This window comes from Acidovorax sp. GBBC 1281, from assembly GCF_028473645.1.
In the GTDB taxonomy this organism is placed as follows: Bacteria; Pseudomonadota; Gammaproteobacteria; order Burkholderiales; family Burkholderiaceae_C; genus Paracidovorax.
This window is the reverse complement of sequence record NZ_CP097269.1, coordinates 3,148,145-3,598,319: the sequence shown is the minus strand read 5'-3', so window position 1 is coordinate 3,598,319 and position 450,175 is coordinate 3,148,145. Positions and strand designations below refer to the sequence as shown.

Genomic DNA, 450,175 nt, shown 5'->3' with positions numbered 1-450,175 from the left:
CGAAGTAGTGCTGGGCATACTCGATGAACAGCGCATCGATGTTCACGACATGCCGCTGGATCAGCAGGTAGTCGGGGCGCTGGCCCAACTCCACCAGCGCACGCGCGATGATGTTGACGAACCGCCAGGCGAATTCGCGGAAGGCAGCGCTGTTGCCCTCGCCGGACAACTGCCCGGCGATGCGGGTCGCCACCTCCGAGATCCGCCCGAAGCGGCCCACGGCGTTATAGCGCGCGCTGATGTCGGGCCAGCCGAGATGGAACACATAGAACTCGGCCTCGCGGCCTGCGCGTTGGGCCTCGACATACATGCGCTTGAGCAGATCGGCATCGCCCTTGGGATCGAAGACGATGACGACCTCGAAATCTCCGTGGGCATTGCGCCGGCGAATGTCCTGCGTGATGAACAGTTCGGCCAGGCGCGTCTTGCCGACCCGCGTGGTGCCCAGCACCAGCGAATGGCCGACCCGTTCACCCAGGGGCAGGGTCACGTCGGTTTCCTGCGGCTCGATCCCGTGCAAGCGCGGCATGCCGCCCACGGGCGGCAACGGGCGCGCGGGATTGAGCGGGTGATCCCATGCGGTCAGGCGTCCGATGGCCGACAGCGGAAACGGCGCGAATTCCAGGCGCGCCTCCACACGCCGGCCCAGGCGGTACAGGGCCGTGGGCTCGACGTAGCGGCGAAACTCCGGCCTATAGGTCTGCATCAGGCGGTGGGTGTGCCGCTGGTCCCAGCGAAACCCCCGGCCGATGAAGAGCCGCTGCGAACTCACCGGAACCGCACGGCTGGTCATGACGTAGCGGGGAAGGCGGCGGATGTTGCGGCGGTAGCGCAGGATCGCCAGGGCGTCGCGCAGGCGGATCGCCCCGAAGGCGAGAAAGGCCATCGCGGAACCAGCGCCCAGCCGCGGGCTCAGGGCCATTGCCCAGGGGGCCATCGCGCACAGCAGCGCGGTTCCCGCGCAGACCGCGACGGTGTAGAGCTCCACGGCGGGCCGGAGCAGGACTTCCACCGCATGGGGCTGGGCCATGGCGACGGCCTCACTGCTCGATGCCGGTCGGGGTGATCAGCACGGGATAGTGGCGCAGGCCGAGACGCCCGGCAAGATCGTCCCCGGATGCGGGGGAAAGCGTCAGACCGTGGGCCTCCCGACGCAAAGCGGCCAGGGCCCACGCCGATTCGACGTTGACCACCAGACCCGTCGCATTCATCTCGCGCAGGGTTGCGCCGCGTTCGGCCAGCCAGGCCCGCGAGCGGTCGTCGTCGCCGATCACGAACATCGGCATGAGCCCCGGCGCCTGGATCACACGGCGTGGCTCGGTGCCCGGCGACAGGCGCTGCGAACGCACCGGCAGCATGTCGGCTTCGGAAAACAGCCGGGCCGGTGCGGCGGGCACGGCCGCGCTGGATGGTGAAGGCGAAGCCTGCTGCTTGGGCGGCGGGCTCAATGCTTCGTAGTAGGGCAGGGCCGAAGCGCCGCCCCGGTCCTCCACCACGGTCAAAGGGGACTGGGCCAGGACGGTCCACGGACTGCAGCACAACAGACAGGCCAGTCCCGACCGGGCGGTGTATGAGTGTTTCATCGGAGGCTCCTAGTCGCGTTCATGGGTCGCTGCGCTCGCAAAGCGCCAGATCGGATTGGCAGCCGCCCCCGCCCTGGTCATCGAAGAACATGTCGTACTGCCGACCGCCACGGCTGGTGCGGCTCCACTCCACCACGGTGCGGATGCCGGCGTAGGTGCCGGGCCGCTCCACGTCCATGGGGTCTTTCACGGCGGGGAAAAACGTCGCGGCCCGGCGCTTGTTCGCTGCGGCCACGATGGCCTCCCATCGCTCGATGCGGTCGATTTGTGCTGGAAACCGCTCGGCAATGGATCGAAGCTCGCCCTTGCGGCAGTTGACGCAGGGCATGCAGCCCACACGACCCATGCCGTGGGCGTAGAGCGGGTTGGGCTCCAGCCCGTGGCGGCGGTGCAGCGCCCACACGTCATCGACCGACCAACGGAAAATCGGGCGCCACACCATGCATCCGGTCTCATGGCGGTTCCAGCGCGGTTGCTGGGCCCGGTGGGCGCTCTCCTGTGCGCGGATGCCCAGCCACTGCAGGACCGGGCCGTTGCGCAGCATGGGAAACACCACCTGCACAGTGATGGGCTGCGCTTTCAGCTCGAAGGTGCAGAACTGCGCCATCCGGCTCGGAAACCGTCCTTTGGAGATGCAAAGGTCGAGAAACGGGATGCCGGTGGGCTCATGCAATGCCGCGGCTTCCCGGACGATGTGATCGGCCACGCCCATGCGGGGCCATTCCCGCAGCACGAACGCGCGGTGCCGTGCCAGTTGCGCCGTGAAGTCGGCGCGCACGATCTCGATTTCCGGGCCACCCGTGCGCGCAGCGAGTTGCTGGATGAATGCGTAGGTCCACTCATGCTCGTTGCCCGTGTCGGCGAACACGGCGCGAAACGCGCGGCCCGATTCGAGCGCCAGCAGGTAGGTGGCAGTGCTGTCCTTGCCACCCGACACGTTGACCAGATGCTGGATGCGGGAGCCGTGGCGGCGGATCATCGGGGCGTCCTTTCCTGCCATCGCGCGCCGTGGTGCCAGCCCGCCAGGGCCGCCTGGGCTTGGGAGGGACCCAGGACGCGCGCCAGGTGCTGGCCGACGCTTCGGCGGTAGCGGGCGGCAGGCGCACCACCGGCCGGGCGGTGATAGCGGCCCATCGCCATCAGCCAGTCCTCGCCGGGGTCGTATTGCTCGCGCAGGATCTCGGCGGCGATCGCCAGATTGCGGTAGGGGTCGAGCAGATCGCAGGGCCGGTCGTAGCGGTGCTTCTGGTAGCCGAGGTTGATCTGCCCCAGGCCCGCGTCCACGCGCGTGGACGGCACCTCCCGCAGCGCCCTTTGAAGACCGGCGCAGGCGTCGCCGCGATTGTGGAACCGCCGGGCGTCGCCCGCCACGTTCAGGGTCCAGGGCCAGGGCACCACCCGTCCGCCGCGTTGCCACCCGCTTTCCTGCAACGCGACCGCGTACAGGACCGCGGAGGGAATGTCGGCGCGCCGGGCGGCGATCTGGTAGGCGGGAGGCGGCATCTCCTGCGCCTGCGCCGCAGCACTGGCAGCCCCCCAACTGGCGAGCAGGATCACCATGGTAGCGAGCCGGTTCATTGGCGCTGCCATTGGCCGTCCACCTGTCGCACGACGGCGGGCAGATCGCCCGGCAGTCCCAGCGACAGCCAGCGGCCCGTATCGTGATTGAGGGTGATCGTGCCGGAGCGGACCTTGCCCGGATCGATGCGGGCCTGGCGGGCCCATTCGCGGATGCGGCCGTCCTCGGCCCGGCTTCCCACCATGTAGAGGTCGAAGGGCGTCCCGGCCGATTGCAGTTGCTGCACCAGAGGCAAGCAGGGCGCGCAATCGCCCTTGACGAAAACCGCCAGGCGGGCCGCAGCGCCTGATGTGCCGGGATGGGTGTTGGCACCGGGCAGGCTGACCCGCTGCGCCCCGGGATGCCGGCGCTGCCAGGCGGCATCGTAGGCGCGCTGATAGACCAGCATCTTCTCCACGCGGCGCGCTTCCGCCTCGACCTGCAACTCGGCATAGCGGCGGCGCTCTTCTTCCGAGCGGGCCTCGATGCCGAGCGCCGACAGGGGGTCCAGGTGCGGAGAGTAGGTGCCCAGCGGGCCTTGCATCACCTCCCGAAAACGCGCCCAGTCCTCCACGCCAAGACCCCAGGTGCGGGCCTGCTGCTCCTCGCTGAGCGCGGTGGCGGCAGATTGCTCCCGGTTGGGCACCACGGGAGAGGACCGCAGGCGGGCATCCTGCGAAAACACCGGCAGCACGCTGCCTGCCGACAGCCCGAGGGCCAACGCGATGCGGGTGGTCCAGTGTTTCATTGCATCCTCCTATGGCACGGCCAGGCGACGGACTTCGCCCTGGTGTTCCCACACCGCCGTGCGGTTTTCGATGGTCTCCAGCCGCCAGCCGGACTCGACGTCACCAGGCCGCAGCACACGGGCCTGCGACGGCGCGGAGGCGTTCTGCGGCAGGATGGTCAGGAAGCGTTCGCCGCCACGCACCTCGCTGCCGATGACCTGGAAAGGTGGCGCGGATGCCTTGGGCCGTGGAGGCGGTGCGCCAGGCGACGGGGGTGGCTGCATCGCCGCACGCGCGCTGGTGTTCAGGCGCTCTTCCAATTGTTCGATGCGGCTTTGCAGCGGTGACAGGTCGGGTGCCGGCGGGCGCTCTGCGATGGCCTGATCGACGTCTGCCAGCCGCTGTGCGATGGCGCTGCGCGCCTCCTCGAAATCGGCCTGCGTCATTGCGGGTGGCTGCTGTTGGACGCTCTCGATCTGCTGCGCCAGTTCCGCTAGGCGGTTTTCCAGGGAGGCGATCTGAGAGGCCCGTGGGCCTGCGCTGGTCCGCTCGGAAAGACGGGACAAGGCAACGTGATCGATCACGGCGATCACGCTGGTGAGGACGAGCGCGGTGATGGCGGCGGCGCGCAGGAGCATCGAGCGGCTGGGCGGGCGCAGTGTGGGGAGTTTCATGACCGAGCCCCCTGCCGGGCCGTGGGGACCTTGGCCGACGTGCCGGTGCGGTCGGGTGTTTTCGATGTCTTTTCGCCAGCAGGCGCGGGCGGGGACCCGGCGCGGGAAAAGCACACGCTGCGGGCAGCGTCGTCCACCCGAAGTTCCCAGGTGGGACCCGCGAGTGTCAGCAGGGCGTCGCGCAGCAGCACAGGTCCCAGCCGGAAGTGCGCGGCCGGCAACGGCAGCGAGTCGAAAGCCGTGACCTCTCCCGCCTGGCACAGTCGGTAGCCCGAGTGCATCAGCACATGGCGCAGGCCATCACCGACCGTGGCCCGGCGCGCATCGGGCACCGACACCTCGATCACCTGTTGCAGCAAGTCCTTCTGCGCGGATTCCGGGGCAAGCTCGACCAGCGTATAGCGTCCCTGGCGCACCACAGGCACGAAGCCGGGCGGTGGCTTGGGCACCGGGGTTGCAGCGTGCGATGGGGACCGCGTGTTCAGCGGCGTGGCCGATGTGGCGGATGCAGCGGACGTGGTGGGTGGCGGTGCCTTGGCACAGCCGCCGATCAGGGCCGCGGCGAGCCACAGGCCGCAGCCTGCGAAGAAACGTGGGGAGGGATGAATGGATCGCATGGGGCGGTTCTCTGGAACATCGAACCCGCACGATTGCCCAACAGGCCGGGTGGATCAGCAAACAAAAGGCACCGGCCAGCACCCGGTTTGGCAGGGCGAGGGCGCGGTGCCCATAAAAAAAGCCGGCAGCCCCCGGAAGGGCTGCCGGCTTAGGAGCGGATCAAGCGGCAACGAGTTGCCTTGCCAGCGCGACCTCGATCGAGTCGCCGTCCTGGTTCAGCGCATCCAACCCGGATTCCGGCACATCGCCTGACGTGCTTTGCGAAACCAGGATCTTCCTCGCCATCAATGCCAGGCAAGTCATCTGCGACGTGGCCGCATAGCCCAGGTAGATCACTTTCACCGGCAGGTCCTGGCCGATGCGCCAGGAGCGCCGCGCAGCCTGCTGCAGGGTGTACACGTTCCACCCCGACTGCATGAACACGATCGTGGGGAACTCCAGCAGATCAAGGCCCGTCTTGACCAGTTCGGCGTTGGTGAGAAGCACGTCGATGCCCCGGTCCAACTGCTCGGCGATCCAGTCCTCGCGCCGGGAGGTGTCCACGCTCGCGCGCAGCACCGCGACTTTCAGACCTTCCTGCTCCAGCAGCGACTTGAGCCGGGACGTGGTATCCCGCGTGCCGGTATAGACGGTATAGGCCAGCACCTTGCGATGGGCGGCTTTCTCTGCCTTGCAGATGTCGATCAGTTCGCGCTCTTTCGGCATGACCTGTCGGTCGCTGAACTGCGATGGCGTGCACGCGAGGGTTTCCCGCGTGCGTGGGTGCGTCACGACCTCGGAACGAAAGCATGTGTCCGGCCAGGCCAGCAGCACGTTGAGGACCACCCCCAGCAGCGTCGTGTCGCGTTTTCTCAGCGCCGCCTTCAGTTCGGCCGTCAAACGCCCCGCGAGTTCGCGGTAAGCGCTTGCCTGGTCGGTCTGCATGGCGACCTCGCGGAACTCCTCGTCGTAGGGCGGCAGGACGTTGCCGCCGATGTCGCGCAACTTGAGGAACACCGTGAACGGCAGGACGCATCGCAGGATGCCCTTGGGTCCGAACCCCGGGGCCTTGACCGTGCGCACCGACACCTTGCTGCCGCGCGCCGTCTTGTGGGACGTGCCCGTGCTCTCGGAATAGATGTCCTTGAGCACGCCATGGTCCCGCATGAAGGCGAGGGCCGCCGACGCCATGCTGCCGGTCTTGGAGGGGCGGTAGCCGTCTTCGATCATGCGTGCGGGCAACGTCCGGAACAGCAGCGCGAACAGGTCGTCCGCGTAGCCGCCCATCAGCGTCCCGGTGAGAAGCAGGGCCTTGCGCGCCTTGGAGGCGAGCACGCCCATGGCCTGACCCTGGGCAGACCCGGGCGACTTGTACTCATGGCCTTCGTCCACCACCAGAAGGTCGAAGAACCCTTGGGGAAGATAGCGCTTGATGAATTCCGAAGGCTGGTATCCGCCTTCGCCGAAACCGAACTCCATCGAGGCCATCGCGCGTTCCATGCGATGGGCCTGCCGGTCGGAAAACACCAACTGGCCTTTCTCGTCCATCAGGTTGATGAACTCGAACAGGTTGTCGCCCAGGAGAGAGACCAGGAACGCCTCGCCGAACGTCTTCATCAGACGCTGGGCCGTGGCTTGCCCGATGGTCGGTATCCGCTTGAGGGCCTTGATGACGGCCGACGACTGGTCGGTGGCGGACAGCGATCGCGGCCGCATCAGCGTCCACAGCGCGGATGCGCAATGGCCGCACTTGCGGCGCGATTCTTCGGCCTGCAGTTCGGCCGTTGGGATGGGTTCGCCATCGAGGTCGGTGATGGCTGTCCCGCAATGGGGGCAGGCCCCCACCGGCCCATTGAGCGTGCGGCGTTGGACGAAGGAGGGCCTCCAGTGAAAGCCCATCCGCATCCTCACCCGCCCCAGGACGAAGAACTCCTGAGCCTGCGCCGGCACGCCGAGCTGCTCGCGCAATTTGAGCAGCTTGACCAGGGTATCGGGCCCGTTGAGCACCCACACCCTGGCACCGGGAACGGTTTCGAGGATTTCGCGGCGCCACTTATAGACCAGGTGGGGCGGCGACAGGACCAGGGTGCGGCGGTAGCCTTCGGCGTTTGTGACCGCCGCGGTGGCGATGGCCATGAGCGTCTTGCCGGTGCCCATCTCCGCATTGATGATCGCGGCACGCTCGCCACGGTCCAGCAGCAGCTCGGTCACCGCGTGGATGACCTCGGCCTGTGCGGGAAACGGAGCGCGTTTGAGGCGCGACAGCGCCATCTGCCGGGCGGGACGCGGTTGCCCCGCATAGACCGGCGGATTCGCGCGATTGAGGGAGTCCAGCAGCTCGTCGCCGAATTCGCCAACGAAGTCGGTGAGGCTGATGGTCAGAGGAATCGATGGCGTTGCGAACAGGTCGTCCTGCGCGGTGCCATCGGTGAGGGTATCGGTGTCGAGATCGAGGGACATGGTGATGCTCCAAAAGAAAAAGGGCATGCACCGGCCCGCAGGGCGATGGACATGCCCGTTGGGGTGAGAAGGAAATCCGGCGGCTGGTCAGCCGCCGAACCGATCAGTATTCGCTGGGCAGCAGCAGCGTGGTGACGCTGCGATCCCATTCGGTGATGATCCAGAGCGTCAGGATCGGTGACAGCTCATAGGATGAAAACAGGCGGTCCTGGCCCGTGCGCAGCGCGGTATCGTTGGATTGCCAGTCGCTGTCGCTGAGATCGCCCCAGTCGGCATTGAGATGCCGGCGAAGGCAAACCAGGGGATCGATCCGGCCCTGCTGGAGCAGATCGTTCACGCCTTGGGTCATGACCAGTTGCCCGGCCTGAAACTGCGTTGAAGACAAGAGTGCGAGTGCCATGGTGGCTCCTTTCGAGAGGGCGGGGCCACGGCATCCCCGAAGGGGTGCGTGACCCCTTTGGGTGGTCGGGAAAGATGGAAAGACCGTCAGAGAAGCGGGTTCTCTTCGGGCAGCTGTATGACGGTGAGGCTGCGATCGCCGTTGGTGACCACCACCAACGACAGTCGGCGTGTCACCGCATAGCGCGAAGTCAGAAGGCCGCCGGACTGGAATGCGGCGTCGTTGGCACGGCGCCCTTCATCGTCCATTTCGCCCCAGTCGCCGCGCAGATGGCGGTGCAGGTAGCGATGCGGATCGACAAGTCCCTTGCTGTCGAGCCACTGCACCTTGTCGCTGAGCTTCAGGGTGCCGGTGGAAAACAGAGGGTGGGAAGGCTGCGCTGCGCGCATGCCGGTGAAAAGCCGCAGTGGCATGGTGAACTCCTTTCGGTGGGCAGGGATGAAGGCCGGACGAACGCCCTTTAGCGGGCGGATCGTTCCGGTGAACGAAGGCGGCGATGAGCCGCTTTGGGGAGCAGGGAAGAACGTCAGCAGATGGTGAGCACCTCGCCCCTTGTCGGGGAGCCAGGTGTCATGTCCCATGCGCGGATGACGGGGACGAACTTGTCGGTGAGGATGCGTGTCTCGGCGATGGAGCCGTCGTCACGTTCGGTGTATTCCACGGCGGAGGTTTTCTCCTTGTGGGTATCGCCCTTGACCACCATGACCTTGCCGCTGGGTGAGCGCACGACGCCGGAGATGGCGCCTGCGGCCAGGGCCAGTGCCAGATGCCATTGGGACAAGGCGCGTGCCGGTGGCCGCAGCGATTGCTGCGATGCGCCCAGGTGCGTATCGAGAGACGGCCACAGCCCTTGCAGCCGATGGACCTCCCGCGCGAATTGCTCGGGCTCCATGGACACCCTGCAGAAATGTTCCGGCTCGGCTGTCGCCGATGGAACGGTGTATGGCAGGAACGGCCATTCGAGGGGCAGTTCCTCCGCTGAGACATCGCCCGCGCCGATCTGCAGAAGCCGTTGGCGTGCGGGCCGGGCCGCATCGGCCAACAGATCGCGTTGGCGCACGCGGGTGCCGAAGATCACCACTTGCTTGTACTGCGTCTCCACCGCACGGTAGATGCGCAGCCCGGTGAAATGGCGTGTGAGCCAGCCCACCAGTTCGGCATCGAGTACATGGCTCGGAATGATGAACACCAGCACGCCGCCGTATTGGAGCAGCGGCAGGGACCGTTGATAGAACAGCTTTTCCAGCCGGGCGCGGCCCTGTCCCTGATAGCCGATGTCGCCATCGGCGCTCCTGGACAGATCCCCGTAGGGCGGATTGAGCCACAACAGCCCGAAGCTCTGCCGGCTCACCAGCGTATCCATGAGATCGCTGTGCAGGCAGTGATCGACGAGACCCCTGGCATGGCTGGCGCGCTCGCCATCGAACTCGACGGCATAGGCGGACACCTGGCTCCGGCCCAGGGCATGTGCGGCTTCGGCGATGGCGACGCCTTCGCCCGCACAGGGATCGATGATGCTCATTCGAGCGGGTGCCGGTGCCAGCGCCTTCAGCGCTCGCTCCAGCGTGGGTTCATCCGTCGGGAAATACCCGTTCTTGGCAAAATTCCGGGCGAGCCGGGGGAACATGAGCGCCATGGAAACCTCCTTTGGCAGATGGGGGACAGGCAGAGGGCGGGCGCGGTGCGCGGGCCGGGGAGGATGGGAGATTCAGGCGACACGCCGAAGCGCTTCGCCGCTGGCCAGTTCGTGGCGGGTGGCACCGAGGGTGCCGTTGCGGATCAGATCGCCCAGTCCCTTGGTGAGCGCCGGAACATCGATCGAGAGCCGGTAGCCCTCCAGCGGTCCGAGGGCCATGGGAAGGCGTGAGAGCATGGATTGCGCGAGCAGCATGTCCAGCACGGTGTCACGCCAGTGGTCGAGCAGCGGCAAGGGGCAGGTGTCCTGCACCAGTGTCCACAGCCGTTGGAATGGCTGATCCGCATCCCGGCGCAGGAGCGCCAGGGCACTGGCGTTGGCCTTGTCGGGCTTCACGCAGCGCTGATCGAACAGCCACAGATTGACCATCGAGCCGAACAGCGTCCGCCGGAACACGCGCGTGGAGCGCTTGTCCAGGCGATCGACGTTGCCGACGAACACGGGAACGGACCCGTTTTGATCGGTCAGGATGTGGAATTGATCCAATCCGTCTTCATCGCGTCCCAGCGTGAGCCGGGCGATGAACTGCTGGATCGCGGTATCGCGTGCCCACACGGACAGGAAGACGAGGTGGCCGCTTTCGTCGCCGACATAGCCATCGACCATGAGGTCGGGGCATTCGTCGATGCGCAGAAGCGATGAGGAAGAGGGGTGCTGGGGCATGGGTGGTGTCCTTTGGGAAAAGCGGGACAGCCACCGAACCCGTGGGGCAGGTGCTGTCCCGGGGGGTGGATGAATGCGGCAATCCGAAGCGGATGGCCGGGTGTGCGATCAGGTCTTGAGATGCCAGTCCTGCGACATCGGCTGGAACTGGTAGCCCAGGGCATCGAGGCGGTCGCGTTGCTGCCGCATGACACGGCGATCGACGGTCGCATCGAGCTTTACGATCGGGCCCAGAGGCCAGAGCGTTCCGAACAGTGCCGCATCGTCTTCCTCGGCGTTTTCGCCCGAGGACGGTGCATCCGCCGGCTCGCTGCCGAACGGCGTGGTGTCGATCAGCGGGTCCGGACGCTTGCGCGCCTTCGGCGTGGCTGTCGCCTTCGGATCGGACTTCGGGGCCTGCGGCTCCTCGTCGATGGGATCGACCTCCTGGGGACCCAGTTGCTGGGCTTCGTCCCGGCTCAGCCGATCAATGTTGGAGACGGTCATCCCGCCCAGATAGGCGCGGATCTCGACGACCAGGCGACCGTTGGCGTAGTACGTGGCGGGGCGGATTTCCACGAGCGTGAATTCGCCCTCGTACTTGCCTTCGTCGTATTGATCGAGTTCGGCGTTCTTCACGACGAACTCCCCGATGGAAGTGGTAAGGCGCCCGACGTTGAAATCGCCGTTGCGCCCATGGATGGTCTTGATGGCCAGCTGACCGGCAAGAATGATCATGGAAGGCTCCTGATGAATGGGTCACCCGGCACCACGGCCCCGCAGGGGGACTGCGGTGCCAGAGGGGCGGATGGAATCCAGGCAAGGCCCCGGTGCGAGGGGTCTGGCCGTTCAGAAGGGGCGGTCCTCCTCCGTTGCGGGGGCCTGAGTTCCTGCGGCCTGATCCAGCGAAGGGGAGGTTGTCGCAGGCGTTTCGGCCGCCGTCGTTTGAGGGGGCGCTACTTCCCGAGCCGGCTCCGAAGGCGGCTCCGCAGTGCCCCGTCTGGAATCTTCAGTCTCGGCCTTGTACTTGAGGACACCGTCGATCTTGATCCAGCTGATGAACAGCAGACGGCCCCTGAGGCTGACGCAGGGCTTTCCTGCGTTCTCGCCACTCTTGATGTGGAAGATGTCGCTCCACAGGTCGCCCAGGCGGAATCCGACGAGCACTTTGCGTTTCGCCTTGACAGCGTCATCACAACGGCGAACCAGATGCTGGGCGTCTGCTCCGACCACCTTGGTGTCGAAACGCACGTAGGAAATGTCATCGCCGGGGCCGCTGAGCGCCGCGATGTCGCAGGCGAGGAACGCCTCGGCATGCTTGGGTTTGACGTCGCGGATGCGATTGAGGTAGCCCAGGCCCGTGATGTGCAGGTCGAAATACGACTTCGGATGGGAATCGGTCATGGTGAATCTCCAGACTTGAGGACAGGATGGCAGAGACACGCCTGCCCCAAGGGGAGGTGTGGTCCCCGTGTGGGTGGTGGGTGGCATCACCGCCGAAACCTTCGGCGGACGTTCGCGCTGGGATGCCGGTGCGAACTGGTGCGATCACACGGCCGAAGCCGTGTCGTAGCCTCAAAGACCATGGCTACCTGGGCATGTCGCTGACCGGGGTCAGCGGGACATGGGGCGATCGTGGCGCTGGCCGGTGCGCTCTGCCACTGGAAAGCGGCACTGGCACGGCTCCCGTTTCTTGGGCGCGTTTTTGCGGCGATGGGGTGGGGCAGGTGGGGCAACTCGAAGCGATGCGCGGGCAACGCTGCATCGGGTTCGCAGCGCAAGAAAAAGCCCTCGGATGAGGGCTTGGGGATCATGGGGTGGAGGGGCGCTCGTCGGCGTCGGCCGGGATGGGCTGCAGCGTGATGTGCGTCGCTGTGGCCGACACGGCCAGGTCGTCCTGGCTGTTGGCGATGCGCGCGAACACCGTGCTGTCCCTGTCGAAATATTCGGCGAAGTCGTCGCCGCCGAGTTCGGTGCGGGCCCGCTCCCACCATGCATCGAACGGGTCGAGGTCGGGGTTGCAGCCGACCGCGAAAGCCAGCAGCGTTCGGTGGCCCTGCGGCGTTTGCTCGCCGTTCTCCGCCAGGAAGTACACACCGTGGTCCTTGACAAGGACGATACGGCATCGATGGGTTGCGGCCTCGGCCAGGATGGGGCGCAGGTCTTCACCTTTGAATCGCAGCATGGGGGTTGTCTCCAGGGGTTGAAAAGAAACCTCCCGCCGCGAGGGCGGGAAGTCGTTTTGGAGGCGGGAATACCGTCCGGTGGATCAGTGCCGGGCCCGCTTGCGCGCACCGGGCAGGATGTCCACCTGGATGCGGCGCCAGGCACCGTCGTCGATCAGTCGCTCCAGCGTTTCTCCGAGCGTGTCGAAGAACACCGAGTCCACCCGCTGAACGATTTCTTCATCGCGGTGCAGCTCCACGGCATAGAGGTCATCGGCCCGCTCATAGAGCACCGTGACCCGGCCTTGGAACTTGGCGTTGTCCACGCTGAAACTGATCGCAGGCGGGGTTCGGATGATGTCGGCGTCCAGCGGATCGACCCAGCGGAAATCCCGGGCTCCGGCGTCCACCAGCAAATGCGTGATGCGCCGAAAGCCATCGGGCGCGGGCAGCGCTTCCATTTGATGCACCAGTTCCTGCAGTTGGGGGCAACGGGGTTGCGGGATCGGCAACTTGGCGGGTGCCGATCCGAGGACGTGGGTTTGCACGGTGTAGGGCATGCCGTCGGACGTGAACTCGGTTCGCTCCTCGGGGGTGTCCGCGCGCAGGCCGTCGAACCGATGGCGTGCATAGGGCCGCACATGCACCTTGATGCCTTCATCCGGCACCTGTGTCACAAGGTGGCGATCCAGTACCGCGAACTCCGCTCGTCCTGTCTTGACGACGATGGCCTCGGCGGTCGTGGCGATCACCGTGCCTTCGAAGGGCTTGGGATCGATGGAAAAGCCCAGTCCGGACGTCTGTGGCTGGTCGTCATGGATGCGGAATTTGAAAGACCGGATGTTGCGCGGAACATGGCCTGCGACCAGGGAGGGCAGTTGCGCACGGATGGCTTGATGATCCATTGGGGAACTCCTTGAGGAAAACCAAGGGTCGCCCTCCCGCAAGGGAGGTGATCCCTTGTGGGTTGAGTGACATGGCGCGGAGCGCCTGGGGACGGTGACAACCTGTGCGGAAACCGCACCGCAGCCTTCAGGGTCTTGGCTGCCTGGGATGCTTGCCGGCAACGCCAGCGAACACGGTGGCAGCTTGGCCGAGGCCACGCGCTTTGGCCCGCCTCAATGCGATCGGAGTTCTGTCCCCAAACACCACGCTTGGCACACCAGCGCGGTGGTCCCGGTCACATCATTGGCGGTCCAGATGCCGGCGTCGCGTTCGCACCCATGGAAGGGCCAGCGTCGCCCAGGCCCCGTACAGCGTTGCGGTGGCCCCGATGTACAGCCATTGGTCCCATGGCGAGGGCACCGCCAGGCTCAGCAGGTAAGCGGCCAGCAGCAGGGCGCCTGCGGCCCCGATCCAACGCCAGCGGGGCCGGATCATGCCGGCGATCGCGAGTTCGCCGAGGCTGGCGTTCGTGAAGTCTTCCCGCGTGGCCTGCGCATGGAGCCGCTGGCGCAGCAGGTCCAGGTCGATCGGTTGATGGTCGTCATCAGGTGGAAGCCGAAGCATCGCCCGTGCGGCGGCGTCCGGTGCGGGCAGATCGGCAGGCCATGCCGCTGGGTGCGCGACCCCGTAGGCGACCAGCAGGCGCTCGGTGAGGTGGGCCAGCGGCAGGGCCTGTGCCCACCGCCGGTCCAGTACGCACCAATGTTCGATCCGATCAACGACCCGCAAGCGGTAGAGCGCCAGCCTGTGGGCATCGGGGTAGTCCAGCGGGGTGATTCTGGCGGGCATGTCGGTGGCACCGCGCGAGCGCAGGAATTGGACCCGGTTCTTGCCTTCATGGGCAAAGAACAATCCCAGCGGCACCACCGCGAAGACGATGGCGAGGTCGGGGTCGCCATCGTGGGAGCGTGCATCGTCCAGCAGATGGCGTGTCAGCTCTTCAGCCGATGGATTGGCTTTATAGGGTTCGCGCCAGCGCCAGGATTCCCCCAGCAGCCGGTCGATCAGAACCCGTGCGCGTTCGCGGTCCTCAGCTTTTGTGTGGTCCAGGAACGGCACGACCGCGTGGACGAACCCCGATACGCTGATGGCCGACGCCGCCGCGTTGGCCAGTTGCGCGGGAAGCAAGGGTGACAGGACCGGCGAGCGGAGGGCGGCATCCAGATCGTCCTTGGCCGAGACCAGCGAGCGAACCGCCTGGTGCAGTGGGGTGTCGTCACGCTGCAAGCGTTGTGCCGGCGGGTAGGGCTGGGACATGGGGCGGGATCGGGCTGGTTTCTTGGAGGGACGGGATGCATCAAGGTGGAGAGCCGGCAGTATGGCGATCCCGATGGCAATCGCAACGCTCCGCCAAAAAAAAGAGCCCCGTGAGGGGCTTGGGAAGGTGTCAGGTGTCGTGGACGGCGAGGCCATCGAGGCGGCGCGCATCGGCGTCGAAGACCAGCATGCGCACATCGGCCTGACCGGCAAGGTGGAGTACGTCCGCCAGCGAGGGGGGCATGCCTTGTGCGATGTGTTCCTGCCGCAGTTGGTGCGCGCTCAGGCCGAAAATGGAATGCAGGTTGGCATCGGTCCATGGGGTGGCGATCAGTTTGATCCCGATCGCCGGGCTGCCGGGGATGCGAAATGCTGCGATGATCGAATCACGGGACTCGCGGGAGTCCGCGAGCGCTTCGAGATGCCGGTAGGCCGCCTCGCTGAGGTGCGCGCAGCTGATTTCCCAGCACCGGCTGTACAAGCCGGTCTCGAACGTCAGGCGCCGCATCACCTCGCGCGCCGCTTCCAAAGAGTAGGCATCGCCCACGTGAACCGGTTGGCCGAAGTCGTCGCCGACGACCGAATAGGACACGAAGCGCACGATGCCTTCCAGTGCGGGCCATGCCCGCTCCACGTCGGTCGTGTTGCCTTGCAAGACGATGGCGAAATCGCGGCCCACACGACAGTGGGATTGAATGACCTGCTCATCGGTCAGATGCACCTGGCTGGGATGAAGGGGCCTCCAGAGGGGAGGATGGTCATCGCTGCAGGTGATGCACAGGATGCGGCTGACGCGCAGGTTCTGGTAACCGCGCAGGAAGGGATTGTCCTGGGGGGCCATGGTTGCTCCTTGTGAAGAAAAATGACGAGGACACGGCCCCATCCGGGACGCGTGTCCCGAAGGGATGAAGATGAAATGAAGGATGGCGGCGCGGTGGCTCACCAGCCGGAGTAGTTCAGCGCCAGGTCGGTGATGACCTTGCGGCGTTCCAGATCGAGGCCGCCCAGGTCGGCAAAGCCCAGAAAGCCGGAGCGCTTGAGCATCGCACCGCCCTCACGGGCGTTGTAGAAGCTCACCATCGCCGAGAGGAAAATCTTCTCGCCGCCGCTGAGGACGCCAAGGGCGTCGTTGACCACCAACAACCGGGGCTTCAAGTCCCATTTGCTGTGGGCGCGCAACCACCCTTCATGGGTGCCATCGCCGAACCATTCGGCACCAGCGATCTGTGCGCCACGCTTCCAGGCCCGAAAGAATGCCTCGGGAGCCTGGATGAAGTGGGCATCCTCCAGTGAGATGTAATCGGTGGCATCGGGGGCCAGTGGCAAGGACATGGAAATTCTCCTGGGGTCGGGGAAGGTTCATGGATGGGTGCGCTGTTGCCAGCGGCCCGTCTTGAGGGCGGCCTGCGCCGCGTCATAGGACCGGAAATACGCGCAGGACTCTCTGGACACATTGCCGTCCGCGTCGCCCGTGCCGATGTAGTGGCCGGCGGCGCTGTGGCGCACCTCCAGTGGGAGGCGCTTGTTCACATAGGTCAAAGCCAGATACCCGATGGACTGGGCCTTGGCCTGGGCGATGCTCAAGGTCTGGTCGAGCAATGCTTGGGACATGGGTTTCTCCTTGAAAGAGCGGAAAGCGCCACGTCCCTGCGGGCGTGAAACTTCCGCGGGGGGTGGAACAAAGCATCTGCGCCGGGACGGCGCTCGTCCGCAGGACGATGCGGGGCGGACTGGAGGGTCTGGGTGGCAGAGCCACCGAGCAGCCTTGAAGACCCGAACTGCCTGGGCATGGCACCGACGACGGTCGGCAACGCATGCGGCAATGTGCGGCGGGGCGCATCGAATCGCGACGGGCAATGGGAAACGGCGGCACACCGTTTTCTGGCGTGGTGCCGGGGTGCATCACGCGAGCCCTTCAGTGCCCCGATTCATGGGCCGATTTCCCGGTTCGCCAAAAACCAGGTCGAAAAAAAGCCCCGCGATGGCGGGGCTAAGGGGGGAGGGGTATTGGGTGTGTCGAGGGCTTAGGCGAACCGCAGGCGCAGGATGGGAGGGTGCTCCCGGTGTTCCGCTTGCCAAAGATCGTAGGCCGCCTGTTCGGCCAGATACTGGCGTGCGCTGCCGAGGCCGGCGAGTTCGAGGCGGTGGGCCAGGTCGGCGGAAATCGCCGCGTGCCCGTTCAGGACCGTGGACAGTTGGCCGCGCGAGTAGCCGATGTGCCGGGCCAGCGCCGAAACGCTCATTTTGATGGCCGGCATCACGTCTTCGCGCAGGGCTTCTCCCGGATGGGGAGGGTTGTGCATGGGCATCAGGGCCTCCTAGTGATAATCAAGATAATCGACGAGCTCCACATCGGAGTCGATGAAACGGAAAACGACGCGCCAGTTGCCCGACACGTTGACCGCCCAGAAGCCGTTGAGCCTCCCTTTCAAGGGATGCAGCCGGTTGCCGGGGCGATCCATGTCGTTGGGAGCGCGAGCGACTTCCAGGGAGGCGAGCAGGCGTTGCAGACGTTGGACGTGATCGGCGCGAACACCGGACGCATCACCACGCTGGTACAAGACCCGCAGTCCCTTGTGCTGAAAACTCCGGATCATGATGCACGGAGTGTAAGGCTTTGCCTTACGGTTTTCAAGTGCGAAAAGATCGAACGCATGGAAATCTCCTGTTCATGAAAACGGGCCCGCAAGGAGCCTGGCAGATGAAAAGCATCGACACCTGAGAGGTGTTCGTCCGCGGAGGCGATGCGAGAGCGGACAGGTTCGGTCGGCGCGTGGAAACCGCGGCGCAGTCTGGGAGACCGGAACTGCTGGCATGTGCTGAAAGCATCAGCGACACATGGGTGCAGCATGGGCGTGCGGCGCGGCTCCGTCCCACTGGAATGCGAACAGGGTCCGTACCCGTTTCAGGCAAGAAGAACGCCCCCGAAGGGGCGTTGTGAAAAGGCTGATCAGGCGTCGATCGCCTGCAGCCGTCCATCCGGGCCGAATCGCAGATGCACCGTTGCTCCGGCCAAGCCAGGATTGGGTTGGTATCGCAGCGATGGCGGTAGTACGGCGTTGACGATCCGGGCGGGGCCTTGTGCGCTGCCTGCCGCGATGAACGCGAGAATGGTCTGCGCGTCGGTTGCTTCGGCCGCTTCGTCGTGGCGCCCATCGAAAACATAGTCGGACACCAGTCGGGTGACCGGGCCGGCCTGTTCCGTCAGGACCAGCTTGCCGTCCTTGCGCACGGCGTTCACCGCATACGCATCGGGATCGCCGTTGAGGCGGACATTCAGCGCACGGACCAGCACCAGCTCGATCTCGTCCTCGTAGAGCGTGGCCTGGATGTCTTCGTGCAGGACCGCGTCCTGATAGACCCGAACCTGCTCTGAGGAGATGGACCTGATCCGCTGGAACAACCAGTGCCCCGGATCGAGGCGGCGTTCTTCCAGCAAAAGACCTCCACGGGCGCAGACATAGACTTCTGCGGCGTGGTCCTCATCGCCATCGCGATGGATGCGCCAGACGCCTTCCGTGTCCAGACTGTCCCGGTGTGCGACACCGCTGCGGCGCTCGCTCTGCCTGAAGCGTTGGTAGCCCGGCGGATGGGCGTCCCAGTCACGAAACCATGCCCGAGGGGCAAAGGGAACGTCATTGAGAAGATCGGCATGGGACGAGGCCAGGCACGCCTCCCAATACAAGACGACGAACTCGCTGGCGGAAAGCCGTGCCTTGGCTTCGATCAGCGCCGCCCGATAGGCCGGGTCGATCGTTGCCTGGATGCACCCATGGTCGTTTCCTTCACCGCAAGGGTGCCACGGATCGGGAGGACGGGTGGTCGAGCCATCGTGCAAAAGCACGGCCTGGTAGCGGGGGGTGGACGGCGCAGGGCCGATGGGCAAGCCGTTGCGAAAGCACTGCCACTCATGCGGCGGGGCGTCCAGGTCGAGGAGCACACGGCCGATCGGCGTTTCACGCCAGGCCAGCGATGGATGGGCCAGAGGCCGTGGTACCTCCACGCCGTTGAAGATCACGCGAACCGGAAACGCCTGGCACAAATGCCTCAGATGAGACCGCACCCATTGCGGCAGATCCATATCCGGGCGGGGAGACTCCACCCCATCGAGGCGGAACTCGTTGCCGATCCGGGGAGCGGCGGCATGAACGGCAATCGGTTCGCCCCGGATGATGGCGTCCGTCGGCGTGCTGAACCCTTGCTGGCCGCAATGGACCGACAAATGCGTGGCGAAATACAGCGCAGACAACACGCCCGTGAGGGGAGCATTGCCGCGTTCCCGCACTTCGTGTTCGCCGATGGGATCGGGCAGATCGAGCAGCGCCTGCATGTCTTCGATGCTTTTACCGTCGTCGCAGAGGGTGATCGAAGCGTTGTCGGCCACGATGCGGATGAGGGTGGCACCCGCGCCCCGCGCGGTCTGGAGCAAAGCGCCGAGGTCCGATGCCTGATGGAGTTGCTGGCGCAGGGCCGCGATGAGGAAATCCTGATGGTTGTGAAGACGAATGGTGCCCATGGGGCCTCCTGATGGTGGGTGCGCAGCGACGGCGCAGGGATGGGTGGGGTTGCGCAGCGCGCGGGGCGGTGACCGAACAGGTCGCGCGCCCGGCATGGCTTTGGGACGCAGGCGTTGCGCGAGGACGAAATGCATCGACGCCGAAAGGGCGTGCGTCCGCGGTCGTGATGCGGTGCGGACTGGATGGGTCCCGTGGAAAATCCACGTCGCAGCCTTGAGAACCCGGGCTGCTGGCATGTCGCTGAGGTCATCAGCCGACGCGCGCCGGCACCTTGGCCATCGCCGCCCCTGCCGTCATTCGACAAACGGTGCCAGTGGGCAGCCCTTTAGATAGGCAAGGCTTCGTGGAGTCGCTGGCCCAGCCACGCCATGCAGGGAACGGCCATGGAGTTCCCGATGGCCTTGTAGCGCGGTGCATCCGCAGCCGGTTTGCCCCGATACGGCACCAGCGTGTAGTCGTCGGGCAGCCCCTGCAGCCGCTCGCACTCGATCGGCATGAGGCGGCGCACGCGCCATGACGACCAGTCCAGCCAGCCACCTTCGGGCGGCTCCAGCGTGCACTGGAAATACGCCTCGATGTTCGGCATCACGACGTGGCCGAGGTCGCCTCCACCGCGGCTGGAGCGCAAGGTCGGAAACAGGTCACTTCCCAAGTCGGCGATGGCACCCGCCGTGTGTCCGGCTGGAATCGTGATGCTGGCGATCACGGGCCGGCCCTGGCCCGGAGCGCCGCCGCCGGTCGAGAGCGTGCCCGCGATCTGGCCATGTCCCGATTCCAGCCGCACCTCGCTGCGGCTGTTTTGCGCAAACGCCAGGGCTTGCGGCGCACAGGCGACCACGATGGGAACGCCTTTGCCCGTTCCGTCTTCGCCACAGCCCTTGCCCCGGTTGGCCGTATCGAGCGTGTGGCTGATGCTGCCGGCCACGGATTGCGCCGCGAAGGTTTCCACCTCGAAATCGCATTTGTGGCCGCGGGCGGTCAGGCATGCCGCCTTGTCGATCGGGCCCCGCAAATGTCCGCCACCGAAGCAGACGGTCACCGATACCTTGCCATAGGCGCTGTTCAGTTCGTGGTCGAATCGGCCTGCGCCTTCAGCACCCATTTCAGCAGCGGTGGCAGATTCTTGCCGCGCCGGTCTGCCCGGCGAAGGATGCCCAGGCAGGCCACCGGACTCAAAAAGTACCGCGGCGGGATCGAACCCGGTACGACCACTTGCGACAAGAAACACGCGCTTGCGGCGTTGGGCCACGCCGAAATATTGTGCGTCGAGCACCCGCCACGCGATGCGGCGGCGGGGTCCAGACACACAACCTGCGTGCGTCCATCGGCCCCCTGCCGGCTGCAGCGGGCGGCTCTCGCCGGCCAAGGCGCCCAGAAGGCATCCGAAGGCATTGGAACGGTCGGACAGGACGCCCGGGACGTTTTCCCAGACGATGACCGCGGGTTGCCGGCGTTGCGCCTGGCGGGCTTGGTCGATGGCATTGGCGAGCTCCGTGTATTTGAGGGTGAGGGCGCCGCGCGGGTCCGCGAGACCTTGGCGTGATCCGGCGGTGCTGAATGCCTGGCATGGCGTGCCGCCGACGAGGATGTCGGGGGCCGCAACGGTGCCCTCCAGCACCCCGGCGGCGATCTGCGCCATGTCCCCGAGGTTGGGAACGCCAGGGTGCCGGTGCGCCAGAACGGCCATCGGGAACGGATCGATCTCCGAGAACCAGGCGGGGTGCCAGCCGAGCGGTTGCCATGCGAGGCTTGCCGCCTCGATGCCGCTGCACACGCTGCCGTATTCGATGGGGGGATGTGTCATGGGGTGGTCTCCTTGAGTGGGCACAGCGATTGCGCCGCTGGTACGGCGGTCCGGTGCACTGCTTGCGGTCGGGATCGAGGCGACAGAGGTGCCGCGGGCGTGGTGCCGCGGCGAGGGAAGAGGAAACCACCCGTGGGCTGCTGCAGGGCGTGGCCATCGGGAGAGCCTGCCGTTGCGTCAGCGATCGCACCCGACCCGTTTCGTGGCTGGGGTCGGAACCGTTCGGCGCACATCCGCGCACAAAGGGAGCCCGGTTTTTTCGCCGGCGGGCACCGGCATCGAACACCGTCGATCCCGAAGGGTCTCCGGGCACCTCATGCGCGAGGTGCCAGGAGACCCTTCGGGTGCAACGTGGAGAAAGCGGAACAGAGGTCCGCGGGGAGCGGGGTCGATAAAGACGCCTTCCTCTCACCCGGCCACACGAACGGCCGGGGAGGCACATGCCATTGCAGAAGGCGAGGGCATGTTTGGTGTGCCCCGCCAGTGATGCGGGGCCACGCCCAACGGCCGCAGGGAACGCGGGCCGGGGCACGACGTGACGGGTTCAGGACGCTTTGGAACGGGGGCCGCGCTGGCGCGGGGCAGAAGGCTTGCCGCCGGGCGAAACCAGCGCTGCCGTGCCTTTGCATTCGGGATACCGGCTGCAGGACCAGAATGCACCGGACTTGCCGTTGCGTTGCCGCGTGGGACTGCCGCAGAGAGGACAGGCGGGACCTTGGGGTACGGGGAGGGACAGGCTCGCGCTGCGGTACTGCTCCACCAGTTGCGCCACCCACGCCGATTGCCGGTCGATGAAGGCGTCCAGGGTCAGCTGCCCCGTCTCGATCATGTCCAGCGCCTGCTCCCAGACCGCGGTGGTGCCGGGATCGGCGATGGCCGGGGGCACGGCATCGATCAGTGTGAAAGCAGCATCGGATGCGCGGATGGAACGGCCCTTCTTGAGGAGATAGTTTCGGCCGAGCAGGCCGTTGATGATGCTGGAACGGGTTGCTTCGGTGCCGATTCCCGTGGTCTCTTTCAGCTTCTGCTTGAGGCGCGGATCGGTCACCAGCTTGGCAACCCCTTTCATCGCCTTGACCAGTTCGCCCTGCGTGTAGGGCTTGGGAGGCAGCGTCTTGAGCGCCTTCACATCGACCTGTTCGATGCTGCAACGGCTTGCCTGCGCGAGCGGTGGCAAGACCTGGCTGCGCCGTCCCTGTGCATCGTCCGCGTCGTCGGCCCCGTTCGCCGGAAGGCCGGGCAGCGCGATCCGCCAGCCGGGAACGACGATCTGTTTGCCGGTCGCCTGCAAGGATTGGCTGCCTGCGGACAACCGGGCGGTCGTCCTGTCGAATTCGTGGTGGGGCAGGAACTGCGCCAGGAAATGGGAGCGGATCAGGCCATAGACCGCGCGTTCCTTTTCCGACATGGCGGCAAGTTTCGCTGGCTCCAACGTGGGAATGATGCCGTGGTGGGCCGTGACCTTGCTGTCGTTCCATGCGCGTGAGCGCTGGGTGCGGTCGAGGCGTTCGATCAATGGCCGCAGGCCGGGATCGGTCGCCAGCACCGCGTCGAGTACCGCCGGAACTTCCGGGAGCATGCTCTCCGGAAGGTAGCCGGAATCGGAGCGGGGATAGGTGGTGGCCTTGTGCGTTTCGTACAGAGCCTGTGCGATGTCCAGCGTGTCCTGCACGTCCAGGCCCAACTGGCGCGAGCAGACCTCCTGAAGTGTTCCCAGGTCGAACGGCAGCGGTGGCGCTTCGCTCACTCGCTCGGTCTCCAGCGAGACCACCAGCGCCCCACGGTCCTGCCGGATGCGGTCGGCGGCTTCTCTGGCCAAGGATGGCCGCAGGCACCGTCCCGCAGCATCGGTACTGCCATCGGGCGGCACCCAGTGCGCGGCGAACGACTGGCCGGCATGCGACAGTTGGACTTCGACGGCCCAGTAGGGCACGGAAACGAAACCCGCGATCTCGCGATCCCGGTCCACCACCAGACGCAACGTCGGCGTTTGAACGCGGCCGACCGACAGCACGCCCTGGTAGCCGGCCTGTTGGCCGAGCAGGGTGAACAGGCGGCTCAAATTCATTCCGATCAGCCAGTCCGCACGCGATCGCGCCAGGGCCGCGTGATACAGCGGCAGCGTTTCGCCAGAGGGCTTGAGCGCGCCCAGTGCCTTGCGGATGGATGCGTCATTCAGGGCCGACAGCCACAGCCTCTGGATGGGACCCCGGTAGCCGCACCGATCGATGATTTCGCGGGCGATCATCTCGCCCTCCCGGTCGGCGTCCGTGGCAATGACCAGATCGGTGGCCCGAGCGATCAATTGCTGGACCGCCTTGTATTGCTTGGCCGTGGATGCCTTGACCTCGCTGCGCCAGCGCGTTGGAACAATCGGAAGCTGCTCGATGGACCAGCGTTTGTACTGATCGCCGTAGGCTTCGGGCGGCGCTGCCTCCAGCAGATGGCCGATGCACCAGGTGACGGTGTCGCGGGGACCGATGTAGCAGCCGTCGCCGCGCCGGGTGGCACCCAGTACCCGGGCGATGTCCTTGGCCTGCGAGTGCTTTTCGCAAAGATACAAAGCCATGGAGCCTCCCCGGAAATGGCGTGGCGTTCGTTGAATAGGACACCAGCATGTCCACACTGGCTGTCGCTGGCAGCAAAGAAGCGGAAGCCGACCGCGCCCCGCTTGTTGGGCGGCTGCGGCAAGGGGAGCGGGTTGGGTTCGCCGATGGTCGGATAGACAAGCTGGCGCATCTGTCCGGACGACCGCCGCTGGCGCAGGCCGCAATCGTTGAGGCATCGCCGACGTCTGGCGCATGGAGGGCGGATAACGGTTGCGGCAGCCGCCCTCGCAGACCCCGTTCAATCGGCCTGCGGTTCCGTCTCGTGTCCCGATGGCCGGGCGCTGAGGGTCACCGACTCGATGCGGTAGGGCAGGATGCCTACCGTTCGGGCGTTGATGCGATAGGTCGTGCGCGGGTTGTTGTCCTCATCGGTCCAGTCGTTGCGTTCCTCACGCCCGTTGACGGCGATGCGCATGCCTTTCTGGAACAGGTGAACCCAGTGTTCGGCATCGCGGTGCCACCATTCGACCGGCCTCCAGAAACCGCCACGGTCCTCGTAGCCGTCCTTGCCCGGAATCGGGTTGTCGAAATACACGTTCAGGCGCAGGACCCGGCGCGGCTCCTCGTTGCCGTTGGGGTACTCGTCGTACTCGGGCGCAGAGCCGATATTGCCCTCGCCATGGAAATGCGTGCTCATGGGTGTGACTCCTCGGGGTGGGCGATGGCGCGGATGCGCCACTGGTAGATCGTGTCGGCGTGGGCCACCTTGCGAGCGCAGTCGGTGGCCTGCCGCGCGATGCTGTGGGTGAGGCTGACCTGCATGTTCAGCACGATGCGCTGAACCTCGATGGCGTACAGGTCATCGATCAGCGCGGCAGGCATCGCGGGATCGGCAAGCAGTCCCTCCCACAATGCAACCCCCATCCGGGAGCGGTCGGCGTTGCGCCAGCGCAGGAACGTCGTGCCGGCCCCGGTGTTCTGCGGGGCCAGATGGGCGGCCAGCCGATCGAACGGAAAGCCTTGCACCTGTGGCAGCAAACGGCGCTCGGCCAGCGCAACGAGGCTGTCGCGCAGACCACCGCAATGGCTGGCCCAGTCCTCCAGCGCCCCCTTACCTTTAAAGGGTCTTAAAAGGCCTTTTAGGTAGGCCGCATGTTCCAGCGACTGGAAGGCGGGCTGTTCCAGTGGCACAAAGCGATGCAGCGCGCTCATGCCGGCTCCTCTCCGTCGCTGTCGGAGGGGGCGTCCTCGTCCTGAGAAGTCGCGTCGGTGTCGGCGGGCGCTGCATTGGCATCCATGATCGGTGCCTCTTGCGGTTCACGGGAGCGCGTGGTGGCAGACGCTGGTGCGGACCGTCGCACGGGGGGTGGGGCGAAGCGCGAACGGCGCGAGCCGTCCAGAATGTCCTGCGGCAGATCGCCGAATTTTTCCCGCGCCACGCGCGCGGCGGCGTTGCCGGTGGAGAAGTCGTTGCGGGTCGTCCCGGAGTATCGGTATTGCTGTGCCAGCGAAAACAGGCTGCGCAAGGCGTGGGCGCCTTCGTTGAGCCAGCGTTCCAATGTCCCGCGATCGATCAGCGCGGTGTGGTGGGCCAGGATCAGGCGGCGTGCCAGATCGTCGTAGTCCGCCAACAAATAGACCGCCATGAAGCCCAACTGCGAGGCGACGAACAGCGGCAGCTTGACGGGCTGGACGTTGAGGTTCTCACCCAGGCTCAGGGCGGGTGGAACGTCGGCCAAGGCACGGTCCACCTGTTCGCGCAGGGTCTGCAACTGTTCCTTGGTGGCGTTGAGCTTGTCCTCGATCCGAAGCATCCACCAGTCGGAATAAGGATCGTCCTGTTCCGATCCACGCTTCAACTTGTTCATGATGCCGACGAAGCCGTTGAGGCCGATGATGCCGGGCTTGCCTTCCGCGGCGGCCCGGCCATGCCAGATGCGCGAGGCGTGGTGGGTGTGCAGCGTCAGCGACATCGCACTGCGCAGCGACCCCAGGTTCAACTGCAATGGTTCCGTTTCGTTGGACATGGTGGCAACCCTCGTTGGTGGAGACGAGGTTTCAGCATCTGCGAGCGCGGGAAGGCCGTCAGTGATCAAACCGCATCCCTCGAACGCCTGTTTGTGCCCGCATGCACAGGGGCGACGGCCTCCCGAGCGTCATTGATCCTCCAGCCAGGAAGGCTGCATGTCGCGCTATACCCAGGGTATAGGCGAGCCTGGCCTTCGGTGGACGCCGGCACAGGCGCGTGGAGCGCTAAAGGTCTCGCGACAGGGTGCGCGCCGCAAAGCGCGCGCCGCTCGATCAGTCCGCCGATGTGGGCGCATGCCCCGCCGTCGATGGAGGGTGGCGCGCCGGGTTATACCCGGGGTATAGCCCAGCATGGAACCCAGTGGACGATCCAGCGTGCGATTGCGAACCTCAAGACTGCACCGCGTCACGGCATCCGCAGCAGGGCCCGGATCTTGGCGATGTGCGCCCGTGCCACCTCCGGGTCTGCCGGGCGGGACGGGGCCGGCTCGGCCGCGGTGGGAGCGGTGGCGGCGGGAGGTGCCTTCGATGCGGCCCAGGCTTTGAAATCCCCGCGCAACGCGCGCTGGATGAGGGCAAAGAGATAGCCTGCGGGATTGCGCACCGTGCTTTCGCGGCAGCGTGCATCCCACTCATCCAGCACGGCCTGGTGCAACGCGGGATCGACCGACTGCAGGGCGGCGAGCGCCCCGTTCTGCTGTTCCGACTTCAGGGCCTTGAAGCGCTCGGGCAGGAGCAGGGCGCCTCGCGTGCGGGGTACTGTACGTATTTCTTTTTCTATCTCTTCTTTACGTACAGTACGGTCCTCGTTCGGATTCCGAAGCGTGCCGGTTTGGCGGGCTTTTTGACCCACTTCGGAATCCGAACCCGGTGGTTTCCGATTCCGAAGAAGGCCGCTCGACCCGTCTTCGGAATCGTGACTGTCCCCAGCCTGTGGATAACCGATCGTCTCCCCCCACCCCTGGGCGGCGAGGCGTTGGGTCAGCACCTGCAGACGGCTCGGCAGTATCCGCCCGTTGAGCATCGGGTCCTCGGCCATCTCCTTGAGCGTGTGCTCGCCGACCCGCTGGATGGACTTGCTGGCGTGATCGAGCGCATGGCTGACCAGCCCCAGGTAGTCGGGGTCGAGCTGGATGCCTTCATAGGGCGTGAGCGGTTCGTCGTGAAGGACGTAGAGATTGCCCAGCATTCGCCCGGTCCTGGCATCGCGCCGCCGCCGGACCAGGCTGACCCAGCGGGTCAGGCGCAAGAGGGTCAGCGCGCGTGCAACGGTCTCATGCGATGCCTTGGCAGCGCAGGGCATGGAGGCCAGATAAGGGCACAGTTGGTCATAGGTCGGAAAGGCCGTGATGCCATCGTCGTTGAGCAGCAGGCGAAACACCTGCCAGGCATTGCGCTCCAGGGGCGTGAGACGCCGGTCCAGCAGCAGCGCCCTCGGCACGCTGTCATGGCGATTGCCGCTGAAAATGAAGCCATCGGATGGGGGCAGGGCTGGCGCGGCTTTTTCCGGCGGGGTTGCGGGTTCGACTTGCATCCGCTGCAGCGCCTGGTCGAGCAGTTCTCCCAGCAGGACCGGCCCGCCTGGTCTGCGCGGTGCTGTCATGTTCAAACCAGCCCTTCATCGATCCATCCGCGAATGGCGCTCCAGATCACCGAGACCGGCACCCCCGTGGATTCCGAAAAATCCGCCGCGATGGCGAGCATGGCCGTGTCGTTGTTCAGCGCGATGCCCCGCTCCTTGATGAGGTCCGACCAGGATTCCCACAGCTGTGCGTCCTGCTGTTCCGTCAGAACCGGATACCGACCCTTGCGCTTGGGCAAGCCGATCACCGATCTGCGCAGCGCGACCTCCTGATGCGTCAATCCGTAGAACTTGCTGATCATCTCGGTACTGGCACCCAGGCGTAGCATCCGGTCCACCGCCTCGATCTCCTTGGCCACGTCGTTCACCTGATGCAGCAGGCGGCGCAGCACATCGCGGTTGACCTCGACCGAACACCAAGACACCGTTGCATTCGCCAGCACGCTCGCCATGGCCGGGTGTTTCAGGGCATCAAGGTCCTGGTCATCGAAGCCCATGGATTTGGCTCTGCGCAGCTGGCCGTTGCGAAGGTCGTGCAGGGCCTGTGCAATCACGGCCTGGTTCAGCGGATGCGGACCGGACATCGCGGGCCGTCCTACGGGGACGGCATGGCGCTGTCGCCATGCAGGGAGGCTTCGATGTCCAGCAGCCGCCGCGCCAGGCGCACCAGCCGAAACAGTTTCACCAGGCCGTTGTCGCTCAATCGCGGAAACTGTACCTTGAGGCCCGGCCCCTGCAGCAGGGGGCCGAGATGGTTTGCCAGATGCACCGTGTCGATGTGCGGGGCAACAAACCGTGCGTGCTCAAACGGTGCGCTCAGGGCATGCAGGAGCGAGAGGATCGTGCGCGGGAAGGGCGCACTGGCGCGCGCGCCGATCGATTCGCTGTCCTGGGCGCAATGGAAGCCGATACCGTCTTCGCTGGGAAGGATTTCAGCGGACAGTTCCGCCTCGTCGGCGATTTCCAGCGCCAGTTGCGCGATGAGGGTTCTCAGCCGTTCCGGCGTGTCCAGGCCCGGATCGATGTACCAGATGTCGCTCACCGGATAGAGGCCACCCGCCTGCACCGGAATGGCTTGGAGCACATTGCTCTCGAAGTCCGGCGGTGCCTCGCCAAGGTGGTCGGCCACCAGGCGCTGGATGGACTGCAATCGATCGGACGTCGGTGCCGGGGAAACCACATGCCCACGCACCCGCGCTGCATGATCGTCCACCTCGTCGAAAGCGCCGTTGCGCGCTTGAACTGTGAGCGGTTCCGGTGGCGATACCGCCTCGGAAGGGTCGGTCGATGGTTCCGTGCGGGGCGCAGGCAGCGCTGCGATGGGAGATGTCGCAGGCGATGGGCGTGGGGGAGGGGGCAGCTCGGGCGGGGCCGGCATCGCGGGGATGGCCGGCACGCTGCCCGGTTCACTGCTGAGCAACTGCCAGCGCTTGTCCGAGGCCGTGATATCGAAGGCGAGCGTATCGTACTTCTCGCCCAGCAGATCGGCCATCTGTCCCACCAGTTCGTCCTGCACGCGCTGCACGTTGAATTGGCCTGGGCTCGCGTCGAAGACCGACAGCACATCCTGGAACAGCGTCGGAAAATCCAGGTCGAGCCGCCTCGATGCCGCACGCACTTCCCAAATCTTCGTTCCCGTCCTGCGCAGCGCCGTGAGTTGTTCGACCTGGTGCCGACCCAGACCGCCGTAGAGGACATTCGGAATGGCAGGCAGCAGATACTGGATCGCCTCCTGCATGCGGCTGATGTGGGGTTGGGGAACCGGATAGCCATCTGATTTCAGCCGCCGCGCCAGTTCCGATTGCGACAGCGGCTTGCCATCCTCTTCTTCATAGAGCTCCCGAACCTTCTCGATGCCGAGTGCCCGCTCGATGAAAGACAGGCCGCCATGGAGTTCGTTTTCCGCGAGGTGGCCGGTCAGCGCGACGATCTCGCCGCGCTGGGGCCAGGGGCGAAAGAGGCAACCGATGCGAAAGAACCGCTCGTCCTTGGTCTGTGCCCACAACTCCCGCAGGACCGCCAAGCGGGTATTGCCGCCGTTGCGGATGATGTAGTGGGTCGCGCCGGGTCGGCGGGTGATCGGCGGCGGTGTGTCCAGACCACGCTCGCGGATCGATGACAGGATGTCGTCGTACAGCGGATTGCGCGTGATCCGGGGATCGAGCTCGTAGGGGCGCAGCTCGTCCAGTGTCACGATCATCGGCGTATCGGCGATCGGGTCCGTCAATGCGTCTGCCACAGGCCCGGTGCGGGTGAACCGGTCCTGCAGCAGCCGCGACGCCATGTCCTGCGGGGAAATCTCAGCCATGGGGCGCCTCGTGTCTGCCGATATCGCGCGATGTGTCTGCCTGGCGCTGCGCGCGGCGCAGCCGTGCGTGTGCATTGCTTGCGGAGCGGTGATCGCTGGGGGTCGAGCTGGTGAAGATGGGGGCCAGCCCCGCTTTGAAAAACCGGAGATGCCCCCCGGCCGTGCGTGTGACTTCCCACCCCTCCTTCAGCGCAAACTCGATGAGAGGCAGCAATCGTTTGTGGCCGCGGGCAAGCTCATGGGCGTTTGGCATGGGCAAATCTCCCGCCGGGCTTGCCGTTCACCGCGGCAAAACGTTCGGGAACCTCTCAAAACCCATCCGGTCCCTTGTTGATCGAGAATGCGTGCTCCATCCTTTGCCATGATCACTCCCCGTAGCGCCCTGAAGTTCGACCTGTTCGCTGAGGCCTCGCGCCAACACAAGAGAGATGAGGTGGGCGATCCGCTGCAGGTGATCGCGCGGCACATCGACTTCGCAGAACTGGCCCGGCTGGTGGATGCCTTGATCGAACGCGGGGGTGGCCGCCGGGGCGGTCGGCCCGCCTACCCCACCGAGGTGATGGTGCGCATCCTGGTGTTGAAGCGGCTGTACAACCTGTCCGATGAGCAGATGGAGTATCAGTTGCTGGACCGGGGGAGCTACCAGCGGTTTTGCCTGTTGCAGGATGCGATGAACGTGCCGGACCGCAACACGATCTGGCGCTTTGGCGAGCGCCTTGGCGTGGGCGGGGCAACGGCCTTGTTCCAGGGGGTGGATGCCCAACTGCAGCGCCACGGCTACATCGCCCGGGGCGGGCAAGCCATTGATGCCACGCTGGTGCCCGCGCCCCGACAGCACATCGGCCAGCAGGAGCGGCGAACGCTGGCACAAGGCGGGCAGCCGGACTGGAGCCAAGCGCGACGCAGGCAAAAGGATGTGGAGGCCACGCACACGAAGAAGCACGGCAAAAGCCACTTCGGCTACAAGCTCAGCGTGAGCGTGGACCTCAAGCACGGCTTCATCCGCCGCCTCGCCACGGGCACGGCCAGCGAGCACGACGGGCACCACTTCGATGAGGTGCTGGACATGCACAACACCGGGCGGGCAGTGCATGCGGACAAAGCCTACCCGAGCCGCCAAAGGTGCCAGATGCTGAAAGTGCTGGGATTCGTGGATGCGATGCAGCGCCGTGCGCAGGCGGGCCGACCACAGAGCGAATGCCAGAAGGGGCGCAACCAGCGCATCGCAAAGAAACGAGCCAAGGTGGAGCACGTGTTCGCCGGTATCCGCCACCTGGGGGGCAAGTTCGTGCGCACCATCGGACAGGCGCGCGCCACGGTGGGGATGACGATGATGGCCGCCTGCTACAACATGAAGCGACTGGCCTGGTTCCTGCATCGGGGCGTGGATGCTTTCTTCAAGCCCGCCACTGGCAAGGCACAAGTGCGCCTGCAAACGGTGAAAGCCTGAGCCACCGGGCCTGCAAGGCCCCTCATGCACCCAGGCGCAGACCGTTGCTGGGCCTCATCACGCTCAAACGGCTACTGGCGCCCACTCCTCCCTATTCGGATTCGTCAAACATGGGGTTGTGAGAGGCTCCCGTTCGTTCCACTGGGGGCACAACTCCGAAGCCAGGGCGCGGACGATCTCGAATGCCGCTGGGGTGAGGCGTCCCTGGGGGCGGCGATATTCCACCCGATGGGCGGGCAATCCGCGTGTGGCGGCGCGCGGAAACGCCTCGATGGCCGGCACCTCTGTTTCGAGGACATGGACGCCGGGATGTTCACCGAACACCAGATGCAGCGTCTGCTGGATCAGCCGGGCATTGGCCGAGACCGCAGGCACCCGGTTGATCAGCAGGTGCAGCGGTGGCACGGGGATGCCAAGATGCCGGTATGGGGCGATATCTTCGATGAGCTGCAGCGTCCCGCGCCGCAACTCTCGGGCTGCGAGCACTTCCGGCGTCACGGGTGAGACCACGCATTCCGACGCGAGCACCGCCATCTCCAGGAGGACGCTTCGGGCCCCCTGGGTGTCTATCAGCACCACGTCGTAGTGGGGTCGAAATACCGGGAGCAGATGGCGCAACCGCAGCCGTCCATCCGGAGCATTCAAAAGCAGCGTATTCAGTTGCCGATGCTCGTCGTTGGACAAAACCACATGCAGGCGTTCGATCGCGGTGTGCGATACCAGCCGCGTGAGGTCGCGCTCGTTGAAAGCCAGTAACTCGTAAATGCCAGACGGGGCACGGCTGGTGAGCTCGTAGTACGACGAGAGGGTGGGTTGCATGTCCAGGTCCAGCAACAGCACGCGCAAACCCGCGTCCGCGATGAACCCGCCGAGATTGGCCGCGACGGTGGTTTTCCCGACGCCGCCCTTGGTCGAAATCACCGAAATCACCTGCATGGCGGTTCGCTCCGCTTCAAAACGAATGGGAGCCGGGTCATGCGCGGTCATTGAGACGGTCGATGATCCACTGGTCGATCTCCGTGGAATCCCAGCCCACGGCACGCACCCCTAGCCGGACGGCTTTCGGAAACTTGCCATCCTTCATCAGGTTGTACAGGTGCGCGCGTTTGAAACCCGTCTTGGCTTCCACCTCCGCACGGCGAAGGATTTTGCGCCCGGTATCTGGCGGGCTGCTCTGTTCGGACATTGCGATCACTCCTTGATGCTCAGTGGCACTTCTTGGGCGTGATCGGCATTAAATGGATGCCATTGCCGAAAATCAGTAAACAATGCGGTTGCAATGGATACCGCATTCATTCCGTCGCGATCAGAAACGTGATTACCAGCCAGTTCGCTCGTCATTCAACTCTCACGGTTTGGGTCAGGGCGCTACATATTAAGTAGCGATCGCGCGCGAATGAAGAGCTTGGTATTGCCTGTCAGGATGCCAGGCGCTTGAGCACCATGTTCTGCCGCAAAACGTCGCCCGAGCGACTTAAAATGTCTGCGCTTTACACAAAAAGTTGTTCTCAAGGCGGCTTGCCGCTGCTGGCAGAAAAACAGCGCAATCCTTTAATCGTTTTGAAATCAACGGAATATGGCACCTGCCATGCAAGCAGGTGACTTTTTTTGTCGTCAGGCCGATGGAAAATGCAGGGGATATGTCATGAAAATTTCATGTTGACCATTAATCGCTCGGCGTGGCCATTCCGATTTCTCTTGCGCGCTGGATAAATCGAGTCGTTTCCGGTGAGGTGTTTTCATCGGAGATAACGATGAAGGTGGGGACATCCGGGATTTCGTCCACCATGGGCCGGACAATGACGTTCGGATGGTCATACAGGGCGGCTTGGGACTGCATGCCGATGCCCACCCCGTATCCTGCCGCGACGAGCATCATCATGGCCTCATGGCACGCGGCATGTTCTGCGACGGTCGGTGATGCGAGATCGTGATCGGTGATCCAGCGCTGTATGACTTTGTAGCCACCCGCCCATCGTTCCGGGTGGCACATGATCAGTGGGTAACGGACCACTTCCCGCATGGAAACTTTGTCCTGTGACAGGATCGGGTGATGTTTGGGGATCGCTATTGCTGGGCGCTCCTTCCACACCATGTGTTTAAGGTAGCCATCAACTGGTTCCTCATCCATGGTGAAGCCCATGTCGATCTGGTCATATCGAAGCGCAATCTGCATTTCGTTGACGGTCATTTCGGTAATGCGAATTTCCGTACTGGGTTCTTCTTCCCGGCTTTGTGAAAGAAGTCGTGTCAGACGCGGCTGGGCGAGACTGTCGGTAATGCCTACCCGCAAACGACCCTTGAATCCGAGGGATGCCGCTGCAACGCGGGTTTTAGCGCTTTCTATGTATTCGATTATACGGCGGGCCTCATCCCGAAATACCTCTCCGCACCAGGTGAGGGTGATCCGGCCCTTTGTTCTGTTCAGCAACTGCACGCCCAATTGCTCTTCCAGATCCTTGATTGCCCGCGATAACGGTGATGGCTCGATATTCGCTCTGGCAGCGGCGCGAACGAAACTCTGTTCCTGGGCAACGATCAGGAAATATTGCAAGTGACGTATTCTCATGATGAAACCTCCTTTGGCTGTTCGAGTAGTGCCCCTTTTGGGGGGGCGCGAAATTATTCGCGTTCGAATCAGCCTTGTGGATGCTGCATCTGAAATGGGCGATAGAAGGACAACTTCTCCCGTGAATTCTCTTGAGCTTAGCTGTAACAGATGACCGTCCCACCGAAGCCATCAAGGAAAAAAGACGGCCCGCGTATATTAAATGCTGTCCGATCGATGGATTGTCGAGGTTTTGTGCAACAAAGCCGTTTTGAAGCAAATCCTTAGCGGTTCCCGCTCGGTTCGCGCAAATGAAAACTGCTTCGCATTGTGATTTCTTTTTCCTGGGAATGGAGTTAAGCTGTAGTTTGCTCCATCTGATAATCCAACAGGCGGCGAAAATACTGGTTGAGAGGGGCTGCAGAGGATCGTTTAAGAAGTGCTTCACTCCTGCCGAATTTCAAAAAATCGCTTGTAATCGGTTCTATGCGGCCTGACTTTTCGCCAAACATTTTCGAAACAGTATTTCAGCAGCCGGCTAAGTGATGCATAGCAGGATGTGTGGTTCAATGAACTTTTAATTCTAAGTATTTCTCATGAATATCAATCCCTCCCATCGATCGACCTCTGCCGGCGCCCATGTTGAAATCGAACCTTCCGCTTCGCCAGAGTCGCCGAGCGCCGAAAGGCCATTTGCAAAGATTGATCGATTGCGCATAGGCCCTCAGAATTTGTCGGGACTGGAAGGTTTGCGGCATCGCCACTGTAGCTTCGTTGGGATACAGCCGGCTTTCTTGGCAAGCGAAGTGCAGGTCGAACGCATTGCGCGTCGGACTATCCTACCGCCACAGCCCAAGCCTTATCAAGGATTCAACCGGGTTTGCCGTTCACTGAGGCACATCGCAACGGCAATTCAATATGGTATGCTCGATCACATAGGCCTTGATCCAATTGAGGTTCAAGCCTCAGTGATCGCTGGGCGTCTCTACGTTTCGTCAAATTTCCATTCTCACAGTATCCAGGTTGCCCTCCGTCATGCGTTGACTGCACCGTTGCCCAATCAGGCTGCGTGGCCCGAAAACAGAAACAACAAGCAGCAAGTCGGCGCTGCGCGGTTTGAACGTCATCTAAAACTGCTGAGACGCGATTTCCTTGATGGTGATGTTATGTTCTTTGCCTTGCTACGAAAAGTTGAGATTGAAATTTCTAAAGGCATCGGGTTACCATCCGGATCAAATCTCGCACGAGACGAAGTGCTTTCGCAGGCACACGCCGCGCTGCGCACGCTGCGCGACGTGATCGAGAAAGCGGTTTGCAATACGTTGACATCCGACGAACTTGTCGTATGTCATCCGAGGCAAGACAAGCTGTTGTTGCAAGCACTTCCGCCGCAGGTCACTCAAACAATGCACGCCGAACAAAGTATCGCAAATGCTCTGGCGATCACTCAGGAGGAGGTGTATCGGACCGCAATCTCTCATTTGGACCTCGCGCCAGGTAATCATGTTGTTGTGCCCATGGCGGGGAAATTCATTCCCTGCGCAACTTGCCACGAAGTTGAAAGCCAGGCTCGACGCGATAAAGGTTTGTTCGATCCGACCAAAGGCCGGTTTCTACTCCATCGTGCAAGTCTGCGCGTCGGCATGACGTTCTGGAATGAAGTACAACACATAGCAGCAGATGTTTTGGATGAACAAAAATCCGTTGCCACCGCAAAGGCAATCGAGATTCGGGATCGCTTCATTGACGCCCCCGAGCGTTTGCAGTGTCATGACCGTGAGATGGTCATAGCCTATTCGTTCGACACCGACAGCGAAGCTTCTTCATGCGAAAAGTAGCGGACTACCGAAACTTGTAGCTCGATTCATCCTTTACACGAATTAATTTTCTTTTATCACTCAACTAATGGGATCAACATGGGCTGCATATCCAGTACCAACCGGAGTTCCGGTTATCAATCCACTCGCACTGAGGACGACAATAGCATAAGCGACCGTGGAAACCAAGCCAGTTCAAGTCAAGGCCAAACCTCAAACTTGCGTGATGCTGCAGCTAGCGTTTATCACGATAGCCGGCTTTGGCACGGCACTTCCGGGGGTTACTTGGACGAACTCAGAAATCTCGGATTTCAGCGGAGGCGTTCAGGCGCTGTAGAGGGCACTCTCCGCGCCGGCTATGAGCTGAATGAAAATGTGATAGAAAGCGCAAGTCAGCACAATTATTTTACTGGCAGTCGGGAAAGTGCCAAATGCTATGCTCGCCGGTCAGATCCGCAGAATCCCACTCTCGTTCGGACTATCGGGTTGCCAAATAACTTTAATCTGGAATTGGATCCTGACAGTCGGGACGAGAACGGAGAGATATTCAAATACAATGTCCGAACAAAATCATCCATTCCATCTAAATTTGTAGTTGGGTCCAAACATAGCGCACCAAAGAACGATGCCCAGGTTTTTAAAGCGGAAATGCGTGAGGCCGGTCACAAGGTCTCTCTTGAACAGGCGGGGCAACTGTTGCGGGAAGTGCAGACGGACTCCGACGAAGACTTTTAGAGTGGCCAACACGACCGCTCGACGAAGCGAGAGCAGATGATTGCGGCGGCGAGCATGAGCAGCACCTTGTGAATGTCCAACCTTCGCTCAAAGCGAATGCGCAGCTTGCCGAAACCAGCAAACCAAGCGTGGGTTCTCTCCACGACCCAGCGATGTTTGCTCAGGCGTGTGCTGCTTTCGATGCTCGCCTGGCAATCCTGCTGGTGATGCCACGGCTGCGCAGATGCGCTCGGCATCTTGCGTAGTCATAGCCTTTGTCGGCATGCAGCTTCGATGGCCAGCGGCGAGGCCTGCCGCGCAGCCCTCTGACGGCCGGCAGTGCATCGATGCACTTGTCGAACATCATGGAGTCGTGCCGGTTTGCACCACTGACCAGTACCACCAGTGGGGATGCCACGCGCGTCTACGACGATGTGCCTTTTGGTTCCGAGCTCGGCCGCGATCCGTAGGGTTGGGCCCTGTTTCCTGGCCCCCCGGGGGGCTTGGCACCGATGATCCATCAATGCTGGCTCGGTTCCAATCAATCTGGTCGTGCTCACGCAGGCGCATCAACATGGCCTGGTGCAGCTTGTCCCACACGCCTGCAGCATTGCAGTCCCTCAGCCGTCGCCAGCAGGTCATGCCGTTTCCCCAGCCCAGCGACTGGGGGGAGGTCTTCCCACAGGATGCCTGTGTGCAGCACGAACAGGATGCCGTTGAGGGCGGCTTCGTCGCTGACTTTACGGCTGCGGGGGCCGCCTTTGGCGGAGGGGGAAAAGACCGGGATCAGGGGCTGGGGCTGTTTCCACAGATCCTTACTAAGTGACATGAACAGTGCGGGCACCCCGGATGATGGAAAACACTGAGGGTGTGCGGAGCCGCGCGGTTAGAGGTCGATCAATTTATTGATGGCCTTGGACCGCGATCTCTAAGTTGACCCGCCACCGACCACTCGTACCCAGGATTGCCTGCGAGCGTTGCGCAGTCCCATGGGGGGGCTGGGCGCGCCTGACAGCCCACATTAAACAGAGCCACCGGGCTTGCCCGGCAGGCCGTTGGTCGGCGGCACCTGCGCAACTCCGCACGCTTGTGATTGTGATTCAAGCTGCAGGAGAGCCGCAATGGATTTGACCCCGATGCACAAGCGCGTCATTGCGCTGGACGTTCACTAGGCCAAGATCACGGCCTGCGCCGTTGTCGAACATGACGACGGCCGGATGGATGTGATCAAACGCGACTTCGGCGCCTTCAAGTGCGACCGCCGCGCCCTGGCGCAGTGGGCGCTGGAGATCGGGCCCGAGGTGGTGGTCATCGAGAGCACAGGCGTGTACTGGAAGAGCCCGTTCGCGGCGCTGGAGGCGGTGGGCATCATCGCGTGGGTGGTCAATGCCCGGCACGTCAAGGCCGTGCCCGGTCGCAAGACCGATATGGCTGATGCGCAGTGGCTGGCCACGCTGGCGCGAGCCGGGCTGCTGCGTGCGTCGTTCATCCCGCCGGTGGATTTCCGTCAGCTTCGCCTGGTGGCGCGCCAGCGGCAAAAGCTGGTGGGCATGTGTAGTGCCGAGAAGAACCGGCTGCACAAGGTGCTGGTGGATTGTGGTATCCGCATCAACGTGGTGGTCAGCGACATCCACGGCGCCAGTGCGCGGGCCATGGTCAAAGCGCTCATTGCGTGCCAAGCCATGCACGAGGTGCTGGATCACAAGGGGCGCCTGCGGGCCAGCCGAGACGACTTGTTCGAGGCCCTGACCACCGAGCAGTTCAGCGCGGTGCACCGTTTCGTGGCCGAGGAGATCATGCAGCACATCGAGCAGATCGAGCAGCGCATCGCCCGCATGGACCAGTATCTGCTGGACGGTTTGAGGGCATGGCAGCCGCAGTTGAATCTGCTGCAGACCATTTCCGGCATCGACATCCAAGGCGCTGCGATGCTCCTGATGGAGATCGGCTCCGACATGGCGGTGTTCGGTAGCGCCGAGCGGCTGGCTTCGTGGGTATCTTTCCGGGCAACAACGAGAGCGCGGGCAAGCGCAAAAGCGGGCGGATCCGCCGAGGCAACGCCTGGGTACGCCGGCTGTTGTGCGAGTTCGCGCAAGCTGCGGCCCGAACGCGTTGCGCCTTGAGGGCCAAGTTCGAGTCGCTGGCCATCCGCAAGGGATACAAGAAGTCTGTCGTCGCCCTGGCGCACAAGATGCTGCGCACCATCTACGCCATGCTGGCCAGTGGCAGCCACTACGAGGACAAGACGGTCGACTATGAGGCGTTGAGTGTGGCCCGCAACGCCCCACGTTGGATCAAGATGCTGCGCAAGCACAGCTTCATGGCCGACTCCGCTGCCGCCTGATCGTCCAACGATCCGCTGCGTCCCACGCACCGGCCGGTGTCAGGCCAGGCCTTTGTGCACCCGGCTGGCTGTGTCTTCCACATTAACAGGGCGTCGGGACATGAGCCGTCCAGCTCACCTGATCTCCGTCACGCTTTCGGCAAGTCGTGTGAGCCGGTCTTAAGATGTCGCGCTCCTCGGTCACCCGCTTGAGTTCTTCGGGGTATGGCTGCTTGGTCGTCATGGCACCTCCTATTGGGCCTCAGGTTTGAGGCTCGATGGTGTCTAGTGCAGCCGGGGCGATTCCGTGGCCTCATGATCGGTCCACCATCCTGAAGGCTTCGACCTTTTCGCTCTTTCGAGCAATGCGTTTGCCTATGGGTAAAAACAAGTCTATAATAGTGTCCATCCCAAAGCCCGGGATATAAGAAAGTTGTTAGAAATCAAGCGGTTAGAGGCTAAGTTCTAGTCCCTTTTCCCGCTCCAGTTTCTCTTCTATGGACATCTACCAAGGTCCGTAGGCCATTGATTCCACAGGGGTAACGCCCTGTGGGTCGTCCAGCGAGTTCCGCTGAATTCCACTGCCAACCGGCCCGAAGTAGTACATAAACTAGTACACGGAATACGGTCACGCGGTGGAGCGGATTGTTTGCTGCCAAGCCCCCACACGGTCGGTACACCTCTCTTCAAATCTGAGGAGAGTGCCCCATGGCATTGACAGATGCAGTCGTTCGACAGGCCCGGACCACCGGTCGAAACTACACGCTCAACGACACCGATGGTCTGGTGCTGTTCGTCAGCGGCAAGGGTGCCAAGAAATGGCACTTCCGTTTTTCCTGGGCATCGAAGCAGCAGCGCGTGGCGCTCGGTCCCTATCCCGAACTGTCCCTCAAGCAGGCCCGTGAACAGCGCGACGAGCTGCGCAGCCAACTGGTCAAAGGCATCGACCCGCGCACCTACCGGACGCAATGCAAAGCCGAAACCCTCGCCGCTCCCCTCAACACGTTCAAGGCAGTCTTTCAGACCTGGCGCGACTTCAAGGCATTGAGCCTCAAGACGGGCCGGCAAAGCACCCTGTCGCAGATCGACCGCATCTTCGCCAGGGACGTACTGCCCACACTCGGCAAGCACTCCATCTTTGAGGTCGAACAGCCCCATCTGCTGGAGGTGCTGCGCCGCATCGAGCGCCGCAAAGCCTTCACCACCGCAGAGAAAGTCCGCACCTGGTTCAACCAGATGTTCCGCTATGCCATGGTCGAGAAAGGATTGCGCTACAACCCCGCCAGCGACCTCGATATCGTCGCCCTGCCCAAGCCGCCCGTCTCGCACAACCCCTTCCTGCGCATGGAGGAAATCCCGGCGTTCCTGCGGGCGCTTCGCAGCTACGGCGGACTGGACACCACGCGGCAGGGCTTGATGCTCTTGCTGCTGACCGGCGTTCGCACCGGAGAACTGCGTTCGGCCACGCCCGACCAGTTCGACCTGGAGCGGGGCCTGTGGATCATCCCGCCCGTCCTCGTCAAGCAACTGCAGATGAAACTGCGCCGTCTGGGCAAGACCATCCCGCCCTACATCGTGCCGCTGCCCCGGCAGGCCATCACCATCGTGCGGCAACTGCTGCAGGCCCAGTCCCATCGCCCCGCCCAGCGCTACCTGCTGCCCCACCGCAGCAGCCTCAAGATGCGCATCAGCGAAAACACCCTCAACGGCGCGCTGCACCGCATGGGCTACCGGGACCAATTGACCGGGCACGGCATCCGCGCCACCATTTCCACCGCGCTCAACGAACTGGGCTACCACAAGGAATGGATCGAGGTCCAACTGTCCCATGCCGACCCCGACCAGATCCGCGCCGCCTACAACCATGCGGACTATGTGGAGCAGCGGCGGATGATGATGCAGGACTGGGCCGACCGCCTGGACCGCTGGGAATCCGGCGAGCCGGTGGAGAAGGTCACCGCCGCGCCGCAGGCCCCCGACAGCCTGGAAGTCATCGAAGCCTACCTCAAAGCCCTGGCGAAGCGGGAATTCGGCATCACGGGCGACGTGCCGCGCGCGCCGAGGTATCACACGGGGCCGGGGCCGCGATGACCGGGTGAGCGAATGGCGCATGGGCGGCGGTCGCATGCGGGCCTTTCCCCCTTTTCCTTTTGTCCTGCACCATTTCCGTGTAGGCCCGTTCACCCTTATGGCCCCTTGCCCTTGGGGCCGTGGGCTTTTTGGACCGCTGGTCTCGGATCGCTTTGATTTTTGTTGCCAGGCGTGCAGGTCCGAAGAAGCAGGACAGTGGCGTGATGGCGTCGAGGGTTCGGGTACTACGAGAACCATGTTTGGGTGATGGATCGCGGAAACCTGTGTGGCCGCGAACCCTAGCCTGGGCCGAAGGAGGCTGCCTGCCTCCAGCGCTTACATGTTTTGCGGATAAGTCACGCAACCCTGCCGCAATGTCCCATCGGCGGCTGGGGTAAAAATTTCCGGACTTTCCGCACAGCGATATATGATCGCGGCCATTTCAATGTAACGGTCCGATACACGGGCCTGCCAAACATGACCCGCAGAGTCACGATCCAAACGCCCCTGGGAGAGCAACTGCAGTTCCGGCAGTTGCAGGGCAAGGAAGCTATCAGCCAACTGTTCTGTTTCGACCTTGATTTGTTGAGCGACAGCAAAAACATCGACCCGAAGGCCTTGCTGGGCAAGAACGCCACGGTCGTGGTGGAAACGCAGGGCGGCGGCCGGCGCTACCTGGACGGCATCGTCACCCGCTTCGGCATGCAGGGCGAGGACCACCGGTATTACTCTTACCGCCTGCGCCTGCAGCCCTGGCTGTGGCTCGCCACCCGCAAGACCGATTTCAAAATATTCCAGAACAAGACCGCGCCGGAGATCGTCGAAGAGGTCTTGGGCAAATACGGCTACCCCCTGCAAAAGAAGCTCACCCGCAGCTACCGCAGCTGGGACTATTGCGTGCAATACGGCGAGAGCGATTGCGACTTCGTGTCCCGGCTGCTGGAGCACGAAGGGGCGTACTACTACTTCGAGCATGCCGCGGGCCAGCACACCCTGATCCTCGCCGACGACATCGTCGCCTCACACAGCCCGCTACCGGGGGCGGCGGTCATCCCGTTTTATCCCCCTGAGAAGGCTGTGGTCGCCGACAAGGAAAACATCCACGCCTGGGAACTGCACCAGGCGATCCATTCGGGCCGGCACTACAACGACGACTACGACTTCCAAAAACCCCGTGCCGACCTGTCCAACATGCGCCAGACCCCGCCGGGGCACGCGCACGACGCCCACGAAGTCTACGAATGGCCGGGCGGCTACACCCAGTTCGGCGATGGCGAAGCCTATGCCCGAGTACGCCTGCAATCGAGCCTCACCGGCCAAAGCACCGTCCGGGGCCAGTCGCGCCACCGGGCGCTCGCCCCCGGCTACACGTTCACGCTGGAGAACTATCCGCGGGACGACCAGAACCAGCAGTACCTGTTGACCGGCATCGAATACCACTTCAAGGAAAACCCCCGGGTCAGCGCCGCCGCGCCCGGCCCCAAGGGCACGCCGCAGGAAGAAGGGTCCTTCCAGAAGTTCACCCTGCAAGCCCAGCCCACCAGCTTGCCCTACACGCCTGAGCGCACCACGCGCAAGCCGCGCACCACCGGCCCGCAGACCGCCGTGGTGGTGGGCCCGCCCGGCGAGGAGATCTGGCCCGACCAGTACGGACGCGTCAAGGTGCAGTTCCACTGGGACCGCATCGGGGCGATGAACGAGAACTCCAGTTGCTGGGTGCGGGTATCGAGCAGCTGGGCAGGCTCGGGCTTCGGGGCCGTCTTCATTCCGCGGATCAACCAAGAAGTCGTCGTAGATTTTTTGAATGGTGATCCGGACTATCCCATCATCACCGGCTGCGTCTATAACGCCGACAACATGCCGCCGTGGGCGCTGCCGGGCAACGCCACGCAATCGGGCATCAAGACCAAATCCAGCAAGGGCGGAGCCTTCGGGGCGGGCATGAAAGATGGGGCGGGCGATGCCAACGCCATCCGCTTCGAGGACAAGGCCGGGGCCGAGCAGCTGTGGCTGCATGCGCAGAAGGACCAGTTGGTGGAGGTCGAGAACGATGAGACCCATTGGGTGGGTCGGGATCGGCAAAAAACCATCGACCGGGACGAGACCAACGTCATCCACCGCGACCGGACGGAAACGGTGGACCGGAATGAGGACATCACGGTCCACAACAACCGAACCGAGCGGGTGGACCATGACGAGAAGATCAGCATCGGGGACAACCGCCGCGAGGACGTCGGTATCGACGAGACGGTGAGCATCGGCAAGAACCGGACAAAAACCATCGGTCGCAATGAGAAGGACAAGATCGGCAACAACTGGTCGATCAAGGTCGGCAAGTTCAAGACCGAAACCATCGGCATCGCCTCCATGCAAAACGTGGGCATCGGCCGCATGGAAAACGTGGGCGTGGTCTATAACCTCAACGTCGGCGCGATCATGGCCACCATCGTGGGCAAGACCCAGACAGCCAAGATCGGAGCCGACAAGAGCACCACGGTGGGTAAGAAATACGAGCTGACCGTAGGCGGCGGTTTTGGCGGCGTACCCGGAGGTGATGGAAATGCCAAGCACATCCAGGCTCCCAGCGATGAGGGAAGCGGGAGCGGCGGTAGCACGTCCAGCATCACCATGGAACCCGACAGCATTACCTTCAAGGTAGGGCAAAGCATGATGGTGATGAAAGCTGACGGCACCATCACCATCAACGGACAAGACATCGATGTCGTCGGCTCCAAGCACATCGGCGTGGAATCCAAACGCATTGATCTGAACTGAGCGGCGCCATGAACGGTCCCGACTTGCTGATGCCTGCGCCAGTGCAGGCGGCTCCTCTGGCGGAGGTGCGCAACCACACTGCCTTTGAGAGCCAGTATTTCCAGATGCTGGACACCAGCGATGAAGTGTTCCATGTGCTGGTGAGCCGCATCACCTATGACCTCACGCGATTGGCCGACGACCGCTCCCCGCAACTGGCGCTGGCTCAAGCCCCCTTGATCGACGCGGACCGGTTCTACGGGTTGCCCAATACCAGCAGCTGCATCCAGGAGAGCGATTACGCGCCCTACAAGCCGCAATGCGACATCCTTTTGGCCAACGCAACAGCCTATGCACCTGACGGCCAACCTCACCAACGATGGCCGGTGGGCGTGCGCATAGGGGATTGGCAAAAGGTGCTCGCGGTCACCGGGCCGCGCCAGATGAAGCGCGGTTTGCTGGGTTGGAAGGTCACCGAGCCGGAAAAAGTCAACCAGGTGCCTTTGCGCTGGAAACTGGCCTACGGTGGTACCTGCCAATGGCCCCAGCAACTGGCGGAAGGTCACAACCCGGAAATTTGGGCACCCTACGACCCCAATCCCATCGGCTGCGGCTGGGTGGATAAGGCCTGGCTGAAGAAGAGCCATGTCAGCGAAGTCCCGGCACCTCAGATCGAAGTTTTCGATCTGCATTTTGATGCCAATGCAGCCAATGCCATGCGTTACGCCCCAGTCGGTGTGGGACCAGTGGGAAAATGGTGGAGCCCCCGAAGGCAGAAGGCCGGCACCTATGATGCAACGTGGAAAGAAAGCCGGTGGCCCCGTCAGCCTCTGGATTTTGACTTCAGCTACTGGAATTGTGCCCCGCAGGACCAGCAGATTCCTTACCCTCGAGGCGGAGAAGAGATCGTCTTGGCGGGCCTCACGCCGGAACAACGCCTTTTCCAGTGTCTGCTGCCCAAGCCTGCGCTGCATGCGGTGGTTCGCCTGCAACTAGGGCCTGTCCTGCCGCTTCCCATGCGGCTGGATACTTTGGTTTTCGACCTTGAGGCAATGACGCTGAGTTGCATCTGGCGTATCCACGTGGCGGCTCAGTTTGGCGTGCGTGTGCTTGAACTCAGAAATGGGACGGCACCCATATGAGTCCACCGCTTCCATTCTGGTCCGAGGACACGCCCGCGACGAAAACGGCGCGGGTGAAACCCAACGATTTTGCGCGTCCGGGTCCCATCGGCAATTGCGTCGGATGCATTCTGCCCAAGACCAGCCCCTCTCTCAGTGAGCCCAACGACCAGCCGGAGACAAAGGAAGAGAGTTGGTGGGAGTGGTTCAAGCAAGGCGTCAAGGACGCCGCGCAATACTACAAAGACAACCTGTCGGAACCACTGCACGAATTCGGTGCGAATGCCATGGACACGGGCGGCAAGGTGGCGATGGCGGGAGGGGTCACAGCAGCAGCCGGTGGCGCAGTGGCCGCCACGGGGATTGGAGCGCCAGTCGGCGCGGGCATGGCGACCGTAGGCGGTGCTACCGCCACGGCGGGCGGTGTCGTCGCTGGTGTGGGTGCCGGTACAGACTCGGCCGCCACCGCATTGGACAGCGCTGCGGACTGGGTGATCACGGGCGAGACGCCGGACATGGTGCAGCCTGCCCTGGAGTTGGGCGAGCGATTGCTGACCGGCATGGTGCTCAAGAAAGTGCCGGGCGCAGGGACTGGCGCAAGAAGCCAGAAAAGCAATCGGACCGGCGGGGCATCACCTCCCCCTGGAGGATACATACCGGGCACGGGTGGCCCCTGCATTGTTGGCACCTACGATGACATCCGCAATAAATGTGGTCCGACCCAGCAAGCCCACCACATCATCCCCGACACCTTGGCCAGAACCAGCAACCGGGCTCAAGGCAGCAAGGGCATCGGACGCATCCCGGGCATGGCGACCTTCGGCGGCGGGCCGTCGATCTGCCTGCAAGGTAATGCTCGCACGGAGGGCTCGGAGCACAATACAGCGCACCAGTGCGACGACGAGTTATGCCAGGCGGCGAAGCGAACGGATAACGGCCCCGTCGGCACCCTGCCGGTCAGCGAGGCGGTGCCGGTGGCAATGAAAGCTGCTATTGCGGCGAGGCCCGATTGCAAAGCACAGATTGAAGCCGAGGTCCGGAAAGCGTATCCCAATTTCGAAAATGATAATCGCTCCATGAATGGAGCGGGTAAGCCACCCGAAGGTGATGCAAAGGCGCATCTGGAGAATGGCGGGACCACAAACGACAATAACCGTAGACCTCCCGCAGGAGGAAGAAGGAAGCGATGAGCGCGGAACTTACTTTAACAACAGCCATGGTTTTAACTGGTGACAGCGTATATATTGCTGGCGCAGGCGATGCATTGGAAAACTTTGCGCAATTTACCCGGATAGTTCGTTATGACAGCAACTGTGAACCTCGGTGGGGAAGAAATGATCAGGACTGGCGTGCGGTTTCCCTAACGTATTTTGGCCCTCAAGACGAAGTTTTCGATGACGTTCTAGTTCTTTCTGAGGAAGGGGATGTTCGTTACATTGGTGATCACGACCCACTATTAGAGAAAATCCCCGGCGCTGGCGTTTTCAGCGCTGATGCCGAAGGCTGGGGATATCTGGCCGATATTCAGCAGATAGGGGACTGTCTCTATGCCTGCGGGTACAAAGGGCAGGTTTACAAGCGGCATGGGCCGAACAACTGGCAGCACATGGATGCGGGCTTGTTGCAGGACACCAGAACAACCAGAGAGCAATGCATCGCCCTGTCGGTCATCAATGGCCCGCATGAAAGCGCGATCTATGCCGCAGGCTATCAGCACGCAGAATGGTTACCGCCCAAAGCCTTCTTCTTCGATGGTGCCCAATGGCGCGAGATCGAGTTGCCCCCGGTGGCAGACCGCATCGTCAATATGTACGTGGAGTCGGAGGCACGCATCTGGATGTGCGGGTCCAATGGAACCTTGCTCCTGGGCAATGCCGAGGACGGGTTCAAGAGCCTGTCGTCGGTCGATGACAACCAGCTCTTCACATCGGTGTGCAAGTTTCAGGACAAGATATATCTGGCTTCCAATATGGGCCTGTTTGTCTATGATCCGGCTGATCACGGCGCAGGTATTCAGAAGGTAGTGACCGATTTGCAGCCGGATTTGCAGGATGCCAACATCGTGGACAGCTACGACAAAGTCCTCTGGTCCATCGGACCCAAGGACATAGCCCGTTTCGACGGCAAGCGGTGGGAGCGGATCGACCATCCGGACAATCTACCCATTCGGTAATCGAACAATTCTCAATACCATGGCCAATGAAACCGCGACCGCCAAAGACGCACGGTTCGTGCTGGTGAACTTGGTGCCGGACGTGTGTCTGACGCCCAGCAAGAAGGGCTATCCCGTTCCCTATGTGATTACCCACCAGATGGACCAGAGCGAGCAGTGTTCGCCCAATGTCTTTTTTCGTGGCAAGCCCGCTTATCTACATAATGAGAGTTATGTGGACAATGTGCGTGGAGATGAGCCAGGTGGAGGTAAAGGTGTCGTCAGTGATACCCACGTGCAAATCAGCCACAACATCGACAAGAGCGCCAGCGTCTATGTGAATGGTCGCCCGATCGTTCGAACAGGCGATCGCGTTTGGATGAATTGGCGAAAGCCGTAATTGACGACGACACTGGACAATATGCGACATGCCTGTGCCGGATTGGCGCGATTAACAGGCTGGACCCGGATCATGAACATGAAACCTTTTGCGCCAGATGGAGAAAATCCTCTCTTGCAAGGTATGTACGGCATTTGCCGCAGTTACATCAAGAAACTGGGCCTGCCGGTGTGGATCGTGCGTTTTCGACGCGATAACCGCAATGTCGGCTTACGGTATTTCTACGATCACCGTTACCCCAGCTCCGAAGCCGCGTTGGAAGCCGCCAAGCTCTACCGTAACGAGCTTTTGTTGACCTACCCGCCGGTGCCCAGCCGGTTGGTTCGTCAGCGCCTCATGAAGAACAACACCAGCGGTGTTGCTGGCGTCACTCTCGTTCGCACCACGACGGGCGATTACTGGACGGCAGCCACTCGGTTGCTTAGCGGCAAAACATTGACCAGCCGGTTCGCCGTCAAAATCCATGGTGAAGACGTGGCCAAGCGGCTCGCTATAGCAGAGCGCTATCGGCAGTTGCAGCAGGTGGACTACCCCCGACTTTGCGATCCGCAGGCCATGCGGTTCTTCATCGATGCCGGGCCGGTGCCAGCCGTTCGGTTCATCGAAACAGGCGGCGACGCCGTACCCGGAAGCCCAACTGAGATATTGGGGCAGCCAACCGATAGAGCCTAGTGTCCTGTCCCGTTAATTCGCCCGCATAGTCTGGCGAGTTTTTCGAGGATGGAGTCTGCTGTAGCTGTCCAAGTAAACGGCTGGCAGGACTGGTTGTAATTCGCGATGAATGTGTCGATCTTGTTGATCAGATCCTTCACGCTGGTGAACGAGCCACGGCGGATTGCCCGCGTGGTGATGATCGAGAAGAAGCGCTCGACCTGATTGAGCCAGCTTGAATAGGTCGGAACGAAGTGCATGTGCCAGCGAGGCCGCTCGGCCAACCAAGCGCGCACCTTTGGATGCTTGTGGCTGGCGTAGTTATCAGCTATGCAGTGCACATCCAGTTCGTCGGGCACTGCCTTGTCGATGGCGCGCAGGAAGGCAAGGAACTCTTGATGACGATGCCGGGGCCGGCACTGCGCGATCACTTGGCCATTCATCACGTTCAGGGCCGCGAACAAGGTGGTGGTGCCGTGGCGCACGTAGTCGTGCGTGACACCTTCGACATAGCCAAACCCCATTGGCAGCATCGGCTGCGTACGCTCCAAAGCTTGGCATTGGCTCTTCTCGTCCACGCACAGCACCAGCGCGTTGTCAGGTGGGTTCAGGTACAGCCCCACAACGTCGCGCAGCTTCTCGATGAACAGCGGATCGGTCGACAGCTTGAAGCTGTCGGCCCGGTGCGGCTTGAGGTTGAAGGTCTGCAGATAGCGCGCCACCGTGCTCTTGCTGATGCCCGTATCGGCGGCCAGCGTGCGGGTGCTCCAGTGGGTACCCCCATCAGCAGGCTTGGTGTGCAACGTCTTGGTAATCAACTCAGCAACACGCTCGTCATCTACCGTGCGGGGGCGACCCGGGCGCAACTCGTCGTAAAGCCCTGCAATGCGATGGCGCGCATAGCGCCCGCGCCACTTGGTGACAGTGCTACGACTGATCCCCAGAGCCTGCGCAACCGCGGTGCTGGCTTTATCTGTGCCTTCGCAAGTCAGCACGATGCGCGCCCTGAGCGACAACGCCGCTGGCAGCGAACGTGATCGCGCCATGGACGTCAGTTCCGCGCGCTCCACTTCACTAAGCGCAATTTCTGTTCGGGTCGTTGCATTGGGCATGGCGGCACCTCAAGGATGGCCCGAAACCATGCAGCTATCGTGCCTGCGAATTAACGGGACAGGACACTAGCAACCCATCGACCCAATCACCACCATGCCCATGCACAACCCGCCCCATCCCGGAGCCGCACTGCGCGAAGACGTGCTGCCCGCCCTCGACCTGAGCGCGGCGGCACTCGCCCAGCACATCGGCTACTCGCCCCTCCTGCTGTCCTCGATCCTGAACGGCCACGCGCCGATCACCGCCGATCTGGCACACCGGCTGGAACTGTCCGGCCTGGGGGCTGCACGCCAGTATCTGGCCGAGCAGATCGCCCATGACCTGTGGCACGCCCAGCAGCAGGCGCACCCCGCCATCACGCCGCTTGCCATCAAACCTTAGCCGCTACCGCCCCAGATACACCGCCGTGATCTGCACCCGCTCATGGCCCAGTTCCCGGCTGATCGTCTGCCGGGCCTCGGCATCCTGAACACGCTGCGCCGGGGTCAATAGGCGGGACGTGGGCCCGCCGTCTGCGGGCGCGGCCCAGCCCGTCAGCGCCGCATACCGCACCTGCGCGAACCGATGCCGCAGCCCATGCATGTGACTGAGCCCTGCCGCCTTGCACTGCCCGTCATAGACATGGCGCTGCTGGATATAGGTCTTGTGCGCCGGGATCAGCGAACCTGCCCCGGCCAGGGCATGTGCCGCATCGAGCACCGCACGCTGCTGCGGCGTCGTGATCGGGATGCAGCGCTCGCGCCCGCCCTTCGTCCATGACCCCTTGAGCGCCACGTGATCGCCCCGGTCCGCATAGCCCGGCTGGAACTTGATCGCTTCCTCGCGGCGCAGCCCGAACGCCTCCTGCAGGCGCAGGCTCATGCGAACATGGGCATCGCCCACCCGGTCCAGCCCATCGCCCAACGCGCGCGCCTTGCTCTCCTGGCGCACATGACGGCGCTCCGCGATCCCCAGCTGCGCATTGTCCGCAGCGATGAGGCCCGCCTTGCCCACCTTCTCCGCCCACCAGCGCAGATGAGCCAGGCGGTTCTTCAAAGTGCCCGCCGACAGCCCCTCGGCCTGCCAGCGTTCGAGCAACGCGTCCACATGCCGGCCCTTCAGCGAAGACGCCCGCATCTGCCGAAACCCCGCCTCGCGCAAATGCCGGGCGGCCAGCGACAGCGAACGCTGCCGGTCCGCCTGCGTCGCATGGCTGCCGTCGCGGTTGCGCTGGCACAGTTGCCGCAGCGTATAGGTCAGATCGTCCATCGAAATCCTTTCGCTTTGCGTGCCAGCGAGGGCGGGTTGGGGGCAGGGTCAATGGGTCGTCGCGTCTGAGGGCAAATCCGGTCAGTGTTGATGCCAATCCGCCGATGGCGGAATCCCCGAAGGGCCAGGGCCAGGTGCTCAGAACACCTCTTGCCTCCGATGAGGCACCCGCCTCGCTTCCTGTGGGAAGCCGGAGCGGGGGAAACCGGCACAAGGCCGGGATGACGCATGCGAAAACGCCGGGATGAATACCTCCTGTGAAACTGAAGAACGGGGGGATGAAAAAAACCGATGGGCAGGCTGCGCCAGACCGAGGACAAAGGCATGACCGCGCGGCGTGCGCCGGGGCCGGTGAAGCGGACAACGCACACGCGGTGCGGGTTGGAGGGAGGAAGGCAGAGAGCCGGATGGACACCCTGCCACGGTAAAAAACAGGCTCTCCCCATGGGCCGGGGCGGCGCGCGCGACGAGCCGGTGCGTGCCAGGACGGTTCCACCCCCGATGGGGGCGCAGCGCGTGCGGGAACCTGCGCTGCTTGCGGGCCGCCGAATGGGTACGGCGGGGCAGTTGCAACGTGAGCGGTGCATGGGAAATTGCACCCGTTGCTCCGGTGTTGGAAACCCGCCGGAAGGTCACCGCTGCGCCAGTATGCCGGGCCATCGTCATGCAGGCCGCAGGCAATGCGATGCTGCGCCAGACCGTATTGTTGCGGCAGGGGGCCGGGTCGTCACTGCGGTGGGCAGTGACGACCCGGCTGCGGCAGCGCTCGATCATCGGGGGGGGGGGCACGCCGGGCGCGCCAGTCCGGCTGACCCCGGCGTGTCGGTACGGCAGCGCGAGCCTGGAGCGCTATGCACCGGACCATCCCATGGCCGGAATCGGTGCGCATGCGAGCTGCTGCGGCAGGCCCGTGTCGGGCAGCCCGAGATTGGCGCGAATCTTCGCGCGCCATGCCCGCGCCGCCTCGCGCACGGCCGGCGTGACCTGGGGGGCTTGCCTGCGGTTTGCAACCGGGGAAGAGGCAGGGACGACAGGCATGGGGCGAGGCGGGGCCGCATCGGGACGTGCCGCCGTTCCGATTGGCGCAGCAGATGCGCAGGCCGGCTTGTCCGCGCATGCAGCACTGGCCCGCGGCTTTGCCGCAAAGAGACGGAATTCACCCTTGATCGCCCTGCCGATCAGCGCAAACAGGTAGCCCACCGGCCGCAGCACCTTGCCGAGCAGGCAGCGTGCGGACCATTCGTCCAACACCTCCTGTTGCCGGTCGGGGGCCACCCGCCGCAACTGGCGCAGTACATCGCGCTGCTGGTCTGCGGCGAGCGCGCCGAAGGAAGCCGGCAGATCGAGACCGCCTCCATCGGCCCGGTTCGGGACGCCGTTCGGGCACGGTACGTAAGTATTATTTTTATTTATATTTTTACGTACCGTACGCGCGAGCGTGTGCGCGAGCCGCCCGTGCGACCGGCTTTGCGGGTTGTCGCGGGGGGGCTCCTGTCCGGGTGGCCGGTCCAAGACGGCAAGTTCGCTGTCATCGCCGCCGCAATCACCGCAACCGCCTTGCGGATCTTCATCATCATCATCGCCGCCATTCTCGCGCCCATCGTCCTGCTGCCGCAGTGCCCCGGCATGGGCGATCAGGTGCTGCGGGAGCCGTGCGAGGTCTTCGGGGTGTCCCGCCAGATCGCGCAACGCCTGCTCGGCAATCTGGCGCACCGTGGTCGTCGGATGGTCCAGCGCGTGGTCCAAAAGGCCGATCCACGTCAGGTCACGCCCGAGCACTTCCGCGAACGACAGTGGCCGGGTATGGACGACATAGTGGTTCACCCGGACCCTCCCGGTCAACGGATTGCGGATGTGTGCATCGATGTGAATCCAGCGTGTCAGCCGCAGGATGGTGAGGCAGCGCGAGACGGTCTCACGCGAGGCCAGTTCGCGGTCGGGGACGCAGGACAGGAACTGTTGCAGTTCGGCATAGGTAACGCCGCTGACGCAGCCGTTCGGATCGGCACCAGCGTGCAGGATCATCCAGGCATTGCGCTCCAGCGGCATCACGCGACGGTCGCGCAGCAGGGCGAGCGGCACCGGGAGCAATGGCAGCTGGGTGGATACGTCGCCGCTGGCGATGGTGACGGCCTTGGAAGGCTCTTGGTTCGTCATGTCGGTTCTCCTGATGGCATCGGCGATTCGCCGGACGCCGCCATGAAGGACGACAAGAAGCGCCGGGGCAGCGAACAATGCGGACTGCGACAAACCCGGTTTGTCGCAATCGGGGCTGTGGTCGGCATCCGCAGATGCAGCGCGCGAGGCGCGACCGAGACCCACAGTCGCCCAAGGCCACCAAACCAATCGATGGTGCAGCCCTCGGTAGCGTGCCATGGAAGAACTGGCGCAGTGTCCGCGCAGCGCAAACTCGGAGGTGGCGGTGGGTTAGGCCAGCCGTCCTCGCGCGAGGCCATCGGAAAACCGGACCGCAGAAGACCGGCGTGGCGGTCGATGGAATCCCATGGGACGAAAAGCCTTGCCAACATCCGGCAGGTAGTACACAATGCAGTCCGTTCAACAGCGAGGTGTTCCCAGAACCCATGTTGAATCAACGGCTTAGGAAAAAAGCGGGTAGCTTGTTACCCGCTCCAATTTCCAAAAAAGGGGAAGCACAGCTTCCCCTTTTTGCCAAGGGAAGCAGGTTTGGCGCGGTAGCAAAGCGGTTATGCACCGGATTGCAAATCCGTGTAGGTCGGTTCGACTCCGGCCCGCGCCTCCAGCACTGATCGCGAAAGCGGTTTTGATGCACTGAACAAGAAAATTCGGGTGTTCTGGTTGAGTGGTTAAAAGTGGTGCTATAATTTGAGTCTTGCTAGGTTGGTGCAAATCAATCCGGCGACATGCGGGAATAGCTCAGTTGGTAGAGCGCAACCTTGCCAAGGTTGAGGTCGAGAGTTCGAGACTCTTTTCCCGCTCCAATTTATGATCTACAGACTTCCACTGACGTCTGTAAGTCGTTGAAAACAGGGGCTTTTGCCCCTTTTTTCATTCCAGTGACGTCTATTGAAATCCGCCTGCATCCAGGACTTTTAAGTCCATTCTTAAGTCCATCAATACGGACGCGGCGCAGACCGGATTGTTGCTGGAGGAGCGAGGCCAAAGAGACAAGCATGTAGCCCTGACGCGAAGCTCAGGAGATAGCATGGCACTCTCGGATATGGCCGTCCGCAACGCAAAGCCGAACGGCAAACCCTACACACTCAGCGATATCGACGGGCTTTGCCTCGCAGTCTCTCCGACCGGGGGCAAGGCATGGCACTACCGTTACTACTGGGTCGGCAAGCAAAAACGCATGTCGCTCGGAACCTACCCGGAAGTGGGGCTGCGAGAAGCCCGTGCATTGCGCGACGGAGCCCGTGCTCTGCTGGCCAAGGGGATCAATCCCCGCTCGGATCGAAAGCAAAAGCGGCAGGCCGTGCGCCTGGCGGACGAGAACACCTTCAAGGCTGTCTTTGACAAGTGGGTCATCCACCGTTCTCTGAGCCTCAAGGAAGGCCGTCAAACGACGCTCTCGCAGATCAAACGGGTTTTCGACAACGATGTTCTGCCCACCCTCGGAAAAACGCCCATCTACGAAATCCAGCGGCCTGACCTGTTGGAGGTCGTTGCCAGGATCGAGCGGCGCAAGGCCCTGAGCGTTGCCGAGAAAGTGCGCACATGGCTGCGCCAGTTGTTTCGTTACGCCCTGATCGTCGTCCCCGGGCTGCAACAGAACCCGGCGTTCGATCTGGATGTCGTGGCCATGCCTCAGCCTCCGGTTCGCCATAACCCGTTCCTGCGCATGGCCGAGTTGCCCGCGATGCTGCAGCGTTTGCGCAGATACCACGGCAAACTGCAAACCCAGCTCGGACTGCGATTGCTGATGCTGACCGGGGTGCGGACGGGGGAATTGCGCTTGGCGACCCCGGACCAGTTCCACCTCGATCAGGGGCTGTGGATCATCCCGCCCGAGGTCGTGAAGCAATTGCAGTTGGAGATGCGCAAGGAGGGCAAGCGTCCCGCCGACATTCCCCCTTACATCGTGCCGTTATCCGTGCAGGCCATGGAGATCGTCCGACACATGCTGGCGAAATTCAAGCCCGCGCAAAAGTACCTGTTCTGCCACTACAGCGACCTGAAAAAACGCATCAGCGAAAACACGCTGAATGCCGCACTCAAGCGCATGGGCTACACCGATCAACTGACCGGCCACGGTATCCGGGGAACCATGTCCACCGCACTGCATGAAATCGGGTACCCGAAGGTCTGGATCGATGCCCAGCTTTCCCACACCGACCCGGATCAGGTGAGCGCCGCCTACAACCATGCGGAATATGGGAGCAACGCCGGCACATGATGCAGGACTGGGCGGACCGGCTCGATCTGTTCGAGCAGCATCAGGTCGAAGCGGGCAGCATGCGCCTGACCCTGCATCTGGAGGGCGTCCCGGAAGTTGTGCATGAACGCTCGCACCACGATGCGCGCGGGGCGATCGCACCAACGCCGGTACGGCTGGTGAGCAGCACACCTCAGACTGCGCCAACCGTGCCGGACACGGCGCGCCGCTTGTCGGCCATCGCGGGCCCGAGGGAGCAGTCCGTGTTGTCCGACGCCCAGCGCCAGCGCAACGAGATGGTGGACATCTTCAATGCGCCGCATGTTCTGTCCGCTGCGGAGTTCGCCAAAATGGCGGGCAAGTCCCGCCGCTGGATCAGCTACGAAATCAGCAACAAGAAGATCCTCGCGTTGAGCATGGGCAACCTGGGCCAGCGGGTTCCCGACTGGCATTTCGACCCGCTCAAACACAGGCTCATCCAGGCGGTTCTCAAGCATGCCGGTGATGCCGACCCCTGGGAGATTTACCGGGTGCTTTCACAGCCGCACGACCTGTTGGATGGGCTGGCCCCCGTTCAGGCCGTGACACCGCAAAACTTCCATGAAGCAGTCATGGCCGTGTGCTTCACTTTGAAGGAGAAAGCGCCCAACGCGCAATGGTCGGCTTAGGTGACGGACTTTCCCGCCAATTCCTTCCGGGCGCTGCCATCCGGTGGCGCTTCGCTCACGGGATTGGACAGATAGGGGTTGTCGGGCGGCACATCCTCGAACAACCGCTTCGGGTCCGTCAGCAGGTAGCCATGCAAGCGCCGGGACTTGCGTGGCCCCGTGACCTCGCAAGTCCAGATGTTCAGGCCGCTGTCCTGCTTGCGATGGAGCTGCAGTTTCTCGAAGCGTTTTTGCACCCACAGCCAATCGGCCACCTGGTCCTGCTTGGCCAGGACTGCGACGTGCGGGTGCTCCTGCGCATAGCGCTGGAAAACGCCCGGGCTGACCAGGTATGCGGTCCCAGCGACCGTGTGCACCAGGGCCTTGGCATCATTGATGATGAGCGTGCGTCGCTCGATGTGCCGACGAAGCCAGCCCATGAAGTCCTCGCCCGATGGTGCCTGTACGGCTGTTCCTATGCTGCGTGACGGCTCGGGGCTGCTGTCCGTGGGCGGGTTCCTTGGGATCGGTTGCGACAGTGCTTTCGCCGCCTCGGTTGCAACGGGTTCGACTGCCGGGGTTTCCATCAAGGCCAGGAGCGCATCCACGCCGTCGCCTGGGGTTGGCAGCACAGGCGAGTTTTTCGTCAGGGATGACTCTGCAGCAATTGATGGCGATGGACCGGAGACGGGAACGGCGTGCGAGTTTTCCGGTTCTGCGGTTGGCGTTTCCTGGCACGATGCCGGTTCGTCCAGCACCACCTCTACCGAACCCGCGAACGGCTCGGGTCGTTCGTGACCCTCCCAGATCAGCGCCGGCGCAAGCCGCAGGAGCGTGAAGGCATGAGACCACCCCGCGTCGCTGGTCACCGTCGCTTTCCAGATGGCTTTGCCATCCGCGGTGGGCTGCAGCATGCCGTGGTCCTGGAGGACGTTGAAGACGGCGGTGTTGTTGGCCGGAATGCCATCGATGCCCTGAGACAGCAAATGCGCGCGCAGCTTGTCCGACACGGTTTTGCTGACGAGCCATAACGCCTCCTGCGTCAGCCACCCGTCCGAAGCCTGGGGCTGGTTCAGCCGGAGTTCCTCCTTGAGCAGGTAACGCAGGCCATCCAGGAGCTTGCGCTGCAGGGCGTGTTTGGGTGCGGCCATCGCCTTGCCGGGATCACCGCCAAGCTCTTGGGCGACCGAAGCGCGATCGGCCTGCGTCACGATTTCCCCCAGCACGCCGGCATGCTCGTACTGGCCTGCCAGCACATACAGCAGCGCGGCCCAGAGGGTCGGATATCCGCTGAGCCAGTCAAGGATTTCGAGATCCAGCAGCTGGCGATAGAGCAGGCCCGCCGCGGCGGTGTGCAGTCGGTATTCCCGGTCCTTGCGATACCGGAAGCGGTAGGGTTTGCGCAACGGACCATGCCAGGGATGCCAGGCGCTGCCGTCCGCATGCTCGACGTCCAGATCGACGGCGATCTTGCCGATGTCATGCAGCAGGGCCGCGTAGGCGGTGGCGGCCGTCCAGGCTTCGGCTTGTGCTGCCTGGTCCTCGGGTGTCGCACCCGCTGGCATCAGGTGCGATTGCCGTAGCTTAAGGGCGTAGGCGACGATCTCCAGGCCATGATCGAGCATGCCGCCGGGGTAAGCGTGGTGATGGCTTTCCGACGCGGGAAACTGCTGGACCAGCTCGGCATAGCGCTCCAGGGGCCCCTGGTACAGCGTGGTGAACTGCTTGCGTGAGAGCGAAGTGCGCTGCCAGATGTGTTCCAGCAGCTTTTGCCGGCGCGGGGTGGCGAGCAGCGACGCGGGGGGCTCGGGGCGGGTCAGCCCTTTTCCTTTTGGCGCAGCGTCTTGGTGCGGGGCCTGCGCGGGTGAAGGAGGGCGTTTTCGTTGGAACAGCGCGAACATGCGATCCCTGGAGTTGGTGGCGGATGGGCCTTTTTCCTTTTGCAGGTAGGGCCATTCCCCTTCGGCCCCATTCCCTTGCCTTTTGCCTTCATCCTTTTGGTATATCGCGTCGTCCCGTGCAAATCTTTGAAGAAAGCGGCGTGCAGTCAACCCACGAATTGGTCTCGAACACGTCAGCCGGTTGCGTTCATTTCAATCAACGACTAAATTGCAGTCATTGACTAACGAGGTGATGCAATGATGACAACGATGACCATTCGGAACATTGATGAGCAGCTCAAAGGACGGCTCCGTATCCAGGCTGCCATCCATGGCCGCTCCATGGAGGAAGAAGCCCGGGACATCCTGCGTGCCGCTCTGTCCAAGGAGCCGGAACGCGCGCCCTCGCTGGTGCAGGCCATCAGGGCACGTGTGGAGGGTCTCGGAGGTGTGGAAATAGAATTGCCAGCACGTGAAGCCATCCGCGTGCCGCCAGAGTTCGGCGCATGATCGTTCTCGATACCAACGTCCTGTCGGAGACTCTGCGGGCTGCTCCGGAAGATGTGCCTATGGCCTGGCTCGACCGGCAGCGCCGCTCTGCACTGTTCACGACCACCATATCGCGCGCAGAACTACTCTATGGTGTGCATGTATTACCGGATGGGCAACGAAAGACGGCATTGATGGAGGCCGTCAAAGGAATTTTCGTCACGGACATGGCTGGGCAGATCCTCGGCTTCGACGACGATGCCGCTGATGCCTATGCGGAAATCTCCGCATCACGCAAGGCGGCAGGAAAGCCTATCAGCCAGTTTGACGCCATGATCGCGGCAATCACAAAATCGCGGGGAGCCAGTTTGGCGACACGCAACGTCAAGGACTTCCTGGACTGTGGCATCCAGGTGATCAATCCGTGGGGAAGCTGACGGCTCGGACGGCGAAGGAGGATGACCATGACCACGCAGTCACACACTTTTGGATGGACCTACCGGCTGGGCAGAGGTGCGTCTCATGCTTGGCGCAGCTATGTCCGAAAAGAGCATGGGGCAGCAATATGGTTGGTTGAACATGGCATTCCAGCTGGTGGCACCAGGGCGGTGGTTTGGATGCTGAGGTTACTGACGGTTGGCGGCATCGCCTGCCTATCCTTCTGGCTCGCCTTGCTGCTTGGATGTCTCGTTGCGTTCGCTTGGACCGCAAGTGTTGGTGGTTTCGCTAGTGATGGGCTTTGTTGCACAAATCGCGATGCTGATGCCCGTAGACTGACTGCGTGACAGAGACGAAGAACAGGCAGCGGAGCAAGTACCGCACGACGAACTGGAAGGCGTACAACGCGGCGCTGAAAGCGCGAGGCTCGTTGACGATGTGGCTAGATGAGGGCATGCAGTGGTTTGGCACGCCGACCGGCAGGCGTGGACGCAGCCGAACCTTCTCGGACGCAGCAATCCAGTTCTGCCTGAGCATCAAGTGCCTGTTCGGCCAGCCCTTGCGACAGGCGCTGGGCATGGTGCAGAGCCTGCTGCGGCTGGCAAAGCTGGACTGGCCGGTACCTGACTTCAGCACTGTTTGCCGGCGCCAAAAGACCTTGCAGGTCGAACTGAGCTACCAGCGAACCAACTCGCCGCTGCAGTTGCTGGTGGACAGCACCGGCATCAAGTTCCTGGGCGAAGGAGAGTGGAAACGCAAGAAGCATGGTGCTGAATACCGGCGCGAATGGCGCAAGGTCCATCTGAGCATCGACGCGCAGACGCTGGAAATACGCGCCATCGAGGTGACCAGCAACGCCATTGGGGATGCGCCGATGTTGCCCGGGTTGCTGGCTCAGATTCCCACTGACGAATCCATCGAAAGCGTCAGTGCCGATGGCGCCTACGACACGCGCGCCTGCCTGGACGCCATTGCCGAGCGGCACGCGATGGCGGTGATCCCGCCCCGCAAGAACGCCAGCCATTGGAAGAAGTCGAGTCCGGGCTCGGCGCATCGTAATGAGGCCATTCGGGCGTGCCAGCGCCTGGGTCGCGGCATTTGGAAGAAGTGGAGCGGCTACCACCGGCGCAGCCTTGTGGAGACGAAGATGCACTGCTTCAAGCGACTGGGCGAACGGGTGATCGCGCGCACGTTCGACCGCCAGGTTGTGGAGCTGCATGTCCGCGTGGCCTTGCTCAATCGGTTCAGTCAGATCGGCCGTCCTCACACCGTGTCGGTGACTGCTGTGGCATAGGTCCGTCTGGGGTTGGGGTCATGCCGTCTGCAATTCGATTTGTGCAACAGCGCCGCGCGGATGTAGGCCAGCAGTTCCGGGAAGGTGCGCACCGGCATGCTGGCCGAGACGGCCACCGCATTGATCGCATAGGCCAACAAGGCCACCGTGTCGAAATCGTTCATGGGATCGAACGACAGGTTCTTGTAGATGCTGCCGTTCATCGCATGCGTGGACATGGCACCGATTTCGAGGGTGTAGCCATCGGCGGGTGAGCGGGCGACCAGGGCCGCTCCCACATTACCGCCAGCGCCGGGCACATTCTCGACGACCAAGGCCTGCCCGCTGGCGGGAAACATGTGTTTGGAAAGCAGGCGCGCCAGAATATCGGTGGAGCCACCGGCCGGAAACGGGGAAATCAAACGAACCGGCTTGTTTGGAAAATCTTCCTTCGCGGCGGCTGCGAAGGGTAATCCGGTATTTGCAAGACAGAACGCCAGCGCAACGCGGCGCGAAATGGCATGGGGCCTCGGAAAATTTCTCTTCATATCACCTCCCTAATTTTATTGAGAAAATCCCAATGAAATTTTAAGGGAGTGAGTTTTTGAAGGGTGTCAAAGATTCCGAAAAATTGTTGCAACTTGTTGTTTTGTGCGTGACTTCTCCCTCACTGCCTAGTTCTTGGTTGCAAGCGTCCCTAGTAGAGCGCGCCTTGTTATCTAACGTCTCGTTAGCGAAATCAACTTGCTCGGGACGGTTCGTAAACGAATCGGTCAATACTGGGAGCCTCTCACAACCCCATGTTTGACGAATCCGAATAGGGAGGAGTGGGCGCCAGTAGCCGTTTGAGCGTGATGAGGCCCAGCAACGGTCTGCGCCTGGGTGCATGAGGGGCCTTGCAGGCCCGGTGGCTCAGGCTTTCACCGTTTGCAGGCGCACTTGTGCCTTGCCAGTGGCGGGCTTGAAGAAAGCATCCACGCCCCGATGCAGGAACCAGGCCAGTCGCTTCATGTTGTAGCAGGCGGCCATCATCGTCATCCCCACCGTGGCGCGCGCCTGTCCGATGGTGCGCACGAACTTGCCCCCCAGGTGGCGGATACCGGCGAACACGTGCTCCACCTTGGCTCGTTTCTTTGCGATGCGCTGGTTGCGCCCCTTCTGGCATTCGCTCTGTGGTCGGCCCGCCTGCGCACGGCGCTGCATCGCATCCACGAATCCCAGCACTTTCAGCATCTGGCACCTTTGGCGGCTCGGGTAGGCTTTGTCCGCATGCACTGCCCGCCCGGTGTTGTGCATGTCCAGCACCTCATCGAAGTGGTGCCCGTCGTGCTCGCTGGCCGTGCCCGTGGCGAGGCGGCGGATGAAGCCGTGCTTGAGGTCCACGCTCACGCTGAGCTTGTAGCCGAAGTGGCTTTTGCCGTGCTTCTTCGTGTGCGTGGCCTCCACATCCTTTTGCCTGCGTCGCGCTTGGCTCCAGTCCGGCTGCCCGCCTTGTGCCAGCGTTCGCCGCTCCTGCTGGCCGATGTGCTGTCGGGGCGCGGGCACCAGCGTGGCATCAATGGCCTGCCCGCCCCGGGCGATGTAGCCGTGGCGCTGCAGTTGGGCATCCACCCCCTGGAACAAGGCCGTTGCCCCGCCCACGCCAAGGCGCTCGCCAAAGCGCCAGATCGTTTTGCGGTCCGGCACGTTCATCGCATCCTGCAACAGGCAAAACCGCTGGTAGCTCCCCCGGTCCAGCAACTGATACTCCATCTGCTCATCGGACAGGTTGTACAGCCGCTTCAACACCAGGATGCGCACCATCACCTCGGTGGGGTAGGCGGGCCGACCGCCCCGGCGGCCACCCCCGCGTTCGATCAAGGCATCCACCAGCCGGGCCAGTTCTGCGAAGTCGATGTGCCGCGCGATCACCTGCAGCGGATCGCCCACCTCATCTCTCTTGTGTTGGCGCGAGGCCTCAGCGAACAGGTCGAACTTCAGGGCGCTACGGGGAGTGATCATGGCAAAGGATGGAGCACGCATTCTCGATCAACAAGGGACCGGATGGGTTTTGAGAGGTTCCCCAATGGCGTTGCTGGTCACCTCGATGGCGCGTATTTCCAGCGTCTGCGCGTCGATGCCCAGATGGACCTTGCGCCATTCGCGCCGGTATTCAGCACCATGCTTCTTGCGTTTTCACTCTCCTTCGCCCAGGAACTTGATGCCGGTGCTGTCCACCAGCAACTGCAGCGGCGAGTTGGTTCGCTGGTAGCTCAGTTCGACCTGCAAGGTCTTTTGGCGCCGGCAAACAGTGCTGAAGTCAGGTACCGGCCAGTCCAGCTTTGCCAGCCGCAGCAGGCTCTGCACCATGCCCAGCGCCTGTCGCAAGGGCTGGCCGAACAGGCACTTGATGCTCAGGCAGAACTGGATTGCTGCGTCCGAGAAGGTTCGGCTGCGTCCACGCCTGCCGGTCGGCGTGCCAAACCACTGCATGCCCTCATCTAGCCACATCGTCAACGAGCCTCGCGCTTTCAGCGCCGCGTTGTACGCCTTCCAGTTCGTCGTGCGGTACTTGCTCCGCTGCCTGTTCTTCGTCTCTGTCACGCAGTCAGTCTACGGGCATCAGCATCGCGATTTGTGCAACAAAGCCCTACGGGAACCTCTCAAAACCCATCCGGTCCCTTGTTGATCGAGAATGGGAGCCTCTCACAACCCCATGTTTGACGAATCCGAATAGGGAGGAGTGGGCGCCAGTAGCCGTTTGAGCGTGATGAGGCCCAGCAACGGTCTGCGCCTGGGTGCATGAGGGGCCTTGCAGGCCCGGTGGCTCAGGCTTTCACCGTTTGCAGGCGCACTTGTGCCTTGCCAGTGGCGGGCTTGAAGAAAGCATCCACGCCCCGATGCAGGAACCAGGCCAGTCGCTTCATGTTGTAGCAGGCGGCCATCATCGTCATCCCCACCGTGGCGCGCGCCTGTCCGATGGTGCGCACGAACTTGCCCCCCAGGTGGCGGATACCGGCGAACACGTGCTCCACCTTGGCTCGTTTCTTTGCGATGCGCTGGTTGCGCCCCTTCTGGCATTCGCTCTGTGGTCGGCCCGCCTGCGCACGGCGCTGCATCGCATCCACGAATCCCAGCACTTTCAGCATCTGGCACCTTTGGCGGCTCGGGTAGGCTTTGTCCGCATGCACTGCCCGCCCGGTGTTGTGCATGTCCAGCACCTCATCGAAGTGGTGCCCGTCGTGCTCGCTGGCCGTGCCCGTGGCGAGGCGGCGGATGAAGCCGTGCTTGAGGTCCACGCTCACGCTGAGCTTGTAGCCGAAGTGGCTTTTGCCGTGCTTCTTCGTGTGCGTGGCCTCCACATCCTTTTGCCTGCGTCGCGCTTGGCTCCAGTCCGGCTGCCCGCCTTGTGCCAGCGTTCGCCGCTCCTGCTGGCCGATGTGCTGTCGGGGCGCGGGCACCAGCGTGGCATCAATGGCCTGCCCGCCCCGGGCGATGTAGCCGTGGCGCTGCAGTTGGGCATCCACCCCCTGGAACAAGGCCGTTGCCCCGCCCACGCCAAGGCGCTCGCCAAAGCGCCAGATCGTGTTGCGGTCCGGCACGTTCATCGCATCCTGCAACAGGCAAAACCGCTGGTAGCTCCCCCGGTCCAGCAACTGATACTCCATCTGCTCATCGGACAGGTTGTACAGCCGCTTCAACACCAGGATGCGCACCATCACCTCGGTGGGGTAGGCGGGCCGACCGCCCCGGCGGCCACCCCCGCGTTCGATCAAGGCATCCACCAGCCGGGCCAGTTCTGCGAAGTCGATGTGCCGCGCGATCACCTGCAGCGGATCGCCCACCTCATCTCTCTTGTGTTGGCGCGAGGCCTCAGCGAACAGGTCGAACTTCAGGGCGCTACGGGGAGTGATCATGGCAAAGGATGGAGCACGCATTCTCGATCAACAAGGGACCGGATGGGTTTTGAGAGGTTCCCCTACGGCTTCGTATTCCGCTCTGTTATGGGTGCTGCAAGCACCCATCCTCAATATCGAGAATTTCTTGCTTATTCAGCAATTCCAGATAACTTTTAACTTTATTTATAGACACCTCAGGAGGAACATCGATAGAGATCAACTTTTTAATATTGGAAGCCTCTGTTGAGCAGCCCATTTTTAATAACTGATCCCGAACTTCTTTAACAGAACTCTCTTCGTTAAAAAAGATTCTCAACGTACTATGCCCGCACTTTTCCACGACCTCCAAAAAATGATTCTCCCCAGATTTTCTTCTTTTTATTCTAACTATGTCTCCGCTACTGACATCAGTGACAAAGAATGGAATATTATCTATTTTCCACAAGTTCTCATTCAATTTTTTAGCCCACACACTTTCGTAATCGAATGGTGGATACCCATCTTCATCAGGCACAAGCGAAAATATAATTTTGACCCGATCATTCACCGCAATTTCCTTTTCCATTTTTCTTTGGCTTCTTATTCATTTTTCTATTTTTCCTCTTATAGTTTGGCTTTTTCTTATGCCAATCGTCACGATTGCACTTTCTGCACAGCACCTGACCATTCACTTCAGTAGCTGGACCACCAGAAGACTCTGCTTCAATATGATCAATTTGCCATTCATCAGAAGGAGGAGTAACCCCTTTCATACTTTTGGCGGGCTTTTGAACTTGGCATTTACACTTTTCGCATTTTTTAACACCAAAGAATTCCTCATTTTCTTGAAGAATAGCTTTTTTTGTCTTCGGGGTAAATTTGACCAGTCCGAATGGCTTTGTTGCACAAAGCGATGCAGCTCGCTGGTAGTCTGACCAGATGAGTGAAGGCAAGAAGATGCGGACCCGCTACCGCACGACAAACTGGGCACAGTACAACGCGGCATTGAAGGCCCGTGGATCGCTGACGATGTGGCTGGATAGGGGGATGCAGTGGCTGGCTGAGCCCAAAGGCAAACGCGGTCGCAACCAAACGTTCTCGGATGCCGCGATCCAGTTCTGTCTGAGCATCAAGTGCCTGTTTGGTCAGCCCCTTCGCCAAGCGCTTGGCATGGTCCAAAGCCTGCTCAAGCTGGCTGGGGTGAACTGGCCGGTCCCTGACTTCAGCACGGTCTGTCGGCGCCAAAAGGATCTGCAAGTCCAACTGAACTACCAGCCGAGGAGCTCACCGCTGCACCTGCTGGTGGACAGCACAGGCATTAAGTTCCTGGGAGAAGGTGAATGCAAGCGCAAAAGGCACGGGGCCGAATACCGGCGCGAATGGCGTAAGGTTCATTTGGGCATCGATGCTCAGACACTGGAGATCCGGGCCATCGAGGTCACCAGCAACGCCATTGGAGATGCGCCCATGCTGCCGCAGTTGCTGGCGCAAATTGAGGTCGATGAGCCCATCGCCAGTGTCAGTGTCAGTGCTGACGGAGCTTATGACACGCGGGCCTGTCTGGACACCATTGCCAGACGAGGTGCACAGGCCGTGATCCCGCCACGCAAGAACGCCAGTTTCTGGAAACGGGCCAGTCCCGGGTCAGCCAGCCGTAACGAAGCCGTACGGGCCTGCAGGCGCCTGGGCTGGCGTATCTGGAAGAGCTGGAGCGGCTACCACCGGCGCAGCCTGGTGGAGACCAAGATGCACTGCTTCAAGCGCTTGGGCGAGCGGGTCATGGCACGAACGTTTGAGCGTCAGGTGGTTGAGCTGCATGTCCGAGTTGCGCTGCTGAACCGGTTCAGCCAGCTTGGACGGCCTGAAACCGTCGCGGTGGCGGCTGTGGCATGAGTGCGCCTGGGGCTGGGGTCATAACGCGCTCGATTCGGTTTGTGCAACAAAGCCTGCGTGAGGCACAGCTTACGGGGCAGTTTGCGTTTGTAGAAGTCAATGCCGCAGGCAATGCATCCACGTTGAATCCCGACAACCCGCTCGATTATTTGAACGGATACGTTGTCTGGCCTCAGATGGGCTTTGATGGTCCGATACCGGCCAATCGAAAGGCTGATCTCCACCCATGCGAAATGGTCTCGGACGTATTGAAATCTGTCGACGGCAAATCTAAGTGGGCGACGTATGGAGACTATTGGGAACCTCTCAAAACCCATCCGGTCCCTTGTTGATCGAGAATGCGTGCTCCATCCTTTGCCATGATCACTCCCCGTAGCGCCCTGAAGTTCGACCTGTTCGCTGAGGCCTCGCGCCAACACAAGAGAGATGAGGTGGGCGATCCGCTGCAGGTGATCGCGCGGCACATCGACTTCGCAGAACTGGCCCGGCTGGTGGATGCCTTGATCGAACGCGGGGGTGGCCGCCGGGGCGGTCGGCCCGCCTACCCCACCGAGGTGATGGTGCGCATCCTGGTGTTGAAGCGGCTGTACAACCTGTCCGATGAGCAGATGGAGTATCAGTTGCTGGACCGGGGGAGCTACCAGCGGTTTTGCCTGTTGCAGGATGCGATGAACGTGCCGGACCGCAACACGATCTGGCGCTTTGGCGAGCGCCTTGGCGTGGGCGGGGCAACGGCCTTGTTCCAGGGGGTGGATGCCCAACTGCAGCGCCACGGCTACATCGCCCGGGGCGGGCAAGCCATTGATGCCACGCTGGTGCCCGCGCCCCGACAGCACATCGGCCAGCAGGAGCGGCGAACGCTGGCACAAGGCGGGCAGCCGGACTGGAGCCAAGCGCGACGCAGGCAAAAGGATGTGGAGGCCACGCACACGAAGAAGCACGGCAAAAGCCACTTCGGCTACAAGCTCAGCGTGAGCGTGGACCTCAAGCACGGCTTCATCCGCCGCCTCGCCACGGGCACGGCCAGCGAGCACGACGGGCACCACTTCGATGAGGTGCTGGACATGCACAACACCGGGCGGGCAGTGCATGCGGACAAAGCCTACCCGAGCCGCCAAAGGTGCCAGATGCTGAAAGTGCTGGGATTCGTGGATGCGATGCAGCGCCGTGCGCAGGCGGGCCGACCACAGAGCGAATGCCAGAAGGGGCGCAACCAGCGCATCGCAAAGAAACGAGCCAAGGTGGAGCACGTGTTCGCCGGTATCCGCCACCTGGGGGGCAAGTTCGTGCGCACCATCGGACAGGCGCGCGCCACGGTGGGGATGACGATGATGGCCGCCTGCTACAACATGAAGCGACTGGCCTGGTTCCTGCATCGGGGCGTGGATGCTTTCTTCAAGCCCGCCACTGGCAAGGCACAAGTGCGCCTGCAAACGGTGAAAGCCTGAGCCACCGGGCCTGCAAGGCCCCTCATGCACCCAGGCGCAGACCGTTGCTGGGCCTCATCACGCTCAAACGGCTACTGGCGCCCACTCCTCCCTATTCGGATTCGTCAAACATGGGGTTGTGAGAGGCTCCCAGATGTGTGCGGGGAAGTTTGCTGCAACGGTCCTGATCGTTGAGTGTTACCAATTCCTTTGATAGCTTTGCTCGTATGCGCCTGTGTGTCCTGCCATTCGTTGCGTTCTCAGCGCGTCCTCTTCGGTCTCGAACATCCGCCGAACCTCACCACTAGGGTCTATTTTGCTAAACCAGTTGCGAGCTTGTCCGAGACCGCGCGCCTGTAAAGAGTGCTGTGCCTCCCGATAGTAACGGTGAACGCTTTCAGTCGTTTGATACTCTACCCTTTCGATCGCTTCCCCATATTCGGCAGCGCTCATCCCTGTGTCCTGCGCTCGTCGCTCCACCTCTGCGAAGGCCGGTGCGAGGGCCGCGTTCGTCAATTCGAATGCCAGAGTCGCCATGGCAATGTCTGGATCACGCGCCCTCATTTCATCCAAGACAACGGTGCGGGTTCCAGGCGCGAAATACGACCGGCCGGCCTCGGCATCCACCTGGATGTGCACTGGACCACCAGCCTCCAGACTCCTCATCGTAGAACGAAACTCGCTCGAATCGGCAAACACGAAAAACAGGTTTTTCAATGCCTGGGAGAGGCGGGGGTCAACGTCGTCATGCTGGAGAATGGTGTTGTTGAGATCCACCCAGGCGGCGGCTTTTCGCTGGATCGATTCCCCATTTGTCGTCTCTGCGGCAAATGCCCATGGCGCTCCTACCGAAGGCGCCCACGACGTGCCTTCATATCCGTTGCCGCTGGCGCTCGCGCGTGGAGAGGAAATTTCCAGCTCATTCCGATCAGGGGACGAACTCCCAGAGTGGCTCTCCGATCGCGGCGGACTCGGCATGCGCTCCATACGGGGCTTCCAGACAGACGCGCTAGTGTTGGATGGGTGCGAACTGGAGTGCGATCGCCCTCCGAAAAATTTCTTGAGTTTTCCCAGGCCGAATCCCCGCCTTTTTTGACTGGGTGGAGCGGTGGGTTCGTCATGAGCGATTGGTGAGCGCTCAGGGCTACTGTCTACCCGCGAAGATGATGAATGCGGTGTCGGTGGTGAGGACAGGGCTTCCCGCAACGGGGTCATCGCGAAGCTGGATGATCGATTTGGCGATGCCTTGGGCGAGGGTGAAGTGGGTGAATCAGGCTCGTCGTCTCGCAAACCCATCAATCGCCTTTGCTCAGCGTACGCGGCGGGAGAGTTTAAGAACCCAGCGGTGTTGAATAAGTCCATGTCAGGAAAATTAAGGTTGAGTAACGGAATATTGCGATGCCGGCAGGTCGGTTTTCTCAGTAGCGTCAGCACCGGATGGCTTTATTCCAGAGCCAAGCCCTTCGATGACGTTATGACCACATGCCATTGGATGTTTGCTCAGCTGAATCGCGGGGCCGCGCGTACCATCCTTGTCGGCTTTGTTGCACAAATCGCGATGCTGATGCCCGTAGACTGACTGCGTGACAGAGACGAAGAACAGGCAGCGGAGCAAGTACCGCACGACGAACTGGAAGGCGTACAACGCGGCGCTGAAAGCGCGAGGCTCGTTGACGATGTGGCTAGATGAGGGCATGCAGTGGTTTGGCACGCCGACCGGCAGGCGTGGACGCAGCCGAACCTTCTCGGACGCAGCAATCCAGTTCTGCCTGAGCATCAAGTGCCTGTTCGGCCAGCCCTTGCGACAGGCGCTGGGCATGGTGCAGAGCCTGCTGCGGCTGGCAAAGCTGGACTGGCCGGTACCTGACTTCAGCACTGTTTGCCGGCGCCAAAAGACCTTGCAGGTCGAACTGAGCTACCAGCGAACCAACTCGCCGCTGCAGTTGCTGGTGGACAGCACCGGCATCAAGTTCCTGGGCGAAGGAGAGTGGAAACGCAAGAAGCATGGTGCTGAATACCGGCGCGAATGGCGCAAGGTCCATCTGGGCATCGACGCGCAGACGCTGGAAATACGCGCCATCGAGGTGACCAGCAACGCCATTGGGGATGCGCCGATGTTGCCCGGGTTGCTGGCTCAGATTCCCACTGACGAATCCATCGAAAGCGTCAGTGCCGATGGCGCCTACGACACGCGCGCCTGCCTGGACGCCATTGCCGAGCGGCACGCGATGGCGGTGATCCCGCCCCGCAAGAACGCCAGCCATTGGAAGAAGTCGAGTCCGGGCTCGGCGCATCGTAATGAGGCCATTCGGGCGTGCCAGCGCCTGGGTCGCGGCATTTGGAAGAAGTGGAGCGGCTACCACCGGCGCAGCCTTGTGGAGACGAAGATGCACTGCTTCAAGCGACTGGGCGAACGGGTGATCGCGCGCACGTTCGACCGCCAGGTTGTGGAGCTGCATGTCCGCGTGGCCTTGCTCAATCGGTTCAGTCAGATCGGCCGTCCTCACACCGTGTCGGTGACTGCTGTGGCATAGGTCCGTCTGGGGTTGGGGTCATGCCGTCTGCAATTCGATTTGTGCAACAGCGCCTTCCTTGTCCTTCGTTGAACTCGGTGCGGCAATTAGCGTGGGCCACCACAGTGCAAGTCCTTAGTTGTAGCGCTTTAACAGTGAGCAGATCGTTGACCACGCCAAGATATGATTTGCGAGTTTGTACTCTTTGCAGCAAGCGCCATGCTCTGACCGAACAAGGTCGCCCGCGAAAAAATTTCCAAGAATGCGATGTACAAAAGCATCAAAATGGTCGAGGGGGACCAGCGCGTATGCTTGACTTGGCTGCACTGAAGCGCCCCCCCTTTATTATCTCGCTATTAGGATTCTTTCAGCATTGTTTTGTAGGTGTTGTAAACCTTCTTGCCCTCGCTGGAGTTGATGCCAAATTCACTGCCTGATTTGACCGATTTTTTTTTATCCTCCGGAAGTCCATCCGGGTAATCTTTTTGTAACCGCGCCGCCATCGCGTTACGCTCTATCTGCGCGTTCATTTTCCGATCACCACCGCCTCCGGCGACGCTGTTACTGTCGAGTACAGTATGTCCACGATCAGGCTTGGAACTCGGGGAAAAGAATGCACCCCTGGGAGCCATGCTGGAAGATTCCGATGAACTTGGGCGCGGGCGATTTGATGCTCGTGGGGGGCTGAAGGACATATCCCAGTCCTGCACCTTTTTCTTCGATTCCTCAATCCGCTCAGGAGAGCTTCCAGGTGAATGGTCCGCTGGTGTACGGTATGTAGAACTATTGCCGGTAATTCTGTTGAACAACTTAAATCCCTTTCTTTGGCAGTTATTGATTGAGGAGCTATTCTTTCTCGTCCAGCGACCAATGTCGGGATAAAAGCGAACTCCTTCGCCATGAAACGAACCTCCGCGATTCGAATGCAACGAAAGCGTGATTGTCGCGCTGTATGGCGCTGTTGCACAAATCGAATTGCAGACGGCATGACCCCAACCCCAGACGGACCTATGCCACAGCAGTCACCGACACGGTGTGAGGACGGCCGATCTGACTGAACCGATTGAGCAAGGCCACGCGGACATGCAGCTCCACAACCTGGCGGTCGAACGTGCGCGCGATCACCCGTTCGCCCAGTCGCTTGAAGCAGTGCATCTTCGTCTCCACAAGGCTGCGCCGGTGGTAGCCGCTCCACTTCTTCCAAATGCCGCGACCCAGGCGCTGGCACGCCCGAATGGCCTCATTACGATGCGCCGAGCCCGGACTCGACTTCTTCCAATGGCTGGCGTTCTTGCGGGGCGGGATCACCGCCATCGCGTGCCGCTCGGCAATGGCGTCCAGGCAGGCGCGCGTGTCGTAGGCGCCATCGGCACTGACGCTTTCGATGGATTCGTCAGTGGGAATCTGAGCCAGCAACCCGGGCAACATCGGCGCATCCCCAATGGCGTTGCTGGTCACCTCGATGGCGCGTATTTCCAGCGTCTGCGCGTCGATGCCCAGATGGACCTTGCGCCATTCGCGCCGGTATTCAGCACCATGCTTCTTGCGTTTTCACTCTCCTTCGCCCAGGAACTTGATGCCGGTGCTGTCCACCAGCAACTGCAGCGGCGAGTTGGTTCGCTGGTAGCTCAGTTCGACCTGCAAGGTCTTTTGGCGCCGGCAAACAGTGCTGAAGTCAGGTACCGGCCAGTCCAGCTTTGCCAGCCGCAGCAGGCTCTGCACCATGCCCAGCGCCTGTCGCAAGGGCTGGCCGAACAGGCACTTGATGCTCAGGCAGAACTGGATTGCTGCGTCCGAGAAGGTTCGGCTGCGTCCACGCCTGCCGGTCGGCGTGCCAAACCACTGCATGCCCTCATCTAGCCACATCGTCAACGAGCCTCGCGCTTTCAGCGCCGCGTTGTACGCCTTCCAGTTCGTCGTGCGGTACTTGCTCCGCTGCCTGTTCTTCGTCTCTGTCACGCAGTCAGTCTACGGGCATCAGCATCGCGATTTGTGCAACAAAGCCGGTGTGCACCAGAGATTCGCATGAACTTCTATGATGTGTTTCTGGCGGCTGTTTTTTGCAGCCCGGGAGCACATCATGGCCCGACCGCATGCCGTTGCTATCGAGTTGAGCGAAGCCGACCGAGCTGTGTTGCTCGGTTGGTCACGCCGTCGCAAGACCGCCCAGGCCTTGGCGCTGCGAGCACGCATCGTGCTGGCCTGTGCCGATTCAGCAGCGACCAACACGGCGATTGCCGAAGCCATGGGTTTGAGCCTGATGACGGTGTCGAAGTGGCGTCGGCGCTTTGCCCAGCATGGCATTGCCGGCCTCGACGATGCACCCCGCTCAGGCGCTCCGCGCACGATCCTGGACGAGCAGGTCGAGGCCGTGATCACCACGACGCTGGAGACCGTGCCAGAGAATGCCACCCATTGGTCCACCCGTACGCTCGCCGCTCATCTGGGACTGAGCCAGACCACCATCTCGCGCATCTGGCGTGCCTTTGCATTGGCGCCGCATCGCACCGAAGGCTTCAAGCTCTCCACCGACCCGTACTTCGTCGACAAGGTGCGTGACATCGTGGGGTTGTACTTGCATCCACCCGAGCGCGCTCTGGTGCTGTGCGTGGACGAGAAGCCCTCCATCCAGGCCCACAGTGATACCGCTCCGGCCATACCCATGCAACCGGGCCAGCCGGAGCGCCACACGCATGACTACCTGAGACACGGCACGACAGACCTCTTTGCCGCCCTCGATGTCAAGGCCGGCACGGTCATCGCCGAGGTCCACCGACGTCATCGCAGCGTGGAGTTCCGTCACTTCCTGCAGACCGTCGAACGTGCCACGCCCGCGGAGTTCGAACTGCATCTCGTGCTCGACAATGCCAGCACCCACAAGAGCCCGATCATCCAGCGCTGGCTGCTCAGGCATACGCGTGTGCACCTGCACTTTACGCCCACCTCGGCCTCTTGGATCAACCTGGTGGAATGCTGGTTCTCGATCCTCACGGCGCGTCGGCTCAAGCGCGGGAGATTCCCCTCGACCCGCGCCCTGGAGAACGCCATCCGCGCCTACGTGGCTACCAACAACGTCAATCCCAAGCCCTTCGTCTGGACCAAGACGGCCGATCAAATCCTTCAGTCCGTTGCAGAGTTCTGCATACGAACTTCCGGTTCACACCACTAGGCCGTATGTTCATCTTTGTCGTCAGCGACATTTCCGAAGTTATAAAAATTGCGCTCGGGAAACTTGGCCTGCGTGAACTCCGGCACCAGAACCAGGATGCCAGCATCCTCGGCGGGTTCCAGCCATTCGCGGAGATAGCGGTCTGCGTCGCGGCGGACGCCATGCATGACGATGGCGACAGGGTCGTTCGGCTGCCAGCGCGCGGGGCGGTGGGCATGCAGGCGAATGTCGTCGGAGGTCGCGCCAAGGCCAGGTGCGGGAAAGTGCAGGACGTGCGATCCGGCAAGCAGCGTCCCGCCGGCAGACGGCGAGGAAACGCAGCCTATCAGCGGGAGGCTGGCGGCCAGAGCCAGCAGATGACGGCGTTGGGTCAGGTCAGTGATGGAAGCTTTCATTGCATACCTCGGGTTTTGCCACGGGTTTTGGGCGCGGGTGTTTTGCTGTGGGACGTCTGTTGACTTGGCTCAGCCGCAGCCGCCAAGGACGGCAGCGCCTCGAATAGATGCACGGCGCGGCGATGATTCAGGTCGAACCGGCGCCAGGCACACACTTCGACTGGCACATGAAAGCACTCCGCTCCGACGATGCGCAGAACACCGGTCACCAACTCATCGGCCACGCTGCTGCGCGGCAGCCAGGCCACGCCCAATCCTTGCAGGCAAAGCGCTTTGAGCGTCTCCGCCAAAGGCGATTCAGCGCGCGGCAGTAAGCGCGTGCCGATCTGCGTGAACACACGGTCAAGCAGTGCCGCCGAAAAAGTGAAAGGCGAATACCGGAGCAGGGGCACCTCGCGTGAGCGCTGCAGATCGCAGCGACCGTCTTCATCGACGAAAGCGCACGATGCGACTGGAACCAATGCATCGTGAGCAACGATACGGCGTTCGTAATCCTTGGTGCGCGTTTCGGGCCTGAGCTGCGAATAGCCCACCAGCAACTGTGCGCCGCCCCCGTCGAGCTCGTCAAAGTGTGACTCAACACCTTGAACACTGGGCACGATCTCGACCGCCAGCGAGGGCTCATTGCGCATCAACGGTGCGATCAGCTCCGGCACGGTTCGCGATGCCAGCGTGTGCAGGGCCAGCACTCGCACACGCTGCCCGTTCTCGCCCGATGCTTGGCGAAGGTCGGCGCGCATCGCTTGCATCGATGCCACTGTCTGGCGCGCCAAACCCATGAACTCCTGCCCGTATGGCGTGAGCTGCACTGGGTAGACGGCTCTGTTGACAAGTGGAACTCCCACCCATTGTTCGAGTGCGCGAATGCGGCGGCTGAGCGCAGGCTGTGTGACGTGCCGATCCGCGGCCGCCGCCGAAAAGCTGCCGTTGTACACCAACGCAAGAAGATCCTCCAGCCACTTCATTTCCATCTTGTTGTCTCCTGGTGCGATGGGCCTTGGGGTCGATGGCGTGTTGCAATGAATCGGCTGCGTCCGCAGTGTTCAACTTGCCCCCGTCATGGCAGCTCACGCCTGGGCGCCACGTGATGATCGCGCGCGGATGCCCGTCCCATGGCATTTCCACCAGGCCAGCGGCTGAACGATGCCACGGTCCAGCGCAGCGGGCAGAGTTTGCAAAAGGCAGCATCGGGCAGTCGTCCCAATTTTTATCAAGTGTCAGACACTGTAGAGAGCGGTGGCACACAGCCTATGCCGATTTGGTATATATCTGACTAAACGTAACCTGTGGTGCCTGGATGTTGGCGCGAATCATCGGTATCGGTATATGCGGCGGGTGAGCCACCAACTTCAGGCCAGCGCATTGAAGGGGCCTCGTAACGTTTGAATGTGACGTCAGCGCTCAGAGGTATTTCTTGAAGCTGCCAACTGCGATATCCATCGCCCCCACTGACGGGTGAACCGTGCTGCAGGGCATCAAACGGAGGCCGTGAACCAGCGGGCCAGGACCGCATGCAACTGCGCGGGTGAGAGGGGCTTGCGGAAAACGAGGTAGCCTTCTTCCTCTGCCTGTGCCAGCGCGGCCGATTGGTGCTCGCCGCTCACGAGCGCGCCACGCGCTGCAGGGCACCGCCGCAGCAACTCCTGCAGCAGCTCGAAGCCACTCTGGCCAGCGGCAAGGCGCTGATCACACAGAACGGCCCCTGGCGCCAAGGGGCCCGCGTCCACGATCTGCAGTGCTTGCTGTGCCGTGGCTGCCAGGTCGACCTCCAGCCCCCAGGAGCGCAAAAGCGCGGCCACCGCCGTCGCCACCTGCGGATCGTCTTCGACCAGCAGGCAGCGTCCCGACAAGGAACCCATCCGCTCCTGCCATGACACGTCGCCCGGCGACTTGCCATCCTGCGGCAGGCCATCCGGCGCAGCGTCGAGTGAGAGCCAGAAGCACGACCCCCGGCCCGGTGTCGACTGAAAGCCATAGGTGGCACCGATCAGTCGGGCCGAGCGCGCCACCACCGAGAGGCCCAGGCCATGGCCGGCCACCTCCTGCGTCCAGCGGGCGCCGCCGCGATAGAACGGGGCATAGAGGCGATGCTGGTCCTCCAGCGGCACGCCAGGGCCTGTGTCGCGAACTTCGATCCGCCATTGCGTGCCGCGCGCGCGAATCCCGACCAGCATGCCGCCGCTCGAGGTGTAGCGCAGCGCGTTCTGAACGAGGTTGAAGATCATCTGCCGCAGTAGCGTGCCGTCGGTGTGCACGGTGGGCAGTCGGCGGCGTGGCAGGCCGAACCGCAGTCGCAGCCCCCGCCGCTGCGCATCCGGACCGAACACCGTCGCCACATCGCCGAATACGGTGGTCAGCGCCACGGGCTCGCGCCGAACTTCGTAGGTACTCGATTCCAGGCGCGACAGGTCGAGCAACGCATCGAACATGAAGGAGAGGGACCGGGCGCAATCTTGGATGCCGTCGAGCACCGGCACGAGCTGCGCATCGGTATTGCGCTGAATCGCCGTCTCCATCAGCAGGCCCAATGCGTGCAGTGGCTGGCGCAGGTCATGGCTGGCCGTGGCATAGAACCGGTTCTTTTCCTCCAGCGCGCGCTCTGCTTCCTCCTTGGCCGCTCGGTAACGTTCTGCGAGCTGCAACCGCTGGCGCTCCATTTCCACCTGCTGCACGACGAATCGGCGTGACCCCCAGGCATGTCGCAAGATCACGCCGCCAAAGAGAGCCACCAGCGCGAGCATGGCCTGCCAGCGCTCGGGGAAATACCATGTCACGGCGGCCAGGATCGGACCGTACGTGGCCACGAAAAACGGAAAGAAAACGCGGGGCTGGGGCGCGAGGAAAGTCGTGCCGGAGGCGATCACCGCACACATGACGAGGTACACCAGGAGCCGGAAATCTTGGGGTGCCCCCTGTGTGAGTGCGATGGGCACGACCCAGAGCAAACCGTCCACCACTGCCAGCACCTGGAAGATCCGTTCCCAGCGAGGCACCACCTCGGCATCGGGTCGCGTGGTGTCTCGGCGAAAGCGCCATTGCATGGCCCACAGCAGGCCCGCAAAGGCGAGGAGCGCACCCCACCACCAGAGCATGGGGCTGGATGGCGCTCCGGTGCGCGCGTGAAGCCACGTCAATACGCCAGGGATGACGAGGGCAGGAATCTCCGAAGCGCCGCCACGCGATGCGAAAGATTGGAGCAGTCGTCGCCGTACCGCCAGATCGAGTACGGCGCTGGAGGTTTGGGCATCGGCGGCGGGCTCGGCATGCCATGCATCGGGATAGCGGCTGTCGGGTGCGATCGGCATTTGTGCGAGGAGCGTGCGGAATAGGGTGGAACGGCTGGTGGAGGAGTCGAAGGCTGCGGTTGCGGGCCTCGTCAGCCACTCGGGAAGTCGACGTCTACCTCACCTCTGAATCCCCTCATTAGAAGCGACTGCTCTTGCGCAGCCGCTTTGTGTGGACACCACTATTTACTCGCTGGCTGCGAACTGCAATCACCCCATGGTGTCTGTTGGGATGCATGGCACGTTTCGCGCACGGCTTGCAGTTGCCCTGACGTGATTAGGAGCCTTCACAGTGCCAATGTGTTCAGTTCTGCGCTGGTGCATGGATGTTGCAAACCGGGCGCCGTGATGTCGGGGCGAACACAGATGCCGATCACTGGGGCGACCGGGATTCATGTTTCCGACCAGATGCCTCTTTTCCGTCAACCCTCGAAGCGGAGGTAGTCGTAGGTGACGGGCTGGGTGCTGTTGCAGGAATAGGTTCCCGAGGTTTCGATGCCTCGGCCCGCGAACCGGTAGGGGCCTGTGTAAATGCACGTTTGGGACTCGCCATACCCGTAAACGAACCGGAACTGGCCGTCGCGCGCGGAAAACGACGGCGCGGTGGGATACCCCGTCACGCTGGTGCTGCCAATGTTCCGGCTCCGACAGTTCTGATTGAAACGTGCCCTGTGCTGGAACCTCGCGATGCGGCGGGGCGTGTCGCCCGGCAGGGTCACCGTTCCCGTCGTCGCGGAGTCGAAAGCGATGCGCATCTGCCCGAGGTCGGCCGCTTCCTCGCCGTGACCTTGGGCGCCACCGGGTACGGGGCCTTTGCGAAACTCGCGCAGGTCGCCAGAGAAAGCCGTCTGTCCCTCAGCGCGCACGCGGCCGGTTTGCAGAAAGAGCGAGGAACCATCCGGCCGGTGGCTGACATAGGTCACGACCATGTCTTGCGTTGCCTTGCTGCGCAACGATGTGCAGGCTGCGGCCTGACCCACCCTTCAATTCTCCGTCGTAACTCCCCATGCCCAGTTCGGGCTCGGCCGTCTGCGCCCAGGCCAGTGAGGCACAGGCAGCCGTTAAACCCCCAGGATGAAAGCCGAGGTGGCTGGGCGGTTCGATGGTGCGTAGTGCATGGGTGACCCTCTGAAAGATCGAAGATTTTGAGGAAGCAGGACTGGAACGCGTCGACTCCGTATGGCCTATCCCTCCATGGTGGGGTGATTGCACTGGAGGTTACAGGTTGCGCGTGGGCCTGGAACTTGGCCACGCCCGAAAAAGTAGGACATAATCTGGGTTTTCTGCCCGAGGGGTGTCCGAAAAACCTCTTGTGTATCAAGACGTTGAGTTGGAAGCGAGCATCTCGTTTCCCGCTCCGATTTGCAAGGGAGGCTTAGGCTTCCCTTTTTTATTGTGCGAATCGGTTGTTCTTTGGATTGGCCGATCCGCATTGGCAGCGTTGCGCACCTGCGTGGCCCGGGTTACGCTTGAATGCAAGGTGCGCGCCGCGCAGCCGGCGCCCCGATGGTGAAATTGGTAGACACTGCGGACTTAAAATCCGCCGCTTCCTGAAAAGGGGCGTGCCGGTTCGACCCCGGCTCGGGGCACCACTACGATTCGATCATGTCAAGTTACAACGCTCCCTTTGAAATCCATGTCCACGGCCAGGTGCAGTTGCGGGCCGATACGGGGTTCGACCAGTTGCAAGAGGCTTTGAAGCCGCTCTGGAAGTACGCCGGGGCCCGTTCCTTGGCCGACGGTGCGGCGAGCGCCTATGAGGAAGAGCCCGGCATCCAGTTCGACGCCAAGGAGCACACCCTGCAAATCTGCTGGACGGTGCGTGGCGACGAAGACTTTCGCCAGTCGCTCGACGAGATGTGCATGAGCCTCAACGAGTTGTCGGAGCAGGGCGCGGCCATCGAGGTCACGTTCTACGACACCGACTTCGATGAAGACGAAGAGGATGACGGCACCGAAGCGCGTGACGACTTCCTCATGCTGTTCGTGGGCCCGACCCCCGCGGCCATCATGCAGGTGCAGCGCGATCTGCTCGTGCAGGATGTCGTGAACATGATGGAACGCCACTTCGACGGCGCTGAACTGGGCGGCGTGGTGGCCGAGATCGACAAGCTGTTCTCGCAGCGTTTCGATGCCCTGGTGAACTCGCTGGAGATTGGCAAGCCGCCACGCGGCAGCGGCGGTTCCGGTGGTGGCCATGGTGGCAGCGGCGGGCGCCGCCCCCGCCATCTGCACTGAGAGCGCACGCCTTTTCGTGAAAGACCCGGTGGCCTCTTGTCCAGAGGTGGCCAGCGGATTGCGACCGATGGCGATCGAACTGCCTTACCTTCGTGCGTACCCGGATGCCTTGCAGGATCAGGTGCGCACGCTCATCGCCGAAGGGGGCCTGGCGGCCCTGCTGCAGCGGCGCTATCCCCAGGCGCATGCCGTGCGCACCGACAAGGCGCTGTACCAATACGCCGCCGACCTGAAGGCGCAGCATCTGCGCAAGGCCGATACGGTGCAGAAAGTGGTGTTCGACAGCAAGATCCATGTGGTGCGGCACGCGTTGGGGCTGCACACGTCGTCGGCGCGCGTGCAGGGCGGGCGCCTGACGGCGCGGCACGAGATCCGCATCGCCTCCATGTTCAAGCAGGCACCGGAAGAGTTTCTGCGCATGATCGTCGTGCACGAATTGGCCCACTTGCGCGAGAAGGACCACGACAAGGCCTTCTACCAGTTGTGCGAGCACATGGAGCCCCACTACCACCAGTATGAGTTCGATACGCGGTTGTATCTGACCCACATCGAGCATGCGGGTGAGCGCCTCTGGGGCGTCTGATGGCCGTTGCGTCTGCTATTGTTTTTGTAGCTAGACGCCGGGAACTTTATTGCGCCAGAGCCCGATTGGCTTCATGAGCCATTGCACCTGCACCGTCCGCCGGCACGGTGGCCGTGCTGCAGCACCGGGCCGGTAGCTGCAGCCAGCGCTGGGCTGCGGCCTGCAGGGGCAGCAGCGAGCCCGTGGTGATCAGTTGCATGCGGTCGCATGCGGCGGGGATCTCGTCGCCGGGATCCGCCAGGAGGCCGGTCGCCTGCAGCAGGCGGCGGGTTTGCCTGGCAACCGGCTCGCCGGTGTCCACCAGGCGCACTGCCGGGCCGATGAGGGCGCGCAACTCCTCTTCGGCGAACACATAGTGGGTGCAGCCCAGCACCAGGGTGTCGATGTGGCCTGCCGCGGTGCCGAACGTGCCCATGGCGGCGATGTAGCGAGTGCACAGTTCGCGCACCTCGGAGGATTCGGCGGCATCAGGCACCGCATGTTCAGTGCTGCGTTCGATGGCGTAGGCCAGCCCATCGCAGGGCTGCACCACGAATTCGGCCTGCGACTGCAGCGACCCCAGCAGCAACGCGAACTTGCCGCTGGTGAGCGTGCCCCGCGTGCCGATGACGCCGATGCGCCCGGTCTGGCTGAGCGCCACCGCGGGCTTGATGGCCGGCTCCAGGCCGACGAGGGGCAGGTCCGGGCATTGGGTCCGGACCTCGTGGATGGCGGCGGCGGTGGCCGTGTTGCAGGCGACGACCAGGGCCTTGATGCCGTGCACCACCTGCAGGTAGCGGGTGATGGCGTGGGTGCGCGCAGCGACATAGGCGTCGCCCCGCTCGCCGTAGGGCGCGTGGCCACTGTCCGCCAGGTAGACGAAGCGCTCGTGCGGCAGTTCGGCCTGCAGCGCGCGCAGCACGCTCAGGCCGCCGATGCCGCTGTCGAACACACCGATGGGGCGTTGCTGCGAGGTGGGCGTCATGCGTGCCTTGGTGCCATGTGAACGGAAAAATCAGAAAACTCCGGCGGCCCCAGCGGCTGCTGGGCCGATCCGCGGCCCGGGGCCGCCACCAGGCCACGCCTGGAGCCGCCGCCAAGGCCGGAGATGGAGTTCAAGCGGCGACGAGGTCGATGGACTTGAACTCGCCCGTGGCGATGCGCTTTTGCCACTCCGCCGGGCCCGTGATGTGGGCGCTGGTGCCGCCCGCGTCCACGGCCACGGTCACGGGCATGTCCACCACGGTGAACTCGTAGATGGCTTCCATGCCCAGATCGGCAAAGCCGACGACCTTGGCTTCCTTGATGGCCTTGCTGACCAGGTAGGCGGCGCCGCCCACGGCCATCAGGTAGGCGCTCTGGTGCTTCTTGATGGCTTCGATGGCGACCGGGCCGCGCTCGGACTTGCCGATCATCGAGATCAGGCCCGTTTCGGCCAGCATCATCTCGGTGAACTTGTCCATGCGCGTGGCGGTCGTCGGGCCGGCGGGGCCCACGGCCTCGTCCTTGACCGGGTCCACGGGGCCCACGTAGTAGATGACGCGGTTGGTGAAGTCCACGGGCAGCTTCTCGCCCTTGGCCAGCATGTCCTGGATGCGCTTGTGCGCGGCATCGCGGCCGGTGAGCATCTTGCCGTTGAGCAGCAGCGTGTCGCCCGGCTTCCAGCTCGCCACTTCTTCCTTGGTGAGGGTGTCCAGGTTGACGCGGCGGCTCTTGTTGTAGTCGGGCGCCCAGTCGATCTTGGGCCACAGGTCGAGCGAAGGCGCCTCGAGATAGGCAGGGCCGGAGCCGTCCAGCACGAAGTGCGCGTGGCGCGTGGCGGCGCAGTTGGGGATCATCGCCACGGGCTTGGAGGCCGCGTGCGTGGGGTACATCTTGACCTTGATGTCCAGCACGGTGCTCAGGCCGCCCAGGCCCTGCGCGCCGATGCCCAGGGCGTTGACCTTCTCGTACAGCTCCAGGCGCAGTTCCTCGACCTGATCGAGCTTTTCGCCGCGCGCGGCCTTGGCCTGCAGCTCGTACATGTTCAGGTCGTCCATCAGGCTTTCCTTGGCCAGCAGCACGGCTTTTTCCGCCGTGCCGCCGATGCCGATGCCCAGCATGCCGGGCGGGCACCAGCCGGCGCCCATCGTGGGCACGGTCTTGAGCACCCAGTCCACCAGGTTGTCGCTGGGGTTCATCATGACCATCTTGGACTTGTTCTCGCTGCCGCCGCCCTTGGCCGCGACGGTGATGTCCACGGTGTCGCCCGGAACGATCTGCGTGAAGATCACCGCGGGCGTGTTGTCCTTGGTGTTCTTGCGGGCGAACTGCGGGTCGGCCACGACGCTGGCGCGCAGCGTGTTGTCGGGGTGGTTGTAGCCGCGGCGCACGCCTTCGTTGATGGCGTCTTCCAGGCCGCCGGGAAAGCCTTCCCAGCGCACGTCCATGCCGATCTTCAGGAACACGTTGACGATGCCGGTGTCCTGGCAGATGGGGCGCTGGCCGGTCGCGCTCATCTTGCTGTTGGTGAGGATCTGCGCCATCGCGTCCTTGGCCGCCGGGCTTTGCTCGCGCTCGTAGGCGCGCGCCAGGTGGGCGATGAAGTCGGCGGGGTGGTAGTAGCTGATGTACTGCAGGGACGCAGCAACGGACTCCACGAGGTCGTGGTACCGGATGGTCGTGGTCATGGTGGGGTGTGTTTTTGGGGAAAGAACGAACCGCGCAATTATCGCCGCCCGCTCCGGACGGCGCTGGCGGCGGTCAGCCGCGGGGGGCGGCGTCGAACGGCAGGCTTTCGAGCGCCTCGAGCCCGCCGATTACGGAAGGCGCGAAATCCGCCGAGCCTTCCGGCTTGTCGCCCTGGGCCCAGGCCAGCAGCACGTCCGCCGGCATGGGGCGGGCGTAGAAAAAGCCCTGCAGTTCGTCGCAGCGCATGGCCAGCAGGATGTCGCGCTGGCCGCTGGTTTCCACGCCCTCGGCCACCACGCGCAGGCCCAGGGCGTGGGCCAGCCGCACCACGGCATCGACCACGGCGCGGGCGTCTTCTTCGTGTTCGAGGTCGTTCACGAAGCTGCGGTCGATCTTGAGCTGCTGGGCCGGCAACTGGCGCAGGTAGTTCAGGCTCGAATAGCCAGTGCCGAAGTCGTCGATGGACAGGAACACGCCGATGCGCGCCAGGCCTTCGAAGGTGCGCTGCGTGGCCTTGGTGTCTTCCATGGCTACCGATTCGGTGATCTCGCACAGCAGTTGCGAGGAATCCAGGCCATGGAACTGCAGGGCGTGCTCGATGCGCTCGGCCAGGCCGCTTTCGCGCAGCTGGTGCACCGACAGGTTGATCGCCACGCGCATGCGCAGGCCGCTGCGCGCCCAGTCGGCCATCTGCCGGCAAGCCTCTTCGATGACCCAGGCGCCCAGCTGGCCGATCAGCCCGAAGCGCTCGGCCAGGCCGATGAATACCAGCGGGCTCACCATGCCGCGTTTCGGGTGGTGCCAGCGCAGCAGCGCCTCCACGCCGTTGATGCGGCCGCGCTTGCCGTCGATCTTGGGCTGGTAGTGCAGGGCGAGTTCGCCGCGCGCCAGGGCGTGGCGCAGGTCGTTCTGCAGTTCGAGCTGGTCGGACGCATCCGAGCCCATGTGGGGCTCGAACATGGCGTAGCCGTTGCCGCCCGCGCGCTTGGCGGCATACATGGCGGCATCGGCATTGGCGACCAGCTTGTCGCGGTCGCCGTGGTCGGGGTGCAGCACCACGCCGATGGAGCAGCCGATCTGCACCTGCCGGCCCGCCACCTGGAAGGGCAGGGCGAGCGCTGCCAGGATGCGGTTGGCCACCACGATGCAGTCGGCCGTGTTGCCCACGTCTTCCAGCAGCAGCAGGAACTCGTCGCCCCCCACGCGGGCCACCGTGTCGCTTTCGCGCGCTTCGGCGCGCAGGCGCTGGGCGGCTTCCGACAGGATGGCGTCGCCCGCGGCATGGCCGAAGGAGTCGTTGATGGGCTTGAAGCCATCCAGGTCCACGAACAGCACGGCCAGGCGGTCCAGCACGCGGTGGTGGTTGGTGCGCTCCAGGCGCAGCAGCGCGTGGGCAAGGCGGTCTTCGAACAGCAGGCGGTTGGGCAGGCCGGTGAGCGCATCGGCGAACGCGCGCTTTTGCAGCTCGGCATTGGCCTGCTGCAGCTTGGCGTTGCTGTCCTGCAACGAGCGGGTGAGCCGGCGCGCGACGTTCTGCAGCCGCGCATCGAGGATGGAGATGAACAGCGTGCTGAGCATCAGCAGCAGTGTGAAGATCGCCACCATGGCGGCCAGCCCCGAGCCGCCCAGCGAATTGGCGCTCAGGCACACGGTGCCCTGCGGGAACTGGGCGGCGGCCATGCCGAGGTAGTGCATGCCGCAGATGGCCAGCGCCATCACCAGCGAAGCCGCGGCCTGGAACATCCTGCGGCGGTTGCCGTGCATGCCCCGCAGTGCCTGGAACAGGTAAAGCGCCGTGGCCGAGGCCAGCACCGCGACTGCCACCGACAGGGCGACGTAGAAGCCGTTCCACACGATGCCGATGGACAGGTGCATGGTGCGCATGCCGATGTAGTGCATCGCGCTGATGCCCGCGCCCATGGCGAGCGCCCCGATGGCCAGGTGCCGGCGCCGCACGCGATCCATGCTGGCCAGGCCCAGCGCGACGGCCGATGCCGCCACGGCGGCCAGCCAGGACAGGGCGGTGAACGCGGGGGTGAAGCCCAGGGCGATGGGCAGCTCGAACGCCAGCATGCCCAGGAAATGCATGGACCAGATGCCTGTGCCCATCACCAGCGAACCTGCGGCCCACCAGGCCAGTCCGATGCGGCTTTGGGAGGTGCGCACGCGGCGGGCCAGATTCAGCGTGACGTACGAGGCCAGCAACGCCACGGCGAACGACGCCGCCACCACCAGCGGATCGTGGTGCGACGGCAGGAAGCCGGTCAACGGTGGGGTGAGCGGGGAGGGCATGGAAGGTGCGGCGGCAGCGGGGCGCCAAAGGTGTCCAAGTGTATCCACCGCAGGCTCTCCCGGGGGGCGGGAGGGTCTCTGCGTTACGCGGTCCCCACCGATGAGAATGGTTTTGTTTCGCGTTATGCTTTTGGACGATGCGCACCCTTGTGCGCCCTTCGTTTCTTCACCACCGGACCCGCCAGACATGACTTCCCGCATCGAACGCGACACCTTCGGCCCCATCGAGGTGCCGGCCCATCAGCTCTGGGGCGCGCAGACGCAGCGATCACTGCAGAACTTCGACATCTCCGGCGAGCAGCAGCCGCGCGAGATCATCCGGGCCCTGGCGCAGGTCAAGCGCGCCTCGGCCGTGGTGAACCAGGCGCTGGGCCTGCAGGACGCGAAGAAGACCGACGCCATCGTGGCCGCGGCCGACGAGGTGATCGCCGGCCGGCACCCCGGCGAGTTCCCGCTCGTGGTCTGGCAGACGGGTTCGGGCACGCAGACCAACATGAACGTCAACGAGGTGCTGGCCAACCGCGCCAGCGAGATCCTGGGCGGCGAGCGCGGCGAGGCGCGCCTGGTGCACCCCAACGACGACGTGAACCGCAGCCAGTCGAGCAACGACGTGTTCCCCACCGCCATGCACGTGGCGGCGGTGGAGGCGCTCACGCACCGGCTGCTGCCCGCCCTGGCCAAGCTGCGCGCCACGCTGGCGCAAAAGGCCGAGGACTTCGACGGCATCGTGAAGATCGGCCGCACCCACCTGCAGGACGCTACCCCACTCACGCTGGGCCAGGAGTTCTCGGGCTACGTGGCGCAGCTCGATCACGGCGAGCGCCACGTGCGCGCCGCGCTGCCGCACCTGTGCGAGCTGGCCCTGGGCGGCACCGCCGTGGGCACCGGCCTGAACGCCCCCAAGGGCTACGCCGAGCAGGCCGCCGCCGAGTTGGCGCGCCTGACCGGGCTGCCGTTCGTCACGGCGCCCAACAAGTTCGAGGCCCTCGCCTCGGTCGACGCCCTGGTGCATGCGCACGGCGCGCTCAAGACCCTGGCCGCCAGCCTGATGAAGATCGCCAACGACGTGCGCTGGCTGGCCAGCGGCCCGCGCAGCGGCATCGGCGAACTGAGCATTCCCGAGAACGAGCCCGGCTCGTCCATCATGCCGGGCAAGGTCAACCCCACGCAGAGCGAGGCGGTGACCATGCTGGCCGCCCAGGTGTTCGGCAACGACGTGGCCATCAACTTCGGCGGTGCCTCGGGCAATTTCGAGCTGAACGTGTTCCGCCCCATGGTGGCTCACAACTTCCTGCAGAGCGTGCGCCTGCTGGCCGACGGCATGGTCAGCTTCAACGACCACTGCGCCGTGGGCATCGAGCCCAACCGCGACCGCATCACCGAGCTGGTGGACCGCTCGCTGATGCTGGTGACCGCGCTCAACACGCACATCGGCTACGACAAGGCCGCCTTCATCGCCAAGAAGGCGCACAAGGAAGGCACCAGTCTGCGCGAGGCGGCCGTGGCGTCGGGCCACGTCACCGGCGAGCAGTTCGACCAATGGGTCGTTCCTGGGAACATGGTCGGCCGCTGAAGGCCGGCCGCTGAGCGGGCACTGAAAGGCGCCAGCGCCTCGTTGCCCGCCGGCTCAGTGCGTGGTCTTGCGCGCGCGCGGAGCGCGCACCGGGCGGTCCTGGTGCCGCAGGAACGCCAGCAGCCGCCGCTCGGCGGCCTGCAGCGCGCGCGGCGTGTTCGTGCCGCCGATGCGCTCCCACAGCACCTGCATGTCCGGCCCGGCGTCGGACGTGAGCCGCGACCCCAGCGCCAGCACCGAGGGGTGCACGTACGACTTCTTGCACACGGCCGGCGTGTTGCCCAACTGCCGTGCCACCTCGATCAGGATGTGCTTGGCCGTCACCGCGGGCGCGCCGGGCTGGGGCGAGCAGGCCAGCCGCGTCAGCTCCAGCGCCTGCACGGTGCCGTGCCAGGTGCGGAAGTCCTTGGCGGTGAAATGCTCGCCCTCCTGCGTGCCGGTGATCTCGCGCAGGTAGTCGTTCACGTCGCCCGAATCGACGGCATGCAGCGCGCCGTCTTCTCCCTCGTACTGGAACAGTTCCTGGCCCGGCAGCTGCTGGCAGCGGCGCACCACGCGGGCCACGCGCGGGTCGTCGAGCGTGGCCTCCTGCTGCACGCCGCTCTTGCCGCGAAACCGCAGCTGCAGCTGGCTGCCGCGCAGCGCCGCATGGCGGGTGCGCAAGGTGGTCAGGCCATAGGAGCGGTTGGTGCTGGCGTATTCCTCGTTGCCCACGCGCAGGTAGGTGGTGTCCAGCAGGCGCACCAGCGTGGCGAGCACCCGCTCTCGGGACAGGGCCGGGCCCGACTTGGCCCGCAGGTCGCGCGCCACCCGCGCGCGGATGCGGGGCAGGGCGCGGCCGAAGGCCTGCATGCGTTCGAACTTGGCCTCGTCGCGCTGCAGCCGCCAGTCGGCGTGGTAGCGGTACTGCCGCCGGCCACGCGCATCCAGCCCCGTGGCCTGCAGATGGCCGTTGGGCAGCGGGCAGATCCACACCTCGGTGTAGGCGGGCGGGATGGCCAGGCGCTGGATGCGGGTGATCTCGTCCGGGTCGGTCAGCCACCGGCCGTCGGGTTGGCGGTAGCGAAAGCCCTCGCCCTTGCGCTCGCGGCTCAGGCCCGGCATCTCGGGGTTGACGTAGCGCAGTCCACGGGCCAGGCGGGTGGCGGGCGGGCGGGCCGGTGAAGCGGCGGCAGGGGCGGCAGGGGCGGTTGCGGTGCGTGGCATATGGGAAGGCAGGCGGTGCGGCAAAAAGGGGGCGCGAAGCGCGCCCCCCGATCTCAGCCCAGCCGGCGCGGGTCGGCTGTAGGAGGCAGCCCGCTGCGCCGGTGGGATTGAATCCGCGCCGTGCATGCTCGGTAGGCGGGGCCTGAAGGCCACGGGTCGAAATGGCCTCCGCCGCAATAAAATCTATGGCGTATTGCTATGAAAAATATAGCAATGTGCTTGCCTTCTGCTCAGAACCTCGCTTCAGCGCGCGCCGGCAACGCTTCGGCCCCGTGGTGATGGCTTCGGTGCGGCGCGCGGGGCGAGCCAGCCAGGGCGATAAAGTCTGGCCGGCATGCCATTGGCTCCCCTCGCTCCATTTTTTGTGCACAGGCCAGAGCGGCAATACGGACTCCCCATGACCTTGCCTCGCCTTCGCTCGCTGTTCACCGGAAAACCCACTCCGCCAACCCGGCCTGCGGATGCAGCGCAATCCCATAAGCCTGCGGCGACGGCTTCCCGATCCAGGCCCGCCAATGCGACACTCCCCGCGCTGTCTGCTCGCCCTGCCGAGACCCTTGCCCGGCCTGTGGACCGTCCCTCCCCGCAGCCATCGTTGCGGCGCCAGAATGCCGTGCTGCCGGAGCGCGGTTCGGCCGCCATGCGGTCTGCCTGGCTCAGCTTGCCGACCGGCGCGAAGGGCCCACTTGCGCAATTGATGTCACCGCCCGTGGAGCAGGCGCTTCCCGAGGGCAGCCGTGGCCCATTGGCGGCACTGATGCACCACGATGCGAGGAGTGAGTCGATCCAGGCGGCGCAGCGACTTTCGCCGCGCGATACCGATGACCAAGCCTTGGCCATCGCCGAGGCACCTCTGGGACCTGGCGCGAACAGCGATGGATGGGACACCGTACAGGCCGATAGCACGAGCGAGATCGTTCCTGCAGAGGACGGACCGCCCCCCACGACTGGCCCTGCTGTGTCGGTGCAAACCGCGCAAGGCGTGGTGCCGGCAGCCCACCCCGAGCGCGGAGCCACCGATGGCCTGCCATCGCTTGACGCATTGGCGCAAGCGCCCGAACCTTCGCGCCGAAGCAAAAACAGGATCGAAAAGAAAATCGATCTGGTTCGGCAACCGGATGCCCATGTGTCCGGCCTGCCTGCGGCACAAATCTCTGCGCTGGCCCAGGCATTGGGCTTGCGCACAGCGCCTGCCGATGCTCTGTCCGATGCGCAAGCCACCGCATCCGCTGCCCAGGCGGTGGCCCATCGGCTGCAACGGCTGAGGCTGGGCGAGGTCTTCACGCAGTACGACGGCGCTCAGGAGGCGCGACGCATCAAGGACTCCGCGCTGGTGAAGGGGGCCTCCAGTGAAAAACGCCAACTGCTGCAGCAACTGGCGATGAAAACGCATCTGTGGCTGCGCGAGCGGGAAACCGTCGATCCCGTCACTCAGCGACAGAAAGTCGAGGTGGGCATCTATTTCGATGGCATTCCCGACCGGGCCGGCAACCAGGTCAAGCGGGTCATTCAGGGCGGGATCGGCGATGTCTATCGGAAAGCCTGCGAGGCGGGGCAGCTCGTGGCGAACATCCTGCAGGAAAGGGCCGAATCCGCCTCCGCGCCGGATGTGGAAATCGTCCAGGTTTGCGGCCTGTCCATCGGGGGCGGTTCCGCCCAGATGTTCACCAAGGCCTTGCAGGGGCACATCGCATTGGATGCGCCTCCCTCGCTCATTCTTCTGGATCCCGCTTTGCTCAGCCAGGCGCAGGTCCGGCATGCGGCCAAAGGGACCGTGCTGCCCCCGCAGAAGCGGCCGGTCGAGGGACTGATCATCACCTTGGACTACGAAAAAAAGCCACGCAAGAACCTGGTGGATAACCTGCGCTATCTGGGCTACCAGCCCAAGGGGCTGGTTCGTCTCGCGCTGGGGCTCAAGAACGACGACGGGGTCGATTCCCAGCCGCCGAAGCCTTCGGAGGCCAAGGTATTCGGAAAATTCCTGGGTTACCACTCCAATCGCCACCACTACGAAAAAGCACTGCTTCGCTTCGCTGGCGCCGCGCCGCCGCCCGAGGGCGCAACTGCGTCTTCATCGCGACCCGCTTAGTACGCGGCGCTGGAGGGGGCGGCTGCGCTCGTGTCGCCCGCGTCCTCGTCGAACGCGAAGCCCACCCCGTACACCGACCGGATCCACTCCACGCCGTCGCCGCTGGCGGCCTTGAGCTTCTTGCGCAGGTTCTTGATGTGGCTGTCGATGGCCCGTTCGTTCACGTCCAGCGTGTCGCCGTAGGCCAGGTCGAGCAATTGCGCGCGCGAGAAGATGCGCCCGCTTTGCCGCGCCAGCGCCTGCAGCAGGCGGAACTCGCGCGGCGTGAGCGCCACGTGGGCGCCGCGCAGCGTGACCTGCCAGTGCGCCTCGTCCAGCGCCAGCACCGGCGGGCCGGCCGTGGCCGGCGGCTGCGCCATGCCGCGCCGCAGCACGGTCTTGACCCGCGCCACCACCTCGCGCGGGGAGAACGGCTTGCAGATGTAGTCGTCCGCGCCCAGCTCCAGGCCGATCAGGCGGTCCACCTCTTCGACGCGGGCGGTGAGCATGATGATGGGCTTGTCCGTGTGGCGGCGCGCCTGGCGCAGCACCGACAGGCCGTCGAGCCCCGGCAGCATCACGTCCAGCAGGGTGAGGTCGGGCGGCGTGGGGCTGGTCAGCCGGGCCAGGGCGCCGGGGCCGTCGGCCACGTGCTCGGCCTCGTAGCCGGCGTGGCGCAGGTAGTCGAGCACGATGTGGGCGATGTCGGTCTCGTCCTCGACCACGAGGATGCGCGCTGTCATGAAGGGTTCTCCAGCAAGGGCAGGGTGAGGGTGGTGCGCAGCCCGCCGAGCGGCGAGGGCTGCGCGGTGATGCGGCCGCCGTGCGATTGCACGATGGCGCGGCAGATCGCCAGGCCCAGGCCCGATCCGCCCAGGTCGCCGGTGGCGCGCGCGCGCGACGCTTCGGCGCGGTACAGGCGGTCGAACAGGCGCGGCAGGTCGTGCTCGGCCACGCCGGGCGCGGTGTCGTCGAACTGCAGCACGAGCGAGGGCGCGGGCCCGCTGCGCTCGGTCTGCGCCTGGATTTCCAGCCGGCCGCCGGGATCGGTGTAGCGCACGGTGTTTTCCAGCAGGTTCAGGAACACGCGGTGAAGCTGCTGCGCGTCGCCGCGCACCAGCGGCGGGGGCGGCAGGCGGGCGAGCGCGGCCAGCCCGTGCGTGTCCAACGCGAGGTCGGCCTGGTCGAAGCGCGGCTGCATGGAGGCCACGGCCTCGGCCAGCAGCGACAGCGGGTGCACGGGCACCAGCGCGGAGGGCGCGCTGCCCGCGGCGGCATCCAGGCTGGCGCGCAGGTCGCCCACCAGCTGGATGAGCCGCATCACCTGCCGGTGCAGGCGCAGCGCGGTCTTGTCGTCGAACGGGCGCACGCCGTCCTGCACGGCCTCGATCTCGGCGCGCATCGCCGCCAGCGGGGTGCGCAGCTCGTGCGCCACGTCGCCGATCCACTGTCGGCGCGAGGCTTCCATGCCGCCCAGCTGCTCGGCCATGTCGTTGAAGGTGAGCGCCAGCCTGGCCAGCTCGTCGTCGCCGTGCACGGCCACGCGGGTGTCCAGCCGGCCCGCCGCCACGCCGCGCGCGCCGTCCACCAGCGCGCCGATGGGGGCGAGCCAGCGGCGGGCCAGCGCCCAGGACAGCAGCAGCGCGAGCGCCAGGCCGGCAATGCCGGTCCACACCACGAAGCCCAGTTGCCGGGCGATGAAGGCGCGGTCGGCCTCGGTCTCCATGTGCGAGGGCGGGCTCAGCACCAGCTCGCCGATGGGGGTGCCGTCGCTGCCGCGCAGCGGCAGGCGGGCGGCATCGGGCGTGGGGCGCACGCCGGCCACCAGGCGGCCCTGGGCATCGAGCACGCCGAGCCGCTGCGACAGCATGGAGCCGGGCGGCGGTGGCGGACGGTCGCGGCCATCGGAGGCGGTGCGATCGGGCGAATAGCCGTCGGGCGGCGGGCCTTCGCCGGGTTCGCCGAAGTCGGGCGGCGGCGGTGGGCGCTCGCGAAAGCCGCCGCTGCGGCCCTCGTTGCCGGCGGTGGTGTTGTCGCCGCTGCGGCCGTTCGGGCTGGCCGCGCCCTGGGCGCTGCTGCGCAGCGCGGGACTGTCGCCGGGGCGGCGCATCTCGCGCCACAACTCGGGCTGGGTGCGCAGCGTCTGCCAGCCGCCATGCAGCAGGTGCATGCGCTGCAGCCTTGCGGCCAGCCAGTCCATGCGGGCCAGCTCGATCTCGGCCACGTACGGGCCCAGCCCGCGCTGCAGCCCCAGGCGCGAGAACCCCACGAAAAGCAGCAGCAGCACGGCCAGCAACAGGGTGAGTGCGAGGAAGGCTTTGCTTTGCAGCGTGAGGCGGGGCATGGGCGGCTGGTCGGGGGTCAGCGGGAGGGGGGCGGGCCGCCGGCGCCTGGAGGGGGGCCGCCGGCGGGCATGGCCACGAGGGTGCCGTTCATTGTGCGGCATGTGCCGGGCAGGGTCTTGCCGTCCGGCATGGTCAGCGTGACCGAGGCGCCTTCGGTCTGGCCCTTGCAGGCGGTGTAGGCCTCTGGCGGCGGGCCGGGGGGCTGCCCGCCCGGCGCGCCCTGGGCCAGGGCGCCGCAGGTGAAGGCGGCGAGGGACAGGCCCAGGCAGAGGCCGGCGAAGGTGATGGTCGTGTGGCGGGGAGGGTGCATGGTGGCGCGTGCCTTTGTTGCGGAGGGAAGAAGGCCCGGGGCGAGCCTCGGGACGGCGGGAGGCACCGGGGCAGCCGCCCCGGTGGCGCTCAGGCGGCGATCGAGATCGTGATGGCGGCGGTGTAGCCGCCGCTGCCGTTGCTTTGCATGGTCACCATCTCGAGGTCGGTGCCGTCGCTGAACACGTTGTCGGTGGCGAAGGTGATCGCCGCCAGGTTGGACACGCTGGCGCTGTAGCCCGAATTGGCCGTGTAGATGGAGCGCAGGGTGTCCGTGGGGAACGCGAGCTGGGTGGTCTTGACCTTGTTGCTGGCCGTGGTGGCCACCGACAGGCTGGGATACACCTCCAGGTGCATGTGGGGCATGCGCCCGGCGTAGCAGCCCGGCACGATGGTGGTGAAGGTCACGGTGCCGCTCGCATCGGTGGCCTGCACGCCGCGCAGGTAGTTGGCGGCGATGCTGCGCTCGGTGTAGACCGAGTAGTCGCCGCCCTGCGAGCAATGCCACAGGTAGATGGCATAGCCCTGCAGCGCCGCGCAGCTGGCACGCGTGTTGGTGAGCGTGATGGTGATGGTGAGCGGCACGCCGCCCACGGTGGTGGACGCGCCGATGTTGCTGCGGATGTCCTTGCGCACGATGCCGCTGAGCGCGAGCACGTTGTAGTTGGAGTTGCTGGCGTTGGAGCCGTCGGCGGGGTAGGGACCGGCGGTTTCCTCGGGGACGACGGAGCAGGTGGTGTCCGTGCCGGTTCCCGTTCCGGTGCCAGTTCCCGTACCTGTGCCGGTGCCTGTACCCGTGCCCGTTCCGGTTCCGGTGCCCGTACCGGTGCCTGTCCCGGTGCCCGAACTGTCGGCCACGGCGTCGGAGCCGCCTCCGCCGCAGCCCAGCAGGGTGGCGATGCCCAGGGAGCCGATGGTGCCGAGTGCCAGCCGCCGCCGTTTGTCCGCGGTGGACGCTGCGATGTCAGCGGCCGCGGTGGCCAATGGGGTGGATGTGTTCATGGTTCCTCTCCTTTTCCTTCGTTGGGGATGGAGGAACTTTGCAATCCAATTGAGGAGAAATTGAGGCGGTGCGCGCCTTTCTCCCCGTCAGGCGGGTCGGTGCATGGTGCTACTTTTTTAATAGCAACATGCCCTAGTGATCCATGCGCTGGAGGCCTTTTTCGCCTCCAGTGTGGCCGACCCGCCCCGGCCGGCCCGTCGCTCACGCCGAGGCGAACGCCTGGGCGATATCCTGCGTCACCGCGAGGAACCGGTCCACATCGGCCGTCGAATGGCAGTGCAGCGGGGAGACGCGCACCGCGCCCGCGAGCCCGAACGACTCCAGCATGCGGCGCGAATACAGGCTGGTGGCCGAGCGCTCGTACACCGTCACGCCGCGTGCGCCGTACTCGCGCACGGCACGGGTGCAGTCCAGGTGCGGAAAGCCGATGCCGACGATCAGGTCGCGCCGGGTGAGGTCGGGGTGGTCCAGGAACACCTCCACGCCCGGCATGGCGCGCAGCCCGGGCACCGCGTTGTCGCTGTCGCCGCCGTTCAGTAGGCGCGACAGCAGCGCGCGTTCGTGCAGTTCGATGGCCGCGATGCCGGCTTCGAAGCGCGCCCGCCGGTCGCCAGGGGCCGCATCGCCGGCGGGCCCGCCCTCGGGCGCCTGCGCGCCGAGCCAGCACACGTAGTCCACGATCTCCGTCACCACGGCGAACTGCCACGGCGCGGTACTGCCCAGGTCCCAGAAGTCGGCGGGCTTGGCCGACAGCTTGTGGTGCGGAAGGGCGGCCGCGCGGTCGGACAGCCAGCCGAAGCCCGAGCCCCGGCAGCCGAAGAACTTGTAGGGCGCGATGTTGATGCCGTCCACCGGCGTCTTCTGCAGGTCGATGAGGCCGTGCGGCGCGTGCTGCACCGCGTCCACCAGGATGTACAGGTCGGGCCGGATGGCGCGCGCCCGGCGCACGATGGCCTCCAGGTCCAGCTTGGCGCCGGAGATGTTGGAGGCGTGGATCACGTTGAGCACGCTGGTGCCCTGGTCCACCAGGCCCACGATGGCGTCCACGTCCACGCCGCCGGTGGCGCGGTTGCTGGGCGCCACGCGCAGCTCGCGGCCCATTTCGCGGGCGTAGCGCTCCATGGCGTCGTACGACGAGGGGTGCTCCAGCACGGTGGTGACCATGTTGGTGCCCGGCACGTTCTGCGCCACGGCCCGCACCATCTCGAACATGACGCCCGAGGCGGTGAGCGCGGCGTACACGCTGCCGCCCTTGGCGTTGAGCAGCAGCCGCACGTCGGCCACGCCGGCGGCCTGGATATCCTGCAGTTCGCGCGCCGTGGCGTGGATGCGCTCGGTGTTGTCCGGCACGGCATCGATCTGCGCGAAGCGCTCCACCGCCGCCTTCAGCCGGAACGAGCCGCCCGCGTTGTCGAAATACAGCCGCTCGTGGCCGTGGTGGTCGCGCTCCACCTGCAGGAAGCGCTCTCGCACCTCGCGCATCAGGGCGTCGGGGAAGAGGCGACCCTGCGGGTAGTGCGTGGTGTTGCTGTGGCCTGCCATCACACGCCCTTGCTGCTGGGGTTGCGGAAGGCCTCGCGCACGGCGTCGGACATGGGGAAGTTCAGGTTCACGTTGCTCGGCGGGATGGGCTGGGTGAACCAGCGCGCGTACAGGCGCTCCATTTCGCCGGAGCGCATCAGGCCGGTCACCGTCTGGTCCACCAGGGCCTGGAACTGCGGGTCGTTCTTGCGCAGCATGATCCCGTAGGGCTCCTGGCGCAGCACCACGTCCTTGAGGATGCGGAAGTCGCCCGGGTTGGGCGCGGTGGCGATCAGGCCGGCCAGCTGCACGTCGTCCAGCACGTAGGCGGCGGCGCGGTCGCTGGCCAGCAGCAGGAAGGCATCGGCCGTGTCCTTGCCCGAGATTTCCTGCACCTCCAGGTTCTCGGCGCGCTTGTAGGTGCGCAGCAGCTGGATCGACGTGCTGCCCGCCACGGTGGCCACCGTCTTGCCGGCCAGGTCGGCCAGCGACTGGATGCCGGAGTTCTTCTTCACCGCCACGGTGATGTTGGTCACGAAATGGCTGGGCGCGAAATTCACGTGCTGCTGGCGCACGACCGAATTGGTGGTGGTGGCGCAGTCCAGGTCCACGGTGCCGTTCTGCAGCAGTGGAATGCGGTTGAGCGAGTTGAGCAGGGTGTACTGCACGCGCAGCGTGGGCAGGCCGAGCTTGGCCTTCACGGCCTCGGCGATCTTCAGGCAGATGTCGTTGGAAAAGCCGATGGGGTCGCCGCTGCCCGTGGGCTTGTACGAAAACGGAATGGAGCTGTCGCGGCTGCCGATGATGAGCGTGCCGCTCTCCTTGATCTTGCGCAGGGTGTCGATCTCCTGGGCGCTGGCCACGTTGGACAGCAGGGCGGCGCAGACCGCCAGGGGCAGGGTGCGGCGCAGGGCGAAGGCAAGGGGGCGGGGCAGGCGGTGCATGGCGGGCTTTCGGAAGAGGGCGCTGGGGACCTCGCGTTGGCGAGGGGCTGAAAGGCATTCTCAAAGCGCCGACGCTTTTGAAAAAGCGATTTTTTGTGCTCGAATCGGATGAATAAAAGTGTTCTGAAATCCCCGCCATGATGACCTTCAAGCAACTCGAAGCGCTGTACTGGATCGGCCAGCTCGGCGGCTTCGCGCAGGCGGCCCAGAAGCTGCACACCTCGCAGTCGGCCGTGTCCAAACGGGTGCACGAGCTGGAACTGCTCTTCGACACGCCGCTGTTCGACCGCAGCCAGCGCACGGCGCGGCTGACCGAAAAAGGCGAGGAGATGTTCGTGCTCGCCCGCAAGCTGCTGCGCCAGCGCGACGCGGCGGTGGAGCAGTTCGGCAAGCCCGGCGTGATCGAGCGGCGCCTGCGCATCGGCGTGACCGAACTCACCGCGATGACCTGGCTGCCCCGGCTGGTTGCCCTGGTGCAGCAGCACTACCCCAAGGTGACGCTGGAGCCCGATGTGGACGGCAGCCTGCCCCTGCGCGACAAGCTGCTGGCCGACGAGCTGGACCTCATCATCGTGCCCGATGCCTTCGCCGATGCGCGCCTGCCGGCCAAGGCCATCGGCCAGGTGGAAAGCGCGTGGATGTGCAAGCCCGGGCTGGTGCCGGCCGGCACGGTGCGGCTGCACGAACTGGCGCGCCACCGCCTGCTGGTGCAGGGCAATGCCTCGGGCACCGGGCGGCTCTACGACGCGTGGATGAAGGAGCGCGGGGTGGAGCTGGCCGACGCCATCGTGGTGAGCAACCTCGTCGCGCTCACGGGCCTCACCGTGTCGGGCCTGGGCGTGGCCTACCTGCCCCGGCACTGCCTGGCGCCGCTGATCGCGGCGGGCATGCTGGCCGTGATCGACGTGGTGCCTGCGCTGCCCAGCGTGCCCTACGTGGCCATGCACAAGGGCGAGCACCGCAGCGCGCTGGCCGCCTCGATCATCATGTTGGCGCAGTCGTGCTGCGACTTCACGCGGGCCTTCCAGGCGCGGGCCGATGGCGCGGCGTGATGCCCTCGGGCAGCGCATGCCCGGGGCCTGCGTGCCGCCTCAGGGCCTGGCCGCGGCGAGTGCCTGCTGAATCCAGCCGTCGAAGGTCTTCTGGTGGGCCTTGATCCAGCCGTCGGTGTGGCGCGCCACGTCGGCCGGCTGGTTCTGGCCGTTCTTCATCGCCAGGTTCTGGGCGTTGATGTCGCCCACGGGCAGCTGCATCACCTCGAACAGGCGCGCGGCGGCGGGGTTCTTCTCGGCGAAGGCCTTGTTGGCCACGATGCGCTGGGTGTTCAGCACGAAGCCGTAGTTCTTGCCGTCGGGCAGGGCGGTGTCCTGCCCGGCCTGCGCGCCCGGCAACGAAGACCGCGGCACCTGCAGCCACACCACGTCCTGGCCCGGGCGCAGCACGCCGCTCACCCAGTAGGGCGTCCAGGTGTAGTAGAGGATGGGCTGGCCCTGCTTGAAGCGCGCGATGGTGTCGGCGATCAGCGCGGAGTAGCTGCCCTGCACGTGCGTGACGGTGGCGCCCAGGCCGAAGGCCTTCAGCTGGTGCTCGATCACGCCCTCGCAGCCCCAGCCGGGATTGCAGCCCGTGAGGTCGGCCTTGCCGTCGCCGTTGGTGTCGAAGAGCTTGGCGAGCTTCGGGTCCTTGAGCTGGTCGATGTGGGTGATGCGGTACTTCTCGGCCGTCTTGCGGTCGATCAGGTAGCCCTGCGCGGCGTTCTGCGAATAGGTGCCTTGGCGCCACAACTTGGCATCGCCGCCGGCGTTCTTGTAGAAGTCCGCGTGCAGCGGGTCCCAGTGGTCCGCCATGAAGGTGGCGTCGCCGTTGGCGATCGCCACGTGGGCGGTGGCGTACTCGATCTCCTTGATGGGCTGCACGTCGTAGCCCAGCTTTTGCAGCGCGCGGCCGACCAGCAGGGTCTGGAAGGTCTCTTCCGCGATGGAGCTTTGCAACGGCTGCACGCGCACGCCCTGGCCCGGCAGGGGCTGCGCAGCGGCGGTGCCGGCCAGGCCGACGGCCAGGGCGCTGGCGGCCAGCCAGGTACGGGCGAGGGAGCGCGAGGGGCGGAGGGAAGGGGTGATGCAGGTCATGTCGTCGTCCTTGTTTCTGAAAGGGGATGGGCGGGGGCTCAGCGGCCGGCGGTGGCCCATTGCGGGGCGGCGCCGGAGGCGCCTTGCGTGGCAGGCTGGGGCGTTGCCGCATCGGCTGCGGGGGCCGCCGGGGCGGCGTTATCGCGCCGCGCGGCGAGGCGCCACACCAGGCCGGCCGGGCCGGTCTGCCACCAGTGGCGCACGCCGCGGCGCGGCTGGCCCATGGACTGGGTGATGCGGTCCAGCGTGATGGCCAGCAGCACGATGCCCAGGCCGCCCACGGTGGCCAGGCCCATGTCCAGCCGGCCGATGCCGCGCAGCACCATCTGGCCCAGGCCGCCCACGGCGATCATCGAGGCGATCACCACCATCGACAGCGACAGCATCAGCGACTGGTTGATGCCCGCCATGATGGACGGCATGGCCAGCGGCAGCTGCACCTTGGCCAGCAGCTGCAGGGGCGAGGCCCCGTATGCCCGCGCGGCCTCGATCAGGTCGGGCCGCACCTGGCGGATTCCCAGGTTGGTCAGGCGCACCAGCGGGGGCAGCGCGAACACGATGGTCACCACCACGCCCGGCACGTTGCCGATGCCGAACAGCATCACCACCGGCACCAGGTACACGAAGGCCGGCGTGGTCTGCATGGCATCGAGCACCGGCCGCATCACGCGCTGGGCCCGGTCGCTGCTGGCCAGCAGGATGCCCAGGGGCAGCCCGATCACCAGGCAGAAGGCCAGCGAGGTCAGCACCAGCGACAGCGTCACCATGGCCTCGGGCCAGATGCCCAGCATGGCCACGAGCAGCAGCGAGACCACCGTGCCCACGGCCAGCGCGCGCCCGGCGAACTGCCAGGCGAGCACGCCGATCAGCGCGATCATGGCCAGCGTGGGCACGCTGGTGAGCAGGCCCTCCACCCAGGCCAGCGTGCCGTCGATGGGCGCGCGAACGGTCTGGAAGAACGGCCGGAAATGCGTCACCACCCACGACAGGCCGTGGTTGATCCACGACTCCACGGGCAGGCTGCCGTCCCACAGTTGGTGCAGCTGAAAGCCACCGGCCGTGGGGTCGAAGCCCGCGGCGGCGTCGCCGGGCGTGGCGCTGGCGGGGGCGTTCAGCCAGTCGGTGTTGCCAGCGTCGCTGGGTGCGGTGGACGCGGCCCAGGGATCGGCCGCCGCCTCGGGGGCGGGGGCCTGCTGCGCCGCGGCGGCCGGGCTATCCCAGGGCGAGGCCGAGGCCGCGGGCGGTGCCTCCGCGGCCGGCGTCCAGGGGGTGGACTCGCCGGCCGTGGGGTTGGTGGTGGAATCGAGCGCTGGGGCGGTGGACTGGGTCATGCCGGGCTCCTTTCGGATGGTTCATTGGCGGGCGGGTTGGCGATGGCGGGCGCGGGTGGCAAAGGGTCCGGCGGCACGGGCGGCGTGTCGCGGTCGAGAAAGCGCAGCAGCGTGGTCTTGCTGATCGCGCCGCGAAAGCGGCCGCCGTCCTCCACCACCGGCAGCGGGCAGGGCGCCTGCGCCACCTGGCCGAACAGGTCGGCCACCGGCGCGTCCACGGGAATGGGCACCACGCCGTCCAGATAGGCGTGCTGCAGGCCCAGCGGGCCCACGTGGCCCTGGAGCGCTGCGCGCAGCGAGTCGGCCGAGACCGTGCCCAGGTACATCCGCGCCGGGCTCACCACGTAGGCGAAGTCGCGGTCCTGCTCCTCCAGTTGCTGCAGCGCGGCGCGCGAGCCCCGGTCGCGCTGCTCCGACACCACGGTGAGCGGGCGCCGGGCGATGTCGCCGGCTTTGAAGACGGCCGCCGCGTCCACGCCGCGCACGAAGCTGCGCACGTAGTCGTTGGCCGGGTTGCGCAGGATCTCGTCGGGCGTGCCCACCTGCACCACGTAGCCGTCCTTCATGATGGCGATGCGGTCACCGATGCGCATGGCCTCGTCCAGGTCGTGCGAGATGAAGACGATGGTGCGGCGCTGGATCTGCTGCAGGCGCAGCAGCTCGCTCTGCATCTCGGTGCGGATGATCGGGTCCAGCGCGGAGAACGCCTCGTCCATCAGCAGGATGGACGGGTCCGATGCCAGCGCCCGGGCCAGGCCCACGCGCTGCTGCATGCCGCCCGACAGTTCGTCGGGGTAGCTGTCGGCCCAGCATCCCAGGCCCACCTGCTCCAGCGCCAGTGCGGCCTGGCGCTGGCGCTCGGGCCGGGCCACGCCCGCCAGTTCGAGGCCGAACGCGGTGTTGTCCAGCACCGTGAGATGGGGCATGAGCGCGAACGACTGGAACACCATGCTGATGTCCTTGCGGCGCAGCGCGCGCAGTTGCCGGTCGGACAGCGCGTTGATGTCCTGGCCGTCCACCAGGATGCGGCCCGCCGTGGGCTCGATCAGCCGGTTGAGCATGCGCACGAGGGTCGACTTGCCCGAGCCCGACAGTCCCATCACGACGAAGATCTCGCCCGCCTCGATGGTGAAGCTGGCGTCGAACACGCCGATGGAATGTCCGGTGCGCGCCAGGATGTCCTGCTTGCTCAGGCCCTGGCTGGCGAGTTCGAGCGCGGCTTGCGGCGCATCGCCGAAAACCTTGAACACATGTTCGATGGTGATTTGTTTGGCCACGGTGGGGGTCCTCCCTCGGTTGGAACGGGTTGAACACGCCCCGGCCGCCCGAAGGCGGGCGGGGCTGCGAAGGCCTGGGCATTCGAGACCCTGATGCGGCAGCCGGACCCGGACGCCCAGGGCGCGCGGGAACAGCAGCGAAAGGGTGGGCACCGAGGTGACCGGGATCGGCCCGAATGGCACGCGAGGCGGTGCGCAAGGGCCTGGGGCGTGCCGGGAGAGGTCGGTCGGAGGACTCCCGGGATCACGCGGCGCCGAGCCCGATGAACGGGCGGGCGCCTTGGGGCATCAGGGCCGAATGGGTCGGCCATGGGCCAGGGGGGAAGCGACCGGGCCTGGGGCCGGGCCGCCGTCTTCCTGGCGGGATCCGCTCCGGTGAAAACGCCGCGTTGCGGGCCGGAAAGAGCGGATTACCTGCATTGCAGGTTGTAAAACACTCCAAAAGTATAGTTATTGGGTGTTTTTGTGTCAAAAGACCCGGGTTTGCCCGATGTGTTAATCGCGTGCGCAGCAGCGGAGCTAGGTGGATACTGGATTGCTATATTTTTAATAGCAATCAGACCAATGAGTACTAAGGCAAGAGCCCCGAAAGACCCCTGTTTCGGGGCCTTGCCGGGGCTCGGTGGGAGAGGGTGTGGGCGCTCAGTGCTTTTCGTGCGAAACGTTCAGCAATTTGTCAGTGTAGGCAATGGCGATGGCGCTCAGCAGGAACACCACGTGGATGATCGTCTGCCACATCAGCACCTTCTCGTCGTAGTTGGCGGCGTTGATGAAGGTCTTGAGCAGGTGGATGGAACTGATCCCGATGATCGACAGGCCCAGCTTGACCTTGAGCACCGAGGCGTTCACGTGGCCCAGCCATTCCGGCTGGTCGGGGTGGCTTTGCAGGTTGAGCCGGCTCACGAAGGTCTCGTAGCCGCCCACGATCACCATGATGAGCAGGTTGGAGATCATCACCACGTCGATGAGCGCCAGCACGACCAGCATGATTACCGTCTCGTTGAGCGCCGTGACCTCCACGCCCGGCTTGTAGCCGATGCTGGTGACCAGCGACTGCAGCGCGCCCTGGTGGCCGAACGCGGCCTCGATCAGGTGCCACAGCTCCACGAGGAAGTGCCACACGTACACGCCCTGGGCGGCGATCAGCCCCAGGTAGAGCGGCAGTTGCAGCCAGCGGCTGGCGAAGATCAGCGAAGCCAGCGGGGTGAGGGACTTGCTGCCGTTGCGGGAAGCGGGGGGGTGCGGGAAGGCCATGGGAGGGTTTTCTTGAAAATCGCTAGAAATGAAACTCGCGCGATTCTAGAAGCACCGGCCGCTTGCGCTGTGACAGAAACCCGCCGCTGCACAGGCGTAGCATCGGAGCCTTTGGCGGCCGCCGGCATCCGTCAGTGGCATGTAAGTGCGGCCCCCGAAAGTACCGCCAAATTATGTTGACTCCAGGAGACAAAACCCATGAGTGCGTCCTCGTCCACGATTGAATCCGTGCTGGTGGAAAACCGCGTTTTCCCGCCCTCCGACGCCCTGCAGAAGGCCGCGCGCATTTCCGGCATGGCCGGCTACGACGCGCTGTGCACCGAGGCCGAGCAGGATTTCGAAGGCTTCTGGGCCCGCCTGGCGCGCGAGAACCTGCAGTGGGACAAGCCTTTCACCCGCACGCTCGATGCCTCCAAGGCGCCGTTCTACGAATGGTTCGCCGACGGCCAGCTGAACGCCAGCGCCAACTGCCTGGACCGGCACATCGGCACCCCGGTCGAAAACAAGACCGCCATCATTTTCGAGGCCGACGACGGCACCGTCACCCGGGTCACCTACAAGGAACTGCTGGCCCGCGTGGGGCAGTTCGCCAACGCGCTCAAGGCCAACGGCGTGCAGCAGGGCGACCGCGTGCTCATCTACATGCCCATGACGGTCGAGGGCGTGATCGCCATGCAGGCGTGCGCGCGCATCGGCGCCACGCACAGCGTGGTGTTCGGGGGCTTTTCTGCCAAGGCGCTGCAGGAGCGGATCATCGACGCGGGCGCGGTGGCCGTCATCACCGCCAACTACCAGATGCGCGGCGGCAAGGAGCTGCCGCTCAAGGCCATCGTGGACGAGGCCCTGGCCATGGGCGGCTGCGACACCATCCGCAGCATCCTCGTGTACCAGCGCACGGCCACCGCCTGCGCCATGGTGGCGGGCCGCGACAAGACCTTCGCCGAGGCGCTGCAGGGCCAGAGCAGCGACTGCCCGCCGGTGCCCGTGGGCGCCGAGCACCCGCTGTTCATCCTGTACACCAGCGGCTCCACCGGCAAGCCCAAGGGCGTGCAGCACGCCACCGGCGGCTACCTGCTGTGGGCCAAGCTCACCATGGACTGGACGTTCGACCTGCGCCCGGACGACGTGTTCTGGTGCACGGCCGACATCGGCTGGATCACCGGCCACACCTACGTGGCCTATGGGCCGCTGGCCGCGGGCGCCACGCAGATCATCTTCGAGGGCATTCCCACCTTCCCGAATGCCGGCCGCTTCTGGCAGATGATCGAGCGCCACCGCTGCACGATCTTCTACACCGCGCCCACGGCGATCCGCTCGCTCATCAAGGCGGCCGAAGGCGATGCCGCCGTGCACCCCGCACGCTCCGACCTGTCGAGCCTGCGCATCCTGGGCAGCGTGGGCGAGCCCATCAACCCCGAGGCCTGGATGTGGTACCACAAGAACGTGGGCGGCGAGCGCTGCCCCATCGTGGACACCTTCTGGCAGACCGAGACCGGCGGCCACGTCATCACCCCGCTGCCAGGCGCGACGCCGCTGGTGCCGGGCAGCTGCACCTTGCCGCTGCCGGGCATCGCGGCCGCCATCGTGGACGAGGTGGGCAACGACATCGCCAACGGCACGGGCGGCATCCTGGTCATCAAGAAGCCGTGGCCCAGCATGATCCGCACCATCTGGAACGACCCCGAGCGCTTCAAGAAAAGCTATTTCCCCGAAGAGCTCAAGGGCTACTACCTGGCGGGCGACGGCGCGGTGCGCAGTGCCGACCGCGGCTACTTCCGCATCACGGGCCGCATCGACGACGTGCTGAACGTCTCGGGCCACCGCATGGGCACGATGGAGATCGAATCGGCCCTGGTGTCCAAGACCGACTTGGTCGCCGAAGCCGCCGTGGTGGGCCGGCCCGACGACGTGACGGGCGAGGCGATCTGCGCCTTCGTCGTGCTCAAGCGCTCGCGCCCCACCGGCGACGAGGCCAAGGCCATCGCCAAGGAACTGCGCGACTGGGTGGCCAAGGAGATCGGCCCCATCGCCAAGCCCAAGGACATCCGCTTCGGCGACAACCTGCCCAAGACCCGCAGCGGCAAGATCATGCGCCGCCTGCTGCGTTCCATCGCCAAGGGCGAGCAGATCACGCAGGACACGAGCACCTTGGAGAATCCGGCCATTCTGGATCAGTTGTCGCAGACCAACTGATCAGAAAGCGCCATCGGCGCGCAGCGAAGCTGCTGCAGGATTGGGGAGTACTCATGCCGCGCGGCGGCGTGATGTGCTCACCAAAACCCTGCGATCCTGGATCAATTGGCTGAAACCAATTGATCCAGGGGGCCGCCGCAAGGGGGTGGCCCGGCGCGAAGCGCTTCGCAGGGTTTGCCGGCACTCATATCGCCGCAGGCGATGTGAGTGCCGGCAAAATCCCTCATCTCGGTGACTAGCGCCAATCGACAGGCCTAAAAGCGCCGATGGCACGCAGACATTCTTTCAGACGTGGGTTTCTGTCCCCATCAACACCACCGCACTTTCCCGTCCGGTGGTTTTTTCACGCCCGCCCTGCACTGTAGGACAGTGCCGGTTTCAATTTCCAGCCAGCGATAACCGCCCCCGCACAGGTTAAAAACGTCCCCCAACCGCGCCTGCCAGGCTGCGGATTTCGACACCTTCCGGGAGATTGACATGAATTTCAGAACCATCGCGCTGCTGCTCATCGTGGCCGCCATGGCCGTGCTGGCCGCGCTCAACTGGACCACGCTGGCCACCCCATCCGTCATCTCGCTGGGGCTGACCTCCTTCGAGGCCCCGCTGGGCCTGCTCATGCTGGGGCTGACCGTGCTGCTGGGCATTTTCTTCATCGCCTACGTGCTGTCGCTGCAAGGCTCGGTGCTGTTGGAGACGCGCCGCCACGCCAAGGAAATGACGGCCCAACGCGACCTGGCCGACAAGGCCGAAGCCTCCCGCTTCACCGAACTGCGCGCGTTTCTCGAAAACCAGAACCTGCAGTCCCATTCCGCCCTGATCGCGCGCATCGATGCGCTGGAACTGCACCTGGCCCAGCGCGCCCAGGAATCGGACAACACCACTGCGGCCTACGTGGGCCAGCTCGAACACCAACTGCGCGGCACCCCGCGCGTCGATTCCCGCATCGACCCGATCTGATGTGGTGATGCGTCGGCGGCACAGCCCGCCCGCCGACCCCTCCAAAACGAACGCCGCGCTGCACGGGTTCCCGTGCAGCGCGGCGTTTTCGTTGGCGTTGATCGGCAGCGCGATGGATGGATTTACTTCAGCGACAGCACCCAGGCGGCCAGCTTCTTGGCGTCGGCATCGTTCACCTGGGCATTCGCCGGCATGGGCACCGGGCCCCACACGCCCGATCCGCCCTTCATGATCTTGGCGGCCAGCTTGTCCACCGCATCCTTTTGGCCGGCGTATTTGGCGGCCACATCCTTGTACGACGGGCCCACCAGCTTCTTGTCCACCGCATGGCAGGCCATGCAGTTTTTCGAGGTGGCGAGGGCCTGGTCGGCCAGGGCCGGCACGGCCACCGACAGGGCCATCGCGAGGGTGATCAGGGTGCGCTTCATCGGGGGTTTCCTGTGGGTTGTGGGTTAGTATCCGGCTCAATGAAATTGTAGTGGCGGGGGTTGACCCCCGGCACGTAAAGTCCGTACCGCACAGGAGATCACCATGTACGCGCTGGGTCTGGGAGTGTTTCTTGTGCTGCTCAAATACCTCGAGATCGGGCCCGTGGCCCTGTGGTCGTGGTGGTGGGTTCTGTCCCCCTTCGCCGTGGCCTTCGTCTGGTGGGCCTGGGCCGACGCCACCGGCTACACCAAGCGCCGCGCGATGGAACGGATGGACCAGCGCAAGCAGGACCGCATCAACAAGAACAAGGAAGCCCTGGGCATCCAGCCGCGCAACCGCCGCTGAACGCACCGCCCCGATCGGCACCGACCCATCCAACCAAAAGCCCGCGCGCCTGACCGGCCGCGGGCTTTGTCTTTTGCAATGGCCGGCGCGCGCGGTCGGCCTGGATCAGTAGGCGTCCAGCACCGCGCCCTTGCTGGCGCTGGCAGCATTGAAGGCGAACTTGGCCTGCACGCCGCGCGTGTAGCGCGGAGCGGGGGGCGTCCAGCCTTCGCGGCGGCGGGCCAGTTCGGCCTCGGGCACGTTCAGTTCGAGCCGCAGCGTGTGCGCGTCGATGGTGATGGAATCGCCTTCGTTCACGAACGCGATGGTGCCGCCCGCCGCCGCTTCCGGAGCCACGTGGCCCACGACCATGCCCCAGGTGCCGCCGGAGAAACGCCCGTCGGTGATGAGGCCCACGCTTTCGCCCAGGCCCGCGCCGATCAGCGCGCCCGTGGGTGCCAGCATCTCGGGCATGCCGGGGCCGCCCTTGGGGCCCAGGTAGCGCAGCACCATCACGTCGCCCGCCACGATCTTGCCGTCCAGGATGGCCTTCAGGGCCGACTGCTCGTCGTCGAACACGCGCGCCGGGCCGGTGATGACGGGGTTCTTCAGGCCCGTGATTTTGGCGACCGCGCCTTCGGGGCTCAGGTTGCCCTTGAGGATGGCCAGGTGGCCCTGCTCGTACATGGGCCGGTCGATGGGGCGGATCACGTCCTGGTCGGCGCGGGGCGCGTCCGGCACGTCCTTCAGCACCTCGGCGATGGTCTTGCCTTCGATGGTGAGGCAGTCGCCGTGCAGCAGGCCGGCGTTCAGCAGCACCTTCATGACCTGCGGAATGCCGCCGGCCTGGTGCAGGTCCACGGCCAGGTACTTGCCGCTGGGCTTGAGGTCGCACAGCACGGGCGTCTTCTGGCGCACGCGCTCGAAATCGTCGATGGACCATTCCACGCCGGCCGCGTGCGCGATGGCCAGGAAGTGCAGCACCGCATTGGTCGAGCCGCCGGTGGCCATGATCACGGCCACGGCGTTCTCGATGGACTTCTTGGTCACGATGTCGCTCGGGCGGATGTCCTTCTTGATCGCCTCGATCAACACCTTGGCCGATTCCTTGGCCGAGTTCTGCTTCTCGTCGTGCGGGTTGGCCATGGTGCTGGAGTAGGGCAGGCTGATGCCCAGCGCCTCGAACGCGCTGGACATGGTGTTGGCCGTGTACATGCCGCCGCACGAACCGGTGCCGGGAATGGCGCGCTTTTCGATCTCCTTGAGGTCGAAGTCGCTCAGGTTGCCGGCGGCGTTCTGGCCCACGGCCTCGAACACGCTCACGATGTTCAGGTCCTGGCCCTTGTACTTGCCCGGCAGGATGGTGCCGCCGTACACATAGATGGCCGGCACGTTGGCGCGCAGCATGCCCATCAGGCCGCCGGGCATGTTCTTGTCGCAGCCGCCCACGACGACCACGCCGTCCATCCACTGGCCCTGCACGCAGGTCTCGATGCAGTCGCTGATGACCTCGCGACTCACCAGGCTGTACTTCATGCCTTCGGTGCCCATGGCCATGCCGTCGCTGATGGTCGGGGTGCCGAACACCTGGGCATTGCCGCCGGCTTCCTCGATGCCCTGGATGGCCGCATCGGCCAGCTTCTGCAGGCCCGAGTTGCACGGCGTGATCGTGCTGTGCCCGTTGGCCACGCCCACCATGGGCTTCTTGAAGTCACCTTCTTCGTAGCCCATCGCGTAGTACATCGAGCGGTTGGGCGCGCGCGATTTGCCTTCGGTGATGTTGGCGCTGCGGCGGTTGATCTGCAGGGGTTTGTTTTCCATGGGGCGTCCTTCGTGGGAGGAAATTTCGTGTCGCCGGGCCGGCCTCGGGTGGGCGGGCGGCTTTTTGGGGCAGCGCGGAGTATGCGCTGTTTGATTGATTGGTTCCAATCCGTTTTCAAGGGGTCATTGATATGCTTGGCATATGAATGACGCATCGATCGAGCTGCGCGTGTGGCGCCAGTTCCTGGCCGTGGCGGAAGAGCTGCACTTCGGCCGCGCCGCGCAGCGCCTGCACATGACCCAGCCCCCGCTCACCCAGGCGATCGCCCAGCTGGAGCGCGCGCTGGGCCTGCTGCTGTTCGACCGCACGCGCCGCCGCGTCGCGCTCACGCCGGCCGGCGAGGCGCTGCTGCCCGACGTGCGCGAGGTGCTGGCACGTGCCCAGGCCCTGCCGGCGCGCGTCCGGGCCGCGGCGCAGGGCGAGGTCGGGCGCATCCGGCTGGCCTTCGTGTCCACCGTGGGCTTCGAGCAGTTGCCCGCCTGGGTGCGCGCCTTTCGCAGCGCCTGCCCGCAGGTGTCGCTGGAACTGGTCGAGGCCACGGGCGACGTGCAGCTGCAGTTGCTGGAGCGCGGAGAGATCGATGCAGGCCTGCTGCTGCATTCGCCGCAGTTCGCCCCGCCGGGCCTGGCTGGCCTGCGCGTGGCGCGCGAGCCGCTGGTGCTGGCGCTGCCGGCGGCGCACCCGTTGGCGGTGCAGGCGAAAGCCCCGCCGCTGGCCGCCGTGCTGGCCGAGCCGCTGGTGATCTTTCCACGCCGCATCCTGCCTTCGGTTTACGACGCGATCTTCGCGCTCTACCACGCGGCCGGGCATTCACCGCAGGTGGCGCAGGAAGCCATCCAGATGCAGACCATCGTCAACCTGGTGGCGGCCGGCCTGGGGCTGGCCTTCGTGCCGCAGAGCGTGATGCAGTTCCAGCGCACCGGCGTGGTCTACCGCCGCGTGGCCACGCCGCTTCGCCGGCCGGGGCCGGCGCTGCCCGAGTGCGAAACCCGGCTGGTGTGGAACGCCCCCGCGGCCGGGCCGGCGCTGCTGCGCTTCGTGGCCTTCGTGCAGGCGCTCCAGGGCACGGCGCCGGGTGAGGGTGCGGATCGGTCGATCGGGGATGGTTTGCTATCAAATAGATAGCTGCCGGGGCAATGAAAACCACGGCATGGGGCATGAACGGCTTGAAAAAAGAAAAGCGCGCACGCCGCCCTGGCGTGCGCGCCTTGGCCGGGCGCAGGATCAGTCCGCGGAGGCCGATTGCGTCTGCAGGTAGTTCTGCAGGCCGACCTTGTCGATCAGGCCGATCTGCTTTTCCAGCCAGTAGGCGTGGTCTTCCTCGGTGTCGCGCAACTGGGCGAGCAGCAGGTCGCGGCTCACGTAGTCCCGCACGCTCTCGCACAGGGCCATGCCTTGCTGCAGCGCGGCGCGCACTTCGTATTCGGTGGCCAGGTCCTTGCGCAGCATCTCGGGCACGGTGGTGCCGGGGGTGAATTCCTTCGGACGCATGTCGGGCATGCCGCCCAGGAAGAGAATGCGCCGCAGCAGCGCGTCGGCGTGCTGGGTCTCTTCCTGCATCTCATGGTCGATCCGCGTGTAGAGCTTCACGAAGCCCTGGTCTTCGTAGAGGCGCGAATGGATGAAGTATTGATCGCGCGCGGCCAGTTCGCCGCGCAGCAGGTCCTTGAAATAATCGATGACCTGTGGGTTTCCCTGCATGTGTTTTCCTTGGAATCAGGGCAGGAGTATCGCGCGGCCGCCCGGCCCGCGGGTGAAAGCCCCCGGGCCGGCGCTCTGCATGCGTACCGGGATCAGAAGCGTTCGCGTTGGGGGTGCTTTGATGACGATAGCGCTCGGCGTTGTTGGAGCCGATCGGTATTTCGTGCATTGATGGTCAATTGCAGGAAAAGATGCTCGACTTTCAACAAGGAGATGTGCTGCCAATTGGCGCTGTTGCACAAATCGAATTGCAGACGGCATGACCCCAACCCCAGACGGACCTATGCCACAGCAGTCACCGACACGGTGTGAGGACGGCCGATCTGACTGAACCGATTGAGCAAGGCCACGCGGACATGCAGCTCCACAACCTGGCGGTCGAACGTGCGCGCGATCACCCGTTCGCCCAGTCGCTTGAAGCAGTGCATCTTCGTCTCCACAAGGCTGCGCCGGTGGTAGCCGCTCCACTTCTTCCAAATGCCGCGACCCAGGCGCTGGCACGCCCGAATGGCCTCATTACGATGCGCCGAGCCCGGACTCGACTTCTTCCAATGGCTGGCGTTCTTGCGGGGCGGGATCACCGCCATCGCGTGCCGCTCGGCAATGGCGTCCAGGCAGGCGCGCGTGTCGTAGGCGCCATCGGCACTGACGCTTTCGATGGATTCGTCAGTGGGAATCTGAGCCAGCAACCCGGGCAACATCGGCGCATCCCCAATGGCGTTGCTGGTCACCTCGATGGCGCGTATTTCCAGCGTCTGCGCGTCGATGCCCAGATGGACCTTGCGCCATTCGCGCCGGTATTCAGCACCATGCTTCTTGCGTTTTCACTCTCCTTCGCCCAGGAACTTGATGCCGGTGCTGTCCACCAGCAACTGCAGCGGCGAGTTGGTTCGCTGGTAGCTCAGTTCGACCTGCAAGGTCTTTTGGCGCCGGCAAACAGTGCTGAAGTCAGGTACCGGCCAGTCCAGCTTTGCCAGCCGCAGCAGGCTCTGCACCATGCCCAGCGCCTGTCGCAAGGGCTGGCCGAACAGGCACTTGATGCTCAGGCAGAACTGGATTGCTGCGTCCGAGAAGGTTCGGCTGCGTCCACGCCTGCCGGTCGGCGTGCCAAACCACTGCATGCCCTCATCTAGCCACATCGTCAACGAGCCTCGCGCTTTCAGCGCCGCGTTGTACGCCTTCCAGTTCGTCGTGCGGTACTTGCTCCGCTGCCTGTTCTTCGTCTCTGTCACGCAGTCAGTCTACGGGCATCAGCATCGCGATTTGTGCAACAAAGCCCTGCCAATTCGTCAAGCGAGAGGAATTCGTTATTTTTGCCATTGCTTCGCGCTCGATCATTGCGTTTCCTTTGCATTTTTTAAGATGATTTTACGAATTGCTATGGAATCCCCTAATGAAGTCATCGCCCATTGATTCATCATCACGTCGTGGTAACCCGACTGCATCAGGGGAAGGGCCGAGTACCCAACGCCCGCCTCTCAGGCATCGGGCTGCGCTCCATCGCCCATCTGATTTGCCTCCACGCGTCGAGGGCAACTCATCGAGTTCCAGTTCGTCTGCTCCAAGAAAGGCATTTGCGTTTCAGCCCCGTGGACCTTCGCTGGATCGGCGAAGGATGACGGAAATTGCCGAGCGGGTCGCATCCGAGCCGGGGTCTGCCCTGATGATGTCTCCCTCGATAAGGGGGCGATCGGGCAGGGTGGAAATCAGGCCAGTATTGCCGCAGAGCAAGAGCGAGCAAAGGGAAATGCTCCAAGATTTTTTGACGAATTGGTCAGGTCCCCAGTCGGTAAAAACCAAAATTCTCAAAGCCCACGAGCAGGAGTCCTTCGTTCTAGACTTGGCAGGGAAACATCTGAGCAGTCTTCCGGATGGGCTTTTCTTGCTGCCACATTTGGGAAACCTCGTTGTGAATGGCAACCCTTCACTCAAAAATTTGCCGCCCGATCTGGCTTACGCCCCCGCATTGGCCCGCATCCAGGCAAACGATTGTGACCTGCATGAGTTGCCGGAAAATATCGGTCAGGCGGGGGAGTTGGTCACGCTGGAGATTAAAAATAACGCCCAATTGACCGAACTCCCTGCATCGATGGCGGATTTGAAAAAATTCGAGGTGATCGACGCAACCCGTTGTAATTTGGTGGTCTTGCCGGAAGGCGGGATGGGCCCAAAAATCCGGCAAATCGATCTCTCTAATAATCCGAGGCTCAGCCATTTGCCGGAGAAATTAGGCGAGAGCCCCGATATTGAACATCTGGAATTGAAAGGTTGCTCGTTCTCGATCATTCCTTCTGGTATTGGGGCCCTCCCAAAGCTGAAGTCGCTGAACTTAGCGGACAACGCGGCCATGCAGCAGCTTCCACCAGGCCTGAACTTCAAAAAGGTGTATGTCGGCACGCGAAGCACGCAGATCCGCCTGATGGACTTGGTTTTAAACCAACCCATCAGTCCGCCTGTGCGCAAAGAGCAAGACGCCAAACTCAAGCACGTGCAAAAGCACTGGGTAGCGATCCAGAAGCTGATAGAAACCGGCGGCGCTAGAGTGGCACAGAAGGCAGAGGCCGCCCGCTTGGAAGTGGACCAGGGCAGGGCCGGTCTCTCCAATACCGCGCAATCAACACCACTGGCAGGGCGCAATTGGAAGGTCGCCAATCATCAAATTAAAGAATGGATCGGCCAGCACCAGCCGTTGGATACCGATCATCTGAAGCGCCTGAATGCGATGCTGGGCCAAGGCACCATGCCTTTCAACGACCCTGATGCATTTGAAAAATTTGGCGCGCGATTTGGGGAGTTTCGCCGGCAACCGACCGGATTTCCCCAGGGAAGCGCTGCTGCTGCGGTGGTAGACGAGCGAGAGGTGGGCGCTGAAATGGCTCAGTTCGATGAATGGTTTGAACAGTCATCCGCTCAGGTGTCGCAAGGCCAAATGAGTCCTGCCGAACTGTCAGCGGCAACGGTCCAGCGCTTGATGAGCATTCACCCGTTCCCCGATGCCAACGGCCGCACGGCCCGGCTTGCGGGTGACTGGGTTTTGATGAGCTATGGTCTGCCGCCCGCCAACAGTCCAAAACATCCAATCATCGTGTTCTCCAGCGGACGCAACCCAGACGGTCCTGACGATGCCTTTGCCTTAACGGTCGAGGGCATGACAAAGACCGTCGAGATTTACGAAAAACATTTGGGATTGAAAACCTCAAGGCGTTAAAACTCACTATGTCCAAAGATGCCTTTTGACAAACCCGTCTCCGCACGGCGTGTCCTGCACAGCACTTTGGTGCTTTGTTTTGTCTCCACCGCTGCGATGGCGCACGCTGGAGGAGCAGGTATCTACCGCTTGGACTGGCCCTACCGCGGCGAAGTGCTCAACTACCGCTCCTGCGGCTGCGCCGACGCATGCTGGGTGGCCGAAGTTCGGATTCAGCGGACAAAGGCCTTGAAAGCCCGGTTGCGGTGCGACTGCGAGTCCCTGCGCTACGCCCGGTCCCCGAGTCTGTCCAAAGAAACGGCGCTGGGGAATTGCGAAACCATCAACCGCAGTGGAAGCAAACCGGAAGCGATCCGCGAAAAGCTGGAGCAGATTCTGCACCCCACCGGCGCGCATCGAGGTTCAGCGTCGTCCTCTGCACCATGAGGCTGACACGGCAACGCCGGCGGCGTTGTTCGGGCCTCTAATTTCCTGCCAGGCAACCTAGCGTCAGAAATCCACAGCCGCCGACAGCATCAGCGTGCGTGGCGCGCCCACGGTCACGTAGTTGCTGACCACCCAGTAGTTCTTGTCGAACGCGTTTTCCAGGCTGGCGCGCAGCACCACGGGCTTGCCGGAGACCTTGGTGGCGTAGCGGGCGCCGATGTCCAGGCGCGTCCAGTTGCCCACGCGCAGGCGGTTGGCGGCGTCGGCATAGACCGGCGAGGTGTGGATGACGCGGCCGTTCAGGCTCAGGCCCTGCACCCAGGGGGTGTCCCAGTCCAGGCCCAGGTTGAAGGTGCGGTCCGGCACGCCGGCGGCGTTGTTGCCCTGGTTCAGGCCGCCTGCGGTGCGCGTGAGCTTGGCGTCGTTGAAGGCGGCGCTGGCCATCAGGCGCAGGCCGCGCTGGACTTCGCCGTAGGCCGTCAGCTCCAGGCCGCGGTTGCGCTGCTCGCCGCCGAAGCTGTACACGTTGGTGACCGGGTCGGTGACCGCGCCGGGCTTCTTGATCTGGTAGATGGCGGCCTGCGTGGTGAGCTGGCCCCAGTCCACCTTCACGCCCACTTCGTGCTGCTTGGATTTTTGCGGGGCGAAGGTCTCGCCGGCGTTGGCGGTGGTGACCCCGGCGGTGGCACCGCGGGTGAGGCCTGCGGTGTAGTTGGCATAGACCGAGATGTTCTTCGCGGGCTTGAACACCACGCCCGCCAGCGGCGTCACGGCGCTCTTGTCGTAGCGGCTGGTGGAGACGCCGGTGGTGGGCGTGAAGTTTTCCTGCTCCATGGTCTGGTGGCGCAGGCCCAGGGTCACCAGCAGGCGGTCGTCGAGGAAGGCCATGGTGTCGGCCAGCGCCAGGCTCGACTGGTCGGTGACCGAGCTCTTGCCGGGTGCGCCGCGCGCCACGGTCATGGCGGGCAGGGGCGAGGGGTTGTACAGGTTGGAGGCGTTGGTCGTGGCCGAGGTGGCGTAGAAGTAGTCCGTTTCCTGGTTCAGGTAGTTCGCGCCCAGGGCCAGCGTGTGGCCGACGCTGCCGGTCTTGAAGCGCGTACGCAGGCCGACGTCGGCGGCCTTGGACTTCGTGTACTGGTCGTAATAGGCGTTCGACACGCGGAAGTTGCCCAGCGCGTCGGGCCGGCCGCTGGGGAAGGTCTGCTCGTAGTCCATGTCCATGTAGCCCAGGCTGCCGTAGACGGTGGTGCGGTCGTTCAGGTCGTGTTCCAGGCGCGACATGACCGTCTTCACGTTGTCCTGCAGCTTCGTGCCGGGGTAGAAGTTGAGCCGCGCGTCGGGCACGGCCGGCACCGAGGTGGCCGTGCCGGCGAAGTTGATCTGGGGCCGGAACTCTTTGGTTTCGCCGCGCGTGGCGAAGGCGTCCAGCGACCAGCGCGTGCGGGCGCCGGCGTAGTCCAGGCCGACCGAGCCCAGGCCCAGGTTCTGCTTGCCGCCGTCGATGTTGCCCTCGCCGCCGCGCACCAGGCCGTTCACGCGCACGCCCCACTGGTTGTCTTCGCCGAAACGGCGGCCCACGTCCAGGTGGGTGCCGAACTGCGCCTTGCCCATGTAGGTGGTGGTCAGCCGCGTGAGCGGCACGTCCGCCGCGCGCTTGGTCACCACGTTGATGCTGCCGCCGACGCTGCCGCTCGGGCCCACGCCATTGGTCAGCGCGCCGGGGCCCTTGAGCACTTCGACGCGCTCGATGGTCTCCAGCGGGATGCTGGTGGACGGCGCCAGGCCGAACAGCCCGTTCATGCTGATGTCGCTGTTGGACAGGGTGAAGCCCCGCACCTGGAAGTCGTCGCCGAAGCCGCCGCGCGAGGTGAGCGTGCGCACCGAGGCGTCGTTCATCACCACGTCCGCCACGGTCCGTGCCTGCTGGTTGTCGATCAGCTCCGAGGTGTAGTTGGTGGTGCTGAACGGCACGTTCATCAGATCGGTGTTGCCCAGGATGCCCAGGTTGCCGCCGCGCGCGAACTGCCCGCCCGAATAGGTCTTTTGCAGGCCGCCGATGGCCTCGGCCTGGTCGGACACGACCACTTCGTCGAGCGCCGTCCGGGCGGCGGTCTGCGCACCGGCGCCGGCGGCGGCGATGAGAAGTCCTGCGCCGACGCAATGGCGGACGAGGCGGGCGAGCGGGGTGGGGGCGAAGCGGGGTTCTGCGCGGCTGGCGTGTCGGTGCATGGTGTTCAGGAGGGGCTTTGCGGCCGGCGGGCCGGGGTCCGTGGCCAGGCCGTGAAGGGCCGGGAGAGGACCGCCGGGCGGCGGAAAGCGGTTAGAAGAATGAGAAGCGTTATCAATTATGAAGTCGCCACCACGGGTCGATCGGGGTCGATGGCCGGGTGTGCGGGACTGATGCTATTAATTGAATAGCATCGAAGGCAATCGAAACGCCGGCATGGGCCCGATTCGGCCCATATCCCGCCCGGCGGAATGCGATGACGAAGTCCTCCGGGCGGACCGCGGCGGCGCCTGGCCGGCCGGCGCGCCGCGCCGCCGCCGCAGCGGCCGCCGCTCCGGGGCGCCGGCCGGAACCGTCATGCCGGGCGGGCACAATACCGCCCACCATGCTGATGTACCCCCAAATCGACCCCATCGCCCTGCAAGTGGGCCCGCTGGCCATCCACTGGTACGGCCTGACCTATCTGGCGGCCTTCGCGCTGTTCATGTTCCTCGGGGTGCGGCGCCTGCGCCACGAGCCCTTTGCCTCCATCACCGGGCCGGGCGCCTGGACGCGGCGCGACGTGGAGGACATCCTCTTTCTCGGCGTGGTGGGCGTGGTGGCGGGGGGGCGCCTGGGCTACTGCCTGTTCTACAAGCCGGGCTACTACCTGTCGAACCCGCTGGAGATCTTCTACATCTGGCAGGGCGGCATGAGCTTTCATGGCGGGCTGCTGGGCGTGATCGCCTCCATGGTGTGGTTTGCGCATTCGCGCAAGCGGCCCTGGCTGCAGGTGGCCGACTTCGTGGCGCCGTGCGTGCCGACGGGGCTGGCGGCCGGGCGGGTGGGCAACTTCATCAACGGCGAGCTGTGGGGGCGCTTCAGCAGCCCGGACCTGCCCTGGGGCATGGTGTTCCCGCAAAGCGGCTCGCTGCTGCCGCGCCACCCGTCGCAGGTGTACCAGTTCCTGCTGGAGGGCGTGCTGCTGTTCGTGCTGCTGTGGCTCTATGCCCGCCGCGAGCGCCGCCAGGGCGAGGTGGCCGCAGCGTTCCTGGTGGGCTACGGCAGCTTCCGCTTCATTGCCGAATACTTCCGCGAGCCGGATGCGTTCCTGGGCATCCTCTCGCTGGGCATGAGCATGGGCCAATGGCTGTGCGTGCCGATGATCGTCGCCGGCATCGCCATGTGGGTGTGGGCGCGGCGCCAGCCGGTGCTGCAAAGGGCTTGAGGCCCCAGCGGCCTCCAGCGCAATAAGGACTAGGGCATGTTGCTATTAAAAATATAGCAACCGCCCTGGGGGCGAATCGGCACCCGGGGTGCCTTAGACCGCTGCGCGCCGCGGCGCCATCGACCACAGCAGGCCCAGCGCCACGGCCAGCAGGACCAGCATGGCCGCGTTGATGGCGGTCCACCCGATGCCCGACAGCAGCGCGCCCGAGCCGAACGACATGGCCACGGCCATGCCGCCGTTGCACAGCTCCATCAGCGCCTGGGCCGGGCCGCGTTCGTGCTCCGCATGGTTTTCGGACAGCAGCGTGGTGCCGGCGATCAGCATCAGGTTCCAGCCCACGCCCAGCAGCAGCGAGCTGGCCAGGAACTGCGCGAATCCCAGGCCCGACAGCGCCACCGTCGCGCTGCCCACCAGCGCCAGGGCGCCCGCGCCGGCCACGCGCCGGCGGCCCCAGCGGTCCACCAGCGGGCCGGCGAAGAACGCCGGCAGGAACATGCCCACCACGTGCCATTGAAACGCTCTGTTGCATCCGTGGCCTCGCGTCTTTTCTGACAGCAGTTAGCATCCGCCCCCAACAAAACTAAATCCTGAGGGAGGATTGCATGAGCGCAGAATTGGCAGCCACGTTCTTCAACGTCGGCTACGGACAGACCTTGGCCCAGTCCATGGACAAGAACCAGGTGGACGTCCTGGTGCTGACACAGGGCCAGTACATGAGCATCCTGCAGGACAAGGCCAAGAACAATGCGGCGCTGGAATTCAGCCTGCGCAAGATGCTGTCCCAATCCACCTTCGGTCAGTACTGGCAAAAGGAGTTCAGTCCCAATGCCGGCGAACCGTGGGTCGGGCCGGTGGCCCAGGGCGCCAACGATGCCCTGGCTATCGCCAAGACGCTGAACGCCATCGGCATGGCCGGGATCGGCACCTACATCAAGACCACGGCGACGGGCACGTACATCATCATCAAGGGCTATTCAGCCAGACGCAGCAGTGCGCTGCAAGGCACGCGGTACCTAGCGACCAATCCGAAGATGCTGCAGCTTGGGCTGGGCATCAAGAGTCTGCAGGGCATTGCCAAGGGTGGTTTCATGCTGGGTGTGGTGGTATCCACGGGCATCGAGTTGATGGACTTCATGTTCAATGACGAAAAGACGATGTACGACTTGGTGGGGGGGATTGGGGTGGAGGCGGTCAAAGGCGGGCTTGGCGGCCTGATTGCCTATTCAATGGCTGCGGGGGTTGCGGGTTCCGCTACGACGGTTGCGGTGCTTCCACTGATTGTCATGGCTGTGTTTGCTGTAGGCGTAGGCATCGGCTTGAACGCGATTGATCGGCACTACGGCGTCAAAGACAAAGTGATTGCCGCCCTCAAAATGCTTCCAGAAAAAACCACTCAGGGCATCTATTACATCGATACCAAGTCCCAGTCATGGCAAAGCGATATCAGCGATGCGATCAATCAGAAAAAGACGCAGATGGGCCGTGCTATCGACCAAGGCATGAGGGACTGGCTATGTCGAATTTCATGCGTTCGATATTGAGCAATGCCCAGTCCACCGATGTTCGACGTTAAAAAAGTGCGCGCCACCTTGCTGTGGGCAATTCCTCTGTACCTTGGATTGGTGGCAGGCGCATGCCTGTTGATCCGCTACGAAATCATCCCGACCATTGTCGGTGTCGCGGCCCTGGCACCAGGGGTGCGGATCGCTCCGGCCGCCCTGTTGGCACCGTTCATGGGGCTCATCTGCGCTGTGGCAACCATCCTGGGTGTTATGCGCGCAGTTCCATGCAGCGACAAGTCCATCCAGCCGATCGAGCGATTTTTCACGGTGGTCGTGCTGTCGAGCGGAGTTGCCTTATTGCTTATCCCAGTGACTTCCGTAGCACTGCGCTTTTACATGCCCAGCCAGGGCTACTCGATTTGCTCGGACTTGAAGGACAACCCCACCATGTGGTTTACAGACTGGGTACGCGATCCAGCCTGGTGTGTCAAAGGTAAGAGCCTGGAGTGGGTGAACGAGCAGGCTGGATCGACCACCCGGAGTGGTACGCCGTAGCCTTTCCCTTCGACTCAAATATCCAGCGCGGTGCAGTCCCCCACTCGCCGAAGGCGCAGGCCGTCCACGCTGTCCCAGTGGGTGGTGGCGGGCTGCCCGTCCAGCAGGCCGGCGCGGGCCAGCAAGACCGATCCCACGCGCCGTGCGGCGCGCTCGGCCTGCCGCAGCCAGTCTTGCAGAGCGGGGTCGTCCAGTTGCGCCTCCACGCCCATGCCGCCGGGCACGAGCAGGGTGTCCAGTCCGGGGAGCGCCACATCGCACCGCGCCGCATCGGCCACCACGGCGAAGCCGGCGGAGCACGCCACCGGGCCGGCGGCCTCGGCCACCAGCTGCAGGGCGTAGGCCGGCGCGCGGCCCTGGCGCTCCATCTCGACATTGGCGGAGGCGAAGACCTGCAGCGGGCCGACCACGTCCAGGCTCATGAAGCCGGGGTACAGCAGGTAGGCGATGCGGCGGGGGCGGGGTGGGGTCATGCGCCGCAGTGTCGCGCGGCGCGGCGGTGGCTGCAATGACAACCATCGCACAGATCCGGCCACTGTCTGCGGAGCAGGTCGGCCGCGCAGGCGCCACCACATGGGGTTTTCGCGGCCCAGGGAATCCCTGATGGGAAAGTGGCGGCTCAATCGCCATAATTATGTGAAATTACGCACATTGCCGCGCGATGCCGGCAGGTTGCGTTTCGTTGCCACCGCTTGCGAGGTCGATCGAGCCACTGACCGCTGCCCTGCGCCGCTTTCCATGTCCTCCCTTCCCGCCACCGCGCGCGCGCTCCCCCTGTCCTTGCATTCCGAGGCGGCCGAGCGCATCCGCGAGCTGATCTTTGCCGGGCAACTGCCCCCGGGTGGGTTCGTGGACGAGATCGCGCTGTGCGACCGGCTGGCCATCTCGCGCACCCCGCTGCGTGAGGCGCTCAAGGTGCTGGTGGCCGAGGGCTTGCTGCGCCACGAGCCGCGCCGGGGCTGCTTCGTGGCCGAGGTGACCGAGCGCGACCTGGACGAGATCTTCCCCGTGATCGCCCTGCTGGAGGGCCGCGCCGCGCACGAGGCCACCCTGCGCGCCAGCGAGGCCGACCTCGCCGCGCTGGAGGTGCTGCACGAGCGCCTGCGCGAGCACGCCGCGGCCGGCCGCATCGGCGAGTACTACGCGGCCAACCACGCCATCCACGAGGCCCTCATCACGCTGGCCGACAACCGCTGGCTGGCCCAGTTGATCGGCGACCTGCGCAAGATCCTGCGGCTGGCCCGCCTGCAGCAATTGCGCGCCCCGGGGCGGCTGCAGCAGAGCCTGGCCGAGCACCTGGAGCTGTTCGATGCCATCAAGCTGCGCGCCCCCGAGGTGGCCGAGGAGGCCATGCGCACCCACCTCGTGCGCCAGCGCGCCGCGCTGCGCGACATCGCCCGGAACCCCCCTTCGAGGATCACGCCATGAATGCCACTGCGGAATGGATCACGCGCAGCGTCTCCCGCCTGCGCCCCGCTGACAAGACCACCGGATCGGCCGACGGCGCGGGCAGCGGCCCGGCCAAGGCGCCGGTGCCGCGCTCCACGCACGAACGCCTGCAGGCCACGCTGCGCCGCGGCCAGGAGGCGCTGTCGCCGCGCGCGCTGCGGCGCCTGCTGGCCGACCTGCAGGAGGTGGGCGCGCCGCAGGTGAGCGAGGTCGAGGGCGGGCGCCGCGCCGAGGCCGTCGCCGCCTGGTACCACGCGGCCGAGCCCGAGGAGCGCCGCGACATGTGGCTGCTGCTGTGCGAGCAGTTCGCGCCCGACGCCACGCGCTTCAAGTCGGCGCGCCAGCGCTACGAGGCGGCGGCCGGCACGGCCGAGGAGGCCCATGCCGAGATCCACCTGCGCCGCGCGCTGGTGTCGCCGCGCACGCGGCTGCTGCAGCGCTTTGCGGTGTTTCCGAACGGCATGCGCTTTCTGCTGGACCTGCGGGCCGAGCTGCTGCCGCAGCTCAAGGGCGACAAGCGGCTGCTCGCGCTCGATGCCGAGCTGGAACAGCTGTTTTCCACCTGGTTCGACGTGGCGTTCCTGGAACTCAAGCGCCTGTCGTGGGATTCGCCCGCCTCGCTGATCGAAAAGCTCATCAAGTACGAGGCGGTGCACGACATCCGCAGCTGGGCGGACCTGAAGAACCGGCTGGACAGCGACCGGCGCTGCTACGGCTTCTTCCACCCCCGCCTGCCCAACGAGCCGCTGATCTTCGTGGAGGTGGCGCTGGTGGCCGACCTGTCCAGCAGCATCACGCCGCTGCTGGACGAGGGCGCGGCGCCGTCCGACCTGTCGAAGGCGACCACGGCGATCTTCTATTCGATCAGCAACACGCAGACGGGGCTGCGCGGGGTGAGCTTCGGCGATTCGCTCATCAAGCACGTGGTGGAGACGCTGAACGCGGAGTTTCCGCGCCTGCGTACCTTCGCCACGCTGTCGCCGATCCCGGGGTTCCGTTCGTGGCTGTCCAAGCACTGCGCCGCCACGCTCGATGCGCTCGATGACAAGCGCCGTGCCGAGCTGGGCAAGGCCGTGGGGTTCAAGCCGCCCCAGGCCGCCCACGTGCTGGCCGCGGCCGACAAGGCGCTGGAGCTGCCCCCGAAGTCGCCCGTGCGCCAGCTGCTGCTGCAGTGCGCCGCGCGCTACCTGGGGCGCGAGCTGCACGAGGGCAAGCCGGTGGACCCGGTGGCGCGCTTTCACCTGGGCAACGGCGCGCGCGTGGAGCGCCTGAACTGGGCGGGCGACCCGTCGTCCAAGGGCCTCAAGCAATCGTTCGGCCTGATGGTCAACTATCTCTACGATCTCAAGCGGATCGACAAACACCGCGGCCTGCTGGCGCAGGGCCGCGTGCCGATGTCGGGAGACATCGAGAGCCTGTGCCGGGACTGAGGCGGTGTGAGCGGGGCGGAAAGAAAAAAGGCCGGTGCGCGCCATGAAAGCGCCCGAGCCTTTCGCCCCGCGGGTCAGATGGCACCGGCGCCATAAGCGCGCCTTCCTTGCATGCATGACAAAGACCCACAACGACAGGAGACAGACACCATGAACCATTCCCCTTTGCAGCGCCGCGGCGTGCTGCGTGGCGCGGCCGCGGCCGGCCTGGCGCTGGCCACCGGCCGGGTGTTGGCGGCCGACCCCTGGCCGGCCAAGCCGGTCAACCTCGTCGTGCCTTTTCCGGCCGGCGGCGGCACGGACGCCTTCGCGCGGCCGTTCGCGGCGCAGTTCGCCAAGTCCACCGGCAAGATGCTGATCATCGACAACCGTGGCGGCGCGGGCGGCACCGTCGGGGCCAGCTTCGCGGCCAAGGCGCAGCCCGACGGCTACACGCTGTTCATGGGCGGCACGCACCACGTGATCGCGCCCTCGATGTACCCCAAGCTCGACTACGACATCGAGAAGGACTTCATCCCGCTGGCGCTGCTGGCCAACGTGCCGCAGGTGCTGGTGGTCAACCCGCGCACGGTGCAGGCCACCACCATGCCGCAGTTCCTGGACTTTCTGCGGCGCAACCCGGCCAAGCTCAACTACGCCTCGGCCGGCGCGGGCACCTCGCACCACCTGGCGGGCGAGCTGTTCAAGCTGCAGACCAACACCTTCATCACGCACATTCCCTACCGCGGCGCGGGCCCGGCGCTGCAGGACCTGATCGGCGGCAACGTGGACATGATGTTCGACGGGCTGGGCTCGTCCGCCGCGCACATCAAGGGCGGGCGGATCAAGGCGCTGATGGTGGCCGGCGCCCGGCGCAACCCGGCCTTCCCCGACGTTCCCTGCGCGGCCGAGGTGGGCCTGCCCGACTACACCGTGACCACCTGGTACGGCCTGTGGGCGCCCAAGGGCACGCCGGCCGACCTGCAGGCGCGCATCGTCGAGGAGACGCAGCGCCTGGGCACGGCCGAGGACCTGAAGGCCGTGTGGGCCAAGAACGGCGCCGACTACGGCGGCCTGTCGCAGACGCAGTTCGCCGCCATGGTCCACTCGGAGGTTCGCCGCTGGGCGAAGGTGGTCAAGGATTCGGGCGCCAAGCTCGATTGACCGGGGGCCCCGGGCGGGGCGGCAAGGCGGCCGATGCGGCCAGTGCAAACGGCGGACATGGCGGACATGGTGGAGAGGGCGGACATGGCGGGTGACATCGGGGTGGAGCGGGTCGACGGGGCGGATGGCGCTCCCGGGGTGGTGCGCGTGGTGCTGCGCCACCCGGGGCGGCTCAACGCCATGTCCCGCGCCATGTGGCGGCAGCTGCGCGCCGTGTTCGAGCAGCTGCAGGCCGATGACGGCGCGCGCTGCGTGCTCATCGAAGGCGAGGGCGATGCCTTCTGCGCAGGCGGCGACATCTCCGAGTACCCGGCGTTCCGCTTCGACCGCGAGGCGCTGCGCGACTTCCACGAAACCGACGTGTGGGGCGGCCTGGCGGCCATGCTGGCGTGCGACGTGCCCATCGTGGCCGGCATCCGCGGCGCCTGCATGGGCGCGGGCGTGGAGATCGCCAGCTGCTGCGACGTGCGCATCGCCGGCGCAGGGGCCCGCTTCGGCGCGCCGATCGCGCGGCTGGGCTTTCCGATGGCCCCGCGCGAGGCGCAATTGGTGGCCGGCGCGGTGGGCGACCTGATCGCCCGGCAGATGCTGCTGGAGGCCGCCACCTTCGGCGCCGAGGCCATGGCGGCGCGGGGCTTCCTGAACCGCGTGGTGGCCGACGAGGCACTGGCCGCCGAAGCCCTGGCCAGCGCCCGGCGCATCGCCGCGCTCGCCCCCGCCGCGGCGCGCATGAACAAGCAGACGCTTCGTGCCTTGAAAGGGCCTGCGGCGCATATTCCACTAGGGCGTGGTGCTATTGATAATGTAGCAATCGGCCCGGCGGCCACCGCACCGGGGCAGGGGCCGGGCCCCTTCGCCGACCCCGATCCCTATGCCTACGCGGACAGCCCCGAGCACCGCGAAGGCATCATGGCGTTCCTGGCCAAACGTCCTCCCGTCTTCTGACACCCGACCGTTTTCCTCTTTTTTTGTATGAGCCAACACAACCTGTACACCGCCCTGCGCGCGGCCTTTCCGGACGACCTGGATACCGTCGCCGTCGAAACCACGGCGGCCGACGGCACGCCCCTGCACTACACCTGGAGCGACCTGGACCGCGCCAGCGCGCGCATCGCCAACCTGCTGGCGTCGCTGGACCTGCCGGACGGCAGCCGCATCGCGGTGCAGGTCGAGAAGTCGGTCGAGGCCCTGCTGCTGTACCTGGCCACGCTGCGCGCCGGGCATGCCTTCCTTCCGCTGAACACGGCCTACCAGAGCGGCGAGATCGAGTACTTTGTCGGCAATGCGGAGCCCGCGGTGGTGGTGTGCTCGCCCGCCAACTTCGGCTGGGTGTCCAAGATCGCCTTCACGGCCGGCACGCAGCACGTGTTCACGCTGGGCGACGACCGCACCGGCACCCTGCTGGAGCGTGCCGCGCACCACGGCGACACGCACCTGCCCGTGCCGCGGGCGGCCGACGACCTGGCCGCCATCCTGTACACCAGCGGCACCACCGGCCGCAGCAAAGGGGCGATGCTCACGCACGGCAACCTGCTGTCCAACGCGCAGGTGCTCAAGGAATACTGGGGTTTCCGGCCGGACGACGTGCTCATCCATGCGCTGCCCATCTTCCATGTGCACGGCCTGTTCGTGGCGATCCACGCGGCGCTGCTCAACGGCAGCAAGATGATCTGGCTGGCGCGGTTCGACCCGCGCGCGGTGGTCGCCGCCATGCCGCGCGCCACCGTCTTCATGGGCGTGCCCACGCTGTACGTGCGCCTGCTGGCCGAGCCGGGCCTCACCCGCGAGGCGGTGCGGAACATGCGCCTGTTCATCGCGGGCTCGGCGCCGCTGCTGATCGAGACTTTCCGCGAGTGGCAGGAGCGCACCGGCCACACCATCCTGGAGCGCTACGGCATGAGCGAGACCATCATGCTCACCTCCAACCCCTACATGGCCGACCCGCGCCACGGCGGCCAGGACGAGCGCCGCGGCGGCACCGTGGGCTTTGCGCTGCCGGGCGTGGGCCTGCGCGTGGTGGACGATGCGGGCGCGCCGCTGCCCGTGGGCGAGATCGGCAATATCCAGGTGCGCGGGCCCAACGTGTTCAAGGGCTACTGGCGCATGCCCGAGAAGACGCAGGAAGAGTTCAGCACCGATGCCGACGGGCACCGCTGGTTCAAGACCGGCGACGTGGGCCGCGTGGACGAGCGCGGCTACGTGAGCATCGTGGGCCGCAGCAAGGACCTCATCATCAGCGGGGGCTACAACGTCTATCCGGCCGAGATCGAGGGCTATATCAACGAGATGCCCGGCGTGGCCGAGAGCGCGCTCATCGGCGTGCCGCACCCGGACTTCGGCGAGGTCGGCGTGGCCGTCATCACGCCCAAGCCCGGCGCGCAGCTCGACGGCGACGCCATCGTGGGGCGGCTCAAATCGCAGCTGGCCAACTTCAAGATCCCCAAGCGCTGCTTCATCGCCCCCGAACTGCCCCGCAACGCCATGGGCAAGGTGCAAAAGAACCTGCTGCGCGAGCAGCACAAGGGGCTGTTCGCCTGACCCGGTGGCCGGCGACGGCAGGCCCGGGCAGGCGCGGGCCGTGGAACGCGGGGGAAAAGCCGCTTCACCGATGGGGTGGCAGGTGCTAACCTGACCCTTGCCCTTGCCCTCTGGAGTCCTGCTGCATGCCTGCCGCCTTGCCCCGGTCCCCGGCGACCCCGGCCCCCCCGAACCTGCCGGACAAGGACCGGTCGGTCGCGTCGGCGGTCCTGTTCGTCGTGCTGGTCGCGCTGCTGCTGGTGGCCTCCAACGTGTGGCTGGCCTGGCGGGCGCGCGATGCCGAGTGGCAGCAGGCGGCCGATGCGGCGCGCAACCTGACGCATGCCGTCGCCCAGCAGACCGATGCCATGTTCGCCGAGGTCGGCCGCGTGGTCGGCAGCGTGGTGTACGAACTGGAGCGCTCGGAGATGGCCCCCGACGCCCTGGAGCGCCTGCAGCCCCTGCTGGTCACCCACGTGGCGCAGTCGGAGCACCTGCACGGCATGTTCGTCTTTGGGCCGGATGGCCGCTGGCTCGTCAATTCGCAGCCGGTGCAGAACCCCCAGGCCAACAATGCGGACCGCGCCTATTTCATCCACCACCGCGACAGCCCGAGTACGCGCGTCGCCATCGGCAAGCCCATCGTCAGCCGGTCTTCGGGCGTGTGGATCATTCCGGTGTCGCGGCGCATCGACGACGCCGAAGGGCAGTTCGCAGGGGTGGCGCTCGCCACCATCCGCGTGGACTATGTGCTCGGCCTGCTCAACGGCCTGCAGATCGGGGACAAGGGCGCCATCGCGCTCCTGCTGGGCGACGGCACCGTCCTGGCCCGGCGGCCCTTCTTCGCCGAGGATCTGGGCCGCCGCCTGAGCGGCACGCCGCTGTTCCAGATGCTGACGCAAAGCCGCGCCGGCGTCGCCACCGCGCCATCGCCCATCGACGGGGTGCGCCGGCTGGTGGGCTTCGAGCACACCCGCAACAATGGCCTGCTGGTCACCGTGGCCCTCGCGGAAGACGAGGTGCTGGCCCAGTGGCGCCGCTCGGCCTCGGTGCAGGCCCTGGGCATCCTGCTGCTGGTGGTCGTGATCGGGCTGGCGGGGGGCGGCGTGATCCAGGCGATCCGGCACCGTCGCGACGTCGAGCGCGACCTGACGGCGGCGCGCGATGCGCTGGTGCTGGCCAACGACAAGCTGGAGCACCTGGCCGAGCACGACGGCCTGACGGGGCTATACAACCGCCGCGCCTACGACCAGCACATCGCCAACGCCATGGCCCGCTGCCGGCGCAGCCGCATGCCGGTGTCGATCGTCCTGTTCGATGTGGATTTCTTCAAGAAGTACAACGACTTCTTCGGCCATCTCAGCGGCGACGAATGCCTGCGCCAGGTCGCCAAGGCACTGGATGCGTCGGTGCGCCGGCCGGAGGACATGGTGGCGCGCTACGGTGGCGAGGAGTTCGTGATCGTGCTGCCCGAGACCGACGCGTCCGGCGCGTCCCTCGTGGCCTCGGCGGCCCGCGCGGCGGTGCGCGCGCTGCAGATCGCACACCCGCAAAGCCCCTTCGAGTGCGTGACGGTCAGCGGCGGCCTGGCCTGCTGCGACTGGACGGACGGCGCGCCGGACAACGCCCAGGACCTGCTGGCCAGCGCCGACGCCGCGCTGTATGCCGCCAAGCAGGCCGGGCGCAACACGGTGCTGTCCCTCGCCGGGCCCGGCGCCCGGGCGGCCTGACCGGCGCGGTGCGGGTCACTGCCAGCACCGCGGCGCAGGGCAGGGCGATGCCCCTGAGTCAGGCCGCCGCCGCTGACCCGCTGGCGCAAAAGATGCAGCCGGCCGCAGGCGAGGTGCCTTCGCCCGGATCGGTGCCCGCCGCGTGGCTGCAGCAGTGCTCCAGCCAGCCGCTCACCAGCCGGTACACCGACAGGTTGGTGCGGGCCGTGGGCGCGCACAGGTAGTAGCCCAGCGGGCTCTGGAAGCGCTGGCCCAGCGGCTCGACCAGCGTGCCGGCCTGCAGTTCGTCCTCCACCAGGCAGGTGGGCACGATGCCCACGCCGAAGCCCGACACGGCGGCCCGGATGATGAGCGAGTACAGGTTGAAGCCCGGCCCGAAGCGGCTGCCGCCGGTGTCGCAGCCGTTTGCCGCCATCCAGTCGTGCCAGGCCAGCGGCACCTCGATGTGCTGCAGCAGCGTGGCGTGCTGCAGGTCGGCCTGGGTGCGCAGCGGCAGCGTGTCGCGCAGTTGGGGACTGCAGACGATGCTGGTCTCCTGCCCGATCAGGTAGCGGGCGTTGGCGCTGGGCCAGTTGCCGTAGCCGTACTGGATGGCGGCGTCGAACTCGTGCGGCACCGCGAAGTCGTGCGCGTGCTGGTAGCGCACGAAGTTCAGCGACACCTGCGGCAGCGTGCGCTTGAAGTGCCCCAGGCGCGGAAACAGCCACTGCGCCGCGAACGTGGGCGGTACCGAGAGGTTCAGTGCCCCGCCGTCGCCGCCATAGGACATGAGCTGGGCCGTCGCCGACTCCAGCGCGGCGATGGCCGGGCGCGTGGCGTTGAGGTAGGTGGCGCCCGCATCGGTCAGCTCCAGCCCCGACGAGCGGCGGATGAAGAGCTTCTGGCCCAGGTAGTCCTCCAGCGAGGCGATGTGGCGGCTGATGGCGCTTTGCGTCACGCACAGCTCCTTGGCCGCCATGGTGAAGGCCTGGTGCTTTGCCGCAGAGTGGAAAGCGTTCAGTTCGGAGAGGGTGGGGCAGAGGCGGCGCATGCAGTGGTATGAGCTGTAGTCATGGGCAGGTGAGATTTTAGGCGTTGCGACAAGACGCCATTGGCCCGATAAATGCAACCTGTGACGGCGTTGTGACGGTTTTTCCCGAATGAAGGTGTCAGCGTGCACCGCCTTCGGGAAGGTACGGGGCCTTGGCCCCCATCGCCGCCAGCCCATGAGTAATTTCGAAGCCCCTATTTTGGATTTTTTGATTCCATGACCGCTTTGTTGATTGAAAACAGCCAGGTGCTGGACGTGCATGCCCTGGCGCTGCGCACGGGTCTATCGGTGCTGGTGCAGGACGGGCGCATCGCCGCGGTGGGCGAGGGCCTGCAGGCGCCCGAAGGCGCCACGGTGGTCGATGCGCGCGGCATGACGCTCATGCCCGGCATGATCGACTGCCACGTGCACGTGGTGGCCTCGTCGTTCAACCTGGGCGTGGTGGCCAGGATGCCCAACGTGTTCACCATGCTGCGCTCGCTGCCCATCATGAAGGGCATGCTGGAGCGCGGCTTCACCTCGGTGCGCGATGCGGGCGGCGGCGACTGGTCGCTGGCCGAAGCGGTGCGCACGGGGCTGGTGCTGGGCCCGCGCATCTTTCCCTCGGGCAAGGCACTGTCGCAGACGGGCGGGCATGCGGACTTCCGCCAGCGCAACGACGACCTGGACGTGTGCTCGTGCGCCTACAAGCTGGGCAACATCGGCCGCGTGGTCGATGGCGTGGACGCCTGCCGCCTGGCGGTGCGCGAAGAGATCCTGAAGGGCGCCACGCAGATCAAGGTCATGGCCTCGGGCGGCGTGGCCTCGCCCAACGACCCGATCAACAACCTGGGCTATTCCGAGGCCGAACTGCGCGCCATCGTGGAAGAAGCCTCCAACGCCAACACCTATGTGATGGCCCATGCCTACACGCCCCGCGCCATCGCCCGCGCCGTGCGCTGCGGCGTGCGCACCATCGAGCACGGCAACCTGGTGGATGCCCCCACGGCCGAGCTGATGGCCGAACTGGGCGCCTTCATGGTGCCCACGCTCATCACCTACGAGGGCCTGGCCAACGAGGGCGAGCGCTACGGCCTGCCGGCGGTGTCCATCGCCAAGATCGACTCGGTGCGAGGCCAGGGCAAGCAGGCCATCGAGATCCTCGCCAAGGCCGGCGTGAAGATGGGCCTGGGCAGCGACCTGCTGGCCGAGACGCACTACCTGCAGGCCGACGAGCTGCGCCTGCGCGCCGACGTGCTGGGCAACGGCCCGGTGCTGCAGCAGGCCACGCTGGTCGGCGCCGAGATCCTGGGGCAGCAGGGCCAGCTGGGCGAAGTGACGCCCGGCGCCATCGCCGACCTGCTGCTGGTGGACGGCAACCCGCTCACCGACATCGCCTGCCTGCTGAACCAGGGCGAGCGCATCCGCGCCATCGTCAAGGACGGCGCCTTCGTGAAAAACAACCTCTGACACCAACCCCTGACCTGACCGGAGAACACCATGCAACGTAGAAATTTCGTCAAGCTCGGCGGCGCCGCAGCCGCCCTGCAGTGCCTTCCCTCCATCGGCTTCAGCCAGCAGGGCGAGGTCTTCCGCATCGGATCGCTCACGCCCATCACCGGCGCCGGCAGCCCCTACGGCCCGGGCATGCAGCAGGCCATCCGCCTGGCGGTGGACGAGGTCAACGCCGCGGGTGGCGCAGGCGGGCGCAAGCTGGAACTCTTCACCGAAGACGACCAGACCAAGCCCGACGCGGCCGTGCTGGCCGCCAAGAAGCTGATCGAAGTGAACAAGGTGCAGGCCGTGCTGGGCACCTGGGCTTCGGGCGTGACGCTGGCGGTGATGCCGCTGACCGATGCGGCCGGCATCATCCAGATGAACGTGTCGGGTGCGCCCACCATCTCCACGCTCGACACCAAGGACCTGGTGTGGCGCTTTCAGGCCACCAACGACCGCTTCGGCGCGGCGTTCGCCGAGATCTGCGCCAAGCGCGGCTTCAAGCGCCCGGCCACCATGGCGTTCAACAACGCCTCGGGCCTGGGCAATGTGGAAGGCTTCACCAAGGTCTGGGAAAAGCGCGGCGGCAAGGTGGCGGCGCACGTCACCTACGAGCCCAGCCGCCCCAGCTACCGCAGCGAGCTGCAGAAGATCCTCGCGGCCAAGCCCGATGTGATCGTGATGGGCTCGTACCTGCCCGACACCACCATCATCCTGCGCGAATGGTTCCAGTCCGGCGCCGACAACCAATGGGTCATCCCCGGCTGGGCGGCCAATCCCGACCTGGTGAAGGCCCTGGGCGCCGAAGTGTGCGAGGGCATCATCTCGGTGGAGACGGTCTCCAACGAAAAGAGCACCTCGTACGCGCAGTTCGATGCGGCCTTCACCAAGGCCACGGGCAAGGCGGCCTCCACCAACATCTACGCCGCCATGGCCTACGACATGGTGATCTCGCTGGCCCTGGCCATGGAAGCGGCCGGCCCCAAGGCCACGGTGGAGCAGGTCAACGCCAAGCTGCGCGAGGTGTCCAACGCCCCCGGCACGGCCGTGTACTCGTTCGCCGAAGGCAAAACGCAGCTGGGCAAGAAGGCCAAGGTGAACTACGAGGGCGCGTCCAGCAAGCTGGACTTCGATAAGTTCGGCGACGCCACGCCCGACTTCGGCGTGTTCATCATCGAAAAGGGCCAGCTGGTGCGCCGCGACGTGGTGTCCATCACGGTGTGAGCGGGCGCAGCCCGGGCGGCCCCCGAGCGGGGGCGCCCGGGCTTTTCTTGACAAGGCAGGGTAAGAACGAGATGACGCAATGACCTGGATAGCTTTCGCAAACCTGTTGATCAATGGATTGATCGAAGGCCTGGTGGTGGCGCTGCCCGCACTGGCCATGACCCTGGTGATGGGCGTCAACCGCTTTCCCAACGCGGCCACGGGCGACTTCCTGACCACCGGCGCCTATGCCGCCGTGGCGGTGCAGATGCTGGGCGGCTGGCCGCTGTGGGCCGCGGCGCTGGCGAGCATGGCCGCGACCGCCGTGGTCTCCGCGGGCTCGTACACGCTGATCTTTCGCAAGCTGGCCGGGCGGCCCATGGTGTCGTCCATGTTGGCGGCCATCGGCCTGGGCTTTCTGCTGCGCAGCCTGATCTCGTTCTTCGCCGGGCACGACCAGCGCACGTTCGACCTGCCGCTGGTGCGGGCCTGGAACTTTGGCGGCGTGCGCCTGCTGCCGACCGACGTGGCCATCGCGGGCATCGCCGTGCTGTGCCTGCTGGTGGTGTTCGTGCTGATCTACAAGACGAGCTTCGGGCGCCAGTTGCGCGCCGTGGCCGACAGCGCCGACCTGGCGCGCGCCAGCGGCATCCGCGCGGGCGGGCTCATGCTCAGCCTGTGGGTGCTGGTGGGCGCGCTCTCGGCCATCGGCGGCGTGCTGCTGGGCATGAAGGCCATCGTCAGCCCCGAGATGGGCTGGGAGAGCTTGATTCCCGCCTTCGCCGCCATGGTGCTGGGTGGCATCGGCAGCCCGGTGGGCGCGGTGCTGGGCGCCCTGCTGCTGTGCGTGGCGCAGGAGCTGGCCGTGCCGCTGCTGGGGCCTTCCTACAAGCTGGTGCTGTCGTTCGTGGTGCTGGCGCTGGTGCTGTTGCTGCGCCCGGCCGGCATCATGGGCCGCGTGCAGCTGGTGCGCTGATGCCGAAGGAGCCGAATCCATGATTGCCTACCTTTGCGCCATCGGCGTCATCGCCCTCATCTACTGCCTGCTCGCGCTGGGCCTGAACCTGCAGTTCGGCCTCACGCGGCTGGTGAACTTCGGCGTGGTGGCGTTCTTCGCCGTCGGCGCCTATACCTCGGGCCTGCTGTCGCTGCAGGGCGTGCCGCTGGCGCTGTGCTTCGTGGCTGCGGGCGTGCTTTCGGGCCTGCTGGCGCTGCCCATCGGCCTGTTGTCGCTGCGGCTACGCGACGACTACCTGGCCATCGTCACGCTCGGCTTCTCGGAGGCCGTGCGCATCTCCATCCAGCAGGAAAGCTGGCTCACCAAGGGCGTGCAGGGCCTGCCGGGCCTGCCCAAGCTGTTCGCGGCCTGGGGGCCGGTGTCGGATCTGGCCACGTTCGCCACCTTGCTCGCGCTGGTCGCGCTGGTGTCCTGGGGCACGGTGCGGCTCACGCGCAGCCCCTTCGGGCGGCTGCTGAAAGCCATCGGCGACGACGAGGCCGCGCTGTCGGCGCTGGGCAAGGACCCGGCCTGGTTCAAGGTGCAGGTGTTCATGCTGGGCGCGGCGCTGGCCGGCGTGGCGGGTGCGTTCTACGCGCACTTCATCACCTTCATCACGCCCGAGCAGTTCATTCCGCTCATCACGTTCTACGTGTGGATGGGCCTGGTGATGGGCGGCGCCGGTTCGGTGCGCGGCGCGGTCTTCGGCTCGCTGCTGCTCATGGTGTTCCTGGAGGGCTCGCGCTTCGCCAAGGACTGGGTGCCGGGCGTGTCCGAAGTGGGCATGGCCAGCCTGCGGCTCGCGGCCGTGGGGCTGGCGCTGATCCTGGTCACGCTGTACCGGCCCAACGGCCTGTTCGGAGGGAAGTCGCAATGATGGCAACGACAGCAGCACCGATGCTGAAAGTGGAGGCCGTGACGCGGCAGTTCGGCGGCTTCAAGGCGGTGGACGGCGTGTCGCTGCAGCTGGCCGAGCAGGAGATCCTGGGCATTGCCGGCACCAACGGCGCGGGCAAGAGCACCCTGTTCGCCGCCATCGCCGGCCAGCAGCCCGCCGATGCCGGGCGCATCACCTTCACCGGCCAGGACATCACCCGCGTGCCGCCGTACCGCCGCGCGCGCATGGGCCTGGTGCGCACCTTCCAGATCCCGCGCGAGTTCAAGAGCCTCACGGTGCACGAGAACCTGCTGGCCGCCGCGGCCAACCCGCAGGGCGAGCGCCTGGTGAACGCGTTCTTCCAGACGCGCAGCCTGCGCGAGCACGAAGCGCAGCTGGCGGCCAAGGCCGACGGCATCCTCCAGTTCCTGAACCTGGCGCGGGTGCGCGATGCGCGGGCGGGCGGCCTGTCGGGCGGGCAGAAGAAGCTGGTGGAGCTGGGCCGCGTGCTCATGCTGGACCCGCGCTGCATCCTGCTGGACGAGCCCTTCGCGGGCGTGAACCCGGTGCTGATCGAGGAAATCTGCGACCGCGTGCGCGAGCTGCACGGCCAGGGCATCGCCTTCATCGTGATCGAGCACCACCTGCAGGCGCTCAAGGCGCTGTCCCACCGCATGATCGTGATGGACCGTGGCCGCATCCTCGCCGAGGGCGATCCGCACACCGTGCTGGACGACCCGCGCGTGCAAGAGGCATACATGGGAGGGGTGGTATGACCAGCGCTTTGCACAACGGCAGCAGCGGCAGCAACCTGCTGCAGATCGGGCAGCTGCGCGGCGGCTATTCGGACGTGGACATCATCCACGGCATCGACCTGGCCGTCGCGCCGGGCGAGATCGTCACCATCGCCGGCACCAACGGCGCGGGCAAGTCCACGCTGGTGAAGGCGCTGCTGGGCCTGCTGCCGCGCGTGACGGGCAGCATCCACCTGGGCGGGCGCGACATCACGCGGCTGTCGGCCGAAGACCGGTTCGACGCCGGCCTGGCCTACGTGCCCCAGGTGGCCAATGTGTTTCCCTCGCTCACCGTGCGCGAGAACCTGCTGGTGGTGCGCGGCGTGCCGCACGTCAAGCGCCGCATGGACGCGGTGCTGGCCGACTTTCCCGCCCTGGTCGAGCGACTGCCGCAGCCGGCCAGCAACCTCTCGGGCGGCGAGCGCCAGCAGCTGGCCTTCGCCCGCGCGCTGATGCCCTCGCCGCGCATCATGGTGCTGGACGAGCCCACGGCGGCGCTGGCGCCCTCGCTGGTCGGCAAGGTGTTCGACATGGTGCGCACGCTGCCCGCCGCCGGCGTGGCGGTGCTGATGGTGGAGCAGCGCGCGCGCCAGGCGCTGCAGATCAGCCAACAGGGCTACATCCTCGACCAGGGGCGCTGCGTGCTGCAGGGCCCGGCTGACGGGCTGTTGGCCGACGAGCGCATGGCGCAGCTGTACCTGGGCAACCACTGAGGCGGGTAAAAGGGGCGCGCGGTTGGATGCTCCTTTTTTGATAGCGTAATGCCATAGTACTGATTGCGCTGGAGGGCGATTGGACGCGAAATCGTTGGGCCGCACGGCCTGCCCCGGCCAGCGCAGCACCGGCACGGGATGTGCGAGTGCGTCAGCACGCGCTGCGTCTTGCAACAGGGGTTGAAGGCGCCAGCTGCTGAAGCCACGGCATGGGCGGGCTTGATCCAGGTCAATGTGCGGACGGGGCAGGGCGCATAGCCTCGGGTCATGCTTTCCCACCGCTTCGAGCCGCCCAATGATCGCTCCGGCCTAGCTGCGCCAACGCAGGCCCCGTGCGCTCCGTGCGCCGAGCGCGCCTCGTTGCTGGACGACCCGCAGGAGTGGCCCTCGTTCGGCCGCGCCTGCCTGCCTGCGGGTGCCAGCGCCGGCACCGATGCCGATGCCACCGCGCAGACCTGGGAATCGCACGTGGTGCTGGAAGGCATGCACTGCGCCGCCTGCGCCCTGACCATCGAAGACGTTCTTCGCGCCGTGCCGGGCGTGGCGCAGGCCGATGTGAGCGCGGCCACCCGGCGCGCGCTCGTCGTGTGGAATGCGGCGCAGGTGCGCCCCTCGCAATGGATCGCCGCCGTGCGGCGCGCGGGCTACCGGGCCCTGCCGGCCATGGACGCCTTCGCTCGGGCGCAACGCCAAAGCGAGCACCGCCGCGCGCTGTGGCGCTGGCTGGTGGCCGGCTTTTGCATGATGCAGGTGATGATGTACGCGTGGCCCGCCTACGTGGCGCAGCCGGGCGACCTCACGGCCGAGATGGAGCAACTGCTGCGCTGGGCCTCGTGGGTCATCACGCTGCCGGTGGTCATCTTCGCCTGCGGGCCGTTCTTTGCGAACGCGCTGCGCGACGTGCGCCTGCGCCGGGTGAGCATGGACCTGCCCGTGGCGCTGGGCATGGCCATCACCTTCGGGGTGAGCACGGCGGGCACCTTCGATCCCGCGGGAATCTTCGGGCGCGAGGTGTTCTACGACTCGCTGACCATGTTCGTGTTCTTTTTGCTCACCGGCCGCTGGCTGGAGCTGCGCCTGCGCGACCGCACGGCCGGCGCGCTGGAGGCGGTGATGAACCGCCTGCCCGACAGCGTGGAGCGCCTGGGGGCCGATGGCGCGTTCGTGCGCGTGGCCGTGCGCCGCCTGGCCGTGGGCGACACCGTGCGCGTGCTGCCGGGCGAGGCCTTTCCGGCCGATGGGCGCATCACGCGGGGCGACACGCTCGCGGACGAGGCCCTGCTCACGGGCGAGTCCACGCCCGTGACGCGGCCCGAGGGCAGCGCCGTGACCGCCGGCAGCTACAACCTGCAGTCGGCCGTGCAAGTGAAGGTGGAGCGGGTGGGGGCCGACACGCGCTTCGCCCAGATCGTGGCGCTGATGGAAAGCGCCTCGCTGCAAAAGCCGCGACTGGCGCAGTTGGCGGACCGCATCGCGCGGCCGTTCCTCATCGCCGTGCTGGCGGCCGCCGCGCTGGCCGCCGCGTGGTGGTGGCCCACCGACCCCGGCCATGCGCTCATGGTGGCGGTGGCGGTGCTCATCGTCACCTGCCCGTGCGCGCTGTCGCTCGCCACGCCCGTGGCCATGCTGACCGCGGCGGGCACGCTGGCGCGCCAGGGCGTGCTGGTGCGCCACCTGCAGGCGCTGGAGGCCCTGGCGGGGGTGGACACCGTGGTGTTCGACAAGACCGGCACCCTCACGCGGGACGGCATGGCCGTGCGCGGCGTGCACCCGGCACCAGGCCTGGAACGGGCCGACGCCCTCGCACTGGCCGCGGCCGTGGCCCGCCATTCGGTACACCCGGTGTCGCGGGCGCTGGTGGCGGCGGCATCGCGCGAGGGGCTGGCCGCCGCCTCGCGCTGGCACGTGCTGGAAGTGCACGAACTGGCCGGGCAGGGCCTGGTGGCGCGTTTGCGGGAGGCGGATGAGGGCGCGGATGGCGCCGCCGATGCGCGCGGCCGGTTGGCCCTGGGCGAGCGCACCGTGCGCCTGGGCTCCGTGCGCCATGCGGGCGCTGGCGGCCCGGCAGGTGACGGGGGCGAAGGTGGCGCCACGGGTCAGCAGGTGGTGCTGTCCGAGCAGCGCAGCGACGGCACGCGCGTGGAGCTGGCCCGGTTCGACTGGAGCGAAGACCTGCGCCCCGAAGCGCCCCGCGCGGTGCGCCGCCTGCGCGATGCGGGCGTGGCCGTGCAGTTGCTCTCCGGCGACCGGCCCGGCGCGGTGCGGCGCATCGCCGCCCAGGTGGGCATCGATCGCGCGCGGGGCGACTGTACGCCGCAGGACAAGCTCGCGCTGCTGCAGGCCGAACAGGCGCGCGGCCACCGCGTGGCCATGGTGGGCGACGGGCTCAACGACGGGCCGGTGCTGGCAGGCGCCCATGTGTCGTTCGCCTTCGGCCGCGCCGTGCCGCTGGCGCAGTCGCGCGCGGATTTCGTGGTGATGGGCGGCGACCTGGAGCAGGTGGTGCAGACGCTGCTGCTGGCCCGCCGCACCCTGCGCGTGGTGCGGCAGAACCTGTGGTGGGCCGCGCTCTACAATGCGCTGTGCGTGCCGCTGGCCGTCGTGGGCTGGATGCCGGCGTGGCTCGCCGGGCTGGGCATGGCGCTCAGTTCGCTGCTGGTGGTTGCGAATGCGGCGCGGCTGGCAGCCGGTACCGGCTCCCCGCACGCTCCCGCTGCGGCACCAGCCGCCCACTGCGACGTGCCGCTGCCGGAAGGTGTGTGATGGACATCCTCTACCTGCTCATACCCCTGTCCGTCGTGCTGGTGCTGCTGGTTTTGATGGGCCTGGGCTGGGCGGTGTCCCGGGGCCAGTTCGAGGATGTGGAGCAGGAGGGCGAGCGCATCCTGCGAGATGAATGACCGGAGCGCCAAGCCACACCGTCCCGGCATTCAACGCCCGCCGCATCACGCAGCGGCTGACGGGCCCCTATGGCAGACCGACCGCTGCTGCCGCCACCCGTCGCCCGCGTGACAAACGCGCGGGAAAACCCGCACAGGGGTAGCGCGAGCCGTGCCTAGACTGGCGCCGCCAATGCAGTCGTCATTGCTCCCCTACCAAGAGAGACACAACCATGCAGCCGATCCGTTTTTTGATTCCTTCCCGCACGGCTGCCATCGGCGCCGTCAGTGCGTTGCTGCTCTCGGCTTGCGGTGGTGGCGGGGGCCTCGCGCCAGAGGAAACCCGTGTGCAAGACACCCGCACCAGCTTTGCCGTGGCCACCGCCAGCCTGCCTTTCGCGGCCATGGATGGCACCACGGTGCAGACCGACCGCTGGAGCGGCACGAATGCCGGCGCGGGCTACCGTGTAGAGGTTCCGAAGAACTGGAACGGTATCCTGGTGATGTACGCCCACGGCTATGCGGGCGAAGGCAATGCGCTGACCGTGTCCAACCCGGCTTTCCGGCGCTACCTGATCGAAAACGGCTACGCCTGGGCGGCATCCAGCTACACCAAGAATTTTTATGACGTGCGCGTGGGCGTGGAAGACACCAATGCGCTGGCCAATGCGTTTGTGGCGATTGCCGCCGCCAACGGCCGTGTGCTGTCAGAGCCTGCCCGCACCTATGTCACCGGTATCTCGATGGGCGGCCACATCGCCGCCGCCGCCATCGAGGACGAGGCGCAGCAAACGGCGGTCCACAAGCGGCGCTACCAGGGCGCCCTGCCGATGTGCGCCGTGCTGGGCGATCTGTCGCTGTACAACTACTTCGGTGCCTACCAGTTGGCGGCGCAGAAGCTGGCCGGTGTGCCCGCCGTCGCCGCACCCACCACCGACTGGGCCGCGCTCGCTCCGCGCGTGCGCGACGCCATGTTCGGCAGCCAGACATCGTTTGCACCGGTGACACCGCAAGGGCAGAAGCTCAAAGACATCGTCATGAACCTGACCGGCGGGCCGCGGCCGATCTTCGACCAGGGCTTTGCCAATGCTCCACTGCAAAACACCGTGTGGGGCACCTTCGGACGCGACGGCACCCTCAACGGCATCCTGAACAAGCAGGGAATCGACACCACCGGTACGGTCTACCGGTTCAATGCCAGCGCGGCAGAGGTGGCAGACTTCAACGCCACCATCGCGAAGTGGGTGCCGGCACCCGACGCCAACCGCCTGCGCACCGATGGCCTGCGCTGGGTGCCACAGGTCAATGGCCAGTTCCGCATCCCGGTGGTCACCCTGCATACGCTGGGCGACATGTACGTGCCCTTCCACATGGAGCAGGTCTACCGCGACCGCGTCGAGGCCAACGGCAATGGCCAGTGGCTGGTGCAGCGCGCCGTTCGTGCCCCCAGCCACTGCGATTTCACCGTGGCCGAGCAGTCTGAAGCATTCAAGGCGATGGCCGACTGGGTCGAGAAAGGCACCAAGCCCGCGGGTGACGACGTCAAAACGCCGGCCACCGTCGCTGACGCACGTTATGGCTGCACCTATACCCGCAACGCAGGTGGGCGCGACGACAGTGCTGCAACCGTGGCTACCCGCGCAACCCTGCCCGGGTGCAGCGGCAGCTGATCTGGCGTCGACTCGAATGCATGGCTAACCCCGTGGGGCGGACCTTCTGGCACCGCCTCATAGTCGTCCCCTCTGCCGATCAACCAGCCCAAGGGCAACTTTCCTTCGCTCCCTAAGCGGGACTGCGCCGACAGGAACAGCGGGTGTTTCAGGTCAGTGTCTACCAAGGTGCGCAGGCTCCCTTGGCTCGGCGCAGAAAGCGAGTCTCGTCTGGGTTGTCGGTGTAGCTGCGAAACAGTGACGTCCCTGTTGAACGACCAGTCGGGCCCGCCGTCCAGAATTTGGTCATGGAAGAACGCCGAACCGCTCGTACACGCGGGTCTGGATCACCGTGTTCACTCACGACACAGGCGTTGCGCTTCAGGTTTGAATCCGCCCCGTGATCACGGGGCGTTACGCCTGATTTCTTGTTAGATATCCATTTGCGATTCTCTTGGGGTTGCTGACTCATGCCGCACCCCCTGTACGGACAGCCGTGCTGCCAGTGGTGGGCCTGACGCCCGATGACCCCGGCCGAATTCATCGCAACGATTGACGTGCGTCAATGCCCCCAACGGGTATCCGGAAGAAACTTTCCGTGCAATCAAAGAGGTGCACGATGGAATCTCCAAAAACCGCTGCCGCGCATTACGACGACACCGTCGTGCGGCAGTTTTCGATCATGGCCGTGGTGTGGGGGGTGGTGGGCATGCTGGTCGGCGTCTTCATCGCCGCCCAGCTGGCCTGGCCGGAACTCAACTTCGGCATTCCCTGGCTCAGCTACGGCCGTCTGCGGCCGCTGCACACCAACGCGGTGATCTTCGCCTTCGGCGGCTGCGCGCTGTTCGCCACCAGCTACTACGTGGCGCAGCGCACCTGCCAGGTGCGCCTGTTCGCGGGGCCGCTGGCGTCGTTCACGTTCTGGGGCTGGCAGCTCGTCATCGTGGCGGCGGCCATCAGCCTGCCGCTGGGCTACACCACCGGCAAGGAATACGCCGAACTGGAATGGCCCATCGACATCCTGATCACGCTGGTGTGGGTGTCGTACGCCATCGTGTTCTTCGGCACGATCGGCCGCCGCAAGGTGCGCCACATCTACGTGGCCAACTGGTTCTTCGGGGCGTTCATCCTGGCGGTGGCGCTGCTGCACCTGGTCAACAGCGCCGAAGTGCCTGCTGGCTGGATGAAGAGCTACTCGGCCTATGCCGGTGTGCAGGACGCGATGGTGCAGTGGTGGTACGGCCACAACGCCGTGGGCTTCTTCCTCACCGCGGGCTTCCTCGGGATGATGTATTACTTCATCCCCAAGCAGGCCGGCCGCCCGGTGTACAGCTACCGCCTGTCGATCGTGCACTTCTGGGCGCTGATCTTCACCTACATGTGGGCGGGCCCCCACCACCTGCACTACACCGCGCTGCCGGACTGGACGCAATCGGTGGGCATGGTGTTCTCGCTGATCCTGCTGGCCCCCAGCTGGGGCGGGATGATCAACGGCGTGATGACGCTGTCGGGCGCCTGGCACAAGCTGCGCGACGACCCCATCCTGCGCTTCCTGATCGTGTCGCTGTCGTTCTACGGCATGGCCACGTTCGAGGGCCCGATGATGTCCATCAAGACCGTCAACGCGCTCAGCCACTACACCGACTGGACCGTGGGCCACGTGCATGCCGGCGCCCTGGGCTGGGTGGGCCTGATCACCATGGGCTCGCTCTACTACCTGATCCCGCGCCTGTTCGGCCGAGAAAAGATGCACTCGGTGCCCGCCATCGAGCTGCACTTCTGGATGTCCACCATCGGCATCGTGCTGTACATCGCCGCGATGTGGATCGCCGGCGTCATGCAGGGGCTGATGTGGCGCGCGGTCAATCCCGACGGCACGCTCACCTATACCTTCGTCGAAAGCGTGAAGGCCACCTATCCGTTCTACGTGGTCCGCTTCGCCGGCGGCCTGCTGTACCTGGGCGGCATGCTGGTGATGGCCTGGAACGTGTGGGCCACCGCCATCTCGGGCCGCTCGGTCAAGGTGTCGATCCCCGCCGTGAACACGGCCCATGCCTGAGTCCCGAGGAGCGCATTCCATGTCCGAACACAACCCCAAATCGGCCGGCTTCTCGCACGAGAAGATCGAGACCAACAACTTCCTGATGATCGTGCTGATCGTGCTGGTGGTCGCCATCGGCGGCCTGGCCGAGATCGTGCCGCTGTTCTTCCAGAAGTCCACCACCGAACCCGTGACGGGTGTGCAGCCCTACACCGCGGTGCAGCTGCTGGGCCGCGACATCTACCTTCGCGAGGGTTGCTACAACTGCCACTCGCAGATGATCCGCCCCTTCCGCGCCGAGACGCTGCGCTACGGTCACTACTCGGTGGCCGGCGAGTTCGTGTACGACCACCCCTTCCAGTGGGGCAGCAAGCGCACCGGCCCCGACCTGCACCGCGTGGGCGGCAAGTACAGCGACGAGTGGCACCGCATCCACCTGAACAACCCGCGCGACGTGGTGCCCGAATCGAACATGCCCGCCTACAGCTGGCTGGAGAAGACGCCCGTCGATCCCGCCGTGGCCGCGCCGCGCATGAAGGCGCTGCGCACGGTGGGCGTGCCCTACACCGACGAGCAGATCGCCGCCGCGCCCGAGGAGGTCAAGGGCAAGACCGAGATGGACGTGCTCGTGGCCTACCTGCAGGTCATGGGCCGCGCCCTCAAGTAACGAACCCCAAGGAGCTGGTCATGGACATCACCACTGTGCGCATCGTCGCCACGCTGGCATCGCTGGCGTGCTTCCTCGGCATCCTGGTCTGGGCGTTCTCGCGCCGCAACCGGGCCCGGTTCGAGGAGGCCGCGCGCCTGCCCTTCGAGCAAGACTGATCCGCAAAAAACAATGAGAACGACATGAGTGACTTCACCCACAATTTCTGGTCGGTGTACGTGGCGGGGCTGACCGTGGTCGGCATCCTGGGCTGCCTGCTGCTGCTCTGGATCACGGCCCGCAAGAAGGTCGCGCCCAGCACCGACAACACCACGGGCCACGTCTGGGACGAGGACCTGCGGGAGATGGACAACCCCATGCCGCGCTGGTGGATGTGGCTGTTCGTGCTCACCATCGTCTTCGGCTTCGGCTACCTGGCCGTCTATCCGGGCCTGGGCCGCTTCGCCGGCCAGTTCGGCTGGACGCAGGCCGGCGAGTACGAGGCCGAGATGGCCAAGGCGCGCACCGAGCTTGCGCCGCTGTACGCCCGGTTCGCCGCGATGAAGACCGAGGAGATGGCCGCCAACCCCGAGGCCATGGCCATCGGCGAGCGCCTGTTCATGAACAACTGCGCGCAGTGCCACGGCTCTGACGCACGGGGCAGCAAGGGCTTTCCCAACCTGGCCGACAACGACTGGCTGCACGGCGGCGCGCCGGAGAACATCCGCGAGACGCTGGAGAAGGGCCGCATGGGCACCATGCCGCCCATGGCCGCAGCCGTGGGTTCGCCGGAGGACATCCGCAACCTCGCGCACTATGTGCTGAGCCTGTCGGGCAGCCCGCACGATTCGCTGCGCGCCTCGCTGGGCAAGTCCAAGTTCACCGCCTGCGCGGCCTGCCACGGCATGGACGGCAAGGGCAATACGGCCCTGGGCGCGCCCAACCTGACCGACGACGTCTGGCTGCACGGCTGGGGCGAGGCGGCCATCACCGCCATGGTCAACCACGGCAAGGTCAACGTGATGCCGGCCCAGGCCGACAAGCTGACCGAGGCGCAGATCGGCGTGCTCACCGCCTACGTGTGGGGCCTGTCCCACCGCGCGAACGCGGTGCGCTGACGGCGCCGATGCCACCGGGGAACGCGATCCGGGCCGTTCCCGCGGCGCGCCCTGGCCGGCGGCGCAGCCGCTGACGCGTTCCCTTGCCGGCCCACCCTTTCGAGAACTGCCATGAAGCCACCCAGCGGGCCTGCCCGCAAGGTCATTCCCATCACCCCGGTCGCGCCTGGCGCTGCCGATGCGGCCGCCGAGATGGTGTCGCTGTACGAGGCGCAAAAGAAGATCTACCCGCGCTCCATCCGCGGCCTGTTCGCCCGCTGGCGCTGGGCCATGGTGGCCCTCACGCAGCTCGTGTTCTATGCGCTGCCCTGGCTGCAGTGGGGCGAGCGGCAGATGGTGCTGTTCGACCTGGGGGCTCGGCGCTTTTACCTGTTCGGGCTGGTGCTGTACCCGCAGGATTTCATCTACCTCACGGGCCTGCTCATCGTCAGCGCGATGTCGCTGTTCCTGTTCACCGCGGTGGCGGGGCGCCTGTGGTGCGGCTTCGCCTGCCCGCAGACGGTGTACACCGAGATCTTCATGTGGATCGAGCACCGGGTGGAGGGCGACCGCAGCGCCCGCCTGCGCCTGGATGCCGGGGGCTGGACCTTCGAGAAGGTGCGCAAGAAGGCGCTCAAGCAGTTCCTCTGGATCGCGGTGGCGCTGTGGACGGGCTTTACCTTCGTGGGCTACTTCGTGCCCATCCGCCAACTGTCGGGCGAGTTGCTGGCGATGCAGGGCGGCTGGCAGATCTTCTGGGTGCTGTTCTACGGCTTCGCCACCTACGGCAATGCCGGCTTCATGCGCGAGCAGGTGTGCAAGTACATGTGCCCCTATGCCCGGTTCCAGAGCGCCATGTTCGACCGCGACACGCTCATCGTCACCTACGACGACGCGCGCGGCGAGCCGCGCGGTCCCCGAACCAAGACGGTGGATTACAAGGCGCGGGGCCTGGGCGACTGCATCGACTGCACGCTGTGCGTGCAGGTGTGTCCGGTGGGCATCGACATCCGCAACGGCCTGCAATACGAGTGCATCGGCTGTGGGCTGTGCGTGGACGCCTGCAACACCGTGATGGACAAGATGCACTACCCGCGGGGGCTGATCCGCTTTTCCACGCAGAACGGCGTGGCGGCCCGCTGGGGCCGGGCGCAGATGCTGCGCCGCGTGCTGCGCCCCCGCGTGCTGATCTACACCGCGGTGCTGGTGGCGCTGTGCGTGGGGCTGCTGTCCAGCCTGGTGCTGCGCACGCCGCTCAAGGTGGATGTGGTGCGCGACCGCGCCGCGCTCTCGCGCATCGTGGCCGGCGGGCAGCTGGAGAACATCTACCGCCTGCAGATCATGAACGCCACCGAGTCCGGCCAGCGCTACCGCATCGGCGCGAGCGGGCTGCAGGGGCTGCGCGTGGCGTCCGACGCCGAGGTGGAGATCGGCGCGGCCGAGTCCCGCTGGGTGGCCGTTCGCCTTCAGATCCCCTACGGCTCCGCGCCGCCCGGATCGCATGCCGTGCAGTTCGACGTGCAGGCGCTGGGCTCGGGCGGCCATGTCGTTGAGAAGTCGGTGTTCCTGGTGCCGCGATGAGCGCCGCAGGCCCCACCATTTCCGTTGCAGGTGCCAGGCCCCTGGCCCGGCCGCCTTTCTTTTCCTGTCAGGAGTGAACACCATGCCATCCCCTATCGCCGCCGCACCGGCTCCCGTTCCTTCGGCCGCTCCCTGGTGGAAGTTCGGCTTCGTCTGGATGGTCATTGCCGGGCCGGCCATCGTGGTCGTGGCGGGCTTCACCACGCTGTGGGTGGCGGTCGTGCGCCCCGACCCGGTGGTGGCCGAGGACTACTACCGCCAGGGCATCGAGATCAACAAGAAGCTGCAGGGCGCGCCGAACAGCCTGGCCCCGGCCATGAAGGCGCGCAACCATGCGGCCACCCCCGCGCAGGACCAGCCGCGCTGAAAGCGGCCTGTTCGCACCACCCCCGAAACGAGGAGACAAGCGCAATGTGGACCCAACGCCTCATGTGGATTGCATGGCCCGCCTTCCTGATGGCGGGCGTACTGGAAATGCTGGTCTTTGCCCTGGTGGACCCGCAGGACATGCACTGGTTCGGCCAGCCGCTGGCGCTCTCGCGCGAGGGCGTCTACACCATTGCCTTCTTCGCTTTCTGGCTGGTGACGATGGCGTCGAGCGCGCTCACCACGCTGCTGGCCATGTCGCCGTTCGAGCTGAACCGCTGCCCCGTGCCGGTGACCGACCGGCCCGCCGACTGCGCGCGCCACCACCCGGGCGCATGAGGTGCCAGCGCCGGCGCCGGGGCCCGGCCGCTCAGTGGCAGTTCTGCGAGTTCACGATGCGCTTGAGCGCCGCGGTCTCCAGGATGCGCACGTGGCGCTGCTTGACTTCGACGATGCCGTCCTCGACGAACTTCGAGAAGGTGCGGCTCACCGTCTCCAGTTTGAGCCCGAGGTAGCTGCCGATTTCCTCGCGCGTCATGCGCAGCACGAGTTCGGACTGCGAGAAGCCCCGCGCATGCAGGCGCTGCACCAGGTTGAGCAGGAAGGCCGCCAGGCGCTCTTCCGCCCGCATGCTGCCCAGAAGCAGCATCACGCCGTGCTCGCGCACGATCTCGCGGCTCATGATCTTGTGCACGTGGTGCTGCAGCGCCGTGACCTCGCGCGACAGCTCCTCGATGCGGTCGAAGGGCATGACGCAGACCTCGGCGTCTTCCAGCGCGACGGCGTCGCAGGTGTGGTGGTCGCTGACGATGCCGTCCAGGCCGATGATCTCGCCGGCCATCTGAAAGCCCGTGACCTGGTCGCGGCCGTCTTCGGTCGCCACGCAGGTCTTGAAGAAGCCGGTGCGGATGGCGAACAGCGAACTGAAGGGCTCGCCATTGCGAAACAGGGTGGCCCCCCGCTTGACCTTGCGGCGCACGGCCACGATGTCGTCGATCCGCTGCAGTTGCTGATCGTTCAGGCCCAGCGGCATGCACAGCTCGCGAAGGTTGCAGTTCGAGCATGCCACTTTGATGGTTTGCGGATTCATGGGCAAAGGCCTTTTCGGTGAGGGGAGGACGGGCGGCCGGCAGGGTGGAAAGCCCCGGGCGAACGCAAGGCGCCTGTCATGGATCAATTGTGGCAGCGTGCGCCTGCAGAACCCTTGACCCAGGTCAAGGGTTTCCCGGGAAGGCTGCGGCACATTGGGCAGGCACAAGGAAATCCCATGATCGCTGTCACCCCTGAACTCCTGCGCCGCTTCGACGTGCCCGGCCCCCGCTACACCTCCTACCCGACCGCCGACCGGTTCGTGGAGGCCTTCGGACAGGACGAATACGTTCTTGCGCTGCAGCAGCGCCGCCTGGGGTCGGCCGCCAAGGCACTGCCCTTGTCGCTGTATGTGCACATTCCCTTTTGCGAATCGCTGTGCTACTACTGCGCCTGCAACAAGATCATCACCCGCCACCCCGAGCGGGCCGAGGTCTACCTGCGCTACCTCAGCCGCGAGATCGACCTGCACACGGCCCAGTGCGGCGTGGGGCAGGTGGTGAGCCAGCTGCACCTGGGCGGAGGGAGCCCGACGTTCCTGTCGGACGACGGCCTGCGGTCGCTGATGGCCATGCTCCAGCGCAGCTTCACGTTCGCGCCCGGCGGCGAGTATTCGATCGAGATCGATCCGCGCACGGTGGACGCGGGCCGGCTGGCGCTGCTGGCGGAACTGGGCTTCAACCGCCTGAGCTTCGGCGTGCAGGACTTCGACCCCGAAGTGCAGAAGGCCGTGCACCGCATCCAGCCGGCAAGCCAGGTCTTCGACCTGGTGGCCAGCGCGCGGGCGCTGGGCTTCGAGTCCGTGAACGTGGACCTGATCTACGGCCTGCCGCGGCAGACACCTGAGTCCTTCGAGCGCACGCTCGAGCAGGTGGGCCGGTTGCGGCCCGACCGCATCGCGCTGTATGCCTATGCCCACCTGCCCGAGCGCTTCAAGCCGCAGCGCCGCATCGTGCCGGCCGACCTGCCGCTGGCGGCGTCGAAGGTGGCCATGCTGTCGCAATCGCTGCGGTCGTTCCAGGACGCCGGCTACGTCTATGTGGGCATGGACCACTTCGCACTGCCGGGCGACGCGCTGGCCGTGGCCAAGCGCCAGGGCAGGCTGCACCGCAACTTCCAGGGCTACAGCACCCAGCCCGATTGCGACCTGCTCGGCCTGGGCGTGTCGGCCATCGGCCGCGTGGGCGCCACCTACAGCCAGAACGCCAAGACGCTGGACGAGTACTACGACTTCATCAACCAGGGGCGCCTGCCAGTCGTGCGCGGCCTGGCGCTCACGCGCGACGACCTGGTGCGCCGCTCCGTCATCATGGCGCTGATGTGCCAGGGCGAGGTGCTGTTCGAGCCGGTGGAGCAGGCGTGGCTCATCGATTTCCGGCAGTACTTCGCCACCGAACTGCAGGCACTGGAGGACCTGCAGGCGCAGGGCCTGGTCGTGCTCGGCCAGGAAGGCATCGAGGTCACGGCCATGGGCTGGTTCTTCGTGCGCGGCGTGGCCATGCTGTTCGATCGCTACCTGCAAGCCGACCGCAACCGCGCGCGCTTTTCCCGCATCATCTGAGCCGCAAGGACGCCGCCATGCCCGACACCCTGGTCTGGACCGCGTTGGCCATGGGGCTGGCGGGCGGTCCGCATTGCCTGGCGATGTGCGCGGCGCCCTGCGGGGCGCTGGTGCGCGCTGGCGGCCCGGGCCACGCCGCGGCGGAAAACGCAGGGGCGCAGACGGTGCGATGGGCGGGCCGCGGCCTGGCTTTGCCGGCGGACCGAGTGTGGGCACGGCCCTTCGCTTTCCATCTGGGCCGGCTGGCCGGGTACGCCCTGGCGGGCGCGATGGCGGCCTGGGCCATGGACCGCCTGGCCTGGCTGACCCAGCAGGCGGCTGCGCTGCGGCCGGCCTGGACGCTGCTGCACGTCGCCGTGCTCGCCTGGGCCGTGCTGCTGGTGTTCCAGGCGCGTCAGCCGGCCTGGGTGGACCACGCGGGCCGCGTGCTGTGGCAGCGCGTCGCCCCCTGGGTGCGCTCGCCTGGCGGCGTGTTCTCCACGGGCCTGGCCTGGGCCTGCATGCCCTGCGGCCTGCTGTATTCCGCACTGCTGCTCGCGGCCTTGACCGGAAACCCCTGGCGCGGGGCGCTGGCCATGGTCTGCTTCGGCGTGGGCGGCACGGCCTGGCTGGTGGCAGGCCAGTGGCTCTGGCAGCGGCTGCGGGGCGGTGGTGCTGCCGGGGATGCCCGAGGAGGGTGGGGCGTGCGGCTGTCCGGCCTGCTGCTGTTCGTAATTGCCGCCTGGGGGCTGTGGATGGACGTCTTCCACCGCCAGGCCGAGCCCTGGTGCCTCTAGCCAAGCCCTTCGAACAGGGGGTTAACAACGGCTATCGTGATCGGGGTTCGTGAAGTTTTTGACATTTGATTCGGGGGTGTATTAACTGGTGATAATGGTTACCAATACCCCGGCGTCCCCGTGGCGCCTTCCGGCGCCCCCCGAAAGTGACTAATCCCCTTCTCATCGATGTCGGCCGGCTGCGTGTAGGCATGTACATTCAGCTCGATCTGGGCTGGATGAACCACCCTTTTCCGGTCAGCAGTTTCCGCATCGCCTCGCCGGAGCAGATCAGTACCCTCGCCGCCCTGGGCCTGTCCCAGGTGCGGTGGATTCCTTCCAAAAGCGATCCGTCGGTGCAGGGCCTGCTGCCGCCCAGACATCCTTCCGCCCCCGATCCCGTGACCGAAGCCGCCCGGGCGCCCGTGGAGACAGGGCCTTCGATCGCCCAGGCCTCCATGGCGGAGTTCCGCGAGCGCATCAAGGCGCAGAGCCGCTCCCTGGCCGCCTGCGACGAGCGCTTCGCGCGCGCCACGCGGGTGTACGAGCGCCTGGCCACCAGCGCCGAGCAGGATCCTTCGGAGGCGCGCGCCTCCACCAACGCGCTGGTGTCCAGCTGCGTGGATGAGCTGCTCGACCAGGGCGACTCCGCCATCCGCCTGCTCTCCGAGCGGGTGGGCACGCGCGCGGCGCTGCATTCGGTCAACGTGATGGTGCTGTCGCTGCTGCTGGGCAAGGCCCTGGGCCTGCTGGGCGACGATCTGCAGCCCCTGGGCGCGGCCGCGTTGCTGCACGACCTGGGCAAGATCACCCTGCCGCCCCATGTGGCCCAGCCGCATTCCGCACTGGGCCCGGCCGACCAGGCCCTGTACGAGGCGCATGTCGGCGAATCCGTCGTGCTGGCAGAGCGCATGGGCCTGAGCGCCGCCGTCATCGAGGCCATCGCGCATCACCATGAAATGGCCGATGGCACGGGCTTTCCGCTCCAGCTCAAAGGGGCCGACATCTCCCGCGGAGGGCAGGTGCTGGCCCTGGTCAATTACTACGACCGGCTGTGCAACCCGCTGCGGGGCGCCAACGCGCTGACCCCGCACGAGGCGCTGTCGGTGATCTTCGCGCAGCACAAGCAACGGTTCGACGCCGTGGTCCTGCGGGCCTTCATCCGTATGATGGGCGTGTACCCGCCGGGCTCGATCGTGCAACTCGTGGACGACCGCTACGCCATCGTGACGGCCGTGAACTCCGCCCGCCCGCTGCGGCCCAAGGTGATCGTGCACGAGTCCGGCGTCTCCAAGGACGATGCCCTGGTGATCGACCTGGAAGACCAGCCGGCGCTGGGCATCCGCCGCAGTCTGCGGCCCGCGCAACTGCCGCGCGATGCGCTCGACTACCTGTCGCCCCGCAAGAGGATCTGCTACTACTTCGAACGGGCCGTCGACGCCGCGCCGACCGGGGCCCGGACGTGATCCGCGGTCCCCAAGGCAGCGTGTGGCGCGCCGTGTTCGACGGGTTGCTGGAGGCCGTGTGGCTGGTGGAGCCCGAGGGGCTCACGGTGCGCTTCGCCAATCAGAGCGCGGCCGCGCTGCTCGGGCGCTCCCCCGAAACCATGGAAGGCGCGGACGCCGTCGAACTGCTGGCCTGCACGCCGGAAGACCTGTACTTCTGGGCGCAGGACCGCGATGCGCTGATGCGCGGCATCCAGTCGCATTCCGGTCTGCTCGGGGGTGATGGTCAGTTCATTCCGGTGGACCGGCGCGTGTCGCGCGTGGATTCGCCCGCGGGCGAGGCACTGCTGCTGGTGACCATGATCGATCGCCGCGAGCAGGCCTCGACCGAGCGCGAGCTGGAAATCCTGCTTTCCGAATTGCGCGCCACGCTCGACTCCGCGGCCGATGGGATTCTGGTGTGCGACATGGGCGGGCGCATGCGGGCCTTCAACCAGCGGTTGGCGCAGCTGTGGGACATGCCCGAGAACCTGCTCGTGCAGCGCAACGACGCCGCCGTGGTGGCCCACATGCAGCAGCAGGTGGCCGATGCCGATGCCTACCGGGCGCGGTTGTCGTCCATCGCGCTGGAGCCGGGCCGCGAGACCACCGACATCCTGCACCTGCGCAACGGCACCATCATCGAGCGCCGTTCGGTGCCGCAGCTGAGCCAGGGCCGGCCCGTGGGCCGGGTGTTCTCGTTCCGCGACGTGACGCTCAACGCCGAGGCGCAGGCCAGCCTGCGGCTGGCCGCGCGGGTGTTCGATTCCAGCCTGGACGCCATCTTCATCGCTGACGACCGGCACCAGATCGTGCGCATGAACCCGAGCTGCGAGCGGCTGATCGGCGCGCCCGCGGTCGCCTTGCAGGGCGTGCCCGCGGTCTCGCTCTTCGGAGCCGAGGGCGCGCAGCCCGGCTGGATGGAACACGTCCTAGCGGCGTGGGAGCGCGACGGCTTCTGGGAGGGCGAGCTGCGCCTGCCCGAGGGCGGCGCGAACGGGGCCGCGCGACGGGCCTGCGCGGTGCACCTGTCGTGGGTGGTGTTGCGCAGCGAGACGGGCAATGCGCTGCAGAGTATCGGCTTCATGCGCGATCTCACGCAACAGCACGCGGCCCGCACGCGCATCGAGGAACTGGCGTACAGCGACGTGCTCACCGGCCTGCCCAACCGGCTGCGCCTGTCGCGCCGCGTGGGCGAAGCCATCGACGCGATCCAGCAGGGGCCGCGCCCGGACGTCGGCACCTTCGCCATCCTGTTCGTGGACCTGGACCGTTTCAAGATCATCAACGACTCCCTGGGCCACCTGTTCGGCGATCGCGTGCTGCAGATCGTGGCCAAGCGCCTGCAGGGCTGCCTGCGCCAGAGCGACATGCTGTGCCGCCTGGGCGGCGACGAGTTCGTGGTGTACCTGCACGTGGGCGATGCCGCGATCGCCGAAGGCGTGGCGCGCCGCATGCTCGAGGACATGCTGCGGCCCTTCATGCTCGACGGCATGGGGTTTTCCATCCAGTGCAGCATCGGGGTGGCGCTGTACCCACAGGACGGCGAGACGCTGGACGACCTCATCAAGCAGGCCGACACCGCGATGTACCGCGTGAAGGAGCGTGGCCGTGGAAGCTACGGCTTCTACCAGCCGCAGATGAATGCCGACCTGCTGTCGCGCATGAAGCTCGAACACGCCATGCGCCAGGCCCTGGGGCAGCAGCGCATGGTGGTCCACTACCAGCCGCAGGTCGCCATGGCGACCGGCAGCGTGGTGGGCGCCGAGGCGCTGCTGCGCTGGACCGATCCGGAGCTGGGCCCCATTTCGCCGGGCGTTTTCATTCCGCTGGCCGAAGAGTCCGGCTACATCATCACGCTGGGTTCATGGGTCATGGAGCAGGCCGTGCAGGAGGCCGCGCGCTGGATGCGCTCGGGCTCGCCGCTCGTGATGGCCGTCAACGTATCGGCACTGGAGTTTCGCCAGCCCGATTTCGTCGATCGGCTCACGCAGCTTTTGCTGAAGCACGGGCTGCCGGCGTCGTTGCTCGAACTGGAGCTGACCGAAACCATCCTGCTGCAGGACGCGCAGGAGATGGAGCAGCGCCTGCAGGCGCTCGCCGAGCTGGGCATCGGCCTGGCCATCGACGATTTCGGCACGGGCTATTCCAGCCTGGCCTATCTGAAGAAGCTGGCGATCCACAAGCTCAAGATCGACCAGTCGTTCGTGCGGGGGTTGCCCGACGACGACGGCGACCGCGCGATCATCAATGCCATCGTGCACATGGGGCGCGCGCTGCACATCGAAGTGGTGGCGGAGGGCGTGGAAACGCAGCAGCAGCGCATGGCGCTGGAGCAGATGGACTGCCGCTACTTCCAGGGGTATCTGTGCGCGCCGGCGATGCCGGCCGAAGCCTTCAGAAGCCTGCTAGCGAGCCGCCAGAGCTATTCGTGGGGACTGTCGACGCCGGCGTGAAAACCGCCGGGTCGTGGGGTAAACAGGTGTCTGCGAATGCCACCGGACCGGCATCCTGAACCGGGGGTTCAGGTGGGCGAGGGCAGCCAGGCGTTGGGTTCATCTGACGCGAGATGATCACGCTCACCGGGCAATGTACCAAGCCCGTGCTCAATGAGCATTGGTTCAAGGAAATATAAAGCCCGGCAGCACCGCAGACGTCTCCATTCTAGGCGCTGCATGCACGGCGCGCGAGCGGCCGTTGCGTAACCCTTTTTAAAGAAGGCGGCCGTCGTCGCCGAGCGCATCGTCCAGCCGGCGCAGCAGCAACTGCATCTGGCCGGACGGGTCGCCCGCCAGCGAGGCGTGAGAGGCGTGCAACGGCGCCGGGGCATCGGTGGATTGCGGGCCGGCGGCCGGGGCCAGCGGCGCGGGCTCCGTCGGGGCTGCAGCCTGGGTCTGTGCAGCGGAGGCTAGGTCGGCCTCTTCGCGGTCGGCGATCTCGAAGGCCAGGTTGAGCGCTGCCAAAACGGCGATGCGCTCGCGGGCCCGCACCTTGCCGGCATCGCGGATGCGCGTCATGGCGGTGTCCACGCGCTCCACGGCCTGCAGCAGGCGCGATTCGTGGCCCTCGGGGCAGCCCAGCAGGTAGCTCTGCTGCATGATCTGGACTTCGATCTGCTTCATTCGGCGTCCTTCGAGGGGGGCGTCGCAGGCAGGCTCTCCAGCAGCGCGTCCACACGGGCGCGCGCGGTGTTGAGCCGGGATTTGAGCGAGTCTCGCTCCTGGGTGAGATGGACCACCTGGGCGGTCAGCAAGGCATTGGCGCGTTGCAGTTCCGCATGGCGCAACAGCAGCCGCTCCACGCGTTCGGCGATCTGGTCGATGGGAGAGGATGGATCCATACAGCCGCGATTGTAGGGTTGGCGCCACCACCCGCCCATCCGGCGGCGTTTACAGGCTGCAACACCCGTAAAATCCACGGGTTGGTGCTCGCAGCATGGTTCGCATGCTGCAGTTCAACGGGAAGCAGGAAGGTTGCGTTCGCCAGAGCGCGCCGTGCCTGCGCTGCCCCCGCAACGGTCAGCGGACGAGTCGGCCCTTTTTTCTTCGACTCACTCTCCAGCCATGAGCCACTGGACGCCTTGAACAAGCGCCTTGAACAAGCGCCTGGGAAGGCGCTGGAGGGCGCTCCGCCAGCCCGGATACCGGCCAACAACGTGGCCGCGCTTGGGACCGCCATGGTCCTGAAGGCGCGGCTGTTTCGCCCAATGCCGGCGGGGAAGCCGGCGCGGGGATGTTTGCCAGTCTGTCTGTTTCCATGAAAAAGCCCTTGTTCCCCGCGCGCGCCGCTGCCATTGCCGCCGTGCCTTCCCCTGCCTCGCCCCTGCGGCCTGCCGCCCTGGCCGTGTCCCTGGCCCTCGCGTTCGCCGCCGCACCCGCCGCGCAGGCGCAGGATGCCCCCGTGCTGTTGGCGCAGAACCAGCGCGTGCCCTCCCTGGGCGAAACCGTGGTGGCTGCCACGCGCACGCCCCAGCCGCTGGCCGACCTGGTGGCCGACGTGTCCGTGCTGGACCGCGAGGCCATCGAGAACAGCGGCGCGACCGGCCTGGCCGACGTGCTGGCCCGCCTGCCCGGCGTCGAGATGGTCCGCAACGGCGGCCCGGGCAGCGCCACCAGCCTGTACCTGCGCGGCGCCGAGACGCGCTTCACGGCCGTGTACATCGACGGCGTGCGCATGGATTCGCAGTCCACCGGCGGCGCGCCGTGGGAGGCCATTCCGCTGGCCGTCATCGACCGCATCGAGGTGCTGCGCGGCCCGGCCGGCGCGGTGTACGGCTCGGACGCCATCGGCGGCGTGGTGCAGATCTTCACGCGCCGCGGCGAGGCCGGCACCGCCCCCTACGTGGGCGTCGGCGTGGGCAGCCAGGGCACCTACAAGGCCGAGGCCGGCGTGAGCGGTGCCACCGGCGCGGTGGACTATGCCGTGGGCCTGGCGCGCGAGACGAGCCAGGGCTTCAACGCCCGCACCGTCGCCACGCAGAACCCCGACAAGGACGGCTATCGCCGCACGTCCGGCAACGCCCGGGTGGGTCTGCAGATCGATGCAGTGCACCGCCTGGAAGGCACGCTGGTGGCCAGCGAGATGAACTCCGGCTACGACACCCTGCCGCTGGGCAACGACGACCGCAACCTGCACCGCATGCACGCCCTCGGCCTGAACTGGGCCGCGAAGTGGACCCCGCAGTACACCACCCGCGTGTCGGTCACCGACTCGCGCGACCGCTACGAGACGCGGCCTTCCGTTTACCTCACCGACACGCGCCTGCGCGGCTACCTGTTCCAGAACGAATGGTGCCAGGGCCCGCACCTGGTGACGGCGGCGCTGGAGCGCCGCGAGGACCACCTGGAGAACGCGCCCATCGACCGCAAGCGTTCGCAAGACGCGCTCGCGCTGGGCTACGGTTTCAATGCCGACGGCCACACGCTGCAGTTTAACGTGCGCCACGACTCCGACAGCGAGTTCGGCGGCCAGAACACCGGCAGCGCCGCTTACGGCTATGCCATCACGCCGCAGTGGCGCGCCACCGCGTCCGTGGGCACCTCGTTCCGCGCGCCCACCTTGTACCAGCGCTTCAGCGAGTACGGCCTGGCATCGCTCAAGCCGGAGGAGGGCCGCAATGCCGAGGTGGGCCTTCGCTGGGCCGAGGGCGCCGGCACCTTCTCGGCCGTGGCCTACCGCAACCGCGTGAAGAACCTCATCGTGTTCGGCGGGGCGGGCGGCTGCCAGTCCAATTTCGGCTGCTATGCCAGCACGGCGCGCGCCAAGTACGACGGCGTGACGTTGTCAGGCTCGTACAAGGTGGCCGGCGTACAGTTGCGCGGATCGGTGGATTTCCAGAACCCGCGTGACGAAGACACGGGCCGGCTGCTGGCGCGGCGCTCCAAGCGCCACGGCACGCTGGGGGCCGACACCCAGGTCGCCGGCTGGACGCTGGGCACCGAAGTGCAGGCCTCGGGCCGGCGCTTCGACACCGCGGCCAACACCACGGTGCTGGGCGGCTACACGCTCGTCAACCTGTATGCCAGCACGCGCATCGCACGCGACGTGACGCTGCTGGCGCGCGTGGACAACCTGGCCGACAAGGATTACCAGCTGGCACGCACCTATGCCACGGCGGGGCGCACGTTCTATGCGGGCCTCAAATGGGCACCGCAATGACCGCGGCGCAGCCAGCGATGAAGAACCCATGAGGGCGAGGGGAGAAGCAGCGCGAGAAGAAGAAGCGGCTGGCATGGCGGGCAGCGTGGGCTGTCCCGCCATCGCCATCGCCGCACCCGCGTCCGGCCAGGGCAAGACCACCGTGACGGCGGCGCTCGCGCGGCTGCACTCGCGCCAGGGGCGCCGGGTGCGGGTCTTCAAGTGCGGCCCCGATTTCCTCGACCCCTGCTGGCACCAGCTGGCCAGCGGCGCCCCGGTGCACCAGATCGACCTGTGGATGACCGGCGAGGCCGACATCGCGCAGCGCCTGCATGCCGCCGCGCGCGAGGCCGACCTGATCCTCATCGAAGGCGTGATGGGCCTGTTCGACGGCGCCCCCAGCCTGGCCGACCTGGCGCAGCGCTTCGGGCTGCCGGTGCTGGCGGTGGTCGATGCCTCGGCCATGGGCGCCACGCTGGGGGCCGTGGTGCACGGCCTGCGGTACTACCGCGCGGGCCTGCCGTGGGCCGGGGTGCTGGCCAACCGCGTCGCCACCGAGCGCCATGCCGACCTGCTGCGCGCAGGTCTCAACGATCCCGCGGACTGGCTGGGCGCGCTGCCGCGCGTGCAACTGGATGCCCAGGACGGTGCGGCCAAGCCTTCCGCCTCCGTGCGAGCGCGGGCCGGCCTGCTGCCCGAGCGGCACCTGGGCCTGGTGGCCGCGCACGAGCTGGCCGATGGCCTGGCGCGGCTGGACGCCGCGGCCGATGCGCTGGCGGCCACGCCGCTCGGCCGCCTGCAACCGCACGAACTGCAGCGCTGGGCCGTGCGCTTTGCCGCGCCCGAACGGCCCGAGCCCGTGCCGCCGCTGCTGGAGGGCCGCACGGTGGCGGTGGCGGACGATGCGGCGTTCTGTTTCATCTACCGCGCCAACCTGGACACGCTGGAGGCGCTGGGCGCGCGGGTGGTGCGGTTTTCGCCGCTGGCCGATGCCGCGCTGCCGCCGTGCGATGCGGTCTGGCTGCCCGGCGGCTACCCCGAGCTGCATGCTGACCGCATCGCCAGCCACACCGGCATGCGGGCCAGCCTGCGGGCGCACGTGCAGGCCGGCCGCGCGGTGTGGGCAGAATGCGGCGGCATGATGGCGCTGTTCGAATCGATCATCCTGGCCGACGGCCAGCACCGGCCCCTGTGGGGGCTGCTGCCGGGCCGCGTGGCCATGCAAAAGCGGCTGGCGGCCCTGGGGCCGCAGCAGCTGGACGTGGACGGCCACGTGCTGCGCGGCCACACCTTCCACTACTCCACCTGCGACAGCCTGGCCCCGGTGCGGGGACGCACCGAGCGGCCTGCGCACGCGGGGCCGCCCGGCCCGGGCGAGGCGCTGTACCGCCACGGCAGCATCCACGCGAGCTACTTCCACGCCTGGTTTCCGTCGAGCCCGCGCGCGGTGGCGGCCCTGCTGGGCGCCGGCCCGGATGCGCCACGGGGGGCGGCATGAGCAGCCCCGGCCCCATCGCCGCCAGCGAGCTGATCCTGGGCGGCCAAAAGAGCGGCAAGTCGCGCCGCGCCGAGCTGCTGGCGCGCCAGTGGCTGGCCGATTCGCCCACGCACCGCGCGCTGCTGATCGCCACCGGGCAACCCTGGGACGACGAGATGCGCGAACGCATCGCACGCCACCAGCGCGACCGCGCCGAGCGCGTGCCCGGCCTGCGAACGCTGGAAGAGCCGCTCGACCTGGCCCGCGCCATCGCCCGCCACGGCAGCGCCGACACGCTGATCGTGGTGGACTGCCTCACGCTCTGGCTCACCAACTGGCTCATGCCGGCCCCGGCCCCAGCGCCGGTCTCGGAGGGTTTGGAGCCAAATCAGCCTCCAGCGCATGATTGGCTGGGGCAGTGCGCTATGTTTTTAGGAGCAATCGGCCAGTCCCCCGGCCCGGTGGTGCTGGTGGGCAACGAGATCGGCCTGGGCGTGATTCCCATGGGCCGCGAGGTGCGCGCCTTCGTCGATGCGCTCGGGGGGCTCAACCAGCGCGTGGCCGAGGCCTGCCAGCGCGTCACCCTGGTCGCGGCGGGCCTGCCGCTCACGTTGAAGGACACGCCATGACGCACCGCTTCTTGCAGCGCCTGCGCTGCCATGCCGCTCGCCGGTGGCCCTCGGGGCTGGCGCTCGCGGCCCTCGTCTTCATGGCGGGCGCCACGGCCGCGCAGGCTTTCGAGGTGACCGATGCGCGCGGGCGCACCGTCGCATTCGCCCAGCCGCCGCAGCGCATCGTGAGCCTGCTGCCCTCGCTGACGGAGAGCGTGTGCGAGCTGCAGCAATGCCAGCGCCTGGTGGGGGTAGACCGCTATTCCAACTGGCCCGAAGCCGTGCAGCGCCTGCCGCAACTGGGCGGCGGCATCGATCCGAACATCGAGGCCATCGTGGCCCTGCAGCCCGACGTGGTGTTGCTGGCCACCAGTTCGCGCGCCAGCGACCGGCTGGAGGCATTGGGCCTGAAGGTGGTGGCGCTGGAGCCCAAGACCCATGCCGATGTGCGCCGCGTGCTCGCCACGCTGGGCCAGCTGCTCGGCGTGCCGCAGGAGCAGGGCGCCGATCGGCTGTGGCGCGTGATCGACGCCGGCGTGCAGGCGGCCACGCAGTCGCTGCCGGCGCGCGCGCGCGGGGCCCGCGTGTATTTCGAGGTGAGCCGGGGGCCGTATGCGGCGGGCACGGCGTCGTTCATCGGCGAGACGCTGGCGCGCCTGGGCGCGCGCAACGTGGTGCCGCCCGAGCTGGGCCCGTTCCCGCGGCTGAACCCCGAGTTCGTCGTGCGGGCGCGGCCCGACGTGATGATGGTGGGCAACCGCAGCATGCAGTCCATGGCGATGTACCCGGGCTGGAACAGCCTGAAAGCCGTGCGCGAGCAGCGCGTGTGCCTGTTCGGCCCCGGCGAGGCCGACGTGGTGGTGCGCCCCGGCCCGCGCATGGCCGAGGCCGCGCGCATCATGGCGCGCTGCCTGGCGGACAAGGCGCCATGAGCGTGCCCCCGGACGGCGCACCCGCCATGCCATCGTCATCGCCAATGCCATCGCAGCCCGTGCCGGCGGCCTCGCATGCCGCGCAGCCCGGCCCCGGCCCGCGCCGCGCCGCGTGGCTGGGCGCCTGCCTGCTGGTCGCCAGCGCGCTGCTGCTGGTCGTCGGCGCCTGCGTGGGCAGCACGGGATTCGACAGCCTGCTGCGCATGGGCCAGGACCCGGTGGCCTGGCAGATCGTGTGGGAGATCCGCCTGCCGCGCACGCTGGGCGCCTGGCTGGCGGGCGCGCTGCTGGGGCTGGCGGGCGCGGTGGCGCAGGGCCTTTTCCGCAACCCGCTGGCCGATCCGTACTTGTTGGGCTCGGCCTCGGGCGCGGCGCTGGGTGGCGCGCTGGCGATGGTGGTGTTCGGCGTGTCGCCCATGGCGGCGCAGTGGCTGGCGCGGCTGGGCGTCACCGGCATGGCGTTTCTCGGCGCGGCCGGCGCCGTGGCCCTGACCCTGGTGCTGGCGCGCGGGGTGCAGCACACGCTGCGCCTGCTGCTGGCCGGGGTGATCGTGGGCGTGGTGCTGGGTGCGCTGCGCGACTTGGTGGAGCTGGCCTCGCCGGACATCCTGCAGGCCATGCAGGCCTTCACGCTGGGCAGCACCAGCTTCGTCGGCTGGGTGGCCTGCGCGCTCATGGCCGGGGCGTGGGCGCTGTGCGGCATCGCCGCGTGGACCCTGTCGCGCGCGCTCGACGGCCTGACGCTGGGCGAGGCCACGGCCGCCAGCCTGGGCCTGCCGCTGGCGCCCATGCGCGCGGGGCTGGTGGCGGCCATGGCGCTGGCCACCGGCACGGCCGTGGCGCAGACCGGCCTGATCGCCTTCGTGGGGCTGGCCGCGCCGCACCTGGTGCGTTCCATCGTGAAGGTCACGCACCAACGGCACATCGTGCTGTCCAGCCTGATGGGCGCGGCGCTGCTGCTGGCGGCCGACATCCTGGCACGCTGGATCCTGGCGCCGCAGGAGCTGCCCGTGGGCGTGCTCACCGCGGCGCTGGGCGGCACCTACCTGCTGTGGCTGATGCACCGGCGCTCCATGCAGGGCCATTCGCTATGAAAAAAATAGCAATCGAGGCAATCAACATCGCGGCACATATCGGAAATGCCCAGGTATTGAACGGCGTGGACCTGGCCGTGCCCGCCGGCCGCTGGACCAGCGTGGTCGGCCCCAACGGCGCCGGCAAGTCCACCTTGCTCAAGGTGCTGGCGGGCCTGCTGCGCGGCGCGGCGGTGTCCGGCCGGGTCGAGCTGCTGGGCCGTCCCCTGGCCGCCATGCCGGCCCGCGAGCGCGCCTGCCGGCTGGCCTGGCTGGGGCAGAACGAAGCCTCGGCGGACGATCTCACGGCCTACGACGTCGCCATGCTCGGGCGCCTGCCGCACCAGCGCTGGATGGCCCCGGCCAGCGCCGCCGACCATGCGGCGGTGGAGCAGGCCCTGCGCACCACGCAGGCCTGGGACTGGCGCCACCGGCCGCTCGGGCAGCTGTCGGGCGGGGAGCGCCAGCGGGTGCTGCTGGCGCGCGCGCTGGCCGTGCAGGCCGAGGTGCTGCTGATGGACGAACCCCTGGCCAACCTCGATCCCCCGCACCAGGCCGACTGGCTGCACGCCATGCGCGCGCTGGCGGCGGGCGGCGGCACGGTGGTGAGCGTGCTGCACGAGGTGTCGCTCGCGCTGCAGGCCGACGACATGGCCATCATGGACCGCGGCCGCATCGTGCACCATGGCGCCTGCGCCGATCCGGCCACCCACGCCGCGCTGCAGGCCGTGTTCGACCAGCGCATCCAGGTGCAGCAGGTGGCGGGCCTGTGGGTGTCGCTGCCGCGCATCGACTAGGGCCGGCCACCCTCCCGGCCACCGCTGTCGCCCCTTTTTTTTTCGAACGACTTCCGAGACATTGCGCATGCAGATCGAAACCCCTCCCGCCGAACGGCGCTCCGAAAAACCCGACGGCGAGCGCCGCGGCATCGTGCTGGTCAACACCGGCAACGGCAAGGGCAAGAGCACCGCCGCGTTCGGCCTCGCCCTGCGCGCCCACGGGCGCGGCAAGCCGGTCAAGATCTTCCAGTTCATGAAGGTGCCCACCGCGCGCTTCGGCGAGCACCGCATGTTCGAGCAGCTGGGCATCCCCATCGAGGGCCTGGGCGACGGCTTCACCTGGAAGAGCCGCGACATCGATCAGTCGGCCGAACTGGCCCGCGCCGGCTGGGAGCGCGCGCGCGCTGCCGTGCTGGGCGGCGAATTCTTCCTGGTGGTGCTGGACGAGATCACCTACCCGCTCATCTACGGCTGGCTGCCGCTCGACGAGGTGCTGCAGGTGCTGCGCGACCGCCCGCGCCATGTGCACGTGGTGCTCACCGGCCGCCGCTGCCCGCCCGAGGTGATCGAGCTGGCCGACACCGTGACCGAGATGGGCATGGTCAAGCACGCGTTCCAGGCCGGCGTGCCGGCGCAGCGCGGCATCGAGGATTGAGCCCCGCCGACCACCCCCGCGCTGCCATGCCATCCCCCACGCCGCCCAACGGCAGTGCGCAGGGCGCCGCCTTCTCCGCAGAGGAGCGCGCCGCCGTGTACCGCGCCATCCGCGAGCGCCGCGACATGCGCCACTTCGCGGGCGGACAGGTCGCGCCCGAGGTGCTGGCTCGGCTGCTGGAGGCCGCGCACCACGGCCCCAGCGTGGGCTTCATGCAGCCCTGGCGTTTCATCCGCGTGGCGGATGGAGCGCTGCGCGGGCGCCTGCACGCCTGTGTGGAGGCCGAGCGCCTGCGCACGGCCGAGGCGCTGGGCGAGCGGGGCGCGGAATTTTTGCGCCTGAAGGTCGAGGGCCTGCGCGATGCGGCCGAATGCATCGCCGTGGCGCTGGCCGATGGCCGCGAGGCGCACGTGTTCGGCCGCCGCACGCTGCCGCAGATGGACCTGGCCTCGGTCGCCTGCGCACTGCAGAACCTGTGGCTGGCCGCGCGCGCCGAGGGGCTGGGCATGGGCTGGGTGTCCATGTTCGACCCCGCCGCCGTGGGCGCTCTGCTGGGCCTGCCCCCCGGTGCCGAGGCGGTGGCGCTGCTGTCCATCGGCCCGGTGCACGGCTTCTACGAAGAACCCATGCTGCAGCAGGAGCGCTGGGCGCGCCGCGCGCCGCTTCGCACCGTGGTGTTCGACAACGCCTGGGGCCAGCCGGCACCCTGGCTGGCGGAAGGCGTTGCCGCGGACCCGATGCCTGCCGCTGGCGAAAAGGGCCCCCGTTGATGGACGCCGCCTGGGCCCTGGCCCTCGCGCCCGCCGCGGCAGTGCCGCTCGCGCTGGCCATCGACCGGTGCTTCGGCGAGCCGCCCGTGGCCGTGCACCCCGTGGTCTGGATGGGCCGCGCGCTGCAGGCCGGCGGCGACCGGGTGGCGCCTCGCGCGCCCACTGCGCGCGATTGGCGGTCTTTCGGGCTGGCAGCGTTGCTGTGGTGTGCGCTGGCCGCCGTGGTTTTGATCGTGTCGGCGGTGCTGCAGTGGGCTGTGCTGCGTCACGCGCCGCCATGGCTGGCCGCGGTGCTGATGGCGCTGCTGCTCAAGCCGCTGCTGGCCTGGCGCATGCTGCGCGACGAGGTGCTGGCGGTGGAAGCCGCCCTGGCCGAATCGCTGGAGGCCGGGCGCGCGCGCCTGGCGCGCCTGGTGAGCCGCGACGTGCAGGCGCTCGACGCGGTGCAGGTGCGCGAGAGCGCCATCGAGTCGCTGGCCGAAAACCTCAACGACTCCGTGGTCGCGCCGCTGTTCTGGTTCGCGCTGCTGGGCCTGCCCGGCGCCGCGCTCTACCGCTTCGCCAACACGGCCGATGCCATGTGGGGCTACCCCGGCATGCGCGGCGGGCGTTACTGGCAGTGGGCCGGCAAATGGGCGGCGCGCGCGGACGATGTGCTGTCATGGCTGCCAGCGCGGCTCACGGCGCTGCTGCTGCGGGCCATTGCCGGCGGCCCGCGCTGGCGCGTGCTGGCGACCGAAGCGCGCCGCACGCCGTCGCCCAACAGCGGCTGGCCCATGGCTGCCATGGCGCTGGCCCTGGGCGTGCGCCTGGCCAAGCCCGGCGTGTACACGCTCCACCACGAAGGGCGGGGCGCTGCCGCCCGCGACACGCCCCGGGCGGCAGGCTGTGCATCGAAAGTGGTCGTTGCCGGCGGATTGATTGCCCTGGTTGCTCACTTTTCAATAGCATTGTGGGTGCTGCAATGGATGTGACGGCGCACGCCCCCCTGCATGGCGGCCCGGACGCCCTGGGCGTGCCGCTGCACGACTTTTCCACCAACAGCAACGCCTGCGGCCCGTGCCCCGGGGTGGTCCAGGCGCTGCGCGAAGCCGATGCCCGGCACTACCCCGACCCGGCCTACACCGCGTTGCGCGAGCACCTGGGCGCCTTCCACGGCGTGGCGCCGGTGCGCATCGTGATCGCGGGCAGCGCGAGCGAATTCATCCACCGCATCACCGCCTTCGCCGCCCGGCGTGGCGTGCGGGCCGTGGCGGTGCCGGCGCATGGCTATGGGGACTACACGCGCGCGGCGCAGGCCTTGGGGCTGGACGTGCGGCCCGCCGCACCCGGTGCGGACCCGGCAGTCACCGGCCTGTGCTGGGCCTGCGAGCCCGCCAGCCCGCTCGGCACGACCGACCCCGCGCTGGCCGCCTGGGCCCGGATCGGAGCGCAAGACGGCGCACTGCGCGTGCTCGACTGCGCCTACGCCCCCCTGCGCCTGCAGGGCACTGCCACCGACATGCCCGCCAACGCCTGGCAGCTGTGGACGCCCAACAAGGCCCTGGGTCTGACGGGCGTGCGCGCGGCCTATGCCATCGCGCCGCAGGCGCAGCCGCCGCAAGACCTGGCCGCGCTGCAGTCGCTGGCGCCATCGTGGCCCATCGGCGCCCACGGCGTGGCGTTGCTCACGGCATGGACCCTGGCCTCCACCCAGCGCTGGCTGGGCGACAGCCTGGACACGCTGCGAGCCTGGAAGGCGCAGCAGCAGGCGCTGTGCGAATCGCTGGGCTGGGCCGTCGTGCCCGGGAGCGTGGCCAACTACTTCGTGGCACGGCCTGGGGTGCAGGACTTGCCGGCTGCATTGGCAGCCTTGCGCGAGGAAGGTATCAAGCTGCGGGACTGCGCGTCCTTCGGCTTGCCGGGGCAGGTGCGGCTGGGGGTGTTGGCGCCACGCGCGTGCGAGGATCTGGCCGGGGCGTGGGCGCGTCACCACCCATTCCATCAATAAAGGGAGAAAGTTCAAAAAATGCTGATCAAGAGTGCACAAGACCGGAAAGAGGACATCGAAGCGCTGGAGGCGCTGATGCGCCACCCGCAGGCAACGTCGCAAGCCAAAGCCAACATCGAATGGGAAATTCGCATGATCCGGGCCGGCGCGAAGGCGGAAAAGGACGCTGCCTACGAGATCGACTTTCACCACAAGTCGTCTAAAAATTGGGCTGTCATCCATGACTTGCGCATCGAACATGCAGACCGAGTCGCGCAGATCGACCACCTGCTCATCAATCGGTTCATGGAGATATGGGTTTGCGAATCCAAGAGCTTCAGCCAGGGCGTGGCCATGAACGAGATGGGTGAATTCACCGCGTTTTTTGGCGGGAATGCTCGCGGCATCGCGTCGCCCATCGAGCAGAACCGCCGTCACATCCTGGTGCTGCAATCTCTCCTCAAGGACGCCGTGATTACCGTGCCCAAACGCCTGGGTTTTACGCTCATGCCTAGATTCGAGAGCGCTGTCCTGATCAGCCAGGGCGCGCGCATCACGCGTCCGCGTACGCCCTTTGCTGGGCTGGAGACGGTCATGAAGAACGATCAGTTGCGCTCCACCATCGACCGCCGAGTCGACAAGGAGTCCGGCTGGGCATCCACGCTTTCCGTGTGCCGTGTGGTGGCACCCGAGACGCTGGAGCTATTTGCCCAGTCGATTGCGAAACTGCACCGGCCCATTGCATTCGACTGGGCCGCAAAATTCGGCCTGCCCAAAGTGCCTTTTCCGAAGAGCGCTGCTTCGGTGCCGCCGAGCAACCATGCGGCCTTGCCCGCCGTGTCTTCGCCGGCGCCTGCGCCTGCCGTGCGGGAACCCGTGGCAGCCTACCGCGTACCTCTGGAGCCAGTTTCTGCAAGCATTCCCGAGGCTGCAGCCCCTGTCTATCTGCAAGCGGTTGCCGAAGCCAAGAAAGTTTTCGTGCAACCCTTTGCCCAGGCCGAGAAAACTGAAAAAAGCGAGAAAGATGAGACGCTGCCGACCTTCCGTCTTGCGCGCAAATGGGGTGTGCGAACGGCCGACGCCATCGCCCGTCTGCACCGTGCCGGTTATCTGGAAGCGCTCGAATCCGGAGACTTTCGCCTGACTAGCAAGGCCACCGGCATTGGCGCTGTCCATGTGGAGCGCGGACCCCACGCGCCTTACTTTCGCTGGCCGTCCGATCTGGAAGCCTGATCGCTCGCGGGGTTCACCGTGCTATGCAACCGGCCGCGAAGCTGGCGTTCCGGTCAAAGCGCCTGACTTGTCTGCGTGCGAATGCACGCGCGCGCCGTCGCCGGGCGCTGTTGCACAAATCGAATTGCAGACGGCATGACCCCAACCCCAGACGGACCTATGCCACAGCAGTCACCGACACGGTGTGAGGACGGCCGATCTGACTGAACCGATTGAGCAAGGCCACGCGGACATGCAGCTCCACAACCTGGCGGTCGAACGTGCGCGCGATCACCCGTTCGCCCAGTCGCTTGAAGCAGTGCATCTTCGTCTCCACAAGGCTGCGCCGGTGGTAGCCGCTCCACTTCTTCCAAATGCCGCGACCCAGGCGCTGGCACGCCCGAATGGCCTCATTACGATGCGCCGAGCCCGGACTCGACTTCTTCCAATGGCTGGCGTTCTTGCGGGGCGGGATCACCGCCATCGCGTGCCGCTCGGCAATGGCGTCCAGGCAGGCGCGCGTGTCGTAGGCGCCATCGGCACTGACGCTTTCGATGGATTCGTCAGTGGGAATCTGAGCCAGCAACCCGGGCAACATCGGCGCATCCCCAATGGCGTTGCTGGTCACCTCGATGGCGCGTATTTCCAGCGTCTGCGCGTCGATGCCCAGATGGACCTTGCGCCATTCGCGCCGGTATTCAGCACCATGCTTCTTGCGTTTCCACTCTCCTTCGCCCAGGAACTTGATGCCGGTGCTGTCCACCAGCAACTGCAGCGGCGAGTTGGTTCGCTGGTAGCTCAGTTCGACCTGCAAGGTCTTTTGGCGCCGGCAAACAGTGCTGAAGTCAGGTACCGGCCAGTCCAGCTTTGCCAGCCGCAGCAGGCTCTGCACCATGCCCAGCGCCTGTCGCAAGGGCTGGCCGAACAGGCACTTGATGCTCAGGCAGAACTGGATTGCTGCGTCCGAGAAGGTTCGGCTGCGTCCACGCCTGCCGGTCGGCGTGCCAAACCACATCGTCAACGAGCCTCGCGCTTTCAGCGCCGCGTTGTACGCCTTCCAGTTCGTCGTGCGGTACTTGCTCCGCTGCCTGTTCTTCGTCTCTGTCACGCAGTCAGTCTACGGGCATCAGCATCGCGATTTGTGCAACAAAGCCCCGTCGCCGGGCTGACTGCCGCTACTATCCCCGCCTCACCCGCGATCGCCCCAAGGAGGCCGCCCCGCCATGCGCACCATCACCGTCAGCCGCTACGTCACGCCCCTGCGTGAGGGCGGCTCCATGCCCGCCGTCGTCGAGGGAGACGACCTGGGCCTGTATGTGCTCAAGTTCCGTGGCGCGGGGCAGGGCGTGCGGGCCCTGCTCGCCGAGATGATCGCCGGAGGCATCGCCCGCGCGCTGGGCCTGCCCGTTCCCGAGATCGTGCTCGCGCAACTGGACGTGGCCCTGGCGCAGACCGAGCCGGACCCCGAGATCCAGGACCTGATCCGTGCCAGCGGTGGCCTCAACGTGGGGCTGGACTACCTCTCGGGCGCCGCGAACTTCGATCCGGCGGTGGATGCGGTCTCGGACGACTTCGCCTCGCGGCTGGTGTGGTTCGACACGCTGGTGGGCAACGTGGACCGCACGGCGCGCAACACCAACCTGCTGGTGTGGCACCGCAACCCGTGGCTGATCGACCATGGCGCGGCGCTGACCTTCCACCATGCCTGGAACGGCACGGTGGCCGTGCCCGCCAAGCCCTTCGCCCCCATTGCCGACCACGTGCTGCTGCCCCGCGCCACCGCGCTGGCCCAGGTGGATGCGGAACTGGCCGCGCGCCTCACGCCCGCGGTGCTGCAGGGCGTGCTGTCCGAGGTGCCCGATGAATTTTTGCAACTGGCCGGTGCCGACCACGCCGAAGGCCCGTTGACGGCGCCCGGCACCCACCGGCAGGCCTACGCGGATTATTTCGCCGCGCGGCTGGCCGGTCGCGGCGCCTGGCTGAAAGGAGCGATCGATGCACGCGGCTGATGTGTACGACTACGCCATCGTGCGCGTGGTGCCGCGTGTGGAGCGCGAAGAATTCATCAATGCCGGCGCCATCCTGTCGTGCCAGCGCACGGGTTTCCTGCAGGCCACCATGGCACTGGACGAGGCGCGGCTGCTGGCTCTGGACCCTGCGGCCGACCTGGACACGGTGCGCCGGCACCTGGCGGCCATCGTCGCCATCTGCGCGGGCGACACGGGCTGCGGGCCCATTGCGCAGATGCCTTACCGATCGCGCTTTCACTGGCTGACCGCGCGGCGCAGCGGGATCATCCAGACCTCGCCGGTGCACACCGGGCGCTGCACCGATGCGGGCGCGGCGCTGGAGCACATCATGGACCGCATGGTCCGGCCGTTGCGTGCGATGGATTGATGGGGTGAAGGCGCCGCACTCCGCCTCAGCCGGCGCTGTCCGGTAATGTGAAGTCGAACCGGTAGGCGTGCGCCCCGTCGGCGGCGACGTCGATGGTCATGCGACCTCCCAGGCCGGTGAGCGCGTCGGTGCCCGAATCAGGCACCACTGCGATGCGCTGCTCTGGCACGCCGCGCGCCATGGTCGAGCTGTGCTGCAGCACGAAGCTGCCGTGGCGTCCTGCCAGGCTGCCATGCACGGTTTCCATCGCGACGTAGCTGGCCGATCCCGTGGTGGCGCTGCGAAAGGCCAGCATCTCGCCCGTGCTCGTGGCGTCCAGGCTTCCGTGGAAGCGCTTGTCGAGGGACATGCGGAGAAGGCCGCTGGCGCTCGCTGTGTCGCTCAGTGGGTGGGGCGCGGTTTTGACGTCGAAGGGGCCGGTGATGGAATCAGAAATCATGGGTTGTCTCGCGGGTGGAAGCGGCCTGCCCGCTGCAGGAACGCGCAGGGGGGGCAGGGCCTGTCGGTGGAAACGAAGCCGCTATTGAACCGCAAGAACGTGCAACGCGGTTCGGGCCATGCTGGCCGCGAGCCGGGCATGCCGGTCGGGGGACAATACGGCTCCTTCGCCAATCGAACTGCGCCGTGCATTCCGCCCCTTTCGCCTTCGCTGCTCCTCGCCCCACCGTTCCGCTTTTTCCGTGTCCGCTGTTCTGCCGCCGCTGTGGCCGCAGCGCACGGGCCGGGCGCTGACATGGCGGCGCGCTGCGTCATGGTGCTGGGCACGACCAGTGGCGCCGGCAAGAGCTGGCTGGCCACGGCCCTGTGCCGCTGGTACAGCAACCAGGGCCTGAAGGTGGCGCCGTTCAAGGCGCAGAACATGAGCAACAACGCGCGCGTGGTCGCCGGGCCGGGCGGCGGCCACGGCGAGATCGGCAGCGCGCAGTATTTCCAGGCCCTGGCGGCGCGTGCCGAGCCCGATGTGCGCATGAACCCGCTGCTGCTCAAGCCCGAGGCCGACACCCGCAGCCAGGTGGTGCTGATGGGGCAGGTGAGCGAGGAGCTGTCTGCATTGCCCTGGCGCGGCCGCAGTGCGCGCGTGTGGCCGCAGATCGCCGCCGCGCTCGATGCGCTGCGCGCCGAGAACGACGTGGTGGTGATCGAAGGTGCGGGCTCGCCGGCCGAGATCAACCTGCAAGCGAGCGACGTGGTCAACCTGCGCGTGGCGCGGCATGCGGGCGCGAGCTGCCTGCTCGTCACCGACATCGACCGGGGCGGCGCCTTCGCCCACCTCTACGGCACTTGGGCCCTGGTGCCGGAGGACGAAAGGGCGCTGATCCAGGGTTTCGTGCTCAACAAGTTCCGGGGCGATGCGGCGTTGCTGGCGCCTGCGCCCGAGATGCTGCAGCAGATGACCGGCGTACCCACCGTGGCCACCATCCCCATGCAGTGGCACCATGGCCTGCCCGAGGAAGACGGGGTGTTCGACGATGCCGCGCGCGCCAGCGGCGTGGTGCACACGACCATCGCCGTGGTGGCCTACCCGCGCATCAGCAACCTTGACGAATTCCAGCCCCTCAAAGCCGTGCCCGGCGTGCGGCTGCTGTGGGCCCGCAGCCCGGCCGACGTGGCGGGGGCCGACTGGATCGTGCTGCCCGGCTCCAAGGCCACCGCGGCCGACCTGGCCTGGCTGCGCGCGCAGGGGCTGGACGCCGCCGTGGCCGCGCATGCAGCGCGGGGTGGGCGGGTGCTGGGCATCTGCGGCGGCCTGCAGATGCTGGGCGAGGCCCTCATCGACACGCACGGCGTGGACGGCAACGCGGCGGGCCTGGGCCTGCTGCCGCTGGTGACGGCCTTCGAGCCCGTCAAGACCGTGCGCCACACCCGCACCGCGTTCGGCACCGCGCAGGGGGCCTGGCAGGCGCTGGCCGGCACGGCCGTTCAAGGCTATGAGATCCACCACGGCCAGACCGCTCAGCACCCGGCGATGGCGGCGGCAGGCGATGTGGCGCACGAACTGATTCCCGGCCTGGCCTGGCAGAACGCGCGCGGCAACGTGCTTGGCGTGTATCTGCACGGCCTGTTCGAGGACGCGGGCATCCTGCGCGCGCTCTTCGGGGCCGATGCGCCCACGCTCGATGCGGTGTTCGACCGGCTGGCCGGCGGCATCGACGAATGGTTCAGCCAGGAGTGGCTGCAGGCGCACCGTGGGCGCGCATGAAATGGTGCATGAACCGATGCACGGCCTGGCGCGGCCCGCCGCGTCCGGCGCGGCTTTTCTCTTTGTTTTTTCGACCGTTTTCGTGGAGTGAATGACCGATGTCCCATGCCGTTGACCTGTTGCTGCCCCCGGTCGCTCCCCTGGCCGATGACGCCCTGGTAGCCCGCCTGCAGCACCTGCTGGACCACAAGACCAAGCCCCTGGGCGCTCTGGGCCGGCTGGAATCGCTGGCCTTGCGCATCGGCCGCATCCTGGGCACCGAGTCGCCCGTGCTGCAGCAGCCGCAGATGCTGGTGTGCGCGGCCGACCATGGCCTGGCGGCGCGGGGCGTGTCGGCCTTTCCCAGCGATGTCACCTGGCAAATGGTGGAAAACTTTCTGGCCGGCGGCGCAGCAGTCAGCGTGCTGGCGCGCCAGCACGGCTTGGCCCTGACCGTGGCCGACTGCGGCGTGGCGCGCGCCATCGCACCGCGGGGCAGCGCGCCGGGCCAGCCCCGCCTGCTCAGCCACACCCGCGTGGCAGCCGGCACGGCCGATGCGTCGGTAGGCCCGGCCATGACCGAGGCGCAGTGTGCACAGGCCATTGCCAACGGCTGCGCCATCGTGCGCGGCTTGCCGGGAAATGCGGTGCTGCTGGGCGAGATGGGCATCGGCAACACGTCGGTGGCCTCGCTGCTGCTGTCGCGCCTGTGCGGCCTGCCGATCGGCGATTGCACCGGCGCCGGCACCGGCCTGGACGCGGAGGGCGTGGCGCGCAAGCGCGCGGTGCTGCAGCAGGCGCTCGCGGCCAATGCCGGCGCCACCGAACCGCTGCAGGCACTGGCCGCACTGGGTGGGCTGGAGGTGGCCACCCTGGTGGGCTCGGTGCTGCAGGCGGCCAGCGAGCGCCGGGTGATCGTGGTGGACGGCTTCATCACCAGCGCCGCCGTGCTGGTGGCCAGCCGCGTGGCACCCGCCGTGCTGGAGCGCTGCGTGTTCGCACACCGCTCGGGCGAGCGCGGCCACACGCTGCTGCTGGGCGAACTGCAGGCCGAGCCGCTGCTGGACATGGGCCTTCGGCTGGGCGAAGGATCGGGCGCCGCGCTGGCATGGCCGCTGCTGCTGTCGGCCTGTGCCGTGCTGCGGGAGATGGCGAGCTTCGAAGAGGCGGGAGTGGCCGGCAAGGTGTGACCCGAAGGCCGCGGGCGCCGTCCGCAGGCGGGTGTGCCGTTGCCTACCGTGCCGCCGGCTGCGCCAGCGCCACGAAGTTCTGTACGAACGGCGAGCGGTCGCCCTCGCGGTGGGCGATGGCAAGGCTCACCAGGGCCGACTGGCTGGTCAGCGACCGGTAGGCCACGCCCTTGAAGGCCAGGTGCCGCATCGACGCGGGGACCAGCGCCACGCCCAGTTCGGCCGCGACCAGCGCGAGGATCGACACGATCTGCGGCGCGGCGGGCCCCAGTTGCGGCTCGAATCCTGCCGCGCGGCAGGCCGCCACCGCGGCATCGAACAGGCTGGGACCGAGCGGTCGGGGCGTGAGGATGAAGGACTCGCCCCGCAGCTTGAGCAGGTCGATGCGCGGGCCCTTGCGCGATGCGGCGTGGCTGGCCGGCAGTGCCACGATCAGCGGCTCGTCCGGATAGCGATGAAAGTGCAGGCCTGCCGCGTCCAGCCCATCTGGCCGAAGGATGGCGATGTCCAGCCGCCCGTCGCGCAGCCGCTCCACCAGGGTGAGGGAGTTTCCTTCGTCGATCTTGAGTTCGACCTGCGCGAAGCTGCGCCGGTACGAGCGAATGGCCTGGATCACCACCGGATTGAGCGCGGACGAGCCGGTGAACCCCAGGTGCAGCACACCCGCCTCGCCGCGCGCGGCCCGCTGCGCCGCACGCACGGCATCGGCAGTGCGGGCCGGCAGGCCGCCCACGCCTTCCAGGAATGCGCGCCCCGCATCGGTCAACTGCGCGCCGTGCGGCACGCGGTGGAACAGCGGCACGCCCACCTCGGCTTCCAGGTCCTTGATCTGCAGGCTGAGCGGCGGCTGCGCGATGCCCAGGCGCGCCGCTGCGCGGGTGAAATTGCCTTCTTCTGCCACGGCCAGGAAATAGCGGATATGTCGCAATTCCATCGGATATTTAAAATAAGTATGGAAAACAGATGAATCATATATTGGACATATGTAGGGAAACGGCCTAGATTTCCGCGCTGGCGGCCTTTCACTCCGCATTCTTTTTGCCGTCTTTCATTGAACCCATGCTTTCTTCGACCGCTTCCCCGGACACCGCCCCGCTGGCCACTTCCAGCCCGGCCGAACGATCCCGTCCCGCAGGCACGCTGTCAGAGGCGCCGAGGGATGCGCTCATAGAAGGAAAAGCGCCCACAGACGCGCCGTCCGCGGGTTGGATCTCACGCGGCTCCGCGGATTACCGCCGGGCCGAGGCGGCGTTGTTCCTGGCGGGGTTCGCGAGCTTTTCGCTCATCTACTGCGTGCAGCCGCTGCTGCCGGCCTTTGCCCTTACGTTCGGCATCAGCCCGGCGCAAAGTGCCTTGCCGCTGTCGCTGACCACCGGCCTGCTGGCCGTGGCGATCGTGCTGGCGGGGGCGTTTTCGCAGGCGCTGGGGCGGCGCGGGTTGATGTTCGCCTCGATGGCGCTGGCCTCGCTGCTGAACATCGCCGCGGCCATCGTGCCCAGCTGGCACGGCCTGCTGGTGGCCCGCGCGCTGGAAGGGTTGGTGCTGGGCGGCGTGCTGGCCGTGGCCATGGCCTACCTGGCCGAGGAGATCGACCCGCGCCATCTGGCGCACACCATGGGCCTGTATGTGGCGGGCACCGCGTTCGGCGGAATGATGGGGCGCGTGGGCATGGGCGTGCTCACCGAATGGGTGAGCTGGCGCGCCGCGCTGGGCTGCCTGGGCGCGCTGTGCCTGCTGTCGGCCATCGGCTTTCTCGTGCTGCTGCCGCGGTCGCGCCATTTCACGCCCCAGCCCGGGCTGCAGATCCGCTACAACCTTCGGGCCTGGGCCGGCCACCTGCGCCACCGCGGGCTGCTGCGGCTGTTCGCCATCGGGTTTCTGCTGACGAGCATCTTCGTGACGCTGTTCAACTACGCCACGTTCCGCCTGTCCGGCGCACCCTACGGCCTCAGCCAGACGCAGATCAGCCTGATGTTCCTGGTGTTCGGCTTCGGCATCGTGTCCTCGTCCGTGGCGGGCCGGTTGGCGGACCGTCTGGGGCGGCGCGGGCTGCTCGCCGCGGGCTTCGCGTTCATGCTGGGTGGCACGCTGCTTACCCTGTCGCCGTCGCTGTGGGCTGTGTTCGCAGGCATTGCGCTGGTGACCACCGGGTTCTTCATCGGCCACTCGATCGCCAGCTCGTCCATCGGCCCGCTGGCGGGGCTGACCAAAGGGCATGCGGCTTCGCTCTACCTATGGTTTTATTACATGGGTTCGAGCGTGGTCGGATCGGTGGGCGGGTGGTTCTGGCAGCACGGCGGTTGGGTGGCCATCGTGGTGCTGACAGGCGCGTTGGCGGCGCTGGGGATGGGGGTATCCGCTGCGGGGCAGCGGAGTTCTGCAGCCACGGCATGAGGCGCCCAGTCGAAGGCGTTCGGCCCTGCCAATCGCGAGCACCTCTGCCTCAGTTAACGAACCATCGCCCGTTGCCGTCACTCAGCAGGAAATACTTGTAGGCACCTTGCAAGGTGCTGCCGATGCTATTGCCGCTGAAGCTGGCGTTCACGATGGTGTCGGCGCCTGAAGCTTGCAAGATGACCGACGTGCCGTTCTGCGGATCGAGGGTGATGATGGTGAGCGTCTGCCCCGCAATGTTCGCGGGCGGTAAGTTCAGCGTGCTGCCGCCCTGGGCCGCGTAGTACACACCACCCCTCGGAGAACCGGGCACCGTGGAGCCCGATGCCAGGGTGCCGCCCTGCACAAGCTGGCCAGGCTGCACCCAGACGCCGTCCGAGCGCAGGTAGGTGCTGGCAGCGGCGGAAGCACCGCCCTGCAGTTTGGACACGCTGACGGCATCATCGGCCAGCTTGACGGTGGTCACCGCGGAGTCCAGCAGCTTGAGTGTGGAAATCGCCTGGTCGGCCATCTTGCTGGTGGTGACGGTGCCATTGGCCACCTTGCTCGTGGTGATGGCGTTCGCCGCAATGTTGGCATTGCTGACGGTGAGGGTGGCGATCTTGTTGCCGGTGATGGTCGCATCCCCGATGGTGAGTGTTCCGTTGCTGCCGAGAGTCGCGTCTCCCGTCAGTGTGGTGGGCGATTGCGGGCCGAAGGGAGCGGACGATGATGTCAAGAAGATCTGCCCTCCAGTCGTGCCATTGGCAAATCCTGCGCCCGTGGCACCCGACGACCCGGCTGCGCCTGTGGCACCGGTCGCGCCTGTAGGCCCCGCGACACCTGTCGCGCCCGTGGCGCCAGCAGCACCGGCGATGCCTGCAGGTCCTGTGGCCCCTGTGGTACCTGCGGCTCCCGTTGCTCCTGTGGCCCCTGTTGCCCCTGTTGCCCCTGTTGCCCCTGTTGCCCCTGCGGCTCCCGTTGCTCCTGTGGCTCCCGTTGCTCCTGTGGTACCCGTTGCTCCCGTTGCTCCTGTCGGGCCTGCAGCGACACCTGCCGCGCAGGGACCCAAGGCGCCCGTCGTTGTTTCAAAGCACAGCACCGTGCCAACGGACGTTTGTGTGGAAAGGGTTGGCAGAAAAACGCCGCCGCCATCCTGCACGCGCAGCCCTTCCTGTGTTCCATTGGCACTGCGAACCACAAAGCCACCCCCCGACGGCACGGTGACCCGAATATCGGCGGCGTGTGCCACCACGGCGCTACCCAGGCACGAGGCGACGATCGCGGCAGCCAAGAGGGAAAGAGGGATGCTTCTAGGAGTGTTCACGGATCGATTCCCTTCGGGTGGTTGGCTATTGGGCCGGATGGCTCCCGCGCGGCTGCGCGATAGCGGAAATGGACCGGAGCCTATCTGTTGATTGGATTTGTGTAAATAGGTGTTGCAGTCTCGATGCAGGTGTACATGGAGCGCTCGCAGGGCATGGTTCGAGGCTTCGCTTACCGCAACGTTGAAACCGTTGGAAGCAATGGCCGGTCGGGCGCCGTCCATCATCGGAGGGTCCGGTTTTTGGCGGAGAGAATTGGCAGCAGCCTTCCGCCTAGCCTCATCCCCGTTCATTCCGCCGTCTTTGCCGGGTAGCCGGGTAGGGCACCTCCTTCATTCATCTGGCGACGTTTAGCGCGGCATCCGGCTTTTTACGGTGCCGCGCCGGTAGCCAAGAAAGGTCAATCTCAGTGGTTCTTCTATCTGGAATCCCGCACATGGAACCATCCCCAGGAAAAAAGCGCAGGTGGGCACCGGCCGCCTGGGTCTGGGTGCTGGTGTCTTGCGCGTCCGTCGCGAGTGCGCAGAACCTTTGGCCCACGGCCCGGCAGTGGGAACAGGCGAAAGAACAATCGGCATCCGTCCCCGCGTGGCGCACGGCCATGGCGGCCCAGCGCCGCATTGCCGAAGACGCGATGAAGAGCGAGCCCCGGCCCGTGGCCGTGCTGACCACCGGCGGCCGGTTGCGGGGCGATCCGCTCAAGGCCCAGACCGAAGCGGGCCTGCAGGACATGGACAAGATCCAGGCGCTGGCCATCACCTACCGGCTCGACCACGACCCGCGCCATGCGGCGAAGGCGGGCGACTACCTGCTGCACTGGGCACAGGTCAACCGCCCGACCGGCCAACCCATCGATGAAACCGGCCTGGAGCCCGCCATCTTCGGTTATCGGCTGGTGCGGGCCGACCTGGGCGCTTCCACACGCGAATCGGTCGATGGCTGGATGCGCCGCATCGCCGAAGCCGAGATGGGGTCGCGGGAGATGAAGAAGAAAACCGCCACCAACAACTGGCACAGCCATCGCCTGAAGATCGTCGGCCTCATCGGCTTCGCACTCGGCGACGCACGGCTGATCGCCTACGCCCGGGACGGCCTGCGTGCGCAGATCAACGACAACCTGCTTGCCAGCGGCGAAAGCGTCGATTTCCAGGAGCGCGATGCGCTGTCCTACCACGTGTACGACCTGCGCCCGCTGGTTACGCTGGCGCTGGCCTTCGCGGAGCAGGGCGAGGATTTCTACCACTGGAAGGCGGCGAACGGCGCCTCCATCGCCCACAGCGTGGCGTGGCTGATGCCGTATCTGAAGGGCGAGAAGACGCATGCCGAATTCGTGGGCAGCGACGTGCGCTTCGACAAGGCGCGATCAGACAACGGCGAGCGGGGCCACGTGGTCGGTAGCCTGTACGAGCCGCGCGATGCACTGCCGCTGCTGTTCCTGGCCGCCGCCTACGACCCCGAGTGCGCTGCCCTGGCGGAGCGGCTCAGCGGAGGTCGCCCGAACTGGCGCCTGGCGTTCAGCCGGCTGCCTGCCGCACGCAACCAGGGAGGGTGAGCGGCGGGCGCCGGCCCCCAGCGTGAACGCGTTGGGGCACGCAGGCCAGGGGGCCGTTCAGGGCTTGACCTCCAGCCGCACGCGACGCCGGTCCGTGCTGACCGTGACCGACAGGCAATCGTGGGCCCACACCGGGCGAAGCGCGTCGGCGTCCGAATGCTCGGCGCGCCCATACGACCGCCCGGCCTGGTCCACCAGTTTCACGTAGCCCGCGCCGTCGCTGTAGTCGTAGAACTCCAGGCTGTAGTCACTCCCGCCGCACACATCGGTGTGCATGAGCTCTGCGGTGTTGAAAGCGCGGGAAGAGAGCAGGGAGCCGGCCAGCAGGGCCAGCGGCATGCCCGCAAGAAGCAGCAAGGCCCATCGCGGCCAGGTCTGCCAAAAGCGGGGCTGGCGGAAGGCCGCGCGGTGGGTGGAGAGTGAAGAGGTGTGGGATTTCATGGGTGTTGGGTCGCAGGCGGGCTCAGTGAATACGAGCCGATGGATGTGCCAGTCGAGGACGCACTTTTAAATTGGTGCGTTATCGACTGGAGCCGACATTGAATCGGTGGCAACCATGTGCCCGATAGGAATTACCGATGGCTGCTTCTTGCGAGAACGGATTCATCGTGAACCGGAACATTTGGGTGCTGAGTCGGCTTCATGGCCGTACGCTCAACAAAGCAGGATCTTTGTCCGTGTTGATGCTTACCTGCTTGCAATCGTCTGACCAGATCGGGCTCAGGTCAGTCCCATCTGAAAAAAGCGATCTGCCGTGCGCGCGGCCTGAGCCGTCCACCAGTTGAGCGTAGCCATCCCCATTTTTGTATAGGTAAATATCCAGGCGATAGCTGGTGTTTTTACAGTGCGATGCGTGGGAAAACTCTGCCTTTCCGATATAACTGGAATTGGCCAGTACGAAAAGAATGGGGGTGTTAAACACCAGTCAGACTGCGAGCGATAGCAAGGCGATGAGCCAAAAAATCAGCCCAGCCCACCATTGCCATCTGCGCCAAAATGCTTTGCGCTCCGCAGTTTGCGAGGGGGGTGATAAGGGGATCGCCATCTCAAGTCACCTTGCAATGCCAAGTCAAAGGGGTCTTTAGTCTTTCACGGCTTTGTTGCACAAACCGAATCGAGCGCGTTATGACCCCAGCCCCAGGCGCACTCATGCCACAGCCGCCACCGCGACGGTTTCAGGCCGTCCAAGCTGGCTGAACCGGTTCAGCAGCGCAACTCGGACATGCAGCTCAACCACCTGACGCTCAAACGTTCGTGCCATGACCCGCTCGCCCAAGCGCTTGAAGCAGTGCATCTTGGTCTCCACCAGGCTGCGCCGGTGGTAGCCGCTCCAGCTCTTCCAGATACGCCAGCCCAGGCGCCTGCAGGCCCGTACGGCTTCGTTACGGCTGGCTGACCCGGGACTGGCCCGTTTCCAGAAACTGGCGTTCTTGCGTGGCGGGATCACGGCCTGTGCACCTCGTCTGGCAATGGTGTCCAGACAGGCCCGCGTGTCATAAGCTCCGTCAGCACTGACACTGACACTGGCGATGGGCTCATCGACCTCAATTTGCGCCAGCAACTGCGGCAGCATGGGCGCATCTCCAATGGCGTTGCTGGTGACCTCGATGGCCCGGATCTCCAGTGTCTGAGCATCGATGCCCAAATGAACCTTACGCCATTCGCGCCGGTATTCGGCCCCGTGCCTTTTGCGCTTGCATTCACCTTCTCCCAGGAACTTAATGCCTGTGCTGTCCACCAGCAGGTGCAGCGGTGAGCTCCTCGGCTGGTAGTTCAGTTGGACTTGCAGATCCTTTTGGCGCCGACAGACCGTGCTGAAGTCAGGGACCGGCCAGTTCACCCCAGCCAGCTTGAGCAGGCTTTGGACCATGCCAAGCGCTTGGCGAAGGGGCTGACCAAACAGGCACTTGATGCTCAGACAGAACTGGATCGCGGCATCCGAGAACGTTTGGTTGCGACCGCGTTTGCCTTTGGGCTCAGCCAGCCACTGCATCCCCCTATCCAGCCACATCGTCAGCGATCCACGGGCCTTCAATGCCGCGTTGTACTGTGCCCAGTTTGTCGTGCGGTAGCGGGTCCGCATCTTCTTGCCTTCACTCATCTGGTCAGACTACCAGCGAGCTGCATCGCTTTGTGCAACAAAGCCCATCAGCCGGGCCGCAGCAAGCGCGGCATCGTTGAAATCTTTTGTCATGAATGCTCCCTTTTATCGATGCAAGGCATTGCGGCCATTCCCATACAAACGACCGCGCGGCGCATCTTAAAAGCTCCCCCGCAACCCTGGTCTCTTTGCAACGCACTCTTACTTTATTTGCATATTAATCACGTAGCAATAAAACAAATATTGCCCAAGGTGCCCTCATTCGCCACAGCGGTGCATCGATCTTCCTGGCCGTGTCGTTTTGTATACAAAACGGTGCAAAAACCGTATTCCAGCCTGGCATGGCGTTTGCGTAATGCCCCGGCATGGACGCCACCTCCCACCCCCCGGCCCCCGCCGCTATCGAAATCGTTGCGCTCACCAAGCGCTACGCGCAGGGCAAGCCTGCCGTCGATGGCATCGATCTGCGCATTGCCAGCGGCAGCTACTGCTGCCTGCTGGGGCCTTCGGGCTGCGGCAAGAGCACCACGCTGCGCATGATCGCGGGGCACGAGTCGGTGACCAGTGGCGATGTGCTGCTGGAAAACCGCAACATCACCGATCTGCCGGCAGCAGAGCGGGGCACGGCGATGATGTTCCAGAGCTTCGCGCTGTTCCCCCACCTGTCCGCGCTGGACAACGTGGCGTTCAGTCTCAAGATGAAGGGCGTGGGCAAGGCCGAGCGGCAGGCGCGCGCGCGGGCGCTGCTGGAGCGCGTGGCGATGGGGCACCTGGCCGACCGCAAGCCGGCGGAGCTGTCGGGTGGGCAGCAGCAGCGCGTGGCGCTGGCGCGCGCCCTCATCACCGAGCCGCGCGTGCTGCTGCTGGACGAGCCGCTGTCCGCGCTCGACCCGTTCCTGCGCATCCAGATGCGCGCCGAGCTGCGGCGCTGGCAAAAGGAACTGGGGCTGACCTTCATCCACGTGACCCATTCGCAGGAAGAGGCCATGGCCCTGGCCGACACGATGGTGGTGATGAACCATGGCCGCATCGAGCAGGTGGGCTCGCCGCACACGGTCTACAACCAGCCCGCGAGCGAGTTCGTGGCGCGCTTCATGGGCGGGCACAACGTGATCGCCACACCGTCCGGCCCAGTGGGCGTGCGCACCGACCACCTGCAGATCGCCGCGTTGGGCGAGGCGCTGCCGGCCGGATCGAGCCACATCGGCGCGGTGGTGACCGATGTGGAGTACCAGGGCACCTACGTGCTGCTGGGCCTGCAGGACGAAGGCGCCGTGGTGTCGTCCAGCACCACCGCCGCCTATTCCGTGATGGTGTCCGAAGACGCCTATGCCGCCCGGCCTTACCAGGTGGGCGATGCGGTGCGCCTGCACTGGCGGCCTGAGCGCGCGCATCCGCTGCAGGCGCCGGCCACACCGGCCTTGGCAGGCGCCGCCGTCGCGTTGCCGGTCTGAGGCGCTGCAGGCCGGCAGCCGCAACCCACCGGGCGCCACGGTTCCTGCCGCTGCTGACCGACAAAAGATTTCCCTTTTCCCCCTGTCCCTTCGTTCAACCTAGGAGCTTTCCATGTCCGATGCGTCTTCCGAATCCCTCGCTGCCCCGTCGTCCGCCGTGCAGCGCCGCTCGCTGCTCAAGGGCACGGCCGGCATCCTGGCCGCCGGCATGTTCCCGGCCATCCATGCGCAGGAGAAGATCGTGCTGCGCTACCTGGGCACGGCGGTGAACCAGGACAAGGCCATCGCTGAAAAATTCAAGGCCGACACGGGCATCGAGATCCAGTACGTGGCCGTGACCACGGACGACGTGACCAAGCGCGCCGTCACCGCGCCCAACAGTTTCGACCTGATCGACACCGAGTACTTCTCGCTCAAGAAGATCGTGCCCACGGGCAACCTGAAGGGCATCGACACCAAGCGCATCAAGAATGCCGACAAGATCACCCCGCTGTTCACCACCGGCATGGTGGGCGGCAAGGCCGTGGGCGAGCAGGGCACCGCGCCCAAGAAGGTGATCTACCTCGAAGGCGAAAAGAGCAAGGTGTTCGCCAAGAGCCCGACGCAGTTCATGAGCCTGATTCCCACCGTGTACAACGCCGACACGCTGGGCATCCGCCCCGACCTGATCAAGCGCCCCATCGATTCCTGGGCCGAGCTGCTGAACCCCGAGTTCAAGGGCAAGACGGCCATCCTGAACATTCCTTCCATCGGCATCATGGATGCGGCGATGGTGGTCGAGGCCATGGGCCTGTACAAGTACCCCGACAAGGGCAACATGACCAAGAAGGAGATCGACCTCACGATCAAGACCCTGATCGAAGCCAAGCGCGCCGGCCAGTTTCGCGCGCTGTGGAAGGACTTCAACGAGTCGGTCAACCTGATGGCCTCGGGCGAGGTGGTGATCCAGTCCATGTGGAGCCCGGCCGTGACGGCGGTGCGCACCAAGGGCATCGCCTGCAACTTCCAGCCGCTCAAGGAGGGCTACCGCGCCTGGGCGGCGGGCTTCGGGCTGCCGGCCACGCTGTCGGGCAAGAAGCTGGACGGCGCGTACGAGTTCATCAACTGGTTCCTCGACGGCTGGGCCGGCGCCTACCTCAATCGCCAGGGCTACTACAGCGCCGTGCTGGAGACCGCCAAGGCCAAGATGGAAGCCTACGAGTGGGCCTACTGGATGGAAGGCAAGCCCGCCGCGCAGGACATCAAGAGCCCGAACGGCGACCTGCTGGCCAAGGCCGGCAGCGTGCGCGACGGCGGCAGCTACGAGTCGCGCATGGGCGGCATCGCCTGCTGGAACGCGCTGATGGACGAGAACAACTACATGGTCCAGAAATGGAATGAATTCGTCGCGGCCTGACCGATGAAACCGGGCGGCACCCGCTGCCCGGGCTCACCGATCGGCCCGTCTCGCAAGCCCTTTCCTTCAGCACGTTCCACCGCACATGAGCCCTCCTTCGACCTCCCATACCGCCGCCGTGGCCGCCGCGCCCGGCCGCGGCATCGCGGCCTGGTGGCAGGCTGCGCCGTTCACCGCGGTGTTCGTGCTGTTCTTTCTGGTTCCGCTCGGGCTCATCCTGATGGTGAGCTTCTGGGACTTCAACGAATACGAGCTGCTGCCCGGCTTCACCTTCAAGAACTACCTGTCGGTGTTTGAGGGCTGTGGCAACACGGCCGACCTGTGCACCACGCTGCGCACGTACCTGTCCACCCTCAAGTTCAGCCTGCTGGTGTGGGGCATCACGCTGGTGCTGGGCTTCGCAGTGGCGTACTTCCTGGCCTTCCACGTGCGCTCGCCGGGCATGCAGACGCTGCTGTTCGTGCTGTGCACCATCCCGTTCTGGACCTCCAACGTGATCCGCATGATCTCGTGGGTGCCGCTGCTGGGACGCAACGGGCTGGTGAACCAGACGCTGATCGACCTGCACCTGATCCAGACCTCGATCGAGTGGCTGCTGTTCTCCGATTTTTCCGTGGTGCTGGCCTTCGTGCACCTGTACACCATGTTCATGATCGTGCCCATCTTCAACAGCATGATGCGCATCGACCGCAGCCTGCTGGAGGCCGCGAGCGACTCCGGCGCCTCGGGCTGGCAGACGCTGTGGAACGTGATCGTGCCGCTGTCGCGCACCGGCATCATCATCGGCTCGATCTTCGTCATCACCATCGTCATGGGCGACTTCGTCACCATCGGCGTGATGGGCGGGCAGCAGATCGCCTCGGTGGGCAAGATCATCCAGGTGCAGACCTCGTACCTGCAGTTTCCGCTGGCGGCGGCCAATGCCGTGATCCTGCTGGCCGTCGTGCTGATGATCATCTACGGCCTCACGCGGCTGGTGGACATCCGCAAGGAGCTTTAAGCCATGGCCATTCACGCACGCACATCCTTTTGCGCAGTGCCCCGCGCAGGCACCGCCCCCTTCGTCTTTCCCATGGCATGGAGGCCCTTTCCATGAACAAAACCCGCCTGCGCGAGCCGCGCCCGCTCAGCTTCTGGCTGCTGGCGATGGTGTTCGTACTGTTCGTGCTGTTCATGTACGGGCCCATGCTGGTCATCTTCGTGCTGAGCTTCCAGGGCCCTGAAGGCGGGCTGACCTTTCCGATGCGCGGCCTGTCGCTGCACTGGTTCCGCCAACTGGCCGAGGGGCTGGGCGTGGTGGACATCGGCGCGGCGCTGCGGCGTTCGCTCGCCCTCGGTCTAGCCGTGATGGCGTGCACCGTGGTGCTTTCGGTGCTGGCGGGCCTGGCCTTTCGCAAGCGGCTGGCAGGCGGCAACACGCTGTTCTTCGTGGTGGTGGCCAGCCTCATCATGCCCTCCATCATCGTGTCGCTGGGCATCGGGCTGGAGTTCCGCCTGATCGATACCGCCATCAAGGCGGTGCTGGGCTGGCTGGGCCTGCAGGAGACGCTAGAGGGCTTCGGCACCTCGCTGGGCCTGTTCACCTCGGCCCTGGGCGCGCACCTCACGTGGACGTTGCCGTTCGGCCTGCTCATCATGTTCGCGGTGTTCAACCGCTTCAACCCGGCGTACGAAGAGGCGGCGCGGGACCTGGGCGCCACGCCGTGGCAGGGCTTCGCGCACGTGGTGCTGCCGCTGGTGGCGCCGTCGGTGGTGGGCATCGGCATGTTCGGCTTCACGCTGAGCTGGGACGAGATCGCCCGCACCTCGCAGGCCATCGGCGACGTGAATACGCTGCCGCTGGAACTGCAGGGGCTGACATCGACCGTGACCACGCCGTCGATCTACGCGCTGGGCACGCTGACCACGGTGGTTTCTTTCGTGGTGATGGGGCTCACACTGGCGCTGGTGTGGCTGCTCGGGCGCGGGCGCCGCGCGGGGGCCGCCCGATGAAGCCTCCCGCACCCGCCGGCCGCGCCCCCCGTGCGGCGGCCGCGCCGCGCCGCAGGGCCGCGTCCCCGCGTACCGCGGCGCTGCCCGCGTCCGATGCCGACGACGGCCTGCTGAGCGACAACGACATGTACGAGCGCATGGTCTCGGCCATCCTGGACCATCGCCTGCCGCCCGGCACCAAGCTGGTGGAAGACAAGCTGGCCATGGCCTTCGGCGTGTCGCGTACCCGCGTGCGGCCGGTGCTGGTGCGCCTGGCGGGCGAGCAAGTGGTCACCCTCACGCCGCGCCGTGGCGCCTCCATCGCCCAGCCCACGGTGCAGGAGGCGCGCGAGGTGTTTGAGGCACGCCGCCTGATCGAGCCGCGCCTGGTGTCGCTCTTCGTGGAGACGGCCACCGCGCAGGACGTGGCCTGGCTGGTGCAGAGCGTGGCCGACGAGGAGGCCTCGCGCCAGGCGGGCGACATGCGCCGGGCGATCCGGCTGTCGGGGGACTTTCACCTGCACATCGCGCAGGCGGCCGGCCACCAGACGCTGGGGCGCATCCTGCGCGAGCTGGTGTCGCGCACATCGCTCATCCTCATGACCTACAGCCCCAGCCATGTGCAGGCCCGCGAAGAGGCCACGGCCTGTGGCTGCCGCGAGCACCGCGCGCTGATCGACGCGATCCGCCTGCGCGATGCGGGCGAGGCCGCGCGGCGCATGCTCGACCACCTGGCGCGCATCGAATCGCAGCTCGAATTCACGCCCGCGCAGGACGCGGCGCCGGACCTGGTGCAACTGCTGGGCGCGGGCCGCGCGGCCTGACGCGCCGCGCACCCGGACAACAAGGCAACGCATGCGCCAACTGCTCGTCATCAACCCCAACACCTCGGCCAGCGTGAGCGCCTTGCTGCAGCGCCACGTGCAGGCCGCCGCCGGATCGCACGTGCAGGTGCGCACGGCCACGGCCCGGTTCGGCGCGCCCTACATCGCCTGCGAGGCCAGCTACGCGGTGGCCTCTCATGCGGCGCTGGACGCCTGGGCCGCTGCGCTGGCGGACGGCGGCCGCGCGCCCGATGCGGTGCTGGTCGGCTGTTTCGGAGATCCGGGCCTGATGGCGCTGCGCGAGAGCAGTCCGGTGCCGGTGACCGGGCTGGCCGAGGCCTCTTTCATCACGGCGGCGCGGCAAGGGCGCTTTGGCATCGTCACCGGCGGCGAGCGCTGGGGCCCGATGCTGCAGCGCTTGGCTCAAGCACTGGGGCATGCGCCCATGCTGGCGGGCATCCACACGGTGGCACCCACCGGCGCGCAACTGGCCGCGGACCCTGCGGCGGCGCGGGCGCTGCTCGCCCAGGCCTGCCGCGACGTGGTGCGGCAGATGGGCGTGCAGGCCGTCATCCTCGGGGGCGCGGGCCTGGCCGGCATGGCCGGCGCGATCCAGCCCGAGGTGGGCGTGCCGGTGATCGACAGCGTGGTGGCCGGTGCGCAATGGGCGCTGCGCACGCCCGCGCTGCCGAGCGAGCGCGCGCAGCCCTGGTGCGACGTGGCCTGGGAGCGGGTGTCGCCCGAGCTGGCGGCGCTGGGGCTGGCACCGCGCCAACCTGACGGAGCCGCAGCGGCCTGAAAAAGCGCAGGCCCCGGCCCGCTGCGCAGCCAGCGTGCTGCGCGTCGGGCCAGGGCCTGGTCTTCAGGGCCGGTTCTTCAGGGCAGCGGCGTGAGCGTGATCCGGCCGTAGTTCAGTTGCGACCGGCGCGGCGTGGCGCCGTTGCTGTCCACCGGCACCAGCGTGACGGTGACGGCCCTGTCCCGCGCGATCAGGCGGGCCGTCTCCTCGTCGATCACGAACGAATAGCGGATACCGGCCTGGTGGTGCGCCGCATGCCCCGTCGTGTTCGCGGGCGTGGTCTTGGCCACGCTGGAGATCATTCCCACGAAGTTGGGCGACTCGGTGGTGGTGCTGGCGTTGGCGTTGGGCAGGTTCACGTACACCTTGGCGCTCACGCTGCGGTCGGGCGGGGTGGTCACGTCGTCGATGTGCAGCAGGTACAGCCGCGACGACTGGTTGGCCGCCAGCGCGGCGAGCGGCTTGCGAAAGCCTTCCGGCAGCGCGGCCTTGTGCGTGACGGGCGCGGTGCCCAGGTTGCGCTTTTGCGGCGCGGCCAGCACCACCAGCGGCTGCACGGGATGCGCCAGGGCCGCGTTCTCGGCCGGTGCCGGCTGGCTGGCGCCTGCCGTCCGCACGGCGCTGCGCAGGGGCTTCGGGGGCGTGGCCAGGGAGTCGTACACGTAGCCCAGGTTTTCGGAGTTGACGACGTCGCTGACCTTCATGGAGGTCCACACGCCGTTTTCGTCGTAGAAGTTCCAGGCGTGGCCGTTCCAGTCCGCATCCGGCGGGTTGGTGTGCGAGGGGTCGACCGCCACCCAACTGCTCCACATGCGGTCCACGTTGGAATGGTGGGCGAAGAAGACCGGGTCGCGGGCGGCCGTGGAGAGCACGCCCATGTCGGAGCCGTAGTTGGGCGCCTGGCTGCCATCGGTGCCCGTCCACACGTGCACGTGGTTGTGGGGAATGGTCTCCAGCGCGCCGGGGCTGCCGCCGCCGATGGCCGTGTTGACCCCGCCGAACAAGGCGTAGTTGGGCGAGTTCAGCACGATGGACATGGCCTTCGGGCCCACGAAGGCGGCAGGGATCCGGGCCCCCGGCTTCACTTTGGCGGGGTTGCGCAACGGATCGTACAGGGCGCTGCCGGCGCTGGCGTAGATCTGCGGGAAGGTCTGGGTCGAGGGGCTCTGGGTGCTCCAGTCCCAGTACGGCAGGCGCAGGTCGGGGTCGCCCGAGGCCTTGACCAGGGCGCGCTCCAGGAAGAACAGGTAGGCGCGGTGCCATGGCGGGAACCACCAGCTCGAATGGATTTCCTCGCCCTGCTGGCCGTCGGTGCCGCCGCCGCAGGCCCAGCAGTGCACGTAGCTCTGGCGCAGCCAGCCGGTGGGGCTGTTGGGGTTCTGGGCGGTGATGTCGCGCAGCCCTTGCCAGCCCTTGGTGAGGCTGGCGATCTCGGCGTCGGTCAGGGCGAAGGCGCTCTTGCGTGGCTTGACGGCGATCTTGCCGCCCTGGAAGGGCGTCGCCGGGCCGGGCGGCTGGGGTGGGGCGCAGTTCTGCGGGTTGTCGGCCGGGTTCTGCGCCCAGGCGGCACTGTGCTGCAGGCTCCACAACGAAAAGCCGGCGGTCAGGCTGGCCAGGTGCTGCAGGGCTTGCCTGCGGGAAGTATGGGAATGGCTCATGCCGCGGTCCTCCGAATTGATTTTTTTGCCGTGGCGCGGATCAGGGCCCGGGCCACGGCGATCAATGTACGCGGGGGAGCGCGGCCCGCGAAGGCGCGGGCGAAGGGCTGCAAGGGGTGCTGGCGCGACCCAATGTCAGCGCCAAGTCCTTGTCGGGCATGGCTTTTTTGCGCTGCAGCGCACCGGGTTCCGCCGCTGGCGAGGCCGCCGGCCGGCACCTTAAAAGTTCTGAATTCGGTGGCCCAGGCACTCGGCGGCAGGGCGCGGGGCGATGCGGGGGGCGGTGCGGCCCGGCCTATGCGGCATGGCCGGCCCCGTCAGTGGTCGTGGTGCAGATAGCTCGCCTGGCGCGGCAGGCGCAGGCTGACCACGAACGCCAGCACCATCATGCCGGTCACGTACCAGAAGAACACCGTCTCATGGCCGATGGATTTGAGCCCCAGCGCGACGTATTCGGCCGAGCCGCCGAAGATCGCGTTGGCCACCGCGTAGGCCAGGCCCACGCCCAGTGCGCGCACCTCGGGCGGGAACATCTCGGCCTTCACGATGCCGCTGATGGAGGTGTAGAAGCTCACGATGGCCAGGGCCAGCGCGATCAGCACGAAGGCGACGTAGGGGCTGGTCGTGTGCTGCAGCGCCGTGAGGATGGGCACCGTGCACAGCGCGCACAGCGCGCCGAACAGCAGCATGTTGTTGCGCCGGCCGATGCGGTCCGACAGCGCCCCGAACAGCGGCTGCATGCACATGTACACGAACAGCGCGCACGTCATCACGTAGCTGGTGGTCTTGATGGGCAGGCCCACCGTGTTCACCAGGTATTTCTGCATGTAGGTGGTGAACGTGTAGAAGATCAGCGATCCGCCGGCCGTGTAGCCCAGCACGGTGAAGAAGGCCGCCTTGTGGTGGCGGAACAGCCCGCCCATGGTGCCGGCCTCCTTGTTCTGCTTGGCGGCGTCGGTCTGCGTCTCGTGCAGGGTGCGGCGCAGCAGCAGCGCGACCACGGCCGAGATGGCGCCGATCACGAACGGGATGCGCCAGCCCCAGGCCTTCAGCTCGGCCTCGCTCAGCAGCGTCTCCAGGATCACGATGACCAGCACCGCCAGCAGCTGCCCGCCGATCAGCGTCACGTACTGGAACGAGGAGAAGAAGCCGCGCTGGCCGCGCAGCGCCACCTCGCTCATGTAGGTGGCGGTGGTGCCGTATTCGCCGCCCACCGACAGCCCCTGGAACAGGCGGCACATCAGCAACAGGAAGGGCGCCCAGGCGCCGATGGCAGCATAGGTGGGCAGGCCGGCGATGACGAGGGAGCCCGCGCACATCATGGTGACCGAGATCAGCATCGAGGTCTTGCGCCCGTACTTGTCCGCGATGCGCCCGAACAGCCACCCGCCGATGGGCCGCATGAGAAAGCCCGCGGCGAACACGCCGGCGGTGTTCAGCAACTGGGCGGTGGGGTCCGATTTGGGGAAGAAGGCCGGCGCGAAGTACAGCGCCGAGAAGGCATACACGTAGAAGTCGAACCACTCGACGAGGTTGCCCGACGAGGCCGCCATGATAGAGAAGACGCGGTGGCGCTTCTCCTCGGCGGTGTAGGCGCGGGGCGCGGGCGCATCGGCGTCGGCCGCGGTAGGGACGGGTGCAGTCATGGAAGACGGGCCTTTCTGGTCCGCATGCGCGGCATGCAGGGTGTGTTGTTGTGGCAGGCCGCATTGTCGTCGGGACGACGAAGTCCTGGCTGTCAGCCAAATCCGGCATCGCGCCACCAGCCTATTGAAAACCGCGCTTTCGCTCCTAGATGCAGCCCGGGGATCGCTCTGCCATTGCGGCGGCTGCGCTTTCCTTCCTCTGCAAAACCAACGCACACAGCGCAGCGGGAACCCGGATCGGCACCGCGCCGGCCCGCCAGCCTGTTGGAGGCCGGCGGCCCGTGCACGCGGCGCCGGCCGACCGTCTCTCCCCTTTGACGCCTTTTCGTTTTTGCCACCCGAGGAATACCGATCCATGCAACCCGAACACACCCGCGCCGTGATGGCCATCAGCCTGATGGCGGCCTTTGCCGACGAACACAAGGACGAGCGCGAGCGCGAACACCTGCGCCAGCTGGCCGAGTCGCTCAGCGCCGGCACCGGCCTGGACCTGATGAAGCTCTACCAGGACGTGCTGCTGCAGCGCGTGCGCATCGAGGACGCGGCCCAGGCGCTGGACACGCCCGCGCTGCGCCAGCTGGCCTACGAGATGGCCGTGGGCGTGTGCGATGCCGACGGCGTGTGCAATGCCCAGGAAAAGGCCTTTCTGCAACGCCTGGGCTCGGCCCTGCAGATGGCGCCGGACGAAGCCGCCGCCGTGGTGCGCGAGGCCGATGCGCTGGCGGCTGCGCCGCTGCGCGATGCGCCCGTTGATTCGCAAGGCGCGTCGCAGGGTTGGGCCGAGCCTGCCGCGATCGCCGTGGCGGGGGCGGGTGCCGCTGCGGCGGTGGCGGCGGGCACCGCGGCCGTTTCCGCCCCGGGCCAGGCGCTGGCACCGGTGCCAGCGCCGGTGCCGGTCGGCGCGCCGGCGCCGGGCGTCGATCCCCATGCGGCCGAGATCGACTCCATGGTGCTGAACGCCTCCATCCTGAACGGGGCGTTGGAGCTGCTGCCGCAGTCGCTGGCCTCCATGGCGATCATTCCGCTGCAGACGCGGCTGGTCTACCGCATCGGCAAGCTGTACGGCTACGAGCTGGACAAGGGCCACATCACCGACTTTCTCGCCACGGTGGGCGTGGGCCTCACCTCGCAGTACGTGGAGCAGTTCGGCCGCAAGCTGGTGGGCGGGCTGCTGGGCAAGGTGATGGGCGGCATGGGCCGCGCGGTGGGCAGCGCCGCCACGGGCTCGGCGTTCTCGTTCGCCACCACGTACGCGCTGGGCAAGGTGGCGCAGCGCTACTACGCCGGGGGCCGCACGCTGGGCAAGGACGCGCTCAAAACGTCCTTCTCCCGCACGGTGGACGAGGCGCGCAACCTGCAGCAGCGCTACGCGCCGCAGATCCAGCAACGTGCGCAGGGCCTCGATGTGGGCAAACTGCTGCGCGAACTGCGCGCCTGATCCGGCGGCGCGCGGTGCCGGCCGTGGGGTGAATCCGCCACCCCGGGTGCCAGGGGTGGTCTGCTATGAAAAATATAGCTATACGCCCTAGTATCAATTGTGCTGGAGGCACTTTTGATGTCCAGCCGTCCTGTCATGGCGGCGGGGTCTTGGGCTGGTAGTCGCAGTACGGCGCCACCACGCATTCCCAGCAGCGCGGCTTGCGCGCCTGGCACACGTAGCGGCCCAGCAGGATCAGCCAGTGGTGCGAGTCCACCGCGTAGGCCGCAGGAACACGCTTCATCAGCTGCAGCTCCACCGCCAGCGGGTTCTTGCCGGGCGCGAGGCCTGTGCGGTTGCTGACGCGGAAGATGTGCGTGTCCACCGCCATGGTGGGCTGGCCGAACGCCACGTTCAGCACCACGTTGGCCGTCTTGCGGCCCACGCCGGGCAGGGCCTCCAGCGCCTCGCGGGTGCGGGGCACCACGCCGCCGTGCTGCTCCACCAGGATGCGGCAGGTAGCCATCAGGTGCCGTGCCTTGCTGCGGTACAGCCCGATGGTCTTGATGTAGCCCTCCAGCCCTTCCAGCCCCAGGTCGAGGATGGCCTGCGGTGTGCCCGCCACCGGAAAGAGCTTGCGCGTGGCCTTGTTCACGCCCACGTCGGTGGCCTGGGCCGAGAGCAGCACCGCGGCCAGCAGCTCGAACACGGTGGTGTATTCCAGCTCCGTGTTGGGCATGGGGTTGGCGGCCTTCAGGGCGGCGAAGAAGGGTTCGATCTGCGCGGTCTTCATGGTGGGAATGTCGTTGTGGGCACGCGGGGAGCCGCATTGTCCCGCAGCCGGCCGCCCGGGCGCCTGCCGGCCCGGCGGCGGGCTGCCGCCCGGGCGGGTTGACGGGGAATTGACGGGCACCGGCGCATTTTTTACGGCGTTTTTATGCCGGCGTTCCTAGACTGGGGCCATGTTCCACCCGCAGACCGCCACCGCCCGCCGGCACCCCTCCGGCCCCGTGGCGGCGACTCGCCCCATGCCGCATTCCTGCGCTTTTCCGACCCTTCACCGCGTGGCCCTGGAGGCCCGGCCGCCGGCCGACAGCGACCTCGTCGTGCTGCCGCTGCGCCTCTTTCATACCGACGTGCTGGAAGGGCGCCGCTCGCTGCACCGCATCCTGGGCGCGCGCGTGCAGGGCTACCGCATCGACGTGGATGCGGCCCGGCACTGCATCCGCATCGAGATGAACGTGCGCCGCGGCGAACTGGCCGCGTGCCTGCGACTGCTGACGGCGGGCATGCCCTGCGCGGAATTCGGCCGCATCGCCCAGCCCACCCACTGGATGCACTGAGAACCTGTTCGATGCACGACGTTGCCCTGCACCTCTTTCTGGCCCTGCTCGTGGTCTTCCTGCCGCTGGGCGGCGCCTGGTGTCTGCTGTACTGGATGGAGCGCCCGGCCCCGCGCCCGGACAGCGGGCGCGATCATGAATGACGCCCGGCCCCGCGCCACGCCCGGGCGGGCGATCGATGCCGGCGTGCCTGCCGATGCCCGCGCGCTGGAGGCGATAGAGCGCGCCTCGTTCCTGGGAGACCGCATCTCGCTGCCGAGCTGGCGGCGCCTGTTGCGCAGCCGTTCGGCCCGCGTGATGGTGGCGCGGCCGGCGGCGGGCGCGGCCCCGGGCGGTGGCGCGCTGCTGGGCGCCTGCGTGGTCCTGCGCCGCCGGGGCACCTCGGTGGCAAGGCTGTATTCCATCGCCGTGGCGCCCCAGGCGCGCCACGGCGGCATCGCCAGTGCGTTTCTGGCGGAGGCGCTGGACTGCGCGCGCCATTGGGGCTGCGCACTGCTGCGTCTGGAGAGCCGGGCCGAGAACCTGGCCGCCCACCGGTTGTTCCAGCGCTTCGGGTTCGTGGCGGTGGGCCGCGCGCCCGGCTACTACGCGGACGGCGCGGATGCGATCCGCTTCGAGAAGGACGTGTTCGACGGCCACCGCCGGGACCGGCTGGTGCTGCCCGGGGCTCGGCACTACGGACAGACACTGGACTTCACCTGCGGCCCTTGCGCGCTGCTGATCGCCATGTCGGCCTTGGCGCCGGACACCGTGCTGGACCAGGCCGCCGAGATCCGCCTGTGGCGCGAGGCGACCACGGTGTTCATGGCCGCGGGCCATGGCGGCTGCGGCCCGTTCGGCCTGGCCTGCGCCGCCCTGCGCCGTGGCTTCGGTGTGGCGGTGTACGCCGCCGCGGGCTCGTCGCTCTTCATGGACAGCGTGCGCGAGCCCCACAAGAAGCGCGTGATCCAGCGCGTGGAGGACGACTTCCGCGCCGAACTGGTGGCGCATGGCGCGCCGGTGTTCGCGCTGCCCGTCTCGCCCGAGGGCGTGATCGAGCAGTTGCGCCACAGGCACGTGCCCATCGTGCTCATCAGCCTGTGGCGCCTGCACCGCGAAAAGGCACCGCACTGGGTCGTCATCACCGGCTTCGACGGCACGGTCTTCCGGGTGCTGGATCCCATGGCCCGATCGGGCGAGGGCGACGGCGGCGTGTCGGTGAGCCTGTCCGAATTCAAGAAGATGGCCCGCTACGGGCGCCGCCGCCGGACAGCGGCCGTCATCCTGTCCAGAAAGCCTTGAAGTGACTTCAGAACATGTGATCGTGGTGGAAAGGCGCTCGGATTTCCGCTGGAGCGACCCCGGGGTGCGCATCGTCACCGCGGAGGCGTTCATCGCCGAAGAGCCGCGCCTGCGAGCGCGTGCGCGCAAGGTCACCAACCTGTGCCGCAACTACAGCTACCTGGGCATGGGCTACTACTGCTCGCTGCTGGCCGAAGCGCGGGGCGACCGGGTCACGCCCAGCGTCGAGACCATCGTGGCCCTGCAGCGCGGCAAGCAGCAGGCGGCCTCGCTGGCCGTGCTGGACCGCCTGATCGGTCCGCTGGCGAGCGTGCCGCAGTCTGTCAGCACGCTCACCCTGGACGTGTTCTTCGGTCGCACCGAGGATGCGGAGTTGACCGCCCTCGCGCGCAAGGGCTTCGAGCTGTTCCGCTGCCCGCTGCTGCGGCTGCACCTGCAGCGGCGCGAGCCATCGCCCGGCTGGCACGTCGCCGCGCTGCAATCGCTGGATCCGCGCGATGTGGATGCCCACCGCGACGGCCTGTTCGACGAGGCCCTGGCGCATTTCACGCGGCGCCACTGGCGGCCTGCCGCGCCGGTGGCCGCGCCGCGCATGGACCTGGCCATCCTGCACGACCCCAACGACCCGCTGCCGCCGTCCAGCCGCCGCACGCTGCAGAAGATCGTGGACGTGGGCCAGGACATGGGCATCGCGGTCGAACTGATCGAGAAGAAGGATTTCTCGCGCCTGACCCAGTTCGATGCGCTCTTCATCCGCGAGACCACGGCGGTCAACCACCACACCTTCCAATTCGCCAAGAAAGCTGCGGCCGAGGGCATGCCGGTGATCGACGATCCGGTCTCCATCCTGCGATGCACCAACAAGGCGTACCTGGCCGAGCTGCTCAAGGGCCACGGCATCGCCACGCCGCGCACGCACCTCGTGAGCCGCCGCACGCTGGGCGATCTGCCGCGGGGCCTGGCCTACCCGGTGGTGGTGAAGGTGCCGGACGGCTCGTTCAGCCGCAGCGTGAAGAAGGCCGAGAACGCCGAGGCGCTGCACGCCATTGCGCGCGAAATGCTCCGCGAGTCCGGGATCATCCTGCTGCAGGAGTTCATGTACACCGACTTCGACTGGCGCATCGGCCTGGTGGGCGGGGAGCCCCTGTTCGCAGCGAAGTACTACATGTGCGAAGGCCACTGGCAGATCCTGCAGCACGGCGAAGACGGCGGGTACGTGGAGGGCCGCACCCAGGCCGTGTCCCTGGATGCCGTGCCGCCCCCGGTGCTGCAGGCCGCCACGCGCGCGGCGCGGCTGGTCGGCAACGGTTTTTACGGCGTGGACCTCAAGTGCAATGCGGCCGGCGCCCATGTGATCGAGATCAACGACAACCCGAACCTGGACGCCGGCGTCGAGGATGCGCTGGTGGGCGATGCGCTGTACCGCACGCTGCTGGGCCATCTGCTCGCGCGCATGGACTGGCGGCTGAACCGGGAGGGCGCTGCGCCCCTCTGCAGCGGGCCGTCGCAGCGGCACCCGGACGCCTGCCAGGGGCCGGCGCGGTGGTCCGAGCCCGCCGGCACCGGTGCGGCCGTGCCCGCGCGGTAGCAAGCGGCAGGGCCTGCTGCCCTGCAAAACTGCGGCCAAACCCCGGCCCGGCACAGGGCAAGCCGGGGCGGCGAAAATCCCCGAAGACCGGCCGTGCCGGCCCGGAACGCCATCCCTCAAGGAACCCATGCCCGAATCCACGCCGCCCATCGCAACGCCCGCCCACGATCCCGCGCAGGATGAAGACCCCCACCAGTGGCTCGAAGCGGCGGACAGCGAACGCGCCCTGGCCTGGGTGCGCGAGCGCAATGCGCATTCCGAGGCGGTGCTGACGGCCCGGCCAGAATACGCCCCCACGCGCGAGCAATTGCTGGACATCATGGACGCCAAGGACCGCATTCCCAGCGTGGTGCGGCGTGGCGACTGGCTCTACAACCTGTGGCAGGACGGGCACCACCGCCGCGGGCTGTGGCGGCGCACCACGCTGGCCGGGTATCGCGCGCCCGAACCCGCGTGGGAAACGGTGCTCGACCTGGATGCCCTCGCCCTGGCCGAGGACGAGAACTGGGTCTGGGGCGGCGCCGAGGTGCTGGGCCTGGAGTACCGCCACGCCCTGGTGTCGCTCTCGCGCGGCGGGGCCGACGCCACGGTGATCCGCGAGTTCGACCTGGTGTCGCGGCAGTTCGTCGAAGGCGGCTTCGCCCTGCCTGAGGCCAAGTCGGACGTGACCTGGATCGACGCCGAAACGGTCTACGTGAGCACCGATTTCGGCGAGGGCTCCCTGACCGAATCGGGCTACCCCCGCACCGTCAAGCGCTGGCGGCGCGGCATGCCGCTGGCCAGCGCGGTCACGGTGTTCGAGGGCGAGGCGTCGGACGTGGGCGTGGGGGTGGGCGTGGACCGCACGCCGGGCTTCGAGCGCACCGTGTTCACCCGCATGATCGACTTCTACCGCCACGAGGTCTGGCTGGCCGAGGGGCCTGCCGAAGCGCCCGATGCGGCTCCCGTGCGGCTGGACGTGCCGGACGACGCCATTGCCGACTTCTTGCGCGGCACGCTGCTCCTGGAACTGCGCAGCGACCTGGTGCTGGGGGAGGCGCACTTCGCCGCCGGCTCGCTGCTGCATGCCGACGCGGCCGCCTGGCTGCGCGGCGAGCGCGTGGCCGCGGCGCTGTTCACCCCCACGGCCACGCGCTCGCTGGCCGGCTACGACACCACGCGCGGCCACGTGCTGCTGCAGGTGATGGACAACGTGGCCGAGCGGCTGGAGCTGTGGCACCGGCCCGCAGGCGAGGGTGGTCCCTTCGTCGGCCGTGCGGTGGACACGCCGTTCCCCGGCCAGCTGGGCGTGACGGCCCTGCACGACCCGCTGCTGACCGACGACCCGCTGGCCGAGCATTACCTGCTGTCGTACACCGACTTCACCACGCCCGCCTCGCTGTTCCTGGCCACCACCGCCCATGACGAGCGCGAGTTGCTCAAGGCCGGCCCGGCGCGCTTCGATGCCGAAGGCATGCGCACCGAGCAGTGCTTCGCCACCTCGGCCGACGGCACGCGCGTGCCGTATTTCGTGCTGTGGCCGCGGGGCGCGCAGGCCGACGGCAGCAACCCCACGCTGATCTACGGCTACGGCGGCTTCGAGCATGCGCTCACGCCCTGGTATGCCGCCGACTACGGCCGGGCCTGGTGCGAGCAGGGCGGGGTGCTGGTGGTGGCCAACCTGCGCGGCGGCGGCGAGTACGGCCCGGCGTGGCACCAGGCGGCGGTGCGCGAACACAAGCAGCGCAGTTACGACGACCTGATCGCCATCGCGCAGGATTTGATCGCTCGCGGCGTGACCCGGCCTGCGCACCTGGGCATCCAGGGCGGCAGCAACGGCGGGCTGCTGGTGGGCGCGGTGATGGTGCAGCGGCCCGACCTGTTCAACGCCGTGGTGTGCCAGGTGCCGCTGCTGGACATGCGGCGCTACCACACGCTGCTGGCGGGCGCGTCGTGGATGGCCGAGTACGGCGATCCGGACGATCCGGCCGATTGGGCCTTCATCGCGCGCTACAGCCCCTACCACCAGGTGCGGGCCGATGCGCGCTATCCCCGGGTGCTGTTCACCACCTCGACACGCGACGACCGGGTGCACCCCGGCCACGCGCGCAAGATGGCCGCGCGCATGCTGGCGCAGGGGCACGACCTGCTGTACTACGAGAACACCGAGGGCGGCCACGGCGGCGCGGCCGACAACGCGCAGCGCGCCCACCTGCTGGCGCTGGAGTTCGCCTACCTGTGGCAGCAGCTGGGCCCGCGGCCCGCGATGGCCGACGCCGCTGCCTGAATGCCGTGTCGGCCGCGGCGGCGCAGCATTTCGCCACCGGGGCCGTGCCTGTGCGCTGCGGCCCCGGCGCGCCGGCCGCGTGCACTGGCACCACACGCAGGAAAACGCCACGCCGATTTGGCGACAATCGCATCCAGAAAGTGAGACCCCGACCATGCCCCTGCAATTCGCCGACCGACTGAACAATGTAGAGACCTCCGCCATCCGCGAGCTTTTCAAGCTGCTGGGCAAGCCCGGCATCATCAGCTTTGCCGGGGGATTTCCGGACAGCGCGATGTTCGACGTGGACGCCATCCGCGAGGCCTCCAACCAGGCCCTGGCCGAGGAGCCGGGCGCGGCCCTGCAGTACGGCGCCACCGAGGGCTACAACCCCCTGCGCGAGCAGCTGGCCGCCTTCATGGCCAGCAAGGGCGCCAGGGACGTGGCGACCGACAACCTCATCGTCACCACCGGCAGCCAGCAGGCGCTGGACCTGCTGGGCAAGACGCTCATCAGCCTCGGCGACAAGGTGATCGTGGAAGGCCCGACCTTCCTGGCCACCATCCAGTGCTTTCGCCTCTATGGCGCCGAGCTGATCAGCGCGCCGGTCGATGGCGAAGGCGTGGACACCGACGCGCTGGAAAAGCTCATCGCCGAGCACCGCCCCAAGTTCGTCTACCTCATCCCCACCTTCGGCAACCCCAGCGGCGCGCTGCTGAGCCTGGAGCGCCGCCGAAAGGTGCTGGAGATGGCCGCCCGCCACCAGACGCTGATCGTCGAGGACGACCCCTACGGCGACCTGTACTTCGGCGAGGCGCCGCCGCCCAGCCTGCTGGCGCTGTCGGCCGACGTGCCCGGCAGCCGCGACCTGCTGGTGCACTGCGGCAGCTTGAGCAAGGTGCTGAGCCCCGGCCTGCGCGTGGGCTGGCTCATCGCGCCGGCCGAGCTGCTGGCCAAGGCCACCATGTGCAAGCAGTTCAGCGACGCGCACACCAGCACCTTCGCGCAGGCCACGGCCGCGCAGTACCTCAAGGCCGGCCGCATGCCCGCCACGCTGGCCAAGGTGCGCGCCGTGTATGCCGAGCGCGCCCAGGCCATGGGCGATGCGCTGCGCAAGGAACTGGGCGATGCCATCGCGTTCGTGCAGCCGCAGGGCGGCCTGTTCGTCTGGGCGCGCCTCACCGGCGCGCGCGGCCAGGTGGCCGACGGCAACGTGCTGGCCAAGAAGGCCATCGAGCAGGGCGTGGCCTTCGTGCCCGGCACGCCGTTCTTTTGCGCGCAGCCCGACCACGCCACGCTGCGCCTGTCGTTCGCCACGGCCGATGTGGACAAGATCCGCGAAGGCGTGGCCCGGCTGGGCCAGGCGGTGCGCGCCTGACCGGCCGGCTGCGGACCGGCGCGGCGCCTGCTGGCGCTGCCCTGACCACCCCGAGGGCGCCATGGCGCCCTTTTTTCATGGCCGCACCGATCAGGCCTGCAGGGACACCAGCCCGCGCACGGCCATGTAGAGGCCCAACAGCCCCAGGCCGATGAAAAAGCAGGCCTTGAACCGTGCGGGCGACAGGCGCCCCCGCAGCCACTGGCCTGCCGCCATGCCGATGACAGCGGGCACCAGCAGCACCATGGACGACAGGGCCGCCGTGCCCGGGTACGCCCCGTTGGCCGCCAGGGCGGCGCCCAGCACCAGGGTGGAGACGGTGAACGACAGCCCCATGGCCTGCACGAGCTCGTCCCGCGCCAGGCCCAGCGACTGCAGGTAGGGCACCGCCGGTACCACGAACACGCCGGTGGCGGCCGTGACCAGCCCCGTCGCCACGCCCACGGCCGGCCCCAGCCACCGTTCGGCGCGCGCCGGCACCTGCAGCGGGGCGCCGCGCAGGCCCCAGGCGGCATACAGGACCAGCACGGTGCCCAGCGCCACCGCCGCACCCTGGCCGGCGGGCGCGCCGATCCACGCCGCCCCCGCGAGCGTGCCCGCGAAAACGCCCAGCTGCATGTCGCCCAGCCGGCGCACCATCGGCCCCAGACCCGACAGGGACCGCAACTGCAGCAGATTGGTCACGAGCGAGGGCACCACCAGCAAGGCCGCCGCCTGGGCGGGGGGCATGACCAGGGCCAGCAGCGCCATCGCGACGGTCGGCAGTCCCAGGCCCACCACGCCCTTGACGCACCCGGCGAGCAGGAAGACGGCCGTGGCCGCGAGGAAGGCGGTGGGGGTGAGCGATGCGGTCATGCCGTGGATTGTTGGAGGCGCCCGTTAACCCGGCAATCGGGATTCGGCGCAGCCTGCCTCAGGCGAGGCCATAGGCAGGGCGTGCTACCTTGGCGCCCATGGCATTCGACCTGACCGATCTGCGACTGTTCGCCAACGTGCTGGAGACGGGCACCATCACCGCCGGCGCATCAGCCAGCTGCATCACGCTGGCGTCGGCCAGCGAGCGCATCCGCGGCATGGAATCCGCGCTGGGCGTGCCGCTGCTGCTGCGAACGCGGCGCGGCGTGTCGCCCACCCCTGCCGGGCGGACCTTGCTGCAGCACGCGTTGATCGTGCTGCAGCAGATCGAGCGCATGCAGGGGGACTTGGGCGACCATGCCTCGGGCCTGCGCGGCCACGTGCGCCTGATGTGCAACAGCGCCGCGCTGAGCGCCTGGCTGCCCGACCGGCTGGCGGGTTTCCTGCACGACCATCCCGGCATGTCGGTGGACCTGCAGGAGCGCCCCAGCCACGAGATCGTGGACGCCTTGCGCCACGGCGTCTGCGAGATCGGCGTGCTGGCCGATTCGGTCGATGCCGTGGGCTTGCAGGCCTTCGTGCTGGGGGCGGACCCGCTGGTGCTGGTGGTTCCGCGCGGGCATGCGCTGGCGGCGCGCCGCCGCATCGCATTCGCCGAGGTGCTGGACTGGGAACTGGTGGGCCTGTCGGCCGGCAGCGCGCTGGACGACCACCTCGCAGGCCATGCCCGCCGGCTGGGCACCCGCCCGCGTTACCGCATCCGCCTTGGCAGCTTTGAGGCGGTCTGCCGCATGGTGGGGCAGGGCGTGGGCCTGGCCGTGGTGCCGCGCGCCGTGGTGCAGCGCTGCGGCCGTTCGGCCGGCGTGCGAGCCGTGGCCCTGGAGGATGCGTGGGCCGTGCGCTCGCTGGTGCTGTGCGTGCGGGAACTGGACGCGCTGCCGACCCCCGCCCGAGAGCTGGTGGCACGGGTGCTGGGGGCGTCGCCAGGCAGCGGCGGCGGGTGAAGCGTGGTTTGGGTTCCAATAGCGGCATGCCCGACACCCATCCCAACGAACAGCGCCTGAACGAGCTGGAGATCAAGGCCAGCTTCGCCGAAGACCTGCTCGACCAGCTCAACCTCACCATCTACCGGCAACAGCAGCAGATCGACCGGCTCATCGCCGAGGTGTCCCAGCTTCGCCAGCAGATCCCCGAAGGCGGCGGTGCGGCCGTGCGCAGCCTGCGCGACGAACTGCCGCCGCACTACTGACCCGCCGCGCGCCCCTGCCGGGTTCGCTCTCTTCCTCCCTGCTTTTTTCTCACCGAAAGGTCCTTGCCATGCAATACCGCCGCCTTGGCCGCAGCAACCTGCAAGTCTCCGCCCTGTGCCTGGGCACCATGATGTTCGGCGACCAGACGGGGCGCGACGAGGCCGCGGCCATCGTGGCCGACGCGCGCGAGCGCGGCGTGAACTTCATCGACACGGCTGACGTGTACACCCGGGGCGCGTCGGAAACGATGCTGGGCGGGTTGCTCAAGGGTCAGCGCAATGACTGGGTGCTGGCGACCAAGCTGGGCAACAAGATGTCCGACCGGGTGAACGAATCGCAGTATTCCCGCACCTGGATGCTGCGCGAGGTGGATGCCAGCCTGGCGCGGCTGCAGACCGACCACGTGGACATCCTTTACCTGCACCGCGACGTCAACGACATGGACCTGCAGGAGCCGCTGTTCGCCATCGATGCGCTGCTGCGCGCCGGCAAGATCCGCTACTGGGGCGTGTCCAACTTCCGCGCCTGGCGCATCACCGAGCTGGTGCACCTGGCGGCGCGCATGGGCCTGCCCGGGCCCGTGGTCTGCCAGCCGTACTACAACCTGCTCAACCGCATGCCCGAAGTCGAGATCCTGCCGGCCTGCGCGCACCACGGCGTGGGCGTGGTGCCCTACAGCCCGATCGCACGCGGCGTGCTCACCGGCAAGTACCTGCCGGGCCAGCCGCCCGCCGAGGGCACGCGCGCGGCACGCGGCGACAAGCGCATGGCCGAGACCGAGTTCCGCGAGGAATCGCTGCAGATCGCCCAGCGGCTGAAGGGGCATGCCGAGGAACGCGGCGTGACGCTGGCCCAGTTCGCCACGGCCTGGGTGCTGGCGCACCGCGCGGTGAGCGCCGTGATCGCCGGCCCGCGCACCCTGGCGCAGTGGCAGGACTACGCGCCCGCGCTGGGCGTGGAGATCACCGCGCAGGACGAAGCGCTGGTGAACGACCTGGTGGCCCCGGGCCACCCGTCCACCCCGGGCTACACCGACCCGGCCTACCCGCTGTACCCGCGCACCCGGGGCTGATCGAGCGACGACGGCTGGCGCGGCTCAGTCGTCCGCGCCACCGTTCTCCTGGCCCTGGTGGGCCGCGGCCGCCCGCAGCTTGTCTTTCTTGCTCGGGCGCTTGCCCTTGATGCCGCCGTTGCCCGGCGGCGCGGCGGGCGCGGCCTCGGTGGGCTCGAAGCCGGAGATCTGCTCCAGCGGCAGGGCCATGCGCTGGCGCTTTTCGATCAGGCGCCAGTGCGCCTCGGTGCTGGCGCTGACGAAGCTCACGGCCACGCCGGTCTCGCCCGCGCGGCCGGTGCGGCCAATGCGGTGCACGTAGTCGGTCACCGAGCGGGGCAGGTCGAAGTTGACCACCACGGGCAACTGGGCGATGTCGATCCCGCGCGAGGCGAGGTCGGTCGTCACCACCACCTGCCAGCGGTCGTCCTTGAACTCCTGCAGCACCTGCTTGCGCGCGCCCTGGCTCAGCCCCCCATGGAAGGGCGAGGCGAAGATGCCCGCCTGGTAGAGCTTCTCGGCCACATGCTCGGCGGCGTACTGCGTGGCCACGAACACCAGCACGCGCGACCATTCGTGCGTCTGCACCAGGTGGCGCAGCAACTGGGTGCGCCGGCCCGGGTCCACGGCGATGGCGCGCTGGGCGATGTCGGGCGTGGTCTCGGGCGAGTGGGCGATCTCGATGCGAACCGGCTCGCGCAGCAGGCCGTCCGCCAGCGCGGCCACCGCCGGCGCGAAGGTGGCCGAAAACAGCAGGTTCTGCCGCTCCACGGGCAACAGGGCCAGCACGCGGTTCAGTTCTTCCGCGAAGCCTAAGTCGAGCAGGCGGTCGGCCTCGTCCAGCACCAGGGTCTGCACGGCGGAGAGCGCCACCGCGTTGTGGTCCACCAGGTCCAGCAGGCGGCCCGGCGTGGCGACGACGATGTCGGCCCCGCTGCGCAGGCCCATCATCTGCGGGTTGATGGAGACGCCGCCGAACACCACGGCAACCGCCAGGCGCTGCGGCAGCAGGTGCCGGGCCAGATCGCGCAGGACCTCGCCGACCTGCTCCGCCAGCTCGCGCGTGGGTACCAGCACCAGGGCCCGCACGCGGCGCGCGCCCCGGCCGGCCTGGGCCAGCGTGTGCGGCAGGCACTGCTGCAGCAGCGGCAAGGCGAAGGCGGCGGTCTTGCCCGAACCGGTCTGCGCACAGGCCCGCACGTCGGCGCCGCGCAGCGCGGCCGGAATGGCCTCGGCCTGGACCGCCGTGGGCGTGGTGAAGCCCATCGCATCGGCGGCGTGGACAAGGGCGGGCGAGAGGCCGAGGGAAGCAAAAGGCATGGCAGGCGCGCACCGGGGCGCGAAGGAGGGAACCCGCGATTGTGCCGCCCTGGGGCGGGATGCGGATAATTCGCGGTCTTTGAGGCCTTTCCTGCCTCATTTCCTGCCTTCATTCCTTGCCAGCCGTCCTTCGCCCGCGCCCCGGGTCCCTCGCCATGCGCTTGATTGCCACTGCCGCCGTTTTCTTCAAAGCCCAGGGGGTGCCGCCATGCGCCTGAGCGACCTGGGCGGCCTCGTCTATTCGACCGAATCGGGCCGCATGTGCCCCGGCTGCCGCCAGCCCGTGGCGCAGTGCGCCTGCCAGGCGGCCCGCGCGGTGCCGGTGGGCGATGGCACCGTGCGGGTCTCTCGCGAGACCAAGGGGCGGGGCGGCAAGGCGGTCACGGTGGTGAAAGGCGTGGCGCTGGACGAGGCGGCGCTGGCGCTGCTGGGCAAGCAGCTCAAGGCCGCGTGCGGCAGCGGCGGGACCGTGAAGGACGGCGTGATCGAGGTGCAGGGCGATCATGTCGAGCGCGTGATGGACGCGTTGCGGCAACGGGGCCACACCGTCAAGCGAGCTGGGGGCTGAGCCGCCATGGACCCGGAACAACTGCAGCGCCTGCTGACCGTCCAGATGCCCTACGGCAAGTACAAGGGCCACGCCATTGCGGACCTGCCGGGCAACTACCTGAACTGGTTCGCCCGCGAGGGCTTTCCGCGCGGCGATCTGGGCCGGCTGCTGGCCCTCATGCACGAGATCGACCACAACGGCCTGTCGGCCCTGCTGGAGCCGCTGCGAGCCCAGGCCGGGCAGGGCCCGGCGGCCCGGCGCTGAACCGCCGCCGCGCGCGCTCTCAGTGGCCGCCGGCCGGCATGTCGAAGGCCGGCAGGTGCCCGAAGCATTTGCGGAACAGCGCGCGGGCCACGCCGTGCGCGGCCTGCTGCAGCGAATGCGCCACCTCGGGTGCGAAGCGGCGCTCGGTGTGCTGCCGCCACAGCCCCACCCAGGCCGCGAAATGCGCCGGCGTCACACCCTCCAGCGCGCCGTGCTGTGCGAGCACGTTGCGGCGGTAGCGCCGGCTGCCCAGCGCCACCGTGCTCCAGAAGTCCACCATGCGCGCCAGGTGCGGCTCCCAGCGGTCCTGCAGCGCCGCGTCGAACACGGGGCCCAGCAGGGCATCGGCGCGCACGTCGGCGTAGAAGCCGTGCACGAGGTCGGTGATGCCCGCCAGGTCCAGGGTGTGCCGAACGAGGGGCTGAAGGGGAGCGGTTGAATCCATCGGATCGGTGCGCGGGGGTGCGCGGTGGTTGAAGTCGGGTGGTCGGGTGGGTTGGACCGGGCCGGGGCAGAGCATGCCCGCTCCGGCATCAAGGGGTTTGACGCGCAGCAAGCGATGGTCGCGCCGTGCCGTCGCCCAGCCAGGCCCCCGCCGCCGCCATCACGCAGCGGGTGAGCCGCTCCAGCCCCGCCTGGGCCGAGCGCGGCAGCGCCCAGTGCAGGGGCACGTCCATCCCCGCCTGCGGCCGCAGCTCCACCAGCGTGCCATCGGCCAGTTGCCGTTCGATCAGCACGGTGGGGTGCATGCCCCAGCCCATGCCGACCTCGCAGCTGCGCAGGAAGCCCTGGTTGGACGGCATGAAGTGGCGGGGCGGGTGGCGGCGCGAGGCCAGGCCCTGGCGCTGCAGCCACTGGTCCTGCAGGCGGTCGTTGCGGCCATAGACCATCATGGGCGCGAGCGCCGCGGTCTCGGGCGTCACGCCGCCGCCGAAGTGGCGCTCCACGAATTGCGGGCTGCCGACTGCCACGTAGTGCATGGCGCCCAGCGGCCAAGTGTTGCAGCCCGCGATGCTGCCCGCGCTGGCGGTGACGGCGGCGATCACCTCGCCTTCGCGCAGTCGCTGGGCGGTGTGTTCCTGGTCGTCGATGCGGATGTCCAGCAGCTCGTTTCCTCCTGCGGTGAAGGCCGCCATCGCGTCCATGAACCAGGTCGACAGGGAATCGGCATTCACCGCCAGCTTCAATGTGGGGGCTGGCGCCTGGGTGTCGGGCATCAACGCAGGGTTGGCACGGCGCAGTTCGTTTTCCAGCAAGGCCACCTGTTCCACGTGCAGGCAGAGCCGGCGGCCCGCGTCGGTGCCCGTGCACGGCGTTCCGCGCAGCACCAGCACTTGGCCTGCGCGCTCTTCCAACTGCTTCACGCGTTGCGAGATGGCCGAGGGCGTGACGTGCAGCTTGCGCGCAGCGCGCTCGAAGCTGCCTTCGCGCATCACGGCCGCCAAGGCTTCCAGGCCGGCATAGTCAAGCATTAGTTTTGCTTCATATTGCTTAGAGACTTTAAGTTTACTTAAATCAATGCGGTTCGGACAATTCACCCATGTGGATCACCTCGCCCCCCTCCTTTTCTGCCGCTTCCGTTTCCGCCTCGTGGCTGGCCGGATTCACGGTGTGCCTGACGTTGATCGTCTCCATCGGCGCACAGAACCTGTTTGTGCTGCGCCAGGCCGTGCAGGGCCGCCATGTACGCGCCTGCATTGCCTGGTGCGTCATCAGCGACGCGTTGCTGGTGGCGGTGGGCGTGGCCGGCATGGCGCAGCTGCTGGGCCAATCGCCCACGCTGGCGTGGTGCCTGACGTTGGGCGGGGCGGTGTTCCTGTTCGCGTACGGATGCTTTGCGTGGCACCGGGCGTTCTGCGCGCCGCAGGCGGCGCTGCCCGCCACGGGGCGGGCCGAACGCAGTGCATTGGGCGTCGTCGGCGCGCTGGCCGTCATCACGCTGCTCAATCCGCACGTGTACCTGGACACCGTGGTGCTGATCGGGTCGATTGGCGCGCGGCAGGATGGCGGCCTGAAGTGGGTCTTCGTGGTGGGTGCCGCCTGCGCCAGCCTGCTGTGGTTTCTCGTGCTGGCCTTCGCGGGTCGGCGCCTGCAGCACGTGTTCGCCAATCCGCGCGCGTGGCGAGTGCTCGACACGTTGACGGGTGCCACCATGTTTGCGCTGGCGTGGTGGGTGGCGCGCAGCGTGCAGGGCGATTGATCCGGCGCGGCACGTGGGTGCGGCTCGGGTGGTAGAGGTAGAAGCCCGGAAAGGTCGGCCACCAGGGCTTGAGCACCGGCATCAGCCGGCCTGCGGCGATGTCGTCGGCCACCTGCACTTCGAACACGCAGGCGATGCCGGCGCCGGCGCGCACTGCCGCGATCAGGATGTCTCCGTCGTTCGAGATCAGCGGCCCCTGCACTTCCACCTCGACCGCGCGCCCCCTGTTCGTGTATTCCCAGCGGTAGATCCCCCCGCCCAGCCGCACGTTGAGGCAGTGATGACCGGCCAGGTCCTGGGGCACCTGCGGCAAGGCGCGTCCTTGCAGGTAACGGGGTGACGCCACCGTCGCGATGCGCTGCCGCCCGCCGATGGGCACGGCCACCACGTCCTGCGCCAGGGACTCCCCCAGTCGGATGCCGGCATCGAAGCCGCCAGCCACGATGTCGAGCAGCGCGTTGTCGCAATGCAGGTCGAGCGTGATGTCCGGGAACTCCGCGAGGAACGCCTGCAGGTGCGGTAGCACCACGATGTCGGCGGCGGTGCGCGAAACATTGAGCCGCAGCAGCCCTGACGGCCTGTCCCGCGACTCGTTCATGCCTTCGATGGCACGCGCCAACGACGCCAGGCTCGGTTGCGCCTGTGCCAGGAACCGCTGGCCCAGTTCAGTGACGCCGACGCGCCGCGTCGAACGGTCGAGTAGCCGCACACCCAGACTGGCTTCCAGCTTGCGGATCGTCTGCGACAGCGCCGACGGCGACACGCCCAGTTCCGCGGCGGCCCGGGTGAAGCTCGCATGGTGCGCAACGCGCGCGAACGCGGCAATGGGGGCAAGGAGATCGGGGGGCATGGGGCTGATTGTGAAGCACTGCTTCATGCCGCATGCCGCGAGCACCCGTTTATCTGAAGCGACATTGTGCCTATCGTTGGCGCTTCTCCGGCCCGGCGCCGATGGGAATCCCAACACTTCATTCCTCCACCCTCATCACCTCAAAGGAACATCCATGAGCTCACTCTCAGGCAAGGTCGCGATCGTCACCGGTTCGTCCAAAGACATCGGTGCCGGCATCGCCGAGCGACTGGCTGCCGATGGCGCGTCCATCGTCGTGAACTACGCCACCGCTGCATCGGACGCGGACGCCGTTGTGCGCCGCATCACCGCCGCCGGTGGCCGGGCAGTCGCCGCGCAGGCAGACCTCTCGCAGCCATCGCAGATCCAGCCGTTGATCGATGCTGCCCTTGCACAATTCGGTCGGCTGGACATCCTCGTGAACAACGCGGGCATCTACCGCATGGACTCGCTGGATTCGCTGACGGCGGACAGCATCGATGCCCACTTCGCGCTCAATGTGCGGGGTTTGCTTTTGACCACGCAGGCTGCTGCGCGCGTGCTGCCGGCGGGTGGCGTCGTGGTCAACATCAGTTCGGGGCTGGCCAAGAGTCCCTACCCGGCGGTGCATGCCTACTCGGCCACCAAAGGTGCCGTCGACACGCTGACGCGCTCGCTGGCCATAGAGCTTGGACCCCGCCAGATCCGGGTGGTGGGTATCGCCCCGGGCTTCGTGAAAACGGAAGGCAGTGCCGATGCCCCCAAGGAGATGGTCGACATGCTGGTCGGCAAGACGCCGCTCGGCCGGGTGGGGACGCCGGCGGACATCGCCGACGCCGTGGCGTTCGCGGTGTCGGAGCGCGGTGGATGGATCACCGGAACGACCATCGACGTTGCCGGGGGCATGGTGTTCTGAGCCCCATCGGAGTCCGGTGGCTCAAAGCGCCGGTGCGCCGGTGCGCTGCCGGCGCTGGCCCCGGAGGCGACGGCCGTCTGCAGGCGACGCGGCCCGCATCGCCGCGTGTGCCGGTGCGTGCGGGCCGCAGGCGCGACGTTGGTCCGCCCTCAGAACGCGGGCACCACGGCGCCCTGGTACTTGTCCTGGATGAACTTCTTCACTTCCGGCGTGTGCAGCGCCTTCACCAGCTTCTGGATGCGGGGGTCGTTGGCGCGGTCTGCGCGCGCGGCCACCAGGTTGGCGTAGGGCGAGTCGGCGCCTTCAATGAACAGCGCATCCTTGGTGGGGTTGAGCTTGGCCTCGATGGCGTAGTTGGTGTTGATGAGCGCCAGGTCCACGTCCTGCAGCGCGCGCGGCAGCAGGGCGGCTTCGAGTTCGCGGAATTTGAGCTTCTTGGGGTTCTTCACGATGTCGATCGGGGTGGCCGTGATGTTCTTGGGGTCCTTCAGCTCGATCAGGCCCTGCTTTTGCAGCAGGATCAGCGCGCGGCCAGCGTTGGACGGGTCGTTGGGGATGGCAACCAGAGCGCCTTCCTTGAGCTCGCTCACGGCCTTGATCTTCCGGGAATAGGCGCCGAAGGGCTCCACGTGCACCTTGCCGTCGGGCACGGCGACGATGCTGCTCTTGCGGTCCTTGTTGTAGCTGTCCAGGTAGGGCTGGTGCTGGAAGAAGTTGGCGTCCAGCTGCTTGTCTTCCACCGCGGCATTGGGCTGGACGTAGTCGCTGAATTCCTTGACCTGCAGGTCCACGCCCTGGGCCTTGAGCTGCGGCTTCACGAAGTTCAGGATTTCCACATGCGGCACCGCCGAGGCCGCGACCTTGAGCACATCGGCGGCATGCGCCGAGAAGGCCAGGGTGGCGACGGCCAGGGCGGACAGCGTTTTCTTCAGCATGGAGAGGGCTTTCATTTCAGTCGGTTGGATCGGTCGGCAGGGCGCCCCAGCGCGCGCCGTTGGAAGACGCGAATGTAAGGAAGGGCGCGGGAATGTGCCATTCTTTTATTTTCATATCGATATAACGAGCGATCCTCTTATGCTGTTTGGCGGCTCGCCATTCGAATGAAAAGAGGCCGTTGCCCTAGTATCGTTTGGCTTGATTGCTATTGAAAGAATAGCAATCGGGGTAGCGCGCCGATGGGCCCGCCAGGGCGTCAGCGCAGCACTTCCAGCAGGCGATCCAGCCCGCCTTCGTTGATCGCCACCTTGGCCTGGGCCCGCACCGCCGGCTTGGCGTGGTAGGCCACCGACAGGCCCGCGGCCCCCATCATGGGCAGGTCGTTGGCGCCGTCACCCACGGCAATGGCCTGGCTGGGCGAAATGCCCAGCAGCGAGGCCACCTCCAGCAGCGTCCGGCGTTTCTCGGCGCCGTCGCAGATGTCGCCCCAGGCCTGGTCCACCATGCGGCCGGTGAGCACGCCGTCCTCGACCTCCAGCTGGTTCGATCGCGCAAGATCGATGCCCAGCCCGGCGCGGACCCGGTCGGCGAAGAACGTGAAGCCGCCCGAGACCAGCAGCGTGGTCAAGCCCGCGGAGCGGGCCGCGGCCACCAGTTCCTTGGCGCCGGGGTTGAAGCGCAGCCGCTCGGCGAACACGTGTTCCAGGTGCCCGACGGTCACGCCGCGCAGCAGGGCCACGCGCTGGCGAAGGCTTTCCTTGTAGTCGGTGATCAGGCCCTGCATGGCGGCCTCGGTGATGGCGGCCACTTCGGCCTTGCGGCCCGCCGCGTCGGCGATCTCGTCCACGCACTCGATGTTGATCAGGGTGGAGTCCATGTCGAATGCGATGAGCTTGAAGTCCGACAGGGACAGCGGGGTAGAAAGGCCTTGGACGACAAGGCCGGGAGCGAATTCGGTGGCGGCACTCATGGATGGGGGGAGGAAAGATCCTGCGGCGAAGACAAAAAGAAGGGGAGGGGACTGCCCGGCGCGCAGCGGCGGCGTTCCGGGACACAGCGGGGATTATCCCCAGGTCGCCTGCCGCTGCCTGCCTTTGCCGTGATCGCTGCCGCTCCCGCCTCGTTGCTTCACTGGGGCGCCAGCCCGGCCGCCTTGACCAGTTCGGCGTGCAGTTTGATTTCCGCGGCGATGGTGTCCTGCAGTTGCTGGGTGGTGCCCGGCGCCACTTCCATGCCGCTGGCCGCCAGCCGGGTCTGGGTGTCGCCCGCCAAGGCGGCGTGGGCGGCGCTGCGCAGCCGGTCGATGACGGGCTGCGGCGTCCTGGCCGGTGCCAGCAGGCCGACCCAGGCCGACAGTTCCACCTGCGGCACGCCGCTTTCCGCCATGGTGGGCACCTGCGGCAGCACCGCCGAACGCTGCGCGCTCATCACCGCCAGCGCCTGCAGCTTGCCCGACTGGATGTGCGGCAACGCTTCGGGCAGCACGGCGAACATGAGGTCCACGTTGCCCGCCAGCGTGTCGTTGATGGCCGGGGCACCGCCCTTGTACGGCACATGCAGCATGCTCGATTGCGTGCGGGTGCCGAACATCAGCGCCGCCAGGTGCTGCGGGCTGCCGTCGCCCGACGATGCGTAGGTCACCCGGCCCGGCGCGGCCCGGGCCGCCTGCAGCACGGCGGCCACGCTCGGAAACTTCTGCGCGTCCTTGGCGACCAGCACCATCGGCTGGTTCACCAGCTTGGTGATGGGCACGAAGTCGGCCTGCGGGTCATAGGGCAGGGTCTTGAAGATGCTCTTGTTGGTGGTCAGGAACGACGCGGGCGACACCATGATCGTGTAGCCGTCCGGCGCCGCACGGGCCACCATGGGCGTGCCGATCTGGCCCGAAGCGCCCGCCTTGTTGTCCACCACGAACGGCTGGCCCAGTTCGGCCGCCATCTTCTGGCCCACCATGCGCGCGATCATGTCGGCGCTGCCGCCAGCGGGGAGCGCGACGATCACTTTCACCGGGCGGTCCGGGTAGGTGCCCTGGGCCAGCGCGGGCGCTGCCGTGGCCACGAGGCCGAGGGCGCAGAAAAATGCCGGGATCGGGCGTGCAACACGCATGGGCGGACTCCTTGGATCGGTTGGAACGAATGGCCGCCGGTGCCATCCCGGCGCGTTCCAGGGTCCAAGCAATTCCTGCACCCGTTCGCGGTGTGCTGGCGTGTGGGCCAGCGATTGGCATGTCGGATGCTATTATTTTTATAGCTATATGCCCTAGTACTTATTGCGCTCAGGGCACGTTTCGCTCTGAATGCAAAGGGTCCGGCCAGATGGCGGGGCACCCCGGCCGGAAGGCACCGAACACCGCGCATGGCATGCCGCTCACCACGGCACCGTCCCAAGGCCATCCCTCAGGCGGGCGCGCCCTGCGCCAGCGGCTGCCCCAGGCTGCGCAGCACGTCGCGCACCATCTGCACCCGGTCCTTGGCCTCGGGCAGTTCGCGCTCGATGCGCAGCTTCTCGTTGCCGGCCAGCTTGATGTGCTTGTTCTTCTGGATCAGGTGGATGATGTTCATCGGATCGATCGGCGGCTGCGGCTTGAAGGTGATGTGGATCACGCCGGGCGCCGCATCCACCTTGACCACGCCATAGGGTTGGCTCATGCAGCGCAGGCGGTGCACGTCGATCAGGGTCTGCGCCTGCGGCGGCAGCTTGCCGAAGCGGTCCACGATCTCCTCCAGCAGGCTGTCGATCTGGTCGGTGGTCCTGGCGGTGGCCAGCTTCTTGTAGAACGACAGGCGCAGGTGCACGTCGCCGCAGTAGTCATTGGGCAGCAGCGCGGGCGCGTGCAGGTTGATGTCGGTGGTGACGGACAGCGGCGCCAGCAGGTCGGGCTCCTTGCCCGCCTTGAGCGAGCGCACGGCCTCCGACAGCATCTCGTTGTAGAGCTGGAACCCCACCTCCAGCATGTTGCCGCTCTGGTTCTCGCCGAGGACCTCGCCCGCGCCGCGGATCTCCAGGTCGTGCATGGCCAGGTAGAAGCCGCTGCCCAGCTCTTCCATCTGCTGGATGGCGTCTAGCCGCTGCGCGGCCTGCTTGGTCAGGCCCTCGATGTCCGGCACCATCAGGTAGGCGTAGGCCTGGTGGTGGCTGCGGCCCACGCGGCCGCGCAGCTGGTGCAGCTGCGCCAGACCGAACTTGTCGGCGCGGCTCATGATGATGGTGTTGGCCGTGGGCACGTCGATGCCGGTCTCGATGATGGTCGAGCACAGCAGGATGTTGTAGCGCTGTGCCACGAAATCGCGCATGACCTTTTCCAGCTCGCGCTCGGGCATCTGGCCGTGGGCCACGGCGATGCGGGCCTCGGGCAATATCTCTTCCAGCTTCTGGCGCCGGTTCTCGATGGTCTCGACCTCGTTGTGCAGGAAGTAGCACTGCCCGCCGCGCTTGAGCTCGCGCAGCACGGCCTCGCGGATCACGCCCGTGCCCTCGTTGCGCACGAAGGTCTTGATGGCCAGGCGGCGCTGGGGCGCCGTGGCGATCACGGACAGGTCGCGCAGGCCCTCCAGCGCCATGCCGAGCGTGCGCGGGATGGGCGTGGCGGTGAGGGTCAGCACGTCCACCTCGGCGCGCAGCGCCTTCATCTGCTCCTTGTGGCGCACGCCGAAGCGGTGCTCCTCGTCGATGATGAGCAGGCCCAGGTTGTGGAATTGGGTGGATTCGGAGAGCAGCTTGTGCGTGCCCACCACGATGTCCACCGTGCCGTCGCCGATGCCCTTGATGGCAGAGGTGATCTCCTTGCCCGAACGGAAGCGCGACACCTCGGCCACCTTCACCGGCCACTTGCCGAAGCGGTCCATCAGCGTCTGGTAGTGCTGCTCGGCCAGCAGCGTAGTGGGTGCGAGGAACGCCACCTGCTTGCCGCCCGTGACGGCCACGAAGGCCGCGCGCAGGGCCACCTCGGTCTTGCCGAAGCCCACGTCGCCGCAGACCAGGCGGTCCATGGGGCGGGGCGAGATCATGTCCTGGATGACCGCGTGGATGGCCGCGTTCTGGTCGGCCGTTTCCTCGAAGCCGAAGTCGTTGGCGAACTGCTCGTAGTCCTGTGGCGAGTAGCGGAAGGCGTGGCCTTCGCGCGCCGCGCGGCGGGCGTAGATGTTGAGCAGCTCGGCCGCGGAGTCGCGCACCTGCTCGGCCGCCTTGCGCTTGGCCTTTTCCCACTGGCCGCTGCCCAGCTTGTGCAGCGGCGCCTCGTCGGCGCTCACGCCCGTGTAGCGGCTGATGAGCTGCAACTGGCTGACGGGCACGTACAGCACCGCCTTGTCGGCGTATTCGAGGTGCAGGAACTCCTGCAGTGCGGGCGTGCCGTCGGGGTTCTTCTGGCCCACGTCCATGTTGATGAGCCCGTGGTAGCGGCCGATGCCGTGCGCGCTGTGCACCACCGGGTCGCCCACGTTGAGTTCCGACAGGTCCTTGATCAGGGCCTCGACATCGCTCACCTGTTCCTGCTTCTTGCGCCGGCGCGTGGTGGCGCCGGCAGCGAACAGTTCGGTCTCGGTCACGAAGTCGATGCCGTCGCCGAGCCAGCTGAAGCCGGTCGTGACGGCGGCCGTGGCAATGCCCACCTTTTCCTCTGTATGGGCCTGGAACTCGGCCAGCGAGTCGAAGGCCGGCGGGCTCAACTGCGAGGCGCGCAGAAAATCGAGCAGGCTCTCGCGCCGCCCGGCGCTTTCCGCCAGCAGCAGCACGCGGTGCGGGGTGTTGCGGAGGTGGGCGTGCAGGCGTGCCAGCGGGTCTTCGGCACCACGCGCCACCGACAAATCGCCCAGCTTCTGGAAATGGGCGTTGTCGGCGATGTCCTCCACGCCCGGTCGCAAGGCGAGCTGCGCGTGCGCGTTGGCCCGGGTGTAGAACTGCTCGGTGGTGAGGAACAGCGCTTCGGGCGGCAGGGCCGGGCGGTCCGGGTCGCCCTGAATCAGGCGGTAGCGGTCCTTCGTGTCCTGCCAGAACCGCTGGAAGGCCGGCTCCAGGTCGCCGTGCAGCACCACGGTGGCCTCGGCGCCGAGGTAGTCGAACACGGTCGCCGTCTCGTCGAAGAAAAGCGGCAGGTAGTACTCGATGCCCGCGGTGGCCACGCCGTTGCCCATGTCCTTGTAGATGCGGCTCTTGGTCGGGTCACCCTCCAGCATCTCGCGCCAGCGGCTGCGGAATTTGGCCCGTGCGTCATCGTCCATCGGGAATTCGCGGCCCGGCAGCAGGCGCACCTCCGGCACGGGGTACAGGCTGCGCTGGCTGTCGGGATCGAAGGTGCGGATGCTGTCGATCTCGTCGTCGAACAGGTCCACGCGATAGGGCACGAGCGAGCCCATGGGAAAGAGGTCGATCAGCCCGCCGCGCACCGCGTACTCGCCCGGGCTCACCACCTGCGACACATGGGAGTAGCCCGCCAGCGTGAGCTGCGCCTTGAACTTCGCCTCGTCCAGCTTCTGCTTGACCTTGAAGTGAAAGGTGTAGCCTGCGAGAAACGAAGGCGGCGCCACCCGGTACAGCGCCGTGGTGGCCGGCACCAGCACCACGTCCGCCTCGCCCTGGCTGATGCGCCACAGCGTGGCCAGGCGCTCGCTGATCAGGTCCTGGTGCGGGGAGAACGTGTCGTAGGGCAGCGTTTCCCAATCGGGAAACAGCGCGCAGCGCAGCTCGGGGGCGAAGAACGCCATCTCTTCGATGAGGCGCCGCGCATCGGTCGCGTCGGCCGTCACGATGGCGGTGGTGCGCCGCGCGGCTTTTTCTCGCTCGCCCAGGCGTGCCAGCAGCAGGGCATCGGCGCTGCCGACCGGGCGTGGCAGGGTGAAACGTTTTCCGGGGGTGAGTTTGGGGAGGTCCATGCGGTGGGCGGTGCGTCGGGCCCTTGCACCGGCCCCGGGGGCGCGGTGTGCGCGGCGGTCGGGCGGTGCGGGCGAATGGCAATTCTAGGCGGCCGGGCTCTCGTCGCACGTTGGCAGATGGGGACGCGCGCCGCTCCTACAATGGCCGCCCCATGACCGATCTTCTCCCGCACCTTTCGCCGCCACCGCTCTCCGGCCAGGGGCGTTTCTGGGCCCTGGTGCCCTGTGCCGGCGTGGGCGCCCGTGCGGTGGCGCAGCCTTCGGGGATCGACCGGGTGGCGCCAGGCCAGGTGCCGGTGCTGCCCAAGCAGTACCAGCCGGTGGCCGGGCTTCCCATGGTGCTGCACACCCTGGCCGCGTTCGCCGGCGTGGGCCGGCTGCTGGGCACGCTGGTGGCCGTGGCCCCGGGCGATGCGTTTTTCGACGGCCAGCCGCAGCCCACCTTCTTCGTGGCACCCTGCGGGGGCGCCACCCGCGCGGCGACGGTGCTGGGCGGCCTGCGCGTGCTGCAAGAGCGCGGCGCGCTGCCCGAAGATTGGGTGCTGGTGCACGATGCGGCCCGCTGTCTGGTCACCACGGCGCAGATCGACGCATTGATCGACGCCTGTGCCGACGACGCCGTAGGCGGGCTGCTGGCCCACAAGCTGGCCGACACGCTCAAGACCGCGATCGACGGCCCGGGCGGCGTGCGCGTGGCCTCCACCGTGGACCGCACCGACAAATGGCTCGCCCAGACGCCCCAGATGTTCCGCCTCGGGCCGCTGCGGCAGGCGCTGGAGCACCTGGGCCCGGCGGCCACCGACGAAGCAAGCGCCATGGAGGCCATGGGCCTGCACCCCCGGCTGGTGCCGGGCGGCGCGCAGAACTTCAAGGTGACCTACCCGGCCGACTTCGCGCTGGCCGAGGCGGTGTTGGCGCAGCGCATGCATGCCGCCACCCTGGACCGCTTCGGCGGCGCCCGGGGCGAAGCCTCGGCCGTGCCGGGCAAGACGATTTTTTAGGCGCGCGCAGCGACTGCAGGAACGCGAACGATGAACATCCGAATCGGCGAAGGCTGGGACGTGCATGCGCTGGTGCCGGGGCGCCGCCTCGTCATCGGCGGTGTGGACGTGCCGCACACCATGGGCCTGCTCGGCCATTCCGATGCCGACGTGCTGCTGCACGCCATCACCGACGCGTTGCTGGGCGCCGCGGCGCTGGGGGACATCGGCAGCCACTTCCCGGACACCGATCCCACGTTCAAAGGCGCGGATTCCGTGGCGCTGCTGGTGGAGGCCGCTCGGCGCGTGCGCGCGCAGGGCTACGAGATCGGCAACATCGACAGCACGGTGATCGCGCAGGCGCCGCGCCTGGCCGCCCACATCCCCGCGATGCGGGCCCGCATCGCGCAGGCGCTGTCGCTGCAGGAGGGCCAGATCAACGTCAAGGCCAAGACCGCCGAGCGGCTCGGCCCGGTGGGGCAGGGCCTTGCCATGGAGGCCCGGGCCGCGACGCTGCTGTTCATCAAGCCTTCGCCGGCTTAGGGCGGCGCGGGGGCAGGTTGCGCTTGATCTGCGGGCGCTGCAGGCGCTGCTTGGGGTCCTTGCCGCCGGGCAGGTCGGTCGCCCGCTGCAATTGGATGTGGGCCACCAGTCCGCCCGATCCCGAATTGGCCAGGGCGAAGATGCCGCCCATGCGCTGCACCGTCTTGTCCACGATGGACAGGCCCAGGCCCGCGCCGGCGGCCGCCGTGCGGGCCGAATTGCCGCGGAAGAACGGCTTGGTCAGGTTGGCCAGTTGCTCCGGCGGCACGCCCGGGCCGTGGTCGCGCACCTTGATGAGCACCCACTTCTCGCGCCCCTTGGCCGCGATGTCCACGGTGGCCGTGCCGCTGTCGTGCGTCTTTCCGTAGCGGCGGGCATTCTCGAGCAGGTTGGAGATCACGCGCGCCAGTTCGACCTCGTCGGCCAGCACGTTCAGGTCCTCGGGCACGTTCATCGAGATCTGCAGTTCGCGGTGGTCCTGTACGGCGTACACGCACGACGACACCACGCCATGCAGGTTGACCGGGTTCAGGGTCACGTTGTCGGGGCGGGCGTAGTCGAGGAACTTGTCGATGGTGGCGTCGAGCTGCACGATGTCGGCCACCATGTGCTCGCGGGCCACGTTGTCCGACACGCTCATTTCGGTTTCCAGCCGCAGGCGGGCCAGGGGCGTGCGCAAATCATGCGAAATGCCCGCCAGCATCACCGCACGGTCCTGCTCCAGCTTGGCGAGCTTTTGCGCCATGCGGTTGAAGCCGATGTTCACCTCGCGGATTTCGCTGGTCACGGCTTCCTCGTCGAGCTGGCTGGCCGCGAAGTCGCCGTCGCGCACGCGGTTGGCGGCATACGACAGCTGCTTGAGCGGCCGGTTGATTAGGCGCGCGATGGCCGCGGCGCCCGCCAGCGACAACGCTGCGGCGGTGATGAGCCAGATCATCCACGTCTTGCCGCCGGCCGCGCTCAAGCGGGACCGGTCCATCAGCAGCCAGTTGGGGTCGCCGTTGATGGTGAATCCCACCCACAAGCCGCTTTCGCCATTGACGTTGCTCGCCACGATGGTGCCCGGCCCCAGGCGGGTGGTCAGCTCTTCGGTCAACCGCATGCCGAGCGCCGAGGCGTCCAGCAGGTCGAAGCGGTCGGACGGCTCGCGCGGCAGGATGCGAACGCCTTCCTGGTCGGCCATGGTCTTGATCAGCGAGACGCGCGCGATCGCATCGGCATGCACCAGCGCCGCGCGGCTCAGGTTCACCAGCGAGGCGATCTGCTGCGCCGTCTGCAGCGTGCGCGGCTCGAACTCCAGCGCCCGCAGCGTCTGCAGCCAGGCCAGGATGCTGCCCACCAGCAGTAGCGCGAGCAGGAAGAACGTGCGCCAGAAAAGGTTCAGCCCCACCCGTGCACGCTGCGCCCGTAGGTACACGGGGGCCTCCAAGGGGGCGGGGCTGGTGGCGTCGGACGACGCTGCTTCGTAGTTGGCGCTCATGTCGTGAGAATCATCGGGAAATTGCCGGAGGGCAGAGGGCGCCACGGCGAAAACGCGGCCCTCGGCAAAAGGGAGATCAGCTCGTGCCGTCCGGCACGAACACGTAGCCCACGCCCCAGACGGTCTGGATGTAGCGGGGCGCTGCAGCGTCCACCTCGACCAGCTTGCGCAGGCGGGACACCTGCACGTCCAGGCTGCGGTCGAACGGCTCGAACTCGCGGCCGCGCGCCAGCAGGGCCAGCTTTTCCCGCGACAGCGGCTGCCGTGGGTGGCGGACCAGCGCCTTCAGCATGGCGAACTCGCCGGTGGTGAGTGGCAGCTCTTCGCCGCTGCGCTGCAGTGCGCGCGTGCCCAGATCGAAGGTGAAAGGACCGAAGGTGACGACCTCGTTGTCGCCTGACGGAGCGCCCGGCGCCTCTTGCGGCGGCCGGCGGCGCAGCACCGCGTGGATGCGGGCCAGCAGTTCGCGGGGGTTGAACGGCTTGCCCAGGTAATCGTCGGCGCCCACTTCCAGGCCCACGATGCGGTCCACGTCCTCGCCCTTGGCGGTCAGCATGATGATGGGAGTGCGATCGTTGGCGGCGCGAAGGCGGCGGCAGATCGAGAGGCCGTCCTCGCCGGGCATCATCAGGTCCAGCACGATGAGGTCCACGGTTTCGCGCAGCAGAATGCGGTTGAGGGCCTTGCCATCTTCCGCAACCATGACTTCGAAGCCCTCTTGCGTGAGATAGCGCCGCAGCAAATCGCGAATGCGGGCGTCGTCATCCACCACGAGAATCTTGTCGGTACGGTTGGTTGTTGAGGCCATTTGTTTCCCAAGTCCTATTTGTAACAGAGCCGATTCTGACCACCTTGAACCCCGAAGTTCGGCTTTTTGCCAGATACCTGACCAACTGTTACAAGTTTTGCCCCGCCACGCACAGACGCTATCGGGCCTTTACCGCCGATTGATCTTGACCGGTTAACGTAGCGTTTCAAGGATGTCCGATGCACCCGCCCACTTTCTCTTTACAAGGATTTCGATCATGAAAATTGCTACCAAAATAATAGCTGCAGGTGCTCTTCTGGTGTGCGCTGGAGCCTCTGTCTCTCAAAACGCCGTGATGCCGCCACCGCAGAATGTGCTGCAGTTGTCCGCGACCGGCACCGTGGATGTCCAGCAGGACCTGCTGGTGCTCACGCTGGCCACCAGCAAGGAAGGCGCCGATGCAGCCACGGTGCAGACGCAGCTCAAGCAAGCACTGGACTCCGCGTTGGCGGAGGCCAAGCGCTCTGCCCAGCCGGACCAGATGGACGTGCGCACCGGCGCGTTCGGCATGTACCCGCGCTATGGCAAGGAGGGCAAGATCAACGGCTGGCAGGGCCGGGCCGAGCTGATTCTGCAGGGCCGTGATTTCTCGCGCATCACCACCACCGCCGGCAAGATCCAGTCCATGCCGATCAGCCAGATCGCCTTCGATCTGTCGCGCGAGGCCCGCGAGAAGGTGGAGGGCGAGGCGCAGACCAAGGCCATCGAGCAATTCAAGGCCCGTGCGAATGAACTGGCGCGGGGCTTCGGCTTCAGCGGCTACACGCTGCGCGAGGTGGCGGTGAACAACAACGAGATGATCCCAGGCCCCAGGCCGCGCATGATGGCCATGGAAGCCAAGATGTCGTCAATGTCCGCCGATGCACCCGTACCGGTGGAGGCCGGCAAGGCGCAGGTGGTAGTGAACGTCTCCGGCGCCGTTCAACTGCGCTGAGGGGTTGGCGGGCTGACGCCCGCGCCGGCGATCGGGCGGGTAAGGCTTTTCGTTCTTACTGTGCGGCCCAGCCGCCGTCCATATTCCAGGCTACGCCGCGGACATTGTTGGCCGCCGGCGAGCAGAAGAACACCGCCAGTTCGCCCAGCTCTTCGGGCGTGGTGAACTGCAGCGACGGTTCCTTCTCACTCAGCAACTGCTTCTTGGCGTCTTCGTTCGACAGGCCCTGGTCGGCCGCCTTGGCATCGACCTGTTTCTGAACCAGCGGCGTGAGCACCCAGCCGGGACAGATCGCATTGCAGGTCACGCCCGTGGTGGCGGTTTCCAATGCGGTGACCTTCGTCAGGCCCACGAGGCCGTGCTTGGCTGCTACATAGGCCGCTTTTTGAGCCGAAGCCACCAGCCCGTGCACCGAGGCGATGTTGATGATGCGGCCCCAGTTGGCCGCCTTCATTGGAGGCAGGGCCAGGCGCGAGGTGTGGAAGGCGCTGGTCAGGTTGATCGCCAGGATGGCATCCCACTTCTCGACGGGAAAATCCTCGACGTTCGCCACGTGCTGGATGCCTGCGTTGTTGACCAGGATGTCCACGCGCCCGAACTGGCTGGCGCTGTACTTCATCATGTCCTCGATGTCCGCTGCGCGGCCCATGTCGGCCCCGTGGTAGGCGACCTGCGCGCCGTGACTTTCGCCGGCCCCCAGCACTTCGGCACGGGGGCCGTCCACATCGCCGAAACCATTGAGGACGACGTTGGCGCCCTGGCGCGCGAGCGCCTTGGCGATGCCCAGTCCGATGCCGCTCGTGGAGCCGGTGACGAGGGCCGTTTTGCCTTGAAGCATGTGAGTCTCTCCGAATGAATTAGGATGAACGCAACCATTATCGAGCGCCCCCGTGACGAATTCGTTCCCATGACCGAGCCTACGCTGAATTACGTGAATTGCCCTGGAATCGCTGCCAAGGAGGGCACGGCGGACGGTGCAGCCGCCAGCCATCGCATGGCGTATTGGGAATGGAATGCGACAGGCCAGCCGGACCATCCGCACGTGGTGGTCTGCGTGCATGGCCTGTCGCGCCAGGGGCGCGATTTCGATGTGCTCGCCCGCCGTCTGTCCCGCCACGCCCGCGTGCTGTGCCCCGATGTGGCCGGCCGCGGCCGCAGCGACTGGCTCGCCGATCCCATGGCCTATCAGGTGCCGGTCTATGCCGCCGACATGCTGGCACTGCTGGCCGACGTGCATGGCCGCGCTCCCATCCAGCAGCTGGAATGGGTGGGCACCAGCATGGGCGGCCTGATCGGCATGGCGCTGCTCGGCCAGCCAGGGTTGCCGCTTCCCGTGCCGGTGCGCCGGCTGGTCCTGAATGATGTAGGGCCGGTGATCGAATGGAGTGCGCTCCAGCGCATCGGCCAGTACCTCGGGCGGCCCGCCCACTTCGAAACGGAGCAGCAGGCAGCCGATGCCCTGTGGACGATCTCTTCCAGCTTCGGCCCCCATACGCCGGCGCAGTGGCTGGCGTTGTCGCGGGCCATGCTCCGGCCTGCGCCCGAGGGCGGGTTCGTGCTGCACTACGACCCGGCCATCGCCCAGCCGTTTCGCGCAATGACGCAGGAGGCCGCCGTTGCCGGCGAGGCGCAGCTGTGGCAGCTGTACGACAGGATCAGCTCGCGCACGCTGCTGCTGCGCGGCGCGCAATCGGATCTGCTCTCGCGCTCGACGGCGCACGCCATGTCGCAACGCGGGCCACGGGCCCAGGTGGTGGAGTGGAGCGGGGTGGGGCATGCCCCGACGCTGGTGGCGGACGAACAGGTGGATGCGGTCGAGGCGTTCCTCTTCGATTCCAGCGAAAGAAGAGGTGGGCTGTGAAGAGTCTGGCCACCGCACCTCCCGCCACGCTTGGCCAGGGAGGCGCGGGGAGCGCGTCGCCCCGGTCCGATGCCGTGCCGCAGCTCATCGCTGCCACGGCGCTGTCGCTGCCCGAGCAGGCGGGCGCGCTGGCGCGGGCCCGGGCCTTTGCGGAACCGCTGCTGTCCAGCGAGACGCTGGAGACCGGTGAGAACACCTTCGCGCATGCCGAAGCCGTCGCCTCCATCCTCAAGAACATCGGTGGGTCGGAAGCCATGCAGGCGGCCAGCTATCTGGTGCATGCCTGCTCGCACCTGAACAAGCCCGAGGAGGTCATTGCCAAGGCCTTCGGGCAGAACTTCGCCGCGCTGGCCGTGGAGACCACCAAGCTCATGCGCGTGCAGCAGCAGGCACGCGAAGCCCAGATCGCCGGACACCCCGTGGACGACCCCGCCACGCAGACCGAGAACGTGCGCAAGATGCTGCTCGCGTTCTCCCGGGACCTGCGCGTCGTGATGCTGCGGCTGGCCTCGCGCCTGCAAACCCTGCGCTTCTATGCCGCCACCAAACGCGCCGTGTCGCCCGGCATCGCGCGAGAGGCCCTGCAGGTGTTCGCCCCGCTGGCCAACCGGCTCGGCATCTGGCAGATGAAATGGGAGCTGGAAGACCTGTCCTTCCGGTTCCTGGAGCCGGAGACCTACAAGCAGGTGGCCCGGCTGCTGGACGAAAAGCGGGCCGAGCGCGAGGTGTACATGGAGCAGCTTCGCGGCCGGCTGGAGTCCGAACTGCGGGCCCGCAGCATCAGCGCCAGCGTGCAGGGCCGGCCCAAGCACATCTACAGCATCGTCAAGAAGATGCGCGGCAAGTCGCTCGACTTCGAGCATGTGTTCGACATCCGGGCGCTGCGGGTGGTGGTGCCTTCGGTGAAGGATTGCTACGCCGCGCTGTCCTGGGTGCACGAGCATTTCAAGCCCATTGATGCCGAGTTCGACGACTACATCGCCAAGCCCAAGCCCAACGGCTACCAGTCGCTGCACACCGTCGTGCGCGACGAGACGGGCAAGGCCATCGAAATCCAGATCCGCACCCAGGCCATGAACGACCACGCCGAGCATGGCGTGGCCGCGCACTGGGCCTACAAGGAGGCCGGCACCAAAGGCTATGCGGGCGTTTCGGCCTCCGGCGAATACGACGCCAAGATCGCGGTGCTGCGCCAGTTGCTGGCCTGGGAGCGGGACATGGCGGGCACCGTGCAGCACGGGGGGCTGTTCGAGGACCGTATCTACGTGCTCACGCCGGACGCGGCCGTGGTGGAGTTGCCGCAGGGCGCCACCCCGGTCGATTTCGCCTATGCGGTGCACACCAGTGTCGGCCACCGTTGCCGCGGCGCGCGCGTCGACGGTGCCATGGTGCCGCTCAACACGCCGCTGCAGAACGGGCAGACGGTCGAAATCACCACCGTCAAGGAAGGCCGCCCGTCGCGCGATTGGCTCAATGCCGAACTGGGCTACCTCACCAGCCACCGCGCCCGCGCCAAGGTGCGCGCGTGGTTCAACGCCCAGGCCACGCATGAAACCACGGCGCGGGGCCGCGAGGCGGTGGAAAAGCTGCTGCAGCGCGAGGGCAAGACCGCCATCAAGCTCGACGACCTTGCCGTGCAGCTGGGCTTCAAGACGGCGGACGCATTGTTCGAAGTGGTGGGCAAGGACGAGTTCTCGCTGCGCACCATCGAGACGCTGCTGCGCCCGCCTGAGCCCGTGCTGCAGCCGGACGATTACCTGCTGCTCAAGAAGACGCGCACCTCCGAAACCGCGCCCAAGGGAGGGGTGCTGGTGGTGGGCATCGATTCGCTGATGACCCAGCTGGCCAAGTGCTGCAAGCCTGCGCCGCCCGACAGCATCCGGGGCTTCGTCACGCGTGGCAAAGGGGTGAGCGTGCACCGCGCCGACTGCAGCAATTTTCGCGAGATGGCGGCGCGCAGTCCCGAGCGCGTCATCGAAGTGGAGTGGGGGCAATCCAAGGCGTCAACCGGTGCCGGCCCGTCGGTCTATCCCGTGGATGTGTCGGTCGAGGCTGCAGACCGGCAAGGCCTGCTGCGCGACATTTCCGAGGTCTTCGCCAGGGAGAAGACCAACGTGATCGGCGTTCAGACGCAGTCCGTGAAAGGCACGGCCTGGATGACGTTCACGGTCGAGGTGGCCGACTCCGGACGGCTCAACAAAGTGCTCGGCATCGTGGCCACGGTGCAAGGCGTGCGCTCTGCACGGCGCCGTTGAAAGAAAGCGCAGAAGTTGCCTGGAACGCGTATTTTTTACTGCTACAATCTCGCTTCTCGAATACACACAGGCGCGTAGCTCAGCTGGTTAGAGCACCACCTTGACATGGTGGGGGTCGTTGGTTCGAGTCCAATCGCGCCTACCAACTAACCATTGGTAAAAGCCTTCCAAATCATCGATTTGGAAGGCTTTTTTATTTCCGAGAGGGTCTGGGCTTCCTGCCGCCCAATGGCTGCAAGAGCGGCTCCTCATGGAATGGGTCCGAGGTCCCTGAGGCGTCTACAAAGGTCGGCTGCCGCAGCCTGATATCGCGCCGATGCACCTTGGCAGGGTCATCAAAGACTGTATGGGGCACCACCATGAAAAATGCCAGTCAGCATGGCTGACTGGCATTCGATGTCGCGCGTTGCATTCTGGAGAAAGGGCCCTGCATCGCAGGCCCTCTGCACAAGCGCGGCTTTGGCTCAGCGCTTGTCCAGCGGCTGCACGTCGCGGCGTTCCGCGCCCACGAACAACTGGCGGGGGCGGCCGATTTTGTACTCGGGATCGCCGATCATTTCGTTCAGTTGGGCGATCCAGCCCACGGTGCGGGCCAGCGCGAAGATGCCGGTGAACAGGTTCACCGGAATGCCGATCGCGCGTTGCACGATGCCGGAGTAGAAGTCCACGTTCGGGTAGAGCTTGCGCTGCACGAAGTAGTCGTCTTCCAGGGCGATCTTTTCCAGTTCCTTGGCCAGGGCGAACAGCGGGTCCTTTTCGAGGCCCAGTTCGGCCAGCACTTCATTGCAGGTTTCCTGCATGAGCTTGGCGCGCGGATCGTAGTTCTTGTACACGCGGTGACCGAAGCCCATCAGCTTCACGCCGGAATTCTTGTCCTTGACCTGCTTGATGAACTCGCCGATCTTCTCGACGCCGCCCTGTGCCTGAATATCGTGCAGCATGTTGAGTGCGGCTTCGTTGGCGCCGCCGTGGGCAGGGCCCCACAGGCAGGCCACGCCCGCGGCGATGGCTGCGAACGGGTTGGTGCCCGAGGAGCCGCACAGGCGCACCGTGGAGGTGGAGGCGTTCTGTTCGTGGTCGGCGTGCAGGATGAAGATGCGGTCGAGCGCGCGTTCGAGCACCGGATTGACCTTGTACTCTTCGCAAGGCGTGCCGAACATCATGCGCAGGAAGTTGCCGGCATAGCTCAGGTTGTTCTGCGGGTACATGTAGGGCTGGCCCACACCGTACTTGTATGCCATCGACACCAGCGTCGGCATCTTCGCGATCAGGCGGATGGCCGAGATCTCTCGGTGCTGCGGGTTGTTGATGTCCGTACTGTCATGGTAGAAGGCCGAAAGCGCACCCACCAGGCCCGTCAGCACGGCCATCGGGTGGGCGTCGCGGCGGAAGCCACGCAGGAAGAACTGCATCTGCTCGTTGACCATCGTGTGCTTGGTCACGCTGTCGCTGAACTCGGTCTTCTGCGCGGGGTTGGGCAGTTCGCCCTTGAGCAGCAGGTAGCAGGTTTCAAGGAAGTCGCACTGCGTGGCCAGTTGCTCGATGGGGTAGCCGCGGTACAGCAACTCGCCCTTGTCGCCGTCGATGTACGTGATCGAGGACTGGCATGCCGCGGTGGAAAGGAAACCGGGGTCGTAGGTGAACATGCCCGTCTGTGCGTACAGCTTGCGGATGTCGACCACGTCGGGGCCGATGCTGCCTTGGTACACGGGAAGTTCCACGCTGGGGCTGCCGTTGCTGAACGATAGCGTTGCCTTGTTGTCTGCCAGTTTCATTTCCAGTTTCCTTCTGTTGTTAGCCCGCAAGCGGTGGAGGGGGTGCTGACGCTCTGCGGCGCAGCTGTTCAAGCACTTCCTTGACGTCCCTGGTATCGATCTCGCCCGTGGGTTCCTTGCGCCGCAGCAGAAGGTCCAGCAGGTCGTTGTCGGAAAGGTCCATCAAGGTCGTGAGACCTTGTGCCTGGCGCTGGGTCAGGCGCGAGCCGTAGGTGGCGAAGAACTGCTCGATGAACAGATCGTTCTCCACCAGGCCGCGGCGGCTGCGCCACTTCAGCTTGGCGGCCTCGCGTTCGTCGAGCAATTCGTCGTTGGCCATGGCGGTCAGATGGCGCGACGCACCATCAGTTCCTTGATCTTGCCGATGGCCTTGGTGGGGTTGAGGCCCTTGGGGCACACGTCCACGCAGTTCATGATGGTGTGGCAGCGGAACAGGCGATAGGGATCTTCGAGGTTGTCCAGGCGAGCGCCCGTGGCCTCGTCGCGGCTGTCCGCAATGAAACGGTACGCCTGCAGCAGGCCGGCGGGGCCCACGAACTTGTCGGGGTTCCACCAGAAGCTGGGGCAGCTCGTCGAGCAGCTGGCGCACAGGATGCACTCGTACAGGCCGTTGAGCTCATCGCGCTCTTCCGGGCTCTGCAGGCGTTCCTTCTCGGGCGTGATGCCTTCGGTGATGAGGTACGGCTTGATCGAGTTGTACTGCTTGAAGAACTGCGTCATGTCCACGATCAGGTCGCGGATCACGGGCAGGCCGGGCAGGGGCTTGAGCACGATGGTGCCCTTGAGCGTGTTCATGTTGGTGAGGCACGCCAGGCCGTTCTTGCCGTTGATGTTCATCGCGTCGGAGCCGCAGACGCCTTCGCGGCACGAACGGCGGAACGAGATGGACGGGTCCTGCGCCTTGAGCTTCACCAGGGCGTCCAGCAGCATGCGCTCGTGGCCGTCGAGTTCGATCTCCACGGTCTGCATGTAGGGCTTGGCGTCCTTGTCCGGATCGTAGCGGTAGATTTGAAAGGTGCGCTTCATGGTGTTCTTTCTCGTGGGCTTGTAGGGTCAGAACGTACGGACCTTGGGAGGCACGCTGTCGACCGTCAAAGGCTTCAGGTTCACGGGCTTGTAGGTCAGGTTGTTGCCTGCGCTGTGCCACAAGGTGTGCTTCATCCACTCTTTGTCGTTGCGGCCCAGCGGGAATTCCGCGTGGTCGGCCGGATGCTCGTAGTCATACACGGTGTGGGCGCCGCGGCATTCCTTGCGGGCGGCGGCGGAGGTCATCGTGGCCTGGGCCACTTCGATGAGGTTGTCCACTTCCAGCGCTTCCATGCGCGCGGTGTTCCAGACCTTGGACTTGTCTTTGAGCGTGACGGAACCCACGCGCTCGCGGATGGCGTTGATCTTGACCACGCCTTCATCCATGCCTTCTTGCGTGCGGAACACGCCGGCGTGCTGCTGCATCGACGCGCGGATGTCGTTGGCGACGTCCTGGGCGTAGGTGCCTTCGTTCGAATCCTGCAGCTGGTTCAGGCGCGCCAGGGTGCGGTCGGCGGCGTCGGCCGGCAGGGGCTTGTGCTCGCCGCTGCCCTTGATCATGTCCACGATGTGGCGGCCTGCGGACTTGCCGAAGACCAGCAGGTCGAGCAGCGAGTTCGTGCCCAGGCGGTTGGCGCCGTGCACCGACACGCACGAGCATTCGCCCACGGCATACAAGCCGTTGACGACCTGGTTGTGCACGTCGCCGTTCTGGATCACGACCTGGCCGTTGATGTTGGTCGGAATGCCGCCCATCTGGTAGTGGATGGTGGGCACCACGGGGATCGGTTCCTTCGTGATGTCGACGTTGGCGAAGTTGACGCCGATCTCATACACCGAAGGCAGGCGCTTGTGGATCGTCTCGGCACCGAGGTGGTCGAGCTTGAGCAGCACGTAGTCCTTGTTGGGACCGCAGCCGCGGCCTTCCTTGATTTCCTGGTCCATGGAACGCGAGACGAAGTCGCGCGGCGCCAGATCCTTCAGCGTGGGCGCGTAGCGCTCCATGAAGCGTTCACCGTTGCTGTTGAGCAAGATGGCGCCTTCGCCGCGGCAGCCTTCGGTCAGCAGCACGCCGGCACCGGCCACGCCGGTGGGGTGGAACTGCCAGAACTCCATGTCCTGCAGCGGGATGCCGGCGCGTGCCGCCATGCCCAGGCCGTCGCCGGTATTGATGAACGCGTTGGTCGATGCCGCGAAGATGCGGCCCGCGCCGCCGGTGGCCAGCAGCACGGCCTTGGCCTGCAGGGCATACAGCTCGCCGGTTTCGAGTTCCAGGGCGGTCACGCCGACCACGTCGCCAGAGGCGTCGCGGATCAGGTCGAGCGCCATCCACTCCACGAAGAAGTTGGTCTTGGCCTTGACGTTCTGCTGGTACAGCGTGTGCAGCATGGCGTGGCCGGTGCGGTCGGCTGCGGCGCAGGCGCGCTGCACCGGCTTTTCACCGTAATTGGCCGTGTGGCCACCGAAGGGGCGCTGGTAGATGGTGCCGTCGGGGTTGCGGTCGAACGGCATGCCGAAGTGTTCGAGCTCGTACACGACCTTGGGGGCTTCGCGGCACATGAACTCGATGGCGTCCTGATCGCCCAGCCAGTCGGAGCCCTTGATGGTGTCGTAGAAGTGGTAGTGCCAGTTGTCCTCGCTCATGTTGCCGAGCGATGCGCTCACGCCGCCCTGCGCCGCCACGGTGTGCGAGCGGGTGGGAAACACTTTGGACAGCGAGGCCACGTTCAGGCCGGCGCGGGAGAGTTCGAGGGCGGCGCGCATGCCGGAGCCGCCGGCGCCGACGATGACGACATCGAACTTGCGCGTGGTGATGTTCGCTTTGGTGTAGCTCATTGTTGTTTGCCTTCAGTCGCGGGGGATTGGATCAGAGACGCCAGAGGATCTGGATACCCCAGCCGGCGCAGCCGACGAGCCAGAAGATCGCGATGGCTTGCAGGGCGAGGCGCAAGCCCACGGGCTTCACGTAGTCCATCAGCACATCGCGCGTGCCCACCCAGACGTGCCAGGCGAGGGCCACGATGACGGAGAAGGTCAGCACCTTCATCCATTGCGCCGAGAAGATCGAGGCCCAGCGGTCGTAGCCGATGGGACCCTTGGTCAGCAGCACCTGGGCGAGCAGCACCACGGTGAAGAGCGCCATCAGGGCGGCGGTCACGCGCTGGCTCAGCCAGTCGCGCACTCCGTAGTGGGCACCGACGACGATGCGCTTGGAGCCGTAGTTCACGGACATAGGAGATCCTTTTTTTGTGGGGTTCGTGGGATGGCCGGCGCGGCTCAGTACAGGCCGAACAGCTTGGCGCCGAGCACGACGGTGAGGGCGATGTTGATGACGAGGGTGGCGGTGGCGGATTTGCTGCTGAAGTCCTTGTTCACCGCGTCATGGCTCACGTCCATCCACAGGTGGCGCAGGCCGGCGGTGAAGTGGTGCAGGTAAGACCAGATGAGGGCCAACACGACGAGCTTGAGGAACCAGCCCGGAACGAAGCCCAGGCCTACCGTGAAAGCGGCCTTGAATTTGCCGAAGGAGATTTCGGAGGACACCGAGGTGTCGAACATCCACAGGATGAAGGGGAGCAGCACCAGCATGATCACACCGCTGACGCGGTGCAGGATCGACACCCATCCTGCGGCAGGAAGGCGGTAGGTGGGCAGGTCCGTGAGGGCATTGATGTTGCGGAATTCAGGCCGCTTTTTGGCGATCTCGGTCATGGCGGTGCTTTCGTGGATGTAACTGCTTTGTAATTTCGCGCGAACGAAACAACCCAAAATTCTATTGCAATGCAACAACCGCAGTGTTTCGGTACGGCGTAATTTCACCGCGCGGTATCGGCATGGTTGGGCAGCTTCAGCTCAGTTCGTTGTGGTAGTGGTGCGTATCGGTGCGATACAGGCCCTTGCGTAACTCCATCGGAACTTCGTTGTAGGTGTAGGCGATGCGCTCCACGCTGAGCAGCGGCGTACCGGGTGCGACCTGCAGCAGCCGCGCCTGCTCTCCATCGGGCTGCACGGCCCGCAGCTTCTCGTCGGCGCGCACCATTCTCACGCCGAAATCGATTTCGAACATGGCGTAGGTGGGGCCCTGGTAGCTGGACATCTGCTCGGCGGTCAGCCCTTTGAAGGCCTGCCCAGGCAGCCAGATGTCTTCCAGGATGGTGGGAACGTCGCCGAACGACAGGATGCGCCGGGCATGCACCACGGCGTCGCCGCTGCGCAGCGCCAGGGCGCGCGCGATCTCGGCGCTGGCACGGATGCGGCGGCATTCGATGATGTGGCGCTGGGCCGGCCCCTCGACCCCGGCGTCGCCAGAGTCGGGCATGAGCTTGAGGAACCGGTATTGCACATGCCGCTCGGCATGCGTGGCGACGAACGTGCCCTTGCCCTGGCGGCGAACGACGAGGTTCTCCGCCGCCAGTTCGTCGATGGCCTTGCGCACCGTGCCCTGGCTCACGCGGAAGCGGGCGGCCAGTTCCATCTCGCTCGGGATCGATTCGCCCGGCTTCCATTCGCCATGCTGCAGGCTGTGCAGGATGAGTCCCTTGATCTGCTGGTACAGCGGGCTGAAGGCCGGCGTGGGTGCGCCCGCGCTTCCTGCGGGGAGTGCAGGGCTGTCGGAGGCAGCAACCGGAAGGGTGGACATGGCGGCGGATCGAGGGGCGGCTGGCGCGCAAGGCAAAGGTGGGGTGTTTTCGCGCGTCGGCGAGGCCGGATCATATCTTATATAAGACATAAGACAAATTGACCGGCTCCGGATTTCAGCGGTACACTCGGGAGCTGTTCTGCAGGGCACGGGCTGCTTGGTTTGACTGGCGCTGGTGCATCGACTGCACCGACACCCGTTTTTCCACTTTCTGGAGTTTTTCATGAGCAAGAAGCCCGTCCGCGTTGCTGTTACCGGCGCCGCCGGTCAAATCGGTTACGCCCTGCTGTTCCGCATTGCCTCCGGCGAAATGCTGGGCAAGGACCAGCCCGTCATCCTGCAATTGCTCGAAGTGCCCGTCGAAGGCCCGCAAAAGGCGCTCAAGGGCGTGATGATGGAACTCGACGACTGCGCCTTCCCGCTGCTGGTCGGCATGGAAGCCCACAGCGACCCCATGACGGCATTCAAGGACGCGGACTACGCCCTGCTGGTGGGCTCGCGTCCCCGCGGCCCAGGCATGGAACGTGCCGAACTGCTGGCCGTCAACGGCGCCATCTTCACGGCCCAGGGCAAGGCGCTGAACGCCGTGGCCAGCCGCAACGTGAAGGTGCTGGTCGTGGGCAACCCCGCCAACACCAACGCCTACATCGCCATGAAGAGCGCGCCGGACCTGCCGCGCAAGAACTTCACCGCCATGCTGCGCCTGGACCACAACCGTGCTGCCAGCCAGATCGCCGCCAAGACCGGCAAGCCCGTGGCCGCCATCGAAAAGCTGGCCGTGTGGGGCAACCACTCGCCCACGATGTATGCCGACTACCGCTTCGCCACCATTGATGGCGAAAGCGTCGCCAAGACGATCAACGACCAGGAATGGAACGCCAACACGTTCCTGCCCACGGTGGGCAAGCGCGGCGCCGCCATCATCGAGGCACGCGGCTCCTCCTCGGCCGCTTCGGCAGCCAACGCCGCCATCGACCACATGCGCGACTGGGCCCTGGGCACCAACGGCAAGTGGGTCACCATGGGCGTTCCTTCGGATGGCCAGTACGGCATTCCCAAGGATGTGATATTCGGTTTCCCCGTCACCTGCGAAAACGGCGAGTACAAGGTCGTCGAAGGCCTGGAAATCGACGCATTCAGCCAGGAACGCATCGACAAGACGCTGGCCGAGCTGCAAGGCGAGCAAGACGGCGTGAAGCACCTGCTGTAATTCTTTCGGTTTCCGTTTTTCATGCTCGACTGGAATCCCGCGCTCTACCGCCGCTACGAGGACGAGCGCACGCGCCCGGCCCAGGAGTTGCTCGCGCGGGTGCCCCATTCCGCGCCGGTCCACGTGGTGGACCTGGGCTGCGGGCCGGGCAATTCCACCGAGCTGCTGGTCCGGCGCTTCCCGCAGGCGCAGGTGACCGGCATCGACAATTCCGAAGCCATGCTGGCCAGCGCGCGCGAGCGCCTGCCCGGCGTGTCCTTCGTGCTGGGCGACATCGCCCGCTGGGTGCCCGACACGGCGCCCGACCTCATTTACGCCAATGCCTCCCTGCAATGGGTGGGAGGGCATGGCGACCTCTTTCCGCGCCTGTTCGATAGCCTCGCCCCCGGCGGCGTGCTGGCGATCCAGATGCCCGACAACCGCCAGGAGCCCACGCACCGCCTGATGCGCGAAGTGGCGGCCGAGGCCCCGTGGCGCGAGCCCATCGGCGATGCCGACGCGCTGCGCACCGAGCTTCTGGAGATCGGCGGCTACTACGACCTGCTGGCCCCGCGCGCCGAGCGCATCGACGTGTGGCACACCGTCTATCAGCATGTGATGGCGTCGCCCGCGGCCATCGTCGAATGGGTGCGCGCCACGGGCCTCAAGCCCTTCATCGACCCGCTGGGCGATGCGTTGCGCGAGAGCTTCCTGGCCGAGTACGAGCGCCGCATCGCCGCGGCCTATGCCGTGCGCAGCGATGGCCGCCGTTTGCTGGCGTTCCCGCGCATGTTCATCGTGGCGCAGCGCCCGTCATGAGCGCGACCGGTGCCCACCCCGCGGCGGTGCTCATGGGCGCCCAGGCCAGTGCCATGCACTTGCCGGTCTGCGACCATTACAGCGGCGTGGAAGCGCGCATGCGCAAGAGCCTGGAGCTGCAAGCCGCCATGGCGGCCGAGCTGGGCCGCTGCGTGTTCGATGTGACCCTCGATTGCGAAGACGGCGCCCCTGTGGGCCGCGAGCGCGAGCATGCAGCCCTCGTGGCGCAGCTGGCGCGAAACGCGCCGCCCGGTGCCCGGGTGGCCGCGCGCGTGCATGCCGTGGACCACCCCGCCTTCGCCGAAGACATGGCCACCATCGCCGGCGAAGCCGCCACGCGGCTGTGCCACATCATGGTGCCCAAGGTCGAGTCGGTGGACGACGTGCTGCACGCCGAAAAGGCCCTGCTCGCCGCATCGGCAGGGCAGGTGCCGTTGCACGTGCTGCTGGAGTCGCCCGCGGCCGTGCAGCGGGCCTTCGAGATCGCCGCCCATCCTCGCGTGCAGTCGATCAGTTTCGGCTTGATGGATTTCGTCTCGGCGCACGCCGGTGCTATTCCCGCGAGTGCCATGGGATCGCAGGGCCAGTTCGAGCACCCGCTGGTGGTGCGCGCCAAGCTCGAGATCGCCGCGGCATGCCATGCCCACGGCAAGGTGCCGTCCCACTGCGTGGTGACCGAGTTCAACGACGCCGGTGCCTTGCGCACGGCGGCCGGGCGCGCCGCGCGCCAACTGGGCTACACGCGCATGTGGAGCATCCACCCGGCGCAGATCCGCCCCATCCTGGAAGCCTTCGCGCCCGCGCAGGACGAGATCGCGCAGGCCGCCCAACTTCTTTCCACCGCCGCGCACGCCGACTGGGCCCCCGTCAGCGTCGATGGCGTATTGCACGACCGCGCCAGCTACCGCTATTTCTGGCAGGTGCTGGAGCGTGCGCACCAGACCGGCCGCGCGCTGCCCGCCGCGGCGCAGGCCTGGTTTGCCCAGCCGGCCGCGGGTCCACAGGCCTGAGCCGTCCCACCATCAAGTTCCCCACACCTCCTTTTTCGTCGGAGTTCCCATGAAAACCTTCATCGCTTCTGCCCTGATGCTGCTGGCCCCTGCGCTGGTGATGGCGCAAGACGCCGCTCCCGCCAAGCCCGCACCGGCCAAGAGCACGGCCAAGGCCGCACCTGCCAAGGCTGCCGCCAAGGAGAAGTCCGCCGAGGCCAAGCCCGCGGCCAAGCCGGCCGCCAAGAGCGCGGCAGCCAAGCCGGCCGCGACCAAGAAGGCCACGAGCAGCCGCACGCAGCTCAAGAGCGCCACCAACCAGGTGGCCACCGGCATCATCGCGGCCGAGGCTGCTCTGACGCCGCAGGAACTGGCCATCGCCGAACGCGTGCACACCGGCCACATTCCCTGCGAACTGGGCGCTTCCGTGCATGTGGAAGCCGATGCCAAGTCGCCGGGCCACTTCCGCATCGACGGCAAGGGCTTCAACTACTACATGTCGCCCATCGCGACCAGCACGGGCGCGGTGCGCCTGGAGGACCAGAAGGCCGGCGCCGTTTGGATCCAGATCGCCAACAAGTCCATGCTCATGAACCAGAAGCTCGGCCAGCGCCTGGCCGACGAGTGCATGAGCCCGCAGCAGGTCGCCGTGACCGAATCCATCAAGAAGAACCCGCAGCCCAGCCTGCTGGAAGCCCTGCCTGCCTCCGCCAACGCACCTGCCACCGTGGCGGCACCGGCGGCTGCATCCGCACCGGCCCAGTGATTCTTCTTGCCCGGGCGCACCCGCTGCGCCCGGACCGCAGGGCCTGCCATGGCCAGCCCCACACACCAAAAACCCACCGGAGAAAAATATGTTGAAAGCCTACCGTGACCATGTGGCCGAGCGCGCCGCATTGGGCATTCCGCCCCTGCCTCTCACGGCCAAGCAGACCGCCTCGCTGATCGAGCTGCTGAAGGCGCCGCCCGCCGGCGAAGAAGCCACCCTGGTGGACCTGATCACCTACCGCGTGCCGGCCGGTGTGGACGATGCCGCCAAGGTCAAGGCCAGCTACCTGGCGGCCGTGGCCCACGGCACGGAAAAGTGCGCACTCATCGGCCGCGAGAAGGCCACCGAGCTGCTGGGCACCATGCTGGGCGGCTACAACCTCACGCCGCTGATCGACCTGCTGGACGATGCGGCCGTAGCGTCCGTCGCGGCCGAAGGCCTCAAGAAGACGCTGCTGATGTTCGACCAGTTCCATGACGTCAAGGAAAAGGCCGATAAGGGCAACGAATTCGCCAAGGCCGTCCTGCAAAGCTGGGCCGACGCCGAGTGGTTCACCAGCCGCCCCGAAGTGCCGCAGAGCATCAAGCTCACGGTGCTCAAGGTCACCGGCGAAACCAACACCGACGACCTGTCGCCCGCCCCCGATGCCTGGAGCCGCCCTGACATCCCGCTGCATGCGCTGGCCATGCTCAAGAACAAGCGCGACGGCATCACACCCGAGGAAGACGGCAAGCGCGGCCCGGTGAAGTTCATCGAAGACCTGCGCGCCAAGGGCAACCTCGTGGCCTACGTGGGCGATGTGGTGGGCACGGGCTCCAGCCGCAAGTCGGCCACCAACAGCGTGCTGTGGTTCACCGGCGAAGACATCCCCTACGTGCCGAACAAGCGCTTCGGCGGCGTGTGCCTGGGCTCCAAGATCGCCCCGATCTTCTACAACACCATGGAAGACGCGGGCGCGCTGCCCATCGAGCTGGACGTGAGCCAGATGAACATGGGTGACGAGATCGAACTGTTGCCCTACGCCGGCAAGGCGCTCAAGAACGGCCAGGTCATCGCCGAGTTCGAGGTCAAGAGCGAAGTGCTGTTCGACGAAGTGCGCGCCGGTGGCCGCATTCCGCTGATCGTGGGCCGCGGCCTCACCGCCAAGGCGCGCGAGGCCCTGGGCCTGGCGCCCTCGACGCTGTTCCGCCTGCCGCAGAACCCCGCCGCCACCGGCAAGGGCTTCACGCTGGCGCAAAAGATGGTCGGCCGCGCCTGCGGCCTGCCCGAGGGCGAAGGCGTGGTGCCCGGGACCTACTGCGAACCGCGCATGACCTCGGTCGGCTCGCAGGACACCACCGGCCCGATGACGCGCGACGAACTGAAGGACCTGGCTTGCCTGGGCTTCAGCGCCGACCTGGTGATGCAATCGTTCTGCCACACCGCCGCGTACCCCAAGCCCGTGGACGTGAAGATGCACCACGAGCTGCCCGACTTCATCAGCACGCGCGGCGGCATCTCGCTCAAGCCCGGCGACGGCATCATCCACAGCTGGCTCAACCGCATGCTGCTGCCCGACACCGTGGGCACGGGTGGCGATTCGCACACGCGCTTCCCGATCGGCATCAGCTTCCCCGCGGGCTCCGGCCTGGTGGCGTTCGCCGCCGCCACGGGCGTGATGCCGCTCGACATGCCGGAATCGGTGCTGGTGCGCTTCAAGGGCGCGATGCAGCCCGGCGTGACCTTGCGCGACCTGGTGCACGCCATTCCGCTGTACGCCATCAAGGCCGGCCTGCTGACCGTCGAGAAGAAGGGCAAGAAGAACATCTTCTCGGGCCGCATCCTCGAAATCGAAGGCCTGCCGGACATGAAGGTGGAGCAGGCGTTTGAGCTGTCCGACGCCTCGGCCGAGCGTTCGGCCGCCGGCTGCACCGTGCGCCTGAACAAGGAGCCGATCATCGAGTACATCAACTCGAACATCGTGCTGCTCAAGAACATGATCGCCCAGGGCTACGCCGATGCGCGCACCATCACGCGCCGCATCAAGGCCATGGAAGCGTGGCTGGCCAATCCGCAGCTGCTGCAGCCTGACGAAGATGCCGAGTACGCCGCCGTGATCGAGATCGATCTGGCCGAGATCACCGAGCCCATCGTCTGCTGCCCCAACGACCCGGACGACGCCAAGACGCTGTCCGACGTGGCCGGCGCGACGATCGACGAGGTGTTCATCGGCTCGTGCATGACCAACATCGGCCACTTCCGCGCGGCTTCCAAGCTGCTGGAAGGCAAGAAGGACATCCCGGTCAAGCTGTGGATGGCGCCGCCCACCAAGATGGACGCGCACCAGCTGACCGAGGAAGGCCACTACGGCGTGTTCGGCGCGGCCGGTGCGCGCATGGAAATGCCGGGCTGCTCGCTGTGCATGGGCAACCAGGCACAGGTCAAGGAAGGCGCCACGGTGATGTCCACCAGCACCCGCAACTTCCCCAACCGCCTGGGCAAGAACACGAACGTGTACCTGGGCTCCGCCGAGCTGTCGGCCATCTGCTCCAAGCTGGGCCGCATTCCGTCCAAGGAAGAGTACCTGGCGGATGTGGGCGTGCTCAACCAGAACGGCGACAAGATCTACAAGTACATGAACTTCGACCAGATCGAGGAGTACAAGGAAGTCGCGGACGGCGTCGCCGCCTGATCGGCGCCTGCCACCCTGAAAAAAAGCCCGCTTCGGCGGGCTTTTTCTTTTGCTATTGAAATGATAGCGATATGCCGGGACTTTGATTGCCCTGGAGGCCGTTTTGATGCTGAACGGTCTGGCGGCGTCGAAATGGCGCTTTCGCCCGGCGCTACGATCGGGCAGAAACCGATCGATGGCGCAGCGGAGCGCCGCATTCCAACCCCGCAGCCGAAAGCCCTCCCGCCATGCCATCCCATCGCCTGACCCTTTTCGCCGATTACCACCAGTTCTATCTGCAGGACGAGGCGGCGACAGGCGACCTGGCGAGCGCCTGGGACGAGGCCGCGACGCTTCGCATGCTGGCCGTGTCGGAAGGCGTCGTCGGATTCGGGACCGCGCGAAACATGCCGGTGCCGGTGCCGGTGACGCTGGAGTGGCTGCCGGCCGAGCCCGAGGCAAATCTGGCCGCGTTCGACCACGTGGTGGAGGGCTCGGTGGTGATTGCACAGGGGCCGCTCGTCGTGGCGGGCTGCACCGACTATTTTCCCGACGCGGCCCGGTTCGACGTGCCGCCGGGCACTTACCGGGTCAGGCTTTCCTGTGCCGGACTGGATTCGCTGTCCGCCGATGGGCTGGAAGGCGACGACCACTATCTCGTCCAGCTCTGGCCTGGGGCGCCGCGGGAGCCGGCGGTGCTCAAGCAGCATCCCGGCTGACCGGGTGCGATCGGGCCGTCAGTTCACGCGCCGCTTGTCCAGCTTGCGCGCCAGGGTGCGCCGGTGCATGCCGAGGCGCCGCGCGGTCTCGGAGATGTTGAAGCCGGTTTCGGCCAGCACCTCGTGGATGCGCTCCCATTCCAGCGTCTTGATCGAGCTGGAGCGGTTGGTGAGTTCCACTTCGATGTTGCCCTCGGTCAGGCCGAAGGCGGCCTCGATGTCGTCGGTGTTGGAGGGCTTGGCAAGGTAGTGGCAGGCGCCGAGCTTCACGGCCTCCACGGCCGTGGCGATGCTGGCGAAACCCGTCAGCACGACGATGAGCATGTCTTCGTTGGCGCCATGCAGTTTCTGCACGCAGGCCAGGCCCGAGGCCTCGCCCTTGAGCTTCAGGTCCACCACGGCGTAGCCGGGCGTGTGCCCGTCCAGCAGCTCCTCCACCTCGGGCAGGTTGGCCGCATGCAGCACGTGGTAGCCGCGCCGTTCGAACGAGCGCGCCAGCGTGCGTGCGAAGGCCTCGTCGTCCTCCACGATCAGCAACAGGCGGTCAGCGTCCATGGTCCGGGGTCTCCTGCAGCGCGACGGCTGCCAGCGGAAGGGTGATGGTGACGGCGGCGCCGCCGGCCGCGCGGTTGCGCGCGGTGATGGTGCCTCCCAGGGTGCGCGCCACATTGGTGGCCAGGTACAGCCCCAACCCGCCGCCCGGCCGGCCCTTGCTGGACTGGTAGGGCTTGCCGAACTGCTCCAGCATGGCCGGGGCGAAACCGGGGCCGGCATCGGTGACGGTGATGAGCAGGGCACCGGCCTCCTGCTCAGCCGCCAGGCCCACCCAATGCGGCGACGCATCCCGTGCATTGTCCAACACGTTGAAGACCATCTGCTGCAGGGTGACATCCGAGACCATGGGGCGGTCTTCGCCGAACTGGTTGTCGTAGGCGAACGTGCCCACGGGCCGCGTGCTGCGCCACTCCTCGGCCAGTTGGTCGAGGAAGGTGCACACGGTGGTCTGCATCGATTCCTCGCCCCGGGTTTCTCCGGCCGACAGCAGGATGCCGCTCACGATGGTCTTGCAGCGCCGCACCTGGGCCTGCATCTCGGCGATCTCGGCCTGCAGCTCGGCATCCTGCGCCAGGGCCGGCATGCGGCGCCAGTCGCCCAGGATCACGGCCAGGGTGGACAGCGGCGTGCCCAGCTCGTGGGCCGCACCCGAGGCCAGCAGCCCGGTGCGCACGATGTGGTCTTCTTCGGCGGCGCGCTGGCGCATGGTGGCCAGCCGGGCGTCGCGCTGGCGCAGGTTGCGGCCGATGCGCGTGATGAAGATCACCAGCAGCACGGCGTTCAGCATGAAGCACACCAGCATGCCCAGCACGTAGGGGCTGTAGAGCCCCCGGTCGTGGTCCAGCGGCAGGGCGAGCGGGCGGCTGAACAGGGCCAGCCCGCACAGGCAGGCCACCGTCATGGCGACGATGGTCCAGGTGTAGCCCGCGCGCAGCAGCACGGCGGCCAGCGTGACCTGCAGCAGGTACAGGAAGACGAACGGGTTGGTGGTGCCGCCGCTTAGGTAGAGCTGGGCGGTGAGCATGGCCACGTCCACCACCATGGCGAAGAACAGCTCCACGTTGCGCACGCGGCGGCCGATGCGCCAGCGCAGCAGGCTGGCCGTGTTGAACACCACCAGGGCGCCCAGCACCATCAGCATGGCCTGCAGCGGCAGGATGATGCCCAGGCTGTAGTGCACCACCTCGATCGTGAAAAGCTGCCCGATCACGGCGATCCAGCGCAGCTGGATCAGCTGCTGCAGGTTCTTGAGCCCGGTGGAGTCCGCTACTGCCGCCCGCGTGCGCGGCGCGGGCCGTTCGGCCGGGGCGTCAGGGGAGAGCGGCATCGGTGGCGGGCGAAGCGTGGTGCTGGCGGCGCCTACGGTCGTCGCGCCACACATACCAGACACCCGCGGCCACCATCAGGGCCAGCGTGTACCAGGTGATGGCATAGACCAGGTGGCTGTTGGGGAAACGCACCACTGTCAGGCCGCCGACGGGCCACTGGAGGGCGTCCGCTGACGTGCCCGTGGCGGCGGTGGCGGCGGTGGCGGTGGGTGCGGCGGAGCGGGGGGCGGCGTCCTCGTCCACGAAATAGGGTGCGATGCCTGCCACCTCGCGCGCGGCGGCGATGGCGGCCACATCGCGAGAGAACCATCGGTCGGCGGCGGGGTCGTTGTGCCGCAAAAAACCCCCTCCGGGCTCGCTCAGTCGCAGCAGGCCGGTCACCTCCGTCTCGCCCTGGGGCGCGGGGGCGGTGCGTGCGGCGGGATCGCGGGCCTGCGGCGGCACGAAGCCCCGGTTGACCAGCACGGCCGTGCCATCGGCCTGCCGCAGTGGCGTCACCACCCAGAAGCCGGCGCCCAGCGTGGTGTTGGCCTGTACCAGCGCCTCTTTGGCGTGGTCGAAGGTGCCGCGAAGGCGCACATGGCGGTACTCGGCGTCGCGCGCCGCATCGGGGCTGCGCTGCCATTCGGCGGGGGAGGGGGGGGCGGTGGGAGCGGCATGGATGCGTTGCTCCACGCGCTCGATGAGATCCAGTTTCCAGGCGCGGCGTGCCACTTGCCAACTGCCCAGCGCCACGAGCGTGGCGAACACCAGCAGCGCGCACACCCCCATCGCGGCCAGCCCGGCCCGGGAGCGGGGCGGGGCGGGCCTGTCCGCGCCCGTGGCGGGCGCGGGAGGGGATGCAGTCACGCTGCCGGAGATCGGGGTCAAGGCATGTTCTTCATGTCGTGGATCGACATGGGCATCATGTTGTGGTTGAGGTGGAACATCACCCACAGCGAGCCCGCCAGCGTGATGACCACGAGCACGACGGTGAAGACCAGCGCCAGCATGTTCCAGCCGCCTTCGGATTTGGTGTTCATGTGCAGGAAGTACACCATGTGCACCACGATCTGCACCGCGGCGAAGCCCAGGATGACCAGGGCCGTGGTGCTCGACTGCTCGAACACCTTGCCCATCACGAGCCAGAACGGAATGGCGGTCAGGATGACCGATGCGACGAAGCCGATCACGTAGTCGCGCATGGAGCCGTGGCTGGCGCCATCGTCTTCATGGTGGTGATCGTGGTGGTCGTCGTGGCCGTGGTGGCCATCGTGGGTGTCGGTGAGGTTCTGGTGGTTGTGGGGGGTGCTCATGGCAGGACTCCCATCAGGTAGACGAAGGTGAAGACGCCGATCCAGACCACGTCCAGAAAGTGCCAGAACATGGACAGGCACAGCAGGCGGCGGCGGTTGGCGGGGGTCAGGCCGTGCTTCTTGAGCTGGAACAGCAGCACGACGAGCCAGATGATGCCGAAGGTGACGTGCAGGCCGTGCGTGCCCACCAGGCCGAAGAAGGCCGACAGGAACGCGCTGCGCTGCGGGCCGGCGCCTTCGTGGATCAGGTGGTTGAACTCGTACAGCTCCAGGCCGATGAAGGCCGCGCCCAGCAGGCCGGTGATGGCCAGCCACACGATGGTGTTGTTGACCTTCTTCTTTTGCATCTCCAGCATGGCGAAGCCATACGTGATGGACGACAGCAGCAGCATGGACGTGTTCAGCGCCACCAGCGGCAGGTCGAACAGGTCGGCGCCGGACGGGCCGGCGGCGTAGCTGCGGCCCAGCACGCCGTAGACGGCGAACAGGCAGGCGAAGATGAGGCAATCGCTCATCAGGTAGATCCAGAAGCCCAGCAGGGTGCCGTTCTGCGGATGGTGCTCTTCCGTGAGGTGGAAGACCGGTTTCGCCGGGGCGCCCGAGGCGCCGGGGTGGTGGAGTGCGGTGGTATCAGACATGGCTGGCCAGGAGACGGGTGCGATCGGCTTCGGTGCGGGCAACGGTTTCCGCATCGATGTAGTAGTCGCGTTGGTAGTTGAAGGTGTGGGCGATGCTCACGACCAGCAGGGCGGCGAAGGACACGCCGGCCAGCAGCCACATGTGCCAGATCAGCGCGAAGCCCAGCACCGTGCAGATGCCGGCGATGACCACGCCAGCGGCCGTGTTCTTGGGCATGTGCACCGGGATGAAGCCGCCCAGCGGACGCTCGTAGCCGCGCTGCTTCATGTCGTGCCAGGCATCGTTGTCATGCACTTGCGGCGTGAACGCGAAGTTGTAGGCGGGTGGTGGCGACGACGTGGACCACTCCAGCGTGCGGCCACCCCATGGGTCGCCCGTCGTGTCGCGCAGGGCTTCGCGGTTGCGCCAGCTGACCACCAACTGGATCAGGAAGCTGCCGATGCCCAGGGCGATCAGCACCGCGCCGAAGGCGGCGATCTGGAACCAGATCTGCAGCGACATGTCCTCGAAGTGGCTCATGCGGCGCGTGACGCCCATCAGGCCCAGCACGTACAGCGGCATGAAGGCCATCCAGAAGCCGATCAGCCAGAACCAGAACGAGCACTTGCCCCAGAACGGGTCGAGCTTGTAGCCGAAGGCCTTGGGATACCAGTAGTTGATGCCGGCGAACAGGCCGAACACCACGCCGCCGATGATCACGTTGTGGAAGTGGGCGATCAGGAACAGGCTGTTGTGCAGCACGAAGTCGGCCGGTGGCACGGCCAGCAGCACGCCGGTCATCCCGCCGATCACGAAGGTCACCATGAAGCCGATGGTCCACAGCATGGGCACCTCGAACTTGATGCGGCCCTTGTACATGGTGAACAGCCAGTTGAAGATCTTGGCCCCGGTCGGGATCGAGATGATCATGGTCGTGATGCCGAAGAACGAGTTCACGCTGGCGCCCGAGCCCATCGTGAAGAAGTGGTGCAGCCACACCAGGTACGACAGGATGGTGATCACCACCGTGGCATAGACCATGGAGGCGTAGCCAAACAGCTTCTTGCGGCTGAACGTGGAGACGACTTCGGAGAACACGCCGAACAGCGGCAGGATCAGGATGTAGACCTCAGGGTGGCCCCAGATCCAGATCAGGTTCACGTACATCATCGAGTTGCCGCCGAAGTCGTTCGTGAAGAAGTTGAAACCGGCGTAGCGGTCCAGCGACAGCAGCGCCAGCACGGCCGTCAGCACCGGGAAGGCGGCGACGATCAGCACGTTGGTGCACAGCGAGGTCCACGTGAACACGGGCATCTTCATGAGACTCATGCCGGGCGCGCGCATCTTCACGATGGTCACCAGCAGGTTGACCCCCGACAGCAGCGTGCCCACCCCCGCGATCTGCAGCGACCAGATGTAGTAGTCCACCCCCACGTCCGGACTGTGCAGGATGCCCGAGAGCGGCGGATACGCCAGCCAGCCGGTCTTGGCGAACTCGCCCACGAACAGCGAGGCCATCACCAGCACGGCGCCGCTGGTGGTCATCCAGAAGCTGAAGTTGTTGAGGAACGGGAAGGCCACGTCGCGCGCGCCGATCTGCAGCGGCACCACGTAGTTCATCAGGCCAGTGACCAGCGGCATCGCCACGAAGAAGATCATGATCACGCCGTGGGCGGTGAAGATCTGGTCGTAGTGGTGCGGCGGCAGGAAGCCGGGGTTGTCGCCGAAGGCGATGGCCTGTTGCATCCGCATCATGATCGCGTCGGCGAAGCCGCGCAGCAGCATCACCAGCCCGAGGATGATGTACATGATGCCGATCTTCTTGTGGTCGATGCTGGTGAACCACTCGCGCCACAGGTAGCCCCATAGCTTGAAGTAGGTCAGCGCACCGAGCACGGCGATGCCGCCGAGCACGACGGCGGCGAACGTCGCGATCAGGATCGGTTCGTGCAGTGGGATGGCCTCCCAGGAGAGGCGGCCAAAGATAAGTCGGGTGAGGTCTGTAGGATCGGACATCGGAGGTCGCGTGCCGTTGGCGCGTGAAAAGTGAGGGGTCTGAACGCGTGCCGCTTAGATCGGCTGCGTGGCAGGGGCCGGGGAGGCCGTCGCGGCGCCCTCGGGGTTCGTGACGGTGCACATGGCGCCCACGTAGCTGCGGGCGGGCGTGTCGGCCAGGCCCAGGCGCGAGCGGGTGGCGTCGTCCAGCGAGGCCACGTTGAACGAACCGGGCTTGCCCAGGCCGCCATTGGCATCGATCGCCATCATGTCCTTCATGCACATGCGGTTGGCTTCCACGCAGCGGTTCAGGATGGCGTCATACAGGCCGGGGGCCACGGTGGCCCAGCGGCGCACGGGGTCGCGTTCGCTGGGCTTTTCCAGCTGCAGGTAGCCGTCGCGGCCCAGTTCGCCGCCGGCGTCCTTGGCCTGCTTGACCCACTGGTCGAAGCCCGCCTGGTCCACGCCATGGAAACGGAAGCGCATGCCCGAGAAGCCTGCGCCGCTGTAGTTGGCGGAGAAGCCCTCGAAATTGCCCTGCGCGTTGATCACGGCGTGCAGCTTGGTTTCCATGCCCGGCATGGCGTAGATCTGGCCGGCCAGGGCCGGGATGTAGAACGAGTTCATGACCGTCGAGGCGGTGATCTTGAACTGGATCGGGCGGTCCACCGGCGCTGCGATCTCGTTCACCGTGGCGATGCCCTGCTCGGGATACAGGAACAGCCACTTCCAGTCCAGCGCGACGACCTCGATCACCAGGGGCTTGGCGCCTTCCGGCACGGCACGGCCTTCGCTGATGCGGTCCAGAGGGCGGTAGGGGTCCAGCTTGTGGGTGCTGACCCAGGTGATGGCCCCCAGGGCGATGATGATCGCGAGCGGCGCCGACCAGATGATGAGTTCCAGCCCCGTGGAGTGGTCCCAGTCCGGCTGGTACTCGGCCTCGGTGTTGGCCTGGCGATAGCGCCAGGCGAACAGGAAGGTGAGGAAGATCACCGGCACGATGATCAGCAGCATCAGAACGGTCGAGACGATGATCAGATCGCGCTGCTGTGCGGCGATGTCGCCGGAGGGGCTGAGCACGACGGCATTGCAGCCGGCGAGCAGCGCGGCCGCGGGCACTGCGAGCAGTCCGCGAAGTCGGTGGGTGGAGGGCATACCGGGCAAGAAAGGTGGAAGGCGGCACGGATGGCCGCGGGAAGGCGTCGAATCTACGTGAAAACCATTGTGGTGTGAATGGGACGTTTTGTCCTACAGTGGGTTGCGGCTGCCAGAGACAGTTCACTGGCCCGCCAAAGCAAAAACTGCTGGTGCATTCAAAAAGGAGCACGCCGATGACCACATTGACACAGCATTTTCCCGGATCTTCATCGCGCGCCACCACGGAAGAAGACTCCCTGCCCGTACAGAACGGACACTCCCCCGTCGCTCCCGAGGAGATAGCGATCGGCGTGGTGATCGGCCGCGCTTCCGAGTATTTCGACTTCTTCGTCTACGGCATCGCTTCGGTGCTGGTCTTTCCCACCGTGTTCTTTCCCTTCGTGGACCGGCTGCAGGGCACGCTCTACGCCTTCGCCGTCTTCTCGCTGGCCTTCGTCGCACGCCCCTTCGGCACCGCGCTGTTCATGGCCATGCAGCGCCGCTGGGGCCGTGGCACCAAGCTGACGGCCGCGCTGTTCCTGCTGGGTTTTTCCACAGCCGGCATGGCTTTCCTGCCCGGGTATGAGAGCCTGGGAGCCTATTCCATCGTGCTGCTGGCGCTGTTCCGCATCCTGCAGGGGGTGGCGATGGGCGGTTCGTGGGACGGATTGCCCTCGCTGCTGGCGCTGAACGCGCCGGCCAGCCGCCGCGGCTGGTACGCCATGCTGGGCCAACTGGGTGCGCCCACCGGCTTCATCATCGCCAGCGCCCTGTTCCTGTTCCTGCATGCCAGCCTGTCGACGGAAGACTTCATCTCGTGGGGCTGGCGCTATCCGTTCTACGTGGCCTTCGCCATCAACGTGGTCGCGCTGTTCGCCCGCCTGCGCCTGGTCGTGACGGATGAGTACACCAAGCTGCTGGAAGAGCGCGAACTGGAACCCACGCCCATCGGCGAGATGGTGCGCACCCAGGGCTACAACGTTTTCATCGGCGGCTTCGCGGCGCTGGCCAGCTACGCGCTGTTCCACCTGGTGACCGTGTTTCCCCTGTCCTGGGCGGCTCTGTACCCCGAGCAGCCGATCAACGACGTGCTGTTCGTGCAACTGATCGGCGGCGTGCTGGCCATCGGCAGCATGATCGCTTCCGGCGTGATCGCCGACCGCCTGGGCCGGCGCACCACGCTGGGCGTGTTGGCGGTGATGATCGCCGTGTACAGCGGGTTCGCGCCCGCGCTGATCGGCGGTGGCGCCGTGGCGCTGGATGCGTTCATCCTGATCGGTTTCGTGCTGCTGGGCCTGTCGTACGGGCAGGCGGCCGGCGCGGTGACGGCCAATTTCGCGTCCAAGTACCGCTACACCGGCGCGGCCTTCACCGCCGACCTGGCCTGGCTGATGGGCGCGGCGTTCGCACCGCTGGTGGTGCTGGGCCTGTCCGCACACTTCGGCCTGTTTGCCGTGAGCCTGTACCTGCTGTCGGCTGCGGCCTGCACGCTGGGGGCCTTGAGCGTCAATCGCATGATCGAACGGCGCGACTGAGATCGGGCCCACGCGGAGGGCGGGACGGTACACGGCGCCGTCCGCCACCCTGGGTTGGTGGTATTTGCTATTGAAAAGGTAGCAGAATGCCCTGGAAAAATATGGGTTTTAGGCCATTTTGGCTTGAAACCCTTTTTTGTTGCTGCTTCCCTGGCGGGTTTGGCTGGAATGGCAGGTGGCCCGCCCGGGCGCACGTCTGAAGAGCATCCCGGGCAACCGGCAAGCAACCGGTGGCCAGCCTCAATCCCGCGGTCGGAACCCGATGACGAGGGACGAGGGCACCCGCCCGTCCACATCGCGCGGCAGGGTCTCGGTCTTGTCCAGCGCGCGCATCACGGCGTCGTCCCAGGCCTTGTTGCCGCTCGATTTGGTGATGCGGGTGCCCACGATGGTGCCGTCGGGCGAGGCCCGCACTTCCACCTCGGTGCGCAGGTTGTCCGAAATGGCGTCGGGATAGACGATGTTCGGCTTGACCTTGGCGGCCACCTTGCCGCCGTAGCTGCCGGACGGGCCGGCACTGCGCTGGGCATTGCCCGTGGCGGTTTCGCCGCCCGTGGCGCCGGCCAGGCCCTGCATGCGGCGCAGGTTTTCCTGGCGCAGGGCTTCGGCCTGTTTGTTCTGTGCGGCTTCGGCCTTGCGCTTTTCTTCCGCCTTGCGCTTGTCCTCGGCCTGTTTCTTCTGCTGCTCCTGACGGTCCTGTTCGGCCTGCTTTTCGCGGCGCTCTTTCTCCGCCTTTTCGCGTTCCGCCTTGTCGGCCTTCTCGCGCTGTTCCTTCTCTTTTTCCTTTTGCAGGCGTTCCTTCTTGTCCTGCTCGGCCTGTTCCTTGCGCTCACGCTCGCGCTTTTCGCGCTCGGCCTGCTGCTGGCGTTCCTTCTTTTCCTGCTCCAGGCGCTTTTTCTCGCGCTCGATGGCGATGTCGGCTTCGCGCGTGTCGGGCTCCGCCTTCGGTGGCGGGGGTGGTGGGGGCGGCGGCGCCGGCACCGGGGGTGGTGGAGGCGGAGCGGGGGTGGGCTCGGGCTGTGGCGTCGGCGGTGGCGGCACGTCGCGGGGCGCGGCCTGCTGCGGAATCCGATCCCAGATTTCCGCTTCCACGGCAGGCATGTCCGCGCTGGTCTTCCAGTTCACGCCCCAGGTCAGGGCGCCCAGCAGCGCCGCGTGCACGAGCACGGCCAGCGCCACGGCGCGCAGGCGCCCGGGCGGACGGGTGGGGGCGAACTGGTCGCGGTCGTTGGAGGCGTGCATGCGATCGAAAAAAGGCGAAAACGGTGCGGAGGATCGAGGGCGGCGAGGGCCCCGTCAGCCGCCGGACTTGACCGACAGGCCCACGCGCTGCACGCCCGCCCTCTGCAACGCATCCATGGCCTTCACCACGGTTTCGTACGTCACGGTCTTGTCGGCGCTGATGAGGATGGGCGTATCGGGCGGCTGCGTGGCCTGCCAGGCCTTGGCGGCGGCGCCCAGACCCTGCAGGGTGATCGGACGCTCGGCATCGCCGGTCTTGAGCTGCAGGCTGCCGTCCTTCTGGATGATGACCTGGCCGAACGACTTGGGCGGCTTGGCGCCCTTGCCGACGGAGGGCACGTTGATGGCGCTGGGCGTGAGCATCGGCGCGGTCACCATGAAGATGATGAGCAGCACCAGCATCACGTCGATGAAGGGCACCATGTTGATTTCGTTGATGGTGCGGCGCCGGCCGCCGCCGCGTGAAGCCATTGCGGGCATGCTGCTGTCTCCTGTGCTGCTCAGTGGCCCGAGGCGGACGACGTGGGCTGCGCGCCCAGGTTGCGCTGCAGGATGTTGGAGAACTCCTCGATGAAGGTCTCCTGCTGGATGGCCACGCGGTCGATGTCGCGCGCGAAGCGGTTGTAGGCGATCACGGCGGGGATGGCGGCGAACAGGCCGATGGCCGTGGCGACCAGCGCTTCGGCGATGCCCGGGGCGACGGTGGCCAGGGTGACCTGCTCCATGCCGGCGAAACCGGTGAAGGCATGCATGATCCCCCACACGGTGCCGAACAGGCCCACGTACGGCGAGACGGATCCCACGGAGGCGAGGAAGGACAGGCTGGACTCGACCACGTCCATCTCGCGCTGGAAGCTGGCGCGCATCGCGCGGCGGGCGCCGTCGAGCAGCGTGCCGGCGTCCGAGATGCGGCGCTCGCGCAGTTTCTGGTACTCGCGCATGCCGCTGGCGAAGATGCGTTCCATGGGGCCGGCGTTCTTGGCGTTCTGCGCGGCGCTGGAGTACAGGTCGTTCAGGCTGGTGCCCGACCAGAACTCGCGCTCGAAGTCTTCGTTGAGCGACTTCACGCGCTTCAGGGCGAACAGCTTGCGGAAGATCGCGGCCCAGCTGGCCACGGACACGCCGATCAGCAGCAGCATGACGAGCTGCACCACCCAGCTGGCGTTGAGCACCAAATTCAGGATGGACATGTCTTGGGAGTTCATGATGAGAGTTGTTCCAGAAGGGGGCCCGGGATGCGTGCGGGACGCAGGGTGGCGGCATCGACCCATCCGAGGCGGATGGTGCCTTCACACAGTAGCACGGGCTGGGATTCGATCATTTGCTCTGGTTTCAGGAGCGCTTGCTGGCGTATTGTCAGGGATGCGCGGCCACCCTCTTGCAAAGAGGCCGTAACAATCAGTTCATCGTCGAGGCGCGCCGGCCGCAGGTAGCGCAGGCGCGCGTCCGTTACGACAAACATGCCGCCCGTGAGTTCCCGCAGGTTCTGCTGCCCCAGGCCCAGCGAACGCAGCCATTCGGTGCGGGCACGCTCGAAGAACTTGAGGTAGTTGGCATAGAACACGATGCCACCGGCGTCGGTGTCCTCCCAGTAGATGCGCAGGGGCCACTCGAACGGGGCCGAGGCCCGAAGCGGGGCGTTCTCCGTTGCCATGCCGGCCTTCATCCGATCAGCGTGCGCAGGCGGGCCACGGATTCTTCCAGCTGCGCCATCGAATTGGCCGTGGAAAAACGCACGAAGCGCTGCGGCTCGAACGCGCCGAAGTCGCGGCCCGGGGTGACGGCCACGTGGGCGCGGCGCATCACCTCGTAGGCGAAGTCCCAGCTGCCCGAGACGCCCAGGCGCTCGGCGGCCTGCGTGCAGTCGGCCCAGGCGTAGAAGGCGCCGTCCGGCACCACGGGCACCGGCAGGCCCAGCGCCTGCAGCGCGGGAATGAAGTAGTCGCGCCGGGCCTTGAACTCGGCGCGGCGGCGCTCGTATTCGGCGATGCTCTCGGGCTCGAAGCAGGCGAGGGCGGCATGCTGCGACACGGTGCTGGCGCAGATGAAGAGGTTCTGCGCCAGCCGCTCGACCACCGGCACCATGGCCTCGGGCACGACCATCCAGCCCAGGCGCCAGCCGGTCATGTTGAAGTACTTGCTGAAGCTGTTGATGCTGATGACGTTCTCGTCGATGGCCAGCGCCGTGTGGCCGAAGCGTTCCTCGTACGACAGGCCCAGGTAGATCTCGTCGATCAGCGTCACCCCGCCGCGCGACTGCACGGCCGCATGGATGCGGCGCAGCTCCTCGGGCGCAATCGAGGTGCCGGTGGGGTTGGAGGGCGAGGCCAGCAGCACGCCGCGCGTCTTCGGCCCCCAGGCCGCCTCGACCTTGGCGGCGCTCAGCTGGTAGCGCTCTTCGGGCGTGGTGGGAATCAGCACCGCCTTGCCTTCCGCCGCGCTCACGAAGTGGCGGTTGCACGGGTAGCTCGGGTCGGGCATGAGGATCTCGTCGCCCGCATCGATGAGGGCCAGGCACGCGAGCTGCAGCGCGGCCGAGGCCCCCGCCGTGACCACGATGCGCCGGGCCGGCACCTGCACGCCGAAGCGGTCGGCATACCAGCCGCTGATGCGCTCGCGCAGCGGCTCCAGGCCCAGGGCGTTGGTGTATTGCGTGGTGCCGCGCTGCACGGCGCGGGCGGCCGCCTCCTGCACCAGCGGTGGCGCGGTGAAGTCGGGCTCGCCGATGTTCAGGAAGATCATCGGCTCGCGCGTGCCGGCGACCTCGCGCGCCAGGGCCTGGGCGGCCTTGGCCACTTCCATCACATAGAACGGTTCGATGCGCTCGGCGCGGGAGGAAAACTGCATGGAAAAGGTTCCTGCCCGCGCGGCGCGGGCGTGGGGATGGGATGCCCGCCGGGGCGCGGCGCGGGGGCGGGGCCGGACCGGCCCCGGGCGCTCAGGCGCCGTCCGCCGGGGCCTGCGGTGGCTGTGCCGGGTTCGCGCCCTTGTCGGCCGCGACTTCGGTGGCGCGCAGCGTGGGGGCCAGGCCGTTGAGCACGCCGTTCACGTACTTGTGGCCGTCGGTGCCGCCGAACTCCTTGGCCAGCTCGATGCATTCGTTGATGACCACGCGCCACGGCACGTCCAGGCAGTGCTGGAACTCGTACACGCCGATCCACATGGCCGCGTGCTCGATGGGCGAGATCTCGGCCATCTTGCGATCGAGCTGCGGGGTGATCAGGGTGTCGAGCGCCTCGGCCGATTCGATGCAGCCGTGCAGCAGCGCGTCGTAGTGGGCGGCATCGGCCTTGTGAAAGCCCGCCAGGTCGCGGGTGAAAGTGTCGATGGCAGTGGCGTCGTTGCGGCCCACCAGGTGCTGGTAGAGCGCCTGCAGCGCGAACTCGCGGGCGCGGCTGCGGTTGGATTTGGAGGCGGCCTTGCGGGCGCCGGTGCTGGTCACGCCGGTGCGCGCCTGCCGTGGCGGGCGCTTGGCGCCGCCGGGGTGCGAAGAGGTGGAATCGCTCACGACAGCTCCTCCAGCAGGTTGGCCATTTCCACAGCCACGCGGGCGGCGTCCTGGCCTTTTTCGGTCTGGCGGGCGATGGCCTGCTCCATGTTCTCGGTGGTGATGATGGCGTTGGCCACCGGCACGTGGTAGTCGAGCGAGATGCGGCTCACGCCCGCGCCCGATTCGTTGGCCACCAGTTCTAAGTGGTAGGTTTCGCCGCGGATGATGCAGCCCAGGGCGATCAGCGCGTCGTATTCGTCGCGCTCGGCCATGGCCTGCAGGGCCACCGGCACTTCCAGCGCGCCGGGCACCAGCACGTGGTGGATGTGCTTTTCCTGCACGCCCAGCGCCAGCAGTTCGGCACGGCAGGCCGCGGCCAGGGTGTTGGTGATGCTCTCGTTGAAACGGGCCTGCACGATGCCGATGTGCAGCTTCTTGCCGTCGAGCTTGTCCGCTGTTCCTTTGTCTGCGCCAAACATGTCTTATTCCTTGGGAAGGTATCCGGTGATCTCGAGGCCGTAGCCCGCCATGCTGGGCATGCGGCGCGGCGGCCCCATCAGTTGCATCTTGTGCACGCCGCATTCGCGCAGGATCTGCGCGCCCACGCCGTAGGTGCGCAGGTCCATGCGGCCGCGCTCGGGCGCATGGGCCGAGCGGGCGCGGCCTTCGAACTGCTCCAGCAGCTGCTCGGCGCTTTCGCCGCAGTTGAGCAGCACGGCCACGCCCTGGCCTTGGGCGGCGATGTATTGCAGGCTGCTGTCGAGGCCCCAGGAGTGCATGGAGCGGTTGACCTCCAGCGCGTCCAGCACCGACAGGGGCTCGTGCACGCGCACGGGCACGCTGTCGTCCGCGCCCCACTGGCCCTTGACGAGAGCCAGGTGCACGGCCTGGCTCGGCTCGTCGCGGAAGGCGTGGGCGGTGAACTCGCCGAAGGCGGTCTGCAGCGGGCGCGTGCCCACTTTCTGCACCAGCGATTCGTTGCGGCTGCGGTATTCGATGAGGTCGGCGATGGTGCCGATCTTGAGGCCGTGCTCGGCCGCGAAGATCTGAAGGTCGGGCAGGCGGGCCATGGTGCCGTCGTCCTTCATCACCTCGCAGATCACGGCGCTGGCGCTGCAGCCGGCCATGGCGGCCAGGTCGCAGCCGGCTTCGGTGTGGCCGGCGCGCATGAGCACGCCGCCGTCCACCGCCTGCAGCGGGAAGATGTGGCCGGGCTGCACCAGGTCGGCGGCCACGGCGTGAGGCGCCACGGCGGCCTGCACGGTGCGGGCGCGGTCGGCGGCGGAGATGCCGGTGGTCACGCCCTCCGCCGCCTCGATGGAGGCGGTGAACGCCGTGCCCATCTTGGTGCCATTGCGGGCCACCATGGGGGCCAGCTTCAGCAGTTCGCAGCGTTCGCGGGTGAGGGTCAGGCAGATCAGGCCGCGGCCGAAGCGCGCCATGAAGTTGATGGCCTCGGGGGTGACGTGGTCGGCGGCCAGGACCAGGTCGCCTTCGTTCTCGCGGTCTTCCTCGTCCACGAGGATGACGATGCGCCCGGCGCGCATCTCGGCCACGATGTCTTGCACCGGCGAGATGGGCGCAGGGGTCAGGGGGGTGTTCATGGAGGGCAGGGCTTTCGGTGGGCCGCGCGGGTGGCGTGCACCGCACGCTGGTCCGGCCACGGCCCGGACGGAGCCGCCTCCAAAGAGCGGGCGGTGCGGCGCTGGCCGCACGGTGCGGGAGCGCTACGCGCCCCAAAGGCGGCGATTTTAGTCCACTTAGTGGACTTGGGGCGCGGGCGAGGCGGGCCGCGTCCGGCCGCCCTCGCGCCCGGCCAGGGCACCGGCCACCATCACCCACGCCAGCAGCAGCAGGGACAGCAGTTTGAGGCCGCTGGCCACCGTCAGCACCGTGGGCCAGTGCGGGTGGTGCATGTGCAGCGTGGCGTAGTTTTCCACCAGGTCCGACAGCACCAGGGCCAGCATCGTCCAGTGGGCATGGCGGTAGAGCCAGCCCAGGGCCCAGCCCGGCGGTACGGCCCGCGCGACCAGCCGCCGCAGGGCCCAGGCCACCGGGTAGGCCAGCCACAGGGCGTAGCTGGCGAGCAGGGCCCAGTCCCAGGCGATGGCGCGGCGCACGCTGTCGGTGCCGCCGCAGACCACGCCCCAGCCGGCGTGCCAGTGCGCCGTCACCTGAAAGCCCGAAGGCAGGCCCTGCACCCACCCCGGCGCCGACTGCAGGTCGCAGGCGGCCTGCCCGAACTGGAACGTGACGGCGAACAGCACGGCGGTGACGACCGCCAGCGCGACGCCCAGCCAGCGCCAGGGCTGCGTGCGCGGCACGGTGTTGGCGGGCACGGCGCCGTCCACCGGGCGGGCCGTGGGGTCGACGAAGTCGCTCGGAAAGCGCTCGCGTGCATTGAGGCCGGTCCAGACCCAGTAGGGGCAGTCGTAGGCCTGGTTGTGCATGGCCGTGAGCGGGTCGCCGGGCTGCAGCTGGCCCCGGTCCACGCGCAGGCCCTTGGCGAAGGCTTCGTCCACCATCCATTTCAGCGTGAGGTTGGACAGCCCGTCGCGCGCGTACGAGCCGCCCACGTCGCTGTGCACGCCGCGGAACCAGCGCTGGTCGTAGCTGCGCCAGGGCCGCTCCCGCTCGGTGAAGTGCGGGTCGGCGTAGCGCCGGGGCGAGTACTTGCTGCGCGATTCATAAAGCGACATGGCATGGCGCACGTTGGCGAACCGCTTGCGGGCGAACTCGGTGGAGTTGGTGATCTTGATGCCGCCCAGCAGCCCGCTGCCGATGGCCTCCACCGTGTCCCACACGCCCACGAAGTGCACGAGCGGCGTGCGGCCCAGCGAGAAGTTGTCGATCACGTCGCGCGCGAAGGCTTCGCGGCTCCTGGTGCCGGCCTGGTTCTTCTGGCCGCTCGGGGCGAAATAGGTGCGCACCAGGGTTTCGATGAGCGGCAGGCCCTCGGTGTGGATGAGGCCGTACATGTTGATCATGCCGGCCACCGCCCGCGCGGTGAACGCGCCGCGCGAGAAGCCGAACAGGTAGATGCGGTCGCCCGGCCGGTAGGTGTGCACGAGGAACTTGTAGGCCTCGGCGATGTTGGGGAACACGCCGCTGCCCAGCGCCAGCCCGGCCAGTTGCCGCAGCTGGTTCCTGGCCTTGGACAGGATGCCGTCCGCCGGGAATTCGTTGGTGGTGCCCACGCCGGGGTCGTAATAGACCAGTTGCGTGGGCTCGCTGCCCGATGCGTCCCGGCCCTTGCCGAGCATGCGCAGCAGCTTCACCACGTTGGTGTCCTGCTGGTTGCCCAGGATGTTGCCGGTGCCGTCGAACAGCAGCACGAGGTTGCGGCCCGGCTGCGCGGCCCATTGCTCGTCCGCGGCGATGCATTCGGCCAGGATGGCCTCGCGCGTGGGCGCGCGGTCGGCGGCGTCCGGGGCCGTGGCGTTGGCATGGGCGGCCGGTGTGGCCGGCGTGTCTTTGGCGTTCATGGTGTCCTCCCTCCCGTGGCGATGCGTGTCCGGGAGATTCTGGTCGAGGAACGCGCGCTACAGCAAGGGTGCCCGCCCCATGGGGGCGCGGGGCGGGCCCGGGTTCAGATCATTTCAGCCGGCTTCAGATGCCGGGCGCTTCCAGCCGCACGTCGCTCACCGGGTAGGCCACGCAGGGCAGCACGCAGCCCTCGGTGCGCTCCTCCGGGGACAGGCCGGGCCATTCGATGGCGTAGCGCACCTCGCCTTCGGCCAGCAGGCCGATGCAGGTGCGGCAGGTGCCGTTGCGGCACGAACTGGGCCAGTCGATGCCGCCTTGCTCCAGCGACAGCAGCAAGGGCTGCTCGGGCCATGCATCGCACTGGGTGCCGTCGTCGCCGACGCGGGCGGTGAAAAAGGGAACGGAAGAAGGGTCACTCATGGCGAACGGGCACAGGAGGGCGGTGAACGAAAGGGTTGGGGTGAAAAAGGCTTCCAGTGCAATCAACACTAGGGCATGTAGCTATGTTTTTAATAGCATTCATGGGCCGTGGCGCTGAGCGCACTGGGTTGCTTAAAAAGAAGGCAGTCGAGCGGTAGGCGTTCAAAATCAACGACTTGGCGCTGCCATACAGGGCTTGTCCCGAGTTATCCACATGATTGTCCAGCGGCGCCAGGGATAACCACAGCCCTGTGGGCAACCGGGTGCCTAAAAATGAGGCGGCGCACCGGTTTCCTTGCAAAATCAACGGCTTGGCGTCGCCATACAGGCGTTGTCCCGGGTTATCCACATGATTGTCCAGTGCGGGCAGGGATAACCCGAGGGGGCCTTTCAGGCGCCGACCTTGACGCCTTTCCAGAACGCGAAGCGGCCGCGGATCGACTCGGCTTCGGGCTTGGGGTCGGCATAGGTCCATACGGCGTCGGGGTTGAGTTCGCCGTTGACCAGCAGCGACCGGTAGGTGGCCTGGCCCTTCCAGGGGCACATGGTCTTGTGGTTGCTGAAGGTGAAGTATTCCGGCTTCAGCGCGCTTTCGGGGAAGTAGTGGTTTCCCTCGACCAGCACGGTGTCGTCGCTCTCGGCGACGGTCACGCCGTTCCAGATGGCTTTCATGGGGGTGTTCCTTTGCAATCAAAAAAATGCGGGCTGCGCTGAGGGGATGGAGATCGCGCGAGCAGCCATCCATGAATCGCAGGCCATGGGCCGGGGCGCGGCAGCGCGTTGAAGGCCGGACGATGGGCCGTGGCAACGCGTCGCGGCCTTACCGGAAGAGCACCATACCCGAGTTTGCCTACGCCCATGCCATCGCCGTCGCCAAGCGGCGGCAGTGCCCCACCCCTGTTCCGCCCGGCTCAGGGCCGCAAGTCGGGCGATGGCGTGAGCGGCATCCCTTGCGCGCGTGCCGCCGCCTCCTGCGCCGCCATGGCCCGGGCGAATGCGGGCCGCTCGCGCAGGCGGGCCCAATAGGCCGCCACGGCGGGCGGGAACGCGGCGGCCAGCGCCAGGTGTTCGGCCAGCAGCAGCGCATAGCCCACCGACACATCCGCCGCCGTGAAGCGCCCGGCGCACAAGTAGGGCTGCTGTGCCAGCCGAGGTTCCAGCGTGCGCAGCCGCGCCAGGAACCAGCGGGCGTAGTCGTCGGCCACCTGGGGGCTGCGGCGTTCTGCCGGCTCGAAATACCGGTAGCGCAGCACCAGGGTCTGCGGGAAGGTGAGCGTGGCTTCGCCGAAATGCAGGTCGTTGAGATAGCGGCCGAAATCGTGCTCGCCCACCTCGACCTGCAGGGGAGTGGGTGCATGGCGCGCGCACAGGTATTGGCACATGGCGGCGGATTCGGTCATGCGGGTCTCGCCGTCGACCAGCAGCGGCACGGTGCCCAGCGGGTTTTCGCCGAGGAATTCGCGCGCGTGCACACGCGGCGGGAAAGGCAGCACCTGCAGCGCATACGGCGCATTCAGCTCCTCCAGCATCCACAAAGGGCGGAAAGAGCGTGCGCTGAGGCAGTGATGGAGCGTGAGCATGGACGTGTTCCCGGCGGTGCCGCCGCCATCGAGGAAGAAGGGGCTACCAGCTTAGGGGCGGTGCCGGGCGCTGCTGCGACAACGCGTTCGCAAAAGCTGCCAATGTGTTGGCAGGGCGCCGCGTGCCGGGGCACCGGTCCGCGCCGTCCAGGGGATCAGGACAGGCCGTGGCTGCCCACCCACGCGGCCAGCGCCTGCGCGCTGCGGAACTCGTCGCAGGCGCGGGCCGGCACGCCGGGGTAGCGTGCGTTCCACATCTTGGCGAGCGCCTGGCCCGGGCCCACCTCGACCACGCAGCGCACGCCGCGCGCATGCAGGTTGTCCATGCACTCGTCCCAGCGCACGGTGCGGGCGATCTGCGCCGCCAGTGCCTCGCGGGCCTGCGGCACGCTGGCGATGCGGTCGGCCGCGTTGCTGAACAGGGCCGTGCGCGGGCGAGCGAAAGCCGTGCCCTCCAGCACCTGGCGAAAGGCATCGGCCGCCCGTTGCAGGGCCGGCGTGTGCGAGGCCACGCCCACGCGCAGGCGCGTGCAGTGGCCGCCTTGGGCCGTGGCCAGCGCTTCGGCGCGGTCCAGCGCGGCCAGCGCGCCGCCCAGCACCACGCTGTCCGGGCCGTTGCGGATCGCCACGGCCAGGCCGGTGTCGCGCACCAGGGCGTCGATGGCGGCCGGTGCCATGCGGCTCACACCGATCAGGCCGCCGGGGTGGCCGGCGGCGCAGCGGTCCATGGCCTCGGCGCGCGCCTGGGCGAGCGACAGCGCGGTGGCGCCATCGAACACGCCGGCCGCGCCGAAGGCGGCCAGCTCGCCCACGCTGTAGCCCGCGACGGCGGCCGGTGGGGGCAGCAACGGGGCCAGGGCGTCCCATGCGGCCAGGGCCAGGCCGGTCAGCAGCACCTGGGCGTGGGCATTGCGCGCGGCCCAATCGGCGTCCTGCAGCGCGGCGCGCCAGTCGCGCACGCCGAGGCGTTCGTTCACCGCGCGCACCGGGGCGCCGTCGGCCAGCCAGGGCAGCATGTCGGGGTGCTGCATGCCCTGGCCCGAAAACACCAGGGCGTAGCTCATGGTGCGCTGCCCGCCGGCGGCGCCATGCGGACCACCCAGCAGGCGGCGGCCAGCAGGTCGGCCGAACCGCCGGGCGACAGGCGCCGCGCGACGAAATCGCGGCCGATGGCGTGCGCGTCCTCCAGGCCGCCGGGCCGCCCGGCGCCTCCCGCGGCCAGAAACTCCCGCGCACAGGCCTGGGCGTGGCGCAGGCCTTCCAGGCCGCCCCGGTGGGCGAGGTTGCTGTCGTCCAGCACGGCCATCACGGAAAACAGCGTGTCCACGCGCGCCTGCTGAACGCCGAGTCCGCGGGCGAGCGCATGGCGCAGGGCCGGAACGGCGGTGTCGAACAGCACGGGAAAGCCGAGCGCCGCCTCCTGTGCCGCGCCGCGCAGGCCGTGGCGCGCCGCGGCGATGCCGCCGGGCAGCCGCGGCGCGCGTAGCGTGCGTTCGGCACGCTCGGCCAGCGCCGCACCCCAGTGGCGGCGCAGCGCATCGCGCAGCGCGGCGGGCTGCAGAGGGGTGCCCTGGCGCGCCAGGGCGCCCGCCGCGGCGCACAGCAGGCCCAGCGTGAAGATCGCGCCCCGGTGGGTGTTGACGCCGCCGGTGGCCGCCGCCATTCGCGCCTCGGCCTCGATGCCGCAGCGCTCCAGCGCCGGGAACCCCTCGCCGGCGTGGCCCAGCGCAGCGATGCGCACGAAATAGCCGCGCAGCGCGAACAGGCTGCGCACGAAGGTGCGGGCATCCATGTCGGTGTGGCTGCCGTTGTCGGTAAGGGTCACCAGCCCGGGCTTGGGCGACAGGGCCAACTCTTCGTAGAGCGACAGCGTGGCGGCGCGGCCGATGGTGTGCGGGGCCGGGCCTGGGCCGGGGCGCTGGGCATTGGCGGGCCGGCGCAGTGCGTTGGCGGTCATGGCATCGGTTCCTGCACCGGTTCCGCTGCCGGTTCCGTGGCCGGCCAGAAGGGGGCCTGCGCCAGCGCGGCGCCGGCCAGGCGCTTGACCATCACGGCCTTGCCGCGGCCTGCACGCCAGGCGCTCCACTCGCGCCAGGCCACGGCGGCGCCGTTGGCGAACAGCAGTTCCCCGTCGAGCCGGGGCTGCGCCTTCGGAAAGGCGAGCAGGCAGGCGGCGACGGCATCGGCCTGCCTGGGGCCGGCCACGCCGATGCACAGGTCGGCGTCGGAGCCGCTGCGCAGGTGGTCCAGCCCGGTGATGAGCTGCCAGCCGTGGCTGCCGTAGATGCGGGCGGCCACGCCGCAGGCCTGCAGCGCCTCGCACAGGCGGCCCCAGGCGGCCTTCGATCCGGTCGGCATCAGCGGCTGGGCCAGCAGGGCCGGGGGGAAGGCGTCGAAGTAAAGGATGTCTTCGCGCGCCACGCGCAGCGCCAGGCGGCGCCGTGCCCAGCGGCCGGGGGCCGGCAGGCCCAGCGCGATGCTGCCGTCCGGGCCGGGCGGCTGGGTGGTCACCACGAGCGGAAAGCGCCGCGCGGCCCAGTGATCGAGGCATTCGCGGGCCTCGCCGTCCCAGGGCAGGGCGAGCTGGCGCTGCCAGCCGGCGTCGGACAGGCAGGCGAGCTGATGGCGCTGCAGGGGCAGGGCGGTGGCCATGGGCGTGGGCGTGGGTGCGTGAAGGGGTGGCGTCCCGTGCTCAGGCCGCGTCCAGCACGCGCTGCGCCACGGCGGCGGCGAGCTGGCGGCCGCCGCGCGCGGCGCCGTCCCGGGCCCGCACGTCGTCGGTGGGCGTGTGGGCCAGGGCCTCGCGCAGCGCGGCGGCCAGGTCGCCTTCCCACAGCGCGCGCACGCCGCCCATGGCCACGTAGTTGTCCACGCCGGGGGCGAACACGGGGTTGGACTGCGACAGCTCCGTGAGCCGGGCCTCGGGCAGCTTGGTCACGCGCGCCATGGCGGGAATGCGCATCACGCGGATCTCGGCCTCGGGCAGCGCGTAGCAGGCGTCGGCGATCAGGCCCGAGGTGATGAAGCCGCCCGAGAGCGCCTGGTCGTAGACCAGCCCGACCACGCGGTGGCCATGCCGGCGCGCGAGGTCGATGGCCATCCCCAGGTGTGCCATGGCGCGGTTGATGCCCAGCAGCTCGTCGCGTCGGCGCAGTTGCTGGCCCTGCGTGTCGATGAGCAGCAGGATGGCGCGGCCGGGGTGCTGCGCCACGGTGTCCAGCACCGCGCGGGCCTGGGCCAGCGCCAGCCGCACGCCGATGGGCGCATGGTTTGTGGTGCCGATCACGGCCAGGGGCTGGCCGTCGAAGGTGGGCGTGCCCGAGAGCAGGTCGCCATCGGCCACGATGCCGTGCTGCGCGCCGAAGAGCCTTTCGGCCAGGGTGTTCCATTGCATGTCGGTTCCTTCTCGTTCGTTGCTGCGGGTTCAGGCCGGGCGCAGGCCCTGCACCGCCGCCACGTCCAGCTCGGGCACCCGGGCGGCATCGGCAACGCCCAGGGCCTGCCACAGCGCGGTGGCGTCGTCGGCGGGGGCATCGTCCGGCAGGTGGTCCAACGCGGCCATGCGGGCGGCCAGCAGCGCGTGCTCGGCCTCCAGCGCCGCCGGCGTGACGGGCCGCGCGGCCCCGAGCGCGGCGATGGCGGCGGCCCGGAAGGCGGCCACGTCGTCCTCCACCAGCGCGTCGCAGTCGCCCGTGAGCCAGCGGTGCTTGCCGCCGCTGGTGCGCCACACCAGGGCGCGGTCGCGCGCGTCGTATTCCTCCACGCCGTGCGAGGCCTCGATCACCTCGGGGCCCGACATGGCGAGGCGGCCCATGTCGCTCATCACCACGTGGTCGGCGCAGCGCGCCACGATGCCCATGCCGCCGAAGCAGCCGTTGGCGCCGCCGATCAGCACCACCACCGGGATGCCGGCGGCGCGCACGTCCAGCACGGCGCGCATGACCTCCGAGACGGCGATCAGCCCGGCGTTGGCCTCGTGCAGCCGCACGCCGCCCGACTCGGCCAGCAGCAGCACGGCCGTGGGCCGGTCGCGCAGCGCGCGCCGCAGCAGGCCCACGAGCTTGGCGCCGTGCACCTCGCCCACGCCGCCGCCCATGAATTCGCCCTCCTGCGCGGCCACGAAGATGGGCCGCCCGCCCAGCGTGGCGCGGCCGACGGCCACGCCGTCGTCGAAGGCCGAAGGCACGCCCAGTTGCGCCAGGTGCGGGCTGGTCACGCGCTCGGCCGGCGGCAGCCATTCATGGAAGCTGCCGGGATCCAGCAGGTGGGCCAGGCGCTCGCGCGCGCTGGATTCCGCGTAGCTCAGACTCATGGCCGCGCTCCCGGTAGTTCAGCCACGGCCTGGTCGAGCCGCAGCCCCACCACGGCGGGCGTGGCGCCCATGTCGTTGATGGCGATGCGCACGCCGGCCAAGGCGTGGCGCGCATGGAAGTCGTCCAGCACCGCCTGCCAGATCGGGCCGAAGCCGCGCGCGGAGGTCTCCACGCGCACCGAGCAGCCGGTGCCGCTGTCGGGCTCCAGCAGCACCTCGAGGTTGCCGGAGCCCACCACGCCGACCAGCACGGGGGCGAAGGGGCCTGTGGGGCGGCCGCCGGGGAAGGAAAAGTCCAGGGTTTCGAGCCCTGCGGGAATGTCGCTCATGGGGTGCCTCCTACCAGTTCCGGAATCTCTTGGGCGGCTGGTACAGCCCGCCCGACGCGCGCACCAGGTCGCGCATGCTGCGCGCGGCCAGCAGGTTGCGCGTGGCATCGCGCGGGTCGATGCCCAGGTCCTGCGGGCGGTGGATCACGCCGCGGTCGCGCAGGTTCTCCACCGCGCGCCGGTCGCGGGCCAGGCCCACCGCGGTGTAGCCCGCCACGCCGCGGATGGCCTGCTCGCGCTCCTCGTCGCTGCGGCACAGCAGCAGGTTGGCGATGCCTTCCTCGGTGAGGATGTGGGTCACGTCGTCGCCGTAGATCATGATGGGCGGCAGCGCCATGCCGGCCTGCTCCTGCAGCGTCCAGGCGTCCAGCCGTTCCACGAACGCGGGCTGCATGTGTTCGCGGAAGGTCTCCACCATCTGCACCACGAGCTTTTGCCCGCGCGGCGTGCCGGCCGCGCCGGTGCGGCCCGCCCGCGCCTGCGCGCCGGCCTTGAGCCAGGCGGGGCTGGCATGGCGCCGCCCGCGCGCATCGGCCCCCATGTTGGGCGCGCCGCCGAAGCCCGCGATGCGCCCCAGCGTGGCGGTGGAGCTGTTGCCGTCCAGGTCGATCTGCAGGGTGGAGCCGATGAACAGGTCGCAGGCATAGTGGCCCGCGGCCTGGCAGAAGGCGCGGTTGCTGCGCAGGCTGCCGTCCGGCCCGGTGAAGAAAACGTCCGAGCGCGCGCGGATGTAGTCCTCCATGCCCAGCTCGGAGCCGAAGGAGTGCACCGATTCCACCCAGCCGGCCTCGATGGCCGGGATCAGCGCCGGGTGCGGGTTGAGCGCCCAGTGCCGGGCGATCTTGCCCTTGAGGCCCAGCGACTCGCCGTAGGTGGGCAGCAGCAGTTCGATCGCGGCGGTGTCGAACCCGATGCCGTGGTTCAGGCGCTGCACGCCGTACTCGCCGTAGATGCCCTTGATCGCCATCATGGCCATGAGCACCTGGATCTCGCTGATCTGCGCCGGGTCGCGCGTGAACAGCGGCTCGATGAAATGCGGGCGCGGGGCCTGCACGACGAAGCTCACCCAGCCGGCCGGGATGTCCACGCGCGGCAGCGTGGTGGTGCGGCCGTCCACCATCTCGTTGACCTGCGCGATCACGATGCCGCCCGAGAAGGCCGTGGCTTCCACGATGGCGGGCGTGTCTTCGGTGTTGGGGCCGGTGTAGAGGTTGCCCTCGGCATCGGCCGCCTGCGCGGCGATCAGCGCGACCTGCGGCGTGAGGTCGATGAAGTAGCGCGCGAACAGCTCCAGGTAGGTGTGGATGGCGCCGATCTCGATGCGCCCGGCCGACACCAGCCGCGCGATGCGCGCGCTCTGCGGGCCCGAGAAGCTGAAATCGAGCCGCGAGGCGATGCCGTTCTCGAACACGTCCAGGTGCTGCGGCAGCGCCAGCACCGACTGCACCATGTGCAAGTGGTGCACGCGCGCCGGATCGACCTGCACCAGCGCATCGGCCAGGAAGTCGGCCTGCTTCTGGTTGTTGCCTTCGAGGCAGACGCGGTCGCCGGGCTCCAGCACGGCTTCGAGCAGCGTGCCGATGGCGGCGGCATCGACCCGTTTGCCGGCCAGCGGCATGCCGTGCGCAGCCAGCGCGCGGTCGGCCCGCGCGAGCCGGGCGGCGCGGCGGTCCGCGCGGGTGTTCCAGTCTCTGGGGTTCATGGGAGGTAGGGGTGGGTTGGAAGAAGGAAGGGTGGGGGCTGGCGGCCGGTCAGAGCACGACGAACAGCAGCCACACCACCACGGGTGCGATCAGTGTGACAGCGGCGCCATACACCATGAGCTGGCGGAAGAACACCTCGCGGTTGACGCCGCGCGCATTGGCCAGCACCAGCGCGCCGTTGGTGGAGAAGGGGCTCACATCGACGATGGTGGACGACACGGCCATGGCCGCGATGAACCCCACCGCGCCCACGCCGGCATCGCCCGAGCCGCCGCCTTGTAGAAACGGCACGGCCAGCGGGATCAGCGAGCCCAGCACCGCCGTGGACGAGGCGAAGGCCGAGATCACCGCGCCGACGAAGCACAGCAGCAGCGCCGCCATCAGCGGCGAGGTGAGCGCGGCCACGCTGTGGCCCACGAAGTCGATGGTGCCCATCTTGTCCATCACGCCCACGAAGGTGCTGACGCCCACGATCAGCATGATCTCGGGCCAAGACACCTGGCCGAGCGCGCGCTTTTGCAGGTTGGGCGCCATCAGCGTGAGCAACAGGCCGATGGTGATGGAGACGAAACCGATGTCCTGCTTGAAGAACAGCGTCAGCACGGCCAGGGTGAGCAGGCCGATGACGGTGACCGCCTGGTACCAGCGCGCACCCTCCGCTTGCGGCGTGGACGGGGCGGCGTTCATGAGCGAGTCGTCGGTCTGGGCGGCGGTGCGGCGTTCCTCGGCCAGGGAGTCGCCCTCGGCGTTGCCATAGACCTGGGCGCCGCCCTGGCCGTTGGCGACCTGCGGCAGGTCGAACGGGGTGTTGCGGGCGCCGGTGCGCTGGCGCGCCAGCTTCAGGCCGCCCATGGCCACGAACAGCGCCATGGCCACGGCCAGGTTCACCGCGAGGCTGGCCGCCATGGTGGCGATGGGGTTCAGCGGCAGGCCGGCCGTGGCCACGATCTTGTTGGTGATGCCGCCGTAGATGCTGATCGGCGAGAAGCCGCCGCCCTGCGCGCCGTGGATGACGAGCAGGCCCATCATCAGCGGGTTGATGCCGTACTTGGCCGCGAAGCCCAGCGCGATGGGCGCGATGATCGCGACCGCCGCCGGGCTGACGGCCCCCACGCCCGTGAGCGCCGCGGCGATGAAGAACATGATCCACGGGATCGCCGCGATGCGCCCACGCACCGCGCGCACCGCCAGCTTGACCAGCCAGTCGATCGTGCCGTTGTTCTGCGCCAGCGCGAACAGGTAGGTGATGCCCACCAGGGTCAGGAACAGGTCGGCCGGAAAGCCCGCCATGATGGCCTTGGCATTCATGCCGGCCACGAGCGTGCCGACCAGGAAGGCCCCGACGAAGGCGATGACGCCCATGTTGATGGGCAGCACGGTGGCGATGACGAACATGCTGGCGAGCGCGCAGATGGATATCCAGTGGGAAGTCATTGAATTTGTCTCCTGTCCGTGGCGCCCCGCGGCGGCACATGCCGGTGGCTGTGCTCATGGATGCGGGGCTTTGTTCTTGCAGGGGACGATACGCAGCCGGGCGGCGCGGATCAATGCCAGCGGCGTGCCGACACTTACGCTAATCGAAACGATTCAGGGTTACCCCGTAGGGTGGCCACGGGTGGCAGCCGAGGCCGCTCAGGACAGCGCCGCCTTGGCGGTGCGGCAGACGGCCAGCAGGGCGAGGAGGTTGGGGTCGCGCTCGCGGGTGCGCAGGAAGTGCAGCGCGATGGTCTGGCGCATGCGGTAGCGCGGCTGCAGCGCGATGAGCCGCACGTTGGGCGGCAGCACGCCGCGCACCCGCCCGGGCAGCAGGGTGCAGCCCACGCCGCCGCTCACCAGGTTCATCAGCGAGAAGATGTCCTCGGTCTGCATCACCACGTCGGGGGTGAAGCCGGCCACCCGGAACGTCTCCATGAAGCCCTGGTAGGTCACGAAGCCTTCCGTGAGGCTGACGAAGCGCTCGCTGGCGCAGGCGGCCAGGTCGATGGGCTCGTCGGGCGGGTAGGGCGAGTCGGCCGGCGCGGCGAAGTGGATGTCGTCCTCGAACAGGGGCTCGCACTCGAGGTCGGGCATATCGCCGGACGACCCCATCAGCGCGGCGTCGATGGCGCCGTTGCGCAGTTTTTGCCGCAGGTCGGCGTCCGAGCCCAGCACCAGTTCGGTCTGCAGTTCGGGCATGCGCCGCTTCATGCCCATCACGAGGGTGGGCACCGTGCGGCTGGTCAGCGAATAGAGCGATCCGATGCGGATGCGGTCGGACGAATACCCGGCCACCGCCCGCGTGGAGCGGATGCCCTCGGCCAGCGTGCACAACAGCTCGCGCGCGACCTCCGCCAGGTGGTGTGCGGCCTCGGTGGGGTGCAGGTGCCGGCCTTCGTGGCGGAACAGGGGGCAGCGCAGCGCGTCCTCCAGCGAGTGCAGGGCGCGGTGCACGCTGACCGCGCTGATGTCCAGGCTCTCCGCCGCGCGCGCGAGGTTGCCGGCCTCCAGGAAGACCCGCAGGATGTGCAGCTTGCGAAGGGTGATGTCGTCATCGGGACGGTGGGGCATGGCCATGCGGTGGGGGCTCGATCAGAATTCGTGCTGGGCCGATTGCAGCACATTGCGCGGCCGCTTTTGCAAAACCATCCACTGGCCCGCGGGGCCCACAGGAGAGAGAAACCCATGGCAATCGATTTCAAGGGCCGCGTGGCCATCGTGACGGGCGCGGGCGGCGGCCTGGGCCGCCAGCATGCACTGGCGCTGGCGGCGCGCGGCGCGAAGGTGCTGGTCAACGACCTGGGCGGTGCGGTGGACGGCAGCGGCGCGGCCGTGGGTGCGGCGCAGGCCGTGGTGGACGAGATCCGCACGGCCGGCGGCGAGGCGCTGGCCAACGGCGCCTCGGTGACCGACTTCGCGGCCGTGCAGGGCATGGTGCAGCAGGCCGTCGATGCCTGGGGCCGCGTGGACATCCTGGTCAACAACGCCGGCATCCTGCGCGACAAGTCGTTCGGCAAGATGGACATGGACGATTTCCGCCTCGTGGTGGATGTGCACCTGATGGGCGCGGCCCACTGCTGCAAGGCCGTGTGGGCGCACATGGTGGCGCAGCAATACGGCCGCATCGTGATGACGACCTCGTCCACCGGCCTGTACGGCAACTTCGGCCAGGCCAACTACGGCGCCGCCAAGCTGGCCCAGGTCGGACTGATGCAGACGCTCGCCATCGAAGGGGCCAAGCACGGCATCCACGTGAACGCGCTCGCGCCCACCGCCGCCACCCGCATGACCGAGGGCCTGATGCCCGAGGAGGTGCTGGCCGCGCTCAAGCCCGAGGCCGTGGTGCCGGCCATGCTGGTGCTGGCGCACGAAAGCGCGCCCACGCGCACCATCCTGTGCGCGGGCGCCGGCACCTTCGAGGCGGCGCACGTCACGCTCACGCAGGGGGTGCATCTGGGCATCGGGTCCGATGTGCCCGAGCAGCTCGCCGCGCGCCTGGCCGAGGTGACCGACCGCACCGGCGAACAGGTGCCGCAAAGCGGCGCGGCCCAAGGGACGAACGAGGTGCGGCTGGCCCAGCAGCGCTGAGCGCCCGGGGCCCGCGTCGCGTCGCGCCGGCGGTTCAGCGCACCGGCTCGGCCGCGAGCGCCTCGCGCAGGATGCGGCGGATTTCCAGGATCGCCCGGGGGTTCTCCTGCACGCTGTGGTGCGAGGTCAGCACCAGCTCCGACTCGGCACCCGCCAGGTGGGCGCTGCCGTAGGGAACGATGCCATCGCTCGACTGCGCCAGCGGGGTGCCCGGGTCTTCGCGGCCCATGATGGAGTGGTAGCGCACGCGCGGGCCGATCGGCAGGTCGGCGGCGGCGCGCACGAACGGGTCGGTGTCGGCCAGGTTGTCGATGCTGTTGGGCAGGCGCGGCGGAACGCCCCCGGCCGAAGGCTGATTGGCCTGTGCCCTGGCCAGCGTGCGGGTCGCGTCGCCGAAGCGCTCCAGCACGGCCAGCGGCAGCGTCACCATGTTGGCCAGCCAGCGCGAGAGGGTCTTGTTGGCGAACGGCGTGCCCCGGTGGGGCGCGGCGATGAAGACCGCCCGGCTCACCTGGGGCATGGGGTGGAACACCAGGAAGGGGCCGAGGTCCTCGCGCAGCCGGGCCTGGTCTTCCGGGGGCAGCACGGGGTGGCCGATGACCTCGTCCCACAGCGTGTCGCCGGATTCGGACACCAGCAGCCGCGCCAGTACGCCGCCCATGCTGTGACCGACCAGCACGATGTCGCGCGATGCGCGCGCCGTGCCGGCGGGATCGAAGTGCGCCAGCGTCTGCACCAGGGCCTCCCGGATGTCGTGCTGGTTGAGGGCCAGCGGTGCATTGGTGGGGTAGTACACCTGCCACACCTGGTAGGCGTCCCGCAACTGCGCATCGCCCAGGACCTCGTTGGCCACATTGACCCAGGCCTCGGGGCTGCTGGCCAGCCCGTGCAGCATGACGATGGTGCGGCGGTTCGGGTCATAGGGCTGCATGAGGTGGATGCGCGGCGCGTCCAGCCGGTCGCTCAAGCCCAGCAGCGTGCGCATGGCCTGCGTGGCAAAGCCCGAGCGGGCCAGCCACAGGCCGTACCCCGCGGTGAAGTTGCCCGCCAGCGGCACCTGCTGCCCACCCAGTTCCACCCGCGCGGTGTGGTAGGGGTCGTAGATCGCCACCTGCACCTCCTGCGTGCGCAGCACTTCGCCCAGCGTCTTGCCGGGAAACCGCAACAGCGCGGTGGCCGCGGGGTAGGGCATTTCCTTGAATGGTGCGGGCGCTTGCTCGCCCGGCTCGGGCACCGATGCCGCCACCAGTTCCGTGCCGAAGCCGTCTCGCCGGTAGGTGTTGCGAACGCCGGAAAACCGCAGCGTGGTGGCCGGGATCAGTTCCTCGGGCAGCGGGGCATCGCTGGGCAGGCGGATGTCCGAGGCGTCGCTGGAAATCCGCCAGACGCCGAGGGTGCGCGCCTCATCCGACCGGCGCCCTTCGGCGCGGTAGCGCTGGAACAGCAGGGACACCACGCGCTGCGTGGCGAAGTTGTAGTAGTCGCGTACCTGCGTCTGCCGGTCTTCGAATGCGCGCTCGCCGGGGGAGCGCTGCGTGAAGAACAGATAGGCCCAGGCGTAGCGGGCCGACTCCATCCAGGCATCGAGCGCCTCGTCCTGCGGCAGCGGCGCGCTGCGGTCGCGTTCGCCTTCGAGGCCCACCTGCAGCCAGACCTCGGCCAGCGCCGACAGACGCTGCTCCTCGCTGATGCCGTTTGAGGCGGCCAGCTGGTTGCGGCAGTCGGCCAGGTCGTCCGCGCAGGTGTCGGCATCGCTGCCGATCACGCGCAGAACCTCTTCGGTGGCCTCGCTGACCCGGCCGCTGGTGAGCACGTCGCCGCGCCGCTGCGACAGGTATTCGCGCGGCGACATCGACGACACCGTCACCCCCGCGCAGCCGCACAGCACGGCCGCTGCGCACAGCGCGGCGAGCCCCCGCAACACCGACCAGGGTGTGCGGCGCGGGGCAGGGGACCAGGTGCGGTGGAATGGCGACGGGGTGGGTGGCGACATGGGGCGGGCCGGGCGGCGACGGGGTAGCCGATGTTACCCGGCGGCCCCGCGAATGGGGCGCTGCCTGACGCCGCGTTGCGCAGTGCTGCGGTACGCTTGCCGGCTTATGAGGATCTCTCCGGAACACCGCCTGCGGGCCGCCTTGCGCGTGGCGCTGAGCCACTATGTCTTCAACGGCCTGTCGGTGGCCTTCGGCCTGCTGCTCATCTCGGCCGGGGTGCACGGTTGGCTGGGCGCGGCGGCGGCCGCCTCGGCGTCGGTCGGGGTCATCGTCACCGCGCCGCCCGACCTGCCCGGACCGGCGCGGGGCAAGTTCTGGCAGATGCTGCCGGCGCCCCTGCTGGGCGTGCCGCTCTTTTTCGGGGTGCAGATGCTGCACCCTTCGGAGCTGGCCCTGGGACTGCTGATCGTGCCGGCCAGTTTCGTCGCGTTCCTGGCCATGGCCTGGGGCAAGCGCGGCGTGCCGATCGCGGTGGCCGTGATGTTCTCCATGGTGTTCTCCATGGCCGTGCCGCCCACGCCGGGCGTGGAGCCGCTGGCGGCGGCGCTCGCAACCACTGGGCATTTCGCGCTGGGGGCGGCTTTGTACGTGGTGTATTCGGTGGTGGCCAACCACGCGCTCAACGCGCGCTACCGCGTGCAGTCGGTGGCGGATGCGCTGCTGGCGCTCGCCGCGCTGATGCGCGTGCAGGCACGGCAATTCACGCCCGTCGATCTGCAGGGACCGCCCGCGCCCGCCTTGGCGGGGGCCTTGCTGCACCGGCAGGCGGCCCTGGCCGAGCAGTTGCAGGCCGCGCGCAACATCGTGCTGGAGTCGCCCCGCACGCCGCGGCGCCAGCGGCTGGCCGGCATGCTGCTGCTGGTGCTGGAAATGCGCGACCACCTGCTGGCCTGCGAGCTGGACCTTGACACGCTCAAGGCCCACCCCGGCCATGCGCCCGTGGTGGTCGGACTGCGCGACGTGCTGCACCACGTGGCCGACGAGATGGAGCGCCTGGCCGACGCCATGCTCATCGGCCGCAGGCCCACCGCCTTCGCCGACCACCGGCCCCACCTGGCGGCCCTTCGCTGGGACGAAGTGCCTCAGCCCCAGCCCGGGCCCGAGGGCGCCAACCCGTCGCCCCGCCTGCTGGCGCGCGGGCTGGCGGACCGCATCGGCCACATCAATGACGAGGCGCTGCGCATGATCGCCCTGGCCCGCGGCGAGGCCGAGCCCAACCTGGCCGTGGTGCGCGCGAACTGGCAGATGTTCGTGAGCCCCACCGCGTGGTCGTGGCATCCATTCAACGGCCTGTGGCGCTGGGATGCGCCACCGCTGCGCCACGCCATCCGCGCGGCACTGGCCATGGGGGTGGGCTATGCGGTGGCGCAGGCGCTGCCCTGGGGCACGCACGCCTACTGGATCCTGCTGACCATCGTGGTGGTGCTGCGCGGCAGCCTGGCGCAGACCCTGGAGCGGCGCAACAGCCGCGTGGCCGGCACGCTGCTGGGCTGCGTGCTGGCGCTGGGGCTGCTGTCCATGCACCCCACCGCGCTGGGCCTGATCGTGTGCCTCACGCTGGCGCAGGCCGTGGCCCATGGCTTTGCCGTGCGGCGCTACCTCATCACCGCGGTGGCGGCCACCGTGCTCGGGCTCGTGCAGTCGCACATGCTGCATGCGGGCAGCAGCACGGCCTTCGCGCTGTTCGAGCGGCTGGCCGATACCCTGATTGGCACCGGCGTGGCCTGGGCGTTTTCTTATGTGCTGCCCTCGTGGGAGCGCACGCAGATCCTCGCGCTCGTGTCGCGCACCCTGGCTGCGCAGGCGCTGCATGCGCGCGAGGCGCTGGCCCTGGGGCAACTGCAGGCGGTGGACAACGCGCCCGAGCTGGCCTGGCGATTGGCGCGGCGCGAGGCTTACGACAGTCTCTCGGCCCTGGTGCAGGCCACGCAGCGGTCGCTGTCGGAGCCGCGCGCCGTGCGCCCGCCGCTCGAACCCCTGGAGCGGCTGCAGGTGCATTGCTACCAGTTGCTCGCCCAGCTCACGGCCGTGAAGACCATGCTGCTGCTGCGCCGCGGCCACCTGGAGCCCGAGCGGTTGCAGGCGCCGCTGGCCACCACGGCCGAGGCCATCGGCAACGCCCTGTCCGCGCCGCGTGCTGCGGCGGATACCGCCATGCCCCCGCGCGTCTCGCCCGGCCCCGAGCCGCTGCCCGACCCGTTCGATGCCCAGCTCGGCCCGTGGCTGCTTCGCCGCCTGGGCCTGGCGGTGGGGCTGGCCGAGGAACTGCGCAGCGATGCCGACCAGGTGCTGCAAAGCATGAACACGAAGGCGCCGGACGCGCCGCCCGTGACCGAACGCAGCGCCTGAGGGCGGTCGAGGGCCTGATCCCGGGAGCGCGCTCAGTCCCGCTGGGCCTGGATCTCGCCTCCCTCGTCGCCTTCGAGCACGGTGGGCAGGCGCGCTTGCGCAGGCGCGGCTGCCGTGGCCTTCCATTGCCCGGCCGGCTCCACCTCGTGGCCGGGGTCCGCGCGCAGCACGGGCTCGTACAAGATCCACTGCGCTACCGTGCGCATGGCTTCGGCGCCCCGGTTGTTCTGGCGCTTCAGGAAGAAGTCCAGGCCGCGCTCGCGCAGGATCTTGGCCTTTTCGCGCAGCAGCAGCAGCGTGGGCTCCCACAGTTCGTCCTTCACCACCAGGTCGTCGAAACCCTGCGCATGCCCCTGGGCTTCCCGCAGGCGCGTGGCTCCCTGCTCCCGGCACAACGCGGCCTGCTTCATGTGCGCCACCCCTTCGTCCCGCCGGCGCGCCATCACCGGCGACCGGCCGGTCTTGCCCATCGCCTTGCGCTGCATGCGCGCTGCGGCCTGCTCCAGGTGCTCCGCGGCGGCGGCCGTCTGGTCCGCCTCCAGCGCCGTGCGGGCCTGCTTGAGGTGCGCGCGGGTGGAGCGCAGGTCCATGCCGGCCGCCTCGAATGCCGTGGCCGCGCTTTCGTATTCCGTGCAGGCCGCCTCGAACTTCGCCTTGGCGGCTTCGCCATCCATGCGGGCGAGTGCGCGGAACATGTCCAGCGCGGGGGCGGCGGGCGCCTTCATCGCCTTGTCGGCGAACATGGCCGCCAGACCGTTGCCCTGTGCGAACGCCTGGGTCTGCTCCATGAAATGTTCGAGCTGCAGTTCGGACGCGACATGCTTCAAGTCGTCTTCCACCGCGGTGCCCAGTTTGCCCACCCCGTAGGCGGACCAGCTGTCCCACTCGTCGCGCACCAGCTGCTGGAACACGTCGAACTCCGAGACATCGGTGGCGCGGTCGCTGCGCATCGGGTCGATCTCGTCGTCGAACACGAACAGCGTGCAAAAGTGGGTCACGGCCTTGGAGACCAGCTCCTGGCCGTAGCTGGCATCCAGCAGCCCCAGGCTGCCGCTGGCCTTCTGGCGCGGGCCGTTCTTCGGATCGTCCTGCACGGATTCCGCGAACTGCACCCCCAGCGTGGCGCGCCCCGACACCTCCACCTTCATCTGGGCCGTGGCATCGCGGTAGATGGTGGTCATGTAGCCGGCCACCGTGGTGAGGGTCTGGCCGTTGTCCTGCCGGGATTTGACGCCCACGCCGGTTGACACGCCGGCCCGCCGCCCCTTGCCCGCCACCTCGCCCACCCGCACGCCCGCGCTGAGCGACACGTTGGTCTCGGTGCCCATGCTGCTGCGCTGCGCGTCGTCGATGATCCCTATGCTCAGTTCGGGATGGTGGGCCAGCAGCTCCCGCATCCAGTCCCGGCGGGCCGGCTGGCCGTCCCCGGTGGGGGCCGCCATGTCGAACAGATGCTCCAGCGCGTCGATGAACTGCGCGTCCAGCTGGGGCTCGCGGTTCTTGGTGAGCCGGGGCATGCGCATCTGCACGCCGTTCTCCACACCCCGCTCGCCGCGCCAGCGCCAGTCGGCCCCGCCGGTCACGCCGAAGCTGGCCTGATCGGTGTCCATCGCGACCGAGTAGCCGGTGGTCACCCCGGCACCGGCCTGTACCTGGTTGGTGGACTGGGACGTGATCTGCAGGTACATGCCGGTGCGGCCGCGGTACAGCTCCAGGATGCGGTCCTCGTTGTGCTGCACCCCGCCGATGAGCTTGACCCCAAGGCCCACGGCGCTCGTGATCGCAGCGGCCGCCGACAGCGGACCCAGATTGACACCGTAGGTCTTCTGGCCCAACAGCTTCATCCGGTCGCGCCATTCGAGGTGTTGGGCCACATCGCGCAGCAGGTTGAACAGCGCCCGGCTGTTGGTGGCGTTGGCCGGGTCCCCGTCGTGCAGCAGGTTGAGGGCTTTGTACAGCGCCACGTGGAAGGCATTGCCCTGGGCCTGCACGTGTTCCCCATCGGCGCTGACCGGTGGCGGGGCGGACCCGTTTTTCGCCTCTTGCAGCGGCTCGCTCAGCAATGCGTGCTGCAGCAGGGCGAGGGCTTGCACGCCGGTGTGCGGCTGGGCGCGCAGTTGCTCCCATGCGGAGCGCATTGCAGGGGATTCGGTGGCGGTGGTGATCTCGCCGCCACGGCGGGCGGTTTTTCGCGCCGCATCGCGCCGTGCGGCATCGCATTGCGCGCGGATGCCGTCGAGCAGGGCGGTGTCCAGCACCATGGAGGCGCGCTCGGTGCCCTCGGGCGCCCAGCGTATCTTTTCGGCGATGGCCTGCCAGGCCAGTTCGGATTCGGAGGGCACCTCGGTCGCCGGCCGTTGCGCGCGCGCGGCCCTGAGGTACTGGGTGAGGTGGTCCGCCGCTTTCTCCAGTTCGTCTTCCGCCCGGCGGTTCGGGGTGGGCAAGGCGGTGGCCGATCCCACCTGCAGGGCCTGCGGCAGCGAGCGCAGCGGGTTGATCTTCTGGCCCCGCCGGCTCTTGGGGGCGGCGGGGCTGGCCGCACCGGCCTCGGTGTGGTCGATGTCGTGCAGCCAGTCCGCGATTTTCTGCAGGTGCTGGTTGGCGCGGTCGTAGGGGGAGCCCTCGGCGTTGCTGCGGTAGCCGTTGCGGATGGCGTGGTAGGCCGCGCGCTCGTCGTCCGTGCAGGCGGCCAGGGCTTGGGCCGGGTCGGCGGCGTGCAGGGCCGTGCGGGCGGCATGGGAGGCGGCGGCCAGCCATTCGCGCAGCTGCGGTGTGGGCGCGGTCCGCATCGCGGCCTCGGTCTGCAGGGCCAGGCGCGCCGTGTGGCGGCGGGTGTGGTCGGGCGTGCCTTCGGCCGCCGGTGCCAGCAGGTGGCCCAGCGCCTGGGTGCCGCGCGGAATGCGGGCCAGAAGGTCCACCGTGCGCTGGGTGGCATCGTCCAGCGTGGGCGCTGCGTGCGGGCCTGCGGCCGGGTCGGGCAGCAGCGTGCCCCAGGTGTGGGTGCGCAGGGCCTGCAGCGTTTTCAGCGCCACCTCGGCATTGCCCTCGCTGGTGTCGGCCAGGGCCTTGATCGCCATCGCCAGTGCGGCCGCGGGCTCGATGGCTTCGGCGCCGTGGCGGGTGGGGTCGATGGTCTTCACCCAGTCGCGGAGCGCCTCGCGCAGGGCCTCGATCTCGGGCAAGCTTCGGTACACCTCGAAGCCGGGCAGGCGCCGCAGCTGCAGGTCGATGACCTCGCCATAGGTCTTTTGCAGGGCTTCGGCCGCGATCCGGTGGCGGCGCTGGGCGTGCTCCAGCTGCACCTCGGCCTCCTTGCGGCGCTGGGCCAGGGCCGGCTGCAGCGACTTCAGGTCGGCGGCGCCGGCTTCGAACTCGAACATTTCTCGCGCGGCGGTCTGGGCCAGTCGCTGGGTGTGTTCCAGCGCGGCCTCCTTGTCCTGGCTGCGCAGCACCAATTCGGCGTGCTTGTCGGCTTGCCGGCTTTTCAGTGCCTGCAGTGCCTCGATGTGCTCGGCCAGCCCGTCCAGCTCGCCACTGCGGCTGCCGCCCGCTTCTTCGCTGTCTGCGCGCAAGCGCTCGAGCGCCTGGTCCAGCCGCTGCTGCGTGGCCTGCAGTTCCTTTTGCGCTGCGGCTTGCTGCGCATGCAGCGCGGCCTGCCAGATGGCCAGGGATTTCTTTTCGCTGGTGAGCTGGTGCGCCTGGTCTGCCATGTGCGCGGCCCGCTGGCCGCGCAAGCCGGCCTCGGTGGCCTGGTGCGCTTCGTGGTGCTGCACCAGCCGTTCCATCGCGATGGCCTTGTCCACGGCGATCTGGGCCAGCCGCACGGTTTCGCCGGCCTTCATCTGGCCGGCCAGCACCGGCGCCACGCTCTCCCACTGGCCGCGGCTGTGCGGCGGGATGCGCGAGGGGTCCTGCGGGGTGTTCTGGTAGCGGAGCATGTCCTCGACGGGCTTCGGGTTGCCCCGCGCCATGCCGAAGCAACTGCCCACCTTGTTCGCCAACTGGCCCAGCACCGATCGGGGCTTGCGCGGGGGCATGGCCGCGGCATCGGCGGCGGGCAGCGGCTGCGCGAGGTACTTGCGCGCCGCCCGGCCCGCGTCGTACAGGGGCGACAGCAGTTCGTTCTGCGCGGCCCGCGGGTCGAGCTGGTGCAGCTTGTGGTGGGACTGCTTGTGGCTGGCCGGCGCACCGGCGTGGGCACTCGATGTCGAGTTGCCGGGCACGCCTGCGGACGAGGTGGTGGGACGCACTGAGAATTTGGGCATGGTGTCCAGTCGTTCATGGGCGTCGTGTGCGTTCCGCGGGCGAGGGTTGCCCGGGAACAGTGGCTGGACCGGGCGCATTGCACGCCCTGCGTTGGCTGGCCACGACACGCGCGATGGTGCAATGCGGCACCCGGGGCCGCGGGCCTGCCTGCGAAGGGCGGTGCGGCCGGGCGAAGCCAAGGTCTTGATCTGGCGCGCCAGCGAGAGTGTGCCGGCCGTGCTAAGTTCCGGGCCGAACCGACGATCAGGTTATAAAGAAACGACCAAATGATGATGAGCCATCTGCAGCGGAAAATCCACGCGCAGCCCGCCAGCCGACTGGCTGGCATGCGCCGTGGCATCGAAAAAGAGGGACTGCGGGTGCTGCCCACGGGAGGGCTGGCGCTCACGCCGCACCCGGCGGCGCTCGGCTCGGCGCTGACCCATCCCCACATCACCACCGACTACAGCGAGTCGCAGATCGAGCTGATCACAGGCGCGCGCCTGGGTGTGCAGGAGTGCCTGGACGAACTCACCGAGATCCACCAGTTCGTCTACCGAAGCCTGCAGGCTTCGGGCGGCGAGATGCTGTGGCTGTCCAGCATGCCCTGCGGCCTGCCCACCGACGAGACCATTCCCCTGGCGCGCTACGGCTCGTCCAACGTGGGGCGCGCCAAGAGCGTGTACCGCATGGGGCTGGGCCACCGCTACGGCCGGCGCATGCAGACCATCTCGGGCATTCACTACAACTGGTCGCTGCCCGATGTGACCAGCGACGAATACTTCGCGCTGATTCGCAACTTCCGCCGCCATGCTTTCGTGCTGCTGTACCTGTTCGGCGCCTCGCCCGCGCTGTGCCCGTGCTTCGTGCAGGGGCGCGAGCACGGCCTGCAGCGCCTGGGCGGCGAGGCGCTCTACCTGCCGCACGCCACCTCGCTGCGCATGGGCCGCCTGGGCTACCAGAGCGATGCGCAGGCCACGCTGGCGGTGAGCTACAACGGCCTGGACGGCTACGCCGCCTCGCTGCGCGAAGCCCTGAGCCGGCCATACCCCGCCTACGAGGCGCTGGGCGTGCGCAACCCCGGGGGCGAATACAACCAGCTGGGCACCAGCCTACTGCAGATCGAGAACGAGTTCTACGGCACCATCCGCCCCAAGCGCACCGTGCGCTCGGGCGAGCGGCCCCTGAACGCGCTGCGCGACCGGGGAGTGGAATACGTCGAGGTGCGGCTGATGGACCTGGACCCGTTCGCGCCGCTGGGTATCGAGACGCAGACCATGCGCCTGCTGGACGTGTTCCTGCTGCACTGCCTGCTGTCCGACAGTCCGCCCGACACGCCGCAGGAGATCGCCGAGCTGCAGCGCAACCAGCACCTGACCGCCGAACGCGGCCGCGAGCCGGGCCTGCTGCTGCAGCGCGCCGGGCGCGAGATCCCGCTGGCCGAATGGGGCGCGCAGGTGCTGGCCGAATGCGAGCCGCTGGCCGCGGCGCTGGACGCTGCGCACGGCACCGACGACTACGGCAGAGCGCTAGCCGATGCCCGGCGCCTCATGCAGCAGCCGCAGGCCACGCCGTCGGCCCGCGTGCTCGACCGCATGGCCGAGGCGCACGGCAAGAGTTTCAGCGCCTTCGCGCTGGAGCGATCGCAATGGGCGCGCGACACGCTGCTGGCCATGCCCTGGACCGAGGCGCAGCAGGCCCGGTTCGAGGCCGCCGCCGCGCAATCGGTGGCCGAGCAAAAGGCCATCGAAGCGGCGGACACCCTGCCGTTCGAAGCCTGGCGCGAGCAGTACATGGCGGTGCCCGTCCACGGCTGACACCCGCGCGGCCCGGGCATCCCCGGGACGGCCGCCCGCGCTGCGCGCTTAGCCCGGCTTGCGGGCCTGGGCCGCACTGCGGATGCCCTGCAGCGTGCCCGTGGGCGTGATGGCCTCCGGGTCCAGCAGGCAGTGCAGCACGCAGGGCAGGCCGCTGGCTCGGGCGCGTGCCAGCGCCGGGGCAAACTCCGCCGTCGTCTCCACCCGCTCGCCATGCCCGCCGAAGGCCGCGGCATACGCCTTGAAATCGGGGTTCTTCAACTGGGTGGCGCTCACGCGGCCGGGGTATTCGCGCTCCTGGTGCATGCGGATGGTGCCGTACATGGCGTTGTCCAGCAGCACCACGATGATGGGCAGGCCGTACTGCACGGCGGTGGCGAACTCCTGCCCGTGCATCAGAAAGTCGCCGTCTCCCGCGAACACCACCACCTCGCGCTGCGGCCACAGCCGCTTGGCCCCCACGCCGGCCGGCAGGCCGTAGCCCATCGATCCGCTGGTGGGCGCCAACTGGCTGGCATAGGCGGTGAACGGCCAGAAGCGGTGCACCCAGGTGGCGAAGTTGCCCGCGCCGTTGCAGAAGATCGCATCGGCCGGCAGCACCTCGCGCAGGTGGCGCATGACCTCGCCCATCTGCAGCGGGCCCGGGATGCGGATCGGGTCCGGATCGCTCCAGGCCAGGTACTCGGCGCGGGCGGCCTGCGTGTGCGCCGCCCAGCGCACCGCGGCGGGCGGCTGCAGCGCGGCAAGTGCGTTTGCAAAGGCCTGCGGCGTGGCGTGGATGGACTGCGTTGCCCGGTACAGGCGGCCCAGTTCGTTGGCATCGGCATGCACATGCACCAGGGGCTGCGCCGGCACGGGAATGTCGAACAGCTCGTAACCCTGCGACGGAATCTCCGACAGGCGCCCACCCACCACCAGCACCAGGTCGCTTGCGCGAATGCGCGCCAGCAGCTTGGGGTTCACCCCCAGGCCCAGGTCGCCACCGTAGCTGGCATGGTCGGCCGGGAACAGCATCTGCCGGCGAAACGAGCAGTACACCGGCAGCGACCAGGCCTGCGCGAACGCGACGAAGTCCTGCACCGCCCGCTCTGACCAGCGGCTGCCGCCCAGGATGGCGACGGGGCGCTCGGCGGCGGCCAGGCGCTCGGACAGTTCCTGCAGCGCGGCGGCGCCGGGGTGGGTTTCCGGCACCGTGTAGGGCAGGGCGTCGGCCACCTGCACGGCATCGGTCAGCATGTCCTCGGGCAGCGCCACCACCACCGGGCCCGGGCGGCCCGACGTGGCGACGTGGAAGGCGCGCGACACCAGTTCGGGCACGCGGCGCGCGTCGTCGATCTGCACCACCCACTTGGCCATGGTGCCGAACACGGCGCCGTAGTCCAGCTCCTGGAACGCCTCGCGCCCCAGCGCGCCGCGTGCCACCTGGCCCACGAACACGATGAGCGGCGTCGAATCCTGGTGCGCGATGTGGATGCCGGCCGAGGCATTGGTCACCCCCGGGCCGCGCGTCACGAAGCAGATGCCGGGCTGCCCGGTGAGCTTGCCCTGCGCCTCGGCCATCATGGCCGCGCCGCCCTCCTGGCGGCACAGGGTGACGGCGATCTGCGCGTCGTGCAGGGCATCCAGAACGGCCAGGTAGCTTTCGCCGGGCACGCAGAAAAGCTGTTGCACGCTGTGCAGGATGAGCTGGTCCACGAGGACCTGGCCGCCGGTGCGGGGGGAAACGGTGGAAGTCATGAAGGCGTCGATCAAGGGCGTTGAAGGAATGGAAACACGGCGGGCCGGCTCACCGCAGCGCCGCGCAGGCGTCCTGGATGCGCTGGCAGGCCATCTGCAGCTGGGCCATCGAGGTAGCGTATGAGATGCGAAAGTACGGCGCCAGCCCGAAATACGTGCCCGGCACCACGGCCACCTCGTACTCGGCCAGCAGGTACTGGCAAAAATCCACGTCGGTCTTGAGCAGCGCGCCGCCCGGCGTGGTGCGGCCCAGCGTGCCGGCGCAACTGGCATAGGTGTAGAACGCGCCCTCGGGCGTGCGGCAGCGCAGGCCGGGCGCTTGGTTGAGCGCCTGCACCACGAAATCGCGGCGGGCCTGGAAGTCCGCGCAGCGCTCGGCCACGATGGCCTGCGGCCCGGTCAGCGCCTCGATGGCCGCCGCCTGGCTGATGGAGGAGGGGCACGAGGTGCACTGGCTCTGCACCACCGCCATGGCGGCGATCAACTCGCGCGGGCCGCCGGCAAAGCCGATGCGCCAACCCGTCATCGCATAGGCCTTGGACACGCCGTTCACCGTGAGGCAGCGGTTTTTCAGGCGCGGCTCCAGCGCGGCCGGCGTGGCGAAGGCCGCGCCGTCGTACAGGATGTGCTCGTAGATGTCGTCCGACAGCAGCCACACCTGCGGGTGGCGCAGCAGCACGTCCAGCAGCGGGCGCAATTGTGCGGCGCTGTAGGCGGCCCCGGTGGGATTGGAGGGCGAGTTGAGCAGCAGCCAGCGCGTGCGCGGCGTGATGGCGGCCTCCAGCGCGGCCGGCACCAGCCGGAAGCCGTCCGCCTCGGTGCACGGCACGGTGACCGGCACGCCGCCCGCGATCGTCACCACGTCCGCATACGACGACCAGTAGGGCGCGGGCAGGATCACCTCGTCGCCCGGGTCCAGCGTGGCCATGAACGCGTTGTAGAGCACCTGCTTGGCGCCCGTGCCCACGGTGATCTCGTCCAGGGCGAAGTCCAGGCCGTTGTCGCGCCGGAACTTCTCGCGCACCGCCTCCTTCATCGCCGGGCTGCCGTCCAGCACCGTGTAGCGGGTCTCTCCGCGCGCCAGCGCCCGGCGCGCCGCCTCCAGGATGTGGTCGGGCGTGTCGAAGTCGGGCTCGCCCGCACCCAGCACGATCACCGGCCGGCCCGAGCGCTTGAGCGCGTTGGCATGGTCCGTGATGCGCAGGATGGGCGACACGCCCAGCGCCGCGATGCGCCGCGCGGGCGTGAACGCGCCGGGCGGGGCTGCGCCATTGGCAAGGGCGGTGGGCAGGGTGGCGGTCATTTGAGGTAGGCCTCCAGCGGCTTGTCGTTGGGCGCCGCGATCAGTTGCCGCAGCGTGCCGCTCATGGGCAGGTTCAGGCTCAGGTTGCGCGGCGGGATGAGGCTGGTGAACCACTTGGCGTAGATCTTTTCCAGCTCGCCCGTCTGCATCAGCCGCACCAGCACGCCGTCCACTCCGGCCTTGAACGTGGGGTCGTCCTTGCGGAACAGCAGCGCGATCGGCTCCGATCCCATCGGCTCACCCGCGATGCGGTAGGCCGCCGGGTCCTTGGAAGTGGCAATGGCGCCCGCCAGCAGGTTGTCGTCCAGCACGAAGGCATCGGCGCGGCCCGACTCCATCAGCAGGAAGCTCTCCTGGTGGTCCTTGCCCAGCAGCGTCTTGATGGGGGCGCCCAGCGCGCGCTCCTGCTTGCGCAGCATCTGCACGGCGGTGGTGCCGGCCGACGCGGCCACGGTGCGCCCGCCCAGTTGGCTGACCGAGTTCAAATCCGAATCCGCGCGCACCGCCATGCGCACCTCGCTCACGTAGGTGGTCACGGCAAAGGCCACCTGCTGCTGGCGCGCCGTGTTGTTGGTGGTGGGCCCGCAGCCGATGTCGATGGTGCCGTTCTGCACCAGCGCCAGCGTGTTCTGCGCGGTCACCGCCATGTATTCGAGCCGGGCCTGCGGCGCGATCTCCTTCATCACGCGCTCGCACAGCTCCACGTGGTAACCCACGAACTTCTCGTTCGCTCCCAGGGCGTAGGCCATGGGCGGCGAGGCCTCGCGCACCCCCAGCACCACCTTGCCGGCGGCCTTGATCTTCTCCAGCGTGGGCTGCTGCGCCGATGGGTTGGTGGGCGGTGCGGACACCTGCGCGGCGGCTGCGCCGCACCAGAAAAAGGCCGCCGCGGCCGTGGCCGCGCCAGCCAGGGCCTTGAGGGGGAATGCCATGGGTGCTTGTCTCCTGTGTGGATGGGCCTGGCCCGAGGGGCCCAGGCCAGGGGACCGCGGCGGCGGGGGATCCGGTGCGCCGCGGCCGATCGCTCAATCGGCGATGTCGAAGGTCACGCCCTGCGCCAGGGGCAGGGCGGTGGAATAGTTGATGGTGTTGGTCGCGCGGCGCATGTAGGCCTTCCAACTGTCCGACCCCGCCTCGCGGCCGCCGCCGGTCTCCTTCTCGCCGCCGAAGGCCCCGCCGATCTCGGCGCCGCTCGGGCCGATGTTCACGTTGGCAATGCCGCAGTCCGACCCCGCGGCCGACATGAACTGCTCGGCCTCGCGCGCGTTCAGCGTGAAGATCGACGACGACAGGCCCGCGCCCACCGCGTTGTTCATGGCGATGGCCTCCTCCAGCGTGCCGTAGCGCACCACGTACAGGATGGGCGCGAAGGTTTCGTGCAGCGCCGGGCCTTCGTGCTTTGGCAGCTCCACCAGCGCCGGGCGCACGTAATACGCCTCGCTGCCCGCGATGCCCTCCACCCGGTCGCCGCCGTGCACTGTGGCGCCCAGCGCGCGGCTTTGCGCCAGCGCCTTCTGCATGCCCTCGAAGGCCGGCCGGTCGATCAGCGGGCCCACCAGCGTGCCGGGCGTGCGCGGGTCGCCCACCTGCACGCTGGCATACACCTTGGCGAGCTGGGGCACCAGCTGGTCGTAGATGCTCTCGTGCACGAACAGCCGGCGCAGCGTGGTGCAGCGCTGGCCTGCCGTTCCCATGGCCGCGAAGGCGATGCCGCGCAGCGCCAGCCCCAGGTCGGCCGTGGGCGCCACGATGGCCGCGTTGTTGCCGCCCAGCTCCAGGATGCCGCGCGCAAAGCGGGCCGCCAGGCGCGGGCCCACCGCCCGGCCCATGGCGGTGGAGCCCGTGGCCGACAGCACCGGCACGCGCGCGTCGTCCACCAGCACCTCGCCCAGGTCGCGCTGGCCGATGATCAGCTCCAGCAGGCCCGCGGGTGCATCGGCGCCGAAGCGGGCGATGGCGCGCTGCGCGATCGCGTGCGTGGCCAGCGCGGTGAGCGGGGTTTTTTCCGACGGCTTCCACACCACCGGATCGCCGCACACCAGCGCCAGCGCCGCATTCCACGACCACACCGCCACGGGAAAATTGAACGCCGAGATCACGCCGCACACGCCCAGCGGGTGCCACGTTTCCATCATGCGGTGGCCGGGGCGCTCGGTGGCGATCGTCAGGCCGTACAGCTGGCGCGACAGGCCCACGGCGAAGTCGCAGATATCGATCATCTCCTGCACCTCGCCCAGCCCCTCGGACGGCACCTTGCCCGCCTCGATGGTCACCAGCAGGCCCAGGTCGGCCTTGGCCGCGCGCAGCTCTTCGCCCAGCAGGCGCACCAACTCGCCCCGGCGCGGCGCCGGCACATTGCGCCAAGCCTGGAAGGCCGCATGCGCCCGCCCGATGGCCGCCGTGGCCTCGGCCGCGCTGTGCTGCGGCACCGCACCGATCGCCTCGCCCGTGATGGGCGAGCGCACGGGCAAGCTGCCGCCCGTGTAGGCCGTGCGCGGCACGCCCAGGCGTTGCAGCAATTGATCCACCTCCGCCGAGACGGCGGGGGCGGGCGTGGCGGGTGAGGAGGGGTTGGCGGCGTTGGCAGACATGGCGGTAGTGCTCGCAGTCAAAAAACAAGAACGGTAAAACGCGACGAAGAAAAGAAGCAAGAAAGCGTGCGCCAATATCCCCCAATCGCGCCCGCCTGCATAGCAAAATAACGGAACGACTTGATGTAAAAATGGAATCAAGTCCTGGGTTGGTGAAAACCCTTGCCCTAGTCGAATCTGCGCTGGCCGGCAATGCCCTGCGCAGAGTCATTCCCTTGGAGCATGACCTTGTTGCGCCGCGCCTTTCTCCCCTCCATGGCCGACCTGTTGGCCTTCGAAGCCGCCGCCCGCCACCACAGCGTGTCGCGCGCGGCCGAAGAACTGCACCTGACCCAGAGCGCCGTCTCGCGCCAGATCCGCCAGCTGGAGGCGCAACTGGGCACCGCCCTGTTCCACCGCGTGCGCCAGCGCGTGGTGCTCACCGACGCCGGCCGCGTCTACGCCGCCGATCTGCAGGGCGTGCTGCAGCAGCTGTCGGCCATCACGCAAAAGGCCATGGCCTTCAGCAGCACCGACGGCCTGCTCAACCTGGCCGTGCTGCCCACCCTGGGCACCCGCTGGCTCATCCCGCGCCTGGGCGGTTTCATGGCGCTGCACCCGGAAGTGACGGTCAATTTTGCGGCGCGCTCCGAGCCGTTCGACTTTGCGGGCACCCCGTTCGACGCCGCCATCCACTTCGGCACGCCCCACTGGGCCGGCGCGGTGTGCGAATACCTCATGCACGAAGAGGTGGTGCCCGTGTGCAGCCCCGGCTACCAAAGCCAGCACGGCATCCATACCCCACAAGACCTGGCGCGCGTGGTGCTGCTGCAGCAGAGCACGCGGCCTACGCAGTGGTCGGAATGGTTCGAATTGGTGGGCGCCCCCACCAGCCTGGCGCTGCGCGGGCCACGGCACGAGCAGTTCGCCATGATTGCGCAGGCGGCGGTGTCGGGGCTGGGGGCGGCGCTGCTGCCGCGGTTCTTGATCGAGCCGGAGCTGGCGGCGGGGAGCTTGGTGGAGTTGTCGGCGACAGTGCTGACCAGCGGCGATGCGTATTACCTGGTGTATCCGGAGGCGCGGGCGGAGGCGCCGTTGGTGAAGGCGTTCAGGGATTGGGTGGTGGGGGAGAGTGGGGGAGTTAATGTAAGAAGTTAGATTGGCCTGAATGATTAGCGGCTTCAAGGTCTGTCACGTATGGCCAATTTCGGTTGAGACGGACGTTCGCTTTGGCCCCAAGCCGTCGTTCATAGACCGTCCGGACGGGGCGATAGCCAGTCCGTAAAGCGGGCACGAAGCTCTTCGGGTGCGATGGAGTGCGTGAAGACGTCCATCCCACCGTCGTAGGGACAGAAAATGTTCTTAGTCGCCGGAGAAACAAACGAGATGCCCACCGCTTTCCAGTCTGCGAGTAGGCGAATCGCAGCTTCGAAGAAATCGGGTTTCCAGTGGGAAACCAAAGCCCGGACATACATTCGATCCTCTTCGTCCTGCCCAAGACTTTCGGGCTGCATCACAGCAACGGCCTCTCTGAATTGGCTCCCGGCAAGCTGATGCTTGGCCTTTCCACGCAGCCTGGCTTCCTCGCCAAGCGCGCGAAAGACGTACAAGGGCTCGTTGGCGCTGAAGAGCGCTGATGCGACGAGACAATGTCGATGTTCAATTTCGGCGTATTCGTCCAGCGACTCAGCGTACCGCTTCGATTCAGGGAGTGAATGAAACCGCACCCATTGCGCGCTGAGAGCGCGACGCAGAAGATGCCCGCGAGGCGCAATCTCTCCGAACTCAGAATGCCACCAGGCAAGGGGATCAGGACGCATATCCGTCACTCTATCCGAGCGTCTTTTGTTGATGGAGTCCCCTGAGTGAGGCCAATGCCAAGCGTCGGGTGATTGGTCAATTCTGCCAATGGCTTAGCCGATTGAGCTGCGGCATCGCTCCCATCGCTGAAGTTAACCCCGCGGCCAACGGGAGCGTTCGAAGGCTGTTGGAGCCCTTCACAATCAAGACCTGCCCACCGCTCGTTCGACATGCCTCACTTTGATCATGGATAAATTTTTGCTGCAGCAGCAGGTGTTGGAACGGCTCTCAGAAGACCTGCTGCAAACCGAGCAGGCAATGCGGGCGGCCCATGAAACGGCGACCCACGAAGAAAACATCGCCGAGAACAAATACGACACCTTAGGGCTTGAAGCCGCCTATCTGGCGACCGGCCAGGCTCGGCGCGCCGAAGCCATCCGCCAGGCGCTGGCCCATTGGCGCCAATTCCGCCCGCGCCCCTACGACGTCAGCAAAGGCATACAGCTCGGTGCGCTGGTCTGCCTGGTCGATTCCGACGACAAGGAGCAGCAGATCTTTCTCGGCCCGGATGGGGGCAGCATGAAGTTGGTCAGCGGCGGTCAGCTCGTTCAGGTCATCAGCTGCGAAGCCCCTTTGGGCAAGGCCATGCTGGGTAAATGCGAGGGGGATGAAGTGTCGATACATCTCGCTCCGAGCCGGCAGCAGTTTGAGGTGCTTCGGGTGCATTGAGCCGTTGCAAGGTCAAGCAGAATCAACACGAGGTCAGCAGACGTTCAGACCTCATGCACGCATCCGCTGGCAAAAATGATGTTCAAACAGGAGTGGAGCGACGTGAAAACAGACCAGGGCGACCTCATCCTTGAAGCATTGCAGCAGCGGTTCCAGCAGAACACTCACAGGCACCCGGGTGTCGATTGGGCCCACGTCCATGCGCGTTTGCAAAGCAACCCCGAAAAGCTGAAGGCGCTCCACGCCATGGAGGCCACAGGAGGCGAACCCGATGTCATCGGAACAGCGGATGCCACTGGCGCCTGCGTTTTCTGCGACTGCGCCGCTGAAAGCCCCCAGGGTCGCAGAAGCCTCTGCTATGACGCAGCGGCATGGAATGCCCGCAAGCAGAACAAGCCAGAGAACAACGCGGAGGACGTGGCCGCTGCCATGGGCATCTCGCTGCTGACGGAGGACGAATACCGGACGCTTCAGCAGTTCGGGGAGTTCGACCGCAAGACTTCCAGCTGGGTCGCCACGCCGCCGGAAATCAGACAACTCGGCGGCGCGCTGTTTTGCGACAGGCGCTACGGCAGGGTCTTCGTGTACCACAACGGGGCCGAGTCTTACTACGCTGCCCGAGGGTTCAGGGGCTCGGTGAGCGTGTGAGGCACCTTTGAGTTGGCGCGCAGCGATAGGAACCCGGACCTGCTGCAGGCGTCGTTATCGTGGCGTGCATCGTTGCCTGCGATTGGACTGAACGATGGAAATTTCGGAGAGCCATGTGACCCGTCTGCGCAATTGGGATGGCAAGGCAACGCCTCGCCCAACCGATGAAGACATGAAGCGCTTGTCAGCCATGGTCCAGCGCGGGGAGCTGTATCCGGCGCTCAATCACACCAAATGGGCGGAGCTGCGTGCCGAGATGCTCGCGGCACCGGTCGAGCAGCATCCCCAGTTCCGGGGCCGCAGCGTTTTCGCGCCACCGAAGTTCTGTACTGCATGGGACGGCGAGTTCTATTACCACCTTCATCCGGTCGCGGAGTGGGAGTGGATCGAGCTTCAAGCGGCCTCGGCACAGTGGCTGCAAGAGGTCCTCAAGCGCCACGACATTCCCTATTCCGTGGAAGCGGGAGTCATTCGGGTGTGGGGCTATACGCGGCCTGGGCCGCAGCCAGATTGGCGTGAGAGGGGCGGCGGTCCATCACCGAAGTCGAACGCTGTCTGACGGGTGGACGGGAAAGGCTCCTGGCCGCGCCGTTGCACACATTGGCGGCAAAGATCGCTCGCCCGGCTCAGTGGTCCCGCATCAAATCCACCGACTTGCCCAACTGCGCGAACATGAAATTCGGTGCGATGCGCGATGCGATCTTCAACACGTTGCTCAAACCCGGCCGAATCTCGAGCTTGTCTTTCCGCAGCCCGGCCAAGGCATGCTTCACCAGGGTTTCGACCGGCATCGGGGTGACGCCGCCCACATCTTCATTGGTGAAATCGCCCGAGAACAGCGAGGTATCCGTGCCCGGTGGCGCCAGCTCGAAGACCTGCACGCGGGTGCGTTTGAGCTGCAGTCGCAGCGACCGTGTATAGGCATGCAGGCCCGCCTTGGTCGCGCAGTAGATGGGCGCGATGGCCATGGGCACGAAGGCCAATCCCGAAGACACGTTGACGATCGCCGCGCGTGGCTGCTTTTTCAGGTGGGGCAGGAACACCTGGTTGACCCAGAGGGTGCCTTTCAGATTCGTTTCGACCTCCTGGGTCAGGCCTTGCAGATCGTCCGTGGGGCTCTGGAGATTGATCTTTCGCATGATGCCGGCGCAGTGGATGACGACGTTCAGTGCCGGAAACTCCTGGGGCAGCGTCTGGTGCATCGCGCGGATGGACGCGGGGTCGACCACGTCGCAAACCCGGGTGTGGATGCCGGGTAGCGAGCGGCTCACGGCCGCCAGCTTGGTGGGATTGCGGCCGGTGACGATCACGGTGTTGCCGAGGTGCAGAAGCTGCTTCGCCAGTTCCAGCCCGATGCCGGACGAACCGCCGGTGATCAAGACGGTGTTGTTGCTGATGTCCATGGTGTGGCCTTGTAGCCTGACGGTTGAAGGTTGACGGTCGTTGGATTCCGCACGCAGCCTTCCAGGCGCCGCTGGGGAAATCGATGGGGTTGAAAGAGGCCAGGCCGTGAGGGCCCGGCCTCCGATCCGTCAGTTCATGGTGATGACGAGCCGTCCGGTGACGTGGCCTTGCGCGCTGAGTTCATGCGCGGCGGCGATGCGGTTGAGCGGAAAGGTCTGCTCGACCGGCAAGGTGAACGCGCCGGCGGTGAACAGCGATGCCGCACCCGCCAGCGCCTTGCTGGCCAGGGCCGCGTCCATGGGTTCGAACGAGGTTTTGGCGCCGTGTTGCGGGGCCGACAGGTCGGAGATCGACAGCACTTTCGATGCGTCGCCGGTGATCGCCACCAGTTCCGGAATGACGCCGGAGCCGGCAATGTCGAGTGCGGCTTGCACGCCTTGCGGCGCCAGGGCGGCCACGCGATCGGCCAGCCCGGGCCCGTAGGTCGTCGGGGTGGCGCCCAGCGAGCGCAGGTAGTCGTGCTTGGCGGCGCTGGCGGTGCCGATCGTGCGGATGCCGGCGGCTTTGGCCAGCTGGATCACGGCCGACCCCACGCCCCCGGCGGCGCCGCTGACCAGGAGCGTCTCACCCGGCTTCACACCCACTTCGGCAATGATGCGCGTGGCCGTTTCGACCGCGACCGGGTAGCCTGCGGCTTCTTCGAAAGACAGCCCCTGGGGCTTCGCGGCCCATTCCTGCAGGACGGCGTATTCGGCCATCGTGTCGATACCCTTGCCGAAGACCGCATCGCCCACGGCCACGCCGGACACGCCTTCGCCCACGGCATCGACGATGCCTGCCGCGTCGAACCCGCTGCCGGCGGGCATGGCGATGGGCATCATCGCGTGCATGTAGCCGGCCCGCAGTTTCCAGTCGATGGGGTTGACGCCTGCCGCTTTGACCGCGATGCGCACCTGGCCGGGACCGGGCGCGGGCTTCGCGATGTCTTCGATGGCCAGAACCTCTTGGCCACCGCATTGGTGAAACCGTACTGCTTTCATGGGGGCATTCCTTGCTGATGGGGTGAAGGGAGCGGGCAGTGAAGCGGGCCGGTCGGTGGCCAGTGCTTGCCCACGCCGTGATTGTTTAGTGGCTCAGGAATGGTGCATGGTCCGAGAAATCTGGACATGGCGTCTCATCAATGGAACAAAGCATGGACATCACGGCACTGGCCGATTTCAACCGGGTGGCGACCCACGGCGGGTTCGGCAGCGCCAGCCGCGCCAGCGGCGTGCCGAAGGCCACGCTGTCCCGCCGCGTGCGGGCGCTGGAGGACGCCCTGGGCGTGCGCCTCGTCGAGCGGGGCACCCGCAAATTGCAGTTGACGCCGGAGGGCGCCCTCTTGCATTCGCGCACGGCCGATCCTTTCGGCGAGATCACGCAGGTGGTCGATGAGCTGAAGTCCGGCATCGGCCGGCCGCGCGGCGTGCTGCGCGTCAGCACACCGTTGCTGTTCGCGCACGTGGCGATGGGACAATTGGGCGCGGCGTTTCTGCGCGCGCACCCCGAGGTGCGGCTGGAGGTCACGGCGGAAGACCGCCTCGTCGATCTGGTGGGCGACGGTTACGACATCGTCGTGCGCTTCAATCCGCGGCCGGACGACACGCTGGTCGGCCGCTGCTTTTTGCGCGACCAGTTGCTGCTGGTCGCGCCGCCGGACTGGCCCCTGCCGCCAGCGAATGCCGCAGCACCCGGTGGCGGCATCGAACTCCCGGCGGTCATGCGCACGGGCCGCACCGTGGCGGGGGCCTGGACGGTGGTCGACCCGGCCGGCAGCGTGCGCACGTACCTGCCCAAGCCCCTGTTGCGCTACTCGACCCCGCTGCTCATCCGGAACGCGGTGCTCGCGGGCGCAGGCCCGGCCCTGGTGCCCCGGACCGCCGTGGCGCCGGACCTGGCCGCCGGGCGCATCGTCGAATGGGGCGTGGTGCAGGGGGCGGAACCCGAAGGCTGGGTGCTGCACGCATCACGCCGGCTCGTGAGCCCCAAGGTCACCGCCTTCGTGGATTTTCTCTGCGATCATTTCGCCTGAGGTGGGCATGCGCGAAAGCGCTCAAGGCCATCGGGCGCTGAAGCTAAAAATCGTTGGCGCTGCGGCCGGATGGCCGCGCCGTCGGCCCGGAGGGCGCGACGGCAGAGGCTGCGGCCTGCAACGCCTCCAGCGCATCCTGCCGCCACCACTGGGCGGCGGCGTAAAAGCCCTCCCACACGCAGCCGTTGCAGCCGCGGCCGCAGCAGGTGGTGGGTTCGGCCGGGGGCGGGCGCAGCGCGACGGCCCGCGCCGCAGCGCGCTCGATCAAGGTGGCGAACATCGCTCGCGCCCCGGGCAGGTCGGCCGCGGGGGCGGGCACCTCAGCGAACGGGAGCGGGGCGGCCGGCCCGCGGGCGGCGGCTTCCTGCGTCAAGTCGCTGCTCCCCTCAGTAGCGCCGACGGCCCCCATAGCGGCGCATGGCGTAGCGCACGAGGAACGCGCCGCCCAGCACCAGGGCGAACCAGCCCACCAGGGAGGCCTGCCGCATCATGTCCGCCACGCTGGACGACCGCGCCACGTAGGGTGCCAGCAGCACGATGAGGCCGATGAGCGCGCAGGTCACGCCCTTGAACAGCAACTCCTTGTCGTGCTTCTGATCGGGGCGGTGAACGGGGGGGGGGGGAAGGGGCATGTAGGCCAATGCGGAAGGTGAAGACAGGGCCGATTATCCTTGTCGCCCTCGAACCCCCTCAAAAAAGCGAAAGACTCTCCATGGCCATCCAGTGGTTTCCCGGTCACATGCACCTCACGCGCAAGGCGATCGGCGAGCGCATCAAGGACATCGACGTGGTGATCGAACTGCTGGATGCGCGCCTGCCCGGCTCCAGTAGCAACCCGTTGCTGGCCGAGCTGACCGGGCACAAGCCGGCGGTCAAGGTGCTCAATAAGCAGGACGTGGCCGACCCCGCGCGCACGCCGCTGTGGCTCGACTGGTACAACGCCCGGTCGGAGACGCGCGCCATCGCGCTCGATGCCTCCGAGCCCGCGCCGGCGCGGCGCCTCATCGACGCCTGCCACCAGTTGGCGCCGCAGCGCGGCGGCATGGCCAAGCCGATGCGGGTGCTGATCTGCGGCATTCCCAACGTGGGCAAGTCCACGCTCATCAACACGCTCAGCCAGAAAAGCCAGGCCAAGACGGGCGACGAGGCCGGCATCACGAAGCTGGAGCAGCGCATCACGCTGGCCGACGACTTCTACCTGTGGGACACGCCCGGCATGCTGTGGCCGCGCATCACCGTGCCCGAAAGCGGCTTCAAGCTGGCCGCCAGCGGCGCCATCGGCCGCAATGCCTACGATGAGGAAGAGGTGGCGCTGGAACTGATCGGCTACCTCAAGCAGCACTACGTGCCGCTGATGGAGGCGCGCTACAAGCTGGGCCTGCCGGCGGGCGCCGTGGGCAACCTGCAGGACGAAGAGATCCTGGAGGCCGTGGCCCGCAAGCGCGGCGCCATCATGGCGGGTGGGCGCGTCAACCTGCAAAAGGCGGCTGAGCTGGTGATGACGGACTTCCGCACCGCCATCCTGGGCCGCATCACGCTGGAGACGCCCGAGGAGTTCGAGGTCTGGCAGGCCGAGGGCGCCCGGCAGGAGGCCCTGCGTGCCGCCAAGAAGGAAGCCCGGGGCCGCAACAAGCGCGGCAGCCGGGGTGGCGACGATGGCAATGGCCCGGACGATTCGCAGGCGCCGGAGAGCGACGGCGATGGGGGCGGGGACGGCGGCGGGGATTGAAGCCCGGGACTGCCGGTTTTGAGTCAAAACGGGCCCATGCCCTAGTATCGATTGCCTGTATTGCTATTAAATATATAGCAAATCAGGCGATATCACCGCTCTGCGCCGTACCCCCGTGCGCCGCATGCAGGCGCTGCTCCAGCACCGTGAACCAGCGCAGCAGGCGCGCCGCATGGTCCACGGCGTGGCGCGGCAGCGGTTGGCGAGGGTCGGACTGCCGCTGGGCGCAGGTGATGCGCACCACCGGCGGCGCGCCGGGGGCGGCGGCCTCGATCTCCAGCTGGTAGGCGGCGTGCGCGTCGTCTGGCGCGTCGCCCGGCGCCTCGGTGCCGTTGCGCCAGCTCAGCTTGAGGGCCAGGCCCCAGGGCTCGCCCTGGTACATGCAGGGCTGGCGCACGCCGACCCACACGTCGCCCTCCCACCAGCCGTTGCGCTCGGTGCCCCACCAGTCGTTGTATTGATCGGTGAACACCGGCAACTGCGCCAGTGTCTCGATGCGCTCGGGGGACAACGCCGCCTCCAGCCGCCGCCACACGGGGTGGCCGGCGCGTGACTGGGCCGCGGCCCGGCGGGCGTGGTCGAGCACGCCGTGCCATGCGCGCAGGCAGGCCTGCAGCGCGGCGGGGTCCCCATCCTCGGCCAGCGGTTCCCAGGGGCCGGGCACGCCTGCGGCATAGCGCCGGTGCATGACGGCCAGGCCGTCGCTGCGGGGTGGTGGCGGCGCGGCGCGCAAAGGGGCTGTCAGCCGCTGCCACCAGCCCTGGCGTGCGGTGCCATCGTCGATGGACAGGTGAAAGTCCCAGGTCTTCCAGACGGTCATGAACAGGCCGTCGCCGTAGGTGTCGCCATCGTCGTCCACGTGCTGGCGGCACAGCAGGAAGTCGGTCTGGCCGAACCAGCCGGTGGCTTTCTTGTGGGCGGCATCGAGCAGGCGGGAGCGCAGCAGCTGGCGAAGGTGGTTGGCGTGCATGGCGCTGCCCGGGCACAGCGCGGTGTCGCTCGCCAGGTCGGCGGCGATGGCGTCGGGGCTGCGCAGCACGGGCCGGCCGGCTTGCAGGGCGGCCCCCACGGCGGCGCGGTCGGGCAGGGCGCCCAGGCGGCCGTCCTCGCCTACGGCCAGGCCGTGCAGGCACGCCGGATCGAAGACGGCGGCCAGCGGCTCCGCAGAGAATGCCGCCAGGTCGTGGCCGCCGAACGGGGCGCCGAAGGGGTAGGCCACCCGGTCCTCGCCGCCCGTGCGCAGGCCGTAGCCGCCGGTGAACAGCGCCACCTGTGCGCCGAGCGAGCCGCCGATCTCCAGGCCGGGCCCGGTTGCACCCGCCTCGGCCGGATCGGCACCGCCGCCCCACAGCAGCCCGTCCACCTGCAGGTCGCCGGTAATGACCACCGGCATGCCTTCCAGCACCGCATGCCCCCAATGCGCGTCACCGCACACCACCAGGGCCGGTGCGGACATGCCCGGTGCGGGGGCGGTGACGGCGCCCGCCACGTGCAGGCCGCCCTGCACCAGCAGCAGGGCGGGCGCGGGGGCGCCGGCAGGCAGGGCAAAGGCATCCGCCAACGTGCCGGGCGGCCACTGCGCAGTCCCGTCCCAGGCCAGTTCGGGCAGCGACAGCGGGCCTTCCACGCAGCACACCCGGCTGGTGTCCGCGAGCGGCGGGGCTGTGCCGCGCGCCCTGGCCAATGCCTCGCGCCAGCCGCCGGGCCAGCGCGCATGCGCTTGCGCGAGCGGGAGCCACGTGATGGAGGGCGGGGTCATGGGCAGGGGGTGGGTTGCGCGGACCGCCCCCAAGGGCGGGGGCCGGTGCCGGCGATCGTACAAGAGCCCCATTCCGGTGTCCGGCATGGCGTGACGGGGACTGCGCCGGGCCCTGCAAAGGCCGCGCGGTGCGGCTACGATGGTCGGCTTCCCCACCACCTTCACCCTGGACGGGCCGCCGCAGCCGATGGCGCCCTCCGCCGCACCGCAATGACCCTTACCCCGCCCCTGTTCGAAGTCCTGCCCCGCGACCTGTCCGCCTACCGCGAGGGCAACACCGGCATCCCCTACGTGCACCGTTTCGCCTCGGGCCAGCCCGGGCCGCACGTGCTCATCAATGCGCTCACGCATGGCAACGAGATCTGCGGCATGGTGGCCGCCACGCACCTGCTGGACAGCGGCGTGCGCCCGTTGAAGGGCACGCTCACCATCAGCTTCGCCAACGTGCAGGCCTACGAGTCGTTCGACGAAAGCCGGCCGTTCGACAGCCGCCAGATCGACCACAACCTCAACCGCGTGTGGTCGGCCGCCGAGCTGGACGGCAGCCTGGACAGCATCGAGATGCGCCGCGCGCGCGAGCTGCGCCCCGTGGTGGCCGCGGCCGATCACGTGCTGGACATCCACTCCACCAGCCAGGACGTCGAGCCTTTCTGGGTGTACCCCGCCTATTCGCGCAATACCGAAGTGGCCTGCGCCATCGGCCGGCCGGGCGTGCACCTGCTCATGCCCAGCGGGCTGGGGTCGGGCACGCCGTTGATCCAGCACGGCCGCCTGGGCGAGGCGGGCGGCGCGGGCACCGGGCTGGTGGTCGAATGCGGGCAGCACTTTTTGCGCTCCGCGGGCGAGGTGGCCACCACGGCGGCGCTGGATTTTCTGGGGTACTTCGGGCTCATCGAGCGCGATCGGCCTGCGCCCGGTCCGCAACGCCGCTACGAGCTGCTCCAAACCTGCATGGTGACGACGCCGGAGTTCCGCTTCACGCGGCCGCTGGTGGGGTTTGAGGTGTTTGCCGAGGGCGAGCTGATCGCCACCGACGGTGCGCAGGAGATCCGCGCGCTGTGCGACGGCTGCACCGTGATGATGCCCACGCGCGCGCCCATCGTGGGCCGCGAGGCGGTGTACCTCACCCGCCCCGTGCCCTGAGTCTGAAGTTGCTAATGGCGTGCAGCGGCGGCGGGGGCGGCCGCCGCTGCAGCGGTTGGGTCATGAAATGGCGGGGGAGGTCAGGCGCTGGCCGGGGCCACGTGGTCTTCCTGTTCCGCCTGGCCGCCCTTGGGCAGGATCTTGCCGTCCTGCACGTAGAGCTCGTACTGGTCGCGCGGCATGGCGGCCAGGCCGGCGGCATCGTTGTCCGCCGTCCAGCTCAGTGTCACGCTGTCGGGGGCGTGGGCGAGTTCGACAGGGCCCTCGGGAATGGCGATCGGCATGCCGTCGCCTTCGCGGTACGTGACTTCTCCGCGGATGGTGGCGTGTTGCTTCATGGGATGGTCCTCCTCGGGGTTGCGGGGGCTGCACGGAACCCGCGCAGCTGAAACCCATTACATGGCAGGCGCCAGGGCCGGCGTGTCGGACCCGTTCCCGAATTGCTGCGGTGCAAGAATCGCGGCCCGAAGGCGTCAGGCCGGCGGCGCGGCCGGAGCCGGCGCACCCCGCGCCAGCCGGGCGTCGTGCACCATCGCCAGGGCGTTGAGCCCCGCCACCCCCACACCGGCCAGGCACGCGGCGCTCCACCCGCCGCGCTGCCAGGCGGCGGAGCCGAGCGCCGAGCCCAGCGCCGCCCCGGTGAAGTAGGTGGTCATGTAGACCGCGTTCAGGCGCGAACGGGCCTCGGGGGCCAACTGGTAGATCACGTTCTGGTTGCTGATGTGCACGCCCTGCAGCGCCAGGTCGATCGCCAGCATGCCCACCAGGAACCACACGATGGACGTGCCCCCCAGCCACAGCGCCGCCCAGCTGGCCAGCACCAGCAGCACTGACACGCGGGTGGTGAGCTGCTCGCGCCCCTGGTCCGCCAGTCGGCCGGCCACGTTGGCCATCAGCGCCCCGGCCACGCCCGCCAGGCCGACCAGCCCGATCTGCGCATCGCCCATGCGGTGGGCGGGGCCGGCCAGCATCAGGGCCATGGTGGAGAACAGCACGCTCACCGAGGCGAACGACAGCCCGCCCAGCAGCGCCCGGCTACGCAGCCGCGGGTGCCGCCGCGCGAGCGTGCCCAGCGAGCGCAGCACCTGCCCGTAGCTCGGCGGGTGGGGGTTGCGCAGCGTGGGCAGGGCGAACCACAGCGCCGCGGCCACCACCAGCAGGGCCACGCCGCCCACGCGATAGACCAGGTTCCAGCCGCCCAGGCCCGACAGCAGGCCGGCTACGCTGCGCGCCGCCAGAATGCCGGTGAGCAGCCCGCTCATCACCAGGCCCACGGCCTGCCCGCTGCGCCCGGGCGCGGCCAGCGCGGCCGCCATGGGCACCAGCACCTGGGCGGCCACAGAGAACAGCCCGGTCATGAGCGTGCCCAGCGCCAGCAGCGCGAAGCGGTCGGCAAACCCGCTCAGGAACAGCCCCGCCGCCGCCAGCACCATGAGCGTGGCGATCAGCCGCCGCCGCTCCAGCTTGTCGCCCAGCGGCACCAGCAGCAGCAAGCCGACCGCGTAGGCCACCTGCGCGAAGGTGACGGTCAGCGCGGCCGTGCCTTCGGACACTTGCAGTTGCACGGCGATGGAGTGCAGCAGCGGCTGGTTGAAATAGTTGGCGCCCGCGCAGAGGCCGCAGGCCACCGCCATCAGCAGCAGCACGGGGGTGGACAGGCCCGCCGACGTGTCGGGGCGGGAGGAGGATGGGGCGGCGGGCAGGGTGTGGGGTGGCATGCGGTGCGGGATTCTCGGTGGCGGGTGCAAAGGTGATGGGATGGAGTGGCTGGAAGGGGCGGCCGGTCAGTCGGCAGGCACGTAGGCGAGGGCGTCGATCTCGAACAGCATGCCGTCGAGCGCCAGGCGCGGCACGGGGATCAAGGTGCAGGCGGGCGCCGGGGCGTCGGCCCACGCCGCCATCAGGGCCTGGCCGAAGGTCTGCAGCCGCTGCTCGCTGTGGTCCACGATGAGCACGGTGAGCTTGGCCACATCCCGGGGCCGCGCGCCGGCCGCGGCGAGCGCGGTGCCGAGGTTGGCCAGGGCCTGGGCGACCTGCTGCGCGAAACCATCGGCCAGCCGGCCCTGCGCATCTTCACCGCCCTGGCCGGCCACGTGCACCGTGCGCGCCGCGCCTTGCGCCACGGCCAGGTGCGAATAGCCATTGGGGCGCGGGTCGTACAGACCGTCCGGGTTGAGGAAGGACAGGGCGAGCGGGGCGGCGCGCTGGCTGCCGGGTGGCGGAACGTACGCGGCAGCGGCCGGGCCGTGGGGCTGCAGCGTGGGTGAGGAGGGGGTGGCGGCGGACGGAGCGGTTGGGGCAGGCGCGGTGGCGAGGGACATGGACCGGTGGGATGAAGTGGAAAGTGGGCAGTATCGAACCTCAACTAAACTTGAGGTCAACCCTGTGCGACTTTTCGACTTTTGCCGTTGCCGCTTCGCTCCCGACACTTGCCATGCCACCAGCCCACTCTGCCCGTCCGCCCCGAGCCACGCCCCCACCGGTATCCCCGGCCGAGCCCGGCCCCACCCCCGAACTGACGGTCGGCGAAGTCGCCGCGCGCAGCGGACTGGCGGTGTCGGCGCTGCATTTCTACGAATCCAAGGGGCTCATTGCCAGCGTGCGCAGCACGGGCAACCAGCGGCGCTATCCGCGATCGGTGCTGCGGCGCGTGGCGGTCATCAAGGTGGCCCAGCGCATGGGCGTGCCGCTGTCCGGCATTGCCGAAGCCTTGCAGGCATTGCCGCAGGGGCGCACGCCGACTGCGGCGGACTGGCGGCGCATGTCCGCGGCGTGGAAGAGCGATCTGGAAGACCGCATCCGCATGCTGACGCAGTTGCGGGACCAGCTCGATGGTTGCATCGGCTGCGGTTGCCTGTCGCTCAAGGACTGCCCGCTGCGCAACGCGCAGGACCTGTTGGCCCAGGCCGGCCCGGGGCCGCACTTCGAGGCGGCCGCGGCCCCTGCGGCTGTCGTTGCGGCGGCCGCCGCACCCGAGGCACCCGCCATGCCGCAGTGGATCTGGCCTGCGCCCAAGAAGAAAAAACAGCGGCCTGCGCTGTGAAACCAGGGCAGGCCGCTGTGGGTGGGCCGGGCGGCAGGGCCCGGCTCCGCTGGGGCCGTGGCCCGTTGACGTTACTTGTTCTTCAGTTTGCCGCGCGGCATCACCGCGGTGATGGGGGCCATGGGGCGGTCGGAACCGCTTCCTTCCTTGGGGGGCGAAGTGTCCTTCTTGGGTTTCTTCGCCATCTTGTTGCTGCGCTGTTCGCCTTTGGCCATGGAGTGCTCCGTTGCGGGTCGCCGGATGGGACCGTGGCGCGATGGTACACGCCGAAGGCCGCTACTTGGTGTCCGGGTGGCTGTCGCGTTCCGTCAGGCGCTGCAGCAGCGGCACGGCGCTGAAGATCGCCAGCGCCAGCAGCGTGCTGAGCACCGCCGTGGCCTCCAGACCCAGGCCGGCCGCCACGCCGATGGCGGCGGTGAGCCAGATGCCGGCAGCCGTCGTCAGGCCCTTGACCTGGCTCTCGCCGTCGCCCTTGAGGATGGTGCCCGCGCCCAGGAAGCCCACGCCGGCCACGATGCCCTGCAGCACGCGGCTGTTGTCCCCCGCGCTGATGCCGGCCTGCTGCGCCACCAGCACGAACATCGCCGCGCCCATCGACACCAGCATGTGGGTGCGCACGCCGGCCGCCTTGCCCTTGTTCTCGCGCTCCCAGCCCAGCAGGCCGCCCAGCAGGCCCGCGATGCCCAGGCGCACCACGATGCGCGTGGCTTGGCCCAGGTCGGTGAGGTCGGAGAATTCGGCAGCCACGGTGGTGGCGATCTGGTCCCACCAGCCCATCATCGACGGGCTCCGCACGGCAGGGTGGACAGGGGGCGGGTCTGGGTCATCCGGAAATACCTCATGAAAATGAAAGGACGGGGTGCGGGGGCGCGCCACCGCCGACCAATGTCGGCGCCGCACCGGGCCCCTGCCAGCAGCCACGGGCGATACCGCAGGTAGGACGCGGCCGGTGACAACGGGCGCTCATCCGGCAGATCGCCAGGGCAGGGCGAGCACGCGCTGCTGCCAGTCGAGCGCATCGCCAGCGGGGTGCGGACCCGTGGCGGCGGTCGGGGGGCTGACCGCCCACGGGTCGGGCAGCCCACTGTCCAGGGCCAGCCATTCGCCCGTCACCGGGTGCGCCAGGCCCAGGTGCCAGGCGTGCAGCCACAGCCGCTGGCGGCCCAGGCGTTCGGCCCACCAGCGGTTGAGCGGGCCCTTGCCGTGCGTGGCATCGCCCAGGATGGGGTGCGCCAGGTGCTTGAGGTGGCGGCGGATCTGGTGGCGCCGCCCGGTGGTGGGCAGGGCCTCCACCAGCGACGCTCGCGTGCCGGGAAAGCGCGGGTCGGCGGCCTCGGGCAGTTCCAGCCGGGCCAGGCAGCGCAGCGTGGTGTGGGCGTCCTGCACGGGGGCGTCGGGCGGGGCGTCGTCGGGGCGCAGGGCGTGGTCCACCTCGGCCGCATCGGGCATCCAGCCGCGCACCAGGGCGAGGTAGCGCTTGCGCACCGCGTGGTGCTCGAAGGCCTGCGACAGCGTGCGCGCCGCGGCCGGGTGCAGCGCCATCACCAGCACGCCGCAGGTGCCCTTGTCCAGCCGGTGCACCGGGTACACGTGCTGCCCAAGCTGGTCGCGCAGCGCCTGCATGACGAAGCGGGTTTCGCCCGCGTCCAGCCCCGTGCGGTGAACGAGCCAGCCGGCGGGCTTGTACACGGCGACGAGGTGCTCGTCGCGCCAGAGAATGTGCAGGGGGGGGCATGCAGTGAATGCGGAAAAAGGGAATGGGGCCGGGGCGGGGTCGGCGGGCAGGATAACCGCACCCTCCGCTTCTCGGCCGGCCCTCAATGCGGCGGCACCGGGGCGGGCGCCCCCGCGACCCAGGCGGCAACGATGCGCCCCAGGATCCGGATGCCCTGCTCGATCTGCTCCACCGTGAGGCTCGCATACCCCAGCACCCACCCGCCGGGCCGCGCCGGCCCGCCGCGCTGCGCGTCGGCGAACAGCGGCGACACGGGGTAGATGCCCACGCCCTGCGCGCGCGCGGCCTCGGCCAGGGCCGGCTCGTCCTGCGGCCGAACGAACGGCAGCCACAGCACGCCGTGCAGTCCCGCGGCCGTGCCCGCCAGCTCCGCAGTGGGCGGCAGATGGCGGGCGATGGCATCGGCCAGCGCGGCGCGGCGGCGTTCGTGCTCGCGCCGGGTGCGCCGCACGTGGCGCTCGTACGCGCCGCTGTCGATCAGCGCGGCCAGCGTGCGCTGCTCCAGCACCGGCGCATGCCGGTCGGCCATGCGCTTGGCCTGGCGGAACACCGCCACCAGGGCCGTCGGCAGCACGAGGTAGCCCAGGCGAAGCTGCGGCGACAGCGCCTTGGAGAAGGTGCCCATGTAGATCACGCGGCCATCGGGGTCGATGGACTGCAGCGCGTCGATGGGGCGCTGGCCGTAGCGGAATTCGCCGTCGTAGTCGTCCTCGACGATCCACGCGCGGTGGCGCTGCGCCCATTGCAGCAGCGCCATGCGCCGGCCGATGGGCAGCACGCCGCCCAGGGGAAACTGGTGCGAAGGGGTCACATAGGCCAGGCGCACGCGGCCGTCCTCGGGCAGCTGCGCGGTGTCCAGGCCGTGCGCATCCACGGGCACGGCCCGCAGGCCTGCGCCCGTGGCCTCGAAGCACCGGCGCGCCATGAGGTAGCCGGGCTCTTCGAACGCGAAGGCGTCGCCCGCGTCCAGCAGCAGGCGCGCGCACAGGTCGATGCCCTGCTGGGAGCCGTGCACCACCAGGATCTGCGCGGTATCGCAGGCCAGCCCGCGTGCGCGCCGCAGATAGCCCTGGATGGCGCGGCGCAGGGCGGCATCGCCTTCGGGCGGGATGTAGCGCAGGCTGTGCTGGTGGCGCAGCAGTTCGGCCTGGTAGGCGCGGCGCCAGGCCAGCGCCGGGAAGTCGCGCGAGGCCACCGCGCCGTACAGGAAATCGATGCGCGCGGGCTCCGCAGCGGGCAGCGCGGGCAGGTCCATGCCGGCCAGGCGCTGTCCGAAGGCGGACAACGCCGGGGCGAGCGGGCCCCCGCCGCCCGGGTCGGCCCGGGGCCGGGCGACGGCGGCGGGCGCCAGGGCGACGCGGGCCGCCCGCCCCGGGGCGGTGACCAGAAAGCCCTCCGCCGCCAGCTGCTCGTAGGCCGCGGTGACCGTGGTGCGCGACACCCCCAGGTCCGTGGCCAGGGCCCGGGTGGACGGGGCCCGTGCGCCGGCGGCCAGCGTGCCGTCGGCGATCTGCGCGCGCAGCAGGTCGTAGATGCGGCGGCCGGTGCCGGGCGGGGCAGGGGGGTGGAACTGGTCCATTGAAATGGTGAAGAACTGGCTCTTCGGATTGTGCCGGTTCTGCATGACAGTCTCGTGCACCGCATTCCGACCGAGCCCCACCCATGTACATCCCACCGCATTTCGCCGAAAACCGGCCCGAAGCCCTGCAGCGCCTCCTGCGCGAGCACCCCCTGGGCACCCTGGTCACCCACGGCGACGGGGGCTTGGACGCCGACCACCTGCCGTTCGAGTTCGACCCGGAGGTGGGCCCGTTCGGCCGGCTGTCGGCCCATGTGGCCCGCGCCAATCCGCTGTGGCAGCGCTGCCCCACGGGCACGCCGGTCATGGTGGTGTTCCACGGCCCCCAGTCCTATATCTCGCCCAACTGGTATCCGAGCAAGCACGAGTCGCACCGCCTGGTGCCGACCTGGAACTACGAGGTGGTGCACGCACACGGCGTGCTGACCGTGCACGACGACGAGCGCTTCGTGCGCCGCCTCGTGGCGCGCCTGACGCGCCAGCACGAGGCCGCCGAGCCCCGGCCCTGGAAGATGGGCGATTCGTCGCCCGAATTCATCAACGGCCTGCTGCAGCACATCGTGGGCATCGAGATCGCGCTCACCGCGCTGGTGGGCAAGTCCAAGCTGAGCCAGAACCGCGAGGCGCGCGACATCGCCGGCGCCGCCGACGCGCTGCAGTCGCGCGGCCAGGGCGACCTGGCCGGGAGGATGCGCCCGCTGCCCGCCCCCTGACGCGCAGCGTGGCCGCGAGCGCCCCCGGCCGCTTGACCTGGGCGCTCATGGCACCATGTGGTCAATACCACCCCGGGCATTTCGTCCCGGGGGTGCCCGCATGGCCCTGCCCAGGAATCGGATTGCAATGAAGACCATCGACGAGATGCTGAACCTTGACCTGCTGACCCACGAGCAGCATTTCCAGATCAGTGCATGGATCGCGCGCTCCAGCTCGCCGGAGGACATCCTGCAGATGCCCGCGCCGTTGTGGCAGGCGGTGGAACGCGCCAGCCAGACCATGGGAGTCAACGAAGACCTGCTGCGCCCTCCGGCGCTGGATGCCGGAAACGCCGCGCTTCCCTGACGTGCCGCGGGCCCTTGGCTGCCGGCCGCGCCTCAGCGCAGCACCCGGCACTGGCCGAATTCGCAGCGGATCGCCAGGGCGTCGCCGTTGCTGCAGGGCACGGTGTAGGTCTCGAAACCCGGCCCCTTGGCGGCCAGCCAGGCCATGGGCGTGGCGGTGCAGGACTGGTCGCGTGCGAGGCGCTCGGCGTTGAACGTGTCGGTGCCGATGGCGCGGGCGGGCAGGGGCGTGTAGTCGGCGTGTGCCGAGCGGGCGGGCTGGTTGGGCTCCGGCACGGCGGCCACGGCCGGGTAGGTGCTGCCGGCGTATCCGCGCCCGGCCATGCAGTTGGCGACGATGCCCTGGCGCCGCTCCAGCGCCTGCACGCCCTGCGTGGCGCCGAGTGCCCCGCCGATCAGCGCCGAATCCTGCACCGCATTGCGGCTGCCACCCAGCGCCCAGACCACGGTGGCGGCCAGCACGGCGCCGGCCACCAGGCCGTCCACGGTCTCGCTGGCCACCCCGATCTGGCTGGCGTAGCGCTGGCAGTCGGCCAGATCGGCCGCCTGGCGCGCGGGATCGGCGGGATGACCCGCGCTGCCGGGCGCGCCGAGCGAGAGGCTGTCCGCGCCGCGCGTGGCGCAGCCGGCCAGGAACAGGGCCAGGACGCAGAGGGACAGCTTGCGCATCGAAAACTCCTTGCGGATCGGTCGTACACCCGGCAGGGGGCCTGCATGGCACCGGGCGCCGGCCCAGGGGCATTGGACAGCCAAACCGCTCCCGCTGCCAAGCCCCCGCCCCGGGGGCTCCGCGCCAGTGCCCAGGCCCAGTGCCCGACAATGCGCCCCATGACGATCCCCACGAAGAAAACCCTCCTGCCCCTGCAACTGCTGGTGCACCCGGACAAGAACGATCCCAACCCCCTGGTCCTGTACCACGGCCGCTGCGCCGACGGCTTCGGTGCCGCGCTGGCCGCCTGGCGCTACTACGGCGGCCAGGCCGAGTGCGTGGGCCTGTCGCACGGGCAGGTGCAGTCGGTGGACGACCTGCCCGCGCTCGAAGGCCGGGCGGTGTACATCCTCGACTTCTCTTTCACGCCCGAGATATTGACCGCCATCGACGAGCGGGCTGCCAAGCTGGTCATGCTGGACCACCATAAGAGCGCTGCCGAAAAGCTCACCGGCTTTGCCTGCCGCTGCGGCGTGGTGCACTTCGACATGGACAAGTCGGGCGCGCGGCTGGCGTGGGAGTTCTTCTACCCCGACACCCCGCTGCCCGACCTGGTGCGCTACGTGGAAGACCGCGACATCTGGGCCTGGGCCTACCCCGAGAGCGCCGGCTACCTGGCCGCGCTGGACATGGAGCCGTTCGATTTCGCCCGCTGGGAAGAGATCGCTCAATTCACGCCCGGGCAGTCCGCCGCCTTCGTGGCACGCGGCAACGCCATGGACGAGAAATTTCGCCACCTCGCCGCCGACGTGGCGGGCGGCGCGCAGCCGATCACGTTCAACGGCAAACAGGGCCTCATGGTGAATGCCCCGGGCGCCTTCCACAGCCTGATCGGCGAGATGCTGTCCAAGCAGTGCGGCACGTTCGCGCTGATGTGGATCGTCAGCAAGGAGGGCAAGGTGAAGGTGGGCCTGCGTTCGCAGCGCAACTTCGACTGCTCGGTGCTGGCCGAGAGCATGGGCGGCGGCGGCCATGCGCAGGCCTGCGGGTTCCGCATGGGGGCGGAGCGCCTGCCCGAACTGCTGAGCGGCGTGTTCGATGCAGCGGCGTCCCCCGCTCCGGCGGCCGGGGCCGGCACGGCCGCCTGAGCCGGCCTGGCCTCAGGCCAGCTTGAAGTCGCGCGGCCGGGTCTGCGGGAACACGCGGGCCAGGGCCGCGGGCGACAGCCCGTAGGTGCGGGCGAACAGGCCGCCCAGCACGGCACGGTAGTCGTTCAGCACCGGGTAGTCGCGGTTTTGGAACAGGGTGGTGGCCGTCAGCGCCTGCTGCTCGCCCGCGATGCGCCCGCCCGCGATGCCCCCGCCCAGCACCCACATCACGCTGCCGTGGCCGTGGTCGGTGCCGCGGTTGCCGTTCTCGCGGAAGGTGCGGCCGAACTCGCTGATGGCGACGACCGTGGTGCGGTTCCACGCCGGCCCCATCTCGTCGGCGAAGGCCGCCAGGCCCCGGCCCAGCTCCTCGAAGCGGTTGGCCAGCGCGCCCGTGGCGTTGCCCTGGCCCACGTGCGTGTCCCACCCGCCCACGTCCACGAACCCCAGGTTGTAGCGCGACTGCATCAGCCGGGCCATGCGGCGCGCCGTGCCTTCGAAGCCCTTGGTGCTCAGCGCGTTGCGGCTGGCGGCGTCCATCTCGCCCTGCATGGTGCGCGCCACCTCGTCGCGCGTCTGAAAACCCTCGGCCACGGCGGCGGCCAGCGGCGTGCCGCCGTACATCGAGGCGATCAAGCCTGCCTGCCGGTCGTCGATGCCGGGCTTGGCCGCGCCCGCGGCGCCCAGGGCGGTGTTGGGCACGTCGTAGCCGCCACGCAGCACCAGCGGCAGCGTGTCGGTGAAGGCCATGGGCGACAGGTGGTCGTGCCAGCGCGGCTGCACGCCCAGCTCGGTGGCCAGGCGGTTGAGAAAGCCCGAGCGGTAGTCGCGCCGCCCGCCCACGGGCTGGCCCAGTTCGATGCTGTCCTGCGTGTCGAAATGGCTGCGCGTGAGGTCTTCGGTGCCCGAGAACGGCACGAACGCCACCTGCTTCTTCTCGTACAGCGGCATCAGCGAGCCCGCCAGCGCCGGGTGCAGGCCCCAGTCGGCGGTGAGCGGCAGCGCGCCCCCGGCTTCGCCTGGCTTGGCGATGGCGATGTTGGGCCGCGTCTCGTAGTAGTAGCTGCTGGAGGTGGGCACGAGCAGGCTGGCGCAGTCGTACCCGCCGCGCAGGAAGACCAGCAAAAAGCGTGCGTCCACCGCCTGCGGCGTGGCCGCGAGGCTGGCCTGCAGCACGCCCGGCGCGGCGAGCGCGGCCAGCGCCTGCAGGCACTGGCGGCGGGTGGGGGCGGGGCCGGCCCCGGGAGGGCCGGAGCGGCGGGGGGCGAAGAAGTGCGTCATGGCGAAGCCTTTCAGCGGAACAGCGAAACGGGGTGGGGGCGAGGCGGGCGATGGGCTGCGGGTGGCGGAGCGCGCCGTGCGGCCGGGCCGCTCAGGCGTACATGAACTCCGGCGCGCTGAGCAGGAAGGTGTTCCATTCCAGCGGCGAGGCCGCGCGCGCCAGCGCCACGCGGGTGGCCGGGGCCAGCTGCGGCTCCAGCGCGCGGTAGTACGCGCTCTGGGCCAGCGCCGGGGGCGCCACGCGCGGCGGCGGTGCGCCGTCGGGGCGGTAGAGCGCGGCGGCGCCCGCGCCGGCCAGGGCCCGCGCCACCTCGAAGCGCATGGCCATCTGGCCCGAACTGGTCCACGCGGCCGAATCGAGCGGGTAGCCGTCGGGCGTGGCGCGGCCATACAAGGGCTCGGCCAGGCGCTGCAGCCACGACAGGGCCGGATCGGGGTTGGCCAGCACGCGGTCGGCATAGCCCATGCGCAGGCCGGCCATCACGTACTGCACCGGGTCGCGCAGCCGCTTGCCCAGCGAGGTCTGGAACGGCGCGCTGGCGAACAGCGTCTGCAGCACGGCGGCGATGTGGCCGTCGCTGCGGGTGAACGACTCGGCCATTGCCTCCAGCAGCGCGGGCGGCGGCGCATCGCCCACCAGGTAGGTGGCGAGCTTGCGCGACACGAAGCGCGCCGTGGCCGGGGCGCGGGCCAAGCGGTCGAGCGCCTCGTCCAGCTCGGCCATGCCCTGGCCCTGCAGCGGCTGGCCCAGCAGCTCCTTGGGGCCCCAGTCGTGGCGCTGGGGATGGAATTCGTACAGGCCGTGGCGCACGTACTGGCGCGTCCACTCGGCTTTGAGCTTCGGGGGCGGCTCGCCCAGCGGGCGCAGCGACACGCCGTGGCCGGTGAGCACGCGCGCCATCTCCTGCACGTCGCGCTGGCTGTAGCCGCTGTCCACGCCCAGGGTGTGCAGCTCCATCAGCTCTCGCGCGTAGTTTTCATTGATGCGGTTGGCCGCGTTCTGCGCGTTGTCCAGGTAGCGCAGCATGGCCGGGTGGCGCACGGTGGCGCCGAGCAGGTCCCGAAAGCGTCCCAGCGCGTGCGGGCGGATGGCGCGGTCCTCGTAGTCGCCCACCATGGCGCGGATGTCGGCCTTGCCGGCGAAGACGTTGAAGTGGTTCATCCAGAACCAGGTCATCTTCTCCTGCAGCTGCGCGGGCGAGTACACGGCCCGCAGCACGAAGCGGCGCTCGGCCTCGCGCTGCAGCGCCCGCATGTCGCGCTGGTAGGTCTCCTGCGCGGCCTTGCGCGCATCCTCGTCGGGCAGGTCCTTGATGGCCTGCTGGCGGCCCTGCATGTCGATGGCCAGCACCTCCATGGGGGTGCGGGTGATGGCCATGGCGTCGATCTGGGCCTGGGCTTCGGGCGGCAGGGCCGCGGGGGCGGAACGCAACTGCGCGGCCAGGTAGCCCGCCGTGCCGGCCTCGGCCAGCGCCTGCTGCGAGGCCGCCGTGGCGCCCCACGAAAGGCGGTCCAGCAGGCGCACGCTGCTGGCATCGTCCAGCCCGGGTGGCGCGCCCCCCGGACTGCCGGCGGCCCAGGCACTGCCGCCGGCGGTGGCGAGCGACACGGCGGTCCATCCCAGCCAGTGCCTGCGGGTGAGGGGCAGGGCGGTCGAAGCGGAGGGCGAGGGATTCATGGCAGGGCTCCATGGGGAAAACGGTGCCCATGGTGCAGCGCGGCGCGGGGCGCGGCAAGGGGGGCCGCAGGGGTTTTACGCCCGGGATACAGATGTATCCGCGGCGGCCAAAAAAGCTTCAAGCCAAAACCGCCTGCAGCGCAATATCCACTAGGGCATATTGCTATCGAAATATGAGCGAATGGGCGGGCTGCGGACTTTTTGGTAACCGCTGTCAACCGCCGGCCGTTCAGCGTCAGCGGCGCTGGCGTTCCTCGCTGGCTTCCTCGAAGCGGTCCACATCGCGCAGGGGCTTGAACAGGAGCGTCCAGGCACCCACCACCGCCAGGGTGCACAGCCCGCCCGCCACCGCGGCCGGCACGGCGCCCAGCCACGCGGCGCTGGTGCCGGCGCGGAACTCGCCCAGCTCGTTGGACGAGCCGATGAACAGCATGTTGACCGCGTTCACCCGCCCGCGCATGGCATCGGGCGTGGAAAACTGGACCAGCGCCCCGCGGATGTACACGCTCACCATGTCGGCCGCGCCGGCCACCATCAGGGCCAGGAACGACAGCAGGAACCAGTGCGACAGCGAGAACACCAGGTTGGCCGCGCCGAAGATGGCCACCGCGATGAACATGCGCCACCCCACGTGGCGGTTGAAGGGCCGCATCGTCAGGAACAGCCCCGCGCCCACCTCGCCGATGGCGATGGCGCTGCGCAGCGCGCCCAGGCCCTGCGGTCCCACGTGCAGCACCTCGTGCGCGTAGATGGGCAGCAGCGCCACCACGCCGCCCAGCAGCACGGCGAACAGGTCCAGCGAGATCGTGCCCAGGATGATGGGGCGCGTGCGGATGAAGTGGATGCCCGCGCCGAAGCGGTCCCACATGCGGCCCTGCGTCGGCGAGGGCGGCGCGGCGTACGCCACCGTCACGCGCGACAGCAGCAGCGCGCCCAGCGCGAAGCCCGCGCAGCACACGGGGTAGGTGAGCGAGGCGCCGCCGGTGGCATACAGCAACCCGCCGATCAGCGGCCCGGTGATGCTGGCCAGGCGCATCAGCATGCTGTTGGTGGCCATGGCCTGCGCCAGCTGGGCGCGCGGCACGATCTGCGGCAGCAGGCTTTGCAGCGCCGGTCCCGAGAACGCCCGCGAGCAGCCAAACAGCACCAGCGCCGCATAGATGCCCGCCACGCCCGCCGTGCCGTGCCCCGACAGCCACCACAGCAGCGCACTGCACACCGCGCCCACCGACCAGCTCACGGCCAGGATGTGCCGGCGGCTGGCGCGGTCGATCAGGTCGCCGGCCGGCAGCAGCAGGCACAGCATGGGCAGGAACTGCGCCAGGCCCACATAGGCCAGGGCGATGGGCTCGCGCGTGAGGTCGTACACCTGCCAGGCCACGACCACGGCCTGCACCTGGGTGGCGAACACGGCCACCAGGCGGGCGATCAGGAAGGCGAGGAAGCCGCGGTGCCGGTAGACGCTTTCGGTGGCAGGAACGGGGGGAGCGGGGGAGGCGGTGGGAAGGTCGGGCACGGCGCTGGGGAGGCTGGAGGGTGGCTGGCCGGAGCCTGTCCGGCCAGCGGACGGGCGGGCGCGGCGGGCGGCTCCAACGGTGGGAAGTCAGCGCCGCATGCTACCGGTTTATCCGCGCGGGTGCTGTCGCCGGTAGTCCCAGGGGGCGCGCGGCCGCTTTTGCGACCACAGCCCGGTGTGGCTGGCCTGGGCCTGGCGCTGCAGCGCCGCCAGTTGCGGGTAGGCGGCCGCGCGCGGCGTGTACACCCAGGCGAGCCCGGCGCGCACCTGGGCCGTGGCCGCATCGCCCTGGCCGCAGCGCACGTGCGCCACGGTGCGGCCGTAGGCGTCGCGGGCCACGGTCTGCAGCGTGGCTTTCTGCCGCAGGCACAGGCGCGCGAGGTTCTGGCGGGACGGCGGGCCGAACGCCTGGCGGCGCTCGGGCGCATCGATGGCGGCCAGGCGCACCTGGATCGGGCGGCGGTCGCCGCAGCGGGCGGTGAGGGTGTCGCCGTCGCTGACGGCGACGACCAGGCAGAGCAGGGTGGCGATGGGCACGGGGGATCGGAGCGGGGGAGGGAATGCAATGAAGGCGGGCGCAGGGGCCGTGCCGGCCGCGCACTATAGCCGCACCCCGGAAAGGCGCCGGCCGCGCCTGGCCGCCACTGCCCAAAATGCAGGCACCGGGCTGCAAGCCACTGCCTGCGCCGATCCGGAGGGTTGTCCCTGGGGTTGTCCACAGAACGGCCCACAGAGGGCGGGCATAACTTCGGCATGCGGTGGAGGGACGCTCCCAACGCAGGTGATCAAGGCGAAAAATGCTTCCAGGACAATCAGTACTAGGGCATTTTGCTATCAAAAAAGTAGCGTTTCGCCGGCCAGCCTGAAACCACTGGATACACTGCCGTCCGCATGCGCCGCCGGACCTGGCGGCGCAAGGCGGACATGGCGGCGCAAGGCGGACATGGCACGACACCAAGGACACGAGGGCATGGCAACGGGGCACGACACATCCACATCCACATTCGATTTCGCGCGGGCGGCGTGCCGCCGTGGCTGGGTCCTGGCGGCCGGCATCGCGCTGGCGGGTCTGGGCGCGCTGGGTGGGGCGTCGCTGCCCGCCCAGGCCAGCAGCGGACCTCAGCCCTGGGGCCAGCGCCTGGTGGAAACCCAGGAACTGCCGGCCGAAGCGCTCGCGAAGTTCGCGCTGTTCCAGGACCGGAAAGACACCGCCGATTCGGCCCGCTCCGCAGGCGCACCGCCCCAGACCCAGGCCTGGACGGGCGAGGAGATGGTGCTGCCCCGCAGCGGCAACCCCTACACGCTGGTGGTGCGAGTCTCGGGCGTGGCGCTGGCCGACGGGGATGTCGGCGCGCGCTGGATGGCGGGCTGGTCCATCCATGGCGCACCGCGCGTGGGTGCCGTGCCCCAGGTCGCCGCGCGGGGCGTGCGCGCCGGCCAGGTCGTGGAGATGGCCGGCGCCGCGGCGCCCTTGAGCTTCAAGGAAGACCGCACGGTCCCGCCAGTGCTGGAGTTCGCAGGGGTGAGCAACCTGCGCATGGACCGGGTGCGGCTGGAGGTGTGGTCGGGTATGCGCTCGTCCAACCCGGTGGAACGGCTCATGCCGTGGATGCCCCTTCTCACCGGGGCCGTGTTTCTCGGCCTGATGCTGTGGTGGCGCCGCCGTTGAGCGGGCGGTGGGACAGCGACGGTGGGGCGGCACCGCCGGGCCTTGGGGGCCGCGCGCGTCCAGTCACAGGTCCAGCGGCTGCCCGGGTCTCCACGCATCGGCGCGCCGCCGTGCTTCGGCGATATCGACCGGGCCCATCCTGCGGGCCAGCAACTGAAGGTGCACGGCCCCGTAGCGGGGCAGGGTGAGCGGGTCTTCCGGGTTGCCGCGGCCCAGGCGGTCGGCCAGTTCCAGCAGCATGTAGGCGGCAACGGGCCGCTGGGCCACGGTGGCCGCGCCGTTGGCATAGAGATCGCCCAGCCGGTACAGCCCGGCCGCATCGCCCTGGCGCGCCGCGCGCAGGTACCAGTTCTCGGTCAGCGACATCTGGCGGGGTTCTCCGCCACGGCCCTCCTGGTAGATGGCGCCCAGCCGCACCGCCGCCAGGCTGGAGCCCTGGTGGGCGGCCCGGGTCAGCCACTGCATGGACTCGGCATGGTCCCTGGGGATGCCGTTGCCCTCGTCCAGCATGGCCGACAGCAGCACCATGGCCCGCAGGTGCCCTTGCTGGGCCATGGCCCGCACGGTGGGCAGAACGTCCAGGCCCTGGCCGCGGCGCCACTGGGTCTCAGCCGCACCGAGCCGGGCCAGTTGTTCCATGCCTTCCCGCTGCGCCGCGATCTGCAGGGCGCGCGCATCGCTTTCGGCGCGGGCGATGCGTTCGGCGGCCTGGGCCTTGTCGTGGTTCCACTTCCAGCCCATCAGCGCCATCAGCACCACCACGCCGCCCGCCAGGACAATCAGGGTCCAGGGCTTGTCGCCGGGGGCGGCGGCCGGCCGGGCGCGGGCGCCCTCGGGCTTTTGCCGCGCCGCCACGCTGGTGGGGAGCACCTTGTCGTAGGCCACCTCGCACCGGGGGCATTGCCAGGCCGGTGCGGTATCGGTGGCCTGGCGGGTGTGGCTGCAGCGCGGGCACACGCGCGCGGCAGCGGCGCGGGCGGCCTCGGGCGTCTCCACGGGTTCGAGCGAAAGATCAGCGGCGTTCACGGTTCCATTCCTTTTTGGGGAGCGATTGTGCTGCGCCTGCCCGGCCCGAAGCGTCAGCGGCTCGAATATTCGGAAAAAAGGCCGCCAGCACAATGAAATCTAGGGCGTATTGCTATCAATTAAGTAGCAATTTATGCGCTATCCCTCAGGCTCTGCGGGCACCGTCGTCGCCTGCCAGGTCCCGGGCGCCAGCCCGTCCAGCGAATAAGGCCCGATGGCGGCGCGGATCAGCCGCAAGGTGGGCAGGCCGACCGCCGCGGTCATGCGCCGCACCTGGCGGTTGCGGCCTTCCTTGATCGCCAGTTCGATCCAGGCGGTGGGGATGCGCTGGCGCACGCGGATGGGTGGGTCGCGCTCCCACACGGCAAGCGGCGGCTCCATGCGGCGCGCCCGGGCCGGGCGGGTGGGGCCGTCGTTCAGCTGCACGCCGTCGCGCAGCGCGGCCAGGGCGGCTTCGTCGGGTGTGCCCTCCACCTGCACCCAATACGTCTTTTCCATCTTGAAGCGCGGATCGGCGATGCGCGCCTGCAGCGCGCCGTCGCTGGTGAGCAGCAGCAGCCCTTCGCTGTCGGCGTCCAGCCGGCCCGCCACGTACACGCCGGGCAGGTCGATGAAATCCTGCAGCCCGCGCCAGCGCCCCTCGGGTGTGAACTGGCTCAGCACGCCGTAGGGCTTGTGAAAGCGGATGAGGCGGGGCGTGCCGGCGGGGGCAGTGGCTGCTGCCGCCACCGCAGGGGATCGGGCGGAAGGGCGTGCCGCCAGCGGCCGGAGTGGCAGGAGTGGGCGGGATGGGCGCAAGGGGCCAGGATCGCGCGGGGAGCGGGGCGGGGTCGGCATGGGGCGGCAAGCATAGCGCGGTGGGCGTCCCACGCCGTGGTGACCGGCGCGGTACGGCAGAGCGTGCCGCTCGCGCAGGCTTTCAGTCGCTGCCGCCCGCCACGGCGCGCACCCCGGCCGCGCCCACGTCCACCGCTGTGCCCACTACGGTGGCGCCGACCTTCACCGTGGTCGCCACCACCGTCACCGCGGCATCGCCCACGGCCACCACGGCGCAGCCGCTGCACAGCACCGCCATCGCCGCGAGCGCGGCACCCAGAAAAGATCGCATGGAAACCACCCAAAAAGGCCAGGGGATCGAAGGCGGAAATTGTCGCCGCCCGCTCCGCGAAGCGGCCCCTTCTTTACCTGCCCGTGTCGGCCCGGCGCAACGCCCGCCGGCTCAGACGGGCAGGAACAGCGCCGGGTCCACCATCGTGCGGTTGAGCATCACGCCCCAGTGCAGGTGGGGCCCGGTCACGCGGCCGGTGGCGCCCACCGCGCCCAGGCGGTCGCCGGTCTGCAACTGGTCGCCCACCTTGGCGTCGATGGCGCTCAGGTGGGCATAGACGGTGAGCAGCCCGCCGCCATGGTCCAGCCACACGGTGCCGCCGCTGAAGAAATATTCGCCGGTGTCGATCACCCGGCCCGGCAGCGGCGCGACGATGGCCGTGCCCTTGGCTGCAGCGATGTCCATGCCGCTGTGCGGATTGCGCGATTGCCCGTTGAACACCCGCCGCAGCCCGAACGAGCTCGACCGGGGACCCGGCACCGGGACGTGCATGCGCAGGTCGGCCGGCTTGGGCAGCGGTGTGGAAAACGCTGCCGTCACCTGCCGCTGGTGTTCGCGCTCGCGCTCGAAGCGGGCGTTGTCCTCGGCGGAGAGGTCCACGGTGCGCGGCGCGACGCTCAGGTGCTGCTCGCGGTACTTTTTGGGCGCGATGGTGTAGGGCACCTTGCGCGCTGCATCGCCTTCGGTGGCCGAACCCCGCACCACGATCCCGGCGGCCCCCGCCTGGGCCGCCAGCGGGATGCCGACGATGGCCGTCCACTCGATCGCATCGCCCAGCACGAGCACCGGCACGTCGCCCGCGCCTTCGTCCACGTGCGCCACCGGCCGTGTGGCCGCCGGCCCCAGCGACAGGCGCGCCACGCCGCCGGGCACTTGCGACGCGCGGGGCCAGACGGATGGGGAGGGCGCTGGCGAAGGCGCGCTGGCCCGGGGCTTGGCCGCTTGGACGGGGCCCTGCCAGGCCAGCAGGCCCAGCGTGGCCACGAGGGCGGTGCGCCGGCTGGCCTGCAGAGAAAGGGAGGGGGGAGTGCGGTGGTCTGCCATGGCGCGGGCGAAGGGAAGAGGGGATGCCGGCAGTTTAGCGACGGCGCCTGCGCCAGCGCGCGCCAAGCCCTGGCGTGCGCGGACGGCTCCGGAGATACCCTGCCTTGGCCGCGCCAGGGCCGCCGGGCGGCGCCGGCCCCGTTACGATGCCCTGCATGCGCCGCGCATGCCCGTTTCCGCCCTGCCATTCGGTTGCCGTGGGCCCTTGGCCGGGTCCGCTGGCACCGCCGTCAACGGCGCAGGTGCTGCCCTCCGGCTTTCGCCCCTTCAGCTCCTGAATTGCGCCATGCCGCCTGCCGCCCGCCCCCATTCCCCACCGCCCGGCGGATCGCCGGCGCGCCGCGCGGCCGATGGCGTCCTGCCGCCGCCCCCGGGCCTGCGGGGCCGGATCGACCGGGCGCTGTTCGGCCAGAGCAAGCAGGTGCGCATCCGCATGTCGCAGTGCCTGCTGGCGTTCGGCCTGCTGTGCCTGATCGCCCTGGTGCAGCAGGCCGAGGTGATGCTGGGGCTGGTGGACGCCAGGCAGGCCTATCCGCTGACCGCCTTCGCGCTGGGCACCAGCTTCGTCTGCTGCCTGCTCGTGCGCACCGGCCAGGGCCGGCGGCTCGCGCCGCACGATCCGTCGCTCTCCATGCTGCAGTCGGTGCTGGCGGCCACGGCGCTCGGCTGGGCCTATGCCATCACCGGGCCGGCGCGCGGTGCGCTGCTGGGCCTGCTGGCACCGCTGTTCCTGCTGGGGGGCATGTTCCAACTGCGGGCGGGGCAGACGCGCGTGCTCATGGCGTATTGGCTGGTGCTCGTGACCGGGGTCATGCTGTGGCGCACGTCGGGCGAATCGCCGCGCTACGACCCGCGCGTGGAGGTCATCCACTGGGCCTTCTCGCTCATCGTGGTGACGGCGGTGGCCGCGCTGGCCATCCGCATCGGCCGCCTGCGCAGCCGCCTGGCCCGGCAGAAGGCCACCCTCACCGAGGCGCTGGAGCTGAGCCGCAAGCTCGCCGAGCACGATGCGCTGACCGGCCTGCTGAACCGGCGCGCCATGGGCGACCTGCTCACCCTGCACTGGACGGTGGGCGCCGCGGTGCAGCCGCAGGACGGCCGGCCGGGCGAGCCCGCCACGGCGCCGATGGCCATGGCCATGATGGACATCGACCACTTCAAACACGTGAACGACACGCACGGGCATGCGGTGGGCGACGCCGTGCTGCAGCGCTTCGCCGAGATCGCCCAGGCCGGCGTGCGCGGGCGCGACGTGCTCTCGCGCTGGGGCGGGGAAGAGTTCCTGCTGCTCATGCCCGGTACCGGCCAAAGCGGTGCGATGCGCGTGCTGGAGCGGCTGCGCGGCCAGATGGAGCGCGGCGGCTTCGAAGCACTGGCCCCGGGCCTGGCGGTGACGTTCTCCGCCGGCGTGGCCGAGCGCGTGCCCGGCGAGCCCCACGCGGCCACCGTGGAGCGGGCCGACAAGGCGCTCTACCGCGCCAAGCACAACGGCCGCAACCGCTTCGAAGCCGGCTGACCGCCGCAGGCCGGCGGCACGCACGCCCCCGCGCAGTGCGCTGCCACGGCCCCCGTGCGCTGGCAGAGTTGGAGGCGTGGGCTTACAAGCGCGCACCCGGCGCCCACCCACAATCGCGCACATGAAAAAAACAGGCCGCACCCTGCTCACCGTAGCACTCACCTTCGTGGCCACCACCGCCATCGTGCTGTTCGCACTGAACTTCACCGCCGGCGAGAAGAAAGTGCAGCACCAGATCCCGCGCCTGTACACCACCGCCCAGCCCCAGTACGAACGTGCCATGGGCAGCCTGCTGGGCCCGGGCATCACCAGCGGCAACGAGGTGGTGGAGTTGCTCAACGGCGACCAGATCTTTCCGCCCATGCTGGCCGCCATCCGGGCCGCGCAGAAGAGCGTCACCTTCGAAACCTACATCTACTGGTCCGGCGACATCGGCAAGCAGTTCGCCGATGCCCTGAGCGAGCGCGCCCGTGCCGGCGTGAAGGTGCATGTGCTGCTGGACTGGGTGGGCAGCTCCAAGATGGACGAGAGCTACTTCACCGAGATGAAGGCGGCCGGCGTGGAGGTCGAGAAATTCCACAAGCCCCACTGGTACAACCTGGCCCGCCTGAACAACCGCACGCACCGCAAGCTGCTCGTCACCGACGGACTGGTGGGCTTCACGGGCGGCGTGGGCATCGCGCCCGCATGGACCGGTAATGCGCAGGACCCCGACCACTGGCGCGATTCGCACTACCAGGTCAAGGGCCCGGCGGTCGCGCAGATGCAGGCCACCTTCCTGGACAACTGGCTCAAGGTCACGGGCAAGGTGATGCACGGCGAAGCGTACTTTCCCGCCATTGCCCAGAGCGGCACGCAGAAGGCGCAGATGTTCTCCAGCTCGCCCTCCAGTGGCAGCGAGAGCATGCAGCTCATGTACCACCTGGCCATCACCTCGTCCGAGCGCAGCCTCGACCTGTCGGTGGCGTACTTCGTGCCCGACGACCTGACCCGGCAGCTGATGCTGGACGCCCTGGCGCGCGGTGTGCGCATCCGGCTCATCACGCCCGGCGAGCACACCGACACCGAAACCGTCAAGGCCGCCTCCCGCGCCACCTGGGGCGAACTGCTGCAGGCCGGCGCCGAGATCTACGAGTACGAGCCCACCATGTACCACTGCAAGGTCATGATCGTGGATCAGCTCATGGTGTCGGTGGGCTCCACCAACTTTGACAACCGCTCGTTCCGGTTGAACGACGAGGCCAACCTGAACGTGTACGACGCCCCTTTTGCCCAACGGCAGACGGTGATGTTCGAGGACGACCTCAAGCGGTCGCGGCGGGTGACCTACCAGGACTGGCTGGACCGGCCGATGAAGGAGAAGCTGGCCGAGCGGATGGCGAGTTTGCTGGAGACACAGCTGTAGGTTGCATGACACCGCTGCAAAACGGTTTTCCTCGGGCGTTGCATCTTGGGCTTTGAGTACGCTGCGTGACAATAAAGCAAGTTGCAAAAGAGAGGTTTCATGAATGACGTGTATGACAGAACTGCGCTCGATGGATCGATTTCTCAACTGGAATCCGTCACCGCCAATTTTGCCCAGCGTTTCATTCAAGACGGAAAAGTGCGGCAGAGTTACATCGGGCAAACCGCCAGTTGGCACAGGAGTACCGCGCCCGGGTGGCATCAAGAGCACTCTCGGCCGACGATGCGGCGCGGCAGGTTCAATCCATTCGCAACGGGCGTGTTCGTCGGCGGTGCCTTGGGTGCGCTGGGGCCCGATCTTTCGTTTGGATGGATTTTCTGATGGCGCTCCGACCGTCGCAGGCTTTTCAGTTGGAACATCGCTGCCCGGCTGAAAAAGAAGCGCCAGCCCTCGTGTTGATGCATGCGCCCAGCGCACGCACGGTCGAACTGCAAGGCGGGGTTCTGGAGGCGCAATTCGAAGGCGAACGCGGATATCTGGTTTTCACGACGCAAGGCAATCCGCAGGAAGAGGCGCTTTTCATCCATTGGCTGAATCCAGCCTTGCATATCGAGGATTCGCTGGAAATCTCTGCCGACTACACCCCGGGCATCTTTAAAAACCCGGAGGTCGCACCAGCAGCGCAGGCCATCATTTTTTCTTTTTTTGACGATGGAAAGCGCTGGTCGGTGACCGTTCTTCAAACGCCTCGGTGGCTGAGGCACAAATACCCCGTCAAGCGCAAAACGCCGTTCTGGAACCGGTCTTGGCTGATGGTGCGAAATGGGCTCGACGATTGATCATTGGGTGACTTGTCCTCCTGCTGAATAGGGCAGTGCAAGCCGTCAAGGCGAGTTCACTGAGCCTGCGGCGTCGCCTGGATGAACGCCTCCACGTCGTCCAGCACCGGCGCGACCCAGCGCAGCGGCCACGCGAATGCGCCGACGAGCGTGGTGTGGCTGGCGCGGGGATACGACTTCAGCGTGACCGGCACGCCAGCGGCCTGCAGCTTCTGCGCCATCTGCTGGGTGCTGCGCTCCGGGCTCACCAGTCGGTCGTTGACCGGGGCCGCCAGGAAGGTGCGCGGCGCGCCGGGGTGTGCGAACTCGATGGGCTGGGCCTTGGGCGGGTAGTTCGGGTGGAAAAACACCGGCTGCGCTTGCGGGTTGTCGGTGGGAAAGAAGTCGTACGGCCCCGCCAGGCCGATCCAGCCGGCAAGCTCGTTCGGCGTGTGGCCCGTGGGCTGCAGCCAGCGCGGGTCCAGCGCCAGCATCGCCGCGTTGTAGCCGCCGGCACTGTGGCCCATGGCGAACACCCGTTTCGGGTCGCCGCCCCACTGCGCCGCATGGTCCAGGCCATAGGCCACGGCCAGTGCGCTGTCCTGCAGGAATTCGGGGTAGCGCACCTCGGGGTAGAGGCGGTAGTCGGCCACCATCGTCAGCACGCCCCGTGCCGCGAGCGCTTCGCCCAGGAACAGGTAGTCGCCGCGCTCACCGCTGTTCCAGGAGCCGCCATAGAAGAACACCGCGACCGGCCAGCCGGCCGCTGGCGCCGTCGTTTTCGGCCGGTAGATGTCCAGTTGCTGGCGCGGCAGCGTGCCGTAGGCCACGCCGGCCTGGACGGTATGGCTGTCCTTGGCCGTGAGCGCATTGAGCGTGCCGACCGCGGAGCAGCCGGTCAGCCACGCGGCCAAGGCCAGGATGCCGGTGACTTGCCATGCCGCGCGGGCCCATGAACGGTGAGGGTGTTTCAATCGCGCCTCCAAGTGGGTGGTCCGGCGATCGGGCCGGGACACAGGCGACAGGCTTGTGTCGGGCGGATTATGGTTGGCGCGCCAGCGCCGTGGCCGTCAGAGATGACGCCGCCATGGAGCGGGTGTCACTGCCGAAATCGCGATGCTTTCGAACCGGCCTTGCCCGCGGATGTCAGGCGGCGGGCGGGAGCGCTGGTACCCGCTGCGCACGGTAGCTGGCCGTGCCGGACGCCCAGGCCACCAGGCGGTCGATGTTGGGGTGCTTGCCGGGATGGGCGTGTGCATCGGCCGTGTGCTCTGCGTACCACTCCAGGCCCAGGCTGGCCGCTGCAGGCGTGATGGTGCCGCCGTACAAGGTGGACAACGCGTTGTAGACGGCCAGGGAGCCCGCTTGTCCGGGCTTGTTTTCCAGCGTGGCGATGACCTGTCCGTCCGGGTCCAGCAGGTGCAGGGCAGAGAGGTCGGCAACGGATGGGAGTTGTTGAAGGCGCGAGGAAAAGTTCATTCTCGAAATCGGGAGTGCGATGCGCCCCTGGCGTTGGATGGCCAGGGGCTTGCATCGGTGGATAACGGGACCGGCCCGCGACGGCGATGGCCGCCGTCGCCCGGGCCGGCTGTTGCGTCGGCTTACTTGCCCCAGGAGTCCTTCAGGCCCACGGCCAGGTTGAACACCGGCTTGCCTGCCGCGTGGTCCTTGCTGTCCGCCACGAAGTACCCGTGCCGCTCGAACTGGAACTGGTCGCCCGGTCGGGCGTTGGCCAGTGAGGGCTCCACGATGGCCGTCACGACCTTCAGGCTGTCCGGGTTCAGCAGCGTGAGGAAGTCTTTCCCGCCGGCATCGGGCTGCGCATCGGTGAACAGCCGGTCGTACATGCGCACCTCCGCCTTCACGCCATCGGCCACGCCCACCCAGGTGATGGCGGCCTTCACCTTCACGGTGTCGGCGCCGGGGGTGCCGCTCTTGGTGTCGGGCACCACGGTGGCCAGCACTTCGGTGATCCGGCCATCTGCGTCCTTGTTGCAGCCCGTGCATTCGATCACGTAACCGCCCTTGAGGCGCACCTTGTTGCCGGGGAACAGGCGCTTGTAGCCCTTGGGGGGCACTTCCTCGAAGTCTTCGCGCTCGATCCACACCGCCTTGCCGATCGTGAAATGGCGCAGGGGCGATTCGGTTCCTTCGGGCGGGTGGGGCAGGGCGGGCAGGCTGCAGGGCTCCAGGTGGCCGGCGCCCATCACCTCGTCCCAGTTGGTCAGCACCAGCTTGACGGGGTTGAGCACCGCCATGCCGCGGTGGGCCTTGGCTTCCAGGTCTTCGCGCAGGCAGCCTTCCAGCGTGCTGTAGTCGATCCAGCTGTAGTCCTTGGTCACGCCGATGCGTTCGCAGAACAGGCGGATCGATTCGGGCGTGTAGCCGCGGCGGCGCAGGCCGACGATGGTGGGCATGCGGGGATCGTCCCAACCGGTCACGATGCCGTTGTCCACCAGGTGCTTGAGCTTGCGCTTGCTGGTGACCACGTAGGTGAGGTTCAGGCGCGCGAACTCGTACTGGCGCGGCTGCGGCGCGGCGATGAGGCCGCCTTCCACCAGGCGGTCCATGAGCCAGTCGTAGAAGGGGCGCTGGTCTTCGAATTCCAGCGTGCAGATGCTGTGGGTGATGTGCTCCAGCGCGTCCTCGATGGGGTGCGCGAAGGTGTACATGGGGTAGATGCACCACTGGTTGCCGGTGTTGTGGTGCTCGGCGTGCTTGATGCGGTAGATGGCCGGGTCGCGCAGGTTGATGTTGGGCGAGGCCATGTCGATCTTCGCGCGTAGCACGGCGGCGCCGTCGGGCAGCTTGCCTTCGCGCATTTCGCGAAATCGCGCGAGGTTCTCTGCCACGGTGCGACTGCGAAAGGGGCTGTCCACGCCGGGCTTGCCGAAGTCGCCGCGGTTGGCGCGCATCTCGTCGGGGGTCTGCTCGTCCACGTAGGCTTTGCCGTTTTCGATCAGGTACTCAGCCGCGCGGTACATGAAGTCGAAATAGTTGCTGGCGTAGTACAGGTGGTCGGCGCCATCGCCGCTGGCCTTCCAGTCGAAGCCGAGCCAATGCACGGCGTCGATGATGGCGTCCACGTATTCCTGGTCTTCCTTCTCCGGGTTGGTGTCGTCGAAGCGCAGGTGGCACACGCCGCCGTAGTCGGCGGCCAAGCCGAAATTCAGGCAGATGCTCTTGGCATGGCCGACGTGCAGGTAGCCGTTGGGTTCGGGGGGGAAACGCGTGCGGATCTTCGCCGGGTCGGGCTGCCCGCCAGCATGGTGGGCCGCATCGCCGGGCGTGCCGCCCCAGCGCGCCTGGGCATGCGTGCCCTTGGCGAGATCGCTCTCGATGATCTGGCGAAGAAAATTGCTGGGCTTGGCCGCGGCGTTGGAGGAGGGGTCGAGGGGGGCTGGGGAACTCATGGCGGCATTCTAGGCGGCGGTGCCGGGGGCGTTACCGGGTGAAACACAGCGCGCTACGTCCAGAAACAACATTGCAGGGGGTTTGTGCCATCCTTTCGGACATGTGATGCGTTGAGCATCCACGGGAGTTCCGCGATGGCGGGGCTCCCATCCAAAGGAGATTTCCATGACGAACAGCCGCTCTCTCTCAGCCATGGCCGCCACCGCCGGCGTGGCGCTCGCCCTGCTGGCGGGCACCGGTGCCGCCCAGGCACGCGATATTTCCTGGTCTGTGGGCATCGGGTCGCCCGGCGTGGCGGTCGGTGTCGGGGGCGGCGGCTACCCCGTCGTGGTGGCCCCGCCAGCCTATTACCCGCCGCCTCGTCCCGTCTATTACGGCCCGCCCCCGGTGGTCTATGCCCCCCCTCCCGTCTACTACCCGCCGCCACGGCCGGTGTACTACGCGCCCCCGCCTCCGGTGGTGGTCGCCCCCTACGGGTACTACGGCGGCGGTCGCCACTGGCACGGACGGGACCGGGGCTACTACTACGGTCGCTGAAACCCATCGCTGTCCCCCTGGCTGCCCATGCAGCCCCAACGGCCCCCTCGGGGCCGTTTTATTTGGGAGCGCCACGCATAATTCGCCCTGTTCGCGTTCGCCGACTGGCGGCGACGCCTTGCCTGGAGTACTGGCCCTGTGAAAACCGTCTTTGTCCTCAACGGACCCAATCTGAACCTGCTCGGCACGCGCGAGCCCTCGGTGTACGGCGTGCACACGCTGGCCGATGTGGAGCGGCTGTGCGCCCAGGCGTGCGAGCGCCATGGGTTTGCGCTGCAGTTCCGCCAGAGCAACCACGAGGGCGACTTGGTGGACTGGATCCATGAGGCCGGCCGCCTCCACGGCGCGGGCGAACTGGCCGGCGTGGTGCTGAATGCCGCCGCCTACACCCACACCAGCGTGGCACTGCTGGATGCCGTCAAGGGCACGGGCGTGCCGCTGGTGGAGTTGCATATCAGCAACGTGCATGCCCGCGAAGCCTTCCGCCACCATTCCTATCTGTCCGGCGTGGCGCGCGCGGTGATGTGCGGGTTCGGCGTGCAGGGCTATCCGCTAGCCATCGACGGCCTGGCGGGATGGTGACGGTGCCCTCCGCCCCGGCGGCCCACCCCGGACCTGCCGGGGCACCCGATGGCACCCCGCCCGAAGTGCGGCGCCTGCAGGCGCTGGCCACGCGGCACACCACGCCTTGCGGCGACGGCGATCTGGTGTGGCACGCCTGGGGACCGGTCGTGCCCGGGCAGCCGCCGCTGGTGCTGCTGCACGGCGGCAGCGGCAGCTGGACCCACTGGGTGCGCAACATCGAAGACCTGGTCGCGGCGGGCCACCAGGTCTGGGTGCCGGATCTGCCCGGTTTCGGGGAGTCTGCTCTGCCCCCGGCCGGCGCCGATGCCGACGCGCTGGTCGAACCGCTGTGCGAGGGCATGCGCGCGCTTTGGGGGCCGCAGCCCTGCGATCTGGTGGGGTTCTCGTTCGGCGGCATGGTGGCGGGCCTGCTGCTGGCCGACCACCCCGAGCTGGCCCGGCAACTGGTCATCGTGGGCGCGCCGGCCATGGGCGTGGTGCCGCACCGCCAGTTCGAACTGAAAGGCTGGCGGCACCTGCCCGCGGACCAGCAGCCGCAGGTGCACCGCCACAACCTCGCCGTCCTGATGCTGCAGGACCCGGCTCTCATCGAAGGCCTGGCGCTGGGCCTGCACGTGGCCAACGTGGTGCGCGACCGCATGCCGCGCCGCCGGCTGGCGCACACCGACATCCTGGCGCGCTCGCTGCCCCGGGTGACCTGCCCGGTGCATGCCATCTATGGCCGCAACGATGCGCTCTACAAGCGCTGGATCGTGGAGCTCGAGGCGGCGTTCCGGGCCGTGGTGCCGGACTTCCGTGGCCTGGACTTCATCCCCGAGGCCGGCCACTGGGTGCAGTTCGAACAGCCCCGGCCCTTCATGGCCGCACTGCTGGCCGCGCTGGTAGACGGGGCGCAGCCGGCGGCCGCACCCTTGGCGGCCGGCCGATGACCGCGCCGCCGGCGGCCTTCGTGCCCCAGGTGGACGAGCGTGAGGTGGAGATCACCGCCATGCGGGCGCAGGGCGCTGGCGGGCAGAACGTCAACAAGGTGTCGAGCGCGGTGCACCTGCGCTTCGACATCGCGGCGTCTTCGTTGCCCGACGGCGTGAAGGAGCGCCTGCTCGCCCTGCGCGACAGCCGGATCACGCAGGAGGGCGTGCTGGTCATCAAGGCGCAGCAGTACCGCAGCCAGGAAGCCAACCGCCTCGACGGACTGCAGCGCCTGCAGGCCCTGGTGGCCAGCGTGGCGCAGCCGCCGCGCACCCGGCGGGCTACCAAGCCGACCTACGGCTCCAAGCAGCGGCGCCTGGAATCTAAGAGCGTGCGCTCGGGCATCAAGGCGCTGCGTGGCCCGGTGCGCGACTGAAAAGGCCGGCAGCGCCACGGCGGGCGTTCGCTGGCCCGTGGCGGCACAGGCCGCGCCGATCGCCCAGGGGGTTGGAACCGCCGCCACCGACCCCATCTGTCGGCAACCGAGGAATCTTCATGTCCGATCTGGAACGGGCCCGCGCACCCACCGACAGCGGCAGGAATGCCGAACTCCCCGCGCTGTACCTCTCCCATGGCGCCCCGCTGTTCGCGGTGGACTCCGGCGAAACCGGCCCGGCCCTCACCCGCTGGGGCCAGGAGGTCCAGGCGCGCTTTCCGCACCTTCGCGGGGTGGTGGTCATGTCGCCACACTGGATGCCGCGATCCCCGAAAGTGATGACCGGGCTGCAGCCCGCCACCTGGCACGACTTCGGCGGATTTCCGCCGGCCCTGTACGCCTTGCGCTACCCGGCCGCAGGCGCCCCGGGCCTGGCCGAAACGGTGCTGGCGCGCCTGCGTTCGGCCGGTATCGCGGCCGAAGGCGATGCGGAGCGGCCCTTCGACCATGGCGCCTGGGTGCCGCTGATGCACCTGTTTCCCGACGCCCGGCTGCCCGTGGTGCAGGTGGCCCTGCCGTCCACCGCCGGCCCAGCCGAGGTCTACGCCATGGGCGCCGCCTTGCAGGGCCTGCGCAGCGAGGGCGTGCTGGTGATGGGCTCCGGCAGCATGACGCACAACCTGGCCGAGTTCTTCGGCGGCGCCAACGAGCCCTTGCCCTATGTGACTGAATTCAGCCGTTGGATCGAAGACGCCGTGCAGCGGCGCGACTGGCCCGCGCTGCTGGACTACCGGCGGCAGGCGCCACATGCCGAGCGCGCCCACCCCAGCGAAGACCATTTCCTGCCCTTGTTTTTCGCCCTGGGCGCCGCCGGCCCCGAGGCGCAGGCGCACTACCTGAGCCGGGAGGTCCGCTACGGCGCCCTGGCCATGGACGCCTTCGCCCTGCAGTCCGCGGCATGAACTCCCCGGCCCCCGTTCCACTCCAACCCCGATTCGCAACCCTTCATCCATGCCTTGAATGCCTTTTCAGGGCACCCATCGATGCTTGATCTGCCGCTTCCCTTTCTGAACCGCCCCGCCGCGTCCCACACCACCTCTCCCTGGCTGCTCGTCCTCATGCACGGCGTGGGCAGCAACGAGGGCGACCTGTTCGGCCTGGCCCCCTACGTTCCCCCGCATTTCCATGTCGTGAGCCTGCGCGCGCCGCATGCCATGGGCCCGGGCTCCCATGCGTGGTTCGAGTTTTCCGTGCTGCCCGATGGCAGCCGTTCCATCCACGAGCCGCAGGAGGCGGCCAGCCGCTCGCTGGTGGCGCTCACGGTCGAGGCCGCTGCGCTGCAGTTGGGTGTGCCGTCCGAGCGGGTGGTGGTGGGCGGTTTCAGCCAGGGCGGCATCATGGCCTTGTCCCTGCTGTTCACCCGGCCGGAGCTGCTGCACGCCGCCATGGTGTGGCACAGCCGGCTGCTGCCCCAGGCGATGCCGTTCGCCGCCGCGGCCGACAGCCTGCACGGCAAGCCGCTCTGGGTGAGCCATGGCGTGCAGGACAACGTGATTCCCCTGGCCCAGGCCCACGCCATCCGCGACCATGCCCGGGGGCTGTCGCTGGACCTGACCTACCGCGAATACCCCGGCGCGCACGAGATCCGGCAGGCCGAACTGACCGATGCCATGGGATGGCTGGGCGGCCTGCAGCACCCGCAGCCGCAGGCCGCGCGCTGAGCGGCTGACCGACGGGCCCCGCAGGCCCGCCGTTCCTTGCGTGGACCCCGGCCGGCTTGTACCGGCCAACGCGCGGTGCACGACACCCCCCATGCCAGCGGTGACTGGACCCGTCACACGGCGTTACGGCCCGGTGGAGTCCATCGCTTCCAATCGATGGGAGGCCGCGGGGCATCTTGTCTTTCTACCGCGGCTTTCCCGAAACCCAAGAAAAGGAGGCATTCATGCCTGAACGTGACACGGTGGAATTGCGGCCCGCGCAGCAGGCTTCCCGCGCCTGGATTCCATGGGTGCTGGTCGCTGGCGCGCTGGGCGCCGGCGCGGCCTGGTGGTTCTGGGGGCGCACGGCGTCCGAGCCGGTGGCGTTACCGCCCGTGGCCAGCCAGTCCGCGTCCCAGGCTGCCGCGCCGCCCGCATCCGCGGCATCCGGCCCGCAGAACCCCATGGACACGGTGCAGCCGCCCGATACCAAACTCCCCACCCTGGCCGAATCGGACCGCCCCCTGACCGAGGCGGTCACGGGATGGGTGGGGGCGGACTCGGTCGCGTCGCTGCTGCGCATGGACGGCTTCGTGCAGCGCGCGGTCGCCACGGTGGACAACCTGTCGCGCCAGAGCGCGCCGTCCCGCCTGTGGCCCGTGCAGCCCATGCCGCAGCGGTTCCTGGTGGATGGCGAGGGCAGCGAGACGGAGACGATCGCCGCCACCAATGCGGGCCGCTACCGTGCCTTCGTCATGCTGGCCGAAGCCATTCCGCAGGACCAGGCCGTTGCGCTGTACGCCCGGCTGTACCCGCTGTTCCAGCAGGCGTACGAAGAGCTGGGCTTTCCGCGCCGCTACTTCAACGACCGGCTGGTGGCCACGCTGGACAACCTGCTGCAGGCGCCCGAGCCCACCGGCCCGGTGCAGGTGCAACTCACCAAGGTGGCCGGTGAGGTGCCCTCTACGCGCCCCTGGGTGCGCTACGAGTTCGCCGACCCGAAGCTGCAGGCCTTGTCCAGCGGCCAGAAGATCCTCGTGCGCATGGGCGTGGAGAACGAGCGGCGGATGAAAACCGTGCTGGCCGAGCTACGCCGCCGGGTCGCGACGGGCGAGATGGCGCGCAAGCCCTGAGCGCCACGGGCGCGCCGATGCTCCTTAGGCCGGCGCGCGCCGCGCTTCGCCGTCCGGTGAGCGCGGCCGCGGTTTCACTTCTGCGGTTTCATTTCTGATCTTTCACTTCGAGGAGCTTCCCACCATGTTCGTTGCCATGAACCGTTTCCGCATCGCCCCCGGCCGTGAGGAGGAGTTCGTCGAGATCTGGCGCCAGCGCGACAGCCATCTGGCGCAGGTGCCGGGCTTCCAGTCCTTCCACCTGCTGCGGGGCGACACGACGCCCGAGCACACGCTGTTCGCATCGCACACCGTCTGGGCGTCGCGCGCGGATTTCGAGGCGTGGACCCGCTCCGACGCTTTCCGGGCCGCGCACGCGGGCGCGGGGCAAAAGCGCGATCTGTACCTGGGGCCGCCGCAGCTGGAACTGTTCGAATCCGCGTTGTGAGCGCCTGCGCCGGCGAGGCTGGCGATTGCTATATAAATAATAGCAATGAGGGCAATGAAATCTAGGGCGTGAAGGGGTTTTGACTCACAATCCCCGGCGGTAGAAGGCGTCCAGCGTGGGCATCAGGTCCGGGAACTCGGCGGCGAACGTCGTCCGGTCCACGAAGTACGCCTCGCACGCCACGGCGAAGAATTCGGCCGGGGCCGTCGCGCCGTAGGCATCCAGCCAGGGCCATTCGCCGCCAAAGCGCTCGGCGATGATCACGCACTCCCCGAAGGCTTCATAGGCCGGCTGCCACGCCGCGCGCCAGGCCTGCCGCGCCGCCTGCGGGCCGGTGGTGCCCAGAAAGCCTGGCGGCAGGGGCGGGTAGCCATCGGCGTTGCCGTTGCGCATGTCCAGCTTGTGCACGAACTCGTGGATGACCACGCTCATGCCCCGGTCCTGGCCGCTGCCTGCGCTGTCCACGGCCGGCCAGCTCAGCATGACGGGGCCCCGGTGCATGGCCTCGCCCAGCAGCACCTCGGTGTAGTCGTGCACCACGCCGGCCTCGTCGGTGGACTGCCGGCGCGCCACGGCCTCGCCGGGGTGGACCACGATGCCCACGAAATCGTCGTACCAGTCGAGCGCCTGGGCGGGCGTGCCCCAGTGCAGCACGGGCAGGCACGCCTGGGCCGCGATGGCGACCGCCATGGCATCGGTGACCTGCAGGCCGTGCGCGCCGGTGAATTCCTTGCGCTGCAGAAAGAGGGCGCTGAGTGCCTTCAGCTTGGCTTGGTCCTGCAGCGGCAGGGCGGACAGGAACGGATAGCGCTGCAGGGTCTGCAGCCAGAGCGGTGCGGAGATCTCCGGCACGGGGGCGACGGTCGCTCGCACGCGGTGCCAGAGTTTGTTCCAGAGAGCAGGCATGAAAGAGGGGGAGGGCCTGCTCGCGCACTCCCTGGCGGAAAAAGAGATGCCGCCTACATGGGGACGGCGGCGAGCCGTTCCAAGCCCCGGCCGGGCGACAAGCGCAGCACCTCGGCGCGCGGCGGGCGGGCGGCCGCGTCCCAGTCGCTCAGCACCACGCGCTGCAGGCCCGGCCCCACGGCGTGGACGGCGGGGCGGTGCGTGTGGCCGTGGATCAGCGTGCGGGCGCCTGCGGCCTGCAGCCATTGCCGCGTGGCCGGGCCGTCCAGATCGGCGTAGGCCGCCTCGCCGGACTGCTTGCGCGCCTCGCTCTGCTCGCGGATGCCGCGGGCCTGCGCGCGCCGCACGGCCAGCGGCTGGGACAGGAACCGCTGCTGCCACTCCATGCTGCGGGCCTGGGCGCGAAAGCGCTGGTAGTCCACGTCGTCCAGGCAGAGCAGGTCGCCGTGGCTGAGCACGGTGCGTTCGCCGCCGAACTGCAGCACCGTCGGGTCGTGCAGCCCCGTCAGGCCACAGTGGGCCAGAAAGCGCGGCCCGATGAGGAAGTCTCGGTTGCCGTGCATGAAGAACACCGGCCGCTGGCGGGCCGCCTCGCGCAGCAGGGCGCCGCATTCGGCCTCGAAGGCGCCCTCGGCATCGTCGATGCAGTCGTCGCCCACCCATACTTCGAACAGGTCGCCCAGGATGAACACCGCGCTCGCGTCGGTGGTCCGCAGATAGCGTCGCCAGGCCTCGAACGTGGCGGGCTCGCTGGCCTGCAGGTGCAGGTCGGAAATGAATTCGACCGTGCGCCAGTCCGAAGGAGCGGCAAGCTCCTCGAACCGGGGCACGGTCGTGGTCACGGGGCGGGCGGGGATGGGTGCGCCGCGGTCGCCGCGATTACAGGGCGACGGCCTTCTCGACGATCACGTCGTCCTTGGGCACGTCGTCATGGAAGCCCTTGCGGCCGGTCTTCACGCCCTTGATGGCATCCACCACTTCGGTGCCCTTGACCACCTTGCCGAACACGGCATAGCCCCAGCCCTGGGCGGACGGCGCGGTGTGGTTCAGGAAGCCGTTGTCGGCCACGTTGATGAAGAACTGGGCGGTGGCCGAGTGCGGATCGCTCGTGCGGGCCATGGCCACGGTGTAGTTGGCGTTCTTCAGGCCGTTGTTGGCCTCGTTCTCGATCGGGGCTTCGGTGCCCTTTTGGTTCATGCCGGGCTCGAAGCCGCCGCCCTGCACCATGAAGCCGGGGATCACACGGTGGAAGATCGTGTTGTCGTAGTGGCCCTTCTTCACGTAGGCCAGGAAGTTCTCGGTGGACTTCGGCGCCTTTTCGGCATCGAGTTCGAGGGTGATGACGCCGTGGCCGGCGATGTGCAGTTCGACTTGGGGATTGCTCATGGGATTCCTTGGAAAGCGTTGGGGGCCGGGAGGGCCGTGGTGAAGAGGGGCCGGCGGGCTTTACTTGACCACGGTGGCGGAGGTGATGACGACGGGCGTCGTGGGCACGTTCTGGTGCATGCCCTTGTTGCCCGTGGACACGGCCTTGATCTTGTCCACCACGTCGGTGCCCGAGACCACCTTGCCGAACACGGCGTAGCCGTTGCCTTCACCGGTGGCGTTGAGCATGGCGTTGTCCTTCACGTTGATGAAGAACTGCGAGGTAGCCGAGTCCGGGTTGCCGGTGCGGGCCATGGCGATGGTGTAGTTGTCGTTCTTGAGGCCGTTGTTGGCCTCCAGCGGGATCGGTGCCTTGGTGGGCTTTTGCTGCATGTCGGGCGTGAAGCCGCCGCCCTGGATCATGAAGCCGTTGATCACGCGGTGAAAGATGGTGCCGTCGTAGTGCTTGTCCTTCACATAGGACAGGAAGTTGTCCACCGTCTTCGGCGCCTTTGCGGGGTCGAGCTGGACCACGATGTCGCCCAGCGACGTGGCGAGCTTCACCTTGGGGGCCGCCGCATCCTGCGCCTGGGCGGGTGCTACGGAAACGATAGCTGCCAGCGCCATGCTGGCCAACGCCAGGGTCGAATTTCTTCTGGAAATCATCCAATCACTCCTTCGAAAAATATCTGCCATTGGTTGCCCTTGCGGGTCCAGTACTGGCGCTTGACGGGGCCGGTGCGGGCCCCTTCGATGACCTCGCCGAACGTTACCACCATGGTGTCGGAGGCATCCGTCCAGCGCAGCAGGGTCTTGTCCTTGAGCTGGATCGGCCGCCCGCGCAGCGCGCGCGTTTCCGCGCCCAGCTGCTTGGAAAACTCCTGCAGCGGCATCTTGCCGTAGCTCTGGAACGTGGGGGCGTAAAACCCCATCAGGCGCTGCAGGTCGCCCTGCGACTTGGCGGTGCGCCAGGCATCCAGCACCGCATCGAACGCCTTGCGGTCGGCCTGCACGCTGTGGGGCGGTACCCATTGCAGTTGCCGTGCGATCACCACCGGTGTGGAGCGCGGCTCCACCGTGCGCAGGATGCGCTCCAGGTCCGGGTTGGCCAGGGCCAGGCACCCGTCGGTGGCCAGCGGCGCGCGTGAGAACTGGTCCGGCGGCGTGCCGTGCAGCCAGATGCCGCTGCCCGTCTTGCCGCGGCTCTGATCCAGCGGATTGGGGTAGTTGATGGGCAGGGCGCCGGCGCCGTAGAAGTCCTTGAGCGTGGCCGGGTCCAGGCGGCTCGTGATGAAGTACACGCCCAGCGGCGTGCGCTGGTCGCCCTCGATGAGCTTTTCGATGCCGAGCTTGCCCACCGAGGCGTAGTAGTCGGCCACGAGTTCCAGCCCGTTGGGCGTGTTCTCGAACAGATAGAGCCGCGAGCGCGACGCATCGACCGCGATCGCGTGCCGTGAACGCAGCGACAGCTCGATGAACTGGGCGGGAATGGTGCGCGCCTGGGGGCGCACCCGCAGGGCATCTGTGCGCTGGCGCGACTCCGCGCGCAGCTCGGCCAGCACGTCGGCGGCTTCCTGCGGCGGCGGGGCATCGCCCTGGCCGGCCGGCACGTCGCCCATCTGCCGCAGCGGCCGCGTGCGGGCCGACAGCAGGTCGCCCAGCGCCAGTTGCGCGAGCTGGAAGTTCGGGTGGTCGCGCACCAGGCTCTCGGCCTTGGCCAGGGCTTCCCGGCCCTTGCCTTCGCCGGTGAGGCGGTAGACCTCCATGAGGCGCTTTTCCGCCTGCCCATCGGCCAGCGGGGCGATGCGCACGGGCGCCGTGCGCGCGTTCTTGCCCACGCCGCGCAGCTTGTCGCCCTGGGCGTGCGCGGGCCAGGCTGCCGCCAGCAGCGACAGCGCCATGCCCGCCGCCATGCCGCGGCTCCAGGGGGAACGTCCCGCAGCCATGCGAGGCTTCAAGCGGGAACGAATGCGGCGCGGTGCGCCAGCAGAGGGCAAGGGAGCATCCCGAAGGCGATGGTGGAGCGTGTCACCGAAACGATCGCCATCAACCGCCGGTGGCCTCGCGCACGATGGTCCACTGGCCGCCGGTGTTCACCAGGTCCAGGGTCTTGCGGCTGTTCACGCTGTAGCTGCCGGAGCTGTAGCCCTGGCGAAAGCGCGCCTGCGCCTTGTTGCCGTTCACGGAGATGCGCAGATCGTTCACGCTGACGTTGATCTTGGCGCGGCCGACGATGCGGTCGCGGCGCTCTTTTTCCCAGGCGGCGTGGCTTTGCTTGCCGTTGGGCGTGTAGTTCTTGTCGTAGGCGCCCAGGTAGGCGTTCATGTCCTGGCTCTCCCAGGCCTTGGCCCAGGCGTGCACTGCGGCGGACACTTCCCGTTCCGCCGCGGCGGCGGCGCTGGAGGCGGTGTTGCCCGTCACTGCGGCAGCAGGGGCCGGAGCCGGGGTGGGCGCCGGTGCAGCGGCCACGGCCGGTGCGGCCGGGGTGGGTGCGGGGGCCGGCGCAGGGGTGGATGGCGCCGGGGAGGCCGCCACGGGCGCGGGTGCCGGGGCAGGGCGTGGAGCCGCTGCTGCCACGGGCGCAGCTGCGGGCGCCTTGGCGGTGGAGGCTTTGGCCTCGGTCGAGAACAGGTCGCGGATCAGAGCCAGCTTGGGCTTGACCGAGCTGGCGTGCGTGGCATCGAGCTGCAGCGCCTTGTTGTAGGCCTGGCTGGCCAGCTTGGCGTAGATGTCGCCCAGGTTTTCATGCGCGGTGGCATAGCTGGGGTTGGTGCGGATGGCCATCTCGAGCGCGGTGCGCGCCTTGTCGAGCTGGTTCTGGTTGGCATACAGCACGGCCAGGTTGTTGTAGGGCTCGGGCAGTTCGGGATAGTCTTCCGTGAGCTTCGTGAAGGTGGCCACCGCTTCGGTCTGCTTGCCCGAATCCGCCTGGGCCACGCCGCGCAGAAAGCGCAGTTGCGGGTCGCGAGGGTTGGCGGTGAGCCGCTGGTCGGCCTTGGCCAGGGCATCCGCCGGCTTGCCTGCCTTGAGCAACTGGGTGATCTCGGCATAGTCGTCCGCGTGGGCCAGCGGGGCACCCAACAAGGCCGACAGGGCAATCAGGCGCAGGAGATGGGCAAGGGTGCGTTGTGGATGCTTCATGGGCGGACGGGAATGGTTGGAGGTGTCAAGCCGTAACGGGGGCTTATACTGCGGCGGATTGTAGCTGAGGGGTTTGTCATGCCGGTACGCTGTTGCCGCTCCTGATTTTGCATGTGCGCACCGCCGCGCACGGCCCTTCCGGGAGGCTCCCGCCTCTTTGCGCAGCCCCTGCCAGGGCGCCGGCTGCACCATCCACCCCTTGACTGAATTTCCATGAGTTTGCGTATCTACAACACGCTGTCGCGTGCGCTGGAGCCTTTTTCTCCGCTGGAGCCCGGACATGTGCGCATGTATGTCTGCGGCATGACCATTTACGACCTGTGTCACATCGGCCACGCCCGCATGATGATGGCGTTCGACGTGGTGCAGCGCTGGCTCAAGAGCAGCGGCCTGCGCGTGACCTACGTGCGCAACATCACCGACATCGATGACAAGATCATCCGGCGCGCGGTGGAGCGCGGCATCACCATCCGCCAGTTGACCGACGAGATGATCGCCGCCATGCACCAGGACATCGGCGCTTTGGGCATCGAGCCGCCCTCCATCGAGCCGCGCGCCACCGAATATGTGCCGCAGATGCTCGCGCTGATCGGCGCGCTGGAAAGCAGGGGCCTGGCCTACCGTGCCAGCGGCGGCGACGTGAACTACGCGGTGCGCAAGTTCGCGGGCTACGGCAAGCTGTCCGGCAAGTCGCTCGACGAGTTGCGCGCTGGCGAGCGCGTGGCCGTGGCCGACGGCAAGGACGATCCGCTGGACTTCGTGCTGTGGAAGTCCGCCAAGCCCGAGGAGCCGCCCGAAGCCAAGTGGGACAGCCCCTTCGGCGCCGGCCGGCCCGGCTGGCACATCGAGTGCTCGGCCATGAGCTGCGCCACGCTGGGCGAGAGCTTCGACATCCATGGTGGCGGCGCCGACCTGCAGTTTCCGCACCACGAAAACGAGATCGCGCAGAGCGAAGGCGCCACCGGCAAGCCGCTGGCGCGCTTCTGGGTGCACAACGGCTTCGTGCGCGTGGACAACGAGAAGATGAGCAAGTCGCTCGGCAACTTCTTCACCATCCGCGACGTGCTGGCCAAGTACGACGCCGAGACCGTGCGCTTTTTCATCGTGCGCGCCCATTACCGCAGCGCCCTCAACTACAGCGACGCCCACCTGGACGACGCGCGCGCCGCGCTCAAGCGCCTGTACACGGCATTGAGCCTGGTCGCGCCGGCGCCCACACCCTCGATCGACTGGACCGACCCCTACGCGGGCCGGTTCAAGGCCGCCATGGACGAAGACTTCGGCACCCCCGAGGCCGTCGCCGTGCTGTTCGATCTGGCCGGCGAGGTCAACCGCACGCAGTCGCCGCAGACCGCCGGGCTGCTGAAGGCGCTGGCCGGGTGCCTGGGCCTGCTGCAGGGCGATCCGCAAGCCTTCCTGAAGGCCGGCGCCACGCTGGACGAAGCCGCCATCCAGGCGCAGATCGCCGCGCGCGCTGCCGCCAAGGCAGCGAAGGACTTCGCCGAGGCCGACCGCATCCGCAAGGCGCTGCTGGAGCAGGGCATCGTCCTCAAGGACTCCGCCGCCGGCACGACCTGGGAGGCGGCGCAGTGAGCGGTTCCTGGATGAAGCGGCCTTTGGCGCCGGTGAAATTTCTGGTGCGGGCGGGATAAGCGGTGGCTGCGACGAAAAAGACAGCCCATGACGGGCCGCAACTGATCGCGCCCGCCTATTGGGCCGAGGCCTGCAAGCACCTCGTCAAGAAAGACCGCGTGATGAAGCGGCTCATCCCGCAACTGGGCGACGTGGCCCTGCGCCAGCGCGGCGATGCGTTCACCACGCTCGCGCGCAGCATCGTCGGCCAGCAGGTGTCGGTGGCATCCGCGCAGAAGGTGTGGGACCGTTTCGCGGCCCTGCCGCGCACCATGACGCCGGCCAGCGTGCTCAAGCTCAAGGTGGACGACATGCGCGGCGCAGGCCTGTCCGCGCGCAAGGTGGACTACCTGGTCGATCTGGCGCTGCACTTCGATACCGGCAAGCTGCACGTCAAGGACTGGGATGCGATGGACGACGAGGCCATCACGGAGGAGCTGATCGCCATCCGCGGCATCGGCCGCTGGACGGCGGACATGTTCCTCATCTTCCACCTGGCCCGCCCCAACGTCATGCCGCTGGACGATGCCACCCTGATCCAGGGCATCAGCCAGCACTATTTTTCGGGCGATCCCGTGAGCCGCAGCGATGCCCGCGAAGTGGCAGAGGCCTGGAAACCCTGGTGCAGCGTGGCGAGTTGGTATATTTGGCGGTCGCTCGCCCCGTTGCCGGTGGACTATTGACGCCCTCGCGGGAGGGCGCGGCAACCGATGCTGCGTCCGTGCCCGTGGTGCTGGCCTGAACAGGGCGAGGAGCCCAAGGAGAATTACGTTGGCGAAAAAAACCTTTCTGGATTTCGAGCAGCCGATTGCCGAGCTCGAAGGAAAAATCGAAGAACTGCGCTACGTGCAGACCGAAAGCGCGGTCGATATTTCGGAAGAGATCGACCAGCTGAGCAAGAAGAGCCACCAGCTCACCAAAGACATCTACAGCGATCTGTCGCCCTGGCAGATCACCAAGATCGCCCGCCATCCCGAGCGCCCCTACACGCTCGACTACGTGCGCGACATCTTCACCGACTTCGTCGAGCTGCACGGCGACCGCCACTTCGCCGATGACCTGTCCATCGTCGGGGGCCTGGCCCGCTTCAACGGGCATGCCTGCATGGTGCTGGGCCACCAGAAGGGCCGCGACACCAAGGAGCGCGCCGCGCGCAACTTCGGCATGAGCCGCCCCGAGGGCTACCGCAAGGCCCTGCGCCTCATGAAGACGGCCGAGAAGTTCAAGCTGCCGGTGTTCACCTTCGTGGACACGCCCGGCGCCTATCCCGGCATCGATGCCGAAGAACGCGGCCAGTCCGAGGCCATCGGCCGCAACATCTTCGAGATGGCGCAGCTGGAAGTGCCCATCATCACCACCGTGATCGGCGAGGGCGGCTCCGGCGGCGCGCTGGCCATCAGCGTGGCCGACCAGGTCGTGATGCTGCAGTACTCCATCTATTCGGTGATCAGCCCCGAAGGCTGCGCCTCCATCCTCTGGAAGACCAGCGACAAGGCGCAGGACGCGGCCGATGCCATGGGCATCACGGCCCACCGCCTCAAGGCCCTGGGCCTCGTGGACAAGATCGTGAGCGAGCCCGTGGGCGGCGCCCATCGCGACCACAAGCAGATGGCCGCCTTCCTCAAGCGCGCCCTGGGCGATGCCTTCCGCCAGCTGGCCGATCTCAAGCCCAAGGAACTGCTGGACCGCCGCTACGAGCGCCTGCAAAGCTACGGCCGCTTCACCGACACCAAGGCCGAGACGCGCTGAAGCGCGGGGCTTCGGCACCACGCCCCATGCCATGAACCCAGCGGCCCTTCGGGGCCGTTTTGCATGGAAAACGCCGCCATCGCCGGCCCCTGAAACGCCCCTTCTGCATGACGCAATCCTTCGACGCCGCCATGGAGGCCTTCGCACCGGCCCTGCCGCTGGCCGTGGGGCTGAGCGGCGGGGCCGACTCCACCGCGCTGCTGCTGGCCTGCGCAGGGCGGTGGCCTGGCCAGGTGCACGCGTTCCATGTGCACCATGGGCTGCAGGCGGCGGCCGATGGCTTCGAGCGCCACTGCGCCGACCTGTGCCAGCGCCAGGGCGTACCGCTCCAGGTGGCGCGCGTGAACGCCCGCCCCGCGCCGGGACAAAGCCCGGAAGACATCGCCCGCCGGATGCGGTACGAGGCTTTTGCGGGTCTGGCACAAGTAACACTAAGGCATGATGCTATAAAAACAATAGCATTGGCCCAGCATGCGGACGACCAGGCCGAGACCTTGCTGCTGGCGCTGTCTCGGGGCGCCGGCGTGCCGGGGCTGGCGTCCATGCCTGCGCACTGGCAGCGCGATGGCCTCGACTGGCATCGGCCCCTGCTGCGGGTGGCGGGCGCCGATGTTCGCGCCTGGCTGGTGGCGCGGGGCGAGGCGTGGGTAGAAGACCCCACCAATCGCGATGAGCACTACACGCGCAACCGCATTCGCCACCGGCTGCTGCCGGCGCTCGATGCCGCTTTTCCCCAGTTCCGCGACACCTTCGCCCGCAGCGCCGAGCATGCCGCGCAGGCCAGCGAACTGCTTCAGGAACTGGCCGAGGCCGATCTGGCCGCCGTGGGCGTGCCGCCGCGGCTGGCGGCCTTGCAGGCGCTGAGCCGGGCCCGGCAGGCCAACGTGCTGCGCCACTGGCTGCGCAGAGTGCACGGCACCACGCCGGCCGCGGCCCAACTGGCTGAGCTGCTGGACCAGATCGCCGCGTGCACCACGCGGGGGCACCGCATCCGCATCAAGGTCGGCCGCGGCTTCGCCGTGCGCGAAGCCCAGGTGCTCGGTTGGTACAATTCTTAGGTTTTGGTCCCCATCCCTGCACGAAAAACGGCGGCGCGCCAGAACAATTTTTCTCCTTTCCCTGCGCCGTCTTGCGTTTCGTCATTCCAGATATCCAATGGCACTGATCGTTCATAAATACGGCGGCACGTCGATGGGCTCCACGGAGCGCATCCGCAACGTCGCCAAGCGCGTGGCCAAATGGGCGCGGGCCGGCCACCAGATGGTGGTGGTGCCCAGCGCCATGAGTGGCGAAACCAACCGCCTGCTCGGGCTGGCCAAGGACCTGGCCCCTTCGCGCGCCACGTCCGCCTACCACCGTGAACTCGACATGCTGGCCTCCACCGGAGAGCAGGCGTCTTCCGCGCTGCTGGCGATCGCGCTGCAGTCCGAAGGCATGGAGTCGGTGAGCTATGCCGGCTGGCAGGTGCCGATCCGCACCAACAGCGCCTACACCAAGGCCCGCATCGAATCCATCGACGACCAGCGCGTGCGCGCTGACCTGGCCGCCGGCAAGGTCGTGATCGTGACGGGCTTCCAGGGCATCGACGAGCACGGCCACATCACCACGCTCGGCCGTGGCGGCTCCGATACCTCCGCCGTGGCCGTGGCCGCAGCGATGAAGGCCGCCGAATGCCTGATCTACACCGACGTGGACGGCGTGTACACGACCGATCCGCGCGTGGTGCAGGAGGCGCGCCGCCTGGCCACCGTGAGCTTCGAGGAAATGCTGGAGATGGCCAGCCTGGGCAGCAAGGTGCTCCAGATCCGCTCGGTCGAGTTCGCCGGCAAATACAAGGTGCCCCTGCGCGTGCTGTCCAGCTTCACGCCCTGGGACATCGACATCAACGAAGAAGCCCGCTCCGGCACGCTGATCACTTTTGAGGAAGACGAAAAAATGGAACAAGCCGTTGTATCCGGCATCGCATTCAACCGCGACGAGGCCAAGATCTCCGTGCTCGGTGTGCCTGACAAGCCCGGCATTGCCTACCAGATCCTGGGCGCCGTGGCCGATGCGAACATCGATGTCGACGTGATCATCCAGAACCTGAGCAAGGACGGCAAAACGGACTTCAGCTTCACCGTGAACCGCTCCGACTACGCGCGCACGATTGACTTGCTCAAGGAAAAGGTCGTTCCCGCATTGGGCGCGCAGGAAGTGGTGGGCGACGCCAAGATCTGCAAGGTCAGCATCGTCGGCATCGGCATGCGCAGCCATGTGGGCGTGGCCGCCAAGATGTTCCGCGTGCTGAGCGAAGAGGGCATCAACATCCAGATGATCTCGACCTCCGAAATCAAGACTTCCGTCGTGATCGACGAGAAGTACGTGGAGCTGGCGGTGCGCACGCTGCACAAGGCGTTCGAACTGGACCAGTCGCCCGCGTAACCCGGCAAAAACGCCGTCAATCTGAGGCATAATAGCCGGATTGGAAACGTGACCGAGTGGCCGAAGGTGCTCCCCTGCTAAGGGAGTATGGGGTGTAGAGCCTCATCGAGGGTTCGAATCCCTCCGTTTCCGCCAATAGCAAAAAACCTAGCTAGATCAATGATTTAGCTAGGTTTTCTTGTATGGACTGGTAGCACTTCTGGTAGCAAACCAAGTGCTCACACTGCCTGTCTATCTTCGTGGTCAGACCTACTACCTACACACTAGGGTAGGCCGCCACCAGTTCAAACGCTCTCTCAAAACTGCCGATCCAGTGCTTGCTAGACTGCGAGCATTGGAACTTTTGCGAGTGATCGAGATGAGTAAACCAAAGCTATCCGATTTCAATTTTGATAGCAAAGAACTAAGGCGCTACGAAATTGAACTTGGAGGCGTTCGGATTAAATCCGATGGTCCAGACGATCACAAACGAGCCTTGGAAGCTATTGCAGCTTTGAAAGGTGTTACCAGGGAACCTCTCAAAACCCATCCGGTCCCTTGTTGATCGAGAATGCGTGCTCCATCCTTTGCCATGATCACTCCCCGTAGCGCCCTGAAGTTCGACCTGTTCGCTGAGGCCTCGCGCCAACACAAGAGAGATGAGGTGGGCGATCCGCTGCAGGTGATCGCGCGGCACATCGACTTCGCAGAACTGGCCCGGCTGGTGGATGCCTTGATCGAACGCGGGGGTGGCCGCCGGGGCGGTCGGCCCGCCTACCCCACCGAGGTGATGGTGCGCATCCTGGTGTTGAAGCGGCTGTACAACCTGTCCGATGAGCAGATGGAGTATCAGTTGCTGGACCGGGGGAGCTACCAGCGGTTTTGCCTGTTGCAGGATGCGATGAACGTGCCGGACCGCAACACGATCTGGCGCTTTGGCGAGCGCCTTGGCGTGGGCGGGGCAACGGCCTTGTTCCAGGGGGTGGATGCCCAACTGCAGCGCCACGGCTACATCGCCCGGGGCGGGCAGGCCATTGATGCCACGCTGGTGCCCGCGCCCCGACAGCACATCGGCCAGCAGGAGCGGCGAACGCTGGCACAAGGCGGGCAGCCGGACTGGAGCCAAGCGCGACGCAGGCAAAAGGATGTGGAGGCCACGCACACGAAGAAGCACGGCAAAAGCCACTTCGGCTACAAGCTCAGCGTGAGCGTGGACCTCAAGCACGGCTTCATCCGCCGCCTCGCCACGGGCACGGCCAGCGAGCACGACGGGCACCACTTCGATGAGGTGCTGGACATGCACAACACCGGGCGGGCAGTGCATGCGGACAAAGCCTACCCGAGCCGCCAAAGGTGCCAGATGCTGAAAGTGCTGGGATTCGTGGATGCGATGCAGCGCCGTGCGCAGGCGGGCCGACCACAGAGCGAATGCCAGAAGGGGCGCAACCAGCGCATCGCAAAGAAACGAGCCAAGGTGGAGCACGTGTTCGCCGGTATCCGCCACCTGGGGGGCAAGTTCGTGCGCACCATCGGACAGGCGCGCGCCACGGTGGGGATGACGATGATGGCCGCCTGCTACAACATGAAGCGACTGGCCTGGTTCCTGCATCGGGGCGTGGATGCTTTCTTCAAGCCCGCCACTGGCAAGGCACAAGTGCGCCTGCAAACGGTGAAAGCCTGAGCCACCGGGCCTGCAAGGCCCCTCATGCACCCAGGCGCAGACCGTTGCTGGGCCTCATCACGCTCAAACGGCTACTGGCGCCCACTCCTCCCTATTCGGATTCGTCAAACATGGGGTTGTGAGAGGCTCCCACCAGTGCTACGCAGAATATTCAGCCTGCGGCTGTACCCTTTGAACAGGTCCCTGTTCATTCGCCTAACGGCCTTACAGTCACCGAGCTATTGAATCGCTATTTGCAGATGAAGCAACTGGCCCCAGGTTCAATTTCAGCAGTTCAAAATACGGTATTGCAGTTTGCTACCTTCGTGGGTAAAAAGAAAACCATTGACCAGATTTTGAAAATCGATGTAACTCGGTTCGCTGAGAAGATGAAGGCTGAGGGTCTGGCCCTCCAAACTGTTCAGACCAAGATTAACCTGCTAAAAGCAGTGTTCAATTTTGCAAGGGAGTATAGCTACCTCAAAGGTGAAAATCCTGTGAGCTTGAAGGTGATTACCAAGGCTCAGAAAATGGCAGCAGGCTATGATATTTTCGATGATGGTGATATTGTGGCAGTATATGCAAGGAGCTATTTTGACCCACAGAAAACCAAAGACCCTGATTATTATTATGCCTGCTTGATCGCTGTGGTTACTGGGCTGCGTATCGGTGCAATTACTAGCCTGTGTAAAAATGACATTCAAAAAACAGATTCTGGAACCTGGTTTTTGAGAATTCGAGATGACAAAACAGCCAATGGTAAGCGTGATGTTCCTGTAATTCCTGAGTTGATGGGTTCAGGTTTTGAGGCATATATTGCAACCAAGGTGGGACCAATTTTCAAATACAGTGAGCTACAAGGTCGAGGCAAAGGTAATGCCGTGGGTAAGAAATTTACTCGTAGACTTGAAGAGCTGGGGTTAAAAAATCGCAAGCTAGTATTCCATTCATTGCGTAAATATGCGAATGATTATTACGCAAAAGATGGGGTGGCATTGGAGGCTCGGAGTCAATTTTTTGGACATGAGCTTGATAATACGAACGTGAATTACTACACGAAACCTTACACCGTCGATGCACTTTTTGAGGTAGTAGCACCAGCTCAACAGAAGATTTTTGAGAAGCTCTACAAGTGATTTAGAGTGAAGCCGCCCAATAAAAATAACCAACCGTGAGGTTGGTTTTTTTATGGGTGGAAGGTATTTGGTATTACCCCCGGAGGGCTCACCCAACCTAGATTTTCTAGGTTGGTATAGTGAGTGATACCAACCTAGGTTGGTAGCATTCTTGATTATCCAGAAAAACCTGTTAATATTAAATGACAAGAAGAAAAATAACAGGAGACATGAGCAATGGCAGAACTACACTGCATACTAAGAACGGCAAAGATAAAATCGCGAGTAAAGATTACACAAGCAGTGGAGCATAACCTAAGACTGCGATTCCAAGAAAATATTAATAAGAAATTAACGCCAACGAATAAAGTAATCTTTAACTCGCTTAAAGCAAATGTAGCAGATGCGACAGATTTGCAAAAGAAGCTAAGTTCGCATTATGAGGGCTTGGGGATTAAAGAAAGAGCTGATAACGTACTGATGATGGAGTTTGTAGTCAGTGGGCGCTGTTGCACAAATCGAATTGCAGACGGCATGACCCCAACCCCAGACGGACCTATGCCACAGCAGTCACCGACACGGTGTGAGGACGGCCGATCTGACTGAACCGATTGAGCAAGGCCACGCGGACATGCAGCTCCACAACCTGGCGGTCGAACGTGCGCGCGATCACCCGTTCGCCCAGTCGCTTGAAGCAGTGCATCTTCGTCTCCACAAGGCTGCGCCGGTGGTAGCCGCTCCACTTCTTCCAAATGCCGCGACCCAGGCGCTGGCACGCCCGAATGGCCTCATTACGATGCGCCGAGCCCGGACTCGACTTCTTCCAATGGCTGGCGTTCTTGCGGGGCGGGATCACCGCCATCGCGTGCCGCTCGGCAATGGCGTCCAGGCAGGCGCGCGTGTCGTAGGCGCCATCGGCACTGACGCTTTCGATGGATTCGTCAGTGGGAATCTGAGCCAGCAACCCGGGCAACATCGGCGCATCCCCAATGGCGTTGCTGGTCACCTCGATGGCGCGTATTTCCAGCGTCTGCGCGTCGATGCCCAGATGGACCTTGCGCCATTCGCGCCGGTATTCAGCACCATGCTTCTTGCGTTTTCACTCTCCTTCGCCCAGGAACTTGATGCCGGTGCTGTCCACCAGCAACTGCAGCGGCGAGTTGGTTCGCTGGTAGCTCAGTTCGACCTGCAAGGTCTTTTGGCGCCGGCAAACAGTGCTGAAGTCAGGTACCGGCCAGTCCAGCTTTGCCAGCCGCAGCAGGCTCTGCACCATGCCCAGCGCCTGTCGCAAGGGCTGGCCGAACAGGCACTTGATGCTCAGGCAGAACTGGATTGCTGCGTCCGAGAAGGTTCGGCTGCGTCCACGCCTGCCGGTCGGCGTGCCAAACCACTGCATGCCCTCATCTAGCCACATCGTCAACGAGCCTCGCGCTTTCAGCGCCGCGTTGTACGCCTTCCAGTTCGTCGTGCGGTACTTGCTCCGCTGCCTGTTCTTCGTCTCTGTCACGCAGTCAGTCTACGGGCATCAGCATCGCGATTTGTGCAACAAAGCCTATTTATGCTACATCTCACGGGACAGAAGTTCGCCTTGGAAAATACTTGAAGCCTGCACTAGCTGATTCCATTGTGAGGGAAATTAAATCCGTTTCTGGAACGACTTGGAGTTGACCAGGGAATAATTCACCCGCAATTTTTTCGTCATCGTCAAGCTCCGCATTGGTGATTGCTACCATTTTTGAAGCAGTTTTCTTCACAATGTTGAGCTTGACCCCAATGTTCTTCTCCAACTCTCTGATTCGATCTGCATAGATATTGAAGTCTTCAATATTCTGCTCTATCGCATTGCAAAGAGATTGCAGGGTAGCCGAAGGGTCTAAGGAAATAATTAGCTCCTTTGGCGGTGGTTTAATTCCCTTTGGCGGAGACTCCATTTCGCAACTCTGGAACAATACTTTCAACAGTCCGGCAGATTCCAACCTCGCAATGGACCGTTGAAGGTGTACGATTTGCTTATCATCGCCAGTCAGTGCTTTGACCAAATTCCGCAGCGTATGGAATGACTTACGTTCATAAATGCCAAAAACTTGGTGTTTAAAAGTAGCATGATGACAGATGGTGAAATAGACTTTTCTATCGTACTCTGTAATTTTGTTTTTGAAGAGCGCTTTGAGTGCATCGGATGCGATATTGATATATTGTGTTGACATTGCAAATCCTTATTCTGGTATTTTAAAAATACCAGAGAAAATTAAAATGTCAAGTTTTAAAAATTCGCCATTTTTGTTTCCTTATTTTTAGAGAGAGTGAATATACATATTCTCATAACTACTATGGTTTTATTGTGTGTAATACATAATTGTCATCAATGATGTATCACTAATATGGCGGTTTGGTACAAGATCGCCCTGCGACCCGCGCCAATCCTCACTTTTCTTGGTTCGCACTTGACAAATCAACTTTCAGGTCGTGGTACGGAAATGTCCTGCAACCCGCGCCAGTGCTCATTTTTCTTGGTTCGCTTTTTGGTTCGGTTTTTATAATATGGACAAATCGTGCTTTTACGTATAATTTTTAGCCGTAAAACTTGACATTTTATTTATTTTCTCGTATATTATTTTTGGCTCAAAAATCCTTTCTTCTGGTAGAGAATCTGTTGACCTGAGCAAATGAGAAAGCCCCTTAACGGGGCTTTTTTATTTGAGTTTGTCAAAGTGCTTGACTGGTAGCAGGATTGGTAGCAAAATTTGGATTTTAAACGCTGCTAAGTCCTTGATTTTGCTGGGTTTTCGGTTGGGAATTCATTGTCCCTCCGTTTCCGCCAGGTACAAAAGCCCCAAGTGATTTTTCACTTGGGGCTTTTTCCTTTTGCGCGGTGGCATCAGCGCAGGACGACATATCGATGCTGCTCCCTGCGCCCACGATGGCGTTCTTTTCAGAACCCGCTTCGGCGGGTTTTTCGTTTCGACCGGGTTGCCGTTTTGAACGAGCCCATGCCTGCGCCGTGGCGCAGATTTCGATCCGCACCCTGCCAGAAATGACCTGAGTCAAGTAATTTGCCGCGATTGCGTGTCGTCCGACATCCACGCGGTGTTCGGGACGGCGAGGTGGGGGTGATGGGCTCTTTACAACGGAATGGCCGCGGGCATTTCGCCTGCGAAGCGACAACCTCAAAGGAGTCCACCATGAATGCATCCAATACGCCCCTGGCTGAAACAAGACCTGCCGGCTCTGACTTGGCCGAGCAGGCCCGTCCCGGTCACGGCATTCCTTCGCAGGACCCGGCCGTGGCGGCCCAATACGCGCTGTCGCCTGAAGAGGTCGAGCGCGAATCGAAGTCTTCGCTGATGGGCGGCGGTGTCATGGCCGGTACGGCCGCAGGCGCGGCCGTTGGTGCGGCCGTGGCAGGGCCTGTCGGAGTGTTCGTGGGTGGCACCGTGGGTGCCGTGGCGGGCGCGTTGGGCGGGGCTGCCGCGGGAAGTCTGGTCGAGCCCGATGCCCCGTCAGCCGACGAGCAACCAACGCATGACGTGAGCAAGACCCCCAATACCGTTTTGCCTCGCTGAAATTGCACGCATCTGAACCCATGGGCAGCCACCATCAATCGATGGCTTGTCCATTGGGAATGGGCGGCTCTGGCGAGGCGCCGCAGAGCGTGTGGATTCCGTTGCGCTCAGTCGCCCCGGGGCGCGGTTTCCTGTTCCAGTTCCTCCAGAACCTGGATTGCTCCACGGATGCGCATCAGGGTATGGCTGAGTTCAGCTTGCCGCGCTTCCAGTTGCCGGAGTTGCTGCTCGCCTGCAGAAAGCTCGCTCTTGAGTTGCGCAAGCCGTGCTGTCAGTTGTTCACGCATCGGAGTGGGGTGGAGAGTGGTTGAAGCCTTGCATTGTGGATGCGCTTTACCAGGCCACAAAAAAAGACAGGGTGAATGCGCTCGACGCGCGCGCGCTGAGCACAAACGCCTTCACCGCGAGTGGACACGGCGTTGGCCTGAGACCCCGTCACCTGGCCAGGCGAGGCGATGATAGTTCGAGGGGTCGGATACACCCTGTGAGATGCGGTAAGTGCGGCCAGCGCATGTCAGTTCCACCCATCGGCCGCTGGCCTTGCGCATGTTTTTAGCGGCCGAAGACGGCCTCAGGTGGCAGACGTCAGGTACAGCGAGGCTGCATCCGTGGCCAGTGCATTGAGCATCCCATCCGCGCCGATGCGAAAGTGGGCGCCAGTCGTGTTTGCAATCGCGGCATAGGCGGCAAAACAATGGGCCGGCAGCGTCATCATTCCGACGGCATCGCCCGACAGGATTTCGAATGCGGGTGGCGATGCCGCTGCATCCAGGGTGAATCCGATCATCAGCATGGTGCCGTGCACTCCGACTTTTCCGCCGGTGATTTCGATGCAGCCGGCTGCGTTCTGCACGGTGTAGCCGTTGGCGGAGTAGGCAGCCTGGCCGGACAACGCCACGATGCGGACGCCGCGGGCTTTGATCACGTTGTATTCCGCCCAATCGGTGGAGAGGTTCAAGGGGGTGAACTGTTGCATGAGGCCGCGATGTTTCGCGCTCCTTGCCGGGTAGTTGTCCATGGGATGGGGTGGGTTAGGCAATGACTTACGCCTTTTGGCCAAGTCTTTATTTAGTGGGTAAAAAGGGTTCAGGGCAGAGGCAGCAAATCACCTGCTGATGGGCGGTTGCGCGTGTGAGGCGCTCCAGTTGAACTGCCTGTTTTGGTTGTCTTGCGGAGGAAGGTTCATCGGCATCGCTTTTTCCTTGTTCCTGGGGTTAACAAACAAACGCACTTGAAACGTCTCCTGTGCGTTCAAAGGTTGCGCTTTCACCACGGAAAAGAGCGTAGGAGAAACCTGAGTCGGAAGTCAGGGATGCATGGTTTGATGTAACTTTTTGCGTCTTTTGTGGCGATGTGAAAAATTTGACGCGCGTGGCGCTTGCATCGCGGTAAATCAGCGCAGGTGACAAAAGCCGTGAACTTGGCATCTCGATTTGCGCGGAATCACCGTCAGGAATAGCATATTTCTCAAATTCCGTCAGGCGAAACGATAGGCCTGCTTTTTTTGGACGTGAGAGGGTTATGATTCATTCCGTCGGCACCTCCAGCCGACACCTCCCTTTCTTGCTCTTTAGCAAGTTTTGCCCGCCTCGTGCGGGCATTCTTTTTTGTGCTGTCAGCGGAGAGTAAGGGTCGTGCTCAAAATGGATTCCACCGGACGGGGCATCGCCTCCCCTAAGGAATTCGGGCTGTGACCAGGCCGCAATGCCTGCCCGACTTTGCCCGCCCCTGTGCGGGCATTTCTTTTGGGGCGGTAGGGTTCCCCAGGCATGGCGCCGAGGAGCCGCCGGTCAATCGTCGGCGGACGCGCTCCAGCGGCTGCCCCAATCACGCGCTTGGTCGATGTTGCGGCGATCCCGTTTGGTCGGCCGGCCTTCGTGCAGGCTGGCGGCGGGCTCAGGCGCCAGGCGGCGCTGCTCCGCGGCTTTTTCGCGGGCGGCGATGCTTTCCGCCGTTTCTTCATAAAGCAATTGCGCCACAGGTGCAGGACCGCGCATACCGCTGAGCGCACGCACTCGCACCGTGCGCTGCATGGGACCTTGGCGTAGATCGACGGTATCGCCGGCCCGCAGTTCTCTGGCTGCCTTGGCCGCCTGGCCATTGACGGTCACGCGGCCTTTGCCGATCTCTTCCACGGCCAGCGAGCGGGTTTTGTAGAAACGGGCGCACCACAGCCATTTGTCCAGGCGCATCGATTCGGGAGGGTTCATGCGGCCATTTTCTTCCGATCCGCGGGCGGCGGATTGTCGGCCGATGCCAACGGAAGGCGCACCACCGCATCCAGCCCGACAACCCGTGCGCCGTCCCTCCGGTTGGACAGCTCGATCTGTCCGTCCAGCGCCTGCACGATCTCCTGGCAGATGGCCAGCCCCAGTCCGGACCCGGTGCGCACGTCGCCGGCCGAGAACGGCTGGAACAGGCGCTGCGCCAGCTCGGCATCGATGCCGGGGCCGCTGTCGGCCACGGTCAGCGCCACGTGGCGCCCGTCCGTGCGCAACTCCACAGACAGCACGCCGGACACCGGTGTATGGCGGATCGCGTTGTGCAGCAGATTGCGGGTGAGTTCGCGCAGCATCCATTCGTGCGCCTGGACGGGCGCCGGGTCGGTGTGGATGCCGAAGTCCAGGTCGCGCTGGGCGATGAGGGGCGACAGTTCCAGGGCGATCGCCCGCAGTTCTTCATCCAGCCGGGTCACGGGTGGGGCGCTTTGCTGGCGCAACTGCTCGACCTTGGCCAGCGCGAGCATCTGGTTGGCCAACTGGGTGGCACGCTCCACGGTGTCGCTGATCTCGTGCAGCGCCTGCTCCGGAGGCGCATCGCCACGAAGCGCGGACTGCACCTGGGTCTTGAGCACGGCCAGCGGCGTGCGCAATTGGTGCGAGGCATCGCGCACGAAACGTTTCTGGTGTGCCAGCAGGTGCGACAGCCGCAGCATGACGTGGTTGGTGGCGTCGATGAGCGGCTGCAGCTCGCGCGGCGCGGATGGCGCGGAGATGGGGCGCAGGTCGTCCTCAGGCCGGTTCTGCAGCCGCGCGCTGAGCTGCCGCACAGGGCGCGTGGCCTGTTGCACCACCAGCACCACGATGACGCCGATGGCCACTACCAGCAGTGCCTGCCGCGCCAGCGTGGTCCACAGGATCTGCAGGGCCAGGGTCTGGCGCAGCTCCAGCGTTTCAGCCACCTGGATCACGGCCATGCCGCGGCCCTGGGGCGTGGCCACGGGCTGCAGCAGAACGGCCACGCGCACGGGGCGGCCGCGGAACTGGTCGTCGTAGAAGTCCACCAGCGCGGCATACGGCGGGCGGGCAGGAATGCTGCCGTGCCAGAACGGCAGTTCTGCAAACCCCGACACCAGGCCGCCGTGCAGGTCGGACACGCGGTAGAACATGCGGCTTTGGTTGTCCGCCTCGAAGGCCTCCAGCGCGGAGTAGGGAACGATGGCACGCAGCTGGGCCGCATCGTCGTAGCCGGTCACGTCGATCTGCTCGCTGATGCTCTTGGCGGAGGCGAGCAGGGTGCGGTCATAGGCCGTGTGCAGCGATGCCAGGGTCTGCCGGTAAAGGCTATGGGTGTTGTAGGCGATGAACAGCGAGGCGGGCACGAGGATGCCCACCAGCAGTTGCCGGCGCAGCGATCGCGTGCGGGGGCGCGCGGCGGCGCGCTTCATGCATCGGCCTTGAGCAGGTAGCCCAGCCCCCGCAGGGTCATGAGCGTGAGGCCGGTGCCCACCAGCTTCTTGCGCAGGCGGTAGACGACGACCTCGATGGCCTCGTACTGCACGTCGAGCTGCCCGGGAAAGACCAGTTCGTACAGGCGCTCCTTGGTCACCGCATGGCCGGGCTGGGCGAGCAGGGCGTGCATGAGGGCCAACTCGCGCGGGGTGAACTCCATGACCTCGTTGCCCAGGTAGATGGCGCCGCTATCTTTTTCGTAGCGCACAGCCGCGATGTTGATTGTGCTGGAGGCCGATTTGGCCTCAGGCGCCTCGCCGGTCCGGCGCACCAGCGCGCGCAGCCGCGCCTCCAGTTCGTCCAGGTCGAAGGGCTTGGGCAGGTAGTCGTCGGCGCCGGCATTCAGGCCGAGCACCCGGTCCCCCACGGTGCCGCGCGCGGTGAGCAGCAGCACGGGGGTGCGCAGCCCCTTGGCACGCGCCTGCTGCAGCACCTGCAGGCCGTCGAGGCCGGGCAGGGTGAGGTCCAGCACGACGGCATCCGGGGCGCGCGCGGTCCATTGCGCGAGGGCGGCGCGGCCGTCGCCGAGGGCCGTCACCTCCATGCCGCGGCGGGTCAGGGAGCGTTGCAGCGTGGCCTGCATGGCCGGGTCGTCTTCCACGAGAAGCAGTTGCATGCGCGGCACCTTAGCACCGCTCGCAGCGGCGCCGAAGATGGGTGTTTACCCTGAGCGTGTGGACAGCCGTTTGACAGGAACGGCGCGCATCATCGGCCCGTTCGTACAACTATTAATCCAGGAGACAACGATGCGTCGTGACACCTTCCTCAAATCCCTGGCGGCCCTGGCCGCGGCCGGTGCGTTGCCGTTGTCGGCCCGCGCTGCCACCGCCGTCAAGATGATGCTGCCGGCCAACCCCGGCGGCGGCTGGGACACCACGGGCCGTGCCCTGGGCCGCGCGCTGCAGGACGCCGGCGTGGCCTCGTCCGTCACCTACGACAACAAGGGCGGCGCGGCCGGCGCCATCGGCCTGGCGCAGTTCGTCAACTCCAGCAAGGGCGATCCGAACGCGCTGATGGTGATGGGCTCGGTGATGGTGGGCGGGATCATCACGGGCAAGCCGCCCGTGAACCTGTCGCAGGCCACGCCGATCGCGCGTCTGACCAGCGAATACAACGTGTTCGTGCTGCCGGCCAGCTCGCCCTTCAAGACCATGGGTGACGTGATCGCCCAGCTCAAGAAGGACCCTGGCAGCGTGAAGTGGGGCGGCGGCTCGCGCGGCTCCACCGAGCACATCGCCGCGGCGATGATCGCCCGCGAAGCCGGTGTGGACCCGGCCAAGATCAACTACGTGGCGTTCCGCGGAGGTGGCGAGGCGATCGCGGCCATCCTGGGCGGCAACGTGACCATCGGCGGTGGCGGCTACAGCGAGATGGCCGAGTACATCAACACCAAGAAGATGGTGCCGGTGGCGGTGACCTCGGGCCAGCGCCTGAAGGGCTCTTCGGTGCCCACGCTCAAGGAGCAGGGCATCAATGTGGAGATCGGCAACTGGCGCGGCGTGTATGCCGCCCCGGGCATCTCGGCCGAGCAGCGCAAGGGCCTGGTGGACATGGTGGCCAAGGCGCTCAAGAGCAAGAGCTGGGCCGAGTCGCTGGAGAAGAACGACTGGACGCCCGCATGGCTGGCCGGCGACGAGTTCGGCGCGTTCGTCGATGCCGAATTCGCCAGCCTGCGCGCCACGATGGTCAAGGCCGGCATGGTCTGATCCCGGTGTTGCCCACGCGGTGCGGCGCCCGGCCCGGGTGGCGCACCGCCGTGACCTGCGCGGCCGCCGAACCCCAGCGCTGAAATCAATGCACCCCGTGCCGGTGGCCCCGGGGGATGACGAGGACACAAGCATGTCGGAGCCTATCGCTTCTTCCCCCCCTTCCCTGGCCGAGCCCGACCCCGGGCCCAGCACGGTGCCCGGCGCGCGCATGCAGGCGGCCGTGGGCGCCGCCGTGGTGCTGATCGCGGGCGGACTGGCCTTCGGTGCCGTGAGCATTCCCTCGAACGCGGGCTACGGCGGCGTGGGCCCGAGCTTCCTGCCCTGGCTGGTGGCCGGCGTGCTGGCCTTGTGCGGCGGGGTGCTGCTGTGGGAGGCGCTGTCGGGCGGCTTTCGCTCCATGGACGAGCCCGGCGGTGCCGCGCGCGCCAACAAGGTGGCGTTCGTCTGGGTGTCGGCCGGACTGCTGCTGAATGCGGCGCTGATCGCCACGGTGGGCTTCATCCTGAGCTGCACGCTGTGCTACGTGCTGGCGGTGCAGGGGCTTCGCCGGGCGGCCGGGCAACCCTCGGCTGGTGCGGCGCGCACCTGGGCGATGGACGTGCTGACCGGCGCGCTGATCTCGGCGCCGGTTTACTGGGCTTTCACGCAATTCCTGGCGATCAACCTGCCAGGCCTCACGCAAACAGGGTGGCTGTGATGGAAATCTTCGACGCATTGCTGGCGGGCTTCGCCACCGCGGCCACTCCGGCCAATCTCCTGTGGGCCCTGGTGGGCTGCGCGCTGGGCACCGCCGTGGGCGTGCTGCCCGGCATCGGCCCCGCCGTGGCGGTGGCCATGCTGCTGCCCATCACGGCCAAGGTCGAGGTCACGGCCTCGATGATCTTCTTCGCCGGCATCTACTACGGCGCGATGTATGGCGGATCGACCACTTCGATCCTGCTGAACACGCCCGGGGAGACGGCGAGCATGGTCACGGCCATGGAGGGCAACAAGATGGCCAAGAGCGGGCGCGCGGGTGCGGCGCTGGCCACGGCGGCCATCGGCTCGTTCGTCGCCGGCACCATCGCCACCGTGGTGGTGACGCTGTTCGCGCCCTACGTGGCCGACTTCGCCGTTCGCCTGGGGCCGCCGGAATATTTCATGCTGATGGTGCTGGCCTTCACGACCGTGAGCGCGGTGCTGGGCAAGAGCACGGTGCGCGGCCTCACGGCGCTGTTCGTGGGCCTGGCCGCCGGCTTGGTAGGCATGGACCAGATCTCCGGTGCGGCGCGCTACACGGCCGGCCAGCCCGAACTGCTGGACGGCATCGACATCGTGCTGGTGGCCGTGGGTCTGTTCGCCGTGGCCGAGGTGCTGTATGCCGCCATGTACGAAGGCCGGGTGGTGGACACGCAAAACCGCATGGGCCGCGTGCACATGACGGCGCGCGACTGGAAGCGCTCCATTCCCGCCTGGCTGCGCGGCACGTTGATCGGCACGCCGTTCGGCTGCATTCCCGCCGGCGGCACGGAGATCCCGACCTTCCTGAGCTACGCCACCGAGAAGAAGCTGGCCAAGGGCGATGACAAGGCCGAGTTCGGCAAGGAAGGCGCCATCGAGGGCGTGGCGGGCCCCGAGGCTGCCAACAACGCCACGGTGACGGCCGCGATGATCCCGCTGCTCACGCTGGGCATCCCGACCTCCAACACGACGGCCGTGCTGCTGGGCGCGTTCCAGAACTACGGCATTAACCCCGGCCCGCAGCTGTTCACCACGTCGGCCACGCTGGTGTGGGCGCTGATCGCCTCGCTGTACATCGGCAATGTGATGCTGCTGGTGCTGAACCTGCCCATGGTGGGCCTGTGGGTCAAGCTGCTCAAGATTCCGAAGCCCCAGCTGTATGCGGGCATCCTGATCTTCGCCACGGTGGGGGCCTACGGCATGCGCCAGAGCGCGTTCGACCTGTTCCTGCTGTATGGCATCGGCGTGCTGGGCGTGCTGATGCGCCGGTTCGATTTCCCCACCGCACCGGTCGTCGTGGGCATGATCCTCGGGCCCCTGGCCGAAGCGCAGATGCGCAATGCGATCTCGATCGGCGAGGGCAGCTGGTCGATCTTCGTCACGCGGCCCATGTCGCTCACGCTGATGGTGATCGTGGTAGCGGTGCTGGTCGTGCCCCGCCTGATGCGTGGCTGGGCCGCGCGCCGCCTGGCCCTGGCTAGCGCTTGAGCGGTGCGCGTGCCGCCGTCAGCGGGGAAGCCAGGGTGGCTTCTCCGCTGGCCGTTTTTCCGGGGGATGCCGTCGCCGTGCTGGCCGCCCTGCGGCCCAGCCAGAGGTAGAGCCCGCTGCCCAGCACGATGATGGTGGCGATGTCCAGAAGCGCCCAGAGGATCTTCATCGGCATGCCGCCGTAGTCGCCGAAGTGCAGCGGCTGCGACACCAGCAGGGCCACGAGGTACCAGGGCAGCTTGGGCGCGGCGGTCACCTCTGCCGTCTTGGCATCCACCAGCACTGGCTGCAGCAGCCGCGACGTGAGCGGCTCGTTGCCGCGCAGGAAGAACGTGTGGTGGTGCGGGCTGGAAAACGACGTGCCCGGAAACGCGATGAACGACAGCTTGGTGCCCGGTGCGCGGGCCAGGGCCGCGTCCAGCGATTTCTGCACCGAGGCGCGCTCGGCCACGGGCGTGATCGGCTGGCCGTTGTAGGGCGCCAGCAGCGCACTCAGTTCGTCGTACTGCCAGTATTTGACGAGCAGGTCGGCCCAGGTGTTGATCATGCCCGTGCCGCCCACCACGAAGGCCCACACCAGCGTGACGATGCCCAGCAGGTTGTGCAGGTCGAGCCATTTCACGCGGGTCGAGCGCTCGCGCCGCACCTCGCCGAATCGCAGTTTGCGCATGAAGGGCGCATACAGCACCACGCCCGTGACGATGGCCACCAGCAGCAGCAAACCCATGAAGCCCAGGAACAGCTTGCCCGCCAGGCCCGCGAACAGGTCCACGTGCAGCTTGAACATCACGTACATGAACCCTTCGTCGAAGCGCGGTTGCGCCAGCAACGCGCCGGTGCGCGCATCCACCGCCACCGAGCGGAAATCCTCGGTGGGAGCGGGTGTGGGCGTGAGGGTGGCGAACCACAGGTCGGTGCTGTCCTCGGGCTGCGAGGCGAACTGCACCACGCGGTCCGGGTGCTGTGCACGTGCCACGTCCAGCACGCGGTCCAGGCTGACGTGTGGCGTGCCGGCGGGCATGGGCGGGGCTTCCACCTCGGTGCCCAGCAGGTGCCCGATCTCGTGGTGGAAGATCAGCGGCAGGCCCGTGAGGCACAGCAGCATGAACACGGTGCAGACCAGGCTGCTCCACTTGTGCAGCCAGGTCCAGGTCTTGAGGGAGCGTGCAGTCAGCATGGTCGGTGCGATGGGTGGGAGCGTCGCGGCGGGATCAGAAATCCACGCTGGCGCTCAGCGTGAACGTGCGGGGCGCTGCCACCACGAGGTAGCCGGAGCCCGGGTAGCCGCCGGCGGAGGCCCAGTAGTTGCGGTCGGTGGCGTTGTCCACGCGGGCGCGCAGGGTGACCAGGCGGCCGCTCCACTCGGTGGCGTAGCGCACGCCCAGGTCCAGGCGCGTCCAGGCGGGCACGCGCAGGGTGTTGGCGTCGTTGGCATAGGTGGCGCCGGTGCGCACCACGCGCGCGTCCAGGGCCAAGCCCTGCGCGCCCGGCACGTCCCATTCCGCGCCCAGGTTCGCCTGCAGGCGCGTCACGCCGATCACGCGGTTGCCATTGAGCGCGGCATTGCCGGTCTCGCGCTGCTTGGCATCCAGCCACGTCATGCCGCCGAGCACGCGCAGGCCGCGCGTGGCCTCGCCGTACACGTTGAGCTCCACGCCCTGGTGGCGGTCCTTGCCGGACGAGGCGAACACGTTGGCCGCGTTGACGATGGCGCGCGGCTTGGTCGTGCTGAACAGCGCCAGCGAGCCGCCGATCCGGCCGGCGTCGTACTTGAGGCCGATCTCCTTTTGCTTGGCGACGTAGGGCGACAGCTGCTCGCCGCGGTTGACCACCGGCGTGCCGTTGGCCGTGGCGGGCGCGGTTTCACCCTTGCTCAGGCTCTCGACATAGTTGGCGTACAGCGACAGCTGCTTGCTGGCCTTGAACACGGCGCTCGCCAGGGGGCTGGTGCGGCTTTGCTCGTAGCGGTTGGTCAGGGCCGAGGTGCCGTAGGCATAGTCGGCCACGTCGAGCTTCTGGTGGCGCAGGCCCAGCGTGACGAGGACGGTGTCCTGCACGAAGGACATCGTGTCGCCCAGCGCGAAGCTGGTCATGCGGGTGCGGCCGGTCAGGTTGGGGCTGGCGAGCGTCCCGCCATAGCCCGCATTCGCGCTGAAGGCGGGCTGTGCGTAGGGCGTATAGGCATACAGGCTGCCCGGGCGGGTGTTCAAAAAGTCGAATGCGTAGGCGTTGTCTTTCTCGGCATCGAAGTACGAGGCCGAGGCCACCCACTCATGGCCCACGCTGCCCGTGCGGGCCTTGCCGCGCACGCCGAGCTCGCCCGTGTTCACCCGGTCCTTGCGGGTGTTGTCGAAGCGGTAGGTGCTGCCTTCGCCGGTGGTCGAGTTGCTCACGCTGAGGTTGGCCAGCGAGTTGGACTCTTCGCTGCGGCGCAGGCCCCAGGCGCCCCACGCGGTGACATCGGGGCTGATGTCCACTTCGCCGCGGAAGGTGCCGAACAGGTCGCGCTCGTTGGAGTACGTCCAGGGTTGCGAGAAGTTGGCCGAGGCGTCCGGCGCGGCGGGAATGAAGTTGGCGTTCGCGCCGTTGAGGGTGACATTGGTGCGCGTGCCCCTGAGCTTGTTGTCCTGCCAGCCGATATCGCCCGACAGGCGCACATCGCGGCTGCGCCAGTCGAGGCCCACGGAGACCAGACCCAGCTGGCTCTTTTCATGGTCCACGGCGGTGTCGCCGTCGCGGTAGGCGGCATTCAGTCGGATGCCGGTGCTGTTGTCGGGGCCGAAGCGGCGCGCGATGTCGGTGGACACCTGGCCGTACCCGCCCGAGCCCGTGCCCACGGTCACGCGCGACAGCGGCTCGTTGGGCGCGCGCTTGGGCAGCAGGTTGATCGCGCCGCCGATGCCGCCGCCGTTGGGCGCCGCGCCGTTCAGGAATGCCGATGCGCCGCGCAGCAGCTCCACGCGCTCGAAGAGTTCGGTCGCGATGTACTGGCGCGGCAGCAGGCTGTACAGGCCGTTGTAGGCCACGTCGTCCGAGTCCAGCAGAAAGCCGCGGATGAAATACGTTTCCTGGAAGTTGCCGAAGCCGCGCGCCAGCCGCACGCCGGCATCGTTTTGCAGCACCTCGCCCACGCTGCGCGCCTGCCGGTCCTGGATCAGTTCGTTGGTGTAGCTGGTGATGCTGAAAGGCGTCTCCATCGCATCGCGCGTGCCCAGGATGCCGGCCCGCCCGCCGCGGGCGACTTGGCCGCCGGGGTAGGCGGGCGACAGGCCTTGTGCCGATGCGTCCGCGCTGGCGCCCACCGTCACCGTGGGCAGGGTGGGGGCGTCCGCAGGGGTGGCCGTGGCCTGGGCATTGGCCTGAAGGCCGAATGTGGCGAGGGCTAGTGCGACGGCCAGGGCGATGGGGGTGTGCTGGTTCATGGGCATGGGCATGGGCATGGGAGGGGCAAGGTCAGGAAGGGCGTGAATGAATGAAAGGGGCGGCGCGGCATGGACAAGTCCATCCAGGAGCCAAGTGCATCGGGCCACGGAAAATCGGGACCGGGCTCAAGCCGAGGGCGGGCGGCGGCGAAGGCCGAACCAGGCCATGGTGGCCACCGGCACCCCCAGCGCCACCCAGGACCAGACGTCTCCCCAGCCATCGCTGACCAGGGCGCTCAGCAGGCCGGTGGCGGTGAGCACCCCCAGCGCGATGGGCCAGCCCCACAGCGGAAAGAAGCCGCCAGGGGTCGGGCGGAGGTCGGACGGTGGTTCGATCGGTGGTGGCATGGGCGCAATCGGGAGGGGCGGTGGCGACGGCAGGGGCCGCCACGCAGGGCCAGCGAGGCGCAGCGAGCGCCCCGGGGAGAGGCTCTCCCCGGGGCTCCCCACCAGGGCGCTGTTTTTCAAGGCGGCATGTTAAATGATATTGCGAATGGTTCGCATTGTTTTTGGGTGAGATTCCTCACCGTGGCATGATCCGCACTTGAAAACTTTGCAACGCCTTGTGGATGCCGCCATTGGCAACGCCCCGCACCGCCATTGCATACTCTCCACGACAATTTCATTCCGTTTCCCCGCTGCAGGAGATTTCCGATGCGACCGCTCATTCCCCGCGCCATTGCCCTCGCTGCCCTGACCGCCGCCCTCCTGGTTGCCTGCGGTGGCGGTGGTGGCAACACCGTGGACTTCGATTTCAACGTGCGCCCGTCCTACCTGGCCAGCCTGCGCCAGGCGACCTACGACGGCGTGGACGACGATCTGCTGACCGCCGGCCTGGGCCGCACAGGCCTGGCGGACCCCGATGCCCCCGGCTACGAAGGCGCCCAGCCCACGGCCGCGGAGATGCGCCGCAACGCCATCTATACCAATTACCGCGCGCTGCTGGACATGACGGCCGCAGGCGGCTACGGCACGCTCTACGGACCCAACGTGGATGCGCAGGGCCGCGTGACGGCCGGTGAGGGCAAGATCGCCGGCACCGAGACCATCGCCTACTACGACGACGGCTCGGGCCGGCAGAACGTCACGCTGATGGTGCAGGTGCCCGACACCTTCAACCCCGCCAGGCCTTGCATCATCACCGCCACGGCCTCGGGCTCGCGCGGCATCTACGGCGGCATGTCCACCGGCGAGTGGGGCCTCAAGCGCGGCTGTGCCGTGGCCTACACCGACAAGGGCACGGGCGCGGCCCCGCACGACCTGCAGGCCGACACCGTGCCGCTGATCGACGGCACCCGCACCTCGGCCACCTCGGCCGGCACCAGCGCCGCGTTCAACGCCGGGCTGTCGGCCGCCGACCTGGCCGCGTTCAACACCGCCACGCCCAACCGCTTCGCGTTCAAGCACGCCCACTCGGGGCAGAACCCCGAGAAGGACTGGGGCCTGGCCACGCTGCGCGCGGTGGAGATGGGCTTTTACGTCATCAACGAACGCTTCGGCGATCTGTCTCCGGGCGGGCAGCGGCTGCGCACCTTCAAGCCGTCCAACACGATCGTCATCGCCTCCAGCCTCTCCAATGGCGGGGCCGCCGCCATCGCTGCGGCCGAGCAGGACACACAGGGCCTGATCGGCGGCGTGGCCGTGTCGGAGCCTGCGGTGGAGCTGCCGGCCAATCCCGGCGTCACCGTGCGCCGCGGCACCACCGACGTGGCCGTGAACAGCCGCACCCTCATCGACTACACCACCTACGCGCAGCTGTACCAGGCCTGCGCCGCGCTGGCGCCCTCCATCAGCGACAGCCCGTACGCCAGCACGTTCGCGGTGGGCTTCGCCAGCCCGTCGCTGCCGATCGCCTCCAACCGCTGCGAGGCGCTGCGCGCGCAGGGGCTCATCACCGGCGGCAGCACCGTGGCCCTGGCCGAACAGGCGCTGGCCCGGCTGCGGGCCTACGGCTGGGAGGCGGAATCGGTGGCGCAGTACCCGTCCCTCGCCGGCTTCGAGGTCGTGCCCGCCGTGGCGGTCACCTTCGCCAACGCGCTCTCGCGTTCGAGCGTGAAGGACAACCTGTGCGGCTACAGCTTCGCGGCGACCACGGCGCAGGGCGCGGTGACGCCGCTGGCGCCCGCCGCGCTGGCCGACATGTTCGCCACCGGCAATGGCGTGCCGCCCTCGGCGGGCGTGCAGCTCGTCAACAACCGCAGCCTGGGCGGCGCCACGCGCGACGTGCTGTCGCAGAGCGCCACCGGCGCGCGCGACTGGAACCTGAGCGGCGCGCTGTGCCTGCGCAACCTCGTGACGGGCACCGACGACGCGGCGCAGCGGCTGCAGGCCGGCGTGGACGAAACCCGCCGCAGCGGCAACCTGCGCGGCAAGCCCGCCATCATCGTGCACGGCCGCTCGGACGCGCTGCTGCCTGTCAACCACACCTCGCGTCCCTATGCGGCGCTGAACCGCCGGGTGGAAGGCGCCTCCAGCCGCCTGCGCTACATCGAGGTGACGAACGCACAGCATTTCGACAGCTTCATCGGCCTGACCGGCGTGCTGCCGGGCTACGACACGCGCTACATCCCGCTGCACGTGTACCTGAACCGTGCGCTCGACGCCATGTACGACCACCTCGCCAACGGCAACGCCTTGCCCGCCAGCCAGGTGGTGCGCACGGTGCCGCGCGGCGGCCAGCCGGGCAGCGCGCCCGCGATCACGGCGGCCAACGTGCCGGCCATCGCCGCCACGCCGGTGAACGGCAATGCCATCACCGTGACCAGCGGCGCTATCAGCGTGCCGGAGTGAGCGGGGCCGCACTGCGGCCCGTGGCGGGTGGCCCGTGTCGCATACGGTAGTAGGTTTGCTATTGAATAAATAGCATGATGCCGGCGATTTGATTGGGCTGCAGGCCTGTCGGGCTGTATTGCCGGGCGCTTCAGCGCTCGGCGGATCGCTCCGACCCCTGTGCGGTGGGGGACGGGCCATGCGCCGCCCACAGCGCCTCGACGCAGGCCTGCACCGAGGCCCCCGCCGTGTCGATCTCGAAGTCCGCATCCCGGGGCTCGTCGTAGGCCCCGCCCACGCCCGTGAACCCCGGCAACTGGCCGGCCCGGGCCCGCGCATACAGGCCCTTGGGGTCCCGGGCCTCGCACACGGCCAGGGGCGTGCGGACCCACACCAGGCGGCAGCGGTCCTCGCCCACGATCTGGCGCATCCGCTGGCGGTCGCTCTCCTGGGGCGAGATCAGGGCGGCGACCACCCACAGCCCGGCCTCGTTGAACAGGCGCGCCACCTCGGCCGTGCGGCGGATGTTCTCGCTGCGGTCGGCAGCGCTGAACCCGAGCGAGGCGTTCAGGCCGCCGCGCAGCACATCGCCGTCCAGCACCGTGCAGGCGATGCCGCGGGCCTGGAGCCGGCTGGCGAAGGCCTGCGCCAGCGTCGTCTTGCCCGCGCCCGACAGGCCGGTGAACCACAGCGTGCGGGTGGCGGAAGGGGCGGAAATCTGCATGGCGGGCCGTCCGTGCTCGGCGTGCCTCAGTGCCCGTCCCAGCCCTGCAGGTGCTGCTGGGCGATCTGGCTGAGGCCGGTGATCCAGGCGTTGTCGTCGTTCATGCAGGGGATGTAGCGGAACGCCTGGCCGCCCGCGTGCAGGAACGCCTCGCGCGCTTCCTGGTTGATTTCCTCCAGGGTTTCCAGGCAGTCGCAGGGAAAGCCCGGGCACATCACGTCCACGCTGCGCGTGCCGGACTGGGCCATCTGGATCAGCGTGGGCTCGGTGTAGGGCTCCAGCCAGCGGGCCTTGCCGAACCGCGACTGGAAGGTCACCCGGTACTGCTCGGGCGAGAGGCCCAGGGCCTGCGCCACCAGCGTGGCGGTGGTCAGGCATTCCTGCTGATAGGGGTCGCCCAACTGCACGTTGCGCGCGGGAATGCCGTGAAAGCTCATCACCAGTTGCTCGGCCCGGCCACCCTCGCGCTTCCAGTGCGCGCGCACGCTCTGCGCCAGGGCCTGGATGTAGCCCGGGTGCGCGTGATAGCTGTTCACGAAGCGAAACTCCAACAGCCGCCGCTGCCTGCGCGTCCAGGCCTGCACGTCGTCCACCACGCTGGCCGTGGTGGTGGACGAATACTGCGGATACAGCGGCAGCACCAGCACGCGCTCCACGCCTTCGGCCTGCAGGGCATCGAGCTGCGAGGCGATCGACGGCTGCCCATAGCGCATCGCATGGCGCACGCGCACGCCCAGGCCCGCCTCGCCCAGCCAGCCGCGCAGCAGCGTGGCCTGCTTGGCCGTCCACACGGCCAGCGGGGAGCCTTCCGGCATCCACACGCTCGCGTACTTGGCGGCGGATTTGGCGGGGCGGATGCGCAGGATGATCCCGTACAGGATGGGCAGCCAGGCCACGCGGGGAATCTCGACCACGCGCGGATCGCCCAGGAACTGCGCCAGGTAGCGGCGCAGCGCCGGCGCGGTGGGCGCCTCGGGGGTGCCCAGGTTGCACAGCAGCACGGCGGCGCGGGACAGGCCGGCGGCGGATTGCGCGGCGGCAGGGGGGAGGGGGGGCAGGGCGCCGGACAGGGGGGCCGGCGACGAGGGCGCGGAGGTGGGGGAGGGCATGCCCGCATTGTGGCAAAGGCCACGCACCCTTTTGGCGGGCCGCGCGCGAAACCCCTGCGCTATCCTCCCCGCATGCTCGACACCCAACGCATCCGCGCCGTCACCCTCGACCTGGACGACACGCTCTGGCCCATCTGGCCCACCATCGCCCGCGCACAGGCCGTCCTGTGCGCCTGGCTGCAGGACCGGGCGCCCGCAACCGCCGCGCTCCTGAGCGACCCCGAAGCCGCCGCCGTGCTGCGCAGCCAGGTCGTGCAGGCCCATCCGCAGCTGTCCCACGACCTGAGCGCCCTGCGCCGCGAGAGCATCCGCGCCGCGCTGCGGCAGGCGGGCGACGACACCGCGCTGACCGACGGCGCCTTCGATGCCTTCTTCGTGGAGCGCCAGCGCGTGCAGCTGTACGACGACGCCATCGCGGCGCTGGAATTCCTGGCCGTGCGCTATCCCTTGGCGGCCCTGTCCAACGGCAATGCCAACCTGGACCTGATCGGCATCGGCGCCTATTTCCAGGCCCGCATCAGCGCACGCGAGTTCGGCATCGCCAAGCCCGATCCGCGCATCTTCCATGCGGCGGCCGAGGCCCTGGGCGTGCCGGCCGCCAGCGTGCTGCACGTGGGCGACGATGCCACGCTGGACGCGCACGGTGCCCTGGGTGCGGGCATGCAGGCGGTGTGGATCAACCGCGCCGAGGCGGCCTGGCCGCACGACGGCGAGCCGCACGCCACGGTGCCCGATCTCACCGAACTGTGCCGGCTGCTGGCGTGACGGCCGCGCTCGCGGGCTTGGGCGTGCGACCGCCCCATGGAGGCGCCGATGCGTGGCCGCGCAGGGTGGGGCGGCGGGTAGGCCCGATGGCTTTTCCGCAGGGGCATCCGCACGGGGATGATTGCTGGAGTGCTATTAAATCAATAGCTTCAAGGGCAATGAGTACTAGGGCATGGACCGCTTTTTACTCTGAATGGCAGTGCGCAGCATGAAAGCGCCTGTGCGGCGGGCGGAACCCTAAGCCGGGTCCAAACGGGTGAGGTACGCCGCGACCCGATCATCATGATCGTCGGTGGCCCCACCACCGAACCAGAAGGCCCGGGCGGCGCCGAGGGGCTGGCGGACGGGCGCAAGCGCGTGGGCGACTGTTCGAAACGGTCGCAACGCACCGGTTTCGTCGGGCGCGCCCCAGATCGGGCGATCGCCGGCCGTGATCGAGAGAAGGTGGGTGGATCGCTCGATCGCGATGTCGGGGTCGCGGGCCAGCTCGGCCAATGCGGGTTCGATCCGGTCCCAGTATTCGCGGCCGATGAACGTTCGCCAGCCCACATCGGCAATACCGGCTTCTTCTCCCGCCTTCCACCGATGCGGTGAACCTTGCCTGCGAAGCGCGCGTTCCACCATGTCGGCGTCGGTGCTGAACGCGGCACGATGGCGCTCCGAATCGGCGCTCAACAGGAACCTGAGGCTGCTTTTGTGGGGCGGAAGAAATCGTCCCATGCCCATCGTGCCGCTGATGGTGGGCAGTGCCATCAAGGTCGCGCTGACTTCCTGCGCGAATTCGTGCCAATGGGGCGAGTCTTGCGGTATCGCGGTCTCCAGAAAGAAACGGCCGCTGCGCTGCTCGATGCCGAAGAACGGCAGGCCGGGGTGAGGGAAGTCGGCGAGCGCGTGGCCGTAGCGGCGCAGCCCCTCGCCATACGGGGTTCCGCTGTCCTGGGCGAGATAGGCACGGCCGTCGCTCAGGATGCGCGGCGTCGCCGGGCGGATCTTGCCCTTGTAGCCGGGAAAGTGGTACGAGGTTTCGTTCGCCGACGTGCCGAAGCGCGCTTCGAACTGGGCGTAGAGCTTGCGAAGGTGCGGGGCGATGGTGGGGGCGTGGATCGTGCCCTCCACGATCGCGATCGACCGAAAAGCGGGCACGGCGACCGGTTCGTTTTCCCATATCAGAAACTCACGCATCGGTTGCCTCCCTTCACATTGTTCCGTACCGGGGGGCTGCCCGGAAGGGCGGAATCTATCGCAGATCCTTCGGCGGGCGTTACCCAATCCCACACAATGCAAGCCCGCCCAGTGAAAACCCAGCGACCCGTCATGCAGAATGTCCTGCAAAGGGTTCTTCAATCGATGGAGGGGTTTGGCATGCATCGACTCGATACCGGGCGTATTTTCCAACGACCGAGGCACCATGTCTGGCTGGCGAGTTGCCTGGTGGGGGTCGGGTTGACGGCCTGTGGCGGCGGATCGGGATCCACCACGGTTGCTCTGTCCGATGCCCTGAAAGTCGACACCACGTACGGCGAAGCCGGCGTGGCCACCTTCCCCCTCGGCACGCCATCCTTCGCCAGCTTGGGCGTGCAGCCGGATGGCAGGCTGCTGATCGCAGGCAGCAGGGTCGCGGTCCCCGAAGCCCCTTCGGGTTTCGGATCACTGCTCGCCACGCAGACCTTTGTCGTGCGAATGAGCGCCGACGGAAACGTCGACAGGGGCTTCGGCCAAAACGGCGAAGCACGGTTTTCCGTCAAGGGGTACGAGTCGATCAGCGATGTTCGACTCCAGGCCGACGGCAGAATCCTGGTGGCGGTTCAGGCGCACGAACCGTGTTTCTCACCGTCCTACCAGACCCGGTGCCTGACGGCGTCCGGGGAGCCCGGCACATGGCACCACACCGTGGTCGGCCTCACCGCGAACGGGGCGGTCGACAGCACGTTCGGCACCCAGGGCATCGCGGAGGGCTTCCTCTCCACCAATTTCAGTAACCTCGCGCTGGCGATCCAGCCCGATCAGAAACCCGTTCTGCTGACGTCCAACGACCGCCCCATCCTGCAAGTGTTCGGGCGTTCTTTGCGCCGCCTGTCTGCGGACGGAATCCCCGATGCCGCGTTCAATCAACCGACGGCATCGCAGCCGCCTGCGCCCTGCGAGGCCAGCGGCGCGGCGGTGCTGGCGCTGCTGGCGCTGCGCAACGGCAGCATCATCACCGCAGGCCAACTGGGTGGCCGGCTCTACGCAGACCCCCGATCCGACCCCGGGCTTTGCGTCGCGGTGCACGCGGGCGCGACGCAAGCGCAGACCTCTGGTGGCTGGACGTCCTTCGGGGCGGATTTGGAGGAATACCAACTCGCGTCCCATCCCGATGGCGGATTTGTCGTCGCTGCCAGAACCTGCGCGGGCAGCGACTGCCATCTCAGCGTCGCCAAGTTCAGTGCCAATGGCGCGCTCGACACGTCCTTTGGCGACAAAGGCATCGAGCGCGTGGCGCTTCCTGCCAACTATCGCCTCAAATCCTTCTTCGTCCAGAGCGACGAAAGCATGAAGGCCTTCGGCGCCATCGAGGAAAGCGCGGCAGCGGGCACCACTGCACGCCGGTTCCGTGCGGTGTGGACGAGCCTGACCGGCAACGGTGCACTGGCCAACAATGACACCAACGTGGCGACTTCCATTCAGGACCGGCCGACCAGCGCAGAGCCGCGCGAGGTGCTCCGGGACGGCGCGGGGCGTTGGCTCGTGATCAGCTCCGAGGAAGACAGTGCGCGCAATCTGGTGCTGAAGGTCGTGCGCACGCTGGGCACGTCCACGGGCCGTTCGTAAAACCGCTAGGCCGCGAGGAAGTCCCGGATCGCGAACAACGTGGCGTCCGGCGCCTCCGTCATCTGGTGGTGGCCGACCGGCAGGCTTGCCACCTGCACCGCCTTGCCGGCCGCGCGCGCCGCCGCGATCAGGCCCTGCGCCGCCTTCGGGTTGGTCATCTGGTCGTGCGCGCCCAGGGCGAACAGCACCGGGCAGGTGATCTGAGCGATGGCCGCCTCGCCGCCCGCATAGCGGTCGCAGGCCAGAAAGCCGCGGTGGAACACGTTCACGGCCGGGTTGCTGCGCAGCACGCGGCGGCCCAGGGCCATGCCCGCGCCATAGGCCCAGAAGCCCGCGCCCGATGGCGAGGCCAGCGTGCTGCGCGAGAACACGTTCACCATGCGCAGCGCCTTCTCGGGCGTGTTCAGTGCCGACTCGATGAGGGCGGGGGACACCTTCATCGGGTAGGCGGTGCCCACCAGCACCAGGTGCGTGATGCGGTCCTGCAGTCGGGCGGCGGCCTCCAGCGCGATCAGCGATCCCCAGCTGTGGCCCACCAGCGCGGCGCGCGCCACGCCGGCCGCATCCAGCAGCGCGGCGATGAAGCCGGCCGCCTGCTCGACGCTTTCGGGCGCATCGCCCTCGCTGCGGCAGTGGCCCGGCAGGTCCACCGCCAGCACGTTCCAGCCGTGGTTGGCGAAATAGCGGCTTTGCAGCGCCCACACGCTGTGGTCGTTGAGCACGCCGTGGATGAAGACGACGGTCGGCTTGGCCGCGTCGAACGCCTTGCCGCCGGTGTAGCAGTAGGTGCCGTGGCCGTTGACGGTGATGCGCATCACGCACCTGCCTTTTCTGCGGCTTTCAGCGCGCGCTGCAGGTCGTCGATGAGGTCGTCCGCATCTTCCAGGCCGATCGACAGGCGGATCGTGCCCTGCGAGATGCCGGCCTGGGCGAGCGCTTCGTCGCTCATGCGAAAGTGCGTGGTGCTGGCCGGGTGGATCACCAGGCTGCGGCAGTCGCCCACGTTGGCCAGGTGGCTGAAGACCTTCAGCGTTTCGATGAACTTTTTGCCCTGCGCGCGGTTGCCCTTCAGGTCGAAGCTGAACACCGATCCCGCGCCGCGCGGCAGCAGCTTTTGCGCCAGCGCGTGGCTGGGGTGCGAATCGAGCATCGGGTGCCCCACGCGCGAGACGAAGGGGTGGCTGGCCAGGAACTCCACCACCTGCTGCGTATTGCGCATGTGGCGCTCCATGCGCAGCGGCAGCGTCTCGATGCCCTGCAGGATCAGCCAGGCCGTGTGCGGGCTCATGCACGCGCCGAAGTCGCGCAGGCCCTCGCGCCGCGCGCGCAGCAGGAAGGCGCCCACGGTGCTTTCCTCGGTGAACACCATGTTGTGAAAGCCGTCGTAGGGCTGCGTCAGTTCGGCGAAGCGCCCCGCGGTGCGCGGGCCCTCCCAGTCGAAGCTGCCGCCGTCCACCACGATCCCGCCGATCACGGTGCCGTGGCCCGACAGGAACTTGGTGGCCGAGTGGTACACCAGGTCCGCACCGTGCTCGAAGGGCCGCATGAGCCACGGCGAGGTGAGGGTGGAGTCCACCAGCAGCGGCACGCCGGCCTCGTGCGCGATGGCGCTCACCGTGGGAATGTCCAGCACGTCCAGGCCTGGGTTGCCCACGGTCTCGCCGAAGAACAGGCGGGTGTTGGGCCGCGCCGCGGCGCGCCAGCCGTCGATGTCGCCCGGGGCGACGAAGGTGGTCTCGATGCCGAAGCGTGCCAGCGTGTAGTGCAGCAGGTTCTGCGATCCGCCATACAGCGCGGTGCTGGCCACGATGTGGCCGCCCGCGCCCATCAGCGTGCAGATCGCAAGGTGCAGCGCGGCCTGGCCGCTGGCCACCGCGATGGCGCCCACGCCGCCTTCCAGGGCGGCCACGCGCTGCTCCAGCACGGCGTTGGTGGGGTTGCTGATGCGGCTGTACACGTGGCCCGGGCGTTCCAGGTTGAACAGCGCGGCCGCGTGGTCGCTCGACTCGAACACGAACGACGTCGTGAGGTGGATGGGAACGGCGCGCGCCCCGGTGGCCGGGTCGGGCGAGGCGCCCGCGTGCAGCGCCAGTGTGTCGAAGCCAGGGTCTGAGTAACCGGGCATCCGTGTCTCCTCTGTAGGGGGTAAGCGCCGCATTGTGGGCTATATTGCGCAGGATTCAGCCAGCAGCGCCCTGGAGCGCACCACGGAGACCTCCCCCATGAAAGTCAGCGACATCCTTCGCGTCAAAGGCAACACCCTCTACACCGTCAACGCCGACGAGCCGCTGTCCCAGGCCGCTGAAATCATGTCCGAAAAGGACATCGGCTCGCTCGTGGTCATGGATCTGGGTGACCTGGTGGGCATGCTCACCTTCCGCGAAGTGATCCAGGCCGTGGTGAAGAACGGCGGTTCGGTCGGCACCCTGCTCGTGCGCACCGCCATGGACGACGCACCGCTCACCTGCACGCTCGAGACCGACATGGACGAGGTGCGCCGCATGATGCTCAACCGCCATGCCCGCTACATGCCGGTGATGGACAAGAAGATGCTCATGGGCGTGATCAGCTTCTACGACGTCGCCAAGGCCGTCGTGGATGCCCAGAACTTCGAGAACAAGATGCTCAAGGCCTACATCCGCGACTGGCCCGAGGAAGACGCCCGCCCGGCGGTCTGATCGTTCCCTTCAAGCCCAACAGGCCCCATGCCGGGGTATCGATTGCCTGGGTTGCTATGTTTTTAATAGCATTTGGCGCGGGGTGGGATGGTTCGGGCCGGGCCGCAAGGCTCGGTGATAATCGCGCCCCATGAGCGGCAACACACTCGGCACCCTATTCGCAGTCACCAACTTCGGTGAATCCCACGGCCCGGCCATCGGCTGCGTGATCGACGGCTGCCCCCCCGGCATGCCACTGTCCGAGGCGGACATCCAGGCCGACCTGGACCGCCGCCGCCCCGGCACCAGCCGCCACGTCACCCAGCGCAACGAGGCCGACACGGTCGAGATCCTCTCCGGCGTGTACGAAGGCAAGACCACCGGCACGCCCATCGCCCTGCTGATCCGCAACACCGACCAGCGCAGCAAGGACTACTCCAACATCGCCGAGAGCTTTCGCCCCGGCCACGCCGACTACACCTACTGGCACAAATTCGGCATCCGCGACCCGCGCGGCGGCGGGCGTTCGTCGGCGCGGCTCACCGCTCCCACGGTGGCGGCCGGCGCGGTCGCCAAGAAGTGGCTGTCCGAGAAATACGGCGTTCGCTTTCGCGCCTGCATGACGCAGATCGGCGAACTGGCCATTCCGTTCGAAAGCTGGGACCACGTGCCCCAGAACCCGTTCTTCGCGCCGGTCGCCGATGTGTCCGCGTACGAGGACTACATGGACGCGCTGCGCAAGTCGGGCGATTCGTGCGGCGCGCGCATCCGCGTGCAGGCCACGGGCGTGCCGGTGGGCCTGGGCGAGCCGCTGTACGACAAGCTGGATGCCGACATCGCCCACGCGATGATGGGCCTGAACGCCGTCAAGGGCGTAGAGATCGGCGCGGGCTTTGCCAGTGTGGCGCAGCGCGGCACCACGCACGGCGATTCGCTCACGCCCCGGGGCTTTGCCAGCAACAACGCCGGCGGCGTGCTGGGCGGCATCAGCACGGGACAGGACATCGAAGTGTCGCTGGCCATCAAGCCCACCAGCTCCATCATCAGCCCGCGCGAATCCATCGACGTGCACGGCCAGAGCACCGAGGTCATCACCAAGGGCCGGCACGACCCCTGCGTGGGCATCCGCGCCGCGCCCATCGCCGAGGCCCTGCTGGCGCTGGTCGTGATGGACCATGCCCTGCGCCATCGCGGCCAGTGCGGCGACGTCGAGCCGCCGGTGCCGCCGATCCAGGCATCGTTTCTCTGAGCCTGAGGCCCTCGGGCCGCCTGCTGCGCCTCAGCGCGCGGCCGAGGCAGGCACGGGGGGCGCCACAGGCACCGACGCTGCCGGCGCACCGGGGGCTGCCGTGCCAGGTGCATTGCCCGTGGCGGCAACGGGCGCGGCGACAGGGACCGGTGCCGGCGCATGCTCCAGCCGGTACCAGCGCCAGGCGGCCACCGCCAGCACGGCGACGACCAGCAATCCCCCCGCCGCCAGCCACACCGGCCGGCGCGACTCGGCGAATGGGTCGTCCAGAAGTCGTCGCGCATTGGCCGGTACCCGGGCCGTCTGCGACAGTGAGCCCCCCAGCCGCGTGTTGATGCGCATGCGGCCGTTGATGGCCCAGCCGCTCGCGTCCAGGATCGGCCCTAGGCTGCGCTGGCGCAGCTTGAGCCACGCGATCAGCATGCTCGGCCCGGAAATGGCCAGCACGATGCCGACGAGCGCCAGCGGAATCCACACCCCCAGGTCCACGAACTTGCCGAAGATGCCCACCAGCACCGCGCTGATGCTGCCCAGCGCCACGCCGATCGCCGCCACCGTGCCCACGTCGGTGCGGCGCCCGGGCTCCACCACGGTGGAGGCGGCGGGGGTGGTGCTACCGGCCTTGAGCGGCGTGTTGGCCAATTGCCCAGCCGTGGCACCCAGGGACTTTTCCACTCGCGCATCGCTGGCCGAGGCCCGCTTGGCCACCTGCTCCTCGATCATGCGCAGGAATTTCTTGTACGGCGAGAAGAACGCCTGCGCGATGCTGGTGGGGTTCTCGATCAGCTTGGTGATGGTGGCGTCCCAGTCGTGGCCCTGCCGGTCGTAGAAGACGCCGTTGCGCCCCACGAACAGAAAGTCCACGTCGCCCGCCGTGAACGCCGCCACGATGGTCATCTTCTGTCCCTTGCGCGTGCAGTCGCAGTAGGCCAGGTAGGTCTTGGCCAGCCCGGCGAGCTTGGCGTGCTTGCCCGCATCCGCCACCTGCACGGTCAGGTCGCAGCTGCGCGCGTCCAGGTACAGCGTTCCGGCCTGGAAGATCGCGCCCTCGCGCTGGTAGAACGCCGAAAACGAGACGAAGTTGTTCAGCAGCACGAGCAGGTCGCGCCGAAAGCGCAGCAGCTTCTCGAGGTCCAGCATCTGCGTGTTGTGCGCCTTCTCGGCCTCGTCCTGCTCGATCAGGCCCATCACGCGCTCGCGCACGCCGCTTTCGTGCAACTGGCGGATGGCGTCGTCCTTGAGCGCATCCAGCCGGGTGGCCGGCTTGTCGGCCAGCCATTGCTGGCAGGGGGCCAGGGCCTTCTGCACCTGCTCCCACTCTTGTTCGGTCAGCGCCTCGGCGGGGCGGCCGAGCAGCGGCTCCACCGCCTGGTCCCGGAAGGTCTGTAGGGCCTGGGCCCAGGCGGGATTGGTGCCGCGCGCCAGGTGCAGGGCGCCATGGGGCGCGATGGGCGCCAGGGGCAGGGCGGCCACCGCGGGGGACGATGCATCCAGATCGACCCCGGCCATCGCGGCGTATTCCTCCTGTGTGGGGTTGAGTGCCGCCGCCGCGCGCGGATCGTAGGCGGCGAGCCGGGACCGCGCGAAGAAATCGTCGATTTTGTGGCGCACCGCGTTCATCGCCTGCGTGGCGGCGAGCGTGCGATCGCCGAGCGCCAGTCCGGCGGTGCGGTCATTGGCCTGGGCCGACCAGGCGTGCCATTTCGCCACCTCGGTAAAGAAGGCTTCGGCATGCGCGCGGTCCACCCCTTTCAGGGCCTCCTGGGGGACGCCCTTCACGGGTTTCTGCTCGATGGGCATGCTGCCGTGCGTGGCGATGATCTGCTCGATCGCCTCCCGCGCCGGCGTGTCATCCTGCGCCGTGTCCGGCGTGATCGCGCCATCGCCGTTGAAACGCATGGCGCTCAGCTGTTCGCTGCGTTCCAGCACCTGGGCCAGCGTGATGGTGGTGGCATCGGGCTGGTCGGCCAGCGCGAGGATGCGCAGGGCCTGCGCCACCAGCGCGGCACCCTCGTCCGTGGTGGTGTCGATGGCTTCCAAATCCAGCGCATCGGCCGGCCGCGCCAGCAGGTCGGGGTCGCCCAGCCGGGCACAGGCCCAGGCGCAGGCCGCCAGCAGTTCCGGCGGGCGGATGCGCCCGTCCTTGTCGGTGTCGATCAGGTCAAGCGTGCGCGGGTCGAACTCGATGCCGCGCGTGGGGCAGGCCAGGGCCACCCAGAGTTTCTGGTCCAACTCGGCCAGATGGGCGATGTCGGCGCCGGTGCGGATGGTGACCTGATCCACGCCACCGGCGCGAAAGAATTGCCAGGTGTGGCGGTGGTCAGGCCCGCTGGTGGTTTGGGCAGCGGAAGCGGGCGAAGTGGGATGGTTGGAAATCGGCGGCTGGGATTCCATGGAGCGAGGGCGGCGGGCGCGGATCGTAGCGAGGACGCCGGGCACGCAGACCGCTCCGGCGGACGAAGCGGCCCAGTTTAGAACGCAGAGGCGGCCACGTGGCCGCCCGCCTTGTCAGACAGCGCGCCGTTTTCGTTTGCTATGAAATCGATAGCTGCCACCGCATGTTAGTCATGCGGTGAGGGCCCGAAAGACCCCAGGCCATCGATTCTTACTTGCGCACTTCGTCCACTAGCGCGCGGAAGTCGTCAATGTCCTCGAAGCTGCGGTACACGCTGGCAAAGCGGATGTAGGCCACTTTGTCCAGCTTCTTGAGCTCGCGCATCACCCACTCGCCGATCTGGCTGGAAGGCACTTCGCGCTGCCCCAGGTTGAGCAGCGTTTCCTCGATGCGCTCGATGGCACTGTCGATCTGCACCGTGCTGACCGGGCGCTTGCGCAGCGCCAGGTTGAACGAAGCCAGCAGTTTGGCCCGTTCGTATTCGATGCGCCGGCCGTCCTTCTTCACGATGGACGGAAAGTTCACTTCCGGCCGCTCGTAGGTGGTGAAGCGCTTGTCGCACGCGCCGCACTGGCGGCGGCGGCGCACGAAATCCCCGTCCTCGGCCACCCGCGTTTCCACCACCTGCGTTTCGGGGTGGCTGCAGAAAGGGCACTTCATCGGAAGGCCCCTCCATCATGCCGGCGGAAAAGGGCCGCCGAGCGGGCCGAGGCTGGCGCCAGCGCCCGTTCTGCCCCGGTTTGGCCAGGGCAGGCGGCGCTGAGCGGAGAGCGGGGCATGGATCAGCCGTAGACGGGAAAGCGCGAGGTCAGCGCGTGCACCTTGGCCCGCACCGCGGCCAGGTTGGCCTCGTCGCGCGGGTTGTCCAGCACATCGGCCAGGAGATGGGCCGTGAGGCGCGTTTCTTCTTCCTTGAAGCCCCGCGTCGTGATGGCCGGCGTGCCCACGCGGATGCCGCTGGTCACCATCGGCTTTTCAGGGTCGTTGGGAATCGAGTTCTTGTTGATGGTGATGTGGGCGTTGCCCAGTGCGGCTTCGGCTTCCTTGCCGGTGATGCCCTTGGCGCGCAGGTCCACCAGCATCACGTGGCTTTCGGTGCGGCCGCTCACGATGCGCAGGCCGCGCTCGATCAGCGTTTCGGCGAACACCTTGGCGTTCTTGGCGACCTGTTCCTGGTAGGCCTTGAAGCCCGGCTCCAGCGCTTCCTTGAAAGCCACGGCCTTGGCGGCGATCACGTGTTCCAGCGGGCCGCCCTGCAGGCCGGGGAAGATGGCGCTGTTGATGGCCTTCTCGTGCTCGGACTTCATCAGGATGATGCCGCCGCGCGGGCCGCGCAGGCTCTTGTGCGTGGTGGAGGTGACCACGTCGGCATGGGGCACGGGGTTGGGGTACTGGCCCGCGACCACGAGGCCGGCGTAGTGGGCGATGTCCACCCAGAAGATCGCGCCGATTTCCTTGGCGATCTTTGCGAAGCGCTCGAAGTCGATGCGCAGGGAATAGGCCGATGCGCCGGCGATGATCAGCTTGGGCTTGTGCTCGCGGGCCTTGGCTTCGAGCGCGTCGTAGTCGATCTCTTCCTTGTCGTTGAGGCCGTAAGAGACGATGTTGAACCACTTGCCGCTCATGTTCAGCGGCATGCCGTGCGTCAAGTGGCCGCCTTCGGCCAGGCTCATGCCGAGGATGGTGTCGCCGGGCTTGAGGAAGGCCAGCAGCACGGCCTGGTTGGCCTGCGAGCCGGAGTTGGGTTGCACGTTGGCGGCTTCGGCGCCGAAGAGCTTCTTCACGCGGTCGATGGCCAGTTGCTCGACCACGTCCACGTTCTCGCAGCCGCCGTAGTAGCGCTTGCCGGGATAGCCTTCGGCGTACTTGTTGGTGAGCTGCGAGCCCTGGGCGGCCATGACGGCCGGAGAAGCGTAGTTTTCGCTGGCGATCAGCTCGATGTGCTGTTCCTGGCGAACGTTTTCGGCCTGAATGGCGGCCCAGATTTCAGGGTCGGCTTGGCTGACAAGGATATTGCGTTGGTACATGTTGGCAGTCCTATGAACTGGTGTCCCTTGAAACAAGGGCTGCCCAGGCGAACGGCGGAACACAGCAGGCCTTTCAGCCCGTGCGGCACGCTCCCCAGTGGTTCACAGGGGGTGAACCCCTGTCGGTTTCCACGTCAGCGGCGGCAGTGGAGTGCCGCGCCTATCGCCAGTTGCGTACCCCGCGAGTGTAGCTGACCGCACCGGGCCTGGAGCCCGAGGATGAATCGATGCCCCAAGTCGGTCACCGTCGGTTCAAAAGTCGGAGAGAAGCGCGACCTTGTCGGCGCTGGCCTTGGGGGCTTCCGCTTCGGCGGCCGCCTTGGCAGGAACGGTCTGTGCCGGCGCCTGCGTGGAGAGCATCGGCGGGGCAGTCGGCGTGGCGGGAGCCGGCGGTTGCAAGGGCACAGAGCGGCCGCTGGCCACCTGGCGCAGGCGGAAGTGCTCGGCCAGCACCTTGGCGGCGTACCCGCCATCGTCGGGCAGATTGGCCGCGCCGACGTAGTAACGCAAGCCGCCTTCGAGGGAGCCGGCGCGGGTGATGCATTCCTGCAGCACCTTCACGCCCACGCGCAGGTTGCTCACCGGATCGAAGGCCGCGAAGTGGCCGCCGAAATTCTGGTACTTGTCGGTGTGCACGTTCGTCATGACCTGCATCAGGCCCTGGGCGCCCACCGCGCTCTGGGCGAAGGGGTTGAAGCTCGATTCCACGGCCATGATCGACAGGATCAACGTGGGGTCCAGCTTGGTCTTGCCGCCGATTTCATAGGCCTCGGCCACCAGCACTGCCAAAGGCTCCGGCGCCACGCGGTACTTCTTGCTGAGCCAGTAAGTGACGGCTGCCTGCTCCTTGGGGAGTTCCTTCGGATTGCTCGCCGTGGCTCGCTCGCTGGCTTCCGGCTCGATGGGCGTACCCATGACCGCGACCTGGCGGGCTTGCAGCCAGCCCATCAGCTTTTCTTCTCCAGTCTGGCGCAGGTCGGGACGTGCGGTCAACGTGATGACGGCAAAAGCGACAGCCAAGCCGAGGAGGGCGAAGCTGCTGTGGGTGATTTCAAGAAAACCGTCGATCACATCGGATGCGAACGTTCGCACTCCGGCGACCACTGTTCCTAACGCTGTCATGTAGCTTTTCCTTTCTGAGTCGAGGCCTGAGCAAGGTGGCCCACAAGGGGCCAGGCCGTGCCAGGCATCTCGCCTGGATTGGTACGCCATCAGGTTCGCATTGCCTCCGGAGAGCGCTCAATGACCGAACTGACTTAGCCGGGATCGGCAGCGGATGGAAGATCGTCAACCCCGTTTTTCAGGGCTCGCGGATTGTAGGAGGGCTCTTAATACAGAGTCAATACTAACAAAACCGATCGTTAGATCAATTCGATCTTAAAAATCTGGTAGGAAACACAGGTTTATAGGGTGCATCGGCACTCTTGCATGAGGCATCGTTACCGCTTCTGCAGCCCCACGGTGATGAATGCAATCAACGCATGGAGGGCGATTGAAAATCCAGCTTGTGGTGGCCCGTCAACTTGGCTAAAGTGGCCTTGCCTGAGTGATTCAGGCATCGCCGGACGAAGCGGAGCCGCCCTCCAGACGCATGCAGTGCACTGAAGGTGACTGGTCAAACTTCCAAGGCAGACCCCGGAGGCAATACCTTGCCTCCTGCCCCGTGGACGTTCAAACTCCAGGGTGCAAATGATGGCAAAAGACCGTTGTGTCAGCCGTCAAGCCCGGTGCGGATCGACAGATTCCACCGGGCTTTCTTTTTTGCGACTGGTTACATGTTGCGCCGGCCGATTTCTGCTCGAATCCCATGATCTGTGCAATGGAAACCGGACTCTGACGTGCCTCTGCAAGCGCTTTCGATCATCAAAAACCTGTGGGTGCGCCGCGTGGCGTGGGCGGTGCTGGCCTGGCTGGGATTCTGGGCACTGGCCTGGGCCGTGGTTCCGCCCGCGCTGCGCCATGTGTTGCACACCACGGTGTCCGAGCAGTTGGGGCGAGAACTGTCTGTCGGGAAGATCGATTTCAAGCCATGGACCCTGGAACTGGAACTGCGGGATCTGAGGATGGCGGCAGAGACTTCGGGCAAGGAGCCCCAGGTAGAAATTCAGCGCCTATATATAGATGCAGAACTGCAGTCCCTTTGGCGTCTGGCGCCGGTGATCGACGCGCTGGAGATCGATGGACCCACGTTGCGCCTGGCGCGCACGTCGGCTGGGCAGACCGACTTCGATGACCTGCTGAAAAAGTTCTCGGCACCATCCTCGGCGACGGCCGCGCCCCATGCGCAGCCCCAGCGGTTTTCGTTCTACAACATCGTGGTGAGGGATGGCGCCGTGGATTTCGGCGATGCGCCGCAAAAACGGGTCCACACTGTGCGTGGATTTTCTCTGAGCGTGCCGTTTCTGAGCAATCTGCCGGCGGACCGCACCGTGGAGGTCGCGCCCCATCTGGCCTTTCAGCTCAACGGCACGGCGTTCACGACCGGGGCCCAGAGCACGCCATTTCTGGACAGCCGGGACACCGAAGCCACGCTGCAGTTCAAGGGGCTGGATCTGCAGTCGTTCCTGGCCTACCTTCCTCCCGACATGCCGGTGCGCATCGAGCAAGGCACGCTGGACGCCGATCTGCGGATGACGTTCCAGAAACAGTCCGAACCCGCTCTTTCGGTGAGCGGCGTCGTGCAGGTCCATGGTGCACGCGTGAGGGATCGACAGGGTGGCCCACTGCTGTCGTTCGACCTGGCCACCGCCAAGGTGGTAGCGCTCCAACCCTTCCAGCGGAAGGTGCATGTGGCCTCGCTGGAGTGGCGCGGGCCGCATGCGACGGTGCGGCGTGACCGGGAAGGGCGCATGGCCGTGCTGAGCGGCGCGGCACAAGGCCAGGGTGCCACGAAGGCGGGGACCACTGCGGCTCCCGATGCGCCGTGGGATGTGGTGGTGGATCGGGTGGTCATCAACGGGGGGCAGGTGGACTGGCTGGACGAGGGGACGGCGGTGCCCGCCCGCATCTCGGCACGCGACCTGCGGGTGCGCGCGACCCGGCTGGCCTTGCCACTCACCCGGCCAGTGCAGTTCACCGCGGATGCCCAGCTGTCATCGGAAGCGGGGAGCGACGCCGCGACCTTGTCGCTTCAAGGGGAGGTGCTGGCGCAATCGGGCCGCGTGGCCGTGTCCGCCCGGGGCTGGCCGCTGTCCATGGCCCGGCCGTACCTGGCCAACCTGGTCCAGCCCCAACTGGACGGAACGCTGGATTCCGATGGGGGCGTCGCCTGGAACGGCTCCTCATGGGCGGCAAAGATCGCCAAGCTGTCGGTGGACCGCGCAGAATGGGCCTGTGCTCCGGCTGGGCGGGACTGCCCAGCGGGGACCGCCACGGTCTCGGGCCTGCGCAACAACGCGGCCTGGGCTGAAATCGGCCGCATCGAGGTCGAGGATGCGTTGATCCGGATGCCGCAGCGCACCGTTGCCATAGCGCGGGTGGTGACATCGCAGCCCAAAGTGCGCCTGGAGCGCACTGGGGACGGGCGCTGGATGGTGGAGCGCTGGCTGACGCCGGTGCCCGACACCGCAGGGAAAGGCCGTGTGCCAGTCACCGCGGCAACGCGGACGGATGCCGCCCCCGGCTGGAGCGTGCAACTGGCCGAAGTGTCGGTGGACGGTGGAGCGCTGGCGTTCAACGATGCGGTCAAGGCACAGCCTGTGGCGGTACTGCTCGACACCTTCCAGATGCGGGCCAAGGGCCTGGCATGGCCGGTGAATGCCGGCGCACCTCCAGTGTCGTTGTCACTGTCGGCACGACTGGGGGCCGGACGGACAGATCCCGGCAACGTGGCCTATGAAGGAACGGTGCAGATGACGCCCCTGCTGGCACAGGGCAAGGTGCAGGCGTCCCGCCTGCCACTGCATCCCTTCAAGCCGTATGTGGACAACCCGTTGGCGGTCGATGTCGTGCGTGCCCTCGGCAGCTTCAATGGCGAGGTGCGTTACGCCGCGCAAGCCGACGGACCGGCCGTCGGCGTGCGGGGCAATGCCGCACTGGACGACGTGCGGGTGAGGACCCTGGCCGTTCGCCCAGCCGCGAATGGACCGGTCGACGGTGCCGCACCCATCCGTGGGGAAGAACTGCTGAACTGGAAGTCGCTGGCCCTGCAGGGGGTGGATTTCACCCTGGCGCCCGGAAAGCCAACCGCGCTCGACGTCAAGGAAACGGCGTTGAGCGACTTTTTTGCCCGCATCATCGTTCAGCCGAATGGGCGCATCAATCTGCAGGACCTTGCTCAGCCTGCCCAGGGGCCACCCGGTGTATCGGCAACAGCGGAGGCTTCCCCCGACATCACCGCAGCGGCGGGCTCGACGCCGCCCCAGGCGGCCAAGCCGTCAATGACGCCGGTCATGCGTTTCGGCCCCGTGGTGCTCACTGGCGGTTCTGTGCGTTTTACCGACTCGTTCGTTCGGCCCAACTATTCAGCGGACCTGAGCGAATTGAATGGTCGCCTGGGGGCTTTTGCCTCCGCGCCCCCCGCCGAGGGGGGTGAGCCCGCCATGGCCGAACTTCAACTGCGCGGACGGGCGCAGGGCTCCGCCTCGCTCGACATCACGGGGCGCCTGAATCCGCTGGCCAAGCCCTTGGCACTGGACATCCAGGGACGGATGCGCGATCTGGAACTGCCGCCTCTCTCGCCCTACAGCATCAAGTACGCGGGCCATGGTATCGAGCGGGGCAAGCTGAGCATGGACGTCAACTATCGTGTTCTGCCGGATGGTCAATTGACGGCTAGCAACAAGCTCGTGCTGAACCAGTTGCGTTTTGGCGAGCCGGTGGAGGGCGCTCCGGCCAGTTTGCCCGTGCGTCTGGCCGTTGCCTTGCTGGCCGACCGCAATGGTGTGATTGACGTCGAGCTGCCGATCAATGGCTCGCTGAACGACCCCCAGTTCCGCCTGGGGCCGGTGATTTTTCGCGCGGTGGGCAACTTGGTGATGAAAGCGATCACTTCGCCGTTTTCATTGCTGGCCGGATGGATGGGCGGTAGTTCTGAGCTGGATCGCGTCAACTTCGCCCCGGGCAGCGCGGCACTGGACGATGAAGCCCGAAAGACGCTCGACAATATCGGGCAGGCACTCTCGGAGCGACCGGGACTGAACATGACCGTCGCCGGGCACGCTCAGCGAGAGGCCGAACAAGAGGGCTGGAAACGGGCCGCGCTGCAGTCCCGGGTGGCGGCACAAGCGCGCCGCATGGCTGCGCGGGGCGATCAAGCACCCTCGGAACCCCAGGCGCTGGCGCCGGGCTTGCCGCAGTACGCTGACTCGCTTAAGGAGGTGTATCGCCGCGCCGACATGGCCAAGCCCCGCAATCTGGTCGGCATGGCGAAGGATCTGTCCGTGCCAGAAATGGAAGCCTTGTTATTGGCGGACATGGCGATTCCCGATGACGCGATGAGAGAACTGGCACAGGCACGGGCGGTAGCGGTCCGTGACTATCTGGCGGGGCGGCAAGTCGCGCTGGGACGATTGTTCGTCGGCGCACCGAAAATCGATTCGGAGAGTGCGAACGGTGCACCCCACGCCGAACTCACTTTGTCCACTCGCTGACAGGGCGCATCCGGTGGAAACAAGCTTTTTCAGCCATCCATGGCAGTGGGCTACATTGCCGTATTGCAGTCGCAGCGTGGCACCCCATATTCAACGCTCCAGTGTCTGAACCATGGCCCCGTGTGCCAGCTGAGTCCGAATAAAAACGCCCCATCTAGGGGACTTGCTAAAACCGGGCGAAAATAGCGCCCTTGTCGGCGGCGTCATCTGCGCTGCCTGTAGGCGCTGGCTCCCTCGGCCACGGCCTTTTACCCCCTGAATCCATGTTTCCCTTTTCTTCTCGCAACAAAATGTCTGACGCACCCGAAGTGAACCCGGCCCCGGCCAAGCACACCGAGCCGCATCCTTTGGATGCGCTGACGGGCGGCGCGTTTTCCGCCGCGACCTCGGGAGAGAGGGCATCGCGCATCCGCGAATGGCTGCAGACCCAGCCGTCGCCGGAGCAGTTGCAAGAGGTGTTCAAGGAACTGAGTGGGCGCGACAAGGGCGCGGCCCGTGCCGTTCGCGAGCGCCTCGATGAAATCCGGCGCGCCAAGGGCCAGGAGGCGATTGCTGCCGAGTGGGCCGAAAAGGCGCAGGGCTTGCTGGCTGCCGCCAAGCTGAACATCGCCGACGCGCTGGCTTGGCAGCGCGACGCGGCCAAAGCGGGAGCCCCTTTGTCTCGGGAGCCTTTGGCGGCACTCAAGGTGCAATTGGCAGAGCGCATGAAGGTCATCGAAGATCTGCAGCACCGTGTGCAGGTGCAGCGGGAGGCCGCAGTGTTGCTGGCCCAGCGCATCGAGGTGCTTTCCACCAAGCCCTGGCGTGATGCCCAGGCCGCATTGGAGGCGCTGCGCACCGACGTGGGCCGCTGGCAGCAACAAGCTCAGGAACTGACGGACGACCCATCCTGGGCCAGCGTGGAAGCGCGTTTCCCGCCGCTGCTGGATGCCTCGCGCACCCAGCTTCTCGTGGTGTGGGATGCATTCCAGCCTGCAGTCGCTCAGGCGGTGTCGGCGGCGGAAGATCCTGCGGCAGCCTTGCCCCCGGTTCCCGTGTGGGCGGATGAGCTCCGCGTGGCCCGCGGTCAACCATCGGAAGCCGCCGCGGCGCAGCCGGCTGCGCGGCCACCTGCACGCTCCAAGGTGGATCCTGAAGTACGAGACAAGGCCGTGCAGGCCGTGCGCGACGCATTGGTCAAACTGGAGCGTGAGACGGCGGAAGGCCACGGCAAAGCCAGCGCAGGCGCTGCGGCTGCGTTGCGCAGCGTGCTCAAAACCCATGGCAAGCACATCGACGCGGCATTGGAACAGCAGGTGCACACGGCTTTGGTCGCGGCGGGTGAACTCGAAGGCTGGCAGCGCTGGAGCGCTGACCAGGTTCGTGAAGACTTGGTGGCCCGTGCGGAAGGGTTGCTGCAACGTCCCGAAGGCCAGGCTTTGGGCGGTCGCAAGATGCAGGAAACGCTGCGCCAGTTGCGCGAGCAGTGGAAACAGGCCGACCAAGGGGGGCCGGCCAACCATGCGCTGTGGAAAAAATTCGACGAGGCTTGCAATGCCGCCCACAAGGTGGTCGAGGCGTGGCTGGAAAAGGTGCGGGCCGATGCGGCTGAACACAAAGCCCAGCGTGTGGCCTTGCTGGACGAGGTGAAAGCTTGGACGGTGGCCCAGGCAACGGCCGGACAGCCCGACTGGAAGGCGGTCAACCGTGCGCTCCACCAGTTCGGCGATCGGTGGCGCGATGGCGGTCATGTCAGCGAAAAGGTGTTCGCCGAACTGCAGCCCCAATGGAAAGAAGCCATGGCCGCCGCCGCCGCGCCGCTGGAAACAGCGCAGAAGGACAGCCTGGCACGTCGGCACGCGCTGATCGACGAGGCAACCGCCTTGGGTGCTGCGCCGACACTGCGGGTCGACGCGGTGAAGGCACTGCAGCAGCGCTGGCAGGCCGAGGCGCAGTCCGTGCCACTGGACCGCAAGCACGAACAGAAATTGTGGGATGCCTTCCGCAAGCCGATTGACGAAGCGTTCAATCGCAAATCTGCTGATCGGGACAAGATGGCTGGCGAGATCAGCGCCCGGGACCGCGTCGTGTTGGAAGCCTCCAAGGCGCTGGAGGAAGCGAATGCCAGCGGCGATGCGCAAAAGATCCGTGGCGCAATGGTCGCTCTGGAGGCTGCGCTGCGTGGACAGGCATTGGCCAATGAAGCGGCAGCATCCGCTGCGCAGAACCGGCCAGCTACTGCGTCGGACAACGTGACTTCCGCACCCGAGGGGGCCGCGGCTTCGGAAGGGGAGGGCGCCGATGCAGATCAGGCTCCGCCGCCTGCCGCGGCGCCGAAGCCTGCACCACGTCCCGTGGTGGCTGTGCGTGGTGACGATCGCCCGGGTATGAAAAAAGATGCGCCTGCACTGCCGGGCCGTCCAGCACGGCCGGGAGACCGCAAAGACGGACGTGGTCTGCGCGATGCCTCCGGCCCGGGCCGGGGTGGCGATGCTCGGGGCGACCGGTTCGGGGATCGGGGTGATCGGTTTGGGGACCGTTCGGAAGCCCGCGGTCCTCGCCTGGGCGACAGCGCTTTCCGTGCCCAGCGCGAGGCTCTTGAACATGCGCAACTCACACTGCGCAAACTGGCTGCGCAAGCGCATGGCGAGGCACTCACCCAGCTGATTGCCGCTTGGCAAAAACGGGACGCAGCCCAGTTGCCCGGCGTGCAGGAACTGGGAGTGCAAGCGTCCGTCCGCTCTGCATGGACCCAGGCGGTTTCTGCCGCGCCCCAAGGGGATGCATCGGAGGCTTTGCTGAGGCTGGAAATGGCGGCCGAAGTGCCGACCCCTGCGGAGCAGTTGCAGGCCCGCCGTGCACTCCAACTACAGTTGCTCACCCGCCGAAACGATCCCACGCCCGTCCAGACGTGGGGGCAGGATGTGGCCAGGGTGCTTGCAAGTGCAACCGACGAAACCAGCGCCCGCAGATTGCAGAACGCGTTGAAGACCCTGCTGCGTAAATAAGCGCGAAGTACAGCAAGGCCGTTGGCCCGACCGGCCTTGCTGTTCTACCAAACCGCCAATGGAGAACTGCGGGTTGGTGGTTGGCAGAAATCTCCAGCCTCCGGTTGCGCAGCCACGCTGATGGCGTAGCGGCCCATCACGGAATGAGCCGAGCCATGACGTCAGGTTCATGGTGCATCGGGCAAAAAAAGCCGCTGTTTTCACAGCGGCTTTTTTGAATTTGGTGCCCAGGAGAGGACTCGAACCTCCACGATGTTACTCGCTAGTACCTGAAACTAGTGCGTCTACCAATTCCGCCACCTGGGCATTTCAGGAAAGAATCGAATTATAGAGTCTTTTTTGAAGGCTCTGGCTGAGTTGCAAAATTTATTGTTGCGACCATGCCATGCGCCGGGAATGCGGACAATAAAAAAAGCCGCTTCAAAAGAAGCGGCTTTTTTGGCCGACAACCCTGCAGGTTGTCGTTAAACTTGGTGCCCAGGAGAGGACTCGAACCTCCACGATGTTACTCGCTAGTACCTGAAACTAGTGCGTCTACCAATTCCGCCACCTGGGCATTTCAGGAAAGACTCAGATTGTATATCAAAAAAACGACCCCTGGCGCACCTGCTGCGCGCAATGAAGACGAGATCGAAGGCAGTGTGCAGGGGCATCGCGACGGGCATGGATTTGTGCAGCGAGACGACGGCGAATCCGATATCTATATTCCCCCCAACGAGATGCGGGCCGTGCTCCACAAGGATCGCGTGCGTGTCCGGATCGTTCGCCAGGATCGCCGGGGCCGTCCGGAAGGGCGCGTGGTTGAAATCGTCGAGCGGCCCGACCAGCCCATCATCGGGCGATTGCTTCAAGAGAGCGGTGTCTGGCTCGTGGCCCCGGAAGACAAGCGTTATGGCCAGGATGTTTTGATCCCCAAAGGCGCCACCGGTGCGGCCAAGCCAGGGCAGGTGGTCGTGGTTCAGCTGACCGAGCCTCCAGCTTTGTTCGGGCAACCGGTCGGTCGAATCACCGAGGTGCTGGGAGAGGTGGACGATCCGGGAATGGAGATCGAGATCGCGGTGCGCAAATATGGTGTGCCGCACGAATTTTCGGCCGATGCTTTGGCGCAGGCCAAGGCACTGCCCGATAAGGTCCGCGCGCAGGACAAGCGCAGTCGGGTAGACCTGACGGACGTGCCGCTGGTCACCATCGATGGTGAAGACGCGCGCGATTTCGACGATGCCGTGTACTGCGAGCCCGCCAAGGTCGGGCGTGCCAAGGGGTGGCGACTGCTGGTGGCCATCGCGGATGTGAGCCACTACGTGGAGACCGGCAGTGCGATCGATATCGACGCCTATGACCGGGCGACGAGCGTGTATTTCCCCCGGCGCGTGATTCCCATGCTGCCCGAGAAACTGTCCAACGGTTTGTGTTCGCTGAACCCCGAGGTCGAGCGCCTGTGCATGGTGTGCGACATGCTCATCACGGCCAAGGGCGATGTGCATGCATACCAGTTCTATCCCGCGGTGATGTTCAGCCACGCCCGCTTCACTTACACCGAGGTGGCCGCCATCCTGGCCAACACCCGTGGACCGGAGGCGACGAAGCGCAAGCCCCGCGTCAAAGACCTGCTCAATCTGCACGACGTTTACAGGGCCCTGTTGGCTGCGCGGCATGTGCGCGGTGCCGTGGATTTCGAAACGACCGAGACGCAGATCATTTGCGACGACAACGGCCGCATCGAGAAGATCGTTCCACGCACCCGCAACGACGCGCACCGCCTCATCGAAGAAGCCATGCTGGCCGCCAACGTCTGCAGTGCTGATTTCATCGCGCAAGGTGGGCAGCCTGGCTTGTTCCGGGTGCATGAAGGGCCGACACCGGAGAAGCAGGAGATCCTGCGCAATTACCTCAAGGCCATGGGGGTGGGTATGTCCATTGGCGACGATCCGAAGCCTGGCGACTTCCAGGCCATCGCTGACGCCACCAAGGACCGTCCGGACGCTCAGCAGATCCATACGATGCTGCTGCGATCGATGCAGCAAGCCATTTACACGCCGATCAATAGCGGCCATTTCGGGCTTGCGTTCGAGGCCTACACCCACTTCACCAGCCCGATACGCCGTTACCCCGATCTGCTGGTTCACCGGGTGATCAAGGCCATCCTCGGTAAAACCAAATACCGGTTGCCGGCATTGCCCACGCCTGGCGAAGCCCATGCCAAGCTGGCCAAGCGTCTGGCTGCGCGCGTTGCTGCGCCCACCATGCAACCACGCAAGGAAGCACCGGTGAGTACCCGGGAAACACAGGCCTGGGAAGCGGCAGGGCTGCACTGCAGCGCCAATGAACGCCGGGCGGACGAGGCCAGCCGGGATGTCGAGGCCTGGCTCAAATGCAAGTACATGCGTGAGCACCTGGGCGAGGAGTACAGCGGCGTGGTCAGCGCGGCCACCAGCTTCGGCATTTTCGTGACGTTGGACGCCATGTATGTCGAAGGCCTGGTACATATCACCGAGCTGGGCGGTGAATATTTCAAGTTCGATGAGGCCCGCCAGGAATTGCGCGGCGAACGCACCGGAATACGTTATGCGATCGGCTCGCGCGTACGGGTGCAGGTGAGCCGTGTGGATCTCGATGGCCGCAAGATCGATTTCCGGCTCATGCGGGAAGGTGAAGACCTTGCGCCCCCTCGGCCAACGAAGGGCAAGGCAACCGCGGGCGCAGGCTCCTCCGACAACCGCGCTGCGCATGCGGCCAGCCCCTCGAACAGAAAATCCCCTGGCAAATCCGCTACCCGGGCGTCGACCGAAGAGCGCTCCTCGCGCAAGCAGTCGCCCAAGGCGACTGGCAAGCGTGCCGGACCGCCCGCCAAGGACCGCAAATCCCGCAGATGAACGTTATGCGCAGCTACGTTGAAAAAAGTCGCATGAGGAATGGTCTATGAGTGATGTATCCAAAGTAGCCATCGTGACCGGCGGCGGGTCGGGCATTGGCAAAGCCGCTGCGTTGGCCTTGCTGAAGGACGGATGGCGTGTGGTCCTGGCTGGGCGCCGGGAATCGTTGCTGCATGCGGTGATTGCCGAAGCCAGTGCCGGGGGGCAAGCCTTGGCGGTTCCGACCGACGTTGCGGATCCCGTTGCGGTTAGGGCCTTGTTCGACCGAGCGGTGGAGGCCTTCGGACGAGTGGACTTGCTGTTCAATAATGCTGGCGTTGGCGCGCCGGCTGTGCCCATTGACGAGCTGCCGCTGGAGCAATGGCACAGGGTGGTCGGCACCAATCTCAACGGCATGTTCTATTGCCTGCAGCAGGCCTTTCGTGTGATGAAGGCGCAGCAGCCGCCAGGCGGTCGCATCATCAACAACGGTTCCATCTCTGCGCATGCTCCTCGCCCGCATTCAATCGCCTATACGGCCACGAAACACGCAGTTTCGGGACTCACCAAAACCGCGTCTTTGGACGGTCGGAAATACGATATTGCAGTGGGCCAGATCGATGTGGGGAACGCGGGAACGGAGCTTGCTCAGCGCATGACGCAGGGGGTGCAGCAGGCCAACGGGCAGATAGCGGCTGAGCCGCTGATGGACGTCCATATCGTGGGCCAGTCGGTGCTCTACATGGCCAATCTGCCCCTGGAGGCCAATGTCATGTTCCACACGGTGATGGCCACCAAGATGCCATTCGCGGGGCGTGGGTAGAACCTTCTGACCGATGCGCTGAGGCCGCAAGTTGCGGCCTCTCCTCCCGTTAAGCAACCGAAGGCGAAAGATTGCCGATGGTGAAGTCAGAGCAGCGAAGGGGCGTGTGGTTCATCGGTGATGAAGCAGTGCCTACCCGTTCCATGCCAAAGGAAATAGCGCTTTGCCCGGCTGAAGACTTGGTGGCATCGGCAGATGAAAAGGCCACGTTCTGCTCAGGACTGCGCTCTTGGTATGTGGACAGGAAGGGCCAGGATTTACGGGTCATTTCTATCTCCTAGAAAAGTGCAGGCGCCGGGTAGGCGATGCCTTGTTGCCAAACACTCGACAAGTATTTCCGCAGCCTCTTTCGCTTTTTGTAGGACAGAACAGAACGATGATCTCGGCCTGACGCTCAGGGCTGAAGCAATTGCCCGTACAGATCGGAATAGACCCTGGCCGATGCGTCCCAGCCGAAGGTTTGCCGCATTCCGGCGCGTTGAAGCGATTCCCAGGTGACGGGTGATTGCCATGCCGCGATGGCCCGCTGCACCGCTTCGTCAAACATTTCCTGGGTGGCGGCCGGCATGATGAATCCGGTGCCTGCCGACTGAGGTGAATCGGCGTCCACGACGGAGTCCGCGAGTCCACCCGTGTTCGTCACGATCGGTGGGGTTCCGTAGATCTGGCTGTACATCTGGTTCAGTCCGCATGGCTCGAATCGCGAGGGCATGAGGAAACAGTCCGCGCCCGCCTCGATCTGGTGGGCCAACGATTCATCAAAGCCCAGCGTCACGCTGATGTGCTCAGGGTGCAGGGCCGCCAGATGCGTGAAGCGGGACTGGATCGCAGCATCACCATTGCCCAAGACGACAAGCTGTGCCCCTTGCTGCACCAGACGCTCCGCGCCCTCCACCACGAGATCGACGCCTTTTTGCTGGGTGAGCCGTCCGACCAGACCGAACAGCATGCGGTTTTCCGCAGTATCCAGCCCGCATCGCTGGCGCAACGCGGTTTTGTTCAGCGCCTTGCCCGATGGGCTTTCCAAACTGTATGGCGCAGCGATGAGGGGATCGCTCGCCGGGTTCCATGCGTTCGTGTCGACGCCATTGAGAATGCCGTGCAATGCGTCGGCACGCTCCTGCAGCACCCCGTCCAAACCGAATCCAAGTTCGGGGCCCTGGATTTCGCGTGCGTATGTGGGGCTGACGGTGGTGATGGCGTGTGCAAAATTCAGGCCGGCTTTGAGCATCGACATGCCACCCCAGAATTCGACACCCGCGATGCCACGATGCTCCGGCGGAATCTCCAGCGCATCGCATGTCTGCATCGGAAAGATGCCCTGGAATGCCAGGTTGTGCACGGTGATGATGCTGCGTGCCACTGGGGCGCCGTCGGCCGTGGCACGCGCTTGCGCCAGATAGAACGGCGCCAACCCAGTGGGCCAATCGTTGGCATGCACGATGTCGGCCTGCCATCCACAGGGCGTGGCCTGTGTGCCCATCATGGCCGCGACGCGGCTGAGCAGACCAAAGCGCAGCGCGTTGTCATCGTGATCCGTACCGTTGGGTGCGCCGTAGGGCGTGCCAGCGCGTGCATAGAGTTGAGGGCACGAAAGCAGGTAGAGGATGAAGTCGTCTTCCTGGCGCAGTTGCAGCAATTGCGCTGCAGGCCAGGCACCCTGCGGCGCAATGGCAAACAAGCCGACGATCTGGCCAGTGATGGCCATATCGCCGTAGGCCGGCATGAGCAAGGCAACATCGTGCCCCAGGGCTGACAACGCACGGGGCAGGGCGGCACTGACATCGCCCAGCCCACCCGTTTTGACCAGTGGGGCGCATTCAGGCGTGACGAAGAGGACTTTCATTCGACGTCCTCGGGCACCAACACCACGAATGGCAAGGTACCGCCCTCTGGTTGCAATTCGCCCATCAGCATGTCCAGTTCCAGGCCTTCATCCTTGTCGGCTACCAGGGACACTCCCGTCATCCAGTTTTTCCACCTTGGAATTTTGTCCAAGGCAGGATGTACCGCGGCAAGCGCGACGCGGGTTCCACGCCAACCCATCGCGGTCAGCCCGTACAGCAACCGCGAGCAGACAACCACAATGGCTTTGCCTTCCCGGATGCGTGCAAACGCGACGGCATGTTCGGCGCTCGGCCCCTCCAGAGTCAGAGGAAGGTAGGTGGCGTTCAGGAACAGCTCCGGCATTTTCTGCCGCAACTGCAGCAGCCGCCATGTGACCAGTTGCTTGATCAGAGGCGCCGGAGATGCGCCTAGCATCTCTCGCCATGCGTCGGTCTTGGGATACCCCAGGGCGTAGTGCGAGCGCACCGTTTCCAGTGAACGCTCCAGTTCCGTGAAATCGACGGGCCTGCGGTTGTCCGGGTCCACGAGGCTGAAGTTCCACTGCTCGCAGCCTTGGTAGATGTCGGGCACGCCGGGGACCGTCAGCTTCAGCGCAAGCTGGCAAAGGCTATTGCGAAATCCATAGGGGGCGATGGACTGGACGAATTTCTCCAGTTCGCGCACGAAACGATCCGTAGAGAGCGCGCCGTCGATGTAGCGGTCAACGGCTGCCTCATAGGCCTCGTTGGGAAACAGCCAGTTGGTCGCCTGCTTGGCCTCGCGCATGGCTTTGACCATGTACTGCTTGGCGCGGTCTCGCAAGCCTATCCGCTCCTCCGCATCGGCGCCTTCTGCCGGCCAGATCCCGACCAGGGCTTGATAGAGCGCCCAGAGATCATGGGGGCTGGGAACCACTGCACCGTCGATCTCCGTCGTGAAACGGGTCCCGAGTTCGCGCAGTTGAATCGCCGTGTCTTCCCACAGCGCCGGAATCTCGGACAGCACGTTCAGGCGGGCGCGCAGATCTTCCGAGCGCTTGCTGTCATGCGTGGAGGTCGCCAGCAGCCCATGCGGCAATCGCCGCGACCGTTGCAGGTTGGCCTGATGGAATGCGGCGCCGGACAATCCGAAACGCCGCGGCTCCGAGCCGACATCGTTCAGCGACACCAGGCGCACATAGCGGTAGAACGCCGTATCCTCTACGGACTTCGCCATCACCGGCGCAGTGAACTGTTGCCAGCGGCGCAGGAACGCGCCCCGCAACGCGGGTAGGTGCTGGCCTTCCGTACCGACAAAGACGCCTTGCAGATACGCAAGCACGCCGCCCTCGGCGGTGCCCATGCGGCGACGTGCCGCCGCAATGGCCCATTCGATGTGTTGCCGATCCGTGTCGGACAGCCCCGTACCGTCGGGCGCGATGTAGGTGCGGTAGACGGGGAAGACGGCCGCCACCTCCGTCAGCGCGATGCGCAGTTGGTTGCGCGTGAAATCGCAGGTCTTGCGGTCGGTGCGGCTGATGCGGTAAAGCGTGTCTGCCAGCCACCCCAGGTCACTGAACAGCGAGGTTTCGATGATGTGCTTCTTGCACTCGTGCACCGCCTCTTCGAATTCCTTGCGATCGCCGGTGAAGGCGGAGTACGCGTCGTCAAAAGCCGCTTGAGAGGCCGGCTCGACGAATAGCCCATTGACCAGGCTGCTGAACCGGTACCCTGTGGCTCCATGCACGGGCCAATCCTGCGGCAGCGGCTCATGGTCGGCCAGGATCTTTTCCACGATGAGGTACAGTGCGCGGGGCTCCCGTCCCGCAGCGCGCGCCAGCGACGCATAGCGCTTTTGCAGCCGGTCGAAGTACTGGGCGGGGTCGGCCAATCCATCCGGATGGTCGATGCGCAATCCGGAGATCTTTCCCTCGGCCAGCCAGCGAAAGATGCAGGTGTGGGTCGACTCGAAGACGGCTGGGTCTTCCATGCGGACGGCAGCCAGGGAGTTGACGTCGAAGAATCGTCGGTAGTTGATGTCGTCGCCTGCCACACGCCAGTCCGCCAAGCGGTACGCCTGATCGCGCAGCAACTGGTCCAGCGCATCGAAGCTTTCCGGACTGTCCTTCTGGCCATTCCACTGCGTCAGAAGCGCTTCGATCCACTGCCGCACCCAGGGGTGCTCCCCCGCCAGTTCCGCAAGCCGGCGCTGATGCAGCGGTGTGTCCCGTTGGCGCACGGTGCGCTCGTTCTCGTCACTGGTATTGCGCGAAGGCAGATTGCCGAACGCATCCACCAACGATTGCATTTGCGCCAGGCTGTCGCCATCGCGTTCGCCTCCCGAAACCGGGGCCGGCACGGCTGCAAAAATGCGCGCGTAATGCTGTGGGTCGATGGGAAGCTCGTGGTCCCAATAGCGGATGCTGAATCGTCCGCCTTGCGGGTCGAATGCCACCTGAAGTTCGCCGGATTCGAGAACGCGGCCGTAATGACCGCCTAGCATCGGCAGGAGCACGCGCCCGTGCATTTCTGGCGCGGTCGGCTCCCACTCGATGTCGAAGGTGCCTGCATGGGCGGAGGCCCGCCCATGCTCGAGCACGTCCTGCCACCAGGGGTTGTTGGAATCCAGCACCCCCATGTGGTTGGGCACGATGTCGAGCACCTGGCTGAGCCCGTGCGCCTGCAGCGCTTCGCACAAGGCGGTGTGCGTGGCCTCCGATCCGACTTCGGGATTCAGACGGGTCGGGTCCACCACGTTGTAGCCGTGCGTGCTGCCCGGCGCGGCCTTGAGATACGGCGAGCTGTAGAGGTGGCTGATCCCCAGTGCATGGAGATAGGGCACGGCCCGGGTGACCTGCTCGAAGGTATTGCCTTCGTGGAATTGCACCCGGTACGTCGCCAGGGGAATATCGGCGGTGTCGAGCGGCGGCAGTGCCTCGCTGAAGGGCAGGGCTGCGCCGCCGCGCTCGGCGCGCATCGCGGCCGCAATGTCCGCAAAGCAGGGATGGGTCGCCAGCTTTTCCAGCGGCACGCTCAGGCGCCGGCGCCAGTTGGGCTGCATGGCCTCGGTGGAGCCCGGCACATTGACCTGCTCCAGTTGGCCTGTCACGTCTTCCAGTTGCACTGCCGCCAGCCAGCAGGGTGTTCTGGCGAGATAGCGATGCACTGCGGCCACGAAGTCCGCGTTGGCTTCGGGCACCGATTGCGGGTCCGCAGTGGCACCGCTCGGAAGCAGCCCTTCCTCGTTGAGCGCGATGAGCAATCTCACGCGGTCCTGGGCGCGCTCCATCAAGGCGCGGGCGTGGGCGTCCGGGGCGGACAGCCAGCCCAGGCGCGACTGCACCTCAATGTCTTCGGCCGCCCAAAACCCACGCAGTGTGGGCAGGTCATGCGTGCTGACCACTGCCAGGGCCTGATGAGGCCAATGGGCCGGCGTGCGGAACGCGCCGCCATCGGCACGTTCGAAAATCAAAGGCCGATAGGACAACAGCGTTTTGTGCGCCATGGCCTCCCGCATCTGCGGCGCGACGTTGCCCAGGTCTTCGCCGATCACCAGGCACTGGTGGCGATGGCTTTCGATGGACATGATGGCCAGCAAGGCGTCCAGAGGGTAGTAGACGTACGCACCGCCGTCTGCACTGGTCCAGAACAGGCGCATGAGCGCCATGACATGGTCCATCCGCAAGGCGCCGGCCGGGCGCATCACGCTGGTCAGCAATCGGCGCATGGGCAGGAAATGCGCCGCCGCGAGCGCACAGGGATTCATGGGAGGAAGGCCCCAATCCTGTCCCTGGTGATTGAGCGGATCCGGCGGAGCGCCTACGTTCATGCCACGCGCGTACAGGCCCTGGCCGGTCCAGGTCTCCGAGCCCCCGTCGTTCGCTCCGACCGCCAAGTCGCAATACAGACCCAGCGGCATCATCGAACGGGCCCGTTGGCTCACCCGATCGAGTTGTGTATGGGCCAGCCACTGCAGCCAGAAGCGGTACTGCACTTGATCCGCATGGTCCTGGGCAAAGGATTTCACCTCGGCACCCTGGGGGTCGCGCATCGCTTCGGGCCATGCAGGCCAACCCCAGACACTGGGGTCGATGGCGTTCAAATGGCACTGGATGGCCTCGTACAGCGCGTGTTGCCCGAGGATGTCGGCTTGACCCCTCATGAAGTCGCGGAAAGCCGCCGCTCGAGGCGAGTCGGTGCTCGATTCGCTGCGCTGGAACTCGTCCCACAGCAGCCCCAGCACCTCCTGCTTGGCGGCTGCGACTTCGGCATAGCGCACTTCGCTCGAAGCCCGCAACGCACCCAGCCGCTGCTGGAAAGCGGCGTCCGAGAACAGTGTCTGCGCAGCCGAACTGCGCATGAATTCAGGCACCGCCGCCACATCGATGAAGAGCGTGTTCAACGCCATCCGGCTTGACGGGCTATAGGGGCTTGCAGCCTCTGGCTGATCCGCGCGCAAGGCATGCAACGGGCTCAATCCGACGAAAGCCGCGCCTTGCCCGGCAGCAATGGACACGAGGTCCGCCAGATCGGTGAAATCGCCAATCCCCCAGTTTCGCTCCGAGCGCAGGGCGTACAGCTGGGCACTCAGGCCCCACCAGCGTTCGCCTTGCCGTAGGGGTTCCGGGGACCAGCAATGCTCGGGCGCCACGATGACCAGCCGTTCGGCCGATGCCCCCGGTGAATGGAGGGCGTAGAAGCCCATGGCCAGCGAAGCGGGCACCTCGGCGACGGTGCCTACGCCCTCGCACACCAGCGTGCGTTCCGCCGTCTCAGCGGTGAACAGGCGCCAGGGCCCTTCGTTGTGAAGCGGCACGGTGGCCGCGCTGCCCTCCGATACCAGCACGGGGGAGGGCACGGCGCTGGTATCTGCATGGCTTCCCATGGCGGCCAGCGCCCGCTCGATGACGGAGGCCGGCACGTCGCGGTGCTCGCCCCAGAAGCTGGTGTAGTTCAGTGCAATGCCGGCCAAGTGGGCGCGATGGCGCAGGGCTTCGCCGGGGGTAGGGTCCGTCATGCGTTGGGCTCCAGAAAACACCAACGGGCGGACCAAGGTGCCCATTGGGTCGTGTCATTGCTCCAGCGGTGTGAAAACCGCGGGGTTCCCTGCGGGCCGTCGGGTATCGGCGCCTCGACGGGCATTTCGCTCAGGTTGATATCCATCTGCCATTGCGCGCCATCGTCGTAATGCCACCGCACCTGCAGGCCGCGGGCGCCCACCACCCGGGCCACGTGGCCCCGTGGTACCAGCCGGTGCTGGCGTGGGTTGAGCCACTGCCTGCGCGCCGCGAGCGCCTCGCGCAGCAAGGCTTGCCGCGCCAGGCCTTGCGGGCTGTCGGCTTGCTGCCAGTCGAGGCGGCTGTGTGCGAAGGTGACCGCATCGCAAGGATCCGGAAGCGTGCCGCCTGGCGGGACTTCGTGGCCGAATTCGCGCAACCGGCCCTGGCGCACGGCATCGCGCAGTTCCCCTTCCCAATCGGCAAAGTAGAGAAACGGTGTCTGGGCGCCGAATTCATCGCCCATGAAGATCAGCGGCGTCGCCGGGCCCAGCAAAGTCAGCAGCATGGCCAGTTCGGAAGCGGGCGCTGGAACCAATTGCGATAGCCTTTCGCCGAACGCGCGATTGCCGACCTGATCGTGGTTACCGAAGAACTGGACCATGGTGGAAAGGGGCTCGGGCGCTGCAGCCACCACTTGGTGCCTGCGGCCTTGTCCGTCGCGATCGCTGTGGGCAAACACATAGCCGTTCGTCAGCGCGCGCGCCAACAAGGCGGTTGGCGCAGTGCCGTAGTCGCCGTAATAGCCCTGCGTTTCGCCAGTCAGCAGCACATGCAGTGCATGGTGAAAATCGTCATTCCATTGCGCGTCATAGCGAGAGGGCTGGGGACTGGGGTCCAGATGCTCCGGCTGGTTCTTCTCGTTTTCGAGGACGAGGTGTACATGCCGGCCAGCGCATGCAGTTCGCACGCGCTGCGAAAGTTCTGCGAGAAAGTCGGGCTCGCTGTCGTCGATGATGGCGTGCACCGCGTCCAGGCGGAGTCCGTCGAACCGGAATTCCTCGATCCAGTACATCGCGTTGTGGATGAAGAATTCACGCACGGGCCCGCTCTGGGCGCCGTCGAAGTTGATGGCGGCGCCCCAAGGGCTGGTGTGCTTTTCAGAAAAGAACTGCGGTGCGTAGAGGCCGAGGTAGTTTCCGTCCGGTCCGAAGTGGTTGTAAACCACGTCGAGCATCACCATGAGGTCCAGCGCATGCGCCCCATCGATGAAGCGTTTGAGGTCATCGGGGGTTCCGTAGTCAGGGTGCGGAGCGAAGGGCAGCACGCCGTCATACCCCCAGCCGAACCGGCCCCCGAAGCATGCCAGGGGCATCAATTCCACTGTGGTGATGCCCAGGTCTTTCAGGCGCGGCAACTGCTGCAGCGCGGCTTGCAGGGTGCCTTCGGGCGTGAACGTGCCCACATGCAGTTCATACAGAACCACCTCGCTCCAGGGCCGCCCTTGCCAGTCCACCTGCCAGTCGAAGTCCTTGGCATCGGTGATCTCGCTGGCGCCATGCGGGCCGTGGGGATTGCTGCGCGAAGCTGGGTCCGGCATCAGCGGGCCACCGTCCACCTGCCACTGATAGCGGGTGGCGCGAGAGGCTGCTTGCAACTCCACGTGCCACCAGCCATTCGGACGGGACTGCGCCGGGAGCGGCATCATGGGCGACGCTGGCGCCGTGCCATGGTGCAAAACCACTTCGCGGGCGTTGGGCGCCCAAAGGCTGAATCCGGCGCCGCCGTCGGCCGTGAGCCGGGCGCCGAACGGCATGTCATGCCGGTACTTCATGACAGGTCGGCGCGTGAGGGTGTGGTCAGAACGGCCATGGAATGCGGTTGCAGCGTCCACTGCCCGCCCGCAGGGATGTCTGTCGCGTCGGCTGGTGGCACGGCAGCGGTGCGGGTGTCCACTCGCACGGTCCAGACGCGGCCATGCTCGTCCTGAGGCAGGGTGAAGACCGCATCGGCAGGGGTCGCATTGAACAGCAACATAACCGACTCGCTGTCGCCGTGGCCCTCCATCAGCGCTGCTACGCAGCGCACCTGGGGATCTTCCCATTCCTCCTGGGTCATCGCCAGGCCCCAGACGCTGTGCCAGTTCAGGGCCACGCAAGCAGGGTGTCCGGTGGTGCCTGCCGGATGCACGGCAGGACGCAACACAGGCAATGCATGCCGTAGTGCCAGCAGGGCCCGGGTGAATCCCATCAGCTCCGCCTCGCTCGTAGCCTGATTCCAGTCGTACCAGGACAGGGCGCTGTCCTGGCAGTAGCCGTTGTTGTTGCCGTGCTGGGTGCGGGCCATCTCGTCGCCGCCCAACAGCAAGGGCGTGCCGTGCGAGACGAACAGAGTGGCGATGAAATTGCGCATCTGGCGCGCGCGCAGGGCCTGGATTGCGGGATCGTCCGACGGGCCTTCGGCACAGCAGTTCCAACTGCGGTTGTGGTTTTCACCGTCGCGGTTGTCTTCCTTGTTCGCGTCGTTGTGCTTCTCGTTGTAGCTCACCAGGTCGGCCAGACTGAAGCCGTCATGCACCGTCACGATGTTCACGCTGTCCACCGGCGGTCGCTTGCGCGCGGCGAGCATGTCGGCGCTACCGCAAAGGCAGGCGGCGAACGAGGGCAGGCTGCTGTCGGCGTTGCGCCAATAATCGCGCACGGCGTCGCGGTAGCGGCCATTCCATTCCATCCATCCCACCGGGAATCCGCCCACCTGGTAGCCGTCCGGGCCCAGGTCCCACGGCTCGGCAATGAGCTTGACACCCGACAGCACGGGGTCTTGCGCCACGGCTGCGAAAAAGGCGGCACGGTGCGTGAAAGCGCCGGTGGGGTCACGGCCCAGTGCACAGGCCAGGTCGAAGCGGAAACCATCCACGTGCATTTCCGTCACCCAGTAGCGCAGGCTGTCGAGCACCAGGCGCAACGCGGCCGGGCTGGTGGTATCCACCGTGTTGCCGGTGCCGGTGTAGTCCACGTAGTAGCGCGCGTCTTCCGGAGACAGCCGGTAATAGGCCGCGTTGTCGATGCCCTTGAAGCTGATGGTGGGCCCCAAGTGATTGCCTTCTCCCGTGTGGTTGTAGACCACGTCCAAAATCACCTCCAGCCCAGCAGCGTGTAGCGCCTTCACCATGGCCTTGAATTCGTCCACGCCGCCGTCTGACTTGGAGGCGCTGTAGCGTGGCTCCGGCGCGAAGAACGCAACGGTGTTGTAGCCCCAGTAGTTGGTGAGGTCGTTGTCCACCAGCCGCTTGTCGTCCAGAAATGCCTGGACAGGCAACAGCTCCACGCTGGTGATTCCCAGCTCGCGCAGGTGGGCAATGGCGGCATCGCTGGCCAGTCCGGCATACGTGCCTCGCAGGGGCTCGGGCACGCCGGGCATGGTCTGGGTAAAGCCCTTCACATGCACTTCGTAGAACACGGTGTCTTTGGCAGAAACGCGGGGTGGCGCATCGTCACCCCAGTCGAAACGCGATTTGACGACGCGGCATTTGGGCGCCACCGCACCGTTGTCCACGGTGCTGGGCTGCAGGTCTTCTTCTTCCTGATCCAGTTCGTAGCCGAATTGCTCCGCATGGCCGAGCACCGGCCGATCGAGGGCGAGCGCGTACGGGTCCAGCAACAGTTTCGCGGGGTTGAAGCGATGTCCGTTGCCAGGCTCGTAGGGGCCGTGCACCCGCAGTCCGTACTTCTGACCGACCTTCAACCCCTTCACCAATCCGTGCCACGTGTCCCGGCTCATGCAGGGCAGCGTGATGCGCGCCGTTTCCTGATCGTCCTCGGAGAACAGGCAGATCTCCACCTTTTCGGCCGATGGCGCATAGACGGCGAAGTTCACGCCGTGCCGGCTCGCCGTGGCCCCCTGCGGCCAGTGGCGGCCCGGCTCCACGGTATAACGGACTTTCTTGTGGCGGGATGCAACGGGAGCGGAAGGCGTATTCATCAGGTCGGGTTTCATGCGGCTACTTTGCGGTCGCTTTCGGGGGCCATAGGGGCCGGTGGCCGGGCACGGCCGATGCTGGGGGTGTTGGTGCCGGAATCCTGCTGGGTCGTGAAGAACTTGCGTGGGACCACCACGATGCCGCTTTCGGTGACATGGAAGCGCTTGCGGTCTTCTTCCAGATTGAAGCCGATGCGTTCATGGGCGGGCACGTCGTTGTCCTGGTCGATGATGGCGCGCCGGATCTGGGCACCGCGGCCGATGCGGGTACGCTCCATCACGATGCAATGCTCCAGACGGGCATCGCGCTCGACGACGACCGAACGGCGCAGCATGGTATGGTTGAGCGAGGCCCCGTCCACGATGCTGCCCGAACCCACCACCGAGCGGTGGATCACGCCATTTTCGATCTGGGCGGATTCCGCCTGGTCGGGGCTGGCGTAGATCGGCCACTGGCGGTTGGTCATGCGAAAGCGCGGCGTCGCGCCCAGCGTGTCGAAGTGGGCGTCGAAGTACGAATCGATGGTGCCCACATCGCGCCAGTAGCCGTGCTCTTCGTAGGGCTCGGTTCCGGGGATGGTGTTGGTGTCGAAGTCATAGGCCATCAGGCGGTGCGACTCCAGCATGGTCGGCAGGATGTGCTTGCCGAAATCGCTGTCACCGGTCTCGTGCGCTTTCTTGAGTGCGTCGAGCAGCACGTCCGCATTGAAGAGGTAGTTGCCCATGGAGGCCAGCGCATGGGTGGGACTGCCGGGCATGGGGTGCGTGGATTTCGGCTTCTCGACGAACTGCGTGATGCGGTGGTTCTCGTCCGTTTCGACGATGCCGAATTGGTCGCACTGCGACAGCTTCACCGGCAGCGTGGCCACGCTGACATCGGCGTTGTTGGCCACGTGGAAGTCGATCATCTGGCGCACGTCCATGCGATAGATGTGATCCGCTCCGAACACCGCGACGATGTCGGGCCGGAAGCTTTCGATCAGGTGGATGTTCTGGTAGACCGAATCGGCCGTGCCTTGGAACCATTCGGGGCCGTTGCGCATCTGGGGCGGCACCACCGTCACGAAATGCTCGGGAATGAAGCGGGCCATGGTCCACGACTGGCGGATGTGCTCGATGAGCGACTGCGACTTGTACTGCACCAGCAGGTAGATGGAAAAGATTTCCGAGTTCACCAGGTTGGACAGGACGAAGTCCACGATGCGGTGCTTGCCGTTGAACGGCACGGCCGGCTTGCAGCGCTCCGCGGTTAGCGGATGAAGGCGGGAGCCTTCACCGCCGGCCATGACGATGGCGAGGACATTTTTGGTGCGTGACATGGTGGGAACTCCCAGATGGATCAGACGTGGAAAGGTGAGGTGGAGACAATCAGGGTGGGCTGCGGAGATCGACATCGGAACGCGGGGATACTGGGCAGCCCGGTGGCTGCCAGCACATGCGCCATGCGGATCGATCCGGGCCATCCTCCTCTTGCATCCCTTTTCACGCGCGACGGAGCCCGGCTCGGAGCCTTGCCTGGAAGGCAGGGGGCTCCGGAGGCCGGGTCATGGATGGAGTTGGGGTGCATGCAGGTGGTCCTGGACGCATCTTCTGTTGCGATGCAACAAGAGGTTGCAGGAAGTTCTTACCTGCCTATGTAGGCACTTGCCTACATGGTTCTGCGGTCTTGCCACGGTGCCTGGTCCGGGCGCCGGCACGGCTGCGAATTGTCACGGCCACCATCGCAGCGGACACCCGCGCTGGTGTCACATGCCGCTTAAGCGGCTACGCGTCGGGGACGCCAGCGTACAGCCGGATCTCGCGTACGGCGAATGGCGTGCTGGCCGTGGCCTTCTGGATGTTTGCTATTTAATTGATAGCTATATGCCGTTGATATTGTTGCGCTGGTGGCCGATGGGGGCACGAGTCGCCTGCCGCTGGGCTGCCCGCGCCTGCTCCTCGCTGGCCGACTGCGCGCCGGGGCTGACGCGCTGCAGCAACTCCAGCAGCAGCGCCCATTCGGCCGGCGAGTACAGCTGGCGCATGCCTGCTTCCATCTCCAGCGAAATGGCATGCGCGTGCCGGGCAATGGACAGGCCCTCGGCCGTGAGGCGGATGGCCTGTGCCCGGCGATCGGTGGGATTGCGCTCGCGCACCAGCAGGCCCCGGCTCTGCAGTCGGCTCACCACCAGGGTGAGGTTGGGCGCACTCAGGTTGAGCGCCTGCGCCAGCTGCCGTTGGGACAATCCTTCGCCGGGCATGAGCAGCATCAACAGGGAAAATTCGACGGTGCGCAATTGCATGGGCTCGCCGATCGCCTGGAAAAAGGCGCGGTTGGCCGCTACCCGTGCCTGTGCCAGGGCGTAGCCGAGCAGGTGTTGGACGGTGGATGGATCGACGGGAGATTCATGCATGGAGGGTTTCCGGGCGGTCGAGTGTAAGAGTCCTCGCAATCCCTGCCAGTCCAGCACAAGACACCTGAACGGATTGCTCTGACACTCGGGGCAGCCCTGGCCTCGTGGGCCAAAGCCGCTGTTTTATGGGTAAAGGCGAAGTGCTTGGCGGCGGCTGGAGCCCCTGAAGCCCGCACATTCCCCGACATTCACGTGCACTCGCCATGGAGCGAGGCATTATCGCCACGCGCATGCCGGCCGACGGTTGGTTGGCTTGTCGCAGCATGGCCGCGTGTGCCCGGGTGGAGCGGGGTCGTCAGCTATCCGTCAGCGCTCTGCGTCGCCTTGCTGGTCCAGCTGGGCTGCGCAGGCAGCGATCAGGGCGTCGAACGCATCGAAGGCCAGCGGTTTGGCCAGCACGTGATCGAAACCGATCAACTGCGCCCGGTCCGAAACGCCCAATCCCGTGATGGCGATCGCGATGCAGGGCCGGCCGGCCGCTGCAGCGCGCAGTTGCGGAACGAGCTGGGTGCCGAGCATGTCGGGCAGTTGCTGGTCCACGAGGAACAGCGAGGCGGGGCGCTGCGCCATATGCTGCAGCGCTTCGCTGCCGCTGTGGGCGACGCGCACCGTGTAGCCCTGCAGATCGAGCAGGTCGCTCAGCAGTTCGGAGGCATCGCGGTTGTCGTCAATGATGAGAATGTCTGCAGGCATGCGGGGCTTCGCTGACGGTACAGTGTTTTTTTAAAGACCATCGAACGATCAAGTCCAATAGTCTTCTTCTTAAGCCTCTATTGTGCCCGGCCTCTGCACCGGCAACCGGACCGAAAAGACAACATGGGGGGCGCGGTATTCGTACCCGATGCTGCCCCCGTGCCCCTGGACGATCTGGTGGGCGATGTACAGCCCCAGTCCCATCCCCGACCGATTGCGCGCGTTGCCGACCGAAGAGGCCTTGAACGGGCTGAACAGATTGCGGGCGATGTCTTCCGGAATGGGGGCGGCGACATTGCGCACGGCGATCTCGTGCCATTCACCAGTGGCGCTGGCATGCACCTCGATGGGATGTCCGCTCTGGCCATGGTGCCGCGCGTTGCCGATCAGGTTGACGACCACCTGGGCAATGCGATCGGCATCGACCTGGGCTTTCAGGGCAGCGGGGATGGTGCCCACGATCTCGGTGCCGGGGTGCGCCGTGCGGGCCTCGTCGATGAGGTCGTTCAACAGGGCGACCAGATCCACGTCCGTGCGCTGCAGATCCAGTCCCAGGCCGCTCTGCAGGCGCGACATGTCCATCACCTGGCTCACCAGCCGCTGCATGCGGCTGCTGGAGGACTGGATGCGCTGGCCGATCCTGCCGGCCCGCCCGCCGTCGGTGCCGCCCTGTTCGAGCACGCGCGCGGCCATGCTGATGGAGTGCAGCGGGTCACGCAGATCGTGGCCCAGCACGGCCATCAGCTGGTTGCGCGTGCGGTTGATCTCGGCGGTGCGCGCGTTCTGCACGCGCACGAGTTCGTCCATCAACTGCCGGGCGGCGTCCAGTTCCAGCGTGCTCCAATGCTCGGCGGTGGACCGGACGGTTTCCTTCCACAGATCGAACGAGCCGCGCGGGGTGAGCCGCGGTCCCAGGGGGCCATGGCGAATGTCCTTGTCTGGCTTGCCGCCCCAGTGGATGGTCTCGATCTGCTCCTTGCGAAGAAAGATCAACCAGCCGTTGCGGTCCCGGTCGAAAGGAATGCCCAGCACGCCGCACCAGGGCGACGTCACGGCGGCCAGGTCGGGTGCAAGCTGCGGCAGCGACTGGGTCTGGAACAGGCGCTGCCGGTCCTGGACCGGCTCGGCGGCCAGCCATTGCACGATGGCGCTGCCCGCCGCTTCCGACACCTCGCCGAAAACGGTCAGCTTCGCGCCATGGGCCACCAGCGCCGCATCGGCCTGCAAGATGGCGGCCATCTCGGCCGTGTGCTGGGTCAGGGCGGTGAATTCGTCGTCCGCGTGCAGCAACTCTTCGATGAGGTGGGTGCGCGCACCGGCCAGTTGCTGCAAGCGGTCCGCCTGGGAGCGCGAGAGCGTGCTCTGAATGTTGGCCGACAGCACCTGGGCGATCACGTCGCAGGCCATGCGCACGCTGTAGGGCACCTGGCGCGGACCCATGTGGTGGCAGGCGATCAGGCCCCAGAGCTGTTCGTTGATCACGATGGACACGCTCATCGAGGCACCCACGCCCATGTTGGACAGGTATTCGATGTGGATCGGCGACACGCTGCGCAGGATGCTGCCGCTCAGGTCCAGCGGGGGCGCGCCGGCCTCCTGCAGCAGGGGCACCGCGGCCGAGCGCACGTCGGCGATCAGCCGCAGGGTGTTGGCCACGTAGAGCCGGCGTGCCTGCGCTGGAATGTCGCTGGCCGGATAGCGTCGGCCCAGGTAGGGGTCGAGCGTGTCGACACACGATTCGGCGGCCACTTCGCCGCTGCTGTCGTGGCGAAAGCGATAGGCCATCACCCGGTCGAAGCCGGTCAGGGCCCGCAGTTCTTCGGTGGCCAGCTGCAGAAGTTCATCGATGGCCCGGGGCCGGCGCAGCTTTTCCATCGCGCGGTGGGCCTGCACGGCAAAGCCTGCCAGCTCGCTGTGGGTCTGGTGGCGCAGTTCGAATTCGGCGACCAGCATCGCGCTGCCGACATGCAGCACCACGTCGAACTGGCGGTCTTCCACCTGCAGCTCGCTGGGCATGGGCACATCCCGCTCGCCCCGCAGCGCCTGCAGGCCGTCCTGCAGGAGCGCGGCAATCAGCGGGCACACGGTGCCCGGGTTTTCGGGCAGGGGCTCGCCCACGGTCACGCCGCAGTGCAGAAGGGCCTGCACGTTGGCGCCGACATGGCGGACCACGCCTTCGCGGTCTACCGCTATCAGGGTGCCGTGGCTCTGGATGCTGCCCGGCACGTGGATGGGCTCGCGGTCGCAGTTGTCCAGCGTGGTGGTGGTGCCGGGTGTGAATGACTGGATCATGCAAGCACCCCCTGGCCCTGCAACTGTTGCCGCAGGCCATCGAAGCCGGCGCGTGCGCCGGCGCAGGCCGCCTGGATATCGAAATGGCTCTGCACGTGGGTATCGAGCAGCCTGGTGAAATGTTTCCAGCGCAAACCCGTGCCGGCACCCAGGCCCTGCAAATAGCGCAGCGGATGCGGCGCAAAGCGGGGCGCCAGGCGCTGGTACAGAAACTGGCCGCCCAATTGCGAGCCTTCCACCACATAGGCCAGGCCCCAGCAGACGGCGGCATGGCCTGGCGCCCCGAAGGCGGAAAACGCCTGCGCCGCCATCTCCTGCGTGCAGCCGCTGATATCACCGAAGCCGTCTTCGGCTTGTGCCGGCGCGGTGTGCGTTGCCAGCCAGTCCGCGTGCAAGGCGTGCAGGCGGGCGGAGCGCGCAAAGTCGAAACCGGGCACCAGCGACTCCAGGGCCGCCAGATGCGGCTGCAGCGCCGTGAGCCAGGCGCTCAGCGCCAGGGTGTGGTGGCGGTAGTCTTCCAGGCTGGCATCGGCCCTGCCGAGCGGCAGGCTGGCATCCAGCTGCGCGTGCGATTCCTTCGTGGTTCGTCGCAGCGCCGAAAGGCAGTCGGTCTCCGGCACCGGGGTGCCGGAAGGGAGAGGGGATCGCTGTGACACGGAAGAAGGGCAGGGGATCGGGATGGGCAGAAAAGACTGCAGCAAGATTTTAGGGGCTGGATCTGCCCATGGCAGCGGGCAGGTTAACCGTCTGTTTTGTGCCTGCAACACCTGTGCTTGCAGAGGGCGGGGACGGTACGGCCCGAGGCCGTCGCTGCGGCGGCAGCGATGGCGAACCCCGTGCCTGTCGGCTGCAGTGGGATGGCTCAACGGGCAGGACCTCAGGGCGGGGCGATGAGCCCTTGCACCCGGCGCGCGAGCGCGTCCAGCGTGAAGGGCTTGGTGAGCACCTGCATGCCCCGCTCCAGGTGGCCGTTGCCCACGGCCGCGTTCTCGGCGTAGCCGGTGATGAACAGGATTTTCAGGTCCGGCCGGTAGACCCGGCCGCTGTCGGCCATCTGCCGCCCGTTCATTCCACCGGGCAGGCCCACGTCGGTGATCAGAAGGTCGAGGTGGGTGCTCGATTGCAGCACCAGCAGCCCCGATGCCCCGTCCTGCGCTTCGATGGTGTCGTAGCCCATCTCCTGCAGCACCTCCACCACCAGCGACCGCACGCTCGGCTCGTCGTCCACCACCAGCACGGTGCCCGAGCCCTGGCCTCCCGCGATCGACGGCGCCGAGGGCAGGTCGATGTCCTGGGCCGGCGCCTCGTGCCGAGGCAGGTAGATGCACATCGTCGTGCCCATGCCGGGCTCGGAATAGGCGCGCACCTGGCCGCCGGACTGCCGCGCGAATCCATAGACCATCGACAGCCCCAGGCCCGTGCCCATGCCGATCGGCTTGGTGGTGAAGAAGGGCTCGAACACGCGGTGGATGATCTCGGGCGCCATGCCGGTGCCGGTGTCGGTCACGCACAGCGACACGTACTGGCCCGGGGGCAGGTCGCGGTCCAGGGAGGCACGCTCGTCCATCCACTTGTTGGCGGTCTCGATGGTGAGCCGGCCGCCGCCCGGCATGGCGTCGCGCGAGTTGATGCACAGGTTGAGCAGGGCGCTTTCCAGTTGGTGGGGGTCCACGTGCGTGGTCCACAGGCCGACGGCGCCCACCACCTCCAGCTCGTTTTCAGGCCCGATGGTGCGCCGGATCAGCTCTTCCATGCCCTTCACGAGCCGGTTCACGTCCGTGGGCTTGGGGTCCAGTGTCTGCCGGCGCGAGAAGGCCAGCATGCGGTGGGTGAGCGAGGCGGCCCGCTTGGCGGCGCCCTGGCCGACGCTCACATAGCGCTCCAGGTCGTCGTAGCGGCCCTGGCCCACGCGGCGGTGCAGCAGTTCCAGGCTGCCCGTGATCGTGGCCAGCAGGTTGTTGAAGTCGTGCGCGAGCCCGCCCGTGAGCTGCCCCACGGCCTCCATCTTCTGCGACTGGCGCAGCGCCTCCTGCGCGGCTTCGCGCTCGCGCGATTCGGTGGTGAGTCGCGCGAGCGCGTTCTCGACCTCCTGGGTGCGCTCGACCACGCGCGCTTCCAGGTGGCTGTTCAGCGCGCGAAGCTCCTGTTCAGCCACCACCTTTTCCGTCACGTCGTAGCCCTCGGCGAACACGCCGGTGACCTCGCCCTGGCCGTCGGTGGTGGGTTGGTAGATGAAATCCAGGTAGCGCTCGGCCAGCGGCATGCCGGGCTTTTGCTGGATGAGGACCTTGAGGCCCTGGGCCAGGTACGGCTGCCCGGTGCGGTAGACCTCGTCCAGCAGTTCGTACAGCCCCTGGCCTTCCAGCTCGGGCAGGCCTTCGCGCACCGTCTTGCCTTCCACGCTGCGGTGCCCGATCAACTGCACATAGGAGTCGTTGACGAACTCGAACACATGCTCCGGGCCGCGCAGCACGCACATGAAGCCGGGCGCCTTCTGGAACAGGCTGCGCAGGCGATCGCGTTCCGCCGTGCTTTCCTCCAGCACCCCGGCGCTGGCCAGGCGCGAGGCGATCTGACCGGCCAGCAGTTGCACGAACGCCATGGCCTCACCGTCGTGCATGGGCCGATGGGGGTTGGCCCCGCAGACCATGAACCCCGCCGACCGCGCGCCGCCCTGGGCCGGCAGCGCCACGACGAACGCCGCCCGCGCCGGCGTATCCCAGTCGCCGGTGGGCACGTCGTCCACCGCATCCAGCGGCACGGCGAAGGCCACGTCGCCAGCTTGCAGGCGGTGGACCTGCCACGGCTCCCGGGAGTTCATATCCAGCACGGTGGGCGCCAGTCGATGGCCCTGTTCGATGCCTGCGTTGCAGCTCAGACGGGCCACGCCCGAGGGTTCGTACAGGTAGACGAGTGAAAACGGCAGGTCCCGTTGGGCCTGGCCCATCCGCTCGCAGGCGGTGTCGAGCACAGCCCGGCGGCTGTTGACCGCCGACAGCGCCGCGCCCAGTTCGCGCAGCAGGCGCAGGCGCCGCTCGTTGAGCACGCGGCCCGTGTCTTCCGATACCGCGCAGAACAGGCCGAAGACCTGGCCGTCGTCGCCGTGCAAGGGGCTGTACGAAAACGTGTGGTACGTCTCCTCCAGGTAGCCCGCGCGGTCCAGCAGCAGCATGAGCGAGTCGTCCCAGGTGGACTCGGCCCGCTCGTACACGGCGTGCATGCGGCCCTTCACCTGGTCCCAGATCTCCGCCCAGACCTCGGCGGTCGGGCGCGCGAGCGCTCGCGGGTGCTTGGCCCCCAGCGTGGGGCGATAGGCGTCGTTGTAGAAGAAAGCGATGTCCGGCCCCCAGCCCAGCCACATCTCGAAGCGCGAGGTGAGCAGGATGCGCAGCGCCACTTTCAGCGGCTCTGGCCAGAACGCCGGCGATCCGAGCGGGGTGGCCTCCCAGTCGTGGGCGCGCATGAGCTGCGCCATCTCGCTGTCCCCGACGAAGATGTGCGCGAAGCGGTCGCTGTCTGCGGTGGTGGCGGTGGCAGGGGAGGGGGTCATGCAAAAAGTCAGCGTGAATCGGCCAGTCGGTTGATGGTGGCCATCAGGGCATGGGGCTGCAAGGGCTTGCCCAGGTGCGCGTCGAATCCCGCTTCCAGGGCCCGCTGCGCGTCCTGCGCGCGGGAGAAGGCGGTCAGCGCGATGGCAATCGGCTGGACCTTGCCTTCGGGCAGGGGCAGCGAGCGCAGGCTGCGGACCAGGTCGTAGCCGTCGCGCCCGGGCAGTCCGATGTCGCAGACCAGCACGTCGGGCCAGCGTTCGGCCAGTGCCTGCATGGCCGCGTCGTGGTCGCCGGCTTCGCGCAGGCGCGCGCCGCCATCGGTGAGCACCACGGTGAGCATTTCGCGCGCATCGGGATGGTCTTCCACGATGAGGATGTCCAGGCCCGCCAGGGGGCGGTCGTTCATCGGCGGATCGGCCGGGGCATCGTCGCCCTGGGGCGCCGCGCGTGTCGTGTCGCCCCCTTTGTGGTCCACCGGCAGCATCACCTGCATGGTGGTGCCCTGGTCGAGCCCGGCGCTCACGGCGGTGGCGCGGCCGCCGTGCAGTTCGGCCAGCTGCTTGACGATCGACAGCCCCAGGCCCAGGCCGCCGTGGCGGCGGTTGTCGGGCGAGTCGCTCTGCGTGAACCGGTCGAACAGGTGGTCGATGAATTCGCTGGCGATGCCGCGCCCGTAGTCCCGCACGGACAGGGTGAGCAGGCCCTTCTCGCGCCGCAGCGACACGTCGATGCGCGCGCCGTCGTTGGAGAACTTGATGGCATTGGTCAGCAGGTTCCAGAAGATCTGCTGAAAGCGCGTCGGGTCAAGCCAGGCGGGGGCATTCGCGTCCTGCACGGCCAGCACCACGTCCAGGCGCTTTTCGGCGATCGAGGCCTGCAGCGCGTCGATGGAGGAGCGCACCGATTCGACGGGGTCGATCCATTCCCGCTCCAGGTGCAGCTTGCCGCTGTTGATGCGCGACACGTCGAGGATGTCCGAGATGATGCGCGCCTGCGCCTTCACGTTGCGGTGGATGGAGTCCAGGCCCTTGAGCAGTTCGGGCGTGCCGCCGCGGCGCTTGAGGATGTGCACCCATCCAGCGATGGCGTTCAGCGGCGTGCGCAGTTCGTGCGAGAGCACCGCAATGAAATCGTCCTTGGTGCGGCTCAGGCGCTCGGCGGTGGCGCGGGCCGCCTGCTCGCGCTCCAGCACGTCCTGGCGGCGGGAGTCGAGTTCCATGCGCTCGGAGATGTCGGCCGCGATCGCCATGCGCAGGCCGGGCTCCACGTGGGCCGAGATGCTCCACTCCAGGTACACCCATGCGCCGTCGGGGCGCTGCAGCGGAAACTCTCCCTGCCAGGGCTGGCCCCGCTCTCCCCCCACGGTTTTTTCGGTGATGAAATCCAGCCAGCCGGGCGGCGCGAAGTCGCTGATGGGGTGGCCCAGCAGCTCCTCGCGCGAGCGGTCCAGCAGCCGCATCATGGCGGGGTTGACGTCGGTGAAACGGCCGTCGGGCTGGATCAGGCCGATGCCCGCCAGCGCCTGGCTGTAGATGGCGCGAAAGCGGCGGTCGCTGCGGCGCAGGCCGTCTTCGGCCATGCGCGCACGGATCAGCGCCTGCAGCGTGCCCACCAGCAGCGCCGGCTCCACCGGATGCGTGAGATAGGCATCGGCCCCCGCGTTCAAGCCGGTCACCCGGTCTTCGCTGTGCACGTGGGCGGCGGAAAGGTGCGTGACCGGCAGCAGCACCGTGGCTTCCTGCTGGCGGATGATCCGGCAGACCTCGAAGCCGTCGATGTCGGGCAGGTGCACGTCCAGCACCACGGCCGACACGCCGGTGGCCGCCAGGCGGATGGCCTCGGTGCCGTTGTCGGCCTCCACGGTCTGAAAGCCGGCGGCGCGGATGACCCGGACGGTGGAGTAGCGCGTGACCGGGTTGTCGTCCACCACCAGCACCGTGTGCGCGGCGCGGTCGATGGTCGTGTGGATGGCGCTGACGTCCTGCATGCCGTTACCCATGGGGACCGCCCTCGGTGGTTGCGGGAGCCCCCGTGGCCGCGGCTTCGTTGCCTGGCAGCCGCAGCGGCAGCGTCAGCGAGAACACCGAGCCGCTGCCCAGCGCGCTCTCGAGCGTGACCGTGCCACCCAGCAGTTCGGCCAATTGGCGGCTCACGGCCAGCCCGAGGCCAGTGCCGCGCAGGCGTTTTTGCAGCGACGAGCCGATCTGCGTGTAGTCGTCGAACACGCTCGAATGGAATTCGGGCGCGATGCCAATGCCCGTGTCCGTCACCGAAAAGCGCACGCGGTCGCCTTCCACGGCGTGGGCCGATACCCGCACTTCGCCCCGGGGCGTGAACTTGAGCGCATTGGAGATGAAGTTGCGCAGGATCTGCGACAGCTTGCGGTCGTCCGTGTACAGCGGCGCGATGCCCTGAGGCTCGTCGAAGAACAGGTTGACGTCCGGGTTGGTCAGCACCGGCCGGAACATCCCGCGCAGGGCCTGGAACAGGTCCAGCATGTCGAACCAGGCGGGCGAGATTTCCACGCGGCCGGCCTCGATCTTGGCCAGGTCGAGCAGGTCGTCCACCATGTCGGCGAACTCGCTCGCGGTGCTCTGGATGAACCCCACCTGGCGGGCCTGCTCGGTGTTGAGCGGCCCGTCCACGTGGTCGGCCAGCAGCCGGGCGATGCTGCGGATGGAGTTGATGGGCGTGCGGAACTCGTGGCTCATGTAGGCCAGGAAACGGCTCTTCATCTCCGTGGCCTTTTGCAGCTGCTCGGCCTGCGCGTCCAGTTCGGAGTACAGCGCGACCACGCCGCGGTTGGTTTCCTCCAGCTCGGCGCTAAGCTCCTGGACTTCCCGCTGGCTGTCGGCCAGGGCGGCGCGCAGCGCCTCGATGGATTCCTGGGGCGCAGCGGCGGGGGCCGGCGTCGGTGCCGGCGTGGCGGGTTCCTCGGAGGTGCGGTCGGAAATGAGGTCGGAGGTGCCGTCCATGGTGTCTTTCGTGCTTCGGGTCACTCGATGCACTGCACCACCACCACGGTCGCGTCGTCGCGGGCCCGGTGGTGATCGCGCAGCAGCACGGCGGCCACCAGGGTGGGATCGCTGCCCAGCAGGCGCTGGATGCTGGCGGGATGCCAGCGGGTTTCGATGCCGTCGCTGTGCACCACCAGCAGCGCATAGGGCGGCAGCTCGGTGGTGGTCTCCTGCGGCCGGCGCATGGTCAGGCCCACCGTGCCGTGCTGCGTGACGACCGAGCGGTCCGACAGGCCCGTGACCACGCGGGCCACCACGTTGCCTACGCCCGAGCTGCGCACGGTGGCCGCCGTGGCATCCAGCCGCAAGCTGCACACGGCGGCGCCCCGCGTGGACTGCAGCTCGGCATGCATGCTTTCGATCTGCTCGCGCAGGTCGCCGAACGGGGCTTGCAGGAACAGGTCCACCGCCGCGCCGGACGCCTTGGCGGCCTCGCTGCCATGGCCCAGACCATCGGCCACGAGCAGCGCGGCCCGGGGGCCGTCCAGGGCCGCGGCCCAGGCATCGCCGCACATGGTCTCGCCCGCCAGCGGCAACCGGATGGCCCCCACCCGCAGGGTCTGGGGCAGGGCGGCTGGCGCATCGCCCGCCTCCCGGTGCTGGCGCACGCGGGCCACGCACACCGTGCCCTGCGGCACGGAGGAGTGGATATCGAAATCGTCCGCCAGCCGCCGGACCGCACCGAGCCCAGCGCCCTGCGTGCCGCCGGTGGAGTAGCCGTCGCGCATGGACAGCGGCAAATCTTCTATGCCGGGCCCGTGGTCGATGGCGATCACCTCCACCAGGTCGAGCGCCGGCACGGCCGCGATCAGCAAGCGGCCCTCGTGGGCGTGCAGGTGCAGGTTGTTGGCCAGCTCGGTCACCACGATGGACAGGCGCCCGCTGTCGGTGTCGCCCCATTCCATCTCGGCACTCGCGTGGGCGGCGAAGCGCCGTGCTTCGCCCACGCAGCTGGTGTCACCCATTGCGAAGGCCGTGTGCGTCCATCCCATCAGCAACTGGGGGGCGTTGCCCGTGGGGGCGGCTACTTCCATTTGGTGATGCTCACGCGGGTGCCTTCGCCAGGGGCCGTGTGAATGTCGAACTCATTGACCAGGCGCCGGCTGCCCGGTAGCCCCAGGCCCATGCCGCCGCCCGAGGTCCAGCCATCGGTCAGGGCGAGCTTCAGGTCGGAGATGCCCGGCCCCTCGTCTTCGAAATGCAGCTGCAGACCATGGCGGCCCTGCCGCTCCAGGGTTTCCCAGCGCATGCGGCCACCGCCACCGTGCACCAGGGTGTTGCGCGACAGCTCGCTGGCCGCCGTGATGAGCTTCGTCTGGTCCACCAGCGAGAACTTCAGCTGCGTGCACAGGACGCGGACCGTCTGCCGGCAGGCGACGATGTGCTGCTCCGACGCGATCGGCAACGTGCCGGCGGGATCAGCGGACAAGGGGTGGCTCCTGGCGGATGCGCTCCAGCAATTGCATTCCGCGCTCCACGTTGAGTGCGGTGCGCACGCCTTCCAGGGACAGCCCCAGTTCCACCAGGGTGATGGCCACGGCGGGCTGCATGCCCACGACCACCGTTTGTGCTGAAAGAATGCGCGCGACTCCAGAGATGCTGCTCAGCATGCGTCCGACAAATGAATCCACGATTTCCAGGCCTGAAATGTCGATCATCACGCCCGTGGCGCCGGTCTTGGCGATGCGGTCGGCCAAGTCGTCTTGCAGTTGGATGGCGGTGCGGTCCTGCATGTCCACCTGGATGGTGATCAGCAGGGTCTGACCCATGCGGAGGATGGGGATGCGGTCCATGGCAGCGCTCTGGGGTCAGGCCGTGCGCGCGATGCGCCAGCCGGTTTTGTTCAGCGCCAGCGACAGCGCGTCCGCCAGGTTGGCGCGCGTGTAGATGCCCTGCAGGTCGATGCCCAGGTGCACGATGGTCTGCGCGATCTGCGGGCGGATGCCGCTGATGATGCAGTCCGCGCCCATGAGCCGGATGGCCGCCACGGTCTTGAGCAGATGCTGCGCCACCAGCGTGTCCACGGTGGGCACCCCGGTGATGTCGATGATGGCGAGTTCCGACTCGGTCTCCAGGATGCGCTGCAGCAGCGTTTCCATGACCACCTGCGTGCGGTTGCTGTCCAGCACGCCGATCATGGGAACGGCCAGCACGCCGTCCCAGAGTTTCACCACGGGGGTGGACAGCTCCAGCAGCTCTTCCTGCTGGCGGCGGATGATGTCCTCGCGCGCCTGCTGGAAGGTGTTGGCCGTGCGCTGCGCCAGCTGGTCGACCAGCGCCGTGGCGGACCACAGGGCCGGGACCAGGTCGGCATGGGCGGGCACCGTTTGCTGCAGCAGCGTGAAGAGGGGTTTTTTCATGGCCTGGACGAACACGCTGGTCTCGCCAGCCGTTTGGCCGCGCGAGGCCCGCGAGCGCGAGAGCGCTTCGAGCGCCTCGTTCATGCCTTGCCAGGCCGGGCCATTGTGACCCTGCGCGTCGCCGCCGGCCTGCAGCGCGCTGCGCAGCAGCTGCAGCAGTTCTCGCGCTTGCGCCGCCGTGGCGCGCTGGTGGGTGGGATCTTGGACGCCTGCCTCGGCCAGCCACTCGTCCAGGATGGCGGATTCGTGGGTTTCCAGAAGGGAAAGAAGGGCCGGGTGTTGCTGCTTCATGGCAGGGCGCTTTTCTAGATAAAAACAAATTCTAACGGGCGAGGCCCCCGTGCCACGCCGGCTTGCCCTGGGCGGGCACCGGGCTTGTACCTACTTTCCACGGGAAGCCCGCCCGGGACGCACAGCGCTGGGGCAGTCGGTGGGATGGCGATGCGCGGGGTGCACCAGGCCGGGCCCTTCGGTGCGGGCCTGCGCCGGTCGCCGCAGCGGTGGCGCCGGTGGCCGCCTGCCGCCGGCGATGGGGCCTTTGGGATCGAAACAGGGCTGTTGCCGGGATATTTCATGCCTCCTTTGCTATGAAAATAATAGCGAATGTCGGAATGCCATCGGGTCGGCTCGCCTGGACGCTGGCCGGGCCCCGATCTTGCAAGCCCACCCGTCACCCGGACCGGCGCGAGCAATTGCCCGCCTCCGGGGCTCCCGCCCGGTGGGAATGTGCGTGCCCAAATCAGGGCTTGTGCGTAGTAACCCTGTATAGACAGGCCTGTCGCACCGCCATCATTCCGGGCGTCGGAGCAATGCGGCGCGTGCCTTCCAGGTGTGCGACTCGATCTTTTCTTGTGAGGAGCAGATGATGGGCCGATCGGTTTTGAAAATGGTGTCGCTGGCGGTGGCGGGCGTTTGTGTGGCGGGGCTGTCCCTGCAGGCCCAGGCGCAGAACGTGAAGATTGCGCTGGGCATGTCGGGCTGGACGGGCTTCGCGCCGCTCACGCTGGCCGACAAGGCGGGCATTTTCAAGAAGAACGGCCTGGATGTGGAACTCAAGATGATTCCGCAGAAAGACCGCCACCTGGCCCTGGCCTCCGAGGCGATCCAGTGTGCGGCTACCACGGTGGAAACACACGTGGCCTGGAACGCCAACGGCGTGCCCATCGTGCAGATCTTCCAGATGGACAAGTCCTACGGCGCCGACGGCCTGGCCGTGCGCAACGACGTGAAGGGCTTCGCCGACCTCAAGGGCAAGACCATCGGCGTGAGCGCGCCGGGCACCGCGCCGTACTTCGGCTTGGCCTGGATGCTGAACAAGAACGGCATGACGCTCAAGGACGTGAAGACCGTCTCGCTCGAACCCCAGCCCGCTGCGCAGGCCTTCGTGTCCGGCCAGAACGATGCCGCCATGACCTACGAGCCCTACCTGTCCACCGTGCGCGCCAACCCGCAGGCCGGCAAGATCCTGGCCACCACCATCGACTACCCCATGGTGATGGACACCGTGGGCTGCGCGCCCACCTGGCTCAAGGCCAACGCCAAGGCGGCGCAGGCCCTGGCCAACTCCTACTTCGAGGCGCTGGAGATGATCAAGGCGGACCCGGCCAAGGCCAACGAGATCATGGGCTCGGCCGTCAAGCAAAGCGGCGAGCAGTTCGCCAAGTCGTCGGCCTACCTGCGGTGGCAGGACAAGGCGGCCAACCAGAAGTTCTTCGCCGGCGAGCTGATGCAGTTCATGAAGGAGTCGGTGCCCATCCTGCTGGAGGCCGGCGTGATCCGCAAGGCGCCTGAAAAACTCGAAGCCACCTTCGACGCCAGCTTCATCCAGTGATGGCACGGGAGCCTGCCACCATGCCCGCGACGACTGCCGCCCGCCACCGTGCCGCAGGGCCGTCCGCCAGCGCCCCTGCCGCGCTGCGGGCGGGGCCTGCCCCTAATCCCGTTCGCCGCCGCGCCATGGCGCCGCTCGAGCCCGTCAGCCCGCGCGCCCGCTGGGTGCTGGGCCTGGCGTTCTTCGTGGTGTTCATCGCCGTGTGGTCGTTCTTCACGCTGGGCGGCTTCGTGTCGCCCACGTTCCTGGCCAGTCCGGCCACCATGCTCAAGGAAGGCGGCCTGCTATTCACCGAGTACGGCTTTCACAAGGACATCGGCATGACGGTGTGGCGCGTGCTCGGCGGCTTCGTGCTGGCGGCCGTGGTCGCGGTGCCGCTGGGCATCGCCATGGGCGCCTGGAAGCCGGTGGAGGCGTTCTTCGAGCCCTTCGTGTCGTTCTGCCGCTACCTGCCGGCCTCGGCCTTCATTCCGCTGCTCATCCTGTGGGCGGGCATCGGCGAGGCGCAGAAGCTGCTCGTCATCTTCATCGGCTCGGTGTTCCAGATCACGCTGATGGTGGCCGTGACCGTGGGCGGCGCGCGGCGCGATCTGGTCGAGGCGGCCTACACGCTGGGCGCGGGCAACACGGGCATCGTGCGGCGCGTGCTCATCCCCGGGGCCGCGCCCGGCATCGCGGAAACCCTGCGCCTGGTGCTGGGCTGGGCCTGGACCTACGTGATCGTGGCCGAGCTGATCGGCTCGTCGTCGGGCATCGGGCACATGATCACCGACAGTCAGGCGCTGCTGAACACGGGGCAGATCATCTTCGGCATCATCGTGATCGGCGTCATCGGGCTGGTGTCCGACTTCGCCTTCAAGGCGGCCAACCGCCGCCTCTTCGCCTGGAGCACGCTATGACCGCACCGATGCTTTCCGTTCGCGGCGTATCGCGCACCTTCGCCGGCGCGCGCGGCCAGGCCACCCAGGCGCTGCTGCCGGTGGATTTCGAGGTGCGCGAGAACGACTTCGTCACCATCCTCGGGCCGTCCGGCTGTGGCAAGTCCACGCTGCTGCGCATCGTGGCGGGGCTGGACTTTCCCACCGCGGGCGAGGTGCTGCTGGACGGCCAGCGCATCGACGGCCCCGGCGCCGACCGCGGCATGGTGTTCCAGAGCTACACGCTGTTTCCGTGGCTGACCATCGAGCAGAACATCCGCTTCGGCCTGCGCGAGCGCGGCATGCCCGAGGCGCAGCAGAAGGAGCGGGCGGCGTACTTCATCGCCAAGGTCGGCCTGCGCGGCTTCGAGCAGCACTACCCCAAGCAGCTGTCGGGCGGCATGCAGCAACGCACGGCCATTGCCCGGGCCCTCGCCAACGACCCCAAGATCCTGTTGATGGACGAACCCTTCGGGGCCCTCGACAACCAGACCCGCGTGCTCATGCAGGAGCTGCTGCTGGGCATCTGGGAGGCCGAGCGCAAGACGGTGATGTTCGTCACCCACGACATCGACGAGGCGATCTTCATGGCCAACCGCGTGGCGGTGTTCAGCGCCCGGCCGGGCCGCATCAAGACCGAACTGGCGGTGGACCTGCCGCACCCGCGGCACTACCGCGTGAAGACCTCGCCCGAGTTCATGGACCTGAAGGCGCGGCTGACCGAGGAGATCCGCGCCGAGTCCATGGCGGCGGACCTGCATTGAGCCGCTTGAAGAAACCGGCCGACATGAACGCCGCCGCCCTCCGCGCCAACGCCGAAGCCGAAGCCGAATCCGCTGCCGCGGCGCCGGTGGAGCCTGCGCTGGCGCTGTACCAGCAGGTCAAGGAGTTCATCGCCCGCAAGATCCAGGACGGCTCCTGGCGCGCGGGCGACCGGCTGCCGTCCGAGAGCGAATTGGTGCTGCAGTTCGGCATGTCGCGCATGACCGTCAACCGCGCGCTGCGCGAGCTGTCCGAGCAGGGCCGCATCGTGCGCGTGGCCGGGGTGGGCAGCTTCGTGGCGGAGGACAAGCCGCAGTCCACGCTGCTGCAGATCGCCAACCTGGCCAGCGAGATCCGCCAGCGCGGGCACGACTACCGTTGCGACGTGCTCACGGTGGAGCGCGTGTCGGCCTCGATGGAGGTGGCCGCGGCGCTGGACCTGCGCACGGGCGAGTCGGTGTTCCATGCCGTGTGCGTGCACCGCGAGGACGGCGTGGCCGTGCAGCTGGAAGACCGGTACGTGAACCCGCGCGTGGTGCCCACGTTCGCGCAGCAGGACTTCACGCAGCTGCAGCCCTCGGAGTTCCTGGTGCGCAACGTGCCGTTCGACCAGGTGGAGCACGTGGTCGATGCCGTGCTCCCCACGCTGGAGCAGGCCCAGCTGCTGGGCATGGAGCCTGCCCAGCCGTGCCTGCTGCTCACCCGCCGCACTTGGAGCCGTGGCGTGCCGGTGACCCTGGTGCGCTGCCTGCACCCCGCCTCGCGCTATCGCCTGGGCAGCCGCTTCCGGGCCGACGGCAACCCCGTGTTCGGATAGCACCGCCCACCGCGCTAACGTTTCCGCTCGACCCTACTTGTATAGACAGGATGAACCCAATGACCGATTCCTCCCTTGAAACCTTGGTGCTGCACCCTGGCCGCGTCACGCTGGGCGAACTGCTTCGCGTGAGCGCGGGCGGCGTGCGCCTGTCGCTGGACCCAGCCGCGCAGGCGGGCATGCAGGCTTCGCTAGCCACGGTGCAGCGCATCGTCGAAGAAGACCAGGTGGTCTATGGCATCAACACCGGCTTCGGCAAGCTCGCCAGCACGAAGATCGCCCACGGCCGGCTGGCCGAACTGCAGCGCAACCTGGTGCTGTCGCACAGCGTGGGCACCGGCGATCCGCTGCCCGACCCGGTGGTGCGCATGGTGCTGGCCACCAAGGCGGTGAGCCTGGCACGTGGCCACTCCGGCGTGCGGCCCGAGATTGTCGATGCGCTGCTGGCCCTGGCCAATGCCGACGTGCTGCCCGTGATCCCGGCCAAGGGCTCGGTCGGCGCCTCGGGCGACCTGGCACCGCTGGCCCACCTCGCCTGCGTGCTGATCGGCGAGGGCCAGGCCAAGGTGAAGGGCCGCACGGTGCCGGGCCGCGAGGCCATGGCCGCCATCGGCTGCGAGCCGTTCGTGCTCGGCCCCAAGGAGGGGCTGGCGCTGCTGAACGGCACGCAGGTGTCCACGGCCCTCGCGCTGGCCGGGCTGTTCGGCGCCGAGAGCGTGTTCGCGGCCGGGCTGGTGTCGGGCGCGCTGTCGCTCGAAGCCATCAAGGGTTCGGTCAAGCCGTTCGATGCGCGCATCCACGAAGCGCGTGGCCAGCCGGGGCAGATCGCCGTGGCGGCCGCGGTGCGCGCGCTGCTGGAGGGCAGCGAGATCGACCCGTCGCACCCGCACTGCGGCCGCGTGCAGGACCCGTATTCGATCCGCTGCGTGCCGCAGGTGATGGGCGCGTGCCTCGATAACCTGCGGCATGCCGCGCGGGTGCTGCAGACCGAGGCCAATGCCGCCTCGGACAACCCGCTGGTGTTCTCCGAAACGGGCGACGTGATCTCGGGCGGCAACTTCCATGCCGAGCCCGTGGCCTTCGCCGCGGACATCATCGCGCTGGCGGTGGCCGAGATCGGCGCCATCTCCGAGCGGCGCCTGGCGCTGCTGCTGGACACCGGCCTGTCGGGCCTGCCGGCCTTCCTCATCCGCGACAGCGGCGTGAATTCGGGCTTCATGATCGCGCAGGTCACGGCCGCGGCCCTCGCGTCTGAGAACAAGTCGCTGGCCCACCCGGGCAGCGTGGACAGCCTGCCCACCTCGGCCAACCAGGAGGACCATGTGTCCATGGCCACCTACGCCGCGCGGCGCCTGACTGACTGACATGGTGCGCAACACGGCGGTGGTGGTCGGCATCGAAGCCATGGCCGCCACCCAGGGCATCGATTTCGACCGGGTGCCCGCGCCGGGTGCCGCCGCCACCCCGTGGCTCAAAAGCTCGCCGCTCATCGAGGCGCAGATCGCCGCCATCCGCGCGCGCGTCGCGTTCCTGGAGCAGGACCGCTTTCTCGCCACCGACATCGAGGCCATGCGCGCCTGGGCCCAGGAATCGGCCTGGCCCGCGCCCGTGACCGCCCATCTGCCCAGCTTTGTTTCCCAGATTTCGTGAAGGAGCCCTTGCCATGAACGCCAACGACGCCATCCTCTCCCCCGCCGCGGCCGCGGCCGCGCTCGCCGACCCGCGCCACGACCCCACGCGCGTGATCCGCGCCCCGCGCGGCAGCCAGCTGAACTGCAAGAACTGGCTGGCCGAGGCCGCCTACCGCATGATCCAGAACAACCTGGATGCCGAGGTGGCCGAGCGCCCGCAGGACCTGGTGGTCTACGGGGGCATCGGCCGCGCCGCGCGCGACTGGGCCTGCTACGACCAGATCCTGTCGTCGCTCCAGGTGCTGGAGGCCGACGAAACCCTGCTGATCCAGTCCGGCAAGCCGGTGGGCGTGTTCAAGACGCACGAGAACGCGCCGCGCGTGCTGCTGGCCAACTCCAACCTTGTGCCGAAGTGGGGCACCTGGGAACACTTCAACGAACTGGACCGCAAGGGCCTGTTCATGTACGGCCAGATGACGGCCGGCAGCTGGATCTACATCGGCAGCCAGGGCATCGTGCAGGGCACGTTCGAGACCTTCGTCGAAGCCGGCCGCCAGCACTACGACAACGACCTCTCCGGCAAGTGGATCCTCACGGCGGGATTGGGGGGCATGGGCGGCGCGCAGCCCCTGGCCGCCACGCTGGCCGGCGCCGTGTCGCTCAATATCGAGTGCCAGCAAAGCAGCATCGACTTTCGCCTGCGCACGCGCTATGTGGACAAGCAGGCGCGCGACATCGACCATGCGCTGGAGTTGATCCGGCAGCACTGCGACGCGAAGGAGGCCGTCTCCATCGCACTGCTGGGCAACGCGGCCGAGGTGCTGCCCGAACTGGTGCGCCGCGCGAAGGCGGGCGGATTGAAGCCCGACCTGGTGACCGACCAGACCTCCGCCCACGACCTGGTCCATGGCTACCTGCCCGCCGGCTGGACGGTGCCGCAATGGCAGGCCGCGATGAAGGACCCGGCGCAGCATGCCGCCCTCACGAAGGCCGCCGCGCAGTCGTGCGCGGTACACGTGCAGGCCATGCTGGACTTCCAGGCCATGGGCATTCCCACGGTGGACTACGGCAACAACATCCGCCAGGTGGCGTTCGACGAAGGCGTGCGGAACGCGTTCGACTTCCCCGGATTCGTGCCCGCCTACATCCGTCCGCTGTTCTGCGAGGGCAAGGGTCCGTTCCGCTGGGTGGCGCTGTCGGGGGACCCGGAGGACATCTACAAGACCGATGCCAAAATCAAGGAGCTGTTCCCCGACAACCACCACACGCACCGCTGGCTGGACATGGCGCGCGAGCGCATCGCCTTCCAGGGCCTGCCGGCGCGCATCTGCTGGCTGGGCCTGGGCGAGCGCCACCGCGCGGCCCTGGCCTTCAATGAGATGGTGAGGAACGGTGAACTGAAGGCGCCCATCGTCATCGGCCGCGACCACCTGGACACCGGTTCGGTGGCCAGCCCCAACCGCGAGACCGAGGCCATGAAGGACGGCACCGACGCGGTGAGCGACTGGCCGCTGTTGAACGCGCTGCTCAACACGGCCGGCGGCGCCACGTGGGTGAGCTTGCACCACGGCGGCGGCGTGGGCATGGGCTATTCGCAGCATGCCGGTGTGGTCATCGTGGCCGACGGCACCGATGAGGCTGCCGCGCGCCTGGGGCGCGTGCTGTGGAACGACCCGGCCTCGGGCGTGATGCGGCATGCCGACGCGGGCTACGACATCGCGGTGGCCACCGCACGCAGGCAGGGCCTGAACCTTCCCATGGTGCGCTGAGGCATCCGCAGGGCCGCCGGAAAACGGAATTTCGCCATTCCGCGAGAAAAAAGGGGAACCCCATTCCCAATGGCCGGGAATGGGGGCGTGTGATCCCGGGCCGCTTCCTTCGATACTGAACGCATGACCCGAAGTGCATTGCCCAGCGCCGTTGCGACGTCCGACCGAGTGCTGCAGGTGCTGGCCGTGCTGGCCCAGCAGGGCAGGGCGATGGCCGCGACCGAGCTCATGGAGCACACCGGCATGGCGCGCAGCACGCTGTACCGCCAGCTCGCGCGCTTGAAGCGCTGGGGCTTCGTGCTGGAAAGCGATGGCGGCTATGCGCCGGGCCCTTTGAGCCTTCAACTGGCCCTCGGCTTCGACCTGGCTTCGCACCTGGTGCGGCAGGCGCGCCCCGGCATGGTGGAGTTGTCGCAGCAGTCGCAGGAAAGCGTCGGCCTGATCGTCGCGGTGAACGACCAGGCCATCTGCCTGGACATGGTGGAAAGCCACCATTCGCTGCGCTGCTCGTTCGAGAAGGGGCGCAGCGTGCCGCTGCGCACGGGCGCCTCGGCCAAGTGCGTGCTGGCCCATCTGCCGCCCGCCGCGCGCGATGCGGTCCTCGACAGCCAGTGGGGCACGGGCACGCCCGAGCGCGAGGCCGCCCAGCAGGCGCTGGAGGCGATCCGAAAGGCCGGCTTCGCCACCAGCGAGAGCGAGGTGGACCCCGGCGTCTGGGGCTGCAGCGTGCCGCTGTTCGGCGCTTCCCGCCAAGCCGCGGGCGCCATCACGCTGATGGCGCCGGTGATGCGGGCCCAGGGCCAGGAGGCCGCGCTGATCCGCATGGTGGTCGTGGCGGCTGCCCGCATCTCGCGCCAACTCGTTCTGCACTGAACCCGGCCGCATCGTTTTTCTTTTTCCCTCGAGTGCCTTTCCCTTACTCCCACCCCCACCGGAAACTCCCATGAACATCCGACGCAATCTCCTCCTGGCCAGCCTGGCCGCCGTGTTCGCCCTGGGCGCTGCCGCCGCCCGCGCGCAAGACAACGTGCTGCGCGTGGCCACCGACGCCACCTTCCCGCCGATGGAGTTCGTCGAGAACGGCAAGCGCACCGGCTTCGACGTGGAGCTGGTGGAGGCCGTCGCCAAGAGCATGGGCAAGCAGGTCGAGTGGGTGGACATCGACTTCAAGGGCCTGATCCCCGGCCTGATCTCGCGGCGCTTCGACATGGCCGTGTCGGGCATCTACATCACCGACGAGCGCAAGAAGGTCGTCGATTTCACCGAGCCCTACTACGCCGGCGGCCTGGTCGCCATGGTCAAGGAAGGCAACACCACCATCCGCAAGCCGGCCGACCTGGACGGCAAGAAGATCTCGGTCCAGGTGGGCACCAAATCGGTCGCCTTCCTCACGCAGAACTACCCCAAGGCGCAGCGCGTGGAGGTCGAGAAGAACCAGGAAATGTTCAACCTGGTGGACATCGGCCGCGCCGACGCCGCCGTCACCGGCAAGCCCGCGGCCTACCAGTACGTGCGCACCCGGCCCGGCCTGCGCGTGATCGAAGAGCAGCTCACCACCGAGGAATACGGCATGGCGCTGCGCAAGGACACGCCCGAGCTCACCCGCGCGGTGAACGCCGCGCTGGCCAAGCTCAAGGCCGACGGCACTTACGCGGCCATCGTGAAGAAATGGTTCAGCGGCAGCGCCGCCACCACCGCGGCCACGCCGGCCGCCAAGTGAGCCGGCGCGCCATGGTTGCCGACCGAATCGACAAGCACTGAACCCGAGCGATGGAACTCGACTTTTCCCCCGTGTGGGCCGGCTGGCCCCAACTGCTGGAGGGCGCGCTGGTGACCGTGGAGATCACGGCCGCCTCGCTGCTCCTGGGCTGCGTGATGGGGTTGCTGGTGGGCATCGGCCGCCTCGACCCCCGGCGCCGCATCGTGTATGGCCTGTGCACGGCCTATGTGGCGGCCATCCGCGGCACGCCGCTGCTGGTGCAGCTGTTCATCCTGTTCTTCGGACTGCCGCAATTCGGCATCCTGCTGCCGGCGTTCCTGTGCGGCGTGATCGGGCTGGGCATCTACTCGGGCGCGTACGTGTCCGAGATCGTGCGCGGCGCGATCCAGTCCATCGACCGGGGCCAGATGGAGGCCGCGCGCTCCATCGGCATGTCCTCGGGCGTGGCGATGCGCTGGGTGGTGCTGCCGCAGGCCGTGGTGCGCATGATTCCGCCGCTGGGCAACGAGTTCATCGCGCTCATCAAGAACTCGGCGCTGGTGTCGCTGCTCACCATCCACGACCTGATGCACGAGGGGCAGAAGATCATCAGCGTGTCGTACCGCTCGCTGGAGGTGTACCTGGCCATCGCGGTCGTGTACTTCGTGCTCACCGGCGCTACCACGCTGGTGCTGCGCCACATCGAGTTGCGCCTGCGCGCCGGGGGGATGGTGCAATGACGCAGTCCCCATCGACCCAGGCATCCGCTCCCGATGCGGCGCCCATGGTGCGCATCCGCGGCCTGCGCAAGGCCTTCGGCGAGCACGTGGTGCTGAACGGCATCGACTTCGACGTGCAGCCGTCGCAGGTGGTGGTCGTGATCGGGCCCAGCGGCTCGGGCAAGAGCACCTTCCTGCGCTGCTGCAACGGGCTGGAGCAGCCCCAGGGCGGTCGCATCGACATCTGCGGGCGCACCCTGGTGGACGAGGGCCGCATGCTGCCCGAGCGCGAGCTCAACGCCCTGCGCGAAGAGGTGGGCATGGTCTTCCAGTCGTTCAACCTGTTCCCGCACCTGTCGGTGCTCGACAACGTCACCCTGGGCCCACGCAAGCTGCGTGGCGCTTCCCGCGCCGAGGCCGAAAACCAGGCGCGCGCCTTGCTGGACAAGGTGGGCCTGGGCCACAAGGCCGCGGCCATGCCGGCCAGCCTGTCGGGCGGCCAGAAGCAGCGCGTGGCGATCGCCCGTGCCCTGGCCATGCAGCCGCGCGTGATGCTGTTCGACGAACCCACCTCGGCCCTGGACCCGGAGCTGGTGGGCGAGGTGCTGCAGGTCATGAAGCTGCTGGCGCGCGAGGGCATGACCATGATGGTCGTCACGCACGAGATGGACTTCGCGCGCGAGGTCGGCGACACCGTGGTGGTGATGGACGGCGGCGGCATCATCGAATCGGGCCCGCCCGCCAGGATCTTCACCGAGCCCACGCAGGAGCGCACCCGCGCGTTTCTGCAGGCCGTGCTGTCGCGCACTTGAGCGCCCCCACCGAGCCGCCCAGAGTGAGGCCTTCGCCATGACGCTTTCCACCCCCCTGGTGCCCCCGCCCGACCTGCAGCAGCGGCTGCGCGAGCGCGTGACCGACGCCCTCGTTGCCGATTTCGCGCGCGACGGCGCGGTGTGCATCCGCCAGTTGCTCACGCCCGGCGAGGTGGCGCTGCTGCGCAGCGGCATCGACGCCAACTTGGCCGCGCCCAGCCCGCGCGCCAAGGTGGCGAGCCGCCCGGACGATCCGGGCCGGTTCTTCGAGGATTTCTGCAACTGGCAGGACATTCCCGCCTTCGGCCGCTTCATCGCCGAAACGCCCGTGGCCTGGGCCGCCCAGCGGCTCATGCAGTCGGCCAGCGTGCGGCTGTACCACGACCATGTGCTGGTCAAGGAGCCGGGCACGCGCCAGCGCACGCCCTGGCACCAGGACCAGCCCTACTACAACATCGACGGCACGCAGAACGTGAGCCTGTGGATTCCCGTGGACCCGGTGGCGCGCGAGGCCACGCTGGAGTTCGTGGCCGGCTCGCACCGGGGGCCGTGGCGCATGCCGCGCACCTTCATGGACCAGCAGGCGCGGTGGTTTCCCGAAGGCTCGCTGGCCGAGCTGCCCGACATCGAGGCCGACCGCGCGGCGTTTCCCATCCTGGGCTGGGAGATCGCGCCCGGCGACGTGGTGTGCTTTCACATGCTGGCCCTGCATGCCTCGGGCGGTGTGCCCGGGCCGCAGCGTCGCCGCGTGTTCTCGGTGCGCTTTCTGGGCGACGACACGCGCCATGCGCCGCGCGCCTGGAAAACCTCGCCCGATTTCCCGGGCCTTGCCGACACGCTGCCGGCCGGCGCACCCATGGCGCACCCGCTCTTTCCGCTGCTGGTGGGGGAGGCGGGATGACGGCGGCGCTGCAGCGGTTCGACCTGTCGGCCATCGCGCCCACCCCGTGGAAGAACGGCGGCGGCGACACGCGCGAGCTGGCCTGCTGGCCGCCGGGCGCCGGCATGGACGCCTTCGAGTGGCGCGTGAGCGTGGCCACCATCGCGGCGCCCGGGCCGTTCTCGGCCTTCCAGGGCGTGCAGCGCCAGATCATGCTGCTGGACGGGGCCGGCGTGCGCCTGCGCGCCGAGGACGAGGGCATCGACCATGCGCTGGACGAGCGCTGGCAGCCCGTGGCGTTCGCGGGCGACCAGGCCATCGACTGCATCCCGCTGGGCGGCGCCTCGACCGACTTCAACCTGATGCTGCGGCATGGCCGCTGGCAGGGCGCGGTGCAGGTGCTGCAGAACGCGTGCGTGCCGGGCAGCACGCCCGCCGGCCTGTGCATGGTGCTGTCGGGCCGATGGCATCGGGGCGGCGAGGTCTTCGGGCCAGGGCAGGGCCTGTGGTGGGCCGCCGCCGCGCCCGCTGGCGCCTGCGCTGCGCTCCAGCCGCAGGCCGGCGGGGCCGACGCGCCGGCCATCGCCTGGGTGGCGCTGGTGCCGGGGTTTCAGCCAAATCGGGCGCTGGCACAATAATCACTAGGGCATACTGCTATGCATTTAATAGCAAAAGGGAGAATCGCATGACCGTGCCGCACCAGGACTTCGCCCACGCCCCCAGCGCCGACGGGGTCTGGCACACCCTGCACCTGGCGCCCGGGCTGGCGGTGGCCGACGTGCCGGTGCCCGATGGTGTGCCGGCGGCGCTGGTGGTGGAGCAGGGCGTGGTGCGCTGGGTGGGCCCGGAGGCCGCCGTGCCCGCAGCCTACGCCGCCTTGCCGCGCCACGCCGCGCGCGGCGCTCTGGCCACGCCCGGGCTGGTGGATTGCCACACCCACCTCGTCTACGGCGGGCAGCGCGCCAACGAGTTCGCCATGCGGCTGGCCGGCGCCTCGTACGAGGAAGTCGCGCGGGCCGGCGGCGGCATCGTCGCCTCGGTGCGGGCCACGCGCGAGGCCAGCGAAGACGAATTGTTCGACCTCGCCCTGCCGCGCCTGTCGGCCCTGCTCGACGAAGGCGTGTGCGCCATCGAAATCAAGTCCGGCTACGGCCTGGCGACCGCGCACGAGCGCAAGCAGCTGCGCGCGGCCCGGCGCCTGGGCGAGGCCACCGGCACCACGGTGCGCACCACGTTCCTGGGCGCGCACGCGCTGCCGCCCGAATACGCCGGCCGCAGCCAGGACTACATCGACCACGTGTGCCAGGAGATGCTGCCCGCGCTGGCCGCGGAAGGGCTGGTCGACGCGGTGGATGTGTTCTGCGAGCGCATCGCCTTCACGCTGGCCGAAACCGAGCAGGTCTTCCAGGCGGCGCAGCGGCTGGGCCTGCCGGTCAAGCTGCATGCCGAGCAGCTCTCCGACATGGGCGGTGCGGCGCTCGCCGCGCGCTATGGCGCCTTGTCGTGCGACCACATCGAGCACCTGTCCGCTGACGGCATCGCCGCCATGCGGGCCGCCGGCACGGTGGCCGTGCTGCTGCCCGGCGCCTACTACACGCTGCGCGACACGCACCTGCCGCCCATCGCGCTGCTGCGCGAGGCCGGCGTGCCCATGGCCGTCTCCACCGACCACAACCCCGGCACCTCGCCCGCTTTGAGCCTGCTGCTCATGGCCAACATGGCGTGCACGCTGTTTCGCCTGACCGTGCCCGAGGCGCTGGCCGGCATCACCACCCATGCCGCGCGCGCGCTGGGGCTGCAGGATTCGCACGGACTGATTGCCGCGGGGCGGCCGGCGAACTTCGTGCTGTGGCCCTTCCAAGAGGCGGCGGAGCTGGCCTACTGGTTCGGGCACAAGCCGGCGCACACCATCGTGCGGCAGGGGCGCATCGCCCGGGCGACGGTTTGATGCACCGGTGGCCCAAGACCTTTTTCTCATTTCCCATCTGCCCCGAGGCCATTGATTGATGAGCACCACCGTTTCATCCCCGCCTGCCGAGTCCTCTGCACCGCAGACGCCTCCCGCTGGCGCCCTGTTCGCGCAGGACGCCCTGCTGCCCGGCGGCTGGGCGCGCGACGTGCTGCTGCAGTGGGATGCCGCGGGCCGGCTCACCGCCGTGGCGCCGGGCAGCGCAGCCGGCACCGCGCCGCGTGCGCCGGGCCCGGTCCTTCCCGGCATGCCCAACCTGCACTCGCACGCCTTCCAGCGTGCCTTCGCCGGGCTGACCGAATACCGCGCGCCCCAGCCGGACGGCGGGCAGGACAGCTTCTGGAGCTGGCGCAACCTCATGTACCGCTTTGCCGCGCGCACCACGCCCGAGCACCTGGAGGCGATCGCCACCTGGCTCTATGTGGAGATGCTGGAGGCGGGCTACACCGCGGTGTGCGAGTTCCATTACGTGCACCACGACGCGGCAGGCCAGCCCTATGCCGACGATGCCGCCATGTCGCTCGCGCTGCTGCGTGCCGCCCAGGCCGCGGGCATCGGCATCACCTTGCTGCCGGTGCTCTACCAGACCAGCGGCTTTGGCGGCCGCGCGCCGCGCGAGGACCAGCGCCGCTTCATCCGCAGCACCGACAGCATGCTCGCGCTGCTGGAACGATTGGCGCCCGTGGTGGCCGCGCAGGGCGGCATCCTGGGTCTGGCCCCGCATTCGCTGCGCGCCGTGCCGCCCGACAGCCTGCGCATTGCGGTCGAAGGCCTCACGGCCCTGAGCCCGGCGGCGCCGGTGCACATCCACATCGCCGAACAGACGCAGGAGGTGGACGACTGCATCGCCTGGAGCGGCCAGCGCCCGGTGCAATGGCTGCTGGAGCATGCGCCGGTCGATGCGCGCTGGTGCCTGGTGCATGCCACCCACATGACGCCCGACGAATACGCGGGCGCCGCCCGCACCGGCGCCGTGGCCGGCCTGTGCCCCACCACCGAGGCCAACCTGGGCGACGGCCTGTTCGACCTGCCGCGCTGGCTGGCGGGCGGCGGCCGCTGGGGCGTGGGCTCCGACAGCCACGCCTGCGTGAACGCGGCGGAAGAGCTGATGCTGCTCGAATACGGCCAGCGCCTGTCCCTGCGCCAGCGCAACGTGCTGGCCAGCCGCGCCCACCCCGAGGTCGCCACCGCCATGGCGCTGCAGGCGGTGCAGGGCGGGGCGCAGGCCAGCGGCCAGTGCACGCCCGGCGCTCCGGCCGGCATCGCGGTGGGCGAGCGCGCCGATCTGGTGGCGCTCGATGCGCAGCACATCGCACTGCAGGGCCTGCCGCCCGACAGCATGCTGGGCGCGCACGTGTTCGGCAGCCATCGCACCTCGGCGCTGCACAGCCTCTGGACCGCCGGCACGCCGCGCGTGGTCGCGGGGCACCACGCGCTGCACGATCGTGCCGCCGCCGCCTTCGTGGCGGCCCGCACGGCCACCATCACCCGCGCCGGGCATTGACCGACCGGCCGGCCCTCGGCTTTCGAAGCCCCCAACGCAGACCCGATCGCATGACCGCCACCCATTCCCCGCCACCCTTCACCTTCCACCAGGGCACCGCGCCGCTGCTCGTGTCCATGCCCCACGTGGGCACGCATGTGCCCCCGGACATCGCCGCGCGCTTCACCGACGAGGCCCGCCAGGTGCCTGATACGGACTGGCACCTGGAGCGGCTGTACGGCTTTGCCCGCGACCTCGGCGCCTCGATCCTGGTGGCCACGCATTCGCGCTATGTGATCGACCTGAACCGGCCGCCGGACGGCGCCAGCCTGTATCCCGGCCAGAGCGTGACGGGCCTGTGCCCGGTGGACACCTTCGACGACACGCCGATCTACGCGGAGGCGGGCGATGCGCCGGACGACGCCGAGATCGCCGTGCGCCGCGATGCCATTTGGGCGCCGTACCACGCGCAGCTGGCCGCCGAGCTGGAACGCCTGCGCACCGCCCATGGCGTGGCCATGCTGTGGGATGCGCACTCCATCCGCTCCGTGCTGCCGAGGTTTTTTGCGGGCAAGCTGCCGGACCTGAACCTGGGCACGGCCGAAGGGGCCAGCTGCGACCCGGCGCTGGCGCAGGCACTGCTGCGCATCGGGCAGTCCGACCCGGCGTACACCGCGGTGCTCAACGGCCGGTTCAAGGGCGGCCACATCACGCGGCACTACGGCGATCCCGCGCGCAACGTGCACGCGGTGCAGCTGGAGATGACGCAGTGCAGCTACATGCAGGAAGCCCTGCCGTTCGACTACCTGCCCGAGGCGGCGGCCGGCGTGCAGCCCGTGCTGCACCGCATGCTGGAGGCGGTGCTGGAATTTGCCCGCACCCGGGTGCGGGCGTAAGGCCTGCCAGGAGCGGCCGGTGCGCGCCCACCGCACCTGGTGGGGAAGGGCGGCGCGGCGCCCGCGGCGTCAGGCTGCGGCGTCGATCCGAAGCTGCACGGAATCGTCCAGATAGATGGGCGTGACCTTGAAGCCGTTGACCGTGATGCTGCCGAACGTCCCGCGCACCGGGGCGCCACGCACCAGCGTGAGGGTCGATCCGACCGTTGGCGTGAAGCCCGAGCGGAAGGCGATGCGCAGGGTACCCGCCAGCGTGACCGGGCCGGCGGCCTGCAGCTGGCCGGCGCCGTTGGCGCCCACGCGCAGTTCCAGCGTGCTGCTGCTGCCCAGGGTGAAGGCACCGCCGATGGCCAGTTCCGCCGCCGTGTTGCCGATCAGCGTGCCGCCGCTCAGGTACACGTCGCCTTGCCCCAGCGCATTGCTGCTGTCGGCCCGCACGGCACCTGCGGACACTTCCGTGCCCCCGGTGTAGCGGTTCGCGCCCGCCAGCACGAGCGTGCCGCTGCCGCGCTTGGTGAGCTTGCCGGCGCCCGCGATGGGGTTGCGCCAGGCGTCCAGCGCGTTGAAGCCGCCCTGCGCCGCGTCCATGGTCACCGCCACGTCGCCGTTGAAGGCGCCGTAGCCGTCGCCGGCCGCGAACAGGTTCAGGCGACCCCAGCCTTCGGCGTCGTCCAACACCGGGTAGCCCGAGGCGATCGCGGTGGTCTTGAGCACCACGCGGCGCTGGCCCGCATCCAGGTAGGGGAAGCGCGTTTCCAGCAGCACCTCCGCGCTCTTGGGCACGACGGCCGGACGCGTGGTGTCGCCGATGGGAGCGAAGCCGAACGTCATCCGGCGCAGGTACTCGGCCTGGTTGGTGGCGCGGTCGGCGAAACGGTCGGCGGTGGTGGCCTGCGAATGGGCGATCTGCAGGAATTCCTCCGGCGTGCGCGCCCCGACGGCTGCCATCAGCGTGCTGCGGGCCTGGGCCACGGCAGCGGCCTTGCGCGGCGCGTTCACGCCGGTGGCGATGCTGGCGGCGGCCACGGCCTGGCCGTGCACGCGGCCGCTGATCACATCCAGGGGCGAGTGCATGCCGGCCAGGATGCGGCTTTCGCCCATCTCCAGCCCACGTGCCAGCATTTCCTGGAACCGCTCCGGCACCAGGTAGGCCATGGCGATGGCATCGCGCACGCCCTCGGCGGTGTGGCCGCTGGTGAAGCCGCCGTCGGTGGCCGGGGTGGTGCTCTTGGCGGGCACCAGGGCCGGCACGATCTGCACATTGGCGCTCCAGCGCCACGGGCGGGCGTACTTGTAGAAGCGCTTGGCCGGCTCGGTCGAGGCGTTGTCGCCGATGCCGCCGATGAAGTCCACCACCGTGCCGAAGCCCGCGTTGGCGCTGCCGCCCACGCCGGCGTTGTTGCCGGTGTCGTTGTAGAGCACCGTGGTCGCGTCCGCGGGAATGCCCGAAATGCTGGTCTTTTGCTGCGCCGCGGTGCGCCATGCGTTGGCCAGCGGGCCCAGGCCATCGGTCACGCTGTAGGCCTTGCCGCGCCGGTCGTCTTCGTAGGCCAGGAGTTCCTGGGCCGCGGTGCGGCGCGCCGTGGCGTCCACCACGTACTGGATGTTGCGGGTGTGCACCTGCGCGTTCAGCACCGTGCCGTCGGTCGCGTCACCGGGAATGCCGGTCCAGGCCGCCGGCTTGATCGCAGGGAAGGCGCCGTTGGCATCGGCCGTCACGCCGGCATCCACCAGCAGCGTGCTGGGCTTCCAGATGTCGAGAAAGCCCGACAGCACCCGCACGCCGGCGTTGGTGGCCAGCGTGGCGTAGCGGGCATCGCCGCGCTGGTTGGTGAAGGCGAAGTCCACGAACGGCGGCGTGGTCGATTCGTTGGGCACCGGTGCGGAATCGGCAAATCCCAGGCCGCGCGGCGCATCGGGTGGTGCGGCATCGGAACCCCCGCCGCCACAGGCGGAGAGCACGAATGCGGCGGCGAGCGCCAGGATCAGGGTGCGTCGGGGCAGGGGCAGCGTCATGGGGAGCAGGCAGGTTGGAAAGGCGGGAGCGAAAAGGGTGCGCGCAGGCCGCTCGCGGCCTGCTGCGGCTGCACTCTAGGGTCGCGCTGTGACAGCGCCGTGACGCCGCACACCAATCATTTCCCCGCTGGGGCCCGTGGCGGGGTAGCATGCGCCATGGACATCGCCCCCACCCTCGCGCCTGCGGTCGCGGAAAAGCCCGCAGCCCTGCCTGGATGGGGAGAGTTCTTTCACATGCCGCTGTTTCGGCCCGGCACCTCGGTGCGCATGGGCGACCAGTGGGAAACCGTGAGCCATGTGGCCCTGCGCCGCCAGGAACTGGCCATCTACCTCGTGGGCCACGAGGCGTCCGTCTCCCCCAGCCGGCTCTTCCTGGCACCCAGCGCGTTCACCACCGTGCGCCAGCGCTGAAGTCCCCCGGCATTCCGCTTCATGCAGGATCGGGGCAGGGCGCGTGGGCCGCAGGCTGACTCAGGCTTAAGTCATTCACTCGCTCAGCCGGCCGGCCGCTCGGCCATCGCCTCGCCCAGCCGCACGGGCCGGGCAGGGGCCCATTGCTCCGAAAACCGCACCGCACCGCGCTGAAACAGAAGCACCACGGTGGAGCCCAGCAGGAAGCGGCCCATTTCCTCGCCCTGGCGCAGCACGATCTGCCGGTCGGCATAGTCCCAGTGGCGCAGCTCGCCGCTGCGCGGCGGGTTGACCTGACCGTGCCACACCGTGGCCATGCTGCCCACGATGGTCGCGCCCACCAGCACGAGCACCATCTTTCCCAAAGGTGTGTCGAACACGCACACCACGCGCTCGTTGCGCGCGAACAGACCGGGTACGCCCCGCGCCGTGACCGGGTTCACCGAAAAAAGGTCGCCCGGCACATGCACCATGCGCAGCAAGGTGCCATCGCAGGGCATGTGGATGCGGTGGTAGTCGCGGGGGCTCAGGTAGATCGTCGCAAAGCTGCCGTTGTCGAACTGCGCGGCCAGCGCCGCATCGCCGCCCACCAAGGTCGTGGTCGAGTAGCGGTGGCCCTTGGCCTGGAAGATCTGATCCTGGTCAATGGGCCCGAACTGGCTGACCGCCCCATCCACCGGGCAGACCGCAGCTGCCGCGGCGAGCGGGCGCACACCGGGGCGCAGGGCGCGGGTGAAGAAATCGTTGAACGTGGCGTATGCGGCCGGGCGGGGCTCGACCGCTTCGCTCATGTCCACCCGGTAACGGGCGATGAAACGCTCGATCGCGGCAGTGGTGCGGGGGCCTCCCTGCGCCCGTGCAAGCCGCCCTGCCAGCGCCGTCAGCGCTTGTTTGGGAAGTAGATATTGAGGCAGTACGGCAAGGCGGTCTGACAAGGTGGACTTCCTGAGCGGTTGGGGTGCGAGGCATTCTACCGAGCGCGCCTGCGGGGCCCGGCCGTGCGCCTTGACGCTGCATGCGTGGGCCATCTGGCGCCAGATGCCGGAACGAAGTCAGTCGGGGCCGCTGCGTCAAATCGATGCCATTCACCACGGGGTGCAACCGGCGCGGTGCATGGGCCGGCGCGCGGCGCAGTGGTGTATCGGCACTATTCCACACGATTCCTTACTACGTTACAATGGTGCGGTTTTGCGCAGCGCCTCGCTGCCGCTGCTGTGTGTGGAAGCCACCCCGCCGGCCTTTTCCGACCGATGCGCCATGGGGCGCAGTGACCACCCCCGCTTGCTGTGCACCGCGCCTGGATCTCTTGCGAGATGGGCCGACATTCCGGTTGCAGTTTCGCGCAGGCCCCCGATACCTCCTATTACTGTTTGAAGATTGACTTGAAATCATGGCCAAAGAAGAACTGATTGAAATGCAGGGCTCCGTGACGGAAGTCCTGCCCGATTCCCGCTTTCGCGTCACGCTGGACAATGGCCATCAACTGATCGCCTACACCGGCGGCAAGATGCGCAAGCACCACATCCGCATTCTTGCCGGCGACAAGGTCTCGCTGGAAATGTCCCCCTACGACCTGTCCAAGGGCCGCATCACCTTCCGCCACCTCCCAGGCCGTGGCCCGGGCCCCTCGTCGCGGTGAGTTTGAAAAAAACTGGCAAATTTCTTTGAGTCTTCCAAATATGGCTCTGATGCAAGGTTAGAATACTAGTTGTCGGAGCGTAGCGCAGCCTGGTAGCGCATCTGCTTTGGGAGCAGAGGGTCGCGAGTTCGAATCCCGCCGCTCCGACCATTGATTCAAGGGGTTAGGTCATTTGACCTGACCCCTTTTGTCTTTTTGGATTTGCCCTCCTCTCCGGTATTCCCTTCGCTGCAGTTTTCTGCGTCCATGGTAGGCGCAGGAAGATCAGCCCCGGCTTCGCAGCAGCCTCAAGATCCACTCGCGTTGGTGCGCCAGGCGTTCCACGTCTTCCTCTTCCATGAGGAAGGGTAAATCCGGCACGTTGGCTTCGGGAATCGCATGCTCGAACACCATGCGCAGTACGGCAGGTTCCTGGTGCAATATCACCAAGGCCTGGGCCAGCATATTCAGCGGTTGCACCTGGGTCGTGACGTTGGCGAGTGCGCTTTTGAGCGTTCTGATTTCCTCGCGTAGCAGTTCTATTTCTGCTTGTGGATGATTGTCCATAATGCCTCCTCGGTCCCATGCTAGAACGGGGCCATACGGCCAACAAGCTGAAATTGCATCCAGCACCGCGGTAGGCCCATGCTGAGGCTCAGCCGTGGCAGCGCCTGGACCGATCGCTCCACCATTTCCCATTCTTCCAAAGCACATGGCAACGTCCCGTCCGTTTTCCCCCTTTGGCTCTTCTCCGCGCACCGGCGGGGCGCGCATGGAGGGCGTGGACGCCTTGCGGGGCGTGGCCATGGTGTGGATGACGGTCTTCCATTTCTGTTTCGACCTCAGCCACTTCGGGTACTGGCCGCAGAATTTCCGTGCCGATCCTTTCTGGACGACCCAGCGGACAGCCATCGTTGCGCTCTTTCTCTTTTGCGCGGGGCTGGGGCAGGCACTGGCCTGGCAGCAGGGCCTCGGATGGGCCCGCTTCTTCAAGCGCTGGCTGCAGATCGTGGGATGCGCCTTGCTGGTCACCGCAGGGTCGTCACTGATGTTTCCGCAGAGCTTCATCCATTTCGGCGTTTTGCACGGGATGGCTGCCATGCTCCTCGTCGCGCGATGCACGGCGGGGTGGGGTGCCTGGCTCTGGCCTGCCGGCGCAATGGCCGTGGCGCTTCCCTCCATGGCGGGATGGGCGCTGACAGAGGGGCCGCTGGCGGCCTGGGCTTCCACGTTCAACGGCTATGCGCTCAACTGGCTGGGACTGGTATCGCGCAAGCCTTTCACCGAAGACTATGTGCCGGTGCTGCCCTGGCTGGGCGTGATGTGGTGGGGCCTGGCGAGCGGGCAATGGGTGCTGCGACGGCGCCCGCAATGGATGAAGGTAGCGCTGCCCCGTGCGCTGTCACCGCTGGCGGTGCTGGGACGCTGGAGCCTGAGCTATTACATGCTGCACCAGCCGGTCATGATCGGTCTGCTGATGGCAGCATCCTGGACGCTGGGCCGCTTTTAGGAAAAGGCAAAAGGCACAAGGCCCGTCCCAAAAGCAGAACGCGGCCCGTGGGGCCGCGTTGAGACTTGAAGCCTGGTGGATCGGCAGGGTGTCGCCGGTCCACCGACCGTGAGCGATTACTCGATCTTGGCCTTCGTGCGCAGTTCTTCCTGGAACTTCGCCAGCTTCTGCTGCTGCAGTTGCTGCGCCACCTGGGGCTTCACTTCTTCCAGCTTGGGCAGCTTGGCTTCCCGCACGTCGTCCAGGCGGATGATGTGCCAGCCGAACTGGGTCTTGACCGGCGTCTGGGTCATCTGGCCCTTGTTCAGCTTGACCAGCGCTTCGGTGAACTCGGCCACGTAGCTGCTCGGAGCCGACCAGTCCAGGTCGCCGCCGCGGGCGCCGGATCCGGGGTCCTTGGACTGCTTCTTGGCGATGTCTTCAAACTTGGCGCCCTTCTTGATGGACGCGATGATGGCCTTGGCCTGGTCTTCCTTTTCCACCAGGATGTGGCTGGCCTTGTATTCCTTGCCGGTGTTGGCGGCAACGAACTTGTCGTACTCGGCCTGGATTTCGGCGTCGGTGACGGGGTTGGCCTTTTGGTAATCGGCGAACAGTTCGCGGATCAGGATGGTCTGGCGGGCCAGTTCCATCTGGACCTTGTAGTCGGGCGAGGCTTCGAGGCCGCGCTTCTGGGCTTCCTGCAAGAAGATTTCGCGGGCGATCACTTCTTCCTTGATCTGTCCTTCGACCTCGGGGGTCACGGGGCGGCCGGAACGTTCCACTTGCTGCTTCAGGGCTTCGGCGCGTTCCTTGGGAACGGCCTTGCCATTCACAACGGCGAGGTTTTGAGCGTAGACGGGAAAGGCCGTCGCGCTCAGCACGGCAGCGGCCACGAGGCCGGACAAAAGCTTTTTCTTCATTGGGGAGTCCACAAAAAGGAAATGAGTTGCGGCCGTTTGGACCGCAAGTCCGACAAATAGGGCCGGATCAAAGAACTTCAATGGCTATGGCGTGAGCGCCCTGGTCAATAAATTCTTGCAGCGCATCATACACAAGGCGATGTTGTGCGACGCGGGGTCTTCCTGTAAACAAAGGTGACGAAATCCGCACCCGGAAATGGGTGCCGAAACCCGTTCCGTTGGACCCCACATGGCCTGCATGGGCGGCGCTTTCGTCCAGCACCTGCAGCGCTGAAGGGTTCAGCCGCTCCTGCAGCCGGGCCGCCATGGCCTCGGCGGTGATGGCCAGAACCGTCATGGCTGCAAGTCCTTGTGGGCTGCCTCGGGCGTGGCGTTGGGCACGGCCTTGGTGTCGTCTTCCTTCATATAGCGGCTCAGGTACAGGGCCTGGCCAATGACGAACACTGCCATCAGCCCGATGCCGCCGAACAGCTTGAAATTGACCCAGGTGTCGGTGTCGAAGCGGTAGGCCACCCACAGGTTAACCAGACCCATGACCGCGAAGAACCCGGTCCAGCTCCAGTTCACGGTGCGCCAGGCGGCGTCGGGCAACTCCATCTGCGCGCCCATCAGGGAGCGGATCAGGTTCTTGCGGAAGAACAGCTGGCCGATCAGCAGCGCCGAGCCCATCAGCCAATACAGCACCGTGGGCTTCCACTTGATGAAGGTCTCGCTGTGCGAGAGCAGCGTGGCGCCGCCGAACACCACGATGACGCCCAGGCTCACCCACTGCATGGGCTCGACCTTGCCGTTCTTGTAGCGCAGGTAGCCGATCTGCAGCACGGTGGCAGCGATGGCCACGGCCGTGGCCGTGTAGATGCCCCACAGCTTGAAGGCCGCGAAGAACAGGATGATGGGAAAGAAGTCGATCAGCAGTTTCATGGAGGAGGGCTGGAGCGTGGGCGGGCGTTGCCGCCGTTCAGGAGGAGCCGGGCTCGAAATCGAGCGATGCGGAGTTCATGCAATAGCGCAGGCCGGTGGAGGCGGGGCCGTCCTCGAACACATGGCCGAGGTGCGCCCCGCATTGTGCACAAACCGTCTCCGTCCGGACCATGCCATGGCTGCGGTCCACGATCTCCTTGATCGAGCCCGGCACCGCCTCGGAAAAGCTGGGCCAGCCGCAGCCGGCGTCGAATTTGGTGCCGGAGTCGAACAGCTTGGCGCCGCAGCACACGCAGTGGTAGCTGCCGTCGGCCCAGTGCGCTTCGTACTTGCCAGTGAACGGGCGCTCGGTGGCGGCGTGGCGGGTGACTTGCCAGGCGACGGGCTCGGCGCCTTTGCTCTGCAGCAGGGCCTGCCATTCGGCATCGGTCTTTTTGATGGGAAAGGTCATGATGAGCAGCTGATTTCGATGGAGGAAGCCCAGTCGGGCGGGAAGTCGGCCCAGGCCTCGTGGCCCGGGTGTTCGTCGAACGGTTCGGCCAGCAGGGCCTGCAGGGTGTGCAGCGGGGCGAAGTCGCCTTGCGTGGCCGCGCGGATGGCCTGCTCGCCCAGGTGGTTGCGCAGCACGAATTTCGGATTGCATTTCAGCATCGAATCGGCCATATGCCGGGGATTTGATTGTCCTGGATGCTCTGAAAATGATAGCAACCACGCCTCCCAGCCTGCCCGGTCGATGAACAGGTCGCGCACGGGTTCGAAGTCGCCGCTGGCCACGGCATGCGACAGGCGGCGCCAGAAGATGGGGTAGTCGACCCCGCCTTGGGCCAGCAGGTTGAGCAGGCCGTCCACCAGCGCGGCGTCGCCGTCGTGGGCGGCCTGCAGCCCGAGCTTGCCGCGCATGCGCTGCAGGAACGCGGCCGGGAACACGGTCTGGTAGGACGCGAGCGCCGCCTGCGCCAGCGCCACGTCCTCGATCAGCGGCAGCAGCGCCTGGCCCAGCCGGAACAGGTTCCAGTAGGCCACGTTGGGCTGGCGGTTGAAGGCGTAGCGGCCCTGCGTGTCGCTGTGGTTGCACACATGGCCCGGCACGAACGCGTCGAGGAACTGGAAGGGCCCGTAGTCGATCGTGAGGCCCAGGATGCTCATGTTGTCGGTGTTCATCACCCCGTGGCAAAAGCCCTGCGCCTGCCAGTGGGCGAGCAGTTCCGCCGTGCGCTCGCTCACCGCCTGGAGCAGCGCGGCGTAGGGGTTGCCGCCCGGCGCATCCGGGCCGCGGCACTCCGGGTAGTAGCGGTCGATGACATAGTCGGCCAGCGTGCGCAGCTGTGGCAGCAGGTCGCGCGCCGCGAAGTGCTCGAAGTGCCCGAAGCGGATGAAGCTCGGCGCGGTGCGGGTCACGACGGCGGCGGTCTCCACCACCTCGCGCTGCACCGGGGCGGGCGAGCCGGTCAGGGCCAGCGCCCGCGTGGTGGGCACGCCCAGCGCATGCATGGCTTCACTGCACAAAAATTCACGGATGCTCGAGCGCAGCACGGCGCGGCCATCGCCCATGCGCGAATACGGCGTGCGCCCGGCGCCCTTGATTTGCACCTCCAGCCCGCCGGCGGTCTCGCCCAGCAGGATGGCGCGGCCATCGCCCAGTTGCCCCGCCCAAACCCCGAACTGGTGGCCGCTGTAAACCGTGGCCAATGGTTGCATGCCCGACAGCAGCGCGTTGCCCGAGCACACCTGCAGCGCCGCATCGGAGGCCAGCCAGGCCGCGGGCACGCCCAGTTGCTGCGCGGCATCCAGGCTCGTGGCCACCCAGTGCGGGGCGGGCAGGGGCGTGGGGACCAGTTCGGTGAAGAAATCCGGGCCCAGCGCTGCAAAGCCGTTGCGCCATTCGAGGCCGGACGCGGGCGCCGTCGCGGCGGTGGGAAGGGGGGCGTTCATCAGCCGAATTGTCTCCGACCCGCTTTGCCACGCGCGGCGAGGGGGCTTGGCGGTACCGCGGTAAGCCAGGGCCCGCACTGGCGGCTGTCAAGCTGGCGACAGATGCGCCCCCGGCACATGGCGCCCCCAGGGCGGCAGCGCACAGGGCGCACGGTAGGATGCCGCGGAACCATTCACAACGACAACCCAAGGAGCCAACATGCTGGGCCTGATGCAGAGTCAACCCTTGCTGATTTCCACGCTGATCGAATTCGCCGAGCGCCACCACGGCGACGTGCAGATCGTGTCGCGCCGCGTCGAGGGCGACATCCACCGCTACACCTACCGCGACATGGCGGTGCGGGCGCGGCGGCTGGCCAATGTGCTGGACGGCATGGGCCTGGCAGCCGGCGACCGCGTGGCCAGCCTGGCCTGGAACGGCTACCGCCACATGGAGATGTACTACGGCGTGAGCGGCTCCGAACGGGTGATGCACACCATCAACCCGCGCCTGCACCCCGAGCAGATCGCGTGGATCGTCAACCACGCCGAAGACCGGGTGCTGTGCTTCGACATGACCTTCCTGCCCATCGTGCAGGCCGTGCACGCCAAGTGCCCCACGGTGCGCCAGTGGGTGGCGCTGTGCGATGCCGACCAACTGCCCGCCGACAGCGGCATCCCGGGCCTGCTGAGCTACGAAGCCTGGATCGGCACGGCCCCCGACACCTATGTGTGGCCCACGTTCGACGAGAACACTGCCTCCAGCATGTGCTACACGAGCGGCACCACGGGCCACCCCAAGGCGGTGCTCTACAGCCACCGCTCGACCCTGTTGCACGCGTATGCCGCCGCGCTGCCGGACGTGATGGGCCTGTCGGCCAGCGATGCCGTGCTGCCCGTGGTGCCGATGTTCCACGTCAATGCCTGGGGGCTGCCGTACTCGGCGCCGCTGGTGGGCGCCAAGGTGGTGTTTCCCGGCCCGGCGCTGGACGGCAAATCGGTCTATGAACTCATGGATGCCGAGGGCGTGACTTTCGCCGCCGGCGTGCCCACCGTCTGGCAGATGCTGCTCAACCACGTGAAGGCGGGCGGCCTGCGCTTCGGCCAACTGAAGCGCACCGTGATCGGCGGCTCGGCCTGCCCGCCGGCCATGATCCAGTCGTTCCAGGACGACTACGGCGTGCGCGTGCTGCACGCGTGGGGCATGACCGAGATGAGCCCGCTGGGCACGCTGTGCTCGCTCAAGAACAAGCACTTGGCGCTGCCGCGCGACGAGCAGATGCAGATCCTCATGAAGCAGGGCCGCGCGATCTACGGCGTGGACATGAAGATCGTGGACGGCGACGGCCACGAACTGCCCTGGGACGGCAAGACCTATGGTGACCTGCTGGTCAAGGGCCCGTGGATCGTCGAGAACTACTACCGCGGCGAGGGCGATCCGTTGGTGCCCGATGCGCAGGGCCGCGGCTGGTTCCCCACGGGCGACGTCGCCACCATCGATGCGGACGGCTACATGCAGATCACCGACCGCAGCAAGGACGTGATCAAGTCCGGCGGCGAGTGGATCAGCTCCATCGACATCGAGAACATCGCCATGGCCCACCCGGCCGTCGCCATGGCCGCGTGCGTGGGCATGCCGCACCCCAAGTGGGATGAGCGGCCCATCGTGGCGGTGGTCCGGCGCCCCGGCGCGGAGGTCACGCGCGAGGAGCTGCTGCAGTTCTACGCGGGCAAGACCGCCAAGTGGCAGATCCCGGACGACGTGCTGTTCGTGGACGCCATCCCGATCGGCGCCACGGGCAAGATGCTCAAGGCCAAGCTGCGCGAGCAGCTCAAGGACTACCGCCTGCCGGGCCTGTGAGGCGCGGCGATGCGGCGAGGGGGCGGCCGCGCGAGGCCGCCGCCCAGTCGCATGCGGGATAGCGGATAGGGTGAATCCCTGAGCATCTCCTCTGTGGCGTGCCTTACGCTGCGCCCTGTTCCATTCAAGAACCCAAGAGGAGACAAGCGATGAGATTTGCTATCAAGGCTGTAGCTGCATCCGCAATCCTGGTGAGCGCTGGCGGCGCGTTCGCTCAAAAGGGCGATACGGTGAAGATCGCCTGGCTCGACCCGCTGTCCGGCCTCATGGCGGCGGTGGGGACCAACCAGCTCAAGAGCTTCCAGTTCCTCTCGGAGGAGTTCAACAAGAAGAACGCGGCGGGCGTGAAGTTCGAGATCATCGGCATCGACAACAAGCTCAGCCCGCAGGAAACCACCAGCGCCCTGCGCTCGGCCATGGACCAGGGCGCACGCTACGTGGTGCAGGGCAACGGCTCGGGCCCCGCCCTGGCCATCATCGACGCGCTGGAAAAGCACAACGCGCGCAACCCCGGCAAGGAGGTCATGTACCTCAACTACGCCGCCGTGGACCCCGACCTCACCAACAGCAAGTGCAGCTACTGGCACTTCCGCCTGGATGCCGACACCTCGATGAAGATGGAGGCCATGACCACCTTCATGAAGGACCTGCCCGAGGTCAAGAAGGTGTACCTCATCAACCAGAACTACTCGCACGGCCAGCAGGTCTCCAAGTTCGCCAAGGAGAACCTGGCGCGCAAGCGGCCCGACGTGCAGATCGTGGGCGACGACCTGCATCCGCTGGCCCAGGTGCGCGATTTCGCGCCCTACATCGCCAAGATCAAGCAGTCCGGCGCCGACAGCGTGATCACCGGCAACTGGGGCTCGGACCTGGCCCTGCTCATCAAGGCCGCCAACGATGCGGGGCTGGCCAACGTCAACTTCTACACCTACTACGGCGGCGTGACGGGCAGCCCCACGGCCATGGGCGCGGCGGCAGCGGGGCGCGTGTACATGGTGTCGTACAACCACCTGAACCTGCCCGGCGACATCGGCCGCGTGGTCACCGAATACAAGAAGAAGTTCAACGACGACATGTACACCGGTGCCGTGTACCACGCCTTCGCCATGCTGGATGCCGCCTTCGTGAAGGCCAAGTCCACCGACCCGGTGAAGGTGGCCCCCATGCTGGAGGGCATGAAGTTCAACAGCTTCAACGGCGAGGTCGAGATGCGCAAGAGCGACCACCAGCTACAGCAGGGCCTGTTCGTCTCCAAGTGGGAGAAGGCCGGCGGCAAGTACCCCAATGACGCGGAAAATACCGGCTACACCTTCGTGCCGGTGAAGTACTACGAGCCCTACGTGGCCAGCACGCCCACCTCGTGCCAGATGAAGCGGCCCTCCTGATCCGGGCATCCGATTTCATTGCTGTGAGACCTTGGGCCCGGGGTTCCTCGGGCTCTTTTTTTAACCGTGCGGGCGCTGTTCTTCGATGAATCTTGAGTTTTTCGTGATCTCGCTGCTCAACGGCGTCAGCTACGGGCTGCTGCTGTTCATGCTCAGTTCGGGGCTCACCCTCATCTTCAGCATGATGGGCGTGCTCAACTTCGCACACACCAGCTTCTACATGCTGGGGGCCTACATCGCCTACACCTTGTCCGGCCTGGTCGGCTTCTGGGTGGCGCTGTTCGTGGCGCCGCTGCTGGTGGGCGCGCTCGGTGCGGCGTTCGAGCGCTACGCGCTGCGCCGCGTGCACCAGTACGGCCACGTGCCCGAGCTGCTGGTGACCTTCGGCCTGTCGTACCTGGTGCTGGAGGTGGTGCAGCTGGTGTGGGGCCGCTCCACCGTGCCCTACGGCCTGCCCGCGCAGTTGCAGGGACCGCTTTTCACGCTGTACGGCACGCAGTTCCCGAAGTCGCGGTCGTTCGTGATGCTGGTGGCGCTGCTGATGCTGCTGTCCGTGTGGCTGCTGCTCACCCGCACGCGCATCGGCCTGGTGATCCAGGCCGCGCTCAAGCACCCCGACATGGTCGAGGCGCTGGGCCACAACGTGCCGCGCGTGTTCATGCTGGTGCTCGGCGGCGGCTGCGCGCTCGCCGGGCTGGCGGGCGTGATCGGCGGCAACACCTACGTCACCGAGCCGGCCATGGCCGCTTCGGTGGGCTCGATCATCTTCGTCGTCGTCGTCGTGGGGGGCATGGGGTCGCTGGCCGGGGCTTTCCTTGCCTCGCTGCTGATCGGCGTGCTGCAGACCTTCGCGGTGGCGCTGGACTATTCGCTGGCGCATGCGCTGCGCGCGGCCGGCATGGCGGTGACCGAGCAGACCTTCGGCTGGCCGCTGCTCAAGCTCACCGTGTCGCAGGTGGCGCCCATCCTGCCGTACCTGCTGCTGGTGCTGATCCTCATCTTCCGGCCCAAGGGCCTGCTCGGCACGCGGGAGGACTGAACCCATGCGCTCCTACACCTCCTCGCCGCCGGCCTACCGGTTCAAACCGCTCAACATCGGGCGCATCGTCATCTGGGGCCTGTTCGCGGCCGCGCTCATCGTGGCGCCCATGCTGTTCACCAGCAGCCTGGCGCTCACCATGCTGTCGCAGATCGGCTACCTCATCGTCATCTGCCTCTCGTACAACATGCTGCTGGGGCAGGGCGGCATGCTCAGCTTCGGCCATGCCGTGTACACCGGTCTGGGCTCGTTCATCGCCATCCACGCGATGAACCTGGCCGGCAAGGGCGCGGTGCCCATTCCGCTGGTGTTCATCCCGCTCGTGGGTGGGCTGGCGGGGCTGTTCTTTGCGGTGCTGCTGGGCTTCGTCACCACCAAGAAGTCGGGCACCACCTTCGCCATGATCACCCTGGGCATCGGCGAGCTGGTGGCGTCCATGGCGCTGATGTTCCCCGAGTTCTTCGGCGGGGAGGGCGGCATCACGACCGACCGCGTTTACGGCAAGGGGTTCATGGGCATCACCTTCGGCCCGGCCATCCAGGTGTACTACCTGATCGCGGCCTACTGCTTCGTGTGCACCGCGCTCATGTTCGCCTTCACCGGCACGCCGCTGGGCCGCATCCTGAACGCTGTGCGCGACAACCCCGAGCGGGTGGAATTCATCGGCTACAACACGCAGCGTGTGCGCTACTTCGCCTTCATCATCGCGGGCTTCTTCGCGGGCGTGGGCGGGGGGCTGGCGGCGATCAACTTCGAGATCGTCACCGGCGCCGACAGCGTGAGCGTGCTGCGCTCGGGCGGCTACCTGCTGTTCACCTTCCTGGGCGGGGCCACCTTCTTCTTCGGGCCCATCATCGGCGCGGTGCTGCTGGTGTTCGCCTCGGTGCTGCTGTCCGAGCTGTCCAAGGCCTGGCTGCTGTACCTGGGCCTCGTGTTCCTGTTCATGGTGATGTATGCGCCCGGCGGCATCGCCAGCCTGATCATGATGAACCTGCGCGTGGCCAAATACGGCCGGCTGCGCACGCTGTGGGTGTCGTACCTGGCCCTGGGCGGCACGGCCCTGGTGGCGGTGTTGGGCGCGGCCTGCATGGTGGAGATGACCTACCACCTGCAGCTCAATTCGGCGCTCGGGCCGCAGATGAACTTTCTCGGCGCCACGCTGAACGCGCGGGCCCTGTCCAGCTGGTTTGGGGCGGGCTTCGTGCTGCTGGTGGGCCTCGGCCTGTTCGAGACCGTGCGGCGCCAGTTCCTGCAGCAATGGGGCGCCATCCAGGAAGCCATCGAGCAGGACATCAAGCGGGGGGAGGCCGCATGAGCGTGACCCCCGTCAACACCCCCTACGCGCTGGAACTGCGCGACCTGCACAAGCGCTTCGGCAAGACCGAGATCATCCGCGGCGCCAACCTGTGCGTGGCCCCGGGCGAGCGCGTGGCCATCATCGGCCCCAACGGCGCCGGCAAGTCGACGCTGTTCAACCTCATCAGCGGACGCTTCGGCGCCACCAGCGGCCAGGTGCTGCTGAACGGCCAGCGCATCGACGGCAAGGCGCCGTACGAGATCAACCGCATGGGGCTGTCGCGCAGCTTCCAGATCACCAACATCTTCCCCAAGCTCAGCGTGTTCGAGAACCTGCGCTGCGGCGTGCTGTGGAGCCTGGGCTACCGCTACACCTTCCTGCGCTTTCTCTCGCGCCTGCACGATGCCAACGAGCGCGCCACACAACTCATGGAACAGATCCGCCTGGACAAGAAGCGCGACACGCTGGCCATGAACCTCACCTACGCCGAGCAGCGCGCGCTGGAGATCGGCATCACCATCGCCGGGGGCGCCAACGTCATCCTGCTGGACGAGCCCACCGCCGGCATGAGCAAGAGCGAGACCGCGCGCTTCATCCGCCTCATCAAGGAAGTGACAGTGGGCCGCACGCTGCTCACCGTGGAGCACGACATGGGCGTGGTGTTCGGCCTGGCCGACAAGATCGCCGTGGTGGTCTACGGCGAGGTGATCGCCTTCGACACCCCCGAGGCCGTGCGCGCCAACCCGCGCGTGCAGGAGGCCTACCTCGGCTCGGCCGTGGCGGCAGCGCAGCAGGCGGAAGGACACTGAACCATGCTCAAGGTTGACAACCTGCACGCCTACTACGGCAAGAGCCACGTGCTGCACGGCGTCTCGTTCGGCGTGCAGCCGGGCGAGATCGTCGCACTGCTGGGGCGCAACGGCTCGGGCCGCTCCACCACTGCCAAGGCCATCATGGGCCTGGTGGACTGGGAGGGCACGCTCGAATGGAAGGGCCAGCGCCTGGATGGAAAAAAAGCCTACGAGATCGCGCACCTGGGCCTGGGCTACGTGCCCGAAAGCCGCGACATCTTTCCCAACCTGACCGTGCACCAGAACCTGCTGCTGGGCCAGAAGGGCAAGGGCAAAGGCAGCCGCTGGAGCTTCGACGACATGTACGGCATGTTCCCGCGTCTGAAGGAGCGCCAGCACACCGAAGCCGGCGTCATGTCGGGTGGCGAGCAACAGATGCTCACCCTGTGCCGCACCCTCATGGGCGACCCCGACCTCATCATCATCGACGAGCCCACCGAAGGCCTCGCGCCCAAGATCGTGGAACTGGTGGGGCAGTACCTCATGGCGATCAAGGCGCGCGGCATCTCGGTGCTGCTCATCGAGCAAAAGCTCACCATCGCCATGACCATCTCCGATCGCGCGCTGGTGATGGGCCATGGGAGCATCGTTTTCGAGGGCACACCGCAGGGCCTGCGCGAGAACAGTTATGTGCGTAAGGAGTGGCTGGAGGTGTGAGGGGGCGGGCTGGGGTCGCTTTTGACGCAACCCGCCACCCTGTTCTGCTGAGGGCTCCTCCGGCCGATGGAGGATACCCGCGGGCATTCGCGCGACAAAAGCCACTCAAAACCATCGTGGACAACACGCGGATCGGTGGTTAACAAATAGTTAATATTTGGCATGCATTTTTGGCCCGCGCCGGCCGCTCTGCCTTTAACATCCGCCCCAACAAAAAAGATGAAACGGGGAGGTTTCAATGAGCGCAGAAGGCGCGGCCACGTGCGTGCACGTCGGCAACCCACAGGTCTTGGTCTCGGGGATGAACAAGTCCAGAAGGGCGTGCCCAGGGATGCATACCAATCATGGCCGCAAGACCCAACGCAGCAGTGCATTACAGGGCCCGCGAAATCTTGCAACGCGCGCCCGACCGAGGCGGGTACGGGGCGAGGCGGAACATGCATCGAGCCCCTCTCCCACGCCTCAATGGCTAGCCTTGGCGATGCGTTTGACGCGATGGGCATCTGCCATCTTCTTCCTGGCATTGGTTTCGATGGCCCATGCCCAGCGGCTGAGCCAACCGCCGGATGAAAACCGACAAATCATCCGGAAGATGTTGGAAGCCCCAGAGGGGCTTTGTTGCACAAATCGCGATGCTGATGCCCGTAGACTGACTGCGTGACAGAGACGAAGAACAGGCAGCGGAGCAAGTACCGCACGACGAACTGGAAGGCGTACAACGCGGCGCTGAAAGCGCGAGGCTCGTTGACGATGTGGCTAGATGAGGGCATGCAGTGGTTTGGCACGCCGACCGGCAGGCGTGGACGCAGCCGAACCTTCTCGGACGCAGCAATCCAGTTCTGCCTGAGCATCAAGTGCCTGTTCGGCCAGCCCTTGCGACAGGCGCTGGGCATGGTGCAGAGCCTGCTGCGGCTGGCAAAGCTGGACTGGCCGGTACCTGACTTCAGCACTGTTTGCCGGCGCCAAAAGACCTTGCAGGTCGAACTGAGCTACCAGCGAACCAACTCGCCGCTGCAGTTGCTGGTGGACAGCACCGGCATCAAGTTCCTGGGCGAAGGAGAGTGGAAACGCAAGAAGCATGGTGCTGAATACCGGCGCGAATGGCGCAAGGTCCATCTGAGCATCGACGCGCAGACGCTGGAAATACGCGCCATCGAGGTGACCAGCAACGCCATTGGGGATGCGCCGATGTTGCCCGGGTTGCTGGCTCAGATTCCCACTGACGAATCCATCGAAAGCGTCAGTGCCGATGGCGCCTACGACACGCGCGCCTGCCTGGACGCCATTGCCGAGCGGCACGCGATGGCGGTGATCCCGCCCCGCAAGAACGCCAGCCATTGGAAGAAGTCGAGTCCGGGCTCGGCGCATCGTAATGAGGCCATTCGGGCGTGCCAGCGCCTGGGTCGCGGCATTTGGAAGAAGTGGAGCGGCTACCACCGGCGCAGCCTTGTGGAGACGAAGATGCACTGCTTCAAGCGACTGGGCGAACGGGTGATCGCGCGCACGTTCGACCGCCAGGTTGTGGAGCTGCATGTCCGCGTGGCCTTGCTCAATCGGTTCAGTCAGATCGGCCGTCCTCACACCGTGTCGGTGACTGCTGTGGCATAGGTCCGTCTGGGGTTGGGGTCATGCCGTCTGCAATTCGATTTGTGCAACAGCGCCCCATCAAGGGAAAACGAAATATTGAAGATGTCGCATTTACGATTTTTCCTCAGCGACTTTGGAGAATGGCGCAGGGCGATAGGAAAAAACTTTTTGACATGTATAAGAATGTATTCCCTCGATATCAGGCAATGAACAAATCGGCGAATCGCCGGGGCGCTGTTGCACAAATCGAATTGCAGACGGCATGACCCCAACCCCAGACGGACCTATGCCACAGCAGTCACCGACACGGTGTGAGGACGGCCGATCTGACTGAACCGATTGAGCAAGGCCACGCGGACATGCAGCTCCACAACCTGGCGGTCGAACGTGCGCGCGATCACCCGTTCGCCCAGTCGCTTGAAGCAGTGCATCTTCGTCTCCACAAGGCTGCGCCGGTGGTAGCCGCTCCACTTCTTCCAAATGCCGCGACCCAGGCGCTGGCACGCCCGAATGGCCTCATTACGATGCGCCGAGCCCGGACTCGACTTCTTCCAATGGCTGGCGTTCTTGCGGGGCGGGATCACCGCCATCGCGTGCCGCTCGGCAATGGCGTCCAGGCAGGCGCGCGTGTCGTAGGCGCCATCGGCACTGACGCTTTCGATGGATTCGTCAGTGGGAATCTGAGCCAGCAACCCGGGCAACATCGGCGCATCCCCAATGGCGTTGCTGGTCACCTCGATGGCGCGTATTTCCAGCGTCTGCGCGTCGATGCCCAGATGGACCTTGCGCCATTCGCGCCGGTATTCAGCACCATGCTTCTTGCGTTTCCACTCTCCTTCGCCCAGGAACTTGATGCCGGTGCTGTCCACCAGCAACTGCAGCGGCGAGTTGGTTCGCTGGTAGCTCAGTTCGACCTGCAAGGTCTTTTGGCGCCGGCAAACAGTGCTGAAGTCAGGTACCGGCCAGTCCAGCTTTGCCAGCCGCAGCAGGCTCTGCACCATGCCCAGCGCCTGTCGCAAGGGCTGGCCGAACAGGCACTTGATGCTCAGGCAGAACTGGATTGCTGCGTCCGAGAAGGTTCGGCTGCGTCCACGCCTGCCGGTCGGCGTGCCAAACCACTGCATGCCCTCATCTAGTGTCCTGTCCCGTTAATTCGCAGGCACGATAGCTGCATGGTTTCGGGCCATCCTTGAGGTGCCGCCATGCCCAATGCAACGACCCGAACAGAAATTGCGCTTAGTGAAGTGGAGCGCGCGGAACTGACGTCCATGGCGCGATCACGTTCGCTGCCAGCGGCGTTGTCGCTCAGGGCGCGCATCGTGCTGACTTGCGAAGGCACAGATAAAGCCAGCACCGCGGTTGCGCAGGCTCTGGGGATCAGTCGTAGCACTGTCACCAAGTGGCGCGGGCGCTATGCGCGCCATCGCATTGCAGGGCTTTACGACGAGTTGCGCCCGGGTCGCCCCCGCACGGTAGATGACGAGCGTGTTGCTGAGTTGATTACCAAGACGTTGCACACCAAGCCTGCTGATGGGGGTACCCACTGGAGCACCCGCACGCTGGCCGCCGATACGGGCATCAGCAAGAGCACGGTGGCGCGCTATCTGCAGACCTTCAACCTCAAGCCGCACCGGGCCGACAGCTTCAAGCTGTCGACCGATCCGCTGTTCATCGAGAAGCTGCGCGACGTTGTGGGGCTGTACCTGAACCCACCTGACAACGCGCTGGTGCTGTGCGTGGACGAGAAGAGCCAATGCCAAGCTTTGGAGCGTACGCAGCCGATGCTGCCAATGGGGTTTGGCTATGTCGAAGGTGTCACGCACGACTACGTGCGCCACGGCACCACCACCTTGTTCGCGGCCCTGAACGTGATGAATGGCCAAGTGATCGCGCAGTGCCGGCCCCGGCATCGTCATCAAGAGTTCCTTGCCTTCCTGCGCGCCATCGACAAGGCAGTGCCCGACGAACTGGATGTGCACTGCATAGCTGATAACTACGCCAGCCACAAGCATCCAAAGGTGCGCGCTTGGTTGGCCGAGCGGCCTCGCTGGCACATGCACTTCGTTCCGACCTATTCAAGCTGGCTCAATCAGGTCGAGCGCTTCTTCTCGATCATCACCACGCGGGCAATCCGCCGTGGCTCGTTCACCAGCGTGAAGGATCTGATCAACAAGATCGACACATTCATCGCGAATTACAACCAGTCCTGCCAGCCGTTTACTTGGACAGCTACAGCAGACTCCATCCTCGAAAAACTCGCCAGACTATGCGGGCGAATTAACGGGACAGGACACTAGCCACATCGTCAACGAGCCTCGCGCTTTCAGCGCCGCGTTGTACGCCTTCCAGTTCGTCGTGCGGTACTTGCTCCGCTGCCTGTTCTTCGTCTCTGTCACGCAGTCAGTCTACGGGCATCAGCATCGCGATTTGTGCAACAAAGCCCTGTGGCATAGGTCCGTCTGGGGTTGGGGTCATGCCGTCTGCAATTCGATTTGTGCAACAGCGCCGAAATACTACATACAACATGTGCGAATTTCAGCCATATTCCGTAGAGGTGGGTCAGCCTATCGCCGGCTGATCGGGCAACCGTCGAATTGCCTCAGCGCCAAGCGTCGGGACCTGCCTCAGCTCTGGCCAAGCAGCACTGTCGCAGCAGAAAGAGAAAAGCCCGCACGGGGCGGGCCAAAGGGGTGGAGTAACCTGATTCAGTGTACGAATTTATTTTATTTTTAATCAAACAAAATTGCACTCACTCGGGCATTGACCTCATCCATAACCTCGTCAGGAACAGTCTCTTTATGTTTGAAGCGACGCTCCTTCCAATCTAGCGATTTCAACTGATGACAATGCACAGTTCCCTGCGTATCCGTGCCTGTATTCATCAATGAGACCAAAGTCCCGTGGGTCCTAGCCGACTCAGCTGCTCCCTGACTAATCGGGCAAACCATCGCCAGTCCTCGACGATTGAATTCTTTAGAGCTGAGCACCAAGGCGTAGTGCTTGCCCTTCATCTCTTTACCTGATGCGGGGTCAAATTCAAGGTGCACGATGTCACCACGATTCGGGATAAACATCACATCACCTCAAGACCTACCGCTGTCATCGCGTCCCAGCCTTCCACACGGGGAAGTTGCTCTGGCATCTCTGCAAGTAGATCAGCCAATTTATAACGTGGCTTGGCCACTCGCAAGAGCACTTGGCCGGCAGATAAATCGACCTCAAACGCATCCCCAACCTTTGCCCCAAGTGCGGAGAGCATACCGACCGGTAGACGAAGCGCCGCGCTATTGCCCCATTTCTGAATGCTTAATTTCATAGTTTCACCCCATGCAATTGAGTATCTACATTGTATATACAAAGCAACTGCAAGACAAGAACAGCGACAGGGAAATTTTTGGTCGGATGGCTGCTCAATCAACTCTCCCGCCCTGGAGCCATCTGGGAACCTCTCAAAACCCATCCGGTCCCTTGTTGATCGAGAATGCGTGCTCCATCCTTTGCCATGATCACTCCCCGTAGCGCCCTGAAGTTCGACCTGTTCGCTGAGGCCTCGCGCCAACACAAGAGAGATGAGGTGGGCGATCCGCTGCAGGTGATCGCGCGGCACATCGACTTCGCAGAACTGGCCCGGCTGGTGGATGCCTTGATCGAACGCGGGGGTGGCCGCCGGGGCGGTCGGCCCGCCTACCCCACCGAGGTGATGGTGCGCATCCTGGTGTTGAAGCGGCTGTACAACCTGTCCGATGAGCAGATGGAGTATCAGTTGCTGGACCGGGGGAGCTACCAGCGGTTTTGCCTGTTGCAGGATGCGATGAACGTGCCGGACCGCAACACGATCTGGCGCTTTGGCGAGCGCCTTGGCGTGGGCGGGGCAACGGCCTTGTTCCAGGGGGTGGATGCCCAACTGCAGCGCCACGGCTACATCGCCCGGGGCGGGCAAGCCATTGATGCCACGCTGGTGCCCGCGCCCCGACAGCACATCGGCCAGCAGGAGCGGCGAACGCTGGCACAAGGCGGGCAGCCGGACTGGAGCCAAGCGCGACGCAGGCAAAAGGATGTGGAGGCCACGCACACGAAGAAGCACGGCAAAAGCCACTTCGGCTACAAGCTCAGCGTGAGCGTGGACCTCAAGCACGGCTTCATCCGCCGCCTCGCCACGGGCACGGCCAGCGAGCACGACGGGCACCACTTCGATGAGGTGCTGGACATGCACAACACCGGGCGGGCAGTGCATGCGGACAAAGCCTACCCGAGCCGCCAAAGGTGCCAGATGCTGAAAGTGCTGGGATTCGTGGATGCGATGCAGCGCCGTGCGCAGGCGGGCCGACCACAGAGCGAATGCCAGAAGGGGCGCAACCAGCGCATCGCAAAGAAACGAGCCAAGGTGGAGCACGTGTTCGCCGGTATCCGCCACCTGGGGGGCAAGTTCGTGCGCACCATCGGACAGGCGCGCGCCACGGTGGGGATGACGATGATGGCCGCCTGCTACAACATGAAGCGACTGGCCTGGTTCCTGCATCGGGGCGTGGATGCTTTCTTCAAGCCCGCCACTGGCAAGGCACAAGTGCGCCTGCAAACGGTGAAAGCCTGAGCCACCGGGCCTGCAAGGCCCCTCATGCACCCAGGCGCAGACCGTTGCTGGGCCTCATCACGCTCAAACGGCTACTGGCGCCCACTCCTCCCTATTCGGATTCGTCAAACATGGGGTTGTGAGAGGCTCCCATCTGGATCGTCACCACGCCCGTCGTGAGCCGAGGCGAGAGCCAATGCACCCACAGTCCCCGCATCCAGGCGATCGCATACAGCACGCACACCACGAAGATGCCCCATTGATCGGCTTTCCAGGCGGCATAGAACCAGAAGGGCTGGCCCAGCATCCCGAAGATGCAGGCCCACCGCGCTTGTGCTGGATCACGGGACTGCGAGAGCCAGGCGGCGGCTGCGCCCAGAATGGCGATGGCGATCTGGTCCACGGTGGTCAGTCCAGCCGGACCTCGAAGTAGCCGTCCTCGGCCTCGCCTTGCAACTCAGCGAAGCCGGCCTGGCGCGCTGCCGCAGCCGCCTTCGCCCAACGGTTGATCGTCGCCAGGGCCCGAGTGCGGGCTTCGGGCGAAGCATCATCGTCCTCCTGCTCCTGAATGCGTTGCACGGATGCGAGGGTGTCCACGACGCCCTCCGGTCCACCAAGCAGGCGTTCCAGTGAGCGGGCGTAGGCGGCCTCAGCCGCAATGCGCTCGCTCGCAGGCAGGGTGGGGCAGTCGCGCAGGGCAACCGTGTATCGGGTTTCGATGGCGTTCATGGCGCTCTCCAATGACTGTATGAAACACCAGTATATCGATGCCGCCTTTCGGCGGTGTCCCGATTTCAGGTCTCGATCAGTGCCGGCGCAAGAATCTTGCGATGCAGGGGACTGACATGCCGCCACTGCATGCGCACGCCTTCCACCCAGGCATCCAGTAGTTCCGGGGTTACGTCCTGGTCGGCGCGCATCTGCGCGGCCACCTCGGCGATGGCTTGCTGATAGCCACGCCGGTAACTGCCCTCCAACTGCGTGTCGGCGGGACCAATGTCCGCCCCAGGACGCATCGCACCACCCAACAAGCCGGCCAAGTCCAGACGATTCAATCTCATAGAAAACTCCCTTTTGTAGTTTGTAGAACCCGGTCGATCACGAGGTTCTGCCGACCTCGTTCGCACGGGCGATGGCGAGTATCACATCCCGTGCAATGCGTCGCGGAGCAGCTGGCAGATTGAGAAATGCCTCGACCGCGATGCGATCGTCAGTTGCCATGGGGCGTGGCGGTTTGGATGGTTGGATCGAAGGGCTTTTGGCCCCATGCATGAGTTCGTGCACCGGCACCCCCAACCAATCGGACAGCACCTGCAGCTTGGGATAGCTGGGAATGGTCTCTCCCATCAGCCAGCGGCGCACGCCATGCAGCGTGATCGGCTTGTCGGCCGGGTGTCGGCTGTTGAACTCGCGCTGCAGCACAGCGGGCTTGGGCGCATAGCCAGCGTTTTCCATCGCCTGTCGCAGTGTTTGAGCGAACTGCTGCTTTATGTCAGGCGACTGTTTCATGGTCGGCATTGATTCCCTTTCTTGGTTTTAATCGCATAGCAGAACGGAGCTGGGTCGGCAAGCGTAAACCCTCCGCCATGTCGCGCAGGGTTCTCGCTGGCCTGCCTGGCCCGCCGTCAATACAGTGCTGCGCCATCATGGAAGAAGCACTGGACCCTGAATTCTCGCCGCCCACTCCTGCGCGGCAACCGCGACTGAGGGCGCAGCACAGCAACCCCGCCCCCAACGCGGGATGGCCGCACTCCGGCCGCGATGCGCTCGATCACGCCCACGCGGTCTACTCGATCGTGCAGCATCTGTCCTCGCTGGGCCTGGCCGGCTGGACTTCCAGGCTGCTGCAATGGCTGGGCCGCTACGACGGGCTGGAGCGCCACCTGGAGGACTGGCAAGCACCCAACATCTGCGTTCGCGACGTGTTGCTCCGGCATGTCTGCCGCATCCCCGGTGAAGCTGCCGCAAGTTTGGATGTTCGGGTGGCCCACGCCCGCCGGCTTGCCATCGTGCAGGATCTGCTGACCCTGGACCTGGTGCGCGTGCGCGCCTGGTGGGGCAACGAGCATCGGCCCGAGGCATCCGCGTGCTTGTGGAGTCCGCTGGAGCAGTGCTGGCTGGACTTCATCGAGATGCCGCATGGAGACGAGGACTGGCTGTGCGTCGATGACAGCCGCCCGGCATCCAGGCCATGGCTGGAGCAACTGTCCCGCTACCTGCTGGCACCCGCATGAAGCGATCGCTCGAATGGCTTCGCAGCCGCTGGGGCGATGCAGGCCGAATGCTGGGCGTGCCCGCTCGTGCACCCCTTCCCGCTGCGGCGCTTGCCGTGGCCGCGCCTACCGCGCCACGGCGCATCGCCGTTGAGGGCTCCGAGCAAGGGTGGCTGCGCCTGTTGCCCGCCGATGAGCTGCTGGTGTGCGTGAACGCGGACAAGGCCATGCAGGACATGTGGCGCCAGTCGCGCCTGGCGCAAAGCGTGTGGCAGCGCGATCTGCTGCCCGCGATCCACCGCTACGCAGAGATGGTGCAGCTGATGCCGGCGTCCGAGGCCCATCACCACGCGCATGTGGGCGGGCTGCTGGCCCACACCCTGGAAATGCTCCTGGCTGCCATGACCTGGCGCAACGGGCACTTCCTGCCCGAGGGCGCGCCCATCGAGCAGATCGACGCGGAGCGCGACGAGTGGACCTACGTGGTGTTCTTCTCCGCGCTGCTGCACGACATTGCCAAGCCGATGACGGATCTGCGCGTCACGTGGCGCACGCCTGGGGCGACGGAGCGCACCCGGTGGAATCCGATCGGGGGACCGATGACGCGGATCGAGCCGGGCAGGGCGGCAGAGTACCTCGTGGAGTTCGCCCCCAAATCCGCGAGGGACTATGGCGCGCATTCGCGCCTGGCGGTCACGCTGCTGGGCCTGATCGCGCCGGCCACGGCGGTGACGTTTCTTGCTCGCCGGCCGCAGACGCTGGAGGCGCTGACCCGCTTCCTCTCGGGCACGAAGGATGGGCTGGTAGCGAGCATCGTTGGCCGCGCCGATCAGGCATCGACCCAGCGGGCTTTGCTGCACGGCAGCCGGGCGCGGTTCACCACCAGCAATGCGATCCCGCTCATCGACCTGCTGATGAATGCGGTGAAGGCCATGCTGCGCGCGGGCACCGCGCTGCCGCTGAACCGTTCCGGCGCGGCGGGCTGGGTGCATGACGGCTCGATGTGGTTCGTGGCCAAGCGCCTTGCCGATGGCGTGCGCACCTGGATCAAGGACCATGCCCCCGAGGAAGCCGTACCGGGCGAGGCCAAGAACGACCGGCTGTTCGACACCTGGCAGGAGTACGGCTGCATCGAGGTGAATCCGCACAGCGGCCAGGCGATCTGGTACGTGACGGTGAAGGGTCAGGCCCAGGATGAAGCAGGCAATGCAGTAGGCCCACAGGAAGCTGCCGCAACGCCGCAGGACATGGCTGCGGCAGGTTACAGCCACTCGCTGACCATGCTGAGGTTTCCACTGGCCAAGCTCTATGACGATCCGAGCCAGTACCCCCAGCCGATGGCCGGCCGCATCGTGGTGCGGGACAAGCGCAAGGATGAAGCAGCAGGAGAGGACGACCAGGAGGATGGGGCAGGGCAGGTGTCGGTGCAGCAGGGCACCGAAAGCGCTGATGCAGCGCGTGCATCGAGGCAACCCGACAAGGATGCGGCAGCTCTCGCGCCAGCGCCCCAACCTGCGGCATCCCACACGCCGGAAGCTGGATCAAAGCCCAACAAGCCCAAGGCTGCGGCAACTTCTCAAAAGCCCAACGAGAACCAGCTCAAGGCCCCGGCGTTCAACCGGCCAAAGCCCAAGCCTGCATCGAACGGCAATGCGCAGGAGATTGCGGCAGATCCTGCAGCGGCCACACAGGCAACTGCGCCAGCACCAGCTGCTGCCGTAGCAACCAAACCGCCTGCACAGGCGAATGCAACCCAACGCCCAGAGCCCACGTTCCCGCCCTTGAACGATGTGATCCGCATCGGGGGCAAGGACGATGGCTTCGACGTCGATGATGGATGGCTGGACGAGGACGACGACGTGCGCACCGCCGCGCCCGCGCCGGTGCGGCCCGGCGTGCCGGCAGCACCATCCAGGCCACCGCCGGCGGCGCCCAAGAATGCGCCAACGCCGAACGGCAAGCAAGCACCTGCAGCGCCTGCACCGGAACAGCCCGCGCCCAAATCCAAGGATGCATCAACGTCGAAGGTGCCCGCAGCGGCACCGACGCTGGCGTCCCCGCGTGACACGGCGCCATCGACGGCCACGCCCCCGCAGCGGCCCGAGGCCAGCTTCGTGCGTCCGCTGTTCGGCTCGGCCCCTGAGACTTCGGCGCGCACTCAGCCCATGCCCGTGGTCTTGGCGCCGCACCTGCCCGAGCTGCCCCACGAAGCGGCCGCCCGCAAGGTCGAGCCCAGCGAGGTCGCCATCGCCTTCATGCGCTGGCTTCAAAACGGCTTGGCCAGCCGGGAGATCAAGCACAACGAAACCGGCGCCGCCGTGCATTTCGTGGAGGAAGGCATGGCGCTCGTGTCGCCGTTGATCTTCAAGCTCTATGCCCGTGAAACCGGGCCCGCCGATCAAGCGGATGCCATGGGCCTGCAGGTGCAACGGGAGCTCATCAAGGCCGGCTGGCACCGCATGACGTCGGGCCAGGGCAAGGGCCGCGTGAACATCCTGCGCTACCAGGTCGTGGGCCGCGGCGGCGCCAGCGTCGGGCGGCTCGCTGCCGTCGTGCTGTCCGAACCGGACCGCTGGGTCGTGCCGGTGCCGCCACCGAACCCGGTACTCAAGTTGGAGTGATCAACCATCACACACCGAGTAAGTTTGAAGTCAGAAAAGAATCGTCTTGACACAAAGCCAGCGGTTCGACGATTGACACGGCTAGCTGGATGCACCTACAGTCCACACCGTGCGATTCAGCGCGGAGGTAGTCGCAAATGCTTTTATCTTCATCGATCTGTCGGGATATTGATCCCATTTTTTAATATCTCCTGACTAGATACGATGTATAGACTGCGGACTCCTGAATCTTGGGAGTCGGCACCTCGCCAGCCCAGGATTCATCAGCACTCTGTGCTATCAACCCGATAGCAATTGCCACTGCAAAAACTGCAGCCACGGCACCCTGAGCGGCCATCTGCAGCCGCTCCGCGATCTGCTCCCAAAGGCTTCGGGCCTCTTCGGTTTTGCTGCGCTGGGCCTGTACCTGGGCGGCCAGGATCAGGGGGTCAATGCCGGCTGCAGCGGCCAGCAATTTACAAATTCGCTCGTCGGGCAGGGATCGCCCGTGGCGGAAGTTCCGCACGCTGCCATTCGTGATCCCAAGGTAGAGCCCAAGCTTGTAATCGGATTTCAGGCCTTGGCGGTTTTTGATGAGGTCCAGCACCTCGTTGATGTCGAAATTGCGCATAACAGTTCCCCTTAAGGCCGTCAATGTATGGCGAGGGGGTTGCCGCAGCAAGTGGTAAGCCCGTTGCCAATTGGTAAGACTCTTGCCACATTAGCGGCGCCGGGTGGGAATCGTCTGAGGTTTCCAGTTCCCCTCCTTAGGTTGATTGCGCAACCCACCCGGCTCCTTGCCTCCTTAGGCGGGGGTCCTAAGGGGGAACGGGATCAAAGGGGAAATCATGGGAACGAATTCAGGAAATGCCTGCGGTGGTGAATGCCGGCAGGGGGTGGGCTGTGTCGCCCATTTGGAAAACGCTGCTCCACCGCGGATCGATGGGGCCGCCTGTGAGTCGGTCGATAGGGCGGAAGGTGGCGGGGTTGTAGCCCCTTCGGTCGATCAGGCCAAGGCTGGAAAGGTGCTTCTCGGCGCGGATGGCGCTGGTGGGTCCGTAGCAGCAGATAACCCGGTAGAGCTTTCCTTCCGTGTTCAGGATGGCAAGGTATTCGGGGTTGCCGGGGTGGGGGTTGTCGCTCTCGTCCTCTATGCCGGCGAGTATTTCATTGTCGAGGGCGAGGGGGTGCACAGCGCTGATAGCTTGGGTTTTCATGGTGGGCCTGGAGGCGTTGGGGTTTGTGATTCTGCCAATGAGCGGATGGTGGGCTACTGGGTGAAGTACTGCGCGAAGGGGGTGCAGTAATGCTGACCATCGAAAAAAACGCGCTGGGCGAACTGTTCTTGCCTGCTTTGGCGAGCAAGGTGCTGGCGCTGGATGTGCTGGACAACTGCATCCGCCGCGAAAAAGGGGAAGCAGAGAGATCGGCGCTTTGCTATGCGTGGGCGGTCGTCAAGGATGGGCGGGATTTGACCGTCGAGCGCATCCGCGAGCGCGGCGGCCTGCTGCTGATCGGTGGCAACCATGGCTGAAACCGTCCACCTGAGCGCCGATGTGCGCGTGTCCGTCGCTCCCTCCGATCTGCAGCCCGGCGCCGTCGCCATGGTGGTTGCCAAGGGCTGGCTGTCGGCTGATGTGCTGGTCGATCCGACTGTCTGCGAGGCCCTGGCCGTGGCCCTCAAGGCGGCCGCCTTAGAGGCTCGGGGGCGGTTATGAGGTACTCGGTCGTTGCTATGCCCGGTGGCTATGCCGTGGCCTACCCGCACGTCAACCTGGGACTGGTGGCCGTGTGGGAAGGTCCGACCCGCCCAGCGGCCGAAGCGGAGGCGGACCGCCTGGAGCGGAACTATCAGGCCCAGCTCGCCGCGCAGGCCCTGAGCATCGCCCGCATGCGTGAACACGCCATGCGCCCAAAGCGCCCCGTGCGCTGGTTCCCTAACGACGCCTTCGCATGAGTTCCGGGCGCGCCTCGCGCAACTACTACGGCGCCGTCGATATCACCCAGCGGGCGATCCGCATCAACACGAAGGTGGCCCGCTTCCCCCTCTCTTGGCAAGGGCGCCTAAGGGAGCGGCTCGGCCCGAAGTCCACCGATGCCGCCGTGGCCCGCTGGGAAGAGGCGGTGGGCCGCCTGACGGAAGCCGAGAGGGGCGGCCTAAGGCCGGACGCCTCAGACGCGGAAATCTGCCATCAGGCCGATGTGACGGCGCGCGACATGGCGGACCGCCTGCGGGACGTGGTGGGCGTGTGGCTGTGCCGCCAGACGGAGAGGGCAGGGGGCATGCTGGGCGATAGGCTGCTGGTGCGCCTGGGCTTCCGCGAGGACGTCTACCACGATGGATTCGTGGAGGCTATGCAGGCCCTGGCGGTGCGCGATCTGATGGATGCGCGCGGCCTGGGTGACCTGTGGCCGGGCGGTCTGTCGAGCGCGCCCCGGTACGTGGATCGCTGGGGTCAGCATCGGGCCGCGTGGCTAAAGCGCATCGTGTGCGCCAAGTTCTGGCGGCGGACCTACCGCAAGCTATTGGCACGGACCCGTGAAAGCGTGGCAGTCGGCATTGGGCTGGTGCGCAAGGGCATGGGCCTGTACTGCTCGGACGAAGCATTGCGCGGCAGTCGGGCGCAGGACGCGCGAAACGTGGCGGTGATGGAAAACGTGTGGGCTGTGAACGACCACATGCAGGCGTACACACTGGCCGAGTTGGCCGCCAAGGGGGTGGCGAACCAAGAGATTCGGCGGCACGAACTGCTGACCCGGATTGCCGGATTTGAAATGATCGCAAAAGACTTGGGGCACGTCGCCTACATGGTGACGGTGACCTGTCCGAGTCGATTCCATGCGGCCACGACGCGCAAGGGCCGAGTGGTGGACAACCGCAAATATGCGGACCTGACTGCCAGGGATGGGCAGGAGTATTTGTCCAAGCAGTGGGGGCGGGCGAGGACGGCGGGGCGTGCAAAAAAGCGGGGCCGTCTGTCCACGGAATGGTATGGCTTTCGCATCGCAGAGCCGCAGCATGACAGCACGCCCCACTGGCATTTGCTGCTGTTCATGCCGCCTGTTGTGTCGGATCGGTGGGGCAAGAAAATGCGCGCCGCGCAGGTGATGAAAGAGCTTTTCCTCGCCTACTTTCTCGACAACGACAGTCCGGGCGAGGCGGGCGCGGCTGAGTACCGCGTGGACTTCGAGGAAATCGACTGGGCCAAGGGTTCGGCGGTCGGCTACGTCATCAAATACGTCAGCAAGAACATCGACGGCCACGGCGTCGAATACGACCTCTACGGGGAGCCGGCGATCACCAGCAGCCAGCGCGTGCGGGCCTGGGCGAGGACGTGGCGCATCCGGCAGTTTCAGCAGGTGGGCGGCCCGCCCGTGGGCGTGTGGCGCGAGTTGCGCCGCGTGCATCCCGACAACGTGCCGGACAGCGCGCCGGCCCCGCTGCGCGAGGCCATCAGCGCGATGAACGTCGCCAAGGTCGAGCCCGGCGTGCAGTCCCTGGCCTGGAAGAAATACGCCATGGCGCAGGGCGGCGTGAACACCTGTCGCAAGGCCTTGCGCATCAAGCTGATCAAGGAAGTGCAGGGCGGCAAAACCCGGTACGGCGAAGCCCGCCCGGACCGCCCCGTGGGCGTGTGGTCGGAGGGCGTTGAGCTATTCCGAAACCACATCCACCAAATGAACCCAGCGGCGCCCGAATTCTCGCGGCGCGTGCTGATGGAGGTTGAGTCGGAGCGCGCCGAGTGGCTCATGGGCGGCCACGGCAAGGCGGCGGCGCTGGCTGTTGCTGCAGTGGTTTTCCAGCGCAGCGGCGCAGCCGCGAGCACTCGGATTCATGTCAATAACTGTACGCGGGTAAGCATGGCGCCCCCGCCGTCTGATTTCGCGCCACGGGTGCGCCGCATCGAAAAGATGCGGGTAT

The 450,175-nt window shown here is 66.9% G+C and carries 407 protein-coding genes, 8 tRNA genes, 13 pseudogenes and 2 riboswitches (2 of these 430 cut by a window edge); of the genes and pseudogenes, 198 read left to right on the top strand and 230 right to left on the bottom strand.

Going from position 1 to position 450,175, the window contains the following annotated elements; translation table 11 throughout:
* From traD to M5C96_RS16665, 32 genes are all read right to left on the bottom strand, one after another.
* Window positions 1-1,030: the 5' end (the start) of a type IV conjugative transfer system coupling protein TraD gene (traD, locus tag M5C96_RS16820; RefSeq protein WP_272564260.1), read on the bottom strand. 1,142 nt of this gene lie to the left of the window's left edge; 1,030 of the gene's 2,172 nt are visible here — the first part of the coding sequence; its start codon is at window positions 1,028-1,030; its stop codon lies off the left edge, out of view.
* A gap of 10 nt (window positions 1,031-1,040) precedes the next feature.
* Window positions 1,041-1,583, bottom strand: coding sequence for an integrating conjugative element protein (locus M5C96_RS16815; RefSeq protein WP_272564259.1), 543 nt, complete (start codon window positions 1,581-1,583; stop codon window positions 1,041-1,043).
* A 19-nt stretch (window positions 1,584-1,602) separates the two neighbouring features.
* A complete protein-coding gene (locus tag M5C96_RS16810; protein WP_272564258.1) occupies window positions 1,603-2,562 on the bottom strand; it encodes a phosphoadenosine phosphosulfate reductase family protein in 960 nt (319 codons plus the stop codon).
* On the bottom strand, window positions 2,559-3,173 hold the full coding sequence (locus M5C96_RS16805; RefSeq protein ID WP_442867319.1) for a transglycosylase SLT domain-containing protein: 615 nt from the start codon (window positions 3,171-3,173) through the stop codon (window positions 2,559-2,561). Before M5C96_RS16805 ends, M5C96_RS16810 begins: the two co-directional genes overlap by 4 nt.
* A complete protein-coding gene (locus M5C96_RS16800) occupies window positions 3,158-3,889 on the bottom strand; it encodes a TIGR03759 family integrating conjugative element protein (protein WP_272564256.1) in 732 nt (243 codons plus the stop codon). The genes M5C96_RS16805 and M5C96_RS16800 overlap by 16 nt, the downstream gene beginning before the upstream one ends.
* A 9-nt stretch (window positions 3,890-3,898) precedes the next feature.
* Window positions 3,899-4,543: a hypothetical protein gene (locus M5C96_RS16795; RefSeq protein ID WP_272564255.1), complete on the bottom strand. Its 645-nt coding sequence runs from the start codon at window positions 4,541-4,543 to the stop codon at window positions 3,899-3,901.
* Window positions 4,540-5,160 carry a PFGI-1 class ICE element type IV pilus protein PilL2 gene (gene pilL2, locus M5C96_RS16790; RefSeq protein WP_272564254.1) on the bottom strand — a complete coding sequence of 207 codons (621 nt, stop codon included), beginning with the start codon at window positions 5,158-5,160 and terminating at the stop codon, window positions 4,540-4,542. Before pilL2 ends, M5C96_RS16795 begins: the two co-directional genes overlap by 4 nt.
* Window positions 5,161-5,320: 160 nt before the next feature.
* Window positions 5,321-7,600, bottom strand: coding sequence for a DEAD/DEAH box helicase family protein (locus tag M5C96_RS16785; protein ID WP_272564253.1), 2,280 nt, complete (start codon window positions 7,598-7,600; stop codon window positions 5,321-5,323).
* Between the two features lie 103 nt (window positions 7,601-7,703).
* Window positions 7,704-8,000, bottom strand: coding sequence for a hypothetical protein (locus tag M5C96_RS16780; protein WP_272564252.1), 297 nt, complete (start codon window positions 7,998-8,000; stop codon window positions 7,704-7,706).
* Between the two features lie 86 nt (window positions 8,001-8,086).
* The gene (locus M5C96_RS16775) at window positions 8,087-8,413 is read right to left on the bottom strand and encodes a methyltransferase (RefSeq protein WP_272564251.1); all 327 of its coding nucleotides are present in this window, start codon (window positions 8,411-8,413) and stop codon (window positions 8,087-8,089) included.
* A 113-nt stretch (window positions 8,414-8,526) separates the two neighbouring features.
* Window positions 8,527-9,636, bottom strand: a complete 1,110-nt coding sequence (locus M5C96_RS16770; protein ID WP_272564249.1) for a DUF6094 domain-containing protein — start codon at window positions 9,634-9,636, stop codon at window positions 8,527-8,529.
* Window positions 9,637-9,708: 72 nt separating this feature from the next.
* Window positions 9,709-10,359 (bottom strand): hypothetical protein, encoded by a 651-nt coding sequence (locus M5C96_RS16765; RefSeq protein WP_272564248.1) that lies wholly within the window; start codon window positions 10,357-10,359, stop codon window positions 9,709-9,711.
* Window positions 10,360-10,467: 108 nt separating this feature from the next.
* Window positions 10,468-11,076, bottom strand: coding sequence for a DUF3275 family protein (locus M5C96_RS16760; protein WP_272564246.1), 609 nt, complete (start codon window positions 11,074-11,076; stop codon window positions 10,468-10,470).
* Between the two features lie 111 nt (window positions 11,077-11,187).
* Window positions 11,188-11,742: an STY4534 family ICE replication protein gene (locus M5C96_RS16755; RefSeq protein ID WP_272564245.1), complete on the bottom strand. Its 555-nt coding sequence runs from the start codon at window positions 11,740-11,742 to the stop codon at window positions 11,188-11,190.
* A gap of 406 nt (window positions 11,743-12,148) precedes the next feature.
* Window positions 12,149-12,523: a DUF3085 domain-containing protein gene (locus M5C96_RS16750; protein WP_272564244.1), complete on the bottom strand. Its 375-nt coding sequence runs from the start codon at window positions 12,521-12,523 to the stop codon at window positions 12,149-12,151.
* 84 nt (window positions 12,524-12,607) lie between these two features.
* The gene (locus M5C96_RS16745; RefSeq protein WP_272564243.1) at window positions 12,608-13,408 is read right to left on the bottom strand and encodes a GTPase; all 801 of its coding nucleotides are present in this window, start codon (window positions 13,406-13,408) and stop codon (window positions 12,608-12,610) included.
* Window positions 13,409-13,688: 280 nt separating this feature from the next.
* The gene (locus tag M5C96_RS16740; RefSeq protein ID WP_272564242.1) at window positions 13,689-14,705 is read right to left on the bottom strand and encodes a hypothetical protein; all 1,017 of its coding nucleotides are present in this window, start codon (window positions 14,703-14,705) and stop codon (window positions 13,689-13,691) included.
* Between the two features lie 130 nt (window positions 14,706-14,835).
* A complete protein-coding gene (locus tag M5C96_RS16735) occupies window positions 14,836-15,546 on the bottom strand; it encodes a DUF5983 family protein (protein WP_272564241.1) in 711 nt (236 codons plus the stop codon).
* A gap of 98 nt (window positions 15,547-15,644) precedes the next feature.
* Window positions 15,645-16,037 (bottom strand): hypothetical protein, encoded by a 393-nt coding sequence (locus M5C96_RS16730; RefSeq protein WP_272548381.1) that lies wholly within the window; start codon window positions 16,035-16,037, stop codon window positions 15,645-15,647.
* A 27-nt stretch (window positions 16,038-16,064) separates the two neighbouring features.
* Window positions 16,065-16,316, bottom strand: a complete 252-nt coding sequence (locus M5C96_RS16725; RefSeq protein WP_272564240.1) for a hypothetical protein — start codon at window positions 16,314-16,316, stop codon at window positions 16,065-16,067.
* A 413-nt stretch (window positions 16,317-16,729) separates the two neighbouring features.
* Entirely contained in the window at window positions 16,730-17,014 is a 285-nt protein-coding gene (locus M5C96_RS16720) for a HigA family addiction module antitoxin (protein ID WP_272548379.1), read from the bottom strand.
* Window positions 17,015-17,023: 9 nt separating this feature from the next.
* Complete coding sequence (locus tag M5C96_RS16715; RefSeq protein WP_336297863.1) at window positions 17,024-17,266, bottom strand: type II toxin-antitoxin system RelE/ParE family toxin; 243 nt, start codon at window positions 17,264-17,266, stop codon at window positions 17,024-17,026.
* Window positions 17,267-17,655: 389 nt separating this feature from the next.
* Window positions 17,656-19,221 (bottom strand): ATP-binding protein, encoded by a 1,566-nt coding sequence (locus M5C96_RS16710; RefSeq protein ID WP_272564238.1) that lies wholly within the window; start codon window positions 19,219-19,221, stop codon window positions 17,656-17,658.
* Window positions 19,222-19,547: 326 nt separating this feature from the next.
* The gene (locus M5C96_RS16705; RefSeq protein ID WP_272564237.1) at window positions 19,548-21,026 is read right to left on the bottom strand and encodes a DNA cytosine methyltransferase; all 1,479 of its coding nucleotides are present in this window, start codon (window positions 21,024-21,026) and stop codon (window positions 19,548-19,550) included.
* A 544-nt stretch (window positions 21,027-21,570) separates the two neighbouring features.
* On the bottom strand, window positions 21,571-23,595 hold the full coding sequence (locus M5C96_RS16700; RefSeq protein WP_272564236.1) for a DNA topoisomerase III: 2,025 nt from the start codon (window positions 23,593-23,595) through the stop codon (window positions 21,571-21,573).
* Between the two features lie 278 nt (window positions 23,596-23,873).
* Entirely contained in the window at window positions 23,874-24,272 is a 399-nt protein-coding gene (locus M5C96_RS16695; protein WP_272548374.1) for a single-stranded DNA-binding protein, read from the bottom strand.
* On the bottom strand, window positions 24,269-24,787 hold the full coding sequence (locus M5C96_RS16690; protein WP_272564235.1) for a DUF3158 family protein: 519 nt from the start codon (window positions 24,785-24,787) through the stop codon (window positions 24,269-24,271). The genes M5C96_RS16695 and M5C96_RS16690 overlap by 4 nt, the downstream gene beginning before the upstream one ends.
* On the bottom strand, window positions 24,784-25,602 hold the full coding sequence (locus M5C96_RS16685) for a PFL_4669 family integrating conjugative element protein (protein WP_272564234.1): 819 nt from the start codon (window positions 25,600-25,602) through the stop codon (window positions 24,784-24,786). The genes M5C96_RS16690 and M5C96_RS16685 overlap by 4 nt, the downstream gene beginning before the upstream one ends.
* 407 nt (window positions 25,603-26,009) lie before the next feature.
* Window positions 26,010-27,206 carry an STY4528 family pathogenicity island replication protein gene (locus M5C96_RS16680; protein WP_272564233.1) on the bottom strand — a complete coding sequence of 399 codons (1,197 nt, stop codon included), beginning with the start codon at window positions 27,204-27,206 and terminating at the stop codon, window positions 26,010-26,012.
* Window positions 27,207-27,208: 2 nt separating this feature from the next.
* A complete protein-coding gene (locus tag M5C96_RS16675; protein WP_272564232.1) occupies window positions 27,209-27,769 on the bottom strand; it encodes a DUF2857 domain-containing protein in 561 nt (186 codons plus the stop codon).
* An 11-nt stretch (window positions 27,770-27,780) separates the two neighbouring features.
* Window positions 27,781-29,493: a ParB family protein gene (locus M5C96_RS16670; RefSeq protein ID WP_272564231.1), complete on the bottom strand. Its 1,713-nt coding sequence runs from the start codon at window positions 29,491-29,493 to the stop codon at window positions 27,781-27,783.
* The gene (locus M5C96_RS16665; protein ID WP_272564229.1) at window positions 29,486-29,746 is read right to left on the bottom strand and encodes a type II toxin-antitoxin system HicA family toxin; all 261 of its coding nucleotides are present in this window, start codon (window positions 29,744-29,746) and stop codon (window positions 29,486-29,488) included. The genes M5C96_RS16670 and M5C96_RS16665 overlap by 8 nt, the downstream gene beginning before the upstream one ends.
* A gap of 111 nt (window positions 29,747-29,857) precedes the next feature.
* Here M5C96_RS16665 and M5C96_RS16660 point away from each other — a divergent pair, with 111 nt between their 5' ends.
* Window positions 29,858-30,943 (top strand): IS5 family transposase, encoded by a 1,086-nt coding sequence (locus M5C96_RS16660; protein ID WP_272569564.1) that lies wholly within the window; start codon window positions 29,858-29,860, stop codon window positions 30,941-30,943.
* Window positions 30,944-31,006: 63 nt separating this feature from the next.
* Here the strand turns inward: M5C96_RS16660 and M5C96_RS16655 are convergent, their stop codons facing one another.
* The 3 genes from M5C96_RS16655 to M5C96_RS16645 are packed head-to-tail and all read right to left on the bottom strand — an operon-like array spanning window position 31,007 to window position 32,284.
* Window positions 31,007-31,879: a ParA family protein gene (locus tag M5C96_RS16655; protein ID WP_272569759.1), complete on the bottom strand. Its 873-nt coding sequence runs from the start codon at window positions 31,877-31,879 to the stop codon at window positions 31,007-31,009.
* A gap of 37 nt (window positions 31,880-31,916) precedes the next feature.
* On the bottom strand, window positions 31,917-32,129 hold the full coding sequence (locus M5C96_RS16650) for an AlpA family transcriptional regulator (RefSeq protein WP_272548366.1): 213 nt from the start codon (window positions 32,127-32,129) through the stop codon (window positions 31,917-31,919).
* Between the two features lie 5 nt (window positions 32,130-32,134).
* The gene (locus M5C96_RS16645) at window positions 32,135-32,284 is read right to left on the bottom strand and encodes a hypothetical protein (protein ID WP_272564228.1); all 150 of its coding nucleotides are present in this window, start codon (window positions 32,282-32,284) and stop codon (window positions 32,135-32,137) included.
* A gap of 93 nt (window positions 32,285-32,377) precedes the next feature.
* Between M5C96_RS16645 and M5C96_RS16640 the strand changes: the two genes are divergently transcribed.
* Window positions 32,378-32,545, top strand: coding sequence for a hypothetical protein (locus M5C96_RS16640; protein ID WP_272548364.1), 168 nt, complete (start codon window positions 32,378-32,380; stop codon window positions 32,543-32,545).
* Between the two features lie 64 nt (window positions 32,546-32,609).
* Here M5C96_RS16640 and M5C96_RS16635 read toward each other — a convergent pair whose 3' ends face one another.
* Entirely contained in the window at window positions 32,610-33,512 is a 903-nt protein-coding gene (locus tag M5C96_RS16635; RefSeq protein WP_272564227.1) for a LysR family transcriptional regulator, read from the bottom strand.
* 575 nt (window positions 33,513-34,087) lie between these two features.
* On the opposite strand from M5C96_RS16635, the gene M5C96_RS16630 reads away from it, so the two are divergent.
* Together M5C96_RS16630 and M5C96_RS16625 are read left to right on the top strand one after the other, a co-directional pair.
* Complete coding sequence (locus M5C96_RS16630; RefSeq protein WP_272564226.1) at window positions 34,088-35,329, top strand: hypothetical protein; 1,242 nt, start codon at window positions 34,088-34,090, stop codon at window positions 35,327-35,329.
* Window positions 35,330-35,593: 264 nt separating this feature from the next.
* The gene (locus tag M5C96_RS16625; protein ID WP_272564225.1) at window positions 35,594-36,043 is read left to right on the top strand and encodes a hypothetical protein; all 450 of its coding nucleotides are present in this window, start codon (window positions 35,594-35,596) and stop codon (window positions 36,041-36,043) included.
* Here M5C96_RS16625 and M5C96_RS16620 read toward each other — a convergent pair.
* Window positions 36,040-36,851 (bottom strand): annotated as a pseudogene (locus M5C96_RS16620) (IS5 family transposase). The gene M5C96_RS16625 and the pseudogene M5C96_RS16620 sit on opposite strands and share 4 nt — an antisense overlap.
* 349 nt (window positions 36,852-37,200) lie before the next feature.
* Between M5C96_RS16620 and M5C96_RS16615 the strand changes: the two are divergent.
* The 8 genes and pseudogenes from M5C96_RS16615 (at window position 37,201) to M5C96_RS16580 (ending at window position 47,514) form a co-directional block, all read left to right on the top strand.
* Window positions 37,201-38,366 (top strand): annotated as a pseudogene (locus M5C96_RS16615) (IS110 family transposase).
* A 687-nt stretch (window positions 38,367-39,053) separates the two neighbouring features.
* A pseudogene (locus tag M5C96_RS16610) lies at window positions 39,054-40,286 on the top strand (tyrosine-type recombinase/integrase); the annotation flags it as partial.
* Between the two features lie 606 nt (window positions 40,287-40,892).
* On the top strand, window positions 40,893-43,190 hold the full coding sequence (locus M5C96_RS16605) for a type VI secretion system Vgr family protein (protein WP_272564224.1): 2,298 nt from the start codon (window positions 40,893-40,895) through the stop codon (window positions 43,188-43,190).
* Between the two features lie 8 nt (window positions 43,191-43,198).
* Complete coding sequence (locus M5C96_RS16600; RefSeq protein WP_272564223.1) at window positions 43,199-44,311, top strand: DUF2169 family type VI secretion system accessory protein; 1,113 nt, start codon at window positions 43,199-43,201, stop codon at window positions 44,309-44,311.
* Complete coding sequence (locus M5C96_RS16595) at window positions 44,308-45,480, top strand: hypothetical protein (RefSeq protein ID WP_272564222.1); 1,173 nt, start codon at window positions 44,308-44,310, stop codon at window positions 45,478-45,480. The genes M5C96_RS16600 and M5C96_RS16595 overlap by 4 nt, the downstream gene beginning before the upstream one ends.
* Complete coding sequence (locus tag M5C96_RS16590) at window positions 45,477-46,463, top strand: hypothetical protein (protein WP_272564221.1); 987 nt, start codon at window positions 45,477-45,479, stop codon at window positions 46,461-46,463. Before M5C96_RS16595 ends, M5C96_RS16590 begins: the two co-directional genes overlap by 4 nt.
* Window positions 46,464-46,482: 19 nt before the next feature.
* Entirely contained in the window at window positions 46,483-46,842 is a 360-nt protein-coding gene (locus M5C96_RS16585) for a DUF4150 domain-containing protein (protein ID WP_272564220.1), read from the top strand.
* Window positions 46,843-46,914: 72 nt separating this feature from the next.
* Window positions 46,915-47,514 carry a hypothetical protein gene (locus tag M5C96_RS16580; protein ID WP_272564219.1) on the top strand — a complete coding sequence of 200 codons (600 nt, stop codon included), beginning with the start codon at window positions 46,915-46,917 and terminating at the stop codon, window positions 47,512-47,514.
* Here the strand turns inward: M5C96_RS16580 and M5C96_RS16575 are convergent.
* Window positions 47,511-48,605 carry an IS630 family transposase gene (locus M5C96_RS16575; RefSeq protein ID WP_272563777.1) on the bottom strand — a complete coding sequence of 365 codons (1,095 nt, stop codon included), beginning with the start codon at window positions 48,603-48,605 and terminating at the stop codon, window positions 47,511-47,513. The genes M5C96_RS16580 and M5C96_RS16575 overlap by 4 nt on opposite strands.
* 94 nt (window positions 48,606-48,699) lie before the next feature.
* On the opposite strand from M5C96_RS16575, the gene M5C96_RS16570 reads away from it, so the two are divergent.
* Window positions 48,700-48,987, top strand: coding sequence for a HigA family addiction module antitoxin (locus tag M5C96_RS16570; protein ID WP_272564218.1), 288 nt, complete (start codon window positions 48,700-48,702; stop codon window positions 48,985-48,987).
* A 3-nt stretch (window positions 48,988-48,990) separates the two neighbouring features.
* On the opposite strand, the gene M5C96_RS16565 is transcribed toward M5C96_RS16570, so the two are convergent.
* Complete coding sequence (locus M5C96_RS16565) at window positions 48,991-49,854, bottom strand: phage integrase N-terminal domain-containing protein (RefSeq protein WP_272564217.1); 864 nt, start codon at window positions 49,852-49,854, stop codon at window positions 48,991-48,993.
* A gap of 849 nt (window positions 49,855-50,703) precedes the next feature.
* The gene (locus M5C96_RS16560) at window positions 50,704-52,011 is read right to left on the bottom strand and encodes an STY4528 family pathogenicity island replication protein (protein WP_272564216.1); all 1,308 of its coding nucleotides are present in this window, start codon (window positions 52,009-52,011) and stop codon (window positions 50,704-50,706) included.
* 530 nt (window positions 52,012-52,541) lie between these two features.
* Between M5C96_RS16560 and M5C96_RS16555 the strand changes: the two genes are divergently transcribed.
* The 3 genes and pseudogenes from M5C96_RS16555 (at window position 52,542) to M5C96_RS16545 (ending at window position 54,879) form a co-directional block, all read left to right on the top strand.
* A tRNA-Cys gene (locus tag M5C96_RS16555) sits at window positions 52,542-52,615 on the top strand.
* Between the two features lie 123 nt (window positions 52,616-52,738).
* Window positions 52,739-52,814 (top strand) — tRNA-Gly (locus tag M5C96_RS16550).
* 224 nt (window positions 52,815-53,038) lie between these two features.
* A pseudogene (locus M5C96_RS16545) lies at window positions 53,039-54,879 on the top strand (tyrosine-type recombinase/integrase).
* Here the strand turns inward: M5C96_RS16545 and mobH (M5C96_RS16540) are convergent.
* The gene (mobH, locus tag M5C96_RS16540; RefSeq protein ID WP_272564214.1) at window positions 54,876-56,759 is read right to left on the bottom strand and encodes a MobH family relaxase; all 1,884 of its coding nucleotides are present in this window, start codon (window positions 56,757-56,759) and stop codon (window positions 54,876-54,878) included. The pseudogene M5C96_RS16545 and the gene mobH (M5C96_RS16540) sit on opposite strands and share 4 nt — an antisense overlap.
* Window positions 56,760-56,999: 240 nt before the next feature.
* Between mobH (M5C96_RS16540) and M5C96_RS16535 the strand changes: the two genes are divergently transcribed.
* The 4 genes from M5C96_RS16535 to M5C96_RS16525 are packed head-to-tail and all read left to right on the top strand — an operon-like array spanning window position 57,000 to window position 58,959.
* Window positions 57,000-57,248, top strand: a complete 249-nt coding sequence (locus tag M5C96_RS16535; RefSeq protein WP_272548433.1) for a FitA-like ribbon-helix-helix domain-containing protein — start codon at window positions 57,000-57,002, stop codon at window positions 57,246-57,248.
* Window positions 57,245-57,664: a type II toxin-antitoxin system VapC family toxin gene (locus M5C96_RS16530; protein ID WP_272564213.1), complete on the top strand. Its 420-nt coding sequence runs from the start codon at window positions 57,245-57,247 to the stop codon at window positions 57,662-57,664. Before M5C96_RS16535 ends, M5C96_RS16530 begins: the two co-directional genes overlap by 4 nt.
* Window positions 57,665-57,685: 21 nt before the next feature.
* A complete protein-coding gene (locus tag M5C96_RS26920; RefSeq protein WP_349816808.1) occupies window positions 57,686-58,012 on the top strand; it encodes a DUF3742 family protein in 327 nt (108 codons plus the stop codon).
* Window positions 58,009-58,959, top strand: coding sequence for an IS5 family transposase (locus M5C96_RS16525; protein ID WP_272563915.1), 951 nt, complete (start codon window positions 58,009-58,011; stop codon window positions 58,957-58,959). The genes M5C96_RS26920 and M5C96_RS16525 overlap by 4 nt, the downstream gene beginning before the upstream one ends.
* On the opposite strand, the gene M5C96_RS16520 is transcribed toward M5C96_RS16525, so the two are convergent.
* The 6 genes and pseudogenes from M5C96_RS16520 to M5C96_RS16495 form a co-directional block, all read right to left on the bottom strand.
* Window positions 58,929-59,486, bottom strand: a complete 558-nt coding sequence (locus M5C96_RS16520) for a Bug family tripartite tricarboxylate transporter substrate binding protein (protein WP_272564212.1) — start codon at window positions 59,484-59,486, stop codon at window positions 58,929-58,931. The two genes, M5C96_RS16525 and M5C96_RS16520, sit on opposite strands and share 31 nt — an antisense overlap.
* Window positions 59,487-59,850: 364 nt before the next feature.
* On the bottom strand, window positions 59,851-60,936 hold the full coding sequence (locus tag M5C96_RS16515; protein WP_272569558.1) for an IS5 family transposase: 1,086 nt from the start codon (window positions 60,934-60,936) through the stop codon (window positions 59,851-59,853).
* A 60-nt stretch (window positions 60,937-60,996) separates the two neighbouring features.
* Window positions 60,997-61,521, bottom strand: a pseudogene (locus tag M5C96_RS16510) (IS5 family transposase); the annotation flags it as partial.
* A gap of 224 nt (window positions 61,522-61,745) precedes the next feature.
* Window positions 61,746-62,831 (bottom strand): IS5 family transposase, encoded by a 1,086-nt coding sequence (locus M5C96_RS16505; protein ID WP_272569564.1) that lies wholly within the window; start codon window positions 62,829-62,831, stop codon window positions 61,746-61,748.
* Between the two features lie 88 nt (window positions 62,832-62,919).
* Window positions 62,920-63,381: a DUF4265 domain-containing protein gene (locus M5C96_RS16500; protein WP_272564211.1), complete on the bottom strand. Its 462-nt coding sequence runs from the start codon at window positions 63,379-63,381 to the stop codon at window positions 62,920-62,922.
* The gene (locus M5C96_RS16495; RefSeq protein WP_272564210.1) at window positions 63,356-63,748 is read right to left on the bottom strand and encodes an HNH endonuclease; all 393 of its coding nucleotides are present in this window, start codon (window positions 63,746-63,748) and stop codon (window positions 63,356-63,358) included. The genes M5C96_RS16500 and M5C96_RS16495 overlap by 26 nt, the downstream gene beginning before the upstream one ends.
* On the opposite strand from M5C96_RS16495, the gene M5C96_RS16490 reads away from it, so the two are divergent.
* Window positions 63,735-64,688: an IS5 family transposase gene (locus M5C96_RS16490; RefSeq protein ID WP_272563677.1), complete on the top strand. Its 954-nt coding sequence runs from the start codon at window positions 63,735-63,737 to the stop codon at window positions 64,686-64,688. The two genes, M5C96_RS16495 and M5C96_RS16490, sit on opposite strands and share 14 nt — an antisense overlap.
* 362 nt (window positions 64,689-65,050) lie before the next feature.
* Window positions 65,051-66,136: an IS5 family transposase gene (locus tag M5C96_RS16485; RefSeq protein ID WP_272569564.1), complete on the top strand. Its 1,086-nt coding sequence runs from the start codon at window positions 65,051-65,053 to the stop codon at window positions 66,134-66,136.
* Between the two features lie 177 nt (window positions 66,137-66,313).
* Here the strand turns inward: M5C96_RS16485 and M5C96_RS16480 are convergent, their stop codons facing one another.
* On the bottom strand, window positions 66,314-66,892 hold the full coding sequence (locus M5C96_RS16480) for a hypothetical protein (RefSeq protein ID WP_272564209.1): 579 nt from the start codon (window positions 66,890-66,892) through the stop codon (window positions 66,314-66,316).
* 806 nt (window positions 66,893-67,698) lie between these two features.
* Here M5C96_RS16480 and M5C96_RS16475 point away from each other — a divergent pair.
* Window positions 67,699-68,649 carry an IS5 family transposase gene (locus tag M5C96_RS16475; protein ID WP_272563652.1) on the top strand — a complete coding sequence of 317 codons (951 nt, stop codon included), beginning with the start codon at window positions 67,699-67,701 and terminating at the stop codon, window positions 68,647-68,649.
* Between the two features lie 335 nt (window positions 68,650-68,984).
* On the opposite strand, the gene M5C96_RS16470 is transcribed toward M5C96_RS16475, so the two are convergent.
* Window positions 68,985-69,437, bottom strand: a complete 453-nt coding sequence (locus M5C96_RS16470; RefSeq protein ID WP_272564208.1) for a hypothetical protein — start codon at window positions 69,435-69,437, stop codon at window positions 68,985-68,987.
* 199 nt (window positions 69,438-69,636) lie between these two features.
* Window positions 69,637-70,587: pseudogene (locus M5C96_RS16465) on the bottom strand (IS5 family transposase).
* A 121-nt stretch (window positions 70,588-70,708) separates the two neighbouring features.
* Between M5C96_RS16465 and M5C96_RS16460 the strand changes: the two are divergent.
* Window positions 70,709-71,797, top strand: coding sequence for an IS630 family transposase (locus M5C96_RS16460; protein ID WP_272564207.1), 1,089 nt, complete (start codon window positions 70,709-70,711; stop codon window positions 71,795-71,797).
* On the opposite strand, the gene M5C96_RS16455 is transcribed toward M5C96_RS16460, so the two are convergent.
* From M5C96_RS16455 to M5C96_RS16440, 4 genes are all read right to left on the bottom strand, one after another.
* Window positions 71,794-72,192, bottom strand: coding sequence for a hypothetical protein (locus tag M5C96_RS16455; RefSeq protein WP_272564206.1), 399 nt, complete (start codon window positions 72,190-72,192; stop codon window positions 71,794-71,796). The genes M5C96_RS16460 and M5C96_RS16455 overlap by 4 nt on opposite strands.
* Complete coding sequence (locus M5C96_RS16450) at window positions 72,189-73,163, bottom strand: LysR family transcriptional regulator (RefSeq protein WP_272564205.1); 975 nt, start codon at window positions 73,161-73,163, stop codon at window positions 72,189-72,191. The genes M5C96_RS16455 and M5C96_RS16450 overlap by 4 nt, the downstream gene beginning before the upstream one ends.
* Window positions 73,164-73,667: 504 nt before the next feature.
* On the bottom strand, window positions 73,668-75,497 hold the full coding sequence (locus M5C96_RS16445) for an ATP-binding response regulator (RefSeq protein ID WP_272564204.1): 1,830 nt from the start codon (window positions 75,495-75,497) through the stop codon (window positions 73,668-73,670).
* A 401-nt stretch (window positions 75,498-75,898) separates the two neighbouring features.
* On the bottom strand, window positions 75,899-76,405 hold the full coding sequence (locus tag M5C96_RS16440) for a hypothetical protein (RefSeq protein WP_272564202.1): 507 nt from the start codon (window positions 76,403-76,405) through the stop codon (window positions 75,899-75,901).
* Between the two features lie 571 nt (window positions 76,406-76,976).
* On the opposite strand from M5C96_RS16440, the gene M5C96_RS16435 reads away from it, so the two are divergent.
* The 3 genes from M5C96_RS16435 (at window position 76,977) to M5C96_RS16425 (ending at window position 78,297) form a co-directional block, all read left to right on the top strand.
* A tRNA-Leu gene (locus tag M5C96_RS16435) sits at window positions 76,977-77,068 on the top strand.
* Between the two features lie 13 nt (window positions 77,069-77,081).
* Window positions 77,082-77,714, top strand: coding sequence for a DUF6806 family protein (locus M5C96_RS16430; RefSeq protein ID WP_272564201.1), 633 nt, complete (start codon window positions 77,082-77,084; stop codon window positions 77,712-77,714).
* Between the two features lie 67 nt (window positions 77,715-77,781).
* Window positions 77,782-78,297: a M48 metallopeptidase family protein gene (locus tag M5C96_RS16425; protein WP_272564200.1), complete on the top strand. Its 516-nt coding sequence runs from the start codon at window positions 77,782-77,784 to the stop codon at window positions 78,295-78,297.
* Window positions 78,298-78,343: 46 nt separating this feature from the next.
* Here M5C96_RS16425 and murI read toward each other — a convergent pair whose 3' ends face one another.
* The 3 genes from murI to M5C96_RS16410 all read right to left on the bottom strand — a co-directional run bounded on the left by murI (window position 78,344) and on the right by M5C96_RS16410 (window position 83,238).
* A complete protein-coding gene (murI, locus tag M5C96_RS16420) occupies window positions 78,344-79,261 on the bottom strand; it encodes a glutamate racemase (protein ID WP_272564199.1) in 918 nt (305 codons plus the stop codon).
* 130 nt (window positions 79,262-79,391) lie between these two features.
* Window positions 79,392-80,945, bottom strand: a complete 1,554-nt coding sequence (locus tag M5C96_RS16415; RefSeq protein WP_272564198.1) for a fumarate hydratase — start codon at window positions 80,943-80,945, stop codon at window positions 79,392-79,394.
* Between the two features lie 73 nt (window positions 80,946-81,018).
* Window positions 81,019-83,238 carry a putative bifunctional diguanylate cyclase/phosphodiesterase gene (locus M5C96_RS16410; RefSeq protein WP_272564197.1) on the bottom strand — a complete coding sequence of 740 codons (2,220 nt, stop codon included), beginning with the start codon at window positions 83,236-83,238 and terminating at the stop codon, window positions 81,019-81,021.
* A gap of 187 nt (window positions 83,239-83,425) precedes the next feature.
* Here M5C96_RS16410 and fumC point away from each other — a divergent pair, with 187 nt between their 5' ends.
* Complete coding sequence (gene fumC / locus M5C96_RS16405) at window positions 83,426-84,811, top strand: class II fumarate hydratase (protein WP_272564196.1); 1,386 nt, start codon at window positions 83,426-83,428, stop codon at window positions 84,809-84,811.
* Window positions 84,812-84,865: 54 nt separating this feature from the next.
* Here fumC and M5C96_RS16400 read toward each other — a convergent pair whose 3' ends face one another.
* The gene (locus M5C96_RS16400) at window positions 84,866-86,017 is read right to left on the bottom strand and encodes a DNA topoisomerase IB (RefSeq protein WP_272564195.1); all 1,152 of its coding nucleotides are present in this window, start codon (window positions 86,015-86,017) and stop codon (window positions 84,866-84,868) included.
* Between the two features lie 568 nt (window positions 86,018-86,585).
* Here M5C96_RS16400 and M5C96_RS16395 point away from each other — a divergent pair.
* The gene (locus M5C96_RS16395) at window positions 86,586-88,106 is read left to right on the top strand and encodes a hypothetical protein (protein ID WP_272564194.1); all 1,521 of its coding nucleotides are present in this window, start codon (window positions 86,586-86,588) and stop codon (window positions 88,104-88,106) included.
* On the opposite strand, the gene M5C96_RS16390 is transcribed toward M5C96_RS16395, so the two are convergent.
* The 6 genes from M5C96_RS16390 to M5C96_RS16365 form a co-directional block, all read right to left on the bottom strand.
* Window positions 88,103-88,828, bottom strand: coding sequence for a response regulator (locus tag M5C96_RS16390; RefSeq protein ID WP_272564193.1), 726 nt, complete (start codon window positions 88,826-88,828; stop codon window positions 88,103-88,105). The two genes, M5C96_RS16395 and M5C96_RS16390, sit on opposite strands and share 4 nt — an antisense overlap.
* On the bottom strand, window positions 88,825-90,429 hold the full coding sequence (locus M5C96_RS16385; RefSeq protein ID WP_272564192.1) for an ATP-binding protein: 1,605 nt from the start codon (window positions 90,427-90,429) through the stop codon (window positions 88,825-88,827). The genes M5C96_RS16390 and M5C96_RS16385 overlap by 4 nt, the downstream gene beginning before the upstream one ends.
* Before the next feature lie 17 nt (window positions 90,430-90,446).
* The gene (locus M5C96_RS16380; protein ID WP_272564191.1) at window positions 90,447-90,740 is read right to left on the bottom strand and encodes a hypothetical protein; all 294 of its coding nucleotides are present in this window, start codon (window positions 90,738-90,740) and stop codon (window positions 90,447-90,449) included.
* Window positions 90,741-90,829: 89 nt separating this feature from the next.
* The gene (locus M5C96_RS16375; protein WP_272564190.1) at window positions 90,830-91,741 is read right to left on the bottom strand and encodes a dioxygenase family protein; all 912 of its coding nucleotides are present in this window, start codon (window positions 91,739-91,741) and stop codon (window positions 90,830-90,832) included.
* Between the two features lie 202 nt (window positions 91,742-91,943).
* On the bottom strand, window positions 91,944-93,284 hold the full coding sequence (locus tag M5C96_RS16370; protein ID WP_272564189.1) for an aminotransferase class V-fold PLP-dependent enzyme: 1,341 nt from the start codon (window positions 93,282-93,284) through the stop codon (window positions 91,944-91,946).
* Window positions 93,284-94,207, bottom strand: coding sequence for an amino acid ABC transporter substrate-binding protein (locus M5C96_RS16365; protein ID WP_272564188.1), 924 nt, complete (start codon window positions 94,205-94,207; stop codon window positions 93,284-93,286). Before M5C96_RS16365 ends, M5C96_RS16370 begins: the two co-directional genes overlap by 1 nt.
* A 140-nt stretch (window positions 94,208-94,347) precedes the next feature.
* Here M5C96_RS16365 and M5C96_RS16360 point away from each other — a divergent pair, with 140 nt between their 5' ends.
* On the top strand, window positions 94,348-95,259 hold the full coding sequence (locus M5C96_RS16360) for a LysR family transcriptional regulator (RefSeq protein ID WP_272569757.1): 912 nt from the start codon (window positions 94,348-94,350) through the stop codon (window positions 95,257-95,259).
* A gap of 39 nt (window positions 95,260-95,298) precedes the next feature.
* Here M5C96_RS16360 and proX read toward each other — a convergent pair whose 3' ends face one another.
* The 4 genes from proX to M5C96_RS16340 form a co-directional block, all read right to left on the bottom strand.
* Window positions 95,299-96,336 (bottom strand): glycine betaine/L-proline ABC transporter substrate-binding protein ProX, encoded by a 1,038-nt coding sequence (gene proX, locus M5C96_RS16355; protein WP_272564187.1) that lies wholly within the window; start codon window positions 96,334-96,336, stop codon window positions 95,299-95,301.
* A gap of 38 nt (window positions 96,337-96,374) precedes the next feature.
* Entirely contained in the window at window positions 96,375-97,667 is a 1,293-nt protein-coding gene (proW, locus tag M5C96_RS16350; RefSeq protein ID WP_272564186.1) for a glycine betaine/L-proline ABC transporter permease ProW, read from the bottom strand.
* Window positions 97,664-98,944 carry a glycine betaine/L-proline ABC transporter ATP-binding protein ProV gene (gene proV / locus M5C96_RS16345; protein ID WP_272564185.1) on the bottom strand — a complete coding sequence of 427 codons (1,281 nt, stop codon included), beginning with the start codon at window positions 98,942-98,944 and terminating at the stop codon, window positions 97,664-97,666. Before proV ends, proW begins: the two co-directional genes overlap by 4 nt.
* Window positions 98,945-99,586: 642 nt before the next feature.
* Window positions 99,587-100,198 (bottom strand): TIGR00645 family protein, encoded by a 612-nt coding sequence (locus tag M5C96_RS16340; protein WP_272564184.1) that lies wholly within the window; start codon window positions 100,196-100,198, stop codon window positions 99,587-99,589.
* Between the two features lie 198 nt (window positions 100,199-100,396).
* On the opposite strand from M5C96_RS16340, the gene acs reads away from it, so the two are divergent.
* Both acs and M5C96_RS16330 read left to right on the top strand, forming a co-directional pair.
* On the top strand, window positions 100,397-102,391 hold the full coding sequence (gene acs, locus M5C96_RS16335; protein WP_272564183.1) for an acetate--CoA ligase: 1,995 nt from the start codon (window positions 100,397-100,399) through the stop codon (window positions 102,389-102,391).
* 477 nt (window positions 102,392-102,868) lie between these two features.
* A complete protein-coding gene (locus tag M5C96_RS16330; RefSeq protein ID WP_272564182.1) occupies window positions 102,869-103,348 on the top strand; it encodes a LapA family protein in 480 nt (159 codons plus the stop codon).
* Between the two features lie 122 nt (window positions 103,349-103,470).
* Here M5C96_RS16330 and M5C96_RS16325 read toward each other — a convergent pair whose 3' ends face one another.
* A complete protein-coding gene (locus tag M5C96_RS16325; protein ID WP_272564181.1) occupies window positions 103,471-103,776 on the bottom strand; it encodes a c-type cytochrome in 306 nt (101 codons plus the stop codon).
* Window positions 103,777-103,879: 103 nt separating this feature from the next.
* Between M5C96_RS16325 and M5C96_RS16320 the strand changes: the two genes are divergently transcribed.
* Window positions 103,880-104,122, top strand: a complete 243-nt coding sequence (locus M5C96_RS16320; RefSeq protein ID WP_272564180.1) for a TIGR04438 family Trp-rich protein — start codon at window positions 103,880-103,882, stop codon at window positions 104,120-104,122.
* 105 nt (window positions 104,123-104,227) lie between these two features.
* Here M5C96_RS16320 and ilvD read toward each other — a convergent pair whose 3' ends face one another.
* Window positions 104,228-105,922 carry a dihydroxy-acid dehydratase gene (ilvD, locus tag M5C96_RS16315; protein WP_272564179.1) on the bottom strand — a complete coding sequence of 565 codons (1,695 nt, stop codon included), beginning with the start codon at window positions 105,920-105,922 and terminating at the stop codon, window positions 104,228-104,230.
* Between the two features lie 142 nt (window positions 105,923-106,064).
* On the opposite strand from ilvD, the gene M5C96_RS16310 reads away from it, so the two are divergent.
* Window positions 106,065-107,048 (top strand): LysR family transcriptional regulator, encoded by a 984-nt coding sequence (locus M5C96_RS16310; RefSeq protein WP_272564178.1) that lies wholly within the window; start codon window positions 106,065-106,067, stop codon window positions 107,046-107,048.
* 99 nt (window positions 107,049-107,147) lie between these two features.
* Here M5C96_RS16310 and bfr read toward each other — a convergent pair whose 3' ends face one another.
* Window positions 107,148-107,624, bottom strand: a complete 477-nt coding sequence (bfr, locus tag M5C96_RS16305) for a bacterioferritin (protein WP_272548335.1) — start codon at window positions 107,622-107,624, stop codon at window positions 107,148-107,150.
* 281 nt (window positions 107,625-107,905) lie between these two features.
* Window positions 107,906-108,856, bottom strand: a pseudogene (locus M5C96_RS16300) (IS5 family transposase).
* Window positions 108,857-109,239: 383 nt separating this feature from the next.
* Here M5C96_RS16300 and M5C96_RS16295 point away from each other — a divergent pair.
* Complete coding sequence (locus M5C96_RS16295) at window positions 109,240-110,832, top strand: Fic family protein (RefSeq protein ID WP_272564177.1); 1,593 nt, start codon at window positions 109,240-109,242, stop codon at window positions 110,830-110,832.
* Between the two features lie 129 nt (window positions 110,833-110,961).
* Entirely contained in the window at window positions 110,962-111,258 is a 297-nt protein-coding gene (locus M5C96_RS16290) for a hypothetical protein (RefSeq protein WP_272564176.1), read from the top strand.
* 63 nt (window positions 111,259-111,321) lie between these two features.
* On the opposite strand, the gene M5C96_RS16285 is transcribed toward M5C96_RS16290, so the two are convergent.
* Window positions 111,322-113,487 (bottom strand): TonB-dependent receptor, encoded by a 2,166-nt coding sequence (locus tag M5C96_RS16285; protein ID WP_272564175.1) that lies wholly within the window; start codon window positions 113,485-113,487, stop codon window positions 111,322-111,324.
* Window positions 113,488-113,870: 383 nt separating this feature from the next.
* On the opposite strand from M5C96_RS16285, the gene lgt reads away from it, so the two are divergent.
* Window positions 113,871-114,692, top strand: coding sequence for a prolipoprotein diacylglyceryl transferase (gene lgt / locus M5C96_RS16280; protein WP_272564174.1), 822 nt, complete (start codon window positions 113,871-113,873; stop codon window positions 114,690-114,692).
* A gap of 93 nt (window positions 114,693-114,785) precedes the next feature.
* On the opposite strand, the gene M5C96_RS16275 is transcribed toward lgt, so the two are convergent.
* Window positions 114,786-115,190: an MFS transporter gene (locus tag M5C96_RS16275; protein ID WP_272564173.1), complete on the bottom strand. Its 405-nt coding sequence runs from the start codon at window positions 115,188-115,190 to the stop codon at window positions 114,786-114,788.
* 107 nt (window positions 115,191-115,297) lie between these two features.
* Between M5C96_RS16275 and M5C96_RS16270 the strand changes: the two genes are divergently transcribed.
* Window positions 115,298-116,236: a hypothetical protein gene (locus tag M5C96_RS16270; protein ID WP_272564172.1), complete on the top strand. Its 939-nt coding sequence runs from the start codon at window positions 115,298-115,300 to the stop codon at window positions 116,234-116,236.
* 18 nt (window positions 116,237-116,254) lie between these two features.
* Window positions 116,255-116,752 (top strand): hypothetical protein, encoded by a 498-nt coding sequence (locus tag M5C96_RS16265; RefSeq protein WP_272564170.1) that lies wholly within the window; start codon window positions 116,255-116,257, stop codon window positions 116,750-116,752.
* A 14-nt stretch (window positions 116,753-116,766) separates the two neighbouring features.
* On the opposite strand, the gene M5C96_RS16260 is transcribed toward M5C96_RS16265, so the two are convergent.
* Entirely contained in the window at window positions 116,767-117,225 is a 459-nt protein-coding gene (locus M5C96_RS16260; protein ID WP_272564169.1) for a DJ-1/PfpI family protein, read from the bottom strand.
* A 265-nt stretch (window positions 117,226-117,490) separates the two neighbouring features.
* Here M5C96_RS16260 and M5C96_RS16255 point away from each other — a divergent pair, with 265 nt between their 5' ends.
* From M5C96_RS16255 to M5C96_RS16230, 6 genes are all read left to right on the top strand, one after another.
* Complete coding sequence (locus M5C96_RS16255; RefSeq protein WP_272564168.1) at window positions 117,491-118,180, top strand: GntR family transcriptional regulator; 690 nt, start codon at window positions 117,491-117,493, stop codon at window positions 118,178-118,180.
* The gene (locus tag M5C96_RS16250; protein WP_272564167.1) at window positions 118,177-119,631 is read left to right on the top strand and encodes a malonyl-CoA decarboxylase; all 1,455 of its coding nucleotides are present in this window, start codon (window positions 118,177-118,179) and stop codon (window positions 119,629-119,631) included. The genes M5C96_RS16255 and M5C96_RS16250 overlap by 4 nt, the downstream gene beginning before the upstream one ends.
* 150 nt (window positions 119,632-119,781) lie before the next feature.
* Window positions 119,782-120,774, top strand: a complete 993-nt coding sequence (locus M5C96_RS16245; RefSeq protein WP_272564166.1) for a Bug family tripartite tricarboxylate transporter substrate binding protein — start codon at window positions 119,782-119,784, stop codon at window positions 120,772-120,774.
* An 84-nt stretch (window positions 120,775-120,858) separates the two neighbouring features.
* Window positions 120,859-121,719 (top strand): enoyl-CoA hydratase/isomerase family protein, encoded by an 861-nt coding sequence (locus M5C96_RS16240; protein ID WP_272569756.1) that lies wholly within the window; start codon window positions 120,859-120,861, stop codon window positions 121,717-121,719.
* Window positions 121,720-121,746: 27 nt separating this feature from the next.
* Entirely contained in the window at window positions 121,747-123,312 is a 1,566-nt protein-coding gene (locus M5C96_RS16235) for a malonate--CoA ligase (protein WP_272564165.1), read from the top strand.
* Window positions 123,313-123,449: 137 nt separating this feature from the next.
* Window positions 123,450-125,021: a sensor domain-containing diguanylate cyclase gene (locus M5C96_RS16230; protein ID WP_272564164.1), complete on the top strand. Its 1,572-nt coding sequence runs from the start codon at window positions 123,450-123,452 to the stop codon at window positions 125,019-125,021.
* A gap of 58 nt (window positions 125,022-125,079) precedes the next feature.
* Here the strand turns inward: M5C96_RS16230 and M5C96_RS16225 are convergent, their stop codons facing one another.
* On the bottom strand, window positions 125,080-126,051 hold the full coding sequence (locus M5C96_RS16225; protein WP_272564163.1) for a LysR substrate-binding domain-containing protein: 972 nt from the start codon (window positions 126,049-126,051) through the stop codon (window positions 125,080-125,082).
* 216 nt (window positions 126,052-126,267) lie between these two features.
* Between M5C96_RS16225 and M5C96_RS16220 the strand changes: the two genes are divergently transcribed.
* The 16 genes from M5C96_RS16220 to M5C96_RS16145 all read left to right on the top strand — a co-directional run bounded on the left by M5C96_RS16220 (window position 126,268) and on the right by M5C96_RS16145 (window position 142,709).
* Entirely contained in the window at window positions 126,268-127,500 is a 1,233-nt protein-coding gene (locus M5C96_RS16220) for a metal-dependent hydrolase family protein (protein ID WP_272564162.1), read from the top strand.
* Window positions 127,501-127,530: 30 nt separating this feature from the next.
* Window positions 127,531-128,751 (top strand): ABC transporter substrate-binding protein, encoded by a 1,221-nt coding sequence (locus M5C96_RS16215; RefSeq protein ID WP_272564161.1) that lies wholly within the window; start codon window positions 127,531-127,533, stop codon window positions 128,749-128,751.
* A 79-nt stretch (window positions 128,752-128,830) separates the two neighbouring features.
* On the top strand, window positions 128,831-129,706 hold the full coding sequence (locus M5C96_RS16210) for a branched-chain amino acid ABC transporter permease (RefSeq protein WP_272564160.1): 876 nt from the start codon (window positions 128,831-128,833) through the stop codon (window positions 129,704-129,706).
* Window positions 129,707-129,725: 19 nt separating this feature from the next.
* On the top strand, window positions 129,726-130,604 hold the full coding sequence (locus M5C96_RS16205) for a branched-chain amino acid ABC transporter permease (RefSeq protein ID WP_272564159.1): 879 nt from the start codon (window positions 129,726-129,728) through the stop codon (window positions 130,602-130,604).
* Window positions 130,601-131,380, top strand: a complete 780-nt coding sequence (locus tag M5C96_RS16200; RefSeq protein WP_272564158.1) for an ABC transporter ATP-binding protein — start codon at window positions 130,601-130,603, stop codon at window positions 131,378-131,380. The genes M5C96_RS16205 and M5C96_RS16200 overlap by 4 nt, the downstream gene beginning before the upstream one ends.
* Entirely contained in the window at window positions 131,377-132,111 is a 735-nt protein-coding gene (locus tag M5C96_RS16195) for an ABC transporter ATP-binding protein (RefSeq protein ID WP_272564157.1), read from the top strand. The genes M5C96_RS16200 and M5C96_RS16195 overlap by 4 nt, the downstream gene beginning before the upstream one ends.
* A 267-nt stretch (window positions 132,112-132,378) precedes the next feature.
* A complete protein-coding gene (locus M5C96_RS16190) occupies window positions 132,379-134,874 on the top strand; it encodes a heavy metal translocating P-type ATPase (protein ID WP_272564156.1) in 2,496 nt (831 codons plus the stop codon).
* Window positions 134,874-135,011, top strand: coding sequence for a cbb3-type cytochrome oxidase assembly protein CcoS (gene ccoS, locus M5C96_RS16185; RefSeq protein ID WP_272564155.1), 138 nt, complete (start codon window positions 134,874-134,876; stop codon window positions 135,009-135,011). Before M5C96_RS16190 ends, ccoS begins: the two co-directional genes overlap by 1 nt.
* 212 nt (window positions 135,012-135,223) lie before the next feature.
* Window positions 135,224-136,660 (top strand): alpha/beta hydrolase, encoded by a 1,437-nt coding sequence (locus M5C96_RS16180; RefSeq protein ID WP_272564154.1) that lies wholly within the window; start codon window positions 135,224-135,226, stop codon window positions 136,658-136,660.
* Between the two features lie 598 nt (window positions 136,661-137,258).
* Complete coding sequence (gene ccoN, locus M5C96_RS16175) at window positions 137,259-138,698, top strand: cytochrome-c oxidase, cbb3-type subunit I (protein WP_272564153.1); 1,440 nt, start codon at window positions 137,259-137,261, stop codon at window positions 138,696-138,698.
* A 19-nt stretch (window positions 138,699-138,717) separates the two neighbouring features.
* A complete protein-coding gene (gene ccoO / locus M5C96_RS16170; RefSeq protein WP_272564152.1) occupies window positions 138,718-139,347 on the top strand; it encodes a cytochrome-c oxidase, cbb3-type subunit II in 630 nt (209 codons plus the stop codon).
* A 20-nt stretch (window positions 139,348-139,367) separates the two neighbouring features.
* Entirely contained in the window at window positions 139,368-139,505 is a 138-nt protein-coding gene (locus tag M5C96_RS16165; protein ID WP_272548310.1) for a cbb3-type cytochrome oxidase subunit 3, read from the top strand.
* Window positions 139,506-139,529: 24 nt separating this feature from the next.
* The gene (gene ccoP / locus M5C96_RS16160) at window positions 139,530-140,444 is read left to right on the top strand and encodes a cytochrome-c oxidase, cbb3-type subunit III (protein WP_272564151.1); all 915 of its coding nucleotides are present in this window, start codon (window positions 139,530-139,532) and stop codon (window positions 140,442-140,444) included.
* Window positions 140,445-140,555: 111 nt separating this feature from the next.
* Complete coding sequence (ccoG, locus tag M5C96_RS16155) at window positions 140,556-142,004, top strand: cytochrome c oxidase accessory protein CcoG (protein ID WP_272564150.1); 1,449 nt, start codon at window positions 140,556-140,558, stop codon at window positions 142,002-142,004.
* Window positions 142,005-142,086: 82 nt separating this feature from the next.
* Window positions 142,087-142,371: a FixH family protein gene (locus M5C96_RS16150; RefSeq protein WP_272564149.1), complete on the top strand. Its 285-nt coding sequence runs from the start codon at window positions 142,087-142,089 to the stop codon at window positions 142,369-142,371.
* A gap of 44 nt (window positions 142,372-142,415) precedes the next feature.
* Window positions 142,416-142,709 carry a hypothetical protein gene (locus M5C96_RS16145; protein WP_272548306.1) on the top strand — a complete coding sequence of 98 codons (294 nt, stop codon included), beginning with the start codon at window positions 142,416-142,418 and terminating at the stop codon, window positions 142,707-142,709.
* A gap of 31 nt (window positions 142,710-142,740) precedes the next feature.
* On the opposite strand, the gene fnr is transcribed toward M5C96_RS16145, so the two are convergent.
* The gene (fnr, locus tag M5C96_RS16140) at window positions 142,741-143,460 is read right to left on the bottom strand and encodes a fumarate/nitrate reduction transcriptional regulator Fnr (protein WP_272564148.1); all 720 of its coding nucleotides are present in this window, start codon (window positions 143,458-143,460) and stop codon (window positions 142,741-142,743) included.
* A gap of 177 nt (window positions 143,461-143,637) precedes the next feature.
* Here fnr and hemN point away from each other — a divergent pair, with 177 nt between their 5' ends.
* The 4 genes from hemN to M5C96_RS16120 all read left to right on the top strand — a co-directional run bounded on the left by hemN (window position 143,638) and on the right by M5C96_RS16120 (window position 149,715).
* A complete protein-coding gene (gene hemN / locus M5C96_RS16135) occupies window positions 143,638-145,020 on the top strand; it encodes an oxygen-independent coproporphyrinogen III oxidase (RefSeq protein WP_272564147.1) in 1,383 nt (460 codons plus the stop codon).
* 17 nt (window positions 145,021-145,037) lie between these two features.
* Window positions 145,038-145,796, top strand: a complete 759-nt coding sequence (locus M5C96_RS16130; RefSeq protein WP_272564146.1) for a sulfite exporter TauE/SafE family protein — start codon at window positions 145,038-145,040, stop codon at window positions 145,794-145,796.
* 146 nt (window positions 145,797-145,942) lie between these two features.
* On the top strand, window positions 145,943-147,241 hold the full coding sequence (locus tag M5C96_RS16125) for an HD-GYP domain-containing protein (RefSeq protein WP_272564145.1): 1,299 nt from the start codon (window positions 145,943-145,945) through the stop codon (window positions 147,239-147,241).
* 20 nt (window positions 147,242-147,261) lie between these two features.
* Window positions 147,262-149,715: a sensor domain-containing protein gene (locus M5C96_RS16120; protein WP_442867396.1), complete on the top strand. Its 2,454-nt coding sequence runs from the start codon at window positions 147,262-147,264 to the stop codon at window positions 149,713-149,715.
* A 255-nt stretch (window positions 149,716-149,970) separates the two neighbouring features.
* Here M5C96_RS16120 and M5C96_RS16115 read toward each other — a convergent pair whose 3' ends face one another.
* Together M5C96_RS16115 and M5C96_RS16110 are read right to left on the bottom strand one after the other, a co-directional pair.
* On the bottom strand, window positions 149,971-150,381 hold the full coding sequence (locus M5C96_RS16115) for a cell division protein ZapA (protein ID WP_272564143.1): 411 nt from the start codon (window positions 150,379-150,381) through the stop codon (window positions 149,971-149,973).
* Entirely contained in the window at window positions 150,378-150,599 is a 222-nt protein-coding gene (locus tag M5C96_RS16110) for a DUF904 domain-containing protein (protein WP_272548299.1), read from the bottom strand. The genes M5C96_RS16115 and M5C96_RS16110 overlap by 4 nt, the downstream gene beginning before the upstream one ends.
* 66 nt (window positions 150,600-150,665) lie before the next feature.
* A riboswitch (cobalamin riboswitch) is annotated at window positions 150,666-150,925 on the top strand.
* 90 nt (window positions 150,926-151,015) lie between these two features.
* Between M5C96_RS16110 and M5C96_RS16105 the strand changes: the two genes are divergently transcribed.
* The 11 genes from M5C96_RS16105 (at window position 151,016) to M5C96_RS16055 (ending at window position 162,395) form a co-directional block, all read left to right on the top strand.
* Complete coding sequence (locus M5C96_RS16105) at window positions 151,016-152,917, top strand: TonB-dependent receptor domain-containing protein (RefSeq protein WP_272564142.1); 1,902 nt, start codon at window positions 151,016-151,018, stop codon at window positions 152,915-152,917.
* 73 nt (window positions 152,918-152,990) lie between these two features.
* Window positions 152,991-154,394, top strand: coding sequence for a cobyrinate a,c-diamide synthase (locus M5C96_RS16100; protein WP_272564141.1), 1,404 nt, complete (start codon window positions 152,991-152,993; stop codon window positions 154,392-154,394).
* On the top strand, window positions 154,391-155,002 hold the full coding sequence (locus tag M5C96_RS16095) for a bifunctional adenosylcobinamide kinase/adenosylcobinamide-phosphate guanylyltransferase (RefSeq protein ID WP_272564140.1): 612 nt from the start codon (window positions 154,391-154,393) through the stop codon (window positions 155,000-155,002). The genes M5C96_RS16100 and M5C96_RS16095 overlap by 4 nt, the downstream gene beginning before the upstream one ends.
* The gene (locus tag M5C96_RS16090) at window positions 154,999-155,916 is read left to right on the top strand and encodes an ABC transporter substrate-binding protein (protein WP_442867318.1); all 918 of its coding nucleotides are present in this window, start codon (window positions 154,999-155,001) and stop codon (window positions 155,914-155,916) included. The genes M5C96_RS16095 and M5C96_RS16090 overlap by 4 nt, the downstream gene beginning before the upstream one ends.
* 44 nt (window positions 155,917-155,960) lie before the next feature.
* A complete protein-coding gene (locus M5C96_RS16085; RefSeq protein ID WP_272569754.1) occupies window positions 155,961-157,010 on the top strand; it encodes a FecCD family ABC transporter permease in 1,050 nt (349 codons plus the stop codon).
* Window positions 157,007-157,786, top strand: a complete 780-nt coding sequence (locus M5C96_RS16080; protein ID WP_272564139.1) for an ABC transporter ATP-binding protein — start codon at window positions 157,007-157,009, stop codon at window positions 157,784-157,786. Before M5C96_RS16085 ends, M5C96_RS16080 begins: the two co-directional genes overlap by 4 nt.
* Window positions 157,787-157,853: 67 nt before the next feature.
* On the top strand, window positions 157,854-158,423 hold the full coding sequence (cobO, locus tag M5C96_RS16075) for a cob(I)yrinic acid a,c-diamide adenosyltransferase (protein WP_272564138.1): 570 nt from the start codon (window positions 157,854-157,856) through the stop codon (window positions 158,421-158,423).
* 26 nt (window positions 158,424-158,449) lie between these two features.
* The gene (bluB, locus tag M5C96_RS16070) at window positions 158,450-159,193 is read left to right on the top strand and encodes a 5,6-dimethylbenzimidazole synthase (protein WP_272564137.1); all 744 of its coding nucleotides are present in this window, start codon (window positions 158,450-158,452) and stop codon (window positions 159,191-159,193) included.
* Window positions 159,193-160,167 carry an adenosylcobinamide-phosphate synthase CbiB gene (gene cbiB, locus M5C96_RS16065; RefSeq protein ID WP_272564136.1) on the top strand — a complete coding sequence of 325 codons (975 nt, stop codon included), beginning with the start codon at window positions 159,193-159,195 and terminating at the stop codon, window positions 160,165-160,167. The genes bluB and cbiB overlap by 1 nt, the downstream gene beginning before the upstream one ends.
* Window positions 160,158-161,183, top strand: a complete 1,026-nt coding sequence (locus M5C96_RS16060; RefSeq protein WP_272569752.1) for an aminotransferase class I/II-fold pyridoxal phosphate-dependent enzyme — start codon at window positions 160,158-160,160, stop codon at window positions 161,181-161,183. The genes cbiB and M5C96_RS16060 overlap by 10 nt, the downstream gene beginning before the upstream one ends.
* An 18-nt stretch (window positions 161,184-161,201) precedes the next feature.
* Window positions 161,202-162,395: a nuclease-related domain-containing protein gene (locus M5C96_RS16055; RefSeq protein ID WP_272564135.1), complete on the top strand. Its 1,194-nt coding sequence runs from the start codon at window positions 161,202-161,204 to the stop codon at window positions 162,393-162,395.
* Window positions 162,396-162,552: 157 nt separating this feature from the next.
* Here the strand turns inward: M5C96_RS16055 and M5C96_RS16050 are convergent, their stop codons facing one another.
* A complete protein-coding gene (locus M5C96_RS16050) occupies window positions 162,553-163,482 on the bottom strand; it encodes an IS5 family transposase (RefSeq protein WP_272564134.1) in 930 nt (309 codons plus the stop codon).
* A 115-nt stretch (window positions 163,483-163,597) separates the two neighbouring features.
* Here M5C96_RS16050 and M5C96_RS16045 point away from each other — a divergent pair, with 115 nt between their 5' ends.
* On the top strand, window positions 163,598-164,383 hold the full coding sequence (locus tag M5C96_RS16045; protein WP_272564133.1) for a HipA family kinase: 786 nt from the start codon (window positions 163,598-163,600) through the stop codon (window positions 164,381-164,383).
* The gene (locus tag M5C96_RS16040) at window positions 164,370-164,771 is read left to right on the top strand and encodes a DUF3037 domain-containing protein (protein ID WP_272564132.1); all 402 of its coding nucleotides are present in this window, start codon (window positions 164,370-164,372) and stop codon (window positions 164,769-164,771) included. Before M5C96_RS16045 ends, M5C96_RS16040 begins: the two co-directional genes overlap by 14 nt.
* Before the next feature lie 25 nt (window positions 164,772-164,796).
* Here the strand turns inward: M5C96_RS16040 and M5C96_RS16035 are convergent, their stop codons facing one another.
* Window positions 164,797-165,210 carry a DUF3224 domain-containing protein gene (locus tag M5C96_RS16035; protein WP_272564131.1) on the bottom strand — a complete coding sequence of 138 codons (414 nt, stop codon included), beginning with the start codon at window positions 165,208-165,210 and terminating at the stop codon, window positions 164,797-164,799.
* Between the two features lie 294 nt (window positions 165,211-165,504).
* Here M5C96_RS16035 and M5C96_RS16030 point away from each other — a divergent pair, with 294 nt between their 5' ends.
* Window positions 165,505-166,971, top strand: a complete 1,467-nt coding sequence (locus M5C96_RS16030) for a cobyric acid synthase (RefSeq protein WP_272564130.1) — start codon at window positions 165,505-165,507, stop codon at window positions 166,969-166,971.
* Window positions 166,972-167,069: 98 nt separating this feature from the next.
* On the top strand, window positions 167,070-168,140 hold the full coding sequence (cobT, locus tag M5C96_RS16025) for a nicotinate-nucleotide--dimethylbenzimidazole phosphoribosyltransferase (RefSeq protein ID WP_272564129.1): 1,071 nt from the start codon (window positions 167,070-167,072) through the stop codon (window positions 168,138-168,140).
* A 43-nt stretch (window positions 168,141-168,183) separates the two neighbouring features.
* Here cobT and M5C96_RS16020 read toward each other — a convergent pair whose 3' ends face one another.
* Window positions 168,184-169,074: a LysR family transcriptional regulator gene (locus tag M5C96_RS16020; RefSeq protein ID WP_272564128.1), complete on the bottom strand. Its 891-nt coding sequence runs from the start codon at window positions 169,072-169,074 to the stop codon at window positions 168,184-168,186.
* 206 nt (window positions 169,075-169,280) lie between these two features.
* On the opposite strand from M5C96_RS16020, the gene M5C96_RS16015 reads away from it, so the two are divergent.
* Window positions 169,281-170,534: an MFS transporter gene (locus M5C96_RS16015; RefSeq protein WP_442867395.1), complete on the top strand. Its 1,254-nt coding sequence runs from the start codon at window positions 169,281-169,283 to the stop codon at window positions 170,532-170,534.
* A gap of 49 nt (window positions 170,535-170,583) precedes the next feature.
* On the opposite strand, the gene M5C96_RS16010 is transcribed toward M5C96_RS16015, so the two are convergent.
* Entirely contained in the window at window positions 170,584-171,252 is a 669-nt protein-coding gene (locus M5C96_RS16010; protein ID WP_272564126.1) for a hypothetical protein, read from the bottom strand.
* Between the two features lie 1,187 nt (window positions 171,253-172,439).
* Here M5C96_RS16010 and M5C96_RS16005 point away from each other — a divergent pair.
* Window positions 172,440-173,390, top strand: a complete 951-nt coding sequence (locus tag M5C96_RS16005) for an alginate lyase family protein (RefSeq protein WP_272564125.1) — start codon at window positions 172,440-172,442, stop codon at window positions 173,388-173,390.
* Between the two features lie 57 nt (window positions 173,391-173,447).
* Here M5C96_RS16005 and M5C96_RS16000 read toward each other — a convergent pair whose 3' ends face one another.
* The 3 genes from M5C96_RS16000 to M5C96_RS15990 form a co-directional block, all read right to left on the bottom strand.
* Window positions 173,448-173,831, bottom strand: coding sequence for a hypothetical protein (locus M5C96_RS16000; RefSeq protein WP_272564124.1), 384 nt, complete (start codon window positions 173,829-173,831; stop codon window positions 173,448-173,450).
* Between the two features lie 199 nt (window positions 173,832-174,030).
* Complete coding sequence (locus M5C96_RS15995) at window positions 174,031-174,312, bottom strand: hypothetical protein (RefSeq protein ID WP_272564123.1); 282 nt, start codon at window positions 174,310-174,312, stop codon at window positions 174,031-174,033.
* Between the two features lie 225 nt (window positions 174,313-174,537).
* Complete coding sequence (locus M5C96_RS15990) at window positions 174,538-175,491, bottom strand: IS5 family transposase (protein WP_272563677.1); 954 nt, start codon at window positions 175,489-175,491, stop codon at window positions 174,538-174,540.
* 365 nt (window positions 175,492-175,856) lie between these two features.
* On the opposite strand from M5C96_RS15990, the gene M5C96_RS15985 reads away from it, so the two are divergent.
* The 6 genes from M5C96_RS15985 (at window position 175,857) to M5C96_RS15960 (ending at window position 181,935) form a co-directional block, all read left to right on the top strand.
* Window positions 175,857-176,945: an ABC transporter ATP-binding protein gene (locus tag M5C96_RS15985; protein ID WP_272564122.1), complete on the top strand. Its 1,089-nt coding sequence runs from the start codon at window positions 175,857-175,859 to the stop codon at window positions 176,943-176,945.
* Window positions 176,946-177,057: 112 nt separating this feature from the next.
* Window positions 177,058-178,341 (top strand): ABC transporter substrate-binding protein, encoded by a 1,284-nt coding sequence (locus M5C96_RS15980; protein ID WP_272564121.1) that lies wholly within the window; start codon window positions 177,058-177,060, stop codon window positions 178,339-178,341.
* An 85-nt stretch (window positions 178,342-178,426) separates the two neighbouring features.
* Window positions 178,427-179,341: an ABC transporter permease gene (locus M5C96_RS15975; RefSeq protein ID WP_272564120.1), complete on the top strand. Its 915-nt coding sequence runs from the start codon at window positions 178,427-178,429 to the stop codon at window positions 179,339-179,341.
* A 92-nt stretch (window positions 179,342-179,433) separates the two neighbouring features.
* Window positions 179,434-180,333 carry an ABC transporter permease gene (locus tag M5C96_RS15970; RefSeq protein WP_272564119.1) on the top strand — a complete coding sequence of 300 codons (900 nt, stop codon included), beginning with the start codon at window positions 179,434-179,436 and terminating at the stop codon, window positions 180,331-180,333.
* Window positions 180,330-181,136, top strand: a complete 807-nt coding sequence (locus M5C96_RS15965) for a GntR family transcriptional regulator (protein WP_442867317.1) — start codon at window positions 180,330-180,332, stop codon at window positions 181,134-181,136. Before M5C96_RS15970 ends, M5C96_RS15965 begins: the two co-directional genes overlap by 4 nt.
* Window positions 181,137-181,167: 31 nt before the next feature.
* The gene (locus tag M5C96_RS15960; RefSeq protein WP_272564118.1) at window positions 181,168-181,935 is read left to right on the top strand and encodes an aspartate/glutamate racemase family protein; all 768 of its coding nucleotides are present in this window, start codon (window positions 181,168-181,170) and stop codon (window positions 181,933-181,935) included.
* Between the two features lie 77 nt (window positions 181,936-182,012).
* On the opposite strand, the gene M5C96_RS15955 is transcribed toward M5C96_RS15960, so the two are convergent.
* Window positions 182,013-183,593, bottom strand: a complete 1,581-nt coding sequence (locus tag M5C96_RS15955; RefSeq protein WP_272564117.1) for a tyrosinase family protein — start codon at window positions 183,591-183,593, stop codon at window positions 182,013-182,015.
* A 317-nt stretch (window positions 183,594-183,910) separates the two neighbouring features.
* Window positions 183,911-185,239: an MFS family transporter gene (locus M5C96_RS15950; RefSeq protein WP_284428037.1), complete on the bottom strand. Its 1,329-nt coding sequence runs from the start codon at window positions 185,237-185,239 to the stop codon at window positions 183,911-183,913.
* Between M5C96_RS15950 and M5C96_RS15945 the strand changes: the two genes are divergently transcribed.
* Window positions 185,238-186,677, top strand: a complete 1,440-nt coding sequence (locus tag M5C96_RS15945; protein ID WP_272564116.1) for a YcjF family protein — start codon at window positions 185,238-185,240, stop codon at window positions 186,675-186,677. The genes M5C96_RS15950 and M5C96_RS15945 overlap by 2 nt on opposite strands.
* Before the next feature lie 133 nt (window positions 186,678-186,810).
* Here M5C96_RS15945 and nth read toward each other — a convergent pair whose 3' ends face one another.
* Window positions 186,811-187,449, bottom strand: coding sequence for an endonuclease III (nth, locus tag M5C96_RS15940; protein ID WP_272564115.1), 639 nt, complete (start codon window positions 187,447-187,449; stop codon window positions 186,811-186,813).
* Between the two features lie 169 nt (window positions 187,450-187,618).
* On the opposite strand from nth, the gene M5C96_RS15935 reads away from it, so the two are divergent.
* The 6 genes from M5C96_RS15935 (at window position 187,619) to M5C96_RS15910 (ending at window position 194,491) form a co-directional block, all read left to right on the top strand.
* Window positions 187,619-187,999, top strand: a complete 381-nt coding sequence (locus M5C96_RS15935; protein WP_272564114.1) for a hypothetical protein — start codon at window positions 187,619-187,621, stop codon at window positions 187,997-187,999.
* Window positions 188,000-188,010: 11 nt separating this feature from the next.
* Window positions 188,011-188,142, top strand: coding sequence for a hypothetical protein (locus tag M5C96_RS15930; protein ID WP_272564113.1), 132 nt, complete (start codon window positions 188,011-188,013; stop codon window positions 188,140-188,142).
* The gene (locus M5C96_RS15925) at window positions 188,135-189,280 is read left to right on the top strand and encodes a GNAT family N-acetyltransferase/peptidase C39 family protein (protein WP_272564112.1); all 1,146 of its coding nucleotides are present in this window, start codon (window positions 188,135-188,137) and stop codon (window positions 189,278-189,280) included. Before M5C96_RS15930 ends, M5C96_RS15925 begins: the two co-directional genes overlap by 8 nt.
* Before the next feature lies 1 nt (window position 189,281).
* Window positions 189,282-190,868: a RimK family protein gene (locus M5C96_RS15920; RefSeq protein ID WP_272564111.1), complete on the top strand. Its 1,587-nt coding sequence runs from the start codon at window positions 189,282-189,284 to the stop codon at window positions 190,866-190,868.
* Between the two features lie 127 nt (window positions 190,869-190,995).
* Window positions 190,996-193,134 carry a prolyl oligopeptidase family serine peptidase gene (locus M5C96_RS15915; RefSeq protein ID WP_272564110.1) on the top strand — a complete coding sequence of 713 codons (2,139 nt, stop codon included), beginning with the start codon at window positions 190,996-190,998 and terminating at the stop codon, window positions 193,132-193,134.
* Between the two features lie 160 nt (window positions 193,135-193,294).
* Complete coding sequence (locus M5C96_RS15910; protein ID WP_272569747.1) at window positions 193,295-194,491, top strand: aminotransferase-like domain-containing protein; 1,197 nt, start codon at window positions 193,295-193,297, stop codon at window positions 194,489-194,491.
* Window positions 194,492-194,581: 90 nt separating this feature from the next.
* Here the strand turns inward: M5C96_RS15910 and M5C96_RS15905 are convergent, their stop codons facing one another.
* The gene (locus M5C96_RS15905; protein WP_272564109.1) at window positions 194,582-195,346 is read right to left on the bottom strand and encodes a sulfite exporter TauE/SafE family protein; all 765 of its coding nucleotides are present in this window, start codon (window positions 195,344-195,346) and stop codon (window positions 194,582-194,584) included.
* Window positions 195,347-195,444: 98 nt separating this feature from the next.
* On the opposite strand from M5C96_RS15905, the gene M5C96_RS15900 reads away from it, so the two are divergent.
* The 3 genes from M5C96_RS15900 (at window position 195,445) to M5C96_RS15890 (ending at window position 197,668) form a co-directional block, all read left to right on the top strand.
* Complete coding sequence (locus M5C96_RS15900) at window positions 195,445-196,350, top strand: LysR substrate-binding domain-containing protein (RefSeq protein WP_272564108.1); 906 nt, start codon at window positions 195,445-195,447, stop codon at window positions 196,348-196,350.
* 26 nt (window positions 196,351-196,376) lie between these two features.
* Window positions 196,377-196,595, top strand: coding sequence for a SlyX family protein (locus M5C96_RS15895; protein WP_272564107.1), 219 nt, complete (start codon window positions 196,377-196,379; stop codon window positions 196,593-196,595).
* Window positions 196,596-196,663: 68 nt separating this feature from the next.
* Window positions 196,664-197,668 carry an aldo/keto reductase gene (locus M5C96_RS15890; RefSeq protein ID WP_272564106.1) on the top strand — a complete coding sequence of 335 codons (1,005 nt, stop codon included), beginning with the start codon at window positions 196,664-196,666 and terminating at the stop codon, window positions 197,666-197,668.
* Window positions 197,669-197,692: 24 nt separating this feature from the next.
* Here the strand turns inward: M5C96_RS15890 and M5C96_RS15885 are convergent, their stop codons facing one another.
* The gene (locus tag M5C96_RS15885; protein ID WP_272564105.1) at window positions 197,693-198,967 is read right to left on the bottom strand and encodes a DEAD/DEAH box helicase; all 1,275 of its coding nucleotides are present in this window, start codon (window positions 198,965-198,967) and stop codon (window positions 197,693-197,695) included.
* Between the two features lie 208 nt (window positions 198,968-199,175).
* Here M5C96_RS15885 and M5C96_RS15880 point away from each other — a divergent pair, with 208 nt between their 5' ends.
* A complete protein-coding gene (locus M5C96_RS15880) occupies window positions 199,176-199,535 on the top strand; it encodes a translation initiation factor Sui1 (RefSeq protein ID WP_272564104.1) in 360 nt (119 codons plus the stop codon).
* Between the two features lie 6 nt (window positions 199,536-199,541).
* Complete coding sequence (locus tag M5C96_RS15875) at window positions 199,542-199,781, top strand: DUF3820 family protein (protein WP_272564103.1); 240 nt, start codon at window positions 199,542-199,544, stop codon at window positions 199,779-199,781.
* A 19-nt stretch (window positions 199,782-199,800) separates the two neighbouring features.
* Here the strand turns inward: M5C96_RS15875 and M5C96_RS15870 are convergent, their stop codons facing one another.
* Window positions 199,801-200,226 carry a group III truncated hemoglobin gene (locus tag M5C96_RS15870; RefSeq protein ID WP_272564102.1) on the bottom strand — a complete coding sequence of 142 codons (426 nt, stop codon included), beginning with the start codon at window positions 200,224-200,226 and terminating at the stop codon, window positions 199,801-199,803.
* 88 nt (window positions 200,227-200,314) lie between these two features.
* Entirely contained in the window at window positions 200,315-201,253 is a 939-nt protein-coding gene (locus M5C96_RS15865; RefSeq protein WP_272564101.1) for an HTH-type transcriptional regulator ArgP, read from the bottom strand.
* A 68-nt stretch (window positions 201,254-201,321) separates the two neighbouring features.
* Between M5C96_RS15865 and M5C96_RS15860 the strand changes: the two genes are divergently transcribed.
* On the top strand, window positions 201,322-201,981 hold the full coding sequence (locus M5C96_RS15860) for a LysE/ArgO family amino acid transporter (RefSeq protein WP_272564100.1): 660 nt from the start codon (window positions 201,322-201,324) through the stop codon (window positions 201,979-201,981).
* 58 nt (window positions 201,982-202,039) lie between these two features.
* Here the strand turns inward: M5C96_RS15860 and M5C96_RS15855 are convergent.
* Window positions 202,040-202,831, bottom strand: a pseudogene (locus M5C96_RS15855) (LysR substrate-binding domain-containing protein); the annotation flags it as partial.
* Between the two features lie 154 nt (window positions 202,832-202,985).
* Between M5C96_RS15855 and M5C96_RS15850 the strand changes: the two are divergent.
* Complete coding sequence (locus M5C96_RS15850) at window positions 202,986-203,726, top strand: SDR family NAD(P)-dependent oxidoreductase (RefSeq protein WP_272564099.1); 741 nt, start codon at window positions 202,986-202,988, stop codon at window positions 203,724-203,726.
* 149 nt (window positions 203,727-203,875) lie between these two features.
* Here M5C96_RS15850 and M5C96_RS15845 read toward each other — a convergent pair whose 3' ends face one another.
* From M5C96_RS15845 to mfd, 4 genes are all read right to left on the bottom strand, one after another.
* On the bottom strand, window positions 203,876-204,661 hold the full coding sequence (locus M5C96_RS15845) for a MetQ/NlpA family ABC transporter substrate-binding protein (protein WP_272564098.1): 786 nt from the start codon (window positions 204,659-204,661) through the stop codon (window positions 203,876-203,878).
* Between the two features lie 257 nt (window positions 204,662-204,918).
* Window positions 204,919-205,632 carry a phosphoserine phosphatase SerB gene (gene serB, locus M5C96_RS15840; protein WP_272564097.1) on the bottom strand — a complete coding sequence of 238 codons (714 nt, stop codon included), beginning with the start codon at window positions 205,630-205,632 and terminating at the stop codon, window positions 204,919-204,921.
* Between the two features lie 158 nt (window positions 205,633-205,790).
* Window positions 205,791-206,768 (bottom strand): Bug family tripartite tricarboxylate transporter substrate binding protein, encoded by a 978-nt coding sequence (locus tag M5C96_RS15835; protein WP_272564096.1) that lies wholly within the window; start codon window positions 206,766-206,768, stop codon window positions 205,791-205,793.
* A gap of 290 nt (window positions 206,769-207,058) precedes the next feature.
* Window positions 207,059-210,532, bottom strand: coding sequence for a transcription-repair coupling factor (mfd, locus tag M5C96_RS15830; RefSeq protein ID WP_272564095.1), 3,474 nt, complete (start codon window positions 210,530-210,532; stop codon window positions 207,059-207,061).
* Window positions 210,533-210,684: 152 nt separating this feature from the next.
* On the opposite strand from mfd, the gene M5C96_RS15825 reads away from it, so the two are divergent.
* Window positions 210,685-211,533 carry an IspD/TarI family cytidylyltransferase gene (locus M5C96_RS15825; protein WP_272564094.1) on the top strand — a complete coding sequence of 283 codons (849 nt, stop codon included), beginning with the start codon at window positions 210,685-210,687 and terminating at the stop codon, window positions 211,531-211,533.
* Between the two features lie 30 nt (window positions 211,534-211,563).
* On the top strand, window positions 211,564-212,055 hold the full coding sequence (gene ispF, locus M5C96_RS15820; protein WP_272564093.1) for a 2-C-methyl-D-erythritol 2,4-cyclodiphosphate synthase: 492 nt from the start codon (window positions 211,564-211,566) through the stop codon (window positions 212,053-212,055).
* On the opposite strand, the gene M5C96_RS15815 is transcribed toward ispF, so the two are convergent.
* Together M5C96_RS15815 and ompR are read right to left on the bottom strand one after the other, a co-directional pair.
* On the bottom strand, window positions 212,036-213,535 hold the full coding sequence (locus M5C96_RS15815) for a sensor histidine kinase (RefSeq protein WP_272564092.1): 1,500 nt from the start codon (window positions 213,533-213,535) through the stop codon (window positions 212,036-212,038). The genes ispF and M5C96_RS15815 overlap by 20 nt on opposite strands.
* A gap of 76 nt (window positions 213,536-213,611) precedes the next feature.
* Complete coding sequence (gene ompR / locus M5C96_RS15810) at window positions 213,612-214,343, bottom strand: osmolarity response regulator transcription factor OmpR (RefSeq protein WP_272564091.1); 732 nt, start codon at window positions 214,341-214,343, stop codon at window positions 213,612-213,614.
* 217 nt (window positions 214,344-214,560) lie between these two features.
* Between ompR and M5C96_RS15805 the strand changes: the two genes are divergently transcribed.
* Window positions 214,561-215,277: an SIMPL domain-containing protein gene (locus tag M5C96_RS15805; protein WP_272564090.1), complete on the top strand. Its 717-nt coding sequence runs from the start codon at window positions 214,561-214,563 to the stop codon at window positions 215,275-215,277.
* Between the two features lie 55 nt (window positions 215,278-215,332).
* Here M5C96_RS15805 and M5C96_RS15800 read toward each other — a convergent pair whose 3' ends face one another.
* Window positions 215,333-216,115, bottom strand: coding sequence for a 3-hydroxybutyrate dehydrogenase (locus M5C96_RS15800; protein ID WP_272564089.1), 783 nt, complete (start codon window positions 216,113-216,115; stop codon window positions 215,333-215,335).
* 69 nt (window positions 216,116-216,184) lie between these two features.
* Between M5C96_RS15800 and M5C96_RS15795 the strand changes: the two genes are divergently transcribed.
* The 3 genes from M5C96_RS15795 to M5C96_RS15785 all read left to right on the top strand — a co-directional run bounded on the left by M5C96_RS15795 (window position 216,185) and on the right by M5C96_RS15785 (window position 219,538).
* The gene (locus tag M5C96_RS15795; RefSeq protein ID WP_272569745.1) at window positions 216,185-217,138 is read left to right on the top strand and encodes an alpha/beta fold hydrolase; all 954 of its coding nucleotides are present in this window, start codon (window positions 216,185-216,187) and stop codon (window positions 217,136-217,138) included.
* A 5-nt stretch (window positions 217,139-217,143) separates the two neighbouring features.
* A complete protein-coding gene (locus M5C96_RS15790; RefSeq protein ID WP_442867394.1) occupies window positions 217,144-219,393 on the top strand; it encodes a RelA/SpoT family protein in 2,250 nt (749 codons plus the stop codon).
* A gap of 68 nt (window positions 219,394-219,461) precedes the next feature.
* Window positions 219,462-219,538, top strand: a tRNA-Val gene (locus tag M5C96_RS15785).
* Window positions 219,539-219,857: 319 nt separating this feature from the next.
* Here the strand turns inward: M5C96_RS15785 and M5C96_RS15780 are convergent.
* From M5C96_RS15780 to M5C96_RS15750, 7 genes are all read right to left on the bottom strand, one after another.
* Window positions 219,858-221,168 carry a citrate synthase gene (locus tag M5C96_RS15780; protein ID WP_272564088.1) on the bottom strand — a complete coding sequence of 437 codons (1,311 nt, stop codon included), beginning with the start codon at window positions 221,166-221,168 and terminating at the stop codon, window positions 219,858-219,860.
* 19 nt (window positions 221,169-221,187) lie between these two features.
* Complete coding sequence (locus M5C96_RS15775; RefSeq protein WP_272564087.1) at window positions 221,188-221,487, bottom strand: succinate dehydrogenase assembly factor 2; 300 nt, start codon at window positions 221,485-221,487, stop codon at window positions 221,188-221,190.
* A gap of 5 nt (window positions 221,488-221,492) precedes the next feature.
* Window positions 221,493-222,194: a succinate dehydrogenase iron-sulfur subunit gene (locus tag M5C96_RS15770; protein WP_272548188.1), complete on the bottom strand. Its 702-nt coding sequence runs from the start codon at window positions 222,192-222,194 to the stop codon at window positions 221,493-221,495.
* 27 nt (window positions 222,195-222,221) lie between these two features.
* Complete coding sequence (gene sdhA, locus M5C96_RS15765; protein WP_272564086.1) at window positions 222,222-224,030, bottom strand: succinate dehydrogenase flavoprotein subunit; 1,809 nt, start codon at window positions 224,028-224,030, stop codon at window positions 222,222-222,224.
* A gap of 31 nt (window positions 224,031-224,061) precedes the next feature.
* A complete protein-coding gene (sdhD, locus tag M5C96_RS15760) occupies window positions 224,062-224,427 on the bottom strand; it encodes a succinate dehydrogenase, hydrophobic membrane anchor protein (RefSeq protein WP_272564085.1) in 366 nt (121 codons plus the stop codon).
* Window positions 224,428-224,471: 44 nt separating this feature from the next.
* Window positions 224,472-224,906, bottom strand: a complete 435-nt coding sequence (gene sdhC / locus M5C96_RS15755) for a succinate dehydrogenase, cytochrome b556 subunit (RefSeq protein WP_272564084.1) — start codon at window positions 224,904-224,906, stop codon at window positions 224,472-224,474.
* 136 nt (window positions 224,907-225,042) lie between these two features.
* Window positions 225,043-225,834: a GntR family transcriptional regulator gene (locus M5C96_RS15750; RefSeq protein WP_272564083.1), complete on the bottom strand. Its 792-nt coding sequence runs from the start codon at window positions 225,832-225,834 to the stop codon at window positions 225,043-225,045.
* A 223-nt stretch (window positions 225,835-226,057) separates the two neighbouring features.
* Here M5C96_RS15750 and M5C96_RS15745 point away from each other — a divergent pair, with 223 nt between their 5' ends.
* From M5C96_RS15745 to M5C96_RS15720, 6 genes are all read left to right on the top strand, one after another.
* Window positions 226,058-227,044, top strand: coding sequence for a malate dehydrogenase (locus M5C96_RS15745; protein ID WP_272564082.1), 987 nt, complete (start codon window positions 226,058-226,060; stop codon window positions 227,042-227,044).
* Between the two features lie 21 nt (window positions 227,045-227,065).
* On the top strand, window positions 227,066-227,842 hold the full coding sequence (gene tam, locus M5C96_RS15740) for a trans-aconitate 2-methyltransferase (protein WP_272564081.1): 777 nt from the start codon (window positions 227,066-227,068) through the stop codon (window positions 227,840-227,842).
* Complete coding sequence (locus M5C96_RS15735; protein ID WP_272564080.1) at window positions 227,839-228,852, top strand: HpcH/HpaI aldolase/citrate lyase family protein; 1,014 nt, start codon at window positions 227,839-227,841, stop codon at window positions 228,850-228,852. Before tam ends, M5C96_RS15735 begins: the two co-directional genes overlap by 4 nt.
* Window positions 228,853-228,901: 49 nt before the next feature.
* Window positions 228,902-229,597, top strand: coding sequence for a hypothetical protein (locus M5C96_RS15730; RefSeq protein WP_272564079.1), 696 nt, complete (start codon window positions 228,902-228,904; stop codon window positions 229,595-229,597).
* Between the two features lie 88 nt (window positions 229,598-229,685).
* Window positions 229,686-232,271 (top strand): bifunctional aconitate hydratase 2/2-methylisocitrate dehydratase, encoded by a 2,586-nt coding sequence (gene acnB, locus M5C96_RS15725; RefSeq protein WP_272564078.1) that lies wholly within the window; start codon window positions 229,686-229,688, stop codon window positions 232,269-232,271.
* Window positions 232,272-232,498: 227 nt separating this feature from the next.
* Window positions 232,499-232,969 carry a hypothetical protein gene (locus M5C96_RS15720; RefSeq protein ID WP_272564077.1) on the top strand — a complete coding sequence of 157 codons (471 nt, stop codon included), beginning with the start codon at window positions 232,499-232,501 and terminating at the stop codon, window positions 232,967-232,969.
* Window positions 232,970-232,987: 18 nt separating this feature from the next.
* On the opposite strand, the gene M5C96_RS15715 is transcribed toward M5C96_RS15720, so the two are convergent.
* The 7 genes from M5C96_RS15715 to cyoA are packed head-to-tail and all read right to left on the bottom strand — an operon-like array spanning window position 232,988 to window position 239,915.
* Window positions 232,988-233,524 carry a response regulator transcription factor gene (locus M5C96_RS15715; protein ID WP_272564076.1) on the bottom strand — a complete coding sequence of 179 codons (537 nt, stop codon included), beginning with the start codon at window positions 233,522-233,524 and terminating at the stop codon, window positions 232,988-232,990.
* Window positions 233,514-234,851, bottom strand: coding sequence for an ATP-binding protein (locus tag M5C96_RS15710; protein ID WP_272564075.1), 1,338 nt, complete (start codon window positions 234,849-234,851; stop codon window positions 233,514-233,516). The genes M5C96_RS15715 and M5C96_RS15710 overlap by 11 nt, the downstream gene beginning before the upstream one ends.
* Complete coding sequence (locus M5C96_RS15705; protein WP_442867393.1) at window positions 234,835-235,701, bottom strand: SURF1 family protein; 867 nt, start codon at window positions 235,699-235,701, stop codon at window positions 234,835-234,837. Before M5C96_RS15705 ends, M5C96_RS15710 begins: the two co-directional genes overlap by 17 nt.
* Before the next feature lie 17 nt (window positions 235,702-235,718).
* A complete protein-coding gene (cyoD, locus tag M5C96_RS15700) occupies window positions 235,719-236,147 on the bottom strand; it encodes a cytochrome o ubiquinol oxidase subunit IV (protein WP_272564074.1) in 429 nt (142 codons plus the stop codon).
* A complete protein-coding gene (cyoC, locus tag M5C96_RS15695; RefSeq protein WP_272564073.1) occupies window positions 236,144-236,785 on the bottom strand; it encodes a cytochrome o ubiquinol oxidase subunit III in 642 nt (213 codons plus the stop codon). Before cyoC ends, cyoD begins: the two co-directional genes overlap by 4 nt.
* Window positions 236,778-238,781 (bottom strand): cytochrome o ubiquinol oxidase subunit I, encoded by a 2,004-nt coding sequence (gene cyoB, locus M5C96_RS15690; RefSeq protein WP_272564072.1) that lies wholly within the window; start codon window positions 238,779-238,781, stop codon window positions 236,778-236,780. The genes cyoC and cyoB overlap by 8 nt, the downstream gene beginning before the upstream one ends.
* Before the next feature lie 54 nt (window positions 238,782-238,835).
* Window positions 238,836-239,915 carry a ubiquinol oxidase subunit II gene (gene cyoA / locus M5C96_RS15685; protein ID WP_272564071.1) on the bottom strand — a complete coding sequence of 360 codons (1,080 nt, stop codon included), beginning with the start codon at window positions 239,913-239,915 and terminating at the stop codon, window positions 238,836-238,838.
* A 176-nt stretch (window positions 239,916-240,091) separates the two neighbouring features.
* On the opposite strand from cyoA, the gene M5C96_RS15680 reads away from it, so the two are divergent.
* Window positions 240,092-241,432 (top strand): MFS transporter, encoded by a 1,341-nt coding sequence (locus M5C96_RS15680; protein WP_272564070.1) that lies wholly within the window; start codon window positions 240,092-240,094, stop codon window positions 241,430-241,432.
* Between the two features lie 240 nt (window positions 241,433-241,672).
* Here the strand turns inward: M5C96_RS15680 and tolA are convergent, their stop codons facing one another.
* The 21 genes from tolA to M5C96_RS15575 all read right to left on the bottom strand — a co-directional run bounded on the left by tolA (window position 241,673) and on the right by M5C96_RS15575 (window position 260,541).
* Window positions 241,673-242,674 carry a cell envelope integrity protein TolA gene (tolA, locus tag M5C96_RS15675; protein ID WP_272564069.1) on the bottom strand — a complete coding sequence of 334 codons (1,002 nt, stop codon included), beginning with the start codon at window positions 242,672-242,674 and terminating at the stop codon, window positions 241,673-241,675.
* Window positions 242,675-242,728: 54 nt separating this feature from the next.
* Window positions 242,729-243,154 carry an ExbD/TolR family protein gene (locus M5C96_RS15670; RefSeq protein WP_272564068.1) on the bottom strand — a complete coding sequence of 142 codons (426 nt, stop codon included), beginning with the start codon at window positions 243,152-243,154 and terminating at the stop codon, window positions 242,729-242,731.
* 20 nt (window positions 243,155-243,174) lie between these two features.
* Window positions 243,175-243,879: a protein TolQ gene (gene tolQ, locus M5C96_RS15665; protein WP_272564067.1), complete on the bottom strand. Its 705-nt coding sequence runs from the start codon at window positions 243,877-243,879 to the stop codon at window positions 243,175-243,177.
* Window positions 243,876-244,328 (bottom strand): YbgC/FadM family acyl-CoA thioesterase, encoded by a 453-nt coding sequence (locus tag M5C96_RS15660; protein ID WP_272564066.1) that lies wholly within the window; start codon window positions 244,326-244,328, stop codon window positions 243,876-243,878. The genes tolQ and M5C96_RS15660 overlap by 4 nt, the downstream gene beginning before the upstream one ends.
* Window positions 244,329-244,336: 8 nt before the next feature.
* Entirely contained in the window at window positions 244,337-245,521 is a 1,185-nt protein-coding gene (locus M5C96_RS15655) for a pyridoxal phosphate-dependent aminotransferase (protein WP_272564065.1), read from the bottom strand.
* Between the two features lie 91 nt (window positions 245,522-245,612).
* Window positions 245,613-246,182, bottom strand: coding sequence for a transcription antitermination factor NusB (nusB, locus tag M5C96_RS15650; protein WP_272564064.1), 570 nt, complete (start codon window positions 246,180-246,182; stop codon window positions 245,613-245,615).
* Window positions 246,179-246,643, bottom strand: coding sequence for a 6,7-dimethyl-8-ribityllumazine synthase (gene ribH, locus M5C96_RS15645; RefSeq protein WP_272564063.1), 465 nt, complete (start codon window positions 246,641-246,643; stop codon window positions 246,179-246,181). The genes nusB and ribH overlap by 4 nt, the downstream gene beginning before the upstream one ends.
* Window positions 246,644-246,646: 3 nt before the next feature.
* Window positions 246,647-247,768, bottom strand: a complete 1,122-nt coding sequence (ribBA, locus tag M5C96_RS15640) for a bifunctional 3,4-dihydroxy-2-butanone-4-phosphate synthase/GTP cyclohydrolase II (protein WP_272564062.1) — start codon at window positions 247,766-247,768, stop codon at window positions 246,647-246,649.
* A gap of 156 nt (window positions 247,769-247,924) precedes the next feature.
* On the bottom strand, window positions 247,925-249,649 hold the full coding sequence (locus M5C96_RS15635) for a DUF2235 domain-containing protein (RefSeq protein WP_272564061.1): 1,725 nt from the start codon (window positions 249,647-249,649) through the stop codon (window positions 247,925-247,927).
* Window positions 249,650-249,773: 124 nt separating this feature from the next.
* Window positions 249,774-250,070 (bottom strand): 2Fe-2S iron-sulfur cluster-binding protein, encoded by a 297-nt coding sequence (locus tag M5C96_RS15630; RefSeq protein WP_272564060.1) that lies wholly within the window; start codon window positions 250,068-250,070, stop codon window positions 249,774-249,776.
* Between the two features lie 390 nt (window positions 250,071-250,460).
* Complete coding sequence (locus M5C96_RS15625; RefSeq protein WP_092739949.1) at window positions 250,461-250,742, bottom strand: DUF427 domain-containing protein; 282 nt, start codon at window positions 250,740-250,742, stop codon at window positions 250,461-250,463.
* A 239-nt stretch (window positions 250,743-250,981) separates the two neighbouring features.
* Complete coding sequence (locus M5C96_RS15620; protein ID WP_272564059.1) at window positions 250,982-251,650, bottom strand: glutathione S-transferase family protein; 669 nt, start codon at window positions 251,648-251,650, stop codon at window positions 250,982-250,984.
* Window positions 251,651-251,805: 155 nt separating this feature from the next.
* Window positions 251,806-252,714: an ACP S-malonyltransferase gene (locus tag M5C96_RS15615; RefSeq protein WP_272564058.1), complete on the bottom strand. Its 909-nt coding sequence runs from the start codon at window positions 252,712-252,714 to the stop codon at window positions 251,806-251,808.
* A complete protein-coding gene (gene mdcB, locus M5C96_RS15610) occupies window positions 252,711-253,607 on the bottom strand; it encodes a triphosphoribosyl-dephospho-CoA synthase MdcB (protein WP_272564057.1) in 897 nt (298 codons plus the stop codon). Before mdcB ends, M5C96_RS15615 begins: the two co-directional genes overlap by 4 nt.
* Complete coding sequence (mdcG, locus tag M5C96_RS15605; RefSeq protein WP_272564056.1) at window positions 253,604-254,302, bottom strand: malonate decarboxylase holo-[acyl-carrier-protein] synthase; 699 nt, start codon at window positions 254,300-254,302, stop codon at window positions 253,604-253,606. The genes mdcB and mdcG overlap by 4 nt, the downstream gene beginning before the upstream one ends.
* A gap of 40 nt (window positions 254,303-254,342) precedes the next feature.
* Window positions 254,343-255,044, bottom strand: a complete 702-nt coding sequence (locus tag M5C96_RS15600; RefSeq protein WP_272564055.1) for a biotin-independent malonate decarboxylase subunit gamma — start codon at window positions 255,042-255,044, stop codon at window positions 254,343-254,345.
* A gap of 30 nt (window positions 255,045-255,074) precedes the next feature.
* Window positions 255,075-255,962: a biotin-independent malonate decarboxylase subunit beta gene (locus M5C96_RS15595; protein ID WP_272564054.1), complete on the bottom strand. Its 888-nt coding sequence runs from the start codon at window positions 255,960-255,962 to the stop codon at window positions 255,075-255,077.
* The gene (gene mdcC, locus M5C96_RS15590) at window positions 255,959-256,291 is read right to left on the bottom strand and encodes a malonate decarboxylase acyl carrier protein (RefSeq protein WP_272564053.1); all 333 of its coding nucleotides are present in this window, start codon (window positions 256,289-256,291) and stop codon (window positions 255,959-255,961) included. Before mdcC ends, M5C96_RS15595 begins: the two co-directional genes overlap by 4 nt.
* A gap of 10 nt (window positions 256,292-256,301) precedes the next feature.
* A complete protein-coding gene (gene mdcA, locus M5C96_RS15585) occupies window positions 256,302-257,993 on the bottom strand; it encodes a malonate decarboxylase subunit alpha (protein WP_272564052.1) in 1,692 nt (563 codons plus the stop codon).
* Between the two features lie 49 nt (window positions 257,994-258,042).
* Entirely contained in the window at window positions 258,043-259,428 is a 1,386-nt protein-coding gene (locus M5C96_RS15580) for an SLC13 family permease (protein ID WP_272564051.1), read from the bottom strand.
* A 198-nt stretch (window positions 259,429-259,626) separates the two neighbouring features.
* Window positions 259,627-260,541, bottom strand: a complete 915-nt coding sequence (locus tag M5C96_RS15575; protein ID WP_272569742.1) for a LysR family transcriptional regulator — start codon at window positions 260,539-260,541, stop codon at window positions 259,627-259,629.
* 114 nt (window positions 260,542-260,655) lie between these two features.
* On the opposite strand from M5C96_RS15575, the gene M5C96_RS15570 reads away from it, so the two are divergent.
* Entirely contained in the window at window positions 260,656-261,558 is a 903-nt protein-coding gene (locus M5C96_RS15570; protein ID WP_272564050.1) for an SDR family NAD(P)-dependent oxidoreductase, read from the top strand.
* 34 nt (window positions 261,559-261,592) lie between these two features.
* Here the strand turns inward: M5C96_RS15570 and M5C96_RS15565 are convergent, their stop codons facing one another.
* On the bottom strand, window positions 261,593-263,551 hold the full coding sequence (locus M5C96_RS15565; RefSeq protein ID WP_272564049.1) for an esterase/lipase family protein: 1,959 nt from the start codon (window positions 263,549-263,551) through the stop codon (window positions 261,593-261,595).
* Between the two features lie 106 nt (window positions 263,552-263,657).
* On the opposite strand from M5C96_RS15565, the gene M5C96_RS15560 reads away from it, so the two are divergent.
* Complete coding sequence (locus tag M5C96_RS15560) at window positions 263,658-265,901, top strand: FUSC family protein (RefSeq protein WP_272564048.1); 2,244 nt, start codon at window positions 263,658-263,660, stop codon at window positions 265,899-265,901.
* Between the two features lie 32 nt (window positions 265,902-265,933).
* Here M5C96_RS15560 and xopZ read toward each other — a convergent pair whose 3' ends face one another.
* Entirely contained in the window at window positions 265,934-270,166 is a 4,233-nt protein-coding gene (gene xopZ, locus M5C96_RS15555; protein ID WP_272564047.1) for a XopZ family type III secretion system effector, read from the bottom strand.
* Window positions 270,167-270,439: 273 nt separating this feature from the next.
* Here xopZ and gshA point away from each other — a divergent pair, with 273 nt between their 5' ends.
* Window positions 270,440-271,963, top strand: a complete 1,524-nt coding sequence (gshA, locus tag M5C96_RS15550; protein ID WP_272569741.1) for a glutamate--cysteine ligase — start codon at window positions 270,440-270,442, stop codon at window positions 271,961-271,963.
* A 48-nt stretch (window positions 271,964-272,011) separates the two neighbouring features.
* On the opposite strand, the gene M5C96_RS15545 is transcribed toward gshA, so the two are convergent.
* The 4 genes from M5C96_RS15545 to amaB form a co-directional block, all read right to left on the bottom strand.
* Window positions 272,012-273,700, bottom strand: a complete 1,689-nt coding sequence (locus M5C96_RS15545; RefSeq protein ID WP_272564046.1) for a thiamine pyrophosphate-binding protein — start codon at window positions 273,698-273,700, stop codon at window positions 272,012-272,014.
* A 49-nt stretch (window positions 273,701-273,749) separates the two neighbouring features.
* Window positions 273,750-275,003, bottom strand: coding sequence for a pyridoxal phosphate-dependent aminotransferase (locus M5C96_RS15540; protein ID WP_272564045.1), 1,254 nt, complete (start codon window positions 275,001-275,003; stop codon window positions 273,750-273,752).
* Window positions 275,000-275,935: an amino acid ABC transporter substrate-binding protein gene (locus M5C96_RS15535; RefSeq protein WP_272564044.1), complete on the bottom strand. Its 936-nt coding sequence runs from the start codon at window positions 275,933-275,935 to the stop codon at window positions 275,000-275,002. Before M5C96_RS15535 ends, M5C96_RS15540 begins: the two co-directional genes overlap by 4 nt.
* Before the next feature lie 93 nt (window positions 275,936-276,028).
* On the bottom strand, window positions 276,029-277,594 hold the full coding sequence (amaB, locus tag M5C96_RS15530; protein ID WP_272564043.1) for an L-piperidine-6-carboxylate dehydrogenase: 1,566 nt from the start codon (window positions 277,592-277,594) through the stop codon (window positions 276,029-276,031).
* Between the two features lie 222 nt (window positions 277,595-277,816).
* Here amaB and M5C96_RS15525 point away from each other — a divergent pair, with 222 nt between their 5' ends.
* The gene (locus M5C96_RS15525; RefSeq protein WP_272564042.1) at window positions 277,817-278,731 is read left to right on the top strand and encodes a LysR family transcriptional regulator; all 915 of its coding nucleotides are present in this window, start codon (window positions 277,817-277,819) and stop codon (window positions 278,729-278,731) included.
* Between the two features lie 89 nt (window positions 278,732-278,820).
* On the opposite strand, the gene M5C96_RS15520 is transcribed toward M5C96_RS15525, so the two are convergent.
* Window positions 278,821-279,393, bottom strand: coding sequence for a DUF3885 domain-containing protein (locus M5C96_RS15520; RefSeq protein WP_272564041.1), 573 nt, complete (start codon window positions 279,391-279,393; stop codon window positions 278,821-278,823).
* 226 nt (window positions 279,394-279,619) lie between these two features.
* Here M5C96_RS15520 and M5C96_RS15515 point away from each other — a divergent pair, with 226 nt between their 5' ends.
* From M5C96_RS15515 to M5C96_RS15505, 3 genes are all read left to right on the top strand, one after another.
* Window positions 279,620-280,102: a GreA/GreB family elongation factor gene (locus tag M5C96_RS15515; RefSeq protein ID WP_272564040.1), complete on the top strand. Its 483-nt coding sequence runs from the start codon at window positions 279,620-279,622 to the stop codon at window positions 280,100-280,102.
* A gap of 78 nt (window positions 280,103-280,180) precedes the next feature.
* On the top strand, window positions 280,181-280,750 hold the full coding sequence (locus M5C96_RS15510) for a DUF4256 domain-containing protein (protein ID WP_272564039.1): 570 nt from the start codon (window positions 280,181-280,183) through the stop codon (window positions 280,748-280,750).
* 94 nt (window positions 280,751-280,844) lie between these two features.
* Window positions 280,845-281,309 (top strand): DUF6678 family protein, encoded by a 465-nt coding sequence (locus tag M5C96_RS15505; protein ID WP_272564038.1) that lies wholly within the window; start codon window positions 280,845-280,847, stop codon window positions 281,307-281,309.
* Between the two features lie 67 nt (window positions 281,310-281,376).
* Here M5C96_RS15505 and M5C96_RS15500 read toward each other — a convergent pair whose 3' ends face one another.
* Window positions 281,377-282,153 (bottom strand): SDR family oxidoreductase, encoded by a 777-nt coding sequence (locus tag M5C96_RS15500; RefSeq protein WP_272564037.1) that lies wholly within the window; start codon window positions 282,151-282,153, stop codon window positions 281,377-281,379.
* A gap of 129 nt (window positions 282,154-282,282) precedes the next feature.
* Window positions 282,283-283,194, bottom strand: coding sequence for an NADP-dependent oxidoreductase (locus M5C96_RS15495; protein ID WP_272564036.1), 912 nt, complete (start codon window positions 283,192-283,194; stop codon window positions 282,283-282,285).
* 152 nt (window positions 283,195-283,346) lie between these two features.
* On the opposite strand from M5C96_RS15495, the gene M5C96_RS15490 reads away from it, so the two are divergent.
* Window positions 283,347-284,225, top strand: a complete 879-nt coding sequence (locus tag M5C96_RS15490) for a LysR family transcriptional regulator (RefSeq protein ID WP_272564035.1) — start codon at window positions 283,347-283,349, stop codon at window positions 284,223-284,225.
* 43 nt (window positions 284,226-284,268) lie between these two features.
* On the opposite strand, the gene M5C96_RS15485 is transcribed toward M5C96_RS15490, so the two are convergent.
* Window positions 284,269-284,598: an oxidoreductase-like domain-containing protein gene (locus M5C96_RS15485; RefSeq protein WP_442867316.1), complete on the bottom strand. Its 330-nt coding sequence runs from the start codon at window positions 284,596-284,598 to the stop codon at window positions 284,269-284,271.
* Between the two features lie 13 nt (window positions 284,599-284,611).
* Window positions 284,612-284,857: a hypothetical protein gene (locus M5C96_RS15480; RefSeq protein WP_272564034.1), complete on the bottom strand. Its 246-nt coding sequence runs from the start codon at window positions 284,855-284,857 to the stop codon at window positions 284,612-284,614.
* A gap of 80 nt (window positions 284,858-284,937) precedes the next feature.
* Here M5C96_RS15480 and ylqF point away from each other — a divergent pair, with 80 nt between their 5' ends.
* Complete coding sequence (gene ylqF / locus M5C96_RS15475; RefSeq protein WP_272564033.1) at window positions 284,938-285,954, top strand: ribosome biogenesis GTPase YlqF; 1,017 nt, start codon at window positions 284,938-284,940, stop codon at window positions 285,952-285,954.
* 82 nt (window positions 285,955-286,036) lie between these two features.
* Here ylqF and M5C96_RS15470 read toward each other — a convergent pair whose 3' ends face one another.
* Window positions 286,037-287,713 (bottom strand): hypothetical protein, encoded by a 1,677-nt coding sequence (locus M5C96_RS15470; RefSeq protein ID WP_272564032.1) that lies wholly within the window; start codon window positions 287,711-287,713, stop codon window positions 286,037-286,039.
* Window positions 287,714-287,923: 210 nt separating this feature from the next.
* Here M5C96_RS15470 and M5C96_RS15465 point away from each other — a divergent pair, with 210 nt between their 5' ends.
* Window positions 287,924-288,856: a succinylglutamate desuccinylase/aspartoacylase domain-containing protein gene (locus M5C96_RS15465; protein ID WP_272564031.1), complete on the top strand. Its 933-nt coding sequence runs from the start codon at window positions 287,924-287,926 to the stop codon at window positions 288,854-288,856.
* 80 nt (window positions 288,857-288,936) lie between these two features.
* On the opposite strand, the gene M5C96_RS15460 is transcribed toward M5C96_RS15465, so the two are convergent.
* The 3 genes from M5C96_RS15460 to M5C96_RS15450 form a co-directional block, all read right to left on the bottom strand.
* A complete protein-coding gene (locus tag M5C96_RS15460) occupies window positions 288,937-289,194 on the bottom strand; it encodes a hypothetical protein (RefSeq protein WP_272564030.1) in 258 nt (85 codons plus the stop codon).
* Between the two features lie 135 nt (window positions 289,195-289,329).
* Window positions 289,330-290,574 (bottom strand): MFS transporter, encoded by a 1,245-nt coding sequence (locus M5C96_RS15455; protein ID WP_442867315.1) that lies wholly within the window; start codon window positions 290,572-290,574, stop codon window positions 289,330-289,332.
* Between the two features lie 66 nt (window positions 290,575-290,640).
* Complete coding sequence (locus M5C96_RS15450; protein ID WP_272564029.1) at window positions 290,641-291,177, bottom strand: RidA family protein; 537 nt, start codon at window positions 291,175-291,177, stop codon at window positions 290,641-290,643.
* A gap of 113 nt (window positions 291,178-291,290) precedes the next feature.
* On the opposite strand from M5C96_RS15450, the gene soxR reads away from it, so the two are divergent.
* Window positions 291,291-291,899, top strand: coding sequence for a redox-sensitive transcriptional activator SoxR (gene soxR, locus M5C96_RS15445; protein ID WP_272564028.1), 609 nt, complete (start codon window positions 291,291-291,293; stop codon window positions 291,897-291,899).
* A 71-nt stretch (window positions 291,900-291,970) separates the two neighbouring features.
* Here the strand turns inward: soxR and M5C96_RS15440 are convergent, their stop codons facing one another.
* The 4 genes from M5C96_RS15440 to pdxR all read right to left on the bottom strand — a co-directional run bounded on the left by M5C96_RS15440 (window position 291,971) and on the right by pdxR (window position 295,213).
* Window positions 291,971-292,114 (bottom strand): hypothetical protein, encoded by a 144-nt coding sequence (locus tag M5C96_RS15440; protein ID WP_272564027.1) that lies wholly within the window; start codon window positions 292,112-292,114, stop codon window positions 291,971-291,973.
* Between the two features lie 61 nt (window positions 292,115-292,175).
* Complete coding sequence (locus M5C96_RS15435; RefSeq protein ID WP_272569737.1) at window positions 292,176-292,679, bottom strand: MgtC/SapB family protein; 504 nt, start codon at window positions 292,677-292,679, stop codon at window positions 292,176-292,178.
* 183 nt (window positions 292,680-292,862) lie between these two features.
* Window positions 292,863-293,588, bottom strand: coding sequence for a pseudouridine synthase (locus M5C96_RS15430; RefSeq protein WP_272564026.1), 726 nt, complete (start codon window positions 293,586-293,588; stop codon window positions 292,863-292,865).
* A gap of 128 nt (window positions 293,589-293,716) precedes the next feature.
* Complete coding sequence (gene pdxR, locus M5C96_RS15425) at window positions 293,717-295,213, bottom strand: MocR-like pyridoxine biosynthesis transcription factor PdxR (protein ID WP_272569736.1); 1,497 nt, start codon at window positions 295,211-295,213, stop codon at window positions 293,717-293,719.
* A gap of 83 nt (window positions 295,214-295,296) precedes the next feature.
* Between pdxR and M5C96_RS15420 the strand changes: the two genes are divergently transcribed.
* Both M5C96_RS15420 and M5C96_RS15415 read left to right on the top strand, forming a co-directional pair.
* Window positions 295,297-295,926, top strand: a complete 630-nt coding sequence (locus M5C96_RS15420; protein ID WP_272564025.1) for an FMN-binding negative transcriptional regulator — start codon at window positions 295,297-295,299, stop codon at window positions 295,924-295,926.
* 127 nt (window positions 295,927-296,053) lie between these two features.
* Window positions 296,054-296,272: a hypothetical protein gene (locus tag M5C96_RS15415; protein WP_272564024.1), complete on the top strand. Its 219-nt coding sequence runs from the start codon at window positions 296,054-296,056 to the stop codon at window positions 296,270-296,272.
* 32 nt (window positions 296,273-296,304) lie between these two features.
* Here M5C96_RS15415 and M5C96_RS15410 read toward each other — a convergent pair whose 3' ends face one another.
* Entirely contained in the window at window positions 296,305-296,940 is a 636-nt protein-coding gene (locus M5C96_RS15410) for a glycine zipper family protein (protein ID WP_272564023.1), read from the bottom strand.
* A 150-nt stretch (window positions 296,941-297,090) separates the two neighbouring features.
* Between M5C96_RS15410 and M5C96_RS15405 the strand changes: the two genes are divergently transcribed.
* On the top strand, window positions 297,091-298,068 hold the full coding sequence (locus M5C96_RS15405) for a DHH family phosphoesterase (RefSeq protein ID WP_442867314.1): 978 nt from the start codon (window positions 297,091-297,093) through the stop codon (window positions 298,066-298,068).
* A 12-nt stretch (window positions 298,069-298,080) separates the two neighbouring features.
* Here M5C96_RS15405 and M5C96_RS15400 read toward each other — a convergent pair whose 3' ends face one another.
* The 4 genes from M5C96_RS15400 to M5C96_RS15385 all read right to left on the bottom strand — a co-directional run bounded on the left by M5C96_RS15400 (window position 298,081) and on the right by M5C96_RS15385 (window position 303,080).
* Entirely contained in the window at window positions 298,081-299,349 is a 1,269-nt protein-coding gene (locus tag M5C96_RS15400; protein ID WP_272564021.1) for a DUF1501 domain-containing protein, read from the bottom strand.
* Between the two features lie 91 nt (window positions 299,350-299,440).
* A complete protein-coding gene (locus M5C96_RS15395) occupies window positions 299,441-301,027 on the bottom strand; it encodes a DUF1800 domain-containing protein (protein ID WP_272564020.1) in 1,587 nt (528 codons plus the stop codon).
* 235 nt (window positions 301,028-301,262) lie between these two features.
* Complete coding sequence (locus M5C96_RS15390) at window positions 301,263-302,543, bottom strand: MFS transporter (RefSeq protein ID WP_284428039.1); 1,281 nt, start codon at window positions 302,541-302,543, stop codon at window positions 301,263-301,265.
* 108 nt (window positions 302,544-302,651) lie between these two features.
* Complete coding sequence (locus tag M5C96_RS15385; RefSeq protein ID WP_272548092.1) at window positions 302,652-303,080, bottom strand: thermonuclease family protein; 429 nt, start codon at window positions 303,078-303,080, stop codon at window positions 302,652-302,654.
* A 406-nt stretch (window positions 303,081-303,486) separates the two neighbouring features.
* On the opposite strand from M5C96_RS15385, the gene M5C96_RS15380 reads away from it, so the two are divergent.
* The gene (locus tag M5C96_RS15380) at window positions 303,487-304,212 is read left to right on the top strand and encodes a hypothetical protein (RefSeq protein WP_272564019.1); all 726 of its coding nucleotides are present in this window, start codon (window positions 303,487-303,489) and stop codon (window positions 304,210-304,212) included.
* 63 nt (window positions 304,213-304,275) lie between these two features.
* Here M5C96_RS15380 and M5C96_RS15375 read toward each other — a convergent pair whose 3' ends face one another.
* From M5C96_RS15375 to M5C96_RS15360, 4 genes are all read right to left on the bottom strand, one after another.
* Window positions 304,276-305,238 carry a tetratricopeptide repeat protein gene (locus M5C96_RS15375; RefSeq protein ID WP_272564018.1) on the bottom strand — a complete coding sequence of 321 codons (963 nt, stop codon included), beginning with the start codon at window positions 305,236-305,238 and terminating at the stop codon, window positions 304,276-304,278.
* A 138-nt stretch (window positions 305,239-305,376) separates the two neighbouring features.
* Window positions 305,377-306,075 (bottom strand): pseudouridine synthase, encoded by a 699-nt coding sequence (locus tag M5C96_RS15370; RefSeq protein WP_442867313.1) that lies wholly within the window; start codon window positions 306,073-306,075, stop codon window positions 305,377-305,379.
* An 82-nt stretch (window positions 306,076-306,157) separates the two neighbouring features.
* Window positions 306,158-306,346, bottom strand: coding sequence for a hypothetical protein (locus tag M5C96_RS15365; protein ID WP_272564016.1), 189 nt, complete (start codon window positions 306,344-306,346; stop codon window positions 306,158-306,160).
* A gap of 111 nt (window positions 306,347-306,457) precedes the next feature.
* Complete coding sequence (locus M5C96_RS15360; RefSeq protein WP_272564015.1) at window positions 306,458-307,390, bottom strand: M23 family metallopeptidase; 933 nt, start codon at window positions 307,388-307,390, stop codon at window positions 306,458-306,460.
* 286 nt (window positions 307,391-307,676) lie between these two features.
* Between M5C96_RS15360 and M5C96_RS15355 the strand changes: the two genes are divergently transcribed.
* The 4 genes from M5C96_RS15355 to M5C96_RS15340 all read left to right on the top strand — a co-directional run bounded on the left by M5C96_RS15355 (window position 307,677) and on the right by M5C96_RS15340 (window position 311,150).
* Window positions 307,677-308,906, top strand: coding sequence for a GGDEF domain-containing protein (locus M5C96_RS15355; protein WP_272564014.1), 1,230 nt, complete (start codon window positions 307,677-307,679; stop codon window positions 308,904-308,906).
* Window positions 308,907-309,027: 121 nt separating this feature from the next.
* Window positions 309,028-310,311, top strand: coding sequence for a phospholipase D-like domain-containing protein (locus M5C96_RS15350; RefSeq protein WP_272564013.1), 1,284 nt, complete (start codon window positions 309,028-309,030; stop codon window positions 310,309-310,311).
* A gap of 99 nt (window positions 310,312-310,410) precedes the next feature.
* Window positions 310,411-310,692 (top strand): hypothetical protein, encoded by a 282-nt coding sequence (locus M5C96_RS15345; RefSeq protein ID WP_272564012.1) that lies wholly within the window; start codon window positions 310,411-310,413, stop codon window positions 310,690-310,692.
* The gene (locus tag M5C96_RS15340) at window positions 310,692-311,150 is read left to right on the top strand and encodes a hypothetical protein (protein WP_272564011.1); all 459 of its coding nucleotides are present in this window, start codon (window positions 310,692-310,694) and stop codon (window positions 311,148-311,150) included. Before M5C96_RS15345 ends, M5C96_RS15340 begins: the two co-directional genes overlap by 1 nt.
* A gap of 56 nt (window positions 311,151-311,206) precedes the next feature.
* On the opposite strand, the gene M5C96_RS15335 is transcribed toward M5C96_RS15340, so the two are convergent.
* From M5C96_RS15335 to M5C96_RS15325, 3 genes are all read right to left on the bottom strand, one after another.
* Window positions 311,207-312,103 (bottom strand): alpha/beta hydrolase, encoded by an 897-nt coding sequence (locus M5C96_RS15335; protein WP_272564010.1) that lies wholly within the window; start codon window positions 312,101-312,103, stop codon window positions 311,207-311,209.
* Between the two features lie 172 nt (window positions 312,104-312,275).
* Window positions 312,276-312,608, bottom strand: coding sequence for a DUF2322 family protein (locus tag M5C96_RS15330; protein ID WP_272564009.1), 333 nt, complete (start codon window positions 312,606-312,608; stop codon window positions 312,276-312,278).
* A gap of 122 nt (window positions 312,609-312,730) precedes the next feature.
* Window positions 312,731-314,542 carry a glutamine--tRNA ligase/YqeY domain fusion protein gene (locus M5C96_RS15325; protein ID WP_272564008.1) on the bottom strand — a complete coding sequence of 604 codons (1,812 nt, stop codon included), beginning with the start codon at window positions 314,540-314,542 and terminating at the stop codon, window positions 312,731-312,733.
* 166 nt (window positions 314,543-314,708) lie between these two features.
* On the opposite strand from M5C96_RS15325, the gene M5C96_RS15320 reads away from it, so the two are divergent.
* The 8 genes from M5C96_RS15320 (at window position 314,709) to M5C96_RS15285 (ending at window position 320,270) form a co-directional block, all read left to right on the top strand.
* Window positions 314,709-315,080, top strand: a complete 372-nt coding sequence (locus tag M5C96_RS15320) for a hypothetical protein (RefSeq protein ID WP_272564007.1) — start codon at window positions 314,709-314,711, stop codon at window positions 315,078-315,080.
* Window positions 315,081-315,218: 138 nt separating this feature from the next.
* Window positions 315,219-315,662, top strand: coding sequence for a type II 3-dehydroquinate dehydratase (aroQ, locus tag M5C96_RS15315; protein WP_272564006.1), 444 nt, complete (start codon window positions 315,219-315,221; stop codon window positions 315,660-315,662).
* Window positions 315,663-315,664: 2 nt separating this feature from the next.
* Complete coding sequence (locus M5C96_RS15310) at window positions 315,665-316,594, top strand: alpha/beta fold hydrolase (protein WP_272564005.1); 930 nt, start codon at window positions 315,665-315,667, stop codon at window positions 316,592-316,594.
* Complete coding sequence (gene arfB / locus M5C96_RS15305) at window positions 316,591-317,010, top strand: alternative ribosome rescue aminoacyl-tRNA hydrolase ArfB (RefSeq protein ID WP_272564004.1); 420 nt, start codon at window positions 316,591-316,593, stop codon at window positions 317,008-317,010. Before M5C96_RS15310 ends, arfB begins: the two co-directional genes overlap by 4 nt.
* A gap of 119 nt (window positions 317,011-317,129) precedes the next feature.
* Window positions 317,130-317,972: a DODA-type extradiol aromatic ring-opening family dioxygenase gene (locus M5C96_RS15300; RefSeq protein WP_272564003.1), complete on the top strand. Its 843-nt coding sequence runs from the start codon at window positions 317,130-317,132 to the stop codon at window positions 317,970-317,972.
* A gap of 81 nt (window positions 317,973-318,053) precedes the next feature.
* A complete protein-coding gene (locus tag M5C96_RS15295; RefSeq protein WP_272564002.1) occupies window positions 318,054-318,731 on the top strand; it encodes an alpha/beta hydrolase in 678 nt (225 codons plus the stop codon).
* A gap of 224 nt (window positions 318,732-318,955) precedes the next feature.
* The gene (locus tag M5C96_RS15290) at window positions 318,956-319,843 is read left to right on the top strand and encodes a DUF3014 domain-containing protein (protein ID WP_272564001.1); all 888 of its coding nucleotides are present in this window, start codon (window positions 318,956-318,958) and stop codon (window positions 319,841-319,843) included.
* Between the two features lie 124 nt (window positions 319,844-319,967).
* A complete protein-coding gene (locus M5C96_RS15285) occupies window positions 319,968-320,270 on the top strand; it encodes an antibiotic biosynthesis monooxygenase family protein (RefSeq protein ID WP_272564000.1) in 303 nt (100 codons plus the stop codon).
* An 84-nt stretch (window positions 320,271-320,354) separates the two neighbouring features.
* On the opposite strand, the gene M5C96_RS15280 is transcribed toward M5C96_RS15285, so the two are convergent.
* From M5C96_RS15280 to M5C96_RS15255, 6 genes are all read right to left on the bottom strand, one after another.
* Window positions 320,355-321,176: a zinc-dependent peptidase gene (locus M5C96_RS15280; RefSeq protein WP_272563999.1), complete on the bottom strand. Its 822-nt coding sequence runs from the start codon at window positions 321,174-321,176 to the stop codon at window positions 320,355-320,357.
* Window positions 321,177-321,229: 53 nt separating this feature from the next.
* Window positions 321,230-322,018 (bottom strand): UDP-2,3-diacylglucosamine diphosphatase, encoded by a 789-nt coding sequence (locus M5C96_RS15275; protein ID WP_272563998.1) that lies wholly within the window; start codon window positions 322,016-322,018, stop codon window positions 321,230-321,232.
* A 37-nt stretch (window positions 322,019-322,055) separates the two neighbouring features.
* Window positions 322,056-322,562 carry a peptidylprolyl isomerase gene (locus M5C96_RS15270; RefSeq protein ID WP_272563997.1) on the bottom strand — a complete coding sequence of 169 codons (507 nt, stop codon included), beginning with the start codon at window positions 322,560-322,562 and terminating at the stop codon, window positions 322,056-322,058.
* A 60-nt stretch (window positions 322,563-322,622) separates the two neighbouring features.
* Window positions 322,623-323,207, bottom strand: a complete 585-nt coding sequence (locus M5C96_RS15265) for a peptidylprolyl isomerase (RefSeq protein WP_272563996.1) — start codon at window positions 323,205-323,207, stop codon at window positions 322,623-322,625.
* The gene (locus M5C96_RS15260; RefSeq protein ID WP_272563995.1) at window positions 323,204-324,487 is read right to left on the bottom strand and encodes a L,D-transpeptidase family protein; all 1,284 of its coding nucleotides are present in this window, start codon (window positions 324,485-324,487) and stop codon (window positions 323,204-323,206) included. The genes M5C96_RS15265 and M5C96_RS15260 overlap by 4 nt, the downstream gene beginning before the upstream one ends.
* A gap of 100 nt (window positions 324,488-324,587) precedes the next feature.
* Window positions 324,588-325,682: a L,D-transpeptidase Cds6 family protein gene (locus M5C96_RS15255; protein WP_272563994.1), complete on the bottom strand. Its 1,095-nt coding sequence runs from the start codon at window positions 325,680-325,682 to the stop codon at window positions 324,588-324,590.
* A 213-nt stretch (window positions 325,683-325,895) separates the two neighbouring features.
* Here M5C96_RS15255 and cysS point away from each other — a divergent pair, with 213 nt between their 5' ends.
* From cysS to M5C96_RS15215, 8 genes are all read left to right on the top strand, one after another.
* On the top strand, window positions 325,896-327,275 hold the full coding sequence (gene cysS / locus M5C96_RS15250; RefSeq protein WP_272563993.1) for a cysteine--tRNA ligase: 1,380 nt from the start codon (window positions 325,896-325,898) through the stop codon (window positions 327,273-327,275).
* A 62-nt stretch (window positions 327,276-327,337) separates the two neighbouring features.
* On the top strand, window positions 327,338-327,997 hold the full coding sequence (locus M5C96_RS15245; RefSeq protein WP_272563992.1) for a DNA-3-methyladenine glycosylase family protein: 660 nt from the start codon (window positions 327,338-327,340) through the stop codon (window positions 327,995-327,997).
* Window positions 327,998-328,085: 88 nt separating this feature from the next.
* Complete coding sequence (locus M5C96_RS15240) at window positions 328,086-329,063, top strand: acetyl-CoA carboxylase carboxyltransferase subunit alpha (RefSeq protein ID WP_272563991.1); 978 nt, start codon at window positions 328,086-328,088, stop codon at window positions 329,061-329,063.
* Between the two features lie 107 nt (window positions 329,064-329,170).
* Window positions 329,171-330,121 carry a tRNA lysidine(34) synthetase TilS gene (gene tilS / locus M5C96_RS15235; RefSeq protein WP_272563990.1) on the top strand — a complete coding sequence of 317 codons (951 nt, stop codon included), beginning with the start codon at window positions 329,171-329,173 and terminating at the stop codon, window positions 330,119-330,121.
* Window positions 330,122-330,218: 97 nt separating this feature from the next.
* Window positions 330,219-331,487, top strand: a complete 1,269-nt coding sequence (locus M5C96_RS15230; RefSeq protein ID WP_272563989.1) for an aspartate kinase — start codon at window positions 330,219-330,221, stop codon at window positions 331,485-331,487.
* A 42-nt stretch (window positions 331,488-331,529) separates the two neighbouring features.
* Window positions 331,530-331,622 (top strand) — tRNA-Ser (locus M5C96_RS15225).
* Window positions 331,623-332,061: 439 nt separating this feature from the next.
* Window positions 332,062-333,147, top strand: coding sequence for an IS5 family transposase (locus M5C96_RS15220; protein WP_272569564.1), 1,086 nt, complete (start codon window positions 332,062-332,064; stop codon window positions 333,145-333,147).
* Window positions 333,148-333,386: 239 nt separating this feature from the next.
* Entirely contained in the window at window positions 333,387-334,262 is an 876-nt protein-coding gene (locus M5C96_RS15215; protein ID WP_272563988.1) for a tyrosine-type recombinase/integrase, read from the top strand.
* Window positions 334,263-334,797: 535 nt separating this feature from the next.
* Here the strand turns inward: M5C96_RS15215 and M5C96_RS15210 are convergent.
* The 3 genes and pseudogenes from M5C96_RS15210 to M5C96_RS15200 all read right to left on the bottom strand — a co-directional run bounded on the left by M5C96_RS15210 (window position 334,798) and on the right by M5C96_RS15200 (window position 337,325).
* Window positions 334,798-335,748, bottom strand: a pseudogene (locus tag M5C96_RS15210) (IS5 family transposase).
* 61 nt (window positions 335,749-335,809) lie between these two features.
* Entirely contained in the window at window positions 335,810-336,448 is a 639-nt protein-coding gene (locus M5C96_RS15205; RefSeq protein WP_272563987.1) for a hypothetical protein, read from the bottom strand.
* A 544-nt stretch (window positions 336,449-336,992) separates the two neighbouring features.
* Window positions 336,993-337,325, bottom strand: coding sequence for a hypothetical protein (locus tag M5C96_RS15200; protein ID WP_272563986.1), 333 nt, complete (start codon window positions 337,323-337,325; stop codon window positions 336,993-336,995).
* Window positions 337,326-337,423: 98 nt separating this feature from the next.
* Here M5C96_RS15200 and M5C96_RS15195 point away from each other — a divergent pair, with 98 nt between their 5' ends.
* Window positions 337,424-337,804, top strand: a complete 381-nt coding sequence (locus tag M5C96_RS15195; protein WP_272563985.1) for a hypothetical protein — start codon at window positions 337,424-337,426, stop codon at window positions 337,802-337,804.
* 107 nt (window positions 337,805-337,911) lie between these two features.
* On the opposite strand, the gene M5C96_RS15190 is transcribed toward M5C96_RS15195, so the two are convergent.
* From M5C96_RS15190 to M5C96_RS15170, 5 genes are all read right to left on the bottom strand, one after another.
* A complete protein-coding gene (locus tag M5C96_RS15190) occupies window positions 337,912-338,091 on the bottom strand; it encodes a hypothetical protein (RefSeq protein WP_272563984.1) in 180 nt (59 codons plus the stop codon).
* 284 nt (window positions 338,092-338,375) lie between these two features.
* On the bottom strand, window positions 338,376-338,822 hold the full coding sequence (locus M5C96_RS15185) for a hypothetical protein (protein ID WP_272563983.1): 447 nt from the start codon (window positions 338,820-338,822) through the stop codon (window positions 338,376-338,378).
* Window positions 338,823-339,594: 772 nt separating this feature from the next.
* The gene (locus M5C96_RS15180; protein WP_272563982.1) at window positions 339,595-340,014 is read right to left on the bottom strand and encodes an RNA-binding S4 domain-containing protein; all 420 of its coding nucleotides are present in this window, start codon (window positions 340,012-340,014) and stop codon (window positions 339,595-339,597) included.
* Window positions 340,011-341,471 (bottom strand): sensor histidine kinase, encoded by a 1,461-nt coding sequence (locus tag M5C96_RS15175; protein ID WP_272563981.1) that lies wholly within the window; start codon window positions 341,469-341,471, stop codon window positions 340,011-340,013. The genes M5C96_RS15180 and M5C96_RS15175 overlap by 4 nt, the downstream gene beginning before the upstream one ends.
* The gene (locus M5C96_RS15170) at window positions 341,468-342,151 is read right to left on the bottom strand and encodes a response regulator transcription factor (protein ID WP_272563980.1); all 684 of its coding nucleotides are present in this window, start codon (window positions 342,149-342,151) and stop codon (window positions 341,468-341,470) included. The genes M5C96_RS15175 and M5C96_RS15170 overlap by 4 nt, the downstream gene beginning before the upstream one ends.
* Before the next feature lie 130 nt (window positions 342,152-342,281).
* On the opposite strand from M5C96_RS15170, the gene M5C96_RS15165 reads away from it, so the two are divergent.
* The 3 genes from M5C96_RS15165 (at window position 342,282) to M5C96_RS15155 (ending at window position 345,452) form a co-directional block, all read left to right on the top strand.
* Complete coding sequence (locus tag M5C96_RS15165; protein ID WP_272563979.1) at window positions 342,282-343,241, top strand: Bug family tripartite tricarboxylate transporter substrate binding protein; 960 nt, start codon at window positions 342,282-342,284, stop codon at window positions 343,239-343,241.
* 133 nt (window positions 343,242-343,374) lie between these two features.
* On the top strand, window positions 343,375-343,941 hold the full coding sequence (locus M5C96_RS15160; protein WP_272563978.1) for a tripartite tricarboxylate transporter TctB family protein: 567 nt from the start codon (window positions 343,375-343,377) through the stop codon (window positions 343,939-343,941).
* Entirely contained in the window at window positions 343,941-345,452 is a 1,512-nt protein-coding gene (locus M5C96_RS15155; RefSeq protein WP_272563977.1) for a tripartite tricarboxylate transporter permease, read from the top strand. The genes M5C96_RS15160 and M5C96_RS15155 overlap by 1 nt, the downstream gene beginning before the upstream one ends.
* Here M5C96_RS15155 and M5C96_RS15150 read toward each other — a convergent pair.
* The 3 genes from M5C96_RS15150 to M5C96_RS15140 form a co-directional block, all read right to left on the bottom strand.
* The gene (locus M5C96_RS15150; protein WP_442867312.1) at window positions 345,442-346,629 is read right to left on the bottom strand and encodes a PepSY-associated TM helix domain-containing protein; all 1,188 of its coding nucleotides are present in this window, start codon (window positions 346,627-346,629) and stop codon (window positions 345,442-345,444) included. The genes M5C96_RS15155 and M5C96_RS15150 overlap by 11 nt on opposite strands.
* Before the next feature lie 34 nt (window positions 346,630-346,663).
* Window positions 346,664-348,886: a TonB-dependent receptor gene (locus M5C96_RS15145; RefSeq protein ID WP_272569732.1), complete on the bottom strand. Its 2,223-nt coding sequence runs from the start codon at window positions 348,884-348,886 to the stop codon at window positions 346,664-346,666.
* 114 nt (window positions 348,887-349,000) lie between these two features.
* Window positions 349,001-349,222: a hypothetical protein gene (locus M5C96_RS15140; protein ID WP_272563976.1), complete on the bottom strand. Its 222-nt coding sequence runs from the start codon at window positions 349,220-349,222 to the stop codon at window positions 349,001-349,003.
* Between the two features lie 306 nt (window positions 349,223-349,528).
* Between M5C96_RS15140 and M5C96_RS15135 the strand changes: the two genes are divergently transcribed.
* Window positions 349,529-351,664 (top strand): D-(-)-3-hydroxybutyrate oligomer hydrolase, encoded by a 2,136-nt coding sequence (locus M5C96_RS15135; RefSeq protein WP_272563975.1) that lies wholly within the window; start codon window positions 349,529-349,531, stop codon window positions 351,662-351,664.
* A gap of 130 nt (window positions 351,665-351,794) precedes the next feature.
* Here M5C96_RS15135 and cysC read toward each other — a convergent pair whose 3' ends face one another.
* Window positions 351,795-352,367, bottom strand: coding sequence for an adenylyl-sulfate kinase (cysC, locus tag M5C96_RS15130; protein WP_272563974.1), 573 nt, complete (start codon window positions 352,365-352,367; stop codon window positions 351,795-351,797).
* Between the two features lie 26 nt (window positions 352,368-352,393).
* Complete coding sequence (gene hemH, locus M5C96_RS15125) at window positions 352,394-353,476, bottom strand: ferrochelatase (protein ID WP_272563973.1); 1,083 nt, start codon at window positions 353,474-353,476, stop codon at window positions 352,394-352,396.
* Between the two features lie 72 nt (window positions 353,477-353,548).
* Between hemH and M5C96_RS15120 the strand changes: the two genes are divergently transcribed.
* Window positions 353,549-354,241: an HAD family hydrolase gene (locus M5C96_RS15120; protein ID WP_272563972.1), complete on the top strand. Its 693-nt coding sequence runs from the start codon at window positions 353,549-353,551 to the stop codon at window positions 354,239-354,241.
* A 237-nt stretch (window positions 354,242-354,478) separates the two neighbouring features.
* Here the strand turns inward: M5C96_RS15120 and M5C96_RS15115 are convergent, their stop codons facing one another.
* Window positions 354,479-355,423, bottom strand: coding sequence for a hypothetical protein (locus M5C96_RS15115; protein WP_272563971.1), 945 nt, complete (start codon window positions 355,421-355,423; stop codon window positions 354,479-354,481).
* A gap of 132 nt (window positions 355,424-355,555) precedes the next feature.
* On the opposite strand from M5C96_RS15115, the gene M5C96_RS15110 reads away from it, so the two are divergent.
* Window positions 355,556-357,052, top strand: a complete 1,497-nt coding sequence (locus tag M5C96_RS15110; RefSeq protein WP_272563970.1) for a hypothetical protein — start codon at window positions 355,556-355,558, stop codon at window positions 357,050-357,052.
* A gap of 5 nt (window positions 357,053-357,057) precedes the next feature.
* Here M5C96_RS15110 and M5C96_RS15105 read toward each other — a convergent pair whose 3' ends face one another.
* Both M5C96_RS15105 and M5C96_RS15100 read right to left on the bottom strand, forming a co-directional pair.
* The gene (locus M5C96_RS15105) at window positions 357,058-357,867 is read right to left on the bottom strand and encodes an alpha/beta fold hydrolase (protein WP_272563969.1); all 810 of its coding nucleotides are present in this window, start codon (window positions 357,865-357,867) and stop codon (window positions 357,058-357,060) included.
* On the bottom strand, window positions 357,867-359,177 hold the full coding sequence (locus M5C96_RS15100) for an O-acetylhomoserine aminocarboxypropyltransferase (RefSeq protein ID WP_272563968.1): 1,311 nt from the start codon (window positions 359,175-359,177) through the stop codon (window positions 357,867-357,869). Before M5C96_RS15100 ends, M5C96_RS15105 begins: the two co-directional genes overlap by 1 nt.
* Window positions 359,178-359,274: 97 nt before the next feature.
* On the opposite strand from M5C96_RS15100, the gene M5C96_RS15095 reads away from it, so the two are divergent.
* Together M5C96_RS15095 and aroC are read left to right on the top strand one after the other, a co-directional pair.
* Window positions 359,275-359,730, top strand: a complete 456-nt coding sequence (locus M5C96_RS15095; RefSeq protein ID WP_272563967.1) for a CBS domain-containing protein — start codon at window positions 359,275-359,277, stop codon at window positions 359,728-359,730.
* 130 nt (window positions 359,731-359,860) lie between these two features.
* A complete protein-coding gene (gene aroC / locus M5C96_RS15090; protein WP_272563966.1) occupies window positions 359,861-360,958 on the top strand; it encodes a chorismate synthase in 1,098 nt (365 codons plus the stop codon).
* A gap of 30 nt (window positions 360,959-360,988) precedes the next feature.
* On the opposite strand, the gene M5C96_RS15085 is transcribed toward aroC, so the two are convergent.
* From M5C96_RS15085 to M5C96_RS15070, 4 genes are all read right to left on the bottom strand, one after another.
* On the bottom strand, window positions 360,989-363,352 hold the full coding sequence (locus M5C96_RS15085; protein WP_272563965.1) for a hypothetical protein: 2,364 nt from the start codon (window positions 363,350-363,352) through the stop codon (window positions 360,989-360,991).
* 211 nt (window positions 363,353-363,563) lie between these two features.
* Complete coding sequence (nrdR, locus tag M5C96_RS15080) at window positions 363,564-364,013, bottom strand: transcriptional regulator NrdR (RefSeq protein WP_272563964.1); 450 nt, start codon at window positions 364,011-364,013, stop codon at window positions 363,564-363,566.
* 122 nt (window positions 364,014-364,135) lie between these two features.
* Window positions 364,136-365,380: a serine hydroxymethyltransferase gene (glyA, locus tag M5C96_RS15075; protein WP_272563963.1), complete on the bottom strand. Its 1,245-nt coding sequence runs from the start codon at window positions 365,378-365,380 to the stop codon at window positions 364,136-364,138.
* 34 nt (window positions 365,381-365,414) lie between these two features.
* A riboswitch (ZMP/ZTP riboswitch) is annotated at window positions 365,415-365,564 on the bottom strand.
* Window positions 365,565-365,632: 68 nt separating this feature from the next.
* The gene (locus M5C96_RS15070; protein ID WP_272563962.1) at window positions 365,633-366,502 is read right to left on the bottom strand and encodes a lytic transglycosylase domain-containing protein; all 870 of its coding nucleotides are present in this window, start codon (window positions 366,500-366,502) and stop codon (window positions 365,633-365,635) included.
* Window positions 366,503-367,218: 716 nt separating this feature from the next.
* On the opposite strand from M5C96_RS15070, the gene M5C96_RS15065 reads away from it, so the two are divergent.
* Window positions 367,219-370,971 carry a DUF748 domain-containing protein gene (locus tag M5C96_RS15065; RefSeq protein WP_272563961.1) on the top strand — a complete coding sequence of 1,251 codons (3,753 nt, stop codon included), beginning with the start codon at window positions 367,219-367,221 and terminating at the stop codon, window positions 370,969-370,971.
* A gap of 263 nt (window positions 370,972-371,234) precedes the next feature.
* The gene (locus M5C96_RS15060) at window positions 371,235-373,958 is read left to right on the top strand and encodes a DUF349 domain-containing protein (RefSeq protein ID WP_272563960.1); all 2,724 of its coding nucleotides are present in this window, start codon (window positions 371,235-371,237) and stop codon (window positions 373,956-373,958) included.
* A 221-nt stretch (window positions 373,959-374,179) separates the two neighbouring features.
* Here the strand turns inward: M5C96_RS15060 and M5C96_RS15055 are convergent.
* Both M5C96_RS15055 and M5C96_RS15050 read right to left on the bottom strand, forming a co-directional pair.
* Window positions 374,180-374,264: transfer RNA gene (locus M5C96_RS15055), tRNA-Leu, on the bottom strand.
* A 165-nt stretch (window positions 374,265-374,429) separates the two neighbouring features.
* Window positions 374,430-374,514 (bottom strand) — tRNA-Leu (locus M5C96_RS15050).
* Window positions 374,515-374,533: 19 nt separating this feature from the next.
* Between M5C96_RS15050 and rnr the strand changes: the two genes are divergently transcribed.
* Together rnr and M5C96_RS15040 are read left to right on the top strand one after the other, a co-directional pair.
* Window positions 374,534-376,831: a ribonuclease R gene (gene rnr, locus M5C96_RS15045; RefSeq protein WP_272563959.1), complete on the top strand. Its 2,298-nt coding sequence runs from the start codon at window positions 374,534-374,536 to the stop codon at window positions 376,829-376,831.
* A 46-nt stretch (window positions 376,832-376,877) separates the two neighbouring features.
* Window positions 376,878-377,633 (top strand): SDR family oxidoreductase, encoded by a 756-nt coding sequence (locus M5C96_RS15040; protein WP_272563958.1) that lies wholly within the window; start codon window positions 376,878-376,880, stop codon window positions 377,631-377,633.
* Window positions 377,634-377,682: 49 nt separating this feature from the next.
* Here the strand turns inward: M5C96_RS15040 and M5C96_RS15035 are convergent, their stop codons facing one another.
* The 17 genes and pseudogenes from M5C96_RS15035 to M5C96_RS14955 all read right to left on the bottom strand — a co-directional run bounded on the left by M5C96_RS15035 (window position 377,683) and on the right by M5C96_RS14955 (window position 403,010).
* On the bottom strand, window positions 377,683-377,901 hold the full coding sequence (locus tag M5C96_RS15035) for a hypothetical protein (RefSeq protein ID WP_272563957.1): 219 nt from the start codon (window positions 377,899-377,901) through the stop codon (window positions 377,683-377,685).
* 64 nt (window positions 377,902-377,965) lie between these two features.
* Window positions 377,966-379,479, bottom strand: a pseudogene (gene glgA, locus M5C96_RS15030) (glycogen synthase GlgA); the annotation flags it as partial.
* Window positions 379,476-384,455, bottom strand: coding sequence for a malto-oligosyltrehalose synthase (locus M5C96_RS15025; protein ID WP_272563956.1), 4,980 nt, complete (start codon window positions 384,453-384,455; stop codon window positions 379,476-379,478). The pseudogene glgA and the gene M5C96_RS15025, both read right to left, overlap by 4 nt.
* Window positions 384,452-386,251: a malto-oligosyltrehalose trehalohydrolase gene (treZ, locus tag M5C96_RS15020; RefSeq protein ID WP_272569730.1), complete on the bottom strand. Its 1,800-nt coding sequence runs from the start codon at window positions 386,249-386,251 to the stop codon at window positions 384,452-384,454. Before treZ ends, M5C96_RS15025 begins: the two co-directional genes overlap by 4 nt.
* Before the next feature lie 14 nt (window positions 386,252-386,265).
* Window positions 386,266-388,431, bottom strand: coding sequence for a glycogen debranching protein GlgX (glgX, locus tag M5C96_RS15015; protein WP_272563955.1), 2,166 nt, complete (start codon window positions 388,429-388,431; stop codon window positions 386,266-386,268).
* Entirely contained in the window at window positions 388,428-389,732 is a 1,305-nt protein-coding gene (gene glgC / locus M5C96_RS15010; protein ID WP_272563954.1) for a glucose-1-phosphate adenylyltransferase, read from the bottom strand. Before glgC ends, glgX begins: the two co-directional genes overlap by 4 nt.
* Window positions 389,733-390,272: 540 nt before the next feature.
* On the bottom strand, window positions 390,273-390,806 hold the full coding sequence (locus M5C96_RS15005) for a MarR family winged helix-turn-helix transcriptional regulator (protein ID WP_272563953.1): 534 nt from the start codon (window positions 390,804-390,806) through the stop codon (window positions 390,273-390,275).
* A gap of 306 nt (window positions 390,807-391,112) precedes the next feature.
* The gene (locus M5C96_RS15000) at window positions 391,113-391,499 is read right to left on the bottom strand and encodes a response regulator (RefSeq protein ID WP_272563952.1); all 387 of its coding nucleotides are present in this window, start codon (window positions 391,497-391,499) and stop codon (window positions 391,113-391,115) included.
* Window positions 391,500-391,568: 69 nt separating this feature from the next.
* Window positions 391,569-393,791 (bottom strand): ATP-binding protein, encoded by a 2,223-nt coding sequence (locus tag M5C96_RS14995; protein ID WP_272563951.1) that lies wholly within the window; start codon window positions 393,789-393,791, stop codon window positions 391,569-391,571.
* Window positions 393,788-394,411 (bottom strand): biliverdin-producing heme oxygenase, encoded by a 624-nt coding sequence (locus M5C96_RS14990; RefSeq protein WP_272563950.1) that lies wholly within the window; start codon window positions 394,409-394,411, stop codon window positions 393,788-393,790. The genes M5C96_RS14995 and M5C96_RS14990 overlap by 4 nt, the downstream gene beginning before the upstream one ends.
* Before the next feature lie 257 nt (window positions 394,412-394,668).
* Window positions 394,669-397,341, bottom strand: coding sequence for an ATP-binding protein (locus tag M5C96_RS14985; protein ID WP_272563949.1), 2,673 nt, complete (start codon window positions 397,339-397,341; stop codon window positions 394,669-394,671).
* An 8-nt stretch (window positions 397,342-397,349) separates the two neighbouring features.
* Window positions 397,350-399,329, bottom strand: a complete 1,980-nt coding sequence (locus M5C96_RS14980) for a hybrid sensor histidine kinase/response regulator (RefSeq protein WP_272569728.1) — start codon at window positions 399,327-399,329, stop codon at window positions 397,350-397,352.
* A gap of 4 nt (window positions 399,330-399,333) precedes the next feature.
* Entirely contained in the window at window positions 399,334-400,317 is a 984-nt protein-coding gene (locus M5C96_RS14975) for a sensor histidine kinase (protein ID WP_272563948.1), read from the bottom strand.
* A 20-nt stretch (window positions 400,318-400,337) separates the two neighbouring features.
* Window positions 400,338-401,393, bottom strand: coding sequence for an ATP-binding SpoIIE family protein phosphatase (locus M5C96_RS14970; RefSeq protein ID WP_272563947.1), 1,056 nt, complete (start codon window positions 401,391-401,393; stop codon window positions 400,338-400,340).
* A complete protein-coding gene (locus M5C96_RS14965; RefSeq protein ID WP_272563946.1) occupies window positions 401,384-401,788 on the bottom strand; it encodes an anti-sigma regulatory factor in 405 nt (134 codons plus the stop codon). The genes M5C96_RS14970 and M5C96_RS14965 overlap by 10 nt, the downstream gene beginning before the upstream one ends.
* Complete coding sequence (locus tag M5C96_RS14960; protein WP_272563945.1) at window positions 401,778-402,152, bottom strand: STAS domain-containing protein; 375 nt, start codon at window positions 402,150-402,152, stop codon at window positions 401,778-401,780. The genes M5C96_RS14965 and M5C96_RS14960 overlap by 11 nt, the downstream gene beginning before the upstream one ends.
* Before the next feature lie 15 nt (window positions 402,153-402,167).
* A complete protein-coding gene (locus tag M5C96_RS14955; RefSeq protein WP_272563944.1) occupies window positions 402,168-403,010 on the bottom strand; it encodes an STAS domain-containing protein in 843 nt (280 codons plus the stop codon).
* A 574-nt stretch (window positions 403,011-403,584) separates the two neighbouring features.
* On the opposite strand from M5C96_RS14955, the gene M5C96_RS14950 reads away from it, so the two are divergent.
* The 15 genes and pseudogenes from M5C96_RS14950 to hutG all read left to right on the top strand — a co-directional run bounded on the left by M5C96_RS14950 (window position 403,585) and on the right by hutG (window position 418,904).
* Complete coding sequence (locus M5C96_RS14950) at window positions 403,585-404,550, top strand: ABC transporter substrate-binding protein (RefSeq protein WP_272563943.1); 966 nt, start codon at window positions 403,585-403,587, stop codon at window positions 404,548-404,550.
* Between the two features lie 20 nt (window positions 404,551-404,570).
* The gene (locus M5C96_RS14945; RefSeq protein ID WP_442867311.1) at window positions 404,571-405,449 is read left to right on the top strand and encodes an ABC transporter permease; all 879 of its coding nucleotides are present in this window, start codon (window positions 404,571-404,573) and stop codon (window positions 405,447-405,449) included.
* The gene (locus M5C96_RS14940) at window positions 405,446-406,231 is read left to right on the top strand and encodes an ABC transporter ATP-binding protein (protein WP_272563942.1); all 786 of its coding nucleotides are present in this window, start codon (window positions 405,446-405,448) and stop codon (window positions 406,229-406,231) included. The genes M5C96_RS14945 and M5C96_RS14940 overlap by 4 nt, the downstream gene beginning before the upstream one ends.
* A 23-nt stretch (window positions 406,232-406,254) precedes the next feature.
* Window positions 406,255-407,046 (top strand): histidine utilization repressor, encoded by a 792-nt coding sequence (hutC, locus tag M5C96_RS14935; protein WP_272563941.1) that lies wholly within the window; start codon window positions 406,255-406,257, stop codon window positions 407,044-407,046.
* A gap of 50 nt (window positions 407,047-407,096) precedes the next feature.
* Window positions 407,097-408,696: pseudogene (hutH, locus tag M5C96_RS14930) on the top strand (histidine ammonia-lyase).
* 13 nt (window positions 408,697-408,709) lie between these two features.
* The gene (gene hutU, locus M5C96_RS14925; protein WP_272563940.1) at window positions 408,710-410,446 is read left to right on the top strand and encodes a urocanate hydratase; all 1,737 of its coding nucleotides are present in this window, start codon (window positions 408,710-408,712) and stop codon (window positions 410,444-410,446) included.
* A gap of 123 nt (window positions 410,447-410,569) precedes the next feature.
* The gene (locus M5C96_RS14920; protein ID WP_272563939.1) at window positions 410,570-411,319 is read left to right on the top strand and encodes an IclR family transcriptional regulator; all 750 of its coding nucleotides are present in this window, start codon (window positions 410,570-410,572) and stop codon (window positions 411,317-411,319) included.
* Window positions 411,320-411,389: 70 nt separating this feature from the next.
* Window positions 411,390-412,166, top strand: a complete 777-nt coding sequence (locus M5C96_RS14915; protein ID WP_272563938.1) for a glutamine ABC transporter substrate-binding protein — start codon at window positions 411,390-411,392, stop codon at window positions 412,164-412,166.
* A gap of 50 nt (window positions 412,167-412,216) precedes the next feature.
* Entirely contained in the window at window positions 412,217-412,885 is a 669-nt protein-coding gene (locus M5C96_RS14910; protein ID WP_272563937.1) for an amino acid ABC transporter permease, read from the top strand.
* A complete protein-coding gene (locus M5C96_RS14905) occupies window positions 412,882-413,676 on the top strand; it encodes an amino acid ABC transporter ATP-binding protein (protein ID WP_272563936.1) in 795 nt (264 codons plus the stop codon). Before M5C96_RS14910 ends, M5C96_RS14905 begins: the two co-directional genes overlap by 4 nt.
* A gap of 37 nt (window positions 413,677-413,713) precedes the next feature.
* Window positions 413,714-414,577, top strand: a complete 864-nt coding sequence (locus tag M5C96_RS14900; RefSeq protein WP_272563935.1) for a phytanoyl-CoA dioxygenase family protein — start codon at window positions 413,714-413,716, stop codon at window positions 414,575-414,577.
* The gene (locus M5C96_RS14895) at window positions 414,574-415,194 is read left to right on the top strand and encodes a HutD/Ves family protein (RefSeq protein WP_272563934.1); all 621 of its coding nucleotides are present in this window, start codon (window positions 414,574-414,576) and stop codon (window positions 415,192-415,194) included. The genes M5C96_RS14900 and M5C96_RS14895 overlap by 4 nt, the downstream gene beginning before the upstream one ends.
* 47 nt (window positions 415,195-415,241) lie before the next feature.
* Entirely contained in the window at window positions 415,242-416,504 is a 1,263-nt protein-coding gene (hutI, locus tag M5C96_RS14890; RefSeq protein ID WP_272563933.1) for an imidazolonepropionase, read from the top strand.
* A gap of 58 nt (window positions 416,505-416,562) precedes the next feature.
* Window positions 416,563-418,029, top strand: coding sequence for a formimidoylglutamate deiminase (locus M5C96_RS14885; RefSeq protein WP_272563932.1), 1,467 nt, complete (start codon window positions 416,563-416,565; stop codon window positions 418,027-418,029).
* Window positions 418,030-418,079: 50 nt separating this feature from the next.
* Window positions 418,080-418,904: an N-formylglutamate deformylase gene (hutG, locus tag M5C96_RS14880; RefSeq protein WP_272563931.1), complete on the top strand. Its 825-nt coding sequence runs from the start codon at window positions 418,080-418,082 to the stop codon at window positions 418,902-418,904.
* A 69-nt stretch (window positions 418,905-418,973) separates the two neighbouring features.
* On the opposite strand, the gene M5C96_RS14875 is transcribed toward hutG, so the two are convergent.
* Window positions 418,974-420,920, bottom strand: a complete 1,947-nt coding sequence (locus M5C96_RS14875; protein WP_272563930.1) for a phosphatase PAP2 family protein — start codon at window positions 420,918-420,920, stop codon at window positions 418,974-418,976.
* Between the two features lie 156 nt (window positions 420,921-421,076).
* Between M5C96_RS14875 and M5C96_RS14870 the strand changes: the two genes are divergently transcribed.
* Window positions 421,077-421,331 (top strand): hypothetical protein, encoded by a 255-nt coding sequence (locus M5C96_RS14870; protein WP_272563929.1) that lies wholly within the window; start codon window positions 421,077-421,079, stop codon window positions 421,329-421,331.
* Window positions 421,332-421,414: 83 nt separating this feature from the next.
* On the opposite strand, the gene asd is transcribed toward M5C96_RS14870, so the two are convergent.
* The gene (gene asd / locus M5C96_RS14865; RefSeq protein ID WP_272563928.1) at window positions 421,415-422,266 is read right to left on the bottom strand and encodes an archaetidylserine decarboxylase; all 852 of its coding nucleotides are present in this window, start codon (window positions 422,264-422,266) and stop codon (window positions 421,415-421,417) included.
* A 455-nt stretch (window positions 422,267-422,721) separates the two neighbouring features.
* On the opposite strand from asd, the gene infA reads away from it, so the two are divergent.
* Together infA and M5C96_RS14855 are read left to right on the top strand one after the other, a co-directional pair.
* Window positions 422,722-422,970, top strand: a complete 249-nt coding sequence (gene infA / locus M5C96_RS14860; RefSeq protein WP_092739728.1) for a translation initiation factor IF-1 — start codon at window positions 422,722-422,724, stop codon at window positions 422,968-422,970.
* A gap of 73 nt (window positions 422,971-423,043) precedes the next feature.
* Window positions 423,044-423,120 (top strand) — tRNA-Pro (locus M5C96_RS14855).
* A 114-nt stretch (window positions 423,121-423,234) separates the two neighbouring features.
* Here M5C96_RS14855 and M5C96_RS14850 read toward each other — a convergent pair.
* Entirely contained in the window at window positions 423,235-423,516 is a 282-nt protein-coding gene (locus M5C96_RS14850) for a hypothetical protein (protein WP_272563927.1), read from the bottom strand.
* 238 nt (window positions 423,517-423,754) lie between these two features.
* On the opposite strand from M5C96_RS14850, the gene M5C96_RS14845 reads away from it, so the two are divergent.
* Window positions 423,755-424,459 carry a heparan-alpha-glucosaminide N-acetyltransferase gene (locus M5C96_RS14845; protein WP_336297861.1) on the top strand — a complete coding sequence of 235 codons (705 nt, stop codon included), beginning with the start codon at window positions 423,755-423,757 and terminating at the stop codon, window positions 424,457-424,459.
* Between the two features lie 116 nt (window positions 424,460-424,575).
* Here M5C96_RS14845 and M5C96_RS14840 read toward each other — a convergent pair whose 3' ends face one another.
* From M5C96_RS14840 to M5C96_RS14820, 5 genes are all read right to left on the bottom strand, one after another.
* Entirely contained in the window at window positions 424,576-425,361 is a 786-nt protein-coding gene (locus M5C96_RS14840; RefSeq protein WP_272563926.1) for a foldase protein PrsA, read from the bottom strand.
* A 67-nt stretch (window positions 425,362-425,428) separates the two neighbouring features.
* A complete protein-coding gene (locus M5C96_RS14835) occupies window positions 425,429-425,698 on the bottom strand; it encodes a BolA family protein (RefSeq protein ID WP_272563925.1) in 270 nt (89 codons plus the stop codon).
* On the bottom strand, window positions 425,695-426,282 hold the full coding sequence (locus M5C96_RS14830) for a septation protein A (RefSeq protein WP_272563924.1): 588 nt from the start codon (window positions 426,280-426,282) through the stop codon (window positions 425,695-425,697). The genes M5C96_RS14835 and M5C96_RS14830 overlap by 4 nt, the downstream gene beginning before the upstream one ends.
* A 37-nt stretch (window positions 426,283-426,319) precedes the next feature.
* Window positions 426,320-426,733 carry a peptide-methionine (R)-S-oxide reductase MsrB gene (gene msrB / locus M5C96_RS14825; RefSeq protein WP_272563923.1) on the bottom strand — a complete coding sequence of 138 codons (414 nt, stop codon included), beginning with the start codon at window positions 426,731-426,733 and terminating at the stop codon, window positions 426,320-426,322.
* Entirely contained in the window at window positions 426,730-428,214 is a 1,485-nt protein-coding gene (locus tag M5C96_RS14820; protein ID WP_272563922.1) for a protein adenylyltransferase SelO, read from the bottom strand. The genes msrB and M5C96_RS14820 overlap by 4 nt, the downstream gene beginning before the upstream one ends.
* 199 nt (window positions 428,215-428,413) lie before the next feature.
* On the opposite strand from M5C96_RS14820, the gene M5C96_RS14815 reads away from it, so the two are divergent.
* The 8 genes from M5C96_RS14815 (at window position 428,414) to M5C96_RS14780 (ending at window position 437,136) form a co-directional block, all read left to right on the top strand.
* Window positions 428,414-430,054: a 3-(methylthio)propionyl-CoA ligase gene (locus M5C96_RS14815; RefSeq protein ID WP_272563921.1), complete on the top strand. Its 1,641-nt coding sequence runs from the start codon at window positions 428,414-428,416 to the stop codon at window positions 430,052-430,054.
* A 149-nt stretch (window positions 430,055-430,203) separates the two neighbouring features.
* Window positions 430,204-431,439 carry a branched-chain amino acid ABC transporter substrate-binding protein gene (locus M5C96_RS14810; protein ID WP_272563920.1) on the top strand — a complete coding sequence of 412 codons (1,236 nt, stop codon included), beginning with the start codon at window positions 430,204-430,206 and terminating at the stop codon, window positions 431,437-431,439.
* 85 nt (window positions 431,440-431,524) lie between these two features.
* Entirely contained in the window at window positions 431,525-432,478 is a 954-nt protein-coding gene (locus tag M5C96_RS14805; protein ID WP_272563919.1) for a branched-chain amino acid ABC transporter permease, read from the top strand.
* A 4-nt stretch (window positions 432,479-432,482) separates the two neighbouring features.
* Complete coding sequence (locus M5C96_RS14800; protein ID WP_272563918.1) at window positions 432,483-433,793, top strand: branched-chain amino acid ABC transporter permease; 1,311 nt, start codon at window positions 432,483-432,485, stop codon at window positions 433,791-433,793.
* Window positions 433,790-434,584: an ABC transporter ATP-binding protein gene (locus tag M5C96_RS14795; RefSeq protein WP_272563917.1), complete on the top strand. Its 795-nt coding sequence runs from the start codon at window positions 433,790-433,792 to the stop codon at window positions 434,582-434,584. The genes M5C96_RS14800 and M5C96_RS14795 overlap by 4 nt, the downstream gene beginning before the upstream one ends.
* Before the next feature lie 3 nt (window positions 434,585-434,587).
* Window positions 434,588-435,283 (top strand): ABC transporter ATP-binding protein, encoded by a 696-nt coding sequence (locus M5C96_RS14790; protein ID WP_272563916.1) that lies wholly within the window; start codon window positions 434,588-434,590, stop codon window positions 435,281-435,283.
* Window positions 435,284-435,940: 657 nt separating this feature from the next.
* Window positions 435,941-436,891 (top strand): IS5 family transposase, encoded by a 951-nt coding sequence (locus M5C96_RS14785; RefSeq protein ID WP_272563915.1) that lies wholly within the window; start codon window positions 435,941-435,943, stop codon window positions 436,889-436,891.
* Window positions 436,892-436,932: 41 nt separating this feature from the next.
* A complete protein-coding gene (locus M5C96_RS14780; protein ID WP_272563914.1) occupies window positions 436,933-437,136 on the top strand; it encodes a hypothetical protein in 204 nt (67 codons plus the stop codon).
* Window positions 437,137-437,154: 18 nt separating this feature from the next.
* Here the strand turns inward: M5C96_RS14780 and M5C96_RS14775 are convergent.
* Window positions 437,155-438,006 (bottom strand): annotated as a pseudogene (locus M5C96_RS14775) (IS5 family transposase); the annotation flags it as partial.
* A gap of 66 nt (window positions 438,007-438,072) precedes the next feature.
* Here M5C96_RS14775 and M5C96_RS14770 point away from each other — a divergent pair.
* Window positions 438,073-439,167 (top strand): IS630 family transposase, encoded by a 1,095-nt coding sequence (locus M5C96_RS14770; protein ID WP_272563777.1) that lies wholly within the window; start codon window positions 438,073-438,075, stop codon window positions 439,165-439,167.
* Here M5C96_RS14770 and M5C96_RS14765 read toward each other — a convergent pair.
* The 3 genes and pseudogenes from M5C96_RS14765 to M5C96_RS14755 all read right to left on the bottom strand — a co-directional run.
* Window positions 439,165-439,266 (bottom strand): annotated as a pseudogene (locus M5C96_RS14765) (IS5/IS1182 family transposase); the annotation flags it as partial. The gene M5C96_RS14770 and the pseudogene M5C96_RS14765 overlap by 3 nt on opposite strands.
* A 333-nt stretch (window positions 439,267-439,599) precedes the next feature.
* On the bottom strand, window positions 439,600-439,944 hold the full coding sequence (locus tag M5C96_RS14760) for a type II toxin-antitoxin system PemK/MazF family toxin (RefSeq protein WP_272563913.1): 345 nt from the start codon (window positions 439,942-439,944) through the stop codon (window positions 439,600-439,602).
* A complete protein-coding gene (locus M5C96_RS14755; RefSeq protein WP_272563912.1) occupies window positions 439,944-440,186 on the bottom strand; it encodes an AbrB/MazE/SpoVT family DNA-binding domain-containing protein in 243 nt (80 codons plus the stop codon). The genes M5C96_RS14760 and M5C96_RS14755 overlap by 1 nt, the downstream gene beginning before the upstream one ends.
* A 189-nt stretch (window positions 440,187-440,375) precedes the next feature.
* Between M5C96_RS14755 and M5C96_RS14750 the strand changes: the two genes are divergently transcribed.
* A complete protein-coding gene (locus M5C96_RS14750) occupies window positions 440,376-441,461 on the top strand; it encodes an IS5 family transposase (RefSeq protein WP_272569564.1) in 1,086 nt (361 codons plus the stop codon).
* Between the two features lie 91 nt (window positions 441,462-441,552).
* On the opposite strand, the gene M5C96_RS14745 is transcribed toward M5C96_RS14750, so the two are convergent.
* From M5C96_RS14745 to M5C96_RS14730, 4 genes are all read right to left on the bottom strand, one after another.
* The gene (locus M5C96_RS14745; protein ID WP_272563911.1) at window positions 441,553-441,843 is read right to left on the bottom strand and encodes a hypothetical protein; all 291 of its coding nucleotides are present in this window, start codon (window positions 441,841-441,843) and stop codon (window positions 441,553-441,555) included.
* 5 nt (window positions 441,844-441,848) lie between these two features.
* Window positions 441,849-442,169, bottom strand: coding sequence for a hypothetical protein (locus tag M5C96_RS14740; protein ID WP_272563910.1), 321 nt, complete (start codon window positions 442,167-442,169; stop codon window positions 441,849-441,851).
* Window positions 442,170-442,234: 65 nt separating this feature from the next.
* Window positions 442,235-442,501 carry a hypothetical protein gene (locus M5C96_RS14735; protein ID WP_272563909.1) on the bottom strand — a complete coding sequence of 89 codons (267 nt, stop codon included), beginning with the start codon at window positions 442,499-442,501 and terminating at the stop codon, window positions 442,235-442,237.
* A 37-nt stretch (window positions 442,502-442,538) separates the two neighbouring features.
* Window positions 442,539-442,958: an XRE family transcriptional regulator gene (locus tag M5C96_RS14730; protein WP_272563908.1), complete on the bottom strand. Its 420-nt coding sequence runs from the start codon at window positions 442,956-442,958 to the stop codon at window positions 442,539-442,541.
* A gap of 128 nt (window positions 442,959-443,086) precedes the next feature.
* On the opposite strand from M5C96_RS14730, the gene M5C96_RS14725 reads away from it, so the two are divergent.
* The gene (locus M5C96_RS14725) at window positions 443,087-443,674 is read left to right on the top strand and encodes a hypothetical protein (RefSeq protein WP_272563907.1); all 588 of its coding nucleotides are present in this window, start codon (window positions 443,087-443,089) and stop codon (window positions 443,672-443,674) included.
* The gene (mobH, locus tag M5C96_RS14720) at window positions 443,671-446,274 is read left to right on the top strand and encodes a MobH family relaxase (RefSeq protein ID WP_272563906.1); all 2,604 of its coding nucleotides are present in this window, start codon (window positions 443,671-443,673) and stop codon (window positions 446,272-446,274) included. Before M5C96_RS14725 ends, mobH (M5C96_RS14720) begins: the two co-directional genes overlap by 4 nt.
* A 181-nt stretch (window positions 446,275-446,455) precedes the next feature.
* Here mobH (M5C96_RS14720) and M5C96_RS14715 read toward each other — a convergent pair whose 3' ends face one another.
* Window positions 446,456-446,884, bottom strand: a complete 429-nt coding sequence (locus M5C96_RS14715) for a DUF3693 domain-containing protein (protein WP_272563905.1) — start codon at window positions 446,882-446,884, stop codon at window positions 446,456-446,458.
* Window positions 446,885-447,113: 229 nt separating this feature from the next.
* The gene (locus M5C96_RS14710) at window positions 447,114-447,470 is read right to left on the bottom strand and encodes a hypothetical protein (RefSeq protein ID WP_272563904.1); all 357 of its coding nucleotides are present in this window, start codon (window positions 447,468-447,470) and stop codon (window positions 447,114-447,116) included.
* Between the two features lie 89 nt (window positions 447,471-447,559).
* On the opposite strand from M5C96_RS14710, the gene M5C96_RS14705 reads away from it, so the two are divergent.
* The 4 genes in view from M5C96_RS14705 to M5C96_RS14690 are tightly spaced (each overlapping or abutting the next) and all read left to right on the top strand, a layout consistent with a single transcriptional unit that may run on beyond the window.
* Complete coding sequence (locus M5C96_RS14705; RefSeq protein ID WP_272563903.1) at window positions 447,560-447,787, top strand: hypothetical protein; 228 nt, start codon at window positions 447,560-447,562, stop codon at window positions 447,785-447,787.
* Window positions 447,780-447,971 (top strand): hypothetical protein, encoded by a 192-nt coding sequence (locus M5C96_RS14700; protein ID WP_272563902.1) that lies wholly within the window; start codon window positions 447,780-447,782, stop codon window positions 447,969-447,971. The genes M5C96_RS14705 and M5C96_RS14700 overlap by 8 nt, the downstream gene beginning before the upstream one ends.
* The gene (locus M5C96_RS14695) at window positions 447,968-448,210 is read left to right on the top strand and encodes a hypothetical protein (RefSeq protein ID WP_272563901.1); all 243 of its coding nucleotides are present in this window, start codon (window positions 447,968-447,970) and stop codon (window positions 448,208-448,210) included. Before M5C96_RS14700 ends, M5C96_RS14695 begins: the two co-directional genes overlap by 4 nt.
* Window positions 448,207-450,175, top strand: the 5' portion of a protein-coding gene (locus M5C96_RS14690; protein ID WP_272563900.1) for a replication endonuclease. 53 nt of this gene lie beyond the right edge of the window; the window shows 1,969 of its 2,022 coding nt (coding positions 1-1,969); the start codon lies at window positions 448,207-448,209; the stop codon falls past the right edge of the window. Before M5C96_RS14695 ends, M5C96_RS14690 begins: the two co-directional genes overlap by 4 nt.

Bases quoted from the DNA above. Each gene is read 5' to 3' on its own strand.
- M5C96_RS16385 (WP_272564192.1), bottom strand. From the start codon at position 90,429: ATGCCCCGCCTCACGCTGCAAAGCAAAGCCTTCCTCGCACTCACCCTG.
- M5C96_RS16295 (WP_272564177.1), top strand. From the start codon at position 109,240: ATGACGGAAATTGCCGAGCGGGTCGCATCCGAGCCGGGGTCTGCCCTG.
- M5C96_RS14845 (WP_336297861.1), top strand. From the start codon at position 423,755: ATGGTGTGGATGACGGTCTTCCATTTCTGTTTCGACCTCAGCCACTTC.
- M5C96_RS16085 (WP_272569754.1), top strand. From the start codon at position 155,961: ATGCCATCGCAGCCCGTGCCGGCGGCCTCGCATGCCGCGCAGCCCGGC.
- arfB (WP_272564004.1), top strand. From the start codon at position 316,591: ATGACCGCGCCGCCGGCGGCCTTCGTGCCCCAGGTGGACGAGCGTGAG.
- M5C96_RS15525 (WP_272564042.1), top strand. From the start codon at position 277,817: ATGACCTTGTTGCGCCGCGCCTTTCTCCCCTCCATGGCCGACCTGTTG.
- M5C96_RS15455 (WP_442867315.1), bottom strand. From the start codon at position 290,574: ATGCCACCCCACACCCTGCCCGCCGCCCCATCCTCCTCCCGCCCCGAC.
- M5C96_RS16665 (WP_272564229.1), bottom strand. From the start codon at position 29,746: ATGCCAAACGCCCATGAGCTTGCCCGCGGCCACAAACGATTGCTGCCT.
- M5C96_RS16340 (WP_272564184.1), bottom strand. From the start codon at position 100,198: ATGGCCTTCCCGCACCCCCCCGCTTCCCGCAACGGCAGCAAGTCCCTC.
- M5C96_RS15070 (WP_272563962.1), bottom strand. From the start codon at position 366,502: ATGACAGCGTTAGGAACAGTGGTCGCCGGAGTGCGAACGTTCGCATCC.
- M5C96_RS15835 (WP_272564096.1), bottom strand. From the start codon at position 206,768: ATGCGTGTTGCACGCCCGATCCCGGCATTTTTCTGCGCCCTCGGCCTC.
- M5C96_RS15025 (WP_272563956.1), bottom strand. From the start codon at position 384,455: ATGACGGACCCTACCCCCGGCGAAGCCCTGCGCCATCGCGCCCACTTG.
- M5C96_RS15985 (WP_272564122.1), top strand. From the start codon at position 175,857: ATGGACGCCACCTCCCACCCCCCGGCCCCCGCCGCTATCGAAATCGTT.
- M5C96_RS16215 (WP_272564161.1), top strand. From the start codon at position 127,531: ATGCAACGTAGAAATTTCGTCAAGCTCGGCGGCGCCGCAGCCGCCCTG.
- M5C96_RS15420 (WP_272564025.1), top strand. From the start codon at position 295,297: ATGTACATCCCACCGCATTTCGCCGAAAACCGGCCCGAAGCCCTGCAG.
- M5C96_RS16535 (WP_272548433.1), top strand. From the start codon at position 57,000: ATGACAACGATGACCATTCGGAACATTGATGAGCAGCTCAAAGGACGG.
- proW (WP_272564186.1), bottom strand. From the start codon at position 97,667: ATGACCCAGTCCACCGCCCCAGCGCTCGATTCCACCACCAACCCCACG.
- ilvD (WP_272564179.1), bottom strand. From the start codon at position 105,922: ATGGAAAACAAACCCCTGCAGATCAACCGCCGCAGCGCCAACATCACC.
- M5C96_RS15770 (WP_272548188.1), bottom strand. From the start codon at position 222,194: ATGAAGCGCACCTTTCAAATCTACCGCTACGATCCGGACAAGGACGCC.
- M5C96_RS16725 (WP_272564240.1), bottom strand. From the start codon at position 16,316: ATGTCCCAAGCATTGCTCGACCAGACCTTGAGCATCGCCCAGGCCAAG.
- M5C96_RS16570 (WP_272564218.1), top strand. From the start codon at position 48,700: ATGCCCATGCACAACCCGCCCCATCCCGGAGCCGCACTGCGCGAAGAC.
- M5C96_RS16750 (WP_272564244.1), bottom strand. From the start codon at position 12,523: ATGCTGCGATTCAAAGGTGAAGACCTGCGCCCCATCCTGGCCGAGGCC.
- M5C96_RS16650 (WP_272548366.1), bottom strand. From the start codon at position 32,129: ATGTCCGAACAGAGCAGCCCGCCAGATACCGGGCGCAAAATCCTTCGC.
- M5C96_RS16190 (WP_272564156.1), top strand. From the start codon at position 132,379: ATGCTTTCCCACCGCTTCGAGCCGCCCAATGATCGCTCCGGCCTAGCT.
- M5C96_RS15340 (WP_272564011.1), top strand. From the start codon at position 310,692: ATGGCGCTCCGACCGTCGCAGGCTTTTCAGTTGGAACATCGCTGCCCG.
- M5C96_RS15185 (WP_272563983.1), bottom strand. From the start codon at position 338,822: ATGGACAACTACCCGGCAAGGAGCGCGAAACATCGCGGCCTCATGCAA.
- M5C96_RS16785 (WP_272564253.1), bottom strand. From the start codon at position 7,600: ATGTCCCTCGATCTCGACACCGATACCCTCACCGATGGCACCGCGCAG.
- M5C96_RS15035 (WP_272563957.1), bottom strand. From the start codon at position 377,901: ATGACCCGTAAATCCTGGCCCTTCCTGTCCACATACCAAGAGCGCAGT.
- M5C96_RS16275 (WP_272564173.1), bottom strand. From the start codon at position 115,190: ATGTTCCTGCCGGCGTTCTTCGCCGGCCCGCTGGTGGACCGCTGGGGC.
- M5C96_RS14815 (WP_272563921.1), top strand. From the start codon at position 428,414: ATGCTGGGCCTGATGCAGAGTCAACCCTTGCTGATTTCCACGCTGATC.
- M5C96_RS15800 (WP_272564089.1), bottom strand. From the start codon at position 216,115: ATGCTTCAAGGCAAAACGGCCCTCGTCACCGGCTCCACGAGCGGCATC.
- M5C96_RS16695 (WP_272548374.1), bottom strand. From the start codon at position 24,272: ATGAGCACGCATTTCCATGGCGAGGGCAATATCGGCTCTGCGCCCGAG.
- M5C96_RS16325 (WP_272564181.1), bottom strand. From the start codon at position 103,776: ATGAAGCGCACCCTGATCACCCTCGCGATGGCCCTGTCGGTGGCCGTG.
- ccoO (WP_272564152.1), top strand. From the start codon at position 138,718: ATGTCCGAACACAACCCCAAATCGGCCGGCTTCTCGCACGAGAAGATC.
- M5C96_RS14875 (WP_272563930.1), bottom strand. From the start codon at position 420,920: ATGACGCTGCCCCTGCCCCGACGCACCCTGATCCTGGCGCTCGCCGCC.
- M5C96_RS16590 (WP_272564221.1), top strand. From the start codon at position 45,477: ATGAGCGCGGAACTTACTTTAACAACAGCCATGGTTTTAACTGGTGAC.
- M5C96_RS14760 (WP_272563913.1), bottom strand. From the start codon at position 439,944: ATGTTTATCCCGAATCGTGGTGACATCGTGCACCTTGAATTTGACCCC.
- ccoS (WP_272564155.1), top strand. From the start codon at position 134,874: ATGGACATCCTCTACCTGCTCATACCCCTGTCCGTCGTGCTGGTGCTG.
- bluB (WP_272564137.1), top strand. From the start codon at position 158,450: ATGCCATCCCCCACGCCGCCCAACGGCAGTGCGCAGGGCGCCGCCTTC.
- M5C96_RS16110 (WP_272548299.1), bottom strand. From the start codon at position 150,599: ATGGATCCATCCTCTCCCATCGACCAGATCGCCGAACGCGTGGAGCGG.
- M5C96_RS16530 (WP_272564213.1), top strand. From the start codon at position 57,245: ATGATCGTTCTCGATACCAACGTCCTGTCGGAGACTCTGCGGGCTGCT.
- M5C96_RS16740 (WP_272564242.1), bottom strand. From the start codon at position 14,705: ATGTCCCAGCCCTACCCGCCGGCACAACGCTTGCAGCGTGACGACACC.
- M5C96_RS16370 (WP_272564189.1), bottom strand. From the start codon at position 93,284: ATGGCAGGCCACAGCAACACCACGCACTACCCGCAGGGTCGCCTCTTC.
- proX (WP_272564187.1), bottom strand. From the start codon at position 96,336: ATGACCTGCATCACCCCTTCCCTCCGCCCCTCGCGCTCCCTCGCCCGT.
- M5C96_RS16245 (WP_272564166.1), top strand. From the start codon at position 119,782: ATGAACCATTCCCCTTTGCAGCGCCGCGGCGTGCTGCGTGGCGCGGCC.
- M5C96_RS15400 (WP_272564021.1), bottom strand. From the start codon at position 299,349: ATGACGCACTTCTTCGCCCCCCGCCGCTCCGGCCCTCCCGGGGCCGGC.
- M5C96_RS14985 (WP_272563949.1), bottom strand. From the start codon at position 397,341: ATGACCCCCTCCCCTGCCACCGCCACCACCGCAGACAGCGACCGCTTC.
- M5C96_RS14900 (WP_272563935.1), top strand. From the start codon at position 413,714: ATGACGCTTTCCACCCCCCTGGTGCCCCCGCCCGACCTGCAGCAGCGG.
- M5C96_RS15545 (WP_272564046.1), bottom strand. From the start codon at position 273,700: ATGACTTCCACCGTTTCCCCCCGCACCGGCGGCCAGGTCCTCGTGGAC.
- M5C96_RS14715 (WP_272563905.1), bottom strand. From the start codon at position 446,884: ATGCGCAATTTCGACATCAACGAGGTGCTGGACCTCATCAAAAACCGC.
- M5C96_RS14905 (WP_272563936.1), top strand. From the start codon at position 412,882: ATGACGCAGTCCCCATCGACCCAGGCATCCGCTCCCGATGCGGCGCCC.
- M5C96_RS14920 (WP_272563939.1), top strand. From the start codon at position 410,570: ATGACCCGAAGTGCATTGCCCAGCGCCGTTGCGACGTCCGACCGAGTG.
- M5C96_RS14955 (WP_272563944.1), bottom strand. From the start codon at position 403,010: ATGAAGCAGCAACACCCGGCCCTTCTTTCCCTTCTGGAAACCCACGAA.
- M5C96_RS15570 (WP_272564050.1), top strand. From the start codon at position 260,656: ATGGCAATCGATTTCAAGGGCCGCGTGGCCATCGTGACGGGCGCGGGC.
- M5C96_RS15295 (WP_272564002.1), top strand. From the start codon at position 318,054: ATGCTTGATCTGCCGCTTCCCTTTCTGAACCGCCCCGCCGCGTCCCAC.
- M5C96_RS15255 (WP_272563994.1), bottom strand. From the start codon at position 325,682: ATGAAGCATCCACAACGCACCCTTGCCCATCTCCTGCGCCTGATTGCC.
- M5C96_RS15875 (WP_272564103.1), top strand. From the start codon at position 199,542: ATGGACCCGGAACAACTGCAGCGCCTGCTGACCGTCCAGATGCCCTAC.
- M5C96_RS15885 (WP_272564105.1), bottom strand. From the start codon at position 198,967: ATGCCTTTTGCTTCCCTCGGCCTCTCGCCCGCCCTTGTCCACGCCGCC.
- M5C96_RS16090 (WP_442867318.1), top strand. From the start codon at position 154,999: ATGACGCACCGCTTCTTGCAGCGCCTGCGCTGCCATGCCGCTCGCCGG.
- M5C96_RS16095 (WP_272564140.1), top strand. From the start codon at position 154,391: ATGAGCAGCCCCGGCCCCATCGCCGCCAGCGAGCTGATCCTGGGCGGC.
- sdhC (WP_272564084.1), bottom strand. From the start codon at position 224,906: ATGACCGAGATCGCCAAAAAGCGGCCTGAATTCCGCAACATCAATGCC.
- hutU (WP_272563940.1), top strand. From the start codon at position 408,710: ATGAACGCCAACGACGCCATCCTCTCCCCCGCCGCGGCCGCGGCCGCG.
- infA (WP_092739728.1), top strand. From the start codon at position 422,722: ATGGCCAAAGAAGAACTGATTGAAATGCAGGGCTCCGTGACGGAAGTC.
- glgC (WP_272563954.1), bottom strand. From the start codon at position 389,732: ATGTCACGCACCAAAAATGTCCTCGCCATCGTCATGGCCGGCGGTGAA.
- M5C96_RS15285 (WP_272564000.1), top strand. From the start codon at position 319,968: ATGTTCGTTGCCATGAACCGTTTCCGCATCGCCCCCGGCCGTGAGGAG.
- serB (WP_272564097.1), bottom strand. From the start codon at position 205,632: ATGAGTGCCGCCACCGAATTCGCTCCCGGCCTTGTCGTCCAAGGCCTT.
- M5C96_RS16580 (WP_272564219.1), top strand. From the start codon at position 46,915: ATGAACATGAAACCTTTTGCGCCAGATGGAGAAAATCCTCTCTTGCAA.
- M5C96_RS16760 (WP_272564246.1), bottom strand. From the start codon at position 11,076: ATGATCATTCTTGCCGGTCAGCTGGCCATCAAGACCATCCATGGGCGC.
- M5C96_RS15750 (WP_272564083.1), bottom strand. From the start codon at position 225,834: ATGTCCACCCTTCCGGTTGCTGCCTCCGACAGCCCTGCACTCCCCGCA.
- M5C96_RS16655 (WP_272569759.1), bottom strand. From the start codon at position 31,879: ATGCAGGTGATTTCGGTGATTTCGACCAAGGGCGGCGTCGGGAAAACC.
- xopZ (WP_272564047.1), bottom strand. From the start codon at position 270,166: ATGCCCAAATTCTCAGTGCGTCCCACCACCTCGTCCGCAGGCGTGCCC.
- sdhA (WP_272564086.1), bottom strand. From the start codon at position 224,030: ATGAGCTACACCAAAGCGAACATCACCACGCGCAAGTTCGATGTCGTC.
- M5C96_RS16810 (WP_272564258.1), bottom strand. From the start codon at position 2,562: ATGATCCGCCGCCACGGCTCCCGCATCCAGCATCTGGTCAACGTGTCG.
- M5C96_RS16805 (WP_442867319.1), bottom strand. From the start codon at position 3,173: ATGGCAGCGCCAATGAACCGGCTCGCTACCATGGTGATCCTGCTCGCC.
- M5C96_RS16205 (WP_272564159.1), top strand. From the start codon at position 129,726: ATGATTGCCTACCTTTGCGCCATCGGCGTCATCGCCCTCATCTACTGC.
- M5C96_RS15615 (WP_272564058.1), bottom strand. From the start codon at position 252,714: ATGAGCTACGCCCTGGTGTTTTCGGGCCAGGGCATGCAGCACCCCGAC.
- M5C96_RS16030 (WP_272564130.1), top strand. From the start codon at position 165,505: ATGGCGGCGCGCTGCGTCATGGTGCTGGGCACGACCAGTGGCGCCGGC.
- M5C96_RS16635 (WP_272564227.1), bottom strand. From the start codon at position 33,512: ATGAGAATACGTCACTTGCAATATTTCCTGATCGTTGCCCAGGAACAG.
- mfd (WP_272564095.1), bottom strand. From the start codon at position 210,532: ATGGACCTCCCCAAACTCACCCCCGGAAAACGTTTCACCCTGCCACGC.
- M5C96_RS16320 (WP_272564180.1), top strand. From the start codon at position 103,880: ATGTACGCGCTGGGTCTGGGAGTGTTTCTTGTGCTGCTCAAATACCTC.
- sdhD (WP_272564085.1), bottom strand. From the start codon at position 224,427: ATGTCCGTGAACTACGGCTCCAAGCGCATCGTCGTCGGTGCCCACTAC.
- M5C96_RS16000 (WP_272564124.1), bottom strand. From the start codon at position 173,831: ATGAAATCCCACACCTCTTCACTCTCCACCCACCGCGCGGCCTTCCGC.
- M5C96_RS16235 (WP_272564165.1), top strand. From the start codon at position 121,747: ATGAGCCAACACAACCTGTACACCGCCCTGCGCGCGGCCTTTCCGGAC.
- M5C96_RS15960 (WP_272564118.1), top strand. From the start codon at position 181,168: ATGCGCCAACTGCTCGTCATCAACCCCAACACCTCGGCCAGCGTGAGC.
- M5C96_RS15950 (WP_284428037.1), bottom strand. From the start codon at position 185,239: ATGACTGCACCCGTCCCTACCGCGGCCGACGCCGATGCGCCCGCGCCC.
- M5C96_RS15535 (WP_272564044.1), bottom strand. From the start codon at position 275,935: ATGGCATTCCCCCTCAAGGCCCTGGCTGGCGCGGCCACGGCCGCGGCG.
- M5C96_RS15745 (WP_272564082.1), top strand. From the start codon at position 226,058: ATGAGCAAGAAGCCCGTCCGCGTTGCTGTTACCGGCGCCGCCGGTCAA.
- lgt (WP_272564174.1), top strand. From the start codon at position 113,871: ATGCTGATGTACCCCCAAATCGACCCCATCGCCCTGCAAGTGGGCCCG.
- nth (WP_272564115.1), bottom strand. From the start codon at position 187,449: ATGAAGACCGCGCAGATCGAACCCTTCTTCGCCGCCCTGAAGGCCGCC.
- M5C96_RS16045 (WP_272564133.1), top strand. From the start codon at position 163,598: ATGCGCACCATCACCGTCAGCCGCTACGTCACGCCCCTGCGTGAGGGC.
- M5C96_RS16200 (WP_272564158.1), top strand. From the start codon at position 130,601: ATGATGGCAACGACAGCAGCACCGATGCTGAAAGTGGAGGCCGTGACG.
- aroC (WP_272563966.1), top strand. From the start codon at position 359,861: ATGAGCGGCAACACACTCGGCACCCTATTCGCAGTCACCAACTTCGGT.
- M5C96_RS15625 (WP_092739949.1), bottom strand. From the start codon at position 250,742: ATGAAAGCCATCTGGAACGGCGTGACCGTCGCCGAGAGCGACGACACC.
- M5C96_RS14790 (WP_272563916.1), top strand. From the start codon at position 434,588: ATGCTCAAGGTTGACAACCTGCACGCCTACTACGGCAAGAGCCACGTG.
- M5C96_RS16360 (WP_272569757.1), top strand. From the start codon at position 94,348: ATGACCTTCAAGCAACTCGAAGCGCTGTACTGGATCGGCCAGCTCGGC.
- M5C96_RS15900 (WP_272564108.1), top strand. From the start codon at position 195,445: ATGGCATTCGACCTGACCGATCTGCGACTGTTCGCCAACGTGCTGGAG.
- glgX (WP_272563955.1), bottom strand. From the start codon at position 388,431: ATGAAACCCGACCTGATGAATACGCCTTCCGCTCCCGTTGCATCCCGC.
- M5C96_RS16700 (WP_272564236.1), bottom strand. From the start codon at position 23,595: ATGGCTTTGTATCTTTGCGAAAAGCACTCGCAGGCCAAGGACATCGCC.
- M5C96_RS14870 (WP_272563929.1), top strand. From the start codon at position 421,077: ATGGACATCGCCCCCACCCTCGCGCCTGCGGTCGCGGAAAAGCCCGCA.
- acs (WP_272564183.1), top strand. From the start codon at position 100,397: ATGAGTGCGTCCTCGTCCACGATTGAATCCGTGCTGGTGGAAAACCGC.
- bfr (WP_272548335.1), bottom strand. From the start codon at position 107,624: ATGCAGGGAAACCCACAGGTCATCGATTATTTCAAGGACCTGCTGCGC.
- M5C96_RS15780 (WP_272564088.1), bottom strand. From the start codon at position 221,168: ATGAAACTGGCAGACAACAAGGCAACGCTATCGTTCAGCAACGGCAGC.
- M5C96_RS16600 (WP_272564223.1), top strand. From the start codon at position 43,199: ATGAACGGTCCCGACTTGCTGATGCCTGCGCCAGTGCAGGCGGCTCCT.
- M5C96_RS15095 (WP_272563967.1), top strand. From the start codon at position 359,275: ATGAAAGTCAGCGACATCCTTCGCGTCAAAGGCAACACCCTCTACACC.
- M5C96_RS15500 (WP_272564037.1), bottom strand. From the start codon at position 282,153: ATGGACATCAGCAACAACACCGTCTTGATCACCGGCGGTTCGTCCGGC.
- M5C96_RS16645 (WP_272564228.1), bottom strand. From the start codon at position 32,284: ATGACGAGCGAACTGGCTGGTAATCACGTTTCTGATCGCGACGGAATG.
- cbiB (WP_272564136.1), top strand. From the start codon at position 159,193: ATGGACGCCGCCTGGGCCCTGGCCCTCGCGCCCGCCGCGGCAGTGCCG.
- ribBA (WP_272564062.1), bottom strand. From the start codon at position 247,768: ATGAACACCCCCCTGACCCCTGCGCCCATCTCGCCGGTGCAAGACATC.
- M5C96_RS16780 (WP_272564252.1), bottom strand. From the start codon at position 8,000: ATGGCACTCGCACTCTTGTCTTCAACGCAGTTTCAGGCCGGGCAACTG.
- M5C96_RS15145 (WP_272569732.1), bottom strand. From the start codon at position 348,886: ATGCCCATGCCCATGAACCAGCACACCCCCATCGCCCTGGCCGTCGCA.
- cysC (WP_272563974.1), bottom strand. From the start codon at position 352,367: ATGCAGATTTCCGCCCCTTCCGCCACCCGCACGCTGTGGTTCACCGGC.
- M5C96_RS15005 (WP_272563953.1), bottom strand. From the start codon at position 390,806: ATGCATGAATCTCCCGTCGATCCATCCACCGTCCAACACCTGCTCGGC.
- M5C96_RS14770 (WP_272563777.1), top strand. From the start codon at position 438,073: ATGCCCAATGCAACGACCCGAACAGAAATTGCGCTTAGTGAAGTGGAG.
- M5C96_RS15895 (WP_272564107.1), top strand. From the start codon at position 196,377: ATGCCCGACACCCATCCCAACGAACAGCGCCTGAACGAGCTGGAGATC.
- M5C96_RS15105 (WP_272563969.1), bottom strand. From the start codon at position 357,867: ATGCGCATCACCGTCAACGGCCACGGCACCTACTGCTACACCGGCGGC.
- M5C96_RS14695 (WP_272563901.1), top strand. From the start codon at position 447,968: ATGAGGTACTCGGTCGTTGCTATGCCCGGTGGCTATGCCGTGGCCTAC.
- amaB (WP_272564043.1), bottom strand. From the start codon at position 277,594: ATGTCTGCCAACGCCGCCAACCCCTCCTCACCCGCCACGCCCGCCCCC.
- M5C96_RS15735 (WP_272564080.1), top strand. From the start codon at position 227,839: ATGAGCGCGACCGGTGCCCACCCCGCGGCGGTGCTCATGGGCGCCCAG.
- mdcA (WP_272564052.1), bottom strand. From the start codon at position 257,993: ATGAACCCCAGAGACTGGAACACCCGCGCGGACCGCCGCGCCGCCCGG.
- M5C96_RS15520 (WP_272564041.1), bottom strand. From the start codon at position 279,393: ATGCGTCCTGATCCCCTTGCCTGGTGGCATTCTGAGTTCGGAGAGATT.
- treZ (WP_272569730.1), bottom strand. From the start codon at position 386,251: ATGCCGTTCGGCGCCCGGCTCACGGCCGACGGCGGCGCCGGATTCAGC.
- M5C96_RS14995 (WP_272563951.1), bottom strand. From the start codon at position 393,791: ATGATCCAGTCATTCACACCCGGCACCACCACCACGCTGGACAACTGC.
- M5C96_RS16585 (WP_272564220.1), top strand. From the start codon at position 46,483: ATGGCCAATGAAACCGCGACCGCCAAAGACGCACGGTTCGTGCTGGTG.
- M5C96_RS15600 (WP_272564055.1), bottom strand. From the start codon at position 255,044: ATGCAATGGAACACCCTGGCCGAAAGGCTCTTCGGCGCGCAGCACGGC.
- M5C96_RS14820 (WP_272563922.1), bottom strand. From the start codon at position 428,214: ATGAACGCCCCCCTTCCCACCGCCGCGACGGCGCCCGCGTCCGGCCTC.
- M5C96_RS16365 (WP_272564188.1), bottom strand. From the start codon at position 94,207: ATGCACCGCCTGCCCCGCCCCCTTGCCTTCGCCCTGCGCCGCACCCTG.
- M5C96_RS16310 (WP_272564178.1), top strand. From the start codon at position 106,065: ATGAATGACGCATCGATCGAGCTGCGCGTGTGGCGCCAGTTCCTGGCC.
- M5C96_RS15905 (WP_272564109.1), bottom strand. From the start codon at position 195,346: ATGACCGCATCGCTCACCCCCACCGCCTTCCTCGCGGCCACGGCCGTC.
- M5C96_RS16180 (WP_272564154.1), top strand. From the start codon at position 135,224: ATGCAGCCGATCCGTTTTTTGATTCCTTCCCGCACGGCTGCCATCGGC.
- M5C96_RS15955 (WP_272564117.1), bottom strand. From the start codon at position 183,593: ATGAGCCATTCCCATACTTCCCGCAGGCAAGCCCTGCAGCACCTGGCC.
- M5C96_RS15870 (WP_272564102.1), bottom strand. From the start codon at position 200,226: ATGGATTCAACCGCTCCCCTTCAGCCCCTCGTTCGGCACACCCTGGAC.
- nrdR (WP_272563964.1), bottom strand. From the start codon at position 364,013: ATGAAGTGCCCTTTCTGCAGCCACCCCGAAACGCAGGTGGTGGAAACG.
- M5C96_RS15150 (WP_442867312.1), bottom strand. From the start codon at position 346,629: ATGCTGACTGCACGCTCCCTCAAGACCTGGACCTGGCTGCACAAGTGG.
- cyoC (WP_272564073.1), bottom strand. From the start codon at position 236,785: ATGTCTGATACCACCGCACTCCACCACCCCGGCGCCTCGGGCGCCCCG.
- M5C96_RS16450 (WP_272564205.1), bottom strand. From the start codon at position 73,163: ATGGAAATGAAGTGGCTGGAGGATCTTCTTGCGTTGGTGTACAACGGC.
- hemN (WP_272564147.1), top strand. From the start codon at position 143,638: ATGATCGCTGTCACCCCTGAACTCCTGCGCCGCTTCGACGTGCCCGGC.
- M5C96_RS15655 (WP_272564065.1), bottom strand. From the start codon at position 245,521: ATGCAGTTTTCCTCCCGCGCCGAGCGCATCGAACCGTTCTATGTGATG.
- M5C96_RS16445 (WP_272564204.1), bottom strand. From the start codon at position 75,497: ATGCCGATCGCACCCGACAGCCGCTATCCCGATGCATGGCATGCCGAG.
- M5C96_RS15300 (WP_272564003.1), top strand. From the start codon at position 317,130: ATGTCCGATCTGGAACGGGCCCGCGCACCCACCGACAGCGGCAGGAAT.
- ompR (WP_272564091.1), bottom strand. From the start codon at position 214,343: ATGGCCTCAACAACCAACCGTACCGACAAGATTCTCGTGGTGGATGAC.
- M5C96_RS16040 (WP_272564132.1), top strand. From the start codon at position 164,370: ATGCACGCGGCTGATGTGTACGACTACGCCATCGTGCGCGTGGTGCCG.
- M5C96_RS15360 (WP_272564015.1), bottom strand. From the start codon at position 307,390: ATGGCAGACCACCGCACTCCCCCCTCCCTTTCTCTGCAGGCCAGCCGG.
- M5C96_RS16255 (WP_272564168.1), top strand. From the start codon at position 117,491: ATGTCCTCCCTTCCCGCCACCGCGCGCGCGCTCCCCCTGTCCTTGCAT.
- M5C96_RS16605 (WP_272564224.1), top strand. From the start codon at position 40,893: ATGACCCGCAGAGTCACGATCCAAACGCCCCTGGGAGAGCAACTGCAG.
- M5C96_RS15965 (WP_442867317.1), top strand. From the start codon at position 180,330: ATGAAGCCTCCCGCACCCGCCGGCCGCGCCCCCCGTGCGGCGGCCGCG.
- M5C96_RS15165 (WP_272563979.1), top strand. From the start codon at position 342,282: ATGCGTCGTGACACCTTCCTCAAATCCCTGGCGGCCCTGGCCGCGGCC.
- M5C96_RS15370 (WP_442867313.1), bottom strand. From the start codon at position 306,075: ATGCCGACCCCGCCCCGCTCCCCGCGCGATCCTGGCCCCTTGCGCCCA.
- M5C96_RS15140 (WP_272563976.1), bottom strand. From the start codon at position 349,222: ATGCCACCACCGATCGAACCACCGTCCGACCTCCGCCCGACCCCTGGC.
- M5C96_RS16775 (WP_272564251.1), bottom strand. From the start codon at position 8,413: ATGCCACTGCGGCTTTTCACCGGCATGCGCGCAGCGCAGCCTTCCCAC.
- msrB (WP_272563923.1), bottom strand. From the start codon at position 426,733: ATGACCTTTCCCATCAAAAAGACCGATGCCGAATGGCAGGCCCTGCTG.
- M5C96_RS15410 (WP_272564023.1), bottom strand. From the start codon at position 296,940: ATGCGCAAGCTGTCCCTCTGCGTCCTGGCCCTGTTCCTGGCCGGCTGC.
- M5C96_RS15795 (WP_272569745.1), top strand. From the start codon at position 216,185: ATGACCGAGCCTACGCTGAATTACGTGAATTGCCCTGGAATCGCTGCC.
- M5C96_RS16060 (WP_272569752.1), top strand. From the start codon at position 160,158: ATGGATGTGACGGCGCACGCCCCCCTGCATGGCGGCCCGGACGCCCTG.
- M5C96_RS14850 (WP_272563927.1), bottom strand. From the start codon at position 423,516: ATGGACAATCATCCACAAGCAGAAATAGAACTGCTACGCGAGGAAATC.
- M5C96_RS15930 (WP_272564113.1), top strand. From the start codon at position 188,011: ATGCACGACGTTGCCCTGCACCTCTTTCTGGCCCTGCTCGTGGTCTTC.
- M5C96_RS15915 (WP_272564110.1), top strand. From the start codon at position 190,996: ATGCCCGAATCCACGCCGCCCATCGCAACGCCCGCCCACGATCCCGCG.
- M5C96_RS16765 (WP_272564248.1), bottom strand. From the start codon at position 10,359: ATGCCCCAGCACCCCTCTTCCTCATCGCTTCTGCGCATCGACGAATGC.
- M5C96_RS15805 (WP_272564090.1), top strand. From the start codon at position 214,561: ATGAAAATTGCTACCAAAATAATAGCTGCAGGTGCTCTTCTGGTGTGC.
- hutC (WP_272563941.1), top strand. From the start codon at position 406,255: ATGAACGCCGCCGCCCTCCGCGCCAACGCCGAAGCCGAAGCCGAATCC.
- M5C96_RS16105 (WP_272564142.1), top strand. From the start codon at position 151,016: ATGAAAAAGCCCTTGTTCCCCGCGCGCGCCGCTGCCATTGCCGCCGTG.
- tilS (WP_272563990.1), top strand. From the start codon at position 329,171: ATGACGCAATCCTTCGACGCCGCCATGGAGGCCTTCGCACCGGCCCTG.
- M5C96_RS15440 (WP_272564027.1), bottom strand. From the start codon at position 292,114: ATGGCCAAAGGCGAACAGCGCAGCAACAAGATGGCGAAGAAACCCAAG.
- M5C96_RS16055 (WP_272564135.1), top strand. From the start codon at position 161,202: ATGCTGATCAAGAGTGCACAAGACCGGAAAGAGGACATCGAAGCGCTG.
- hemH (WP_272563973.1), bottom strand. From the start codon at position 353,476: ATGCCCTCCCCCACCTCCGCGCCCTCGTCGCCGGCCCCCCTGTCCGGC.
- M5C96_RS16220 (WP_272564162.1), top strand. From the start codon at position 126,268: ATGACCGCTTTGTTGATTGAAAACAGCCAGGTGCTGGACGTGCATGCC.
- cyoB (WP_272564072.1), bottom strand. From the start codon at position 238,781: ATGTCCGATCCTACAGACCTCACCCGACTTATCTTTGGCCGCCTCTCC.
- M5C96_RS16115 (WP_272564143.1), bottom strand. From the start codon at position 150,381: ATGAAGCAGATCGAAGTCCAGATCATGCAGCAGAGCTACCTGCTGGGC.
- M5C96_RS14755 (WP_272563912.1), bottom strand. From the start codon at position 440,186: ATGAAATTAAGCATTCAGAAATGGGGCAATAGCGCGGCGCTTCGTCTA.
- M5C96_RS15565 (WP_272564049.1), bottom strand. From the start codon at position 263,551: ATGTCGCCACCCACCCCGTCGCCATTCCACCGCACCTGGTCCCCTGCC.
- M5C96_RS15290 (WP_272564001.1), top strand. From the start codon at position 318,956: ATGCCTGAACGTGACACGGTGGAATTGCGGCCCGCGCAGCAGGCTTCC.
- M5C96_RS15730 (WP_272564079.1), top strand. From the start codon at position 228,902: ATGAAAACCTTCATCGCTTCTGCCCTGATGCTGCTGGCCCCTGCGCTG.
- ccoP (WP_272564151.1), top strand. From the start codon at position 139,530: ATGAGTGACTTCACCCACAATTTCTGGTCGGTGTACGTGGCGGGGCTG.
- M5C96_RS15195 (WP_272563985.1), top strand. From the start codon at position 337,424: ATGAATGCATCCAATACGCCCCTGGCTGAAACAAGACCTGCCGGCTCT.
- M5C96_RS16390 (WP_272564193.1), bottom strand. From the start codon at position 88,828: ATGACAGCGCGCATCCTCGTGGTCGAGGACGAGACCGACATCGCCCAC.
- M5C96_RS14915 (WP_272563938.1), top strand. From the start codon at position 411,390: ATGAACATCCGACGCAATCTCCTCCTGGCCAGCCTGGCCGCCGTGTTC.
- M5C96_RS15160 (WP_272563978.1), top strand. From the start codon at position 343,375: ATGTCGGAGCCTATCGCTTCTTCCCCCCCTTCCCTGGCCGAGCCCGAC.
- tolA (WP_272564069.1), bottom strand. From the start codon at position 242,674: ATGCACGCCTCCAACGACCGCGACCAGTTCGCCCCCACCCGTCCGCCC.
- M5C96_RS14700 (WP_272563902.1), top strand. From the start codon at position 447,780: ATGGCTGAAACCGTCCACCTGAGCGCCGATGTGCGCGTGTCCGTCGCT.
- M5C96_RS16035 (WP_272564131.1), bottom strand. From the start codon at position 165,210: ATGATTTCTGATTCCATCACCGGCCCCTTCGACGTCAAAACCGCGCCC.
- M5C96_RS14840 (WP_272563926.1), bottom strand. From the start codon at position 425,361: ATGAAGAAAAAGCTTTTGTCCGGCCTCGTGGCCGCTGCCGTGCTGAGC.
- M5C96_RS14910 (WP_272563937.1), top strand. From the start codon at position 412,217: ATGGAACTCGACTTTTCCCCCGTGTGGGCCGGCTGGCCCCAACTGCTG.
- M5C96_RS16770 (WP_272564249.1), bottom strand. From the start codon at position 9,636: ATGGCGCTCATGTTCCCCCGGCTCGCCCGGAATTTTGCCAAGAACGGG.
- M5C96_RS15415 (WP_272564024.1), top strand. From the start codon at position 296,054: ATGAAGACCATCGACGAGATGCTGAACCTTGACCTGCTGACCCACGAG.
- M5C96_RS15710 (WP_272564075.1), bottom strand. From the start codon at position 234,851: ATGCCGCTCTCCCCTGACGCCCCGGCCGAACGGCCCGCGCCGCGCACG.
- ylqF (WP_272564033.1), top strand. From the start codon at position 284,938: ATGGCCATCCAGTGGTTTCCCGGTCACATGCACCTCACGCGCAAGGCG.
- M5C96_RS15970 (WP_272564119.1), top strand. From the start codon at position 179,434: ATGAACAAAACCCGCCTGCGCGAGCCGCGCCCGCTCAGCTTCTGGCTG.
- M5C96_RS15395 (WP_272564020.1), bottom strand. From the start codon at position 301,027: ATGAATCCCTCGCCCTCCGCTTCGACCGCCCTGCCCCTCACCCGCAGG.
- soxR (WP_272564028.1), top strand. From the start codon at position 291,291: ATGCCACCAGCCCACTCTGCCCGTCCGCCCCGAGCCACGCCCCCACCG.
- M5C96_RS15880 (WP_272564104.1), top strand. From the start codon at position 199,176: ATGCGCCTGAGCGACCTGGGCGGCCTCGTCTATTCGACCGAATCGGGC.
- M5C96_RS15490 (WP_272564035.1), top strand. From the start codon at position 283,347: ATGGACATCACGGCACTGGCCGATTTCAACCGGGTGGCGACCCACGGC.
- M5C96_RS14830 (WP_272563924.1), bottom strand. From the start codon at position 426,282: ATGAAACTGCTGATCGACTTCTTTCCCATCATCCTGTTCTTCGCGGCC.
- M5C96_RS16270 (WP_272564172.1), top strand. From the start codon at position 115,298: ATGAGCGCAGAATTGGCAGCCACGTTCTTCAACGTCGGCTACGGACAG.
- M5C96_RS15170 (WP_272563980.1), bottom strand. From the start codon at position 342,151: ATGCAACTGCTTCTCGTGGAAGACGACCCGGCCATGCAGGCCACGCTG.
- M5C96_RS16250 (WP_272564167.1), top strand. From the start codon at position 118,177: ATGAATGCCACTGCGGAATGGATCACGCGCAGCGTCTCCCGCCTGCGC.
- M5C96_RS16240 (WP_272569756.1), top strand. From the start codon at position 120,859: ATGGCGGGTGACATCGGGGTGGAGCGGGTCGACGGGGCGGATGGCGCT.
- M5C96_RS15330 (WP_272564009.1), bottom strand. From the start codon at position 312,608: ATGAACTTTTCCTCGCGCCTTCAACAACTCCCATCCGTTGCCGACCTC.
- M5C96_RS16210 (WP_272564160.1), top strand. From the start codon at position 128,831: ATGACCTGGATAGCTTTCGCAAACCTGTTGATCAATGGATTGATCGAA.
- M5C96_RS15135 (WP_272563975.1), top strand. From the start codon at position 349,529: ATGCGACCGCTCATTCCCCGCGCCATTGCCCTCGCTGCCCTGACCGCC.
- M5C96_RS14945 (WP_442867311.1), top strand. From the start codon at position 404,571: ATGCCCGCGACGACTGCCGCCCGCCACCGTGCCGCAGGGCCGTCCGCC.
- M5C96_RS15660 (WP_272564066.1), bottom strand. From the start codon at position 244,328: ATGGCAACGGAGAACGCCCCGCTTCGGGCCTCGGCCCCGTTCGAGTGG.
- hutI (WP_272563933.1), top strand. From the start codon at position 415,242: ATGACCGTGCCGCACCAGGACTTCGCCCACGCCCCCAGCGCCGACGGG.
- M5C96_RS16560 (WP_272564216.1), bottom strand. From the start codon at position 52,011: ATGACGAACCAAGAGCCTTCCAAGGCCGTCACCATCGCCAGCGGCGAC.
- M5C96_RS16425 (WP_272564200.1), top strand. From the start codon at position 77,782: ATGGCGATCGAACTGCCTTACCTTCGTGCGTACCCGGATGCCTTGCAG.
- M5C96_RS16720 (WP_272548379.1), bottom strand. From the start codon at position 17,014: ATGCCCATGCACAACCCTCCCCATCCGGGAGAAGCCCTGCGCGAAGAC.
- M5C96_RS15085 (WP_272563965.1), bottom strand. From the start codon at position 363,352: ATGGAATCCCAGCCGCCGATTTCCAACCATCCCACTTCGCCCGCTTCC.
- M5C96_RS16675 (WP_272564232.1), bottom strand. From the start codon at position 27,769: ATGTCCGGTCCGCATCCGCTGAACCAGGCCGTGATTGCACAGGCCCTG.
- M5C96_RS26920 (WP_349816808.1), top strand. From the start codon at position 57,686: ATGACCATGACCACGCAGTCACACACTTTTGGATGGACCTACCGGCTG.
- M5C96_RS15925 (WP_272564112.1), top strand. From the start codon at position 188,135: ATGAATGACGCCCGGCCCCGCGCCACGCCCGGGCGGGCGATCGATGCC.
- M5C96_RS14960 (WP_272563945.1), bottom strand. From the start codon at position 402,152: ATGGACCGCATCCCCATCCTCCGCATGGGTCAGACCCTGCTGATCACC.
- M5C96_RS16080 (WP_272564139.1), top strand. From the start codon at position 157,007: ATGAAAAAAATAGCAATCGAGGCAATCAACATCGCGGCACATATCGGA.
- mdcG (WP_272564056.1), bottom strand. From the start codon at position 254,302: ATGGCCACCGCCCTGCCCCTGCAGCGCCATCAGCTCGCCTGCCTGTCC.
- M5C96_RS15505 (WP_272564038.1), top strand. From the start codon at position 280,845: ATGGAAATTTCGGAGAGCCATGTGACCCGTCTGCGCAATTGGGATGGC.
- cyoD (WP_272564074.1), bottom strand. From the start codon at position 236,147: ATGAGCACCCCCCACAACCACCAGAACCTCACCGACACCCACGATGGC.
- M5C96_RS16490 (WP_272563677.1), top strand. From the start codon at position 63,735: ATGAGTGAAGGCAAGAAGATGCGGACCCGCTACCGCACGACAAACTGG.
- M5C96_RS15405 (WP_442867314.1), top strand. From the start codon at position 297,091: ATGCGCCCCATGACGATCCCCACGAAGAAAACCCTCCTGCCCCTGCAA.
- M5C96_RS15465 (WP_272564031.1), top strand. From the start codon at position 287,924: ATGACCCTTACCCCGCCCCTGTTCGAAGTCCTGCCCCGCGACCTGTCC.
- M5C96_RS15850 (WP_272564099.1), top strand. From the start codon at position 202,986: ATGAGCTCACTCTCAGGCAAGGTCGCGATCGTCACCGGTTCGTCCAAA.
- M5C96_RS16755 (WP_272564245.1), bottom strand. From the start codon at position 11,742: ATGACCGATTCCCATCCGAAGTCGTATTTCGACCTGCACATCACGGGC.
- M5C96_RS16520 (WP_272564212.1), bottom strand. From the start codon at position 59,486: ATGAAGAGAAATTTTCCGAGGCCCCATGCCATTTCGCGCCGCGTTGCG.
- M5C96_RS14980 (WP_272569728.1), bottom strand. From the start codon at position 399,329: ATGCAGGACGTCAGCGCCATCCACACGACCATCGACCGCGCCGCGCAC.
- M5C96_RS15180 (WP_272563982.1), bottom strand. From the start codon at position 340,014: ATGAACCCTCCCGAATCGATGCGCCTGGACAAATGGCTGTGGTGCGCC.
- M5C96_RS15345 (WP_272564012.1), top strand. From the start codon at position 310,411: ATGAATGACGTGTATGACAGAACTGCGCTCGATGGATCGATTTCTCAA.
- M5C96_RS16815 (WP_272564259.1), bottom strand. From the start codon at position 1,583: ATGAAACACTCATACACCGCCCGGTCGGGACTGGCCTGTCTGTTGTGC.
- cobT (WP_272564129.1), top strand. From the start codon at position 167,070: ATGTCCCATGCCGTTGACCTGTTGCTGCCCCCGGTCGCTCCCCTGGCC.
- M5C96_RS15775 (WP_272564087.1), bottom strand. From the start codon at position 221,487: ATGGCCAACGACGAATTGCTCGACGAACGCGAGGCCGCCAAGCTGAAG.
- tam (WP_272564081.1), top strand. From the start codon at position 227,066: ATGCTCGACTGGAATCCCGCGCTCTACCGCCGCTACGAGGACGAGCGC.
- M5C96_RS14975 (WP_272563948.1), bottom strand. From the start codon at position 400,317: ATGGACGGCACCTCCGACCTCATTTCCGACCGCACCTCCGAGGAACCC.
- M5C96_RS16670 (WP_272564231.1), bottom strand. From the start codon at position 29,493: ATGGCTGAGATTTCCCCGCAGGACATGGCGTCGCGGCTGCTGCAGGAC.
- M5C96_RS16400 (WP_272564195.1), bottom strand. From the start codon at position 86,017: ATGCCACGCACCGCAACCGCCCCTGCCGCCCCTGCCGCCGCTTCACCG.
- M5C96_RS16795 (WP_272564255.1), bottom strand. From the start codon at position 4,543: ATGAAACTCCCCACACTGCGCCCGCCCAGCCGCTCGATGCTCCTGCGC.
- M5C96_RS15845 (WP_272564098.1), bottom strand. From the start codon at position 204,661: ATGCTGAAGAAAACGCTGTCCGCCCTGGCCGTCGCCACCCTGGCCTTC.
- M5C96_RS14800 (WP_272563918.1), top strand. From the start codon at position 432,483: ATGCGCTCCTACACCTCCTCGCCGCCGGCCTACCGGTTCAAACCGCTC.
- pilL2 (WP_272564254.1), bottom strand. From the start codon at position 5,160: ATGCGATCCATTCATCCCTCCCCACGTTTCTTCGCAGGCTGCGGCCTG.
- ribH (WP_272564063.1), bottom strand. From the start codon at position 246,643: ATGTTTGGCGCAGACAAAGGAACAGCGGACAAGCTCGACGGCAAGAAG.
- M5C96_RS15190 (WP_272563984.1), bottom strand. From the start codon at position 338,091: ATGCGTGAACAACTGACAGCACGGCTTGCGCAACTCAAGAGCGAGCTT.
- ccoN (WP_272564153.1), top strand. From the start codon at position 137,259: ATGGAATCTCCAAAAACCGCTGCCGCGCATTACGACGACACCGTCGTG.
- M5C96_RS15270 (WP_272563997.1), bottom strand. From the start codon at position 322,562: ATGAGCAATCCCCAAGTCGAACTGCACATCGCCGGCCACGGCGTCATC.
- cyoA (WP_272564071.1), bottom strand. From the start codon at position 239,915: ATGCCCTCCACCCACCGACTTCGCGGACTGCTCGCAGTGCCCGCGGCC.
- M5C96_RS15715 (WP_272564076.1), bottom strand. From the start codon at position 233,524: ATGGACGCTGACCGCCTGTTGCTGATCGTGGAGGACGACGAGGCCTTC.
- M5C96_RS15265 (WP_272563996.1), bottom strand. From the start codon at position 323,207: ATGATTTCCAGAAGAAATTCGACCCTGGCGTTGGCCAGCATGGCGCTG.
- fnr (WP_272564148.1), bottom strand. From the start codon at position 143,460: ATGAATCCGCAAACCATCAAAGTGGCATGCTCGAACTGCAACCTTCGC.
- M5C96_RS15980 (WP_272564121.1), top strand. From the start codon at position 177,058: ATGTCCGATGCGTCTTCCGAATCCCTCGCTGCCCCGTCGTCCGCCGTG.
- glyA (WP_272563963.1), bottom strand. From the start codon at position 365,380: ATGTACCAACGCAATATCCTTGTCAGCCAAGCCGACCCTGAAATCTGG.
- M5C96_RS15560 (WP_272564048.1), top strand. From the start codon at position 263,658: ATGAGGATCTCTCCGGAACACCGCCTGCGGGCCGCCTTGCGCGTGGCG.
- M5C96_RS15110 (WP_272563970.1), top strand. From the start codon at position 355,556: ATGCAGAATGTCCTGCAAAGGGTTCTTCAATCGATGGAGGGGTTTGGC.
- M5C96_RS16380 (WP_272564191.1), bottom strand. From the start codon at position 90,740: ATGCACCCTCCCCGCCACACGACCATCACCTTCGCCGGCCTCTGCCTG.
- M5C96_RS16705 (WP_272564237.1), bottom strand. From the start codon at position 21,026: ATGACACATCCCCCCATCGAATACGGCAGCGTGTGCAGCGGCATCGAG.
- M5C96_RS16710 (WP_272564238.1), bottom strand. From the start codon at position 19,221: ATGGGCACCATTCGTCTTCACAACCATCAGGATTTCCTCATCGCGGCC.
- M5C96_RS16460 (WP_272564207.1), top strand. From the start codon at position 70,709: ATGGCCCGACCGCATGCCGTTGCTATCGAGTTGAGCGAAGCCGACCGA.
- M5C96_RS15175 (WP_272563981.1), bottom strand. From the start codon at position 341,471: ATGAAGCGCGCCGCCGCGCGCCCCCGCACGCGATCGCTGCGCCGGCAA.
- M5C96_RS14730 (WP_272563908.1), bottom strand. From the start codon at position 442,958: ATGCCGACCATGAAACAGTCGCCTGACATAAAGCAGCAGTTCGCTCAA.
- M5C96_RS15325 (WP_272564008.1), bottom strand. From the start codon at position 314,542: ATGAGTTCCCCAGCCCCCCTCGACCCCTCCTCCAACGCCGCGGCCAAG.
- M5C96_RS14950 (WP_272563943.1), top strand. From the start codon at position 403,585: ATGGGCCGATCGGTTTTGAAAATGGTGTCGCTGGCGGTGGCGGGCGTT.
- M5C96_RS16500 (WP_272564211.1), bottom strand. From the start codon at position 63,381: ATGGAAAAGGAAATTGCGGTGAATGATCGGGTCAAAATTATATTTTCG.
- M5C96_RS15280 (WP_272563999.1), bottom strand. From the start codon at position 321,176: ATGCCTGCTCTCTGGAACAAACTCTGGCACCGCGTGCGAGCGACCGTC.
- M5C96_RS16165 (WP_272548310.1), top strand. From the start codon at position 139,368: ATGGACATCACCACTGTGCGCATCGTCGCCACGCTGGCATCGCTGGCG.
- acnB (WP_272564078.1), top strand. From the start codon at position 229,686: ATGTTGAAAGCCTACCGTGACCATGTGGCCGAGCGCGCCGCATTGGGC.
- mdcC (WP_272564053.1), bottom strand. From the start codon at position 256,291: ATGAGCGACATTCCCGCAGGGCTCGAAACCCTGGACTTTTCCTTCCCC.
- gshA (WP_272569741.1), top strand. From the start codon at position 270,440: ATGAGCCATCTGCAGCGGAAAATCCACGCGCAGCCCGCCAGCCGACTG.
- mobH (WP_272564214.1), bottom strand. From the start codon at position 56,759: ATGTTCGCGCTGTTCCAACGAAAACGCCCTCCTTCACCCGCGCAGGCC.
- M5C96_RS15865 (WP_272564101.1), bottom strand. From the start codon at position 201,253: ATGCTTGACTATGCCGGCCTGGAAGCCTTGGCGGCCGTGATGCGCGAA.
- M5C96_RS14740 (WP_272563910.1), bottom strand. From the start codon at position 442,169: ATGAACGCCATCGAAACCCGATACACGGTTGCCCTGCGCGACTGCCCC.
- M5C96_RS15380 (WP_272564019.1), top strand. From the start codon at position 303,487: ATGGCACGACACCAAGGACACGAGGGCATGGCAACGGGGCACGACACA.
- M5C96_RS14725 (WP_272563907.1), top strand. From the start codon at position 443,087: ATGGAAGAAGCACTGGACCCTGAATTCTCGCCGCCCACTCCTGCGCGG.
- M5C96_RS16685 (WP_272564234.1), bottom strand. From the start codon at position 25,602: ATGTCCAACGAAACGGAACCATTGCAGTTGAACCTGGGGTCGCTGCGC.
- M5C96_RS16430 (WP_272564201.1), top strand. From the start codon at position 77,082: ATGTCAAGTTACAACGCTCCCTTTGAAATCCATGTCCACGGCCAGGTG.
- M5C96_RS15575 (WP_272569742.1), bottom strand. From the start codon at position 260,541: ATGCCCCACCGTCCCGATGACGACATCACCCTTCGCAAGCTGCACATC.
- M5C96_RS16130 (WP_272564146.1), top strand. From the start codon at position 145,038: ATGCCCGACACCCTGGTCTGGACCGCGTTGGCCATGGGGCTGGCGGGC.
- M5C96_RS14710 (WP_272563904.1), bottom strand. From the start codon at position 447,470: ATGAAAACCCAAGCTATCAGCGCTGTGCACCCCCTCGCCCTCGACAAT.
- hutG (WP_272563931.1), top strand. From the start codon at position 418,080: ATGACCGCCACCCATTCCCCGCCACCCTTCACCTTCCACCAGGGCACC.
- M5C96_RS14895 (WP_272563934.1), top strand. From the start codon at position 414,574: ATGACGGCGGCGCTGCAGCGGTTCGACCTGTCGGCCATCGCGCCCACC.
- M5C96_RS16150 (WP_272564149.1), top strand. From the start codon at position 142,087: ATGCCATCCCCTATCGCCGCCGCACCGGCTCCCGTTCCTTCGGCCGCT.
- ccoG (WP_272564150.1), top strand. From the start codon at position 140,556: ATGAAGCCACCCAGCGGGCCTGCCCGCAAGGTCATTCCCATCACCCCG.
- M5C96_RS16595 (WP_272564222.1), top strand. From the start codon at position 44,308: ATGAGTCCACCGCTTCCATTCTGGTCCGAGGACACGCCCGCGACGAAA.
- M5C96_RS14810 (WP_272563920.1), top strand. From the start codon at position 430,204: ATGAGATTTGCTATCAAGGCTGTAGCTGCATCCGCAATCCTGGTGAGC.
- M5C96_RS16735 (WP_272564241.1), bottom strand. From the start codon at position 15,546: ATGGCCCCCCAGGACAATCCCTTCCTGCGCGGTTACCAGAACCTGCGC.
- M5C96_RS16195 (WP_272564157.1), top strand. From the start codon at position 131,377: ATGACCAGCGCTTTGCACAACGGCAGCAGCGGCAGCAACCTGCTGCAG.
- M5C96_RS15320 (WP_272564007.1), top strand. From the start codon at position 314,709: ATGACGAACAGCCGCTCTCTCTCAGCCATGGCCGCCACCGCCGGCGTG.
- M5C96_RS16225 (WP_272564163.1), bottom strand. From the start codon at position 126,051: ATGCGCCGCCTCTGCCCCACCCTCTCCGAACTGAACGCTTTCCACTCT.
- M5C96_RS15215 (WP_272563988.1), top strand. From the start codon at position 333,387: ATGAAGCAACTGGCCCCAGGTTCAATTTCAGCAGTTCAAAATACGGTA.
- M5C96_RS15630 (WP_272564060.1), bottom strand. From the start codon at position 250,070: ATGAGTGACCCTTCTTCCGTTCCCTTTTTCACCGCCCGCGTCGGCGAC.
- mdcB (WP_272564057.1), bottom strand. From the start codon at position 253,607: ATGACCGCCAACGCACTGCGCCGGCCCGCCAATGCCCAGCGCCCCGGC.
- M5C96_RS15495 (WP_272564036.1), bottom strand. From the start codon at position 283,194: ATGAAAGCAGTACGGTTTCACCAATGCGGTGGCCAAGAGGTTCTGGCC.
- M5C96_RS16100 (WP_272564141.1), top strand. From the start codon at position 152,991: ATGGCGGGCAGCGTGGGCTGTCCCGCCATCGCCATCGCCGCACCCGCG.
- M5C96_RS16575 (WP_272563777.1), bottom strand. From the start codon at position 48,605: ATGCCCAATGCAACGACCCGAACAGAAATTGCGCTTAGTGAAGTGGAG.
- M5C96_RS15155 (WP_272563977.1), top strand. From the start codon at position 343,941: ATGGAAATCTTCGACGCATTGCTGGCGGGCTTCGCCACCGCGGCCACT.
- M5C96_RS16455 (WP_272564206.1), bottom strand. From the start codon at position 72,192: ATGAAAGCTTCCATCACTGACCTGACCCAACGCCGTCATCTGCTGGCT.
- M5C96_RS16415 (WP_272564198.1), bottom strand. From the start codon at position 80,945: ATGACCACGACCATCCGGTACCACGACCTCGTGGAGTCCGTTGCTGCG.
- M5C96_RS16565 (WP_272564217.1), bottom strand. From the start codon at position 49,854: ATGGACGATCTGACCTATACGCTGCGGCAACTGTGCCAGCGCAACCGC.
- M5C96_RS16005 (WP_272564125.1), top strand. From the start codon at position 172,440: ATGGCGGCCCAGCGCCGCATTGCCGAAGACGCGATGAAGAGCGAGCCC.
- M5C96_RS16285 (WP_272564175.1), bottom strand. From the start codon at position 113,487: ATGCACCGACACGCCAGCCGCGCAGAACCCCGCTTCGCCCCCACCCCG.
- M5C96_RS15040 (WP_272563958.1), top strand. From the start codon at position 376,878: ATGAGTGATGTATCCAAAGTAGCCATCGTGACCGGCGGCGGGTCGGGC.
- M5C96_RS16265 (WP_272564170.1), top strand. From the start codon at position 116,255: ATGTTCGACGTTAAAAAAGTGCGCGCCACCTTGCTGTGGGCAATTCCT.
- pdxR (WP_272569736.1), bottom strand. From the start codon at position 295,213: ATGGACCAGTTCCACCCCCCTGCCCCGCCCGGCACCGGCCGCCGCATC.
- M5C96_RS16410 (WP_272564197.1), bottom strand. From the start codon at position 83,238: ATGCCCTCCCCGCTCACCCCACCGTTGACCGGCTTCCTGCCGTCGCAC.
- M5C96_RS15120 (WP_272563972.1), top strand. From the start codon at position 353,549: ATGCTCGACACCCAACGCATCCGCGCCGTCACCCTCGACCTGGACGAC.
- M5C96_RS15620 (WP_272564059.1), bottom strand. From the start codon at position 251,650: ATGCTCACGCTCCATCACTGCCTCAGCGCACGCTCTTTCCGCCCTTTG.
- M5C96_RS15945 (WP_272564116.1), top strand. From the start codon at position 185,238: ATGGAAGACGGGCCTTTCTGGTCCGCATGCGCGGCATGCAGGGTGTGT.
- M5C96_RS15720 (WP_272564077.1), top strand. From the start codon at position 232,499: ATGCCATCCCATCGCCTGACCCTTTTCGCCGATTACCACCAGTTCTAT.
- mobH (WP_272563906.1), top strand. From the start codon at position 443,671: ATGAAGCGATCGCTCGAATGGCTTCGCAGCCGCTGGGGCGATGCAGGC.
- M5C96_RS16690 (WP_272564235.1), bottom strand. From the start codon at position 24,787: ATGAGCGCGCTGCATCGCTTTGTGCCACTGGAACAGCCCGCCTTCCAG.
- M5C96_RS15450 (WP_272564029.1), bottom strand. From the start codon at position 291,177: ATGTCCCTCGCCACCGCGCCTGCCCCAACCGCTCCGTCCGCCGCCACC.
- M5C96_RS15365 (WP_272564016.1), bottom strand. From the start codon at position 306,346: ATGCGATCTTTTCTGGGTGCCGCGCTCGCGGCGATGGCGGTGCTGTGC.
- M5C96_RS15000 (WP_272563952.1), bottom strand. From the start codon at position 391,499: ATGCCTGCAGACATTCTCATCATTGACGACAACCGCGATGCCTCCGAA.
- M5C96_RS15670 (WP_272564068.1), bottom strand. From the start codon at position 243,154: ATGCCCGCAATGGCTTCACGCGGCGGCGGCCGGCGCCGCACCATCAAC.
- M5C96_RS15635 (WP_272564061.1), bottom strand. From the start codon at position 249,649: ATGAACGCCAAAGACACGCCGGCCACACCGGCCGCCCATGCCAACGCC.
- M5C96_RS15350 (WP_272564013.1), top strand. From the start codon at position 309,028: ATGAAAAAAACAGGCCGCACCCTGCTCACCGTAGCACTCACCTTCGTG.
- M5C96_RS16730 (WP_272548381.1), bottom strand. From the start codon at position 16,037: ATGTCCTTGCCACTGGCCCCCGATGCCACCGATTACATCTCACTGGAG.
- M5C96_RS15470 (WP_272564032.1), bottom strand. From the start codon at position 287,713: ATGACCCCGCCCTCCATCACGTGGCTCCCGCTCGCGCAAGCGCATGCG.
- tolQ (WP_272564067.1), bottom strand. From the start codon at position 243,879: ATGAACTCCCAAGACATGTCCATCCTGAATTTGGTGCTCAACGCCAGC.
- M5C96_RS15510 (WP_272564039.1), top strand. From the start codon at position 280,181: ATGTTCAAACAGGAGTGGAGCGACGTGAAAACAGACCAGGGCGACCTC.
- M5C96_RS16680 (WP_272564233.1), bottom strand. From the start codon at position 27,206: ATGACAGCACCGCGCAGACCAGGCGGGCCGGTCCTGCTGGGAGAACTG.
- murI (WP_272564199.1), bottom strand. From the start codon at position 79,261: ATGACGCCCACCTCGCAGCAACGCCCCATCGGTGTGTTCGACAGCGGC.
- M5C96_RS14795 (WP_272563917.1), top strand. From the start codon at position 433,790: ATGAGCGTGACCCCCGTCAACACCCCCTACGCGCTGGAACTGCGCGAC.
- cobO (WP_272564138.1), top strand. From the start codon at position 157,854: ATGCAGATCGAAACCCCTCCCGCCGAACGGCGCTCCGAAAAACCCGAC.
- M5C96_RS16745 (WP_272564243.1), bottom strand. From the start codon at position 13,408: ATGGATCATCAAGCCATCCGTGCGCAACTGCCCTCCCTGGTCGCAGGC.
- M5C96_RS15990 (WP_272563677.1), bottom strand. From the start codon at position 175,491: ATGAGTGAAGGCAAGAAGATGCGGACCCGCTACCGCACGACAAACTGG.
- M5C96_RS16800 (WP_272564256.1), bottom strand. From the start codon at position 3,889: ATGAAACACTGGACCACCCGCATCGCGTTGGCCCTCGGGCTGTCGGCA.
- M5C96_RS16440 (WP_272564202.1), bottom strand. From the start codon at position 76,405: ATGGTCGTGACCTATGTCAGCCACCGGCCGGATGGTTCCTCGCTCTTT.
- fumC (WP_272564196.1), top strand. From the start codon at position 83,426: ATGACTTCCCGCATCGAACGCGACACCTTCGGCCCCATCGAGGTGCCG.
- M5C96_RS15230 (WP_272563989.1), top strand. From the start codon at position 330,219: ATGGCACTGATCGTTCATAAATACGGCGGCACGTCGATGGGCTCCACG.
- M5C96_RS15355 (WP_272564014.1), top strand. From the start codon at position 307,677: ATGCCGCCTGCCGCCCGCCCCCATTCCCCACCGCCCGGCGGATCGCCG.
- M5C96_RS15935 (WP_272564114.1), top strand. From the start codon at position 187,619: ATGTTCCACCCGCAGACCGCCACCGCCCGCCGGCACCCCTCCGGCCCC.
- M5C96_RS15595 (WP_272564054.1), bottom strand. From the start codon at position 255,962: ATGAGTCTGAGCTACGCGGAATCCAGCGCGCGCGAGCGCCTGGCCCAC.
- M5C96_RS15515 (WP_272564040.1), top strand. From the start codon at position 279,620: ATGGATAAATTTTTGCTGCAGCAGCAGGTGTTGGAACGGCTCTCAGAA.
- M5C96_RS15680 (WP_272564070.1), top strand. From the start codon at position 240,092: ATGACCACATTGACACAGCATTTTCCCGGATCTTCATCGCGCGCCACC.
- M5C96_RS15975 (WP_272564120.1), top strand. From the start codon at position 178,427: ATGAGCCCTCCTTCGACCTCCCATACCGCCGCCGTGGCCGCCGCGCCC.
- M5C96_RS14805 (WP_272563919.1), top strand. From the start codon at position 431,525: ATGAATCTTGAGTTTTTCGTGATCTCGCTGCTCAACGGCGTCAGCTAC.
- M5C96_RS15825 (WP_272564094.1), top strand. From the start codon at position 210,685: ATGACCGATCTTCTCCCGCACCTTTCGCCGCCACCGCTCTCCGGCCAG.
- M5C96_RS15205 (WP_272563987.1), bottom strand. From the start codon at position 336,448: ATGTCAACACAATATATCAATATCGCATCCGATGCACTCAAAGCGCTC.
- M5C96_RS15815 (WP_272564092.1), bottom strand. From the start codon at position 213,535: ATGAGCGCCAACTACGAAGCAGCGTCGTCCGACGCCACCAGCCCCGCC.
- M5C96_RS15580 (WP_272564051.1), bottom strand. From the start codon at position 259,428: ATGACTTCCCACTGGATATCCATCTGCGCGCTCGCCAGCATGTTCGTC.
- M5C96_RS16330 (WP_272564182.1), top strand. From the start codon at position 102,869: ATGAATTTCAGAACCATCGCGCTGCTGCTCATCGTGGCCGCCATGGCC.
- M5C96_RS16020 (WP_272564128.1), bottom strand. From the start codon at position 169,074: ATGGAATTGCGACATATCCGCTATTTCCTGGCCGTGGCAGAAGAAGGC.
- M5C96_RS15860 (WP_272564100.1), top strand. From the start codon at position 201,322: ATGTGGATCACCTCGCCCCCCTCCTTTTCTGCCGCTTCCGTTTCCGCC.
- ispF (WP_272564093.1), top strand. From the start codon at position 211,564: ATGAACATCCGAATCGGCGAAGGCTGGGACGTGCATGCGCTGGTGCCG.
- M5C96_RS16260 (WP_272564169.1), bottom strand. From the start codon at position 117,225: ATGACCCCACCCCGCCCCCGCCGCATCGCCTACCTGCTGTACCCCGGC.
- M5C96_RS15100 (WP_272563968.1), bottom strand. From the start codon at position 359,177: ATGCCCGGTTACTCAGACCCTGGCTTCGACACACTGGCGCTGCACGCG.
- M5C96_RS14735 (WP_272563909.1), bottom strand. From the start codon at position 442,501: ATGAGATTGAATCGTCTGGACTTGGCCGGCTTGTTGGGTGGTGCGATG.
- M5C96_RS14835 (WP_272563925.1), bottom strand. From the start codon at position 425,698: ATGACGGTTCTGGCCATCACCGCCGAGGCCATGGCGGCCCGGCTGCAG.
- M5C96_RS14705 (WP_272563903.1), top strand. From the start codon at position 447,560: ATGCTGACCATCGAAAAAAACGCGCTGGGCGAACTGTTCTTGCCTGCT.
- M5C96_RS15115 (WP_272563971.1), bottom strand. From the start codon at position 355,423: ATGCGTGAGTTTCTGATATGGGAAAACGAACCGGTCGCCGTGCCCGCT.
- M5C96_RS15435 (WP_272569737.1), bottom strand. From the start codon at position 292,679: ATGATGGGCTGGTGGGACCAGATCGCCACCACCGTGGCTGCCGAATTC.
- M5C96_RS16145 (WP_272548306.1), top strand. From the start codon at position 142,416: ATGTGGACCCAACGCCTCATGTGGATTGCATGGCCCGCCTTCCTGATG.
- M5C96_RS14885 (WP_272563932.1), top strand. From the start codon at position 416,563: ATGAGCACCACCGTTTCATCCCCGCCTGCCGAGTCCTCTGCACCGCAG.
- M5C96_RS15460 (WP_272564030.1), bottom strand. From the start codon at position 289,194: ATGAAGCAACACGCCACCATCCGCGGAGAAGTCACGTACCGCGAAGGC.
- M5C96_RS16375 (WP_272564190.1), bottom strand. From the start codon at position 91,741: ATGAACACATCCACCCCATTGGCCACCGCGGCCGCTGACATCGCAGCG.
- M5C96_RS15260 (WP_272563995.1), bottom strand. From the start codon at position 324,487: ATGGCTGCGGGACGTTCCCCCTGGAGCCGCGGCATGGCGGCGGGCATG.
- M5C96_RS15890 (WP_272564106.1), top strand. From the start codon at position 196,664: ATGCAATACCGCCGCCTTGGCCGCAGCAACCTGCAAGTCTCCGCCCTG.
- M5C96_RS15060 (WP_272563960.1), top strand. From the start codon at position 371,235: ATGTTTCCCTTTTCTTCTCGCAACAAAATGTCTGACGCACCCGAAGTG.
- M5C96_RS15540 (WP_272564045.1), bottom strand. From the start codon at position 275,003: ATGACCGCCACCCTGCCCACCGCCCTTGCCAATGGCGCAGCCCCGCCC.
- M5C96_RS16630 (WP_272564226.1), top strand. From the start codon at position 34,088: ATGAATATCAATCCCTCCCATCGATCGACCTCTGCCGGCGCCCATGTT.
- cysS (WP_272563993.1), top strand. From the start codon at position 325,896: ATGAGTTTGCGTATCTACAACACGCTGTCGCGTGCGCTGGAGCCTTTT.
- M5C96_RS14940 (WP_272563942.1), top strand. From the start codon at position 405,446: ATGACCGCACCGATGCTTTCCGTTCGCGGCGTATCGCGCACCTTCGCC.
- M5C96_RS15480 (WP_272564034.1), bottom strand. From the start codon at position 284,857: ATGCCCCTTCCCCCCCCCCCCGTTCACCGCCCCGATCAGAAGCACGAC.
- M5C96_RS14970 (WP_272563947.1), bottom strand. From the start codon at position 401,393: ATGGAAGTAGCCGCCCCCACGGGCAACGCCCCCCAGTTGCTGATGGGA.